General features: G+C 33.0%; 418 protein-coding genes, 9 tRNA genes, 1 other RNA gene, 4 pseudogenes, 2 riboswitches and 1 other annotated feature (2 of these 435 running past the window's edge). Of the genes and pseudogenes, 129 read left to right on the top strand and 303 right to left on the bottom strand.

Going from position 1 to position 461,373, the window contains the following annotated elements; all coding sequences use genetic code 11:
• Together EDD62_RS03370 and EDD62_RS03365 are read left to right on the top strand one after the other, a co-directional pair.
• Positions 1-915 carry the 3' portion of a HAMP domain-containing sensor histidine kinase gene (locus EDD62_RS03370; RefSeq protein WP_123807533.1) on the top strand. 912 nt of this gene lie to the left of the window's left edge, so the window shows 915 of its 1,827 coding nt (coding positions 913-1,827); its start codon lies beyond the left edge, outside the window; it ends in the stop codon at positions 913-915.
• A gap of 152 nt (positions 916-1,067) precedes the next feature.
• Positions 1,068-1,613, top strand: coding sequence for an ECF transporter S component (locus EDD62_RS03365; RefSeq protein ID WP_170152761.1), 546 nt, complete (start codon positions 1,068-1,070; stop codon positions 1,611-1,613).
• A gap of 261 nt (positions 1,614-1,874) precedes the next feature.
• Here the strand turns inward: EDD62_RS03365 and EDD62_RS03360 are convergent, their stop codons facing one another.
• A complete protein-coding gene (locus EDD62_RS03360) occupies positions 1,875-2,126 on the bottom strand; it encodes a ferredoxin (protein WP_077140219.1) in 252 nt (83 codons plus the stop codon).
• A gap of 483 nt (positions 2,127-2,609) precedes the next feature.
• Here EDD62_RS03360 and EDD62_RS03355 point away from each other — a divergent pair, with 483 nt between their 5' ends.
• Together EDD62_RS03355 and EDD62_RS03350 are read left to right on the top strand one after the other, a co-directional pair.
• Entirely contained in the window at positions 2,610-4,244 is a 1,635-nt protein-coding gene (locus tag EDD62_RS03355) for a LysM peptidoglycan-binding domain-containing protein (RefSeq protein ID WP_123807532.1), read from the top strand.
• 106 nt (positions 4,245-4,350) lie between these two features.
• Positions 4,351-5,403: a YpdA family putative bacillithiol disulfide reductase gene (locus EDD62_RS03350; RefSeq protein ID WP_123807786.1), complete on the top strand. Its 1,053-nt coding sequence runs from the start codon at positions 4,351-4,353 to the stop codon at positions 5,401-5,403.
• 57 nt (positions 5,404-5,460) lie between these two features.
• On the opposite strand, the gene EDD62_RS03345 is transcribed toward EDD62_RS03350, so the two are convergent.
• Positions 5,461-6,432, bottom strand: coding sequence for an asparaginase (locus tag EDD62_RS03345; RefSeq protein WP_249037324.1), 972 nt, complete (start codon positions 6,430-6,432; stop codon positions 5,461-5,463).
• A 172-nt stretch (positions 6,433-6,604) separates the two neighbouring features.
• Between EDD62_RS03345 and cmk the strand changes: the two genes are divergently transcribed.
• The 33 genes from cmk (at position 6,605) to EDD62_RS03180 (ending at position 37,549) form a co-directional block, all read left to right on the top strand.
• Positions 6,605-7,267: a (d)CMP kinase gene (gene cmk, locus EDD62_RS03340; RefSeq protein WP_123807531.1), complete on the top strand. Its 663-nt coding sequence runs from the start codon at positions 6,605-6,607 to the stop codon at positions 7,265-7,267.
• Positions 7,268-7,312: 45 nt separating this feature from the next.
• Positions 7,313-7,894, top strand: a complete 582-nt coding sequence (locus EDD62_RS03335; RefSeq protein ID WP_123807530.1) for a lysophospholipid acyltransferase family protein — start codon at positions 7,313-7,315, stop codon at positions 7,892-7,894.
• A 256-nt stretch (positions 7,895-8,150) separates the two neighbouring features.
• Positions 8,151-9,326: a 30S ribosomal protein S1 gene (gene rpsA, locus EDD62_RS03330; protein ID WP_077141132.1), complete on the top strand. Its 1,176-nt coding sequence runs from the start codon at positions 8,151-8,153 to the stop codon at positions 9,324-9,326.
• Between the two features lie 140 nt (positions 9,327-9,466).
• On the top strand, positions 9,467-10,774 hold the full coding sequence (der, locus tag EDD62_RS03325) for a ribosome biogenesis GTPase Der (RefSeq protein ID WP_077140224.1): 1,308 nt from the start codon (positions 9,467-9,469) through the stop codon (positions 10,772-10,774).
• A gap of 5 nt (positions 10,775-10,779) precedes the next feature.
• A complete protein-coding gene (locus EDD62_RS03320; protein WP_123807529.1) occupies positions 10,780-11,790 on the top strand; it encodes an NAD(P)H-dependent glycerol-3-phosphate dehydrogenase in 1,011 nt (336 codons plus the stop codon).
• 34 nt (positions 11,791-11,824) lie between these two features.
• Positions 11,825-12,031: a DUF2768 domain-containing protein gene (locus tag EDD62_RS03315; RefSeq protein ID WP_083705843.1), complete on the top strand. Its 207-nt coding sequence runs from the start codon at positions 11,825-11,827 to the stop codon at positions 12,029-12,031.
• Positions 12,024-12,749 carry a hypothetical protein gene (locus EDD62_RS03310; RefSeq protein ID WP_123807528.1) on the top strand — a complete coding sequence of 242 codons (726 nt, stop codon included), beginning with the start codon at positions 12,024-12,026 and terminating at the stop codon, positions 12,747-12,749. Before EDD62_RS03315 ends, EDD62_RS03310 begins: the two co-directional genes overlap by 8 nt.
• Positions 12,750-12,875: 126 nt before the next feature.
• On the top strand, positions 12,876-13,148 hold the full coding sequence (locus EDD62_RS03305) for an HU family DNA-binding protein (RefSeq protein ID WP_077140227.1): 273 nt from the start codon (positions 12,876-12,878) through the stop codon (positions 13,146-13,148).
• Positions 13,149-13,253: 105 nt separating this feature from the next.
• Positions 13,254-13,760, top strand: a complete 507-nt coding sequence (locus tag EDD62_RS03300) for a hypothetical protein (protein WP_123807527.1) — start codon at positions 13,254-13,256, stop codon at positions 13,758-13,760.
• Positions 13,761-13,771: 11 nt separating this feature from the next.
• Positions 13,772-14,476 carry a demethylmenaquinone methyltransferase gene (locus EDD62_RS03295; RefSeq protein ID WP_123807526.1) on the top strand — a complete coding sequence of 235 codons (705 nt, stop codon included), beginning with the start codon at positions 13,772-13,774 and terminating at the stop codon, positions 14,474-14,476.
• A gap of 31 nt (positions 14,477-14,507) precedes the next feature.
• Positions 14,508-15,467: a polyprenyl synthetase family protein gene (locus EDD62_RS03290; protein ID WP_123807525.1), complete on the top strand. Its 960-nt coding sequence runs from the start codon at positions 14,508-14,510 to the stop codon at positions 15,465-15,467.
• 192 nt (positions 15,468-15,659) lie between these two features.
• Entirely contained in the window at positions 15,660-16,055 is a 396-nt protein-coding gene (ndk, locus tag EDD62_RS03285; RefSeq protein WP_123807524.1) for a nucleoside-diphosphate kinase, read from the top strand.
• Positions 16,056-16,256: 201 nt separating this feature from the next.
• On the top strand, positions 16,257-17,417 hold the full coding sequence (gene aroC, locus EDD62_RS03280) for a chorismate synthase (RefSeq protein WP_123807523.1): 1,161 nt from the start codon (positions 16,257-16,259) through the stop codon (positions 17,415-17,417).
• 56 nt (positions 17,418-17,473) lie between these two features.
• Positions 17,474-18,661 (top strand): 3-dehydroquinate synthase, encoded by a 1,188-nt coding sequence (locus EDD62_RS03275; protein WP_123807522.1) that lies wholly within the window; start codon positions 17,474-17,476, stop codon positions 18,659-18,661.
• Positions 18,651-20,075, top strand: a complete 1,425-nt coding sequence (locus EDD62_RS03270) for a 3-phosphoshikimate 1-carboxyvinyltransferase (RefSeq protein WP_123807521.1) — start codon at positions 18,651-18,653, stop codon at positions 20,073-20,075. The genes EDD62_RS03275 and EDD62_RS03270 overlap by 11 nt, the downstream gene beginning before the upstream one ends.
• 36 nt (positions 20,076-20,111) lie before the next feature.
• The gene (locus EDD62_RS03265; RefSeq protein WP_123807520.1) at positions 20,112-21,401 is read left to right on the top strand and encodes a tetratricopeptide repeat protein; all 1,290 of its coding nucleotides are present in this window, start codon (positions 20,112-20,114) and stop codon (positions 21,399-21,401) included.
• Positions 21,402-21,582: 181 nt separating this feature from the next.
• Positions 21,583-22,188, top strand: a complete 606-nt coding sequence (locus EDD62_RS03260; RefSeq protein ID WP_148086835.1) for a hypothetical protein — start codon at positions 21,583-21,585, stop codon at positions 22,186-22,188.
• Positions 22,185-22,637: a DUF2487 family protein gene (locus tag EDD62_RS03255; RefSeq protein WP_123807518.1), complete on the top strand. Its 453-nt coding sequence runs from the start codon at positions 22,185-22,187 to the stop codon at positions 22,635-22,637. The genes EDD62_RS03260 and EDD62_RS03255 overlap by 4 nt, the downstream gene beginning before the upstream one ends.
• 168 nt (positions 22,638-22,805) lie before the next feature.
• The gene (locus tag EDD62_RS03250) at positions 22,806-23,306 is read left to right on the top strand and encodes a QcrA and Rieske domain-containing protein (protein ID WP_077140238.1); all 501 of its coding nucleotides are present in this window, start codon (positions 22,806-22,808) and stop codon (positions 23,304-23,306) included.
• 16 nt (positions 23,307-23,322) lie between these two features.
• Positions 23,323-23,997, top strand: a complete 675-nt coding sequence (gene qcrB, locus EDD62_RS03245; RefSeq protein WP_077140239.1) for a menaquinol-cytochrome c reductase cytochrome b subunit — start codon at positions 23,323-23,325, stop codon at positions 23,995-23,997.
• A 34-nt stretch (positions 23,998-24,031) separates the two neighbouring features.
• Positions 24,032-24,844 carry a menaquinol-cytochrome c reductase cytochrome b/c subunit gene (locus tag EDD62_RS03240; RefSeq protein ID WP_077140240.1) on the top strand — a complete coding sequence of 271 codons (813 nt, stop codon included), beginning with the start codon at positions 24,032-24,034 and terminating at the stop codon, positions 24,842-24,844.
• A 57-nt stretch (positions 24,845-24,901) separates the two neighbouring features.
• Positions 24,902-25,495, top strand: a complete 594-nt coding sequence (locus EDD62_RS03235) for a DUF1405 domain-containing protein (protein ID WP_123807517.1) — start codon at positions 24,902-24,904, stop codon at positions 25,493-25,495.
• Between the two features lie 58 nt (positions 25,496-25,553).
• On the top strand, positions 25,554-26,252 hold the full coding sequence (locus EDD62_RS03230) for a zinc metallopeptidase (RefSeq protein WP_077140242.1): 699 nt from the start codon (positions 25,554-25,556) through the stop codon (positions 26,250-26,252).
• 110 nt (positions 26,253-26,362) lie between these two features.
• On the top strand, positions 26,363-26,746 hold the full coding sequence (locus EDD62_RS03225) for a methylglyoxal synthase (RefSeq protein ID WP_123807516.1): 384 nt from the start codon (positions 26,363-26,365) through the stop codon (positions 26,744-26,746).
• 8 nt (positions 26,747-26,754) lie between these two features.
• Entirely contained in the window at positions 26,755-27,888 is a 1,134-nt protein-coding gene (gene bshA, locus EDD62_RS03220; RefSeq protein WP_123807515.1) for an N-acetyl-alpha-D-glucosaminyl L-malate synthase BshA, read from the top strand.
• Positions 27,888-29,378 (top strand): CCA tRNA nucleotidyltransferase, encoded by a 1,491-nt coding sequence (locus tag EDD62_RS03215; protein WP_123807514.1) that lies wholly within the window; start codon positions 27,888-27,890, stop codon positions 29,376-29,378. Before bshA ends, EDD62_RS03215 begins: the two co-directional genes overlap by 1 nt.
• Positions 29,379-29,395: 17 nt before the next feature.
• Positions 29,396-30,364 (top strand): biotin--[acetyl-CoA-carboxylase] ligase, encoded by a 969-nt coding sequence (locus EDD62_RS03210; protein WP_123807513.1) that lies wholly within the window; start codon positions 29,396-29,398, stop codon positions 30,362-30,364.
• 25 nt (positions 30,365-30,389) lie between these two features.
• Positions 30,390-32,987, top strand: coding sequence for an exonuclease domain-containing protein (locus EDD62_RS03205; RefSeq protein WP_123807512.1), 2,598 nt, complete (start codon positions 30,390-30,392; stop codon positions 32,985-32,987).
• 96 nt (positions 32,988-33,083) lie between these two features.
• On the top strand, positions 33,084-34,262 hold the full coding sequence (locus EDD62_RS03200; protein WP_123807511.1) for a pyridoxal phosphate-dependent aminotransferase: 1,179 nt from the start codon (positions 33,084-33,086) through the stop codon (positions 34,260-34,262).
• Positions 34,263-34,321: 59 nt separating this feature from the next.
• Positions 34,322-35,617 (top strand): asparagine--tRNA ligase, encoded by a 1,296-nt coding sequence (asnS, locus tag EDD62_RS03195; protein ID WP_123807510.1) that lies wholly within the window; start codon positions 34,322-34,324, stop codon positions 35,615-35,617.
• Positions 35,618-35,720: 103 nt separating this feature from the next.
• Positions 35,721-36,500 (top strand): DnaD domain-containing protein, encoded by a 780-nt coding sequence (locus EDD62_RS03190; protein ID WP_123807509.1) that lies wholly within the window; start codon positions 35,721-35,723, stop codon positions 36,498-36,500.
• A 1-nt stretch (position 36,501) separates the two neighbouring features.
• Entirely contained in the window at positions 36,502-37,164 is a 663-nt protein-coding gene (gene nth, locus EDD62_RS03185) for an endonuclease III (RefSeq protein ID WP_123807508.1), read from the top strand.
• Entirely contained in the window at positions 37,157-37,549 is a 393-nt protein-coding gene (locus EDD62_RS03180) for a YpoC family protein (RefSeq protein ID WP_123807507.1), read from the top strand. The genes nth and EDD62_RS03180 overlap by 8 nt, the downstream gene beginning before the upstream one ends.
• A 56-nt stretch (positions 37,550-37,605) precedes the next feature.
• On the opposite strand, the gene EDD62_RS03175 is transcribed toward EDD62_RS03180, so the two are convergent.
• Positions 37,606-40,317: a transglycosylase domain-containing protein gene (locus EDD62_RS03175; RefSeq protein ID WP_170152760.1), complete on the bottom strand. Its 2,712-nt coding sequence runs from the start codon at positions 40,315-40,317 to the stop codon at positions 37,606-37,608.
• A 145-nt stretch (positions 40,318-40,462) separates the two neighbouring features.
• Positions 40,463-41,047 carry a Holliday junction resolvase RecU gene (gene recU / locus EDD62_RS03170; protein WP_123807505.1) on the bottom strand — a complete coding sequence of 195 codons (585 nt, stop codon included), beginning with the start codon at positions 41,045-41,047 and terminating at the stop codon, positions 40,463-40,465.
• Positions 41,048-41,297: 250 nt separating this feature from the next.
• Between recU and EDD62_RS03165 the strand changes: the two genes are divergently transcribed.
• From EDD62_RS03165 to EDD62_RS03145, 5 genes are all read left to right on the top strand, one after another.
• Positions 41,298-41,675 (top strand): DUF1798 family protein, encoded by a 378-nt coding sequence (locus EDD62_RS03165; protein ID WP_123807504.1) that lies wholly within the window; start codon positions 41,298-41,300, stop codon positions 41,673-41,675.
• A 76-nt stretch (positions 41,676-41,751) separates the two neighbouring features.
• Entirely contained in the window at positions 41,752-42,372 is a 621-nt protein-coding gene (locus EDD62_RS03160; RefSeq protein WP_170152759.1) for an SLOG family protein, read from the top strand.
• Positions 42,373-42,382: 10 nt separating this feature from the next.
• Positions 42,383-42,709 carry a cell division regulator GpsB gene (gene gpsB, locus EDD62_RS03155; RefSeq protein WP_123807502.1) on the top strand — a complete coding sequence of 109 codons (327 nt, stop codon included), beginning with the start codon at positions 42,383-42,385 and terminating at the stop codon, positions 42,707-42,709.
• Positions 42,710-42,724: 15 nt separating this feature from the next.
• Positions 42,725-43,111: RNase P RNA component class B (gene rnpB, locus EDD62_RS03150), an RNA gene on the top strand.
• A 169-nt stretch (positions 43,112-43,280) separates the two neighbouring features.
• Positions 43,281-44,411 (top strand): THUMP domain-containing class I SAM-dependent RNA methyltransferase, encoded by a 1,131-nt coding sequence (locus EDD62_RS03145; protein ID WP_123807501.1) that lies wholly within the window; start codon positions 43,281-43,283, stop codon positions 44,409-44,411.
• 70 nt (positions 44,412-44,481) lie between these two features.
• Here EDD62_RS03145 and EDD62_RS03140 read toward each other — a convergent pair whose 3' ends face one another.
• From EDD62_RS03140 to EDD62_RS09310, 3 genes are read right to left on the bottom strand one after another with little or no spacing between them, the layout of a single operon-like run.
• Positions 44,482-46,158 (bottom strand): b(o/a)3-type cytochrome-c oxidase subunit 1, encoded by a 1,677-nt coding sequence (locus EDD62_RS03140; protein ID WP_123807500.1) that lies wholly within the window; start codon positions 46,156-46,158, stop codon positions 44,482-44,484.
• Positions 46,158-46,634 carry a cytochrome c oxidase subunit II gene (locus EDD62_RS03135; protein ID WP_123807499.1) on the bottom strand — a complete coding sequence of 159 codons (477 nt, stop codon included), beginning with the start codon at positions 46,632-46,634 and terminating at the stop codon, positions 46,158-46,160. Before EDD62_RS03135 ends, EDD62_RS03140 begins: the two co-directional genes overlap by 1 nt.
• Positions 46,635-46,646: 12 nt before the next feature.
• Positions 46,647-46,820, bottom strand: coding sequence for a cytochrome c oxidase subunit 2A (locus EDD62_RS09310; protein ID WP_225971384.1), 174 nt, complete (start codon positions 46,818-46,820; stop codon positions 46,647-46,649).
• A 138-nt stretch (positions 46,821-46,958) separates the two neighbouring features.
• On the opposite strand from EDD62_RS09310, the gene EDD62_RS03125 reads away from it, so the two are divergent.
• The 3 genes from EDD62_RS03125 (at position 46,959) to EDD62_RS03115 (ending at position 52,526) form a co-directional block, all read left to right on the top strand.
• Entirely contained in the window at positions 46,959-50,432 is a 3,474-nt protein-coding gene (locus tag EDD62_RS03125) for a dynamin family protein (RefSeq protein WP_123807498.1), read from the top strand.
• A 96-nt stretch (positions 50,433-50,528) separates the two neighbouring features.
• The gene (locus EDD62_RS03120) at positions 50,529-51,521 is read left to right on the top strand and encodes a sulfurtransferase (protein WP_123807497.1); all 993 of its coding nucleotides are present in this window, start codon (positions 50,529-50,531) and stop codon (positions 51,519-51,521) included.
• Positions 51,522-51,635: 114 nt separating this feature from the next.
• The gene (locus tag EDD62_RS03115; RefSeq protein ID WP_123807496.1) at positions 51,636-52,526 is read left to right on the top strand and encodes a 5'-3' exonuclease; all 891 of its coding nucleotides are present in this window, start codon (positions 51,636-51,638) and stop codon (positions 52,524-52,526) included.
• Between the two features lie 183 nt (positions 52,527-52,709).
• Here the strand turns inward: EDD62_RS03115 and EDD62_RS03110 are convergent, their stop codons facing one another.
• Both EDD62_RS03110 and EDD62_RS03105 read right to left on the bottom strand, forming a co-directional pair.
• The gene (locus EDD62_RS03110) at positions 52,710-53,159 is read right to left on the bottom strand and encodes a ribonuclease HI family protein (RefSeq protein ID WP_170152758.1); all 450 of its coding nucleotides are present in this window, start codon (positions 53,157-53,159) and stop codon (positions 52,710-52,712) included.
• Between the two features lie 44 nt (positions 53,160-53,203).
• The gene (locus EDD62_RS03105) at positions 53,204-53,893 is read right to left on the bottom strand and encodes a queuosine precursor transporter (RefSeq protein ID WP_077140268.1); all 690 of its coding nucleotides are present in this window, start codon (positions 53,891-53,893) and stop codon (positions 53,204-53,206) included.
• 322 nt (positions 53,894-54,215) lie between these two features.
• On the opposite strand from EDD62_RS03105, the gene EDD62_RS03100 reads away from it, so the two are divergent.
• The 23 genes from EDD62_RS03100 (at position 54,216) to brnQ (ending at position 77,169) form a co-directional block, all read left to right on the top strand.
• Positions 54,216-54,416, top strand: a complete 201-nt coding sequence (locus EDD62_RS03100) for a zinc-finger domain-containing protein (protein WP_225971386.1) — start codon at positions 54,216-54,218, stop codon at positions 54,414-54,416.
• Positions 54,403-55,581 (top strand): virulence factor, encoded by a 1,179-nt coding sequence (locus tag EDD62_RS03095; protein ID WP_123807494.1) that lies wholly within the window; start codon positions 54,403-54,405, stop codon positions 55,579-55,581. The genes EDD62_RS03100 and EDD62_RS03095 overlap by 14 nt, the downstream gene beginning before the upstream one ends.
• A 97-nt stretch (positions 55,582-55,678) precedes the next feature.
• The gene (locus tag EDD62_RS03090; protein WP_123807493.1) at positions 55,679-56,113 is read left to right on the top strand and encodes a BrxA/BrxB family bacilliredoxin; all 435 of its coding nucleotides are present in this window, start codon (positions 55,679-55,681) and stop codon (positions 56,111-56,113) included.
• Between the two features lie 499 nt (positions 56,114-56,612).
• Complete coding sequence (locus EDD62_RS03085) at positions 56,613-57,566, top strand: thymidylate synthase (protein ID WP_123807492.1); 954 nt, start codon at positions 56,613-56,615, stop codon at positions 57,564-57,566.
• Between the two features lie 116 nt (positions 57,567-57,682).
• Positions 57,683-58,177, top strand: coding sequence for a dihydrofolate reductase (locus EDD62_RS03080; RefSeq protein ID WP_123807491.1), 495 nt, complete (start codon positions 57,683-57,685; stop codon positions 58,175-58,177).
• A 108-nt stretch (positions 58,178-58,285) separates the two neighbouring features.
• The gene (locus tag EDD62_RS03075; RefSeq protein WP_123807490.1) at positions 58,286-59,011 is read left to right on the top strand and encodes a lysophospholipid acyltransferase family protein; all 726 of its coding nucleotides are present in this window, start codon (positions 58,286-58,288) and stop codon (positions 59,009-59,011) included.
• A gap of 199 nt (positions 59,012-59,210) precedes the next feature.
• Positions 59,211-59,732 carry a peptide-methionine (S)-S-oxide reductase MsrA gene (msrA, locus tag EDD62_RS03070; protein WP_123807489.1) on the top strand — a complete coding sequence of 174 codons (522 nt, stop codon included), beginning with the start codon at positions 59,211-59,213 and terminating at the stop codon, positions 59,730-59,732.
• 46 nt (positions 59,733-59,778) lie between these two features.
• A complete protein-coding gene (gene msrB / locus EDD62_RS03065) occupies positions 59,779-60,198 on the top strand; it encodes a peptide-methionine (R)-S-oxide reductase MsrB (protein ID WP_123807488.1) in 420 nt (139 codons plus the stop codon).
• 130 nt (positions 60,199-60,328) lie between these two features.
• Positions 60,329-60,829, top strand: coding sequence for a PTS sugar transporter subunit IIA (locus EDD62_RS03060; protein ID WP_077140276.1), 501 nt, complete (start codon positions 60,329-60,331; stop codon positions 60,827-60,829).
• A 7-nt stretch (positions 60,830-60,836) separates the two neighbouring features.
• Complete coding sequence (locus tag EDD62_RS09410) at positions 60,837-61,061, top strand: YozE family protein (protein ID WP_077140277.1); 225 nt, start codon at positions 60,837-60,839, stop codon at positions 61,059-61,061.
• Between the two features lie 141 nt (positions 61,062-61,202).
• Positions 61,203-61,916, top strand: a complete 714-nt coding sequence (deoD, locus tag EDD62_RS03050; protein WP_077140278.1) for a purine-nucleoside phosphorylase — start codon at positions 61,203-61,205, stop codon at positions 61,914-61,916.
• An 88-nt stretch (positions 61,917-62,004) separates the two neighbouring features.
• Positions 62,005-63,432, top strand: a complete 1,428-nt coding sequence (locus EDD62_RS03045; protein ID WP_170152757.1) for a S41 family peptidase — start codon at positions 62,005-62,007, stop codon at positions 63,430-63,432.
• Between the two features lie 209 nt (positions 63,433-63,641).
• Entirely contained in the window at positions 63,642-64,709 is a 1,068-nt protein-coding gene (locus tag EDD62_RS03040) for an undecaprenyldiphospho-muramoylpentapeptide beta-N-acetylglucosaminyltransferase (protein WP_123807486.1), read from the top strand.
• 20 nt (positions 64,710-64,729) lie between these two features.
• Complete coding sequence (locus tag EDD62_RS03035) at positions 64,730-65,359, top strand: phosphatase PAP2 family protein (RefSeq protein WP_123807485.1); 630 nt, start codon at positions 64,730-64,732, stop codon at positions 65,357-65,359.
• 172 nt (positions 65,360-65,531) lie between these two features.
• Positions 65,532-66,236 (top strand): response regulator transcription factor, encoded by a 705-nt coding sequence (locus tag EDD62_RS03030; protein ID WP_123807484.1) that lies wholly within the window; start codon positions 65,532-65,534, stop codon positions 66,234-66,236.
• Positions 66,233-67,603 (top strand): HAMP domain-containing sensor histidine kinase, encoded by a 1,371-nt coding sequence (locus EDD62_RS03025; RefSeq protein WP_123807483.1) that lies wholly within the window; start codon positions 66,233-66,235, stop codon positions 67,601-67,603. Before EDD62_RS03030 ends, EDD62_RS03025 begins: the two co-directional genes overlap by 4 nt.
• A 118-nt stretch (positions 67,604-67,721) precedes the next feature.
• A complete protein-coding gene (locus EDD62_RS03020) occupies positions 67,722-70,496 on the top strand; it encodes a 2-oxoglutarate dehydrogenase E1 component (RefSeq protein ID WP_123807482.1) in 2,775 nt (924 codons plus the stop codon).
• Between the two features lie 26 nt (positions 70,497-70,522).
• On the top strand, positions 70,523-71,800 hold the full coding sequence (odhB, locus tag EDD62_RS03015) for a 2-oxoglutarate dehydrogenase complex dihydrolipoyllysine-residue succinyltransferase (protein WP_123807481.1): 1,278 nt from the start codon (positions 70,523-70,525) through the stop codon (positions 71,798-71,800).
• A gap of 149 nt (positions 71,801-71,949) precedes the next feature.
• A complete protein-coding gene (locus EDD62_RS03010) occupies positions 71,950-72,798 on the top strand; it encodes a VOC family protein (protein ID WP_123807480.1) in 849 nt (282 codons plus the stop codon).
• A 49-nt stretch (positions 72,799-72,847) separates the two neighbouring features.
• Positions 72,848-73,051: a DUF6501 family protein gene (locus EDD62_RS03005; RefSeq protein WP_123807479.1), complete on the top strand. Its 204-nt coding sequence runs from the start codon at positions 72,848-72,850 to the stop codon at positions 73,049-73,051.
• 80 nt (positions 73,052-73,131) lie between these two features.
• Positions 73,132-73,914 carry an ATP-binding protein gene (locus tag EDD62_RS03000; RefSeq protein ID WP_407922656.1) on the top strand — a complete coding sequence of 261 codons (783 nt, stop codon included), beginning with the start codon at positions 73,132-73,134 and terminating at the stop codon, positions 73,912-73,914.
• Positions 73,915-73,916: 2 nt separating this feature from the next.
• Positions 73,917-75,761, top strand: a complete 1,845-nt coding sequence (locus tag EDD62_RS02995) for a vWA domain-containing protein (protein ID WP_123807477.1) — start codon at positions 73,917-73,919, stop codon at positions 75,759-75,761.
• A 70-nt stretch (positions 75,762-75,831) separates the two neighbouring features.
• Positions 75,832-77,169, top strand: coding sequence for a branched-chain amino acid transport system II carrier protein (gene brnQ, locus EDD62_RS02990; protein ID WP_123807476.1), 1,338 nt, complete (start codon positions 75,832-75,834; stop codon positions 77,167-77,169).
• A 40-nt stretch (positions 77,170-77,209) separates the two neighbouring features.
• Here brnQ and EDD62_RS02985 read toward each other — a convergent pair whose 3' ends face one another.
• From EDD62_RS02985 to EDD62_RS02975, 3 genes are read right to left on the bottom strand one after another with little or no spacing between them, the layout of a single operon-like run.
• A complete protein-coding gene (locus tag EDD62_RS02985; protein ID WP_083705848.1) occupies positions 77,210-78,397 on the bottom strand; it encodes a toxic anion resistance protein in 1,188 nt (395 codons plus the stop codon).
• The gene (locus EDD62_RS02980) at positions 78,387-79,022 is read right to left on the bottom strand and encodes a 5-bromo-4-chloroindolyl phosphate hydrolysis family protein (protein WP_123807475.1); all 636 of its coding nucleotides are present in this window, start codon (positions 79,020-79,022) and stop codon (positions 78,387-78,389) included. Before EDD62_RS02980 ends, EDD62_RS02985 begins: the two co-directional genes overlap by 11 nt.
• A gap of 54 nt (positions 79,023-79,076) precedes the next feature.
• The gene (locus tag EDD62_RS02975; protein ID WP_249037323.1) at positions 79,077-79,355 is read right to left on the bottom strand and encodes an acylphosphatase; all 279 of its coding nucleotides are present in this window, start codon (positions 79,353-79,355) and stop codon (positions 79,077-79,079) included.
• A gap of 83 nt (positions 79,356-79,438) precedes the next feature.
• Between EDD62_RS02975 and EDD62_RS02970 the strand changes: the two genes are divergently transcribed.
• Together EDD62_RS02970 and EDD62_RS02965 are read left to right on the top strand one after the other, a co-directional pair.
• Positions 79,439-79,762, top strand: a complete 324-nt coding sequence (locus EDD62_RS02970) for a DUF1033 family protein (RefSeq protein ID WP_123807474.1) — start codon at positions 79,439-79,441, stop codon at positions 79,760-79,762.
• A gap of 162 nt (positions 79,763-79,924) precedes the next feature.
• Positions 79,925-80,125: a cold-shock protein gene (locus EDD62_RS02965; RefSeq protein WP_077140292.1), complete on the top strand. Its 201-nt coding sequence runs from the start codon at positions 79,925-79,927 to the stop codon at positions 80,123-80,125.
• A gap of 106 nt (positions 80,126-80,231) precedes the next feature.
• Here EDD62_RS02965 and EDD62_RS02960 read toward each other — a convergent pair whose 3' ends face one another.
• The gene (locus EDD62_RS02960; protein ID WP_123807473.1) at positions 80,232-81,827 is read right to left on the bottom strand and encodes an ABC-F family ATP-binding cassette domain-containing protein; all 1,596 of its coding nucleotides are present in this window, start codon (positions 81,825-81,827) and stop codon (positions 80,232-80,234) included.
• Positions 81,828-82,004: 177 nt separating this feature from the next.
• On the opposite strand from EDD62_RS02960, the gene EDD62_RS02955 reads away from it, so the two are divergent.
• Positions 82,005-82,871, top strand: a complete 867-nt coding sequence (locus EDD62_RS02955; RefSeq protein WP_123807472.1) for a CvfB family protein — start codon at positions 82,005-82,007, stop codon at positions 82,869-82,871.
• 47 nt (positions 82,872-82,918) lie between these two features.
• On the opposite strand, the gene pepF is transcribed toward EDD62_RS02955, so the two are convergent.
• Complete coding sequence (pepF, locus tag EDD62_RS02950) at positions 82,919-84,724, bottom strand: oligoendopeptidase F (protein ID WP_123807471.1); 1,806 nt, start codon at positions 84,722-84,724, stop codon at positions 82,919-82,921.
• A 414-nt stretch (positions 84,725-85,138) separates the two neighbouring features.
• On the opposite strand from pepF, the gene EDD62_RS02945 reads away from it, so the two are divergent.
• Positions 85,139-86,806 (top strand): choice-of-anchor I family protein, encoded by a 1,668-nt coding sequence (locus tag EDD62_RS02945; RefSeq protein WP_123807470.1) that lies wholly within the window; start codon positions 85,139-85,141, stop codon positions 86,804-86,806.
• Between the two features lie 179 nt (positions 86,807-86,985).
• Here the strand turns inward: EDD62_RS02945 and EDD62_RS02940 are convergent, their stop codons facing one another.
• Entirely contained in the window at positions 86,986-88,269 is a 1,284-nt protein-coding gene (locus EDD62_RS02940) for a peptidoglycan bridge formation glycyltransferase FemA/FemB family protein (protein WP_123807469.1), read from the bottom strand.
• Positions 88,270-88,480: 211 nt separating this feature from the next.
• Between EDD62_RS02940 and EDD62_RS02935 the strand changes: the two genes are divergently transcribed.
• Positions 88,481-89,191, top strand: a complete 711-nt coding sequence (locus EDD62_RS02935) for a hypothetical protein (protein WP_123807468.1) — start codon at positions 88,481-88,483, stop codon at positions 89,189-89,191.
• Positions 89,182-89,565, top strand: a complete 384-nt coding sequence (locus EDD62_RS02930) for a hypothetical protein (protein WP_077140299.1) — start codon at positions 89,182-89,184, stop codon at positions 89,563-89,565. Before EDD62_RS02935 ends, EDD62_RS02930 begins: the two co-directional genes overlap by 10 nt.
• A 229-nt stretch (positions 89,566-89,794) precedes the next feature.
• On the opposite strand, the gene EDD62_RS02925 is transcribed toward EDD62_RS02930, so the two are convergent.
• The 3 genes from EDD62_RS02925 to EDD62_RS02915 all read right to left on the bottom strand — a co-directional run bounded on the left by EDD62_RS02925 (position 89,795) and on the right by EDD62_RS02915 (position 93,568).
• The gene (locus tag EDD62_RS02925; protein WP_123807467.1) at positions 89,795-91,054 is read right to left on the bottom strand and encodes a Y-family DNA polymerase; all 1,260 of its coding nucleotides are present in this window, start codon (positions 91,052-91,054) and stop codon (positions 89,795-89,797) included.
• A gap of 144 nt (positions 91,055-91,198) precedes the next feature.
• Positions 91,199-93,034 carry a heavy metal translocating P-type ATPase gene (locus EDD62_RS02920; protein ID WP_123807466.1) on the bottom strand — a complete coding sequence of 612 codons (1,836 nt, stop codon included), beginning with the start codon at positions 93,032-93,034 and terminating at the stop codon, positions 91,199-91,201.
• 123 nt (positions 93,035-93,157) lie between these two features.
• Complete coding sequence (locus EDD62_RS02915; protein WP_123807465.1) at positions 93,158-93,568, bottom strand: sporulation protein; 411 nt, start codon at positions 93,566-93,568, stop codon at positions 93,158-93,160.
• A gap of 227 nt (positions 93,569-93,795) precedes the next feature.
• On the opposite strand from EDD62_RS02915, the gene EDD62_RS02910 reads away from it, so the two are divergent.
• From EDD62_RS02910 to EDD62_RS02885, 5 genes are all read left to right on the top strand, one after another.
• Positions 93,796-94,821, top strand: coding sequence for a cation diffusion facilitator family transporter (locus EDD62_RS02910; protein ID WP_123807464.1), 1,026 nt, complete (start codon positions 93,796-93,798; stop codon positions 94,819-94,821).
• A gap of 418 nt (positions 94,822-95,239) precedes the next feature.
• Positions 95,240-96,502, top strand: a complete 1,263-nt coding sequence (locus tag EDD62_RS02900) for an IS1380-like element ISEnca1 family transposase (RefSeq protein ID WP_031587700.1) — start codon at positions 95,240-95,242, stop codon at positions 96,500-96,502.
• Between the two features lie 209 nt (positions 96,503-96,711).
• Complete coding sequence (locus EDD62_RS02895) at positions 96,712-97,170, top strand: DinB family protein (protein ID WP_123315914.1); 459 nt, start codon at positions 96,712-96,714, stop codon at positions 97,168-97,170.
• 68 nt (positions 97,171-97,238) lie between these two features.
• Positions 97,239-98,144, top strand: coding sequence for an aminoglycoside O-phosphotransferase APH(2'')-Ie (locus EDD62_RS02890; RefSeq protein WP_032491359.1), 906 nt, complete (start codon positions 97,239-97,241; stop codon positions 98,142-98,144).
• Between the two features lie 262 nt (positions 98,145-98,406).
• Positions 98,407-99,837, top strand: coding sequence for a MutS-related protein (locus tag EDD62_RS02885; protein WP_123807462.1), 1,431 nt, complete (start codon positions 98,407-98,409; stop codon positions 99,835-99,837).
• Between the two features lie 113 nt (positions 99,838-99,950).
• On the opposite strand, the gene EDD62_RS02880 is transcribed toward EDD62_RS02885, so the two are convergent.
• The 7 genes from EDD62_RS02880 to parE all read right to left on the bottom strand — a co-directional run bounded on the left by EDD62_RS02880 (position 99,951) and on the right by parE (position 110,606).
• On the bottom strand, positions 99,951-100,490 hold the full coding sequence (locus EDD62_RS02880; RefSeq protein WP_123807461.1) for a GNAT family N-acetyltransferase: 540 nt from the start codon (positions 100,488-100,490) through the stop codon (positions 99,951-99,953).
• A gap of 5 nt (positions 100,491-100,495) precedes the next feature.
• A complete protein-coding gene (locus EDD62_RS02875; RefSeq protein ID WP_249037322.1) occupies positions 100,496-101,488 on the bottom strand; it encodes an LCP family protein in 993 nt (330 codons plus the stop codon).
• A gap of 129 nt (positions 101,489-101,617) precedes the next feature.
• Entirely contained in the window at positions 101,618-103,684 is a 2,067-nt protein-coding gene (gene ptsG, locus EDD62_RS02870; RefSeq protein ID WP_170152756.1) for a glucose-specific PTS transporter subunit IIBC, read from the bottom strand.
• Between the two features lie 105 nt (positions 103,685-103,789).
• Positions 103,790-104,644 (bottom strand): glucose PTS transporter transcription antiterminator GlcT, encoded by an 855-nt coding sequence (glcT, locus tag EDD62_RS02865; protein ID WP_123807458.1) that lies wholly within the window; start codon positions 104,642-104,644, stop codon positions 103,790-103,792.
• A complete protein-coding gene (locus tag EDD62_RS02860) occupies positions 104,634-106,145 on the bottom strand; it encodes an alanine/glycine:cation symporter family protein (protein ID WP_123807457.1) in 1,512 nt (503 codons plus the stop codon). The genes glcT and EDD62_RS02860 overlap by 11 nt, the downstream gene beginning before the upstream one ends.
• Before the next feature lie 2 nt (positions 106,146-106,147).
• Positions 106,148-108,616: a DNA topoisomerase IV subunit A gene (gene parC, locus EDD62_RS02855; RefSeq protein WP_123807456.1), complete on the bottom strand. Its 2,469-nt coding sequence runs from the start codon at positions 108,614-108,616 to the stop codon at positions 106,148-106,150.
• A complete protein-coding gene (gene parE / locus EDD62_RS02850; RefSeq protein WP_123807455.1) occupies positions 108,609-110,606 on the bottom strand; it encodes a DNA topoisomerase IV subunit B in 1,998 nt (665 codons plus the stop codon). The genes parC and parE overlap by 8 nt, the downstream gene beginning before the upstream one ends.
• Before the next feature lie 241 nt (positions 110,607-110,847).
• Between parE and plsY the strand changes: the two genes are divergently transcribed.
• On the top strand, positions 110,848-111,426 hold the full coding sequence (plsY, locus tag EDD62_RS02845; protein WP_123807454.1) for a glycerol-3-phosphate 1-O-acyltransferase PlsY: 579 nt from the start codon (positions 110,848-110,850) through the stop codon (positions 111,424-111,426).
• Positions 111,427-111,462: 36 nt separating this feature from the next.
• Here plsY and EDD62_RS02840 read toward each other — a convergent pair whose 3' ends face one another.
• Both EDD62_RS02840 and acnA read right to left on the bottom strand, forming a co-directional pair.
• The gene (locus EDD62_RS02840; protein WP_077140312.1) at positions 111,463-111,885 is read right to left on the bottom strand and encodes an acyl-CoA thioesterase; all 423 of its coding nucleotides are present in this window, start codon (positions 111,883-111,885) and stop codon (positions 111,463-111,465) included.
• 68 nt (positions 111,886-111,953) lie between these two features.
• Positions 111,954-114,671, bottom strand: coding sequence for an aconitate hydratase AcnA (gene acnA, locus EDD62_RS02835; RefSeq protein ID WP_123807453.1), 2,718 nt, complete (start codon positions 114,669-114,671; stop codon positions 111,954-111,956).
• A gap of 451 nt (positions 114,672-115,122) precedes the next feature.
• Between acnA and mscL the strand changes: the two genes are divergently transcribed.
• Positions 115,123-115,479 carry a large conductance mechanosensitive channel protein MscL gene (gene mscL, locus EDD62_RS02830; RefSeq protein WP_123807452.1) on the top strand — a complete coding sequence of 119 codons (357 nt, stop codon included), beginning with the start codon at positions 115,123-115,125 and terminating at the stop codon, positions 115,477-115,479.
• A 78-nt stretch (positions 115,480-115,557) separates the two neighbouring features.
• Here mscL and EDD62_RS02825 read toward each other — a convergent pair whose 3' ends face one another.
• The 6 genes from EDD62_RS02825 to EDD62_RS02800 form a co-directional block, all read right to left on the bottom strand.
• The gene (locus EDD62_RS02825) at positions 115,558-116,166 is read right to left on the bottom strand and encodes an SCO family protein (protein WP_123807451.1); all 609 of its coding nucleotides are present in this window, start codon (positions 116,164-116,166) and stop codon (positions 115,558-115,560) included.
• A 107-nt stretch (positions 116,167-116,273) separates the two neighbouring features.
• Positions 116,274-119,474 carry an AAA family ATPase gene (locus EDD62_RS02820; RefSeq protein WP_123807450.1) on the bottom strand — a complete coding sequence of 1,067 codons (3,201 nt, stop codon included), beginning with the start codon at positions 119,472-119,474 and terminating at the stop codon, positions 116,274-116,276.
• Positions 119,449-120,597 carry an exonuclease SbcCD subunit D gene (locus EDD62_RS02815; RefSeq protein ID WP_123807449.1) on the bottom strand — a complete coding sequence of 383 codons (1,149 nt, stop codon included), beginning with the start codon at positions 120,595-120,597 and terminating at the stop codon, positions 119,449-119,451. The genes EDD62_RS02820 and EDD62_RS02815 overlap by 26 nt, the downstream gene beginning before the upstream one ends.
• 532 nt (positions 120,598-121,129) lie before the next feature.
• Positions 121,130-121,270, bottom strand: a complete 141-nt coding sequence (locus EDD62_RS02810; RefSeq protein WP_083705853.1) for a YvrJ family protein — start codon at positions 121,268-121,270, stop codon at positions 121,130-121,132.
• Positions 121,271-121,293: 23 nt separating this feature from the next.
• The gene (locus tag EDD62_RS02805; protein WP_123807447.1) at positions 121,294-121,506 is read right to left on the bottom strand and encodes a DUF2922 domain-containing protein; all 213 of its coding nucleotides are present in this window, start codon (positions 121,504-121,506) and stop codon (positions 121,294-121,296) included.
• Positions 121,507-121,548: 42 nt separating this feature from the next.
• Complete coding sequence (locus tag EDD62_RS02800) at positions 121,549-121,758, bottom strand: DUF1659 domain-containing protein (RefSeq protein WP_077140319.1); 210 nt, start codon at positions 121,756-121,758, stop codon at positions 121,549-121,551.
• 100 nt (positions 121,759-121,858) lie between these two features.
• Here EDD62_RS02800 and EDD62_RS02795 point away from each other — a divergent pair, with 100 nt between their 5' ends.
• Positions 121,859-122,296 carry a DUF2621 family protein gene (locus EDD62_RS02795; RefSeq protein WP_077140320.1) on the top strand — a complete coding sequence of 146 codons (438 nt, stop codon included), beginning with the start codon at positions 121,859-121,861 and terminating at the stop codon, positions 122,294-122,296.
• Between the two features lie 67 nt (positions 122,297-122,363).
• Here the strand turns inward: EDD62_RS02795 and EDD62_RS02790 are convergent, their stop codons facing one another.
• The 10 genes from EDD62_RS02790 to EDD62_RS02745 all read right to left on the bottom strand — a co-directional run bounded on the left by EDD62_RS02790 (position 122,364) and on the right by EDD62_RS02745 (position 129,501).
• Positions 122,364-122,834 (bottom strand): CcdC family protein, encoded by a 471-nt coding sequence (locus EDD62_RS02790; RefSeq protein ID WP_077140321.1) that lies wholly within the window; start codon positions 122,832-122,834, stop codon positions 122,364-122,366.
• A gap of 14 nt (positions 122,835-122,848) precedes the next feature.
• Positions 122,849-123,550 (bottom strand): cytochrome c biogenesis CcdA family protein, encoded by a 702-nt coding sequence (locus tag EDD62_RS02785; protein ID WP_077140322.1) that lies wholly within the window; start codon positions 123,548-123,550, stop codon positions 122,849-122,851.
• A gap of 388 nt (positions 123,551-123,938) precedes the next feature.
• Positions 123,939-124,172 carry a YneF family protein gene (locus EDD62_RS02780; RefSeq protein ID WP_077140327.1) on the bottom strand — a complete coding sequence of 78 codons (234 nt, stop codon included), beginning with the start codon at positions 124,170-124,172 and terminating at the stop codon, positions 123,939-123,941.
• Between the two features lie 86 nt (positions 124,173-124,258).
• Complete coding sequence (gene tkt / locus EDD62_RS02775; RefSeq protein WP_123807446.1) at positions 124,259-126,247, bottom strand: transketolase; 1,989 nt, start codon at positions 126,245-126,247, stop codon at positions 124,259-124,261.
• A 33-nt stretch (positions 126,248-126,280) separates the two neighbouring features.
• Positions 126,281-126,520 carry a DUF896 domain-containing protein gene (locus EDD62_RS02770; RefSeq protein ID WP_077140329.1) on the bottom strand — a complete coding sequence of 80 codons (240 nt, stop codon included), beginning with the start codon at positions 126,518-126,520 and terminating at the stop codon, positions 126,281-126,283.
• Between the two features lie 193 nt (positions 126,521-126,713).
• Positions 126,714-126,980: a hypothetical protein gene (locus tag EDD62_RS02765; RefSeq protein WP_123807445.1), complete on the bottom strand. Its 267-nt coding sequence runs from the start codon at positions 126,978-126,980 to the stop codon at positions 126,714-126,716.
• Positions 126,981-127,476: 496 nt separating this feature from the next.
• A complete protein-coding gene (locus tag EDD62_RS02760) occupies positions 127,477-127,662 on the bottom strand; it encodes a hypothetical protein (protein ID WP_123807444.1) in 186 nt (61 codons plus the stop codon).
• A 117-nt stretch (positions 127,663-127,779) separates the two neighbouring features.
• Entirely contained in the window at positions 127,780-128,091 is a 312-nt protein-coding gene (locus EDD62_RS02755) for a thioredoxin family protein (protein ID WP_123807443.1), read from the bottom strand.
• 125 nt (positions 128,092-128,216) lie between these two features.
• Positions 128,217-129,218: a permease gene (locus tag EDD62_RS02750; protein ID WP_249037320.1), complete on the bottom strand. Its 1,002-nt coding sequence runs from the start codon at positions 129,216-129,218 to the stop codon at positions 128,217-128,219.
• A 19-nt stretch (positions 129,219-129,237) separates the two neighbouring features.
• Positions 129,238-129,501: an ArsR/SmtB family transcription factor gene (locus EDD62_RS02745; RefSeq protein WP_123807442.1), complete on the bottom strand. Its 264-nt coding sequence runs from the start codon at positions 129,499-129,501 to the stop codon at positions 129,238-129,240.
• Positions 129,502-129,703: 202 nt separating this feature from the next.
• On the opposite strand from EDD62_RS02745, the gene arsB reads away from it, so the two are divergent.
• Positions 129,704-130,993 (top strand): arsenite efflux transporter membrane subunit ArsB, encoded by a 1,290-nt coding sequence (gene arsB, locus EDD62_RS02740; protein WP_123807441.1) that lies wholly within the window; start codon positions 129,704-129,706, stop codon positions 130,991-130,993.
• 145 nt (positions 130,994-131,138) lie between these two features.
• Here the strand turns inward: arsB and EDD62_RS02735 are convergent, their stop codons facing one another.
• Positions 131,139-131,450 carry a hypothetical protein gene (locus tag EDD62_RS02735; RefSeq protein ID WP_123807440.1) on the bottom strand — a complete coding sequence of 104 codons (312 nt, stop codon included), beginning with the start codon at positions 131,448-131,450 and terminating at the stop codon, positions 131,139-131,141.
• 290 nt (positions 131,451-131,740) lie between these two features.
• Between EDD62_RS02735 and lexA the strand changes: the two genes are divergently transcribed.
• Positions 131,741-132,358: a transcriptional repressor LexA gene (gene lexA / locus EDD62_RS02730; protein ID WP_123807439.1), complete on the top strand. Its 618-nt coding sequence runs from the start codon at positions 131,741-131,743 to the stop codon at positions 132,356-132,358.
• A gap of 237 nt (positions 132,359-132,595) precedes the next feature.
• Here the strand turns inward: lexA and EDD62_RS02725 are convergent, their stop codons facing one another.
• Genes EDD62_RS02725 through panB form a run of 4 tightly spaced genes read right to left on the bottom strand, consistent with a single transcriptional unit; the run spans position 132,596 to position 135,147 of the window.
• Positions 132,596-133,036, bottom strand: coding sequence for a hypothetical protein (locus EDD62_RS02725; protein WP_077140334.1), 441 nt, complete (start codon positions 133,034-133,036; stop codon positions 132,596-132,598).
• Positions 133,037-133,078: 42 nt separating this feature from the next.
• On the bottom strand, positions 133,079-133,465 hold the full coding sequence (panD, locus tag EDD62_RS02720) for an aspartate 1-decarboxylase (protein WP_077140335.1): 387 nt from the start codon (positions 133,463-133,465) through the stop codon (positions 133,079-133,081).
• Between the two features lie 15 nt (positions 133,466-133,480).
• Complete coding sequence (gene panC, locus EDD62_RS02715; RefSeq protein ID WP_123807438.1) at positions 133,481-134,335, bottom strand: pantoate--beta-alanine ligase; 855 nt, start codon at positions 134,333-134,335, stop codon at positions 133,481-133,483.
• On the bottom strand, positions 134,335-135,147 hold the full coding sequence (panB, locus tag EDD62_RS02710; protein WP_123807437.1) for a 3-methyl-2-oxobutanoate hydroxymethyltransferase: 813 nt from the start codon (positions 135,145-135,147) through the stop codon (positions 134,335-134,337). The genes panC and panB overlap by 1 nt, the downstream gene beginning before the upstream one ends.
• 86 nt (positions 135,148-135,233) lie before the next feature.
• Here panB and EDD62_RS02705 point away from each other — a divergent pair, with 86 nt between their 5' ends.
• Positions 135,234-136,163: a 2-dehydropantoate 2-reductase gene (locus tag EDD62_RS02705; protein ID WP_123807436.1), complete on the top strand. Its 930-nt coding sequence runs from the start codon at positions 135,234-135,236 to the stop codon at positions 136,161-136,163.
• Here EDD62_RS02705 and EDD62_RS02700 read toward each other — a convergent pair.
• The 23 genes from EDD62_RS02700 to EDD62_RS02590 form a co-directional block, all read right to left on the bottom strand.
• Complete coding sequence (locus EDD62_RS02700; protein WP_123807435.1) at positions 136,102-136,578, bottom strand: GNAT family N-acetyltransferase; 477 nt, start codon at positions 136,576-136,578, stop codon at positions 136,102-136,104. The genes EDD62_RS02705 and EDD62_RS02700 overlap by 62 nt on opposite strands.
• 227 nt (positions 136,579-136,805) lie before the next feature.
• Positions 136,806-138,149 (bottom strand): type I glutamate--ammonia ligase, encoded by a 1,344-nt coding sequence (gene glnA / locus EDD62_RS02695; RefSeq protein WP_123807434.1) that lies wholly within the window; start codon positions 138,147-138,149, stop codon positions 136,806-136,808.
• Between the two features lie 139 nt (positions 138,150-138,288).
• Entirely contained in the window at positions 138,289-138,675 is a 387-nt protein-coding gene (locus tag EDD62_RS02690; RefSeq protein ID WP_077140341.1) for a MerR family transcriptional regulator, read from the bottom strand.
• A gap of 379 nt (positions 138,676-139,054) precedes the next feature.
• A complete protein-coding gene (locus EDD62_RS02685) occupies positions 139,055-140,290 on the bottom strand; it encodes a methionine gamma-lyase family protein (protein ID WP_123807433.1) in 1,236 nt (411 codons plus the stop codon).
• 95 nt (positions 140,291-140,385) lie between these two features.
• Entirely contained in the window at positions 140,386-141,684 is a 1,299-nt protein-coding gene (hflX, locus tag EDD62_RS02680) for a GTPase HflX (RefSeq protein ID WP_123807432.1), read from the bottom strand.
• Between the two features lie 200 nt (positions 141,685-141,884).
• Complete coding sequence (hfq, locus tag EDD62_RS02675) at positions 141,885-142,079, bottom strand: RNA chaperone Hfq (protein ID WP_123807431.1); 195 nt, start codon at positions 142,077-142,079, stop codon at positions 141,885-141,887.
• A 1-nt stretch (position 142,080) separates the two neighbouring features.
• Positions 142,081-143,256, bottom strand: coding sequence for a tRNA (adenosine(37)-N6)-dimethylallyltransferase MiaA (gene miaA / locus EDD62_RS02670; RefSeq protein WP_123807430.1), 1,176 nt, complete (start codon positions 143,254-143,256; stop codon positions 142,081-142,083).
• 111 nt (positions 143,257-143,367) lie between these two features.
• Positions 143,368-144,291, bottom strand: a complete 924-nt coding sequence (locus tag EDD62_RS02665) for an alpha/beta hydrolase (RefSeq protein WP_123807429.1) — start codon at positions 144,289-144,291, stop codon at positions 143,368-143,370.
• A complete protein-coding gene (locus EDD62_RS02660) occupies positions 144,288-145,955 on the bottom strand; it encodes a glycerol-3-phosphate dehydrogenase/oxidase (RefSeq protein WP_123807428.1) in 1,668 nt (555 codons plus the stop codon). Before EDD62_RS02660 ends, EDD62_RS02665 begins: the two co-directional genes overlap by 4 nt.
• 44 nt (positions 145,956-145,999) lie before the next feature.
• On the bottom strand, positions 146,000-147,505 hold the full coding sequence (gene glpK, locus EDD62_RS02655; RefSeq protein WP_123807427.1) for a glycerol kinase GlpK: 1,506 nt from the start codon (positions 147,503-147,505) through the stop codon (positions 146,000-146,002).
• Positions 147,506-147,633: 128 nt separating this feature from the next.
• A complete protein-coding gene (locus EDD62_RS02650) occupies positions 147,634-148,452 on the bottom strand; it encodes an MIP/aquaporin family protein (protein ID WP_123807426.1) in 819 nt (272 codons plus the stop codon).
• A gap of 256 nt (positions 148,453-148,708) precedes the next feature.
• On the bottom strand, positions 148,709-149,272 hold the full coding sequence (locus tag EDD62_RS02645; protein WP_123807425.1) for a glycerol-3-phosphate responsive antiterminator: 564 nt from the start codon (positions 149,270-149,272) through the stop codon (positions 148,709-148,711).
• Between the two features lie 66 nt (positions 149,273-149,338).
• Entirely contained in the window at positions 149,339-151,366 is a 2,028-nt protein-coding gene (gene mutL / locus EDD62_RS02640; protein ID WP_170152755.1) for a DNA mismatch repair endonuclease MutL, read from the bottom strand.
• Positions 151,367-151,567: 201 nt separating this feature from the next.
• Positions 151,568-154,213: a DNA mismatch repair protein MutS gene (mutS, locus tag EDD62_RS02635; protein WP_123807781.1), complete on the bottom strand. Its 2,646-nt coding sequence runs from the start codon at positions 154,211-154,213 to the stop codon at positions 151,568-151,570.
• Between the two features lie 275 nt (positions 154,214-154,488).
• A complete protein-coding gene (locus EDD62_RS02630) occupies positions 154,489-154,908 on the bottom strand; it encodes a YlbF/YmcA family competence regulator (RefSeq protein WP_123807423.1) in 420 nt (139 codons plus the stop codon).
• Entirely contained in the window at positions 154,908-156,443 is a 1,536-nt protein-coding gene (gene miaB / locus EDD62_RS02625; RefSeq protein WP_077140352.1) for a tRNA (N6-isopentenyl adenosine(37)-C2)-methylthiotransferase MiaB, read from the bottom strand. Before miaB ends, EDD62_RS02630 begins: the two co-directional genes overlap by 1 nt.
• Before the next feature lie 76 nt (positions 156,444-156,519).
• Positions 156,520-157,311: an energy-coupling factor transporter transmembrane component T family protein gene (locus tag EDD62_RS02620; protein WP_123807422.1), complete on the bottom strand. Its 792-nt coding sequence runs from the start codon at positions 157,309-157,311 to the stop codon at positions 156,520-156,522.
• A complete protein-coding gene (locus EDD62_RS02615) occupies positions 157,304-158,713 on the bottom strand; it encodes an ABC transporter ATP-binding protein (RefSeq protein ID WP_123807421.1) in 1,410 nt (469 codons plus the stop codon). The genes EDD62_RS02620 and EDD62_RS02615 overlap by 8 nt, the downstream gene beginning before the upstream one ends.
• Before the next feature lie 13 nt (positions 158,714-158,726).
• Positions 158,727-159,311, bottom strand: coding sequence for an ECF transporter S component (locus tag EDD62_RS02610; protein WP_123807420.1), 585 nt, complete (start codon positions 159,309-159,311; stop codon positions 158,727-158,729).
• 98 nt (positions 159,312-159,409) lie between these two features.
• Positions 159,410-159,520: riboswitch (TPP riboswitch) on the bottom strand.
• A 69-nt stretch (positions 159,521-159,589) separates the two neighbouring features.
• Positions 159,590-159,889 (bottom strand): thiamine-binding protein, encoded by a 300-nt coding sequence (locus tag EDD62_RS02605; RefSeq protein ID WP_123807419.1) that lies wholly within the window; start codon positions 159,887-159,889, stop codon positions 159,590-159,592.
• An 88-nt stretch (positions 159,890-159,977) separates the two neighbouring features.
• Positions 159,978-160,844 (bottom strand): 2-oxoacid:ferredoxin oxidoreductase subunit beta, encoded by an 867-nt coding sequence (locus EDD62_RS02600; protein WP_123807418.1) that lies wholly within the window; start codon positions 160,842-160,844, stop codon positions 159,978-159,980.
• Positions 160,844-162,571: a 2-oxoacid:acceptor oxidoreductase subunit alpha gene (locus EDD62_RS02595; RefSeq protein ID WP_123807417.1), complete on the bottom strand. Its 1,728-nt coding sequence runs from the start codon at positions 162,569-162,571 to the stop codon at positions 160,844-160,846. The genes EDD62_RS02600 and EDD62_RS02595 overlap by 1 nt, the downstream gene beginning before the upstream one ends.
• Before the next feature lie 210 nt (positions 162,572-162,781).
• On the bottom strand, positions 162,782-163,564 hold the full coding sequence (locus EDD62_RS02590; RefSeq protein ID WP_123807416.1) for a TIGR00282 family metallophosphoesterase: 783 nt from the start codon (positions 163,562-163,564) through the stop codon (positions 162,782-162,784).
• A 123-nt stretch (positions 163,565-163,687) separates the two neighbouring features.
• Here EDD62_RS02590 and EDD62_RS02585 point away from each other — a divergent pair, with 123 nt between their 5' ends.
• On the top strand, positions 163,688-163,906 hold the full coding sequence (locus tag EDD62_RS02585) for a hypothetical protein (protein ID WP_077140360.1): 219 nt from the start codon (positions 163,688-163,690) through the stop codon (positions 163,904-163,906).
• A gap of 67 nt (positions 163,907-163,973) precedes the next feature.
• On the opposite strand, the gene rny is transcribed toward EDD62_RS02585, so the two are convergent.
• The 39 genes and pseudogenes from rny to ylqF all read right to left on the bottom strand — a co-directional run bounded on the left by rny (position 163,974) and on the right by ylqF (position 211,718).
• Entirely contained in the window at positions 163,974-165,533 is a 1,560-nt protein-coding gene (gene rny / locus EDD62_RS02580) for a ribonuclease Y (protein WP_077140361.1), read from the bottom strand.
• A gap of 167 nt (positions 165,534-165,700) precedes the next feature.
• Positions 165,701-166,756, bottom strand: coding sequence for a recombinase RecA (recA, locus tag EDD62_RS02575; RefSeq protein ID WP_077140362.1), 1,056 nt, complete (start codon positions 166,754-166,756; stop codon positions 165,701-165,703).
• 229 nt (positions 166,757-166,985) lie between these two features.
• A complete protein-coding gene (gene pgsA, locus EDD62_RS02570) occupies positions 166,986-167,567 on the bottom strand; it encodes a CDP-diacylglycerol--glycerol-3-phosphate 3-phosphatidyltransferase (RefSeq protein WP_123807415.1) in 582 nt (193 codons plus the stop codon).
• A 15-nt stretch (positions 167,568-167,582) separates the two neighbouring features.
• Positions 167,583-168,503 carry a helix-turn-helix domain-containing protein gene (locus EDD62_RS02565; protein ID WP_170152754.1) on the bottom strand — a complete coding sequence of 307 codons (921 nt, stop codon included), beginning with the start codon at positions 168,501-168,503 and terminating at the stop codon, positions 167,583-167,585.
• Positions 168,504-168,614: 111 nt separating this feature from the next.
• Positions 168,615-169,433, bottom strand: a complete 819-nt coding sequence (locus EDD62_RS02560) for a DUF3388 domain-containing protein (protein WP_077140365.1) — start codon at positions 169,431-169,433, stop codon at positions 168,615-168,617.
• A gap of 54 nt (positions 169,434-169,487) precedes the next feature.
• The gene (locus EDD62_RS02555; protein WP_123807413.1) at positions 169,488-170,198 is read right to left on the bottom strand and encodes an SDR family NAD(P)-dependent oxidoreductase; all 711 of its coding nucleotides are present in this window, start codon (positions 170,196-170,198) and stop codon (positions 169,488-169,490) included.
• On the bottom strand, positions 170,182-171,492 hold the full coding sequence (gene yfmH / locus EDD62_RS02550) for an EF-P 5-aminopentanol modification-associated protein YfmH (RefSeq protein ID WP_123807412.1): 1,311 nt from the start codon (positions 171,490-171,492) through the stop codon (positions 170,182-170,184). The genes EDD62_RS02555 and yfmH overlap by 17 nt, the downstream gene beginning before the upstream one ends.
• A gap of 24 nt (positions 171,493-171,516) precedes the next feature.
• On the bottom strand, positions 171,517-172,803 hold the full coding sequence (gene yfmF, locus EDD62_RS02545) for an EF-P 5-aminopentanol modification-associated protein YfmF (protein ID WP_123807411.1): 1,287 nt from the start codon (positions 172,801-172,803) through the stop codon (positions 171,517-171,519).
• A gap of 144 nt (positions 172,804-172,947) precedes the next feature.
• Positions 172,948-175,530 carry an FtsK/SpoIIIE family DNA translocase gene (locus EDD62_RS02540; protein WP_123807410.1) on the bottom strand — a complete coding sequence of 861 codons (2,583 nt, stop codon included), beginning with the start codon at positions 175,528-175,530 and terminating at the stop codon, positions 172,948-172,950.
• A gap of 129 nt (positions 175,531-175,659) precedes the next feature.
• The gene (locus EDD62_RS02535; protein ID WP_249037319.1) at positions 175,660-177,384 is read right to left on the bottom strand and encodes a ribonuclease J; all 1,725 of its coding nucleotides are present in this window, start codon (positions 177,382-177,384) and stop codon (positions 175,660-175,662) included.
• Positions 177,385-177,474: 90 nt separating this feature from the next.
• On the bottom strand, positions 177,475-179,604 hold the full coding sequence (pnp, locus tag EDD62_RS02530; RefSeq protein ID WP_123807409.1) for a polyribonucleotide nucleotidyltransferase: 2,130 nt from the start codon (positions 179,602-179,604) through the stop codon (positions 177,475-177,477).
• A gap of 146 nt (positions 179,605-179,750) precedes the next feature.
• Positions 179,751-180,020, bottom strand: a complete 270-nt coding sequence (gene rpsO / locus EDD62_RS02525) for a 30S ribosomal protein S15 (protein ID WP_077140371.1) — start codon at positions 180,018-180,020, stop codon at positions 179,751-179,753.
• 125 nt (positions 180,021-180,145) lie between these two features.
• A complete protein-coding gene (locus EDD62_RS02520) occupies positions 180,146-181,090 on the bottom strand; it encodes a bifunctional riboflavin kinase/FAD synthetase (RefSeq protein WP_123807408.1) in 945 nt (314 codons plus the stop codon).
• A 152-nt stretch (positions 181,091-181,242) separates the two neighbouring features.
• Positions 181,243-182,247 (bottom strand): tRNA pseudouridine(55) synthase TruB, encoded by a 1,005-nt coding sequence (gene truB, locus EDD62_RS02515; protein ID WP_123807407.1) that lies wholly within the window; start codon positions 182,245-182,247, stop codon positions 181,243-181,245.
• A gap of 76 nt (positions 182,248-182,323) precedes the next feature.
• Positions 182,324-182,671 (bottom strand): 30S ribosome-binding factor RbfA, encoded by a 348-nt coding sequence (gene rbfA / locus EDD62_RS02510; RefSeq protein WP_077140374.1) that lies wholly within the window; start codon positions 182,669-182,671, stop codon positions 182,324-182,326.
• A 42-nt stretch (positions 182,672-182,713) separates the two neighbouring features.
• Positions 182,714-184,969, bottom strand: coding sequence for a translation initiation factor IF-2 (gene infB, locus EDD62_RS02505; protein ID WP_123807406.1), 2,256 nt, complete (start codon positions 184,967-184,969; stop codon positions 182,714-182,716).
• A 14-nt stretch (positions 184,970-184,983) separates the two neighbouring features.
• A complete protein-coding gene (locus tag EDD62_RS02500) occupies positions 184,984-185,310 on the bottom strand; it encodes a YlxQ family RNA-binding protein (protein ID WP_077140376.1) in 327 nt (108 codons plus the stop codon).
• Positions 185,307-185,594 carry an RNase P modulator RnpM gene (gene rnpM, locus EDD62_RS02495; RefSeq protein WP_123807405.1) on the bottom strand — a complete coding sequence of 96 codons (288 nt, stop codon included), beginning with the start codon at positions 185,592-185,594 and terminating at the stop codon, positions 185,307-185,309. Before rnpM ends, EDD62_RS02500 begins: the two co-directional genes overlap by 4 nt.
• A gap of 21 nt (positions 185,595-185,615) precedes the next feature.
• Positions 185,616-186,705 (bottom strand): annotated as a pseudogene (nusA, locus tag EDD62_RS02490) (transcription termination factor NusA).
• A gap of 25 nt (positions 186,706-186,730) precedes the next feature.
• Entirely contained in the window at positions 186,731-187,201 is a 471-nt protein-coding gene (gene rimP, locus EDD62_RS02485; protein WP_077140379.1) for a ribosome maturation factor RimP, read from the bottom strand.
• Positions 187,202-187,310: 109 nt separating this feature from the next.
• Positions 187,311-191,720 (bottom strand): PolC-type DNA polymerase III, encoded by a 4,410-nt coding sequence (locus EDD62_RS02480; RefSeq protein WP_170152753.1) that lies wholly within the window; start codon positions 191,718-191,720, stop codon positions 187,311-187,313.
• Between the two features lie 112 nt (positions 191,721-191,832).
• Complete coding sequence (locus EDD62_RS02475; protein ID WP_123807403.1) at positions 191,833-193,557, bottom strand: proline--tRNA ligase; 1,725 nt, start codon at positions 193,555-193,557, stop codon at positions 191,833-191,835.
• 146 nt (positions 193,558-193,703) lie between these two features.
• Positions 193,704-194,987, bottom strand: a complete 1,284-nt coding sequence (gene rseP, locus EDD62_RS02470; protein ID WP_123807402.1) for an RIP metalloprotease RseP — start codon at positions 194,985-194,987, stop codon at positions 193,704-193,706.
• The gene (gene dxr, locus EDD62_RS02465; RefSeq protein WP_123807401.1) at positions 194,984-196,135 is read right to left on the bottom strand and encodes a 1-deoxy-D-xylulose-5-phosphate reductoisomerase; all 1,152 of its coding nucleotides are present in this window, start codon (positions 196,133-196,135) and stop codon (positions 194,984-194,986) included. The genes rseP and dxr overlap by 4 nt, the downstream gene beginning before the upstream one ends.
• Positions 196,136-196,177: 42 nt before the next feature.
• Positions 196,178-196,960 (bottom strand): phosphatidate cytidylyltransferase, encoded by a 783-nt coding sequence (locus tag EDD62_RS02460; protein ID WP_123807400.1) that lies wholly within the window; start codon positions 196,958-196,960, stop codon positions 196,178-196,180.
• A 27-nt stretch (positions 196,961-196,987) separates the two neighbouring features.
• The gene (locus tag EDD62_RS02455) at positions 196,988-197,728 is read right to left on the bottom strand and encodes an isoprenyl transferase (RefSeq protein WP_123807779.1); all 741 of its coding nucleotides are present in this window, start codon (positions 197,726-197,728) and stop codon (positions 196,988-196,990) included.
• A gap of 130 nt (positions 197,729-197,858) precedes the next feature.
• On the bottom strand, positions 197,859-198,416 hold the full coding sequence (gene frr, locus EDD62_RS02450; protein WP_077140386.1) for a ribosome recycling factor: 558 nt from the start codon (positions 198,414-198,416) through the stop codon (positions 197,859-197,861).
• A gap of 12 nt (positions 198,417-198,428) precedes the next feature.
• Positions 198,429-199,151 carry a UMP kinase gene (gene pyrH / locus EDD62_RS02445; RefSeq protein WP_077140387.1) on the bottom strand — a complete coding sequence of 241 codons (723 nt, stop codon included), beginning with the start codon at positions 199,149-199,151 and terminating at the stop codon, positions 198,429-198,431.
• Between the two features lie 69 nt (positions 199,152-199,220).
• On the bottom strand, positions 199,221-200,102 hold the full coding sequence (gene tsf, locus EDD62_RS02440; protein WP_249037333.1) for a translation elongation factor Ts: 882 nt from the start codon (positions 200,100-200,102) through the stop codon (positions 199,221-199,223).
• Between the two features lie 83 nt (positions 200,103-200,185).
• On the bottom strand, positions 200,186-200,965 hold the full coding sequence (rpsB, locus tag EDD62_RS02435; RefSeq protein ID WP_077140389.1) for a 30S ribosomal protein S2: 780 nt from the start codon (positions 200,963-200,965) through the stop codon (positions 200,186-200,188).
• A gap of 163 nt (positions 200,966-201,128) precedes the next feature.
• A complete protein-coding gene (gene codY / locus EDD62_RS02430) occupies positions 201,129-201,902 on the bottom strand; it encodes a GTP-sensing pleiotropic transcriptional regulator CodY (RefSeq protein ID WP_077140390.1) in 774 nt (257 codons plus the stop codon).
• A gap of 183 nt (positions 201,903-202,085) precedes the next feature.
• Complete coding sequence (locus EDD62_RS02425) at positions 202,086-202,955, bottom strand: tyrosine recombinase XerC (RefSeq protein WP_123807398.1); 870 nt, start codon at positions 202,953-202,955, stop codon at positions 202,086-202,088.
• Between the two features lie 29 nt (positions 202,956-202,984).
• Positions 202,985-204,292 carry an FADH(2)-oxidizing methylenetetrahydrofolate--tRNA-(uracil(54)-C(5))-methyltransferase TrmFO gene (gene trmFO / locus EDD62_RS02420; RefSeq protein WP_123807397.1) on the bottom strand — a complete coding sequence of 436 codons (1,308 nt, stop codon included), beginning with the start codon at positions 204,290-204,292 and terminating at the stop codon, positions 202,985-202,987.
• A 75-nt stretch (positions 204,293-204,367) separates the two neighbouring features.
• Positions 204,368-206,434 carry a type I DNA topoisomerase gene (gene topA / locus EDD62_RS02415; RefSeq protein WP_123807396.1) on the bottom strand — a complete coding sequence of 689 codons (2,067 nt, stop codon included), beginning with the start codon at positions 206,432-206,434 and terminating at the stop codon, positions 204,368-204,370.
• Positions 206,435-206,562: 128 nt separating this feature from the next.
• Positions 206,563-207,444 (bottom strand): DNA-processing protein DprA, encoded by an 882-nt coding sequence (gene dprA, locus EDD62_RS02410; protein WP_123807395.1) that lies wholly within the window; start codon positions 207,442-207,444, stop codon positions 206,563-206,565.
• Between the two features lie 410 nt (positions 207,445-207,854).
• Entirely contained in the window at positions 207,855-208,763 is a 909-nt protein-coding gene (gene sucD, locus EDD62_RS02405; RefSeq protein WP_123807394.1) for a succinate--CoA ligase subunit alpha, read from the bottom strand.
• A gap of 16 nt (positions 208,764-208,779) precedes the next feature.
• Positions 208,780-209,943: an ADP-forming succinate--CoA ligase subunit beta gene (sucC, locus tag EDD62_RS02400; RefSeq protein ID WP_123807393.1), complete on the bottom strand. Its 1,164-nt coding sequence runs from the start codon at positions 209,941-209,943 to the stop codon at positions 208,780-208,782.
• Between the two features lie 147 nt (positions 209,944-210,090).
• Positions 210,091-210,852: a ribonuclease HII gene (locus tag EDD62_RS02395; protein ID WP_123807392.1), complete on the bottom strand. Its 762-nt coding sequence runs from the start codon at positions 210,850-210,852 to the stop codon at positions 210,091-210,093.
• On the bottom strand, positions 210,852-211,718 hold the full coding sequence (gene ylqF, locus EDD62_RS02390) for a ribosome biogenesis GTPase YlqF (RefSeq protein WP_123807391.1): 867 nt from the start codon (positions 211,716-211,718) through the stop codon (positions 210,852-210,854). Before ylqF ends, EDD62_RS02395 begins: the two co-directional genes overlap by 1 nt.
• Positions 211,719-211,840: 122 nt before the next feature.
• On the opposite strand from ylqF, the gene EDD62_RS02385 reads away from it, so the two are divergent.
• The 4 genes from EDD62_RS02385 to EDD62_RS02370 are packed head-to-tail and all read left to right on the top strand — an operon-like array spanning position 211,841 to position 218,545.
• Entirely contained in the window at positions 211,841-212,761 is a 921-nt protein-coding gene (locus EDD62_RS02385) for a glycosyltransferase family 2 protein (protein ID WP_123807390.1), read from the top strand.
• Positions 212,754-213,125 carry a GtrA family protein gene (locus tag EDD62_RS02380; protein ID WP_249037317.1) on the top strand — a complete coding sequence of 124 codons (372 nt, stop codon included), beginning with the start codon at positions 212,754-212,756 and terminating at the stop codon, positions 213,123-213,125. The genes EDD62_RS02385 and EDD62_RS02380 overlap by 8 nt, the downstream gene beginning before the upstream one ends.
• A 16-nt stretch (positions 213,126-213,141) precedes the next feature.
• Entirely contained in the window at positions 213,142-215,871 is a 2,730-nt protein-coding gene (locus EDD62_RS02375; protein WP_249037316.1) for a YfhO family protein, read from the top strand.
• Positions 215,864-218,545, top strand: coding sequence for a YfhO family protein (locus EDD62_RS02370; protein WP_077140401.1), 2,682 nt, complete (start codon positions 215,864-215,866; stop codon positions 218,543-218,545). Before EDD62_RS02375 ends, EDD62_RS02370 begins: the two co-directional genes overlap by 8 nt.
• 140 nt (positions 218,546-218,685) lie before the next feature.
• Here EDD62_RS02370 and rplS read toward each other — a convergent pair whose 3' ends face one another.
• From rplS to EDD62_RS02280, 18 genes are all read right to left on the bottom strand, one after another.
• On the bottom strand, positions 218,686-219,036 hold the full coding sequence (rplS, locus tag EDD62_RS02365; RefSeq protein WP_077141147.1) for a 50S ribosomal protein L19: 351 nt from the start codon (positions 219,034-219,036) through the stop codon (positions 218,686-218,688).
• A 154-nt stretch (positions 219,037-219,190) separates the two neighbouring features.
• Entirely contained in the window at positions 219,191-219,856 is a 666-nt protein-coding gene (trmD, locus tag EDD62_RS02360; protein ID WP_123807389.1) for a tRNA (guanosine(37)-N1)-methyltransferase TrmD, read from the bottom strand.
• On the bottom strand, positions 219,853-220,353 hold the full coding sequence (rimM, locus tag EDD62_RS02355; RefSeq protein WP_123807388.1) for a ribosome maturation factor RimM: 501 nt from the start codon (positions 220,351-220,353) through the stop codon (positions 219,853-219,855). The genes trmD and rimM overlap by 4 nt, the downstream gene beginning before the upstream one ends.
• A 135-nt stretch (positions 220,354-220,488) precedes the next feature.
• The gene (rpsP, locus tag EDD62_RS02350; RefSeq protein WP_077140404.1) at positions 220,489-220,767 is read right to left on the bottom strand and encodes a 30S ribosomal protein S16; all 279 of its coding nucleotides are present in this window, start codon (positions 220,765-220,767) and stop codon (positions 220,489-220,491) included.
• Between the two features lie 104 nt (positions 220,768-220,871).
• Complete coding sequence (gene ffh / locus EDD62_RS02345; RefSeq protein WP_123807387.1) at positions 220,872-222,230, bottom strand: signal recognition particle protein; 1,359 nt, start codon at positions 222,228-222,230, stop codon at positions 220,872-220,874.
• Positions 222,231-222,305: 75 nt separating this feature from the next.
• A complete protein-coding gene (locus EDD62_RS02340; RefSeq protein WP_170152752.1) occupies positions 222,306-222,686 on the bottom strand; it encodes a sigma factor-like helix-turn-helix DNA-binding protein in 381 nt (126 codons plus the stop codon).
• 7 nt (positions 222,687-222,693) lie between these two features.
• Positions 222,694-223,929, bottom strand: coding sequence for a signal recognition particle-docking protein FtsY (gene ftsY, locus EDD62_RS02335; protein ID WP_225971358.1), 1,236 nt, complete (start codon positions 223,927-223,929; stop codon positions 222,694-222,696).
• Positions 223,930-227,469, bottom strand: coding sequence for a chromosome segregation protein SMC (gene smc, locus EDD62_RS02330; protein ID WP_170152751.1), 3,540 nt, complete (start codon positions 227,467-227,469; stop codon positions 223,930-223,932).
• On the bottom strand, positions 227,469-228,197 hold the full coding sequence (rnc, locus tag EDD62_RS02325; RefSeq protein ID WP_077140408.1) for a ribonuclease III: 729 nt from the start codon (positions 228,195-228,197) through the stop codon (positions 227,469-227,471). The genes smc and rnc overlap by 1 nt, the downstream gene beginning before the upstream one ends.
• Positions 228,198-228,314: 117 nt before the next feature.
• Positions 228,315-228,542: an acyl carrier protein gene (locus EDD62_RS02320; RefSeq protein ID WP_077140409.1), complete on the bottom strand. Its 228-nt coding sequence runs from the start codon at positions 228,540-228,542 to the stop codon at positions 228,315-228,317.
• 78 nt (positions 228,543-228,620) lie between these two features.
• Positions 228,621-229,358 (bottom strand): 3-oxoacyl-[acyl-carrier-protein] reductase, encoded by a 738-nt coding sequence (gene fabG, locus EDD62_RS02315; protein ID WP_123807384.1) that lies wholly within the window; start codon positions 229,356-229,358, stop codon positions 228,621-228,623.
• The gene (locus tag EDD62_RS02310; RefSeq protein ID WP_170152750.1) at positions 229,351-230,310 is read right to left on the bottom strand and encodes an ACP S-malonyltransferase; all 960 of its coding nucleotides are present in this window, start codon (positions 230,308-230,310) and stop codon (positions 229,351-229,353) included. Before EDD62_RS02310 ends, fabG begins: the two co-directional genes overlap by 8 nt.
• Positions 230,310-231,293, bottom strand: a complete 984-nt coding sequence (gene plsX, locus EDD62_RS02305) for a phosphate acyltransferase PlsX (protein WP_077140412.1) — start codon at positions 231,291-231,293, stop codon at positions 230,310-230,312. Before plsX ends, EDD62_RS02310 begins: the two co-directional genes overlap by 1 nt.
• A gap of 16 nt (positions 231,294-231,309) precedes the next feature.
• Positions 231,310-231,864 carry a transcription factor FapR gene (gene fapR / locus EDD62_RS02300; RefSeq protein WP_123807382.1) on the bottom strand — a complete coding sequence of 185 codons (555 nt, stop codon included), beginning with the start codon at positions 231,862-231,864 and terminating at the stop codon, positions 231,310-231,312.
• Positions 231,865-232,006: 142 nt separating this feature from the next.
• Positions 232,007-232,708 (bottom strand): class A sortase, encoded by a 702-nt coding sequence (locus tag EDD62_RS02295; RefSeq protein ID WP_123807381.1) that lies wholly within the window; start codon positions 232,706-232,708, stop codon positions 232,007-232,009.
• 67 nt (positions 232,709-232,775) lie between these two features.
• The gene (gene recG, locus EDD62_RS02290) at positions 232,776-234,818 is read right to left on the bottom strand and encodes an ATP-dependent DNA helicase RecG (RefSeq protein WP_170152749.1); all 2,043 of its coding nucleotides are present in this window, start codon (positions 234,816-234,818) and stop codon (positions 232,776-232,778) included.
• Positions 234,819-234,907: 89 nt separating this feature from the next.
• Positions 234,908-236,575: a DAK2 domain-containing protein gene (locus EDD62_RS02285; RefSeq protein ID WP_077140416.1), complete on the bottom strand. Its 1,668-nt coding sequence runs from the start codon at positions 236,573-236,575 to the stop codon at positions 234,908-234,910.
• Between the two features lie 11 nt (positions 236,576-236,586).
• Entirely contained in the window at positions 236,587-236,958 is a 372-nt protein-coding gene (locus tag EDD62_RS02280; protein WP_077140417.1) for an Asp23/Gls24 family envelope stress response protein, read from the bottom strand.
• Between the two features lie 218 nt (positions 236,959-237,176).
• Between EDD62_RS02280 and rpmB the strand changes: the two genes are divergently transcribed.
• A complete protein-coding gene (rpmB, locus tag EDD62_RS02275; protein WP_077140418.1) occupies positions 237,177-237,365 on the top strand; it encodes a 50S ribosomal protein L28 in 189 nt (62 codons plus the stop codon).
• Between the two features lie 47 nt (positions 237,366-237,412).
• On the opposite strand, the gene EDD62_RS02270 is transcribed toward rpmB, so the two are convergent.
• From EDD62_RS02270 to gmk, 15 genes are all read right to left on the bottom strand, one after another.
• Positions 237,413-238,114: a DUF554 domain-containing protein gene (locus EDD62_RS02270; RefSeq protein WP_077141149.1), complete on the bottom strand. Its 702-nt coding sequence runs from the start codon at positions 238,112-238,114 to the stop codon at positions 237,413-237,415.
• Positions 238,115-238,219: 105 nt separating this feature from the next.
• The gene (locus EDD62_RS02265) at positions 238,220-238,894 is read right to left on the bottom strand and encodes a thiamine diphosphokinase (protein ID WP_123807379.1); all 675 of its coding nucleotides are present in this window, start codon (positions 238,892-238,894) and stop codon (positions 238,220-238,222) included.
• Positions 238,887-239,531 (bottom strand): ribulose-phosphate 3-epimerase, encoded by a 645-nt coding sequence (gene rpe / locus EDD62_RS02260; protein WP_123807378.1) that lies wholly within the window; start codon positions 239,529-239,531, stop codon positions 238,887-238,889. Before rpe ends, EDD62_RS02265 begins: the two co-directional genes overlap by 8 nt.
• Before the next feature lie 80 nt (positions 239,532-239,611).
• The gene (gene rsgA / locus EDD62_RS02255) at positions 239,612-240,493 is read right to left on the bottom strand and encodes a ribosome small subunit-dependent GTPase A (protein ID WP_123807377.1); all 882 of its coding nucleotides are present in this window, start codon (positions 240,491-240,493) and stop codon (positions 239,612-239,614) included.
• 387 nt (positions 240,494-240,880) lie between these two features.
• Positions 240,881-242,158, bottom strand: coding sequence for a cytochrome P450 (locus EDD62_RS02250; protein ID WP_123807376.1), 1,278 nt, complete (start codon positions 242,156-242,158; stop codon positions 240,881-240,883).
• A gap of 128 nt (positions 242,159-242,286) precedes the next feature.
• A complete protein-coding gene (locus EDD62_RS02245) occupies positions 242,287-243,180 on the bottom strand; it encodes a hypothetical protein (protein WP_123807375.1) in 894 nt (297 codons plus the stop codon).
• Positions 243,181-243,220: 40 nt separating this feature from the next.
• The gene (pknB, locus tag EDD62_RS02240) at positions 243,221-245,593 is read right to left on the bottom strand and encodes a Stk1 family PASTA domain-containing Ser/Thr kinase (protein ID WP_123807374.1); all 2,373 of its coding nucleotides are present in this window, start codon (positions 245,591-245,593) and stop codon (positions 243,221-243,223) included.
• Positions 245,590-246,333 carry a Stp1/IreP family PP2C-type Ser/Thr phosphatase gene (locus tag EDD62_RS02235; protein WP_123807373.1) on the bottom strand — a complete coding sequence of 248 codons (744 nt, stop codon included), beginning with the start codon at positions 246,331-246,333 and terminating at the stop codon, positions 245,590-245,592. Before EDD62_RS02235 ends, pknB begins: the two co-directional genes overlap by 4 nt.
• A 4-nt stretch (positions 246,334-246,337) precedes the next feature.
• On the bottom strand, positions 246,338-247,426 hold the full coding sequence (gene rlmN / locus EDD62_RS02230) for a dual-specificity RNA methyltransferase RlmN (protein ID WP_077140425.1): 1,089 nt from the start codon (positions 247,424-247,426) through the stop codon (positions 246,338-246,340).
• A gap of 19 nt (positions 247,427-247,445) precedes the next feature.
• Complete coding sequence (rsmB, locus tag EDD62_RS02225) at positions 247,446-248,738, bottom strand: 16S rRNA (cytosine(967)-C(5))-methyltransferase RsmB (RefSeq protein ID WP_123807372.1); 1,293 nt, start codon at positions 248,736-248,738, stop codon at positions 247,446-247,448.
• Positions 248,735-249,703 (bottom strand): methionyl-tRNA formyltransferase, encoded by a 969-nt coding sequence (gene fmt, locus EDD62_RS02220; RefSeq protein ID WP_077140427.1) that lies wholly within the window; start codon positions 249,701-249,703, stop codon positions 248,735-248,737. Before fmt ends, rsmB begins: the two co-directional genes overlap by 4 nt.
• 34 nt (positions 249,704-249,737) lie before the next feature.
• Entirely contained in the window at positions 249,738-252,164 is a 2,427-nt protein-coding gene (gene priA / locus EDD62_RS02215; protein ID WP_170152748.1) for a primosomal protein N', read from the bottom strand.
• Positions 252,165-252,166: 2 nt separating this feature from the next.
• Complete coding sequence (gene coaBC, locus EDD62_RS02210; protein ID WP_123807370.1) at positions 252,167-253,351, bottom strand: bifunctional phosphopantothenoylcysteine decarboxylase/phosphopantothenate--cysteine ligase CoaBC; 1,185 nt, start codon at positions 253,349-253,351, stop codon at positions 252,167-252,169.
• 64 nt (positions 253,352-253,415) lie between these two features.
• Positions 253,416-253,610, bottom strand: coding sequence for a DNA-directed RNA polymerase subunit omega (gene rpoZ / locus EDD62_RS02205; RefSeq protein WP_123807369.1), 195 nt, complete (start codon positions 253,608-253,610; stop codon positions 253,416-253,418).
• Between the two features lie 2 nt (positions 253,611-253,612).
• Complete coding sequence (gene gmk, locus EDD62_RS02200) at positions 253,613-254,233, bottom strand: guanylate kinase (protein WP_123807368.1); 621 nt, start codon at positions 254,231-254,233, stop codon at positions 253,613-253,615.
• Positions 254,234-254,371: 138 nt separating this feature from the next.
• On the opposite strand from gmk, the gene EDD62_RS02195 reads away from it, so the two are divergent.
• Positions 254,372-256,072, top strand: coding sequence for an Rqc2 family fibronectin-binding protein (locus tag EDD62_RS02195; RefSeq protein WP_123807367.1), 1,701 nt, complete (start codon positions 254,372-254,374; stop codon positions 256,070-256,072).
• Between the two features lie 858 nt (positions 256,073-256,930).
• Here EDD62_RS02195 and pyrE read toward each other — a convergent pair.
• From pyrE to EDD62_RS02045, 30 genes and pseudogenes are all read right to left on the bottom strand, one after another.
• Positions 256,931-257,533, bottom strand: coding sequence for an orotate phosphoribosyltransferase (pyrE, locus tag EDD62_RS02190; protein WP_123807366.1), 603 nt, complete (start codon positions 257,531-257,533; stop codon positions 256,931-256,933).
• Positions 257,534-257,536: 3 nt separating this feature from the next.
• Positions 257,537-258,226, bottom strand: coding sequence for an orotidine-5'-phosphate decarboxylase (gene pyrF, locus EDD62_RS02185; protein ID WP_123807365.1), 690 nt, complete (start codon positions 258,224-258,226; stop codon positions 257,537-257,539).
• A gap of 94 nt (positions 258,227-258,320) precedes the next feature.
• Entirely contained in the window at positions 258,321-259,235 is a 915-nt protein-coding gene (locus EDD62_RS02180) for a dihydroorotate dehydrogenase (protein WP_123807364.1), read from the bottom strand.
• Positions 259,232-259,984 carry a dihydroorotate dehydrogenase electron transfer subunit gene (locus EDD62_RS02175; RefSeq protein WP_123807363.1) on the bottom strand — a complete coding sequence of 251 codons (753 nt, stop codon included), beginning with the start codon at positions 259,982-259,984 and terminating at the stop codon, positions 259,232-259,234. The genes EDD62_RS02180 and EDD62_RS02175 overlap by 4 nt, the downstream gene beginning before the upstream one ends.
• A gap of 13 nt (positions 259,985-259,997) precedes the next feature.
• Positions 259,998-263,180: a carbamoyl-phosphate synthase large subunit gene (gene carB, locus EDD62_RS02170; protein ID WP_123807362.1), complete on the bottom strand. Its 3,183-nt coding sequence runs from the start codon at positions 263,178-263,180 to the stop codon at positions 259,998-260,000.
• The gene (gene carA / locus EDD62_RS02165; RefSeq protein WP_123807361.1) at positions 263,173-264,282 is read right to left on the bottom strand and encodes a glutamine-hydrolyzing carbamoyl-phosphate synthase small subunit; all 1,110 of its coding nucleotides are present in this window, start codon (positions 264,280-264,282) and stop codon (positions 263,173-263,175) included. Before carA ends, carB begins: the two co-directional genes overlap by 8 nt.
• Positions 264,273-265,565 carry a dihydroorotase gene (locus EDD62_RS02160; RefSeq protein ID WP_123807360.1) on the bottom strand — a complete coding sequence of 431 codons (1,293 nt, stop codon included), beginning with the start codon at positions 265,563-265,565 and terminating at the stop codon, positions 264,273-264,275. The genes carA and EDD62_RS02160 overlap by 10 nt, the downstream gene beginning before the upstream one ends.
• Entirely contained in the window at positions 265,562-266,464 is a 903-nt protein-coding gene (locus tag EDD62_RS02155; RefSeq protein WP_123807359.1) for an aspartate carbamoyltransferase catalytic subunit, read from the bottom strand. Before EDD62_RS02155 ends, EDD62_RS02160 begins: the two co-directional genes overlap by 4 nt.
• Positions 266,457-267,755, bottom strand: a complete 1,299-nt coding sequence (locus tag EDD62_RS02150; protein WP_123807358.1) for a solute carrier family 23 protein — start codon at positions 267,753-267,755, stop codon at positions 266,457-266,459. The genes EDD62_RS02155 and EDD62_RS02150 overlap by 8 nt, the downstream gene beginning before the upstream one ends.
• A gap of 92 nt (positions 267,756-267,847) precedes the next feature.
• A complete protein-coding gene (gene pyrR, locus EDD62_RS02145; protein WP_077140443.1) occupies positions 267,848-268,375 on the bottom strand; it encodes a bifunctional pyr operon transcriptional regulator/uracil phosphoribosyltransferase PyrR in 528 nt (175 codons plus the stop codon).
• A 208-nt stretch (positions 268,376-268,583) separates the two neighbouring features.
• Complete coding sequence (locus EDD62_RS02140) at positions 268,584-269,492, bottom strand: RluA family pseudouridine synthase (protein WP_123807357.1); 909 nt, start codon at positions 269,490-269,492, stop codon at positions 268,584-268,586.
• Between the two features lie 8 nt (positions 269,493-269,500).
• Positions 269,501-269,992, bottom strand: a complete 492-nt coding sequence (lspA, locus tag EDD62_RS02135) for a signal peptidase II (RefSeq protein ID WP_282957915.1) — start codon at positions 269,990-269,992, stop codon at positions 269,501-269,503.
• A gap of 124 nt (positions 269,993-270,116) precedes the next feature.
• A complete protein-coding gene (gene ileS, locus EDD62_RS02130; RefSeq protein ID WP_123807356.1) occupies positions 270,117-272,870 on the bottom strand; it encodes an isoleucine--tRNA ligase in 2,754 nt (917 codons plus the stop codon).
• Positions 272,871-273,162: 292 nt separating this feature from the next.
• Complete coding sequence (locus EDD62_RS02125; protein ID WP_077140447.1) at positions 273,163-273,693, bottom strand: DivIVA domain-containing protein; 531 nt, start codon at positions 273,691-273,693, stop codon at positions 273,163-273,165.
• A 246-nt stretch (positions 273,694-273,939) separates the two neighbouring features.
• Positions 273,940-274,734 carry a YlmH family RNA-binding protein gene (locus EDD62_RS02120; protein ID WP_123807355.1) on the bottom strand — a complete coding sequence of 265 codons (795 nt, stop codon included), beginning with the start codon at positions 274,732-274,734 and terminating at the stop codon, positions 273,940-273,942.
• A gap of 1 nt (position 274,735) precedes the next feature.
• Positions 274,736-275,020 (bottom strand): YggT family protein, encoded by a 285-nt coding sequence (locus tag EDD62_RS02115; RefSeq protein ID WP_077140449.1) that lies wholly within the window; start codon positions 275,018-275,020, stop codon positions 274,736-274,738.
• 3 nt (positions 275,021-275,023) lie between these two features.
• Positions 275,024-275,707 (bottom strand): cell division protein SepF, encoded by a 684-nt coding sequence (locus EDD62_RS09305; protein WP_077140450.1) that lies wholly within the window; start codon positions 275,705-275,707, stop codon positions 275,024-275,026.
• An 11-nt stretch (positions 275,708-275,718) separates the two neighbouring features.
• Complete coding sequence (locus tag EDD62_RS02105) at positions 275,719-276,381, bottom strand: YggS family pyridoxal phosphate-dependent enzyme (protein ID WP_077140451.1); 663 nt, start codon at positions 276,379-276,381, stop codon at positions 275,719-275,721.
• A 261-nt stretch (positions 276,382-276,642) separates the two neighbouring features.
• A pseudogene (gene ftsZ / locus EDD62_RS02100) lies at positions 276,643-277,606 on the bottom strand (cell division protein FtsZ); the annotation flags it as partial.
• A gap of 101 nt (positions 277,607-277,707) precedes the next feature.
• Positions 277,708-279,183, bottom strand: a complete 1,476-nt coding sequence (ftsA, locus tag EDD62_RS02095; RefSeq protein WP_123807353.1) for a cell division protein FtsA — start codon at positions 279,181-279,183, stop codon at positions 277,708-277,710.
• A 103-nt stretch (positions 279,184-279,286) separates the two neighbouring features.
• Positions 279,287-280,486, bottom strand: coding sequence for a cell division protein FtsQ/DivIB (locus EDD62_RS02090; RefSeq protein WP_123807352.1), 1,200 nt, complete (start codon positions 280,484-280,486; stop codon positions 279,287-279,289).
• Positions 280,486-281,871 (bottom strand): UDP-N-acetylmuramoyl-L-alanine--D-glutamate ligase, encoded by a 1,386-nt coding sequence (gene murD, locus EDD62_RS02085; RefSeq protein ID WP_170152747.1) that lies wholly within the window; start codon positions 281,869-281,871, stop codon positions 280,486-280,488. Before murD ends, EDD62_RS02090 begins: the two co-directional genes overlap by 1 nt.
• Before the next feature lies 1 nt (position 281,872).
• Positions 281,873-282,844, bottom strand: a complete 972-nt coding sequence (mraY, locus tag EDD62_RS02080; RefSeq protein ID WP_123807350.1) for a phospho-N-acetylmuramoyl-pentapeptide-transferase — start codon at positions 282,842-282,844, stop codon at positions 281,873-281,875.
• A 13-nt stretch (positions 282,845-282,857) separates the two neighbouring features.
• Positions 282,858-285,023: a penicillin-binding transpeptidase domain-containing protein gene (locus EDD62_RS02075; protein ID WP_170152746.1), complete on the bottom strand. Its 2,166-nt coding sequence runs from the start codon at positions 285,021-285,023 to the stop codon at positions 282,858-282,860.
• Positions 285,010-285,387, bottom strand: coding sequence for a cell division protein FtsL (gene ftsL, locus EDD62_RS02070; protein WP_123807348.1), 378 nt, complete (start codon positions 285,385-285,387; stop codon positions 285,010-285,012). The genes EDD62_RS02075 and ftsL overlap by 14 nt, the downstream gene beginning before the upstream one ends.
• 14 nt (positions 285,388-285,401) lie before the next feature.
• Positions 285,402-286,340 (bottom strand): 16S rRNA (cytosine(1402)-N(4))-methyltransferase RsmH, encoded by a 939-nt coding sequence (gene rsmH, locus EDD62_RS02065; protein ID WP_123807347.1) that lies wholly within the window; start codon positions 286,338-286,340, stop codon positions 285,402-285,404.
• Positions 286,341-286,365: 25 nt separating this feature from the next.
• Positions 286,366-286,797 carry a division/cell wall cluster transcriptional repressor MraZ gene (gene mraZ / locus EDD62_RS02060; protein WP_077140459.1) on the bottom strand — a complete coding sequence of 144 codons (432 nt, stop codon included), beginning with the start codon at positions 286,795-286,797 and terminating at the stop codon, positions 286,366-286,368.
• Positions 286,798-286,936: 139 nt separating this feature from the next.
• Positions 286,937-288,553, bottom strand: coding sequence for a bacillithiol biosynthesis cysteine-adding enzyme BshC (bshC, locus tag EDD62_RS02055; RefSeq protein WP_123807346.1), 1,617 nt, complete (start codon positions 288,551-288,553; stop codon positions 286,937-286,939).
• Positions 288,554-288,748: 195 nt separating this feature from the next.
• Positions 288,749-288,922, bottom strand: coding sequence for a 50S ribosomal protein L32 (gene rpmF / locus EDD62_RS02050; RefSeq protein ID WP_077140461.1), 174 nt, complete (start codon positions 288,920-288,922; stop codon positions 288,749-288,751).
• Positions 288,923-288,936: 14 nt separating this feature from the next.
• On the bottom strand, positions 288,937-289,464 hold the full coding sequence (locus EDD62_RS02045) for a YceD family protein (RefSeq protein ID WP_123807345.1): 528 nt from the start codon (positions 289,462-289,464) through the stop codon (positions 288,937-288,939).
• A gap of 171 nt (positions 289,465-289,635) precedes the next feature.
• Between EDD62_RS02045 and EDD62_RS02040 the strand changes: the two genes are divergently transcribed.
• Positions 289,636-290,814, top strand: a complete 1,179-nt coding sequence (locus EDD62_RS02040) for a tRNA(Met) cytidine acetate ligase (RefSeq protein WP_170152745.1) — start codon at positions 289,636-289,638, stop codon at positions 290,812-290,814.
• Here EDD62_RS02040 and coaD read toward each other — a convergent pair.
• Both coaD and rsmD read right to left on the bottom strand, forming a co-directional pair.
• Complete coding sequence (coaD, locus tag EDD62_RS02035; RefSeq protein WP_123807343.1) at positions 290,804-291,310, bottom strand: pantetheine-phosphate adenylyltransferase; 507 nt, start codon at positions 291,308-291,310, stop codon at positions 290,804-290,806. The two genes, EDD62_RS02040 and coaD, sit on opposite strands and share 11 nt — an antisense overlap.
• A 62-nt stretch (positions 291,311-291,372) precedes the next feature.
• Complete coding sequence (rsmD, locus tag EDD62_RS02030) at positions 291,373-291,954, bottom strand: 16S rRNA (guanine(966)-N(2))-methyltransferase RsmD (RefSeq protein ID WP_123807342.1); 582 nt, start codon at positions 291,952-291,954, stop codon at positions 291,373-291,375.
• 77 nt (positions 291,955-292,031) lie between these two features.
• Here rsmD and EDD62_RS02025 point away from each other — a divergent pair, with 77 nt between their 5' ends.
• The gene (locus EDD62_RS02025) at positions 292,032-292,442 is read left to right on the top strand and encodes a DUF7147 family protein (protein WP_123807341.1); all 411 of its coding nucleotides are present in this window, start codon (positions 292,032-292,034) and stop codon (positions 292,440-292,442) included.
• A 53-nt stretch (positions 292,443-292,495) separates the two neighbouring features.
• Here the strand turns inward: EDD62_RS02025 and EDD62_RS02020 are convergent, their stop codons facing one another.
• A complete protein-coding gene (locus tag EDD62_RS02020) occupies positions 292,496-292,762 on the bottom strand; it encodes a DUF2129 domain-containing protein (RefSeq protein WP_123807340.1) in 267 nt (88 codons plus the stop codon).
• A gap of 151 nt (positions 292,763-292,913) precedes the next feature.
• On the opposite strand from EDD62_RS02020, the gene EDD62_RS02015 reads away from it, so the two are divergent.
• Positions 292,914-293,834 (top strand): glycerophosphodiester phosphodiesterase, encoded by a 921-nt coding sequence (locus EDD62_RS02015; RefSeq protein ID WP_123807339.1) that lies wholly within the window; start codon positions 292,914-292,916, stop codon positions 293,832-293,834.
• Positions 293,835-293,971: 137 nt separating this feature from the next.
• Here the strand turns inward: EDD62_RS02015 and hemL are convergent, their stop codons facing one another.
• From hemL to EDD62_RS01960, 11 genes are all read right to left on the bottom strand, one after another.
• Positions 293,972-295,255, bottom strand: coding sequence for a glutamate-1-semialdehyde 2,1-aminomutase (gene hemL / locus EDD62_RS02010; protein ID WP_123807338.1), 1,284 nt, complete (start codon positions 295,253-295,255; stop codon positions 293,972-293,974).
• Positions 295,255-296,238, bottom strand: a complete 984-nt coding sequence (gene hemB, locus EDD62_RS02005; protein WP_123807337.1) for a porphobilinogen synthase — start codon at positions 296,236-296,238, stop codon at positions 295,255-295,257. Before hemB ends, hemL begins: the two co-directional genes overlap by 1 nt.
• 40 nt (positions 296,239-296,278) lie before the next feature.
• Complete coding sequence (locus EDD62_RS02000) at positions 296,279-297,034, bottom strand: uroporphyrinogen-III synthase (RefSeq protein ID WP_123807336.1); 756 nt, start codon at positions 297,032-297,034, stop codon at positions 296,279-296,281.
• Between the two features lie 5 nt (positions 297,035-297,039).
• Positions 297,040-297,963, bottom strand: a complete 924-nt coding sequence (gene hemC, locus EDD62_RS01995) for a hydroxymethylbilane synthase (RefSeq protein ID WP_123807335.1) — start codon at positions 297,961-297,963, stop codon at positions 297,040-297,042.
• Positions 297,964-297,974: 11 nt separating this feature from the next.
• Complete coding sequence (gene ccsA, locus EDD62_RS01990; protein ID WP_123807334.1) at positions 297,975-298,796, bottom strand: cytochrome c biogenesis protein CcsA; 822 nt, start codon at positions 298,794-298,796, stop codon at positions 297,975-297,977.
• A gap of 12 nt (positions 298,797-298,808) precedes the next feature.
• The gene (gene hemA / locus EDD62_RS01985) at positions 298,809-300,164 is read right to left on the bottom strand and encodes a glutamyl-tRNA reductase (RefSeq protein ID WP_123807333.1); all 1,356 of its coding nucleotides are present in this window, start codon (positions 300,162-300,164) and stop codon (positions 298,809-298,811) included.
• Positions 300,165-300,228: 64 nt separating this feature from the next.
• Positions 300,229-300,822, bottom strand: a complete 594-nt coding sequence (gene yihA, locus EDD62_RS01980) for a ribosome biogenesis GTP-binding protein YihA/YsxC (protein ID WP_123807332.1) — start codon at positions 300,820-300,822, stop codon at positions 300,229-300,231.
• 60 nt (positions 300,823-300,882) lie between these two features.
• Entirely contained in the window at positions 300,883-302,139 is a 1,257-nt protein-coding gene (clpX, locus tag EDD62_RS01975) for an ATP-dependent Clp protease ATP-binding subunit ClpX (protein ID WP_123807331.1), read from the bottom strand.
• Positions 302,140-302,284: 145 nt separating this feature from the next.
• Positions 302,285-303,568 carry a trigger factor gene (gene tig, locus EDD62_RS01970; protein WP_123807330.1) on the bottom strand — a complete coding sequence of 428 codons (1,284 nt, stop codon included), beginning with the start codon at positions 303,566-303,568 and terminating at the stop codon, positions 302,285-302,287.
• Between the two features lie 84 nt (positions 303,569-303,652).
• Positions 303,653-304,636, bottom strand: coding sequence for a hypothetical protein (locus EDD62_RS01965; RefSeq protein WP_123807329.1), 984 nt, complete (start codon positions 304,634-304,636; stop codon positions 303,653-303,655).
• Positions 304,633-305,253 carry an NUDIX domain-containing protein gene (locus EDD62_RS01960; protein ID WP_123807328.1) on the bottom strand — a complete coding sequence of 207 codons (621 nt, stop codon included), beginning with the start codon at positions 305,251-305,253 and terminating at the stop codon, positions 304,633-304,635. Before EDD62_RS01960 ends, EDD62_RS01965 begins: the two co-directional genes overlap by 4 nt.
• Positions 305,254-305,830: 577 nt before the next feature.
• On the opposite strand from EDD62_RS01960, the pseudogene EDD62_RS09405 reads away from it, so the two are divergent.
• A pseudogene (locus tag EDD62_RS09405) lies at positions 305,831-305,968 on the top strand (DUF2188 domain-containing protein); the annotation flags it as partial.
• A gap of 604 nt (positions 305,969-306,572) precedes the next feature.
• Entirely contained in the window at positions 306,573-307,523 is a 951-nt protein-coding gene (locus EDD62_RS01950; protein ID WP_123807327.1) for a hypothetical protein, read from the top strand.
• A gap of 1,032 nt (positions 307,524-308,555) precedes the next feature.
• Here the strand turns inward: EDD62_RS01950 and EDD62_RS01945 are convergent.
• The 17 genes from EDD62_RS01945 to zapA form a co-directional block, all read right to left on the bottom strand.
• On the bottom strand, positions 308,556-309,005 hold the full coding sequence (locus EDD62_RS01945) for a hypothetical protein (RefSeq protein ID WP_123807326.1): 450 nt from the start codon (positions 309,003-309,005) through the stop codon (positions 308,556-308,558).
• 17 nt (positions 309,006-309,022) lie between these two features.
• Positions 309,023-310,009: a DUF6731 family protein gene (locus EDD62_RS01940; protein WP_123807325.1), complete on the bottom strand. Its 987-nt coding sequence runs from the start codon at positions 310,007-310,009 to the stop codon at positions 309,023-309,025.
• A 215-nt stretch (positions 310,010-310,224) separates the two neighbouring features.
• Positions 310,225-310,401, bottom strand: a complete 177-nt coding sequence (locus tag EDD62_RS09130; RefSeq protein ID WP_148086834.1) for a VraH family peptide resistance protein — start codon at positions 310,399-310,401, stop codon at positions 310,225-310,227.
• Between the two features lie 103 nt (positions 310,402-310,504).
• Positions 310,505-310,705 carry a hypothetical protein gene (locus EDD62_RS01935; protein ID WP_123807324.1) on the bottom strand — a complete coding sequence of 67 codons (201 nt, stop codon included), beginning with the start codon at positions 310,703-310,705 and terminating at the stop codon, positions 310,505-310,507.
• 503 nt (positions 310,706-311,208) lie between these two features.
• A tRNA-Arg gene (locus tag EDD62_RS01930) sits at positions 311,209-311,282 on the bottom strand.
• Positions 311,283-311,340: 58 nt separating this feature from the next.
• Positions 311,341-311,850: a metallophosphoesterase family protein gene (locus EDD62_RS01925; protein ID WP_170152744.1), complete on the bottom strand. Its 510-nt coding sequence runs from the start codon at positions 311,848-311,850 to the stop codon at positions 311,341-311,343.
• 6 nt (positions 311,851-311,856) lie between these two features.
• On the bottom strand, positions 311,857-312,459 hold the full coding sequence (locus tag EDD62_RS01920; protein WP_123807322.1) for an XTP/dITP diphosphatase: 603 nt from the start codon (positions 312,457-312,459) through the stop codon (positions 311,857-311,859).
• Complete coding sequence (gene racE, locus EDD62_RS01915; RefSeq protein WP_123807321.1) at positions 312,456-313,280, bottom strand: glutamate racemase; 825 nt, start codon at positions 313,278-313,280, stop codon at positions 312,456-312,458. The genes EDD62_RS01920 and racE overlap by 4 nt, the downstream gene beginning before the upstream one ends.
• Before the next feature lie 134 nt (positions 313,281-313,414).
• Positions 313,415-314,191 carry a succinate dehydrogenase iron-sulfur subunit gene (gene sdhB / locus EDD62_RS01910; RefSeq protein ID WP_414731052.1) on the bottom strand — a complete coding sequence of 259 codons (777 nt, stop codon included), beginning with the start codon at positions 314,189-314,191 and terminating at the stop codon, positions 313,415-313,417.
• A 41-nt stretch (positions 314,192-314,232) separates the two neighbouring features.
• Positions 314,233-315,996, bottom strand: a complete 1,764-nt coding sequence (sdhA, locus tag EDD62_RS01905; protein ID WP_077140527.1) for a succinate dehydrogenase flavoprotein subunit — start codon at positions 315,994-315,996, stop codon at positions 314,233-314,235.
• A 24-nt stretch (positions 315,997-316,020) separates the two neighbouring features.
• The gene (locus EDD62_RS01900; RefSeq protein ID WP_123807319.1) at positions 316,021-316,635 is read right to left on the bottom strand and encodes a succinate dehydrogenase cytochrome b558 subunit; all 615 of its coding nucleotides are present in this window, start codon (positions 316,633-316,635) and stop codon (positions 316,021-316,023) included.
• A 133-nt stretch (positions 316,636-316,768) separates the two neighbouring features.
• Positions 316,769-318,556, bottom strand: coding sequence for an excinuclease ABC subunit UvrC (gene uvrC / locus EDD62_RS01895; protein WP_123807318.1), 1,788 nt, complete (start codon positions 318,554-318,556; stop codon positions 316,769-316,771).
• A gap of 112 nt (positions 318,557-318,668) precedes the next feature.
• Positions 318,669-319,001 (bottom strand): thioredoxin, encoded by a 333-nt coding sequence (trxA, locus tag EDD62_RS01890; protein ID WP_282957914.1) that lies wholly within the window; start codon positions 318,999-319,001, stop codon positions 318,669-318,671.
• A gap of 244 nt (positions 319,002-319,245) precedes the next feature.
• Positions 319,246-321,606 carry an endonuclease MutS2 gene (locus EDD62_RS01885; protein WP_123807317.1) on the bottom strand — a complete coding sequence of 787 codons (2,361 nt, stop codon included), beginning with the start codon at positions 321,604-321,606 and terminating at the stop codon, positions 319,246-319,248.
• An 8-nt stretch (positions 321,607-321,614) separates the two neighbouring features.
• Positions 321,615-323,360 (bottom strand): DNA polymerase/3'-5' exonuclease PolX, encoded by a 1,746-nt coding sequence (gene polX / locus EDD62_RS01880; RefSeq protein ID WP_123807775.1) that lies wholly within the window; start codon positions 323,358-323,360, stop codon positions 321,615-321,617.
• 86 nt (positions 323,361-323,446) lie between these two features.
• Positions 323,447-324,004: a CvpA family protein gene (locus EDD62_RS01875; RefSeq protein ID WP_123807316.1), complete on the bottom strand. Its 558-nt coding sequence runs from the start codon at positions 324,002-324,004 to the stop codon at positions 323,447-323,449.
• Positions 324,005-324,016: 12 nt separating this feature from the next.
• On the bottom strand, positions 324,017-324,271 hold the full coding sequence (zapA, locus tag EDD62_RS01870; protein ID WP_077140533.1) for a cell division protein ZapA: 255 nt from the start codon (positions 324,269-324,271) through the stop codon (positions 324,017-324,019).
• A 112-nt stretch (positions 324,272-324,383) separates the two neighbouring features.
• Here zapA and rnhC point away from each other — a divergent pair, with 112 nt between their 5' ends.
• Both rnhC and EDD62_RS01860 read left to right on the top strand, forming a co-directional pair.
• Positions 324,384-325,337 (top strand): ribonuclease HIII, encoded by a 954-nt coding sequence (gene rnhC, locus EDD62_RS01865; protein WP_123807315.1) that lies wholly within the window; start codon positions 324,384-324,386, stop codon positions 325,335-325,337.
• Between the two features lie 73 nt (positions 325,338-325,410).
• Positions 325,411-325,908 (top strand): DUF805 domain-containing protein, encoded by a 498-nt coding sequence (locus EDD62_RS01860; RefSeq protein WP_123807314.1) that lies wholly within the window; start codon positions 325,411-325,413, stop codon positions 325,906-325,908.
• Between the two features lie 286 nt (positions 325,909-326,194).
• On the opposite strand, the gene pheT is transcribed toward EDD62_RS01860, so the two are convergent.
• The 21 genes and pseudogenes from pheT to EDD62_RS01760 all read right to left on the bottom strand — a co-directional run bounded on the left by pheT (position 326,195) and on the right by EDD62_RS01760 (position 350,535).
• Positions 326,195-328,597 (bottom strand): phenylalanine--tRNA ligase subunit beta, encoded by a 2,403-nt coding sequence (gene pheT / locus EDD62_RS01855; protein ID WP_123807313.1) that lies wholly within the window; start codon positions 328,595-328,597, stop codon positions 326,195-326,197.
• Positions 328,597-329,580, bottom strand: a pseudogene (gene pheS, locus EDD62_RS01850) (phenylalanine--tRNA ligase subunit alpha); the annotation flags it as partial. The gene pheT and the pseudogene pheS, both read right to left, overlap by 1 nt.
• Positions 329,581-330,079: 499 nt before the next feature.
• Positions 330,080-330,856 carry a TrmH family RNA methyltransferase gene (locus EDD62_RS01845; RefSeq protein ID WP_077140538.1) on the bottom strand — a complete coding sequence of 259 codons (777 nt, stop codon included), beginning with the start codon at positions 330,854-330,856 and terminating at the stop codon, positions 330,080-330,082.
• Between the two features lie 92 nt (positions 330,857-330,948).
• Positions 330,949-331,596 carry an aspartate/glutamate racemase family protein gene (locus EDD62_RS01840; protein WP_123807312.1) on the bottom strand — a complete coding sequence of 216 codons (648 nt, stop codon included), beginning with the start codon at positions 331,594-331,596 and terminating at the stop codon, positions 330,949-330,951.
• Positions 331,597-332,108: 512 nt separating this feature from the next.
• A complete protein-coding gene (locus EDD62_RS01835; protein WP_123807311.1) occupies positions 332,109-333,188 on the bottom strand; it encodes a M42 family metallopeptidase in 1,080 nt (359 codons plus the stop codon).
• A gap of 180 nt (positions 333,189-333,368) precedes the next feature.
• The gene (locus tag EDD62_RS09155; RefSeq protein ID WP_170152742.1) at positions 333,369-333,509 is read right to left on the bottom strand and encodes a bacterioferritin-associated ferredoxin; all 141 of its coding nucleotides are present in this window, start codon (positions 333,507-333,509) and stop codon (positions 333,369-333,371) included.
• A gap of 110 nt (positions 333,510-333,619) precedes the next feature.
• A complete protein-coding gene (gene rplT / locus EDD62_RS01830) occupies positions 333,620-333,979 on the bottom strand; it encodes a 50S ribosomal protein L20 (protein ID WP_077140540.1) in 360 nt (119 codons plus the stop codon).
• A gap of 27 nt (positions 333,980-334,006) precedes the next feature.
• Positions 334,007-334,207 (bottom strand): 50S ribosomal protein L35, encoded by a 201-nt coding sequence (rpmI, locus tag EDD62_RS01825; RefSeq protein WP_077140541.1) that lies wholly within the window; start codon positions 334,205-334,207, stop codon positions 334,007-334,009.
• A gap of 25 nt (positions 334,208-334,232) precedes the next feature.
• Complete coding sequence (infC, locus tag EDD62_RS01820; protein ID WP_077140542.1) at positions 334,233-334,760, bottom strand: translation initiation factor IF-3; 528 nt, start codon at positions 334,758-334,760, stop codon at positions 334,233-334,235.
• A gap of 36 nt (positions 334,761-334,796) precedes the next feature.
• Positions 334,797-334,913: a sequence feature (ribosomal protein L20 leader region), on the bottom strand.
• A gap of 46 nt (positions 334,914-334,959) precedes the next feature.
• Complete coding sequence (gene thrS / locus EDD62_RS01815; RefSeq protein ID WP_123807310.1) at positions 334,960-336,888, bottom strand: threonine--tRNA ligase; 1,929 nt, start codon at positions 336,886-336,888, stop codon at positions 334,960-334,962.
• Between the two features lie 331 nt (positions 336,889-337,219).
• Complete coding sequence (gene dnaI / locus EDD62_RS01810) at positions 337,220-338,146, bottom strand: primosomal protein DnaI (RefSeq protein WP_077140544.1); 927 nt, start codon at positions 338,144-338,146, stop codon at positions 337,220-337,222.
• Positions 338,143-339,573: a replication initiation and membrane attachment family protein gene (locus EDD62_RS01805; protein WP_123807309.1), complete on the bottom strand. Its 1,431-nt coding sequence runs from the start codon at positions 339,571-339,573 to the stop codon at positions 338,143-338,145. The genes dnaI and EDD62_RS01805 overlap by 4 nt, the downstream gene beginning before the upstream one ends.
• Positions 339,574-339,577: 4 nt before the next feature.
• Entirely contained in the window at positions 339,578-340,045 is a 468-nt protein-coding gene (nrdR, locus tag EDD62_RS01800; protein WP_123807308.1) for a transcriptional regulator NrdR, read from the bottom strand.
• Between the two features lie 179 nt (positions 340,046-340,224).
• Positions 340,225-341,229 (bottom strand): glyceraldehyde-3-phosphate dehydrogenase, encoded by a 1,005-nt coding sequence (locus EDD62_RS01795; protein ID WP_123807307.1) that lies wholly within the window; start codon positions 341,227-341,229, stop codon positions 340,225-340,227.
• Positions 341,230-341,320: 91 nt separating this feature from the next.
• Positions 341,321-341,911 (bottom strand): dephospho-CoA kinase, encoded by a 591-nt coding sequence (coaE, locus tag EDD62_RS01790; RefSeq protein ID WP_083705874.1) that lies wholly within the window; start codon positions 341,909-341,911, stop codon positions 341,321-341,323.
• Between the two features lie 5 nt (positions 341,912-341,916).
• The gene (gene mutM, locus EDD62_RS01785; RefSeq protein WP_123807306.1) at positions 341,917-342,786 is read right to left on the bottom strand and encodes a bifunctional DNA-formamidopyrimidine glycosylase/DNA-(apurinic or apyrimidinic site) lyase; all 870 of its coding nucleotides are present in this window, start codon (positions 342,784-342,786) and stop codon (positions 341,917-341,919) included.
• A 13-nt stretch (positions 342,787-342,799) separates the two neighbouring features.
• Positions 342,800-345,457 carry a DNA polymerase I gene (gene polA, locus EDD62_RS01780; protein ID WP_123807305.1) on the bottom strand — a complete coding sequence of 886 codons (2,658 nt, stop codon included), beginning with the start codon at positions 345,455-345,457 and terminating at the stop codon, positions 342,800-342,802.
• Positions 345,447-347,213: a two-component system histidine kinase PnpS gene (pnpS, locus tag EDD62_RS01775; RefSeq protein ID WP_123807304.1), complete on the bottom strand. Its 1,767-nt coding sequence runs from the start codon at positions 347,211-347,213 to the stop codon at positions 345,447-345,449. Before pnpS ends, polA begins: the two co-directional genes overlap by 11 nt.
• Positions 347,210-347,917, bottom strand: a complete 708-nt coding sequence (locus EDD62_RS01770; RefSeq protein ID WP_123807303.1) for a response regulator transcription factor — start codon at positions 347,915-347,917, stop codon at positions 347,210-347,212. Before EDD62_RS01770 ends, pnpS begins: the two co-directional genes overlap by 4 nt.
• Before the next feature lie 135 nt (positions 347,918-348,052).
• Positions 348,053-349,315, bottom strand: coding sequence for an NADP-dependent isocitrate dehydrogenase (icd, locus tag EDD62_RS01765; protein ID WP_211329109.1), 1,263 nt, complete (start codon positions 349,313-349,315; stop codon positions 348,053-348,055).
• A gap of 101 nt (positions 349,316-349,416) precedes the next feature.
• Positions 349,417-350,535: a citrate synthase gene (locus EDD62_RS01760; protein ID WP_077140554.1), complete on the bottom strand. Its 1,119-nt coding sequence runs from the start codon at positions 350,533-350,535 to the stop codon at positions 349,417-349,419.
• 265 nt (positions 350,536-350,800) lie between these two features.
• On the opposite strand from EDD62_RS01760, the gene EDD62_RS01755 reads away from it, so the two are divergent.
• A complete protein-coding gene (locus EDD62_RS01755; RefSeq protein WP_077140555.1) occupies positions 350,801-351,205 on the top strand; it encodes an FxsA family protein in 405 nt (134 codons plus the stop codon).
• A gap of 80 nt (positions 351,206-351,285) precedes the next feature.
• Here the strand turns inward: EDD62_RS01755 and pyk are convergent, their stop codons facing one another.
• From pyk to EDD62_RS01720, 7 genes are all read right to left on the bottom strand, one after another.
• On the bottom strand, positions 351,286-353,046 hold the full coding sequence (pyk, locus tag EDD62_RS01750; RefSeq protein WP_077140556.1) for a pyruvate kinase: 1,761 nt from the start codon (positions 353,044-353,046) through the stop codon (positions 351,286-351,288).
• Positions 353,047-353,095: 49 nt separating this feature from the next.
• Positions 353,096-354,055 (bottom strand): 6-phosphofructokinase, encoded by a 960-nt coding sequence (gene pfkA / locus EDD62_RS01745; protein ID WP_123807301.1) that lies wholly within the window; start codon positions 354,053-354,055, stop codon positions 353,096-353,098.
• A 124-nt stretch (positions 354,056-354,179) separates the two neighbouring features.
• The gene (locus EDD62_RS01740; protein WP_123807300.1) at positions 354,180-355,127 is read right to left on the bottom strand and encodes an acetyl-CoA carboxylase carboxyltransferase subunit alpha; all 948 of its coding nucleotides are present in this window, start codon (positions 355,125-355,127) and stop codon (positions 354,180-354,182) included.
• Positions 355,121-355,996, bottom strand: coding sequence for an acetyl-CoA carboxylase, carboxyltransferase subunit beta (gene accD, locus EDD62_RS01735; RefSeq protein ID WP_123807773.1), 876 nt, complete (start codon positions 355,994-355,996; stop codon positions 355,121-355,123). Before accD ends, EDD62_RS01740 begins: the two co-directional genes overlap by 7 nt.
• Positions 355,989-356,474, bottom strand: a complete 486-nt coding sequence (locus EDD62_RS01730) for a FadR/GntR family transcriptional regulator (RefSeq protein WP_225971360.1) — start codon at positions 356,472-356,474, stop codon at positions 355,989-355,991. The genes accD and EDD62_RS01730 overlap by 8 nt, the downstream gene beginning before the upstream one ends.
• A gap of 62 nt (positions 356,475-356,536) precedes the next feature.
• A complete protein-coding gene (locus tag EDD62_RS01725; RefSeq protein ID WP_123807299.1) occupies positions 356,537-359,503 on the bottom strand; it encodes a DNA polymerase III subunit alpha in 2,967 nt (988 codons plus the stop codon).
• Between the two features lie 72 nt (positions 359,504-359,575).
• Entirely contained in the window at positions 359,576-360,532 is a 957-nt protein-coding gene (locus EDD62_RS01720) for a DHH family phosphoesterase (protein ID WP_123807298.1), read from the bottom strand.
• A 302-nt stretch (positions 360,533-360,834) separates the two neighbouring features.
• On the opposite strand from EDD62_RS01720, the gene EDD62_RS01715 reads away from it, so the two are divergent.
• Positions 360,835-361,185 carry a YtpI family protein gene (locus EDD62_RS01715; protein WP_077140561.1) on the top strand — a complete coding sequence of 117 codons (351 nt, stop codon included), beginning with the start codon at positions 360,835-360,837 and terminating at the stop codon, positions 361,183-361,185.
• Between the two features lie 225 nt (positions 361,186-361,410).
• On the opposite strand, the gene EDD62_RS01710 is transcribed toward EDD62_RS01715, so the two are convergent.
• The gene (locus tag EDD62_RS01710) at positions 361,411-362,106 is read right to left on the bottom strand and encodes a metal-dependent hydrolase (protein ID WP_123807297.1); all 696 of its coding nucleotides are present in this window, start codon (positions 362,104-362,106) and stop codon (positions 361,411-361,413) included.
• Between the two features lie 114 nt (positions 362,107-362,220).
• Between EDD62_RS01710 and EDD62_RS01705 the strand changes: the two genes are divergently transcribed.
• From EDD62_RS01705 to EDD62_RS01690, 4 genes are all read left to right on the top strand, one after another.
• Positions 362,221-363,282: a M24 family metallopeptidase gene (locus EDD62_RS01705; RefSeq protein ID WP_123807296.1), complete on the top strand. Its 1,062-nt coding sequence runs from the start codon at positions 362,221-362,223 to the stop codon at positions 363,280-363,282.
• 212 nt (positions 363,283-363,494) lie between these two features.
• Positions 363,495-363,674 (top strand): hypothetical protein, encoded by a 180-nt coding sequence (locus EDD62_RS01700; RefSeq protein ID WP_123807295.1) that lies wholly within the window; start codon positions 363,495-363,497, stop codon positions 363,672-363,674.
• On the top strand, positions 363,664-363,867 hold the full coding sequence (locus tag EDD62_RS01695; RefSeq protein WP_092984140.1) for a helix-turn-helix transcriptional regulator: 204 nt from the start codon (positions 363,664-363,666) through the stop codon (positions 363,865-363,867). The genes EDD62_RS01700 and EDD62_RS01695 overlap by 11 nt, the downstream gene beginning before the upstream one ends.
• Position 363,868: 1 nt before the next feature.
• Positions 363,869-364,558 (top strand): DUF3169 family protein, encoded by a 690-nt coding sequence (locus EDD62_RS01690; RefSeq protein WP_123807294.1) that lies wholly within the window; start codon positions 363,869-363,871, stop codon positions 364,556-364,558.
• 468 nt (positions 364,559-365,026) lie between these two features.
• Here EDD62_RS01690 and EDD62_RS01685 read toward each other — a convergent pair whose 3' ends face one another.
• The 5 genes from EDD62_RS01685 to EDD62_RS01665 all read right to left on the bottom strand — a co-directional run bounded on the left by EDD62_RS01685 (position 365,027) and on the right by EDD62_RS01665 (position 369,140).
• Positions 365,027-366,025, bottom strand: a complete 999-nt coding sequence (locus EDD62_RS01685; RefSeq protein ID WP_123807293.1) for a zinc-binding dehydrogenase — start codon at positions 366,023-366,025, stop codon at positions 365,027-365,029.
• A 23-nt stretch (positions 366,026-366,048) separates the two neighbouring features.
• Positions 366,049-366,456, bottom strand: a complete 408-nt coding sequence (locus EDD62_RS01680; RefSeq protein ID WP_123807292.1) for a hypothetical protein — start codon at positions 366,454-366,456, stop codon at positions 366,049-366,051.
• Between the two features lie 41 nt (positions 366,457-366,497).
• The gene (locus EDD62_RS01675; RefSeq protein ID WP_123807291.1) at positions 366,498-367,079 is read right to left on the bottom strand and encodes a TetR/AcrR family transcriptional regulator; all 582 of its coding nucleotides are present in this window, start codon (positions 367,077-367,079) and stop codon (positions 366,498-366,500) included.
• 12 nt (positions 367,080-367,091) lie between these two features.
• Complete coding sequence (locus tag EDD62_RS01670; RefSeq protein ID WP_123807290.1) at positions 367,092-368,309, bottom strand: MFS transporter; 1,218 nt, start codon at positions 368,307-368,309, stop codon at positions 367,092-367,094.
• 111 nt (positions 368,310-368,420) lie between these two features.
• Complete coding sequence (locus EDD62_RS01665) at positions 368,421-369,140, bottom strand: MFS transporter (RefSeq protein WP_123807289.1); 720 nt, start codon at positions 369,138-369,140, stop codon at positions 368,421-368,423.
• A 166-nt stretch (positions 369,141-369,306) separates the two neighbouring features.
• On the opposite strand from EDD62_RS01665, the gene EDD62_RS01660 reads away from it, so the two are divergent.
• Entirely contained in the window at positions 369,307-370,665 is a 1,359-nt protein-coding gene (locus EDD62_RS01660) for an IS1182 family transposase (RefSeq protein ID WP_123807288.1), read from the top strand.
• A 170-nt stretch (positions 370,666-370,835) separates the two neighbouring features.
• Here EDD62_RS01660 and ald read toward each other — a convergent pair whose 3' ends face one another.
• A complete protein-coding gene (gene ald, locus EDD62_RS01655; RefSeq protein WP_123807287.1) occupies positions 370,836-371,951 on the bottom strand; it encodes an alanine dehydrogenase in 1,116 nt (371 codons plus the stop codon).
• Between the two features lie 227 nt (positions 371,952-372,178).
• Here ald and EDD62_RS01650 point away from each other — a divergent pair, with 227 nt between their 5' ends.
• A complete protein-coding gene (locus EDD62_RS01650) occupies positions 372,179-372,679 on the top strand; it encodes a universal stress protein (RefSeq protein WP_123807286.1) in 501 nt (166 codons plus the stop codon).
• A 127-nt stretch (positions 372,680-372,806) separates the two neighbouring features.
• On the opposite strand, the gene EDD62_RS01645 is transcribed toward EDD62_RS01650, so the two are convergent.
• Both EDD62_RS01645 and EDD62_RS01640 read right to left on the bottom strand, forming a co-directional pair.
• Positions 372,807-374,000: an acetate/propionate family kinase gene (locus tag EDD62_RS01645; protein WP_123807285.1), complete on the bottom strand. Its 1,194-nt coding sequence runs from the start codon at positions 373,998-374,000 to the stop codon at positions 372,807-372,809.
• Positions 374,001-374,389: 389 nt separating this feature from the next.
• Positions 374,390-375,334, bottom strand: a complete 945-nt coding sequence (locus EDD62_RS01640; protein ID WP_123807284.1) for a class I SAM-dependent methyltransferase — start codon at positions 375,332-375,334, stop codon at positions 374,390-374,392.
• A gap of 277 nt (positions 375,335-375,611) precedes the next feature.
• On the opposite strand from EDD62_RS01640, the gene EDD62_RS01635 reads away from it, so the two are divergent.
• Positions 375,612-376,415, top strand: coding sequence for an NAD kinase (locus EDD62_RS01635; protein ID WP_123807283.1), 804 nt, complete (start codon positions 375,612-375,614; stop codon positions 376,413-376,415).
• Positions 376,416-376,596: 181 nt separating this feature from the next.
• Here EDD62_RS01635 and EDD62_RS01630 read toward each other — a convergent pair whose 3' ends face one another.
• From EDD62_RS01630 to EDD62_RS01615, 4 genes are all read right to left on the bottom strand, one after another.
• A complete protein-coding gene (locus EDD62_RS01630) occupies positions 376,597-377,355 on the bottom strand; it encodes a sulfite exporter TauE/SafE family protein (RefSeq protein WP_123807282.1) in 759 nt (252 codons plus the stop codon).
• A gap of 3 nt (positions 377,356-377,358) precedes the next feature.
• A complete protein-coding gene (gene thiI, locus EDD62_RS01625) occupies positions 377,359-378,645 on the bottom strand; it encodes a tRNA uracil 4-sulfurtransferase ThiI (RefSeq protein WP_123807772.1) in 1,287 nt (428 codons plus the stop codon).
• 47 nt (positions 378,646-378,692) lie between these two features.
• Positions 378,693-379,838 (bottom strand): cysteine desulfurase family protein, encoded by a 1,146-nt coding sequence (locus tag EDD62_RS01620; protein ID WP_077140570.1) that lies wholly within the window; start codon positions 379,836-379,838, stop codon positions 378,693-378,695.
• A gap of 75 nt (positions 379,839-379,913) precedes the next feature.
• Complete coding sequence (locus tag EDD62_RS01615; RefSeq protein ID WP_123807281.1) at positions 379,914-381,611, bottom strand: septation ring formation regulator EzrA; 1,698 nt, start codon at positions 381,609-381,611, stop codon at positions 379,914-379,916.
• A 407-nt stretch (positions 381,612-382,018) separates the two neighbouring features.
• Here EDD62_RS01615 and rpsD point away from each other — a divergent pair, with 407 nt between their 5' ends.
• Positions 382,019-382,621, top strand: coding sequence for a 30S ribosomal protein S4 (gene rpsD / locus EDD62_RS01610; RefSeq protein WP_077140572.1), 603 nt, complete (start codon positions 382,019-382,021; stop codon positions 382,619-382,621).
• Positions 382,622-382,679: 58 nt separating this feature from the next.
• Here rpsD and EDD62_RS01605 read toward each other — a convergent pair whose 3' ends face one another.
• Positions 382,680-383,060, bottom strand: a complete 381-nt coding sequence (locus tag EDD62_RS01605) for a universal stress protein (RefSeq protein WP_170152741.1) — start codon at positions 383,058-383,060, stop codon at positions 382,680-382,682.
• Between the two features lie 159 nt (positions 383,061-383,219).
• On the opposite strand from EDD62_RS01605, the gene EDD62_RS01600 reads away from it, so the two are divergent.
• Complete coding sequence (locus EDD62_RS01600) at positions 383,220-384,566, top strand: YjiH family protein (protein ID WP_414731044.1); 1,347 nt, start codon at positions 383,220-383,222, stop codon at positions 384,564-384,566.
• A 101-nt stretch (positions 384,567-384,667) separates the two neighbouring features.
• On the opposite strand, the gene EDD62_RS01595 is transcribed toward EDD62_RS01600, so the two are convergent.
• Together EDD62_RS01595 and tyrS are read right to left on the bottom strand one after the other, a co-directional pair.
• On the bottom strand, positions 384,668-386,101 hold the full coding sequence (locus EDD62_RS01595) for a YfcC family protein (protein ID WP_123807279.1): 1,434 nt from the start codon (positions 386,099-386,101) through the stop codon (positions 384,668-384,670).
• 536 nt (positions 386,102-386,637) lie between these two features.
• The gene (tyrS, locus tag EDD62_RS01585; protein WP_077140576.1) at positions 386,638-387,924 is read right to left on the bottom strand and encodes a tyrosine--tRNA ligase; all 1,287 of its coding nucleotides are present in this window, start codon (positions 387,922-387,924) and stop codon (positions 386,638-386,640) included.
• Positions 387,925-388,286: 362 nt separating this feature from the next.
• Between tyrS and EDD62_RS01580 the strand changes: the two genes are divergently transcribed.
• Positions 388,287-390,704: a transglycosylase domain-containing protein gene (locus tag EDD62_RS01580; protein ID WP_123807277.1), complete on the top strand. Its 2,418-nt coding sequence runs from the start codon at positions 388,287-388,289 to the stop codon at positions 390,702-390,704.
• 87 nt (positions 390,705-390,791) lie between these two features.
• On the opposite strand, the gene EDD62_RS01575 is transcribed toward EDD62_RS01580, so the two are convergent.
• The 9 genes from EDD62_RS01575 to EDD62_RS01535 form a co-directional block, all read right to left on the bottom strand.
• Positions 390,792-391,778 carry a substrate-binding domain-containing protein gene (locus EDD62_RS01575; RefSeq protein WP_123807276.1) on the bottom strand — a complete coding sequence of 329 codons (987 nt, stop codon included), beginning with the start codon at positions 391,776-391,778 and terminating at the stop codon, positions 390,792-390,794.
• A 92-nt stretch (positions 391,779-391,870) separates the two neighbouring features.
• On the bottom strand, positions 391,871-392,932 hold the full coding sequence (locus EDD62_RS01570; RefSeq protein ID WP_211329113.1) for a bifunctional 3-deoxy-7-phosphoheptulonate synthase/chorismate mutase: 1,062 nt from the start codon (positions 392,930-392,932) through the stop codon (positions 391,871-391,873).
• Between the two features lie 131 nt (positions 392,933-393,063).
• Positions 393,064-393,507, bottom strand: a complete 444-nt coding sequence (locus EDD62_RS01565) for a YtxH domain-containing protein (RefSeq protein WP_077140580.1) — start codon at positions 393,505-393,507, stop codon at positions 393,064-393,066.
• A gap of 35 nt (positions 393,508-393,542) precedes the next feature.
• Positions 393,543-394,112 carry a DUF948 domain-containing protein gene (locus EDD62_RS01560; protein WP_170152740.1) on the bottom strand — a complete coding sequence of 190 codons (570 nt, stop codon included), beginning with the start codon at positions 394,110-394,112 and terminating at the stop codon, positions 393,543-393,545.
• A gap of 117 nt (positions 394,113-394,229) precedes the next feature.
• Positions 394,230-395,531, bottom strand: coding sequence for a UDP-N-acetylmuramate--L-alanine ligase (murC, locus tag EDD62_RS01555; protein ID WP_123807274.1), 1,302 nt, complete (start codon positions 395,529-395,531; stop codon positions 394,230-394,232).
• Positions 395,532-395,543: 12 nt separating this feature from the next.
• Positions 395,544-397,250 (bottom strand): FtsK/SpoIIIE domain-containing protein, encoded by a 1,707-nt coding sequence (locus EDD62_RS01550; RefSeq protein WP_123807273.1) that lies wholly within the window; start codon positions 397,248-397,250, stop codon positions 395,544-395,546.
• A gap of 91 nt (positions 397,251-397,341) precedes the next feature.
• Positions 397,342-397,962, bottom strand: a complete 621-nt coding sequence (gene ytpR / locus EDD62_RS01545; protein ID WP_123807272.1) for a YtpR family tRNA-binding protein — start codon at positions 397,960-397,962, stop codon at positions 397,342-397,344.
• 229 nt (positions 397,963-398,191) lie between these two features.
• Positions 398,192-399,001, bottom strand: a complete 810-nt coding sequence (locus EDD62_RS01540; protein ID WP_123807271.1) for a DUF1444 domain-containing protein — start codon at positions 398,999-399,001, stop codon at positions 398,192-398,194.
• Between the two features lie 239 nt (positions 399,002-399,240).
• The gene (locus tag EDD62_RS01535; protein WP_414731043.1) at positions 399,241-400,326 is read right to left on the bottom strand and encodes a M42 family metallopeptidase; all 1,086 of its coding nucleotides are present in this window, start codon (positions 400,324-400,326) and stop codon (positions 399,241-399,243) included.
• Between the two features lie 242 nt (positions 400,327-400,568).
• Here EDD62_RS01535 and EDD62_RS01530 point away from each other — a divergent pair, with 242 nt between their 5' ends.
• Positions 400,569-400,868, top strand: coding sequence for a hypothetical protein (locus EDD62_RS01530; RefSeq protein ID WP_123807269.1), 300 nt, complete (start codon positions 400,569-400,571; stop codon positions 400,866-400,868).
• 1 nt (position 400,869) lies between these two features.
• Here the strand turns inward: EDD62_RS01530 and EDD62_RS01525 are convergent, their stop codons facing one another.
• The 7 genes from EDD62_RS01525 to EDD62_RS01495 all read right to left on the bottom strand — a co-directional run bounded on the left by EDD62_RS01525 (position 400,870) and on the right by EDD62_RS01495 (position 408,585).
• Positions 400,870-402,009, bottom strand: a complete 1,140-nt coding sequence (locus EDD62_RS01525; protein WP_123807268.1) for a MalY/PatB family protein — start codon at positions 402,007-402,009, stop codon at positions 400,870-400,872.
• A gap of 132 nt (positions 402,010-402,141) precedes the next feature.
• Positions 402,142-402,786, bottom strand: a complete 645-nt coding sequence (gene trmB, locus EDD62_RS01520) for a tRNA (guanosine(46)-N7)-methyltransferase TrmB (protein WP_123807267.1) — start codon at positions 402,784-402,786, stop codon at positions 402,142-402,144.
• The gene (locus EDD62_RS01515; RefSeq protein WP_077140590.1) at positions 402,787-403,584 is read right to left on the bottom strand and encodes a phosphotransferase family protein; all 798 of its coding nucleotides are present in this window, start codon (positions 403,582-403,584) and stop codon (positions 402,787-402,789) included.
• A 486-nt stretch (positions 403,585-404,070) separates the two neighbouring features.
• Positions 404,071-405,486, bottom strand: a complete 1,416-nt coding sequence (gene pepV, locus EDD62_RS01510; protein WP_123807266.1) for a dipeptidase PepV — start codon at positions 405,484-405,486, stop codon at positions 404,071-404,073.
• 159 nt (positions 405,487-405,645) lie between these two features.
• Positions 405,646-406,158, bottom strand: a complete 513-nt coding sequence (locus EDD62_RS01505; RefSeq protein WP_123807265.1) for a hypothetical protein — start codon at positions 406,156-406,158, stop codon at positions 405,646-405,648.
• Between the two features lie 100 nt (positions 406,159-406,258).
• The gene (locus tag EDD62_RS01500; protein WP_123807264.1) at positions 406,259-406,948 is read right to left on the bottom strand and encodes a pseudouridine synthase; all 690 of its coding nucleotides are present in this window, start codon (positions 406,946-406,948) and stop codon (positions 406,259-406,261) included.
• Positions 406,945-408,585, bottom strand: coding sequence for a putative polysaccharide biosynthesis protein (locus tag EDD62_RS01495; RefSeq protein WP_170152739.1), 1,641 nt, complete (start codon positions 408,583-408,585; stop codon positions 406,945-406,947). Before EDD62_RS01495 ends, EDD62_RS01500 begins: the two co-directional genes overlap by 4 nt.
• A 147-nt stretch (positions 408,586-408,732) precedes the next feature.
• Here EDD62_RS01495 and EDD62_RS01490 point away from each other — a divergent pair, with 147 nt between their 5' ends.
• Positions 408,733-409,995 carry a BaiN/RdsA family NAD(P)/FAD-dependent oxidoreductase gene (locus tag EDD62_RS01490; RefSeq protein ID WP_123807262.1) on the top strand — a complete coding sequence of 421 codons (1,263 nt, stop codon included), beginning with the start codon at positions 408,733-408,735 and terminating at the stop codon, positions 409,993-409,995.
• Between the two features lie 98 nt (positions 409,996-410,093).
• Here EDD62_RS01490 and leuS read toward each other — a convergent pair whose 3' ends face one another.
• Together leuS and EDD62_RS01480 are read right to left on the bottom strand one after the other, a co-directional pair.
• Positions 410,094-412,511, bottom strand: a complete 2,418-nt coding sequence (gene leuS / locus EDD62_RS01485) for a leucine--tRNA ligase (protein ID WP_123807261.1) — start codon at positions 412,509-412,511, stop codon at positions 410,094-410,096.
• A gap of 300 nt (positions 412,512-412,811) precedes the next feature.
• Positions 412,812-413,990, bottom strand: a complete 1,179-nt coding sequence (locus EDD62_RS01480) for an MDR family MFS transporter (RefSeq protein WP_123807769.1) — start codon at positions 413,988-413,990, stop codon at positions 412,812-412,814.
• A gap of 283 nt (positions 413,991-414,273) precedes the next feature.
• Here EDD62_RS01480 and mnmL point away from each other — a divergent pair, with 283 nt between their 5' ends.
• Positions 414,274-415,227 carry a tRNA modification radical SAM protein MnmL/YtqA gene (gene mnmL, locus EDD62_RS01475; protein ID WP_077140596.1) on the top strand — a complete coding sequence of 318 codons (954 nt, stop codon included), beginning with the start codon at positions 414,274-414,276 and terminating at the stop codon, positions 415,225-415,227.
• Complete coding sequence (gene mnmM, locus EDD62_RS01470) at positions 415,202-415,771, top strand: tRNA 5-(aminomethyl)-2-thiouridylate-methyltransferase MnmM (protein WP_123807260.1); 570 nt, start codon at positions 415,202-415,204, stop codon at positions 415,769-415,771. The genes mnmL and mnmM overlap by 26 nt, the downstream gene beginning before the upstream one ends.
• Positions 415,772-415,838: 67 nt before the next feature.
• Here the strand turns inward: mnmM and EDD62_RS01465 are convergent, their stop codons facing one another.
• Together EDD62_RS01465 and EDD62_RS01460 are read right to left on the bottom strand one after the other, a co-directional pair.
• Complete coding sequence (locus tag EDD62_RS01465) at positions 415,839-416,156, bottom strand: hypothetical protein (RefSeq protein ID WP_123807259.1); 318 nt, start codon at positions 416,154-416,156, stop codon at positions 415,839-415,841.
• A gap of 122 nt (positions 416,157-416,278) precedes the next feature.
• Positions 416,279-417,082 carry an alpha/beta hydrolase gene (locus EDD62_RS01460; protein WP_170152738.1) on the bottom strand — a complete coding sequence of 268 codons (804 nt, stop codon included), beginning with the start codon at positions 417,080-417,082 and terminating at the stop codon, positions 416,279-416,281.
• Between the two features lie 115 nt (positions 417,083-417,197).
• Here EDD62_RS01460 and EDD62_RS01455 point away from each other — a divergent pair, with 115 nt between their 5' ends.
• Positions 417,198-417,710: a gamma carbonic anhydrase family protein gene (locus EDD62_RS01455; RefSeq protein WP_123807257.1), complete on the top strand. Its 513-nt coding sequence runs from the start codon at positions 417,198-417,200 to the stop codon at positions 417,708-417,710.
• Positions 417,711-417,826: 116 nt separating this feature from the next.
• Here the strand turns inward: EDD62_RS01455 and EDD62_RS01450 are convergent, their stop codons facing one another.
• The gene (locus EDD62_RS01450) at positions 417,827-418,246 is read right to left on the bottom strand and encodes a hypothetical protein (protein ID WP_123807256.1); all 420 of its coding nucleotides are present in this window, start codon (positions 418,244-418,246) and stop codon (positions 417,827-417,829) included.
• 248 nt (positions 418,247-418,494) lie between these two features.
• On the opposite strand from EDD62_RS01450, the gene EDD62_RS01445 reads away from it, so the two are divergent.
• The 4 genes from EDD62_RS01445 (at position 418,495) to EDD62_RS01430 (ending at position 420,675) form a co-directional block, all read left to right on the top strand.
• Positions 418,495-419,490, top strand: a complete 996-nt coding sequence (locus EDD62_RS01445) for a proline dehydrogenase family protein (protein WP_123807255.1) — start codon at positions 418,495-418,497, stop codon at positions 419,488-419,490.
• A gap of 155 nt (positions 419,491-419,645) precedes the next feature.
• The gene (locus tag EDD62_RS01440) at positions 419,646-419,963 is read left to right on the top strand and encodes a hypothetical protein (RefSeq protein WP_077140603.1); all 318 of its coding nucleotides are present in this window, start codon (positions 419,646-419,648) and stop codon (positions 419,961-419,963) included.
• Positions 419,963-420,328: a fluoride efflux transporter FluC gene (locus tag EDD62_RS01435; RefSeq protein WP_123807254.1), complete on the top strand. Its 366-nt coding sequence runs from the start codon at positions 419,963-419,965 to the stop codon at positions 420,326-420,328. The genes EDD62_RS01440 and EDD62_RS01435 overlap by 1 nt, the downstream gene beginning before the upstream one ends.
• Before the next feature lie 2 nt (positions 420,329-420,330).
• Entirely contained in the window at positions 420,331-420,675 is a 345-nt protein-coding gene (locus EDD62_RS01430) for a fluoride efflux transporter FluC (RefSeq protein WP_123807253.1), read from the top strand.
• A 110-nt stretch (positions 420,676-420,785) separates the two neighbouring features.
• On the opposite strand, the gene EDD62_RS01425 is transcribed toward EDD62_RS01430, so the two are convergent.
• The 7 genes from EDD62_RS01425 to EDD62_RS01395 form a co-directional block, all read right to left on the bottom strand.
• A complete protein-coding gene (locus EDD62_RS01425; protein WP_123807252.1) occupies positions 420,786-421,706 on the bottom strand; it encodes a nuclease-related domain-containing protein in 921 nt (306 codons plus the stop codon).
• Between the two features lie 96 nt (positions 421,707-421,802).
• Entirely contained in the window at positions 421,803-423,452 is a 1,650-nt protein-coding gene (locus tag EDD62_RS01420; RefSeq protein ID WP_123807251.1) for a glycoside hydrolase family 13 protein, read from the bottom strand.
• 14 nt (positions 423,453-423,466) lie between these two features.
• Positions 423,467-424,561: an ABC transporter ATP-binding protein gene (locus EDD62_RS01415; RefSeq protein ID WP_077140608.1), complete on the bottom strand. Its 1,095-nt coding sequence runs from the start codon at positions 424,559-424,561 to the stop codon at positions 423,467-423,469.
• Between the two features lie 13 nt (positions 424,562-424,574).
• Positions 424,575-425,585 carry a LacI family DNA-binding transcriptional regulator gene (locus EDD62_RS01410; protein WP_123807250.1) on the bottom strand — a complete coding sequence of 337 codons (1,011 nt, stop codon included), beginning with the start codon at positions 425,583-425,585 and terminating at the stop codon, positions 424,575-424,577.
• A 12-nt stretch (positions 425,586-425,597) separates the two neighbouring features.
• A complete protein-coding gene (locus tag EDD62_RS01405; protein ID WP_123807249.1) occupies positions 425,598-426,410 on the bottom strand; it encodes a carbohydrate ABC transporter permease in 813 nt (270 codons plus the stop codon).
• Positions 426,410-427,276, bottom strand: coding sequence for a carbohydrate ABC transporter permease (locus EDD62_RS01400; RefSeq protein WP_123807248.1), 867 nt, complete (start codon positions 427,274-427,276; stop codon positions 426,410-426,412). Before EDD62_RS01400 ends, EDD62_RS01405 begins: the two co-directional genes overlap by 1 nt.
• A 55-nt stretch (positions 427,277-427,331) precedes the next feature.
• The gene (locus EDD62_RS01395; RefSeq protein ID WP_123807247.1) at positions 427,332-428,627 is read right to left on the bottom strand and encodes an ABC transporter substrate-binding protein; all 1,296 of its coding nucleotides are present in this window, start codon (positions 428,625-428,627) and stop codon (positions 427,332-427,334) included.
• A 330-nt stretch (positions 428,628-428,957) separates the two neighbouring features.
• On the opposite strand from EDD62_RS01395, the gene EDD62_RS01390 reads away from it, so the two are divergent.
• On the top strand, positions 428,958-429,245 hold the full coding sequence (locus EDD62_RS01390) for a hypothetical protein (RefSeq protein WP_123807246.1): 288 nt from the start codon (positions 428,958-428,960) through the stop codon (positions 429,243-429,245).
• Positions 429,246-429,387: 142 nt separating this feature from the next.
• Here the strand turns inward: EDD62_RS01390 and metK are convergent, their stop codons facing one another.
• Positions 429,388-430,581 carry a methionine adenosyltransferase gene (gene metK, locus EDD62_RS01385; protein ID WP_414731042.1) on the bottom strand — a complete coding sequence of 398 codons (1,194 nt, stop codon included), beginning with the start codon at positions 430,579-430,581 and terminating at the stop codon, positions 429,388-429,390.
• A gap of 138 nt (positions 430,582-430,719) precedes the next feature.
• Positions 430,720-430,827, bottom strand: a riboswitch (SAM riboswitch).
• Between the two features lie 191 nt (positions 430,828-431,018).
• Between metK and pckA the strand changes: the two genes are divergently transcribed.
• A complete protein-coding gene (gene pckA, locus EDD62_RS01380; protein ID WP_123807244.1) occupies positions 431,019-432,614 on the top strand; it encodes a phosphoenolpyruvate carboxykinase (ATP) in 1,596 nt (531 codons plus the stop codon).
• A gap of 120 nt (positions 432,615-432,734) precedes the next feature.
• Here the strand turns inward: pckA and EDD62_RS01375 are convergent, their stop codons facing one another.
• Positions 432,735-433,484: an alpha/beta hydrolase family protein gene (locus tag EDD62_RS01375; RefSeq protein ID WP_123807243.1), complete on the bottom strand. Its 750-nt coding sequence runs from the start codon at positions 433,482-433,484 to the stop codon at positions 432,735-432,737.
• Positions 433,474-433,938 (bottom strand): NUDIX domain-containing protein, encoded by a 465-nt coding sequence (locus EDD62_RS01370; protein ID WP_170152737.1) that lies wholly within the window; start codon positions 433,936-433,938, stop codon positions 433,474-433,476. Before EDD62_RS01370 ends, EDD62_RS01375 begins: the two co-directional genes overlap by 11 nt.
• Before the next feature lie 169 nt (positions 433,939-434,107).
• Here EDD62_RS01370 and yidD point away from each other — a divergent pair, with 169 nt between their 5' ends.
• On the top strand, positions 434,108-434,350 hold the full coding sequence (gene yidD / locus EDD62_RS01365) for a membrane protein insertion efficiency factor YidD (protein ID WP_123807241.1): 243 nt from the start codon (positions 434,108-434,110) through the stop codon (positions 434,348-434,350).
• 65 nt (positions 434,351-434,415) lie between these two features.
• Here yidD and EDD62_RS01360 read toward each other — a convergent pair whose 3' ends face one another.
• From EDD62_RS01360 to EDD62_RS01335, 6 genes are read right to left on the bottom strand one after another with little or no spacing between them, the layout of a single operon-like run.
• Positions 434,416-435,543, bottom strand: coding sequence for a hypothetical protein (locus tag EDD62_RS01360; protein ID WP_123807240.1), 1,128 nt, complete (start codon positions 435,541-435,543; stop codon positions 434,416-434,418).
• A complete protein-coding gene (gene menE, locus EDD62_RS01355; RefSeq protein ID WP_123807239.1) occupies positions 435,540-437,105 on the bottom strand; it encodes an o-succinylbenzoate--CoA ligase in 1,566 nt (521 codons plus the stop codon). The genes EDD62_RS01360 and menE overlap by 4 nt, the downstream gene beginning before the upstream one ends.
• Before the next feature lie 11 nt (positions 437,106-437,116).
• Positions 437,117-437,938: a 1,4-dihydroxy-2-naphthoyl-CoA synthase gene (menB, locus tag EDD62_RS01350; RefSeq protein ID WP_123807238.1), complete on the bottom strand. Its 822-nt coding sequence runs from the start codon at positions 437,936-437,938 to the stop codon at positions 437,117-437,119.
• Between the two features lie 14 nt (positions 437,939-437,952).
• The gene (menH, locus tag EDD62_RS01345; protein ID WP_170152736.1) at positions 437,953-438,804 is read right to left on the bottom strand and encodes a 2-succinyl-6-hydroxy-2,4-cyclohexadiene-1-carboxylate synthase; all 852 of its coding nucleotides are present in this window, start codon (positions 438,802-438,804) and stop codon (positions 437,953-437,955) included.
• Entirely contained in the window at positions 438,791-440,701 is a 1,911-nt protein-coding gene (menD, locus tag EDD62_RS01340) for a 2-succinyl-5-enolpyruvyl-6-hydroxy-3-cyclohexene-1-carboxylic-acid synthase (RefSeq protein WP_123807236.1), read from the bottom strand. The genes menH and menD overlap by 14 nt, the downstream gene beginning before the upstream one ends.
• A complete protein-coding gene (locus EDD62_RS01335) occupies positions 440,691-442,007 on the bottom strand; it encodes an isochorismate synthase (RefSeq protein WP_170152735.1) in 1,317 nt (438 codons plus the stop codon). Before EDD62_RS01335 ends, menD begins: the two co-directional genes overlap by 11 nt.
• Positions 442,008-442,205: 198 nt before the next feature.
• Between EDD62_RS01335 and EDD62_RS01330 the strand changes: the two genes are divergently transcribed.
• The gene (locus EDD62_RS01330) at positions 442,206-443,129 is read left to right on the top strand and encodes a 1,4-dihydroxy-2-naphthoate polyprenyltransferase (RefSeq protein ID WP_123807234.1); all 924 of its coding nucleotides are present in this window, start codon (positions 442,206-442,208) and stop codon (positions 443,127-443,129) included.
• Positions 443,130-443,176: 47 nt separating this feature from the next.
• On the opposite strand, the gene EDD62_RS01325 is transcribed toward EDD62_RS01330, so the two are convergent.
• The 14 genes from EDD62_RS01325 to EDD62_RS01260 form a co-directional block, all read right to left on the bottom strand.
• Positions 443,177-443,707 (bottom strand): hypothetical protein, encoded by a 531-nt coding sequence (locus EDD62_RS01325; protein WP_123807233.1) that lies wholly within the window; start codon positions 443,705-443,707, stop codon positions 443,177-443,179.
• A gap of 166 nt (positions 443,708-443,873) precedes the next feature.
• Positions 443,874-444,593 (bottom strand): SGNH/GDSL hydrolase family protein, encoded by a 720-nt coding sequence (locus tag EDD62_RS01320; protein WP_170152734.1) that lies wholly within the window; start codon positions 444,591-444,593, stop codon positions 443,874-443,876.
• A 195-nt stretch (positions 444,594-444,788) separates the two neighbouring features.
• Positions 444,789-444,875: transfer RNA gene (locus EDD62_RS01315), tRNA-Ser, on the bottom strand.
• 41 nt (positions 444,876-444,916) lie between these two features.
• A tRNA-Glu gene (locus EDD62_RS01310) sits at positions 444,917-444,988 on the bottom strand.
• Between the two features lie 2 nt (positions 444,989-444,990).
• A tRNA-Asn gene (locus EDD62_RS01305) sits at positions 444,991-445,065 on the bottom strand.
• 9 nt (positions 445,066-445,074) lie between these two features.
• Positions 445,075-445,145 (bottom strand) — tRNA-Gly (locus EDD62_RS01300).
• A 10-nt stretch (positions 445,146-445,155) separates the two neighbouring features.
• Positions 445,156-445,228: transfer RNA gene (locus EDD62_RS01295), tRNA-His, on the bottom strand.
• 11 nt (positions 445,229-445,239) lie between these two features.
• Positions 445,240-445,312 (bottom strand) — tRNA-Phe (locus EDD62_RS01290).
• An 11-nt stretch (positions 445,313-445,323) separates the two neighbouring features.
• Positions 445,324-445,399, bottom strand: a tRNA-Asp gene (locus EDD62_RS01285).
• A gap of 13 nt (positions 445,400-445,412) precedes the next feature.
• Positions 445,413-445,486, bottom strand: a tRNA-Met gene (locus tag EDD62_RS01280).
• A gap of 574 nt (positions 445,487-446,060) precedes the next feature.
• Positions 446,061-446,984 (bottom strand): hypothetical protein, encoded by a 924-nt coding sequence (locus EDD62_RS01275; RefSeq protein WP_123807231.1) that lies wholly within the window; start codon positions 446,982-446,984, stop codon positions 446,061-446,063.
• A 335-nt stretch (positions 446,985-447,319) separates the two neighbouring features.
• The gene (locus EDD62_RS01270) at positions 447,320-448,879 is read right to left on the bottom strand and encodes a peptide chain release factor 3 (protein WP_077140629.1); all 1,560 of its coding nucleotides are present in this window, start codon (positions 448,877-448,879) and stop codon (positions 447,320-447,322) included.
• Between the two features lie 10 nt (positions 448,880-448,889).
• Positions 448,890-449,129 (bottom strand): YueH family protein, encoded by a 240-nt coding sequence (locus EDD62_RS01265; RefSeq protein ID WP_077140630.1) that lies wholly within the window; start codon positions 449,127-449,129, stop codon positions 448,890-448,892.
• Positions 449,119-450,603 (bottom strand): UDP-N-acetylmuramoyl-L-alanyl-D-glutamate--2,6-diaminopimelate ligase, encoded by a 1,485-nt coding sequence (locus EDD62_RS01260; protein ID WP_123807230.1) that lies wholly within the window; start codon positions 450,601-450,603, stop codon positions 449,119-449,121. Before EDD62_RS01260 ends, EDD62_RS01265 begins: the two co-directional genes overlap by 11 nt.
• A gap of 195 nt (positions 450,604-450,798) precedes the next feature.
• On the opposite strand from EDD62_RS01260, the gene EDD62_RS01255 reads away from it, so the two are divergent.
• The gene (locus tag EDD62_RS01255) at positions 450,799-451,956 is read left to right on the top strand and encodes an MGDG synthase family glycosyltransferase (RefSeq protein WP_123807229.1); all 1,158 of its coding nucleotides are present in this window, start codon (positions 450,799-450,801) and stop codon (positions 451,954-451,956) included.
• A complete protein-coding gene (ltaA, locus tag EDD62_RS01250; protein ID WP_123807228.1) occupies positions 451,937-453,115 on the top strand; it encodes a lipoteichoic acid biosynthesis MFS flippase LtaA in 1,179 nt (392 codons plus the stop codon). Before EDD62_RS01255 ends, ltaA begins: the two co-directional genes overlap by 20 nt.
• Positions 453,116-453,359: 244 nt before the next feature.
• Here ltaA and galU read toward each other — a convergent pair whose 3' ends face one another.
• The 3 genes from galU to EDD62_RS01235 all read right to left on the bottom strand — a co-directional run bounded on the left by galU (position 453,360) and on the right by EDD62_RS01235 (position 456,557).
• Complete coding sequence (galU, locus tag EDD62_RS01245) at positions 453,360-454,232, bottom strand: UTP--glucose-1-phosphate uridylyltransferase GalU (protein WP_123807227.1); 873 nt, start codon at positions 454,230-454,232, stop codon at positions 453,360-453,362.
• 291 nt (positions 454,233-454,523) lie between these two features.
• Positions 454,524-455,207 (bottom strand): N-acetylmuramoyl-L-alanine amidase, encoded by a 684-nt coding sequence (locus EDD62_RS01240; protein WP_123807226.1) that lies wholly within the window; start codon positions 455,205-455,207, stop codon positions 454,524-454,526.
• Between the two features lie 195 nt (positions 455,208-455,402).
• Positions 455,403-456,557: an AI-2E family transporter gene (locus tag EDD62_RS01235; RefSeq protein ID WP_123807225.1), complete on the bottom strand. Its 1,155-nt coding sequence runs from the start codon at positions 456,555-456,557 to the stop codon at positions 455,403-455,405.
• 266 nt (positions 456,558-456,823) lie between these two features.
• Between EDD62_RS01235 and EDD62_RS01230 the strand changes: the two genes are divergently transcribed.
• The 3 genes from EDD62_RS01230 (at position 456,824) to EDD62_RS01220 (ending at position 459,706) form a co-directional block, all read left to right on the top strand.
• Positions 456,824-458,353 carry an alanine/glycine:cation symporter family protein gene (locus tag EDD62_RS01230; protein ID WP_123807224.1) on the top strand — a complete coding sequence of 510 codons (1,530 nt, stop codon included), beginning with the start codon at positions 456,824-456,826 and terminating at the stop codon, positions 458,351-458,353.
• A gap of 46 nt (positions 458,354-458,399) precedes the next feature.
• Entirely contained in the window at positions 458,400-459,125 is a 726-nt protein-coding gene (locus EDD62_RS01225; protein ID WP_077140638.1) for an alpha/beta hydrolase, read from the top strand.
• A 68-nt stretch (positions 459,126-459,193) separates the two neighbouring features.
• A complete protein-coding gene (locus EDD62_RS01220) occupies positions 459,194-459,706 on the top strand; it encodes a 2'-5' RNA ligase family protein (protein WP_077140639.1) in 513 nt (170 codons plus the stop codon).
• A gap of 645 nt (positions 459,707-460,351) precedes the next feature.
• On the opposite strand, the gene EDD62_RS09455 is transcribed toward EDD62_RS01220, so the two are convergent.
• Positions 460,352-461,373, bottom strand: partial view of a Rib/alpha-like domain-containing protein gene (locus EDD62_RS09455; RefSeq protein WP_462476952.1) — the 3' portion only. 589 nt of this gene lie beyond the right edge of the window; 1,022 of the gene's 1,611 nt are visible here — the last part of the coding sequence; its start codon lies off the right edge, out of view; the stop codon is at positions 460,352-460,354.

Genomic DNA, 461,373 nt, shown 5'->3' with positions numbered 1-461,373 from the left:
TCACAATATCATAATGATTTAAATGAAAAATTATCAACATTTGACAATGTGAGTTTGATTAATTCTCGTGTCATTCAAATTGCAGATCGTTTTTTTATTTTTAATGTTGCAGAATTAATTAATCATCAAAATAATGATGGCGGTTATTTTATATTTAATGAAAGAAATATTGAGTCTAAACAGTCTATTTTCATATTACTTCTAAATGATGTTACGACTCAATATAACGAAGAAAAGATGAAAGCACAATTTATACGTGATCTATCTCACGAACTAAGAACGCCAATGTCTATGATCGTCGGTTATACAGAAGCGATTGCAGATGGTGTTGCTGAGACGGATGAAGAGCGTCAAATGATGCTGGATATAATACATGATGAATCAAAGCGGTTAAACAATTTAATCAATGATTTCTCTCAAATATCAAAATTAAACCAATTTGAAATTAAACTCAATCAAACGGATATATCGACAACAGACATAGAAAAGTGGTTAATACAAACTTTTTCTAACAGAATGGCAGAGCATCAAATAAAGTATATCGTTAATAATGAAATTGATGATAAAATTGTAATTGACTATGAAAAGTTTCAGCAAATCTTTATTAACTTGTTAGATAATGCTTTAAGGTATACAGATGAAGGTGATTGTATTAAAGTGATGATGAAACCTAGTCATATATCGAATTATAGATATGAAATAATTATCTGTGATACTGGGGTTGGAATACATTATAAAGACATCCCTTATATTTTTGATCGTCTATATAAAGTTGATCAGTCTAGGGTTCGAGGTAAGTCTGGAACTGGGTTGGGTCTGTTTATCGTTAAACAAATCGTTAACGCTCATCAAGGTGAGATTAAAGCAAAAAGTGAAATAAATCAAGGAACTGCTTTCACAATTTATTTACCATAGTATTATACAAATTAACATAATAGTATTTCTTACCAAGTGTAGTTATTAGGAATATTTATTTTTGTGTTGTCTCTACGATAATATTGACTTCACTACAACAGTAAAAAAATTGTTTTAAATTGATATTTAAACGAATTGAAAGTAGGAAAAAAATGAAACTGAAGCAATTAATTATTATATCTATGATGGGAGCAATTTCATTTGTTCTCATGTTTTTAAGTTTTCCATTACCATTTTTACCACCTTTTTTACGTATAGATATCAGTGATCTACCAGCATTAGTCATCACACTTTTATTTGGTCCTTTGGCTGGTATCACAGTAGAGTTACTAAAAGGTGTATTATATTTTATTTTTGCATCAACGGCTGAACCAATTGGACCATTAGCTAATTTTTTGGCAAGTGTAATATTTTTATATACTTTATTTATTTTATATAAAAAAATGAATAAGTCATTCTTTATATCAGGAATTATAGCAACACTAATGTTAACGATTACAATGACGTTATTAAATTATTTTGTACTACTGCCTATGTATGGAATGATTATGAATTTAGATGATATTGTAAGTAATATTAAAACGATCGTTACGGCTGGAATTATTCCATTTAACATGATTAAAGGGTTAATGTTAACCATATTATTATATATCTTGAATATAAAGTTAATTCCTATGTTACGTGACAGATTTCTGTGAATTGTATGTATAGAATTGAATTTAAATGAGATATGTATATTTTATAAAATGATAAATAATATAGTTAAAAGACAATATATAATAACGAATTGTAAACTAAAGAAGAGCAATGTACATTTATATACATTGCTCTTTTACATAATACTCAAGTGTGTGATGATACATAATATTTAAATATAAAAAAATGAAAAACAATCGTTAAATTGTACTGTTATTATATACAATTATATTAACTATAATGCAACAATCTATTAATCATTACTATTCAAATTTTAAAGCATCACCATCAAAAGGTTCTTCTTCAACTTTGATGGAATCCGTTGGACATCCCTCAAATGCATCTTCCATATCTTCATGTAATTCTTCCGGAACAGCCATAGTTCCTTGGTTATCATCAAGAATAACGAAAGCAATTCCATCATCATCATAGTCGTATATATCTGGAGCTGCAGCACCACAAGCGCCACAAGCAATACATGTATCCATGTCAACGATTGTATATTTTTTTGTCATGATTTTGGACCTCCCTATGCACAATTTGTATACAACGAAACTAGTATAACATAACTAGTTATTTGTTTATAATATATAGAAATCGTCATATAAAGTAAATACAACTTTTTTCGTATATTGTCTATATTTTCTTTAAAAAAAGTTAAATGTGTAATGAATAAATCGTTAATTTATAGTTGAATTATAATGGTATTGATTCAAATTAAGTTTTAAATAAATACGCATTTATTATTGCAACTTTAGTGAGTTGAAAGATAGATTTTAGTTCGTATTTGTAATATAATATAGATTGAATATTAATTGAAAAATTATATATTCTATTTGTAAATTTATATATATTATACATTTATTTGACGAACTATTAATGAATTTGAATTAAATGTTATATTAATTGATTTAATTGAATTAAAATTAATTCATTTTACAAATTTATATTACATATTGTCTTATTATATTATAAATACTAAAGTTGGAGTGATTACATTGACTAAAGATAATTATCAAAATGAATTCGAACAAAGTAAAAAGCAAGTCACAGATGATGAATTACCTAGCTACTTAAAACGTAGACGACAAAATAATGAAGCTGCAAATCAAACGAAACAATCTAATCACACTAATGTTGATAAAGAAAATACGAATACAACGAATGCATCAAGAAGGTCTGATAAATACAAAACAAGCACTTCTGAGCAAACAAATAAACCGTTAAACAAAAAATTAAATGAAGAAAAAAATACACAATCTCCTCGAAATAAAGCTGTAAATCAAAATGAGTCACACAACCCTAATCATAATTCAGAAAATGTGGACTTAAAGAGAAGTAAACAAAATAATTCAGAAACTAAACATAATGAAAATAAATCTGGAAACAAAAATGAATCTATTCACAAGAAAGCGGCAACAGGTGCTACGGCTGGCGTTGTTGGTAGTTCAGCAGTTAACAACGATGCTAAAGCAGAGAGTAATATAAATGCTTCTAAAAAATCTAATGAAACGGCTAAATCAGGTGATTCAAATCAATCTAATCGAAATACTCGTGATAAAGATGTAAATAGGGATCAAAAAGCTAAAGATAAGAAAAATAATACAAAGAGTTCAGGCAGTAAATCGAAACAGTCTAATACTGGTAAACGGGTCGGACAAGCAGCTGGAGCTGCGACAGTTGGTTCAGCTGTTGGAGCAACTGCTTCTCAAAAGAAAGCAAATGCTAACAGTAACCAAAACACACATAAAATAGATACTAATGATGGTGATCATGGCGGTCCAGGAAGTAATCGAAAATCACTATTACCTTATATTATTGGTATTGCTTTATTGTTGCCAATATTATTAATTGGTTTATTATTCTTAATGAACAATATAGAAAACAATAATGGAAATAATGATGTAGCAGTGACACAAGATGAATCAACTGAGGAATCATCTACGTCACTCAGTGATAATGAAGAACGAAAAGAAAAGAAATTACATTCAACTGAGGAACCTCCAACTGAAGAAAAAACTGAAGATTCAACAGAAGAATCAATAGAAGAGTCAACAGAAGAATCAATAGAAGAGTCAACAGAAGAATCAAATGAAACGTCAGTTCATGATCAAAACGAAGTAGCAAATAATAGTTCTAATGAAATAAATAATGAAGTATTAACAGAAGAAGCTATCGCAAGTTCAAGTAATAACTCTGCAGATGAAAGTACATCTGACAGAAATGTTCAAACAAATGAAGCTAACCAACAAACAACAAATGAAACGACAACTGAACAATCAAATAATACTTCAGATAATCAATCGACAACTGAACAATCAAATAATACTTCAGATAATCAATCGACAAATACTAATACTAGAGATAGAGATACATCTACAGCTACAAATGAAATAAATAATGAGCCAACGTCAGAACGAACTACTGAACAAAGAACAAATGAAACAAACAACCAAAATAATTCAGCGGGTGCAACAACCCATACGATTGGTGCTAATGAGAATTTGTATCGTATTGCAATAAGATACTATGGTTCAGGTACTCCAGAAAATGTTAATAAAATTAAAGCTGCAAATGGCATTAATGATATTACGAATTTAAAAGTTGGTCAGCAAATTAAAATTCCAAAATAATACTAAAAACTAAAGCCAGACATTTGTCTGGCTTCATCTTTTTAATACTAAGATTTATTTATTAATATTAATATGAAATAGTAATGGAGGATCATTAATAATGAATATGAATTATGATGTCTTAATTATTGGTGCTGGACCTTGTGGATTAAGTACTGCAATTGAATGTCAAAATAAAGGTTTAAGTTATATTGTAATTGAAAAAGGTAATGTTGTTGAAGCAATATATCATTATCCTACGCACCAAACATTTTTCTCATCTGCAGATAAATTAGGAATTGGTAATATTCCCTTCATCGTTGAAGAACATAAACCAAAAAGAAATCAAGCGTTAGTATATTATAGACAAGTTGTTAAAGAGTATAACTTGAATATTAAACCATATACTGAAGTGACAACTATTAATAAATTAAATAATGACTTAAAGCATGAGCAATATTATTTTGAAATTAAAACTAAATCGATGGAAAATAAGGATACAGAAATGACATTTACAGCTTCTAAGGTGGTTGTCGCTACTGGTTATTATTTGCATCATAATGAACTGGATGTACCAGGTAGCCAATTGCAAAAAGTTAAACATTATTTTAAAGAAGCGCACCCTTACTTTAATAGAGATGTTCTTGTCATTGGTGGTAAAAACTCATCTGTTGATGCAGCGATTGAACTTGAGAAGGCGGGTGCAAATGTAACTGTTGTATATCGTGGAAGTGACTATTCTAAAAGTATTAAGCCTTGGGTTTTACCTGGATTTGAGTCACTTGTAAGAAATAATAAAGTTAAAATGTATTTCAATACTGAAGTCCTTGGAATTTTAAAAGATAAGGTCGTATTAAATCAAAATGGACTCAATATAGAAGTACCAAACGATACTGTTTTCGCAATGATAGGTTACCATCCGAATTATAAGTTGATCACAGATGTTGGTGTTGAGATTAAATCCGACGGTAAATTCAAACAGCCAATATTTGATGAAAATACAATGGAGACAAATGTAAAAGGGCTATATTTAGCTGGTGTCATTGCAGCGGGAGATGATGCAAATAAAATCTTCATTGAAAACGGAAAGTTCCATGGTGGTCTAATTGCGGATGATATTGTTAAACATATATCTCATGTTAATGATGTGGATGATGAAAATCAATTTGATAACGAATAATATACTTGAATTTAATAAAAAAGCAAGATGCAATGAAATAATTTGCATCTTGTTTTTTTAAGAACTAAAATAAAATGCCATATCTTCGTGGTTAACCTCATTTTCAAGTAATAAACCTAATAAAATTCTAGACTTTACCGCATTGATATTATAGCTAAAGATAACATCGTATTTGATTAAATCATGACCGCCACCCTCGTAGTTGTAATATCCACCAACTATACCATTGATGCATCGACTTAATAAAACTACGGGGATATTTTGTTTTTTGAGCTCATACAAACCATTTAATGTATTAGGGGGTAAATTTCCTTGGCCTAATGCTTCAATGACAACACCGTCATAATTCGAATGAGCAATATATGTGAGAAGTTCTGAATCCATACCAACATATGCTTTTAATAAAGCGATGTTAGAATGAATTGATTTCTTAACATGGTGATGTGTATTAATAGATGGTTCATGGAAATATACAATCTTATCTTTAGTAATAATTGCAACAGGTCCATGATTTGGACTTTGAAATGTATTTGTATTTGTTGTATGTGACTTGGTCACATATTTAGCATCATGAACTTCATCATTAAATACAATATATACACCTTTATTTAAAGGGTTAGTATCACTAACCACTCTTATCGCAGATAAGAAGTTATACAGACCATCGGAACCAATTTCATTTGATGATCTCATCGCACCTGTAATCGCAACAGGTTTATCATGTGGTAATGTTTCAAGTAAGTAGTAGGCAGTTTCTTCTAATGTATCTGTCCCATGAGTAATGACAAAGCCGTCGTATTGATCATAATTTGAAAATACCGTATCCATAATTAAATGCATGTCGTTAAAATTAATATGAGGACTTGGTTTATTTAATAATTCTATATTGGTTAAATTGACACTTTGTTGTTCAATTTGTGCTAATGGATTTGATGCTTGCGTTGAAACTAACCCAAGTTCATTTTCTTGCATTGAAATCGTACCACCTGTATGTATTGCAAGAATATTAGGCTGTCGTGTATTAGTCAATTACATTCTCTCCTATCATTATCTAAGTATTATGTAATCTATTATTATGCAATCTATTATTAAGTTTTTCAAAAAATAAACATATTTTTATGGTATTAATACAACTATATTAATACTATAAATATGTTAAACTAACTATGATTATTATAACAAAGATTAAGGGTGATTAAATATGAATATTGCTATTGATGGTCCTGCAGCAGCGGGGAAAAGTACTATCGCAAAAAGGTTAGCTGAAATTTTAGAATTTAGATACATAGACACTGGCGCAATGTATAGAGCCGTAACATTGTATGCTTTAAATAATGGATTTATAAAATCAAGTGATTCAATTATTCAATCATTGGATCAAATACATATATCTTTAACAAAAGAACAGCCACAGCGAGTTTTGTTGAATGAGGTTGATGTAACAGATGAGATTAGAAGTCAACAAGTAACGGACAATGTAAGTTATGTTGCTAGTATTAAACAAGTTCGTAGATTTTTAGTCGAACAACAACAGCAATTTATAAAAAATGGTGAGGTCATTATGGATGGACGTGATATAGGTACAACAGTCATCCCGAATGCCGACGTAAAGTTTTATATGATTGCTCACCCTAGAACTAGAGCGCTTAGACGATTTGAAGAGAATAAATTAAGAGGTATTCATCAAGATATTAATTTACTTGAACAAGAAATTATAGACAGAGACCAAAAAGATATATCAAGAAAAGAATCTCCTTTACAGAAAGCAAATGATGCAATTGAGATTGACACTTCAAATATGACGATTGATGAAGTCGTTGAACAAATGTTGAATATTATACAGAAATTTAAAACGAGTCAATAGTTATACATTGAACTAAATGTTAATCACTATAGGAGGTTATATTACATGTTATATAAAATAGCGAAATATTTATTGATTTTAATTTTATTCCCTATTTTCAAAGTTAAAGTGATAGGGAAAAATAGAGTTCCCCGAAGTGGAGGCATTGTCATTTGCTCAAACCATGCAAGTGCACTTGATCCCCCCCTCTTAGGTATATGTGTTCCTAGAGATGTTTCTTTTATGGCTAAAAAGGAATTATTTACTCATTGGCTTCTTGGCCCATTAATTAGTAGATTAAATGCATTTCCAATTGATAGAGGAAAAGGGGATCGTAACACTATACGACAAATCAGTTCGGTTTTAGAAGAGGGTAATGCATTGGGGATTTTTCCTGAAGGACAACGTTCAAAAGATGGTCGAATACAAAAGGGACAAAATGGTGCAGCATTTGCTGCCTTAAGAAGTGGTGCGGTTATTGTGCCAGCGTGCATTAAAGGCTCGTATAAACCATTTACACGTCATAAAGTAGTATTTGGAGCTCCGATTAGCACTGTTCGGCTTAAAGACGAGGGAATTAAAACGAAAGAACTTACTGAATTGATTATGAGTGAAATTAAGAAATTACATGCAGATACAACAATTTAAACAGCTATGACATATAATTGTTAAAAATTATAGTGATTATTTGAAATATTTCAGTGTATTTAATATAATAGTAATTGTAAATAAGAGGAGGACGCTAACTATGACTGAAGAATTAAACAATCAAACAGAAGAGTTAAACGAGAAAGACCTAGTTGAGAACGTTGAACCAACTGAATCAGAGGAAGTAACTGAAACAGTTGAGCAATCAACTGACGAAAAATCTACTGAAGAAACAAATAGTGATGAAGTAGAACAGATGACAGAAGATATGATAGATGAAGTTAAAGTAGGAGACCGTGTTAAAGGTTCTGTAGTAAAAATTGAAGAGAAAGCAGTAATCGTTCATATTGAAGGTGGCAAATTCGATGGCATTATTCCAATTAGCCAACTATCTGGATTAAGAATTGAAAATGCTGAAGAAGTTGTTGCTGTTGGAGATGAAATTGAAGCTTTCGTTACTAAAGTTGAAAATGATGAAGAAGATGGAAAATATATTTTATCTAAACGTAAAGTTGATGAATTATCTTCTTTTGAAGATCTTCAAAAGAAAAAAGATAACGATGAAATCATTACAGCTGAAGTGAAAGAAGTTGTAAAAGGTGGATTAGTCGTTGATGTTGGATTACGCGGATTTATTCCAGCAAGTTTAATATCAAATGAATATGTTGAAGATTTCTCAGACTTCGAAGGTCAAACAATTGAAATGAAAGTTGAAGAATTAGATGCTGAGCAAAATCGCGTAATTTTATCTCGTAAAGCAATTATGGAATCTAAGGCGCTTGAAGAGAAACAAGCTGTATTAGATAAATTAGAAGAAGGTCAAGTTGTAACGGGTACAATTGCACGCTTAACAAACTTCGGAGCATTTATTGATTTAGGTGGCGTTGATGGACTAGTTCACGTATCTCAAATCGCACATCACCATGTTGAAAAGCCTGAAGATGAATTAACAATTGGTAATGAAGTAGATGTTAAAATCATTAGTGTTGATAAAGATGCTGAGAGAATTTCACTATCAATTAAAGATGCATTACCTGGACCGTTTGAAACAATTGAAGAGAACTTTTCAATTGGAGATGCTGTTAAAGGTGAAGTGAAAAGACTTGCACCATTTGGTGCGTTTGTTGAGATTGGACCTGGCTTACAAGGTTTAGTTCATATTTCTCAGATTAGCCATGACCACATAGGTACGCCTGAAGAAGTATTAGAACCAGGTCAAGAAGTTCAAGTTAAAATTTTGGATATTGATAAAGAAGCTGAAAGAATTTCATTATCTATCAAAGCTTTACAAGAACAAACTGGATCTACAAATGACTACGACAAATCTTATATAAAACAAAATAATTATAGTCAACAAGATGTTGATCAAGATGCACCAACATTAGGTGATATGTTTGGTGATAAATTAAAAGGTTTTAAAGCAGATCAATAAATTTATATTACGATCATTAAATAAAGCTAGAGATTACTTATATCTCTAGCTTTATTTATTTTAAAAATAAGATTATGGTATAATATAATATGCATTTAATATAATAAATATAATATATTTCAATAGAAATGAGTGATCACATGAAGCCTACAGTTGCAATTGTTGGTAAAGCGAATGTCGGTAAGTCAACAATTTTTAATAGAGTTGTTGGAGAACGATTATCAATCGTAGAAGATACACCAGGTGTTACAAGAGATAGAATATATGCTGAAGGTGAATGGTTAACAAATGAGTTTAACATTATTGATACCGGTGGTATTGAGTTAAACAATGAGGATTTTCAACAAGAAATTAAAATACAGGCGGAAATAGCAATTGAAGAAGCAGATGTTATCATATTTATAGTGGATGGTAAATTGAGTATAACAGCTGAAGATGAACATGTAGCGTCAATGCTTCAACGGAGTGGAAAACCTGTTGTACTCGCTGTAAATAAAATCGATAATCCAGAAATGAGATCAAATATTTATGAATATTATAATTTAGGTCTCGGTGACCCTTATCCAATCAGTGGCGCCCATGGATTAGGATTAGGCGATTTATTAGATAAAGTTGTATCGCATTTTAAAGATATTCCAATTGTTGAATACGATCAAGACACAATTAAGTTTTGTTTTATCGGTAGACCAAATGTAGGTAAAAGTAGTTTAATTAATGCGATTGTTGGTGAGGAAAGAGTTATCGTCTCGAATATCGCAGGCACAACGAGAGATGCGATAGATACTGAATATGAATATGAAGGGCAAAAATTCGTGATGATTGACACTGCAGGCATGAGAAAACGTGGTAAAATATACGAAAATATTGAGAAATATTCAGTCCTTCGTGCTCAAAAAGCAATAGAACGTAGTGACGTTGCCATTATTGTCATTGACGGTGACCAAGGCATTATTGAACAAGATAAAAAGGTTGCAGGCTACGCACATGAACAAGGTCGAGGTGTTGTCATTGTCGTCAATAAATGGGATGCTGTAGATAAAGATACACATACAATGAAAAAATTCGAAGATAAAATTCGTAACGAATTTCAGTTTTTAGATTATGCTCAGATTGTTTTTGTATCAGCTTTAAAAAAACAAAGATTAAAATTCTTGTTCCCTGAAATCATTGCTTCATATGAGAATCAACAAAGAAGAATACAGTCAAGCACATTAAACGAAGTTGTAGCTGATGCTGTCGCAATGAATCCAACACCAACTGATAAAGGTAGACGATTGAATATTTTTTATGCCACACAAGTTGCAATTAAACCACCAACTTTTGTGCTCTTCGTAAATGATGTTGAATTATTACACTTCTCATATAAAAGATATATTGAAAATCAATTACGCAAAGCATTTGACTATACTGGAACGCCAATTCATATTATTGCGCGAAAAAGAAATTAGGTGAAATGATGAATATTTCAATTATAGGTTCGGGAAGTTTTGGAACTGCATTGTCAATCGTCTTAAACGACAATGGCCATGATGTATTAATTTACGGTCGTAATGAAAGTGTTATTCATGAAATCAATACTACCCATACGAATGAACATTATTTAAAGTCTATCACGCTAAATTCAAATATTAAAGCAACGACTGACCTTGACAAGGCGTTGAATAATAGCGAAATACTACTACTTAGCGTACCATCTAAGGCTTTAAGATCTGTCTGTGAATTAATTGATCAATTCGCAACAAAAAATAATAAACAGTTTAAAATTATTCATGTCATTAAAGGTATTGAAAAGGAAACATTGATGACAATGAGTAAAGTGATTCAAGATACAATGCAACATCAAAATATTCAAGGGATTACGGTCCTAAGTGGACCTTCTCACGCTGAAGAAGTTGCATTAAGAAAACCGACGACAGTTACAGTCGCAAGCAAAAATAAAGATGAAGCTGAATTTTTCCAAGATCTATTTATCAACCAAAATTTTAGAGTTTATACAAATGACGATGTGATTGGCGTTGAGCTTGGAGGATCATTAAAAAATATTATTGCACTTGCTGCTGGTATTTTAGACGGCTATGATATGGGAGATAATGCAAAAGCCGCACTCATTACACGCGGATTAGCTGAAATATCAAGGCTTGGTAAATCGCTAGGTGCAAATCCATTAACATTTCTAGGGCTGAGTGGTGTCGGTGATTTAATCGTCACTTGTACATCAACTCATTCAAGAAATTGGCGTTTTGGTTATGGATTATCTAAAGGTAAAACTAAAGATGAAGTTTTAGGTGAACTAGGTATGGCAGTAGAAGGTTTGAACACAATTGAAGCAGCATATAAATTGAGCCAAACACACCAAATTGATATGCCAATTACATCTACTCTTTATAAATTTATCTTTGAACAATTAGATAAAGAAACATGCTTTGATTTATTAATGAATAGAAAACGAACAACTGAAGAATAGAATATTGTAAGCGTTGCTTAAAGTGAGGGATTAAATGTTTAATATATCTAGAATGGATTTGATGTGGGTATCTTTTTATTCGATTGGTCTTATGATTTTGTCAGTATTTTTGATATTATTAGCAAGACATAAAATAAACAATAAACCAATTCGAATGATTGTTAGTTTTATAGCATACGTATGTTTAATTCTTGCATTTTTATTGATGCTGCCTGTACTTGGAGGCTCTAACCATGGCTAAAAAGACTTTATTATCAATAATATTCTTAATAGTGATTTCGCAATATGGATGTATGTATCCACAAAGTGAAAAAATGAAAAATGCTCCACCTCATGAAGATCAAATTAAAACAGTGCAACAGGGCATCGATCAATATCAAAAGGATCAAGGTGGAATGTTACCAATTCACGAACGAGATAATGATACGCAAGACTATTTACAACACCCGATTGATTTTAATAAGATGCTGCCTAAATATTTAAATGAAATTCCACAAAACAGCTATGAAAAGGGTGGCTACTATCAATATATTATTATGGACGTTGATGAAGATCCAACGGTCTATGTTGCAGACTTAAGAATTAGTGAAGTATTAAAAGATTTGCGTATTAAGTTGACAGCAAGTGATCAGCCACTTTCTTTAGGAAAAAAAGTAGGAGCCAATTTATATGAAATTGATTATGAAGCATATGGAATAGATGAACCACCGATGGTTGATAGTCCATATTCGGATGAAAAATTACCAGTTTATATGAATGGTGGTAATGAATTTATCGTAGACTATCGAATTGATTTAAATAAAATGTTTACCCCTGATGAATTGAAACAATATAAAGGTGAGAAAATAAATCACTTATTATACAAAGAACTTCCCATTTTACCAATTCATTCGCCAGATTATACTGTCGATAAAACTGGAGAAATAGTGCTTAAAACATCATTAAACAGTAAAAAGTAGTTAATTTTTGATTATTTAGCTTTAAAAATGTATAAATCGTTGCAACCATTGATATGCTTGTGATAAAGTCAATTTATAGTGATAATTTAATTATCATTACATACAATTTCAGGAGGTGACTTTATAATGAACAAAACTGAATTAATCAGCGCTGTTGCTGAAAAAACAGAATTATCTAAAAAAGATGCAGGTGTTGCAGTTGATGCAGTATTTGAATCTATTCAAGATTCATTATCAAAAGGTGAGAAAGTTTCACTAATCGGTTTCGGTAACTTTGAAGTACGTGAGCGTGCTGCCCGTAAAGGACGTAACCCACAAACTGGTAAAGAAATCGAAATTGCTGCAAGCAAAGTACCAGCATTTAAAGCAGGTAAAGCTCTTAAAGAAGCAGTAAAATAATAGTATAAGAAAACCTATCCTAATGGATAGGTTTTCTTTATTTTATTTACAATATATATATCCTAGTGTAATCTAAAATAGAGAGAATATAAGGTAGGAATGATTATGATTACATATAAGGATAAGATGATTAATAACGATCATTTACATAAAAAGGATATCGCTGAAATCATTGAACGCTATCAATATAGTACTTTAAAAAAAGCTAATGATTTTAATGATGTTTCAATTTTTGATGTTATTGAAACATCTCAAGATAGTGAAGATCATATTATGGCAGTGTTATATATAGATTTTGCCATGAAGATTATGGATCATATTGAACAGCATTCAGTGAAAGAAAAAGCATATTTTATTTTAATTGCAGATTTATTTAATGCGCTTTATTATAAACATATTTCTAAAGTAAATAATGCACAACTATTTAATATACTAAATGATAAAATAATGGATTATAATCAGCATTTATACCATTTCAGATCATCTAATAATGATGATGAGAAACTTTATCAATATATAAAATACAATAAATTGCGAATGCAGTTTATAGATACACTGTCCATAGATCAAGAAATATTCAATCGATATTTATCAGAGTCATATAAAAATTAAGTGGTGATAAAATGAAAACAGATAAAGAAAAATACGTTCATAAAGTCTTTGAAAACATTTCTAATGAATATGATGAGTTAAACGATATTATAAGTTTCAAACAACATAAAGTTTGGAGAAAAGATGCCAATCAAAAGTTGAATGTACAATCTAATGAAAGAGTATTAGACGTTTGTTGTGGTACTGGAGATTGGACTATTCAACATGCATTGAAACTTACTGATGGTTTTGTAACTGGTCTTGATTTTAGTCGAAATATGCTTAATATCGGTAAAGATAAAATATCAAAACACAATGTTGAAAATATTGAATTTATCGAAGGTAATGCTATGGAACTTCCATTTGAGAATAATACATTTGATGTTGTTTCGATAGGTTTTGGATTGCGTAATGTCCCAGATTATGAGAAAGCATTACAAGAAATTTATAGAGTGTTAAAACCTGGTGGCAGATTAGCATGTCTTGAGACGAGTCAACCAACTAAACCTATTATAAAAGAAGGATTTCAAGTTTATTTCAAATATATAATGCCAGTTTTTGGTAAATTATTTGCTAAAAAGCAAGAAGAGTATAATTGGCTTCAAAAATCCACATTCGGCTTTTTATCTCCGAAAGAACTTGCCAAATTATTTGCTCAAGTTGGATTTGATCATATAGAGTATAAGACATATTCGTTTGGAGCGAGTGCGCTCCATTATGGTGTTAAACAAAAATAGTAATAATCAATTGATGTAAAGGGTGATTATAATGAAACGATACAATATACAATCATTAGTTAAAGATGTAGAGAAAAATTTACAAGCTACATTAACGTTTGATCACCCAATCAGTAATGAATCGTTATATTTGTTAAATAGCGGTGGAAAGAGAATTAGGCCATTATTTACAATACTTGCTGGCATATATAATGTTCACAATGAAGAAGATAAAGCTCAACTGATTCAAGTTGCAACGATTTTAGAAGTGATACATATGGCGAGCTTAGTTCATGATGATATTATTGATTTAAGTGTTGTAAGAAGAGGAAATCCTACGGTTAACGCTCGTATTGGAGATCAAAGAGCGATACATGTCGGGAATGTTCTACTCACTGTTGCACTCCAACTTGCTAATGAAGTTAATCATGACGGTATACATAACGCATTAAGTCAGACGATGATTGAATTGACTGTTGGAGAATTGAACCAAATGAATGAACAATTTGATGTGGATCAGTCTTATACAACTTATCTAAGAAGGATTAAAAGAAAAACGGCTAATTTAATTGCGCTAAGTGCACAAATGGGTGCGATGAGTGTAAACCTAGATCAACACAAAGTTAATCAATATTATCGAATAGGATATTACATTGGAATGAGCTTCCAGATTGTTGATGATTATTTAGATTATATCGCAGATGAAAGTACGTTAGGTAAGCCGAAACTTCAAGACCTTAAAAATGGACATATTACATTGCCTATTTTATATTCAATTAAGAGAGAGCCTGAACTCAAAGAATTGATTATTGATTTTAAACATAATCCATCAGAAGAACAATTGTCTAAAATTATATCTCATATGAATGCTTTAGGTGGAATTGAAAAATCTAGGGAAGTCAGCAAGAAGTATTTGAATAAAGCGAAAATGTTAATCGATGATACTGTTCCTAAAGAGCATGTGAAAACTTGGATGACTATTATTAAGAAAATTGAAAAGCGTATGAACTAATGCTTTGTTTATTGTTTTGGGAAAGTTATTACTGTTCATCAGAAAAAATGAAAAACACTTTGAAAACATGATCAAAGGATATATACAAAATTGTAAAGTACGTTTGAAAACGGTTAATTAATAAGTCTTGAATATATTTTTTTGTATTGATATTATATTTGTGGTATACCAAATTCAAAGGAGAGAATACATATGGAAAAAACATTCGTTATGATTAAGCCAGATGGCGTACAAAGAAGATTAATTGGTGAGATTACAAGCCGTTTTGAGAAAAAAGGTTTAAACATTGTTAAAGCTGAATTGCTTCAAGCAACTGAAGATATAGCTAAAGAACATTATGGAGAACATTCTGATAAACCATTTTTCGGAGAACTTGTTGAATTCATTACCTCAGGTCCAGTATTTGCAATGATTTTATCAGGTGAGAATGCAGTATCTGTAGCACGTACATTAATTGGTGAAACGAATCCTGCATCAAGTCAACCGGGAACGATTCGTGGTGATTATGGTTTAACAGTCGGCAAAAACATTATTCATGGATCTGATGCTGTAGAATCAGCAGAAAGAGAAATTTCAATATGGTTTTAAGATAGTGAAACAGTAGAATATACAGTTGATGACAACAAGTGGGTTTACTAATTTTTTATATTACATTGATAAACTAAACTATGAAAATAGTTTAGTTTATTTTTATTTATAATAAAATTAAATATCAATCATTCAACTCAATTGAATCTGCGTGTTACAATAATAACAACTGAAAAAATAGTAAAAAATGAGGTGTACTCAATGAGGTTTTTGACAGCAGGTGAATCACATGGTCCTAAATTAACAACAATAGTGGATGGTATTCCTTCGAACATGAAAATAAATATCGATCAAATCAATGAAGAATTGACAAGAAGACAAGGTGGTTATGGTCGTGGTCGTAGAATGAAAATTGAAAAAGATAAAGTAAATATTACGGCAGGTGTGAGATTCGGTTTAACATTAGGCTCTCCGATTTGCTTAGAACTTATCAACGATGATCATACACATTGGCTTAAAATAATGAGTCCATATGAAATAGATGATAATGAAGAAGTGAAGCGTCAAATTCATAAACCTCGACCTGGACATGCTGATTTAGTAGGCGGAATGAAATACAATCACCGTGATTTAAGGAATGTATTAGAGCGATCATCTGCTCGTGAAACGGCAGCAAGAGTCGTGGTGGGTGCAATATGTAAACAGTTATTAGCCAAACTTGATATTCATTTATATTCAAGAGTTGTACAAATTGGGAAAATAAAGGATGAAAATAAATATACAGTTGAGGAATATAGAGATAATCAAGATTTAAATGATATACGTTTTCTATCCGATCAATACGTAGAAGAAGTTCATCAACTTATTGATGAAACTAAAAAAAACGGGGATTCACTAGGTGGAATTGTCGAAGTAGTTGTTGATGGATTAATTCCAACGATTGGTAGCTATACTCAATTTGATAAAAAAATGGATGCTCATATTGCTGATAGAATAATGAGTATTAATGCATTTAAAGGTGTAGAGTTTGGTGATGGTTTTGAAATGGCGAATATGTTTGGATCAGAAGTACAAGATCCTATCAACTATAATAAGGAGAATGGTTTTAATCGTGATACTAATCATTTAGGTGGATTAGAAGGTGGAATGACGAATGGAATGCCTTTAGTTATCCGTGCTGTGATGAAGCCTATTCCAACATTGTATAAACCTTTGAATAGTGTTGATATTCATACGAAAGAACCATATAAAGCTCAATTAGAACGTAGTGATAGTTGTGCTGTACCTGCTGCAAGTATTGTTTGTGAACATATGGTGGCGATTGCATTAACAGAAATGATATTAGAAGAATTTCAAAGCAATGAAATTAATCAATTAATAGACAATTATAACCGCTTCAAAGAATGGATTAAAACATACTAAATAGTAATGCTGAAATGGCTTATTCCATCTAAATGTTGTAAATAGGGGTAAATATAATGAAAACAATAGAAACAACATATGATTCAAATAACTACTCAATTATCGTTGGAAACCAAGTACTACAAGAAATCAATAATGTAACTTCAAAACGCAATATATGGTATATCGATCAAAAGGTATATGAATTTCACAATACCTACATCGATCAATTTATAAAATCAAATGATGAATTAATTTTATTAGAAGTGAATGAAGAGTTGAAATCACTAAATCAATATAGCAAGCATATTGAAAGACTTCTAATGCTAGGAATCGACAGAGATACTACGTTAATTGCTGTAGGTGGTGGGGTCGTCAGTGACTTCGTAGGCTTTTTGGCTGGTACAGCTTTAAGAGGTATTCGTTATATTAATGTAGCAACAACTATATTAGCACACGATTCATCTGTTGGAGGTAAAGTTGCGCTTAACTCAATATCAGGCAAAAATCTTATAGGATTGTTTAAAAGGCCGTCGCTAGTAATATTTGATGCATATTTTATACAATCATTAAGTCATGAGGAAAGATTGAATGGATATGCAGAGATTATAAAAATGATGATGTTAACAGGGAGATTTAATGAAGTCATAACTAAGTTAGAAAGATTTAAGTCTAAAAGTCTTGAATCATTAATGGAGGATGTTAACTTCGCGATTCAATTAAAACGTGATATTGTATCAATTGACGAGAAAGAAAATAATTTACGTGCTGTTTTAAACTTAGGTCATACACTCGGTCATGCGATAGAATATCAATATAAAGTAAAGCATGGTTATGGGGTAGCCATTGGTGTTTTATTTGATTTATGGCTATCTGTTAACAACTTAAAAGAGAATTCTTCTAATCGAGTGGCGCAGCAATTAGAAGACATCCTATCACAATTAATGATGATATTTAATAAAGAAGATTATCCGTTGGAAGAGGTCATTCGTTCTATTGAAATGGATAAAGATCATTCGATTCAGTCGATTGTTGAATACATGAAACATGATAAGAAAAATAAAGACAATAAAATAGCTTGTATAACTATTTCTATGGATAAACTCACATCATTACAAAACCATATACTAAATTCACCGATTGAAATACAGCCAACGATTGAAGATATTATTATGGATGTACAAGTGTATACTACAGCTGAAATGAATCAAAATATAAATGAATTTATTCACTATATGAAAGAAGTGTTATTACATGATAAATAGTGGCGTTCAACTTAATAGCCCGTTACAAGGTGAAATTAAAATTCCAGGAGATAAGTCAATCACTCACCGAGCAATTATTTTTAGCGCCTTAGCTAATGGACAAAGTCATATTAGAAATCCTTTATTAAGTGAAGACTGTATGAAAACAATGCAATCATTTGTTGATTTAGGTGTAACTTATCAAATTGATGATGATAACAATTTAGTGATATCTTCACCTGGAATTGATGAATTCAAACATAAAGAAGTTACTATAGATTTAGGGAATTCAGGGACTTCTTTAAGGCTATTGACTGGTTTATTTGCAAGCATTGATGGTTTAGTCGTACATATCACTGGTGATGAATCATTGTCCAAAAGACCGATGAAACGAGTAATCAAGCCACTGAAACTGATGGGTGCGAAGATTGACGCACAATATCATTCCGGCGATGATGAGTACACACTACCAATGACTATATATGGTAAATCACTTCGATCAATAAATTATGAAATTAAAGAAGCGAGTGCACAAGTAAAATCATCTTTAATTTTTGCAGGGTTACTTAATGATCAAGGAGTTACTTTATATCAACAAGCAGCTACAAGGAATCATACAGAAATCATGGTCAATAATTTATATGCTGATCATGTAATAGTTGAAAAAGTAAATGGTCAATTTAAATATACTGTAAAACCAATAAATCGATTTTTGCCTTTAACCTATTCAGTGCCATCCGATGTATCGAGTGCAGCATTTATCATTATACATGCCTTATTAAATAAAGGCTCTAACATTGAATTAAATAGGGTTGGATTAAATCCTACTCGTAATGCAATCATCAATTATATAAATAAAGTAATTGATAACGATGATGTCATATCAATAAAAAATATATCAGTTGAGCACGGTGAAACTATTGGTAATATTATTGTACAATATTCTTCAAATCATCATGGGATTACAATACAGAAAAATGACATACCTAATATTATTGATGAAATACCAATTCTTTCAGTTCTATTAAGTCAATCAAAGGGTGAAAGTAAGATTGAACATGTCAATGAATTAATTGTTAAAGAATCGAACAGACTTGCAAAAACCATTGAATTACTTGAGTACTTGAACACGACATATGATGTGATAAAAAATGGTGATGGTGATATTACATTAATAATTAATCCAGATGTCAATGAATGGTCATCTGATTCAAGTTTAAATGAATATAAGTCCATTAAGCCATCACTCCAACGTTTCATTAAACAAGATAAACAGAACAATGAAGGAATTTATAGATTACAATCTGAACATGATCATAGAATCGCAATGTCTGGATATATTGCATCATCAGTTGTAAATAAGCCAATTCAAGTGATTGGTGATGAATGTATACAAACATCATTTCCTACATTTAAGGAAATATTCGACCTATAACTTAGAAAATATAATTTTAATATAAAGGAGCTTATGATGGAGAATAAGATAGATACGCTGATTGATAAGTTATTTTTAGGTGAAATTGACTACGTCAAGACACAAATTGAAACGATAGATACAATTAATGAAGAAGAACTTGATCAATTAGTCGTTCTTTGCGATCAACTGATCAATGCAGGGTTAATACTCGAAGCGCAAGTGATACTTAATAAAGCAATAGAATTATTTCCAAACGAATTAGATTTAACTGCAATGCTCGTCGACACCCATATTGTAGATGGGAAATTTGATGAAGCAATTCATATTTTAAATGATTATGAACCCTCGCCTGAATCATTACTTATTGAAGCGGACTTATATCAACAAATGAATATGCCTGAAGTGAGTTTTGATAAAGTCGAAAAAGCTATGGAACTTGCACCGAAAGAACCAGTAATACATTTTGCGAAAGCAGAGTTATTATATAGTGAAGGTTTATTTAATGAAGCGAATCGTTATTATGAGCAATTAATCAATATAGATATGGATTATATTAATGATGTAAATGTGAATGAGCGTATAGCAGATTGTGAATATATGGTTGGAGATTTTGAATCTAGTTTTAAATATTTCAACAAAATTGATAATGATGATTTAGATCAATCATTATTAATAAAAAAAGCAGTAGTCTTTAATAAATTGGAATTAAAAGAAGAAGCTATTCAAATATTGGAATCTATATTAAATGATTATCCAGAACAAACTCAAGCGAGTGAATTACTATTTGATATATACGAAAATGAGCATGACGATCAAGAAGCGATTAAAGTAGGATACGAACATATCAAATATAATGACTTTAATGTTGAGATGAAATATAAAGTATCAAGATTATTATTAAATCAAAAAAACTCTGATGGTATTAAATTATTAAAGGATGCACTCGCAATAGAACCAGATTATTTAAAGGCACAAGAGTTATTAGTAGAGTATCTTTATGATCATGAAGAATATGAAGAACTATTGTCATACTTTAATGTCTCAAACTTAATTCAAAATGGTCAATTCATTGATACAAATGATGATAATCAACTAATTTCTAATGAAGTGTACTGGATATTCGCAAAAGCTGCTCAACTATTAGAAAAAGATCAAATTGCTCAACCAATTTTTGAGTATTTAATTTCTGTATTGAATGATAATGAATCATTTTTGGAAGACTATATTGATTATATGCGTGAAATCGCTCAAACTGACAATGTTCAAAAGGCTAAGAATATGCTATCTAAATTAAATCCTAATCACTCATTCATTGTAAATGATGAAGACGGTTTTAATGTATAAAATAAGTATTATAATGTCTCATAAAATTCTCAAAAGTATTCTAAACCTATTCAATGATTGCATTATTAATTCAAAACATGTAATAACTACTGAAAATAACACAAATAATAATAGTAATGTATTAATTCAAAAAGATATTATTCATGTTTTAAATTATTTAAAAGATAATGAACAATTATTAATGAATATTCAACTGTTCGATTTTAAAGAAACAGTCGAACCTGAATTTCACCATCAAATTAACTTGGAGTTCGACTTTTTAAAGGATCAATTATTCAATGATTCCACTTATCATAATAACAACGATTTTTTAGGTCATAAAAATACACATATATCTAACGATTTATCTAATAATGGACTTAATCACTATTCAACAAATCAAGATGATTATCATATTCAATCAATATTTAATCATCAGTATGAAATTGGACAAGTTAAGTGTTATTACCATGGCGTTGACCTTAATATTGAAAAGAATAATGGTCAAGACATTATAAGTATGTTGAATGAGCTAGTGATTAATAAGCAAAATGTTGTTTTTTTTGATATTATCAATTTATATAATCAAATAAATTTAATGATAAAAAAAGAAGCTTTATTAGTTAATAAGAAAAACATAACGATTTTTAAAGAAAATATTATTGAACTATTAATAGACTATTTGAATTACATTATGCTCAAATATGATGTAGCATTACAAAAACGACATTTCAATGACTTGTTGCAATTAAATCAACTAAAAAATGTTATAGAACTCCAAATAAAATATTTCGAGGAGGATTTATGAATTTTGATATAGAATCAATTAAACAATTTCAAACGCAAAAAGAATATATCGACACATTGATTATTCCAATATTTAACATGCGATTAAATGAGCAAAGTACAAATGATTACGAAATTTTGCAAAATGTTATTATAAATGTTGAGCAACAATTGAAAGGTAGATTATTTGTATTGCCTTCTATTGGATACTTTGAAGGAGTGTTATCAATTTTTGATAAAATCAAAATTGACGATTTTAATCATATTATATTTATTTATGTTAAACATAGTGAAATTGATATGAATCATTTATTACAATTATCAAACCATCAAGAATTAATCAATAAAGCCAATGTTGCTTTGTTGGATAGTTTTCCTGTTGAACATATGGATAGAGAAATGTACGAGGGATTAATCAAAGAACAAGTAAAATCATCTGTTAAGCAATTCATATCAATTTGGAACAATTAAATATTAAATTTAAACAAGTTAAATTATAAAAAGTTGTATAGATATCATAATCTTTGTGACTTATTTATGACTTTATATTGACCGAATATATTTAATAGGCTAAAATTAGAATGTCCTAGAAATTAATATTATAGTATAATTGTACGTGAGTTAGAGGGGGGAATTCATATGAGTCAACGCGTCACAAGACGTCAATTTTTGAACTACTCATTAATGGGTGTAGGTTCATTTATGGCAGCGACAATGGTTTTACCTATGGGTCGTTTTGCTGTAGATCCTTTATTCCAAACTGGGTCAGATTCAAAAATGATCCAAACAAGTGCTAAAGTAAGTGAATTAGGTGAAACACCGACCAAAGTAGATTTTAAATACGAACAGAAAGATGGTTGGTATTCAAGTGAAGTAACGGATTTTGCTTGGGTATACAAGAAAGGTGACAAAATCATCGCACTTTCACCAATCTGTAAGCACTTAGGATGTACTGTTACTTGGGCTGGAGACGAGTCACAGCCAGACCAATTTTTCTGTCCTTGTCATAATGGACGTTATGAAAAGAATGGTAAAAATATCGCAGGAACACCACCGATTTCACCATTAGATCAATTTGAAGTTGGCGAAAAAGGCGGTATGTTAACTATCGGAGCCAAAGGTGAGAACCAATTAGTATAAAGGAGGGTAAAACAGTATGCTAAATAAAATTTACGATTTTGTTGATGATCGATTAGATATCACACCAATTTGGAGAGATATTGCTGATCACGAAGTGCCAGAGCATGTTAACCCTGCTTATCACTTTTCGGCGTTTGTTTATTGTTTTGGTGGGTTAACATTTTTTGTGACAGTAATTCAAGTTTTATCAGGTATGTTTTTAACGATGTATTACGTACCAGATATTGTTAATGCATGGAAATCTATTTATTACTTGCAACATGATGTTGCAGCCGGTGTTATTGTTCGTGGGATGCATCACTGGGGTGCAAGTGTTGTCGTCGTCATGCTATTTCTACATACGCTAAGGGTATTCTTTACAGGAAGTTATAAGCAACCACGTGAATTAAACTGGGTTGTTGGAGTATTAATCTTCTTTGTAATGTTAGGCTTAGCATTTACAGGTTATTTACTACCGTGGGATATGAAAGCATTATTTGCAACAAAAGTAGGTCTTCAAATTGCAGAGAGTGTTCCGATCATTGGGCCATGGGCTAAAACATTGTTAGCAGGAGATGAAGCAATCATTGGAGCTCAAACACTTACGCGCTTCTTTGCTATTCACGTATTCTTCTTGCCAGCAGCATTATTTGGATTGCTTGCAGCGCACTTTATTATGATTCGTAAGCAAGGTATTTCTGGACCATTATAGAATATTGTGAATATAAAAAAGGGAGGTTAATTGAATGCATCGCGGTAAAGGTATGAAATTTGTTGGTGATTCACGAATTCGTGATTACGAAAAACCAAAGTTAAATAGAGATTACTCAGAATTTCCGGGAAGAACAGAAGACTTTTGGCCTGATTTCTTATTAAAAGAATGGATAACAGGTGCAGTATTTTTGACAGCATTTATGTGTCTAACCGTTGCACATCCTGCTCCATTAGAACGTATGGCTGATCCAAGTGATACAGGTTATACACCATTACCAGACTGGTACTTCTTATTCTTGTACCAAATTTTGAAGTATACTTATGCTTCAGGACCATTTAATACATTTGGAGCTATTGTATTACCAGGTTTAGCATTTGGAGCTTTGTTATTTGCGCCTTGGCTTGATACTGGTAAAGCAAGAGTATGGTATAAACGACCAATCGCATCAGGATTAATGATATTGTCGGTTGCAATTATTTTCTATACAACATGGGAATCATTTACTTATCATGATTGGGAGAAACAAGATCAACAAGGTAAAATTGTATTTTCAAATTTAGATAAGGATTCAGAAGTATACACTGGGTTGATTAAATCCAATTGTACAAGTTGTCACGGTGGTGAATTAACGGGTGGTTCTGGACCTAACTTAATTAAATCTGAATTGCCTGCTGAAGCAGTTAAAGGATTTGTTGAGAATGGATCAGGGGATATGCCTGGATTTAAAGATTCATTATCAGCTGAAGAAATTGACCAAATTTCGAAATTCATTGCTGACTTAAATGAGACTGATGCCGATGGTAATAAATTAGATGCTGCATCAACTAAAGACTCGGGAAATTAATATATTTAGTAGATTTAAAGACCATCCAAAGGATGGTCTTTATTTATAGGAGACGTTATGACTAGATATCTGTTATTTTATAAGCCATTACTTACATTATTGTTAATCGGAAATTTATTAGGAACAATATATGGATATATTTGGTATATTCCGCAATTAAAAGAAACACCTTTAATATTTAAGGTTTTTGTTCCTGATTCACCGACTGCAAGTTTATTTTTTTGTATTGTATTGATATTGTATTTATTTAATAAAGCAAATGGATTAGTTGAATTGTTAGCATTTATCACTTTATTTAAGTATGGAATATGGGCTGTTATTATGAATTTGTTGATGTTTATAGAATTAGAACAAATCACTTTAATGGGATCTATGCTGATTATTTCACATCTTATAATGGCTATTGAAGGGCTATTATTTTTGCCACGATACTCTTTTAATTTTGGTCAATTATTTCTAGTTATGTTATGGGTTTTTCATAATGATTTTATTGATTACGTTATTGGTCATTATCCGAAGTATCCCGTCCTTGAAGAATATTTTAATATAATTGGTTACATTTCATTACTATTAGGATTTATTGCAATGGTTATTGCATTTTTCTATTGTCATAAAAAGTATGACACAACGAATAATGGTCAAAAATTTTGACTATTATTCGTTGTCACAATATAATATAATATATATCAAGTAAAATGGAGTGAATTTCATGTTAATGTATATAATTTATATCGGTATTATTATGCTTATCCCTATGTGGGCGAGTCATAATGTTAAATCTACATTCAATAAATATGCTCGTGTTCGTTCTACGAGTGGATTAACAGGTAAAGAAGTTGCGGAACAAATGTTACGCGATCATGGGATCACAGATGTGCGTGTTGAACAAGGACAAGGTTTTTTATCAGATCATTACGACCCAAGAGCAAAGGTTGTGAGATTAAGTCCACATAACTACAACAAGCCATCTGTTTCAGGCACTGCAGTTGCTGCTCATGAAATTGGTCATGCAATCCAACATGCAGAAGGCTATAGTTTTTTAAACTTTAGAACAGCATTATTTCCAGTCGCTTCATTAGGTAGTCAAGCTTCATATTTATTCATTATGGCTGGTATTTTCTTAACATACATGAACAATACGATGGGAAGTTTTGGTGCAACGTTGTTATGGATTGGAATTGGATTAATGAGTTTAGGTGTACTTTTCCAAATTATCACATTGCCAGTCGAATTTAATGCAAGTCATAGGGCGATGCAGTATATTAAAAGTCATAAGATTGTCAATGAAAAAGAATATTCTCACGCAAATAAAGTTTTGAAAGCTGCCGCAATGACGTATGTTGCAAGTGCTGCAGTTGCAGTTGCAGAACTATTACGTTTAATTTTAATTGCCAAAAGTCAAGATTAGTCATTTTTAACACAAAACTATTAATAGTTTTGTGTTTTTTATTGCACAATAATATATGTGTATATAAAATTTTGTTATAATTTAAACACATTACTTAAAGAGGTGATACGATGAATATTGCTTTAATCGCTCACGATAAGAAAAAAGATGATTTAATAAAGTTTATTAATCAATACATTGGCATATTTGAAACACATAGTTTATTTGCAACGGGTACAACAGGACAACGTATTATGGATGAAACGTCATTAAATGTTACTCGATTTAAAAGTGGTCCCCTCGGAGGAGATCAAGAAATTGGAGCAAAAGTTGCCAATAAAGATATTGATTGTATCATTTTTTTCCGTGACCCATTGACTGCACAACCACATGAACCAGATGTATCCGCATTACTAAGATTATCAGATGTGTATGATGTGCCATTAGCAACGAATGAAGGAACAGCCAGTGCAGTTATGTTGCATTTGGCTGAAATAAAGAGTAAGAACAATTAGGTGATCAAATGAAAATAGGAATTACATGTTATCCAAACATTGGCGGTAGTGGTGTTGTTGCAACTGAGCTTGGTAAAAAGCTTGCTCAGCGAGGTCATGAAGTTCACTTTATAACGAGCTCAATGCCTTTTAGGTTAAATCAGATGAATGATAATATATATGTCCATGAAGTTGAAGTGAATAATTATGCAGTATTTCAATACCCACCATATGATTTAACGCTAAGTACTAAAATTAGTGAAGTTATTTCAGAATATGAATTAGATATCATTCATATGCATTATGCAGTACCACATGCAATTTGTGGTCATTTAGCGATTTCAATGGCAAATCGTGATACAAAGATGGTTACTACATTGCATGGCACTGATATTACTGTATTGGGTTATGATTCATCATTGAAACCCGCGATAAAATTTGGTATTGAAAAATCAGATGCTGTCACTGCAGTGAGTCAATCTCTTATAGAAGATACGGATACAATCATTAAGCCAAATCAGGATATTGAACTCATATATAACTTCGTTGATGAAGAGAAGTTTTCAACACCTAAGATTGATTTAAATAAGGTTAAAAAATCATTATGTATATCTGATGAAATTGTCATTAGTCATGTGTCTAACTTTAGATCTGTAAAAAGGGTTGAAGATATCATACATACATTTTATAAAGTTCAATTTAAAAAGAAATCGGTTTTACTGTTAATCGGTGATGGACCGATGTTATTTAAAGCTAAAACACTTGTAAAAGCACTTGGAATTGAAAAAAAAGTGAGGTTTATTGGTAAGCAAGAAGAAATCACACATTATTATCACATCTCTGATTTCTTTTTATTGATGAGTGAGAAAGAAAGTTTTGGTCTAGTGTTGTTAGAAGCAATGTATGGTGGTGCAATTTGTATTGCGACGAATGCTGGTGGCATGAAAGAAGTGATTCACCATAACGAGAATGGTATTCTTGTAGATGTCGGAGATACGAATCAAGCGAGTGATTATATAATTGATTTAATAAGTGATCCTGAAAAAATGAAAAAAATCAAAGAAAATATGAAACAAATATTAATCAATAAATTTTCAACAGATCCAATTGTAAGAAAATATGAATCACTTTATTTGGGTTTGTTGAATAAAGGAAGTAAATAATGGTACCTGAAGAATTTAAAAATGCATATAATATTATAGATACGTTAGAACGTTCAGGTTATGAAGCTTTTTTTGTTGGCGGATCAGTAAGGGATTATTTGATGAATAATCAAATTGCAGATATTGATATCACAACTAATGCCACACCTGAAGAGATTATTGAATTATTTACTAAAACGATCCCAACCGGGATTGAACATGGTACCGTAACAGTGGTCACAGATAAAGGAAACTATGAAATTACAACATATAGAACAGAGTCCACATATATAAATTATAGAAAACCAGAAAATGTTCAATTTGTTAGAGAATTAAAAGAAGACTTAAAACGTAGAGACTTTACAATGAATGCGATTGCGATGACTAAGGATGGACAACTTAAAGATTTTTATAATGGATTTCAGCATATTAAAAATAAACAAATTTGTGCCGTTGGCATAGCTAATGAACGTTTCCAAGAAGATGCATTACGAATCATTAGGGGGCTTAGATTTCAATCAACATTAGGGTTTAATATTGTAGATGATACATACAAAGCAATCGTAAAACATCATCGCCTATTAAAAGAAGTTGCAATTGAAAGAGTAAATGTCGAACTTAATAAATTAGTAAAAGGTAAATATTTAATCCAAACATTAATAATGATTCGAAAAGATTTATTATTAGAAGCGCTCCCATTCTTTAAATATATTAATCAATCTGACTTCAATCTATTGATTAATATATTAAATGAACTTACTGTTGATGAACATAATATTCACAACACAATAAATGGTCGAAGGAAAAAAGTATTTCAATTAGATTATAATGATTTTATTGGTTTAATTTGTCTAATAAAACAATTTAACAATAGCGAACTAATCATTTCAAACGATAATGGTTTGATGGTTTATGATGAAGTTATTGATGAACTTTCAAAGTTGAAATTATCACGACATTCAGTTAAATATATTAAAGCATATGATAAATTATGCGCAAATTTGATTGAAATTATGAATTTATTTTATAATGGCTCATTAAGTAGAGGCGACATTGTTAAATATGACTTACCAATCGAATATATAAATATACATACGATTGACCATGAATTTATGAGAAAGTTTTATAAATATTATATTTCACAATATCAATTTAACCATGAAACGTTAATCTTTGTTTTGACTTGCTTGAAGCTAATATTTAAAGAATTAAATCAAAGTCATGAACTAGAAGAACAACAATCTATACAATTAGAAACATTTGATTTTAATACTTATTGCATAGATGAAATAGATAGAATTATAGATTGGCTTAATAAAGCTGAATCGAGATTATATAAAATAAATGACTTAGAAATCGATGGTCATGAGTTGAAATCAATGCAATTTATTAAAGAAGGTAAAATGATAAAATATTGGTTGAATGCATGTGTACTAAATTATTTTATAAATCCGACTGATATGAATTCAAAGATAAAGCAAGTTCAATTTTTAAAGCAATTTGAATTATAAACATTAGGAGAGATAATGTGAACAGTCTTCAACAGACATTGATACTTCTATATCAACATCAACATGAATATATTTCTGGCTCATATATTAGCGAACAATTAAATATTTCAAGACAAGCAGTGTGGAAAAATATTAATCAAATTAAACAAAACGGTTACATTATTGAATCTATTAAAGGAAAAGGTTATCAAATAAAACATTTTAAAAAAGGTTATGAAGAATCATTAATTCATGAGTTTCATAAACAACATCCTTTTTATGAATTTATTCATTTTGAAGATGTTGTTTCTTCAACTCAAAATATTGCAAATGAATTATCATACAAATATAGTAATCCTTTTATTGTAATAGCGAATGAACAACTTGAAGGAAGAGGCAGATTTAATAGGAGGTGGGACTCGTCCAAAAATCTTGGCTTATGGATGAGTATTGTTATCTACCCTAAAATCAGTCTTGAGAGAATAGGGCCTATTAATTTGTTTATTTCAATAGCCATTATTGAGGTTCTTAGAAATGAATATGATTTACAAGCGATGATAAAGTGGCCTAACGATATATATATTGATGATAAAAAAATATGTGGCTTTATCACTGAAGGGCAATTCAGTCAAAATGAATTGCATCATTTGACATGCGGTATTGGTATTAATTTATTTCAAGATAGTGATCAATTATCAAATCAATTTGAACGTCAAATTACCTCTTTAAATAATCATGTGGAAGATATTAATCAATATGAATTTCTAAATCATATGCTTAATTATTTAACGAAGTATTTTGAAATAATGGATAGTATTTCATTTGAGGATTATAAGGATAAGTATATATCTTATTCAAATATTTGGGGTAAGGAATACAATTTTTTAGTTGGTCAGCATTCTTTTATTGGTATACCATTGGATGTGACAAATCAAGGTGAATTAGTGATTAATCACGATGGACAACATGTCACGATTTCAAGTGGTGATATATTAAGTTCGAAATAGACATGATTATAAAGGAGGTGTTGGAATGAAGTTTGCATTTGTCGATTTAGAGACAACAGGACAAAGTCATCAAGATGATGACATTATTGAACTAGGTATTGTGATAACTGAAGATTTAGAAATCATTGATTCTTTTACGTCTTTGATATCGATTGAAAAAGAGATACCAGTTTATATTTCAAGTTTAACCAATATTAAGGATGAAGATTTAATTGATCAACCTTCATTCCAACACATATCTAATCATGTCTATGAAATGCTTAATGATTGTACATTTGTTGCGCATAATGCAAAATTTGACTTGGAATTTCTTAAATATGCATTCTTACAATGTGATATTGAATTTCAACCTGAATTAATTGTCGATACACATGACTGGTTTAAGATGATTTATCCAACACAATCTAGTTATAAGCTTGAAAATCTCTCAGCGATTATCGGCACTAAACATACAATGGCTCATAGAGCATTTTATGATGCTAAGGTTACTGCTGAATTATTTATTCATTCAATAAAAAAATACATGTCTTTTAATTTTGAATCAAAAAAGAGTCTCATTGACGTTGCTTGTGGATTAAATTTTGATATCAACAGAATTCTTACATACTTTCAGACATTGAATAAAACCTATCAAATCAGCGAGGTCAGTAGTGGTATAAAAGAGATTAATGGAATATTTTTTAAAGATATGATGGATGAAATTAGTCAATTAAATAAAGAGAATTTAAATGATATTAAACATAAAGTAAAAGATTTATCATTTGAAGATTTCTGTAAAAATGTTCTAAAGGATTACGAACATCGTGAAGAACAACATGCTTTACAAGATTATTTGTTAAGCCATATGAAAGATAAAACGATTTCAATTATAGAGGCACCAACTGCAATTGGTAAAACATTGACATATATTTATAATGCGCTTATAAAATATTCAGAAACTGGAGAGCGTACATTAATTTCGACAAACACTAAACTGTTACAACATGAATTACAGGACTTGATGATATCTATTGAAAATTCACTTAATGTTAAATCATTTCATTCAATGTTAATGGGACGAAGTAACTATATTCATTTACCAATCGTTAGAAAGATATTAAATGACGATACGTTAAATTATGAAGTCATTATTTTAAAAGGAAAATTAATCGTTTGGTTACTACAAACAAATACCGGTTTAGTGAGCGAGTTGAATTTAAAAGGTGGTGCAAATATATACTATCATTCAGTATTAAATGATCACCATAATTCAATTCATCCATCATTTTATGATTTCCACAAAAATAAATTGAAGAATTCAATGATTGGTATTACTAACCATAGTAATTTATTTGTTGATGAAACAGAAAGTCTTTGTGAATTATACCATCATTTAATTATTGATGAATCACATCATTTATTGAATGTTGCAACATCGAATGCACATAGACAAGTCTCATTACCATCATTGAAGAAAGTGATAAATCCCATTCAATCAGGTCATACTAGCAATATTGAAGAAAAGTTATATAAAACACTTGATAACGTGGTTCATAGTCTTTTTAAAAATTTGCATAAATCATTACAGAATGAGAAAAGTTCGATAGATGTAGACGAATTATACATCATTCATAAATTAAACCAAATGCAAAATATTTTAAATGATGAAACGTTAACGAATGTACCAGGTTTTATATTTTTAGATGAAATCATCTCGAATATTAATGCTTACTTAAATCAAATTGAAAAACAAATTTTTAATAGTGAATTTATATATTTAAATAGTGATAATAAAAAATATTATGAAACTGTTTCGATCAATTATTTAGTAGAATCACCAAAGTACATTATAAAGCGTAAATTATTTGAACAATATAAGTCTATACACTTTTTAAGTGGTACACTACAAGTCAATGAATCTTTTTCTTTCTTCATTCAAGAAATAGGACTAGAAAATCTGGATTATTCTCTTAATTCCATTGCATTCAAGGATGTTATAGATTATCAGAACAATGCGGAACTATGGGTATCTAATGACCAAATATCAACAAGCTTTCCATACTCTAATGAATATATTCAGCACATCGTAGAATGTTGTTATAGACTTGTTGTTATGCCACAAAATAAAGGATTAGCATTATTTACAAACCATCAAATGATACAAGAGGTCAAAGAGTACTTTGAGGACATAAATATGAATCAATTCCCAATCATTAGCCAGCACAAATCAATACACAATAAAAGGATTTTACAAAAATTCAATCCACTTGATTATGGTTTATTGTTAGCGAGTTTAAGTTTTTACGAAGGTGTAAATTTTAAAGCGCCTAACAATACTCAAAAAATATTATTGATGACAAAATTACCATTTCTTTCTCCAAATGATCCTTTAAGTTATTATCATTCGATGCAATATGATAATCCATTTATTGAATATACATTACCAAAAGCAAGTCAGCGATTCAGACAGGGGATAGGTCGATTGCTTAGGGATGGTTCGGATCAAGGTATTATAATTTGTCTGGATGACCGTTTAACTAAAGGATTATATAAAAAATATTTTTTGAATGGTCTACCGAACATGGATATTAAGTACTATAGTTTAGATGAAATGGATCAACAAATAAATAACATGTGTGACTAGATTGATGACCTTCTGTTATAGTACAATGAACTAAATAATATAATTAATATCGTATCATTTACTTTGTGATTGATTTTATATATTAGGAGGAATAGCATGCTTTCAAATAAAGTGTCTAACATACAACCATCTACAACATTAGCGATTACAGCAACCGCTCAAAAACTTAAAGATGAAGGTATTGATGTAATTGGTTTAGGTGCAGGTCAGCCAGACTTTAATACACCTGATTTCATTATTGAAGGTGCAATTAATGCGATACATAATGGTCAGACAAAATATACCCCAAGTGGTGGTATATTATCGTTGAAAGAAGCCATTGTTAATAAAACTAATCAAGATTTAAACTTAAATTATAATACATCTAATGTATTTGTTGGTACTGGAGCAAAACATGTTCTCTACAATATTTTCATGTCTATACTAAATGAAGGTGATGAAGTTATCGTACCTGTACCTTACTGGGTAAGTTATCCGGAACAAATTAAGCTTGCAGGTGGTACACCTGTTTTTGTTAAAACAGACGAGGAAACAAATTTTAAATTAACTACATCACAATTAGAACAACATATCAATGACAACACAAAGGCGATCATTATTAACACGCCAAGTAATCCAACTGGGATGATTTATTCAAAAGAAGAATTATTAGCATTGGATGATCTCATCAAACAACATGACTTAATCGTTATATCTGATGAAATATATGAAACGTTAATTTACAATGGAAAACATGTAAGTTATGCAACATTGAATGAAGATGCAAAAGATAGAACTTTTATTGTAAATGGTGTATCAAAATCACATGCAATGACTGGCTGGAGAATTGGGTATGGGATTGGACCTGTTGATTATATAAAAGGGATGACAAATTTAGCTAGTCATTCTACAAGTAATCCAACGACTCCATCACAATATGCAGCTTTAACTGCTTATACTGAACAGCCAGAATATATTCAAAAAATGAATGAAATCTTTAAAAAACGTTTAGACGAAGTATATCCTTTAGTTGATGAAATTACAGGCTTTAAATGTATCAAGCCAAACGGAGCTTTCTATTTATATCCTAATGTGAAAGAAGCAATGAACTTATGCGGTTATAATTCATCAAGTGACTTTGCACAAGCATTATTAGAAGAGGCACATGTCGCTGTGATACCTGGAAGTGCTTTTGGTAGTGATGATAACATTAGATTAAGTTATGCAACGGATGTTGAATCATTTAAAACAGCTATAGAAAGAATTAAACACTTTATAAACTCTAAGAAATCATAATTAATACTAGAACATAGTTAATTTATGATTAAATTAAAAGATGCATTATAGGAGGACTTATGAAAAAAATAACAATTAATCAATCAAAGCAATTCGTTGGTGAAACGGTTAAAATAGGAGTATGGTTAGCGAATAAAAGATCAAGTGGTAAAATAGGATTCATGCAACTTAGAGATGGTACTGGATTTATGCAAGGTGTAGTTGTGAAAGCAAATATAGGAGAAGATAAATTTGACCAATTTAAGGCGTTAACTCAAGAAACTTCTCTATATGTTACTGGTATCATCAAAGAGGATACCAGATCTAGTTTTGGCTATGAGTTGGAAGTTGAAAATTTTGAAGTAATTTCCGATAGTACGGATTATCCAATAACACCAAAAGAACATGGTACTGAATTTTTAATGGACAATCGTCATTTATGGTTAAGAAGTAAAAAGCAACATGCGATTATGAAGATTAGAAATGAAATTATCCGTTCAACGTTTGAATTTTATAATAACAATGGCTTTACAAAAGTAGATCCGCCGATTTTAACAGGAAGTGCTCCAGAAGGAACAAGTGAGTTATTTCACACTAAATATTTTGAAGAGGATGCATATTTATCACAATCGGGTCAACTTTATGCTGAAGCAAGTGCCATGGCGCTTGGTAAAGTATTTAGTTTTGGACCGACATTTAGAGCTGAAAAATCAAAAACACGACGTCATTTGATTGAATTTTGGATGATTGAGCCAGAAATGGCATTCTATGATCATGACGATAGTTTAGAAGTACAAGAACAATATGTAACACATATTGTTCAATCAGTATTAAAAAATTGTCGTTTAGAATTAGAAACTTTAGATCGTGATCTTGCAAAGTTAGAAAAAGTAACAACGCCATTCCCAAGAATCACTTACGATGATGCCGTTGAATTTTTGCATAAAGAAGGCTTTGATGACATAGAATGGGGAGACGACTTTGGTTCACCACATGAAACGGCAATTGCTAATCATTATGATAAGCCTGTATTCATTGTCAATTATCCGAAAGCAATTAAACCATTCTATATGCAAGTCAATAAAGAAAATCCAAAAACTGTACTTTGCGCTGATTTAATAGCCCCTGAAGGTTATGGAGAAATTATTGGTGGATCTGAACGTATGGATGACTATGACGAATTGAAACAATCAATTTTAGACCACGGATTGGATCTTGAAACATATGGTTGGTACTTAGACTTAAGAAAGTATGGCAGTGTGCCTCATTCTGGATTTGGACTAGGGTTAGAAAGAACTGTTGCTTGGATCAGTGGGGTTGATCATGTAAGAGAAACAAGTCCATTCCCAAGATTATTGAATAGGTTGTACCCATAAATTTAACTATTATGTAATCGTATTGATATAACATGACTAAAGCTTTAACTCAACATAAGCTATTGTTGAAGTTAAAGCTTTAGTTTATAAAGTAGGTGATTAAATGGAATCGTACGATCCCATCAAGACAAAAGTAGGACAATTAGAACATACAATAGAAAGAATCATTGAGGGGAATCATTTCGATATCAAATCATTTTTGATTACCCAAAACAAACTTACAAATTTAAATGCAGAAGAGATGATTGTCTTGTTATATATTATAGAAATGAATTCTGCTAATCATCTAGTCTCTCTTCCAGATATAACAGAAGCATTACCACTTAATATGAATATGGCTGCAACAGCTTTAAAAAAGTTAACAGAACAAAATTATATTCATTCATCGACTCAGAAGGGGAATGATGGAATATATAGAGAAGTGATTTCAACTCAGCCACTTCACGAAAAAATCATTAGTCTACTAAAAGGACCTTCTGAAATAACCCATCCGATAGAAGGCACTGAAAGTAATCATCTTAATCAAACTCAAAAAGATAATGAACCTGTTAAATCGGACTTACAATTAAAGTTCGAAAGACTATTAAAAAAATTTGAAGCTGAATTCGGTAGAACCTTTTCACCAATTGAGATACAATCGATCAGACAGTGGATTGATGAATATCATGAAAGTCTGATTGAGCAAGCATTAGTTGAAGCAGTATTGAATCATAAATTAAATATTAAATATATATCAAAAATACTTTCAAATTGGAAAGAACAAAATATCACAAATATTTCAGAAGCAAAGGAATATACGAATAAATATTATCGTTCAAATAATACACAGTTTAAAAAGACTGTTCAATCATATCCAGTCTTTAATTGGTTGGAGGATAAATAATATGGTAAGTAAAAAGAAAGCAATGGAGTTTATTGATACTATTGATCTGATGTTTCCTGATGCAGAATGTGAATTACATGCAAATAATCCATTTGAACTGACAATTGCTGTATTACTGTCAGCTCAATGTACTGATGCTTTAGTGAACAAAGTTACACCAAATTTATTTAATAAATACAAAACACCTGAAGATTATTTATCAGTTGAACTAGAGGAATTACAACAAGATATACGTTCAATTGGATTATATCGAAATAAAGCAAAGAATATTCAAAAGTTAAGTCAAATTTTAATCGATCAATATAATGGTCAAATCCCTTCATTAAGAGATGAATTAGTAAAGCTACCTGGTGTAGGTAGGAAAACAGCAAATGTAGTCACTTCAGTCGCATTTAATGAACCTCAAATAGCAGTGGATACCCATGTCGAAAGAGTATCTAAACGGTTAGGTATATGTCGATATAAGGATGATGTTCTTACTGTTGAGAAAACATTACAAAAAGTTATACCTGTAGAACGATGGAGTAAAACGCATCATCAATTAATATTTTTTGGGCGTTACCATTGCTTAGCCAGAAATCCAAAGTGTAGAGAGTGTCCATTACTCAATGACTGTAGAGAAGGGCAAAAACGTTTAAGGAAAGGACTTGTTAAGATTGATTAACTTAACAACTGAACACGATATAATCGACGAACTTAATCGTGTAAAAAATGAAATGGAGTATTACATAGAATCATCAGATAAAAGTTTTCAATCAAGTAAAAGTGTAAACAGTGAATTATATTCAATGTTAATCATCACATTTGAACGCTATATAAAATTAACAAATATGCATTTAAAATTTTTATCAGAAGGTTCTATAAATCAAGAGGATGAATTTTCTTTAAATAGATGTAAAACTACACCGATGAATTTCCATGAGAGAATTGAATATTTAAAATTACGTCCTTGTAAATATCAAAGTGTTGAACAAATAAAAAGTATGTTTATAGAACAAAAGAAAAAATATTCAAGTTTAGTTGTTAGACTAAATAACAATAATAATTAAATAAAACAAGAGATCACTTGATATTAGCTCAAGTGATCTCTTGTTTTATTATATACTTATGATGCTTCTTCTGTATTCTCAGTAGATCTTGCTCTTTCTTTTGCTTCTTGTTCTTTTTGTCTAGCTTTATCAGCTTCTTCTTGTGCTTTTCTCTTTGCTTCTTGTTCTTTTGCTTGCTGTTCAGCTTCTTGCTCAGCTTTTTTCTGCTCTTCTTCAGCTTTTTTCTTTGCTTCTTCTTCCGCTTTTTTTCGTTCTTCTTCAGCTTTTTTCTTTGCTTCTTCTTCAGCTTTTTTTCGTTCTTCTTCAGCTTTTTTCTTTGCTTCTTCTTCCGCTTTCTTCCGTTCTTCTTCAGCTTTTTGTTTTGCTTCTTCAGCTTTTTTCTTTTCTTCTTCAGCTTTTTTCTTTTCTTCTTCAGCTTTTTTCTTTTCTTCTTCAGCTTTCTTTTTAGCATCCGCTTTTTTCTTCTCTTCTTCAGCTTTCTGTTTAGCGTCAGCTTTTTTCTTCTCTTCTTCAGCTTTCTGTTTAGCGTCAGCTTTTTTCTTTTCTTCTTCCGCTTTTTGTTTTGCTTCTTCAGCCTTTTTCTTTTCTTCTTCAGCTTTCTGTTTATTAGCTTTCGCTTCTTCTAATGATTTTTCTTTTTTATCTTTCATGATAGAATCGAAAATCTCAGAATCTTTAACAGCATATTCGCCGTTACCGATTTCAACCACACTATCAGGCTTTTCAAAATCCTTATTATCATTTGGTGTAATATTCTGCATTATTTCTTTAAAGAAGTATTGAGGTGTTAATTGTTCATCATGACCAATAAATGCAGTTTCATTTATTCTTCCTTTCTCAGAAGTATCAAAGCCCATCCAAACACTCATTGTATAGTGAGGAGTATAACCAGAAATCCATACATCACTCGCTGCACCAACATCTAGGTTTGGATTAGTTTCAACTTGTTCGTCAGGTATACCTTGTGTTCCAGTTTTTGCTGCTACATTTAAGTTTGGCATATGAGCTCTATAAGCTGATCCTGTTGGAGTGATAACATCCTTTAGCATATCCGTAATCATAAAGGCTGTTGAATCTTTCATCGCTTTATGACTATCTTGTTCGAATTTGATTTCTTCATTTTGAGGATTAGATATATATCGAATTGCTGACATTTCGTTATACTGTCCACCGTTACCAAAGGTAGCAAAACTTTCTGCAATTTCTGCAGTAGAAAATTTAGATATATGACCACCTAATGCATCAGATATTGTTATATTTTTAGCATCTTTTGTATAGTTTTGATCGTAATTTACTCCTGATTTACTAGCAAAGTCTATAATACCATCTAAACCTTCTTTTTCCCTTACAGCTTCAAAGGCTTTAACGGCAGGTATATTATAACTCACTTTCAAGGCTTCTCTAATCGTCACTTCACCATGGCCTTCTCCATCATAGTTTGAAATTGTTTTGTCTGATCCTTCAATTTTATATTCTTTTTCATCTTCAACTTTATGGTTTGTTGGCCAATTTAAATATTCTATAGCCGGACCATAATTTAAAATTGGTTTAATTGTGGATCCAACAAAGTGCTTTTGCAATGCTTCATTCGTATCGACAACACGCTCATAGTTTCTTCCACCTGTGATTGCTACTAATCCACCAGTATTAGTATCGAGTATCGTTGCACCTAATCGAAAATCTTGTGAGTTATACTTAGGATTACTATAGAAACTTGTATTATTACTCAGTTCAATTAATCGTTGTTGTACAGAATTGTCCATATTAGTATATATAGATAAGCCTTGAGCTAAAGCTTCATTAACTTCCATTCCTTTGAACTCATCATGTTGACTGATCTCTTTACGAATCACATCAACATAAGCATTATAAACATCATCAGCAGGGTTTTCTAATGTTCTTTCTTCATCTTTTCGACTCACTAGATTTTGAGTCAAATCATCTTGTTGAGCCTGCTTCATTTCTTTTTCTGTAATTCTGTCATGTTTATGCATTAGATGTAGAACAATATCTTTTCTTTTTTCCGCTGATTCTGGATGGTCATATATATTATATCGATTTGGTATTTGAGGAAGACCTGCCAAATACGCTGATTCTGCTAATGATAAATCTTTTAGCTCTTTATTAAAGTAATATTTTGAAGCAGTACGAATACCGTATACGCCATCTGAATAATATATTTTATTAATATACATTTCAAAAATATCTTCTTTTGAATACTCTTGCTCTAGTCGATAAGCTAAATATGCTTCTTGAGCTTTTCTTTCAATAGATTTTTTATCTGTTAAAAAGGTTCTTTTAACAACTTGTTGTGTAATTGTCGATGCACCTTGTGATCCAAAACCATCTGTAACATTACTAAATACCGCACCAAATAATCTTCTAAAATCTATAGCACCATGTTCAAAATATCGATCATCCTCGGTTGCGAGTACAGCATCTTTAACGTGTGAAGGTACATTTTCATATGTTACTTTTTCTCTTTTATTGCCAGTGTATAACGTAGTGACAAGTTGGTCGTTTTTATCATATATCTTTGTGGGCATAGGATCCTTTAATTTATCTGCATTAAAAGCTGGTGCATTAGAAGCATAATATGCAAATAACCCTATACCTAATAATAAAAACAATAAAGTACCAAGTATAGCTAAAAGTATAATTCTCTTAATCCATTGATACTTATTGTTGCTTTTATTGTTCTGTTTATTGTTTGACTGTTTATTACGAGCTTTATGTCTACCTTTAGTAGACCTTGAGTATTCTGTCATAATTCTCCTCCACCTAAATAGGCTAAACATTAATTTAATAATGCATATTACTTATTAATTGTATATATTTTAACACATATATTATAAAATAATAATATGTCGTTTATATGTCAATATAAAAAGGAGTACAAGTGTAATGATCTAACTAGAGTGAGTAGATTTCATTTATTACTTGTATATAATTAATTCTAGGATTAATTGATTCTTTTATGAGAGGGCAGTGTAATTTAATTTCTTTATAAGGAATGGACTTACGACCACCATTCATATAGTTAGTCCAATAATTATTGAAAAAATCAAATGGAATAAAGAAAATTTCATCATGTAAAGTAAATTTAATAATTAAAAATACAATACCGTCATGTTCATAACATTGTTTCATATGATTTACTTGATGGGGATGAATGTTAATAAAAGGGAAGCTTGTTTTATTACGAGTTTCTTTTGCTTCGAAATCAATATATTTACCTTTATAGATTCCATTATAATCTGTAGTGGAAGGCACTTTAAAATATGCCTCTTTAATTGTTGCTTTATCACGACTTGGATAGTGTACATCGACAATTTGAATAGGTGTTGGTTTTTTGTGTATAATTGCAATATTTTCATTGATATAGTATCTGTTTGTCAAATCAATGGATTTTTCAAGTGTCTGACCTCGGTTACCATGAGATATTTTGTTATTAGCTTTATTGTAAGTATTGTTTCTTTTACCATTTGGATAATTCATATTTTCACCAACTGTTTGTTAAAATATATCAATCAACTTAGTAACGAATACTAAATAAAATAGTAGTTAATATCTTGTGTTAATTTTGAATTTAATCTTTAAATACCGATATTAACAAATTATAACTCATTATTCATGAATAAAATATTAGTATATTCATATTATATCTATTATATCTAATATATAATCAAGGATAAAATAGAATAGGATAACGTAAAATCTATATCTCATATAAGAAAGTAGGATATTAATGAAAGAACAACTTATTATAGCAAATATGAAAGAGCTATTACAGTTGATTAAATCACAGTATGAACTTTCTAGATCAATTGTTTGTAATACAACTGATAGTAATAAAAATATTGATAATTATACGTTTGAAAATGATATTAAGCCATTTGTAGAAAGATATGATCAAAAAGTAGAGGATTTTGTTCATTTTTTAAGAGAGAATCAGCAAAATATACCTACAATACATGATGGACAAATTCAGATGATGATTGATCATTATAATAGTATTAGTGTAGAATGTTTTGACGGTCATAAGAGTAAAATGCAATTTATGAATAAATACAATTTCATTAAATCCATTGTGAATAAAGTTGAATATGAATTATTACAAGAGTAGTAAATTACAATTATAGAACTGATATTTAAAATGTAAATTGAATGATAAAATGAGTATAAATAATAGGTGTGTATTGATGAAACATAACAATTTCAATTCTAAAAATGAAAATATTGGTCGTGACAGTTTATTAGAACAACGTAATAATCCAAAACCAGTTTTGAACATAATAGGATATAAATATTATGAATTAGGCTTGTTTGATTCTAATGATAAAAGAATCACGATACTCAAAGATTTCTTGCAGGAAAAGCTTATAACTTATATTGAAGAAGGATATGAATGGTTTATAACACATGGTTCGATAGGCATTGAATTATTTGCAGTAGAGGTTTTAATAGAATTAAAGAGGTTAGGTTATCACTTGAATATTGCAATTATTGAACCGTTCATTCAACAGCCTAAAGACGAATTGAATGATTGGCAGATTAGAAGGAATAAAGTGATAGAACAAGTAGAATATCATAACTACATATATAAAAAGAGATATGAAGGACCATGGATGCTTAAAGGGGCTAATTTATTTATGATGGAACATTCTTCTGCATCATTAATCTTTTACGATGAATCCTCAAACTCTAACTTGAAATATTATTACAATGCTTTAGTTGATTATTCGTCAAATCATGTGTATAATATTTTACGAGTATCATTCGATGAATTAAATGACTTTATCTCATTTAATTATGATAATTGAGGTGAACTGAATGAGTAATTTCTCTTTAAAGTTAACTGCTAAAGATATTTACGAAAAAGAATTTGAAAGAACGCTTAGAGGTTTTAAGCCTGAAGAGGTGGATAGCTTCTTGGATGATGTGATTGCTGATTACCAGAAAATGAGTGAATTAGATTCTAAGGTGAAAAAATTGGAAGAAGAAAATTTACGATTAAAAAAAGAACTAGATGATGTTAAACTACGTTCAAGATCGTCATCTCAATCTGATCAACGCAATACAGCATCTATTAATAATGTCGATATTTTAAAGCGTTTATCAAATCTTGAGAAGCAAGTATTTGGCCGAGTAAAAGAGTAGTAAATGATTACAAGGATTCTCGGATAATCGCTATAAATTTATGTTTATAGAGGAAAGTCCATGCTCACACGCATCTGAGATGAGCGTAGTGTTCGTGCTTGGTGAAACAATAAGCCAAGGCAATTCGTATTGAACGTTTGACGGCAGCAAAACAACCTAAGTCATATGATATGGTTTAATATGCTTGAAAGTGCCACAGTGACGGAGCTTATATAGAAATATATGAGGTGGAACGAGGTAAACCCCACGAGTGAGCAATCCAAATTAGGTAGGAGCACTTCTTGAACGGAAATGAACGTAGATAGAAGACATGTATAACATGTAGACAGATGATTATCACCAACGTACGAGTGTAACTAGTACACGTTTGCAGTACTATGGTACAGAACATGGCTTATAGAGAACCTTGACTAGCGAAAGCTCTCCCATTATGGAGAGCTTTTTTATTTTATACAATTGTAATCAGTGATAATATGTTGTGTTGAAGTAAATTACATATTGTAGGGTTGATTGATCTAATATGTTAAAATAAATAGAGTAATTATTGAGTAATAATGAGGAGAAATTCAATATGAATTATAAATTAATAGCCACAACTCCTATGGGGTTAGAAAGTATTGTTAAAGATGAAGTCATAGAATTAGGGTTTGAGCCAACGGTAGAAAATGGGAAAGTAATTTTTGAAGGTGGCGACGAGGCGATTGCCAAAGCTAATATTCATCTTAGATGTGCAGATCGTGTAAAATTGGTCGTGGGTGAATTTAAAGCAACCACTTTTGATGAGTTATTCACCAAAACAAAAGATTTACCTTGGGAACACTTTATATCAGAAAAAGGTAAGTTCCCTGTCAATGGTAAAAGTCATAAGTCAACTTTATATTCAGTTCCAGATTGTCAATCAATTGTAAAAAAAGCAATCGTAGAACGATTAAAACAAGCATATAATATTAATGGTTGGCTCAGTGAAACTGATGAAGAGTACAAAATTGAAGTTGCAATTTTAAAGGATACTGTGACTATCACTTTAGATACATCAGGGAGTGGCTTGCACAAAAGAGGATATCGTGTTGAACAAGGTGAAGCACCTTTAAAAGAAACTTTAGCAGCAGCTTTAGTAAAGTTAACTAAATGGACAGGAGACACTCCATTAATTGATCCATTCACTGGATCAGGCACAATCGCAATAGAAGCAGCATTGATTGCTCAAAATATTGCTCCAGGGTTTAATAGATCTTTTGCTTCTGAACAATGGAAGTTTATTGATCAATCTGTATTTGAATCAGTAAGAACGAAAGCTGAGACTAATGAATTATTAGACAGAGACATTGAAATATACGCCCATGATATTGATCACAATATGATTCAAATGGCAGAGCGTAATGCAATGGAAGCAGGATTAAGCGGTGTCATTCAATTTAAACAAATGAATGCAATGGACTTATCATTAACGAAACCAACAGGTATCATTGTGTGTAATCCACCATATGGTGAAAGAATTGGTGATGTGGAAAAAATTGAAGATGTTTATCGTCATATAGTTAATTTATATAAAGAAAATGAGTACTGGTCAGTTTACTTAATGACTAGTTTTGAAGGTTTTGAAGATTTAGTGGATAAAAAAGCAACTAAAAGAAGGAAACTATTTAATGGATATTTAGAAACAACTTTTTATCAATACTTTGGAAAAAAATTCAGGAAATAAAAATAAGAAGACGGAAGCTATTCATTTAGCTTCCGTCTTTTATATAGTCTTCTTTAAAAGGTATTTATAATTACCATACTTGTCCTTTACCAAATCCTTTAGCACCAGGTGCTGGATCTAGGAGCATTTGTGAAACTGGAACAGTATATGCAATTAAAATCAATGCAATCGTTACGACAATCAAGAACTTCCAATTTTCAACGAGAGGATAAACCTTTTCATCTCTATCAAATGCTTCAGATACAGGGAATATTTCCTGACCTTTCGGTGCAAAGAATGCAAGGTGTATACAAATGTAAAGTACAAGCAAGATTGATAAGAATAATAATGTACCACCTACAGCTTGAACAGCTTGATAAGCAATCCATTCTTTAGCTTGTTCGGCACCACCATACTCAGAATAATCCGAACGTCTAGGCGCGCCGAATAACCCGATAAAGTGCATCGCACCAGACATAATCGACATTCCTACTGCCCAAGTATAACCTTGAATTAATGCAAGTTTGTTCAAACGTTTAGTTAAAATTCTTCCAGAACAATAAGGGATCAACCAATACATTGCTCCAAAGTATGTTAAAACTACAGCGGTTGAAATTGTTAAATGGAAATGTCCAGTTACCCATATTGTATTATGAATGACTTGGTTCATTTGGTTTGATGCGTTGACTAAACCACCGGCACCACCAGGGATAAAAGCAAGCATTCCGATAAATGGTAAAATAAATCGTGAATCATTCCAAGGTAAATGTTTTAACCATCCAAATAAACCTTTAGCACCTTTTTCACGACCAAAAATTTCAAATGTCGCAAATAAACTAAATGCAGTCATCAATGATGGTATTACAACCATGAATGTTAATACAACTTGAATATACTTCCAAAACGCATCGATACCAGGATCTACAAGTTGGTGATGAATTCCTACAGGAATAGAGAAGAATAAGAATAGCATAAATGACATTCTTGCTAAATTATCACTAAATCCTTTTGTACCAATAATTTTTGGAACGACAACGTACCAAACCATATATGCTGGTAATAACCAAAAGTATACAAGCGCATGTCCAAAATACCAGAATAAAGTACGGCTTAGACTTACATCTACACGTTCAACCCAACCGATACTCCAAGGAATTAACATAAATAACACTTCAATCGCAACACCTAAACTACAAACCATCCACATCACATTGTTAATTGCCACCATATAAGATAACAATGGTGATTTATCACCTTTATTCTCACGTTTCCATTGAACATAGCGCATGATCTGACCTGCTGCACTAATCCAACTTCCAACAATAACTAGTGCTAAACCTACATAGTAAATGAAATGCGCTTTAAGTGGAGCGTAGAAAGTATATAATACTGTTGCTTCATTTAATAAAATCATAATTGCAGCAGCTACAGTTCCGATAATCATCGTATAGAAACCAATCCAACTAAGTAATCTTTGTGTGCTCGTTAGATCTCCACACACTCTTGATACTGCAGCGATTTGGAATCCCATAATGAAAAATGTTGTAAAAACTAGAGCAAGTGTTACACCATGTATTGTAAGTAATTGATAATAACCAATACCTGCAGGTAACTCAAGTGTGCCTGATCGAACGAGTACTTGCAATAAAGCAGCCACACCACCTAAAAGTAGATTAAACATTGCGAAATACATATGAGCTAAAACTAATTTGGAATCTTGTCTATTTAATTTCCTAGTTTGATCTGGACCTAAATTTCGTAAACTCATTATTTTTCCACCACCTTAATCATCGTGCTCATATCTGTATGACCTGTACCACAATATTCATTACAAACCGTTAAATATTCACCGGGTTGGTCAAAAGTTGTTGTATATGTAGAAATATGACCTGGTTCTAACATCATATTGATATTTGTTCCAGCAACACCAAATCCATGAACTACATCTTTCGTTGTTCCAGAAATTTTAACTTTAGCGCCTTTAGGTATTTCAACTTCTTGAGGTGAATATAAAAACGCTTGAGCTACAATATACAATTCATAGTCATAATCTTTACCTTCTACTTTTTTTAGACCAGGTTCTTTAAATCGAGCGTCTTTATCTACAAGTTCAGGATCAATATATTCCCGACCACTTGCAGCAGGTTGATGACCTGAGTGAAATGCTCCAATTCCAATAATAATTAAGAAAAACACTAAACTAAACATTCCTAAACCAAGCCAAATTTTCTCTAGCTTATGCATAATGAAAACCTCCTACATTCTTGATAAAAATAGTATAAAAATAATAACCCATAAAATGATGAATATGGCACCTAACATTAATACAGAAATAAATGTACCTTTCAAATCAGCATGATGTTGAATATTTTCTTCGAAATGAGGTTCAACATCACTATTACGGTAAGATAACTCTTTTTCAACCGTCATTTTATATTCCTCCCTTTCTAATCATTTATTCATTTATTATAATAAAGTAAATGGAATTTTATTTATGTGATAAAAGTCACACTTAATAACGCTTTTAATTAAATTTGTGAAAAAAATAATAATCTAGGGAGAAACTTTATGTCTAACCGATTAAGAGAGTTATATCAACTAAAGGTTGAAATCGAAAAATCAGAAAATGAGACACTCGTGTCACAATTAAATATCGCTTTAGAAAAAGAGTTCAATAAAAACTTAACTGTATCTTTCATGGGACAGTTTTCAAGTGGGAAATCATCTTTAATTAATTTCCTTTTAGAAGATGAATTGTTACCATCTTCACCTGTGCCAACAACGAGTCAGACTGTACAGATTCATATGCAAGACGATTTGAATCCACCAAGAGTTTTTTTAACTGACAATACGTATACTGAATTAAGTTCGATAGAAGAAGTTCAACTATTTAATCGTCAAAATTATAGTTTTCATCGTGTTGAATATTTTTCAAACAAAGGAAAGCTTAATCATAAAATTACAATACAAGATACTCCAGGAATAGATTCCATTAACGCGATTCACGATCATCATACAAAAAAATATTTATTGGCAAGTGATGTAGTGATAGTCGTTGCAGATTATAATCATGTGCTATCAAATGTTAATTTAAATATGATGAAAGAATTGAATAAACTAAATATCCCAATCTTATTAGTTATTAGCCAAATAGATAAACATAATAAAGATGAATCGATCGATTTATTTATGAATACAATTTATACTACACTTGAGCAGCATGAAATAAATGTTGAAAATATTGTTCCAGTATCAATATATGACTCAAAATATAATCAAATGAGTAAACTTGTAGATCAAATCAATTACTGGAGTAATCAAAATCAATTTGACGATCTATACGCAAGTCGATTGAAAGATAATGTATTCAAAGAACAATTAGATTATTTACAACATGAAATAAATAGTTATGTAAATAAAATAAAACCGATTTTCTCACAGGTCCATTCTAATATGTCATTAGATCAAATCGATGAGTTGAAGGAACAATTAAACAATAGATATACTAATAACCTAGAACTATTAGCACAATCAAATGAACAATCATTCATCGATTATTTGCAAGAAAAATTGATTGAATATGTAGATAATAGTTACATACTCTCTCAACAATTAAGAAGTATGTTAGAGGACTATTTAATGACTTTTGACTCATCATATCGAGTTAAAGGGATATTTAATAAAAAAGAAAAGCTTCTAAAAATTAGGGAGCAAATGGTCAAAGATATCACGGATTATATTAACAGAGAGATTAATAAGTTAATCATTATGCCTGTAAATCAATCTTTACAACAACTTAACTTATCAGACCTAGACTTATCTATCAGTACATCATTGTTGGAAGCAACTGAGGTCACAACACCTAACATTCAAAATGTTTATGTCAAAAATTTTAATGATCAATTTATAAAACAAGTTAAGACATCAATAAAAAAACGTTTATCAGTTCAATTAAAAGCGTTATATCGACAATTAGATTCAAATAAATTTAATAATAATGAAATGAGTAATAAAAATGACAATCAAAAATTATACGATATAAAAAATGAAGAAGATGAAAGAATAAACAGATATAAAACATTAATTAAGCAACTACAAGAAGCCAAGGACAATGCAAAACAATTAAAAATGATGAAAGAGTTGAAGCAATCGATTGAAAATAAATCATATGAGCATTTCTATATTCACATGGATGATCGTTTAAATGAATTAACAAATTATACTTTCTTAGATGCTAGTGAAGTAGATTTTGAAAAATATAATGACACTCAATCGGATTCCTTAAAACATGAAAATAATACAGAAGGTCAGGATGACTTAGTTAATCAAACTAAATTACATCAACTCAATGAATCACTTTTAGATATTATTTTAAATAAAGAACTTGAACCGATCCAATCATTTCAAAGTGCATTAAAAAGGAAGGTAATTTGCCTTAAAAATAATAAAATGAATTTATCGGTATTTGGAGCTTTTAGTGCGGGTAAAAGTACATTACTTAACGCTTTAGTCAATAAAAATTTGTTAGCATCAAGTGCACATCCGACAACTGCCTCTATAGTATATATATCTAATCATTATAAGAATTATGTAATATATAAAGATAAAGAACAATTATTAGAAGATGCGAAACATATATTAAATGATTATGATATTCCTACTCATGATATGGCAAAGTATTTGCAAAGTAATCACCCAAATAATCAATGGGTCGTAAATTTATTGACAAGATATAATCAATTTGCAGATAAACTTGGTACATCTGAACCTTTATCAGATGAAGATATAAAATATATCACAAGTGATGAAGCATACTCAGTTTTTATCAATGAGTGTCATTTATCTTACAATCATCCGCTGTTAGAACATTATCGCTTAATAGACTCTCCAGGATTTCAATCAGGAAATCAGAGACATAATATTGAGTCAATAAATCATATTCAACACGCCGACATTACAATGTATATTATGTATTATCAACACGCTTACACTAAAGATGATGAAGCATTTTTAGAACAGTTCAAAGAGATTCAATCGATGTATCCTTCAAAAACGTTAATTATTGTCTTGAATGCAATTGACTTAAGAAAGAACAATGAAGAGTTAGAAGGTGTAGTTCATTATATTAAATCTAGACTCAATCAAATGAACTTAAACTATGAACTGTTTACAACAAGTGGTTATAAAGCAATAAGTGAAAACAATAACCTTCACATTAAATCATTGTATGAATATCTTAATAATATATTGCCAGCACAACTTCATGATAGAATGGTGGAAGAAATTAATTTATCTTTAGAAAAAACATCTGATTATATAGATAAAATGATATTACACACAAATGATAAAAATAATCAGCGGATAAAGAGCTTAATGAATACTTTATCATCATATGATGAGTCAGTGATTATTGATCAAATGGACGAATCTTTACAAAGAAATATAGATCAATTTATTGTTCACAGTGCCAAACGACTATTTTTGAAAAGTTATGATGAATATAAGTTGAATAAATTGGAGATTAATGAACGTGACAATAAAAAAGAAGCATTTATTAATCATTATCGTGATGTGTTATTTAATGATTATACTAACCATTATTTTACGATTATTGAAGGGATTCGCAAGCAGTTATTCACTATCAGTGGATCGTTAATGGACGAGATACAAGCATATAACTTACCAATTATGATTGATATTGAACCATTTGTGAATAAAATTTACGCACATTCTTTATCATTAAGCACCGCTGATAAAGAAGTAATAAAAACAATTGCAAATGATTCAGTGAATGAAGTGAATATGGATCAAATGGATCATTCAATTCAATCCATTGTTGATGAATCTATTCAATTATATGAATCTTTTGTGGAACATCATATTACCGAAAGCACTAACTCATTAAAGCAAAAAATAGCTGAGCAACTTTGTAAATACTTAGAAGAGTTAATAAAACAATTAGAAAAAATCATAGAAGTAAATCAATTAACTGATTATGAACGAGATCATTTAAAAGAAATAGTGAATTACTCAAAGAAATAATGATGACGCCTAAAAAAAGTAATAATGTACGTAAACATAGCAATGTAAAAACCGTTGCAAAAAGTTTATATGATTAAAAGTTAAAGGGGAATTAAGATGCAATTATTATATTATGAAGATTACATGGCCAATGCATCTGATTTTATCGTATTGGATTGTCAAAATGATATGAAAGAGTATGATCTAGGAAAAGAAAAATTTAAAAAAACTCATTTACCTAGAGCATATCATGTACCAATAAAACCAATATTGACTGATGATGTTTTATACAATGCAGGAAGACATCCTCTCCCTAAGATTAATTTTTTATACAAATTATTTACAATATTAATTGAGCGACATGAAACACAAAAGTTTCTTGTTTATAGTGATGGGATAGATATTTATAGTGCAAGAATGATCTGGTTATTACAATTAATGGGGTTCACCAATGTATACTTACTTAATGAAACATTTAGTTCCTTACGTCAAAAATATAATATTGATTTAACTGTAAATTTAGAAGAAAACTACAGAAATGAACAACTCACTTATTTGCATGAAATTATGGAAGATGAAGTGGAACAACATAAAATAACGTCAAAAGGTAAATCGTCATTATATGAACTTTATCAAGAAGTCTTGGCAGAACAAGATAATGTAATCAATTACGATTTTGTTTATCAATTAAATAGAAATTTGATTTCAACACATATGGATGTTTTTGATGCAATAAAACAAGAATCATTAATTCTCGATGTACGACATAATGCAAGGTTTATTGGTGAGAATGAGCCTATAGACACCACAGCTGGTCATATTCCACAAACCTTTAACCTCGAATATGAACACTATATTGATGAGGGTCGAATTACGATTCAAAAATTAAATCAATTAAAACTTGAATACTCACACTTGTATAATGTAAACCGTTCACTTCAATCAGATATTAGAGAAGATCGAGATGTTATTTTAAGTTGTGGTTCAGGTTTAAGTGCTTGTATGATGTATGTATTACTACAATTAATTAATGTCCCTTCAACTGTATATGCCGGTAGTTACTCAGAATGGATAGCTTTAGACCTTCCAATATTAAATAATATTGAATAATAACAAATAAATTAAGTAATGAAGCAAATAAACAAATAAATGAATAATTTAAAAGAAAAATATAACATATGATTATGAATATAACGAAATCACACAGATTGGATAAGATATATTATGGTTGAACCTAAAGAAAAAGTACTTATTATTGACGGGATGGCATTATTGTTTAGACATTTTTTCGCAACTTCTATAAATAAACATTTTATGCCGAATCAAGATGGTATTCCTACTAACGGAATTCAAGGATTCCTAAGGCATACATTTTACTTAATTAAAGAAACAAATACGCCGAATGTTATTATTACATGGGATAAAGGTCAATATACGTTCAGAAATGATCTTCATGAAGATTATAAAGCGAATAGACAACCACCTCCAAGTGAACTCATACCACAATTTGATCTCGTTCAAAAGATCAGCGAGGAGATAGGGTTTTGTAATATTGGAGTGGAAGGATATGAAGCGGATGATGTCATCGGATCATTAGCTAAATATTTATCTTATGATTTTAAAGTGATTGCTGTATCAGGGGATAAAGATTTACTACAAATCTTAGACAAAGATATTGAATTATGGCTAATTAAAAAAGGGTTTACAGAGTACAACATATACAATAAAGAGCGATTTATTCAAAAATACAATATTCAACCGAATCAATTTGTAGATGTTAAAGCATTAATGGGAGATACGAGTGATGGATACAAAGGTGTTTCAGGAATCGGTGAAAAGACGGCACTAAAGTTAATTCAAACACATCATTCTATTTCAAATCTTTTGGAAAATCTTGAATCATTAACGAAAGGACAAAAACAAAAAATCGAGGATGATATGGATTCTCTTACTTTGTCGAACAAACTTGCAAAAATTTATACTGAAGTCCCATTAGTGATAAACGATATTATAAATGATATGAGATTAACTCAAACTGAGCAACAGTTAATAGAGGTTTTAGATGCACATACATTAACCATTACGAAAAAATACTATCAAAGTCTGTATCAATAAACCTCTTAAATTTATTAATGAATATTAGTAAATATTATTATACTTTATATGTAAACAATCAATTTATAATAGAAAATATAAACATTTAATATTAATAAGATAATAAAACAATAAAAACAAGGAGTGAAAATCACTCCTTGTTTTTATGAAATATTTTCTCAGTACTCAGTAAATGATTTAATATTAATCTTTTAATTTATCTTGGCTAGATGATGAATTTTGATTACGTTCTGACAATGAATGCATTGCTTCATACAAGCATTGTTTTGCATGTAAATCTGCTTCTTTGTTTTTTTTACGTGCTGACCAATTGACTAGGCAGAGTTCAAATCGATGGGCAATTAATTTAGCTTTAAGATGAAATCCTTCATACTTTGAATGTTTTAATTGATCTTTTTCCATTGAGTCTGCAACAACCTTTGAATCTGTATAGACTATGACTGATTCAATGGATAATAACTCTGCATATTCTAATGCATTAATTAAAGCTAGCCATTCTCCTTCATGGTTATCAAATTGATCACCAACATATTTTGATTGAATATATTTTTGATTGTTATTATTAATAACATAACTTATAGCGGTAGGACCTTTTTGATTATGCGTTGCTGCATCAATGTATATAATTGCCACGATAATACCTACTTTCTATCTGTTATTTATAATTGTAATAACTATCATTTATATTGACGTTCAGATAACGGTTTGATTGATTTAGCGATATAGCCGAATGGAACATTAAATACTGTTGTTAACAATTTTAATATATATGTTGTAATAAATATATTCAAAACAACTTCATTTGGGTAAGTTCCATAAAATGCAATCAATGCAAATAATGCTGTATCAATAATTGAGCTTAATGAAGTTGAACCAATCGCTCGAATATAAAATTTTCTATCTGCCCGTACTAAAGTTCTTATTTTATTAAATACCCATACATCAAAGAAATTACCAATGACATATGAAATAGCGCTCGCAATGGCAATACGTGGAACTAAACCAAGAATAACTTCTAAATGTTCATGTGCGAAATCACTTTTACTTGGCGTGAACACTAACGTAATTTGACTAATTAAAGTGAATGCGATCATTGAGAATAAGCCCATCCAAACAGCTTTTTTAGCAACATTACGGCCATATTTTTCATTCAATATATCAGTTGCCAAATAGAGTGAAGCGAACATTATATTTCCTAAAGTCGCCTCAAACCCTAATACGTCAACAGCTTTTAATACTTGCAAGTTTGCAATAATAATGCCAAAACCAACCCAAAATATAAGGCCCGTACGACCAAAAAACTTATAACTTAATACAAGTAATGTGAATATAATAAATAATTCTATAATACCTGTTAGTATAACCATAGCTTTAATCCTTTCTACTATAAAATATGATTAGTGTGGTAAATAATGGATTAATTTAATGAATATTATTAATTGTTATTAATTAATAATAAAATGTAACACACAATTTAAATTTATTACTACATACTCATAAAGGATAATTATAAAGTGATATCAATAGATGTCAATAGTTGGGATACTTTTTATAATGATCTGTTACTATAAACTTAATCTATATCTATAGCTTAATCTATTTGTATACCATTGTTATAAATCCGACAAATCACTTACTTTAAAATATAGAATAGGTTAGATATACTTATATTTAAGAGGTGATGATCAATTGAATTTAGAGATTATGCATCGTATTGATCATTTGCAAGACTATTATTGTAAAGATTGTTCAATAAAACATCATTTAATTAAATCAGAATCAAGGACAAGTGCACATCAATATTGTATTACGATGTGTTCGATCGGCCAAAAGATACAATCTTTAGGTCAAAACCTTTCCCATAAAGGAGCATACGATGAAAATTATTAATATAGAACCTACGCCAAGTCCGAATACGATGAAAGTTGTATTAGATGAAGAAAAAAATGAGATGAAATCAGAAACTTATACGTCGATTGAAGATACAAATCCAATATTTATTAACGCATTGCTTGAAATCGAAGAAGTAACATCAATTTTTTATGCGTTAAATTTTGTATCAATTGATAAACATCCAAAAGCTGAATGGAAATTAGTTATTCCTAAAATTGAAGAAACGATGGATCGCATAAATAACTCAATCAATGACAAGTCTGATCATAATAATACTGATACTCATTCAGCTCAAATGCATCAAGGTAATGAAGACAATACGACACAAACAATGGATCTTGAATTTAAAGTTGAATTGTTAACCTTCAAAGAAATTCCTTACCAAATTAAATTGTCAAATCGTTTTAATGAAGAGCGTATTCAATTGAGTGAACGTTTTTTAGATGCTGTTGAAACAGTAACATTGCCTCATGATAATGTAATATTTATGCGTCAATGGATTCATTTTGATGATCGTTATGGCAATATGAACGAAGAGATTGATGGTATACGAGAAGAAATAGAAGCATTATATTCTGACAAACAATTAGATGACTTAATCAAACAAGCGAAAGAAACAGAATACACGGTACCAAAAAAAGAAATGAAGAAAGTAACGTTAAGTGAATTTGAAGCAGCATCAGATTGGAAAGAGAGATTACGAATGCTTGATCATTTTCCTACACCTGATGAAAGTGATTATGAGTTGTTGGCTGTCGCGCTGCAAGATGAAAAAGCACAAGTACGTCGATTTGCTGTTGTACTTTTAGGAATGATTGAACAAGCTGAAACTTTGAAGTATCTTGATCAAGCATTAGATGATAAGAACGTAAGTGTTAGAAGAACTGCAGGAGATTGTATTAGTGATTTAGGGTATAAGGAAGCACTGCCAATCATGGAAAAAGCTTTATCAGATAAGAGTAAGCTCGTACGTTGGCGTGCTGCAATGTTTATCTATGATGAAGGAAATTCAGATCAGTTAAAAACATTGCATCAACATGTAGATGATGATGCCTATGAAGTAGCACTTCAAGTTAAGATGGCAATTCATAGAATTGAAGGCGGAGAAGATGCGAAAGGGTCTGTTTGGAAGCAAATCTCAAATCGAAATAACACGGAGTAAACTATATTTGTATTTTAATAAATTTATATAAATATACACTCATTATAAATCTATTTATTAATTATATTTTTTGAAAATAAAGAAAGAGGGATAGAATATGAACCCATATGAACAATATATGAATGAAATGGTAAAAGGCATGCGCACTGAGTTAACTGAACACGGATTTGAAGAGTTACAAACAAAAGAAGCTGTTGAAAACCACTTTAATAAAGTGAGTGAAAATGAAACGACATTCGTCATGATTAACTCTGTATGTGGGTGTGCAGGTGGGCTTGCTAGACCTTCTGCCAATACAGTCTATAGTCAAAATCCAACAAAACCTGATTATGCTGTCACTGTCTTTGCAGGTCAAGATAAAGATGCAACTGAAACGATGCGTGAAAAAATTCAACAAGCTCCATCAAGTCCATCTATGGCTTTATTTAAAGGAGAGCAATTAGTGCACTTTATCCCAAGGGAGCATATTGAAGGCCGTGATATTCAAGAGCTATGTATGGATATCAAATATGCATTTGATGAACATTGTTAATATATGTAATATAGGCTTTAATTAGCTCATAATACTTTTAGTATTAATCGTTAGACATATAAGAATAGATATATTAAATAAAATAACATAAATATAAAAAAATAGAAGCTTAGTAAAGCTAAGCTTCTATTTATTCTTATATACAATTTATTTTTATATACAATGACTTTTAAATACCTCTGTTAAAATCTTTATTAAGATTTCCATAGATTAACATTGTAAGCATTAATAATAGTTATGTATATGTTATTTCATGTTTTGATTAACAGCATATTAATCTGTAATACATAAACTAATCATATATAGTGCTAATAACGCCAATCCAGAAACAACTAATAATTCTTGACCCATTTCTATACACCTCCGTTAATTTGAAAAATTATTTATTCTTAACTCGAAGTAAACGTTAAAACAAATACTTTAAAGTTAGTCTTACTATTAATAGCTCAATCAAATATATTATAATAGATAATAACTTAATTTAAAAGGAGTAATTCACATGAACCATGCCGATGAAATGTATCTTGAATTGTGTAGAACGATTTTGAATGAAGCCAACAGTAAGGATGATAGAACAAATACAGGCACATATTCTATTTTTGGTTATCAAATGAGATTTAATTTATCAGAGGGATTTCCGTTATTGACAACAAAAAAGGTACCTTTCAAATTAATTGTATCTGAACTGCTCTGGTTCATTAAAGGTGACACAAATATAAAGTACTTATTAGAGCATAACAATCATATTTGGGATGAATGGGCCTTTGAACAATATGTAAAATCAGCAGACTATAATGGGCCAGATATGACTAACTTTGGACACCGTATTTTAACAGATCAACAATTTAAAGCTCAATATGATGAACAAATGAGTCTTTTTCAACACCGTATTTTAAATGATGATGATTTTGCTGATCAGTATGGTGACTTAGGGAATGTGTACGGTAAGCAATGGAGAGCATTCAATGGTCGTGATGGTAAAGTGGTTGATCAATTAAAAGATGTTATTGAATCAATCAAACATACTCCATCATCTAGAAGACATATCGTAAGCGCATGGAATCCAACAGAAATAGATTCTATGGCATTACCACCATGTCACACACTGTTCCAATTTTATGTTAGAGATAATAAACTGAGTTTGCAACTATATCAAAGAAGTGCAGATGTATTTTTAGGCGTCCCATTTAATATAGCGAGTTATGCTCTACTTTTACATATTGTGGCACTTGAGTGCAATTTAGAAGTAGGTGAATTTGTTCATACGATGGGTGATGCACATATATATAGTAACCATATAGAACAAGTGAATACTCAATTAGAAAGAAACTCATTTGAACTCCCAAATATTAAAATTTATAACTTCACTTCATTCGATGAAGTAGAAGTTGAAGACATCGAATTAATAGGCTATCAATCACATCCAACAATCAAAGCGCCAATTGCAGTTTAGCTTTTGAATGACTACCCGGTATAAAATCCATTAAAGCAAGAGAAAAATCATTATAAAAGCTAATATTGAAAACCAACAATAAAATCGATAATATAAATTTTAAAAGGATGGTATTTATGTTGAAATTAATTGTTGCTCATGATTTAAACAATGTTATTGGTTGGAAAGGAAATATGCCATGGCATATTTCTAATGATTTAAAAAGAGTTAAACAAATAACAACTGGTGAAACGATTGTTATGGGAAGAGGTACATTTGAATCGTTGGGAAAACCGTTACCGAATAGAACTAACGTTGTCCTAACTTCAAATAAAACATTTAATAATGATCATCAATTTGATATTGAAGTAATTCATAGCATAGAAGATTTGAATAATTACAATTCGCCGATTATATTCGGTGGAGGTAACTTATATCAGCAAGTAATAGATCAAATTGATGAAATGTATATCACACTCGTACACGAAAAATTTATTGGTGACACTTTTTTTCCAGAATATAACTTAGAAGATTTTGAAATCATTTCATCAGAAAAATTTAATAAAAATAAGAATGAGTCATTGACTTATGAGCATTTACATTTAAAGAAGAAATATAGGAAGAAAAAATAATAAAGAATAAATTAAGTAAGAAAATGATAAAGAAGAAAGAATAGAATAAAAATTTTGTTTAATTTTATACAATGTGTGAATTACATTACTTTAAAATGAGGTGAATAAATGCTACATACTGCAAAAGTATTATTTACAATTATTGGTGCTGCTGGCCTAAAAAGTTTCAAACTAAATGAAGTTAAGAGGAAACAGCAATACATTGAAGACTTCCATGAGCGCAATCGATTTACTCAACTTCAACCAAAGTTATGGGCACGTAATATTTTAAATACTGCAGGGGTCAAAGTGAAAGTACATGGAGATTTACCATATTATAAAGAACCTGTACTTTATGTTGCCAATCATGAAGGGAACTTCGATATTCCAGTGTTAATAAGTACAATTCTTCAACCTTTTGGATTTGTATCAAAACAAGAAGTAGAGAAAATACCCTTTTTAAAAGATTGGATGGATTTAATGCATTGTATATATATAGATCGCAAAGATAGAAGAAGTGGTGTGAAAATGCTTAAATCTGCAATTCAAAATCTTAATGATGGATATTCAATATTAATTTTCCCAGAAGGTACACGTTCAAAGGGAGAAGGAATTCAAGAATTTAAAGCAGGTGCGTTAAAAATGGCGCAAAAAGCAAAAGTTAATATCGTTCCAGTCGTAATTAAAGGAACGAGTGAGATAATGGAGAAAAATGATCACAATATGATTAAAGAAGGAATTGTACAAATCAAAATGCTTGAGCCAATTGAGCCTTCGATATTTAAAGAACAATCACTACAAGATGTTACGACGATGGTTGAGCACAAAATAAAAAATGAGTATGAAAAACTTTAAATTATTTTATTCTTTAATCCATTACCTTAATAAAACATGCATTGCTTTTAAATGAATATCTTCTAATAAAATATCAATTATTATAAATATAGAGAATACAATCAAATTATTTGTATATATATAATATTCAGATATAATTAAAAAATAATATTTATAATCTATAATATTTAAATTTTTTAATATCTAAGGAGTGGTATCAATGAGTCAAGAAATTGCAACTTTAGCTGGTGGATGCTTCTGGTGTATGGTTAAGCCATTTGATTCGTTTGATGGGGTTAATCATGTTATTAGTGGATATGCTGGTGGACATGTAGAGAATCCTACATATGAACAAGTAGGTAGTGGTACAACAGGACATACTGAAGCAGTTCAGATTCATTTTGACAATGAAAAGATGACTTATAAGGAACTGCTAAATATATATTTCAAAACATTTGATCCAACAGATAATGATGGGCAATTTGGTGATAGAGGTACTATGTATGAACCAGTTATTTTCTATCATAGTAATCAACAAAAAGAAATCGCTGAACAAGTTAAAGATTCTATTGATCAATCTGGAGTATTTAATAAACCTATTATTACACCAATAAAGCCTTATAAGAATTTTTATCCTGCTGAAGATTACCATCAAGAGTTCTATAAAAAAGAAAGTAGCCATTATAATCAATTTTATAAAGGATCTGGTCGAAAGCAATTCATAGAATCTCATTGGAATTAATTGAATGAATATTGATATATTAATAGTGATATAAGAGGTGAAAATAATGGTAAAAAAAAGAAATATAGATGAGTTATCAGATATAGAATATTATGTAACGCAAGAAGATGGCACGGAACCTCCTTTTGAAAATAAATATTGGAAACACTTTGAAGAAGGTGTTTATATAGATAAGTTATCGGGTGAAGTGTTGTTTACATCACATGATAAATTTGATTCATCATGTGGATGGCCTTCATTTTCTAAAGCAGCGAGTGAAAATATTGTCGAAGTCCATGATGATTCACATGGTATGAGTAGAACTGAAGTTCGAAGTGACACATCACATTTAGGTCATGTATTTAATGATGGCCCCAAGGAATCTGGTGGATTAAGATATTGTATTAATTCTGCTAGTATTGATTTCATACCTAAAAGCGAATTAAAAGAGTCGGGCTATGAAAAATGGCTGTCACAATTTGAATAATGATTTAATATTCATTAAAATTTACGCTTAAAGTTAAAATGTTTAAGTGTTAGTTTAATTGTGTATAATGGTATTGAACAATATTTTAGAATTAAGATTGAAATAGAGCTTAAAATATGGAGGATAAAAAATGTTTAAAAACTTATTTGGTTCTAAAGAAGAAGTAAGTAAAGATATTGAATTATATTCACCAATGACAGGTGAATATGTAAATATTGAAGATATACCTGATCCTGTATTTGCTGAGAAGATGATGGGTGAAGGATTTGGTGTAAAACCTACTGAAGGTGTTGTAGTTTCTCCAATTAAAGGTAAAGTTGTCCAAGTTTTCCCTACTAAGCATGCAATCGGACTTAAAGCCGATAATGATATTGAGGTTTTGATTCATATTGGGCTTGAAACTGTACAACTTGAAGGTGAAGGGTTCGAAACTCTTATTGCTGAAGGTGATACAGTCGATGTAGGAGATGAACTTGTTCAATTCGATATCGATTATATTTCACAAAAAGCAGAATCATTAATTTCACCTGTGATTATCACGAACACAGATCAACTCGATACTTATACATCGAATGATGTTAAACAAGTTGAAAAAGGACAAACGGTTATATTCAATTTAACTGCTAAATAATCTTTAGATGAAATCATATTCATTTTATCAATATTGTAAAACTAGAACGGGATTGAATAGTAGTAGAGAGAGTCAGATGTGTGAGGATATAATCAATGATATACAATTTCCTAAACAATCATCTGATTATGATGATATATCAAATTATCTTGAGTTAAATAATGTGACAAGCCTACCTTTGTCAGTGTTTGATTGTTTATGGAAAGATTATGAAGAATGGCTTTTGTTTTAATGATTATTTATAAAATCATTATGATAAACTTAATTGAATAGTAAATGACATAATTAAATAAAATTTATATGAATAATTTCATAGGTTTAATTTTACATTTTTGATTTTACTATGAATAAAAATAAATTACGAGGTGTTAAGATGAGCGTTCATATTAATGCAAAAAAAGGTGATATAGCAGACACGATATTATTACCAGGTGATCCATTGAGGGCGAAGTATATCGCAGAAAACTTCTTAGAAGATGTAACTCAATATAACGAAGTGAGAAATATGTTTGGATATACTGGTACTTATAAAGGGAAGCGTATTTCTGTTCAAGGAACAGGTATGGGTGTACCATCTATTTCAATCTATATTAATGAATTAATGAATGAATATGGCGTAAAAAACTTAATTAGAGTAGGAACATGCGGAGCAATCCAAAAAGATGTAGAAGTACGTGACGTTGTTTTAGGAATGAGTGCTTCTCACGATTCTAATACGAATAATAAATTATTCGGACCGATTACTTTTGCACCAACCGCTGATTTCGATTTGTTAGCAACTGCATATAACAAAGCAACGAGCAAGGGGTTGAATGTAAAAGTAGGGAATGTATTTACTGCAGATTGGTTCTATGATGAAAAAAATAATAATGACCAATTAGCAGAGTATGGTGTACTTGCGGTAGAGATGGAATCTAGTGCGCTATTTACATTGGCGAAAAAATATGATGCAAAAGCATTATCTATTTTAACAGTAAGTGATCATATTATCACTGGTGAAGCAACATCAAGTGAAGAAAGACAAACTTCATTTGTTGATATGATGGAAGTAGCACTCGATACAGCAGTTGAATTCGCATCTAAATAATGTAATCTATAGTCACTATTTATAAAAATTAAGGCATACATTGTGTATGTCTTAATTTTTATAGTAAGTAATAGAAATGTGGGATAAAATGAATATATTAAAACGAAAAATCACGATGAATCCGATCTTGTTTACTTTCTTTATACTCATTAGCATGATTGTAGCGAGTATAGTTACAATGGCTACATTTTATTTGTATCAATCTTTATTTAATCAAAACCATTCAGCAAACAATTTTGACAAAATTGAGACTGTATACGAACAAATCAATAATGAATATTATAAAGATATTGATGAAGATAAGCTTATAGATTCAGCAATTGATGGAATGGTCGAAGGACTTGAGGATCCATATTCTGAATATTTAACAGAGGAGGAACTTTCTCAATTTGACGAATCAATTAGTGGAAATTTTGAAGGCATCGGTGCTGAGATTGAACAACGAGATAATGAAATATTTATTTCAAGCCCAATTAAAGGCTCACCAGCTGAAAAAGGAGGATTACAACCTAAAGATCAAATCATCGGTATTGATGGAGACTCAATTGAAGGTCAAGATGTTAACGATGCCGTTAAGAAAATTCGAGGAGAAAAAGGGACTACAGTTACATTAACTATCGTCAGAGGAAATCAACAGCCGTTCGATGTTGAAATCACACGAGATAAGATTCATATGGATAGTGTAAGTCATCAATCTATTGAAAATGAATCGACAGATATTATTACGATATCAAGATTCCAACAGGGTACGCATAAAGAATTATCCAATGTATTAGATAAAGTTGTTAACAATGACCATAACCATTTGATTTTAGACTTCAGAAACAATCCAGGTGGTTTATTAGATGAAGCTGTAAATATGATTGGATTGTTTGTAGGAGACAATAAAGTTGCCGCAATTTTAGAAACAAGAGATGGTAAACAGCAAGAAGTTAAAACAACTATTGATCAAGTAGATGGATTAGAAGATAAGACGATAACAATCGTTCTCAATGAAGGATCTGCTAGTGCATCTGAAGTATTTGCAGGTGCATTACAAGATCATATAAATGCGACAGTTGTTGGTGAATCATCATATGGTAAAGGCGTTGTTCAAACGACTAAGCAATTTGGAAATGAGTTATTAAAATACACTAACTCTAAATGGTTGACACCGAATGAAAGATGGATTCATGACAAAGGCATTAAACCTGACAAAGTGATAAAACCAAGTATATATAAGCATTTGACAATGTTAGATTCAGATAAAGTTTACAAAGAAAATAGCAAAGGTGAAGATATCCAGTTTATAGAGTTTGGACTTCAATCATTAGGCTATTCAATAAAGTCTCCAAATAAAGAATTCGATAGTGAAACTGAGAAAGCACTCAAGGCATTTCAACAAGAGTACGAAATAAAGGCAACTGGTGAAATGCACGGAAAAACAACAGATACATTTATGAAAGTCATTTTTGATCATTTAAGAAATGATGATCCTCAGATGAAAAATGTTATTCAATTTGTGACTCAGACATGATCATATGTTTTTACCCGTTGAAAATGAATGTAGAGGCTGAACAAAATGTTCAGCCTTTTTAAATGTAATTTACAATATATAATTCAATATATATATTATAATTCACTATAATATATATAACTTAAACATTTACTTGTGACTCATGAAAATTCGATTAAATCATTATATAATAAGAATGATAATTATATTTTAAGAATGGAGCTTTCTATATGGCGAAAAAAATTATATTTACCGGTGGTGGCACAATGGGGCATGTCACTTTGAATTTAAAACTAATACCTGTTGCCCAAAAGAGTGGGATTACTCCAATTTATATTGGTAGTAAAAAAGGTTTAGAGAAAGATTTCATAAAGAAAGAAACTGGAATTAAATATTGTAGTATTTCAAGTGGTAAGCTTAGAAGATATTTATCTTTTGAAAATTTAAAAGATATTTTCAAAGTGATTAAAGGCATATTTGATGCTTATAAAATTCTAAAAAAAGAAAAGCCAGATGTTGTTTTTTCAAAGGGTGGATTTGTTACCGTTCCAGTAGTAATTGCGAGTAAACTTTTAAATATAAAAACAGTCATTCATGAATCAGATTATACACCCGGTTTAGCCAATAAAGTAGCAAGTAAATTTGCCAGCAAAATATATACGACATTCGAGGAAACTACTGACTATTTACCTGATTCAAAAACAGAATATATTGGCACAATAAAAGAAGACTCATTATCCAATGGAGATAGTGAAAAAGCTTATGAATTAACAGGTTTTGAAAAAAATGAAAAACCAACGATTTTAATTACTGGTGGATCTACTGGTTCTTTATTTATAAATCAGTTTATATGGGATAATATTGATGCACTTTTAAGTCAATTTAACATCATCCATTTGACTGGGAAAAATAAAGTTAATAAAAATTTAACCCATATAGATCAGTATAAACAATTTGATTATGTTACCACTGAATTTAGTCATTTACTTGCGTTAAGTGATATTGTCATTTCACGAGCAGGCTCTAATATGATTTTTGAGTTATTATCATTAAATAAATTAATGTTATTAATACCACTGTCTAAAGAAAAGTCAAGAGGCGATCAATTACTTAATGCTAAACATTTTCAAAAACACGGGTACGCTGAAATGATAGAAGAAGAAGCATTAGACCTTCAAAACCTATTAGATCGACTAGAATTGTTATCTTCACATTCATCACGTTATATCGATTCTATGAATAAAGACCATAAACAAATTGAACCTGAAGATTTACTTCAAAAAATTATGAGTACGTAATTGTACGAAAGGAGCATAATATGTCTCGAAGAAAACGTATTGAGTTGTTAATAATTTTTGTTATGATTTTTGGTGTTATTGCCATGTTTCACGAAAGTAGGTTAGGTCGATTTATAGATAAAGAAGTTTATGAATTTATATACTCTGCAGAATCATTTATAATGACATCATTTATGTTAGGATTTACGTTCATTGCAGAAGTGTTAACAATGATTATATTAAGTCTCATGGTCATTGCTGTTTTGATGATTTTAAAAATGAGATATGAAGCATTATTTTTTGCACTTTCTATGATTATTAGCAGTATATTAAATCCCGTACTAAAAAATATCTTCGACCGTGAAAGACCAACATTACTTAGACTAATTGATATATCTGGATTTAGTTTTCCAAGCGGACATGCGATGGGATCATCGACATTCTTTACATCAATAGCTTCTATTATGAATACCAAATTTACTAGACAACAAAATTGGATTATAACAACTATTTGTGGCTTTTTCATTTTAATGGTGTCATCTTCAAGAGTTTATTTAGGTGTTCATTATCCGACTGATGTCTTAGCTGGTATATTCGGTGGATTTATCAGTGTAATATTATCATCGATTATTTTAGAAAAATTATTTGACAATAAAAAGCGTATCATATAATATTTAATTGAAAATGATTATCATTATCATCATTGATTAAATTCATTTTCGTCCACCCTTTATATATTCTTAGAAAGTTGAGATCAATGATCTCAACTTTTTATATATTTATTTTAGAGAATATCATTTAAAAAAGTGTTACAATTTATTAAAAAGAATGAAGGGTGAGTTTATGGCAAAGATATTAATCGTTGAAGATGATGAAAGAATATCACGATTCTTACAGTTAGAACTATCTTATGAAGAACACGAAGTAGAAGCAATATATGATGGTCAAGAAGCTTATGATAAAGCGATTGAAGAGGACTATGACATTATTTTATTGGATATTATGATCCCAACATTAAACGGCTTACAATTTTGTAGAAAATTTAGAAAAGTAAAAAATACTCCAATTATAATGGTTACAGCAAAAGGTGATATATCTGACAAAGTGATTGGACTAGATTATGGGGCAGATGATTACATCGTTAAACCAATAGAAATTGAAGAGTTATTAGCAAGAATACGAGTAATTCTAAGAAGAAATGAAGTAATACAAGAACAAAGTACTAAGTCGACAATACTTTCAAATGATTCTCAAACGCTTCACTTTAAGGATTTAATCATCGATACACAAGGGATTAGAGTGTACATAAATGACGAAGATTTAGAATTAACTAAAACCGAATATGAATTACTTAAATTGCTCATTGAAAATATCGATATCGTGATGCAAAGAGAGCAAATTTTAAGTCATATTTGGGGTTATGATAATGAAGTAGAAACCAATGTTGTAGACGTATATATTAGATATTTAAGGAATAAATTAAAAAAACATGATTACGATAAAATGATAGAGACTGTTCGTGGTGTGGGCTATGTGATAAGGTCATGAAACTTCCAAAAGTCCCATTAAGTATTGCATGGGTTATTTCATCTGGTATTTTAATATTTACATCATTTATTGTGTTTGCATTAGTGTTAATACATTTAATGGGTGGTTATTTATATGACAATGAAGATGCTACGTTAAGAAAAAGTCATAAAGAGGTTGTAGAGCTATTTTTGTCACGCAACGTTCAAAACATAAATGATAATGATATAATTACACGACTCAGTGATAATCAAATATTAAATTTATATGATAATCAAGGGCAACTTATTACCCAATATAATTTGTCGAATAAAGAATATGACTACGAAGTAAATAAAAATCAACTCGATGAAATAATTGCTGTTGACCAGAAAGATTATTCTTATATTTCAATCACATCTGAAATTAATCAATCTTCGCACTTTGGATATAAATATGCACAAATTGTACATCCAATAGATGATTATAATAATATTATGAAATATATGAAGATTATATCTATCTTTATTGCTTTTATATTAATTTTTCTTACATTGTTAGTGTCCTATTTTATAACTCGTACGTTAACAAAGTCATTACGCAACATTTCAAATCAAATGGAATATATTGAAAAACAGGGCTTTAAAGAAAAACTGACAAATATGAGTTTTTACACAGAAATAGATCAAATGACAACGACATTTAATAGTATGATGAGAGTACTTGAAGAAAACTATAAAAGCCAAAAGCAATTCGTGCAAGATGCATCTCATGAATTAAGAACTCCATTGACTATCATACAGGGGCATATAAAGTTGTTAAATAGGTGGGGTAAAAAAGATCCAAAACAACTTGAGGAATCACTTGAAATTTCACTATCTGAATCCAAGAGAATGGAAAAACTTATTAGTTCTTTATTAAGCTTATCAAAAGGACAAATAGGTGATGAACTCATAAGACACAATATCAATTTAAATGATGAGATTAAAAGATTAGTGCAAAGTTTTAAAAATGTATATCCCGATTATAAATTTAACATATACAGTAAGATGAACAATTGCAATATACTTTTTAATAAATATCAATTTGAACAAGTCTTGTTAATTTTTATGGACAATGCAATCAAATATGACCATATTAATAAAAATATTTCATTAATGATTACCGAAAAAAATGAATACATTGAACTCCAAATCACTGATCGTGGAATTGGAATTCCTAAAGAAGACTTACCTTATATATTTGATCGGTTTTATAGAGTAGATAAATCCAGAAGCAAGAAAATTGAGGGTAACGGTCTCGGTCTTGCAATTGCTAAGAAAATTGTTGAACAAAACAAAGGACAAGTACTGATTACAAGTGAATATAATAAATTTACAACTGTAAAGGTTATTTTTGAACGCGTATAAATAAACTATCTTTTTTAAGAAATAAATATAATAGTTTAACTTTTATTAATGCGCTTTCAATGGTAAACTTATAGTGTAAAAGTTCATAAAATATTAACAAATTAGAAGGTGAATCTAAATGTCAAAAAGTAAGACAGAACAAAGTCCTGTTCGATTCAATCAAAATTTAGCATATTTACTTGAACAACACGACATGTTCTTAAATGACCCAAATTCTGTTTCTGATGAAATGAAAACATTATTTGGTGAATTATCTTCAACTCAAAGTGATGCGAATAATGGCAATCAGGGAGGATTAAATGGGCTACATGTTAAAAATTTAATCCGTTTAGTTGATCATATTAGGACATATGGCCATTTGTATGCAGATATTTATCCAGTTCATGAACCAAATCGTGAAGATTTACCATCGATTTCATATGAGAGTCATGATTTAGATGAAACGATTCTTAAATCATTACCTTCTTCACTTGTATCTGATCATTTCAAAGATAAAGAGAATGCATATGAAGCAATTGAGCATTTAAAAGATTTATATCAAGGACCTATAGCATATGAATATACGCACATTAATAATGATATGGAACGACAGTGGTTAAAGGAAACGATTGAGCAACATGACAAAGTTGAGATGAATAATGATGAAAGAATATCATTGTTTAATCATTTAGCGAAGGTTCAAGGATTTGAGAAGTATATCCATAAAAATTTTGTTGGTGCAAAACGGTTTTCCATTGAAGGGGTAGACTCACTTGTTCCATTACTAAAAAAATTACAACAACTTATGGCAGTAGATCAAATCTCTAATTTACAAATTGGAATGGCGCATAGAGGGCGTCTAAATGTGTTAACACATGTTTTAAACAAATCATACGAAATGATGTTGGCAGAATTTATGCATGAAAATCCTATTGATTATAACGAAAATCCAGAAAAATTGTCAGTAACACAAGGATGGACTGGCGATGTGAAATATCATTTAGGTGCCACTACAAAAACGAATGAATTCGATATTGATCAAACAATTGAACTTGCCAATAATCCATCACACTTAGAAATTACAGCTCCAGTTGTACTTGGTAAAACACGTGCGACCCAAACTTCTGATGAGACTAATGGTCAAGTCGATTACAACAAATCCATTGCTGCTATAATTCATGGAGATGCTGCATTTAGCGGACAAGGTATTGTGGCTGAAACTTTAAATTTAAGTCAATTACCTGGCTATTGTGTCGGTGGTACAATTCATATTATTACAAATAATTTAATTGGATTCACAACTGAGCCAGACGATGGAAGAAGTGGCTTATATTCATCTGATATTGCAAAAGGTTATGATGTGCCAATTATTCATGTTAATGCTGATAAAGTAGAACATGTGCTTAGAGCAGTTGAGGTCGCATATTTATATCGCCAAAAATTCAACAAAGATGTAGTCATTGATTTAATTGGATATCGTCGTTACGGTCATAATGAAATGGATGAGCCTATGGCGACTAATCCATTATTATATAAAGACGTTAAGTCACATGACCCAATTGATGAATTATATGGTTCAATTTTAGTAGAAGATGGTGTGATTTCTGAAGAAGATAAGAGTACAACAATTGAAAGTGCATTCAACGCTATGAAATCAGCTCATCAAAAGATTAATAAGTCTGATCAAAATAAAGATGCGTCATTACGAACGCCTGAACATATCAATTCAGGGTATAAGCAAATCGATACTGGTGTAGATTTAGAAACGTTAAAACAAATTCAGAACGATTTAATGAATTATCCAGATGATTTTAAAGTATTTTCAAAACTGAAGAAGATTTTACAACGTCGTAATGATCCATTTGAGAAAGAAACTGGAAAAGTTGATTGGGCTCATGCTGAGGCGTTAGCTTTTGCTTCAATTTTACAAGATGGTTATCCAGTGAGACTGACAGGTCAAGATAGTGAACGAGGCACATTTGCTCATCGCCACGCTGTATTACATGATGAAGAAAGTGGTAGAGAATTTACACCGCTACAACACATTACAAATGCTAAGGCACCATTTATTATTCATAATTCACCGTTATCTGAAGCTGCAGTTGTTGCCTTTGAATATGGTTATAACGTTCAGAAAAAGAATGCATTAACGATTTGGGAAGCGCAATTTGGTGACTTTGGTAATATGGCACAAATGATTTATGACAATTTTATTTCTGCATCAAATGCAAAATGGGGAGAACAATCTGGTTTTGCAATGTTCTTACCACATGGATATGAAGGGCAAGGACCTGAACATTCATCATCTCGTATCGAACGTTTCTTACAAAGTGCCGCTGAAAATAACTGGACTGTTGCTAACTTAACAAGTACAGCGAACTACTTCCATTTATTACGTCGACAAGCACATCATCTTGATACAGATGTTATGAGACCACTAGTACTTGCTAGTCCAAAGAGTTTATTAAGAAATCAAACAGTTGCAGATACAATAGATCAATTTACAACAGGCCACTTTAAAACAGTGATCATACCTTCATATAAGAAAACAAAGGTTAAAAAGTTGGTCATTGGATCTGGTAAAGTCATTATTGACATTAAAGAAGCTCAAAAAGAAGAAAATGATGAATTACTTATCGTAAGTCTTGAGCAAATTTATCCTTTCCCGACTGAAAAACTTGAAAGCTTAATTAAGGATTTACCAAAACTAGAAGAAGTTGCATTCGTACAAGAAGAACCACGCAATATGGGCTTCTATAGCTTTGTCCGTCCTTTATTAAGTGAAATGTTGCCTTCAAAAATAAAAGAGTTAACATACATTGGGCGTCCAAGAAGAGCTTCAACTTCAGAGGGAGATCCTGAAATGCATAAGCATAATCAACAAGATATTATCAATTTAGCATTAAAATTATAATTATAAATTAATGGAGGATTATTAATATGGTTGAAATTAAAGTTCCAGAATTAGCTGAATCAATAACTGAAGGTTCGATTGCAAGTTGGTTAAAAAGTGTTGGTGACTTTGTAGAAGCAGGTGAAAATTTACTTGAACTTGAAACAGATAAAGTAAACGTAGAAGTGATCAGTGAACATGCAGGTGTTATTACAGAGCTTAAAGCAGAAGAAGGCGATACGGTTGAAGTAGGAGATGTTATCGCAATTGTAGATGAATCAAAAGATGCTGATGATGCTGGAGATACTTCAAATAATTCTTCTGAAAATGAATCTAAAAAAACTCCAGATAATGATACTTCTTCTAAAGATTCTAAAGAACAAAAATCCGAGGAAGTTTTGAAAGAAAAAGAATCATCAGAAAGTAACTCTTCAAATGGTGAAGAACGTATTGTCGCTACACCATCTGCAAGAAAATTAGCACGTGAAAAAGGGATAGATCTTTCCGAAATTAATGCAAGTGATCCTCGTGGATTAGTTCGCTCTCAAGATGTTGACAATCATAATAGTAAACCTAAGAAAGAACAACCGAAAGAATCTACTAAGCCAGCCAATCCAGAAAACCCTGTTGTTCGTGAAAAAATGTCACGTCGACGTAAAACAATTGCAAATAAGCTTTTAGAAGTTTCTCAATCTACTGCAATGTTAACAACATTTAATGAAATTGATATGACAAATGTTATGGAATTACGTAAACGTAAGAAAGAAGCTTTCCAAGAAAAACATGATGGTACTCGTTTAGGCTTTATGTCATTCTTTACAAAAGCATGTGTAGCAGCGTTAAAACAATATCCTGCTGTAAATGCTGAAATTGATGGAGATGACATGATCATGAAGCAATTCTTCGATATTGGGATTGCAGTATCTACAGAAGAAGGACTTGTTGTTCCAATCGTTAGAAATGCAGAACGCAAAAACTTTGCTGAAATCGAACAAGATATTAATGACTTAGCATTAAAAGCTAGAGATAAGAAACTTGGTTTAGATGACATGGTTGGTGGTTCGTTTACAATCACAAATGGTGGCGTATTCGGCTCATTAATGTCGACTCCAATTATTAATGGAACACAAGCAGCAATTCTTGGAATGCATACAATTCAAAAACGTCCTATTGCTGTTGATGGAGATAAAGTTGAAGTTCGTCCGATGATGTATATAGCTTTAAGTTATGATCATAGAATTATTGATGGAAAAGAAGCTGTTGGATTCTTAAAAACAGTAAAAGAACTTATTGAAAATCCAGAAGATTTATTACTTGAAGGTTAATAAGATTTAACTCATATAATTATTGAATTCAAATTATATATTGAAATTTAACAAAGGATAACGTAAGTGATACGTTATCCTTTGTTTTTTCAAAAATAAATCTAGCATGTTATAATAATATTAATCTACATACTTAAAGGGTGAATCTCATGTATTTAAACCATCATGTTGAAATTATAGTTAAAGATAATAAAAAAAGTATTAATTTTTATCAAAAAATATTAGGATTAAATCTAGTATTTCATGAAACAATGAAAAATGAATCACGAAATATAGATATTGCAAAACTTTCACTTGGTGATGAGTCATCATACAGTCACATTAAATTAATTGAACAACCAAATGCACCACAACATAAAACAGGATATAACGATATTAATGCGATCAGTTTTAGAGTCCCTTCAAATGAAAGTTTATATTATTATGCAGAACGATTAAATCAATTTGATGTTGTTCAGTATAAGCTAGAAAAAAGAAATGGGCACTATGTTCTCCCTTTTAGAGGACCAGACCACGAAGAACTATATTTAATCTCAAATGAACAAAACATCGGATTACAAACGAGTATTCCGGCTGATCACTCAGATATTAATCCAATCCATCAAGTGAGTGGTTTAGGACCCATATATTTAACATTAAGTGAGCCAATTTTAACAGGATCTGTATTAAAAGAATTACTTCAAATGAAAAACAGCGCTGATTATTTAATACAAGGTGTTGAAGGTAAAGTACACGTCTTTGAGATGGATGGTAAAGGACATGGTGCAGAAATTCATATCATTACAGATACCAAAACTAAAACAGCACATGGTGTCGGTATGATTGATCACTTTGCGATTCAAGTTGAAGCGCATGATGATTTTATTGCACTTGAAAATCGGATAAATGAAATTAAATTGCCTTATGAAAAAGTCAATGCAGAACAATATGAATCAATTTTTATACGTGATATGAATAAATTATTAATTGAAATAGTAGATAATGAACCAAGAGAGTAAATTGACTGATTAATAGTAATCAATAATTATAAATATTAAGGAGTAATTTATGGCAGAATATAAATGGCAATCAAAAGAAGCAATTAAACAAGTTAAAGTTAAACATAAGGACTCTAAAAAATTTAATGTAGATACATCTCTAACTATGGATAAAGTATATGATGTTGTGAATGAAACAGAAGAATATTTATTTATAATAGATGACCATCAAAAAATCGGTGGATTTTATAAAACATATTTTGATGAAGTTTAAAGTCTAGAAAATATAGCATAAATTTGATTAAAAGCGATAACATTAAGTTATTGCTTAATTTTTTTAAAGGTATGGTGAATATGATGATTAAATATCAAAATAGAGATCAACAACTAATTGATGATGCAATAAATATTGTTAAATTAGGCAAAAATTTATTGTTAAAAGGACCGACAGGTACTGGTAAAACAAGGCTTTCCGAAAATATATCTGACTCTTTATCGGCAAAACAATATAGTGTGAACTGCAGTGTCGACTTAGATGCTGAAAGTTTACTCGGGTTTAAAACGATAGAGACAATTGACGGTGTTCAGCAAATTGTATTTATTGATGGCCCTGTCATCAAAGCGATGAAAGAAGGGGCTATACTTTATATAGATGAAATCAATATGGCTAAACCTGAAGTGTTACCAATTTTGAATAGCGTATTAGATTATCGTCGAAAATTGACGAACCCTTTCAATAATGAAGTTGTAATTGCGCAGAAAGGATTCAATGTGATTGCTGCAATTAATGAGGGATATGTTGGAACGATGCCAATGAATGAAGCGTTAGTCAATCGTTTTGTTGCGATTGAACTGAAATATATAGATGGTGAAACATTAAAACAAGTGCTTATTGATCAATCTATATTAACAGATGAACAAGACATAGAAAAAATGATAAAACTTAACGAATTACTTATAAAAATGGTTTCACAACACCAAATATCAGAAGAAGTTGCTAGTGTTAGGGCATTAATAGATGCATGCGATTTAATGACGATTATGCCATTTGAACGTGCAATTGAAAGAGCTTTAGTTTCTAAATTAGAAACGGATAGAGAAAAAGAAGCAATTCGTCAGTTGTTCGAGTTGATATAACAATGAGTCATTCATTTATAAAGTTTAACGATGAGCGAATAGACCCTTTCAAAAAAGAACTACTAAATGATTTAGTGAAGCTCTTATTAAACGATTCTGAATATGAGATTGTATTTGGTAAACATGGTTATATAGACCCTGTAAACAAAGTATTGTTTACACCTTTTAAATGGCGTCATCGAAAAGATGAATTTCGTCTATTAAAAGGCGAGGTTGTCATTCAAGCAATGCAATATAATACTGAACAACCTGGGATTTTTGAAGATGTAATTAAATTAATACAAAACGAAGAATTACAATTCCCTAAATTATTCTTTCAAATCTACTTAGCGATGGAAACCTATCGTTCAGTATCACTTTGTCAAAAACACTATTCAAATGGACAAGATTTATTAAATATATATATCAATCATGTCAAAAATGATGCAAAGAAACGTATTATAGCACTTCAAAATAGTGGTCGTATCGTTGATCAACATATCGCATTTGTTATATGGTATCTATTTAAAGATACCGATGAAATGACATCGTCACATATTAATATCGAATCAAGTGTTGAATTTGATATCGATAGAATTGTTTTAAGTTTAAAAAACGTTAAACACAAAAATAGTGAAGATAGTTTCAATTACACGTATGCGCTTTATCACGTTATTTCTAAAGAAGTAAATAAAGATGGTTGGGAAGAATTTTTTCATCGCCCTAAAACTTTTGAATATATAAATCAACTTCAAAAGAACCAATGTAAAGAGATTAGCGATTCTGATGACTCAAATGATGTTTCTGACAAAACAAAAATTAAACAAGAAGCACGTAAACAAGACGAAGCCTATTTAGAAATGGAAGTGGATAGTGAAAACTCGATCAATGCGAATGATGCAAATCGTTCTGGTGATTCCACTGATGATATGACTGAAGTGACATTAGGTAAAGGTCAACAAACTAAAGATAAATCTACGAGCATTGAATTAGATACTAATGAAGATGATAAAAATTCAATCAATAAAAATGCGATACTTATAGAAAAGAAAATTGATTCTGATATTAAAGCAGAGCTTGAATACGATCAAGCATTAAATAATGTTAAAAGCAGCATTAATGAATTGGCAACTGTTATGAATAAACTTTTAGATAAAAAGTATAGTGATAAACGTACACATTTATCAAAAGGAAAGTTAGGTAAAGATTTGATTCCATTAGTTACTAAAGAGTCAATCCATGTTTTTGATAAAAGAGATCAACCTTCAAGAGATATTGATGCAACATTTACATTGTTAATTGATGCAAGTTACAGTATGGAAAATAAATTGGAATACGTTAAAGATTGTGTAATATTATTCGTTGAAGTTCTTAAAAGGTTAAATATTAAACATGAAGTGTATTCATTTTATGAAGATACATTTGATTCTGACGATAAACAACAACCGAATTATATGCATCAATTTATTGATTACAATGAAAGCTTATATTCGAAGCCAAATGCATCAATTATGAATATTAAAGCACATGATGATAATAGAGATGGATATATCATTCGGAAAACTGTTGAAAAGATGAAATATCGTACAGAAAAGAACAAATTCATTTTACTATTTTCAGATGGTGAGCCGTCTGCCTTTGACTACGCGGATGATGGAATTGTTGATACTTATTATGCCGTCAATGAGGCGAATGATGAACGTATACAAATTATTAATTTATTCATTGATGATGGACCGATAGAGGAGAGTGTCCAACAAACTATCAAAAATATATATAAACACAATGCTATATTCATTGATAATTTAGATAATTTAAGTGATTATGTCTATTCTACATTAAAAAAATTATTGATTTATTCAATATAACATTGACATGAATTATATATATGGTATTATCTAATAAATAGAATTTTCAGAAATTAAAGGTGGTCTCACAATGAATAAAAGAGTAATACTTGTTGGATTTACATTATTTGCAATATTCTTTGGAGCGGGTAACTTAATATTCCCACCAGAAGTTGGAAGTAAAAGTGGTACTGCCTTTATCTTTGCCATTATTGGATTTATTTTTACAGGTGTTGGATTACCTTTACTCGGTATTATGGCTGGAGCAGTTAATAAGTCAGGTTATCGTGGTGCATTTAAAGAAATTCATCCACTATTTAGTCTCATTTTTCTAATGGCAATTTATTTAACAATTGGTCCATTTTTTGCAATTCCAAGAACAGCAACCACATCTTATGAAATGGCGTTATTACCTTACTTAAATACTCCATCAAACATAAGTTTATTAATCTTTACGATACTCTATTTTGTTGTTACATTATTACTTGCTTTATTTCCAAATAATTTAGTCGATAAAGTGGGTAAATATTTAACACCAACGATGTTAATAATTATTGTTGTGTTATTAATTTTAAGTATTGCTAATTTGTTTGGGGTTAAAACACAAAGTATCGATTCATCGTATGAACAAGTAAATCCTTTTTTCAAAGGATTTACAGAAGGATATTTAACAATGGATGCAATTGCTGCAATTGCATTTTCAACCATCGTATTAGGTAATATTAAAAGTGATTTTCCTAATATAACTGAAAAAAAATTATTTAAGTTAACTTTTAAAGCATCTATGGTTGCGGCTTCTTTACTAGGAATTATCTATTTTGCATTTTCATTCGTTGGGAATAAATATTCTTTCTCCAGCCAAGAACTTTCATTAATTCAAGATGAGAATCAAAATATGGGAGCTATAATATTAACAGGTATTACTGATCAACTATTTGGCTCATTTGGACCTATTGTGCTCGGTGGATTAGTCACATTAGCTTGTTTAACAACATCTGTAGGTCTCATTGTAGCGGTTAGTAATTTCTTCCATGATATTTTTAGTAAAATACCATATAAAACATATGTAATTATGTTTACATTAATCAGCTTCATTCTATCGAATCAAGGATTAGAAGCTGTCATTAAAACAAGCATACCAGTATTATTATTGCTTTATCCTATTGGTATGAGCCTAATCTTAATTATTTTGTTAACTAAATTTATAAATATTCCAACTAATGCTGTGAGAATTACAACAGCGTTAGTCGTACTAATTAGTTTACTTACCGTATTAAATACTCAATTTGGTATTGTGGAATGGATTAATATATTACCTCTTGCTAAAGAATCAATGGGATGGTTTATTCCAATGATTGTGACATTAATCATAAGTACATTGATTTTTAAACAAATCAATAATACTCACTATTTTTTAAAAGATGAATAACTATAAAATCCCGCGTGTCTATACGCGGGATTTTATATATTTATTTACTATGTTGAAGTTTTAATAATTCGGACTTAAGTTCTTCTTCTAATCTTTGCAATTCTTTCTCACCTTGTTCACGTTGTAGTCTTCCGTTATGTTGAATTGTAATTGTTTCTTTAATTGTATCAATAATATTCGACTGAGTATTTTGTAGTGTCTCTATATCGACGATTGATCGTTCGTTTAATTCAGCTGTTTTAATCGCATTATCTTTTAACATTTCTGAATTTTTATTGAGTAGTAAATTAGTAGTGTCTGTAACTTGTTGTTGTGTTTTTGCTGCATTTTGCTGATTCATTAATGACATTGCAATAGACATTTGATTTTTCCAAAGTGGAATGCTAGTTAATATTGAACTTTGTATTTTTTCGGCAAGAGAGTGGTTCACATCTTGTATCATCCTAATTTGAGGAGCAGATTGTAATGTAATATTTTTAGATATTTTTAAGTCATATATCTTTTTATCTAAACGATTAATATAACGTTCTAAATCAGTAATTTGTTGCGCACCAATTGCATCATCTTTTGTTAAATTTAATCGTGCTTCTTTTAAATCATTTTGTACTAAATCTTGCTTCTTAATTTCCGCAGCATGGATCAATAGGTCTAATTGATCATAATATGACTTATTTTCATTATATAACTGATTTAATAATTCATTATCTCTAATTAATTCAGATTTTGATTGGTTCAGTTCAATTGTTACTTTATCAATTTCATGTGATATATTTTTGAACCGAGATAATAGTTCTTTTGTTGAGGACTTTGCTTTTGATAGCAGTTTTTTTAGTCCTTTTTTTTCATTCTGTTTGAGCTCAGAAGGGTCAATTTCATTTAATTTTTTCATCAAAAACTGTAATTGTTGTTCAATTCCATTTTGTTTTGATTGTTCAACTTTTTTTAACATTAATTCAGAGAATTTTGTCAGGTGTCTTTGTTCTTCAATGCCATACTCCATAATCGTTTCTTCTTTTGATGGGTCTAAAGATATGATCATTTTTTCAACTTTTTGCTCATCTTCTTTAGTAAGTTCCTTAGACATGAATGCTTCAATCGATTGTTGATTGAAGTCATTATGACTAGTATTAATATTACTCACAACCTCATTTGAGCCTTTATAGTCAGTAGGAACTGTATTGTTATTATTTCTATTCATTCGACTTAACTGTTTGTATTCATTGTTCATTGTGATCCCCCTGTGTTAATCTATGCTGAGCCATAAGCGCCTCTTCAATTTGATATGCATTATAATCAGGTTTATTGACTTGTTTCAAATCTGCATATAATGTTCTTTGCATCTCATCAATCGACCATTGTATCTTCTTAATTTGTTGGTGGTCTTCAGCAGTCTTATTCGGTGTTAGAATGAGCTGTTGATATGAATGTATCATCTTGATCACACTAGGTAAGTGAGCGTAATAATAGTTTTCAATCAAGAAAAATCTTTTAGGGTCTTGTTTTACTATCGTATTGATTCGATTGACTGTTTGATATAACGTAAATAAAGATTTAACATCTTTAAGTCTACGAACATTTTTGAACATTTGTCTTAATTGTCTAATTTCATCTCTACTATTGGATAGTTGCTTTTGAACATATCGATATTCCTTTTTTGTTAATCCTATTTTTTTATAAAAAGATTGATCTAATGTTAATTTAGTTGGCAAATAAGTCGTCAATGAAAATAATACCCCAATCATCATGTCACCTAAAAACATCACATCAATTATTGTATTAGAAACCATCGTTACAATGATCATTACAGGAACACTTATAAAGCTTGCAACCCAATTAGATACTGGCTTTTTCATAATTTCAATCCTTCTTTATTACGATTAGAATTCGATGATTTGATTTAAATTTATTCAAATAATATCGAATGATGTGAAATAGTCATTGGTTTCACCATGCTCTATTTTTATATCATTTACTTTACTAAAAGGTGATGGTCCTTTTTTTACACTCGTTAAAAATTCATCTATTCGATTACAATTCCGATCAATATATATTTCGACATAGTCAGAAACATTTTCAACGGTACCCGTAATACCTAAACGATCCGCTTGCTTCTTGGTATATTGTCTAAATCCTACACCTTGAACGCGTCCATGCACAGTGATGTGTATATATTCGATGGTAATCACTCCTTGACTTCATTATAATCTTTAATTCTTGAAATCACCAATATATCGTTTTATAATTGTATGCATTGAAAGAAGGGGCAATTATGGGGTATCAAATTTGTATTATTAAGTCTGACTTTGAAGGTTGGTTTTTATTTGACGATTGGAAAGATTATATCATTCATTCAACAGAAGTAATTTCAGATATGGATAGATTTATCGATATATATCAATCTCTTTACACACAATATTCAAAATGTAGAAATCAAATTAAAATAGGGGAGTACGACATTCTCTCAATGAGTAATCCTAAAGAAGTTACTTATTGTGAAAGTTGTGAAGAAGATTTACAAATATATTATAGCTTCATTATATTAAAAGATAATGATGTTTGTAACAGTCCTGTAAATTTGAGTGGGATAATTTAACTCTTATTTTACAATTCACATATTGAAAACTGTAACTCGAATGAGTATAATAGAACATAAGCAATAACAGTTATTCCATAGTGTAAAGAGTATGTTTTACGCATAGTTTTTCATATGCGAATATTTGTCTATTGAAACATTTTTATTTGGAGGAATTTTTTTATGAAACAAGGTACAGTTAAATGGTTTAACGCAGAAAAAGGTTTTGGATTTATTGAAATCGAAGGGGAAAACGATGTATTCGTTCATTTCTCAGCAATTAACCAAGAAGGTTACAAGTCATTAGAAGAAGGCCAAAGTGTAGAATTTGAAGTTGTTGACGGCGATCGCGGACCGCAAGCTGCAAACGTTGTTAAACTTTAATCATATAACAATACCCCTGAATGACACATGTCATTCGGGGGTTATTTTTGTACTGAATTATAATAAGAACTCATGAACGAGTTCTTAATAAATATTAACAGTTGTTTTATAAAATCCCTTGCTCTTTTAAATATTCTTCATACGTAATTTCTTTACTCAAACCACCTTCATCTAAATCAACGACACGGTTTGATATCGTATTTATAAATTCAAAATCGTGTGATGTAAAGAAAATAGACCCTTTAAAATTCTTCAATCCATCATTTATTGCTGTAATACTTTCAAGATCAAGATGGTTTGTTGGTTCATCAAGCAGTATAACATTTGCACCAGATAACATCATTTTACTGAGCATACAACGTACTTTTTCGCCACCACTTAGAACGCTAGGTTTCTTTTTCACTTCTTCACCACTGAATAACATTCTCCCTAAAAATCCTCGTAAGAAAGTTTCTGTCTGTTCCTCAGGTGGAGCATATTGACGCAACCAATCTACTAAGTTATCTTCATTTGTATCAAAATATTTCGCATTGTCTTTAGGTAAATATGACCTTGTTGTAGTAACACCCCATTCAATAGAGCCTTCATCTGGTTCTATTTCTTCAGCCAATATTCGAAGTAGAGTTGTCTTTGCAATTTCACTTTCACCCATGATGATCACTTTATCGTTTGGAGTTGCTGTAAATGAAATATTGTCTAATACTTTGATACCATCTATGGTTTTAGAAATATTCTTTACTTGTAGTAACTCTTTACCAATTTCTCTATCCGGTTTAAAGTTTACAAAAGGATATTTTCTAGAAGACGGTTGTATATCCTCAAGTTCAATTTTATCCAACATTTTCTTTCTTGATGTTGCTTGTTTAGATTTTGAGGCATTCGCACTGAATCGTGCAACGAAATCTTGTAATTCTTTGATTCGTTCTTCTTTTTTCTTGTTTTGCTCTTGTGTTAATTTTAATGCAAGTTGACTTGATTGGTACCAAAAATCATAGTTACCAACAAATAATTTAATTTTACCAAAGTCTAAATCTGCAATATGCGTACACACATTATTTAGGAAATGTCTATCATGTGATACAACGATTACTGTATTTTCAAAGTTTATTAAAAACTCCTCAAGCCATTGAATTGCTTTAATGTCTAGACCATTAGTGGGCTCATCTAGTAAAAGAACATCTGGATTACCAAAAAGAGCTTGTGCAAGTAGAACTTTAATCTTTTGATTATTTTCTAACTCAGACATTGTTTTATCCATTAATTCATGTTTAATACCTAATCCTTTGAGTAATGTCTCAGCATCGGCTTCAGCAGTCCAACCACCCATTTCACCGAATTCTCCTTCTAACTCAGCTGCACGGATACCATCTTCATCGCTGAAATCAGGTTTCATATAAATATCATTTTTTTCTTTCATCACACGCCACAATTCCTGATGCCCTTGTAATACGACATTGCGTACAATCTCATCTTCATAAGCAAAATGATCTTGCTTTAAAACAGCTAATCGTTCATCTTTACCTAATGAAACATGACCTGTCTGTGATTCAATTTCACCAGATAAAATCTTAAGAAATGTCGATTTACCGGCACCATTTGCACCAATTAGACCATAACAATTGCCTGGTGTGAATTTAATATTCACATCTTCGAATAACTTTCGATCACCAAATCTTAAACTAACATCTGTAACTTGTAACATATGTAGACCTCCTAAACGTTGTCTATACTTTCTTTAATTGAAGTATTAAAACCTCTAACCCTTATGCATTATAACACATCTATTAGTATATGAATAAGAGTATACATGATATAATACAAGTAAATATTATATCAAATATATAAATATTAATTATAAATAGATTAAGGTGGAAATTATATGACTGAACTCATTGGACAGTTCCATGAAGCAACTGTTGAGGCAATTGAAACATCCAGTATTACGTTAACCGTAGAAAACACACAAATTAAAATGAATCAATCTGAAATAGATGAAAAGCAACACATTAACGTTGGAGATACCATAGAAGTGTTCGTATATTCTTCACGAAAAGGGGAGCCATTCGCAACGACGCTTAAACCATACGTGACCACTGAATATTATAGTTATGCCCCTGTTATTACGACTTCAATGGATGGAGCTCACGTTGATATTGGATTACCACGAGAAATTATAGTACCATGGCAAGACTTGCCAAGACTGAAAGATGTATGGCCACAGCAAGGTGATGAAATATTGATCACATTACGCGTTGAATCTGATGGAATGATGTACGGTCGATTAGCGAGTGAAACAATTGTTTCTGAAATATTCGAACCTATTGATAAATCAAAGGAATCTGAATTTCAATCCAAGCGTATTAAAGCAAGACCATATCGTTTACTAAAAGTTGGTACGTTCTTATTTAATGATGACAAACAAAAGTGTTTTATCCATGAAACAGAACGAGAGGAAGAGCCTAGACTAGGGGAAGAAGTTGAATTTCGAGTGATTGGCATTAATGAACACGGTGAGATTAACGGATCATTTCTACCACTCGCTCATGAAAAAATGGATGATGATGCAGAAGTGATTTTAGATTATTTGAAATCACATGATGGTTATATGCCATTCAATGATAAATCAGATCCGACTAAAATAAAGGATACATTTAATATGAGTAAGTCAAGCTTTAAGAGAGCATTAGGTCGTTTATATAAAGCGAGAAAAATAGAATTTAAACATGATCAAACGTTTTTGAAATAAGGTAAGCCATAAAATGGCTTACCTTATTTTCATATATACATGTTTTTTTACTTATTGTCTATCTCATCAGTCAGTCTTTCAAGTTCATCAACGAGTGAACCTATATAATCGATTGTTTCAATCAACGGTTGATCTGTTGTAATATCAATCCCTGCTTTTTTTGCAAGTTCTACAGGTGTCAAAGTATCTCCAGATTTAAGAACTTTTAACCAATCGTTGACAGCAGTTTGTCCTTCCTTTTCAATTCTGTTTGCCATGACCGTTCCAATCGTAAGTCCAGCAGAATAAGTATATGGATATAGCCCCATATAGTAGTGTGGTTGTCTCATCCATGTTAATTCATGGTGCTCTGGAATTTCGATATCCTCTCCGAAGAAAGATTCTAATACTTCACGCTTCATTGTGTTGAGCTTCTCAGCAGTAACACTTTCTCCAGATTCAATTTTTCGATACACTTCTCTCTGATAAGCAGCTTCTAATAGATGCGTCACAAAGTTATGATAATACGTTCTAGAAATGATGGATGCAATGACCCAACGTTTGAATCTCGGATCATCTGATTGTTTTAATAATGATTTCGCCATTAACATTTCGTTCATCGTAGAAGGCGCTTCAACAAAGTATAGAGAAACATCTGTATCAAGTATATTATTGTGCTTATTCGTTAAATCAAAATGACCTGCATGACCAAGTTCATGAGCCATGACAAATACTTCTGTCATCAAGTTTGTCCATGTGATGAGTACATATGGATGTGATCCATACGGTGTTGCACAAAAAGCTCCTGTAGATTTCCCTTTATTATCTACGAAATCAATCCATCGATGATTATAAGCATCTTCAACCATTTTAATATAATCTTCTCCTAGCGGTTTCAATGCATTAATAACATATTCTTTAGACTCTTCAATTGAGATTTCAGGCTCAAAATCAGGGTCAAGTGGTACTTTCATATCCTGATACGTTATTTTTTCCAAATTATAAACTTTTTTAATCAGTTGACCATACTTTTGGATAATTGGTGAAAGTTTTTCCATAATCGTATCAATTTGTCGATGATATAAACTTTCATCAACTTTTTGAGGTTTCAATAAGTACTCTGTAACATTTTTATAACCTCTTAAATCACTCATGTTTTTTTCCATCTGTAAGTGAATATCATAAGTTTTTGCTTGAGTATGTTCGTATTGTTTTAACGTGTCATAAAAAGCAGTGTATGCTTTACGTCTAAGCTCTGTATCAGGGTGCGATTCTAACGTCCCTTCAAAACTATTATACGTTAACTCAATTTGCTCACCATTATATTCGAGTGTAGGGAACTTTATATCTAATAGCTTCGTCGTGTCATAAAGTTCATAAGGCATAGAGCGTTCGCTTGATAGCTGTGCTAATGTCTGTTCAACGTTTTTATCTAAGCGATACGGTTTTTCTTGTTTTAACCAATAGATGAAATTGGCATAAGTAGATTTGTCATTAATGATTTCATCTAATAGTTGGTCATCTTGTTCTAATATTTCGGATTCAACAAATGATAAATTAGACATCATCATCCCATAGCGTTTATTAAACAAACTATATTCTGTTTGATATAAATCATCTGATTGATCTGTAGCGATATTTAAACTAACGTAATTACCAAGGCGGGTGATTTTCTCTAACAAGATACTATATTCATCCAAACAATTATTGATAGTCGCTTTAGTCGTTAATGTTTGATTGAACTGCTCATGAAATGATTTTGTCTCATCGACAACGTTTGATAGTTGTTCGTCAAACGATCGGTCATTGAGTAATACATCTGATGTATCCCACGTGTATTTCTTTTCAACATCTTTTCTTAATGGAGTCGTCATATTAACATCCTTTCTTTTATCGATATGTTTAATTATACATAATTTTTAGAATTTAATAAATCAATCTGTGATTAATTTTCATTATAGACTAACAGTTAAATAAATCTTTAAATCACTAACACTAAAGCCTTACTGTACAAAATAAGGCCTCAATTTATGTATGAAGATAACAATCTGTAGACTTATTTTACAATTAGGGCTACATTTTACATAAACCTACGAGAAACTGTGTTCTTATTCAAACCTGTATAATTATAGTTTTGATAATTTTAAGTTACTTTACACAATATTTACAATGGTTAAATAAAATATTTACATTTTATAGTTATGATGAAGGTATGATTATTTATAGATTGTATTTTAACTGTCCTTTTAAATAATCATCTATATCATTTAAAGGAGGAAATTATACATATGAAAAACACTATTTTGAAAACGACATTAGCTTTATCTATGCTTGCTTCATCGTCCATTGTACTCCCTGAAGTGACGTTTGCAAGTGCAGGGGGAGTCGTCCAAGAGACTGCTTCTGAGAAGAAATTACAATTATCACTACAATCTCGTTTTAAGAGCGGTGCAGCGTTTGATGAAGGCGGAACTGAAATTGTTCAGTATGATCCGAAATCCCAAAACATGTATTCAATAAATGGTGATGAAGGGTCTTTAGATGTCATTCACTTAGGCGGGGTTGGCCAATCTAAAGAAGTTGAATTGACGAAACGTATTAAATTAAGTGATTACGGTATTGAATCAAGTGACGTTACAAGTGTTGCAATCCATCCGAATGGGGATTATATTGCAGTGGCAGCGCCTCACGAAACAAAAACAAATGATGGCTATTTAGTGTTATTGACAACTGATGGGGAATACATTAAACATTTCTCTGTCGGCCCATTACCTGACATGGTGATTTTCTCACCAGATGGCAAACATATTTTAGTCGCGAATGAAGGGGAACCAAATGATGATTACACAATCAATCCAGAAGGTTCAATTAGCATTGTCAAAGCGAATAAATCAGCAAATAAAATTACTCAAAAAGATATTACAACGACTCAATTTACAAAAGATTTAATGACGGATGATATTCGTGGAGTAGGACCAGATGCAGATGAGCATTATTTAAACTTGGAGCCTGAGTATATTACAGTGGATTCTAAAGGGAAATATGCATACGTCACTTTACAAGAATCAAATGCCATCGCTAAAGTTAAAATTGCATCAAATACAATTGAAGAAATTACTTCATTAGGGTTTAAAGATTATTCTAAAGCAGGAAATGAAATTGATGCGAGTGACAAAGATGATGAAACAACTCTTAAAAAGCAACCTGTACTCAGTATGTATATGCCTGATGCAATTGCATCATTCGATATGAATGGTGAAACTTACTTATTTACAGCAAATGAAGGGGATGCTCAAGACTATGATGGGTATTCTGAAGAAGAGCGTGTGAAAGATATTAAAGATGATATTAAATTAGACGCATCACACTACGAAGGTTATACTCAAGATGAGTTGGATCAACTTATAGAAGATGGATTATTTAAGAAATCAAACTTAGGTCGCCTTAAAACAACTACAAGTCATCCATTCATTAATGAACATGGTGAACATGAAGCAATCGTCGGTTATGGCGGAAGATCTTTTTCAGTATGGAATGGTAATACGATGGAGCAAGTGTTTGATAGTGGTAATGATTTCGAACGCATTACGTTAGAACAAATTCCTGAATACTTCAATAGCAACGCTGAAAGTGCGACAGAATTTGAATTAGACGCGCGCAGTGATGATAAAGGTCCTGAACCTGAATCGATTGAATTCGGTGTTGTTGATGGTGTGTCATACGTATTTATTGGATTAGAACGTACAGGTGGTATTATGGTTTATAATTTAACAAACCCTGAACAACCTGAATTTGAGACATACTTTAGAGATGATTCGAACACAGATGTTTCACCTGAAGGTTTAACGTTTGTAAGCGCTGAAGAATCTCCAACAGGATCAGCAATGTTATTAGCCGCACATGAACTTTCTGGAACGGTGGCTGTATATAACTTAGAACGTACTGATGTAGAGTAATTCAATTATTATGTAGAGTTTATAAGAGAGGCATTTCGAAAAAGAAGTGTCTTTCTTATACATACATTACTTCCTATAATATATATTATGTTAACCAAAATGTAAAATAATCTATCTGCATTACTGTAAATAATAATACAGATAGATTATAAACCTTTATTTATTTACTTATACCTTCATTATACTTTGTAAGTTTTCACTTTCTTCAATTGCAAGAATGCTTTATAAGCTAATTTATTTACAGGCTTAACGAAGTCACCAACATATTCTTTAACGTAAGCATTGAATCCTTCTTTGAACTTGATGACACCCGCATCCTCAGCATCCTCACTGAAATCACCCGTAATACCGTAGAAATTATACTGGTCTAATCCTTGGTCAATGGTATATTTAATCATTTCCCATTGGATGGCATAACTGCCTGCGTAATGTCTAAACTCATTGGAAGTACCTCCAGCAAAGTAAACGACCTCATAATCAGTTTCATAGAAAAATCCAGCTGATACAGGTAATTCATTGCCATATTTCTCTTGAGCTGCTGTTAATTCTTCAATTTTTTCCAGATGTGATTTTAACTGTGTTCTTAAGTTTTCTATTTTATTTTCAAGCTTTTCTTTCTGCTTATCTGTTAGATTTTCTTTAGTTTGTAAATCTTTTTCTGCTTTTGCGATATTTTTGTCGAGTTTATTTTCTTCTTTACGTTCTTTTGCAACATATTCATCAATATCAATATACGCCATTGGAACCTTCACTCGATCACCATAGTAGTCATATGAATCATAGTAGTAATCATCTCCACGATCTTCAAATGATTTCATTTCTACAGTGTCTTTCATAAATTCACGGAAGATTGGAAGTTCTTCTCGTGATAAATATTTTATTTTAATTCCATTTTTCTCAGTCTTTTTAATGTTACGTTGACGTAACTTATCCATATTATTGAATACTTCTTCTTTTGTCTTGCCTTTTACATCTAATACTGAGTCGAATCGATGTTGTCTTTTGCCGTCATAGCCAATATGGAACCCTTGATGTTCATACCCTAATTTATCTAAATGTTCAATAATTGATTGTGTTCTATCCGCATATGACTCTAGTATATTTCCTTTATGATCTCTTATATTATGAATAATGTATGGATCCATTCTTATATGAAGTGCATTATGTTGTTTCAAAAATTTATCTAATTCATAGAAGAAAATGTCTACAACTTTAAAATTAGTGAAGTCTAGTATTGGTCCACGTGTTGCATAAAAATAATTAAACTTCTTTAAGATTGGTGTCGATGTTAAAATCGTCGCAGCAACAACTTCTTGATTGTCATCAATTAATCCTATACGATACATCGTTGAATTGGTTTTATCATTTCTTAAATCATATCGTGCATTTGTTTGTGAAAAATGGTACATATTTTTTGTTGTAAATTCCTCAAATTGCTTATCTGTTAATTCTACAAATTTCATATTATTTCTCCTATTATGTAATGTCATATTGTATTTAAGTTGTTATTTCGTTTATATATACGAAAATCATGATTTTTCGTTTGATTAGACGAAAAACTGTGATGATGTTAATATATACTCATACTATATATAACCAATTATAAATCATTTAATCATAAGCTGTCATCCAAATAACTATTTTTAAATCAAACTTTTATTTAAGGGGTGTCATATGTATTCTATTTTAATCATCGATGTTTCTGGAAGTACAGATTCTCGTTTTACTCAAAAAATTTCAGAAGTTTTATTAAACTATAATTTAATACTTAAAGATGTTTTGAAAGATAATAACAATAATGATACTCAACACTATATAGATTTTCGTATGGGTGATGAACTGTTTTTTATTGGTAAACAGACAGATGCAATCATTATTCAATATATGTTGCAATTACTATGGCCTTTTGAAGATGCACAAATAAAAGCTGCAATGTTTACACAGTTAAAGTCATTTCCATCTGGCAATATTGAACAATGGAATTCAAAAGATGCCAAAATTGTTCGCAATACATTAGATCACATTAAATCATCAGAACATATTCATTTTGTTCATGCAAAACACGAACAAAATGATGAAATATTTACTGCATTATCAATGTATCAAACATCTATACTCAATAGATTATCTATAATACAGAAATTCTTATTTTTTAATAGTTATCAGTTTGATACACAAACTGCATTAAGTGAATATGCCAAAAAAAGCAACTCGACGATTTCTGCTCATCTTTCTAAAGGTGAAAAAATGCAATTAGACTATATATTAACCACGATGATTAATTATGTCAACATTAAGGATCAATATGACGACGTGAAAGATATATCATTAATCAAAAATATATCTTCACATCCAATCGCCAAGGAGGCTTTATTTTGGGGTTAATTATACTTTTATCAACAATTGCAGTCATTCTTTATATTTTTAGTGGCCTGTTGATCAAAATGTTCTTAAATTATGTTATCGATAGAAAACCGTTATCCCTAAACGACAAACAAACAGATCATATAGGACTTTTTATCGGATATTGTGAGCGGTTTTTGATTATTTTATTTATTGCGAATGATCAATATACTGCTATGGGATTAATCATAGCAGCAAAATCAATTTTGCGATTTAATTCAGGACAAACAGATCAGGACGATGAAGATATTGTTATTCAGAAAAAATCAGAATATATACTCCTCGGTACACTCGTTTCTTTAGTGTTCGGTGTGATTATTGGATTGATTATTAAATATATATTGACTTTACTTTAACGATAATAAAGTTATACACGGTTCGCATATTCTCCTTAATGATCACCACTTACATTGATATTGATATTGAAAGTTTCTTTAAACGTACATCAAGCAATGACAGGACTAAGATTCTTGTCATTGCTAATGTATTTAATGAATAAACTAGTGTATGTTTTGTTCAGTCCTTATTGCTTTGTATTTTTAATTTTTAATAATATTATTGATTTACATAATAAAATTATTTGTTTTATTTTTTATGTCCTGCAATTAAGTTCTTTCTCTCTAATGCAGTCCCCGATTGACCATATGCTGTGCCTCTCATAACCGCTGTTTGACCATATTTCTCTTTAATTCTATCCATCGTTTGGTCAATAATGCCCTGTTTTAAGTCTGTTGAGTCATCAAATAAAGTCATCTGTTGTTCACTTTTGGGAATAAGCCCTGTCAACGAAATACTCACCGTTCTAATCATTCGATGATGATCTACATGCTGATATATATACTTCCAAACAACCGATACAATCTTTTCGGTTAAATCCGTTCCATCATTAATTGTTTGTTGCTTAGCGATCTTCTCACCATCACTATATCCAATAGAACATTTAATCGTTCTTGCGAGCAGTGATTTACGACGCAACCGATAACCTAATACTTCGGCATGTTCAATAATAATCGCTTTTAATTCCTCTACTTTATAATCTCTCATTAAAATTTGGCTTTTACTAATGGACGGCTTGAAAATTTCTCCCTTCTCACGAATAATACTTTCATCTATACCATTCGCATGCAAATGTAAATCAACACCGATGATACCAAAATCTCTTTTTAAATATTCATACGGATATTGCGCAAGATCTCCAATCGTAAAAATCCCTCGTTTGTTCAATTTTCGTTCCGTTCTCTTATTAATTCCCCAGAAATCACTCAATGGCTTGAGTGGCCATAAACGACTTGGCACATCATGATATTGGATTCTAGCAACACCAGTTGGATGATGCTTTGCTTCAAAATCAAGTGCAAGTTTACTTAATAGCACATTATCCCCTATCCCAATCGCACAATGAATTCCAGTATCTTCATATATCGTTGTTTTCAATAATTGAGCGAATTCTTCAATCGTCTTAGAAAATAAATGTAATGAATCCGTCATATCAATAAAAAATTCATCGACACTATATTGGTGAAAGTCTTCCGGTGCAACATATCTCAATGCAATCTCTGTAATTCGCTGTGCATATGTTAAATATGTTTTCATCGATGGGTTAATAATGTAGATATCAGAACGAGATGGTATTTCAAATAATCTTGAGCCTGTTTTTATACCAAGCTGTTTCAGTGGTGGTGTTGCAGCAAGCACGACACTTCCTTTACGTTTTGTATCTGCAACGACTGCAAGTTTAGTCGTTAATGGATCTAACCCTTTTAGTATGCACGATACACTTGCAAAAAAACTTTTTTGATCGATGCATAACACTAAGCGTTTAGTACATAAGTGGTAATTATACATCTTTCTATCCTTCTTTCATTCTTTGTACAGAACGTATGTTCTGTTTGTATTTCATATTACTATATATTCTTTTTATTTTCCATAAAAAAATAAACTTACTCAACGTAAGTTTATTTTTAAAATCTAATCATCCATCTTGTCATATTAATTTCTATCGTGTAATAACAACCGTAATCCGTTAAGTATCACTAAAATAGTTGAGCCTTCATGGAATAATACAGCAGTAGGGAGTGATAATAATCCAAAGATATTCAACATAATTAAAATGATAATGACAATAATTGAGAACATGACATTGAATTTAATTGTTCGATTTAACTTTCGACTTAAAATGAAACTGTTAAACAACTTCAATAAATCATTTTTAACAATAACGACATCAGACGACTCCATCGCAACAGTAGATCCTTCACCCATCGCAATACCAATATTAGCATTGGCTAATGCTGGTGCATCGTTTATACCGTCACCAATCATCCCAACAATATCTCCTTGTTGAATGGAGTCGTTGACATATTTTATTTTGTCTTCAGGTAGACACGATGCGACATATCGATCAATATTTACAGTAGAAGCTACTGCTTTTGCAACCACTTCATGATCACCTGTGAGCAATCTAACATCGACCCCTTCAGATTGAAATAACGCTACTGCTTCTTTCGCTTCTTTACGTACAGTATCCGCTAAATTAAAATATCCAACGACCTCTTGATGAGCGCCAACAATAATCGTTGTATACTCTTTAGTCGATTCATTTAAATAACCATTTGGATCATTGAATCCTTCAAAAAAAGAAGGTTTAGCAACCGTAATATGTCCTTTCCTTACACCGGAACCGACAATTTCCTCTATATCTTCAGTTTGATCAACCGATGACAAATCTTCAGTTCCAAAATGTCTTACGAGTGCTTTAGCAATTGGATGTGTCGATTGTTGTTCCATATAGATCACTTCAGCTAAGATTGAATCATCGATCTGATAGTCCACAACATCAAACTGACCATACGTTAATGTCCCTGTCTTATCACTAAACAATACATTCATTGAAGTCAGTGACTCCATCGCTTTTCCGCCTTTAACTAAGATACCATCACGTGCACCTCGACTAATTGCACTGAGCGTTGCAGGTGTTGCACTCGCAACAAGAGCACATGGACTTGCAACGGTTAAAAAGACCATTCCACGATAGAAAGCTTCCTCAAAAGAAAACCCGATAAAATAGTACATCACTGCGATAAATAAAGGAACCGCAATCAATACTGAGATCACATATTTCTTTTCAATACGATCGATAAAACTCGATAATTTTGACGGTCTATTTTGAGCAGTCTCGACCATTCGTATAATATTAGAGAATACAGTTTCATCACTCGTTTTACTTACAGTCATTTGAACGACTTCACCAACGTTTAAAGTCCCTGCGAATACATCGTCACCTTGTTGTTTTTCGACAGGAAGTGATTCACCGGTTAGAGAAGATTCGTCAATCGAAGCGCGTCGATCAATCACCCCATCAATTGGAATTAACGCACCTTTTTGAACGATAATTTGATCATCTTTACGCAATGTAGTCACATCTACCCTTTGCACGTCACCATTCGGTAATAACAATGAAGCTTCTTCTGGCACTTGAGCCATTAAACTAGAAATTGCCTTCGTTGACTTATTCATCGCATAAGATTCTAATACACTACTCAAAGCAAAAATAAATAATAATAATGCACCTTCAGATGCATAATCGATTATGCATGCACCAATTGCCGCAAGAATCATTAATAAATCAACATTCGGTGCTTTGGATTTAACCGTTTCAACCACTGCATCAATGAATGCAAAAAATCCTAAAAATATAATCGATAAATAAAATACATATCGATAAGACTCAATGTCGTTGTACTGCAAAAACATTCCAAACAGCAACAGTAAAGTACCAACTAATAAAAATTGACCAGGTCTTGATTTTAATATATATGAAACCATAGTATCACTTCCTTATTTATAATAATTATAATCTAACGAGTGATAAATAGTCAATATGTAAAAATATAAACCTATAAATGATAATAATTATCATTTATAGGTTTATAAAGTCCTTCTTATTCACTATGATATAATTTTAACTTCATCTTCATCAAATGCATCGACGCTTTGGCCAATCTCAACCTCAGTTAAAATAAATAACTTTGTTGTATCATCAGTAGATGGAAATTCTATCCCATCAATGTTTAGGTCAAAAGGAAATTTATGTGTTGTATTTGCCTTAATATCCTCTTCTTCTAATACGACTTCTTCAAGCAAAACTTTATCATGTGTATCAAAATCACTATCTTCACGATATTCGTGAAGTCGTGAAATAAACTTCACGGTAATTCGCGCAATAAATTGATTACTTGTTCCCCCTCTGACTTCAACAACACCGTTGATAATATCAGTTTGTTTGTACTCTGCTTGTGATAGTTTTGTATCAACTGTTGCAGCACCAATTCCAATCGATGTAAAGATCTTATCAAACATAAACCTTCTCCTTTAATTGTTTTATAATTCTTATTATCTTTAATATAAATGAAACTCATCAATATTATCTCATAAATTATTTAATTCATCATATCTTAACAAATGAATATGTAAATAATACTTTAATAAGTATATAATTTTATCAAATGGCATCAAACATGCTAAAATACTAACAGTATTAATTAATTTAATTAAAAATTACATATAGATTAAGGAGCGCAACATATATGGGAGGTTTCTTCAAATTATTAAAAGGTGGTAGCCAATCATCACTCACAGCAGCCATCGTCAACTTTATCATTTCTGGACTAAAAGGAGGCGCATTTGTACTAACAGGTAACGTTGCAATGTTTGCTGAGATGATGCACTCTCTTGGTGATGCAGCGAACCAATTTTTCGTATTTATCGGTTCAGCATTAAGTAAAAAATCACCAACAGATCGATTCCCTTTCGGATTTGGTCGACTAGTCAATTTAGTTTGTTTAGGTGCAGTGATTATCGTTGCCATCCTAAGTTATGAAACGGTTAAAGAAGGAATACATCACATCATGCAACCAGGCCATGGTGCAATGTCAACACGTAACCTATTGATCAATCTTGGAGTTTTAGGGCTCGGTGTCATCTTAGAAGTTGGAGTGTTATACAAAGCTGGGAAAGAAGTATTACAAGAAACAAATAATAACTATAAAGGTTTAGCACCTTTAACTAGTGCGTTCGTTCATTCTAAAAATGCAAAACCGGCTACAAAGCTTGTATTTATGGAAGATACAGTGGCAACTGTAGGTGGAATTCTAGCAATAATCGCCATCTTAATTGCACAGTTTACACCATTTAATATTGCTGAAGGAATTGCATCAGTGATCATCGGTTTAATGATGTTTTACGTTGTTTATAAAATATTTATGGAAAATGCCGCAGGTGTACTTGGTGAACATGCACCAGAGATGGAAATTAGAGTATCTCAAATATTATTCAGTAATGAACATATCAAGGATATACAAAGATTGTTCGTCTTAAAAGAAGGAGAAGATTTACACGTTGAAGCAACGGTTGAATTAAATCATCATTTAACATTAAAAGAAGTTGATGACATTCGAGAGCAACTTACCGACATTATACTACAACAACATCATGTTACCGATGTAAACATTGAATTCAAAGATAATGATGGCGTTCAAGCATGGCCAGAACGTGCTGATGATATGGATCATAGAATGCCAGGTCAAAATGGTATATTCAAACATCATAATTAATAGTAAAATAACCTTAGAAGAATCGAATCAACGATTATTCTAAGGTTATTATTTTTAATGTAATTAGAAAAGGTGATTAAATGAATCCATTATATTTTGTAATGATCGTTCTAGTAATTATTGTATTATCCATCGGTTATAGTATATATGAACAAGCAAAAGTCAAAAAATCTATTAAAAACCTTTGGCCTGAAAACAAATCTCTATTTAGAGGAGATAACCCATATGTAACTGAGATTCTACGTCAGTACTTTATAAACCACCCTCAAAGCATTGATAAATATACGTTCCTTCAAAATTCAGCTTTCACCCATTGGGTGAAAGAAAAATGCTCAAAATGTGTTGAATTATCAGCTTTTATGAGTCGATATATGGTACAATAATAGTAACAAAAGCAGCAGAAAAAGGGGTTTAAATTATGATTAATAAAATTGATTTCACAGCTAAGAATCTAACATCAAATGCAGGTCTTTTTCTTCTCCTTGAGAACGCAAAAAGTAATGAGATTTTTGATCTAGTTGAAGATGACCTCGTATTTGATAATGACTCCACAAATAAAATCAAGATGAATCATATAAAGACGATGATCTGTGGTCACTTTATTGGTATAGACAAGCTAGAACGTCTAAAGCTCCTTCAAAATGATCCACTCGTTAATGAATTTGATATTTCCGTAAAAGAACCTGAAACAGTGTCACGATTTTTAGGAAACTTCACCTTTAAGACAACACAAATGTTTAGAGACATTAATTTTAAAGTCTTTAAAAAACTGCTCACTAAAAGTAAATTGACATCCATTACGATTGATATTGATAGTAGTGTAATCAACGTAGAAGGTCATCAAGAAGGTGCATCAAAAGGATATAATCCCAAGAAACTAGGAAACCGATGCTACAATATCCAGTTTGCATTTTGCGACGAATTAAAAGCCTACGTCACCGGATTTGTAAGAAGTGGCAATACTTACACAGCTAACGGTGCATCTGAAATGATCAAAGAAATAGTAGCCAACATCAAAACAGATGATTTAGAGATTTTATTTCGAATGGATAGTGGCTACTTTGATGAAAAAATTATTGAAACGATAGAATCTCTTGGTTGCAAATATTTAATTAAAGCCAAAAGTTATTCTACGCTTGCATCCCAAGCAACGAATTCATCGGTTGTATTCGTTAAAGGTGAAGAAGGCAGAGAAACTACAGAACTGTTTACAAAATTAGATAACTGGGAGAAAGACAGAAGGTTTGTTGTGTCTCGCGTACTGAAACCAGAAAAAGAAAGAGCACAAATATCACTTTTAGAAGGCTCTGAGTACGAATACTTTTTCTTTGTGACAAACACTACATTGCTTTCTGAAAAAGTAGTTATATCCTATGAAAAACGTGGCAATGCTGAGAACTATATTAAAGAAGCCAAATACGACATGGCGGTGGGTCATCTTTTACTTAAATCATTTTGGGCAAATGAAGCGGTGTTTCAAATGATGATGCTTTCATATAACCTGTTTTTGTTGTTCAAGATTGATTCCTTAGAGCCTTCAGAATACAGACAGCAAATAAAGACCTTTCGTTTGAAGTATGTATTTCTTGCAGCCAAAATCATTAAAACCGCAAGAACTGTAATTATGAATTTGTCAGAAAACTATCCGTACAAGGAAGTGTATGAAAAATGTCTGGTATAATAAAGATATCATCTTGAAAATCGAGTGTTGCTCTGTGGATAACTTGCAGGGTTTAATAAGTATCTTTACTCCAAAGTTGCAATCAATAATTTATTGAAAAAGATTGAAAGGTGGTGGTAAATAATGTTACAATGTGGGAGTATCAGTTTAAATTCTTCGTGAAATAGTGTTCTTTTAAGCTAATAAAAAATGCACGTGGAATTTAGGATATAGAAAATCTTGAGGATACAGAAGCATACTGGGTATATAGCTCAGAAAGTCTTCAGGTACGAAAGAAAAATGAGGTATGGATCATAGACTGGCCGGAAAGCGAGAGCTATGAGATGGGACCGATGAGTATAGCCTGGATAATGTGGCATATCATATATTGGTGGTCAACTGCATTAGATTACAACTTTGGAAGCGGCTCAATGAAAAAAGATGATGTTCTCTGGCCGGGTAGTATAGAAAATGCTAAAGAAGTCATAGAATCCCTGCACGAGAAATGGGTATCTAAATTAAGTGAGTTATCTGACGCGGACTTTCAAATGAATCAGCATGCAAAATGGCCATTAGAAGATAGGAACTTAGCAGATACTGCACTTTGGCTAAATGCAGAATTTATGAAAAATGCAGCAGAGATAGGTTATGCAAGATTTTTATATGGAAATAGCATGAAACAAAAATGAATTAACTATAATTGCTAAATTCTTATTTACAGTCAATCAGATTTTTGATTAAAGGGAGTAGAGAAGACATGACAACTTATACTTTCGACCAGGTAGAAGAGGCAATAGAGCAGTTATATCCTGATTTTACTATCAATACAATAGAGATTTCAGGAGAAGGCAATGACTGTATTGCATATGAAATAAACGGGAATTTTATTTTTAAATTTCCAAAGCATTCAAGAGCTTCGATTAATCTCTTGAATGAAGTAACCGTACTCAAAACAATCCACAATGAATTATCACTACCCATTCCCGAGGTGGTTTTTACAGGAATGCCATCAGAAATGTGCCAAATGTCTTTCGCAGGTTTTACAAAAATTAAAGGAGTACCTTTGACACCTCTTCTACTCAAAAATCTGCCGAAGCAATCTCAAGATCAGGCAGCTAAGGACCTGGCCCGATTTTTAAGTGAACTTCACAGCATAAATATCTCTGGATTCAAAAGTAATCTGGTATTAGATTTTCGAGAGAAGATAAATGAAGATAATAAAAAAATCAAAAAGTTACTATCCAGGGAATTAAAGGGTCACCAGATGAAGAAAGTGGATGATTTTTACAGGGATATTCTAGACAACGAAATCTACTTCAAATACTATCCTTGTCTTATTCATAACGATTTCAGCAGCGATCATATTTTATTTGATACCGAAAAAAATACCATTTGTGGAATAATCGATTTTGGAGATGCAGCTATTTCTGATCCCGACAATGATTTTATAAGTTTGATGGAAGATGATGAAGAGTACGGCATGGAATTCGTATCAAAAATATTGAACCATTACAAACATAAGGATATACCGACAGTTTTGGAAAAATATATGATGAAAGAAAAATACTGGTCGTTCGAAAAGATTATCTATGGAAAGGAATATGGTTATATGGATTGGTATGAAGAGGGATTAAATGAAATCAGAAGCATTAAAATTAAATAGATATTTAATATAAAGGACTGCTAATGTACTCATCAATAGCAATCCTTTTTTAGAATCCGGAATCTTTTTTATTTTATTTCTAATGCCGAGGCAAATAAATCTACACAGGAATCGATTATGAGAAAACAGAGAATTATACCGAGCTTCATCTAAGAAGTTATAAAAATGATATTTATTTGTCTTCGCTGTAAAATACAATCAATACTTTCTTTATAAAAAAGAGCATGTCGAATTCTATGTCGATCAAATTACATGGAAAGATTTGAGCTTAGACACAATATTTAGAAGAATAAACTATACATTTAGTTCTGTCGGGGATCAATATTTATACGCAGCACTACGAAACGTACAACATGAACATACGATACAAGAACAATTAATTGGAAAGATTGAACAAGATCAATCTTTTCGAAATCGTTTATCGTCAATCCTTGCTACACTTGGTCGAAGCGATAATAATGACTCAAGTAAATATATATTTCAAAAAGATAAAATGGTTCAATATGCACCATACAACAAATTATACATATTACTATCGTTAATTCCTTTGATTAGCATTGGAGCCTTCTTTATTAATCCATACATTGGGATATTCGGAATTCTCGCATCATTAACGTTAAATATATCAAAGTCTACACTCTTTCTATCATCACATAAACAACACTTTAATGATTTATTTTATGCAATCAAAGTGATCGATTCATCCACTGAAATCGATCGATTAACAAAGAATCATCACAAGCAACTAAACAATATTAAAGGAATAAAATTGCTAAGTTATTTTATGGTCGATGATAATTACAATGAAGGAAACATCGGTATTGTGATGATGAATGCAATTAAACAAGCATTCATCATAGACTATCATTTATACCATTACTTAACATCACAGCTTTCACAATCAAAAGATGAATATGAATACCATTGGTTGAATGTCGCGACACATGATTTAAATTACTCCGTAGCTTTATGGAGAAAACAATTGAATACCTACTCTATCCCAACACATGACAGTGAGCATTTAATCATCAAAAATGGAATACATCCTTTACTTCAAAATCCAGTGCCAAACAACTTTACTTTTGATAATAGTGTATTACTAACAGGTTCTAACGCTTCTGGTAAGTCAACGTTTATGAAAATGATCGCAACGAATATTATACTATCAGAAGGATTACACACTTCATTAAGTGAATCTATGAGCTATCCAAAGGGTGCGGTATTCACATCAATGAACTTAGCCGATAGTATCGAGGACGGTGATAGTTATTTCATTAGTGAAGTGAAATCTATTAGAGAAATAATTGATGATATTTCATCTGTAAAGAAAGCATATATATTTATCGATGAAATATTAAGAGGTACTAATACAATAGAAAGAATCTCTTCAGCACAAGCGATACTTTCATATTTCCATGAGCAACCACACGTCACATTGTGTGCTGCAACGCATGACATTGAACTGACTGAACTATTGAATGACAAGTTTCAGTTCTATTATTTTAAAGAACACTTAATAGAAAAAAACGAAGTAAAATTTGATTATAAAATTAGACAGGGTGTTACAAATACATCTAATGCAATAGAATTAATGAGAATACATGATTTCCCACAATCTATTTATGAACAAGCAACAAATAATTTATTAAATATTAAATCATTAAATACCTCGAAAACGAAACAATCATTGTAAAATTTATGATTTGATATCAATTATAAAGAAGAGTAAAAAAACTGGCAACTTAGAATGTGTCTAAGTTGCCAGTTTGTTGAACAAAAGAGGAATCTGACAACTACAGATCATATTCAATTAACAATCACCGGTACTAAGTATCTCTCTACATTTAGCCCCTCTTCATCATAATAATATGTAGATAAATACTTCCCACCATTATTTAAGATAGCTTTCTTACTTCCGATATTATCTTCATCACAAGTAATCAATACATGATCAATGGATAACGCTTTATACATTGGAAAACATAAAGGAATTAAACGTGTCGCATAGCCTTTTTGTCGTTCATCAGGGTGAATTGAATAACCAATATGACCTCCGACATATTCTAAATGCTCATTTAACCTCACTCGGCAGTTCGCCATTCCTACTAGTTTATTATCATCTTCTCTTATTAAAAGAAACTGGTACGCTGGTACATACCCATCTTGGACACTATCCTCATGTCCATTTTGCTGTATATCATGTAACCATCCATTTAAATCATCATATTTATTTAATGAAGCAGATCCGTGTATATGATCCTTAGATAGATTAAATGCATCAATATAAGAATTAATTTGATCGAAATATTCATTATCTTTAAGTTGAATCAATGTTAATTTATCCATAATAATCACCTTTTTTTATTATTTCTTGTTATTTCACCGTTATCCTCACGATTTAAAAATTCATCTACAGCTCGTTTGTTCATCTCTACATCAATATCTAACACTGCACCGAGTTCTGGATGATCGATCATTTGATATGAATTCTCAACCGGAATTTGCATAGTATCAATATCTTTATCTGATCTTACGATGAAACTTAGTAATGCTTTTGACATTTCATAATTCGACATATCTGTGTCTATATAACCCCGTGCAATACCTAATGTTTTAGGGAGCTTAAAAATTGTATTGAAAGATAACGCTTCATCTTTCAATGCAGATAGTACTTGTTGTTGACGTCTAACACGACCAAAGTCTCCTTCACTATCTTGTCTAAACCTTGCATACCTTAATAATTCAGTCCCATTCAAACGCTGATCTCCTTGTTCAAGGGTCATATCAATACCTTTAGACATTGTCTTTTCGACATTGATATGAACTCCATTTGGCGCTACTGTATCCACAACATGTTCAAATGCATTATAATTCACAATAGCATAATGATCGATATGAATATTTAAATTATGTTCAATCGTTTCCGATAACAGTTCTGGTCCACCGAGGCTATATGCTGAATTAATTTTATAATCTCTATATCCTGGGATATCAAACACACTATCACGCATAATTGGCATGATTTTTGCTTTTTTATTAATAAAATCATATTGACCAATCATAATCGTATCTGCACGTGCTACATTGTCAACCACACGGTCATGACCAATCAATAGTACTGTCATTTTACCATCACTATTTTGATCCATCTGAATATTATGTTTTACAGCACTTTGCTTATCATCAGTTTCATCTAATCCTGCACGATAAGAAGAGACATTATAAATAATAAATGCAATCAATAAGAACAACAGACCTATTATGATAAAGGGTGTTTTTTTTACCCGAGTTTTTTTGATTGTCTTCGTTTTATATTGTTTATTTGATCGTCTATATTCTGTCACAAAGATCATCCTTTAAAATGTATTGCATTTATATTATCACAAACATTATGATTAATCATTTAAACATAATAAAACACCTAATAAGTCAATATTATATGACTTATTAGGTGTAAATTTTTTATTTAAAAACTAGTCTTCAATATGAATTTCAGCAATATCATCAGAAGTTTTCACTGATTCATTTAAATAATTTAATGATAACTTATTGTGTCCTAAATTTGTAAATATGACAGGTGTGATAATATCTTTTGCTTGAGTATTAATTTGATCAATATCAAATGTCATTAATACATCGCCCGCTTTGAATGAGTCACCAGTCTTAACATTCACTTCAAAACCTTCACCATTCATCTTCACCGTATCAATCCCAACATGAATCAACATTTCGATGTTATGCTCATCACTTTGAATACCTAATGCATGACGCGTTGGAAAATCTGTAGCAACAGTACCATCAAATGGTGCAATAACCTTTTCAGATTCAGGGATAATCGCAAAACCATCACCCATCATTTTCTCACTAAAGACTTGATCAGGCACTTCTGCTAAAGGTTTCATTAACCCTTCTACAGGTGACTTAATAATCAATGATTTTGTATCATGAGAAGTTTTGTGAGAATTTAAAGTATCATGATTTTCATCTTTGTATTCATCCACATCAACTTCTTCTGGAGTTGTTAATTCACCAGAAATAATTCGCTCAATATCATTTTTTAGTTGGTCACTTTTTGTTCCGAAAATTGCTTGCATGTTTTGACCGACTTCTAATACGCCACTAGCACCAAGTTGCTTTAATTGAGTAGTATCTACTGATGATTTATCTTTTACTTCAATACGTAACCTTGTAATACATGCATCTAAATGTTTAATGTTCTCTTTACCACCGAATGCACTTAACACTTCAAATGGTAGTTTTTCTGCAGTGGTAGATGAAGCATGTTGATCTTCTCTTTCTCGACCTGGTGTTGGTAAGTTCATTTTCGTAATCAAGAATCTAAAGATAGCGTAATAAATAATTGCATATATTATACCGACAACGATCACCCACCACCAAGCAGTTCTATTTTGAATAATACCGAATAGGAAGAAATCAATGAATCCACCTGAGAATGTGTATCCTAAATGTAAATCTAATAAATATAAAATTAAAAATGCTAATCCATCAAGAACTGCATGAATGAAGAATAAAATTGGTGCTGCAAATAAGAAAGCAAATTCCATTGGTTCAGTAATACCTGTTAAAAATGAAGTCAATGCTGCTGATCCCATCAGTCCAGCAACTCTTGCTTTATTTTCAGGTTTAGCTGTTTGATAGATTGCTAATGCTGCCGCTGGTAAACCGAACATCATAACAGGGAATTCACCTTGCATAAAGTATCCTGCAGTTAGATCTGCGTTATCTTTTAATTGTGCAAAGAAAATATTTAAATCACCACGAACAATTGAACCTGCTGCATTTGTATACGTTCCAAACTCAAACCAAAATGGCGCATGGAAAATATGATGTAGGCCAAATGGTATGAGTAATCGCTTAATCATACCGAACATAAATACAGCAATCATCGTATTCTCTTCCATTAACCAAATTGATACAGCATTCATCGCACTTTGAATTGGTGGCCAAATAAACGCTAGCAAAATACCTAATATAAATGCGACTGCACTCATCACAATCGGTACAAATCGTTTACCTGCAAAGAAACCTAAAAACTGAGGTAAATTAATATTATAAAATTTGCTATAACTCCATGCTGCTAATATACCAATAATAATACCACCGAACACACCCGTTTGAAGTGTCGGTACACCAAGTACTGTTGCATATTGTGGATGATCTGCATTGACAAGGTCAGGTGTAATACCTAATACCTTTCCCATCGTCACATTCATAATCATATAGCCCACAAATGCTGCGATTCCTGCTACACCATCACCTTTACTTAATCCAATCGCAACCCCTAACGCAAAAAGCAATGCTAAGTTATCAAAAATAATTCCTCCGGCACTTGCCAACATATCCGCAATTAAGACAATCCATGGATGTGTTAAAAATGGTAGGATATCAGTAAGTGCCTCTGTTTGTATTGCAGTTCCTACACCAAGTAGTATTCCTGCTGCAGGTAAAATTGCAACAGGTAACATTAAAGATTTACCAATACGTTGCAAAAGACCAAACGTACTTTGCCAAGCTGACATTATAATTCCTCCTAAATTAAATAATTTTGAATAATGAAAATAAAAAGGCATAAGAATAAAAGGTGATTAAAAATCACTCACTATTCTTATGCCTAATCGAATTAGTTACACGGAAGTTGAGTCCATATGAAATTGTTGGATATGCATTGTTAAATAGACTAACTCTGATGCATAAACTTCTTTATTTAATAACGTTTGTATCGCTTTCATTATCTTAACAGCTATATTATAGCATAAAGGATATTGCTGTTTCAATACATTTTCTAAATGATTACTTCTTTCATAACCTTCGTTATTTTGCACTCTTTGAACGACAAAACTAATATGTCTTACAAACCGTGCATAACTTAAAGAATCTTTATCAATTTCAATCTGCAAATCATGTTCAATAATTTGAATTGATTTCTGTATGACTTCGTTAATTTGATGCATCTGTCCAATCGTCGAATGATTAATAGCAGAGTGAATATGAAGTGTTATAAATCCAACTTCTTCATCAGGAAAGTTCACTTTCAATTGTTGATTCAACTTTTCAATGACAGTCTTTGCAATTTTGAATTCCATTGGATAAAGCAATTCAATTTCTTTACTAAATGGATTCCTAATCGTTAAACCATCTTCTAACCGCTTTAAAGCAAATATAATATGATCCGTTAAACTTAATATAATGCGATCATCAACTTGTTGATTATGGTGAGTTTGAATATAATTTATCGCATCAATAATCACGCGGTTCAACGATTCATTTGATAATTGCATTAAATTTTCATACCGTTGACGATCTCTAACAGTACTTAACCGATACATTTTATCAATTTCAGGCGGTGAAATGATATCATTCACTTTAACGTTGAAGCCGATCCCTTTTTGAATTAGAATGACTTCATCTCCTTGATCATCAACGATCACCGCGTTATTATTTAGCACTTTTATCACGCTAAATTGTTCATTAGTGTCCATTATCTTCATTCATTTCTGCTTTATGACTTTTTATTTCTTGATAACGATGTTCACCCCAAGATGATACATTTGTTAAATCCGCTTTCACTTTATCTGTTTTGAAAATCGGATCAATCCCTTGTTTACGCTGAATAATGTAGTCTTTTGCCACTTGATTAACCACATGTGCTAATCCAATGATTGCAACGATATTCAATATCGCCATGAGTCCCATAAATAAGTCAGCTGTTGACCACACAGTTGCTACTTCTAACACTGATCCAATAATAATCATACATACGACAAGTACTCTAAACAATAACATAACAATTTTATTCTCAGTAATAAACTCAATATTTGATTGACCGTAATAATAATTTCCTAAAATTGAAGAGAATGCAAATAAAGTAATTGCAACAGCAATAAAGTATGGTCCAAATCCACCGAGTTGTGCATCCATCGCTTGTTGAGTTACTTGAATACCTTGTATTGCCCCTTCACCATACTCTAAATCCGTATAAAGTAAAATCATAATTGCGGTAGAAGTACAGACCAGCATCGTATCAAAATAAACACCAAGTGATTGTATTAGACCTTGTTTAACTGGATGACTTACAGCCGCTGTTGCAGCGGCATTCGGTGCTGATCCCATCCCAGCTTCATTAGAGAATAGTCCACGTTTAATTCCATTCAATAGTGCCATACCGACAGCACCACCAAAGACTTCTTTAATTCCGAAAGCATTGTTAAAAATTTTCATAATCATTGGAATCACTTGATCGTAATTAATCACTAAAATAATGAATACAACAATAATATATATGATTGCCATAATCGGTACGATCATTTGCGTCACCTTGGCAATTGAACGTACACCACCAAAGATTACAATTCCTGAGATGATTGCGATAATGACACCTGATAATAAGCGATTCACACCAAATGATTCTTCAAATGCTACCGCAATCGTATTCGATTGAACTGTATTAAAGACAAACGCAAAAGTAACACTAATTAAAATTGCAAATAAAACACCCATCCAGCGTTGATTTAAACCGAGTTGCATATAGTATGCAGGTCCACCCCTAAATCCACCATCAGCATCTTTCACTTTATAGACTTGAGCTAATGTCGCTTCATAGAATGCTGTTGCAGCACCGAAGAAAGCAATAACCCACATCCAGAATACAGCACCAGGTCCACCTAATACGATAGCCGTTGCAACACCAGCAATATTCCCAGTACCAACTCTTGCTGCAGCACTGATCGCAAAGGCTTGGAAACTAGAAATTCCTTTCTTGCCATTCGGCAACAGTTCAGCCTTGTCACCTAACACATCAAACATTTGTTTTAGCCATTTAATTTGAACAAAATTAGATGAAAATGTGAAATACAGACCAGCCAAAATCAATAGCCCTATTAAAAATTCAGACCATATTAAATCATTCCCTACAGCAACAAATTGTTTAAACCAGTCTGGAATCATCCCTTCTACGGTTTGAGATAATTGCTCAAATTTCATTGTTATACACGCTCCTCTTGGATTAAAATGTTAACGATTGAACCAAAATCACTTTCATCAACAATAAATGTTCCATTAGTATATTTATCATAATATCGTATTTCATTCAATGAAATTTCAAAAAATTCTCCATCTTCATTAATTAATTGAGCAATAAATTCATCATTTAATGCATCATTTTCTTTTTTATGATTCAAATCGTCATTGATTCGTTTTACCTTGACGATATAATGCGGTGTAAGTTTTAAAGGTTTAAGTATTCGTTGTCCCTTTAACGCACGTTTTTGAACTTCTAAAAGCTCTACCTTCATCTTCTTAACGGCGCCTCTATGAGTCGCAACAAGTATTTCATCATTTAATTGTACAACTTCAACAGATCGTATTTCATCTTCATGGAGATTCATATTTTTAACGCCGGCCGCTTTAAGTCCAATGACAGATAATTCATCAATACGATAAAGTAAAGAAAAGCCATGTTTACTCACAGATAAGATGTATTGCTGATCGTTGTCACTGTGCGTTGAGATTTTTTGTACAAATTGAAGTGTATCATCTGTTTTTAAGTTCATACATTGAATCGTTCTTGATTTACGAGTTGTATTAAACGATTCAAGTGTTGAACGTTTAATCATTCCATGCTGAGTCGCTAATACAATTTCTAAATGGGAATCTTTGAAATTATCTACAATTAATAATTCAATTATGAATTCGTTTTGTTTTAGCTGAACGATTTGTGATATATGCGTTCCGATATCTTTCCATTTAATGTCTGGTAATTCATGAACTGGAATATATATATAGTGACCTTTATTCGTAAACAATAATATATTTTGTTGTGTGTTTGCCTCAATCGTATGTGTAATATAGTCACCAGGTTTTAAATCCACTGCATCATCATCGGTCGAGCTATAGCTTCGTTTTGTCGTCCTTTTAATGAATCCATCACGAGTCATTGAGACGATTGTGTCTTCTTTAGGTATCGTAATTTCTTTAGATATTTTAATCTCTTCAATTTCTTCTTCAATGATTGATTGGCGATCGATTTTAATTGATTTATTTACTGCTTTAAGCTCATCTTTTAATACTGATTTTAATATTTCCTCATGATTGATAATCGAATTTAGTCGATCAATTTCCATGTTTAATGATTTATGTTCATCTTGTAATAATGTAATGTCAGTATTCGTTAATCGATATAATTGTAACGTTACAATTGCTTCTGCTTGAGCTTCTGAAAATTCATATTTTTTTTGTAGCTTTTGTTTCGCCTCTTTTTTATCTTTAGATGAACGAATGAGTTCGATGACTTCATCTAATATCGATAAAGCTTTCATTAAACCTTCAACGATATGCATTCTTTTTTCTTTTTGTGATAATTCATAAACAGAGCGTTTGAATATAATTTCTTTTTGATGCCTGATATACGCATTAAGGATATCTTTCATACTCATTAACTCTGGTCGCCTATTATGAATTGCGACCATATTATAGTGATAATTCACTTGTAAATCTGTATGCTTATACAAGTAATTAAGAATACCATTAATATCGCTATCTTTTTTAATTTCGATGACGACTCTTAATCCTTGTCGATCACTTTCATCTCGAACCTCTACGATACCATCCACTTTTTTATCGACTCTAATTTCATCAATTTTCTTCACTAAATTAGACTTATTTACTTCATAAGGTATTTCATGAATAACAATTTGGCTCTTGTTGCCTCTCAGTGATTCAACCTCTGTTTTACTCCGAAGAACGACTTTACCTTTCCCTGTTTCATACGCAGATCGAATTCCATCAAGACCTTGTACGATACCTCCCGTTGGAAAGTCAGGTCCCTTAATATATTGAATCAATTTATCTGTTGTAATATTCGGTTTATCAATCATATGAATGACGGCTTGAATAACTTCATTTAAGTTGTGCGGTGGAATATTCGTCGCATAACCCGCAGAGATTCCCGTTGCACCATTGACTACAATATTAGGGAATCTTGATGGAAGTACTGTTGGCTCCATAATGGTATCATCGAAGTTATTTACAAATTCAACCGTCTCTTTCTCTATATCGCGTAATAACTCACTCGATACTTTGGACAATCTAGCTTCTGTATAACGCATAGCAGCCGGAGGATCACCATCAACACTTCCTTTATTCCCATGCATTTCAACAAGTGGTATACGTACTTTCCAATCTTGACCAAGACGTACCATTGCATCGTATACACTAATATCTCCGTGTGGGTGATAATTACCAATGACATTACCAACTGCTTTAGCACTTTTCCTAAACGGCTTATCTGCTGTATTTCCTTCTTGATGCATTGCATAAAGGATTCGACGTTGTACTGGTTTTAAACCATCTCTTACGTCAGGGAGTGCTCTATCTTGAATAATGTATTTACTATAACGTCCAAATCGATCACCTAACACATCTTCTAACGATATATGTTCTACATTGTTACTCATCAAGATCACCTTCTAACTTTTCGTTTTGTTCTTGGTAAACATCTACATTGTCATTCGATAGGATTGTATCTTCTTCTTGTAATCCGAATTGAACATTTTGTTCAATCCACTCTCTTCTAGGATTCACTTGATCACCCATCAATGTGGTTACACGTTTACTTGAAATTACTTCGTCATCCATACTTACTTTGATTAACGTTCTAGATTCAGGATTCATAGTCGTCTCCCATAGTTCATCCGCATTCATTTCACCTAAACCTTTATAACGTTGTATAAATGAAGCTTTCCCAAGCTTTTTTGTTAATACATCTAATTCATCATCAGTCCATACGTATTCAATATGCGCTTTCTTTCCTGTACCTTTCGTATATTTATACAATGGTGGAAGTGCAACATAGATCTTTCCAGCTTTGAATAAAGGACGCATATAATTAAAAAAGAATGTTAATAATAAAACTTGAATATGAGCACCATCTGTATCAGCATCAGTCATAATAATGATTTTGTCATAATTAACATCTTCTAAATTAAAATCTTGCCCTACACCGGCACCAATTGTATGGATAATTGTATTAATTTCTTCGTTTTTGAAAATATCTTCAAGTTTCGCTTTCTCAGTATTAATGACTTTCCCACGCAATGGCAATATCGCTTGGAATTTACGATCTCTACCTTGTTTTGCAGAGCCACCGGCTGAATCACCCTCAACTAAATACAGTTCGTTTTTTTTAGCATTTTTACTCTGAGCAGGCGTTAATTTACCAGATAATAATGTATCTCGTTTCTTCTTTTTTCCGTTGCGACTTTCTTCACGGGCTTTACGTGCTGCAATTCTAGCTTGAGATGCTTTAATCGCTTTCTTTACTAACGCTTTTGAAACTTCTCCATTTTCTTCTAAATAATATGTTAAATGTTCATTAACAAGTTGTTCTACTGCACTTCTCGCAATCGGTGTCCCTAATTTAGATTTCGTTTGCCCTTCGAACTGAAGCAGATGTTCAGGAACTTTAATTGATACAATAGCAGTCAACCCTTCACGAATATCAGCACCTTCTAAATTTTTATCTTTATCTTTCAAGTCACCAATCTTTCTTGCGAACTCATTAAATGCTTTTGTCATCCCTGTTTTCAAACCAACTTCGTGTGTTCCACCATCTTTAGTACGCACATTATTAACGAAACTTAAAATTGTTTCACTATATTGATCATTATATTGAAACGACACTTCTATATCGATATCTTGTTTATTTCCTTCAATCAATTCAATGTCACTTAATACATCTTTACCTTCATGAATAAATTGAATAAATTCTTTAATGCCATCTTCATAGTAAAATTCATCCACTCTTTTTTCATCTAGTCGTTCATCAATCAATCGAATTTTAAGACCCTTTAATAAAAAAGCACTTTCTCTCAATCGTTCCGCAATCGTATCGTAGTTAAATTTTTGAGTTTGGCTAAAAATTTCACAATCTGGTTTAAAGTGTACAATTGTTCCAGTCTTTTTAGTTGTTCCAATTACTTCAAGATCGGATAACACTTTACCACCTTGCTCAAATGTTTGTCTATATATTTTACCATCTTTATATATCGTCAGTTCCAAAAACTCACTCAGAGCATTAACAACAGATGAACCAACACCATGTAAACCACCGGTTGTTTTGTATCCACCTTGCCCAAACTTACCACCTGCGTGAAGGACAGTAAATATAACTTCAGGCGTTGGACGACCAGTCGAATGCATCCCAGTCGGTAATCCACGACCTTCATCTTTTACAGTAATACTTTGGTCCTTATGTATAATCACTTCAATAAAATTTCCGTAACCATTAAGTGCTTCATCAATTGAATTATCTACAATTTCATATACTAAGTGATGTAATCCTCTATGATCCGTCGAACCAATGTACATCCCCGGCCTTTTACGAACTGCTTCAAGTCCTTCTAAAACTTGAATTGAAGATTCATTGTATTCACTATGTTTTACCATTGAACATACCTCCAAACATACGTTCTAATATTTCTATTTTATCTAGTATACTGATCATAATCAATGCTAATTACACATTCACTTCATTATACTTTAAAATATAAATAATACAAAACCATTAGGTTTACATAATAATATTATGGAATTTATAAATAACATTACGTTCTTATAAAATAATATGTTATATTAGTAGTAGGTACTAATTTATATATTTAATTCAACTGAATTGAGGCGAAATAGAATGTATATCGCGATATTATTGATCATCTCCTATTTATTAGGTGCAGTTCCCAATAGTTTAATTATAGGCAAATTATTTTATAAAAAAGATTTAAGAAATTACGGTAGTGGAAATATTGGTACAACAAATACATTTAGAGTTTTAGGGAAGAAGCCAGGTGTTATTGTATTATTATTGGATATGTTGAAAGGTTTTATTCCTGTCTTATTTCCACTCATATTTAACATCGAATTAAGTGGTCTTATATTTGGAATCGTAGCAGCGATCGGTCATGTCTACCCTATATACTTGAAATTTAAAGGTGGAAAAGCGGTTGCAACCAGTGCGGGTGCAATATTAGCATTTCACCCAGCTATTTTCATTGGACTTGCTTTATTTTTTTTATTCACATTAAAAATTTCAAAATATGTTTCGCTGTCTAGTATACTTTCAGCAATTGTATTATTCATCTGTTCAATTTTCACTCAAGATTTAATCTTTATCACCTTATCCTTTATCATCATGGTGATTATTATTATTCGACACCGAAGTAATATCAAACGTTTGATCAACGGTACTGAATCGAAAGCTAAAATTTAAAGTTAAAGATACCACAGACAATCTGTGGTATCTTTTTTAGTTTGATTCATAAAGTTCCATATATTTTTCATGCCATTCTTTAAAATGTCGATCCAATCGAATGGGTCTCATCGATTCACGATTTAATATGACATGTGTTGTTTCACCTGTTGCAGCCAATTGTCCATTTTCTTTTATGACTTCATATTCATAGACCGTTCTAATTGGTGAATATTGTTTAATCCATGTTTTAACAATTATTTTTTCAGGATAAGTAATACTTCTTTTATATGATAATTTTACGTCGACTACAGGACTGATCACACCCGCTTTTTCCATATCAGCATATGAAAACCCAACTTGTTCTATAAATTCAGTTCGTGCAACTTCAAACCAAATTAAATAGTTCGAATGATACACTACATCCATCTTATCCGTTTCAGCATACCTTACATTTATTTCTGTCTCAGTATAATGCATTTAAATACCTCCATACTAAATATAAAAGAGTGAGCATAAATGCTCACTCTTTTTCATCAATTTAATGATTATGAGTTTGCTAATTTTTGGCGTAAAACCATTTGAAGAATTCCACCGTGTCTGTAGTAGTCTACTTCGACATCTGAATCAAAGCGCGCTAATACTTCGAATTCTTTCACAGAACCATCAGTATGAGTCGCCTTCACTTGAACGTAATCTCCAGGCTTAACACCTTCTTGTACATCAACGTCGAATGTTTCTTCTCCTGTTAATCCTAATGATTCGATTGTATCCCCTTCTTTAAATTGTAAAGGTAATACACCCATCATCACTAAGTTTGAACGATGAATACGTTCATAACTCTCTGCAATTACAGTTTTCACACCTAATAAATTCGTTCCTTTTGCAGCCCAGTCACGACTTGATCCCATACCGTAATCTTGACCTGCAATAACAACTAATCCAGTATTGTCTTCTTTATATTTCATCGCTGCATCATAGATCGGCATTACTTCTCCATTTGGCCAATATGTTGTGAATCCGCCTTCAGTACCTGGTGCAATTTCATTGCGGATTCTAATATTCGCAAATGTACCACGCATCATTACCTCGTGGTTACCACGACGTGATCCATATGAGTTAAAGTCCCGAGGAGAAACTCCTTTTTCGATTAGATATTTTCCTGCTGGTGTATCCTTACCAATCGCACCCGCTGGAGAAATATGGTCAGTTGTTACAGAGTCTCCAAACTTACCTAATACGCGAAGTCCACTCAATGGTTGAATGTCTTCTGGTGTTGTTTCAAGGTTTTGGAAGAATGACGGATTCTGAATATACGTTGAATTCTCATCGAAATCATATAATGGTTGATCTGTCGTCTCAATTTCATTCCATACTTCATTTGAATCAAACACACGTTCATATTCTTCACGGAATAATTCTGGTGTAACTGTTTCTTTGACAGCTTTATTAACTTCTTCAGTTGATGGCCAAATATCTTTAAGATATACATCTTGTCCACTTGCATCTTGGCCAATTGGATCATTTTGTAAATCAATATCTACTGTTCCTGCCAAGGCATAAGCGACAACAAGCGGAGGAGACGCAAGATAGTTTGCCTTCACTAATGGATGAATACGTCCTTCAAAGTTACGATTACCACTTAATACAGAAGAAACAAGTAAATCAGCTTCTCCAATCGCCATTTCGATTTCTTCTTTTAATGGTCCAGAGTTACCGATACATGTCGTACAACCGTATCCAACCAAGTTAAATCCTAATTCGTCTAAATATTGTTGTAATCCTGAATCATTTAAATATCCAGTCACGACTTTTGAACCTGGTGCTAAAGATGTTTTAACATATTCAGGCACTGTTAGTCCTTTTTCAATTGCTTTTTTAGCAACTAAACCGGCACCTAACATCACATATGGGTTTGATGTGTTTGTACAAGATGTAATGGCAGCAATTGCAATGTCACCCGTTGTCATTTCAACATCATCTTGATCTTTGAATTTAATAATCGCTTTTTTATCAAATTCATCTTTAGATAAACCATGTCCAGCATTTCCACTCTTCGCTGTGACTGATTTTTGGAATTCTTTTTGCATATCACTTAAGTTGATTAAATCTTGTGGACGTTTAGGACCAGATAATGATGGTTCTACTGTCGATAAATCTAACTCTACAACTTTAGTATATTTAGGTTCTTCCAATTCAGGATCGAAGAACATATTATTCTCAGTTAAGTAAGTTTTAACAATTTCGACTTGCTCAACGTCACGACCTGTAAGTTCCATATATGATAATGATTCTTCATCGACAGGGAAGAATCCACATGTTGCTCCGTATTCGGGCGCCATATTAGCAATTGTCGCACGATCAGCAAGTGGTAAATTCGTTACACCTTCTCCAAAGTATTCTACAAATTTACCAACAACGCCTTCTTTACGTAACAATTCAGTCACACGTAATGCTAAATCTGTAGCAGTTGCACCTTCAGGTAATGCGTTCGTTAATTTAACACCGATAACTTCAGGCATTGGGATATAAGAAGGTTGACCTAACATACCTGCTTCGGCTTCAATTCCACCAACACCCCAACCAAGTACACCAATACCGTTAATCATTGTTGTATGAGAATCAGTACCGACTAATGTGTCAGGGAATGTAACGTTTACTTCATCATTCATATCACGAACATGAACAACATTTGCTAAATATTCTAAGTTTACTTGATGGACGATCCCAGTAGCTGGTGGTACAGCACGATAATTATCAAACGCTTTTGTTGCCCAGTTTAAGAATTTATAACGCTCTTCATTACGCATAAATTCTAATTTCATATTACGCTCTAATGAGTCAGGATTTCCGTAGTCATCAACTTGCACTGAATGGTCAATGACCAAGTCTACCGGTACTTCTGGATTAATCTTCGAGATATCACCATCAACATCATCCATCGCTTTACGAAGTGACGCTAAATCAACAACGGCTGGAACACCAGTGAAATCTTGTAAAATAACACGTGATGGTTTGAAAGGCACCTCTCCTCCTTCTTTACCTTGAGTGTTCGCCCATTCACATAATGTTTTAATGTGTTCTTCAGTGATCACTTTACCATCAAACTGACGTAAAACAGACTCTAATAACACACGAATCGAATACGGTAACTTGTTAATTTCAGTAAGTCCAGCGTCTTCTAGTGACTTCAGACTATAGTATGTATACGTCTGTGAGTTTAATTCAAACTTCTTTACAGCATTTTCTTGCAAATTGGTTGTCATTAGATATTCCCCCTAATATAATCTTCTCTTTATATTTTATAGAACTTACCTAAATAAGTAAACTAGTTGACCTTAACTTTTTGATAACGCTTTAATTTCTTCTATAACACCAATGAATCAATTATCCAGTTTATACATCTTCATCAACATAATTAAAGTATTGTTGTTTCGTTCTAGAAATTAAGAACACTAACGTAAGTATCTCTACTTTACCAATATACATCATTCTAATCATGTTTAATGACATAGATTAAAATTAATAATTGTTATATAAATTAAAGCAAATAAAATTTCAATACTTATATAATTTATATAAATGTTTAAGGGCTTGTATGTATGATTAATCATCTATTATATAAAAATATACATAATTCTGTAAATTTACGTGTATATTTACTTTCATTTCAAAATAATATATATTAAAGAAGATTATAATATAGGTGGTGAGAATATGATTAAAGAATTTAAAGAGTTTTTACTTCGTGGGAATGTATTAGACCTTGCAGTTGCTGTTGTTATGGGTGCTGCATTCGGTAAGATTGTGTCGTCACTTGTTGAAAATATCATTATGCCATTAATTGGTTTAATCTTTGGTTCAACAGATTTTACATCAGATTGGACATATAAAGGGATACAATACGGCATGTTCATCCAATCAATTATTGACTTTGTAATTATCGGTTTTGCTATATTCATGTTTGTCAAAATTGTTAATACAGTGACACGTAATAAGTTTGTTGCAGAAGATGAAGAAGACGAGCAAACTGTTTTATTGTCTGAAATCCGTGATTTATTAAAGCATAAGTAATATTGAACATATGAAAATAGTTTAATTGAAAAAGACATGCATTATACTTTGATCAAAGTATAATGCATGTCTTTTATATTACATCGGTCCTTCATTAATTACAGTCTTCACATCTAAAACGATTTCCTCTTGTGGAAACTTCTTATCACCAGAATCAATACCACTATATGTTTTAATGACTTTCCCTTCTTGATCTAATAAATAGAATGAAGTCCCATGTGTCACTTGATCACTGCTCTCAGGTGGTGGAGCGACAATTGTTTTGAAGTTATGTTCTGCAAAACTTCTTATAAAATCATAATCATAGCCTGTCACAAGTGACCATTTATCATCTGGAACATTATATTTTTTAATGTATTCTTTTAAATTTTTAGGTTTATCATTTTCAGGATCTACTGAGAAACTAACAATTTGATAATCTGTAATGCCTTCTTCTTCCAATTGATCTGATACACTCGCCATATTATGCGTCATCGGAGGACACACCGTCTCACAATTAGTGAAAATAAAATCGACAAGTGTTACTGTACCTTTTAAATCTTCTTCACTAAATTTCTTATTATTTTGATTAGTCACTTCGAAATCTTCTACAACATTGCCATACCCCGGTGCAATCTCAATTCTTGATTGATTACAAGCTGTTAACAGAAGGATAGCAGTGATCGTTATGAATATTATTTTTTTCATCAAGATGGCCCCCCACTAATATAAAATATAACTTTCAATATATATCATACTAAATTAATCATACGTTATTGTGAATACTATGTGACAGTTTATTAAAATCATGCTTCTTAATGAATTAATTCAATCGTTGAATACCCGATATGTTTATGTACTTTAATTTGAGCAGGAAACTGCTCTTTCATTTCTCTAACATGCGAGATTAATCCGATATGTTTTCCGTCGTTTCTTAATTCTTCTAATACATCATTTACTTTCTCTAACGTTTCTTCGTCTAATGTCCCGAAGCCTTCATCAATAAACAACGTATCCATCTTAATGCCGCCTTGATGACTTATAATGACATCGCTCAAACCGAGTGCCAAACAAAGACTTGCAAGGAACGTTTCTCCACCACTTAACGTTGTCGCTTTCCTAATTTCATTATTGTAATGATCAAGCACTTGTATCTCTAAACCTGCCCCACCTTGGTTAGAGACCTTTTCATTTATAAATTCATATCGATTCGAAGTTAGTTGTAGCAATCTTTTATTCGCACTAATTAATACACGTTGGAAGTAATATTTTAATACATAAGATTCAAGTTTTAAATTCATTTTATTGTGACCGTTCAATGTTAAGTATGTTTTACGAATCATTCTATTCGTTCGTTCAATTTCAATGAAATCATTGTATTGAGTCAATAATTTTTCATGTTGTCGATTCAATTGATCCAAGTCTTTTTGAAGACTAATGTGCTCATTTTGAAAATTCTTCAATTGATGCTCCGATTGATTTAAACGCTCTATCACTAACTCTTTATTATAGTTTGGAACACCTTTTAACATTTGCTTTTTCGTTAAAATCTTACTTTTCAAAGCTTCTTTTTCTTTTATATATCGTTGATACACTCGGTCCATTGACTCTATATTACTTTGTTTAATATTGTTTAACATATCAGTTGGATCGTTATATTGAAATTGTTTAAGTATGTGATTTATATCTTCTTTTCGTTCAGATATGTCACGATTTAGCTGATTCAATAATTCTTCTTTTGCTTTTTTATTACTGTTTAATTGCTGAATAATTTGGGATTTTTCTTCAATTTTTTCATTTGCCGCTTCATACTCACGACTAAACAATTTCGATTCGTCATTATAACGTGTCATTTCCTGAATAAACAAATCTATATCGTCATATTTCGTATAGGTTTGAAAATCATCAATCGTTGATTTATATTGTTTAAGTTGTTGTTGTAGTTCAACTTTATCTTGTGTCATTAATGATTCAAGTTGTCTATTTATTTCATCTACCTGTTGATTTAAAGAATCTATTTCTTTAATATCTTTCTCTCTTTGTTCAATGTTATTAGTCACACGCTCCATTTCAGTTTTGAAATGTTCTATTCGCTCTGTAACATGTTCAATAAAATCGTTTACTGTTGATACATCATGATGGCTGGATTCTATTGTCAACGATACATTAAATCGTGCATTATCCTTCTTCAAAGAATCCAATATATCTTCATATTGCTTTTTAAGTATGCTCATTTCATTGGATAATTGATTCATTTTCTTTTTTGTATCGTGATAATTAGTAAACAATTTATTAACTAATCCATCTTTTTCTTTTAAAAAATTTAAATCATGATGTTCTTTATGTTGATGTTCAATGTGTTGATGACATAGTATACATTGATCGTGTTGACTGTTGTCTTGAAAAGCTTTAAGCGTAATATATGCATCCACTTGATCTGCATTGATTGTTTCAAACACTTCACCGAAATATGATTTAAGGTCTTTTTGCAACTTAATCAGTTGATGATCGATCTCCTCTTGTTGTGATTCTTTTTGACCATATTCTTTTGAATAGCGTTGTAATTGTTTCAATTGAGTCAGTTGACTTTCATACGATAATAATTTTTTTGAAAATTTATCTTTTTGCTCATACAAAGTCATCATGGATTGTGACTGTTGTTTTAAAGACTCAATAGTTTTAATCAATTCCTTCTTACGTGTTGTTTTTTCCTCAATATGCTCATTCATTTCATCTAATTTTTTGCTCATCGGATCAACATTACGAATCGCGTTTTTTATTTTATCTTTATTTTCATAGAACAATGTATTTTGTGTAAATATGGTTTTCTTCTGTTCAATGTCCGGCTTTTTCCTCTGTAAATTATTAAGAGTTTCTTTTTCGTCTTGTATTGATTCTTCAGTTTTTATAATTTGTTCTGATAATGAATTTAAATCATTTGCATAGCGATCTCTTTGCTCTATCATTTCAACATATTGTGTTAAGTCATGTTCATATGTCTTTTCTTTTTTAAAAAGTTCAATCTGTTGATGTAATTGAAGCATCGACGTATGGTCACTCTGAATTAAAGAGTGCCATTGCACTTCTAATGATCGAATCTCATTAATTAAAGCTTCCCTTTGTTCGGCTTGACTTAATTGATTTCGATACGTATTGACTTCTTTTTCTTTCGTTGGTAATGCTCGAGTGAGTGCATTCATACGTTCGTTACTTTGTTTCATGAATTGTTCTGACACATCGATTGTAGTCTTTAAATGAGTACTATTAATATTGTCATACTGCCCAGCCTGTGATTCATTTATCTTTTCAATTGCTTCAACATCTGTTGAATCGTTCGTTAAATTTTTTATCGTCTGTACGATTTCACCCATCGTTGATTGAGCAATGTTTTGTTCGGATATTATCGTTTGTTCAATCTTTTTTTTGTCTTTATTGATTACATTCATCAATGATTCAAATCGCTCTGTATCAAAAATCGTTCGGAGTAATTTCATCCGTTCTTCTGTACGCGCATGTAATAATGCTTTAAATTCACCTTGAGGCAATATAAATACTTTCCTAAACTGATCAATCGTAAGATGCAATATGTTATGGACCGTTTCATTAATCGAAGAAACACTATCTGCTAAGAGGTGTTGATTAATGATTTCATATTGATCATTGACTTGAACTTCAAACATTGCACATTGCTCTTTTGTTTCATTTTTATTTTCTGGCTTTGTATATGAAAGTTGGCGATCAATATAATAATATTTCGTACCATATTCAAATAATAACTGAATCTTTGATACTTCATTTGTCCCTTCAACAAACTTGCTACGCATCGCTTTGAAATCTCTCGTCGAAGTGGATGTATCTCTGTACAATGCATAAGTAATTGCATCAAAGATAAATGTTTTACCCGCACCTGTTGGACCATTTACAATATATATGCCTTGCTCATTCACTTCAGTGAAATCTATTGATTCATTACGGTAAGGTCCAATATTTTTAATGGTTAAGTGAATTGGTTTCATCGTCCTCTATCCCCCTAATCTTTTCAAATACATATTGTTGTTGCAACTCAGTGAATGACTCACCTTCAACAAATTCATAAAACTGTTTCACAATATCCTCATCAGAACGTTCGATATTCACTTCACCTTGTTCTGTAATTAAATCACTCTGTTCTAATACTGGCTTGATTTCTAGTAAATTTGGATACATATTACGAAGCTTATAATATGCATTATTCACTTCTTTTACTTCAGTTAATTCAAATTTCAAATATGTATCTGGATCAAACTCAACCTCTTTATTCAAAATATCAAATATACTTCCACGATAGACTTTCATTGCAAATGGATCCTGAAGTCCTTTAAATTTCGATGACGTATTTCCATCATTATCTATCGAAATTACACGATAACCTTTCGGTTGCTTCTCTTCATCAAATGAATATTTAAGTAACGACCCACTATAGTGAATATGTTGAAATCTCTGATCTTCCAATGAGAACGGACTATGTAGGTGACCGAGTAGAACTTGATCAAAATCTTTGAATAATGAAGCATGTACAAGCTCAAGATTTCCTTGTTGAATATCTTTCTCAGATTCTGATTCCATCCCACCTTGTACAAATAAATGACCAACGCAGAAGTTAACATGATCATCGTTAATTAATTCCTCTTGATTTAATGCATCTACCAACACTCGATAAACATCATAATGACTTTCTACATCATGTTCTTTTGAACGCATATAATGCGGTGAAAAATATGGCATACAAAAAAACTTCATCCCTTTAATTTCAACTGGCGAGAAAACATCTTCGTATGTCGTCTTAATATGGATATTTTGTTTCTCCATCCAATACTTCGCAAAACTTAATTTCTCTTTACTATCGTGATTACCTGAAATGATCACAATCGGAACATCACCATCTTGATTCAGCCGCTCAATCGTTTGTTCGAACAAATTTAACGCAACATTTGATGGATTTACTTTGTCATAAATATCACCCGCAATGACAATGACATCTGGACGCTCTTCTTCCATCGCATGAATAAATTGCTCTAACATCGTTTGTTGATGTTCAATGAGATCAACTTTATTTAACATCTTACCTAAATGCCAATCCGCTGTATGTATAATTTTCACTATGATCACCTTTACTAAAGTATTTGTAAAATTGATTGTATTTAATTTCGTTAATATGTTTATAAACTATATAAATATCATATCAAAAAAATAAGGTTAATTAATTGAAGAACTTTATAAATATAAATATATTACAATTTTCAATTGACAATGCTTCTGTTTAAATGAATCAGAAAATAACCTCGTATTCAGAGTAAATCACAAATAATCTGATTATAAAGCGAATATCTGTCAAAAATGACTCCGTATTCAGAGTAAATCGCAAATACTCTGATTACCAAGCAGATATCCATCAAAAATGACCCCGTATTCAGAGTAAATCGCAAATACTCTGATTACCGAGCAAATATTCATCAAAATGACCCCGTATTCAGAGTAAATCGCAAATACTCTGATTACCGAGCAGATATCCATCAAAAATGCCCCCGTATTCAGAGTAAATCACAAATACTCTGATTACCGAAAGGTAGCTCAAATAAATAGCGATAAAATTTGATCATCATCAAATTTTATCGCTATTTTTATTGTCAGCTTATGACCTTGATTCTTCATGACCTAATGTTTGATGAATGAGTGAAATCAATTTATTTAACTTCACTTCAATTTTCAATAATAAGTAACATGAAATGGCAATTGGAAAACCTACGTTATTCACAACTTCAATCCACTCCATCAAAACACCTCTTATTATTTTAATTAAAAGATTTCAACAACATTACGTTCAACATATTTCGCAGATTTCAATTCAACAGGTTGACCTGCTGATGGCATCATCACTTGTGATGCGATTAAACGATTCGCATGTTCTAAAACAACTTCTTTCGTTAAACCTTCAATTGGTTCAGCGATTGAAAGTGAGTATGTTTTATCCGCATCTGTCGTAAATGTTAACACTAAGTTTTTCTCCACACTGACCTCTCCTTTCTTATATTTTTATAAACATTAATCAATTTAACTAATTGTCGACTTCGTTGTCTTCGTTACTTCGACAAAATCACGTGTTGTTAACGCATCATATGCGGCAGTAAAATCTAATAATTGTTGATCTGTTGATTCAATATTCGCCATGCTGTAACTTTGTGATTTATATACATCTAATCCTTTGTCATCCACGCCTGCTTGATACACCATTTGAACGATTACATCTGTTAAGATTGCCATTGTTTGTTGTTCACCTCCTTTCACTTTATATATCGAAAGAAGAGAAACAAATAGACAATCTAATGTTGAAAATTTATAATCACATTAAGAGGTGTATAGTATGAACGATTTATTTATGTGGTTTATTTTTATATGGTGTATTGCTTTAATTAGTTTATTATTTATCGGTGGTTTCTTTATGTTTCGCAAATTTTTGAAGAGACTCCCAAAAGTTGACGGTTGGAGTGAACTCGATTGGCAAGATTACTATATCCGTGAATCATTACCGCTATGGACTGAAGAAAAGAAATCCTTACTAAATGAATTTGTCAGTCCAGTGCCAGATTTATTCAAAGATGTTGCTAAAGAAAAGATTGCTGGTCATATTGCAAAGATTGCTTTAGAAGAAAAGACAGAAGAAATTACAACTGAACAAATGATTAGAGGTTATATCATTGCAACGCCTAAACGAGATCATAAGTTTCTAGTTAAAAAATTAAAACAACTCAACATTCCTATTGAACCGTATAAAAAATATTTCAAAATGAGTAGAGATTAATTTAATCAAAAGTAAAGAAAACGTGAAAGAACACATCATTGAGCTCTTTCACGTTTTTCTTTTGAGTTTAGTAAAATTTATCTTTTAAATTTTGATATTTAAAGTACATCGATATTCTCCACGGAACAATCATACTAAATCCGACTAAAAAGAACATTCCAGCGAGTGTCATTGGATCAAATGTTTCACTCAACAGCCATTTAATTACTGTTCGTATCACAAGTAAAGAGACTAATATAATTGGAAATAATTTATTTTGAATCAAATAGATATCGTCATCTCTAACTTCAAATTTGGTCGTCACTATTAATATCACAGAAAATACAAGACCTAATACTATACTCTCCAAAATTTCAAGAGGCGACAGTCTAAACGGTTCATAAATATACATTAAAGCACCAGTTGACATCATGATTGGGGGTAATACAATTTTACGAATTGACATTGGCTTTTTGGTCGATTTCATTCTGATGAAATAAACAATACTTCCCATGATTAAACCTGAAATAATGCTAAAATAAACAAATAATTCACTCATCGTTGTAACCCTTCCTAAAACCCTTGGAAATCTCCAAAGAATGGTTGGAGCCAACTAATAATTGATGTTAATCCATCAAAGTATAATATAATCCCCATAATAATCATTAATATACCACCAACGCGTGTAATCGTCATGTGATGCTTTCTAATCCATGATAATTTCGTAATAAAGAACGATAAAATAATAAACGGTACAGAAAATCCAATACAATAACTGACCATCATCATCATTGCGATATTCGGTGATTCAGTAGATAACGCAAGTATTGCTCCAATGATAGGCCCCTGACACGGTGTCCATCCCGCAGCAAATGCCATACCAATCAAAACAGTCCCTAAAAATCCACTCGGACGTTCTTTGAATGACACTTTACGTTCTTTTACGACCCATTCTGCTTTGAACACTCCAACAACAATTAATCCGAATACAATAATTAAAATTGCACCGATTTGTCTAATTAAATCTTTATATTCAATGAGCAAACCACCGATAAACTGGGAACCAAAGCCAAGTGCGATATAGACAAGGCTGAACCCAATTAGAAATAAGAGTGTATGTAACATTGCTTTAAAATTAAAGTGCTTCTTTTGTGCAATATCTTCATAACTCATCCCTGTGATGTATGAGATAAATGCTGGATAGATCGGAAGCACACACGGTGAAATAAAACTTAAAAAACCACCACCAAATGCAATCCATAGATTAAGATCCATATTAAAACCTTCTTTTTAATTATATTGACTTTAAATATGTCGTGATGAATTGACATCATCATTCAATATATTATGCTTGATTTACTATATTTTATTGTATCTTTATTCTTACAAGTAAACAATGGCATCTTTTCGACAATTTTAATTCAAAGTATACATCTTTGAATTGATGCATCGATTACACTCATATTCACAACCCCTTACATATACTTTCCACTAATTTGTTTTTGTACGAGCAATCTCCATATTTTTGGTCTATTTTAATATAAAAATCTTGAAAAAAGTGTGATAAGTTAAAAGATAAGTAAAGTCATGATTCACAAACAGTAACTTAATAAATAAAAATAAGGTCACACAAATTACATTTTGTGCGACCCTCTTTAAAGTATTACTTCTTCATCCCTTGATCCATATTTTTATTCATCATTGTCATCATTTGATTAATTTTCTTTTGAGAAGGTTTCTGACCCATTTGCATCATCATCATTCTCAACATCTCTTCATTAATCGGTGGATTCTTCTTCAAATAATCCATCATATATTTACGTGCTATGAAAAAGCCTAGCGCTACGCCTGCAATCAATGCAACGACTACGATTAATACCCAAATCCATGTATCCATTCATTCCACCACCTTCTACTCATTAACATTGATATTTTACTAAATAATTCAAGCCGTTTCAACAGTATTATAGATTTTAACTAATATTATAAGCGATCTTTAATCTGTTTTACGATCTGCTCTGTTGTAAAGCCATAATGTTCTAATACATCTTTCGCATTAGCACTCATTCCAAATTGGTCAATCGTAAAGAGTAATCCGTCTATGCCGACAAAACGATGCCATCCGATTGAAGCACCCATTTCTATTACAATTCTATGTTTTACATCTTTTTGTAAAATTTCATTTTTATACGCTTCATCTTGTTGTTCAAATTTCGCCATATCAGGCACTGATACTACTTGTACATGATGACCGTCTTGTTCTAATTGATCAGCTGTATCTATTGCTAGATTCACTTCACTTCCTGATGCAAAGATGATATGTGTGGCTTTGTCTTTCGCTTCCTTAACAACATAAGCACCTTTACGAACGCCTTCTTCAACTGTTTGTTGATCGACATCTAACGTTGTAACGTTTTGTCTTGTTAGAATCAAAGCCGTTGGTTTATCTGTTGATTCCATCGCCACTTTCCACGCTGCAATCGTTTCTTTACCTTCTGTTGGTCTAATGACATTCGCATTCGGGATTGCTCTTAATGCACTTAACTGTTCAATTGGCTCGTGCGTCGGTCCGTCTTCACCGACTGCGATTGAATCATGTGTAAAAATATATGTGACAGGTAACTTCATAATTGAAGACAGTCTAAATGCCGCTTTCAAATAATCACTAAATACAAAGAACGTTGCACCATAAGGTCTTAAGCCACCATGTGATGCCATTCCATTTAATGCCGCTGCCATACCGAATTCACGTACACCGAACCATATGTTACGTCCAGCATAGTTGTCTTTAGAGAAATCTGTTTCATCATTCACTAAACTTTTATTAGACGACGCTAAATCCGCCGCGCCTCCGAATAGTTGTGGCACTTGAGCACTAATTTGTTGTAGTACTTCACCACTATATGCACGCGTTGCTTTAGAATGACCCGCTTCATAACTTTCAATATTCAAGTCTTTAGATAGATCTTCATCGTTAAATCCATTCATAAATTCTTTATATAATTCTGGATAATCTTTAGCATATTGTTCAATCTGTTCATTCCATTTCGATTCAGCATCATCAGCGCGTTTAATCATCGTCTCTTTGAAATGTTCATATACTGAATCATCTACGTTAAATTTCTCTGTTGAGTCCATCCCATATTGCTCAAAGGTTAATTGTCTTTCTTCTTCACCAAGTGGTGCTCCGTGTATTTTATTTGTACCACTTAAGTTCGGTGATCCGAATCCGATAATTGTTTTTACTTCAATTAATGACGGTTTATCACTTTCTTTCGCTTGTTCAATCGCACGATTAATTTCGTCAATGTTATTCCCATCACTGACATGAATATAATCCCAACCGTACGCAGTGAATCGACCTTCAATATCTTCACTGAATGACTTATTTAATTTGCCATCCAAGCTAATGTCATTCGAATCATATAACACGATTAATTTCTCAAGTCCTAAATGTCCAGCCAGTGAAGCTGACTCATGAGAGACACCTTCCATTAAATCACCATCACTACATAATACATACGTATAATGATCCATCACTGAATAATCAGCTTGATTGTATTTCGCCGCAAGATGAGCCTCAGCCATCGCTTGACCAACTCCCATTGCAAACCCTTGACCAAGAGGTCCAGTCGTCACTTCAACACCTTCTGTATGATGTAATTCAGGATGACCTGGTGTTTTAGAGTCTTTTTGACGGAAGTTCTTTAATTCGTCCATCGATAAACTCCCTGACAAATGAAGTAAGCTATACAATAACGCAGACCCATGACCAGCGGATAAAATAAACCGATCACGATTGATAAACTTGTCATGATTCGGATTGAAGTTTAAGTGATTCACCCATAAAGTATACGCCATCGGCGCCGCACCCATCGGTAAACCAGGATGACCTGAATTCGCTTCTTCAATCATATCGATGCTCAAAGCACGAATTGTATTAATTGTTTGTTGTTGAATTGATTCCATCATATCTCCTCTTTTCTTTAAATAACATACTCTAATCTATTTTAATTTATTTTGTTTATCTCTTTTAATCTGTTTAACTTTTTCAGGCGTCACATCATTCCCCTCAGGATCAATGATTTTACTATTCTCTATTGTATTTTTCATAGATTTTCTAAAGTTTTTCAAATATTGTTCTCTTAATGATTCTAATTCAGAAAGCTCTTCATCAGTAATTACATTCGCTTTTTTTCTCTTCGCCAACGTATTCAAACGATCTAATTTTTCTTTCTCTAACATGTATATCACTCCTTTATATAATTTACCATAAATCACGGTAAATCACTATTTGAATGGTTTATCGCTTGATGATTAAAATATTATTGTATAAATAAGTATTCATTATAGATAATAATCAAAACTAAATAAAAACAATTTTTTATAAAAATGCCTTGAACCATTTACACAGTTCAAGGCATTTTTACTTTGATATTCACTGTACATGACTATGTTTAATGTTATCAACAAATGTCTTTGCTTCAACCAAACCTAATTCAGGATTTTCTTCTCTTACATACTTGATTATTTTTACTTCATCATAATTAGCATTAAGCATACTTTCCACTGTAGAAATTACAAGTGAATCAGTCATCTCACCTTTTTGCGCAAGTCTCTTTTTAAGTTTCTTGTTTTCAGTATAGAAACCAAATATAACCCCTGTTAAACCTAATATCATACCAAATGATAATAATGCAGGCATACATATCCCCTCCTTAATACTAAAATTATATAACTACATTTAAAAAGTAAAATATTTCTATATCAAATGAAATTCATACTAAGTTATATCAAATATTACATGTAAATACAAAAAGTAAAAACTAAATTTTAAAATGGTAATACCTATTCAAAAAAGTCATATTTAAGAATATAGTTAAATAAAATATTAATTAATACAACGCCTCCGTTTATTACAATTGGATACATTCCTAATGGAATTGAATTTGGTGAAAAACCATATCTCATGATTAAATATGCAACAATAGAATATAATACCCCAACTATAATTGAAGTTTTATTATTATTCATTCCAGTATATATTCATTCCTTTTTTTGAAAAGTATAATCCATCTTTTACTAATATTCCCTTAAAAATAAAAACAAAACTATACAGTCTACCCTTTTCATTTAAGAAATTGTTAACCATTACTAAAATACTTATCAATAAAGTTTAATACTTTAAACAAGACTACTTGCTATTCACTCTGAACCGCCATTAATATAATGCCTAGTAAAAAACCAACACTGGTTCCAAATACTAATGGGTATATAATTTCAACGGAAGGAAAAAATATTAAACCTAAAATCATTCCTATCGAACAAAAAAGCATCATCGATAAAGGTAAAATAAAATCATTTATTTTTAAATTTTTATTACTCATAAATATGCTTCCTCCGCATAAAATCTCTTATAATTTATATGCTAGCACTTTTATGATATAAAATTAAAAAGGATTATAAGCTTTATAACTTATAATCCTTTTTAGTCATTCGAAACACTAAAGTTCTTCTTCAAGAATATCCTTCAACTCATCTACCGTTAACACTTTACCATATGAAACGACTTTTTCATGAATTACTAATGCAGGTGTACTCATTACTCCGTACATTGCAATCTGACTGACTTCTGTTACATGGTCAATTTGCTCATCAATATTTAATTGCTTTAACGCTTCTTCAGTATTCCGTTCTAATTCAACACACTTCTTACACCCTGTGCCTAACACTTTAATTTTTGCATCCGTCGTTTCATTCGCTTTCTCTACATTCACTTCGCAACATGACTTTTTCTTTTTACTAAATAAACCCATTTAAAACACTCCTTTTATTTTTATAAATTATTTGTATTATCATTATTTTCTTAATTTATATTCCTTTGATAATTCACAATGAAATTAGAAATTCACATATAATGTAATAAATATATGTTCTTTCATTAGATCAACACATGTTGAAATGCATTAAATATATACCCTACTATTATAATACCAACAATACAGATGATTACAAAAACAAATAGTAATTTCATCTTTACGACTTTCTTCAATAAAATAAGCGATGGTAAGCTTAATGTCGTTACTGACATCATAAAGGCTAATACTGTTCCTAGTAATGCTCCTTTAGCAAGTAGTGCTTCAGCAATTGGGATCACTCCAAATATATCTGCATACATCGGTACACCTAATAACGTCGCAATGATGACGCCAAATGGATTATCACTGCCTAATATCGATGTGACCCATGCTTCTGGTATCCAGTTGTGTATCAATGCGCCGATACCAACTCCGATGAGAATGTAGATAAACACTTTCTTAAACGTCTCTTGCGTTTGTTCGAATGCATATTGCACTCTTTCTCTTTGATTTAATGATTCAGATTCTATAGAAGTTGCTTTTGCTTGTTTAATGAAATCAGCCACTTGATCATCCATATTCAATCGTTCAATGATAGAACCTCCTATGATGGCAATCAACAGACCTACAATGACATACATTAACGCAACTTTAGGACCAAAGATACTCATCAGCAATACTAAACTCCCTAAATCAACCATCGGCGAAGAAATTAAGAATGAGAATGTCACACCAAGTGGTAATCCTGCACTAGTAAATCCTATAAACAATGGAATGGATGAACAAGAACAAAACGGCGTCACAGTACCGAGTAATGCGGCAATTGTATTTGCTCCGATCCCTTTATAACGTCCTAATATCTTTTTACTACGTTCTGGTGGAAAATAGCTTTGAATGTATGAAATGATGAAAATTAATACACATAATAAAATAATAATTTTGATCGTGTCGTAAATGAAGAAATGCAATGAACCGCCTAATTTACTCTCCATATTTATGTTGAATTGTGATAGCAAATAATATACAAGATCACTTAACCATTTCATACCGAGTACTTGCTTTTCGATAAACTCCCAAATCCCCACTGTTTAACCTCCTTTATTTTTATTGATGAACAGAATTCAAAAATGTTTTCACTTGTTCAAAACCCGTGTTTGATAATTGATAATGCATCCATTTTCCTTCACTTCTTGCACTGACAAGGTTTGCTTCGATTAATATTTTCATATGATATGATAAGCCAGATTGCGATAAATCTAGTGTCTCTTCTAAATCACACGCACATTTCTCACAACAATAAAGCATTTCGATAATCTTCAACCGTCTATGATCAGCTAACGCTTTAAATACTTTCGCTAAGTTCTCCATTTACACACTCCTCATATCAAAAATTCTTGATATGTTTATCATATAATATTTTTTATAACAATGAAACGATAAATCAAAAAAATTTGATATGTTATTGACTTTAATTCATATTGATAATATTCTAAATAGCGTATGAATGAACTCGTTCTAAAAGTAAATGAAATAACAATTAAATAAAAATAAAGGATAAAAGGAGACTATTATGACAATATTAGCGATTATTATATTTCTAGCCACATTAACTTTCGTCATCTGGCAACCGAAAGGTCTTGATATTGGGATTACTGCTGTTGTCGGTGCCTTAATTGCATTAGTCACGGGCGTTGTTGACTTTAGTGATGTCATTGAAGTGACAGATATTGTTTGGAATGCGACATTAACATTTATCGCTGTCATTATCATTTCACTCATTCTAGATGAAATCGGATTTTTTGAATGGGCAGCGCGGCATATGGTTCACGCTTCAAATGGAAATGGTGTTAAAATGTTCGTCTATATTTCTATCCTCGGTTCACTCGTCGCTGCTTTTTTTGCAAATGACGGTGCTGCACTGATTTTGACACCGATTGTATTAGCAATGGTTCGTAATTTAAAATTCGAAGAACGTCTAGTGTTCCCATTCGTCATTGCTAGTGGTTTTATCGCGGATACGACTTCATTACCGCTCGTAGTGAGTAACTTAGTTAATATCGTATCTGCAGATTATTTTGATATTGGATTTGTCGAATACTTTTTGAGAATGATTATTCCTAATATCTTCTCACTCATTGCAAGTATTATTGTATTGTATTTATATTTTAAAAAATCAATACCAAAATCCTTCGATGACTCAATGCTCGAATCACCTCAAAGTGCCATAAAAGATGAGAAAATGTTCAAAATTTCTTGGATCGTTATTGCTGTTTTACTCATTGGTTATTTAACAAGTGAATTTATACAAATACCGGTATCATTTATTGCGATGATCATTGCAATCATTTTCTTATTACTTGCAAGACAATCGCACGCGGTCAATACAACATCTGTCATGAAAGGCGCACCTTGGAATATTGTCTTCTTCTCAATCGGAATGTACTTAGTAGTCTATGGCTTAAAAAATGTTGGAATTACCGATTTATTGGCACAAACAATCAATGCAATCACTCAATATGGACTATTCCCAAGTATTGTCGGGATGGGATTCATTGCAGCAATATTATCTTCAATCATGAATAACATGCCAACGGTGTTAATTGACGCCATTGCCATTGGACAATCAAACGCTATCGGACCCATTAAAGAAGGTTTAATCTATGCAAATGTCATCGGATCAGACTTAGGACCGAAAATTACACCGATTGGATCTCTTGCGACATTGTTATGGTTACACGTATTAAGTCAAAAAGGTATGAAAATCTCATGGGGCACATATTTTAAAACTGGTATTGTCATCACAATTCCTGTTTTATTTGCGACATTAGTTGGTCTATATTTAACGTTTATAATCCTTTAAAACTTAAATGATGCTTAGAGATATTACTTATCAATAATTATTAATATGATTAAAATGAAAAAGCGCACAACGATTATTTCTTTAATCGTTGTGCGCTTTTAATGATTAGCATTAATAATACCATTTATAAAATGATGATTAATTGTTAATTTGTACTCACAAAATCAATAGATGCTTTGTCAGAATCTGTTGAATCATGATGTTCTACTTCATCCTCATGATTTTCGACACGATGTTCGTATGAATCTTGTTTAGTTTCATCTTCTAAATCACGATCATAACTTTCATTATTATTTTGCTGAGCTAATTGTATATCTTGTTCGCTAATCTGTTCTATCGCTTGATCGTGACCAAATACTGTATGACGTGCTTCTTCTGATGTTGAAATTGTATAAGATAAACCTATTGTTATAAGGAATGAAAAGAAAATAAGTAACCCTTTAATGTCTTGTTTCATATTAAATTACCTCCAGAACATTTGTTTGTAATTCAATATTAACAGAACACCCGTTTGTAGTCAACAATAAAACGAACAAACTTTCGTGTTTTTAATTGATGATAGCGAACGCTTATGCTATTATAAATATATAGATAGAGGTAGTTTTGATTAATATCTCGTTTATTTAAAAATTTACTTTAACTATTCATTATTTTCATTATTATTTTTTTCAAAATACAAAATTTAAACACAATTAAAATTAAACACAATTAAAATTAAACACAATTAAAAAGATGAGGAGATTAATTATGCAAGAATTAACAAAAAGACAACAAGAGATATACGACTTCGTCAAACAATACACACTAGATAAAGGATATCCACCAAGCGTTAGAGAAATTGGTGAAGCTGTTGGTCTGGCATCGAGTTCAACAGTACATGGTCACTTAGCAAGACTTGAAGATAAAGGCTACATTCGACGTGATCCTACAAAGCCTCGTGCGATAGAAATTATGCAACAAGATGAACCGATGCCATTCGATAATATCGTTCAAGTCCCTGTGATCGGAACGGTTACTGCAGGTGTTCCAATTACTGCAATCGAGAACATTGAAGAATATTTCCCATTACCAGAACATTTTATGAGCAATCATAATGGTGAAATTTTTATTCTTAATGTTATTGGGGATAGTATGATTAATATTGGAATTCATGACGGAGACCAAGTCATCGTCAGAAAACAAAACATCGCTGAAAATGGTGATATCATTGTTGCTTTAACGGATGACAGCGAAGCGACTGTTAAGACATTCTATAAAGAAAAGAATCAAATTAGATTACAACCAGAGAACGACACAATGGAAGCAATGTATTTCGATCATATTGAAGTATTAGGTAAGGTTGTTGGTTTATTTAGAACGTATTAAAGTTTAGGTAAAATGTTTTGGAGATAAAAAAGTAGCGATAAAATTTGATAATCATCAAATTTTATCGCTATTTCTTTATGTTATTAATTTAAATTAAGTTCACGAACGTGTTTTCTTATATTTTGAAATTAACTTAAAAGCAGTAATACCATCCACTTTGGATATGGCTTATTTACTTCTCGTAATCAGAGTATTTTAGATTTACTCTGATTACAGTTAATAATTCAAAGTTATTATTTATTTCACTTCTAAAATAGGGACTGTCGATGCAATGACTTGATTACGTACGACAACACTCATGACATCTTCATCCTGTATATATTGTTGTACTTCATCAATTGGAATCCATTGATATCCACCACTTGGTGCTTCAAATTCTTGACGAATTCTTGTATTGAATAAATATTCAATATGTCTTGTTTGCTTTCTAAAGAAAAATCCTTTCTTTTGTACTTCTTTCTCAAAAATACATACAAGACCATTCAGCTTAGCTTCGCCATTAATCGACCTCAAAAATTGATTCGCCGCTTGTTCGATAGGATAATGTTCATCATATGTCACATAGGGTAAATGATATTCATACTTCCTCCAAATTGCAGCTCGGTCCATTTGTTGATGCTTGATCAATAGATGATCATTATATTGAATGTATAGAGCAACTGTGTGATTTACTGCCATATAAAAACTCCTTGTACAAATTCATTGTTTACATTATACACTTTATTTATACTCAGTTCTACTTTGTTCGCCACGCTTTACTTCGATAATTCGGTTTTCTTCATCCATAAATGCAATCATCGGTGCATGTTCGCTAAGTTCATTTGAATCAATCATTGCATAACTAATAATTATGATGATATCTCCTTTTTGGACACAGCGTGCAGCGGCTCCATTCAAACAGATGTCACGTTGTCCGCGTTCACCTGGTATGACATATGTCTCAATTCTCGCTCCGTTATTATTATTGACTATTTGTACTTTTTCATTTGGAACGAGTCCAACTTCATCAAGTATATCTTGATCAATTGTAATACTCCCGATATAATCTAAATTCGATTCAGTCACCCGTGCTCTATGGATTTTACTATTCATTACCGTTCTGAACATAATACACCTCTTGGTTTACATAATAATATTATCTATTAATCTAGCTTTATCATACTTTACTGCGATTGCAATGACAATGGATTCATCCGTCGATTCAATCGTATCTATATGTTTTAATGTTGGATATGTCAATATATCTAGTGCATCTAATTGACCTAAACTTTCACACTGAATACGTTTTTCTATATATTCTTTCACTCGATTTACATCTGTAGTGCCTTCTTTGATGAGCTGCTTTGCACCGGTTAATGTGTTATATAAAATTGGTGCATTTTTTAATTCGTCTTCAGATAAATACACATTACGTGAGCTTTCTGCTAACCCTTGTGCATTGCGAACAATATCAACACCAATGATTTCTATGTTCATATGAAAGTCATTGGCCATCGTTTGTATAATCGCCAATTGTTGTGCATCTTTTTTACCAAAGCATGCTACATCTGGTTGAACGATATTGAATAATTTATTAACGACTGTCACAACACCATTAAAGTGGCCTGGTCTAACAGGACCGTCCATCACTGTATTTTGATGACCTACATTCAGTTGAATCGATGTTGATTCTTCAAGTGGATACATGACGTCATCCGTTGGTGCGAAGATATAATCAGCAATCCCATCGATTAATGCCGCATCTTGATCAAGTTGCCTTGGATAATCTTCGAAGTCTTCGTTCGGTCCAAATTGCGTTGGATTAACATAAATTGAGACGACAACGATATCTGACTGTTCACGTGCCGTTTTGATCAATTGTTTATGTCCTTCGTGTAATGCACCCATCGTTGGTACAAACCCGATGCGCTGTTGATTTAATCGGTGTGTATTTAATGATTCTCTTAAGACCTCAATCGAATGAATCACTTTCGCCATCATTTTTCCTCCCAAACTTTAACTTTATACGTCGTATCCTCATTTGGAAATGTACGATCCTTCACTTCTGATCTAAACTGAGATAATGCTGTTTGAATTGATTCATTTAAGTTTAAGTATGGTTTCACAAACTTCGGATAACGATGAATGCCATATTGTAATATATCATGATACACAAGCACTTGACCATCGGTATGTGATCCTGCGCCGATACCGATTGTTGGTACATTTAACTCACCAGTTACACGCTTCGCTAAATCGCTTGGAATGGCTTCTAAAACGAGCATTACAATACCACTCTCTTGTAACGCTTTAGCCTCTTGAATTAAATTCAACGCAGCTTCTTCAGTCTTTGCTTGTACCGCATATCCTGTAATACCGAATGATTGAGGTGTGAGTCCAATATGACCAACAATCGGAACACCAAAATCAGTCAATCGTTCAATAGCCTCTAAAGTGATTGGATGGGCTCCTTCAATTTTCAATGCTTGTGCATTGGATTGTTTATATAATTCCATCCCGTTTCTTACTGTATCATCGACAGAGACACCGACCGTTGAAAAAGGCATATCAACGACTGTAAACGTATCTTTTGCGCCTCTTTTCACTGCTTTTGTATGATGAATCATATCATCCATTGAGACTTGAATCGTTGAATCAAGCCCAAGCACAGTTGTTGCCACAGAATCACCGACTAAAATCATGTCAATTCCACTTTCTTCAACCGTCTTAGCACTTGGATAATCATATGCTGTAACCATTGTTATTGGAATATGATTTTCATACTGTTCTAATAGTTGTTTTAAGTTCATAGTGAACCCCTCTCTTTTTTGTCTATATAAGTTATTGTATAATATTATCATTCAATATAAAACATCAATATAAAGGATGATGATTCTTGGCAAATATTGCATTAATAGGACTTGGGGCAATAGGAAGTATCATTGCTCGATCCATCGAACGAAGTCAACATACGGGTTACTATTTCGCGACGACACCTCGACAAAGCTTATCGATTAAATATGAGAACAGTTTAAATGAAACGTATTCAATTGATAGCTATACATTACAAGATAAACAGATTGAGACAATTTTTAATCAAGTAGATCTTGTCATTATTGCTACGAAAGCAACTTCAAATCATACAATTTTAAAAAAGATTACACCATACTTAAATCAAGATACACCGATACTATTCGCACAAAATGGGATGGGTCAAACTGAGCAATATAATCAAAGTGTTCCATCAGTAGTTTACATATCTGGAGAACAATTAGACGATAAATCAGTCATTCATTTCCAAGATCAAATGTTAATATTACCGAATACTGAGCACAGCCAAATAATATATGACCTATTGAATTCTGATGATTTAACGATTGTATTAAGTGAAAGATTTACACGTCACCATTGGAAAAAAATTCTTGTTAACCTTGGGATCAATTCTATCACGGCAATCACGATGAGCACGTGTCATATCGTCCATTCACAATATGCAGTAGAATGGTTAACAGAGATCATTCGTGAAGGACAATCAGTCTGTCCAATTGACGAATTAAAAACAGATAATTTTCGTCATGAGCTCATTCAGTTGTATCAATCATATTCTAAAGAAATGGGCACTTCAATGTATTATGATTTGTTGAACGAAAAACAAACAGAAGTCGAATTCATCCAAGGTTATTTATTACGTTACGCAAAGTCAAAAAAGATTGATACACCATATATTCAGTCTGCATACTCACTCATCAAAGCGAAAGATTCAATCAATCAACAACTCGTTTCTTCAAAAAATGTAGCAGTTGGCGATAGCCGTAATATCCAATAGGCTCGTACTTTTCAAACCCTTTATGCAAAAATGTTTGATAAGCCGTTTTATTTAATTTATTCGTCGTCATAACAATATATTTTTTACCTTTATTACGGGCTACTTGTTCTATCGCATTTAAAACATGCTTGAAATATCCTTGCCCTTGATGCTTTGAATCAATCGACAATCCCCTAATATATATCGCCTCATCCGCATTGGATAATGACTCGGTATAATCACTCGCCTCTACAAACATAAAAAAGCCAATCACCTGTTGTTGATCATATAATACAACAGGTGTTGCATCATGAAACAACGGATTATTGACCATATAATAAGGATGACCACTAAATACCATTTGTTTAAATGATAGCGAATATTCCTTGAATAATTCACGACTGTCTTTATCATGATCTAACCATTGAACTTTCATTACATCACCTCTCGTTGATTTTTGAATCAAATACAAAAATTTAATTATTTTATATTTAACTTTATAGACATTTAGTTCCTTTTATATAGGTTTTAAAATAACATAATATAAACTGTTAATACGTAACCATCATAAAACACCTCATATTGAAAGTACAATATGAGGTGTTATTTAAACTATTTAATTCGTATGAAGTGATCAAAAAGATTCAAATTTTTTAATCAAAATTAATATTGACTTAAATACTGTTCTCTTTCCCATTCAGAAACGCTAGTTCTATACATATCCCACTCGATATTTTTAGACCCTAAAAATTGCTTATAAATATGAGGTCCTAAAGCATCTTGGATCACCTTATCTTCACGTAACGCTTTTAGCGCTGTATATAAAGTAGATGGTAAATCCTCTACACCTTCCGCTTCACGTTGTTCACGGTTCATGTCATAAATATTTTCATCAACAGGTTTTGTTGCTTCTTTCTTATTGCGAATACCATCAAGCCCTGCTTCTAAAATTGTTGCTAGCGCCATATAAGGATTTGCTGCTGGGTCTACTGAACGCACTTCGACACGCGTCGATAATCCTCTTGAAGAGGGAATGCGAATTAATGGTGACCTATTTTGTGCACTCCATGCAATATAACAAGGTGCTTCATATCCTGGTACTAAACGTTTATATGAATTTACTAATGGATTACAGATAGACGTGAATCCTCTCGCATGCTCTTGAATTCCTGCGATAAAATGATAAGCATCATCGCTTAATTCTAACTCACCATCTGGATTAAAGAATGCGTTCTCGCCGTCTTTAAATAATGACACGTTAAAGTGCATTCCATTCCCACTAATACCTTCTAACGGCTTTGGCATAAACGTTGCGTGTAAATTGTGCTTACGCGCGATTGTTTTAACAACTAATTTAAATGTTTGAATGTTATCACACGCAGTGATTGCATCCGCATATTTGAAGTCAATTTCATGTTGACCACTTGCCACTTCGTGGTGACTTGCTTCAACTTCAAATCCCATGTCTTCAAGTTCTAATACAATATCACGACGACAGTTTTCACCTAAATCTGTCGGTGCTAAATCGAAGTAACCACCATCATCATTTAACTCTAATGTTGGTTTACCTTTTTCATCTAATTTGAATAAGAAGAATTCAGGCTCAGGCCCAAGGTTGAAATCAGTATACCCCATATCTTTCATACGATTTAATACACGTTTTAAGTTAGAACGAGGATCACCTTCAAATGGCGTACCATCTGGTTTATAAATATCACAAATTAAACGCGCAACTTTACCTTTACCCGTTGTCCATGGAAAGATTACCCATGTATTTAAATCCGGATATAGTTTCATATCTGATTCTTCAATACGTACGAACCCTTCAATTGATGATCCATCAAACATCATTTCATTATCTAATGCTTTATCCAATTGGCTAATTGGAATTTCAACATTTTTGATCGTCCCTAAAATATCAGTAAATTGTAATCTTAAATAACGAACGTTTTCTTCTTCAGCGAAGCGTTTAATATCTTCTTTAGTATAATTTCTTTTGTTAGACATACTGTCTCTCCTCCAGTTAATAATCAAATTAATCGTTTAACAATCACTAGCATCACGAAAACAAAGTAACAGGTTGAGTGTAAAATATAAGATGAAAGTAAAGCATTAAACGATATAAAGAGTTATGTAGCTTTTGAAATTATTTCTTTTGCTTATAGAAACGAGATAAATCCCCTCTCGTTAAAGGTATTTCCCTACTTTCACCAGATAAAACCTTTTTAATATAATTCGTACTAAAATCTTCTTCAATATATTGTGGAGACGTTTCATCAGCACTCTTTTGTGCCGATCGATTAAGACGATCAAGTTCTTCTTTAATCTTCTTCATATTGAACCCTTTTTCAATGAGTAGCTTCACTTGACCAATGAGCTCAACATCATGAATTGAATACAATCGCTGTCCACCTTCTGATCTAGACGGACTAATCAATTCATTTGCTTCGTAGTATCTAATCTGTCTGGCTGATAAATGCGTTAATTGATTTACAATTTTCATCGTCAAAACGGGCATATCTTTATCTATCATCAAAGAAGTCCTCTCACAACAATATTAAATAAAATAACATTGAATCGTTAACGTTAAATAAATAAATTGTTAAAATATATTTATAAATCGTTAAATCAATTCATTATTATTTTTTTGATTAAAATTATTTAAATGATTCAAACAACTTAATCTACATTCATTTTAAAACGAAATATATATAAAAACAAATCCATGTCAGGAAAGTTGACATAGATTTGTTTTAATTATGTTTAGAGGTTACATAATGCTTTCTTAGATTTATTTTTTAAACTGTTAATCTTATAAGTATCGATCTTTATTGAAGCATAATTGTTAATTTTAAACTGATTTAGTCAGGTTATACCAAATATATTAGATTGATATAATGAATTTTTACTCATTATCTTATTTTGTTATACCGTTCAATTAATCTCATGACAAATAATTCAACATGCTCAAACGTCAATCCACCTTGAATATAAGCGATATAAGGTGATTTAATCGGTGCATCTGCACTCAGTTCAATACTAGATCCTTGGGTGAATGTTCCGGCAGCCATAATCACTTCACTTGAGTATCCCGGTAGTTCAGATGGTACCGGTGTGACATGGGAATTGACAGGTGAATATCTTTGGACATATTGGCAAAATTCAATTAAACGTTCTTTATCATTGAATTCAATTGCTTGAACGATATCAGTTCTCTCTGCATTAGGTTTAGGATAACTCACATATCCATATTGCTCCATAATATATGCAATTAATATCGCTCCTTTTAGACTATTTTTAACAACTGAAGGCGCTAGAAATAAGCCTAAATACATATCTTTCAATTGATTTAAACTTGCACCAACTTCTTTTCCAATACCTGGTGAAATAAATGTTTCTGAAATTCTTTGAATCAAAGATTCTCGACCAACAATATATCCACCCATCTCCGCAATACCTGCACCTAGATTCTTGATCAATGAACCTGCCACAATGTCTGCACCTACATCTGTAGGTTCCTGTTCTTCAACGAACTCTCCATAACAATTATCAACAAAAATGATTACATCAGGATATTGTGATTTAATTCTTTGAATACACGCTTCAATCTCTTTTATTGTAATTGAAGGTCTACTGCTATATCCTCTAGACCGTTGAATCGCAATCACCTTCGTCGATGAATTGATTGAATGAATCACCTTCTCAACATCTATTTTATCGTTCAATAAATCGATAGATTGATAGTTCATACCACGCTGAATAAATGAAACTTCAGAATGTCCACTAATTCCAATCACTTCATGCAATGTATCATACGGATCTCCTGTAATATACATCAGCTCATCACCATAATTTAATAGGCCATTTAACGCGGTATATATCGCGTGAGTACCTGATACAAGACTGTATCGTACAAATGCATCTTCAGCATTAAATATTTCTGCATAAATTGACTCCAATTTGTCACGACCGATATCATCGTAGCCATAACCTGAGGTCCCATTAAGATCTGATTCACTCAATTGATGTGCATTAAATGCATCAAGTACTTTTTCTTTATTCTTTAATGCAACTCTGTCGATTGCTTCATATTGATTATTAAGCATATCATTTGCTTGTTTAAGTTGTTTGTATACTCGCTCATTCATTGTAATCACCATTTCTATATCTTTCTATTTCTTTTGATCTCTGTCTATTTAACACGATAATCTCTATATAGGTTTATATCATTCTATCGTACAGTTCAAGTCCATTGATTTAATAATGATTTATTACTTATATAACCATTAATGACGTATCGTTCTTTCACTTCATCTATATCAATTGATTCAATAATTGTTTGCTGTTTTAATGTATACAATGTATTACTATCATGTATTGGAATGATCACCGTATATGATTCATACAGCCCTCTTAAAACGTCTAAAATTTTATCTTTAACAACTTTACCATCATCTAATTGACTGCTGACAGAAATTGTAGGGGCTTGGAATGAAGAGATATCACGTTCAATCACATCACTCTTATTCATGATGACGATACGTTCAATCTCATCATCTGGCATAATCTTCCCAATGATTTCTGTAACAGTATCATAATGTTCCATATATGCATCATCACTACTATCAATCACAATTAATAAGATATCAGAGTCCATCGCTTCTTCTAAAGTTGATTTAAATGCCTCTACTAACTCAGTCGGTAATTCACGTATAAATCCAACCGTATCAATTAATTTCATTGAAAAACCATGTTCATTGAGTTGAACATCACGTTTCAGTGTATCTAATGTCGCAAAAAGCAAATCATCTTCGTAAGTCATTGCTTGCGTTAACACGTTGAACCATGATGACTTCCCGGCATTCGTATAGCCGACTAAAGCAACTTTAGGCGCACTTTGTCGGTTATCTTTTTCACGCCTTCTCATACGCATTGTTTCTAATCGACTTAACTTGCGTTTTAATTCATTCATTCTTGAACGAATGTGACGTTGATCTTGCTCTAACTTAGTTTCACCAGGTCCTCTTGCACCAATCCCCCCTGCTTGCCTAGACAGACTTTTTCCATGACCTGAAAGTCTAGGGAGGAGATAACTTAATTGTGCTAGTTCTACTTGTATCTTACCTTCATTTGACTCCGCTCGACTCGCAAAGATATCTAAAATTAATTGTGTACGGTCAATAATTTTAATATCAATCAATTGATCAATGTAATTTAACTCACTAGCACTGATAGAATCATTCACTAATACGATATCAATTGCAGTATCATTTGAATCATCAAGATTATATTGATCAATGAACGCTTTCACTTCTTCTAGTTTACCAACACCCATATATTTAGGACCACGAAGGCGCTCTTGAGTGAATGTTTTCACAACTTCTATGTTGGCACTATTTAACAGACTCGTTGCTTCTTCAATTAATGCTTCATCGCTGACAGATGTCTTTTTAGAATTTTTCTTTTTATTTTCAGGATCTATTCTTTGAAGAATAATCGCATGTTGCTTTGTATCTCTGCTTTTGTTTGGATTATGTTCCAATGTATCAAATCCTTTTTTTAGTTATGATATAGTCTATTATATTATTTATTAAACAAATAAAGAAAACAATGCCTCAACAAGAAGCATTGTCACATCAATAAGGTTATTTAATTAATAAATTTAAAGTTCATAATAAATAGTTCTAAACATTAAAATTGATAATATTACTCAACACAAATAAAATTTTTCACTTAACAATTTTACTTCACAAATGTTGAAATTGCATGCTTATAAATCAAATGTTCCTGATTGTCTGCTTTTAGCAAGATCACATACTTATCAAAATCGATAATTTCACCCTTCATTTGATAGCCATTTAATAAAAATACAGTAACTAAAGTTTTTGATGTTTTGAAGTCATTTAAAAATTTATCTTGCAAATCAACATTAGCCATTTTAGTATTCTCCTTTTTTGAACTTTTCTATACTTTCTTGTATAAGTTTATTATACAAGATTTCATCAAATGGGTCCAACCACATGACAGAGAATTGGTTATGAAAATACGTTAATTGCCTTTTAGCAAATTTCCGTGTGTTTTGTTTAATTTGATTAATTATGGATTGCTTTAATTCAATCAGAACATTATTAAGCATGAAATTATCTGTTACGATTTTATTTATATAGTGATTTGATTGACTTGATAAATTGGATTTATACAATTTACTCGATAAACCTGAAATTGATTGTTCTATTATGCCATCTTCTTCAATACACTTAATGAAAGGTGTCCATTCTTTATATCCAATCGCTTGAAAGCTCGTTGAATTTTTATATTGATCATATAAACTATATACCTCACTGAATAATCCATCATTAATCATTATATCGATTCGTCGATTAATTCTATCATACAATACATCTCGGTCGGTATTTAGACCAATAAGAAGCGGTTTATAACGATCATTTAAAACTGTTTGTTTCGTTGCATTCGTAATGGATTCACCGTGAATTGTCATGTATTCTATCGCACGTATCACACGCTTCCTGTTATTTGGGTGTATCGTTTGAGCTGCTTCAAAATCGATTGACTTTAATTGTTCAAATAATTCAGCATTAGAAAGAGCAGCGAGTTGTTGTCTAATTTGTTCTTTAAGCACTTCATCTTCATCTTGCTTTAAAGGGAAAGTGTATAACAAACTCTTCATGTACAAACCTGTCCCACCAACGATGATAGGAACCTTCCCCTTTGAATGAATTAAATCAATATAATGTTCAGCTTTCTGTTGAAAAATCGCGACATTATAAGTTTCATCCGGCATATATTCATCAATTAAATAATGAGCAATACCCTCGCGTTCTGCTACGGTCGGTTTTGCCGTCCCGATGTCCATATATTTATAAATTTGATATGCATCAGCATTGATAATTTCACCGTTCAACGTTTTTGCAAGACGAATACTTAGCTCCGTTTTACCGACAGCTGTTGGACCTATGATACAAATGATTGGTATTGAATCAGATTGTTCATGTGTCTCCTTATGTTGATCATGGTGCACATCATTTTCACTTTTTAACTGATCTTTTGTATTATTTGTATTATTATAAACACGATTAAAGTTTAAATTGCTCATTTAACCACTCTTTCAAATATATTGAACATATTTATTACTTTAAAATAAATTTTTATACTTTTAGAATATATACTTTAATTAGTTATTCTTTATACTTAACTTGTTTCTTTTTCATTTAATCAACTTATCATTAATCCACTGCCTAATATTATCATAAACTTGTACTTTATTCTGCTCAAATAATACTTCATGTCGACTCTTAGAATACAATTGAACAAATACTTCTTCTAATCCAGCTTGTTTCATTCGTTCAGCTAATAATCTAATGGATTGTCCACGATGTGCAAATGTATCACCTTTTCCTGCAATGAACAATACAGGTTTTCGTTTATCCATTTGATTAATATTTTCTAATTGACTTGCTTCATACATGGCACTTTCAATAACATCTAAAGATTTAGTTGACATGTTATATCCAAAATGAGGGTCATCGTTTAATGGCTTCGTCATATTACGACTAGAGTTCAACCAACTATGACGATCAAATTCATGAAAGTACGGTATATTATAAGTTAAGAAGTTTAATCGATTGATCATTGGGTGAAATTGTTTATTTGAAAAATACTGTACACCTTTTAGGATCGATTGATTTAAACTGTGTGATAACCCATCGACGTGCGACGTTCCGACAAAAATATAGCCGTTATATAAGTTAGGATGTTGTATCGCGACGTTCCTCGCAATAATACTTCCCATAGAATGACCCATCAATACAGTTGGCAAGTCATTCGGAATAATTTCATCATACATCGTAATACAATCATCGATTAATTCATCGATATGATTAAAATGCCCTTGTGTTCTATGCTCAAAATTGTATCCAGACCCTCGGTGATGGTGAAGATAAACATTTATTCGATGGGCATTGAACCATTCACACATTTCATGATAACGCCCGATATGTTCACTCATTCCATGTAAGAAATGGATAGCGCATACTGCACTATCCACTTCGTATTTTTGATATTCAAGTCTTTGTCCGTCTGATGTAAACGTTGTTTCAACCAAGTGTTCCGTTTTATTAAATTGATTCATTTAACATCCCTCGTTGCATGTTTTGCTTCTTGGATAGCTTTATTTAACTCCTCAGTATAGATTTCAGTTTTTACGTTATCCCAATTGAGTAAATGTTTCATCGCATCAATCACTTTACGTTTATAACGTTCAACATATTCAATATCAAAGAATAATGTACCCGTTCTTCTAATAAAGAAGTCTACTGGTTTATTAATCATTTCATGCTGAATGCTATATACAACTTGAGCATAGACCGAACTTGGTAATCCAAATGAATCTTCATTGCTGACGGAATGAGCAATTCTGAACAATTCATCCACGTTAGAACCGTATAGCCTAGTTAAATATTCGCCCTCTTCTTCCGTTAATTTAAAGTCTTTAGCTTGAGCTTTCTTCTCTTCGATAAATTGTTCTAAACGATCACTTCCGCCGATATCACCACCAGAAATTGGTGTTTTCTTAGTGTTACACTTTTTAAATTTAAGTTGTTGTTCTTCTCTTAGCCTTTTTGCTAATAAGTCAACGATCTCTTCAGCCATATGACGATATCCTGTCAATTTACCACCAGCAATCGTGAGTAGACCACTATCACCTTCCCAAATCTCATCTTTACGAGAGATTTCAGATGGATCTTTACCTTCTTCAAGGATTAATGGTCTAATCCCTGCCCAACTTGACTCAATATCTGCATCAGTAATTTCAACTGAAGGGAACATATATTTAATTGCATTCATTAAATAATCTCTATCTTCTTGAGTCACCTTCGGCGAAGCTTTGTCGTATTCAAAGAATGTATCTGTCGTTCCTACATACGCTTTACCATTTCTAGGGATTGCAAAAATCATTCGTCCATCTTTTTCAGTATCAAAATAGACTGCTTGTTTTAATGGGAAGACTGATTCATCAAAGACAATATGAACACCTTTCGTCAATCTTAAATTTTTATTATTTTTTGAGTAATCAGCGTCACGTACTTCATCAACCCAAGGTCCAGTCGCATTGATTACTTTGTGTGCTGTCATATGAAATGTTTGATTATTTAACATATCTTGAACTTTAATGCCTGTAATTTTTTTATTTTGGTCATAAATAAATTCAGTGGATTTTGCATAGTTCAAAATATCTGCACCAAATTCACTCGCCTTTTTCATCACTTCAATCGTAAGTCTAGCATCATCTGTCTTATATTCAACATAATGGCCACCACCTTTTAGACCTTGCTGCTTCACTAGTGGCTCCATCTCTACAGTTTCTTCTTTATTTAACATGACACGACGTTCACTTTTCTTTACACCTGCCAAAAAGTCATAAACAGTTAACCCAAGCATCGTCGAGAACTTCCCGAAAGTACCGCCTTTATGCATTGGAAGAAGCATTCTTTCTGGCGTAGTCACATGTGGACCATTTTCATATACAATTGCTCTTTCTTTACCTGTTTCACTAACTACTTTAATTTGAAATTGCTTTAAGTATCTTAAACCACCATGGACAAGTTTCGTTGATCTTGATGAAGTACCTGCTGCAAAGTCTTGCATTTCAATCAAAGCAACTTTCATCCCTCTTTGAGCAGCATCCAAAGCAATCCCCGCACCTGTAATACCACCACCAACAATGATTACATCATAATGTGTACTGGCCATCTTTTCTTTACGGGTTGTTCTATCAATTGCCGTTAAACTCATTTAAACTTCCTCCTTATAGTGTTCATCGTTATACATAAAACTAATTATTTATTATTCGGTTTAAATTTCTGTGTCGCTTCAACCGCTGAAACCCATCCACTATATAATTTTTCTCTTTGTTCGTTATCCATATTAGACTCAAATGTTTTTTCTATTTCTGTTTTTTGCTTAATTTGTTCAACATCTTCATAATATCCAACAGCAAGTCCCGCTAAATATGCGGCACCTAACGCCGTTGCTTCATTCACTTTCGTACGTTCAACAGGCACATCCAAAATGTCAGATTGGAATTGCATCAAGAAATTGTTTTTTACTGCGCCACCATCTGCGCGTAAAGTTTTTAATTCAATCTTAGCATCTTCTTCCATCGCATTGATCACATCTTTAGTTTGGTAAGCTAAACTTTCCAACGTTGCCCTTACGAAATGTTCTTTAGTTGCACCTCTTGTTAATCCAAATACAGCACCACGTGCTTCTGAATCCCAATACGGTGTCCCTAATCCGACAAATGCAGGAACGACATATACTCCGTTATTATCTTCCACTTTCATTGCGTAATCTTCACTAATACTAGCATCATTAAACATTCTCATCGAATCACGCAACCATTGAATCGCTGATCCAGCAACGAAGATTGATCCTTCAAGTGCGTACTTTACTTCACCATTAATGCCATATGCAATCGTCGTCAATAAACCATGGTCACTTATAACGGCTTCAGTACCAGTATTCATTAACATGAAACACCCAGTACCATATGTGTTCTTCGCTTCACCCTTATTGAAACAAGCTTGACCGAATAAAGCAGCTTGTTGGTCACCCGCAATCCCGGCGATTGGCACTTGCTGACCGAAAAAATGAACAGGATCAGTCTCTACATATACTTCACTTGAACTTTTCACTTCTGGAAGCATAGATTTAGGAACGGTTAAATGCTCTAACAATTCGTCATCCCATTTCAATTCAAAGATATTATACATTAACGTACGACTCGCATTCGTATAATCTGTAATGTGTGCTTTACCACCTGATAATTTCCATACAATCCATGTATCAATCGTTCCAAACAATAAATCTTCATTTTCAGCTTTTTCACGCGCACCTTCAACGTGATCTAAAATCCATTTTACTTTCGTTCCAGAGAAATATGGATCTAACAATAATCCTGTTTTATCTCTAAATGTCGCTTCTAAATCTTTTGACTTTAAGTCATCACAAATATCTTGTGTTTGACGAGATTGCCATACAATCGCATTATAAATCGGACGACCTGTATTTTTGTCCCAAACAACAGCCGTTTCACGTTGATTCGTAATCCCGATAGAAGCAATCTGTGACGGTTTAATATCATTATCATTTAATACTGACGCTAGACATGACAATATTGAACTCCAAATTTCATTCGCATTATGTTCAACCCAACCAGCTTTTGGGAAAATTTGTTCAAACTCTTTTTGGCTAACACCTACCACTTCACCATTTTGATCAAAAATCATCGCACGTGAGCTTGTAGTTCCTTGGTCTATTGATAATACATATTTATCTGACATACTAAACTCTCCTTATAAGTTGATTATAATTTAAACCTACTATTTTTTAATATATATATTCGTATCATTACTTCATTACCCTCAATATTCAATTGTATTCATCATGCTTATTTGTAAAGTCAAATAATTTATAGCATTCTATCAAACTGATTATTGTATACTTTCTTGTTTAAAAACGCACCTAGCGCTAATGTTAAAACAACAACCACTATTGTAATCCATAAGTAATGATTAATAATCCCTTCAAAAGCAGCCATATAAACTACTGAACCTAACATTGCACCTACAATTGGGCCAAGGAATGGTACGATAGCATATTCAAAATGACTTGAACCTTTCCCTTTAATTGGTAAAAACATATGTGCAATTCTCGGTCCAAAATCACGTGCTGGATTAATTGCATAACCAGTTGTGCCTCCAAGTGATAAACCAATTGCTACGATAAGGAAACCTACGATTAATGGATTTAATCCATCTGTAAATTGATTTGCACCAATAAATAATAACCCTAATAATAATACTGCAGTTCCAATAATTTCACTTAAAAAGTTATTCACGTAGTTCGGTATCGCTGGACTAGTACTATAAGTTCCTAATTGAGCACCTTGATCTTCTGTCGCATTAAAGTGTGTAGCATATTGAACCCATACAATAACGGCACCAATAAATCCACCGATTATTTGAGCAATAATATATCCAGGTACCTTTGCCCACTCAAAATCTCCAGCTGTTGCCAATCCGATAGATACCGCAGGATTTAGATGAGCTCCTGAAAATTGTCCTACTGCATATACTCCAAAAGCAACACCAAATCCCCAACCAAATGCAATAACAATCCAATCACTTCCATGGGCTAGTGTTTTTTTCAAATTGACATTCGCACAAACACCTGCACCAAAAATAATTAAAATCATCGTACCAATTAACTCTGCTAAATATTCATTCATAAATATCCCCCTAAACATTTTTAAAATTGCAAATAATGCGACGAATTAAAGGTTTAAAAAAGAGCACAGCAATGCCTACCATTTTAAAATAGCACATTTGCTGGCTCTTTGTCTCGAAGCACTATTAACTTAATATAAATTGTAAACGTTTTCTCATTCAATGTCAATTTGTTTTAATTGATTTTAATACAAAAGCTAATATTAGATTAAAAGTGTATAATTATTAATTGTATTAATAATTTTTGTATTAATAATTTTAATGTTGATCATAATGTTTGAAGATTGGAATGTGGCTCGTCGTAATATATTGAGCACCGTGAGATAGAACAAGCTCACATTCTTCAACCGATTGAATCAGTCCACCAGCAATAATTGGTTTTTCTGTCTCTTTTGATATATGTTCAATCGTTTTGTAAATTGTTCCAGGTAATATTTCAATAAAATCAGCTTGTGTCGAATTTATTTGTGATATCCCTTTCTTCAACGCTTGAGAATCAATGATAAATAATCTTAAAATAGTCTTTACACCTAATTTTTTCGCACGTTGAATCAATTTTGGCTTTGTCGTAATAATCCCATCTGGTTTATACTTTTGGATAATATATTCAACAGCATATTCATCATGACTAATACCTTTAATTAAATCTATGTGTAACCATATAAAGACAGTCTTCTTGCTTCGAATATAGTGAATGATATGTTCTAAATGACCGATATGACACTCCAGTAACACAATCGTGTCATAATTCAGTTGCATGACTTTTTCCATATCTTTCATATCACGAATTGCTGGTATTAATGACTGATGTGTCTTTTGCATTGAATATCCCCCTTTCACATCATATCGTCATAGAGTGATGATAGATTATATATAAACTTTATAAATTTATTGCTGTATTCTATTAAACAGCTTTTCCAGTTCAGACACTGACCATTTAATAATAATCGGTCTTCCATGTGGACACGTGTATGGCATCGACGTTTCTCTTAAAGCATTTAATAGTGCATTCATTTGAGCAAAATTCAACTGCTCATTCGCTTTAATCGCCATCTTACAACTCATCATAATTGCCGCTTCTTCCATAATATCTTGAATCGTCAATACTTCTTTTTCAATCATCAAATCAATCATAGCATGAGCCGCTTCTGTAGGTTCTACCTTATGGTACATTGTTGGCCATTCATTCAATATAAGTGATGTGTCACTAAACATTTCAAATTTCAATCCTATATTTTCAAATAACTCAATATGTTCCATAACAAACGACACATCTTCACGTGTTCTCTCAATTTTGATTGGAATCATCAATAATTGTGACTCTATTAATTTCTGACCAAATTGTTCATAATATTTTTCATAATTAATTCTCTCTTGTGCTGCATGTTGGTCCATTAAATAAAGTCCTTCATCATTTTGCATCATAATATAAGTTCCATGTGCTTGACCTATAATTTCTAAGTAAGGTAATCGATTTGATTCTACTGTTTGCTCATATTCATAATTTGCTTCCTTTGAATTGCTTGATTTGTTTGATTCATTTGAATCACTTGATTGGTATGATTCGTTTGAGGGTTTTAATTGCTCTAATTCATTAAATTGTTCTGACTGGTTATTTTCATGATTAATATTTTTATTGTATTCATGTAAATCATCTTTAATATGAGTATTTTCATCTTCATTAGAATTTTTGTTTAATTCATATCTTTTATTAAAATTATTTTCTAAATTAAGTTGGTCATCTTTCTTTTGTTTATTTTTAATAGACAATGGTGATTGCACCGAACTTGATGTCATACTTTGATCAGAGCGTAACCAATCAATTTGTTCATGTTTCTGCTTTAGTTGCGAATTGTTTTGAAGATTTTCCCCATTTTTAACTAATCCATCATCCTCTATATTTCGTTTTTTTGAAGAGACTTTCGATGGAATTAGTTGTATCGATTGCATCTTTTGTTGAATCGTATCACGTATTAATTCAAACAATTCATTCTCTTTTGATAATCTAACTTCTTCTTTTGTTGGATGCACATTAACATCTATAATTTGAGGATCCATTGTTAAATGTAATACGACAATAGGGAATTTACCTATAGGTAACAATGTTTTATATCCTTCTAGTATCGCTTTGTTTAATTTATAATTTTTAATATACCTTCCATTAATAAAGATGGATATATAATGATTTGAACTTCTAAAGTGATGTGGTCTAACAATAAGACCTGTTAGATCATAATCTTGAGTATGTCCATCGATGACCAAGCTATCTTTCGCAATTTGTGTTGAATAAACAGATTTAATTACTTCTGTCATTGACCCTCGTCCTGTTGACTGTATGGACACTTTACCATCTACTTTTAATTTAAAAGCTATTTCTGGATGGGCTAACATCATGCGTTGGATGATATTAGTAATCTTCGCTTGTTCCGTTTGTAATGACTTAATATATTTCAATCTAGCAGGTGTGTTGTAAAACAAATGACTTACAGAGATATCAGTTCCTTGTCGTGCAATACTAGGGGTTATCTCATCCGATTGATTCGGTTCATATTGATATCCTTCAATGCCGTCTACTGAAGAACTAATAGACACCTCAGCAACAGATGCAATACTCGCTAATGCCTCACCACGAAATCCTAATGTCCTAATATGGAATAAATCACGATCTTCTTTTAATTTACTCGTTGCATGACGATTAAATGCTAATTTCATATCATCTTTATATATTCCATGGCCATTATCCACGATTCTAATTCGCTTTAGTCCTGCTTCTTCTATCTCAATTGTAATCATAGAAGCATTCGCATCGATTGAGTTTTCAACGAGTTCTTTCACTACACTACTTGGTCTTTCAACCACTTCTCCTGCTGCTATTTTATCAGCGAGTGAGTGTTTTAATACATGTATTCTATTCATCGAATAAATACCTCCTTTCATTTTTAATCATTTTTAATCCTATTTACTAGTCGTGTTTATTATTGTAGTTTAATTTTTATATTTCTACTGATATACTCTGATGAATATATTTTAATTAAAATTTGTTTGATTCATACTGATTAATTTTAAAATTATATTCTGTATATTGTATGAATTCATAATTATAATAAACCAATAAAATCACTCTTCTTTTAAAGATGACTTTAAGGATTGAATGAAGTTCATTGCTTCTAATGGTGTTTTTTCAATGAGATTAAATTGTTCAATCATATCAATAATCTTATTTGCTTTCGTCATGTCTACTTGTTCTGTATCAAATAATGTACTAAAAGATAATTGTTCCTCATCTACTTTCTCCGAGACATGCTTTTCAACTTTAGATTGACCTCCTGTTCGTAATTCAATCGACGTGCCATCTTGACGTTGCGATGCTTCCTGAATGTTTGTACTCTGTTGTGATTCCAATTCACTCAAAATCGTAGTCGCACGTTGTATGACTTCATTAGGAAGCTCAGCTAATTTGGCCACTTCAATGCCATAACTTTTCTTTACAGCTCCTGGCATCACTTTATGAAGAAAGAATAAATGACCATTTTGTTGTTTTGCAGTCACGTGGATATTAAATAATGGTTTTAACGATTCCTCCAGTTCTGTTAGTTCATGATAATGTGTTGAGAAAAATGTCTTTGCATGGATATGTTTTGCAATGTATTCAAGCATACTTTTGGCAAGTGCCATGCCATCATACGTTGATGTCCCTCGACCTATCTCATCAAATATAATTAAACTATTTTCAGTTGCTTCTGTTAACGCAACACTTGCTTCCATCATTTCAACCATAAATGTACTTTTACCACCAGCGAGATCATCACTCGCACCGATTCGAGTGAATATTTTATCAAATATAGGAAGTACCGCTTCGTCAGCGGGTACATATGACCCCATTTGAGCCATAATACTAATAATCCCAACTTGGCGCATATAAGTGCTTTTACCACTCATATTTGGTCCGGTTAAGAGTGCGATATAGTCTTGATCATTCATATTGCAATCATTCGGTACATAATCTTCAACATTCATGACCGCTTCAACAATCGGATGTCGTGCATTCCTTAAAGTCAATGTTTTATCTTTGCTAAATGTTGGTCTCACATAATGGTGTTGAGATGCGAGTTCAGCCATGCTTTGTAATACATCAATTTCACTCATTAATAGAGCGATTTGTTGTAATGATTGGATATGTTCATTGAGTGTTGATCTAAGCTCTATAAACAACTCATATTCTAATTGATGACTTTTCTCTTTAGCAGATTCAATCTGTTGTTCTTTTTCTTTCAATTCATCCGTTATAAATCGCTCAGCATTTGTCAACGTTTGTCTTCTCTGATAACCGAAATGAGATTCATCGAATGAATGAAGTTGAGCTTTCGATATTTCAATATAATAACCAAATACTTTATTATAATTCACTTTAAGTGATTTAATTCCCGTATCATTTCGTTGCTGTTGTTGATAATTCAATAACCAATCTTCAGCATTCATTGATATATCCCTTAATTCATCTAACGACTCATCATATCCAACATTAAATAGCTTTCCTTCTGTATACTGATTCGGTGGATTATCAACGATTGCACCGTCAATAAGGTTGAATACATCGGTTAATCTTTGTAGAGTCGATTCAATATCAACATTAAATGATATATTGAAATGTTCTAACATCCATGTCAAACAATTCTGAACATTTAATAATGATTGCTCTAATTGTTTAATATCTTTTGGATTCGCGTTATTAAACGCGATACGCGATGCTAGACGATCAATATCATAAATTCCAGTTAGCATTTCTCTCAGTTCATCTCGTTCGATAAATTGTTCGATGAACTGATGTACTTTCATTTGTCGCTTCTCAATATCGTTTTGACTAATTAATGGCTTATCTATCCATTTTTTCAATAATCTTCTGCCCATTGGTGTCATCGTATAATCCATTAAATGAAATAAACTACCTTTTTTCTTCTTAGTAGAAATACTTTCATGCAGCTCTAGATTCATGACAACACTACTATCCATTTGCATGTATTTAGATAACGAATATTCTTCAATCTCTTTAATATGCGTTAAACTATGACGTTGATGTGAATAAATATAATTGAATAGTTTTTGAACGACTGATTGCTGTTTTAATAAATCTGATATTTCAAATTGTACAATGTCGTCTAACGGGTTTAATTGATGATGTATTTGTATGATGTATTGTCCTTTAAGCATTTCGGGTATTAATTGTAACGTGGAATCACTCACAACAATTTCTTTCGGATTAATCATCATCACTTCAGAAATTAGTGTTTGATTATTTTGATCAAACTGAGTGAAGTAACAATCACCAGTTGTAACGTCTACGTATGCTAAAGTATAGTATTCTTTAACCATATCGATGCATAGGACATAATGATGTTCATCATTATCAATCGCATAGTCATCCATTGCAGTCCCTGGTGTAAGTACTTTCACAACTTCTCTTCGAACCATCCCTTTGACCGCTTTGGCATCTTCCATTTGTTCACATATCGCAATTTTATACCCACGATCTAACAACGTTTTAATATAGCCATTTGCACTATGATGAGGCACTCCGCACATTGGAATAGGATTTTCCTTTTTCGCATCACGTGCGGTCAGGGTAATTTCTAACTCTTTGCTAGCAATCTTTGCATCGTCAAAGAACATTTCATAAAAATCACCTAATCTAAAAAACAATAGACAATCTTCATACTCAGACTTTATAGATAAATATTGTTTCATCATCGGTGTTTGTTCAGTCATTGTATTCAATCCCTTTAACTCTTCTTTATTATAGTATTTTATCATAATTTCTTATATTATTTCTCTTTCAAAATCTATCCTTTATGTACAACAAAATATATCACTTCAATTAATAAATAAATCAATGTAACATAACAAAAAGTTATGAACCATTAGATAGACAAGAAATATAATTAGAATTATATCAAGAATAAATAAAAGGATGAGTATATACTCATCCTTTATCGATATTAAAATTTATTTACTTCAATGATGATAATTCATAAATCATAACATTATTTATGATTTGATGAATGTTCTACTGCAGCGCCAGTAATACCGTATTGAACATCTCCACCTGTTGATTTAATAATTTCATCTGTTACTGTTTGACTGATTGCATGAGACACCATTTGCATTATTTCACTCACTTCTGTTTGTGATGCTTTAAACTCATCAACAATTGGAATTTCATCAAGTTCTTTTTCAATATTTGCTAATTTTTCTTCAGTCAACTTCAACGCTTTTTCTTTACCATATGCCTGAAAGTTTACAGCTTGCTTTTGTAAACTTTTTAGTCCTGCCATTTTTTCACGTACATTTTGATTTTCATGAATTTTCGCTTCACATTTCTTAAATTGCTCGACCTCTTCAGTTTCTGAAATCATTTGTCCTAATTTAATTGCTTGTTCTCTTATATCATCTCTTGTATACATTAAACTTCTACTCCTTCACGCTGTTCTACTATCGATACAAACTTACCATTTAAAGAATAATTCATCGCTTCTGTAATTTCTACCATCACACGTTGACCTATTAATTCTTCACTACCGATGAAATTAACCAATTTATTCTTTCTAGTGTAACCACTAAGTACATCATCACGTTTCTTACTTGTTCCTTCGCATAAAACTTCAACCGTCTCACCGACGTATTGACTTAATGCTCTCTCACTATATTCTGTGACGAGTTTGTTTAATCGTTGCAATCGATCCGACTTAACTTCTTTCGATACATTATCATCCATCTTTGCAGCTGGTGTTCCTGGGCGTGGCGAATAAATGTAAGTATACGCATGTTCAAATCCAACTTCTTCGTACAATGATAAGGTTTCTTGGAACTGTTCTTCTGTTTCATTTGGGTAGCCGACAATAATATCAGTGGTTAATGCAACATCAGGAATTTGTTGTTTAATTTTTCGAACGAGTTCTAAATAACTTTCTCTAGTATATTTACGTCCCATGATTTTTAACACTTCATTGTTACCTGATTGCACAGGCAAGTGGATATGCTCGACTAAATTTCCTCCAGTTGCGAGGACTTCAATTAAATTATCCGTAAAGTCCCAAGGATGACTTGTCGTAAATCTAACTCTAGGAATATCAATCTTTGAAACATCTCTCATTAAGTCACCTAAATCATAATCCAACCCTAAATCTTTACCGTATGAATTGACGTTTTGACCTAATAAACAAATTTCTTGATACCCTTGCCTTGCAAGATCTCTAACTTCATCAATGATATCTTTAGGCATTCTTGATCGTTCTTTCCCTCGAGTAAACGGCACGATACAATACGTACAGAATTTATCGCAACCATACATAATATTTACCCACGCTTTAATTTTACCATCGCGGACTTTTGGAAGGTTCTCTATCACATCACCTTCTTTAGACCAAACTTCAACAACCATCGCTTTCGACATATAAGCTTCTTCTAATATCTCAGGCAAACGATGTATATTATGAGTCCCAAAAATCATATCTACATTGTGATATGACTTTAATATTTTATTCACTACCGCTTCTTCTTGAGACATACAACCACATACGCCGATCAAACAGTCAGGGCGTGCTTGTTTGATATGTTTCAAATTTCCTATTTCACCAAAGACTTTATTCTCAGCATTTTCACGAATTGCACACGTATTTAATAAAATGACGTCTGCATCATCAACTGAAGTCGTTGCTTCATATCCTAAACTTTGGAAAATCCCTGCCATCACTTCTGTGTCATGCGCGTTCATTTGACAACCGTACGTTCTAATGTAAAATTTACGTCCTTTACCCATTCCTTGGAATCGTTCATCAATTTTAAAATCTTTATGATATTGAACATCTTCTTTACCACGTTTTCTAGCATCTTTTAAATTAGGTGGCTCGAATACGTGTTCGAAATATTTACTATAATCTTTTTCTAAGTTTGGCTTAGTTTTAGTTTGTTGCTGCTGCTTTCTTTGTTCTTCATTCACTTTAAAAAATCCTCTCTAAACCTATATATTAACTTATTATAAAGGTTTTTGAGAGGATTATCAAAGTTATTTTATTTTATCTCACGTCATTAATATTAAATATCGGAAAATGATCTCCAAGGACCATTGCAATAATAAATATTACAATGGTTAAAATGATGTACAATACATCAAATTTAGAAAATTTAGGATGATAATAATATGTTCTTTTACCATTTGTGAAACCCTTTGTTTCCATTGCTACAGCTAATCGGTGTGCTTTTCGAATCGATTGACTTAGCAATGGGATTAAGTAATGATTCACTCTATTAAGTCCGTTATAAAATTTTTTATCAATCACTTGATATCTCATTTTGAGTGCTTTACGTAATCTGATTGCTTCATCAATAAATATTGGAACCATTCGTATTGCAGCCATAAAGCCATAGGCATATTTCGGTTTCAACTTTAAGTTAATCATTAGACTGTAAAATATCATCACAATTCGTGTCGTAAATGCAATCGCCATACCATATAGTGTGACAACAAATGATCTCATGAAAAGATGACTACTCCTAGTTAAGCTTTCCCATGTGATGTGAATGAAATAAAATTTGAATAAAGTACGTTCACCTTCTCCATAAAATAGCATAAATAAGCTTGATGTCATCGATAACACTGTAACGATAGTTAAGACAATGAAGAGTGGCTTTAATTTAATGCCACTAAAGATGATTAAATAAACGAACATTAACAACGTCAAATATACCATCATATCAAAATTATGAATAAACAATAGGACAAAAAATATAATGATTGCACTAATAATTTTCGTCACAGGATTTACATCTTGCAAAAAACTATAGCGATTAATCCACGACTCAATCATTGTGATCACCTCTTTGAGCTAATTGACCATCTTTAATGATCCATCGAACATCACTATACATTTCTAAAATTTGTTCATCATGTGTAATGGTAATAATTAATTTTCCTTCATTTTTTAATTGTTGAATTAATTTAATCAGTTCAAATGTATTATGTGAGTCTAATCCAAAGGTTGGTTCATCAAGCAATAATACGTCAGCACGACTTAGTATTGCTGTTGCTACACTGAGTCGTCTTTTCTGTCCGACAGATAATTCATAAGGATGTAATGTCTTCACATGATCTAACTTTAATAACTTTAGCATATCTTCTGTCTGCTTTGTTGCTTGTTCTTTTTGACCATTGTATGTATTAATGTATAACTCTTCAAATACAGTATTCATTACAAATTGAAGTTCTGGATTTTGATAAACATAATAAATTGACTGAGCTGCCATTTTAATCGATTGCAATTGTTCGTCATCGTAATAAATATCTCCATCGTATGGAATTAATTGCATTAACATCTCAAAAAAAGTTGACTTTCCAGTACCATTATCTCCTTCTAATGTAATCCACTGACCTGAGTGAAATTCGAATCGATCACACTGCCATAACGTTTTATCTCCTCGTTTAGCGATAAGATCGTGACCATATAGTATTCCTTTCGTGTCAGTAGGGTTATGAGCTTTTTGTATTTTTTCAGGACGATTATTCCACGCACCTGGATACCATACACCAAATGATTCAAGCTGCTCCTCAAATTGAAGTAGAATTTGATTCGGTGTATTCGATGCAATCACTTCTCCATCATAATTCATTAATATGACACGATCGACATAATTCCAGACTTGTTCGACTTTATGTTCGACGATAATAACCGTCTTATCTTGCCATATATCTTGAATTACATCCCACAAATGATTCGTTGCATTTGGATCTAACATCGACGTTGGCTCATCTAAAAACCAAGTATTAGCTTGCTGTAATAAAGATGAAGCAATCGCAAGACGTTGCTTCATCCCTCCTGATAAATTTTCGACTGACTTATCTAACGACACATCAAGACGAACCGTTTGAAGTACATCTTCTATTTTTGATACCATTTGTTCTGTAGGTATACAGCGATTTTCTAATATAAATGCGAGTTCCTCTCCAACCGTTGGCATACAAAATTGACTATCTGGATTTTGAAATACAACCGATGCATAATCATCAATAACTAATTCATCTGCTTTATGCGCGATATCAATACTTCTAGGAATAATACCACTCATCACTTGTAATAATGTCGTCTTACCGGATCCACTCGGTCCAAGCATTAACACTTTTTCTCCTTGATGTACATCAATATTTAATCCATCAAATAATTTTTTCTCTACACCTGAAAACTTTAGTCTTAAATTTTTTATAGATATGACCATATTTACCACCTAATTATAATGCGTCGTAATCCTCTTTTTGACTCGGTCTTAATAATTTCGTCACGCCCGTTTTCTCTAAAGCTTTTACAATCACATATGCTAGACCACCTGCTAAAATCGCACCACTAATGATTCTGAATACTAACATTAAAATTACATTCCATAATTGAACTTCACTTAAATATCCGTAGTACCAATCAATTGGAAATGATGCAATGGCAGCCGCTACCCCGGCTAACATACTGACGAACAAAGTATGTCTATTATAGCGATATAACATAAATACAAGCTCACACGCTAATCCTTGTAAGAATGCATAAATCAAAGTAGGAATATGAAATTGACCCATCACGATTGTTTCACCTGCACCTGCTGCAAATTCAGCGAGTAAGGCAACACCAGGTTTTTTGATAAGTAAATAAGCAATAATTGCCGCAATAAACCACATACCATATGTTAATTGCTCAATTCTCAATCCCGTTGCTTCAGCAATGCCATAAAACCCCCACCATACTTTGTAAATAATTGCGAAGATGACCGCAATAAATACTGTAATTAAAATATCTGATAACTTTAAACCTTTCGACTCTGTACTCATTTGTACATCCTCCTTAAAAATAAAATAATATTTTAAACAAATAAAAAACACTCCCTATAGACATAGGAAGTGGACATATTGATGATCATATCGATACGTTAACATAATTGTCACTTCCCTACGCAAGCGTCTATTCTTGATCAGGTTCAAAGGGTCCGAATTCAACCGTCTCAGTATTATATAAATATAATACACCCCTAGTGCTTATTTAATTGTTATATTAATAATACTAAACTCAATAAATAAATCAATAGTAAATCATTAATTAACTCGACATTTTATCCATTTTTTTCATCATATTGATGGGTTAAATCAGTAATCCTTTGATGCGCCTCGGATTGATATATTTTAATTTGACTCATCGTACTTTTTGATCCCATATCTTGCATTTTAGAATGCATCTTATCGATTAATGATAAGCATTGTGACATTGTTCCTTCAATTGTCGTCTCTAATGGCCCAACACGATAATTTAATCCACTCTCATCAATGATGCGGATTGCCTCATCTACATATTCAATGACATCTTCATGATCATTAGGTTTCGGAATGATTTGTATACTCATCATTACATTCATAGTATTTACCTTTCCTCCTTTAAAACACATTAGTAATTAATGATATGATAATCGTTATTAATTATTGTGGTATAAATATTCAACATCATTAAATATACTCTTTCATCAAATCATCAAATGTAGCAGAATCTAACTGTAAATCTCTCTTTGCTAACGACTCATCCAAATAACCATCAATTTGTTCTGCATAACTTTTTGCTTCACTGTTGTGATAGATTAATCCTTTAACCAGTCCATCATGTTCTATGATTGCATTCATTGCTTTAGATTTATCTTTATAATCAAATGATTCGATATCATTAACATGTGTTAAATGTTCTTTAAACCAGTCATACGTATTCACTTTATTATATGTTACACATGGTGAAAATACATTAATAAATGAAAATCCTTTATGATTCATCCCTTGTTCGATAATACTTGTTAATTCTTTAATATCTGAAGATACAGATTGTGCAACAAATGTTGCACCTGATGATATCGCAAGTTGTAATGGAGAGATACTTGGCTCAATTGAACCTTTAGGCGTAGACTTTGTCACAAAACCGTGTGCACTACTTGGTGACGTTTGCCCTTTAGTTAAACCGTAAATTTGATTGTCCATTACGATATACGTAATATCAATATTTCTTTTCAATGCGTGGATTGTATGACCCATACCAATTGCGAATCCATCACCATCTCCTCCGCTTGCGACAACGGTCAAATCATTATTTGCCATTTTAACACCTTGAGCAAGTGGAAGAGCTCGTCCATGAATCGAATGGAATCCATATGAATTAATATAGCCACTTAGTCTTCCAGAACACCCTATTCCTGTAATGACTGCGAGTTCATGTGGTTCTAACCCAATATTGGCGCACGCTTTTTGGATTGCGGCTTGTACACTAAAATCTCCACATCCAGGGCACCAATTCGGCTTTACGTCATTTCTGAAATCTTTAAATGTTGCCATTACTTAACACGTCCTAACATTTCATTAATCTTCTCTTCGATTTCTTTTGGTTTAAATGGTTTTCCATCATACTTCGTTAATGTCTCCAGTTTGTCATGAATATTTGTTTCGGATTTTACCAATTGAGTCAATTGTCCTCTATAGTTATGTTCAACAATAAGGACTTTTTGAGCCTTTGCGACATAACGCATCAATTGATCTACAGGTAATGGGTATAGCTGTCGTATTTGAATATGATTCACTTTTGCATCAACTCTACTGATTGCTTCATCAATTGCACCGTACGTCGAAATAAAACCAATCACTAAAATCTCAGCTTCATTATGATCAATATTAACATGGAACGGTTCACTCAATTCAAATGAATCTAATTTACGCATCCTTTTATTCATCTGTTCATTACGATTATCACTTGCTTCACTTGGCTTTCCGTATTCATTATGCTCTACACCCGTTACATGATGAATACCACCTTTCACACCAGGGATAACGCGATTCGATATCCCATGATCCGTAACATTATAACGTTTAAAGTGTGTCGTCTCTTCATCAACTTCTGTCGTCAGTTGCCCTCTGTTAATTTTAATTTTTGATTGATCTAATTTATGAACTGTTTGTTTACCAAGCGATAATTGTAGATCACTTAATACAATAACCGGACATTGATATTGTTCAGCTAAATTAAATGCTTCTCCAGCTAGATAAAATGCATCTTCAGCGTGTATTGGTGAGATGACAATTTTCGGAATATCACCATGGGTACCATAAATCATCTGATTCAAATCTGATTGTTCTTGTTTCGTTGGCAATCCAGTCGACGGACCTCCACGCTGTGTGTTGAATATGACTAAAGGTGTTTCAGTCATTCCTGATAATCCAATAGACTCCATCATTAACGATAAACCAGGACCTGCAGATGCTGTAAATGCTCTAACACCCGCATAATTAGCACCAATAGCCATCGTTGCTGCAGCAATTTCATCTTCTGTTTGAATGACTGTTCCGTTTAATTGTGGCAACTTATCAATCATAAACTCCATTATTTCAGATGCTGGTGTAATCGGATAAGCAGACATAAATCTTGCACCTGATGATAGTGCACCTAAACTCATTGCGTCATTACCAATCATAAATAAACGTTCATCTTTATTTGGTTTCTCTAAAGACATTAAATCATTACGATCGATGACTTCATCAAGTGCTTCATATCCTAATATAAGTGCTTGTTTGTTCAAATCAACGACTTTTTCTCCTTTGGATTTGAATGTTTCAACGACTAAATTTTCGAAACCAGGCATTGGTAATTGCATTAAACAAGCTGTTGCTCCAACAGCAACCATATTTTTCATTAAGCTCGTACCTAATTCTTTCGCAATGTGTGTAAATGGAAGAACATACATTGTCCCTTTAAAATTTGATGGTTTCTCAGGATTGAACTTTGCATCCGCTAAAATTACACCATTTTCATGTAGCTCATCATAATTTACATCAATTGTTTCTTGGTCAAATGCTACCAATATATCTAGATCATCACTAATAGAATAAATCGGGTCAATACTCATACGGATTTTATTGTTCGTATGTCCCCCTTTGATTCGACTTGAGAAATGTCTATATGTGTATATATAATATCCTTCACGATTTAACGCGGTAGAAAAAATTTCACCTGTTGATTCAATTCCTTCACCTTGTTGTCCACCGACTTTCCAAGATATTTGTTTATGCATTTAATCTCCTCCTAATAATTCATCTCTATTTTAACAAATTTGATACCTTTTATTTAACGATCTTCACGATTTCATTCAAAAGTCTTATCCGTTAGATTTGTGATTATTCAATAACAAAAATTATTATTTAAAATGTACATTACGACTATGACTTTAAATGAAATAGTGACGTATCATTTAATTCATTTCTTCACATTTGATTAAAATAGATTAAAACTTCTCTTCTTCATGAATTGTTTCTATCTTTATTGCGCTTCCTTTTGAATCAAGTTCAACAAATACACCATTGATTTCTGCGTAACCTTCAGTTGGATATATATGCTTTGTAGGCATATTTGTTGTGAAACGATAAATAATTCCTTCATCTTCAACACCAATTACACCATCACGAAAACCCGTCATACCTACATCTGTCATATAAGCTGTGTGATTAGATAAAATTTTTGCATCATTTGTTTGAACATGTGTATGTGTTCCAACAACAGCGGACACACGTGATGATAAATAACGAGACATCGCAATTTTCTCACTTGTCGTTTCTGCATGAAAATCTACAAAGATATGAGATGAATTTTTCAATTCATTTTCAAGCAAGTGATCCATCGTCATAAATGGACAATTTATATTATTATTCATTAGCGCACGACCTTCTAAGTTGACGATTGCTAATTGTTGACCATTAAAATTAATAATTTTATACCCTTGTCCAGGGTTGTTATCAGGATAATTGACTGGTCTAACAATATTTGAACCATCAATAAATTCATAAAGTTCACGTTGTCCATACGCATGATTCCCGAGTGTCACACAATGTACACCCATAGACATCATTTCTTTATAAATTTTTTCAGTGATACCTCTACCGTGTGCAGCATTTTCTCCATTCACTATAATCAAGTTTGGTTGATATTGTTGCTTTAATTGGCTAATTTTAGATGTTAATATTTTACGTCCAAGTTGTCCGACAATATCTCCGATAAATAAAATTCTCATATTGTAATCTCCTATTTGCATTTTCCTATTCATCATAACATGAATTTAAAAATGTTTGACCGTAATATATTGGGGTATTTAACAATCAAGTTAAAATTTTAATTATTATATAGGAGTGACATGATGTCAATTTCAATTGATCCAAAACATTTTGCAGAGTTAGCCGTACAAGCTAATCCTAGTGATAAAGAATCATTAGAAGATAAAGCAAAAGATGCTTTAGAACTATATTTGACTGCGTATAAAGTTGCAGAAAAGTACGCACGTCATGCAAGAGATGAAGAAGAAACGTCAAACGCATTACGCGCAACACGAGATGATGAAATGAACTTACATTCATAATTTAAAAATTGTATATAACAAACGAAAAAAGAACTCAAACATAATTGTTTGAGTTCTTTTCTTTGTATTATTTCGCATGCTCAATTGCTCTTAACTCACGAACAACAGTCACTTTAATTTGTCCAGGATATTGTAATTCATTTTCGATTTGATTTTTTATATCACGTGCTAAACGATGGGCAGCTCGATCATCAATGTCGTGTGGTGAAACCATGACACGAATTTCTCGGCCCGCTTGTATTGCATAAGTTTTCTCTACTCCATCATAACTATTTGAAATATTCTCCAATGATTCTAATCTCTTCACGTAATTTTCCAATGTTTCTCTTCTTGCACCTGGTCTAGCCGCACTTAATGCATCTGCTGCTGCAACTAAAATACTGATTGTAGACGTTGGTTCAACGTCACCATGATGAGAATGAATTGCATTAATGACGATATCATGTTCATTATAACGTTTAGCCACTTGAACTCCAATCTCAACGTGACTTCCTTCAACTTCATGATCTATTGCTTTTCCGATATCGTGTAACAAACCTGCACGTTTCGCAATCGCTGCATCTAAGTTCAATTCAGTGGCTAACATTCCTGCTATATGACCAACTTCGATTGAATGTTTTAACACATTTTGACCATAACTCGTTCTATATTTCATTCGCCCAAGTATTTTCGTCAATTCAGGATGCATATTATGAATGCCGAGTTCGAAGGTTGCTTGTTCACCTGCTTCACGAACCATTTTATCAACATCACTTCTTGCTTTATCAACCATCTCTTCAATACGGCCAGGATGTATCCGACCATCCTCAACCAAATTGTTCAAAGCCGTTCTTGCAATTTCTCTTCTCATTGGATCAAAACCAGAAAGAATAACAGCTTCAGGTGTATCATCAATAATCAAATCTACTCCTGTTAATGTTTCAAACGTTCTAATATTACGGCCTTCACGTCCTATAATACGACCTTTCATATCATCAGAAGGTAAATTAACGACCGATACTGTTGATTCAGAAGTATATTCTGCTGCATAGCGTTGTGCTGCAGTTGCAATGAGTTCTTGTGCCATCACATCTGATTTATATTGAAATTCTTGTTTCTTTTCATTCAACATAACCTGGAAATCTTCAGTGAGTTCTTGTTCAACTTTAGCAATAACTTCTTCCCTTGCCTCTTGTTGAGTTAAACCTGAGATGCGAGCAAATTCATTTTGTTGTTCATCAATCAATGCCTGAATTTTGCTTTCATTTGCATCTACGAGTTGTTGTTTTTCTTCAATTTTAGCTTCTTTAGATTCAAGTAGTTCATCTTTTTTATCAAGTGTTTCACTACGGCGATCTAGATTATCTTCTTTTTGAAGCAAGCGAGTTTCTTGTTTTTGAAATTCTTGACGACGAGATTTAACCTCTTCATCAAAGTCATCCTTTAACTGTTGGTTTTTTTCTTTCGCTTCAAGTAATTTCTCTTTATACAATCGATCCGCTTCTTTTTCTGCATCATCAATGATATGTTCAGCAGATTGACGAGATTGTTGCAATTGTTTATGAATCATTTGTTTTGCAATTATATATCCCGCAACAACACCTAGAATTACTCCGAGCAAAATTAGGATAATGCTTAATGGATCCATCAAAACACCTCCCTTATTGCTTTATCTAGCCATTGTTCTATGATTATAAAATCATATGATTTAATTGTAATCTTCTTTATTTATAAAATCAAGACTGACAATTTATAAAGTGACAAATAAAGCCATCAATGTTAAACATTGATGGCTTTTTTTATACAGATAAAATCTTAAGATTCATTATCTTCAAATAAGTTAATATCTTCCTCTAACGCTTCTTCTTTGTCTAATTTATTTTCATTAATACCTAAACTTTCTCTAATCTTATGATCAATCTCATTCGCAAGTTCTGGATGATCTTTGAAATGGGATTTAACATTTTCTTTACCTTGGCCTAATCGCTCTCCATTATACGAGTACCATGCACCACTTTTTTGAATGACTTCTGCCTCGACACCTAAATCTATAATTTCACCTTCTCTAGAAATACCTTCACCATACATAATGTCCACTTCTGCCACTCTAAATGGCGGTGCTACTTTGTTTTTTACAACTTTAATTTTGGTTCTATTCCCAACAATGTCATTACCTTGTTTTAATTGCTCTGCACGACGTACTTCTAGACGTACTGAACTATAGAACTTCAGTGCACGCCCACCTGGTGTTGTTTCTGGATTACCAAACATGATTCCAACTTTTTCACGAATTTGATTAATAAAGATTGCTGTCGTATTACTCTTTGAGATTGCACCTGATAACTTACGTAATGCTTGAGACATTAGTCTAGCTTGTAAACCAACATGTGTATCTCCCATTTCACCTTCAATTTCAGCTTTAGGCGTTAATGCTGCGACAGAATCGACAACAACGATATCAACAGCACCACTTCGTACAAACGCTTCTGCAATTTCTAACCCTTGCTCACCATGGTCGGGTTGTGATAAATATAAATTATCAATATCTACACCTAATTTTTCAGCGTAATCAGGATCTAATGCATGTTCAGCATCGATAAATGCTGCAAGTCCACCATTTTTTTGAACTTCTGCAATTGCATGAAGTGCTACAGTTGTTTTACCAGAACTTTCTGGTCCATAAATTTCAATAATTCGACCTTTAGGATAACCACCAACACCTAACACATTATCTAGTGTAATCGAGCCACTTGAAGTAGATGAAACTTTTCGATTAGCATTATCGCCAAGTTTCATCACCGCTCCTTTACCGAATGATTTTTCCATGTTTTTAATGACTGTATCTATCGCTTTTTGTCTATCCTTATCCATAATTGCGCCTCCAATTTTGTCTCAAATTGCTAATTCAAAGCCTATTGTTTAAATCGTTACATAAAAACTGTAGTTTTTTTCATATTGCATGTGTTTCTCTATAATCCTACTATAAATCATTTGTTCGTGTTTATCAAGTGTAAACACGAACTTATGTTTGCTATATTTGAAATTTTGATCTAAAAGTAATCTAAATCAAAAATTTATTAAGCAAAATATACAATTTAAACTATTTACTGTTCGAAAATATATGTTTTGCATTGTAGAAATATTCAGCACCAGACAAAATTGTAAAGAATAATGCAACATACATTAAAATAGATCCAATAGGAATATGAATCAATTGAAACAACGGTTCTCCAAATAAAATGAGGATCATACTCACCATCTGGAATGTTGTTTTCCATTTACCAAGGTTACCTGCTGAACTGACTTCTCCCTGTTCTATTAACAATAATCTTAGACCTGTTACAGCAAATTCTCTTGCAATAATAACGATCGCAATCCAAGAAGGAATAAGTTCTAAGTCAACCAATACAATAAGTCCTGATGCGACTAACAATTTATCTGCGAGTGGATCTAGAAATTTCCCCATATTTGTTACAAGGTTCCACTTCCTTGCTAAGTAACCATCGATAAAATCAGTAATAGAAGCAAAGATAAAGATCAATGTTGCGATAAATTGTTCGATACGGATAGATTGTCCAAATAACACTTCTATTTGTCCGAACCCAAAGTTTGCTAATGCAAATACGATAAATAACGGTATTAATATTACTCTTAAAACGGTCAGCTGATTAGGTATATTCATCTTTTTTCTCCTCTATCATTTTTTAACATTAAATATATAACGTCTAGTAATGAGACTACTCGCTTCGGATGGCTCTTTGACTTCCTGTCCATTCAGTTTTAATACCATATTCGACGAATTACCAGAGATAAACGTTACAGTCTTGACTGACTTAGGTAATTCAATTTTTTTCGAAGTAATTTCACCTTGAAAGTGCGTCTTATTATTTTCATCAATGACTTGAACCCAGTTTGATATTTCTGACTGGATATCTAACGTCAGTGCCTCTTCAGCTTCAACGTCATAATGAATCTGATTCCCATCGAATGTTTGAAATGCAATAGCTACATCTTTTTCTTGTTTTTCATCATCTTCTTTGTTTTCTTTATTTTTCTTATCATTCTCCGCTTTAGAATTTGATTCATTTTCATTAATTTTAGATTGATCATTAGTTTCTTTCGATTTAGTTTTAGATAGTTCCTCGGATTTTTTATCTTTTATATCAATCGCCACATCTTTATATTGATCATTAACCGTCTGGTTATTGAATACTTCATCTTTAGTCGGTGAAAAAATAGAGAAACTAATGACATATAGTAAAAAAATAGTTAATAATAATGCTACTAGCCCTATTATAAATTTTAAAAATTTCGAGTATTGCTTACTTTGCTCACGATTTGATGTCTGCTCAAATACTTCTGTTTCATTGACAATATTTTTAGCTTTGGGTAGCTCATGTTTATGATCTTGAAGTAGTTTTTCACCATCTAAATGAACATGTTTTGCATAACGTTTAATCATTGTATTCAAATAATGATTGTTTTTAATTTTGTTAAATTCATTTTGTTCAATATAAGTAATTGTCTCACGACTAATATTCGTTTTATTCTGCAAATCAAGTAAAGTAATACCAAGTGATTCTCTTTTTGCTTTGAGTTTTTGCCCAATTTTTTTCATAGATATCATTCCTAGTCGTTTATTTCTATCGGTTTGTCATTTACAATAAGACACACAAAAAATTCAATCAATGATTGAATCTTATATGTTAGTGTAACATTATCTTATCTATCAAAAATTAAAACCAAACATATCATCATCATTACTAAGCCAATGATGTTGTTCAATATTTAATTTTTCATATGTAATTTGATCATCTTTATGTGCTCTAATTTCAACAATATAATCAAAGTCTTCCATTTTATACTGAGTTTTTTGAACAAATAAGTCAGGGTGTTCTATCACTTTTACTGCATTTCTTTCCATTACCTGATGGACTAAGTCGATATGCTTTTGATCTTTTGTTTTAGCAGTGACTGCACCGTCAATAATATAAATATTTTCATCGTTATATTCAGCTTTTAATAAAGAGTTTCTAACCGTTTGTTTAATTAACGTACTTGATAAAAATAACCATTTCTTATTGGCACATACACTGCCTGCTACAATAGATTCTGTCTTTCCAACTCTAGGCATTCCTCTTACACCGATTAATTTATGTCCTGGTTCTTTAAATAACTCTGCAAAGAAATCAACTAAAATACCAAGTTCAGTTCGTTCAAACTTAAATAGATTATGTTTGCCAAAGTCACGATGAATATATTTTCCATGTCTAACAGCAAGTCGATCTCTTAACTCAGGTCTTCTCATCTTAGTAATTTCAATATCATCAATATGTTTGGCAATTCGTTCAAATCGCTTAATCTTGTTAATTGAATCTGTTCTAATGAGAAGTCCACGATTAGAGTCATCTATCCCATTAATAGTATTAATGGTAATTCCAAGTGTTCCCAGTAGCGATGAAATATCTCCTAATAAACCAACACGGTTAATTATGAGCTCATATTCTAAGTACCATTCATCATTCCGTTCGCTATATATGTTTATCATTTACTACACCTCAACATCTTTAGAAATATAGTGTTCAACCTCTATTATATAATACTACTGGATATGCCAACCACCATTTAATGAAATCACTTGACCCGTATGACTTAAATCTAATTGATTTAATAAAAATTCAACCCATTCAGCAATTGTTTCCGCCGTCACAAATTGTCCGGTAGGAATATCACTTTTAAGTACATCAATCGTTTCACGATCTAAACGGTCCGTCATACCACCCGTTACAACACCCGGTGCAATAATTGAGCATTGAACATTAGACGGTGCTAGCTCTTTCGCTAATGACTTAATCAATTGATGTTGATATGCCTTTACACTACTATATATTGCTTCATAACTTGCAGGCACTTCACCAAAGATAGAACCAATTAATATGATTTTGCCTGACTTTTGTTGAATCATTCTTCGTGTAAATTCTGTAAGCATAATTGTAAATTGTGTAATGTAAGCATTGATATACTGTTCAATTGCTTTACCATTGCACTCATGAAATAATTCAAACCATTCTTCACCATAGCATATAATCACTTCATTTATTTGCTCCATTTGATCGAACGTATTCATTCGAAACGGTTCATTGAAATCGATATAAATGCCTGTTAAATCATGATGCTCATAGAATTCATTAAATTTGTCTTGGTTACGATATGAAACAAAGGTATTGGCCTTCTGATCAGACTTTAATTGATTCACAATAGAAAAACCGATATGACTAGTACCACCAATAATGACTCTACTTTTTTGACTCATTCGGTAACAACACACTTTCTATAAATTGCCCTTCATCTATGACCTCTTTAAATGTATCTACAATGTATTTCAATGAAAGCTCATTAATCACATCAAGTAATTCATAAAATTCCAATTGCTCAAAGGAATGTTTCGTTAGTTGGTCTGCAATATACTCAAGACTATTTAGCCCTATAATAAAATCACCAATGAGTTCTTTTTTTAATTTGGTAAATATTTTTTCTTCGAACAACTCATCGTTGTGATAAAATTTTTCAATCGTCTCGTAAACGTTTGATTTAAATAAATCGAGATTCTTAGTACGTGCTGATATCATCATATAAGTGAATGTTTTTTCTTCAATAAATCCATATTTAAATGATTCATCAATCACATGTTGTTCAAGGTTTTCAATATAAAAATCACTCCGTTCACTGAATATCATCTCAAGAGCAAGCATCATCGCCATTTCACGTTTATACTTGTCGACCGTTGATAAACGATATGGGTCTAACTTCAAAGCGAGCATAATCTTTGGTTGAGTGATCGGCGCATATTGTTCTACGTATTGAGATTGAATTGCTATTTCATGTGGTATGATTGTTTTTTCAATAAGGTCTTCAATTATAGGTAACTGCTTTATATGTTTATTTAATACATCGATTGTTTTGTGGATGTCTACGTCACCTACAATCGTTAACACCATTTGTGATGGATGATAAAAATATTTGTGAATATCATACAATATTTTTTGATTAATTTTTTGAATTGATTCAATCGTCCCTGCGATATCATCTTTAATTGGATGGCTTGGATAAAGCGCATTTAAAGTTTGAAAGAAATGTTTATGATTAGGACTATCTTGATACATTTTAATTTCTTCAGCAATGATACCAATTTCTTTTTGTATCGAATCTTGTGTGAAATATGGTTCTTGAACAAGATCTATAAGTAACTTCAAATTCTCTTCAAAATGGTCTACACAACTAAAGAGATAGCTCGTTCGATCAAATGAAGTAAATGCATTTGCATTCGCACCAAGTTCTGAAAACTTTTTAAAGATATCTCCTTCTTTTTTCTCAAACATTTTGTGCTCTAGAAAATGAGCAACACCTAGCGGTAATGTAATCAACTCATTCAGATTAAGATCATAATATTGATGATCGGTTGATCCAAACGGTGTTGTGATCGTTGCATATTTTTTTTGGAAGCCTTTCTTTTTTGAAAAGATTACTTTTAAACCATTTGGCAATATTGATTCAATAAGCTCTTCATCATATTTATCATATGTTTTCTTAGTCAGTTGATTCTCCATATATGCTCCTTTTTAACAATGTTTTTATTGATCTGTATGACGTGTCATAATATATGTTTTTTGATGTGTTAGAGATTTTGCAACGTTGACGATGTTTTCTCGCGTTACATTATTTATCTTTTGCATCCAATCAAATATATTTGTTGAATGATTAATAAATTTAAGCTGATAGTCTTGCATAACGATAGATTTTATACGGTCTAACGATTCTACTCGACTATTATACAATCCAACTTTAGCCATTCGAAGCATTTCATCATCAAATTGATTGTTTTTAAGCTTTTCTATTTGTTCAAATATCACTTCATTTGCTTTATCAACTTTATGATGTGGTACACCGCTTACAATGTAAAGACCACCTTTTTTATTGTCGATTTGTGAATGAATTTGATACGCTAAACTTTCTTTTTCACGAACCTCACTAAATAATAAAGAGCTCGCATGACCACCTAACATATAATTTAACACCATTAAATCATAATATGTTGATGGATTATAGGGTAGGTCCGTTTTGAATCCTATATTTAATTTTGCTTGTTCAACCTCTTTATATTCAGTTAACACTTTATCTTGATCCTCTATGAACTGTGCCGTTCTATGATGTTCATGAATTGAAACTCTATCATTTTCTTCATATTTTATGAGTGGTGTTAATCGCTTACTAATTTCGTGACATTCATCACCGACGATATAAATCGTCATGTGGTCATTTTGAATCATTTTGCTATACTCATCTATTACTGATTCAAATGAAGCATCGTTTAGTAGATTCTCATTCCCTTGTGAGAAATAACGATAGTCATCTGCATACATTTCTTCTATTAACTTAAGAAAGCTCATCTGAGCACTATTATCTTTCATATTAATAAATTTGTCTTTAAACAAAAGTTTTTCTTGTTCTATTTGATGTTTTGCTTTTTCAATTAAAGTTAACTTATCTGATTTATAGATAGGTGAATATAGATGGTGCATGATAAATTGAACGGCTTCATCAATCAATTGATTAGATTGAATGAATTTCTCATTAATAAATTCCAATGCTAATGTAAAGACATGATAATCGCCTTGTTTTGATACCGAAGAAGATAAATGAGCACCGTATAATTCACTTAAATGATCAAGTAATTGTTGTTCATTGATAAATTCACTATTAGATTTCATCATAAGTCTAGAAATAATTGAACGGTTCATAATGCGTTTAGCATCTAATGGCGATGTTAATTTTATCACAATGGCATTTGACTTGAATTTCGATGTATGAATTAACCTTTGTTCTATTGATTTTGTATGTATTGAACTGACTGAGTACATTGTCTTCACCTCTTAAAAATGACCACATAATAAACGAATCTATAAACTTTGAATATAGATTTATTCATTATGTGGTATATCATTATAATCTTACTGTATCAAATTTTAATATAAATTACTTAAAAAGAAGATTTTTACTCATGATTAATAATCATTCATATCATCTTCTTCTTGACTATAGACTACTCTCGGCTTACTACCTTGTGATGGACCAATAATTCCATCATTCTCTAAATCGTCAATTAATCGAGCTGCTCGATTATAACCAACTCTAAATTGCCTTTGTATCAATGATGCACTCGCTTTATTCTGTTCTATGACAAATGTTTTAACATCCGGATATAAATCATCCTCACTCGATGAATTGTCCGACTCATTTACTTCAGCAGGTTTCATCTCTTCAATATAATTCGCTGTCATTTGGTTTGTAATATAAGAAACGACATCGTCAACTTCTTTATCAGAAAGAAATGCACCTTGTATTCTAGTCGGTTTCGATTGACCATAAGGTAAGAACAACATATCTCCTTTACCTAACAACTTGTCTGCACCATTACTATCGATAATTGTTCTTGAATCTGTTGATGACGAAACACTGAATGCTATTCTTGATGGGATGTTCGCTTTAATAATCCCTGTAATGACATCGACAGAAGGTCTTTGAGTTGCAATAATCAAGTGAATTCCCGCTGCACGTGCCATCTGCGCAATGCGTGTAATACTTGATTCAACTTCTTTAGATGCAACCATCATTAAATCAGCAAGTTCATCAACAATGACAACGATATACGGTAATTTTGGTGTTTTTTCATCTAATTCGTCATTCATTCGTTCAATATAATCATTATAACCTTCTATGTTACGTGTATTAGAATGACTGAATAAATCATAGCGTCGTTCCATTTCACTCACAATTTTTTGTAATGCTTGTGCCGCTTTTTGGGGATTCGTCACAACTGGTGTTAATAAATGAGGAATTCCATTATAAATATTCAATTCTACCATTTTAGGGTCAATCATCATCAGTCGTACTTCATCTGGACGTGCGTTTAACAAAATAGAGATAATAATACCGTTAATACATACTGATTTACCACTACCCGTCGCTCCTGCAACGAGCAAGTGAGGCATCTTGTTCAATTTAGCAGTAATCGGCATTCCAGAAATATCTTTACCGAGCGCTACTTCCAATGGATGATTAGCTCCCCCTTTAGTCAACACTTCACGAAGCGTAACCATTGATACTTCTCCATTAGGAACTTCGATTCCAATCGCACTTTTACCAGGAATTGGAGCTTCTATTCGAATGTCTTTTGCTGCTAATGCTAATGCGATATCATTATGAAGATTAACAATTTTACTTACTTTTACCCCAACAGCAGGTTGAACCTCATATTGGGTTACAGCCGGTCCAATTTTAATTTGGGTCACTTTTGCATTGACACCAAAGTTTTTTAAAGTATTTTCTAATAATTGACCTTTTTCTTTAATTGCTGCTTTATCATGATTGAACGTACTACTGTTCGTGCTTAATAAAGACATTGGTGGTAATTTATATTTTTTAAGTGCACGTTCACTTTCATTAGTTAATGCCTCATCCATGCTCTCCATTTGCGATTCATCATAGCCTTCATCCTCTTGTTGATGATTAGAATCTTCATGATAACTTTCACCAATATCCTTTTTATTAGAGTAATACTCCCCCTCATTGTCATGATTCATTTGATTTATATCATCAGATTGATTTGAAATATCATTTTCTGTATGGCTAAAGATATTGATTTCATTTGATGGCTGGGTTTGATCTACTGTGTCATTCTCTTCATTTTGTAATGGTTGTTGTGAATTATTTTGTGAGTCATGTTTAAGTTGTTCGTCTTCTTTACCGTTGTTTTGAGCGAATAACTTACTTCTTTTTCTTTTATTTCTTTGTTCTTTTTTTGGTTGCTCTTTTAAATATGGCCTTTCAGTTGTACCCGTCACTTCAATGTCGATATTTTGATTTGAATGGTTTGTCATATTATGATGATCCTTACCATCAATATGTTCAACCGACTCTTGTTCATTTGCTATCAATATTTCATTTTGATGTCGCTTTTGTTCACGTCTTTGATCTATAAATTGCTTCGACTGATTCAATCCTTTAGATGAATTGTCTTTGAATGACGAGAATAGTTTATGTAGTACATGTCTTAAATGTTTATTCATCATATAAACTACAGCAATAAATAATACAATTAAACCAATCATGATAGTCCCTACAGGTGAAATTAATGTTGTCAAAAATCGTGTCAATATATCACCGATTAAACCTCCACCATTAAAATATAAATATGATTGGCTATAAGCACTTTTAAGATGATCCAATGAATGAAGTTGACGATTTGACTGAGCTAAAAAAATGGAATGCGCCATAATCATGACACTGAGTATCAGCAGTAAAAAACCTGTCATTCTTCGAGTTAACTTCGGTAAAGCTTGAACACTACCAATATAAATGCATATTAATAATATTAATATATAAATGAAAAAACGTGCAAATCCAAATAAATAATTGAACACTGCATCAATATACATTCCGATCATTCCTAAATGAAATACAGCTAAAATTAAAAGAATAATGATAATAAAACTAAAAACACTATATAACGGCCCATTTGATTGGTGTCTTGATGTTGTTTTGATGTTTGATCTCGTATTTTTTTTTGATTTTCTTTTCGTTGCCATCACTTTGACACCTCTTCATATTCATTTTCATGATACAACACATAAACGTTCAATATTTGATCACATTGCTTAAACAGATATAAAAGATAAAATGACTGGTCATTTTATCTTTTAATATACAATATACTGTTATGATTTCACTTCTTGAATAATAGGGATAATCATTGGTCTTCTCTTCGTTTCATCATACATCATTTTTCCTAAGCGATCTCTAATATCTGATTTCATCTCTGACCAATCAAGACGATTTTCAGATAGTTTATCCTTAACAATTTCAATTACTGCTTCATCTGCTTCTTGTAATAATTCTTCTGATTTTCTGACATATACGAATCCACGAGATTGGATTTTAGGTCCTGCAACAATTTCTTTTTTATTTTTATCAATCGTCACAACAATAATAAAAATTCCGTCTTCACTTAATATTCTTCGATCGCGTAAAACAATATTTCCGACATCGCCTACGCCACGACCATCAATTAATACATTGCTTGCTTCAACTTTTTTAAGCACGGTCATTTGCTCTGAATCATAACTTAGGACGTCGCCTTTTTCTAATAAATATATATTTTCTGGAACAACACCAGTCTCACTTGCAATTTTTGCGTGAGCAATTTGCATTTTAAATTCACCTTGAACTGGAATAAAGTACTTCGGTTTCATTAAATTAATCACAAACCTTAATTCCTCACTCGTTCCATGACTCGATGCATGTACTTTTGCAGCATTACTTATAATATTTGCACCGGCTTTGACGATATCATTCATTGTTTGATATAACACAACTTCCATATTAGATGATGGTGTTGTTGTGATAAAGACATTATCCTTTGGTTTTAAATTCAAAATATTATGCTGACCTTTCGCCATACGTTGAAGGTTCTCAATCGGTTCACCTTCAGATCCAGTAGCGATCACTACAACTTCATTATCTGGATAATCTTCCACTTTATGAATTGGTATTAAAAGATCATCCGCAATATTAAAGTATCCAAGTTTTCTAGCAATACTAAATGAGCTCTCAAGACTCTTTCCTAAAAATGAAACTTTACGATTTGTACTTGCCGCAGCATCAAGCACTTGTTGAATCCGAATAAAGTTTGAAGCATAACATGACACGATAATACGCGCTTTACTTTTGCTGAATTCATCGAGTATATGAGATCCAATTTCAGATTCTGGTGTATTGAACCCTTGCTTCTCAGCACTTGTTGAATCACTGATTAATGCAAAGACTCCATTCGATGCAACTTCGCTCATTTTAATGATATTCATCGAGTATTTTCCTTGCATCGTTTGATCCATTTTGAATTCACCAGTATACACAATCGCACCGTATTGTGTGTGTAAAGCTACACCATAAGCATCCGGTATACTATGTGTTGTATTAAAGAATGTCATATGAACATGATCAAACTTCATCACACTGTCTTCATTAATTGTAAAAAATTTAACTTTTCGTTCTACTTTATGTTCAATCAAAGCATCCTTAACTAGCGCTAATGTTAATTTAGATGCATAGATTGGAGCGTTTACTTTATCCATAATATATGGAATAGCCCCAATTGAATCATCATGTCCATGTGATAAGAATATGCCTTTAAGTTTATGTTTATTTTGAATGACATAGCTAATATCAGGAATTACTGCGTCGATACCTAACATTTCATCTTCAGGAAACATTAACCCAGCATCAAACATGAACATTTCATCATCAACCTCAACGATGTACATATTCTTTGCAATTTCACCGACACCGCCGAGGGGAATAATTTTTATGTTTTGGTTGTGTTTCTGTCTATTTTTTGATTGTTTTGCATGATTTTGTGATTCTTGTTCTTTATTATTAGTCAATGCTTTTCCTCCTAAAAACCCGTTAACTTCATTCACTGTTATATGATTAACAATTGAATTAAATATTGATTATTAATTCTAAACCGATTATTATGACTGATCCGGTTTAGGTAATACTGCTTTCCTAGACGCACTCACTCGTCCTTTATCATCGATTTCTGTCACTTTAACTAAAATTTCATCGTCCATATTCACAACATCTTCCGTTTTGTTGACGCGTTCATGTGCCAATTGAGAGATGTGAACGAGTGCATCTGTCCCTTTAAACAATTCAACGAAAGCACCAAACTTTTCTACTCGTCTTACTTTAGCCATATAAGTTTGACCGACCTTAGCTTCTCGTGTAATTTCTTCAATCATTTCTTTCGCCTTATTAATCATTTCTTGGTTGCTTGATCCAATGATCACAGTACCATCTTGTTCAATATCAATTTTTACATCAGTGGCATCAATGATTTCATTAATTTTCTTACCACCCGGTCCAATAACATCACGAATCTTATCAGGGTTGATTTTCATTTGTTCAACTTTAGGCGCATATTCACTTAATGTTTCACTCACAGTCGGTATCGTTTCTAACATATGATTCAAGATATGCAAACGTCCAATACGAGCTTGTTCTAACGCTTCTTCTAAAATTTGTCTTGATAATCCATCGATTTTAATATCCATTTGAATCGCAGTGATACCTTGTTTTGTTCCTGCAACCTTAAAGTCCATATCACCAAGGGCATCTTCCATACCTTGAATATCTGAAAGGATTGTATAGTTTTCATCTTTTTTCACTAGGCCCATTGCGATACCCGCAACTGGTGCTTTAATCGGAACCCCTGCATTCATTAATGCAAGCGTTGAACCGCAAATAGATGCTTGAGATGTTGATCCATTGGATTCTAACACTTCACTGACAACTCGAATCGTGTAAGGAAATTGTTCCTTGTTCGGGATGACTTGAAGTAATGCACGTTCACCAAGTGCACCGTGTCCAATTTCACGTCGTCCTGGTCCTCTCATTGGACCTGTTTCACCAACAGAAAAACTCGGGAAGTTATAATGATGCATATATCGTTTCTCTTCCTCAACCCCTAGACCGTCTATCACTTGATGTTCACCAAGTGCACCAAGTGTTACAACGCTTAATGCTTGTGTTTGCCCTCTAGTAAATAATCCAGAGCCATGAACTCTAGGTAATAGACCTACTTCTGAACTTAATGGTCTAATTTCATCTGGTTTACGTCCATCTGGTCTGATTTTTTCATCTGTTATCAAACGACGAACTTCACTTTTAATTAACGCATCGAAGATTTTATTCACTTCATTGATTTTATCTTTCATTTCATCTTCATCGAGTTCACTATAGACAGATTCAAATTCAACCTCTATCTGTTGTTGGATTGTTGTGATTTCATCTTCTCTTTGTTGTTTATCTTTTTTCAAGATTGCTTCTTCAAGACCGAACTGTAATGATTTAGCATTAACTGCTTCTTCTAAAGACTCATCCATTTCTACAGGTTCAAAAGACTGCTTTTCAACATTAAGTGATTCAACAATCTCTTGTTGAAATTCTATCAGTTTCTTTATTTCATCATGACCGAACATAATTGCATTTAGCATTGTTTCTTCTGAAACTTCTTTCGCTCCAGCTTCAACCATGTTAACCGCTTCATAGTTTCCGGCCACTTGTAATTCAAGTGAAGAATGTTCTAACTGTTCAGTTGTCGGGTTAATAATAAATTCGTCATCAATTAATCCAACCGTCACACCAGCAATCGGTGCTTCAAAAGGAATATCACTCACGCATAATGCTAAACTTGAACCAAGCATTGCAGCCATTTGTGGACTTGCATCAGGATCTACACTCAAGACCATACTGATGACTTGAACATCATGGCGATATCCTTTAGGGAACATTGGTCTAATTGGACGATCAATGAGTCTTGAAGTCAATGTTGCTTCTTCACTTGGTCGTCCTTCTCGTTTATTGAATCCACCAGGGATTTTACCCGCTGCATACATTTTCTCTTCATATGCAATCATTAACGGGAAGAAATCTACATCTTTAGGTTCCTTAGATGCTGTCGCAGTCGTTAAGACCACTGTATCACCATAACGGATGATGACTGCACCGTTAGCTTGTTTTGCGATATGATTCGTTTCAACAACTAATGGTCTATTCGCCCAAGTTGTTTCAAATATTTTCTTTAAATGTTCATTCGACATATTTCATTCCTCATTTCTACATTCATGTGATGAATGTGCTCAAAAATCGTTAATACTCACTTATATCTATTCTATCATGTTTTAACCCTTCATATAAAACAAAAAAAGCAACTCTAAAAGAGTTGCTTTTAATACGTTTATTTAAATTAGCGACGTAAACCTAATTTATTAATTAATTCACGGTAACGTTGAACATCTTTTTCACGTAAATAAGTTAATAAATGTTTACGACGACCAACCATTTTTAATAATCCACGACGAGAGTGATGATCTTTCTTATGCATTTTTAAGTGTTCATTCAATGCATTGATTTCTGCAGTCAGTACAGCAATCTGTACTTCTGGAGATCCAGTGTCTGTGTCATGTACACGATATTCTTTAATAATATCGTTTTTTTGTTGTTGTGTAATCGCCATAATAAATAGCCTCCTATATGTTAAATTCACCGATAACCTAGAATACGTTGGAGTGTCGTAAGACCAAGTTAAAGGTACTTAATGAATTATACATGAAACGGTCATAAAAAGCAAATAGTTTTTGATTAGACATTAGATAATATTTGTTTCGATTGAATGACGTCTTGTTGTATTTGTTCAATTAACGCATCAATTCCGTCGAACTTTTTCTCATCTCTAATAAATTCATACCATTCAACTTCAACGCTCTCCCCATATATCGATTCATCAAATTCAAAGATATTTACCTCTATCGTCAACTGGTTGACTGATGGATCATTAAATGTTGGCTTATATCCAACATTACATACACCATTATATGTTTTATTTTGACTTAATAATTTAAATCGCACTGCATGAACACCAACTTTTGGAATGACATAATCTTCTTTCGGCATGACATTTGCTGTTCTGAATCCAATCGTACGACCACGTTTTTCTCCTTGAACGACGAACCCTTTGATTGAATATGGACGACCTAACATTGCATTTGCACGCTTTGTCTCACCACTTTTTAACGCTTTTAATATATTTGTTGTAGATATTTTATCATCATCGATCATTTCTTTTTGAACCATTGTCACCTCGAAACCATCTTTATCATCTTCTAATTTCAACATGTTACCCTTGCCATATTTACCATACGTAAAGTCAAAACCAGCGATGACATGCTTCACGTGATTCAACGTGAAATAATCACGAATAAAGTTTTGTTCTGACATATTGGCAAATGATGATGTAAATGGAATGATAAATAAATAATCAATACCCATGCAAGCGAAAATTTCTTTCTTCTCTTCAATCGGCGTAACATAAGTTGTTCTCTTCATCTCATGATTTAAAACAACAGATGGATGTGGGTCAAATGTCATAACCGCTTTTTTTAATTGTTTCTCTTCTGCAATATCTATCATTTTGTGAATAACTTGTTGATGTCCAAGATGAATACCATCAAAAAAACCAATCGCAACAGCGATATCATCATGATCATATTTTTCTTTCAAAGGATTTTGCATTACAATTGTTTTCATTGATTATTGCACTCCTAAATGTTTAAAGTAATTGTTTGTTTATATTTATGTTATGAATATAATCGATAATAATTATGATTATTTAGTATATTAATCTTACTAAAAACAATAAAATTAATATTACTTTTTTATACTATTATTTTATTTAATATTTAGTTAAAAACTTTTTTCGCTCTCACAATTGAATCATCTTCTTGATCTGGCATATATATCGCCACTGCTTTATTATCATACATTAAAACCGTTTCATCCTCCATCAAATTGGCATATGTTTGAATCACATTTTGTGATGAGTCTAATACCCTTAATGTTAAATCTTCAAATAAAGACCGTTTTAACTTTTGACCATACTGTACTTTTTTAATAAGATGTTCATTCAATTGTATTGTTGGCATATGTCTTAAACCATATTCCATCGGCAACAACGTATTATTCTGTTCTTCAAAAGTCATTTCAGATAAATCTTTAAGTGTTATACTATCTACTAATTTAAATTGTGCAGATTTTGTTCGTGTCAACTTTGACATATGACCTATCGTATTTAATGCTTCAGCGATTTGTGTCGCTAAAGTTCTTATATATGTTCCTTTGCCACATTCAATTTCAACATCGAATGTATATACACTATAACATTCCCCATCAAGATGATATTTCGTGTTCAAGACTTTTGATTGTCTTTTGATAGCATAAATCATGACTTGTCTTCTCGGTCTCTCTACCGTTTCATTATTTCTGGCATATTCATATAATTTACGGCCATTTACTTTCACAGCAGAATACATTGGAGGTATTTGTTCAATCTCACCGATGAATGTTTTCAACTTTGAATCTATATAATCTTCTATCTCATTATCATTGAAATTCTTAAACTTTTCGGGAAGTCTATGATCAATGTTAATCACTTCACCTGTCTGATCTTCTGTCGTTGTTTGAATACCGAGCGTAATTTGTGCAGCGTATGTCTTTCCTGTATTCATCATATAATCACTGATTTTAGTTGCTCGTCCAACACATATTGGTAAAACGCCATCTACTTCAGGGTCTAATGTACCCGTATGCCCAATCTTTTTTGTCTTTAATATTTTACGCAATTGAAATACAACATCATGACTTGTCATACCTCGTGGTTTATATATCGGAATAATTCCATCCATCAAAAAAACACCTCTCCTATACACTAATAGTAGTGTACAAGAGAGGTCGTCAATTGTCTATTATCATTGATTAGGTGCATTACTTTTCTTTTTTATTGAATTCTGCAATCATACGTTCTATCTTATTACCGTAATCAATTGATTCATCATAAATAAATGTTAAATCTGGTACAACTCTAAGTTTTACTGCTTTACCAATTTCATTTCGGATAAATCCATTTGCTTTATCAAGCGCTTTAAAAGTTTCTTCCTTTTCTTTTTCGGTTCCAAATACTGTCAAATATACTTTTGCATGTTCAAGATCCCCAGTCACTTCGACATCTGTCACCGTAGTAAATCCAATACGTGGGTCTTTAACCTTATTATTAATTGTCTCAGAGATAACCTTTTTGATTTCTTCTCCAACACGTTCGCTTCTTATACTCATTAGATCACCTCATATTGTGATTTAGACTTTAATTGAATATATTTATCGTTCAATTTCAACCATTTGATAAGCTTCTATAATGTCGCCTTCTTTTAGGTCATTATATCCTTCAATCGTAATACCACATTCATAGCCTTGAGCAACTTCTTTCGCATCATCTTTAAATCGCTTCAACGTATCCAATTCACCTTCAAATACAACTACGCCTTCACGAATAATTCGAACACCAGCATTTCTTGTGATCTTACCTTCTGTCACATAAGAACCAGCAATCGTTCCAACTTTAGACACTTTGAACGTTTGACGGACTTCAGCTTGACCAATCACTTGTTCTTCATATTCAGGATCAAGCATACCTTTCATCGCAGATTCAACTTCTTCGATGATTTGATAAATAATGCGATGGAGTCTCATATCAACTTGTTCTTGTTCAGCCGCACGCTTTGCATTCGCATCTGGTCTAACGTTAAATCCAAAAATGATACCATTAGATGCTGATGCAAGTGTAACATCTGATTCATTAATGGCACCAACACCTGTATGGATGATTTTAATATTTACCCCTTCAACGTCAATCTTCATCAGTGACGCGGCAACTGCTTCAACAGAACCTTGAACATCCGCTTTAATAATAATATTCAAGTCTTTCATTTCGCCTTCTTTCATCACATCAAATAAGTTATCTAAACTTACTTTTTGTGAATCTTGACGGGCAGTTAAAATTTGTTCTTCTTGTCTTGATTCTCCGATGGCTTTTGCTTGTTTATCATCTTTGAATACTACAAAGCGATCACCGGCATTTGGTACATCTTGTAAACCTGTTATTTCAACTGGCGTAGAAGGTCCTGCTTTTTTAATATTTTGGCCAAGGTCATTGGTCATCGTTCTAACACGTCCATACGTATGACCGACAACAATTGAATCACCTTGTTCTAGTGTTCCATCTTGAACAAGTATTGATGCAAGTGCACCTCTTGATTTATCAAGTTCCGCTTCAATAACCGTTCCGATTGCAGTACGCTCTGGGTTTGCTTTCAATTCCTCTACTTCAGAAACAAGTGTGATCATTTCGAGTAAATCTTCAATGCCATCACCATTCAATGCAGAGAGTGGTACGAAAATCGTATCTCCACCCCAGTCTTCTGGGAATAATCCATGTTCTCCAAGCTCAGTCATCACACGGTCAGGATTAGCAGTTGGTTTATCAATTTTATTAACCGCAACAATAATTGGTACCTCAGCCGCTTTAGCATGGTTGATTGCTTCAACTGTTTGTGGCATTACACCATCATCTGCTGCAACAACTAAAATCGTAATATCTGTTACTTGAGCACCACGTGCACGCATCGTCGTAAAAGCAGCGTGACCTGGTGTATCTAAAAACGTAATTTTTTTATCGTTTGCTTCGATTTGATATGCACCAATATGTTGTGTAATACCGCCTGCTTCACCATCAGTAACTCGTGTGTTACGAATTGAATCTAATAGCGTTGTCTTACCGTGGTCAACGTGTCCCATAATTGTAACAACAGCAGGTCTTTCAACCGCTTGATCCTCATTTGTTTCAACTTGGAAGTAAGCATCGAGGTCTTTAGAGTCAACGATGACTTCTTCTTCAGCTTCTACACCATATTCACTACATATTAATTCGATTGAATCTTGATCTAGTGATTGATTAATATTTGTTACAATACCAACCATAAATAAATTTTTCACGATTTCAGATGCATCTTTATTTAATTTCTCAGCAAGTTCACCCACTGAAACTCCTTCTTGATAATATATTTTGTTCGGTGAATCTTCTTTTCTTTCTTGCTGAGCAGTATCTGGTGTCACTTGCTCACGCGATTTAGCTTGTTTTTTATTTTTCTTTTCTTTATTTTTGTTGCTTTTCTTTTTACGTTTAGAATCTTTAACTTCTTTCGGTGCCTTAGTTATACGCTCACTAGATTGATCGTAATCATCTAACTCTTGTAAATATTCATCATCTTTATTCACTTCTTGTTCAGCTTCTTGTAAAGCCTTTTGGATTTCTTCATCATCCGTTGTGTCATCTGTTTTTACAACGACATCTTCCGTTGAAGTTTCTACATTTTCTGTAGATGATTTTTGCTGATCTGTATTAGATGACTCTGCATTTGTAAGTCCAAGCTGTTCATTTAACATTGTAATATATTCGTCTTCCAATGTTTGCATATGACTTGAAACATCTAGACCTTGTTCGCGCAAAATTTCCATAATTTCTTTGGATTTCTTATTTTGTTGTTTAGCATATTCATAAATTCTTAATTTCGACATAATCCCACTCCTCTTTATTCCATAAGTTGAGCACGCTCCATCATAGATTTCGCAAATCCATCATCTGTTATTGCGATAACGACACGTTCGTCTTTACCTATTGCATGTCCCAAAGTTGTTCTATTGAATTTTTTTATAATTGGTACATTATAATACTGACATTTATCAGTGATTTTCTTTTCTGTGTTCTTACTTGCATCCATAGCAAGCAATACCACTTTCGCTTTACTTGCTTGAATCGATTGAACGACAAGTGATTCACCACTGATTAAATTGCGGCTTTTCATTGCAAATCCAACGAGTGATAAAAGTTTATCCGCTTGATGGTTTAGAATACTCATTTCATCGGAATATCCTCTCTATATATTAATCGAATCACTTCATCATAAATAGGATTCAGTGCTTCTACCGACGAGTTAAAAAACTGTTCAAGCTTTTGCTTTTGTCGCGCTTCATTGACAACCTCTAAGTCTTTAACGACGTAAGCACCACGACCATTTTTCTTACCTGTTGAATCAACAAATAATTCGCCTTCTTTTGTTTTAACGATACGAATCAGACTTCTTTTATCATGTTGTGATTTTGTTAAAATGCATTTGCGCATTGGTACTTTCTTTGTCATCATCATCACTTCCTGCTCATCTCATTAATCATCAAGAAATGTTTCTAAGTCTTTTAAATTTGTTGGATAAATACCTTCTTCACGCGCTTCACTTTCAGGCTTAATGTCAATCTTTAATCCTGTAAGTTTTGCCGCTAATCGTGCGTTTTGTCCACGTTTACCAATGGCTAATGATAATTGATAATCGGGTACTACAACTGTCGTTGATTGTCCATTTTCATCAACAATAACCTCCAACACTTCTGAAGGGCTTAGTGCGTTTTTAACAAATGCTTTCGGATCTTCGCTCCATTCGACAATATCAATTTTCTCACCATTTAATTCTTCGACAATTGCTTCCACACGTGTACCCTTGCTTCCAACACATGCACCGACAGCATCAACATCTTTATTCTCCGCATGAACACTGATTTTCGAACGATCACCAGCTTCACGTGCAACAGATTTTACTTCGACAACACCGTCTGTAATTTCTGGTACTTCTTGTTCAAATAATTTATTGAGAAGACCTGGATGTGTTCTTGAGACAAATATTTGTGGTCCTTTAGTCGTCTGTTCAACTTTATTTACGAACACTTTAATACGATCATTCATTTTGTATTGTTCATTAGGCATTCTTTCAGATTCGCTTAACACTGCCTCAGTTGATCCGATGTTTACATAGACATATCGATTGTCTATCTTCTCAACCGTGCCGATCAAGATTTCATTCTCTTTATCGATGTATGCTTCATAAAGTATTCCACGTTCTGCATCTCTTAAACGTTGCATTACAGCTTGTTTAGCTGCCTGTGCTCCAACTCTACCAAAATCATTTGGCGTAATTTCTTCTTCATAAATATCACCGACTTCATATGCTGGATTCGATTGCAGTGCATACTCTAAAGTCACCTGATCTTCTGGGTATTCAACTTCATCGACGACATTTTTTCTAGAATAAACTTTGTAAGTTCCGTTATCCATATTCAAATCAACTCTAATATTTTTAACGTTCGCATAGTTTTTTTTTGTAAGCAGTATATAAAGCTGCTTCGATTGTTTCTATAAGGACTTCTCTTGGAATATTCTTTTCTTTCTCTAAAAAATCAACAGCATTTAATAATTCAGTTGACATTTAAATCATCTCCTTTAACATTCAGCTATAAAATAACAGCTTTTCTTGCTTTAGCAATTTTATTTCGAGGTATTTCTATAGATTTCGTTCTTGTTTTATCCTTATATTGGATTGTCAAGAAGTCAGCAGATAATTCAGTTAAAATACCTGTATATTCTTTCTCTCCACCGATTGGCTCATATAGTTTGACGTAAATAATGTCATCTACACTATCTTCAAAGTCTTTTTCTTTTTTTAGAGGACGCTCTGCACCCGGTGATGACACATCTAGATAATAAGCTTCTTGAATGGGATCTTCTTGATCTAATAATTCACTCAATGATTCAGCAATCATTGTACAATCATTTAAATCAATACCTTTCTCGGGCTTATCTACAAATACTCTAAGAAACCAATCTTTTCCTTCTTTAACATACTCCAAATCAACAAGTTCAAACCCTAACGACTTAATGTGTGGTTCAATCATTGTTTCTACTTGTTCGACTATTTTACTCATTATACCCTCCTAAATAAAACGAAAAGAGTGGGATTCACCCACTCTTTTGGCTAGAGTTCTTTATTAACAAGTTAATTTTATCATAAATAGCCCCTAATAGCAATATTGACTACAAGTCAAAGATGCTGAGTTGATCTGTATCTGGTAGCTCATTTAACGATCCAAGTTCGGTCATATATTCTATCGCTTTATTAGATACACCACAGCGTTTATGAATGTCTTCTTTAGATGAGAAAGGACCATTTGCACGTTCCTCTACGATACGCTTTGCTACGTTGTCTCCAAGACCTGGTATTGCAACAAATGGTGGTATTAACTTATCGCCATCTATAATAAAGTCTTTTGCATCTGATTTATCGATATCAATGATATCCATCGTGATATTGCGATGTGCCATTTCATTGACAAGTTCTAATACAGTTAATAGATCTTTATCTTTTTTCGTTAAATCATTAAACATTTCATATTGCGATTGAATAAATTGCTTAATTTGTCCTTTCGGCTTTGTCATCATCATTAAGTCGAAATCACTCGCACGTACTGAGAAGTAACTCGCATAATAATAATGAGGGTAATGTACTTTGAAATAAGCGATACGAACAGCCATTAATACGTATGCAGCAGCGTGTGCTTTAGGGAACATATATTGAATTTTTTTACATGATTCGATGTACCATTTCGGTACGTCATGTGATTTCATTTCTTCTTCAAACTCTTCACTGACCCCTTTACCTTTACGCACTTTCTCCATAATATTAAATGCTACCGATGGTTCTAACCCTGCATACATCAAATAAACCATAATATCATCACGACAACCGATCACTTCGCTAATGTCACACGTACCACTTCGAATGAGTTCTTGAGCGTTACCAAGCCATACATCAGTCCCATGAGATAGTCCTGAAATTTGGACAAGCTCACTAAACTTTGTCGGTTTCGTTTCTTCTAGCATTTGTCTAACAAATCCTGTTCCAAACTCAGGTACACCAAGAGTACCCGTTTTGCATAAAATATCGTCTTCTGACACCCCTAATATATCTGGACCACTAAATATGCTCATCGTATCTTCATCATCTGTTGGTATTGTCTTAGGATCAATACCAGATAAATCTTGTAGCATTCTAATCATCGTCGGATCATCGTGACCCAGTATATCGAGTTTCAATAAATTATTATCGATTGAATGGAAGTCAAAGTGTGTCGTCATCCATTTAGATTTCGTATCATTTGCTGGATATTGTATCGGTGTGAAATCGAAGATATCCATATCTTCTGGTACAACTATAATTCCACCTGGATGTTGACCTGTAGTTCTTCTTACTCCGGTACATCCAGCAACGAGTCTATCGATTTCAACGTTACGTTTTTGAACGCCTTGATCATTGAAATATCCTTTTACAAAACCAAATGCAGTCTTCTCAGCCACTGTACCAATTGTACCCGCACGATACACTTTATCTTCTCCAAATAATTCACGGGTGTATAAGTGAGCTGTTGGTTGATAATCACCACTAAAGTTTAAATCAATATCAGGTACCTTATCTCCTTTGAAGCCTAAAAATGTTTCAAAAGGAATATCTTGCCCGTTCTTAGTATAATCTGTACCACATTTGGGACACTTTTTATTCGGTAAATCAAAACCACTTGAAACACGACCATCGGTAAAAAATTCATGATGGCAACATTCGCTACATACATAATGTGGTGGCAATGGGTTGACTTCTGTAATTTCTGTCATTGTCGCAACGAAGCTTGACCCAACAGAACCACGTGACCCAACCAAATATCCATCATTCAATGATTTAACAACTAAGTCACGGCTGATTAAATATATGTCGCTAAATCCATTATCGATGATACTTTTCAATTCTTTATCTAGACGACTTGTAATGACTTCAGGTAAGTCATCTCCGTATATTGATTTTGCCATATCATAACTCAATTTAGTAATTCGCTCATCAGAGTTTTCAAAATTTGGAGTATATAGCTTATCTTTAATTGGTTTCACGACATCAATCATGTCATTAAGCTGATGCGTATTATTAATGACTACATTAAGTCGAGTCTGTTCATCTAAATAATAAAATTCGTCGAGCATCTCATCAGTTGTTCTAAAGTGAGCTGATGGCAAAGTTTGACGTCCAATAGGATTGCCCGGATTACTCTTTATTAATATTTCACGTGCCTTAGAATCTGTTGGATCTAAATAATGAACATTCCCCGTTGCAATCACAATTTTGTTCATATCTTTGCCTAATGCAACGATATTTTTTAAAATTTCAATAATCCGGTCTTTAGAGTCCACCAATTCACGATCTATTAGTGGCTGATACATCGTGAGCGGCTGAATTTCGAAATAATCATAATAAGCAGCAATTTCCTTTGCTTCGTCATATGATTTTTGCATCATTGCTGTGAATACTTCTCCTTCTTTACATCCAGATCCAATGAGCAATCCTTCACGATGTTCGTTTAATAACCGCTTTGGAATTCTAGGCGTCTTGAAAAAGTATTCTGTAGAAGCTCTAGATATTAACTTAAACACATTTTTTAAGCCCGTTTGATTTTGAACGATTATTTGGACATGTGATGGAAATGCGCGCTTATATGCCTCTTTATTTTGCAATGTTTGATCAATTTTATCATGATAAAAAATATTTAATGCATAAAGCTCATCTAACATTTTAATCAATATATATCCCGTCGCTTCTGCATCATATATCGCACGGTGATGCTGTGTTAATTCAACATTATAATGTTTTGCTAAGACATTTAATCCATGCTTAGACATTGATGTATTCATTCGTCTTGATAGCTCTAACGTATCAATCACAGGATGTGTTGTTTTATCCATTCCACTTTTGACATACCAACTATCTATAAAGCCCATATCGAATTCAGCATTATGTGCAACAAATATACATCCTTCACTGAATTCTTTAAAATCTTGAAGTACTTCTTCAATTTCGGGCGCACCTTGAACCATATCATCAGTAATCCCAGTCAAATTAATCGTCGTATCACTTAAAGGCTCATGTGGATCACTAAATCGCTCAAATTTATCAATTATTTCACCATTATGAACTTTGACCGCTGCAAGCTCAATAATTTTATCATATTTTGCTGATAATCCAGTCGTTTCAACATCAAAAACAACATATGTTGCATCTTTTAATTCGATATGTCTTGGCTTATAACAAATCGTTTTACCATCATCAATTAACATCGCTTCTAAGCCAAAGTTAATCTTAATATCATGATCCAATGAAGCACTATATGCTTCTGGATAAGATTGTAAATTATCATGATCTGTCAATGTAAGTGCTTGATGACCCCACTCTTTTGCTCTCTTTACATAATCGCTGATCGAGGTCGTTGCATCCATTTGAGACATATTAGAATGTAAGTGAAACTCAATTCTTTTATCAGGGTGAGTATCTTGTTTTGGTTTTTTATTCACTGAATGTATTGATTGAGCTGTCATCGCTAAGTTACGAATAAATTCATCATACATTACTTTCCCAGAAACCCGAATCCAATCCCCTTTTGATAAAGCTTGAAGATGTTTAAGTTGATCTTTATTATTTTCAAACATTTTAATAAGTATCGAATCAGAAAAATCAGTCACTTTCAATTGAATTAAACTACGATTAGATTTCAATTGTCTAATTTCAACGTCGAAAATCATTCCTTCAACGGCAATTTTTCTCTCTTCTTCAATAATGTTTGCCATTGATACGATTTCTTCATGATGAATCTCTTTTCCAATATGACATTCATCATAAGAATCTTGTTCATGGCGTTCTGCTTTTTGTTTGTTTTCTCTTTGCTTTTCAATTGAAGATTGCACTATATTTTCATCTTCTTGTCTAATCTCTTCCATAATTGATTCATACATATGGGCGTCACTTGCGAATGAACCCGCTGGCATGAATTCATCTTCGTACTGATGAATATTATCAATGTCCGAATTTTCATTAGCCTGTTTAATTTTAGGCTGCTCATCGATAGTGCTTGGCTGACGCTCGTATTTCTCAATGACAAATTGAACATTATATTGACTAAAACCAAGCTTTTTAAGTTCTTTTTTCAATAGAGGGATGAGTTTATCATTACCAATATTAACCATCATTTCATCTTTTAAGTTAATCCTTACTTTATCGTCTTTATATTCAATAAGCTCTGTCGCAACTTGAGATTTAATATGATGGTGGTTCTCTACTCTATTTAATGCTTCAATCACATAAGAAACTAGCTGTTCATTATCCATATGCGTATATGTAATGTTCAATGCAACATCGAATGGGGAGAATGTTTCATTTAATTTTGTTTCAAACTGTAGTAACGTGTTAATAGCCCACGGTGAATTGAATACAAAAGAAAATTCATAAAGTTGTTTAACTTTATGAATTTTCAATGCTTCAATTGAGTGGCCACCTTGTTTAACGATGGAGTCTTCAGGGTTGAAGTTGATATGGTCTAACAACTTATCAAAAGATACACTGTTTTGTGTCATCATTTATACCTCTTTCACTCAAATTATTATACACAGCATAGATACTTAGGTGATTTATCTCTACATGTACAAGCTACCAGTCATGAAAAATTTTTTATAATTATGAGCAACTTTATTCGTATGATTGTTTCACCGTATCTACAATATGTTCTATTTTGATTTCTTGTTTATTCATTTCTGGTGATTCATGCAATTTTAATCGATTCGTAAATTCAACAACTCCTGATTTATATCCGCGGCCAATTGTTATACGTAATGGTATACCAATTAAGTCAGCATCATTAAATTTCACCCCAGCTCGTTCATTACGATCATCGATTAGAACGTTATAACCATTCTGTTTCAATGATTTATATAGCTCAAATGCGTATTGAGTCGTTTCACTATCTTTCATATTAGGTAATATAATATGAACATCATATGGCGTGATTGATTTCGGCCACACGAGTGAATCTTCTGTCATATGTTGTTCAATGACTGCTGCTAATGTTCTTGACACACCAATGCCATAACATCCCATAATCATTGGGACACTGCGGCCTTGATCATTTAACACTTCAGCTTTCATTGAAGAAGAATATTTTGTACCCAGTTTAAATACTTGACCAACTTCTATCCCTTCAACAAATTCAACTGGTGATTTACTACCTTCTGCATATTCACCTTGTTGGATAAATCTATAATGACCATATATCGGATCTTTAATATCTCGATCAATTGACACATTGATATAGTGATAGCCATCCACATTCGCACCCGTTGCAATATGTTGGTGACCTCTAATGGCATCATCAACATATATCGGCATATGATCAACTTCAACAGGCCCTAGCGAGCCAAATGTCGCACCGAATAAAGACTTCACTTCATCTTCTGAAGCCATTTTTATCGACTTAACATTTAATGCTCTCATTGCAAAAATTTCATTTAACTCATGGTCACCACGAAGTATGAACATCGCATATTTCAGTTCGTTATCAACCTCGTATTTTACAACAAGTGTTTTTGACATATCTTCTATTGATACATCAAGAAATTGTGCAACTTCAATACTTTTCTTAACGTTTGGCGTTTCAACTCTTTCTAATGGTTTCTCTTCTCCTTGATGAGATAGTGGTTCATTCATTGGAATCGCTGTTTCAATATTGGCAGCGTAGTCACTCTCTGGATCAAAACATATCGTATCTTCACCGATATCAGCAAGTGCCATAAATTCATGGGTATAATCTCCGCCTATCGCACCACTATCAGCTTTTACAGCTCTTACATTTAAACCTACACGTTTGAAAATTTTATAATACGCGTGATACATATTATCGTATGTTTCTGATAAAGATGCTTCATCAATATGGAAACTATAAGCATCTTTCATAATAAATTCGCGTCCGCGCAACAATCCGTAACGTGGTCTAATTTCGTCCCTAAACTTCGATTGGATTTGAAATAATGTAATCGGCAATTTTTTGTATGATTTTAATTCATCACGAACAAGTGAAGTAATAACTTCTTCATGCGTTGGTCCTAATGCGAAATCTCGACCGTGACGATCATTAAGACGCATTAACTCAGCACCATAATCATCCCAACGCTTAGATTCTTGCCATAACTCTTTCGGCTGTAAAATAGGCATTTGAACTTCAATACTATCGATATTTTCCATTTCTTCACGTATGATTGCCTCGATATTATTCAACACTTTCTTAGCCATCGGTAAATAGCTATATACACCAGCAGCTGTTTGTTTAATCATGCCACTTCTTAACATCATTCCATGTGAACGACTATCTGTTTCAATCTGTTCTCTAAGCGTTGGGATAAATATTTTAGATTGTCTCATAAAAAAACACCTCTTTATGTTAGATTTTTAACATTTTTATATTCCATGATTGATTTAATAAAAACATATGGGTATACATCAAATACTATAGATCAAAAAACTGACTATAATAATGATCTCTAATAACCCATAATAGACGATTTTACTTATAAAAAGAAAGTTTTAATATCATTCCAAGTGACAAGAATCATTAAAATCAATACAAATAATGCTCCAGCAAGTTGAATCATTACTTCTGCTTTCTTATGGATTGGTTTCCTAAAGATCGCTTCATATAAAACAAATAATATTCTGCCACCATCTAATGCTGGGATAGGAAGCAAATTCATTAAGCCTAAGTTAACACTTAACAAACCAGTAAATGCCATTAAGTTAATTAAACCTTGGCTCGCAACTTGTTCAGTCACTTTATAAATTCCCACTGGACCATTTAACATATCCAAGCTAAATTCTCCTGTAAAAATAGACGTAAATAAAAAGACAATCCCTTTCGCGATTCTTGTCCCAGCTTCATAAGTAATATAAAACCCGTGTGGAATCGTATCTACAGGACTAAATGATAATTTGTTATTAACCCCTAATATATATCGTTTATCGATACTTCCATCAACTTGCTTAATTTCTTGAACAGTAGGTGTCAATTGTACATTCGATATTTCACCATTTCTTTCAATCATGACTTTCGTTTCTTTACCGTTCGTTTGTTGCATTACTTCTCTCATATCATCCCATGAATTAATTTTATTTCCATTAATTTGATTAATGACGTCACCAGTTTTTAAACCTGCCTTTTCCGCAGGAGAATCTTCACCAATACCTCCGATGACATTTTCACCACTTGGAGCACCTTGAATCATAGCTACAGTACATAAAATGACTAAAGCTAATACAAAGTTCATAAATGGTCCAGCAAATAATGTTAAAAACTTTTGCAACGGTGTTTTACTATCAAATTGTTCTTCTTTTGGTGCGATCTTTTCCTTCACACCATTTTCTACACGATAACTTTCTTCTGATAAATAGTATACCTTTTGTTCTCCAGTATATTGGTCAACGCCTGTAATGGTTAAATTTTCATAAATATTTGATTCTACCACTTCAATTTGATCGATTTGTTTAAAGTTATGCTGATCATCAAACAATAAATGAGTCACTTTATTGTCATCATTTAATTTAACTGATAATCTCATCCCTTTATTTATTGGGAACATATCCAATTCACTACCTGCCATTCGAACATAACCACCAAATGGAAGTAACCTTAACGTATATTTAGTATCATTTTTTTTGAAACTAAATAATTTTGGTCCCATCCCAATTGCAAATTCGGGACAATGAATACCTGCTCTTTTTGCCATAAACAAATGACCCCATTCATGTGAGATCACGAGTATTCCAAATACTAGAATAAATGCGATTAGCCCTATCATTGAATCTGTTCACCTCTTTTATATACTTCATCTACATATAATATGTCTTCGAGCGTTGGATTTTTAATCATTTTATGATGCTGTACAGCATCAAATACTAGATCTTCAATTTCTAGAAACTTAATCTTCCTTTGCAAAAACTGATGAACTCCATACTCATTTGCTGCATTCATGACTGCTGGCATTGTATGACCACTATCCATCACATCATAGACGAGCTTCATAAATGGATAGCGACGATCGTCCATCGGTTCGAATGATAAATTCAAACGTGATTTAAAGTCGAGTGTTGGAATATCGAGTGCTAGTCTTTCGGGATATGTCAACGCATATTGAATCACTGTTCTCATATCTGGTGTTCCAAGTTGTGCCATAATACTTGTATCAACATATTCGACCATCGAATGAACTGTACTTTCTCTATGTAATACACTTTCAATTTTGTTCATATCCAGATCGAACAACCATTTTGCCTCGATTAATTCGAGCGCTTTATTCATCATTGTCGCTGAATCTATTGTAATTTTTTTGCCCATTGACCAATTCGGATGGTTCAATGCTTCATCAACATTAACATTTTTTAATTGATCACGTGTTAAATCTCTAAAAGAGCCACCGCTTGCTGTAATGATGAGCCGTTTAATATTATCTTTCTTTTCACCATTAAGCGCTTGTAAAATCGCGGAATGTTCCGAGTCGATTGGAACAATTGATACATTATTTTGTTTCGCTAATGGCATAATGATTGCGCCAGCACTCACAAGAGTCTCTTTATTTGCTAGCGCGATATTTTTACGAGCTTTAATCGCTTCAACCGTTGATCTTATACCAATCGAGCCACTAATGGCATTCACAAACGTATCAACCTCCTCATGAGTCGCAATATTAATTAATGCATCATTCCCATAAGTTAATTCGATATGAGATAAAGCTTTTTCGTTAATGAATTGCTTAATTTCTAAATAACATTGTTCATCTTGAACTGCAATAAATTTTGGATTGAAATTAGTTATGATAGATTTCATAAATTCAGTATTTCTTCCAACAGAGACAGCAATTAATTCGAACACGTCAGAATGCCTTTTAATAACATCTAATGTCTGTTGTCCGATGGAACCACTCGCTCCAATGAGGCCTATTTTTTTCATCTTTCTCACTCCCAGTCAATACATATAGCTTATTATCTACAACTATGATATTAATGGCAAAATGTTCATCAATGGTAATACAAATATAAAACTATCAAAGCGGTCTAACAATCCCCCGTGCCCAGGTAATATTGAGCTTGAATCTTTCACATCAAAATGACGCTTTAATGCAGATTCAACCAAATCTCCTAGTTGACCAAACATACTTAAAACAGTAGAAATAGCAAGGAATATTAATAAATTATCATGTAAATTAAATTGGAAAAAGAAAATTAAACTAACCAATAAACAAATTATAATCCCACCAACAAATCCTTCAATCGTTTTGTTTGGTGATATTTGTGGCCACAATTTATGTTTACCTAACATTTTACCAATTAAATATGCGCCTGTATCGGTAGACCACACGATAAAAAATGCAAATAGAATAAACATAATGCCAGCTTCTCGTGTTTGATAGAAATACATATATCCTATCCCGATATAAGCAACTGATAGCATACAAAACGAAGCATCAATAAAATTAAATTGGTTTTTAGAAACAACGGTAAAGCTTAAAATAATAAAACTCATAAATATTAATGCTTTCACTTGTGTTTCTACGGTAATCCATTCATGTATATCTGGATAAATTAATATTCCTAACGCAATCATCGCAAAAATACCAGGTAATGATAAAATGTGAATATTTTTCATTCTTAATAATTCATGTAATGAAATAAAACTCATGATATAAATTAACCCTACAAGAGGTAAACCACCAATCCAAACAATTGGCAAAATAACTAATAATAATAATATCGATGTGAGTGTACGAATTCTCATAATATTCTCCTAACTGTGAGATTATAGTTATAATCCACCAAATCTTCTATTTCTTTCATTAAATTGTTTCAATGTTTGAATTAATTTTTGACCGTCAAAATCTGGCCAAAGGTCATCGACGAATATAAATTCTGAATAAGATAATTGCCATAATAAAAAGTTAGAAATTCGTTGTTCACCACTCGTACGAATCAAAAGCTCTGGATCTGGTATGTCATGTGTAAATAAATGAGTAGCAAACAATTGTTCATCGATATCTTGAATATCAATTTTTGAATCGAATGCATCATTGACTATTTTTTTCGTTGCAGTTACTATCTCATGTCGACTACCATAGTTTAATGCAAAAATAAGCTGCATCCCACTATTCTGTTCTGTATTATCAATTGCATTTTGAACAGCACATTTTGTGTGTGGGGGCAATCCATTTAAATCACCAATCACACGAACTTTTATATTATTCTTCATCAAGTCCGGTAAGAAGTTATCCATGAAATCTCCTGGTAACTTCATTAAGTAATTCACTTCTTGCTCAGGTCTCTTCCAATTCTCAGTTGAAAAAGCGTATAACGTCAAATACTCTACGCCTATATCATGACATGTTTGTGTGATTTTCTTTACATTTTGCATACCTTCATAATGTCCTTTAATACGTGGCATCTTTTTTTTCGTTGCCCATCTACCATTACCATCCATAATAATGGCTAAATGCTTTACATTCGTATGAAATGATTCAATGTCACTTGTTTTTTTGCTAAATAAACCCATAGAGTCACCTCTTTTACTTATCTTTTTTATTTTATCATACGTCGCATGAATTTCGTATGATTGAATTTTAATCATAAAAAAAGAACAAACCTTCTTCGTAACGAAAGTTTGTTCTTTCTTCGTAACTTAACTATACACTCATAATGTCTTTTTCTTTATCATCTGTTAATGTATCAATTTTTTTCACAAATTCATCTGTTAATTTTTGAACATCTTCAGAAAATGATCTTAAATCATCTTCAGTGATTTCAGCATCTTTTTGTAATGATTTTAATTCATCATTAGCATCACGGCGTATATTTCGAATGGCTATTTTAGCAGTTTCTGCTTCTTTCCTAGCATCCTTAACAAGCTCTTTACGACGCTCTTCTGTTAATTGAGGAACTGTAATTCGTATGACTGTTCCATCACTCGTAGGGTTAACACCTAGGTTTGCTTGATTGATAGCTTTTAGAATGTCATCCACAGAACCTTTATCATATGGTGTAACAACTAATAATCTTGCTTCTGGTACTGAAATACTTCCTAATTGTTGAACTGGCGTCGGCGCACCATAATAATCAACCGTTACGTTTTGAAGTAAGTTAGAGTTAGCTCTACCCGTTCTAATTTGAGCCAATTGAGTTTCGAAATGTTCTATAGATTGATTCATTGATGTTTTCGTTGAATTGATAACTTGTTGTGTCATATTGTTACACTCCTATTTGTTAATCGTTGTCCCGATTTCTTCACCGAGAACCGCTTTTTTAATGTTACCATCTTCCATAATTGAGAATACCACGAGCGGAATATCATTGTCCATACAAAATGATGATGCTGTAGAATCCATCACTTGTAAGTTATCTTTTAACATTTCCATATATGTTAAGTGATCATATTTCACCGCATCTTCATTAGTTTTCGGATCAGCAGAATAAACACCATCGACGTTATTTTTACCCATTAAAATCACATCAGCCTCGACTTCAGCTGCTCTTAACGCTGCTGTTGTATCCGTTGAAAAATAAGGATTACCAATACCAGCTGCAAAAATAACGACGCGACCTTTTTCTAAATGACGGATTGCACGTCTTCTAATATATGGTTCAGCAACTTGCTTCATTTCAATCGATGTCAATACTCGAGTATCACATCCTAATTGTTCTAATGAGTCTTGTAAAGCAAGAGAATTCATAACAGTTGCAAGCATGCCCATATAATCAGCCGTTCCACGGTCCATGCCTAGGTCACTACCTGTCTTACCTCGCCAAATATTTCCGCCACCGACAATGACAGCGATTTCGACGTCCAATTGTTTTGCTTCCGCAACTTGACTCGCAATATTTTTTATTATAACAGGATTGATGCCAAAACCTTCTTCACCTGCTAATGCTTCACCACTGAGCTTAAGTACGATTCTTTTATATTTAGAAGATTGTAACATTTAATTTTCCACCTTTACGATTAATTGCTATAAAAAAAGGCACTAACCTGAGCACCTTTTTGTTCGTTCTTATTTGTTCACTTGATTCATTACCTCATCAGCGAAATCATCATTACGTTTCTCTAAACCTTCTCCAACTTCAAAACGGACAAATGATGTTAATTTTCCACCTTTAGAAGATAAGAACTCAGAAATTGTTTGATCAGGATTTTTTACAAACGCTTGATCTACAGCACAAATTTCTTCTAAATATTTACGTAATCTTCCTTCAACCATCTTCTCAACAATGTTTTCCGGTTTACCTTCATTTAATGCTTGGTTTTTAAGCACTTCTCTTTCGCGAGTTAACTCTTCTTCTGAAACTTGTTCACGAGATACGAATTTAGGGTTTAATGCTGCAATATGCATTGCAACGTCTTTTGCAGCTTCGCTATCACTAGATCCTTCAACCAATGCTAATACACCAATCGAACCACCCATGTGTAGGTACTCACCGAATGCATCATTATCTGTTTTTTCAACGATTGCAAAACGACGTAAAGTTAATTTCTCACCGATTTTTGCAATTGATTCATTCATTAAATCTTCTACTGATTGACCATTAATGTCAGAAGCCATTAATGTTTCTAAATCTTGAGGTTTTGTTGCTAAAATATGATCTGCTAACTGTTCAACTAAATTTTTGAATTGATCATTACGTGCTACAAAATCAGTTTCAGAGTTAACCTCTAAAATTGTCGCTACGTTACCATTTGATTTAACGAAAGATGAACCTTCAGCAGCAATTCGATCAGACTTCTTAGCTGCTTTAGCCATACCTTTTTCACGAAGGTAATCTACCGCTTTGTCGATATCACCATCTGTTTCAGTTAAAGCTTTTTTACAATCCATCATTCCTGCACCAGTTTTTTCTCTTAATTCTTTTACTAATTTAGCTGAAATTGCCATAATGTTAGCCTCCTAGAAATTTAAATGTTTATTTTAAAAAAGGTGATAAGAAATCTTATCACCGGTATTCATATTAATAATAACTATTACGCTTCTGTTTTTTCTTCAGATGATTGCTCAGCACCCTCTTCAGACGCTTCATCTAAATCGATATTTTGCTCTGCTGCAATCTCTTGATCAGAAACACCTTTTTGTGCTTCTAATACTGCATCTGCCATTGCGCCAGTTAATAATTTAACGGCACGAATTGCATCATCATTTGCAGGAATAACGTAATCGATTTCATCTGGATCACAGTTTGTATCTACAATTCCTACAATAGGAATGTTTAATTTTTTCGCTTCTGCAATTGCGTTACGCTCTTTACGAGGGTCTACAACAAATAATGCAGCTGGCATTTCTTTCATATCACGAATACCGCCTAAGAATTTCATTAAACGATCGTATTCTTTGTTGATTTCTACAACTTCTTTTTTAGGAAGTACTTCAAATGTTCCATCAGCTTCCATTTTTTCAATTTCATCGATACGCTTAATACGCTTAGAAATTGTTTTATAGTTTGTTAGAATTCCACCTAACCATCTTTCATTAACGAAAAGTTGGCCAGAACGTTCTGCTTCAGCTTTAATTGCTTCTTGAGCTTGCTTCTTCGTTCCAACAAATAAAATTTTACCGCCTTCTTCAGCTGTTTGTTTAACGAAGTTATATGCTTCATCAACCTTTTTAACTGTTTTTTGTAGGTCAATAATATAAATTCCGTTACGCTCAGTGAAGATATACTTCTTCATTTTAGGGTTCCAACGACGTGTTTGATGTCCAAAATGAACACCTGCTTCTAACAATTGTTTCATTGATATAACTGCCATAATTATTTCCTCCTTGGTTTTTACCTCCATAATTATATATAAACAAGACCTTTCGGCACCTTTGTTTAATGGTCTATAATCATGTGTGTATTTTTTGGCTATTGGCACATAACCTTAATTAATATATCACAATATTTCTTTTAATTCAATAGCGTTTATTAAATTATTGTTCTTCATTTAACGCAGTTAAGAAGCCCTCTTTCTTAACTTTAATGAACGTTCCTTTCATTCCTAATGAACGTGATTCAATGACACCCGCACTTTCTAATTTTCTTAATGCATTGACAATAACCGATCTTGTAATACCAACACGATCTGCTACTTTTGATGCAACTAATAATCCCTCAGTACTACCTAACTCCTCAAAAATATGTTCAATCGCTTCTTTTTCAGAATAACTTAACGAATTAATCGCCATTTGAATTGCCGCTTTATCACGAGCAGATTTCTCAACAAGCTTAGATTTTTCACGTAAAATTTCCATACCGACAACTGTTGCAGCGTATTCTGCTAATACTAAGTCATCATCGTTAAAATCTTGTGTGACGCGACCGATGACTAATGTACCAAGTCTAGTTCCGCCACCTTTAATTGGTATAATACACGTTGAAGATTCATTGAATAGTTCAACACTCTCAGTTGGAAATGCTGTGAGTTCATTATCAAATGGAATATTTTCAATAGTTTTATTCGCATTAAGTAAACCATTATTATACTCTTCAGGAAATTGTCTATTTTCAAGCATTTCAGTTATACGGCCATTATCAATATTTTGATTTACACCATAACCTAATATTTTTCCTCGACGACTTACAATAAAGACATTAGAAATCATAACACGACTTAAATCATCACTCATTTTCTTAAAATCTACAGTCGTTTCATCACTGTTTTGTATTCGAGCACTAATTTCTCTAATTTTACCTAATAAGTTCATTTAAAATTCCCCCAATGATTAACATTTAAATGTTCGTATAAAAATTTTTTTGAATCAAATCTTGTCCAACAACATTGTAATACAATTCTGATAAATTTTCATAGAATTATACTTAATTTATAACTTAATTTATGAATTGTAATTCTTTTGTCACAAAGTTGAATTTATTTCAATATAAAATGATTACTGTCTAGGGTGATACTTCATATACGTTTCTTTTAATTTTTCTTTCGTGACATGTGTATATATGCCTGTTGTAGATAAATTGACATGCCCTAGTAATGTTTGTACTGTTCGCATGTCTGCACCTTGATTAAGCAAATGGGTCGCAAATGTATGCCTAATTTTATGTGGGTGAATTTCATAGACCCCAACAGCTCTCTCAACAATTCTATTGAGAATATATCGAAGTCCTCTTGGTGTAAGTGGTTCGCCCCTATAATTCAAAAATAAAATTGATTCTGTTATATGGCTTCGAACATCAATATATGTCTTGATTGCTTCAATCGCATATTCTCCGATTGGAATTATTCGTTCTTTATTCCCTTTACCTGTCACCTTAATATAACCGATATCTAAATGAACATCTTCAATTTTTAATGAAGTAAGCTCACTCACTCGAAGACCAGTCGCATACATCACTTCTAAAATCGCTAGATCTCTTTCATAGAATCGATGAGACGGTTCAAGCGAATTAAATATTGAAGCCATTTCTTCATCATAGAAAAAAGTCGGTAACTTCTTAGTCTTTTTTGGGTGTACGAGTTGATTAAAGGGATTATCATCTAATATCGATCGGTTTATTAAAAAATTATAAAAACTTCTATAGCATGATATCATCCGCGATACCGTTAAACGACTATAATTTGAATCGTACAATTCATTCATTAACGCTCGAGTATTTACATATTTCATACTATCTAATGTTAAATGTTCAGATGTCATGAACTGTTCTAAAGCTATTAAATCTTTTGTATATGCATTTACAGTCTCTATTGAATACCCTCGTTCATATTGAATATAATCCAAAAATTCCTCAATGTGTTGGTCCATTGTTTTCACCCAATTTTATGTTTAATATATTAAAGTTCAGTATTAATGAATGATTGAAGTGAATCAAGTGCTCTATTTGCTAATATACCATAACGTTCTTGTTTATTTTTTATTCTTTCTTCTAAGCTTGGCACTAACCCAAAGTTTGCATTCATCGGTTGAAAGTTCTTTTGATCTGCATGTGTGACATAATATGCCATCGCACCAATCATAGTTTCTCTAGGGAATTGAATCATCTTTTCTTCATTCACTTTCTTCGCCATATTGATTCCAGCAATGAGGCCGCTCGCTGCGCTTTCAACATAACCTTCTACGCCCGTCATTTGACCTGCAGCAAATAAGTGTTCGTGAGATTTAAATTGATAAAATTGATTGAGTGCATTTGGTGAATTGATAAACGTGTTTCTATGCATAACACCATATCTAACGATATCTACATTTTCAAGACCAGGTATCATTTGTAAAATACGCTTTTGCTCACCCCATTTTAAGTGCGTTTGGAATCCAACAATATTATAAAGTGTCCCCGCAGCATCATCTTGGCGTAATTGAACAACTGCATAGGGTCTTTTATCAGTATCAGGATGTTCCAAGCCAACAGGCTTCATTGGTCCAAATGTCAATGTTTTAGGACCTCTTCGTGCAAGTTCTTCGAATGGCATGCACCCTTCGAAGTATATCTCTTTCTCGAACTCTTTAAGGGGTACGACCTCAGCTTCAATCAATGCATTATAAAATTGATCAAATTCCTCTTTCGTCATCGGGCAATTTAGGTAGGCTGCCTCACCTTTATCATAACGACTCTTTAAATAAGCGATATCCATATTAATGCTATCACGTTCAACGATTGGTGCTGCAGCGTCATAGAAATATAAATGTTCTTCGCCTGTCAGCTTTTTAATTTCATCACTTAGTGCATCACTTGTCAGTGGTCCAGTCGCGATAATCGTCGGTTCATCACCAATTTGTCTATATTCATCATTTACGACTTCTATTCGTTCATGATTTCGAATCGTTTCCGTTACTATTCTGCTAAAGTCATGACGATCGACAGCTAAAGCTCCACCAGCTGGCACTTGCGCTTCATCAGCCGCTTTAATAATTAATGAATCTAACTGTCTCATTTCTTCTTTTAGAACACCGACTGCATTTTGCAAACTATTTCCTCTTAAAGAATTCGAACAAACGAGTTCAGCAAACTTATCCGTATGATGCGCTTTCGTTTGTTTTTTTGGACGCATTTCATATAGTCTAACGTTGACACCTCGTTGTGCTAATTGATATGCTGCTTCACTTCCAGCGAGCCCCGCACCTATAACATTTACATGTTGTACCATTATATTCTCTCCTATCTATTCGCTTTAATTAAATCGTATTAATCCATAAATAAAAAGATGAGTAAACACTCATCTTTAATCTTGTTCTTCTTTGTAATCACAATTAACGCATTGTACTTGTGACTTTTTACCTTTCTTTTTCAAAACTAAGTATTCACTACATTTAGGGCAGTCTCTTCCTATTGGCTTATCCCATGTAATAAAGTCACAATCTGGATACTGATCACATCCATAGAATAATCTATTTTTCTTTGATTTCCTTTCAACGACTTCACCTTTTTGACATTTTGGACATTTGACGCCGATAGTTTTTACGATTGGTTTAGTATTTCTACAATCAGGAAAATTCGAACATGCCATAAACTTACCATAGCGCCCCATTTTTATGACCATTTCAGAACCACATTTTTCACAATCTTCACCTGCGGGTTCGTCTTTAATCTCGATTTTTTCCATTTCCAACTCAGCTTTGTCTACATGTTGCTTAAATTCTTCATAGAAATCTTTTAATACAACTTGCCACTTCACATTCCCTTCAGCAATTTGGTCTAATTGTTTCTCCATCTCAGCAGTAAATCCAATATCTATGATTTCAGGGAAATATTGCGCAACCGATTCATGAACGATTTCACCAAGTTCTGTAGGGTGGAATTTCTTTTGATCAAGCTTTGTATAATATCGCTTTTGAATCGTATCGAGTGTCGGAGCATAGGTAGACGGTCTACCAATCCCTTGCTCTTCCATTTCCTTAACGAGCCTAGCTTCTGTATATCTAGGTGGCGGTTGAGTGAAATGTTGTGCTTCTTCAAGAGATTGTTTCTTAACCATCTCTCCTTCTTCAATAATAGGTAATTTACGATGTTCTTCCTCTTTATCATCAGTAGATTCTTCATAAATCTTCAAGAATCCATCGAACTTTAATGTTTGACCATTTGCACGGAATTTCACGTCATCTTGTACGACATCCATCCGTACAGTATCAAAAATTGCATTAGACATTAATGACGCAACGGTTCTTAACCATATCAAACGATACAATTTATATTGATCTTTAGATAAATATGATTTCACTTGTTCAGGTGTTCGTAAAATACTCGTCGGACGAATCGCTTCATGTGCATCTTGAGCGTTACTACTTTTACTTTCCCTTACATTACCTACGTATTGTTTACCATATTCATCATTGATGTAATTACGAGCTTCATTAACAGCTACATCACTTAATCGTGTTGAATCAGTTCTCATATAACTAATTAAACCGACAATACCACCGTGTTTTTTTAGATCAATTCCTTCATATAATTGTTGAGCAACCATCATCGTTTTACGTGCTTTATAGTTTAAACTACGTGCGGCATCTTGTTGCAGAGATGACGTTGTAAATGGCAGTGCAGGTTTGCGTTGTTTTTCTTTCTTGACAATATTTTGTACGACATAATCATCTGTAGACAATGCTTGTCTAATAAAGTCAACATCGTCTTTCGTCTTTAATTTATACGGTTTATCTTTATAATGAAGAAACTTTGCTTTAAACGTTGACTTCTTATATCTAAACGTCCCATCTAACGTCCAATACTCTTCAGGAGTAAAGTTACGAATCTCATTCTCTCGATCAATGATTAATCGAAGTGCAACAGACTGTACACGCCCTGCAGATAAACCTTTCTTTACTTTCTTCCAAAGCACAGGTGATATATTGTATCCTACGACACGATCTAAAATACGACGTGCTTGTTGAGCATCTACTAAATCTTGGTTGATTTCACGAGATTCTTTAAAGCTTTCCTTCACTTTATCCTTTGTAATTTCATTAAAGACCACGCGCTTTAACGGCTTATCCATATCTTTAAACACATAAGCCAAATGCCACGCAATCGCCTCACCCTCACGATCCGGGTCACTCGCAAGGAAAATCTTCTTACTCTTCTTCGCTTCTTTTTTCAAATCTTGAATTAAAGGACCTTTACCACGAATCGTAATATACTTCGGTTCAAAATCATTCTCAAAATCAACACCCATCTGACTCCGAGGCAAATCTCTCACATGTCCCATCGACGCCACAACTTTGTAACGCTTCCCAAGATACTTCTCTATCGTCTTCGCCTTCGCCGGCGATTCTACAATAACCAAATTATCAGCCAAAGTGCATGCTCCTTTCCATACAAACCATTGATACACTGCACGTACTTATGTTCAAGTGTAAATATTATTGCATGGTATGGCGTTTGTCAACTGGTTGGATGGAAAATAAAGATTAATAAATATGAGGACTAGACTAAATGATAATAAGAAAGTATATCTGAAGCACTAAGTATAGGATATGCACCCTCTTGTATTTTCAAATTATTTCCACTGAATGTTTCATCTAAAATAGAACCTGGAACACAAAATGCATCTCTATTTTGATCTAATGCACAATCTAAAGTAATTAGGCTACCACTTTTTTCTTTAGCTTGTATTATTACGACACCTCTGGACAGACCACTAATAATCCTATTCCTCATCGGGTACATCCACTTTTTAGGTGCTACCATTGGAGGATATTCACTAACAACTAAATGATTACTTTCTAATTGTTTTCGTATCGACATTGTACATTTAGGATAATGATATTGATGCCCTCCAGCGATGACAGCAATTGTTTTGCCATTTAACTCGTCAACATGACCATGTGTAATTGAATCGATACCTTTTGCAAGACCAGACACTATAATAAAATTCTCCATTAATGATTCATCTACAATTCTTTTTACAATTTGTTCACTCATGTCTGTTACACTTCGCGTTCCGACAATTGCTAACTTAGCTATAGATTCATGCAAATATTCAACTTTTCCTTTTGTATAAAGCATAAATGGTGGATCATAAATATTTTTTAAATCTATTGGATAAGTTTTATGATAATAACATATAGGAGTAATATCGATTGATTTATAATGAGCTACTAAGTCTATATCCATTAGCTCTTTAAATTGTTCCTTAATTTTATATATTGGCCTTTGACTATTAGAATTAAGTAATAATTTTTTACAGATTACATCATCGTTTAGTATATGGATGAAATCATTTTGATCTTTTAATTCTATCGAATAACAATATCGTTTAAACTTTAACGGTAACTGTAACAAATCAAAAGATAATTCAAACTGCATTGATTCACCTCTATTAATATAAATGTATCTATATTATAGATGGTTAATACTACAAATCGATTACATATCAGTAAATGTTTATGTTATATAAAATACAAAATGCAACAAATTACTAGATTTTACTTTAATTAATTAATTTTAGTCATATATAATTAATAGTATGTAATTTATTATATTAATAAATTATTTTTGCAATTTATATAGTTATATATTTTTACTCAGATATGGAGCACTACTTGTAAACAGAGTAAATTGCAAATACTTTGATTACCACGCTCATTCCGACAAAAATCTACTCCGTATTCAGAGTAAATCTCAAATACTCTGGTGACCATACTCATTCCAAATATTAACACAACAAAAAAACCTAACCTGCATTACGTAGGTTAGGCTTCCTCAACACTATATTCTTATTTAACCGTCAAACACTTCTCATATAAACCATCTTCTTGCTTAATACGATTAATCAACGTCTCACCAATCTCAGATGGTGTTGGTGCTGTTTCAATACCACAATCATTCATCGTCTTGATCTTCTCTTCAGCAGTCCCTTTACCACCAGAAATAATCGCACCAGCATGACCCATACGCTTACCAGGAGGTGCTGTTTGACCACCGATAAATCCAACAACAGGCTTCGTCATGTTCGCTTTAACCCATTCAGCCGCTTCTTCTTCAGCTGTTCCTCCGATTTCACCAATCATGACTACTGCTTCTGTTTCAGGATCTTCATTGAATGCTTTTAATACGTCGATGAAGTTTGTTCCGTTTACTGGGTCTCCACCAATTCCGACAGCAGTTGTTTGACCAATACCTGCTTGTGTTAATTGATGAACTGCTTCATATGTTAACGTACCAGAACGGCTCACAACGCCAACGTGACCTTTCTTATGAATGTATCCTGGCATAATTCCAATTTTACACTCGTCCGCTGTAATCACACCTGGGCAGTTTGGTCCTACTAAACGTGTCTTCTTACCTTCCATATATCGTTTCACTTTCACCATATCTAACACTGGAATATGTTCAGTGATACAGATGACTAAATCTAATTCAGCATCTACTGCCTCAACAATTGAATCTGCTGCAAATGGTGCTGGTACATATACGACAGATACCGTTGCTCCTGTTGCTTCTTTCGCTTCTTCAACTGTGTTGAATACTGGAATGCCTTCTACTTCTTGTCCTTTTTTACCAGGTGTTACACCGGCAACAATCTTTGTACCGTATTCTAGCATTTGCTTCGTATGGAACGTTGCTGTTCCGCCTGTAATACCTTGAACCATTACTTTAGTATTTTTATCGATAAATACACTCACGTTTCATGCCCCTCTCTTATTGTTTTACTAATTCTACAATTTTGTTAGCGCCTTCAGCCATTGTATCTGCTGAAGTAATTTCTAACCCAGAAGTTTGTAAAATTTCTTTACCTTCTTTAACGTTCGTTCCTTCTAAACGCACAACTAATGGAATATCTAATTCTACTTGCTTCGCTGCTTCAACAACACCATTTGCTATAACGTCACACTTCATAATACCACCGAAGATATTGACGAAGATTCCTTTAACCGCATCATCACCTAATATGATCTTAAATGCTTCTGTTACTTTCTCAGTTGTTGCGCCGCCTCCTACGTCTAAGAAGTTCGCTGGTTCTCCACCGAAGTGCTTGATTGTATCCATTGTTGCCATGGCAAGTCCTGCACCGTTAACCATACAACCAATATTTCCGTCTAAAGCAATATACGATAAGTCATACTTAGATGCTTCGATTTCTTTTGGATCTTCTTCATCTAAATCACGATATTCAACGACATCTTTATGTTTAAACAATGCATTATCATCGAAATTAATTTTTGAGTCAAGTGCTAATACATTACCGTCACCTGTTGTAACTAATGGGTTAATTTCAACGATTGAACAATCTTTCTCAATGAAGACTTCGTATAATGACATCATTAATTTTGCCGCTTTATTAATTGATTCTTTAGGAATATTAATGTTAAATGCCAAACGACGTGCTTGGAAAGGCATTAATCCTGTTGTTGGATCGATGACTTCTTTAAAGATTTTTTCAGGAGTTTTCTCAGCAACTTCTTCAATCTCAGTTCCACCTTCTTCAGAACCCATCAATACGACACGGTCTGTTGCACGGTCAACAACAAAACTTAAGTAGTATTCATTTTGAATGTCGCATCCTTCTTCAATGTAAAGTCGCTTAACTTCTTTACCTTCAGGACCTGTTTGGTGTGTTACCAAAACTTTTCCTAGTAATTCTTCAGCATATGCTTTCACTTCATCAAGTGACTTAGCAATTTTAACGCCGCCAGCTTTACCGCGACCACCTGCATGGATTTGTGCTTTAACTACGTATACTTCTGAGTCTAATGATTTCGCTGCTTCAACAGCTTCATCAGCAGTGAATGCTACTTTACCGTTCGGTACCGCAACACCCATGGAACGAAAAATCTCTTTACCTTGATACTCATGGATATTCATGAATCATCCTCCTAAATCGAATTAATTTCTGTTGCATTATAATTATAAAAAAGATGTGCATAGATGTAAACTAAATAGGCGTTGTTTTCACTATCATTTAGGGATTTAAAGCGCTTTTATAGGCTATATTTGTAATCGCTTTCCAAATTATCCTTCAATCAACCCTTTAATCGGTTGAAATGATTTACGATGAATCGGTGAGATCCCGAGAGCATTCACTTGTTCAATATGATACTTCGTCGGGTAGCCTACATGTTGACTAAAACCATAACCAGGATATTTTTCATCATATTCTTTCATCAATTCATCACGATGTACTTTTGCAAGAATTGATGCACAACCAATGACAAAACTCTTGTCGTCTCCTTTAGTAATTGAATATTGTTCAATAGGATGTTCTAATGTCATAGCGTCTATTAATGCAATATCAACTGTCGTATCTATTTGCTCTAAAGCAATCTTCATAGCATACCTTGACGCTTCATAAATATTCATCTCATCAATTAAATCATTAGAAACGACGCCATACGCATAACTTGTAGAATGTTCTTTAATCAATTGATTTAATTCTAAAAGCTTATTTGTACTGAGTTGTTTAGAGTCCCTCACCTCTATTAAAGATTCATGTGGCGAAATGACAACTGCACATGTAACAACAGGTCCTGCAATTGGTCCACGTCCAACCTCATCAATACCAACAATACTTCGATTGTTATGTTTAATATAGTGGTTGTCGAATTGTACTTTTTCTTCAAATGCTTCACGCAATCGTTCGAATTGCTCTATTTGCTTCAGCCGTTTTTTGATCAGTTTTTGAGCACCAACTCGACGATCTTCTATAAATTCACTGTTGACTATTTCATCCTTAGACATTGTACTTAACTGTTCCTTTAAATCAGCTAACCTCATTAATTGTCACTCAATTCATCATTTGGCAATTCTAAAGTTATTGGTCCGAATTTTTTGTTCCTTACATCACGAATAATCGTTTCAATGACAAGTTCATAATTAATCTCGTTACCTTTCATCTTCATCCCGCGCTTAATACCAATCTGATCAAAATAATCAATCACTTCGCCGTCACGATCAAAATCTATTTTATAATGTTCACATAACGTTTCATATTTATGTTCAATTAAATAATTCAAAGCAAATATTGCGACTTCATCTAAGTGAATGATATCATCTTTTATCGCACCCGTTAAACTTAGCTTCAAACCAATGTCTTCACGTTCAAATTTTGGCCATAATATCCCCGGTGTATCTAATAATTGAAGTGATTTCCCAACATTAATCCATTGTTGAGCTTTTGTCACACCTGGTTTATTTCCTGTTTTCGCTGCACCTTTTTTTGCTAATGTGTTAATGACAGTCGATTTGCCCACATTCGGGATTCCTAAAATCAATGCTCTAATCGTTTCTTTATGTATTCCTTTTTTTTCATTTCGTTCGAAAATATTTGTAGTTGCACGTTTAGCAGCTTGCTCAATGGCTGATGTAATTTGTGAATGGATGGAATCGATTTCTATTGCGATAATACCTTGTGATTCATAATGACGAATCCATTGTTTCGTTTTGTCTCGCTCCGCTAAATCACTTTTATTTAAAATTAATACTTTTGGTTTATGTTTTATAATATCTTCCATCATCGGGTTTCTTGAAGATTCTGGAATTCTAGCATCAACAATCTCAAAGACAACATCAACTTTTTTTAACTGTTCACTCACTTCACGACGCGCTTTCGCCATATGTCCAGGGAACCATTGAATGACCATTTAAACTCACCTCAATTTAATAATGATATTATTGTATCATCTATTTGTTATCATATGTATTGTAAAGTATAATTCCAATGTATAACTAAATTCATGCATTATTCAACATATAAGGAGTCACTATGCTTATTTCAATTGTCATACCAGTGTTTAATGAAAGCAAAAACTTAAAACCATTATATAACCAATTAAAAGATAACTTATCGAATTATGAATTAGATATTATCTTTATTAACGATGGTTCAAAAGATCAATCTTTAGATACACTTAAAGCATTGTGTCAAGACAATCCAATATGTCGTTACTATTCATTCTCAAAAAATTTTGGTAAAGAAGCAGCGATGTTAGCTGGCTTAAAAGCAGTTCAAGGTGATGTCTGTATCATAATGGATGCTGATTTACAACACCCTGTCGAAATGATTCATGAGATGATAGAATTTTATCACAAAGGCTATGATCAAGTCGTTGCCAAAAGAGATCGTCAAGGAGAAAGTATTATCCGATCTATCCCAACTAAATTATTTTATTATTTAATGAACGTTACTGGTGATATCAACTTGACCGATGGTGAAGGTGATTTCAGGCTCATAAGTAAACCAGTCGTCAAATCAATTATTTCTTTAAGTGAGTATAATCGTTTTTCAAAAGGGATATTTGAATGGGTGGGTTATCGAAAAAAATCCATACCAATGCGTAATGTTGAACGAAACGAAGGTCAAAGTAGCTTTTCATTATTTAAATTAATTGATTATGCTATCGATGGTATTGCTTCATATAATAATAAACCACTTAGAATTTGTTTCTATCTCGGTAGTTTTATTATGTGTTTATCCATTATTTATATAATCATCGCTTTAATACAAACTTTAATTCATGGCATTGATACACCAGGTTATTTTACTTTATTAGCTAGTATTTTGTTATTAGGTGGTATTCAGTTATTTTGCCTTGGTGTGATCGGAGAATATATTGGTCGAATTTATTATGAAACAAAAAAAAGACCGCATTATATCATTCAAGAATCGAGTGATGATAATGATTAATACGCCATTCACTCGTTTTTTAGTCATTGGCTTATTAAATACGTTAGTTTACTATAGTGTGTATTTACTTTTAAATTTGTTTTTACCTTATCTTGCAAGTCATATTTTAGGCTTCTTAGTTGCTTTTATATTTTCATTTTTTATGAATTGTTATGTAGTATACAAAGTTAAACCAACCTGGGGAAAATTATTTAAGTTTCCACTGACCCAAGTGTTTAATATGGGGATGCAAACGCTGTTGCTCTATTTCCTTGTTGAATATTTCACTGTTGATTCCAAGATAGCGCCCCTACCCGCATTGATTATTACCGTACCTTTTACATACATTATTACGAAATGGATACTTACGGATAAATATAAATAATAGCGAGGTTACAATTATGAATCAGTATAAAACACATTTATTAGAAATGATGAACAACTGTATTATTCACATTAAAACACATTACCTTCAATATATTATATATAGTATTGTCGCATTAGTCCTTGCGACGATTTCTCATAGTTATGTTTTATATCGTGTACTGACTGGAGAAACACTTCAAGAAAAAATTATTTTCACAGGTCCAAATGATGGATTAGAACAGATGTTACCAATTCAACTTTTTTTATATGAAAAGTTTTCGAATGGTCATTTTTTCTATGCAACAGATTTTGGTCTCGGAGGCGATTTTTACACCGATTTAGGATATTATTATTCAACAAGTATTGTTTTTTTATTTAATGTTATCGTTGTAAAGATTCTCCATCTATTATCGATTGTCGATCCTACTGAACTTAATTTTTGGGTTTATAATGCTTACTTTATTTCAATCGTTAAATCAGCTGCCGCAATACTCGTCACGTATAAGCTTGCACGATATATACATATTAATAGATTTGCAAGTTTTTTAGGTGGATTTTTATTTGTTTGTTCACCGATATACTTTCGATTCACTGTGTTCTGGAGCTTTTTTAGTGATGTATTCATTTGGCTTCCATTACTTATTTTAGGGATTGAAAAGTTATGCCGAGAAAAAAAGCCTACAATTTTAATAATCGCTGTTGCAATATCATTTATTAACAACTTCTATTTTGCGTATTATCAAACATTAATTGGTGCAATATATTTCTTATTTAGATTTATTTATATTTACAAAGAAGATTCATTGAACAGAATTCAAAAGTTTATATATAGTTTTATCTCAATAATCATCGGAGTTGCGATATCATGCGTTGCATTTTTCCATAGTGCTCGAGGATTTCTTGGTAATGAACGAGAAGAATATAAAGAGGAAATGCCTCTATTCTCCCCGTTTGATGAAAACGCTAATATCTTTTATGATAATTATTTAGTCGTTGTATTATTTATAGCAATCCAAGCAATATTTACGTTTAAATTATATAAAAATTATTATTTTAGACTCTTTGCATCATTTACCATCGTATTAATGTTACTGAGTATAATTCCGTGGACTGATAAAGTATTCAATGGATTTTCTGCACCACAAAAACGTTGGCATTATATTCTTACATTTACATCGAGTATGCTGATTGGTTACTATGTAACTTTGTTCAAATCAATCAACTTAAAAACATATTTAATGACACTTGTACCACCTATTATATTATTGTCACTAAGTAAAGTTTTTTACTCCATGTCGCATCCAGATCGAAATATCGTATGGTTATACGTTGTGCCTGTGATTATGGTGATTGGTGCTCTTATTATCATCATTAGAAATAAAGATCAATATGGTATATCACCGTGGCCAAATTATTTAACGAAAATTTACATTGTATTCATCGCTATTCTTACGTTAATGACAAGTGCTGTCCATACGAATTATCAAATATTCCATCCAGGTATCACAGATCGTGGACACTTATATTATTTAGATACTAACCAATATAATTCTGAACTCCAACAACATTATGTAGATCAAGTTTCTAACTTAATGCGTGATGAAGATCGATTAGATTGGCGTGTCGATGAGCAAGATAATACGCCAATGTACCAAAACTTTAAAGGATTTAGTCTATACTCATCTATCTTTGATGGTCATATCATTGATTTCTACTATAATGACTTAAAAATTAACTTAAAACATGAAAGCATTAGTCGCTACTCTAGATTGCAATCTAGAGCAAATCTCCATGCTCTATTTGGTGTAAATTATGTCATGAGACGTGCAAATGAAGGTGAAGTGCCATATGGTTTTAAAGAAATTCTTGGAGATGACAAATATAAAGTGTATGAGAACACAAATAAAATGCCTTTCGTTCGTGTCACGGATAAAATTTATAATGAAGATCAATTGAAGACCCCGATTGATCGAGAACATGCCATGATCCAAGGTATAGTGTCAAATGAACTCAAATCTAATTCACAAATTGACCCAGCAAAAAATCTTTTAACCAAATTGAATCCACAAATAAGTAATGGACAACAAAATGCTGACGGAACGATTCAAATTCATGCAGGCAGTGGCGGCTATACCATCCCTGTACCAAAAGATATACAGTCAAAATATAAAGACTTGTATGTTGAACTGAAAGTTGAGTTAATTGAACCCATTTCAAGATATCAAATTAACGTCAACGGTTATTCAAATGATCGATTGTTCCAAACGAGTAAATATAGAACGCATCAAGATAACTTAATGTATAGAATTCCTATGCAAGAAAATATATTAATAGGTTTATCTCCTGGTAAATACAACGTTGAATTACAAGGTGTTTACGGTGAAGATTATAAAGCTTTAACTGAATTTAAAGATGATATCCAATATACGTATAAAGATTCTATAGATCATCAAGAAATTACAATCGACAATCACAATGGAGGTTATGCAGTATTCCCGCTTGCTTATCGTGATGGTATGAACGTTAAAGTAGATGGTAAATCAGTTGAGCCACATCGAGTCAATTATCTAATGACAGCTGTTAAGGTCGATGAAAATAGCAAAAAAATTGAAATTTCATTTAAACCACCATACTTTTATTTAACATTATTGATTTCATTCATCGGAATCGTTGCATCAATTTTATTTATCCTTTGGATGAGGATCAATAAAAACAAAATAGCAAAAAGGACTTTGAATAAGGAGGATGAACTCAACAATGGGTAACATTATAAATAAAATCCAATTCATATGGTTGTCATTTATTAACCATTTACTAAAATATAAAACTCCTTATATAGTACTCTTTTTGTTCTCTGTAATTTGCCATAGCTATTATGGTTATGAATTGTTCGTACACGGAACACTCTTTACAGGTAAAGGTGATGGAATCAGTCAAATGATTCCATTCCAACTCTTTTTATATGAAAAATTCTCAAACTTTTCGATGTTTTACGCTCAAGACTTTGGAATTGGTGGAGATTATTTTTCAGATCTAGCCTACTACTATTCAACGAATTTAATATTTTATTTAAATTGTATCATTGTGTTTATTTTAGATATCTTTTTGCCTCTACCCGTAGATCGTCCAGAATTTTGGTTATATAATGCATGGTTTATTTCAGTCATTAAATTAACAATTATTTTCTTTATCACCTATCATTATGCCAAACTATGGACGAATAAAAATCATATCGCTTACGTATTCAGTATTTTGTATGGGTTTTCAAGTGTTTATTTCTTATTTACATTTACATGGTCATTTTTTAGTGACGTCATGATTTATTTACCATTGACACTACTCGGATTAGAAAGAATTCTACGATATAAGAAACCTGGGCTTTTTATCATTGCAATTGCAGCAACATTGTTTAATAATTTTTATTTTGCCTATTATGAATTTGTCATCGTATTGCTTTATTTCTTATTTAGATTAATATTTAAATATAAAGACGATATTGCATCGAGAGGTCAATATTTCATTCAAAGTGTAATCGGAGCTATCATCGGCCTATTTATATCATCGATGGGATTCCTTGCTGGTGTGACTTCATTTCTTGATAATGGTCGTGGTGATGTCGATGTTGAATTGAAATTATTAGTGCCTTTAATGGTCCATTATAATATTTTTTACGATGGTCATTATTTAATTCTATTTTTCTTAGTGATACCTGCTTTATTTAGTTTCAAATTATATCGCCATTTCGCTTACAAAATGTTTGCGATCTTTACTATTTTATTTTTAGTCTTATCACTTAGTGAATATACCGATAGTTTCTTTAATGGGTTTTCTGCTGTACAGAGACGTTGGGTATATATCCTTGCATTCTTTGCAGCAGGTTTGATAGCACAATGGATATATCGAATGAGAGAATTAAATTTAAGCCAATTCATCCATTCAATGATTCCTGTATTCATCATATACCCTATTGCATTTATCGAACATGACAAGATATTAATTTGGACCATTTCAATTCCAATGCTCTTTATTCTTGGTCTATTTATCATTAAAAATGAACATATCCATTTAAAATGGTATTCATACATTACGATTATCTCTAGTATTGTCATGATATACGGTTATTATCAGATTCAAATTAAATCTTTACATCCAGTCGAAGAACGCAATATCGCACATATCCAAAGCGAAAAATATAATAGTGACTATCAAAATAAAATAATAGAAAATATTAAAGATAATATTAAGCCACATGAACGTATTAATTGGCTGACTTATTTAACGCATAACACACCAATGTATCAGCATTTTAATGGAATAAGCTTATATTCTAGTATCTTCCATAAAGATATTTTGAGATTTTATGATGAATTGATGGTTTCTATGGGAACAAACAGCCACAGTATATACTATGGGCTAGCAAATCGTACAAACCTTTATTCATTAATGAATGTAGCTTATTCTGTTGAAAAAGGAGATAAATTCCCAACACATTTTGAACTTGATAAATCTGTCATTCCTAACAATATAAATACGAATGAACCCCTTAACCCCGTTAAGAATACAAAGTTATTACCTTATGTTAGAACAACAGATAATATTTATTCAAAAGATAGTTTACAATTTGCACTTGATAAGGAGCATGCAATGCTTAATGGAATTGTAGCAAGTGAACAAGGAGAGCCTTTCAATTCACTTAATCAGAACTTATTAAGTTCAGCCACATTACAATATAACAATTCTAAGATGACTGAAGAAGGTTTACTCCATGTAACAAAAGATGATGGTGGTATCATATTAAATTTACCGAAAGGTACGATGGAAAAATATGATGATATGTATGTTACATTCTATGGTAAACTGACTGATAATGAAACAAATTATCATCATTATTGGGTCAATGAAAACTATGAAACTAGAAAACCTTTAAATGATGATTATCGAAGAGAGTTAGGAGATCGTGTCATCTCTGCAAAAGCAAATGATCAAATATCAATTCGAATGAAAGCAGGGAAATATCATTTCAAAGTAAAAGGGATTCATGGTGAAGATTATAGACAATTAGATCAAGCGATATCAAAATCTGAAGATCATAAAGTAAACTTAAACAGTCGAAACATAACAATCAATCTAAACAACCCTAAAGGCAAATATGCAGTCATGCCATTACCTTATCGCGATGGAATGAAAGCAAAAGTCGATGGAGAAACAAAAAAAATTATTGATGCAAACTACCACTCAGCGATTGCTATCCCGATTGACAATGATTCAAAAGAGATTATAATCACTTACAAACCACCGTATTGGATCATTGGAATCATCGGAACCATTTTAGGGATAATTGGATTTATTGGATACTTATTATTAATTAATAAAAATAAAATAAAACATAGAAATGAACAAAATCTATTTAGAAAGTTCAAAAACAAGAAACGTCAATAAAGATCTAAACATCATAACGTCTCAGGTGATCAAAACGATAAATTTGTTATTTAAGCCCATTCAAAAAGAATGGGCTTAAATAAATGTATATAAAATAAAAAAAGGAAAAGCCTTGTATTGTAAGGCTTTTCCTTTTACTATTATGTGCGACGACGTTCTTGGATACGCGCAGCTTTACCACGTAACTCACGTAAGTAGTAAAGTTTAGCACGACGTACCTTACCTTGACGCATTACTTCAATCTTGTCGATTTTCGGTGTATGCACTGGGAATGTACGTTCAACACCTACACCGTAAGAAATCTTACGAACTGTAAATGTTTCAGAAATACCGCCACCACGACGCTTAATGACTACACCTTCAAATACCTGAATACGTTCACGATCACCTTCGACGATACGTACGTGAACACGTAAAGTATCACCAGCGCGGAATTCAGGAATATCATCGCGTAGTTGCTCTTTCGTAATGTCTTGGATTAATTGATTAATCATACTATCTCTCCTATTTCTTCAATAATCTTGATCATCATTGTGTCAGTGGATTATTGGTAATCTGTGCTTTCACACTTGATATATATTACCATAAACAATGTTTAAGGTCAACTTTTTATGTTGATGAAATATATTTTAATAAACTCAAATATTATAACAAATCGGGTCTTCTTGCTTCAGTTCTAGCATAACTATCTTGTTGTCTATAGGCTTCAATTTTCGCATGATCTCCACTCAATAATACATCTGGAACAGACCATCCATTAAACTCTCTAGGTCTAGTATATTGCGCATGTTCTAATCGACCATCACTAAAAGAGTCCTGTTGATGACTTAATTCATTACCTAATACGTCTGGTACCAATCTAACGATCGCATCCGTCATGACCATTGCTGGAAGTTCTCCCCCTGTCAGTACATAATCCCCGATTGAATATTCATCAGTAACTAAATGCTCTCTAATTCGCTCATCATACCCTTCATAATGACCACATATGAAGACAATATCTTCACATTCACTAAATGATTTTGCATCTCTTTGAGTGAACGGCTTTCCTTGAGGACATAGTAATATAACCCGACGATTCTCATTCGGTGGTAACGATTGTAAAGCATTATAAATCGGTTCAACTTTTAACACCATACCTTGGCCACCACCGTATGGATAATCATCTACTTGTTGATGTTTATTTCCACTATAATCTCTAAAGTTAACACAATTAAATGTGACATTATGAGACTGGGAACGTTTCATAATCGATGAATTGATCACACCATCAAACATCTCAGGGAACAATGTTAAATATGTAATAATCATTCAATCATCCCTTCCAATGATTCAATAATAATCTTTTGCTCATCGACATTAACAGACTTAACAACATCATCAATATATGGAATGTAATATTCTTTTTCTTTATGTTTAACTACCCAGACATCATTCGCACCTGTTTCAATAATCTGGCTCACCTCACCAATAGACTCACCATAATCAAATACTTCACACCCGATGATTTGAGAATATAAAAACTCACCCTCTTCAAGTGATTCGACAACTTCTAGTGCGTCAGCATACACATCACATTGCTTGTATTGTTCAACATCATTTATATTATTTTTTCCTTCAAATGTTAACATATACATTTCTTTATGCACTCTTACCGTTGCAATCGTCAATTCGACCAACTGTCCATCATATTTAACTTGAATGACTTTGCCAACTTGCAGACGTTCTTCTAGAAAGTCAGAGTTTGACTGAATCTTCACTTCCCCTTTGATACCATGGGTATTTGCAATTCTGCCGATTTTTATCATAGAACACCTCTTCTTTTATACTATATTATACTCTCGCATGATTAAGGTTTAATTTATATAAATTATACATTGTGTGGTCAAAAAATTAAACCACATCCAACTGAATGAATGTGGTTTATTCACTATACAAAATAATTACTTACTTTGTTTAGATTCATGGAATTTCTTCATAATACCTTGTTTAGATAAGATATCACGAACTGTATCTGTCGGTTGAGCACCATCGCCTAACCATTTAAGTGCTAATGCTTCGTCGATACGAACTTCTTCAGCTGTACCTTTAGCCACTGGGTTGTAGTCACCGATTTGTTCGATGATACGACCATCACGAGGTGCACGAGCATCAGCTGCTACGATACGGTAATAAGGGTTACGCTTAGAACCCATACGAGTTAATCTTAGTTTAACTGCCATATTTATTCACTCCTTCTTTTTCAATACTTATATACTATAACAAGATTAATTTAAGGCGTCAATATAAAATGTTGACATCAATTTAAATAACGTATTTTAATCTTTTAAAATGGCAAGTTCATCCCTGCGAATGGGTTGCCTTTACGGCCTTTCTTACCTTTTCCTTTATTTCCTGTGAATTGCTTCATCATCTTCTTCATTTCATTGAATTGTTTCAATAACTTATTCACTTCAGATAACGGTCTACCCGAACCTTTAGCGATACGCTTCTTTCGAGATGGGTTAATAATTGCCGGTTGGTCTCGCTCTTCATCTGTCATTGATAAGATAATCGCTTTGAAATAGTCAATTTGTCGCTCATCGAAGTTCGCATTATTCAACATTTTTTTATTCACACCTGGGAACATTCCAAGAATTGTTTCGAGGCCGCCCATATTTTGCATTTGATCCATACTCGTTAAAAAATCATTGAAAGAGAATTCGTTTTTGCGCATACGCTGTTCCATCTCTTTCGCCTTGTCTTCATCGATCTGACCTTGAGCTTTCTCAATTAGACTCATCACATCTCCCATACCGAGAATACGACTTGCCATTCGTTCAGGATGGAACGGCTCTAAACCATCCATCTTCTCACTCATCCCGATAAATTTAATCGGCTTCTCAGTCACTGCTCTAATACTTAATGCAGCACCACCACGCGTATCACCGTCTAACTTCGTTAATGTTACACCAGTAATATCTAGTTGATCATTAAAACTTTCAGCGACATTCACGGCATCTTGACCTGTCATCGCATCGACAACAAGCATGATTTCATCTGGATTCACTAATTCTTTAATGTTAGATAGCTCTTCCATCAAATCTCCATCAATATGAAGTCTACCTGCTGTATCGATAATAACGAAATCCAAATGTTCCTCTTTCGCATGTTGTAGTCCTTGTTTGGCAATTTCCACTGGGGAAACTTGATCTCCTAATGAAAATACTGGTATATCTATTTGCTTACCAACTGTTTTGAGTTGATTGATTGCAGCGGGTCTATATATGTCTCCTGCAATTAGTAATGGTTTTTTGTTATGTTTTTTACGCATATTAAGTGCTAATTTACCTGCAGTTGTCGTCTTACCCGCACCTTGCAAACCAACCATCATGACAACCGTTGGTGGCTTTTGACTCATATTAATCTTTGTTTGTTCATCACCCATAATATGAGTTAATTCTTCTTGAACAATCTTAATGACTTGTTGACCTGGTGTTAATGATTCCATTACATCCGCACCAAGTGCTCTTTCTTTAACCGTTTGAGTAAATTGTTTTACTACTTTAAAGTTAACATCCGCTTCTAATAATGCAAGGCGTACTTCACGCATCATTGCTTTAATATCAGCTTCCGTCACTTTACCTTTACCTTTAATTTGTTGAATCGTTGATTGCAGGCGTTCACTTAATCCTTCAAATGCCATACACTCACTCCCTATCATCATATACATTTGTTATTACAACGTGTATATATTATTTCGTTTTAGTTCATTCATATATTATAACGTATTTACAATATTTAATAAATCATCTATAGATTCTTTCAACTCGTCTTTTTCTTTCAGAGTGTGATGACTTTCTGTTGAATCCGAATATATTTTTTCAATCTGACGCTGTATGCTGTGTAATTGTTTTTGTATATCCAACTTTTTTTGTAACCACTGCGTAGTCTGTTCATACTCCTCTAATTGTTGAATTGTTCTTGATAAGTTATTAGACACTGCTTGTTTACTAATATGATATAGTTCACTAATTTCAGTCAGTGAATAATCTTTCGCATAATATAGGTCTAAATATTTTTGTTGTTTTTCACTTAAGAATGGATTGTACATATCGATGAGTTCATTAATATAAATTATATCTTCAATAGATTGACTCATGTAATTATCATCCTTTATCCATATCGTCATTAGAAGCTTCAATCATGTCAGCAAATAAGCCATAGACATATCGTTCAGCGTTAAACGGTTGTAAATCATCAAGCTTCTCACCTAATCCAACATACTTAACTGGAATACTTAATTCATTACGTATTGCAAGAACGATACCACCTTTTGCTGTTCCATCAAGCTTCGTCAATACTATGCCTGTCACATCAGTGACTTCTTTAAATGATTTAGCTTGTGATAATGCATTTTGGCCTGTCGTTGCATCTAATGCAAGCAACACTTCATGAGGTGCTTCAGGAATAACTTTTTGAAGTACACGTTTGATTTTACCAAGTTCATTCATTAAGTTCTTCTTGTTTTGAAGACGTCCTGCGGTGTCACAGATTAATACATCAACACCTTGTTTCTTTGCCGCATGAACAGCATCATACATTACTGCTGCTGGGTCACTGCCTTCAGCTTGTCTAACGACTTCAACTCCTACTCGATCGCCCCATACTTGTAATTGATCGATTGCTCCAGCTCTAAACGTATCTCCTGCTGCAAGCATGACAGTTTTTCCTTGTGCTTTGTATCGATGAGCTAGCTTACCAATAGTCGTTGTCTTCCCGACACCATTGACACCTACCATTAAAATAACATTCAATTCACCAGCTGTAATATTCATCTCTTCATCAAGTGTCTCATCTTGGTTATATATTTCTACAATCTTCTCAACAATAATTTCTTTTAGATAAATTGTTTCTGTAATATTCTCTTTTCTTGCATAGTCACGCAATTCATCTGTTAGATCCATAACGGTTTGAAAGCCTACGTCCGCTTGTATCAACATTTCTTCTAACGCCTCAAAGAAATCTTCATCCACAGTACGATATTGACTCATTAAGTTATTTAATGCACCTTGAAATTGTTCACGGCTTTTCTCTAAACCTTGCTTAAATTTAGCACCAATTTGTTCAGATTCCCACTGTTCAAATTCTTCTAGGCTCATCAATCCACTATCATTATCGAATTCATCTTGCGCAAAGACAACCTCTTCTGGTGGTTCAATGACACCTTCAGTTTCTTGTTCTATGTCTTGTTCTACATGATGTTCTTCATCAGTGACATGGGCTTGGACACTTTGTTGTTGACGTTTTCGTTCTTCAAGCTTTTCTAATTCTATTTCTTCTGGAAATTTAACTGGCTCATCTTTTGGAACAAATGCTTTTTTTAATTTATTAAATAAACTCATTTAGTTAACTCCTTCCATTTGATCAATTTCTTTAAGATTTACGCTTACAAGTTTTGAGATTCCAGATTGTTCCATGGTCACTCCAAATAGTCTATCTACATTTTCCATCGTCCCTTTACGATGCGTAATGATAATAAATTGAGTGTCTGATTTTAACTGATTTAAATAATTTGCATAACGAATTACATTGGCATCATCTAATGCAGCTTCAACTTCATCTAAAATTACAAATGGTGCACTTCTGACCTTTAATATCGCAAATAATAGTGCAAGTGCTGTGAGTGCTCTCTCTCCACCACTCATCAATGATAAACTCTTTACTTTTTTACCTGGTGGTTGAATAAATAATTCAATACCTGCTGTCAAATAGTCCTCTTCAGTCAATTGTAATTCAGCTTGACCTCCACCAAAAAGCTGTGCAAATGTTTCTTTAAAATGATTATTTATTTCATCAAATGTATGCTGAAATCTAGTTCTCACTTCATTATCTAACTCTTGAATTATATGTGTCAACGTATTGTATGCTGATTGTAAGTCATTTCGTTCATCGTTTAAAAAATCATACCGAGTCTTAACCGTTTCGTATTCTTCAATCGCATTCATGTTAATTGATCCAAGTTCATCAATTGATTTTTTGAGTAATTTAACTTTTTGTTTCGCGTTTGCTATCTCTTCAGTTAATCCATAAGTTGATTTTGCTTCATCATAACTTAACCTATAATCTTCGCTTAATGCTTCAATATGTTGCTCGATTTGAATATCAATACGCGCTAATTTCTGTTTGGCTTGATTAAGTTCTGTTGATTTCATTTGTATCATTTCTGAGAATTGCTTTAGGGATGTATCATTTTGATTAATTGTTGAATCTATTAAACTTAATTTTTGTTGCCATGATTCTATTTGATTAATTGTCTGTTGAAGTGATGCATTAATATTTAATAGTTTCTCTTCAAGTTCTATAATTTGCTGTTCATTTTGTTCATCATCAGAAGATGTTCTAGTCTTTTTGTCATGAATGTATTTGATTTGAGCGTCAATATCTTTCAGACGATGCTGATATTCAACAATTTTCGATTGACTATGTTTAATGTCGGTTTGAACTATATTTAATTCAACATTCAGTTGTTGCTCTTCTTCAATCAATCGTTCTTTCTCTTTTGCTCGTTCTTCATCTGTTTGAGACGTTCTCTCTAACAATTGTTCTAAGTCATTTAATTTTTTTGAAATACTTTCCTTCTCTTCACGAAGTATACTTAATTGTTGAACCCCTTCATTAGAACTAGAATCCACTTTTATAAATTCGATTTGTTCGGTGATGAAGTCTTTAGACTCTAATGCTTTCATAAGTTCTAAATCGATTGAATTAACTTTTTCACTTATTCGACTACCTTCCTCAGAGCACATCGATAAGTCACTTTGTAATTCCTTCAATTTAAAGTATTGTTCACTAACCGTTTGTTCCAAGTTATTTAATTTTTGTTCATATAACGGTGTACTCTTTATCATAGATTCATAGTCAGCTTTATCGTTTAATACCGACGTCGTAGTATTTTTATACCCTCCAGTCATCGAACCACCAGGGCTTACAATCTCACCATCAAGTGTCACAATCCTTACCTTATAATTCATTTCACGACTGATTTCATTCGCATTTGCCAGTGTATCGACTAACACGGTTTTAGATAACGCTTGTTCCATAATATATTTATATTTAGGTTGATACTCTATGACTTCATGACACAATCCAATGTATCCATTCATATGTCTTATCTGCTGAACATTGAGTATATTTTGTTGTGACACTGACTCTATCGGTATAAATGTCGCTCTACCTTTTTTATGATCTTTTAAAAATTGAATTGCACGTCTAGCATCAACTGATCGATCGACTACAATTGATTGCAATCGATTTCCAAGGGCCGTTTCGATCGCAGTAACATACTTAGAATCAATTTTAATTAAATCGGCAACTGTTCCATGAATACCTTTTAAATGTGTTGAATTTAATATTGCTTTTACCCCTTGAAAATAGCCCGATAAGTTGTCTATATTTCGCTTTAACATACCAATTTTATATTGATGCTCTTGGAAAAGACGCTTTGCTTCAGTCAATTTCGATCCATTTTGTTCGTATTGTTGCTGTAACGTTTCAATTGTTTGATTCAACTGCTTGTATTCAATTCTTTTCTCTTCTAATTGTGTATTTAATTGGCTTAACTGTTGCCTTAAATCTTCTTCTTTATCCTCTAATACAGTTCGCTCTTTTAGTAGTTGTTGATGTCTTTTTTCGAACCGTTGTCTTTCATGAGATTTCCGATCTAAGTCATTCTCAATCATGTGAATTTCATTCTTTAATTCGACTTCTTTTGTTTTAATCGCATAATATTCATCTCTAATATCATCGATTGACCGTGTATTGTCGGAATCAATATTTGTTCGTTGTGATTTAAGATCATTAAGTTGATTAGTTAATGCTAATCCTTTACTTTGATTCGATGTGATATCTTTATTTAATTGTTCAAGCGAAGCGTTGATTGAATTTTCTTCTTTTGTCAACTGCTCAAGTTGATCTATTAAATCATCTTGTGATTGACTTCCCATATTAATTCGTTCTTTAATCAATTCGATTTGTCCATCATATCGAGTCTTTTGTTCAATTTCTTTGACTCTCTGCTGATGTAGCTCTGAAATTTGGTCTTCTAACGTTTTACGCTCTTCTTTATTATTCTCTTGTTCATTGGATAGTTTTTTATAGCGAGATTTATTTAATTCAATAATATCTTCTAGTTCTAACACATGCTTTTTTATTCGATCATAAGCTTCATTTTGATGATGAATCTCATAGACATGTGTTTGAACATCGACCGTTTTCAATTCATCAGAAAGCGCTAAGTATTCTTTCGCAATTTCACTATCTCTTTTTAACGGCTCTACTCTTGATTCAAGTTCGCTTAATATGTCATTCACTCGATTTAAATTATCGATTGTTTTATTTAATTTATCACTAGATTGTTCTTTTTTCTTTTTGTATTTCAACACGCCTGCAACTTCTTCGACATATACTCGACGATCAATAGCTTTAGCATTTAAAACTTCATCTACTTTTCCTTGTGATATAATACTAAACGCATCTTTTCCAAGTCCAGAATCCATAAATAAATCGATAACATCTTTTAATCTTGCCGGTTCTTTATTAAGTAAATACTCACTATCACCATTACGGTATAATCGTCTTGAGACAATCAATTCATTATCATCTATATTCAGCGCTCCACTTGAATTATCTAGAAATAGAGTCACCTCTGCGTAGTTTAAAGGTTTTTTCGTTTTTGTGCCTGAGAAGATCACATCTTGCATTTTTTGACCACGTAGTTTTTTTGCAGACTGCTCACCAAGAACCCATTTAATCGCATCCGTTATATTACTTTTACCAGATCCATTAGGCCCAACAATTCCGGTAATTCCTGCATCAAATTCTACAGTTACTTTATGGGCAAATGATTTAAATCCGTACGCATCTATTTTTTTTAGATAAACCACTACATTTTGCCTCTTTCGTATTTTTGCAACGCTACTTTAGCAGCATCTTGTTCACTCATTTTTTTCGTACGTCCAGACCCTTTACCAATGATTTCACCATCAATCATACATACAGATGTAAATAGTTTGTTATGTGCCGGTCCATCCTCTTCAATTAATTCATAAGTAACTGTTTGATGCGTTTTTTGGTGAATATATTCTTGGAGCTGTGTTTTATAATCAATCACTTCAGTAATCGATTGGCTTTCAACAACTGGATAAATATATTCAGTTAAAAATGACTTTACGACTTCATAACCTTGATCTAAATATAGTGCACCAATGAAAGCTTCGAACACATCAGCAATTAATGCAGGACGCATTCTTCCACCTGTTTTTTCCTCTCCTTTACCGAGTAAAATTAAACGATTCAAATTTAACTGATTTGCATAAATTACAAGTGATGGCTCACACACTATCGCAGCTCTCATTTTAGTTAATTTACCTTCAGGTAAATGGGGATAGTTATGATAGACATAATTCGATACCATCAATTCTAATACTGCATCTCCTAAAAACTCTAACCGTTCGTTATGACTTAATTTCGGCAATTTAAAATCATTGACAAAAGATGAATGTGAAAATGCTTGTTGAAATAATTCTAAGTGATTATATTCCAAGTGCAGTTGATTCATAAATTCATCAAATGATTGATTAAAATGGTGAAGTAATTTCTCTTTCTTAGACATAATGACCTCCTCAATATATTGTGCCTTTAACAGTTCATTTTTTCATTATACCATGACAAAATTCGATAATACATAATAGATAAAGACACCTAAATCAATAGGTGTCTTTTAGTAAAATTATAATGAATCAATGTAGTTGATTGCATCTCCAACCGTTTGGATTTTTTCAGCCTCTTCATCTGGAATCTCAGTATCGAACTCATCTTCAAGTTCCATAACAAGTTCAGCAATATCTAATGAATCCGCTTCTAAATCTTCTTTAAATGATGCTGTTTCAACAACTTTTTCACGTTCTACGTCTAATTTATCTGCGATAATTTCTTTAATTTGTTCAGCGTTTGCCATTTTATTTCACCTCCTTAAAAAGGGTCTTTCATATTATACAATTTATACTATAATAAATAAATTAATTCATTTAATTAATTAATTCATAAACATACCGCCATTGACATGTAATGTCTGACCATTTATATATCTCGCTTTATCACTTGCTAAGAATTCTACCGCATTCGCTATATCCTCAACATCTCCAAATGATTTCATTGGAATTTGTGCAAGAATCTTCTCTTTAATTTCATCACTGAGTTCGTCTGTCATATCAGATACAATAAATCCAGGTGCAACTGCATTACATGTAATACCTTTCGGTCCGAATTCTTGCGCTACTGTTTTTGTCAAACCGATAACCCCCGCTTTACTTGCAACATAGTTTGCTTGCCCAGGATTACCAGTGACACCTACAACACTAGAAACATTAATAATTTTGGCCGTTGGATTTTTAAGCACTAATCTAGAAGCTGATTTTATAACGTTGAATACACCTTTTAAATTCGTGTCAATCACATCATTAAAATCAGTTTCTTTCATTCTCATGAGCAATGTGTCTCGTGTAATTCCTGCGTTATTTACGATGACATCAATCTTTGTATGTTCTGACTTAATATGTTTGAACATTTCTTGTACTGACTCCATATCACTTACGTTACATTGGTACACTTCTGAAGTAGCTCCTAGTGATTCGATTTCTTCTTTTACAGACAATGCTTTTTCTTTATTTCCTGCATAATTTACAATCACATGATGGTCTGGTTTTGCAAACTTCAATGCAATCGCTCGTCCTATCCCTCTTGAAGCACCAGTTACTAAAACAATTTTACTCATCTAAATACTCCTTTGCTTCTTTAATCGTTTGTATACTTGTCACCTTAAATGCATCTTTATTATAGCCTTTTTCTTTAATAATTATCTTCACTAAATTTGCTAATACTGATTGATTACCAACTTCTATAAATTCTGTTGCACCTAATTCAATCGCTCTTTCAATCGATTCAACAAATCGAACAGGTGAGTATAACTGCTTCACTAAATGATCAATTAATCGTTCCTGTACTTTCTCTTCTTTGGCACTATAATTCCCAATGATTGGCTTCATACTACTAGTCGTGTTCAATTGTTGAACATACGATTTAAATGGTTCTTCTATCGTTTTCATCAGTGGTGAATGGAATGGCCCACTCACATTCAATTGAATCGCCTTTTTGGCGCCATATTCTTTGCATCGGCTGACAAATTCTTCAACGGCATTATAGTGTCCTGTAATGACAGTCTGTGATGGCGTATTAAAGTTCGCTATCGATAGTCGATGGTTTTCTTTATCAATCATCCCTATCAACTCTAACAACTTGTGATCATCCATCTTTAAAATTGCTGCCATACTTCCAACACCTTTAGGGTATGCATTATCCATCAATTCACCACGTTGACGAGTTATTTTAACACCATCATCTAAAGAATATACTTTACTTGCCGCAAGTGCAGTAAGTTCACCAAGACTATGCCCAATGTATAAATCTGCTTCAAAACCTAATGATTCCATGTATTGATACAAGACGATACTGTGAATATATAAAGCGGGTTGAGTATTCATCGTAATATTTAGTTGAGCTTCATCCGTATTCACTAATGATTCAAAGCTTTGATTTACTACATTTGATAGTGCCGTGATTTGTCTATTCACATGTTGTTTAGTTTGTTCATCAATCCCTTCTACCATCTTTTCAAACATACCAACTGTTTGAGAGCCTTGTCCTGGAAATAATACAACTTTTTTCATCATTCGTCACTTCCTTCAAGGATTGAATACTTTATTTTTTGCGTCACTTCATTTTGTGTTAATTGATAACACTGTCTTAAACCTGAATAAATAGCCTTCTCATTACTTGAGCCATGTGCTTTCACTAACGTCCCGTCTAACCCTAGTAAAATCGCACCACCATACTCAGTATAATCAAGTGTCTTCTTAACATCTTTGAACGCATGTTTTAGTGATAAAGCACTGAATTTTCGAATGATATTTTGCATCATACTCTCCTTGATGACATCCATCATAAATGATGCTGTACCTTCAATAGACTTCAACACCATATTTCCAGTAAAGCCATCAGTTACTACTACATCTGCACTGTCTTTAAGTATTGATCTAGACTCTACATAGCCTATGTAATTCAAGTCTGTTTCTTTTAATCGTTGATGTGTCTCCTTCGTTAAATCTGTCCCTTTCTTTTCTTCAGTCCCAATATTTAACAGTCCAACCGTTGGAGCGCTGATGCCGTTCATTTTTTCCATATAAATCGAACCCATTTTTGCGTATTGTACCAAATGTTCCGGTTTATTCTGACTGTTTGCACCAATATCTAAAAAGAAAAATCCTTTAGTCGATTTAGTAGGTAACATATTCGCAAGTGCTGGTCGCTCAATCGTTGGGATTCTGCCCAAAATAAAAAGTCCACCACTCATTAAAGCCCCCGTACTACCTGCCGATAATCCGGCAACTTCTCGATGTTCTTTCATGTATTGAATCATTTGCATCATACTTGAATCTTTCTTACGCTTGACACTTCTTACAGGGTCATCTTCCATTGTTACAACGTCTTCACAATGGATAAACTCAATCCGCTCATGATCAAAGTCATTATGGTCTTGATGACCAAACACTAAAATTTCCACATCATTATAATCCTTAACAAATTTGTTTACAGCTACTTTAGTTACATCAGGTGCATTATCTCCACCCATTAAGTCTATTGCAATTTTCATTGTTATCCCTCATTATTTAAGATTTATAATACATCTTGAAAGTACCTTTAAAAACCAGTTCACCTTTAACTTCAGATTGGACTTCTACATTATAAAATTTATTATCTATCCTTGATGCTTTGGCTTTAGTAATAACTTGGTCATTTAAATATACTGGCTTTACAAAATCTACAGATGCACTTCGAGTAAGTACAGTATCATGTTGAATTAAAGCGACACTTAAAGAGTTCGCTTGTGCAAACAATATATGTCCCCTTGCAATATGATTGCGGTCAAAAACTTGATTCGCCTTAATTGTAAGCATTGATATTGCACTTTTATTTAATGTAATATCGATTATTTCACCGATAATTTCATCTTCTTTCAAACTTGAAATCTCAATTGGTTGCTCTGCTCGAGCTTTAATTCTCTTTCGAACTTCAGGTATATTTAATGTCATTCTATCTAATCTTATGGTTTGAATGCTTACATTGAATTTGTTCGATAAATCTTCATCCGTTAAAAAAGGATTATCATCAATCAATGATTTAAGTTTTGAATGTCTTTCTTCTTTCGATAATTTATTTTTCATAAATTCAATCCCTATCTTCATATCCAAAATTAGTACTAGGTATTAATACTTCTTAATAATATCAATAACGATATACCTTTTCAAGATTTTAAAATGAAAAGAGTACAACACTTCCGTTGCACTCTTTTCTAAATAAGATAAATTAAGCTTCTTTTGCAGTAATAATCGTTCGTGTAAGAAATAATCCTGTATTTGGATCATAATCATCACAAGTCACTAACGTTAATTTTGTTGGTTCTCCTTGCTGTTCTTCTAACACTGATACATCATTAGGTTTTACGTGCTTTTTGTTTGTTATTTCAAATTCTCTTTCTCCATCACGTGTCACTATAATGACTTTTGCACCAATATTTGCATCCGCTAAATTCGAAAACCTCATATTTGTGCCAAGTAATTTATGACCGGCAATAGCAATGTTCTGGTCATCTAAACTATCATCCTCTTCGACAAATACTACCCCATTGTATAGATTCTGTACCGTCGCAGGGCCTTTCAAGATAGGTTCGTTGATTCCGACGGATGGTACTTTGATAAAAGCGACCATACTATCTCCAATTTCTGTGTAATCAGTTTGATGCTTAGATGGGTCTTCATGATCAATGCCATCTAAATCTTCTTTCTCATCTACAGAAACAACTTCCTGATCTGGTGCATCTTGTTGTCCATTCGTTGCAATCCATTCTTCAATAGGATTTACATACACTGTAGACTCACCGTTTTGAAATGCTTCAATCATTCTCTCATTTATTTGTGTCATAACGTACGATCTAATGTGTGACCAACTAAATAATATAATTGCTGCAACTATTAATAATACACCGATAATTCGTAATAAAGTTCTCATTTCTCACCTCTTAAAGTTTATATTTTATATTATATGTGATTCACTAATATCTTACAATTATTGATTATTAAGCTTCTAATTCAGGTTTAAAATTATCTAACCACATTTTTAAATCGTCCGTTAAATGATTAATATAATATTCGGCTTCAAGATGTGCATACATGACCATTTTATAATCTTCTACTAAATGGGCAAACTGAAAGTCAGGTAATCCACTTTGTTTTACTCCTAAAAAATCACCTGGTCCTCTCATTTCTAAATCTTTTTCAGCGATATAAAACCCATCTTCTGATTGTTCCATAATTTTCATACGTTGAATTCCTGTTTCTGTTTTCGGCGAAGCAACTAAATAGCAATAAGATTGTTTATGTCCTCGTCCGACACGACCACGCAATTGATGAAGTGTTGATAAACCAAATCGATCTGAATTATATATAATCATCAAAGAAGCATTAGGGACATTGACCCCTACTTCAATAACTGTTGTTGAAATTAAAATATCAATATCATGTCTTATAAATTGTTGCATTAGTTCATCTTTTTCATCAGATTTGAGTTTTCCATGCATTAGTCCAATTGAATGGTGATTAAATAGTTGTTGATATAAATAATATAGAGATTCTGCACTATGCGCTTCAACCATATCACTATCTTCAATTAACGGTGCAACAACGAAAACTTGCTGTCTCTCATTCAGTGCATCTTTCAGAAGGGTCACCATTTCATCGTGATCTCGTTCATCAAACCATCTCGTGATAATCGGCTTTCTTCCAGCTGGTTTCGATCGAATCAATGACACATTTAAATCACCCATCGCTGTAAATGAAAGCGTCCTAGGAATTGGTGTAGCGGTCATCATAAGAACATGCACGCCTTGTCCTTTATCCTTTAAAATGCTTCTCTGTCTAACCCCGAAACGATGCTGTTCATCTGTAATCACAAGTTTTAATTGATCGAACTCCACTTCTTCTGTTAACAACGCATGTGTACCGATAATCATATCGATTTCACCTGATGAAAGTTCCGATAATATTCGCTTTCTTTCTTTCGTCGGTGTAGAAGACGTTAACAACTCTATTTGAACAGAAAGTCGACATTGATCCACAAATGATTTCAACCCTTCTAAATGTTGTGTTGCAAGAATTTCTGTCGGCGCCATAAATGCGCTCTGATACCCTTTCAAATGAATCGCATACATTGCAATTAATGCAACAATTGTCTTCCCACTACCTACATCACCTTGCACAAGACGATTCATAAGATGTGTACCATTAAAATCTTTAATAATGGTTTCAACAACAGTCTTCTGATCTATAGTAAGTTCAAATGGAAGATGATTAATTAACGGACTTAATTCATCAATCTCTACATTTAAAGGCTCTGTCGAGTCTTTTAATTGTTGATTATGCTTTTTGTATTGCATATAGAGTTGGAACATAAATAACTCATAAAATTTAATTGATCGCTTAGCAAGTTCTATTTGTCTAGAATCTTGTGAACGATGTATCGTTTCATAACAGACATCTAATGGAGTTAATTTATATTTCTTAACAAGGTCTATTGGTAATTCTACATAACCAGAAGTCATGTCCAATGCTTGATGAATTGCATGTTGTAAAGTTTTAGTAGAAATTTCTTTAATTTTTCTATAGTGAGGTTCAAGAGTTTGTTTTTCATCGTTATGCTCATGATCATTTACTTTAATACGATTGACGGTAATTTCTTGTTTTGCTAAATTAATCTTTCCACTAATAATATATTCTTGTTCGACGGTCAATTGCTTAATCAAATAAACTTGATTGAAAAAGATTAACTTGAATGGAATATCTTTAATATACACTCTAACAATCGTTCTTGAACGCCTTTTAGCATAATAGCTCGGTTTACCAATTTGATAAACTAAGCCGACAACGTTAACTTGTTGTCCATCTTCTATTTGCGTTAAATCAGTCAATTGATAGTCTTTATAACGTGTTGGGACGTACTGAATTAAATCTTCATTCGTCACTATATGATTTTCTTTGAACTTTTCATACGTTTTAGGCCCTATTTTATCCAGTTGATCGATATTAAAAATACGATTTGTATGTATAATTGGAAGTATCGCCATCATGTCACCTACATTAATTTGTTAAATTTATTTTACTAAAAATAAAAAGATTATGCACATCACTTTATGTGCATAATCCTTTGAAAGATTTACTCAACAGAGACTAAGTAAGGATATACTGGTTGACGTCCTTTATGAATCTCAACTTCGACATCTTCATATTGTTCTTCTATATAAAGTCTAGTTCTTTCAGTCACTCCACTGTCAGCTTCTTCTCCACTAATAATTGTGACAATTTCTGAATCTTCATCGATCATTTCATCCAATAAATGTTTTAATGTATCTTCTATTTGATCAAGTGCCTTTATGATTTTACCTTCTTGAATAGCCATAAATTGACCCTCTTTAATATCAACACCATCAATCGTCGTATTTCGTACAGCATTTGTGATAGATCCTGATTGAATATCCTCCATCATTTGTGTCATTGACTCTTTATTTACCGACACAGATTCATCAGGATTATAACCAAGTAAAGCTGCTAATCCTTGCGGGATTGTTTTTGTTTCAACAACTTCAACTTCTGCATCAACAACAGAGTCTACTTGATTTGCTGCCATAATAATGTTTTTGTTGTTTGGTAAAATAAGGGCCTTTTTCGCACCACTTTTCTTAATCACTTGTGCAATATCATCTGTTGATGGATTCATCGTTTGCCCACCTGAGATAATGTGCGTTACGCCTAAACCTTTAAATATTTCTGAAATACCATCACCCATTGAAATTGCGATTACTGCAAAATCAACCTTTTTATTCAATTCTTTATCTTGCTGTTTTTTGAGTACTTCACGGTGTTGTTCTCTCATATTTTCGATTTTAATTTTAATAATTTCCCCATACTGTTCTGCATACGTTAAACATTGACCTGGATGTTCAGAGTGCACATGTGTTTTAACAACTTCATCATCACTCAGTACAAGCAATGAATCACCAAATTCACCCATATCATTTCTAAATTCTTCTTCGTCAAATGGTTTCTTACCATCTTGAAAACGAACCATGAATTCTGTACAGAATCCATAAATAATATCTTCTGTAGACATAAAATCTGCTAAGAAATCATGCTCATCATTTACAAATGAATCCGTATCTACTTTGCCATCTTCACTGAAGTTAGCAATTGACTGATCAATATCTAGTTCTTGATTATTTAACGCTCTTAAAAAACCTTCATAAACATAGACTAGCCCTTGACCCCCACTATCCACAACGCCAACTTCTTTTAAAACAGGAAGTAAATCAGGTGTACGTTTCAATGAAGCCATTGCTTCTTTATACACCTCATCCATAATAACTTCAACATCGTCAGTGTCTTCAGCTAATTCAGTTGCTTTATTCGCCGCATCCTTCGCAACTGTTAAAATCGTACCTTCTACTGGTTTAATGACTAACTTATAAGCTGTTTTAACACCTGCTTGAAATGCACTCGCAAACATCTTTGCATCAATTTGTTCTTCACCTTCGATATGTTTAGAAAATCCTCTAAACAATTGGGATAAAATGACTCCTGAATTTCCTCGGGCTCCCATCAGTAATCCTTTAGCAAATACTTTCCCTACTTCACCAATGTGATCATTCGAGTTATTTACGACTTCTTCTTTACCAGATTGAATTGATAATTTCATATTCGTTCCCGTGTCACCATCTGGAACAGGGAATACATTTAAAGAATCTACATAATCAGCATATGAAGATAAATTATCGGCTCCCAATATAATCATTTTTTGAAATTTACGTCCGTCTATTGTTTTAACCATACTTCTACTCCTTACTTTTCATTATCAGTGACAACACGCACACCCTGCACATTGACATTCACTGCATTGACTTTTAAATTTAATGTTTTCTCTAAATTATATTGAACTGCTGATTGAACATTTCTAGCCACCTCTGATATCTTTATACCGTAGCTAACGATAATATAAATATCAACATTCAACATATCTTCATTAAGTGAAACGACTACACCTTTTGCGTAGTTCTCTTTGCCGAGAAGTTCAGTAAATCCATCTCGCACTTGATGTTTACTTGCCATACCAATGATACCAAAACATTCTACAGCCGCACCACCAGCAATTGTAGCAATGACTTCATTAGAAACATCAATCGTGCCATGTTCATTGTTTAATTGTAGAGACATTCTTATACACTCCTTATACAATACTTTATTATAATACACAGTTTTCTATAAAATTTAAACATTTTATAGAAAACAATTTTTCGATGATTACATTTTTAATTTTTAATTTACTATGTCATTATATCATATCAAATAATATATTGAATTTATATGATGCATATGCTAAAATATTTAAGTATGTTATTTCATAAGAGCAAAAGATAAAGGAGGCACATAAAATGGCTAAAGAATGTTATGTAACAGGTCGTAAAGTCAAAGCGGGTAACAATCGTTCACACGCTTTAAATGCAAATAAAAGAGTCTTCAAAGCTAACTTACAAAAAGTAAGAATTTTAGTAGATGGTAAACCTAAAAAAGTTTGGGTTTCAGCTCGTGCATTAAAATCTGGTAAAGTTGAACGTGTTTAATTCACATAAAAAGAGAAAGGCAAACGCCTTTCTCTTTTTTTTAATTCTTAAAAAATACTATAAATATATACAAATAAAATAGCCATAAAAATACCTGGGATCATATTTGCAACACGCATTTTAGTGATGTTCAACATATTCAATCCAATTGCGATAATAATTACACCACCACTTGCGGTAATTTGAGCAATCATTTCATTCAATATGGACTCTGGTACGACTTTATCTACTTGTGTAGCAAGGAGTGATAAACCACCTTCATACAATAACGTTGGAATGGCAGCAATGATCACACCAGATCCATAAGCAGTTGTCATCACTAATGCAATAAAGCCATCCATTATACCTTTCGTAATTAATACTTCATGATTTCCTCTAATACCACTATCTAAAGCACCAATAATCCCCATCGCTCCAACGACAAAAATTAATGTTCCGGTAATGAATCCTTGGCTTAAGTTACCAGCATGCTTATCTCCCAATTTAAATTCCATCCAATGCCCAAATTGATTTAGCCTCAATTCAAGCTGAATAAATTCTCCTACTGTAGAGCCTAATATTAAGGCAAGTAATAACAAGATAATATCATCTGCTTGCACTGCCATTTGAATGCCTAGCACAATAATAATTAAGCCTTGTATTTTCATAATTGTATCTTTAAGATTCTCTGGAATTTTAGTTAGAAATAAACCAATGACACCACCGATGACGATAGCAAGTGCATTGATTACTGCTCCAAGTAAAGCGATATGAAACCACCCCACATTCTAATCTGAATAACGATATTTCTTTATAATATTTGCTATATAACAATATCACGGCATTATCAATTTGTATATACTATAATGATATTCTTATTTGTCTTTAGATTGAATGACAAGAACAAGCCCTTCATATACATGCAGTACACCTGTCTCTTTCAAAAATTCATTGCTTACGGTTAAAGATTCTCCTTGTTTTAACGTTGTTTTTTCAAGGTTATATTTAAATCCTTCTATAGCTATAGTACATATATCGCTTTGCTGTATAAAAGAAACATATTTCATATCGAAGTGATTGGCTATATGATGTTTCCCTTGATCAAACATTTGTAGTACATTTTGATCATCGATCATTCGAATCGAATGTTTCTCTTCAAGTCGTTTAGGGTGCTTCAACAATTCAATAGCACTCATAAAATGGTCGAGCCTCCCTCCCGTTGCACCATATACATTGACTGAAGTAAATTTATTTTTATCACACCATCTTAACGCTTGATCTAAGTCTGTCAAATCTTTGTCTTCTGGCAATATCGTTGCACCTTGCTCAATAAGTTCAGACTTTACACCACAATCCACAGAATCAAAGTCACCGACCATATACGTTGGCGTTATATCATATGACAATAAGACTTCTGCTCCTCGATCAACACCAATCCATCGTTCATTCTGTCGTTGATGAATCAGTGAAGCATCAATATTAATATCAGTGCACAATATATTAATATGGTTATCATGTTTATCTGTCTTCGTAATATGCTCCTTAATCATTGCTTAACCTCTTCACTGTGTCAGTCATATCATCACTTGCTAACAAATAAGACCCACTTACAACTTCATCAACACCATATTGATGACATAAACGACTTGTTTCATCGTTTATACCACCATCTACTTCAATGACGAATGATAAATCATGATGCGCTCTGAATTGATTTAACTCATCAATTTTCTCCAACATAGAGTGAATAAATGATTGTCCACCAAACCCTGGATTTACAGTCATAATCAACACACAATCAATGTCTTTAATAACCGGTAATATTGAATTAATGGGTGTTGCTGGATTTAGTGCAATACCCACTTCCATGTGATGTGACTTAATCTGTTGAATCACACGATGTAAATGTGTACATGCTTCAGCGTGTACTGTCAACCTATCAGCACCAGCATTTGCATAATCTGAAATATAACGATCGGGATGTTCAATCATTAAGTGGACGTCTAAAAAAAGATCAAATGCCGCATCTATTTGTTTCAAAATAAAAGGTCCCATAGATAAATTAGGAACGAACTGACCGTCCATCACATCATAATGAAGACCATCAACCGCTGATTGATTTAATCGTTCAATATCACGTTGTAAGTTCAAAAAATTTGCAGCAAGTAATGATGGATATACTTTCATTCATATCACCTCATAAATTATATTTCGTGTATTTGCCTTTATTAATAAAATCAAAACATGTCTTTGCAATAAATACTAAATTAATATTTAGGCTTTTCATTCATTTTTGCTTCAAGCAAATGAATATAATGATCATACCGATGTTTCATAATAGAACCTTCTTCAACCGCTTTTTTCACTTGGCATTTCGGTTCACGGTGATGTAAACATTCCCGAAACTTACACGATTTTGAAAATCGGTTAAATTCTTCAAAATAATATTTCAATGATTGCATTTCTATCATTGATACATCTAACTGACTAAATCCTGGTGAATCACCAATATATCCTCCTTTGAATGGAAATAATTCAATATGTCGAGTTGTATGCTTACCACGACCAAGCTTTGTAGAAATTTCTTGTGTCTCTAAATCCTTCGACTGATCTAACTTATTAATCAACGTTGATTTTCCAACCCCTGTTTGTCCTGTCAACACAACAACATGATCTTTGATTAGTGATTTCAACTGATTCAAATGATGATTGTTGATAGAAAACAATAATGAAATATCTAAATCATCATAATACAATTTATATTGCTCTAGTGCCTTGTAATCATCTTCAGCTAATAAATCACATTTGGTCAAAATGAGGATTGGCTTCGTTTCATTATGTAAGCTGCTACATATAAATTTATCAATTAACAACCAATCAATCGTTGGTGATTTGACACTCATCACAATGGCTAAATAATCAATATTAGACACCGCTGGTCGTATAAACTCATTTTTTCTAGGATGAATATGTACAATTACACTCTGATCGTGTTCTTCATCAGTCGTACTAATGTCGACAAAATCGCCTACTTTAGGTGCATTATTTTTATGACGAAATATCCCTCTAGGGCGAGTAGTAAATACACCTATATTTGTATCCACAACATATTCTCCACTCATTGCCTTTATAATACGGCCGTTTATCATCGAATTAATCCACCTCAATTATATTTGAATTCTTTAATACCTTTAAAAGTTATAACTTTAAAACTTCATCATTTCTCAATTATCGATAAAAATCATATTAGATACTCTTTTTTCATTTTCGATAGTATACTTCTATACTTTACATATGGCTATTTAATTATTATTGTACTGTATTCAAATCACTATTTAAATATATTCACTATATATTCGTCTATATTTTTAGATTTCTTTTAATTCAAACTTAAATTCAATTAGTAATTCATACATTAATTATACTTATTTACTATATTAATTTATAAATAAATCTATTCATAAAAAAAAGTACCCAATAATAATGGGTACTTTAGAAATTATAATTGTAAATGATTAAATTAAAGATGTCGGTGATTAAAAACGATTAATATCTCTTTCTACGTTTTTAATAATAAATCCTGATTTCACTCGACCCGGTAATTTATTTAAATCAACCGTCAAGTCTTGTGCTGGTACTTCATATTTAATCGCTTGTGCAAAGTATTTCATAGACTCTTCCATAACAATCACCGTCATCCACTCACCCGCACAACGGTGATTTGTATAATAGTCTCCACCACCTTGTGGAATTAAATCAAATGGTGAACCGTCCCAGTCTTCAAAACGCTCAGGTATAAACTGGTCAGCATTTTCCCATAAATCTTCACGGTGTAATGTACCGTATACATCTAATACCATAAAAGTATCTTTCTTAATTTCATATCCTCTAAATTCAATGTCTTTACCAGCTTTACCAGGTAAATATGGAACGAATGGATAGAAACGTCTTACTTCTTGAATGAATTTATAAACATAATCCTCTTCATTTTGAGCTACTTTTGTACGTTCTTTAGGGAATTCATACATCGCTAATGTACCAAACGCAACAAAACGGTTAATTGCTACTAATGGTCTAATGACATTCATTAAGTCAATTGCTGCAAGTCTTGCATCCATTGGATTTCCTTCGTAATCTTTCCAATGTGCAAATTCATATAAAGCAGTTCCTTCAGGAGGTGTAATCTCTCCATCACGAACACCTTGAATTTGAGCCTCTAACCAAGTCTCAACACGGTCACGTGCTTTACGCGCTTCTTTATAACCTTTGAACATTGTACCGATTGCTTTAAATGAATCGATCATCGTATCCATATCTTCAGCGTATTGGTTAATTTCATCTTCAGAAGCATGCAATCCTGCCCACTTAATCCCTACTTTTGTCAGGACATAAATAGCCTCTTTATAAACATTAACTTCATCCATATGACTCATTCTTGTCGTATTATAGTACCATTCTAGACGAGTTAATTCTCTTAAGTAGCTTAAGTTTTCTTCAGTCATTAACGACATAAATAATGCTTTACGATCTATATGAGTTTTACCAGTCGTTGTATGAATAGCCCCTTTACCGAATAAAGTTTTTACAACACGTGGTGGTAATGTCCCTTGACGTTCAATCTTGTCATTGTCATAAAACAGCTCAGCAGCATCCTTACCACTAATGATTACCGTTTTCTTCCCACCTAATGCACGTGTTGCAACAATGTCATTACTGTTCAAACGTTCTCTTAATTCAGGAATATAAGTATATCCCTTCTTTAAAGCTTTAACAGTATTGTCCATTCCTCTATCTCTAGGTATTGATTTGCCCATAAATTCTCCTCCTCAAAATATTCAAACAAACTCATTGAACTCTAAAAGTTTATTTGATGGCTTACAAATATAATGCCAATAATATACCTATTTTGCAAGTAATAAGATACAATTTAGGTTATTAAAATTTATTCAATCATATCAAGTGAAATCGGTTGATTCGGATACTTAAGTATGAAACCATTTCCAATTTCAACATAACGACATAAACTTTCATCATGAATTACACCAGTATTTTCTCCGTATACTTGTATTCCTTTTGATTCATAGAAGTTCGCAAGTAACAATGCATTGCCAGCGGTATATTCATCAATTTTTATACTTTTGATTTGCGAAGAGATGATTTCAAGCTTATTAATTAACCCCTTCAAATAAATCTCACCGCCACGATTCCCTGTCAAATTCAAAGTGAATGTTGTGTCATCATTGATTTTATGACGATATCGATCTAGCATCTGTTCGATAAAATCTATATCAAAATTTAAATGACTTACTCTTAATTCAAGATGATTAGATTCGTCAGTTAATTTAAAATATGGATCAACCGTTAAATTCAATGCATTAAATGTTAGGACATCCATCGTATACGTTTGATTTCCTCTAGCAATTGTCATGAATCGATTACGCCTAATAATATGTTGAAGTAATAACCCACTATCATTTGAAGTTAATAAATGTTTATATTTATTCCGTATATGTTCTATCGGTTCATCATCAAGATGGGTAATTTTGTCATGTATGACTACTCTAAGGTCTTCAGCAACGTGCTTCACATAGAATGTATCTTCTAACAATGTTGGCATAAATCCTATAAAAGGCTTAACCTCTGGATGAAGTACTTGAGTATTTAACGCCCCGCATTGCAATAATAAATCATTTAAAAAATAAAAAGAGGTAGAGGTATCCTGTATTGTTCCGTTCAAAAGTCTCTTATATTCAGTAATAATATTGTCATTGATTGCTTCTTGGTATACATAATCACTGAAAAGATACCCTTCTAATTTTTTGATTAATTCTTCCATAAGCTCATTCCTTTTTTCATTCGCTAACTTTTAAAATACGTTATAATAAGGAGTTCATGTTAGATAATTTAGAAGCTCGATCAGATTCCTTTATGCTCGCTGATTGATTTTGTTTAGATTCTTTGTCGTCGGTCGTTGAAGGTTCATTACTTTCATTAGACTTCGATGACTGATCAGGTGATAAAGCATTTTCTTTATCCTCTTCGGTCTCATCTTCAGTCTCTTTACTTTTATTCGATGAATCGTCAGAAGCTTGGTCATTTTCATCGATTTCATCATAATGTACTTTCTTGCTTTTCCATACTTCACCATTTATTTCAATTTTATATTCTGCTGTCATAGATTCTTCAACAACTAATTTCAGTTCATATTCTGTATCTTCTGTAATTGTAAATTCATCAACAGGTTCTTTAATATCATGATTTTTATCACTAATATATACTTTTACATCTGTTGATTCATTATTTACTAATTTAATTTTGGCTTTATTATTGTGAGCTGTTTCATCAGCTGTACTACTTTGTTGTTGACCAGACTCTGATTGTTTACGTTTTGATTTATTAGTAGTCGGCTCTTCTGTTGATTCTTCTGATGTCTTCTCATCATCTTTGTCACTGTCTTCATCTAACGGATCTTTACCGTCTTGATCATCATCAGGTGCTTCCGTTGATTCATCCTCAACACTTGGTTCGCTATGCTCTAACGTAATGGATTCACGATATTCTTTATCAGCTTGTGGTTTCGGCCCTTTACTCACAGTAATTTGAACTGTAGAACCTTTCGGAAGTTCTCCGTCATTTGGTTCTTGCTTCATCACATCTAAAGCTTCGACATCTTCTGAATACTCATCTTTCCGTTCCACATTAAATCCTTCTTTTTCAAGTTCTGATTTTGCTTTATCGAATGATAAGTTCGTATAATCTAATATCGAGATCATTTCTGGCCCTTTTGAAACGGTGAACTTAATATTTGATTTAGATGCAATAACACTTCTATCTGGTTCAATAGATTGCGAAATAATATGACCTTCTTCGAATTCATAATTATATTCTTCCGTTGAATCAATTGTTTTAAATTTTGCTTTTTCTAATTTCTGTTCAACATCATCAAATTTTTGGCCAGTAAAATCCTCAATTTTATATGGTTCTTCACCTTTACTCACTAGGACATCAATTGATGAATTTTTCTCGATTTCAGCACCGACATTTGGTGTCACCTTAATAATTTGATCTTTTTTTACATCATCATTATACTCTGAATATTTTTCGCCAATCATTAAATCTTCTTCTGTTAATAACTGTTCATACTGTTTTAATGTCAAACCTTTATAATCTGGAACTTCAACTTCCCTTGGCATTGAAAATACAAACCAGCTTGTTATCGCTAGCACTAGCAACGTTGCGAGTAAAATAAATAACCACTTGTATTGCTTTTTAGTCGGTTTCGATAGTGTATCTTCATGATCTTTTTGAACAGGTGGAACAGCAGTTAATTTTTCATTAGATTCTTTATGCTGTGTACTTTTTTGAATGCCTGAATTTAGCATGATTGTTTCTGTTTTATTTTCTTTAAATTTCAGCACATACGGTGATACCGGCTGATCATCTAACATATACTTAATTGAATTTTTCATTTCCTTTAAAGATGAAAAGCGATCCTCAGGATGTTTTTCAGTAGCTTTTAAAATAATATTGTTTACTCTATTTGATACTTCACGATATTGGTTAATTTCGGGAATTTCATCTTGAATATGTTGCAAAGCAATACTCACTTGGGTTTCACCAGAAAATGGTAATTGATTGCTTAATAGTTCGAAGAGAATAATTCCTAATGCATAAATATCAGTAGCTTCTGATGTTTTCTTACCTTTCACTTGCTCAGGTGCTGCATATTCTACTGATCCTAAATAATTACTTGTTTCAGTAATTGTGTGGCTGTCAGTTGCTTTACTAATTCCAAAATCAGTTACTTTAAGTTCGTTATGTTCATCAATTAAAATGTTTTGAGGTTTAATATCACGATGAATGATGTTTGCCTCATGAGCCACTTCAATCGCGCTCACAATTTGAAGCATTATTTTCTGTACTTGCTCTAATTCAATAGGATGGTTATTTTGTATAAATTCCTTCAAAGTTTGTCCTTCGACTAATTCCATTATAATAGAACAATACTCTTCATTTTCATCTACATCGTATATATTCACTAAATGATCATGGTATAAATTCGTTGCAGTTTGAACTTCTTTATAAAATTGCTTAATTGTCTTTTCTTTCGCATGAGGATCTACTTTGATCATCTTGATGGCAACATCTCGATTTAATATCGTGTCATACGCTTTGTAAACAGTCCCCATTCCACCTCGACCAATGTACTGTATAATTTTATATCGATCTTTAATCATCTCACCAATCATTCAAGATCACCTGCTTTTAAATCAAGTAAAATAATACTTAAATTATCTGAAGCACCTCGATTAAGCGCAAGTTCAATCAATTGCTCTGCAGCTTGATGTACATCGTTCGATTGGTTCGTAATACTTTTAATCTCATCATCTGTCAGTTCATCCGTTAGTCCATCGGTACAAAGTAAGATAAAGTCTTTATATTTTGTCGAATATTTCATAATATCTGGGTAAATTAATCGTGATGTTCCAACTGACTTCGTCAAAATATTTCGTTGTGGATGTTGCCTAGCTTCATCATCTGTCAATTCACCTGAACGCATCAAATGACCAACAAATGTATGATCATAAGTCATTTGGTGGATTTTATCTTGACTAATCATATATGCTCGCGTATCACCGATGTTTGCAACCCATACTTCATCATGATATACAATCGCTGCACAAAGTGTTGTACCCATACCTCTTTCATCATCATTTGATTGACTTCTTTTAAAAATTAATTCGTTTACATTATTGATTTGAACTCTTAACCATTCTTTGGCTTGATCTTTAGTGATCAAATTGGTTGCTTTAAAAGATTCAATGAGTGAATTACACGCGATAGTACTTGCAACTTCACCGGCATTGTGACCACCCATTCCATCGCAAGCAACCATAAGTAATTGATTCGTCTGATTGTAAACATATTGAACATAATCCTCATTATGATTTCTATGAAATCCTTGGTGAGTGATTGCAGTAATATTCATAAAATCACCTCACTTCATCTGTTCGTTCTTTCGCTCTTAATTGACCACATGCTGCATCAATATCAGCACCTTGCTCTCTTCTGATTGTCGCGTTAATTCCTCCGCGGACTAATGTTTGATGGAATTTAAAAATATCATCTTTAGCCGTTCGAACATAGTTTCTTTCAGGGACATGGTTTACTGGAATTAAGTTTACATGACAATTCAATGGCTTAATTAATTGAATTAATTCTTTCGCATGTTCGACTTGGTCATTTACTCCACCAAATAATCCATATTCAAACGTAATACGTCTGTTCGTTACATTCTGATAATGCTTTAAACTATCCATCAATTTCTTTACATTATACGCTCTATTAATCGGCATCAAACGACTTCTAATTTCATCATTCGCTGCATGCAAGCTGACTGCAAAGTTGATTTGTAAATCTTCTTCGGCAAAGTCATAAATGCGTGGTACAATACCCGACGTTGATACCGTAATGTGACGGGCACCTATGTTCAAACCATCATCATGGTTGACAACATATAAAAAGTCCATCATTTCATCATAGTTCTCAAAAGGTTCTCCAATTCCCATGATAACGATAGAGGATACTCGTTCATCGGTAACATCTAACGCTTTTTGAACATTGAGCACTTGTGCGACAATTTCACCAGCTTGTAGGTTACGCTTTAGACCACCTAAAGTTGATGCACAGAATGTACAGCCAATGCGACAGCCTACTTGGGTTGTGACACAAACTGAATTACCATAATCATGACGCATTAATACGGTTTCAATTGTATAACCGTCTTGCAACTCAAATAAGAACTTAATCGTTCCATCTTTACTTTCTTGCTGAACTACTGTTTTTAATGTTGTAAACACAAAAGTTTCTTCTAATAGTGTTCTAAGTGACTTACTTAAATTACTCATCTCTTCAAAAGAATTAACACGTTTCTCGTAAAGCCATTCAAAGATTTGTTTTGCACGGTAACCTTCATACCCATTTTCAACGAGCCATTCTTCAAGTTGTTCTAGTCTAAATGAATAGATTGAGTCTTTTTCGAAATCTGGTAAAAACTTGTTGCTTTTTGGTTTGATTGCCATAAATTACTCCTTAAAAAAATTATTTCTTAATAAATCTTGAAACGAAAAATCCATCACCATTAAAATGTTGTGGAAGGATTTGATGTGTATTATGTTCGATTAATGAATCTTTGTACTCTGTATGATCAAATTCGATATCTTCGTGTTGCTTCTTAAATGTGTAGCTGACATTTTCATTTTCTTGTTGAAAAATCGTACATGTAGAATAAACAAGTGTTCCGCCAGGCTTTAAATACTGTTTGACATGGTTTAATATACTTAATTGAATATCACTTAATTCAAGCATATCTTCCATTGTCTTGTTGTACTTTATCTCAGGTTTCCGCCTTACAACACCTAATCCTGAACACGGTGCATCCACTATTATTCTATCAAACTGTTGCTGAAAGTCATACTCTCTTGAATCTTCATTCATCACCGTAACACAGTTTATTCCAAGTCGTTGAATTTGTGATTTAATATCTGCTACTTTTTGTTTGTTTATATCATTGGCGACAATATGACCTTCGTCTAGTTGATTTGCAATGTACATTGTTTTCCCACCGGGTGCACTACATGCATCAAGTATTAGATCTTGGCCGCTAGCATATAATTCTTTAGTGACAAGCATAGAACTAATATCTTGCATCGATAAAATCCCATCATTGAACAATTTATGATGTTGTATTGAAGGACCTTGAATAGCAAATCCGTACTCAATGACGTCTTTATTTAATACTTCATAACCATCAAGTTCTAACAATTCAATGACTTGTTCTTTATTCATTTTTTTGCTGTTAACTCTAATCCATTGTAATGGTGGCATATTTAATGTTTTCAATGTATCTTCAATGACATCATCTTCATAAAACTTTCGCCAATACTTAATAATCCAGTGTGGCATGCTATATTTGATACTCATTCGATGAACAGGATCTTTTATTAATGATACATCTTTTACCCCTTCTCGACTTACTGCCCGCAATATTCCATTCGTAATTTGAGACTGATGGAACCCTATTTTATTTTTTGCCACTTCAACCGCTTCATTAATAATCGCAAATGTCGGCACTCGATCCAAGTATTCCATTTGATAAACACTCATCCATAATAAGATTTTTAAATCTTTTTTGATTTTTGTTTGGATAAATGGTTTCACATAATAATCCAATGTCATTTGATGCTGTATTGTCCCATAAACAATGTTTGTAAATAACTTTTTATCCAACTCATTTAATTCATGGTTCGTTAAATAAGAATCTATCACTTGGTCACTGAAATCACCATTCATATATACATCACATAATGCTTCATACGCTAATGCTCTCATCATAATGATTCACCTAACACTTTTCCTGATAGATCCTTAGCCACTTTAAGTTGTAAGAATTGTTTAATTGACATTCTCTTCTTCCCTGCGAGTTGAACTTCTATTAATTCAATCACAGTTGACTGACCACACTGAACGAAAAATTGATCATCCTTTATTTCTACCATGCCTGGAACATTCTGTTGGCTAAACTCAATCGTTTGTTCAGAGACTTTAGAACGGTAAATCTTTAACCGTGTTCCATCAATTAACGTATGTGCAACAGGCCATGAATTCATACCTCTAATGTGATTATGAACTTCTCGGGCAGTCATCTCAAAGTTTATACGTTCATCGTCTTTAGTAATATTCGGTGCGTATGTTGCTTGTTTATGATTTTGCGCTACTCGCTCATTCATTTCATTAAAAATTAATGGCAAAGTGTCGACTAACAAATTAGCCCCAACGACTTTCAACGTATCGAACATTTCAGCAACGGTTGTATCATCTGAGATTAAAACTTCTTCCTTACGGATAATATCACCAGAATCTAACGCTTTATCCATATACATTAACGTAATCCCTGTTTTTGGTTCTCCATTCATAATTGCATGATGGATAGGAGCGCCTCCCCTATATTTAGGAAGTAATGAAGCATGAACATTAACACATCCAAATTTAGGATGGTTCAATATTGATTCCGGAACAAGTTGACCATATGCTGCAGTAATGATCAAATCAACATCGTTTGAAATAATCCACTCTTCCGTCTCTGACCCCGTCAATTTTTCAGGTTGGTATACATCGATTCCATGTTCAGCTGCAATCACTTTAACTGGCGTTGGCTTTAATTCTCTCTTTCGCCCGACTGGACGATCAGGTTGAGTGACAACACCTAATATATTCAAATCTACAACATTGATGAGTTGTTCTAAAATATGTTCACTGAAATCAGGAGTTCCCATAAAAATAACATTATATTTTGACATAACTTCCTCCATTACTTTTTAGGCTATTTAAATACTACATAAAATGATCCGGATTGATATATATATGTACCGCAATTCGGTCAGTTTGATAAAGTGATCTATACTGCTGATCAATTTGATATAATATGTGATTCATTTGATTTTGCTGCTTATATTTGATCAAAAGTTGATAACGGTACTTATCTTTTACTTTAGATACCGGACTAGGAGTTGGTCCGAGTAAATAACACCCTTTATTCATCTGTTGATCAATATATTGATATATATAATGTGCATGTTGTAATGTTACATCCATATCATCATGTTCAATGACAATCAATGTCATATAAAAATAAGGTGGATATTTCGCCATCTTACGATAAGCCATTTCTTCTTGATAAAATGCTAAATAATCTTTAGATACAACATGTTTAATTGCATAATGCGTTGGGTTAAACGTTTGAATATAGACTTGACCTGCCTTATCTGCTCTGCCCGCTCTACCGCTTACTTGTGTGAGCAATTGAAATGTATGTTCACTCGCTCGAAAGTCAGGTAAATTCAATTGAGTATCTGCATTTAACACACCGACAAACGTGACATTTGGAAAATCTAATCCTTTAGCTACCATTTGAGTGCCAATTAACACGTTGTATTCACCTTGCCCAAACTGATTAAAAATCCTTTCATGAGCACCTTTTTTTCGAGTCGTATCGTTATCCATTCTGACAATCTTTGCCTCAGGAATTAATTCACCCAATGTTTCAGCTGCTCTCTCTGTCCCGACACCTATAAGCTCCATACTATTTTGTGCATGACAACTTAGGCACTGATGAGATTTCTTCTCTTCATAATTACAATAGTGGCACTTCAATGATTGTGAATGATGATGATATGTTAATGAAATATCGCAATGTTTACAGTGAGGGACATGACCACATTCATTACACGTAATATGGGTGCTATAACCACGACGATTTAAAAACAATACACATTGTTCACCTTTTTGTAATGTTTCCTTAATCGAGTTAAGTAAAGGATTTGTAAATAACATTTGCGGATCAACGGTGAATTCTTTTGTCAAATCAATTAAGTGAATGTCTGGCAATGTCGCTTGTTGATTCGCTCTAGTAGTCAATGTATTCAATGTATATACGTCATGTTCAGCTCGAACGTACGTTTCAAGTCTTGGTGTTGCAGAACCGAGTACAATAGGGATGTCATGATATTTACTTCTTTCAATCGCAATATCTAACGCTGCATATCTCGGATGATCTTGTTGTTTATATGTCGATTCATGCTCTTCATCCATAATGATAATGCCCAATTCTTTAAATGGTGCAAATATACTACTCCTTGCACCGACAGAAACTTTTGCTATGCCTTTATTAATTTTAGACCATTCATCATATTTTTCACCCGCACTCAGTGCCGAATGGAGGACTGCAACGTCATCTTGAAATCGTGCTTTCACTCGTTCTACCATTTGCGGTGTTAATGATATCTCAGGCACAAGCATAATCGCTTCTTTGCCTAATGATAATGCTTGTTCAATTAAATTCAAATAAACTTCAGTTTTACCACTTCCAGTGACCCCATGGAGTAAATGAACTTGTTGTTTAGATTCAACGATATCATTAGAAATTCGATCAAATACAATTTGTTGTTCACCATTTAATTGCTTCTTTTCAGTTGGCAAGACATCCATATGCGCAAATGGGTCACGTGCTACTTCAACGTAACCTTCTTCAAGAAATTGTTTATCCACAAGTCCTTTCACGACTGATCGGCTAAATCCATGTGATTTCAAATCAGAATATGTCCACCAATCAAATGGTCGTGATTTAATCAATTCATAGCATTCGATTTGCTTTTGTCCTTTGAGTCGTTCAATATTTTGTTCAATATATTGTACGGATAAAGATTTTTTCTTATTTAATGATTGTGCGATATCACTTTCTTGAATTAATACTCCTTCATCTAATAACTGTTGTATTTCCTTAAATAACTGACTATCTAATGGTATAGATGATAGCTTAAATCCTGAATGACCTGATGCATTAAATTTATCTTTTAATGCGTCAGAAAATAAGTTCATCTGTACTTCATGCTCTGGATTCATAAAGATTAATCTTTCATATTTTACTTTCAGTGCACTTGGTAGCATCGATTCTATCGCACCGATTCGAGTCGTAATATAAGTATCTGCCATCCATCGGCTTAATTCAATAAGCTCATTCGTTAATACTTGTTCATAATCCATTAACGCCTGAATTGATTTAATTTTCGATGGATCATTAAACTGAGCATCGTCCAGTCGCTCTACACACCGGATGACATAGCCTACTTTCGTTTGTCTACCGAAAGGAATAATGACACGTTGTCCAACAGTGACTTGTTGTTCCAAAAATTTGGGAACACGATAAGTAAAGAGCTGGTCTACTTGTTTATGATTAATATCTACAATCACTTCTACGAACACGATTATTCACCTACAATAAAATTCATAATATCTATCGCAACTTGATCTTTATGATTGCTTTGAATCGGATATGGTGGATGATTATGGCTATACACAATCACTTCATTCGTATCTGATTTAAACCCTGAATCATCTTGATTAATATAGTTCCCTATAATAAAGTCTGCATGTTTTGTATTCAGCTTTTTCATCGCATAAGTTTCTAACGATTGAGATTCAGCAGCAAATCCAATGACTGTCTGACCAGTTTTTTTCTGTTCACCAACCGTTTTTAATATATCTTCCGTTCGTTTCAACTTCAACACAAGTTCTCCATCGGACTTTTTAATTTTATGTTCACTTTGATCAACTGTATAATCACTCACTGCACTTGCACCGATAAATATATCCATAGAGTCAATATGCGTCATCACAGCTTTATACATATCATGTGTTGATTCAACGTGAATCGCATTAAATGATGATGGAATCTCTAGTTGATTCGGTCCAACAACGAATGTAACCTTTGCTCCAAGTCGTTCACATGCTTTTGCCATACTTAAGCCCATCTTTCCAGATGAATGATTAGAGAGAAATCTAACAGGATCTATTCGTTCTAACGTTGGACCCGCCGTGATGATAACCTGTTTGTTCAGCAATGGTTGATTTATTGGTATATCAGATTGAATGACCGTATTATAAATAACCTCTACATCTTCCAACCTACCTGTATCTACAACACCGCATGCCAAAAATCCACTTCCCGGTCTAATTAATTGATACCCATCTTCAATTAATACTTTAATATTCTGTTCTGTTCTTGGATGGTTATACATATTCACATTCATCGCTGGTGCAATGTACTTTTTAACCGTCGGATCCAGTGCGAAAGCAACATTAGTGACCATATTATCTGCTAGTCCGGTTGCAAGTTTGGCAATCGTATTCATTGTTGCAGGTGCAATGATGAAAGTATCACACCATTTACCTAGTTCAATATGGTTAATATACGCAGTCGATTCCTCTTCGAACGTATCGATATATACCGGTTGTTCAGTCAATACTTCAAATGTTCTACGATTAACAAATTCACTCGCACTATGGGTCATAATCACTTTTACTTCATGACCATTCTTTTTAAACAGACGGACGAGTTCATAAGCTTTATAGCTGGCAATACCTCCAGTCACTGCAAGTAATACTTTCATTGGATTGTTCTCCTTCCGTTAAAAAAGCCGTCCATCCAATATTTGAATGTCGGCTTCAACTGTATTATTTACTAATGTTTAACTTCCTTTGAGAGAGTTCTTCTAATGCTTTCCCTACAGGCTTATATGAATGATATGATTCATTAAATGCTGAATCAGGGTGCTCTTGTAATTCACGTGCACGACGAGCCGCTTGTGTCACTATCATATAACTAGAATCTACGTGTTTTTTTAAATCATGAATTGCTGGATATAACATACTTAATCGACCTCCAATAAATGCTTTCTCAGTTGTTGTTCAATGCGCTTACGGTTATGATGTTCAGCAGTTACAATTGATTGGATTGTTTGTCGTGCAGCATCAACCTCGTCATTAATCACTACATAATCATACAAACTCATCATTTCGAGTTCTTTTTTCGCGGTTTCTATTCGGTTCTTAATTATATCATCACTTTCAGTCCCTCGTCCAATTAATCTATCTTCTAAATGGCCAAGTGTTGGTGGGGCCAAGAAAATAAACAAGGCATTAGGAAACTTCTCGCGAACTTGTTTAGCACCTTCAACTTCTATCTCTAAAAATATATCACGTCCGTCATTAATTGTTTCAATACAATAATCGACAGGTGTTCCATAATAATTATCTACATATTGTGCATATTCAATGAACTTATCGTCTGCAATCAATTGTTCGAATTCTTTTTTTGATTTAAAGAAATAATCAACACCGTCAACTTCTCCTTCTCGCATATTACGAGTTGTCATCGATATTGAGTATTCAAATTCAGTGTCAGGGTGATCAAAAATTGCTTTACGTACTGTACCTTTACCAACACCTGATGGACCACTTAATACTATCATTAATCCCTGTGGATTGATCATATATAAACCCTACCTTTTAATTAATACTATTAATTTACCACAACCCCTATGAAAATCATAGACATTATCGTAACTTTTACAAAAGTTATACACGTGATAAAATAATACATACTACACTTTAGAACTGAGGGCATCTATATGGCATTTGATGGACTATTTACACAGTTTTTAATCCATGAACTTCACAGTCAATTACCACAGCGTATTCAAAAAATTCAACAAGCTGACCATGAGCATTTAATTTTCACAGTTAAAGGTCAACAAAAAAAGCAAAAATTACTTATTTCAACCCATCCAATGTATGCAAGGTTGCATATGACCACATCATCATTTGATATACCATTTGATCCACCAATGTTTACGAAAGTGCTTAGAAAACATATAGAAGGTGGAATGATTCATGAAATCAATCAAATTGGAAATGACCGCCTCATCCAATTCGTCATTGAAAGTCGTAACGATTTAGGTGATTTAACAACTTATCATGTATATGTCGAAGTGATGGGAAAACATAGTAACATTATTTTAACAACTAAAGAAGACAAAATAATCGACAGCATCAAACATTTAACACCAAATACGAATAAAGCCCGTACAATCATGCCTGGTTTTACTTATGACACACCAGCAACACAAAATAAGATCAATCCATTTGATGTTGATACACCTGTAAAATATATTGATTTCAACCAAGGACGACTTGATAAACAAGTGATGCAATCATTCGAAGGTCTATCTCCGATGAGTGCAAAACTGATGCTAAGTCAATCACGCTTTGTAACAGGAGATAATTTTAATCAATTATTCAAACAATTTATGTCAATTTGTCAAGATCCCCAACCAACACTATGGACTTCAAACAATAAAGAGTTCTTTTACATCACACACCCTAATATTCAAAGTGAAGCATCAACTTACTTCACACCGTTTGAAGACGTTAAAACTTACGATACAATCAGTGAATTGTGTGATGCATTTTATAAAGATAGATCGAACAAAGCGAAAATTGATCAACAAGCCAAAGATTTACTTAAAACGATCGAACAAACAAAGTCACGCTTGAAATCTAAACTTGAAAAATTAAACAATGAATACAATGAAGCCATCAATATGGATGAATACCAATTAAAAGGTGAGCTACTCACAACGTATATGCATCAACTGAACAACCATTCTGATCAAGTTGAAGTCATTAATTACTATACCAATGAACCAATCACCATCGAAATCGATACAACGAAGTCAATCAATGATAATGCTCAAAAATATTACGCAAAATATCAAAAATTAAAGCGACGACAAAAAGAAGTAACCGCTCAAATAAAACAAACAAAAGAAGATTTACAATACATCGACTCACTTCACCAATCGATGCAAACAATTGACCTTCAAGATATCGATGACGTAAGAGAAGAAATGATTAATGCAGGCTTTCTAAAAAAGAAGAAGTCAAAACAGCAACATAAACAAAAAAACAAAAAATCTCACGAAAACTATATAACGACAACCGCTTCAACAGGTGAAACCATTTTAATTGGTAAAAACAATAAACAAAACGACTATATTACAACAAAAAAAGCTCAAAATAATCATCTTTGGTTCCATATTAAAGATATGCCAGGTTCTCATGTTGTCATATTAGACAGTGAACCAACAGATGATGCAATTGAACAAGCAGCGCAATACGCCGCAGGATATTCATCCGCACATATGAGTGACAACGTAGAAGTCGACTACACGTATATAAAACATGTTCATAAGCCAAGCGGTGCCAAACCAGGATTTGTTACGTATGATCATCAAACGACGTTGAATGTCACACCCAAAGTACTATCTTAGTCCTTCTTAAAACATTACATTTATAATTGAAAATCTTAAAAACCCGAGCACTCACATAAGATTGAATGCTCGGGTTTTAATATAAAGTTTAGGATATTTTTGTTTACTATTTTTTTATTCATACAACTACACATTATATAAAATTATTTTTTTCTTTCGAGTACTCTTACGTTATAAATAATCAATATTAAAAATAAAATTAGAATGATTAAGATTATAAATATCGGAAATCCATAATTAAGAGCTGACATATAATGATATACCAATACAGTAATAAATATCATCCACAAAAAGTTTACAATCAAGTAATTTAAATCTCTCAAAGAAGTTACCTCCCCTTTCATCTCGATTCAATATATATGTTACAATAAGTTTAAATATTTAGAAAATAAAAGGAGTATAAAACATGATCTTTCTACATACACTTTTTATTTTGATATCGATTTATATACCATCTTTATTTTTTCAACAACCCATTCCAAATGAATATGCAATCATTATTACTCTTGTAACCATATTGTTTTTACTTTCTACATATAATAAAATTCTGTTCAAGATTACATTAATAATTTATCCAGCAATCACATTCATCTTTGGTTTAATTTGTTTGTACTTTATGCAATTTATTAATAATGACTTATACATGAGCTTAACAGTATCCACTTGTACTATTTTATATTCATTATTGTTAGAACGTTTAAATACTTTTTTTCAAAAACAGATTTAAAATCAGTAATACCCATTTATACAATAAAATTAGTAATCAGATGTATCTTTATACTTCAAATCTGTAGTCTTAAATATCTAAATAAAAAACCTTGTACAATTCAACAGTTCGAATCGTACAAGGTTTCTCTATTATAATTCATCTCTCCATGCTTTTATCTCTTCTGCTTGATTTGAATCAATATAATCAATCGCTACCGCTTCTTCTAACAACTCATCCAAATTCGTCACGGTCTTATATTCCACATCGGCTGCTTCAAATTGTGCTTTCGCTTTCTCCAATCCATAAGTAAAAATCGCGACCACACCAACGACTTCTCCGCCTTGTGCTTTCACTCCGTTTACGGCTTCTAACGAAGATCCTCCTGTAGAGATCAAGTCTTCAATGACAATGACTTTCTTTCCTTCTACATTCGCTCCTTCAATTTGATTCCCTTTACCGTGTGATTTCTTAGAACCCCTTACATATGACATTGGCAAGTCCAACACTTCACTCACAAATGCTGCGTGTGGAATGCCTGCTGTCGATGTTCCGGCTACAATTTCAACTTCTCCAAATGTCTTAACAAGTTCACTTACTTCCTTTGCAAGTTGTCTTCTCACTTCTGGATATGCAATCGTTAATCGATTATCACAATAGATCGGAGATTGAATTCCACTTGCCCACGTAAATTTATTAACTGTATTTAATTCAACGGCTTTAATATTTAATAAATGTTGTGCAATTGATGCCATTTATTATCCCTCCCAAACTGATTTATAATAATTATATCGTTCAATTGGGTTATCATGCTGTGTAATTGAACGTCCTACTACGATATGAGTACTACCTAATTCTCTAGCAACAGTTGGTGTTGCGATGCGTACTTGATCATCTACGCTATCCTCTTTCAATCGGATGCCTGGTGTGACTTTCAAAAAGTCTCTTCCTAATTGTTCTGTTAATAATTCAGCTTCTTGCACCGAGCATACAACACCGTCTAAATGACAATCATGTGCTAATGTTGCTAAATTTAGAACGGATTCTCTCATTGTAAGTGGAATATTTTGTTCGTATTGAATCATTTGCTCATTCGTTGATGTCAATTGTGTCACAGCAATCAATTTCGTATCTTTATTGACTCGATCAATCGATTCTTTTGCTCGGAGCATCATATTACGACCACCCAGTGCGTGGACATTAACCATATCCACTTCAAGACTTGCAACGACTTCCAACGCTTTCCCTACTGTGTTCGGGATATCATGACATTTTAAATCAAGAAAAATTTGATGCCCTAAATTTTTAAGTTCATAAATAATTTCAGGACCAGAGCGATAGTAAAGTTCCATTCCAACTTTAACGAATAATGATTCATCAAATTGATTAACGAAATTTAAAGCTGTTTGTTGGTCATTGAAATCTAATGCAATAATTGGCTTCGTCATATGATTACTCCCCTTAAATTTTATTTATATTATTTATAATACTTACATTATTTTTATCTTATAAAATCTTTTGTTCACATCATATAGAGTTAAATTATCTATTCTTGAACGCCCGTCCTTTAATGTCCAATATATGATCTATTCCATGTTCATCTAAATAATTAGGTAATTCGTCGATGATGTCGCTACAGATCATTGGATTTTGGAAGTTGGCTGTACCGATTGCCACGGCACTTGCACCTGCTGAGATAAAGTCAATCACGTCTTGTGTCCGATGGATACCTCCCATTGCAATAATAGGAATATTTACCGCTTGTGCAACTTGATAGACCATTCTTAACGCAACAGGTTTTATTGCTGGACCACTTAGCCCTCCTGTAATGTTAGCAATGATCGGCTTACCTGTTTTACGGTCTAATTCCATTCCAACGAGTGTATTAATCATTGTTAAACCATCAGCATGGTCAGCAATTGCGGTTGCCATTTCAACAATATCTGTAACGTTTGGTGATAATTTTACATAGACTGGTACAGACGATACTGCTTTTACTGCCTTTGTTAACTCACTAGCAACAGTTGGGTCTGTTCCAAATTGAATGCCGCCTTCTTTCACATTAGGGCAACTAATATTTAATTCTAATGCGTGGACATTTGGTGCTTTTGAAATCTTTTGTGCGACTTCAACGTAATCTTCTACCATTGTTCCAGCGACGTTTGCAATAATCGGAACGTCATATTGTTCTAACCATGGCAACTCATGTTCTAATATATGATCGACACCTGGATTTTGTAATCCAATGGCATTCAGCATCCCACTTGGTGTTTCTGCTACACGTGGTGTTGGGTTCCCGAATCGTGATTGATCTGTTGCCGCTTTGATCATGATAGCACCAAGCTTTGATAAGTTATAATATTGACTATATTCTTGACCAAATGCAAAGCACCCACTCGCTGGAATAATCGGATTCTTTAATGATAATCCTGGTATATTGATATTTAGTCGACTCATAACTTCAACGCCCCACTTTCGAATACCGGTCCGTCTGAACAAATTTTGACGTACCCTTTGTCATTATCTGCAGGTACAACACATGCAAAGCATGCACCAATACCACAGCCCATTCGCTCTTCTAAAGAAATGTAACCTTTCTTATCAGATAACTGATGAGTTAAAGCTTTCAACATCGGCATTGGACCACATGAATAAAACGTATCGAAATCATCATCAAGCGTTTCAATGATATCTGTAACAAACCCTTTCGTACCGTATGAACCATTGGCCGTTGCAATATGAGTCTTTCCTAATGCGTTGAATTCATTTTCATAAAATACATCTTGCTGATCATTAAATCCTAATACAATTTCTACTTCTTTGCCGATGGATTTTAATTGATGAGCCAACTCATACATTGGTGGAACACCAATCCCACCTCCAACTAAAAGTGCTTTTTTATCTGTTTGATGAATATCAAACCCTTGACCGAGTGGTGTTAAAATATCCAATCGGTCACCGCTTCTTAAGTTTGATAAAAATTGTGTTCCTTTTCCTTCAGCACGATATAACATTGTCAGTTCATTGTTTTCCACTCGACAAATCGAAATGGGACGGCGCAACATATGCTCAGTCCCTTGACCAATTTGAATATGTACAAATTGGCCAGGTGTTTTCATCGCTTCTGTTTTATCACCTGTGACGATGAGTTCATAAATATTACGTGCAATTGAACGTTGAGATTTAACGATAAATTGTTCGCCCATATTTGACTCTCCTTTATTCATTCATTGCATTCATTTCAAATGTCATCGATTCGATAACATCGATGATCGCACTCGCAGTATCAAGTGATGTAAGACATGGTACACCATTATCGACTGATTCCCGACGGATTCTAAAGCCATCACGTTCTATCTCTTTACCTTTCGTCATTGTGTTAATGACGAGTTGAACTTTTCCTTGCTGTATCGCATCAAGTAAATCTGTTTTATCGTCACTAATTTTATCTACAGATTCTGCTGGTATACCTTGTTCGTTAAATGTTTTCGCCGTGCCTTCCGTGGCTAATATTCTATAGCCAATCTTATAAAATCTCTCAGCCAATTCCGTTGCTTCTTCTTTATCATCATCACTCACTGTGAACAACACAGTTCCATGGTCTTTCACAATTAAACCAGTAGCTGCTAAAGCTTTGTATAGCGCTTTTTGCATCGTTTGGTCTTGTCCCATAACTTCCCCTGTTGATTTCATTTCAGGGCCTAATGTAATATCTACATTTTTAAGTTTTGAGAAACTGAATACTGGTGCTTTAATATATACGCCTTCCTGTATTGGTTGAACACCTGTCTCATATCCTAATGACTGTAAAGATTGACCTAAAATTGAACTCATCGCAAGGTTTGCCATTGGAATATCTGTAATTTTACTTAAAAATGGCACTGTACGGCTCGCTCTTGGATTCACTTCGAGCACAAATACTTCATCATTCGAGATCACATATTGAATGTTAATTAACCCTTTAGTATTCAGCCCTTTAGCAAGCTTAATCGTATATTCTTCAAGCGTTTTAATGTGATCATTTGTTAAATTCTGTGGCGGATACACTGCGATAGAATCCCCTGAATGAACTCCTGCACGTTCTATATGCTCCATAATACCTGGAATGACAACTGTTTTTCCATCACTAATTGCATCGACTTCGATTTCTTTACCTGTTAAATAACGGTCAATCAATACTGGATGCTCTGGTGAAGCTTTCACCGCATTTTCCATATATTGTTTTAGTTCAGTTTCAGTATGAACGATTTCCATTGCTCGGCCACCAAGAACATATGAAGGTCTAACGAGTACAGGATACCCAATATAATTTGCGTTATCGATCGCTTCAGAGACATTCGTTGCCGTCTTACCAAGTGGTTGCGGAATCTCTAAAGATTGAAGGAGTGCTTCAAATGATTTACGGTCTTCCGCACGATCAATCTCTTCAAGACTCGTTCCAAGTATTTCAACCCCTCTCGCATTTAAACCTTCCGCTAAATTGATTGCAGTTTGTCCGCCAAATTGAACGACTACACCTTTCGGTTGCTCAAGATCAATGATATTCATGACATCTTCTACTGTTAATGGTTCGAAGTATAATTTGTCACTGATTGAGAAGTCAGTTGATACAGTTTCTGGATTATTATTAATAATAATCGCTTCATATCCTTGCTGCTGAATCGCCCATACCGCATGAACTGTCGCGTAATCAAATTCGACTCCTTGTCCGATTCGAATTGGACCAGAACCTAATACGATGATTTTCTCTTTATCGCTGACAATCGATTCATTGTCTTCTTCATATGTTCCATAGAAATATGGCGTTTCTGATTCGAATTCTGCAGCACACGTATCGACCATTTTAAATACTGGCATAATATTGTGTTGTTGACGTAATTCAAACACTTCTTCTTCTGTCATTTCGAATCGGTGTGCAATTACTTTATCACTAAATCCATATTTTTTCGCAAACTCTAAATGTGTCAGTGATCCTTTATTTTCTTTTAGCATATGTTCGATATCGATAATATGCTTGAACTTATTTAAGAAGAACATATCAATTTGAGTAATGTCATGAATTTCTTGAACCGTAATATCTCGGCGAAGTGCTTCTCCAATAAAGAATAATCTTTCATCACTCGCAATGCCAATTTGCTTCATAATGTGTTCTAGTTCAAACTCATCGCCATTCGGTAATCCTAAATGATGGACGCCATATTCTAAAGAACGAATTGCTTTCAGTAATGATTCTTCATACGTACGTCCAATGGCCATTACTTCGCCAGTTGCCTTCATTTGAGTACCTAGTTTACGTTCACCTTTATCAAACTTATCGAATGGAAATCTTGGTATCTTTGATACGACATAATCTAATGTCGGTTCAAATGCTGCATAACTCGTTTTCGTCACAGGGTTCATCATTTCATCCAACGTCATACCGACGGCAATTTTCGCTGCAATTTTAGCGATTGGATACCCTGTTGCCTTACTCGCTAATGCACTTGATCTAGATACACGTGGATTCACTTCAATAATGTAGTAATTGAATGAATGTGGGTCTAATGCAAGCTGAACGTTACATCCACCTTCAATCCCTAATGCACGAATGATACGCAAGCTTACATCACGTAACATATGATATTCATAATCAGTTAACGTTTGTGATGGTGCAACGACAATTGAATCACCTGTATGAACACCGACTGGATCAATATTCTCCATATTACAAACAACAATAGCATTATCGTTTTTATCTCTCATCACTTCGTATTCAATTTCTTTAAAGCCTGCAATAGATTTTTCAAGTAGACATTGACTGACAGGTGAATATTTCAAACCGTTTTGTACAATCTCTTTTAAGTCTTGTTCGTTATAACAAATTCCACCACCTGTTCCCCCCATAGTAAAAGCGGGACGGACAATAAATGGGTATCCTACTTTTTCAACGAATTGATACGCTTCATCAATCGTATTAATAATTTCACTTTCTGGGACAGGTTCTCCCATATCATTCATCAAACTTCTGAATAAATCACGATCTTCTGCTTGATTGATTGATGATAATTTAGTTCCAAGTAATTCAACATTATTTTCTTCAAGTACACCAGCTTGATCAAGTTCAATGGCCATATTTAAACCAATTTGACCACCAAGTGTTGGCAGCAGTGCATCTGGTTTTTCTTTTCGAATGATACGACTGATGAAGTCTAACGTTAACGGTTCGATATAAACTTTATCTGCAATCTCTTTATCTGTCATAATCGTTGCTGGATTTGAATTCACTAGGATGACTTCGTAGCCTTCTTCTTTCAACGCTAAGCATGCTTGTGTCCCTGCGTAATCAAATTCAGCTGCTTGTCCGATAATAATTGGTCCAGATCCAATCACCATAATTCTTTTAATATCCGTACGTTTAGGCATGATGACGTCCTCCTTTTTTGCGTTCAACATAACTCTTCATATTCTCAATAAATTGGTCAAATAAATAATTCGGATCATGTGGTCCAGGGGCTGCTTCAGGATGATATTGAACTGAAAACGCCAGATGTTCTTTATGCTTTAATCCTTCTACTGTATTATCGTTAATCGCTCGATGTGTCTCGATTAATTCAGTCTCTTCAAGACTATCACGGCTGACACTATATCCATGGTTTTGACTTGTTAATTCAACTTTATTCGTTTCAATATTTAAAACGGGATGGTTAGCACCACGATGACCGAATTTCATTTTGAACGTTGTTGCGCCATTCGCTAATGCAAAAAGCTGATGACCAAGGCAAATGCCGAATACTGGAAACTTTTCTTGAATCACTTTTAACATTTCAATCGCTTCCGGTACATCTGTTGGATCTCCAGGACCATTCGAGAGCATAATACCGTCAGGATTCATTTGGATAATCTCTTCTGCTGTGATGTTATGCGGTACAACCGTTACATCGCAATCTCTTCGATTTAACTCCCGCACGATATTTTGCTTTTTACCAAAATCAACGAGCACGACACGGTATCCTTTCCCTGTTGATACATATGGTGATTTCGTTGATACTTGTTCAACTTCATTTGTTGGATATTCAGTCATATTAATCCGTTCAATGATATGATCAATATCCTCAATTGAATCTACAAGTGCTCCTTTCATCACACCTGAATTTCGAATACGCTTTGTTAAGCTTCTCGTATCTACTCCATATATACCTGGTACTTTAAACCGTTTTAACGCTTGATCTAATGTTTCTTCATTACGAAAGTTACTTGGCAATTCACACACTTCACGAACGACAACACCTTTCAAAGAAGGATGGATTGTCTCATAATCATCACGATTCATACCATAATTACCAATTAACGGATAAGTAAATGTTACAATTTGTCCAGTATAAGACGGATCAGAAATCGTTTCTTGATAACCCGTCATCGCTGTATTAAATACAACTTCACCAAATACGTTTTGATCACTTCCAAATGCATATCCTGAATATACTTTGCCATCCTCTAAAACTAAATATCTTTTCTTTAAGTCCATTGTGTGACACCTCTTTCATAAATAATTTCACCATCAACAATCGTCATTGCAGTTTCTCCGTAAACTTTTGCGCCTAAAAACGGTGTATTATGTGACTTAGATGCGAAATCATTTGCATCTATTGTGTACTCATTGTCTAAATCAAATAATGCTAAATCAGCAATCGCTCCCTCACGAATCTCACCGACATCTAATCCAAATACCGCTTTCGGTTGAGTCGTTAAGTAACTTAACAACTGTTCAAGTGACCACTCTCCGTTTTTCACAAAATGTGTGTATAACAAACTGAATGCAATTTCACTGCCGACAATTCCGAATGGTGCCTTCTCCATTGTTGTATTCTTTTCATCTTCAGCATGAGGTGCATGATCTGTGGCAATCATATCAATCGTACCATCTAATAATCCTTCAATTAATGCATCGCGATCTTCTTTGCTACGAAGTGGAGGATTCATTTTATAATTTGTATCGTGTTCTTTAATATCATCTTCACATAAAAGTAAATGGTGTGGTGTCACTTCAGCAGTGACATGAATACCAGCTTTTTTTGCATCACGTATAACCCTAACAGACTCTTTTGTCGATACGTGACAAACATGATAATGACAGCCTGATGCTTCACTTAAAAGTACATCACGTGCAATTTGTGTTGCTTCACAGATTGAAGGAATACCAGGTATATTTAAACGTTCACTCACGTCCCCTGCATGAACCGCACCGTTATAAATTAATGTGTTCTCTTCACAATGCGCTACGATTGGTTTATTCACTTTCGCCGCACGTTGCATTGCTTCATACATCATATGTGCACTTTGAACACCGACACCATCATCAGTAAAAGCAAACGTTGAACATTTGCTTAATGCATCGAAATCGACATGTTCATTACCAAGTTGACGTTTTGTAATCGATGCATATGATAATACTTTCACAACTGCATCTGATTCGATTGTTTGTTCTAATTTCTCCATTGTTTCAACTTGATCTGGAACAGGACGTGTATTTGGCATTGGACAAATTGTCGTGAATCCTCCACGAGCAGCTGCTTTCGTACCAGTCTCAATTGTTTCTTTATGTTCTCCACCTGGCTCTCTTAAGTGAACATGTACATCGATTAAACCGGCTGATAATAATTTACCATTTGCGTCTATTACTTTCGTATCTTGGTCGTTATAATCAATAGACGAACCGATACGTTGAATCAGCCCTTCTGAAATTAAGACGTCATATTGTCCATTGTATTGTGCTGTGTTCAACATTGCATTTTTAATTAAAATATTCATTTTGATTCCCTCTCCTTTTGTTTTAATACTTCATCTATCATCGCCATACGCATATATACGCCATTTTCCATTTGTGTAAATATTCTAGATTGTTCCATTTCGACGACTTCACTTGCTATTTCAACCCCTCGATTAAATGGAGCTGGATGCATGATGATTGCATTCTTTTTCATCTTTTTATAACGTTCTGTCGTTAATCCAAATGATTCTAAGTATGATTGATCCCCTTGGATATCAACACTATTAGATTCGTCGTGTCGTTCTAGTTGAACGCGTAATAACATGATGACATCAACTTCTTCTATGACATCATCAATAGGTTCATATGGTACATCTAGTGAAGAATCTATCCATTTATCTTTTGCCGCACAGATGACCTCTGCACCTAATGCAGTTAACGCACTAACATTACTTCTTGCGACCCTAGAATGTAATATATCACCACAAATTAATACTTTGAGCCCTTCAAATCGCTTAAACTCATCGTAAATTGTCATTAAATCAAGCAATGATTGAGAAGGATGTTGGCCAGTACCATCTCCACCATTAAGCAATGGCACATTCATCGTATCAAGTGCATTATAGTACTCAACTTCTGGGTGACGAATGACAAACAAATCAACACCGATATAATTTAACGTTTGAATCGTATCATATAATGTCTCACCTTTATTCACACTTGAAGTACTCACTTCAAAGGGCAAGATATTCATCCCTAATTTCATTTCGGCCATATGAAAACTTGATTTCGTCCGTGTCGAATTTTCAAAAAATAAATTGCAAGCGGTCATCCCTTTATAATCAACATCAAGTTCACCTTGTTTAAACTGTAATGCACGTCTGATGAGTGTCATGATTTGATCATTGGATAAGTCTTTCATTGATACAATTCTACTCATTTGAATCCTCCCCTACCGTCTTTGGTAAAATCAAGTTCATCACAATGCCTACTGTTGCCGCTAAAGCCATTCCTTCAATGTTTAAATGAATCTCACCTAGTGAAAAATCTAAATATGCTTTGCCAATCCCTAAAACTAAAATCACCGATGTAATCATTAAGTTACGCTTATCATTTAAATCTATTCTTTCATCGACTAACATCTTTAGACCACTTGAAGCGATAATTCCAAATAACAAAATGCTGACACCACCCATCACAGGTGTTGGAATGGTCGAAATAAGCGCTGTAAACTTCCCAATAAATGCTAAGCTAATCGCAAGGATTGCAGCACCTCCGATGACGAAGATACTAAATATTCTCGTAATCGCTAATACACCGATATTCTCACCGTATGTAGTATTTGGTGGCGCGCCAATAATACTTGCAAACATTGTCGCCAGTCCATCACCGAGTAGTGAACGATGTAATCCTGGCTTGACGAAAAAGTCACGACCGACCACTTGATTAATCACCATTTGATGACCGATATGCTCAGAAATTGTTACAAATGTAATAGGGATGATCATCACAATGAGCCCTAAATCAATCGTTGGCGTATAAGATAAAAACGGTACATAAATATCCGGCCAATCGAACCATTTCGCTTGTATCACTGGGTCAAAATCAACAATTCCAAATATAATTGCACTCATATATCCGACAATGATTCCGATCAGTACTGGAATGAGTCTAACGATTCCTTTAAAATATACCGAACAAATTAAAGTCGTAAGCAGCGTAATCATTGCGACAATAATATATGTCATGTTGTACCCTGTCATCGCATTAGAGTCTTCATACATCGCCATATTGACTGCAACAGGTGCTAAACCTAATCCAATGACCATAATCACCGGTCCAACTACGACAGGTGGTAACACTTTAAAAATCCATTGAACACCAATAAATTTTATTATCATTGCGATTACAACATAAAACAACCCAGACGCAAATAATGCAATCAATACCGATCCTAATTCATATCCTTTCAGTGCCGCAATGATTGTAGCGATAAATGCGAATGATGAACCTAAGTATGCTGGAATTTGACCTTTCGTTACAAATATATAAAGTAAAGTACCTACCCCACTACCAATAAGTGCAGCGCTAACAGGTAATCCAGTTAAATATGGTACGAGAACCGTCGCCCCAAACATTGCGAATAAATGTTGAAAACTTAATAGTAATAGATTAGTAAAAGCAGGTCGCTCATGAACATCATAAATTGGCGTTAACTTATTATTAAACATCTCATTCACCTCATAAAAAAATCACTTTATTAATATTGAAACTAATAAAGTGAAAGTACACGATATTAATTTCGTTTGTATTGTAGTACTAATTATTTATCTATCCCTTTAGAAATCGAAACTTCGTTTAAATCATCGATTTCCTTCACGTAGACATGTATAGATTCCTCTTTGGATGTTGGAATATTCTTCCCAACGAAATCAGCACGGATTGGTAGTTCACGATGTCCTCGGTCAATCAATGTTGCGAGTGATATCTTCTTTGGGCGACCATGATCTAACAATGCGTCCATCGCAGCTCTAACTGTTCTACCTGTATACAATACATCATCAATTAATATGACGTGTTGATGGTCAATATTCAATTTTAAATAAACTTCACGTGTTTTTTCGTCTATATCATCACGATATCCTGAAATATCAATATGCTCAATTGGAACAGCTATCCCTTCAATCTGTTCAATTTTCTGTTGAATGAATGTAGCTAAATATTCACCACGTGTCTTAATTCCGACAAGTATTAAATCTTGAGTGCCCTTATTATTTTCTAAAATTTCATGAGACATACGTGTTAAAGCACGCATCATTTGCTTTTCATCAAGTACCTTACTAATCGTCATCTTTAGAACCTCCTTATAAGTGTAATACAAAAAAACCACCTCTACTATGCCTAGTAGAGGTGGTTAAAACCCATAAAAAATTACAGTGATATACATATACGTGTCTCGCACTTATGATATCTACTCATTCATCTTTTATGTCTCACAGGACATAGTTAAAGCATGTTCTATTTAATTATATACATCATATCATTGGCATAACATTTCATCAAGTCATTGGACGTAATTTTTTTAATACGGATTCGAATGCATCTGGTAGTGGTGATTCAAATTCCATATATTCATTCTTTGTCGGATGATTAAAACCAATTACTCCTGCATGTAACATTTGTCCACCCGTATCCATCGTCTTCTTCGGACCATACTTTGGATCTCCGACAAGTGGATATCCAATATACTTCATATGAACACGAATTTGATGTGTCCTACCCGTTTCTAATATACATTCAACGAGTGTATAATTTTCATAACGCTTCAAAACATTGAAATGTGTTGTCGCTTCTTTACCATCATCCACAATTGCCATTTCTTGTCGCTCTTTCGGATTACGACCAATAGGCGCTTCAATCGTTCCATTATTGTGTGGTATTACACCATGAACAAGTGCCGTATAGACCCGAGTCACTGATTTGTCTACAAGTTGTTCAACTAATGCTCTATGTGCAATATCATTTTTAGCAACCATCAATAGTCCAGAAGTATCCATATCAATTCGATGAACAATACCAGGTCTTATTTCACCATTAATCCCCGATAAATTTTTCAACTGATACAATAGACCATGAACTAACGTCTTCGTTGGATGGCCTGGTGCAGGATGAACAACCATACCTTTCGGTTTATACACTACAGCCACATCATCATCTTCATAAACAATATTTAAATTTAAATTTTCAGGGGTTAAATCAATTTTTTGCTGTTCTTTTTCAGTGACTACAATATAATCACCGTTACTGACTTGATAATTCGGTTTAATTGGTTTGTCATTCACAGTCACTAAGCCAAGCTTGATCCAATCTTGGATTTGAGACCTTGACCAGTCACTATTTTGCTCTGTCAAATATTTATCAATACGGCCAGATTCTTCTTCGATATGAAATTCAAATTGTTGTTGCATAATATCTCCTACTTTGTTTTCATTTTCTGTTCTTTTTTGTCTGATATAAAATCTTTCATCATATGAATAAACAATAATATTACTCCAATGGTCAACGCACTATCGGCAACATTAAATATGGGAAAATCATATGTTCCAATATAGACATCAATAAAGTCTATAACATGTTGATATAATACACGATCAATAAAGTTTCCAATTGCTCCACCAATAATGAGTGCAATTCCGTATTGCATTAGTCGGCTATGTGCTTCATACATAAACAAATACACGAGTAATCCTAATACAATCACCGTCATAATATAGAAGAAAATCATTTGGCCTTCTAACATACCCCATGCAGCACCTGAGTTTCTATGCGATGTAATGTAAAATAAATCTTCTATTACTTTAATTGAATCACCAAGTTCCATACTCCGTTGGATGAATAATTTCGATAATTGATCGATCAATATAACGCCTAAAATAATCACGATTGCATTAATATACTTTTTCATCAGGTCACCTTTTCAATTAGAAATTAAATATAAATCATTTACTCTGCATATCATTCATTGTACCATATCGAGTACATTAACATTAAAAGAGTTCACCCCAAAAGAGGTGAACTCTTTATTTAGTCTATTATGATTTCGTAACAACGTCGTGACAACGTACACATAAATTAGGATGTGCTTCGTCTTCAACAGTGTCATCTACATAGTTCCAACATCTTTCACATTTAATCCCATCGGCATGCTGAACTTTAACAGCCGCATATTGATATTGTTCAAAAGATTCATCAACTTCTGTAGCGATATCTACTTTTGAAACGATAAATAACTGCTTTAATTGCGTATTTATTTCTTTTAATTTCGTCACAGCATCAAATTGTTTTGTGTTCCCAATTGTGACTTGAGCTTCTAATGATTTACCGATGACTTTATCATTACGACTCTTCTCTAATGCACGCAATACATCATCACGAATCGACAAAATATCATTCCATCGTTTAATAATCGCTAAATCTACTTCTACCTGCTCTGGCATAGATTCCAAATGAATACTCTCTTCTGTTGTATGTGGTGTATGCTCATATACTTCTTCAGCCGTGTGTACTAAAATTGGAGCAAGTAACTTCGTCATACCTGTTAAAATCTCATAGAGTACAGTTTGCATACTACGACGTTTATGATCATTCATCGCTTCAATATACAATATATCTTTACCGTAATCTAAGTAGAAGTTACTTAATTCAACGTTTATAAAGTTTTGAATACGTTGATATACTGGTAGAAATTCATGACGGTTATAATCTTCGATTGATGCATTCATCATTCGATAATAAGATTGAAGCATGAACTGATCAATTTCTTCTAATTGATCGTAATCAATCTTATTCTCATTTGGGTCATAGTCCGCAACATTCCCAAGCATAAATCTAAATGTGTTTCTAATTTTACGGTAGACTTCTGAGTTTTGTTTCAAAATATCTTGAGATACACGGACATCAGATTCATAATCGACACTCATCGCCCAAAGTCGAATAATATCAGCACCCATTTGTTTCATCACTTTGGCTGGGTCGATGACATTACCGACTGATTTACTCATCTTCTTCCCTTCACCATCCATAACAAAGCCATGGCTCAATAACATTTTGTACGGTGATTGATTTGCTACCGCCACACTTGTCGTGATTGATGAGTTAAACCATCCTCTATATTGATCGCTTCCTTCAAAGTATAAATCAGCAGGGAACGATAATTCTTCTCGACGAGCAACAACTGCTTGATGACTAGAGCCAGAATCAAACCATACGTCCATAATATCCATTTCTTTTGTGAAATCCCCATTAGGACTTCCAGGATGTGTATAACCATCAGGCAATAAGTCTTTTGCTTCACGTTCGTACCAAACATTCGTACCATGCTGTTCTACGAGTGATGCAACATGATCGATCAGTTGTTTATCCATTATAATCGATCCATCTTCAGCGTAAAATACTGGAATCGGAACACCCCAAACACGTTGACGTGAAATTACCCAGTCTTGTCGATCACGAACCATGTTATAAATACGTTTATGTCCCCACTCTACTTTAAATTCAGTCTGATCAATTGCATTTAATATATCTTGTCTAATCTTTTGAATTGAAGCAAACCATTGAGGTGTTGCTCTAAAGATGACTGGTTTCTTCGTACGCCAATCATGTGGGTATGAATGCGTAATAAATTTAAGACTTAATAATGCATTTGCTTCGTCTAATCTTTCACCGACAACTTTATTGGCATCTTCATAGAATACACCTTCTAAATCTTCGACTTCATTTGTAAATACACCTTTACTATCAAGTGGACTAATGACTCCAATATCATAACGTTGACCGACAACAAAGTCATCTTCACCATGTCCAGGTGCTGTATGAACACACCCTGTACCAGCATCAGTTGTAACATGATCTCCAAGTATCACAAGTGATGTTCTATCATATAATGGATGTTTACACGTAATATATTCTAATTCTGATCCTTTGAACTCATGAATTCTATCAACCTTATCTTCATCCCATTCTAATGCTTCTAACGTATCATCAAGTAATGCTTCTGCAACGACATACATTGACTCTCCATATGAGAATTGAACATAATTCAGATCCGCATTAACGCTAATCCCTAGGTTCGATGGAATAGTCCATGGTGTAGTCGTCCAAATAATGAAGTTAACTCCTTGATCAACAACGCCTTTCCCATCTTCAACAGGGAATGCAACATAGATAGACGGAGAGCGTTTATCTTGATATTCAATTTCCGCCTCAGCTAACGAACTCTCGCTCGATGGTGACCAATAAATTGGTTTCTTACCTTTATAAATCAAGCCCCGCTCAACCATCTTAGCAAATACTCTCAGTTGTTCAGCTTCATATTCTTTTTTCAACGTAATGTATGGATTGTCAAAGTCACCTTGAATACCAAGACGTTTAAAAACTTCTCTTTGATTATCAATTTGATCCAATGCAAATTCTTCGCATAATTTTCTAAATTCGGCATCTGACATTTCCTTACGTTTGACACCTTTTTTCGTTAATTCTTGCTCAATCGGTAAACCATGTGTATCCCATCCAGGAACAAAGGGTGTGTAATACCCTTGCATTGACTTAATTCTAAGGATGATATCTTTAACCGTTTTATTCAACGCATGTCCCATATGCACTGAACCATTCGCAAAGGGTGGACCATCATGAAGAATGTATGGTGTATTGTCCTTGTTTTTTTCGAGTTGTTTTTGATAGATATTTTGTGATTCCCATTGCGTTTGATAATTCGGCTCCTTATTAATTAAGCCGCCTTTCATTTTAAACCCTGTCTTTGGCATCAATAACGTATCTTTATAATCCATAAATATACCTCCTATATGATTCATATGTTGACTATAGTTCTTTTCACTGAACTTATGATGTTGGCAATAGTAATTTTATAATGACTCAAAAAAACTTCTAATCTAAAGTTAATATTAGGACGATCAAATACCGCGGTACCACCTAACTTAACTTCATATTAGAAGTTCACTTCAAAGTTATATTATTTGCAATAAAGTGATATTTATATTTGTTCATGTGTATGCTCACACCGTATCATACTCGCTCTTTCATGAATTAAAATATAAACGTGTCTTTATCGTTTTAATTTAATTAATTATTTACATTATCATCATTATTGACAATATTGTCAACCTTTGATTGAGCTTCAACGTTAATATCTTTATCATATTCTAATAATTCTTCCCAATCATTCGTCGATAATAAATCTAATTGCGCTTCGATTAATTTTTTATATCTGGCTCTAAATACTTTAGACTGTTTTTTGATTTCCTCTGTTTGCATTGCAATATGTTGAGACTTCATCATTGCATCATTAATCATTGTTTCACTATGCAATCTTGCTTGATTAATAATACGTTCAGATTCTTTTTCAGCAGACCTCTTCGTTTCTTCACCAGCTTTTTGAGCGACCATAATTGCTTCACTAATGGATGTTTCAACACTTTTGAAGTTGTTTAAGTTTTCATTCTTTTCGTCAATGATTTTTTGAAGACTCTCTTTCTCTTTCTCAAGTTCTTCGATATGTTGTTTAATTTCTTTCAAATATTCACGGACTTCCATTTCGTCTATCCCTTTGTAGACGGTTTTAAATGATTTATTAGGGATATCATTTATATTCATTGTTTGACCTTCTTTCTTTGATTACTGATCATTACTATTGATTATTATTTATTACAACGTTATAAAGTAAAATTCAAATTTCAAAACCGGAATCGTAGTAAATAATTACATTTCAATGATGTCTGTTAATACTTTTTCGTAATACAAGTCATTGAATCCAAAGATTAATGATTTGGAAAAAATTAGTGCCATAAAGTATACAAATTCATAATAGTACAAAGTGGAACCTTTGTGTACTATTATGAATTATTTTGACTTTAATACTTTAAATGTTGTTGGAATCTTATCTTTCTTTGTTAATGTCCCGAATTGACTGACGACTGCTCTTCCAAAACCAGAAATACTGATTAAATCATTTTGATCAATTTCTATCGTTTGATCCTGAACGACTACATGATTAACCTTTACTTTACCTGCTTTAATGAAACGTTGTGCTTTATCTCTAGATATATGTTTCAGTTGTTTGACAACAACGTCTAAACGTAAACTTGATAACAATTCAACGACTTCATCATAAGATTCATCTGATTCAATGACTTCTGAAATCGAAATAAATTCAAGTTCAACTGGAGAATTCTTTATTTGAGTCAGCTCGACTTTAAAAAATGCTTTCATTTCAGATTGGATGAATACATCTATAAACTGCTCAGCCACTCTAATATCACCTATATTGAATCTTGAAATACCTAAACTCATTAATGTTCCGAGTACATCTCGATGCATAATCGTCGTAAATTTATATGGAAAATGAATTCTCATCAATTCAATATTTAACATCTGTTCATCCAAGTCATAAAACGTTGGCGCAATGACAACACGTTTCATTTCACAATAACCATACGAATCACTGGGCCCTGCTAATAAATGAAGTTCATCAAATGAATTAACAATGGATTCAATGATGAACATTTCTCTAGGATTAACGAATGCAAGTAAGATCGGCCTTGATTGATGAAAAGCATCCGATGCTTTCGAATAAAAATCATCGACTAACTCATGTTCATTTGTTTTAAAATGTTGTTTAATATTGTACTTGGACATGTTACATAATCACATTTCTCAATATTTCAATTAAAATAAATTGTATAATCATCAGTGTAAAGAATGCACCGAGTATACTAAAGTCTATCCCACCTACTGGCGGTATAATTTTTCTAAATGGTGCTAAAAATGGTTCATATATAAAAGCAAAAGCATCCCCAATTGAACTTTGTTGTAAGCCTGGAATCCAACTCATAAACGCATAGATTATAAGTCCCCATCGGTATATTTTTATTAAAAATAATAAAAACTCTATTGCTGTTACGATTACTCCTTGGTCAAACACACACTACACCTCATTTTCACTTTCTGTTATTTCCCCTTGTACTCCAACATTACTCGGTGTACATAAAAATATATCTTGTCCAACCTTTTGAATATCCCCATCTAATGAATAAACACAACCACTCAGAAAGTCAACAACACGTCTGCGTCCTTCATATTCCATCTTATGCATATTCACTAATATTGCTTGATCTCTCTTTAACTCATCAGCGATATCTTGTGCATCGGTAAATACACGTGGTTCAAATAAGCATACTTGAGATGTTGTATATTGTTTTGTTGTCATATTATTCACCTCTTCTTGGGTATTTTTTTGCTTATTTTGATCATCATTTTTGATACTATGATTTCTATTTTCAGATTCGTTTTGTTTAGATGTAAGACCTTTCTTTTTAGATCCTGTTAATTGATTAAAATTTAAGTTTTTAATTTTTGCTGATTTTTTTTCTTCAGTACGATGTTGAATAGATTGCGTTTGATTCGCAGATGTTTTATGATGTCTTGACGATTCATCATTTATAGCATTATGATTTGGGACAACTTTAGGTTTAGTAAATTGCTGTTTTTTCTCATTATTTTTTCCAGAATGATCATGTGCTTCTTTAAGTGGCTCACCAAACTCATCGACTTCAACCACTTCGTCATATTCAGCAAAGAATAATCCTTTCATCATGTCTTTAATAGCCATCTAGCCCACTCCTATTCTCCAACAAGTGTTGTACCAATGCGTAACATTGTTGCACCATGTTTCAATGCAATATGGTAATCTTGACTCATGCCCATACTTAATTCAGTCATTTGTATTGTATCATATTTGTTATTAATCTCATCTTTTAAGTTTTTTAACGTACTAAATATATGAGTTAATTGTTCATCGTTACTATTGATTGGTGCCATCGTCATTAACCCAACGACATGAATATTCTCCATATCTACTATTCGTTCAATCAGTGTGTCTAGATCATCCATTGGTATACCATGTTTACTCTCTTCTCCTGAAACATTCACTTGAATTAAACAGTCGATTGGCCGTGAAGCACGTTTATTAATTTCTTTAGCCAAGCTTAATCGATCGACAGAATGGATATAATCAACATAATCAATGATTTCTTTAACTTTCCTAGATTGTAATGTCCCGATAAAATGAAATACACAGTCTTTTTTATCAGCTAACAAATTAAATGTCTCATTGAAACCTTCGACTCTATTCTCACCAAAGTGCCTGAGACCAGCGTCATAAGCTTCAATTTTCCGTTCATTTGAAACATATTTAGTAACTGCTATCATATTAATATTTTGTTCAGGTGACTGTTGATCGATTATCGATTGGATATGATTTAAATTTTGTTTTACTGACTTCATTAAATACCCTCCTAAACTATCTATACATAATAAAGGCGTTGCACCGATGCAACGCCTTTATTATATAAATGAATAATCATTAAGATTATCGACGATTACGTCTAGAACTACGAGAGTTTTTTAAGAATGAAGGAACATCTTCATCTTGTTGTTCTACACGCTCATTACGTTCTACTGGAGCGCTTTGACGCTCACTTCTCTCAACACGATCAGTCGGTACTGATTGTGTCGGTTGAACAGAAGAATGTCTTGATGATGAACGTGTTGAAGGCTTATCGTTAAATCCTGTTGCAATAACTGTAACAACAAGTTCATCTTGTAATTCAGGATTAATTACTGTACCGAAGATCATATTTACATCTTCATCCGCAGCGTCTTGTACGATATCTGCAGCTTCTTGCGCTTCAAATAATGATAATGATTCTCCACCTGTAATATTCATTAACACACCTTGAGCACCAACGATTGATGTCTCAAGTAATGGAGATGAAATTGCCTTTTTAGCTGCTTCGATTGCACGGTTTTCACCGCTTGAAACACCAATTCCCATTAGAGCAGAACCTTGATTTGACATAATTGTTTTTACATCTGCGAAGTCTAAATTCACTTCACCAGATACAGCGATTAAATCAGAAATACCTTGTACACCTTGGCGTAATACATTATCTGCTTCTTTGAATGCTTCCATCATCGGTGTAGATTTATCAACAATATCTAATAATCTATCATTAGGAATTACAATTAACGTGTCAACTGCAGCTTTCATCGCTTCTACACCAGCAGCAGCTTGTGTTTGACGCTTACGACCTTCGAATCCAAATGGACGAGTTACGACACCAACTGTTAATGCACCCATTTCTTTAGCAATCTTAGCAACCACTGGTGCTGCACCAGTTCCTGTTCCGCCTCCCATACCAGCAGTAACGAAGACCATATCTGCACCTTGAATCGCATCTTCAATTTGTTCACGAGATTCTTCGGCTGCTTTTTTACCGATTTCAGGGTTTGCTCCCGCACCTAATCCACGTGTTAATTTTTCACCAATTTGGATTTTAGACTCCGCTTTAGATAAGTTTAACGCTTGTCCATCTGTATTAATTGAAATAAAATCAACATTTTGCATACCGTGATCGATCATTCGGTTAACAGCGTTGTTACCACCGCCACCTACACCGATAACTTTAAGTGATGCCATATGATTAAATCCTTGTTCAAATTCTAACATAAATAATTCCTCCTGATTTTCAATAATTTCGATTAGATTGTTGATATTTAAGAGTGAAGTATAGTTGTTTATATAAATATAATCGAATTCACTCGATTACTTTATTCAAAAAGTGACTTCATAAACTTTTGTAACTTAGATTCTTCTTTACGCTCTTCATCATTTTGTTCTACTGTTTCGTTGTTTGAGTGATCATTGTTTTGTCGTGTTTGTTCATTCGAATCAACATTATGTTGAATATCCTCATCACGATGAGTTGAAACAAACTCATCCGAAAATTGCTCATCTTTATCTTGTGGCTGTTCTTCAACAATATCATTTGATTCTTTTTTCTTTGATTTAAAACTATCAAAGAATCCAGATTTTTTGGTCGGTTGTTCCTCATTTGCTGGAACGATTTCTTTACCGTCCTCTAAATCGTTATGATACTCAATTTTAACATATTCTAATAACTCATCAAAGTAAATACTTGAAGAAATTAAAGATATTACACGACTAAATTGTGGCTTTCTAGCACCCATATGGTTAGGAACATGTATTCTTACTTTCTCACTGACAATATCTTGCATTAACTCCTTAATTCCTAGTACGTTAGTCGTACCACCAGTCAATACAAAGCCACCATTAACATGCATAATTTTATGCTTTTGAAGAAGATCCAGTACTTCTAAAAGTATTTCTTCAGTTCGAGCCTCAATGACATCACTTAAGTCTTGCTCAGTAAACTCAACTTCATCTCCATTTGTGTCAGTACTAAAGATAATATCAGTATCGTTTGCATTAGGATAAAATGCATTACCGTGCTGTGATTTGACTCTTTCTGCCTCATCATATGAAAGTTCGAAAGCATGCATTATATCATTCGTTATATTTTGTCCACCTTTATATACTACATCACTCGCTACTAGTACACCGCGCTGGTAATAATTGAGTTCTGTAATATCGCGGCCGATATCTATCACTAATGAACCAAGTTCTTTCTCGGCATCTGTTAAAATATTTTTCAGCGTGATAGCACTTGAATATACATCAAGAACTTCAACATCACATTGATCTACACATTTTAATAAATTAATAAGCAATGATTTTTTTACACCAATGGCTCTCGCCTTCAATTCAACAAACTGTGTTGCGATGATTTCTTTTGGATCATCAACTTCATGAATGTCATCAACATTGAATACAAGTGGTTCAATACCAATAACCTCAACATCATCCATTTCCATCACTTGTTCTGTCACACGATCAAACAACTCTTCAATATCTTCACCTTTTAGTTCTGTTTCCTGTCCATCAAATTGAAGCATTTCATCAACTTCATAACTTTCAGAAAGTGTGTATGGAACTGTAACAAATATTTCTGTAATATTCACTCCAGATGCAATACTTGCTTTTTTTAGTGTATCCTTTATCGCTGTTTTTGCTGATTCGAAATCAACGATAGCCCCTTTTTCGATACTGTCAGTATATGTTTCACCAGTTCCAATGATATTCACACCGTCTTTAAACTTCTCGCCAACAACAACTTTTATACTTGCTGAGCCTATATCTAAGCCAACATAATAATGTTCATTCATTATGTGGCACCTCCTAATGTCATTTAAAAATTTTGATTTACAATCTCTTATCTAGTTTACAATAACTACATACCAATGTGAAATAATAAAGTGATTAATAGTGTCATTCTGCTTCCAATGTTTTACGTAGTTCTTTTGCAAGTTGTTTATATTCATCGTTAATTTCTTGATTAATCTCGACAACGACTTCTGACTTATTTGATTCCTTTATTTCTTCAGATTGCTTCTCATTATGTTCTTCGTATTGACGGAACACACTGCCTACTTCAAAATCAATATAGCCTGTTGATGGATCGTCGATTGTATCAACAATTTCATCATAATAATTCATCTTATGACCAATCGTTTTCAACTCACCGATCACTTCAACTCCATCGTTCATATACAGTTGGATACGTTGGTTAGAATGATTTAATGGTTTATAAATCACTTCTGAAATTCTATCTAATACTGCAGGTTCAATTCTACTTAGTTGACCTGCTAATTGCGTCAGTCTTTGTTGCTTAAACTTTGAAATTAACGGTCCATTAAGTTCAGCATGATTATCCTCATCCATGAGTGGTTTACCATTGCTTAAAATCGGTATATATTTTTTATTAATCGCATTTTTTTCGGATGATTTTTTTGATTTATTGATATCTAATATTAATTCATCTTTTAATACATAGCCAACAATCGAATTTTCTTTAATTTTAATCGAGATTTTGTTCGGAAACTGTTTAGTCACTTGGACCGTTTTAATTTCATCCATCGACTTCAACTTTTGTTCAATATCATTTGAATTAACATCGAAATATTTAACTGTTTTGTTTAGGTTGGTCATATCTAATACTTCAGATTGAGTCACCGTATTATTCCCTTTAATTTCAATCTCTTTAATATCGCTCATTGATGTCAAGAAGAATATCAACAATGCAATCGCTATTAGTCCTATAGCAATTAAACTCGAAATCATTATAAATTTGCGTGATGGGGGAAATTTAATATGAGTATAAGTTGAACTTTGACTAGGGCCATCATCATAGCTAGAGTCATCATCATGATCTTCAACAATATCTTCATCTACACTCTTATTTCTAGAAATATCAATCACATTATTTTCATCACGTATTTCATCATCTATATGATAATCTTCTTTGTTATTATTCTCAACATAGTCTTGTTCAATGTTTTGATCCTGCTCGCCAATATTGACGTTTTCATCTCGTCTTTTTTTGCGTTGCGTTTTTGGAAACTTTATACTCCCAATGATTTTTTGGATGAATTGAATGATATCTTGAATCAATTGTAAAATAAAATTCATTATTCCACCCCATAGTTACTTATAGAATGGTCAATATGTTGAACAATCTTTTTATATTCTTCTCCACGTTGCTCATATGTTTTGTATTGATCCCAACTCGCACTCATTGGTGAGAATAGTATGACATCCGTTAGATTAAATAACTTATCCGTATATAAAAAGTCGATGACTTCTATTAAAGTTTCCGCTTTATAGACCATAACGTGCGGATGATTGTGTTTAATAAAATCAGCCAATCTATTTTTGTTTTCACCATATACGAGTGCGTACTTCACTGCTTCAAAATAATCATTAACTTCATCAAATTGTTGTGAACGTTCAAGACCACCTGCAATTAACGTAATCGTTGACTTTTCGAACGCTTTCAATGCAAACATCGTTGCTGTCGGATTCGTCGCTTTCGAATCATTAATAACTAATGCTTTTATTGATTTCGTATTGACAACTTCTAACCGATGTTCAACTCCACTAAATTTAACTATCGATTGAGAAAGCGACTGTCTATTTAACTTTAACTGCTCACTCACTGCACATACACATAAAGCATTCTCGTAATTATGAGACCCTTTAATCACCATTTGTTCTATCTTAGCGATTTCATGACCGTCTATTTTAATGGATGAATCATCTTTTAGAATAGATTCATTAGGAATCACATTAATATTTAAGTTCTTATTAATTTGCAGTTCATCCTTTAATTTGTCCATAGTATTGGCCACTTGATCACTACATATCATTACGCCTTGTCCATCCATGCGTCGGATTAAATTGAGCTTTGCCAAATGATAATCCTTTATAGAACCATGGTAATCTATATGTGCTTCATATAGATTACTTATGATCGCGATATCTGGTTTGAAATGAATCGTCCCTTGTAATTGGAAACTGGAAAGTTCCATAACCAATATTGAATTTTCACTTGCTTCATATGCAGCTTTTGTCGCTACATGACCAATATTTCCACATGCAATCGCTTTATAAGTTCCATCATGATTAATCATATTTGTAATCCACTGTGTAATCGTCGTCTTACCATTAGTCCCTGTGATGCCGATAATTTTGCATGGAGCGATTTCATACGCAATCTCGACCTCAGTAATGACAGGAATTTGTCGCTTATTTGCTTCTACAATCATTTCATGTGAGTATGGAATTCCTGGATTTTTCACTAAATAATCGATACCTTCAAGCAATTCTAATGGATGGTGCTGATCAATAACTTGAACGCCAAGATTAATGAGTTCTTTTTTATATGGATGATTCGTTAAATCTTGCTGTTCATTTAATACAACGTCATTATTATATTTTTTTAACACTTTAGCTGTTTCATAACCACTGACTCCAAGTCCTAAAATCAAGATTTTTTTATGTTCAAATCGATGCACGTTATAACACCTCGATCCATACACCAAGTATTGCTGTCAATATCCCAACAATCCAAAAGACAATCGCAATTTTCCATTCACTCCAACCCGAAAGTTCAAAGTGATGATGTATTGGTGTCATTTTAAAAATACGCTTCTCTGTCTTCTTAAAATATGCGACTTGCAACATCACAGAAGCCGTTTCAATAACAAACATTAATCCAATAATCAATAATACGACTTCTGCACCGAGTAAAATAGAAACTGATGCGATCATTCCACCTAATGCAAGCGAACCAGTATCTCCCATAAATAACTTTGCTTTATTCTTATTATATATTAAAAAGCCTCCGAGACTTCCAATCACAATTGCACAAAAAATAAACACTTCAAAATTGCTATAAATATGTGCTATCACCATAAAACCTGCGAAAGCAATCATCGATAATCCAGTCGCTAATCCATCAAGTCCATCTGTTAAATTGACTGCGTTACTAAATCCTACGAGCCAAAAGATTACGAATAATACGTAGGCATAACTCAGTGGAATATCGAAATTGAATACAGGAATTGTGATTGCGTTATTGAATTCATGTAACCCTGCAAATTGAGCTAATGCATAAAATATTATTGCAACAATGACTTGTGCTAAAAATTTTTGCTTACTACTTAGACCTTCATTCACTTTTTTTACTACGATTAAATAATCATCTATAAAACCAATTAGTCCAAATGATAATGTGACTAACATTAACAAAAAAATTGTGTTGTAATGAGGTAAAGTAAACAACAAGACGATCAGTAAAAGCATAATCGTTGCCAAAAAGCTTAATCCTCCCATTGTTGGAGTACCTGTTTTGACCATATGACTTTCAGGTCCTTCTGTTCGAATTGATTGTCCAAACTTCATTCTCTTTAACATTGGTATAAGTAATGGTGTAATGATTGCAGTCATTATAAATGCTGCAACACCATATATTAATGCACTTTCCATCGTGATCCTCCTTTTAATGTCGTGGTTTAAGTTTAACTTTTATTTTTGAGGAAGGTTTGATTGATTGGCCAACACTCACTGATTGATCATCTACATAACCTGAACCTTCTATTTCAATATTCAGTTGTGTCATCTCACTAAATTCTATCACATTACGCTTACTTAATCCGGATAAATTTGGCATTGTTAATTCATCACCATATTGAATAAATAATGTATCATTCGCTGCAATCGCTTGATCTTTTTTTATAGATTGTTTTGAAATGTTATCTCCATTTCCGATTTCTATAATGTTTAATTTGTATTCATCAACCTTTGAATGCATTGCTTGCTGTGTCATTCCTACCACATTTGGCATTTTTCCAGACGGTTGTTTCGTGTCATTTTCATCATTCCTAACCGTATTACTTTTCACTTCTCGATACTTTAACGTGTTCAACATTAACGGCTTATATGCTTCAGACACACCGATATTAAACACTTTCTCAGTATCTTTTTGAGCTTGTTTCATACCCATATAGATAATCACTTCAGGATTATCAGAGGGTGCATATCCAATAAAAGATGTTAAATATTGATAGTTCCCTTTAACATATCCACCATTCTCTTCGTCAAGCACTTGTGCTGTCCCCGTTTTACCTGCTAATTTATACTCTTCTAATTTATAAGGATTCTCACCTGCAGCATTACCATTAACAACATCAGTCAGTTCTCTTCTCGTTTTTTCACTTGTTTCTTTAGATATAGGTGACTTTTCAGTTTCAGGTTTTGCTTTAAATAAGACGCTATGTTCATCTTCAATTTTTTTTACGTAATAAGGCTTAAGCATTTCGCCATTGTTTACAATAGAAGTCATTCCTTTTAACATTTGTGCAGGTGTTACCGTTATCGTTTGTCCAAATGCAGTAGTCTTTTTCTGAATTTCTTTTTCCCACGGTACTTGTCCTTTAATTTCACCATTATATAATCCACCTGTCGGCTTACCAAATCCGAATTGATCATAATACATTTTCATTTTATCGGTTCCAACTTCATCTTGGAGCCTCATCATAAGCACATTCGATGAGTGCTGCAGTCCTTCATTATATGTGATTTGACCCCAACCTGTTTGGTTCCAATCATAAATCGTATGATTTCCAATCGTTCTATGACCAGACATATACGTTTTATCTCTTTCATACACACCTTCTTCAATAGCAGCAGCTAGTCCAAACACTTTGAATGTTGATCCTGGTTCAATCTGTTGTTGATACAGTGCGTTAACCCACGATGCACCAAACCCTTCTCTTGTTTTCGGATTAAATGCTGGTCGTTGTGCACCCGCTAAAATTTCACCCGTTTTCGCATCGACTACGTATGCGAATGAGCTTTTCGGTTCATACAGTTTATCTAAATGATCTAGTGCATTTTCTGTATAATATTGAATGTTTTTATCTAATGTCAGTGAAATATCTCCACCTTTTTGAGGTGAGGTAATTCGTGTTGAATCCGGTATCAATGTTCCCCAGATATCTTTATTAAATTCAGTTTTACCGAAATCACCTTGTAAATAACTATTAAATACTTTTTCAGCACCAAGTTGTCCTTCAATTTGCTTCGTTTTACTATTCATTTCTGCAAAACCAACTAAATGAGGTGCAAATAATCCATTAGGATAAAACCTCTTTTTCGTATTCATAAATGTAATACCAGTTAATTTTGATGATTCTAACGCTTTTTTTTGATTAAATGATAGATTTTGACCAGCTTTACCAAATTCAACTTGGAAGTTTCCATTTTCTTGACCTTTTTTTAGTCTATCGTATATATCTTCTTTCTCTACATCTAAAATATCACTTATTTTTTTACTCGCTTTATCTATATCTTGTATATATAAAGGATTACCATCTTTATCTTTATACTGTTTACTCACGATTGCAACAAGACGATAACTTTCCTTATCTTCTGCAATCACATCGCCATCACGATCAAATATTTTCCCACGTTCAGCACTATTTGTCGTTTCTCTAAAATGTTTTTTCTGAGCTTCTCTAACAAGGTCTACACCACTTGCTTTTTGAGTTAACATGAGTTTACTAATATGTATTGTAAGCAACAAAAAAAACAGTCCAAAAAAGCTCACTAATAGGACTGCTCCGACTTTATTCATTAAGTTTCGTTTCGGTTTATTTGGCTTCACCATGTTTCTCCACAACCTTAATATTACTATGATTCACATCAAGTCCCATCGCATTTGCATGTTCTCTAATACGATCATAACTTGATAAGTTATGAATTTCTGTAACTAATTCATCATTCGTCTCATGCTGAATCGAGGATTCATATTGTACACTTTGAATATCTTGTTGAAGTGCGTAACTATCTTGTTTTAACGATAGCATAGCAATTGCGACCATGACAAGTACGAAGACCATCGCGCTATAAATTATTTTTTCAATACGAGTTAATCCAATGGCAACTTGTTTTTTGACTGTTTTTCTTGACGTTTTCGGACGTACTTTACCGGATGGATTTTGATAAACTTCTTCGTAATTTAAAGCCACGATATCCCTTCTTTCTATTTAATAATTTCAATAATTCTTAATTTAGCACTTCGCGCTCTACGGTTTTGATCTAATTCTTCTTGTGATGCGGTCATCGGCTTTTTGTTTATCTTTCTTGCTTTCGGTTCGAATTCCTCTGGTATAACAGGTAACCCTCTCGGTAAATCTTGAGTCACTTCTGTATACTCTTTATTTATTTGTTTACAGATCCTATCTTCTAAAGAATGGAATGTAATGACACTTAACCTTCCACCTGGTTTAACGAGTTGAATCGCATCAATGTATGATGATTCAAATACCGAAAGTTCATCATTCACTGCTATTCTAATCGCTTGAAATACTCTTTTAGCAGGATGTCCACCAGTTCTTCTAAACTTCTCAGGAATACACGATTTGATGATGTCAACGAGTTCCCCTGTCGTTTCTATAGGTTGTTCATTTCTAACTTCTTCGATTTTACGGGCAATCTTTTTTGAAAACTTCTCTTCCCCGTACCGGAAGAATATCGAAACAAGTTCTTCATATGTATAGTGATTGACCACATCATATGCTGAGAAATTCTGTGATTGATCCATTCTCATATCTAACTTTGCATCTTGATGGAAACTAAATCCACGTTCCTTCTCATCTAGTTGCGGACTTGACACACCTAAGTCATAAATGACTCCATCTACTTGTTCAATACCTAAGCGGTTCAATTCATCTTTTATATTTTTGAAATTCGATTTTATAAAAGTCACTTTATGCAATTGATCTTTCAACTTTTCTTTAGCATGATCTAACGCAATCTGATCTTGATCAAATGCATATAAATGACCATCATCACTCAATTGTGATAAGAGATATTCACTATGTCCGGCACCACCCAATGTACAGTCAACGTATATACCATCAGCTTTAACATTTAGTCCATCGACAGTTTCTTTTAACAGTACCGTTGTATGGTCGAACATATTGAACAACTCCCTTCATTATTTTTTATAAGTCAAAATCAATTAAATCTTCAGCTAAGCTTTCAAAGTTATCCTCTGTATCATCATAGAAAGAATTCCATACTGAACGGTCCCAAACTTCAATACGGTTGGAAACACCAATGACAGTACATTCTTTTGTTAAACTTGCATATTCTCTTAAATTTTGAGGGATATTGATTCTCCCTTGTTTGTCTATTTCTACTTCAGTAGCACCTGAGAAGAATAATCTCATGAATGCTCTAGCGTCTTTTTTTGTCATTGGTAGGTTTTTAAGTTTCATCTCTATGTCATGCCACTCTTCCATCGAATAACCAAATAAACACTTGTCCAGACCGCGTGTGATGACGAATTTAGACTTCAAGTCATCTCTAAATTTAGCGGGAACAATCATGCGTCCTTTAGTATCCAATTGGTGTTGGAATTCACCCATGAACATAGTTTTCACCTACCCTATTTATAATTTACCACATCTCCCCACTTTTAACCACCAATAACCAAAAATAACTTAAAAAAGCTTAGCTTAATATAAAAAAAGCCCTTGAACAAAAATTGTTCAAGGGCTTTAAAGTCTTATATTATAAGGTTTTTACAATGATTTTATGGTTGGTGTAAGAAAGTGGTGGATAAGTGGTAGATGAAAACCAATCTAACCCATATTCGTTTAAAAAGTGGAGTGGATGAAATACTCTTTCTTGTAAACCATCTTTTGGATGCATATTTAATTGAATCCATTTCAAGTCATTAAGTGTATTTCTATAGGTTCTTTTATTTAAATAATTTAATTTTCGTTCTATATATTTAATTTCTTTTTGTAATCGATGTTCTGACTGCATTAAATACTCCTTCGAAAGACTATCAGTAACTGATTGTTGAATGACATCCAGTTGATCCATTAAGCACTGATTTAAACGTTCAAAATGATCTTTATACAACGCTTTTGATTCATCATTAATCTTATTTTCAAAATGAGATAACATATTTGAATCGATATCTTTAAACGTTATATTATGACGTTCCATCAATTCAGACACTTCAGCAGTTAAATATGTGATTCTTAGTCGTGGTACGATGATTGGCATTTCCATATCGAAGAATTTAAATATGGTGGTTAATTCTGCCCAATACTTTATTTCACTTGGACCACCTATAAAAGCTAACGTGTTAAATAGCCATTCTTGCATTAACGGACGACTAACAACATTATTTGAGAATAAATGTGGTGCTCGATCAATTTTTTCATGTAACTCATTTTCGGTGAAATACACATCAGTTTCTCCAATTTGAAAACGTTCGCCATCGAAATTTAATGACGCTCTAACACCCTTATATTCATAAAATAAATGCGTATTATGACTTACAGAAATCGTTAGCTGATCAAACACTTTTAAAGCATTTGTTTGACCTTCTTTATAAGCTAGATGTAATGCCTTCTGTTCGGTAATCCAACGATGTAGAAACGGCTTCTCTAACTCGCGTAATCTGCTATCATGGCTATCAATAAATAATAGACCTTCTGATTTAAACAATGTTTGAATCATATGACTAAATAAGTCAACGAAATGTTCAGATCGATCGATAATATTTAATAAGTATTTATGCAGTTCTTTCGTATGCTTTGTTTCACGTTCATGTAAAAAAAATGACTGGACCCATTCTTTCATTTTATTTTTATCAACTTTATAATGATGTACTGAAGTCGTCACATCATTAATATCTAACGTTGTTTTTTTTAACCTATTATGTTTTCGATCTAATGCATAGCCATGATTCACTTCATTCAAATCATGATCCTCACCAGCAATCCAAAATACAGGGACCACTTTTTCTTTCAACAGTTCGGTTTGTTCCTTAGCATAGATAATAATCGATAACACTTTATGGAGTGTATACATAGGCCCCATAAATATTCCGGCTTGTTGACCACCAATGACCACTTGATGACCTTCTCTTAAATAACGTAAGTGATCAATTTGTTGAGTTGATAGTCCATATGGGGTCATATAATTATGAATCACTTTTGCTAATGCTTCACTTCTATCATTTCGCGCATATGTATGACGTGCTTTTACAGTTTCTTTATTGAATGGTTCATGATGATATAAATTTTGAAATTGTTCAAACTGATTTGAATATTGATATAAAAATGACTCATCTGAATCGGATATATATTCTACTGCATCTATTTTCGACAATTAAATCACTCCGGTAAATTTTCTCAAGTATCTTTATTATAAGTGCTTATGATATCTAACTCAATCAACTGAACTTATAATATAGATAAGTTACCAGTTTCCAACGCTCTACCTCAATCTACGAACTTAAAACTGTACTCGATTCATAAAAAAACCTCAAACTCTTTTAAGAGTTTGAGGTTATCATTCTAGTGATTACTCACTAATTACTTCTTTACCATTGTATGATCCACATGCTTTACATACACGGTGTGAAAGTTTCATTTCACCACAGTTTGAACATTCTATCATACCTGGTACTGATAATTTAAAATGCGTACGACGTTTTCTTTTACGTGTTTTACTCGTTCTTCTAGCTGGTACTGCCATAGTTAATCTCCTCCTTACTCACTTTTATCTCGATCAAACAACTCTTCTAGCTTCGAGAGTCTTGGATCTATAGAATCTTCAGTCTCTTCTTGCTTACTTTGTACAAGAGCTTCTTCACTCATCACATCATAACCGCGACCATCTTGTAACGGCTCAGCATCCTCTTTTGCAATTGCCATTGGCTTTTCAACTAAGAGTAATTCTTCCGTGATAGGTTCAAGATTTAATACATTGCCTTCTATCAAATGGTAATGTTCTTCATCAAGTATCATATCTTCACTCAGTACGAAGTATTCAGTTGTCTTAATATCAACTGGATATAATACATCCTCTAACGAACGTTTACACGGTAATACAAACATTCCATTAATTTGGAGTTGTGCAATATACTGCTCTTGTTTCACTTCAATATGACCTGATACAGTTAATGATTCAAATCGTCTTATATCAGTTCGCTCAATGAGCGACGACATATCAGGTTCAACATCGAAGTCAAATTTAGAACCTCTATATTTAGCAAGTTGTGTTAATGACCATTTCATAGAAGTCACCTCTTTAAGACACAAGAATTATTTTAACGATTTTCATACTAATTGTCAAGCATATGTTCAACAGAAACGGTTATAATTTATGTCTCGAAATATACAATATCGAAAGTTTTACAAATCCTTGATATAATATAGTTTAACATATTAAGCACGGGGGATTAAATGATGAATGCTTTAGGAATTATTTCAGAATATAATCCGTTTCATAATGGACACTTATATCAAATACAATGCGCTCGTCAAGATCATCCGGATAGTGTAATCATTGCGTTAATGTCTGGAGATTTCACTCAACGTGGTGAACTCGCATGTTTAAGTAAATTTGATCGTACTCGAACGGTACTTCCCCACGTAGATTTAGTCATCGAACTTCCTCATCAATTTGCGATTCAAAGTGCTCAATATTTTGCACAAGGCGCTATAGAAGCACTAAGACACTTAAATGTATCGACACTTTCATTCGGATCAGAATCTGGTTCAATTAATCAACTAACAAAGATTTCAAAGAAATTACATATCATAAACGAAGAATACAAAAATGATAATCGTGAAGTCATTTCATATATGAGAAGAGGCAATACATATGCTCAAAGCATGAATCAACTATTGGACAATCAATTTAATAATACTCCGAATGATATTTTAGCAACACAATACATTTACCATAATATGATGCTTGATCAACCAATGACTCTTCATACCGTTCAACGAAAAACATCGCATCATCATGATAAAAAGTTAACAAAAGACCCTTTCACTAGTGGAACGTCGATTAGAAATAATTGGAGCACTCAAATTGATCAAAATCCTAATAACACTGTCAACTTGTCCCAATACGTTCCACCTTCAACATATCAATTCATTCAAAAACAAAAACCGAATTCAAATGACTTATTTCTACCCTATATATTATTCACTTTAGAACGAATAAACTATGAAGATTTAATGCGAATTCATTTGATGAAAGAAGATTTCGCACACCGATTAATCAAATACAAACATCAAATGCGGCACATTGAGTCTTTTGATGCTTTATGCCTCTTACTGAAGTCGAAAAATTACTCGTATACATTTATTCAAAGAATGTTAATTCACATCATGCTTAACATTCAAAAAATCGATGAAATTAAAGGGTTAAGGGTGTTAGGTATGAATCAAAAAGGAAGAAAATATTTAAAACAATTAAATAGTGACATTGAAATAATTACGAATGTCAACAAACAAAATAAGCATTTAATTCGTCAAAATATTGAATCAACGAATATGTATAATTTCATAACAAAACATAAAGAGAATGACTTCAATAGGCCTGTCATTCTCGATAAAAGTGAAGTTATTGATTAAATTTTTGAGATAGAGCATTTGCTACAATGTCTGGTACAAAGTCAGATGCTTGTCCTCCGTGTTTTACAACATCTTTTACAACACTTGATGAAACAAAAGAATATTCATTACGCGCTTGAATATAGAACGTATCAATATCAGGCGCTAATGCCTTATTCATTGACGTTAATTGCATTTCATATTCAAAATCAGATACTGCACGTAACCCTCTCACAATGACATGTGCGTCCACTTGCTTGCAATAATCGACTAATAATCCTTGAAAACTTTCGACAAAGATTCCATCCATATCACCGTCAAGAGATTGTTCAATTAATGATAACCTTTCATCAATAGTAAATAATCCCTTCTTGTTTGAATTATTTAAAACAGCGATATACACTTCATCAAATACATGACGCGCTCTTCGAATAATATCTAAATGCCCATATGTAATCGGGTCGAAACTCCCAGGGCATACTGCAATTTTCTTTTTACTGATCCCTTTCTCTGACATAAAGATAACCTCCTTTTTAACTATATGTACGTAACTCACATTGTATCATGATAATGCTTAAATTATGAGCCATGATAAATCAAATAATGTAATTGAATATCACCATAAGGATGTCTACTCTTATATTCATATTGGTATGTTACTAATAATTCTTCATCATCATTTAAAGCTAAAGAACTCTCCGCTTCGATCATTATATGCGCACCTGTATTTAATACATGATACTCATGCAACAACTTAAGTGCATCTTTAATTAAGTCTTTCCGATAAGGAGGGTCTAAAAAGACGACATCAAGCTTTATGTCACGTTTACTCAATGCTTTAATCGCTCGTTTATAGTCTGTTCTATACACTTCACTTCTTTCGGACGCGAGCCCTTTTAACTTATTAATATTTTTTTGTATTATTTTGATTGCTGGATAACTACCATCTATAAAAAATACACGAGCTGCTCCACGTGATATCGCTTCTATACCAAGTCCACCACTACCTGCAAACAAGTCAAGACATATGCGATTACTTAATGCATCTTGTGTTATAATATTGAACATGCTTTCTTTTATTTTATCACTAGTCGGTCGTGTATTATTATTTTTTAGGGCATCTAACTGTATCCCTTTGTATTCACCACTAATAATTCTCATATGACTCACCTTTCAACATGACCTATTTGTCTCAATCATAAATATCTTTGAATTAAATTATTAAAGGAGCGTGTACTATGACACAACACATCATTAAACTTGGTGAAGGCTATGGTGATTTATATGAAATCCATACATTGATTAAACATATGCCGGACAGGATCCAACATGGCATCATTCTCCATAGCGAACATCCAAAAAAAAATACAATGCATACATCATTATTAATCGTCTTATCGCCAACTGAAATTGGTCAATTCACACCTATATATGGCTCATTCGAAGGCATTAAATATGATCCAACACACAATTCCAAGCGTGTACGAGAATTTATAGATATTGTAAAAAGTAATACATCTGTTAACCATATCCACGAGTTCACGGTAAAACATAGTGATAATTTCGCATCATTCAGTCAATATGAACATTACTTAATTGGATTGTTTAGAAACTATCATCTTTTAAAACCACTAGATTTTAATTATTAATATATGATGCTTATTATTTTATTGAAGATTATATTTAGATTATACACAATGGCTTAAAACTTAAAATCACCTTTTTCATAATCTTCTTTTTCATAGGTTGTTGGGATTTCTTTGTATTGTGATAATAAAACTTGCTTAACACATTTGAGTTGATTTAATTTCTTTAAAGTTTTATTTAATCTTCTTGATTCAGTATATAACAACACATATTGATCCATCGGATGAGTATAAATGATATGACCAAATTTTCTAACTTGTTTCACATGTTTTAAATCGGATAAATAAATATAAAGTCCTTGTCTTTGGACAATCTTATCCATATCAACACCTACTCTTTAAATGTTTTTTATTTAATATATTTAAATCCATTTGAATGATATTTAAATGTGACTTTCTTTAAGTTTAACATGGTATTTGATAAAATAAAGAAGTACCGTACGATTTTTAAATAATCTTGTTGGAGGAATTAATATGAACAACTTAACAAAAGGATTACTTGGAGTAACTGCATTAATCGGTGCAGCGATTGGGACAACTTGGGTTGTCACAAAATCAACTTCTAAACAAAAAGCGAAACCAATTAAACCTTTCTTTAATGGCGTAGCTCCATACGTATTTGCTCATCGTGGTGGTATGAAATTAGCGCCAGAGCATACGATGGCTGCTTTCAAATTAGCAAATGAACACAATGTGGATGGTTTCGAAGTTGATGTTCGATTAACTAAAGATGAGCAAATCGTTGTATTCCATGATGCGTTTGTTGATCGTACAAGTAACGGTGCGGGTCGTATTAGTAATCATACGCTTGAAGAGTTACGTGAATTAGATTTCGGTTATCACTTCAAGGATGTTAATGGAGAGCATCCATACAGAGGTCAAGACGATGCTAAAATTGTAACGTTAGAGGAATTGCTAAATGCGTTCCCAGAAATGCGCATTAACATTGATATGAAAGACGATCCTGAAACATATGAAGGAAGTTTAATTCCAAGTGTGTTATACCGTTTAATCAACAAATTAGATGCTAAAGATAGAGTTTGTGTTACAAGCTTTAACGATGCTCAAATTGAACGTTTCTCTTTATACGTTGAAGATGATATCGCACTTGGCGCTGGTCAGAGTGAAGTCACTAAAGCATTTATGCTTTATAATTCAGGTTTTGGTCATCTATATATTCCAAAAGCGAATACATTCCAAATGCCAGTGAAAGCAAATGGATTATCATTAGCAACAAAAGGCTTTATTAAATTCTTACACGGTTTAAATGTAGCAACAGGCTATTATGTTGTGAATAACTTAGATGAGATGGATGATTTAATTCAAAAAGGTGCACATACAATTGTGACAGATAGACCTGATATCGCTCAACACTTGTTAACTCAACGCTATTAATTTATTTAAACTTTAATTTAAACTCAATCGTAAAGCCCTCCAAATAATATATCATTTGGAGGGCTTTTTTTGTTTACTTAAGTAAGGAAATATTTAATCTAATAGGATATATTAATCAAATTCATTGTATCTAAAGTTTAAGAAATTTTTTGAAATGCTCGATCAAATGCATTCAATGTTTCTTTAATATGATCTTCAGTATGCTTAGTAGATAAGAACATTCCTTCAAACTGTGATGGTGGTAAGAAAATACCTTCCTCTATCAACGCTCGGTATAACTTTGCAAATAGATCTAAATCACTCGTTTGAGCTGTTTCAAAGTTCTTCACCTCTTCATTCGTTAAGAAGAATCCGATCATACTTCCAGCTCTATTCACCGTTAACGGAATGTTATACTTCTCTTTCAAACGTATTAATCCTTCTTCTAATAAATCACCTAATTGATTGAAGTGTTCGTAACTTTTTTCAGTTAATTGACTTAATGTCTCATAACCTGCTGTCATCGCTAATGGATTTCCTGATAATGTTCCAGCTTGATAGATTGGCCCATCTGGTGCAATATGCTCCATAATTTCTTTCTTCCCACCGTATGCTCCGACAGGTAATCCGCCACCAATCACTTTACCAAGACAAGTCAAATCAGGTGTTACATTGAAATATCCTTGAGCACAATGGTACCCCACTCTAAAACCGGTCATCACTTCATCAAAAATTAATAATGCACCATGTTCAGTTGTAATCTCTCTTAATGATTGTAAGAAACCTTCAACAGGTGGGACTACGCCCATATTTCCAGCAACCGGTTCAACGATTACCCCTGCAATATCATCACCAAATTTACTAAAAGCAAGTTTTAAACTTTCAACATCATTGTAAGGGACTGTAATTGTATTTTTCGCAATACCTTCTGGGACCCCTGGAGAATCAGGTAATCCTAAGGTCGCAACACCACTCCCCGCTTTAATGAGTAATGAATCTGAATGTCCATGATAACAACCTTCGAATTTCAAAATTAAGTTGCGTTTCGTATATCCTCTCGCTAATCTTAATGCAGACAACGTTGCTTCTGTTCCTGAAGAGACCATTCTCACTTTTTCGATTGAAGGAACACGGTCAATAACAAGTTGCGCAAGTTTATTTTCGAGTACCGATGGCATCCCAAAGCTTGTACCTTTAGCCGTGACTGTCTGTAATGCATTTACAACTTGTTCATCTGCATGTCCTAAAATAAGTGGCCCCCAACTCAATACGTAATCAATGTATGAGTTACCATCGATATCTGTCATCGTTGCGCCTTGTCCTTCTTCAATATAAATTGGATCCATTTGAACTGATTTAAAAGCTCTTACTGGTGAGTTAACACCACCCGGCATTAATTCTACAGCATCTTTGTAATGTCTAATCGATTGTTCTAAACTCATTACACTCTCTCCTCATCTAAATATTTGCAAATGTCTTTTGCAAAATACGTGATAATTAAATCTGCTCCAGCTCGTTTCATCGATGTCATCTGCTCCATCACATTCGTTCGTTCATCAATCCAACCATTCGCACTTGCTGCTTTAACCATGCTATATTCACCGCTCACATTGTATGCAACAACTGGAATGTTACACGAATTACGTACATCACGGATAATATCTAAGTAACTTAAAGCGGGCTTGACGATCATCATGTCAGCACCTTCCATTAAGTCACTCTCAAGTTCTCTCATCGCTTCTAGTCGATTTGAAGAGTCCATTTGATATGTTTTACGATCACCAAATGACGGAGTACTTTCAGCTGCATCTCTAAACGGCCCGTAAAAACTTGATGAATATTTAATGCCATAACTCATAATTGGAATATGCTCAAATCCTGCATCGTCCAAACCTTGTCTAATGGACGTTACAAATCCATCCATCATATTGCTTGGCGCGATAATATCAGCACCTGCTTTAGCTTGTGATACAGCCGTCTTTACAAGTAATTCTAAAGTTTCATCGTTTTTCACATCGTGAGTATGTTCATCAATTAACCCACAATGACCATGATCGGTATATTCACAAAGACATGTATCCGCTAAGACGACCATATCTGGATATAATGATTTCACTTTACGAATGCCTTCTTGAATGATGCCGTGATCATGATACCCCTCTGTACCACACGCATCTTTATGCAGTGGAATACCAAATAAAATAATCGAACGAATACCAAGTTGATATACGTCGTCTAATTCTTCTTCAAGTCGATTCAATGAAATCTGATAAATTCCTGGCATACTTGGAATTTCTTTCTTTTGATCCGGTGCTTCAATGATAAAGATTGGATAAATTAAATCTTCTTTATGTAAATGTGTTTCTTTCACCATTTTACGAATTGTTGGCGTTCTTCTTAATTTACGGTGACGGTCAAACATTATATCTCCCCTTTTTTTTATTTCTAAATATTGTGTTTAAATATTATTCTGAAACAATACGATCAACCATTGATTCAAATGTTGGTTGGGCTGAAATCACTACTTGCTTCACCTGAATATCATATTTTGCTAACTCAGACATAATTGCTTCATAAGTAATCGCTCCAATAACAACTATCGTCAACTGCTCAATGTAATCCTGATATTTTTTATCGAGTTGATAAATAAGTGTAACAAAATGATTTGCAGCACTTGGAGAACTTAACATCAAATATTTTGTAAATGATTGATTTGTTGATAAAAATTGTTCCAATTTAATATATGCTTGTTTATTATCTACTGTATCATAGACTTCAATTTTTTGGACAGTAATCTGTTGAGTGTTCAAACATTGTTCGATCACATCTCGTGACCGATTAGAAGTAGGTAATAACACACTTTTAATCACCATCTTATCTTGATTGATAAGACGAACGAGGTCAACGATGCCTTCTTGCGTTGAATCTTCCGATATATAATCCACATGAATATGCTTCGATTTACAATATTCACTCGTTTTATGACCAATCGCAATCACATATTCATACGATATTTCGTTGAGCAAATGACGACTATATTTCACGCCATTTATACTTGTGAAAATGAGCGCATCAACATGTTTACGTAATTCAGATGTATCGATTTGATTTTGAATAAATTTAATGAATGGAATGTGACACACTTCAAGATCAACATGAGATTTTATTTTAGATTCCAATGATGAACCCATTCTACTTTGCGTCATTAAGACATGTTTCATGTCAATTACATTTCCTCATTCAATCGGTCGATGATCTCTTTCGCTCCTTGTTCATACAAAGCTTTTGCCACAAGTAATCCTGCTTCTTTCGCATCATGATGAGTGGCTGTATGCATATATTTCTCTTGACCATCTTCCGACATAATTAAACCTGTAAATTGTACTTCATCTTGTTCATTAATCGTTGCATAGCCACCGATAGGGACTTTACAACTTCCATCCATTTGTGCCAAAAAGATTCGCTCTGCAGTGGTAGTACGTGCTGTCTCATCATCATGAACAGACTTTAAATAATGTTCAATATCACTGCCTACACGTGTTTCAATACCGAGTGCACCTTGTCCAATCGCTGGAATCATTAATTCTGGTTCTAAGTACTCAGTAATGACATCTTCAGACCATCCCATGCGGTGTAACCCTGCTGCTGCTAATATAATAGCATCGTATTGTCCATTTTTTAACTTTTTCAATCGAGTATCGATATTTCCTCGAATCCATTGAATTTCAACATCGGGTCTAATTGACTTAATTTGGGCACCACGTCTAAGAGATGAAGTACCGACGACTGAGTTTGGCGCAAGATCTTTTAATTTCAAATGATCATTGGCGATATATGCATCTCTTCGGTCTTCTCGAGATGGAATACATGAAATTTGAAGTCCATCTGGCAACTCACTTGGTACATCTTTCAAACTGTGTATTGCCATATCAATTTCTTTATTAAATAATGCTTGTTCGATTTCTTTGACGAACAATCCTTTACCACCAACTTTAGATAATTGAACATTTACAATTTCGTCACCTTTAGTGACAATTTCTTTAATCTCAATATCTAATTCTGGATGAGCTTGTTTCAATGTATTAATAAACTGTTTCGATTGCGTTAATGCCAGTTGACTTCTTCTAGATCCAACGATAAATTTCGGCATGCTTTAACCTCCTAATAATGAAACCCTGAAAACATTGTAATAAATATAAAATTAAATAATAAAATGATAAAAATTCCAACATTATATTTCGCAAAATGAGAAAATGTTTTGTACCACTTTAATGATAATAAAATCAATAACATATAACAAATAAACACGATAATAGACATGATAACTTTAATATCTAAAAATATACTATATCCGATATAATATATCCCCCACTGTAAACCTAAAATCAGACTAACTAATAGCATCAAAGTACCAATGAGTATAAAAACACGACTATAAAAATGCATTTTGGCCAAATTACCCATACGTTTAAATGCTTTATCAAATTGGTTCGTTTTAAGTTTTTTATCTTGAATCATAATCATCACACCAAGTGATGCCGCAATAAGAAATAGCACATAACTCAACAACGCCAATGTCACATGTATATTTAATAATTCATTACGCATAAATAATCTTTCGATTGTATTATCTTTCACCGGTGCAAAGATATTAATGGATATAAATATGAATCCAAAGATATTCAAGAATAAAATGAGATAATCTGATGGACTCCATTTTAAAAAAATAAATGAAATCGTCATAATGAGCCATGCAACTAACCCGAATGATTCAGTTAAGCTATGCATTGGCAAACGGTGGTGTTGCATCATAAACATAAACAAAAAGATTGTTTGACTAAACCAAACAATCCCTAATGTATAAATGCCAAGCTTTTGGACTTTATCGTGTGATAAAACAAAATCATAATACAAACATAATAAACTAAACGCGTAGATAAATATAATAAGTTCTTGTAACCTTAATAAATCCATAGGGTTCATATAGTATCCCCCTTATCTAATGGTCTTCACTTGATTTAACAGCTGTTTCATACGGTAATATTTAGCGCGTTTTGCTTCATCTTTTTCCGCTTCAATGAGCGCGACAACGTCCTCTTCAATATCAAAGATATCCATAAAGAATTCAAGTTTTTCATGACCATGTGACTCCCCAGCAAGTTCTTTAGCACTTTGAATAGGGTCTTTCAACATTTGATTGATAATACTTTTCGTATGTTTTGAAATAACTTTGCGTTCACGCTCAGACATATTAGGCATTTTATTTTCTATTGAAACCATCGTCTCGGCCTGAATCGTTAGCGCCTTCTCACGCAACGCAGTGATAACTGGGACAACACCTAACATATCTAGCCACTTCGTAAACTGTTGTTGCTCATCATTAATCATCTGTTCAATTTGTGCTGCGGCTTGTTGTCTTTCTTTTAAATTGTAATCAATCAGTCCATTCAATGCATCAACGTCATATAAATATAAGGACTCTTCTCGCTTAATATTCGGGTCTATATTTCTAGGCAAGGAGATATCTAGAAATACACGTTGTTTATTTTTATTTGAAACATGCTGAAGTGTATCAACGCCTATAATATACTCTGTAGCGCCCGTCGCTGTTAAAATAATGTCAGCATCATTAATAACATCTGTTATACGATCAATCGCTGCATGTTTAATATTATAGTCTGAGGCTATTTCAATTGCCCTAGTCTCTGTACGGTTCATTACAGTGATATGATTTGCACCGCGGCCTTTAAAGTTTTCAATAGCAAGCTTTGCCATTTCACCAGCACCTACAACTGCAATATGCTTATTTGTGAATGAATCAAATACTTTACGTGATAATTCCACTGCAGCATAACTTATAGATACTGCACTCTCTGCAATTTTCGTATCACGATGAGCTCGCTTTGCGAGTGTCATCGATTGTTTGAATAACTTATTAAACATTGTCCCCGTTGCTTCGAGTTTATGTGAGCGTTCGAATGCTTCTTTAATTTGACCTAAAATTTGAGTTTCCCCAAGCACCATTGAATCAAGTCCACAATTCACTTTAAATAAGTGTTCATAAGCATCAGCGTCAACGTTGATTGTCATCATTGACTTAATGTCTTCGATATCTATGTCAAACCACTCTGATAAAAATCTAGCGATATAATATTTACCAGTATGCAATTGGTCCACGACAGCATATATTTCTGTACGATTGCATGTGGATAATATGACATTCTCCAATATACTCTTTGTATCTTTTAACTCAAGTACTGCTTTTTCAATATTAGAGTCGTTAAAAGCGACTTGTTCTCTAAGATCAACTCGCGCTGTCTTGTAATTAATGCTGACAGCTAATGTATGCATAATGACCCCTCCGTTAACACAATTAATACTTTATATTATACTATTTATTAATAATCATTACAAACTACCTTCCAATGAACTGAGCGATTAAATTCCATACGTCATCGACTTTATCTTTCTTAACGGATGAAAATGTCATAAATTCGTCACCTTCCTCGAGTTGAAGAGAATGAAGAATGTTCTTTTGTTGTTTATTAATATTATTTTTCGTCAGTTTATCTTCTTTCGTTGCGATGACAATCGTCGGTATTTGATAATGCTTTAAGAAATCATACATTAACACATCATCCTCCGTCGGATTATGTCTTAAATCGACAAGCTGGATGACGACTTTCAGGCATTCTCTATTCACGAAATATTCTTCAATCATTTTGCCCCATTCCGCTCGTTTTGCTTTTGATTCTTTCGCATATCCATAGCCAGGGACATCGACCATAACGAGTTGATCATCTAGGTTAAAAAAGTTTAACGTCTGAGTCTTACCGGGTTTACTTGAAACACGCGCAACGCTTTTACGACCAGTAATAGCGTTGATAAATGTTGATTTTCCTACATTAGAACGACCTGCTAATGCAATTTCTGGCAATCCATGTGTTGGATAATGTGCTTTTGAGACACCACTAGTCATAATGTCAACTTTATTTGGATTGATTTTCATTTAATTACTCCTTTCATAACAAATACCTGTACATCTTCAGTCATGTACAGGTATCAAATATTATGCACTTGTTTGTTCAGATGACTCAATACGCTCTCCGTCTTGATTATATAATTCTGGTGATTGCTCATTGACAATCGTATCTTTTGTAATCACAACTTTATGAATATCATCATTCGATGGTACATCGAACATAATATCAACTAAAGTCTCTTCGATAATAGAACGAAGTCCACGTGCACCCGTTTTACGTTCAATGGCTAACTCACTGACCGCACTTAAAGCATCATGATCGAATTCAAGCTCTATATCATCTAATTCTAACATCTTCTTATACTGTTTCACTAATGCATTCTTTGGCTCTGTTAAAATTTGATTCAATGCATCTACGTCAAGTGTATCTAAATTTGCAACAATTGGAACACGTCCAATAAATTCTGGAATTAAACCATAAGTTTGTAAATCTTCAGGACGAACTTGTTCAAGCAATGATTTCGTTTCATCGATTTTCTTCTCTGAACCACCAAATCCAATCACTTTCTCACCGATTCTTCGACGAATAACATCATCAATACCGTCAAAGGCACCACCTAGAATAAATAGGATATTCGTTGTATCAATTTGAATCATCTCTTGATTTGGATGCTTACGACCACCTTGTGGTGGAACGCTTGCAACTGTACCTTCTAGTATTTTAAGTAATGCTTGTTGAACACCCTCACCACTTACATCACGTGTAATCGATGTATTCTCTGATTTACGCGCAATTTTGTCGATTTCATCAACGTATATAATTCCTTTTTCAGCTTTTTCAACATCAAAGTCAGCATTTTGTATTAAACGAAGTAATATATTTTCAACGTCATCTCCAACATATCCAGCTTCAGTTAAACTTGTTGCGTCAGCAATAGCAAAAGGGACATTCAAACTTCTTGCTAACGTTTGAGCGAGTAACGTTTTACCGCTTCCTGTTGGTCCAATTAATGCAATATTGGATTTTTGAATCTCAACGTCATCATTCACTGCCATTTGATTAATACGTTTATAGTGATTATACACTGCGACACTTAATGCTTTCTTCGCTTTCTCTTGGCCGATCACATACTCATCTAAATGGTGCATGATTTCTTTTGGTTTTGGTAATTCAATTAATTCTGATACTTTCTCCTGTGCTAATTCTTCTTCGACAATCTCAGCACATAGTTCTATACATTCGTTACAAATATATACTCCACTTCCTGCGACAAGTTTCTTAACTTGATCTTTATCTTTTCCGCAAAAAGAACATTTATAAGTTGTTTGTTCATCTTTTGACATATATTTTCACCTCATCATTTTCAAACTATACTAAAGTTATTCCATTGTTGCAAATCATACACTCACCATTATTAGATAGACAAAAGACAGCTCAAACATACGGTTGAACTGTCCTTCATATATGCAATCATTGAATTCGTGTAAATTATTCAGCTTTTGCGTTATCTACGATTACGTCGATTGCTTTTTGTACTTTCAAATCATTTTCTAAGATAGATAAATCACCTAATGTTGATTTGATATCTTCTACTGAAATACCAAATTGTTCACTCATCTTAGTTAATTCTTCATTCATCGCTTCTTCAGTCACTTCGATATTTTCAGCATCACTAATCGCACGTAATACTAAGTTTGTTTTGACACGCTCTTTGGCATCACCTTTCATTTGCTCTTTCAATTGATCTGTATCTTGACCTGATAATTGAGAGTACAATTCTAAGTTCATGCCTTGTTGAGCTAATCGTTGTTCGAATTCTTGTAACATACGGTTTAATTCAGTTTCAACCATTGCTTCAGGAATATCGATTTCTGTATTATCTGTTGCTTTAACAACTAACTCTTCTTTCATTTGAGCTTCATTGGCTTCTGCTTTTTGAGTTTTCATCTCTTCCGCTAACTTCTCTTTATAATCTTGAACGCTGTCAGCATCTTGATTTAATTCTTTCGCTAACTCATCTGTTAATTCTGGAACATTCTTTTCTTTAATATCGTGAACTTTCACTTTGAATGTCGCCTCTTTACCCGCTAAATTCTCTGCATGGTATTCTTCAGGGAACGTCACGACAACATCTTTCTCATCACCTGATTTAACACCAACTAATTGCTCTTCGAATCCAGGGATAAATGATCCAGAACCGATTTCAAGTTCATATCCTTCAGCTTGTCCACCTTCGAATTGTTCTCCATCCACATAACCATCAAAATCGATCACAGCAACGTTACCTTCTTCAATTGCACCGTCTTCTTTCAACTCAAGTTCCGCTTTACGTTCTAATTGAGCGTTAATCGCATCTTGAATTTCTTGATCTGTGACTTCATCATCTTTTTTCTCGTAAGTTAACCCTTTATATTCACCAAGTTCTACTTCAGGTTCAACGGTAACATTCGCAACATAAATTAAGTCTTTACCTTGCTCCATTTGCTCAATATCTACTTCTGGTTGAGCAACTGGGTTAATCCCTACTTCATCAATGGCTTGTGGGTATGTTGCTGGTAAAATAATGTCTAACGCATCTTGGTATAAGCTCTCTACTCCAAAACGTTGTTCGAACATTTTACGCGGCATTTTACCTTTTCTGAATCCTGGTACCTCAACTTGTTTAACAACTTTTTTAAATGCTTGATCAAGCGCTTCATCTAATTTTTCGCTCGGAACTGTAACTGTTAACGTTCCTACATTTCCTTCTTTTTTCTCCCATTGTGCAGTCATAAAAAAACCTCCGTCATATTTAGATATCTATACTTCATAGATATTTCCATTTATTTTTTCAACTTAATTATTATATCAATTCATCTAAAGACTATCAAGTTCTAACGATTGAATGCTCATTAAAAACATCTTTAACTTCCTAGCAGCAACAGTCGTCTCAAACTCGACATCTACTGGAATCCCCATGTCAATAAACATTTGATAAAATGCAGAGCGTACATCCTCTTCTTCGAGGTCATACATCCATTCAAAATACATTGGATAGATTTTCGTTAGAATAAACATCATCGCTTCTTTCGCCAAATAAAAACTGGATGGATTTGAACTTTCTAAATCTCGCAGTATATTATACGTTTCATAAAATTCTAAAATATAATCATCAAAAGTTTTGGTCTCTGATGGTACACATTCAATCAAATGCCCGTATTTAGTTAATGTTACAACAACGCCATAGTTCATCCACACTAGATATTCAAGGATCATCGTTTGTTCTATTTCACTAATGCGGTCATCTTTTATCAATTCAATCGCAATAGGGATTTTCTCAACATCACGATTGTTCAACCACATTCTAACGCGTTCAATTCTTTCGGAAGACGCTGAGTGAAAATAGTCTTCAACTTGATGTTTCAACTCTTGATATTGTAATTCAAAGTCATCTGTCTCAGATTGTTCTTTTTCATGAAGTGATTTCTTGAGCTGTAATCGAATCGTCTCATCTTGCATAAACGGGTCAACTTGATCAATGCGTTCCTCTGCAGAGCGTATATCTCCTTCTAGGATTAACGACTCTATATAAATCATCATCAATCGATCATAATAAACAGAAGAATCATTTGATAATAAATATTCATCAATCTCTTCTCTTAAGGTCGGACCTTCTCCCATATTCATATAACAAATCATTTTATAGAAAAACACTTCATCATCCATAGTGGATAATCGCTCATAATCAGTAATTAACAAATACGCATCTTTATACTGATTGACATCAATCAGTTCCATCACTTCGTCTAACAACTTAGATTTCATTTTAGGAAAGACGATTATTTTATCATCTTGACTCATTGATGGAACAACTGACTTTCTTTCACAATCAGTTCACTCCACGATTCCATTGGTTGGACTTCACTCACTGATTTGTGATCGACCCAATCAAATTTAATCGTATCACTTTCTCTAGGAAACACTTCTGAACTGTCCACTCGAATTTTGAACACGACACCAAGATGAACACGACCCACTTCATTATCATCATCATTGATTAAGCCTATGACTGATAGTTCCCCTTCTGTATTGCGCTCTAGACCGATTTCTTCATTCAACTCACGCACGCAATTTTCATGCATCATTTCATTAATGTTGTCCATCGACTCGATATCATTCATATGACCCCCAACACCAATTGAAAACAAGCCATGTAAACGACCCTCACCACCACCAGAAAGACGTTCATAAACCAATATACCACGCTCACTCTCAACAATCGCATAACTAATCAATTGCTTATACGAAGGATCTTCTTCCATATCCCCACGTCGCATTACTTCATAGTCATTAAACGTTGATTGAATTTCAGCAAACGACTGTTCATTCATATCAAGAAAACCATTGAATTGGTTTTTTTCATCATTAAATAATGTCTTACGATCTACTACAATAATCTGTTCATCAAATTTACTCATTCAGTTGACCCCTTTCAATTTGTTCATTCATTTTAAAATATATCAATAATTGAGTTAAATGTGAAATAGAAATCTTATAGTTTGATGGCGTGATAATTTATTCCAACTACTATTTTTGTTTTTTTGTTGATGGATTTTTCTTACACAGTTTATTCCATCTACAACTTTGCCGTTTTTGTTGATGGCTTTCTCTGCACTCTTCCATTCCATCTACAACTTCAGCGATTTTGTTGATGGATTTTTCTGCACTCTTCCATTCCATCTACAACTTTAGCGATTTTGTTGATGGATTTCTCTGCACCCTTCCATTCCATCTACAACTTCAGCGATTTTGTTGATGGATTTCTCTGCACTCTTCCATTCCATCTACAACTTCAGCGATTTTGTTGATGGATTTCTCTGCACTCTTCCATTCCATCTACAACTTTAGCGATTTCGTTGATAGAATTGTTCTTATTCATTTAAGCTGGATATTAATAAAATATAAAAGGAGGTGAAGCAAGTGGCAGATACTAAAACAAATGTATATGTATATCAAATAGAAAATAAAAACTAGGCTGTTCATTACGAAGGTCATGATAACGAAACAAACTCTTTTGATACACAAGATAAAGCGATTGAAGAAAGTCGTAAATTAGCTAAACAAAACAACGTTGATGTTATCATTCATGATACTGAAGGTAACATTCGTGATAAAGACTCATTTTCTATTTAATTATCTTGCAAATTTTAAATAGTTAAAGTCCCATTAAATCAACAAATTCAAGTTATTTTCTCTTTTATAGAATATTTCATTATTGATTTAATAATGTTCATAGTAAGTTTATTTATTTTCTAATAAATTTTTTCTTAGGATCTGACAAATATTTATTTATTTTTATCACTGCATCCGATAAAACTTCAATTTCTTTATTCATAGTTTCAATATTAGAATTTAAGTTTTCATTTACTTTTTTGTTAACAAATACATTGTAAATAAGTTTTCTTTAGTTCCTCTATATAGTGTCAGAAGTATCGAATTTTTCTGTTATTCCAGAATTCTCAGGAAATCCTCCCTCATCTAATGACTTATTCATATAATCCAATAAGGCAAAATATAATAAAGTTAACCTATCTAAAATATCAAAATACATCTTAGAAACAACAAATGAATGTAGGATATATATTATATAGTAACAATCAACTAAATCATGAGCTTTATATACTTATAGAAAGGGATCAAATTTGTTATATTATTACATTTTGTGACATAATAAATTTGATATTGATAATTTAGCAGAATCATTGATTAATAAAATTATGGTTGGAGATGAATATAATTGAGCCAAATAAAAAGTAATGAAAAGATAGAATATTATTTGAACCTATTAAAAATGACTTATGATCAGTTAACTAGATATTTAATTGACAAATATGGTCCTGCTACAGATGACTATTATAGAGAGTCTTCTTATTATAGGTTTCTTAATGGTGAAATAAAAAACATAACAACTGGTAATTATTCACGAACTAATGAAGGCTTATATTGTCATCATATTGATGAAAATAAAATGATGAATATTTCCAATAAAGAATTTATAAAAAATTATAATTATTCATTTGATTACCAAAAGAAAGAAAGACTAGTTTATTGTAATCTTATTGAACATTTAATATTACATACTTTGATCACTATTGAAACAAAGGGTAACTATGGCTATCTTGGATATATTACATATTTATCACCAACTATACATGAATGGTATATTGATCGCATTCCTCTTAAAAGAGATTGGATGATAAAATGTAGAGATGCCGCATTTCTAACACCCTCTGAGGCCAAACTTATTTTAGACAGAAGTGATAAAATTATATCTAACATGGAATATAAAAAAAGGTTAAAAGAAAAAGGTTATAAAAAATTACATCATAGATTAAATCAAAATCTAACAATACCTCAATTTAAAAATCATGAAAAACAAATTAGTATTATGAAAAAAGATATAAAATTAAAAGTTAAGTATCTAGAAGAAGAATCTTACCGATTGAAAATGAAAGAAAGAGAAATTTCACAAAAAATGAATGAAGTAAAAGATTTCAAAAGTAAATATCCTAATTTAGTAAAATTAAATATTACTAAGTTTACACCAAGAAAAAAATTATTAGATCATCTATTCATATATAAGTACAAAAATATATTATCAAATAAGAAAGAACTTAACTCACTCAAAATAAATGATACGAGAGATAAAATCCTTGAAGAACTTGAAACTATTTTAAAGAATAAGTAACAATGATACAAAGTATCTACCATCATTAACTAAATAATATATCTATGATAAAAAAAGGAAATTATCATTTTATAAACTATAAAAACAATCGTGATTATTTGTGAATAAACATGATATTGTCTGACTTTTATAAATCAGAAGTCCCCTTCACAACAAGGCTATGATCAAATGTAATTTTATATAATTCTTAAATTAAACTTCCTATAAGGCGATAATTGTACAAAAAAAGGTAAATGAATGAAAGCAAATACATTGGGGTTATAGTATTTCAATTAAAATAAGTTCAAACAAATGTAAAACATAAGAATACAAAGAAGACATAAATTCTATTGCAATACTTTTGTATCTATAAAATAAATGTAGGGGTATTCTTTTGAATAGAAAATTTATAAGAACTTTGAAAAAAATCTCCAAAAAATTGATGAATACTATACATATTTATAGTAAATTAAAAATATAGAATGAAGAGAGAAAAAATTAAAGAACGAAAAGAAAAAAATTTAATAAAAAACTACAATTAGCCTTAATGATTTTAATAATAATTCAAATTATTATCGCCTTACTAAAATAAGAGGAAAGGGTTCACACACCTACTGTTCCTTTTCACTATAAATGGAGGTGAAAGAAATGACAAAACTTACTAACTATCAAATTTTTTTAATAATTATTATCCTTTTATTATTTATAAGCATATGTATTACCTTACTTAAATAAGTAAAGGATAATAATATTGGTTAAATCAATTGAGAAACTATAAAGCCATTAAAAATTTAAAACCATTAAATATATACAAAAAAATAAGAGTTCTAAAATATTCCTTAAAATAAAAAAAGGAACATTTTTTGGTGCATGAACTCTTAAAATCATGTTATATCAAAACTAAGTAGCGTCCTGGGAGGACTATCGAAACACCTTTAAAATCAATATATATAGAAGGCTTTGTCGCCATTTCGTCGCCATAATCTATGAGTTTATATGAATATTGATGCATAGCTGAATAAAACTCTATATTTAATATATAAAGCTTCATTTTTATTCATGATCACTATATTTAAATAGAACTGCATTTATAATTTTAAAGAAGTCGTATATATATAACAATGAAAGCATGATACAAAAAGGAATTATAAACTGAAATAATAACACTAAAATTCTATATTTAATAATAATTTCAAAGAAAAACAAAAATATTATTAAAGATGATAATGAAATTATAATTGTTAAAAATGCAGAATTATTAATATTTTGAATTTCATTTCTTGATACAGAATTTGGTCTTAATAATTTTTTTATTAATGTTGTATCGTGAAGAGCTGCGATAATACTTAGTGAAACACTATAGATACCTAAAATAATAGATTGAAGCACAATTAACGAATTAACACCTTGTAATGTACTTTCAATTGAAATTCTTATATTAAAAAATGAATAAAAACTTATAATTATAATACTCGAGGCCAATGCTATTACTATTTTCAACATATAACCTTCTCCCTCTTTTATAAGTCATTTGTTAAATCTCTAAAGGTCAGACCAGAAACTTTTTTATTTTTGTATGAATGAGTCATTTCACTAATTATAGATTGAGCATTTAATGTCCCATTATCTTTATCTGAGGTAAATGTGTATGTGAAAGTTAATCTTTCTTCTATTAATTCAAACTTTTCAATAACATCTTTTTCTGAATTTCGCCCTTTTACATTCATTTTAGTTATAGTTTTATTATTATTACTAAGTTTAGAAATAAAACTTTTTACTTGATCACGAATTAATGTTTTCTTTTTATCATCATTAGTATTCAAATAATAATGCAATTTGATTCTTTGTGCTCCTAATGTCTTATCATTATCTATTACAGATTGACTATTTTTGAATCTATCATGATCTTCAACAACAATTTCTAATTCAGTATATTTCTCTAATGATTGAGCCTCATCGATTCTGGGTCTGTTTAAAATTGGTGCCAAATTTATAATTGTATACTTTTCACTTTCTCTCTCTTTATCAATCTTCTCGTTATAAATAGTTGAAAAAAGATCTACAACACCTCTAAGCGATGTACAATTTCTATTTGATTGAACTACTAAAGCGTTATTATCAATGTCATAAAGTAAAACCATTACTTCTCCTAAAAATGAATCATCATCAAGTTTTACCTCTTCTTCTTCATATGATGAATCGTAATTAATTACATTATCTTCAATAGTTTGTTTCATTTCCTCATTTTTTTTTATTTGGTAAGGTAAATCAAATTCTCTTTGTTTTAAAATTTGAATATGAATGAAACCTGGTTCATGTGTTATTACTTTTTGTAAAATCAACTTTTCCCCCTGGTAAATAGTGAACAATTCCTCATTTGCTAAGTTTTGAACACTTTCAATAAATTCATAAAAATTATATCGTTCATTTTTCATAAAGTCTGGACCATTATATTCTTCTGTATATGTCCTAAATATATTGAAAGTAACCTTTTTACTCTTCCCCATTATAAAACCTCTTCCATTTGTGTAGTTATTTCAAAGTTTACAGAAAAATGTAAACGGATGCAATACACTAAAAAAGCTACTAGAGGAGAACCACTAGTAGCAACTACACAACTATATAATATAATATCTTTTACAGAAGTACAAACATTTGTTCTTATTTTGATATATACCTGAACATCGATTGTCCATATATTATATTTGTTTTAAATATAAAGTTATTTAGGTTTTATATCGTCATTATCATCAATATTACAGAAAAAGAAGAAGTAAGCCACTATTCCAAGTGGAATACCTAGTAATGGAGTTGTAAATGTGCTTGCAATAAAAATCATTAAAATCAACCATACAAAATCTTCAGATTCCCATTTTTTCTCCATTAGATAATTAACCATTTGTTTAATCGTCCTATAAAAATCTCCCTTGATAGCTATTTTACAAATAATTTTCCCTATTTATTAATGAATACGATTTTGAACATGAGTTACAGAAAATTGTTTATTCTTTTATTTCAACTAATTCAGCTTTGATCATTTGATTTCTCATTAACTCTACAGTTTGACCTTTTTCATTCTCAACAGTAATAAATAGATCTGTAATTCCCGCGTATAAAACTTTAATTGATTTTTTCATCTGTACATTCTTAAAAACTTCACCGTTAGACATTGTAATATCATAAACGTATATTTTTTTAGCCATAATATATCCCCTTTGTATTTAAAATTATGTATACATCATTTAATCTATAGAAATTCAATTTCTTGTAGATGATAAGGAACGAATGTAAAGTCAATTTAAACTTATTTCCGCCTAATTTAAATAAATAATAACATTTTCGCTAATCGATAAGAAAATATGCAATTTTAATTTATATAAGTGATATACTCAATATAAAAAAGGGGCTTTTCGCCCCTAGTGATTATTTGTCAGTCTTATCGTTTTTATTTAATGCTATCAACAGGGCGATTGTTGATATTAAAGCGATTTGACTGTTTTTTCATCCCTATTTTTCCCTTGTTATATATTTATTTGAAATAATTCATACTATTACAGCAAATCTTATGTATAGAGCTTTTTACGAAATTTATTAAGAAAAACAAAAAAGCAAGATAATAAAGTACGTGAAATTTTTCAATCCATAAATTAAGGATACAAAAATGACACAAATTACTTTAAAACCTTGCTAAATTAATGAGTTGTAGCGTCCTGGGAGGGATTCGAACCCCCGACCGACGGCTTAGAAGGCCGTTGCTCTATCCAGCTGAGCTACCAGGACTTTATTTTAACGACATATATCATTATATAATTAGGTCATGATATATGTCAATAATCATTTAACATCTAATTGAAATTTCTTCTTTAGACATGACATTGCCGTCTCTTGTCATCCATTTCAATTGAAGTTGCTCTCCATCGCACTCAATCACTAAATAACTCTCTGGATCTTCACCACGGGATTGTGTAATACTACCAGGATTTATCACGAATACCCCATCAATCTCTTCGAATTTTCTCACATGAGAATGTCCATACAGAGCGATTTGAGCGTTATGAGCTCGTGCGTCGATTGCAAGTTCATACCTAGATTGCCCGATGTGATGTAAATGACCGTGTGAAAAATATATCGTCAGATTTTCTATAGTTAAGACTTCATCTTTAGCAAAGCTAGCGTCATGGTCGACATTTCCTGTGACAGTTAAATACCCTTCTAATTCTTTGTCATCATGTGCAAACTCAGAATCTCCTAAATGAATGAACTTTGAACCATCTCTGTGTCGATTTCGAATTTGTTGTAAAATACCTTGTTCACCGTGATTATCTGAAACAACTATTATTTTATCCACCATACATCACTCCTTATGACCATTTGTTTTTAAGTCTTCAATGAGTAACTCCATCGCTTTTTTTCGATGACTAATTTTCGCTTTCTCTTCAGCACCGAGTTCTGCTAATGTTTTCGAATATCCTTCTGGTATAAATAAAGGATCATAACCGAATCCTTCATTACCAAATGCATTCGTCGATATCGTCCCTTGTAATTCACCTCTAAATGTTTTCGTCTCACCTGCTGGATATGTCACACTCATCACACATACAAAACAAGCTTTGCGGTTGTTCGATGGATCTTCTAGTTCACTTAGAGCATTCATGAGCTTTTTATTATTTTGTTCATCTGTTGCGTCTACCCCTGCATAACGTGCCGAATAGACACCTGGCTCACCATTTAACGCTTCAACTTCTAAACCACTATCATCGGCGATTACGATTTGATTTAACGCTTCAGCACCTGCTTTAGACTTTAACTTCGCATTGTCCTCAAAAGTCTCGCCTGTTTCTTCAACTGTAAAGTTTTCTAATAAATCTCCAATCGGTATAACTTCGTCATCTGATAAAATTTGATTAAAATCTCGTATCTTTCCTTCATTACTTGTCGCAATAACATATTGTGTCATAGCATATCCTCCTTGAGTAAAATTGTTGTCGATAATTCAATAATGTGTGCATCTTCAATATTCAGCCATTCTTCAATAGTATATTGAAAGCGGTCAGAAGAACCGTGGACAAAAAACTTATGCTCCACAGCAGCTACCTTGCTTGCATGTAATTGCATGAATCCTAATATAGAACTTACTTCTCTAGCTGTTTCATATCCGGATGAAATCACTTTTTTGTTGCCGTGAAAGTATGCTTCAATACTAGATTGAATGAGTGGATAATGTGTACATCCTAATATAATCGTATCTGCTTCAGTGTCTTGGATTTGCTTTAATTGTTGATGAATCACAACGCCTCTAATGACTTCGTCTTTGTACCGTAACTGTTCCACAAGCGGTACAAATTTCGGGCAAGCGAGTTCATCGACTTGTACAGATTTATTCACTTTATGTATCGCATCTTTATAAGCATGTGATGCAACTGTTCCTTCGGTTGCTAATACTTGTACATAATGATTGGTCGATGCTTGAAGCGCTGTCTTAGCACCTGGATCTATCACTCCAATCACTGGAATATTCAAGGTTTTTCTAAGTGATTTTAGTGCAACCGCTGTTGCTGTATTACATGCAATGACGAGTAATTTAATATTTTGATGTACAAGAAATTGTGCAATCTCTGTCGTGTACTGTAGTACTTCCTCTTTCGGTCTCGGACCATAAGGACAACGGCTCACATCGCCTAAATAATAAATCGTTTCATTCGGCAGTTGGCGCATTATTTCTTTCACCACTGTTAATCCACCGACACCTGAATCTATCACACCTATAGGTGTATTCATGACATCCACTTCTCTCTTAACGTGATTCTATTTGTTGACCATATAATATAATTTTATCATTTCATGGCTTCAAACGACAATCTATAAGGAAAAAGAAACGATGCAGCATAGCTGCATCGTTTTTACATCATTGATTAATCGACTTGATGGTCACTTCCAAAGAATGACTTAAACATTTGGAATGTTGTCTCACGGTTCATTGCAGCGATAGAAGTCGTTAAAGGAATTCCTTTAGGACAAGCTTTGACACAGTTTTGTGAGTTACCACATGCAGATAAACCACCATCCATCATTAACGCATGAAGTCTCTCGTCTTTATTCATGCTTCCTGTTGGGTGTAAGTTAAATAAACGAACTTGTGAAATCGGCTGTGCTCCGATGAAATTAGATTTATCGTTTACGTTAGGGCACACTTCTAAACAAACACCACACGTCATACATTTTGACAATTCATAAGCTGTTTGACGTTTCTTTTCTGGCATACGTGGTCCTGGACCCAAATCATAAGATCCATCAATTGGCACCCAAGCTTTTACTTTCTTCAAGTTATCAAACATGAACGAACGATCAACTTGTAAGTCCTTCACAACTGGGAATGTACTCATTGGTTCTAACTTGATTGGTTGAGCCAATTGATCTATTAATGCTGTACATGATTGTCGTGCTTCACCATTAATCACCATTGAACATGCACCACAGACTTCTTCTAAACAACTCATATCCCATGCAACTGGTGTCGTTTTGTCACCATTTGCATTAACTGGATTACGGCGAATCTCCATCAATGCACTAATGACATTTAAATTCTCACGATAAGGGATGACGAATTCTTCATCATAACTTGCACTATCAGGATTTTCTTGTCTTTTAACAATAATTCTAATATCTTGCTTTTTCTTTTGTTCATTCATTGCTTCATGATTTTCGGATTGTTGTGTTTTTTCTTGAGTCATTATTTCTTCCCTCCATCACTAGCTTTAGAATAGTCACGTAGGCGAGGTTCGATTAAGCTCACATCGACTTCTTCGTATTCAAATCTAGGTGCTTGACCTTTTTGGTAGAACGCCTTCGTCGTTTTCAACCATTCATCATCATTACGTTCAGGGAATTCTGGTTTGTAGTGTGCACCGCGTGATTCATTACGGTTATATGCACCTAATGTAATGACACGTGCAAGTTCTAACATATTCCATAATTGACGCGTAAAGAATGCACCTTGGTTACTCCAAGCTTTCGTATCATCCATATTAATGTTATGGAAACGTTCCATTAACTCTTGGATTTTCTTGTCTGTTTCTTGTAATTTGTCGTTATGACGAACAACTGTTACGTTCGCAGTCATCCATTCACCAAGTTCTTTATGCAACATGTAAGCATTTTCTTCGCCGTTCATGTTTAATATTGTATTCCATTTCTCTTGTTCTTCTTCAATTGCACGCGTATAAATTGACTCATCTAGATCTTCATATGATGCATCTAGTCCTTCAACATATTTAATTGCATTCGGACCTGCAACCATACCACCATAAATCGCAGACAATAATGAATTCGCACCTAGACGATTTCCACCGTGCTGTGAATAATCACATTCACCCGCAGCAAATAATCCAGGAATTGTTGTCATTTGATCATAATCAACATAAATACCACCCATTGAATAATGCACAGCTGGGAATATCTTCATTGGCACTTTACGTGGGTCGTCTCCTGTGAATTTCTCATAAATTTCAATAATTCCACCGAGCTTCACATCTAACTCATGTGGATCTTTATGAGACAAGTCTAGATAAACCATGTTTTCGCCATTAATTCCAAGCTTTTGATTCACACATACGTCAAAAATCTCACGTGTTGCGATATCACGAGGTACTAAGTTTCCATATGCTGGGTATTTCTCTTCTAAGAAGTACCATGGTTTGCCATCTTTATAAGTCCATACACGGCCACCTTCACCACGTGCTGATTCACTCATCAAACGTAATTTATCGTCGCCAGGAATCGCTGTTGGATGGATTTGAATGAACTCACCATTCGCATAGGCTGCACCTTGTTGGAATACGATCGATGCTGCAGAACCAGTATTGATCATTGAGTTTGTTGACTTACCAAAGATAATACCAGGTCCACCTGTCGCCATAATGACTGCGTCTGCTTTGTATGATTTAATCTCTGCTGTTTTCATATCTTGTGCGATGATACCACGCGCTCTACCTTCGTCATCTAGAACAACACGTAAAAATTCGTGTCCTTCATACTTATTTACTAGACCATTTACTTCATGTTTACGCACTTGTTCATCCAACGCGTAAAGCAACTGTTGTCCAGTTGTAGCACCTGCAAATGCTGTTCTATGGTGTAACGTCCCACCGAAACGTCTGAAGTCTAAAAATCCTTCTGGTGTTCTATTAAACATAACTCCCATACGATCAAGTAAGTGGATAATCGAAGGAGCTGCTTCAGTCATCGCTTTAACTGGTGGTTGGTTCGCTAAGAAATCTCCACCATAAACTGTATCATCAAAATGAATCCATGGTGAGTCTCCTTCACCTTTAGTGTTCACCGCTCCATTAATACCACCTTGAGCACATACAGAGTGTGAACGTTTAACGGGTACTAATGAGAATAAATCTACGATATTGCCATCTTCGGCAGCTTTAATTGTTGCCATTAAGCCGGCTAATCCGCCACCGACAATAATAATTTTATTTTGTGCCATAATTATAAGTCCCCCTAACTCGTTCTATAGAAATGCAAATAATGCAGTTAATGCAATAAATGATAATACGATAAATACAACCCATGTAATATAAGTCATTACTCGTTGAGATGTTTCTGATTGAGTGATGCCCCATGACACTAAAAATGCCCATAATCCATTAGAAAAATGGAAAATAGTACTTAAAATACCAATGATATAAAATACTAACCAAAATGGATTCGAAATGATATCATTAACCATTTCGTAGTTCACTTCTTTACCGAAGAAAACTTGAACACGTGTTTGATAGACGTGAATAAAGATAAAGAAAAATGCTACAACGCCTGTAATACGTTGAACTAAGAACATCCAGTTGCGATATGTACTATAACGACCGACATTACTTTTACCTGTAAATGCAATGTAAATACCAAACACACCATGAAATAAAATCGGTAAGTAAATAATAAATGTTTCAAGTGCAAGCTTAAACGGCAATGAATCCATGAAGTGTGCCGCAGCATTAAAGCTTTCTGCACCATTCGTTGCAGTATAGTTAATCATTAAATGTTGAATTAAAAAGACACCTAACGGAATTATACCAAGCAAAGAATGTAATCGACGTGCTAAAAAATCTTTCTGAACATTTTCTGACAATTGAGTTCCCCCCTAACAAAATACATGACGTCCCGTATCATGCTTTCACATTACCAATTTTACTCTTATTACTATATTAAATCAAGAAAGCGTTTAACTTTTTTAAGCGTTTTCAAAAAAAAACGGATTATTCTTATCCTTCATCTTCATGGAGTTTTGAATAAACACTTTCTGCCACCTTGATTGGTAAACCTACCGACTTCAACTCATCCACTGACTTTGTCTTCATATTTTTGATACTTTTGAATTCATTTAACAATTGCTTTTTTCGTTTAGGGCCAATACCGTCGATGTTATCCAGCAGTGAATAGACTGATGTTTTGGATCTTGTCTTACGGTGAAAGTCTATCGCAAATCGATGAACTTCATCTTGAATTCTCTGTAATAAATAGAACGCTTGACTCTTCTTATTGAGTGGAACAACTTCAAATGCATCACCATAAAGTAGTTCACTTGTTTTGTGTTTTTCATTTTTGACAAGTCCTGCAACAGGAATATCTAGCGACAACTCATTCGTCAAAACGTCTTGCGCTGCACGCATATGCCCGACCCCACCATCGACAATAATTAAATCTGGTATCGGTAACTCATCCCTTAGTACTCTTGAATATCTCCTTCTAATGACTTCTTTCATAGAAGCATAATCATCTGGACCTTCAACAGATTTTATTTTATATTTTCGATAATCTTTCTTACTCGGTTTACCATCTATGAATGATACCATCGCACTAACTGGATCAACCCCTTGAATATTTGAATTATCGAATGCCTCAATTCTAAACGGTGTGCGAATATTCATCACTTCTCCAAGCATTTCGATCGCTTTGATTGTTCGTTCCTCGTTTTTTGCGATTAATTCAAATTTATTAGACAAGCTAATCTTTGCATTTTTGATAGCAAGGTCGACCATTTCTTTTTTCTTACCACGTTTCGGCTGGATTACTTTACTTTCGACGATAGAGTTGAGCATTTCAGCGTCTAGTCCATTCGGAATATGTACTTCTCTAGGCAGGACTTCATTTTGATGTAAATAAAATTGTCCAATGAACTTATAAAATTCATCTTCAGGCGACTGGTAGATCGGAATGAGTGATGCTTTACGTTCTATCAATTTCCCTTGTCGAATATAAAATACTTGAATACTCATCCATCCTTTGTCTACTGCAAATCCAAAGATATCTCTCGTCGTCATATCTGTACTCATCATATTTTGATCATATAATATGCTATTAATATGTTGAATTAAATCACGATATTCTTTTGCACGCTCAAATTCCATCTCTTCGCTTGATTTATACATTTTTGCTTCGAGTTGCTTCACAATATCATCGTTCTCACCATTCAAAAAGTCACTAATTTCCTTCTTCATTCGATCATACTCACTCTGTTCAACTGGATAAACACATGGTCCTAAACATTGACCAATATGATAATAAAGACATAGTTTATCCGGCATTTTGTTACATTTACGCATTGGGTAGATTTGATCCAATAATTTCTTTGTCTCATGCGCTGAATACGCATTCGGATAAGGCCCAAAATAATAGCCAGTCCCTTTTTTGACTTGCCTTGTCACGATAAGTCTCGGATGTGTTTCTTTCGTAATTTTTATGAAAGGATAACTTTTGTCATCTTTTAAGTTAATATTAAAGTGAGGTTTATATTTTTTAATTAAGTTCAATTCAAGAAGCAATGATTCAACTTCACTCGCAGTCACGATATATTCAAAGTCATGTATAAATGATACAAGACGTGTCGTCTTATCGTCATGTGCACCTGTAAAATACGAACGGACTCTATTTCTTAAAATTTTAGCTTTACCAACATATATCACAACACCTTGGTCGTCTTTCATTAAGTAACAACCCGGCTCAGTCGGTACGACCGATAATTTTTGTTTAATATAATCTAATCTATCCATATGACACCCTCATTGTTCATTATATCTTATTACGATGTATATCTATTTTAGTCAACGATGTTAAAAAGAGCAAACCTACATGGCAGTAGGTTTGCTCCTTATCAGTCATTTATTATAAATGTTTTTCGATAACTTGTACTAAATTTTCTTTCGGTTGGAATCCAACAACTTTATCGACTGGTTCGCCGTCTTTAAAAACGATCAATGTTGGAATACTCATCACTTCATAACGTGCTGCAAGTGATTGGTTCTCATCAACATCAACTTTAACGACGTTAGCTTTTCCATCCATTTCTGTTGCAACTTCTTCTAATACAGGTGCAATCATTTTACACGGTCCACACCAAGTTGCCCAGAAGTCTACTAATTGAACTCCACTATTTATATTTTCATCGAAATTTTGTTCCGTTGCATTAATTAATGCCATACGTAACGCCTCCTTTATTAATTCTTTACTGATTATATCATGTTCTTTTTTATTTGTAATTTTGTTTGCTTATAATATAGAAAGTATAAAAATAACGATACTCACAATAAACATCATGACAATGAGTACGATCGGTATATATCTCCCCATTTCATCACCTACATGAATAATAAATATACAATGCCCCCAACAAACATTATAATTGAAACAACGATTAGCACTTTCGCTAAATCATACATATCAAAGTTTTTCATTTCTTCACCTACTTTAATTCTACAACGGTAACCCCGAAGCCACCTTCATTCGGTCTGCCACCTCTAAACGACTTCACAGAACGATGCGTTTTCAAAAATTCACTAATGCCTTTTTGTAGAGCACCCGTTCCCTTTCCGTGTATTATATATACTTCATTATATGCACTTAATAAAGCTTGATCCAAGTATTGGTCTACTTGTTGAATCGCTTCTTCATAACGAGCACCTCTTAAGTCCAACTCATTTTTAACACGGTCATGATTTTTTGTTGTGTGAACTTTTACTTGTGGTTGTTTAGATGCTTTGATTTTTTCAACATCTTCTTTCTTTACTTTCATCTTAATGATTCCCATTTGTACAGCAACTTCTTCATCATTCGGTATATCGATAACTTCACCTTTTTGACCGTAAGTTAACACATTCACTGTATCTCCTATTTTTAACGGTCTAGGTTTAGATGTTTCTTTCGCTTTATGTTTTTTCTGTTTGATGATGTCAATATCTTGTTGCTTTAATTGATCTAGTTCATTCTGCATTTCAATTAATTCATGATCTTTAATGTCTGATGCCCCGATTTCACGTAACGTTCGCAAATCACTAATAATCTGTTTGGACTCTTTTTTCGCCGATTTTATAATTTCATTGGCTTCACGCTTTGCTTCATCTAACATCTTTTCTTTCGATCGTTTGAATTGATCAAACTCTGATTGAAGTGTTTGATGCATCTCTTTTGCTTCTTTATAAAGCAATGTCGATTCACTATACTGCCTTTCAGCTATTGATGCGTGGTGTTCCAAACTATCAATCATATTATTTACTTGTTGATCGTTTTGTCCAATTTGTGATTTCGCATGGTCAATGATTTCATCTTTTAATCCTAATCGCTTAGAAATTAAGAATGCATTCGATTTACCTGGAACACCAAGCAATAATTTATACGTTGGTTTCAAACTTTCAACATCGAATTCAACACTCGCATTAACAACACGCGGTTCGTTATATCCATAAACCTTTAACTCTGGATAATGGGTCGTTGCAATAATTGTCGATCCAAGTCCAAGTGCGTAATCGATAATACTCATCGCTAGCGCTGCACCTTCAGTCGGATCCGTTCCAGCACTTAATTCATCAAAGAGCAAAAGGGTCTCATGATCTGCATTATTTAACATGTTGACGATATTCACCATATGACTTGAAAATGTTGATAATGATTGCTCAATCGATTGCTCATCACCAATATCAGAAAAGAGTTGACGATATATTGGAAGTTCTGCACCATCAAGTGTCGGAATAAACAACCCTGATTGATGCATAATAATCAATAGTCCAATCGTTTTTAACGTAACGGTTTTACCCCCGGTATTCGGACCAGTAATGACAATCGCCTGATGTTCATCTTCTTTCGTAATCGTATTACGAACAACTTTAGATGGATCGATTAATGGATGTTTTGCACTAGGAAGAAATATTCGATTCGTTTCACTAATCGTTGGCTTCGTTGCTTGAATCGATGTACAATACCTCGCCTTACTAATTAAGAAATCAAGGTGTCCCATAATATCTTCAAGGAAATCAAGTGCATATTTATGCTCTGCGACTTTACTGCTTAATTCATATAAAATTCGGTCTTCTTCTTGTTTAATATGATGTTCTATTTGGCGGATGTTATTGTTCATGTTCACAATGGCTTTCGGTTCAACGTAAACAGTTTGTCCTGAAGCACTTTCATCATGAACAATCCCTCCGAAATCATGGCGATGTTCACTTTTAACCGGTATACAATAACGTTCATTTCGAACCGTTACGATAGACTCAGATAATTTTTTTTGTGTTGTTTGATTCCGAATCATACTTTGTAAAGTGTCTTTAACCCTCGCTTGTTCTTTCTTTAACGAATTACGTAATCTACCCAATTCACTACTTGCACTATCTAAAATGATATCTTGGTCAATACTTGATTTTAGTGCCGATAATAAATCATGAATTTCTGGGTAATATTTAAATTTAGATGCAATGATTGGAATATCCACGTCATCTTTAATCATTTGTTGCAATTGTTTATGCATACGTTTTGCAACAAGAGCATGACTTTTAATCTCATTCAGTTCATTAGGACTTAACATACTTCCGATATAAGCTCTTTGAACATATGGTTTAATCTTATATATCCCTTGTATATGAAAGCTATAATTCAATCTCATCAATTCAACAAACTCGTTTAACTCACTAATCTTCTCTTCAATTTCTGTCGGGTCAGTTGATGGTTTCATTTGTTGAAGTAATGATTGACCGAGTTCACTCGATGTATATTGATCAATTGATTGAACGATTTTATGAAATTCTAATGTTTTCAACGTTTCCTTATTCAATACTCTATTCACCCTTTCAATCGCTTATGTCTATCACTTTTCGGCGTTTTAATAAATGTTTTAAACGCTTCTTTCGACATATGATTAATCACTTTCTCTTTTCGAACGAAAGCCTTCATCGCATGATGCACGCCATATTTCATAAAGTTCAAATGATCAATATGGTGAGCGTCTGTGTTGATTGCAATGAAAACGTCGTGATCTTTCGTCAGTGCTAAGTGGTCAACACTTAAATCGAGTCGCATCGGATTCGCATTAATTTCAAGTGCCGTATTCGTATCCGACGCTAATTGAATTAACTGTTCCATATTCACATCATAGCCTTTACGCTTATGCAGAATTCTTCCAGTCGGATGTGCGATTAAATCAACGTATTGATTATTCATCGCTGACTCTATTCTTTTCATAATTTCCTCTTCTGATTGATTGAAATTAGAGTGAATGCTTGCTATGACAAAATCTAATTGTGACAGCACATCATCATCAAAATCCAGTGTACCATCAGGTAAAATATCCATTTCAATACCACTATAAATATCGATATCATCATATTGTTCATTTAATGATTTGATTTCTTCATTCTGTGCTAACAATCGCTCTGCATTCAATCCATTTGCAACCGTTAAATACTTCGAGTGATCAGTAATACAAATATATTCATATTCTAAGGCTCTAGCCGCTTCAATCATTTGGACTAATGTATGGGCACCATCACTACTTGTCGTATGCATGTGCAAGTCACTACGAATATCTTCCATTCGAATCATCGCATCAATGTCTACAGATTGATTCACCTCATGACCTGATTCACGCATTGCTGGATGAATATAAGGTAAACTAAAGTGTTCAAAGAATTCACGCTCACTATCAAATGTCTTGACCTTTCCATCCGCCAATGTGACACCATATTCACTAATCGATTCATTTCGACTTTTGGCAATTCTTCGCATCTCGACATTATGATGTTTCGACCCTGTGAAATGATGTAACGTTGTAATAAATGCCTCATCATCTACAAATCTGAAGTCAACAGACACAACATATCGTTCATACTTTATTTTCATCGTTAGTTTCGTCTGCCCACTCACGACTTCAACATAATCTTTGAAACCAGACTTTAATGCACGTTGAACGGATTCAATATCTTCCTTATTCACACTCACGACATAGTCTAAATCTTTACTTGATTCAGCACCACGTCGAAAACTGCCCGCAACACTGTATCGTTGAATTCCTTGAATGTCTTTTAGCACTGATTCAATATAATCATTTAGCTTAATCATATAATGTATCGGAAAGCGACTTGGCATATTATTTAGTGCTTTAATACTCTCAAGAATTTTTTGTTCTTTTTTCGGACCAAACCCTTTTAATGCACTCACTTCTCCAGATTCACAAGCTTTCTTTAATCCCTCTATCGTATCAATGTTTAATTGTTCATGGAATTTCGCAATCGATTTTGCCCCAAGTCCTTCAATATCCATCATCTCCACTAATCCATCCGGTGTTGAATCTTTCAATTCCGCCAACACCTGGCTCTCACCATTTTCCATGTAGTCTATGATGACATCATTTACTCCCATGCCAATCCCTTTAATCGCAGTGAAGTCTTCTACTTCATCAATCGGCGTCTCTAAACGTTCTAAAGCGTTACTTGCATTATTAAATGCTCTAATTTTAAATGGATTCACTTGATTCAATTCCATATAAGTCGCAATTTCATTTAATAATTTAATCAAGTCTTTAATTGTGATTTGCATATATTAAAACTCCTTTATTTTAAAACAATATGGATACTAAAATAAATAAAAACATTCTCACATCAATGAGAATGTTCATTTTAGAAAATTATTGATATGAACTCAAACACATTATGTTCTAACCAATGATATAACATCTGTGTAATTATCGGTGACTTCGTAATCATCATCTGAGCAACAAATGAACCTGCTATTTTATCTTGTACCATCGGGATCGGCATTAATATTAATAAATAAAGCCAGCATACAACAATAATATGAAACTCAATGACCGCTAATACGCACCCAATAATTCGTCCAATTCTCCCTGTGACATCAATTTGTGCAAAAAAATCAAAAAATGAAGCAATCACTTGTAAAATCAATTTACTCACTATAAAAATAAATAAAAAAGCAACGATATTATAAAATGCCGCCTCATTCGCCAGACCTTCAATCATATCATCTGGAACACCTTCAAAATTACTTGGATAAGGGACAAACATTGTCAATTTCTCACTCAACTTTGTATATAAGTTCGCCGCGATAAAGAGTGACGCGATTGCTGTAATTAAATGTAATGTTTGAAGCATTAACCCCCGTCTATATCCTACTAAAATCGCTATAATTAAAATAAATAATAATATAATATCTACCATCTGTCTCGTCCTTTATGCATTGCCATCGCCTTGTGATTCAACCAATGCGTCATATTGTTCTTGCAACTTTACGTAATCATTTGCGATATTTATCGCTGTTAATATGGCCTTCTTATTTGTGTCTAATCCAGTCGTTTTGTTAGAAATGTCACGGAATCGATCATCGACGATTTGAGCCACATGTCTCACATGTTGTGGTTCATCATCTGATACAATTATATATTGTTGATCATTTATAGTGACTTTTATTTTTCGCTTATCAACCATGACACATCCCCCTTCTTCTACATCACTGAATATGATGGACATCATATGTTTATGTTATCATTTCTATTATAAAGCATACAACTACAATTACAACTGTTTGAAAGGAACATCTATGACACACGTATTCAAATTAACAACATCAGAAGTAAACGAAATCAAAGCACTGATTAATCAACTTGGTGTGACAACAACGACACCACCACATACACACTTCCAAACGAAAATTAACGGCTGTACTTTGACACTCTATACTTCAAATAAATTTATGATTCAAGGTCAAAATGCACAACACGTTATCAATAAATTATTCCCGAAATCCATCTTCCCTACGATATATGCACAAACCAAAGCAGATCAAAAAGACTCACCCACTATTAAACAGCATATACAGTATGATCAATACAATACAATTGGTAGTGATGAAGCAGGTAGCGGAGATTATTTCGGCCCAATGACGGTATGTGCTGCCTACGTACCGAAAGACAAAGTTCAACTACTTAAAACCATTGGTGTGAAAGACTCTAAAGCATTAAAGGATTATGAAATAAAAAACATTGCACAACAAATCATACAGATTGTACCGTATACACTCTATACAATCGATAATCCAAAGTACAATACGTTAAAAGAAAAAAATTGGTCACAAGTTAAGATGAAAGCGAAATATCATCAAGCGGCGATTGAATCACTAACAAACAAAATCGACCCTACAACAGTAGACTGTATCGTCATCGATCAATTTGCAAAAAAGGAAACGTATACGAGGTATAATCAATCATTAATTTATCCAGAAATTACTCACTTTGAAACGAAAGGCGAATCGAAAGCTATCGCAATCGCAGCAGCAAGTATTATAGCACGGAGTCGATTCGTCCAAGCGATGGATGATTTGAAAGCTCAATATCATATGGAAGTCCCTAAAGGCGCAGCACCAAAAGTAGATATCATCGCAGCACGATGGATTGAAAAATATGGTGTAGATGTGTTAGACAAAGTGACTAAGAAAGACTTTAAAAATCGTCAGAAAGCGTTGAATTTGATTGGGAAGAAAAAGAGGAATAAATAATCTTTTGTTATTTGTAATTAATATCTATTGTTGTATAATAATGTTGTAAATTGTTATTTCAAGAAGGATATTAATGCAACAGCCACCACTAACAGCTATTGATTGTTACAAAGCTTTTTGGACAAATGCCCTTAATATTCATGGAAGAGCATCACGTAGAGAATTTTGGCATCCTTATTGGATCAATTTTGTACTCACTACGCTATTAGGTATTATTTCAGCAGGAACAATTAGTTCTATCTTTGCATTGGCAATTATTATCCCATCATTTACATTGATGACAAGAAGACTACATGATACAAACCATACTATGCTATTAGCCGTCTTGAACTATTTTAGTGGTTTAGTTGCTACAACAGTTGCTGTCATTATGGTAATTATGATTGTATTACTTGCAGCATCAACGGGTTCAATGTTATTTGGTCTTATTTTTATTATTGGACTTGTATCTGTCGCTGTAGCTTTCTTGTTATTACTTTATACGATATTTATTTTAGCTAAACGTGGAGATGAAAAACCTAACAATTATGGTGATGGTGGTACGTATCAATTGGTTCAATATACAGAATAAATCAAATTAAATCTAGCAAAATCAATGAATATTTTGCTAGATTTTTTATAATTAAAATCTCTTTAAATAAAATATTGAAAACAATCATACTTCTTGTTCTTATTATAAATCTCTGTTTACTGAAAATCATCATTTCAATACAACCATACTCTATTTAACAATTAATACTTCACTAATAAAACTGTAGCCTTACTCCTTCTTCAAACTACAGTTTTAACACTCACAACTCATTCTGAAGTCTTAATAAAAAAACAGAAAACCAAATATTGGTTTTCTGTTTTTATTTCTAACCTCTTAACTTATAACCCGCTTCATTCAACTGATCGATAATCGATTGATAATCATGTTGAATCGCTTCTTCTGTTAAAGTTTCTTCCTTATTAATAAATGTCAATGCAATGGATACTGATTGCAGCGTTTCATCAATATGTTCTCCTTGATACACATCAAAAATTAACACATCTTTTAAATACTTCGTCTTCGCTTGTTCAATCTTATCCAATACATTTTGAATTTCTTCATCTCGATTCATTTCAATCGCCAAATCTCTTCGTACTGAAGGAAATTTAGCTAGTGGTTCATATTTCACTGAACCAATGACAATTTCCAATAATTTCGTTAAGTTCAATTCCGCTACATATGTTTCTTTCAAATCATATTTTTTCTCAACTGTTGGGTGTAATCTTCCGACGAAACCTAGATATTGTTCACCATAATACACATCTGCACTTTGACCTGGATGCATTCCGTCAACTGTTGATCTGATATACTTAAATTCCACGTTAAACAACTTCGCAATGGTCTCTGTTGCGCCTTTAGCGTCATAGAAGTTTACCGCTTGGCGCGTTCTACTGAAATGTTCACTGTGATTGACTCCAGTCAGTATCATTGATAAATATTCTACTTCTACTGGTAATGTATCTGAATTGCCTTGTGAAAAGAATACAGTGCCGCATTCATATAATTTCACATCTTGCATTTGACGTGCATTATTATGTTGAACATTTTGAATTAAATGTGGGATTAGACTTTGTCTTAACACACTTCGTTCTTGACTCATTGGCATGAGAAGTTTCACTTGGCGTTGTGATTCTCCATTGAATTGTTGTAAGTGTGCTTCGTCCGTTAATGCATAGTTAATCGTCTCGACGTATCCGATACCTTGTAATGATGATTTAATCTGTCTAATTTTCTTCTGACGACTTGATAAACCTCCGCCTGAAGAAGAAACAGTATCTGGTAATGTCGCTGGGAGTGCATCATATCCATAAATTCTTGCCACTTCTTCTAAAATATCTGCTTTCATCGTAATATCATTACGTCTTGTTGGAACAAATACTGTGATTTTGTCACCATTCGCATGAATATCAAAGCCTAATTTACTTAATGTATGGATGATTTCATCCGTAGACAATTCAAGACCAAGTCTGTCATTAATATATTGAGAAGAAACAACCACCTCTGTTGGATTCATATTTAATTCGCCAGCATCTCGAATACCTTTTGATACTTCCCCATTTGCAAGTTGTGTCGCCAAATGTGCTGCACGGTTTAATGCTTTCACGATATATTGCTCTGCACTATCTTTTTCGAATCGAAGACTAGAATCAGATCTTAAATTAAAATGATTACTCGTCTTACGTACTTGTGTCGGGTCAAATTTAGCCGATTCGATGATTATGTTTTTAGTTGTTTCTGAGACTTCTGTATCAAGTCCACCCATTACACCTGCTAAAGCAATCGGCTTTTGACCATCTGTAATGACAATGTCTTCTAATCTTAGCGTACGGAGTTGTCCATCTAATGTTGTAATTTCTTCATTTTCTTTCGCCTGTCGAACTAAAATTCGATTCGAAGCTACTTTATCTAAGTCGAACATATGCAATGGTTGACCGTATTCAAGCATTACATAATTAGAAATATCAACGATATTATTGATCGGTCTAATGCCCGCTTTCATTAATCGTGATTGCATCCATAATGGACTATCTTTCACTTCAATATTACGAACGATTCGTGCTGAATAGTATGGAGAAAGCTTAGTATCTTCAATTTCGATTGTTAACTCATTGTTATCTGAAGACTCATCAAATGAATCGTCAGGTAACTGCACATGTTGATCATATAATGTAGCGACTTCATATGCCGTACCGATTACGCTGAGTGCATCACTTCTATTCGGAGTTAAATCAAATTCCATCACATGATCATTTAAGTGTAATGCAGTTAATGCATCTGTCCCTGGTGTAACTTCTTCTTTAAAGATATAAATCCCTTCTTCGTATTGTTTAGGCACAACGTTTGATGGAATCCCAATCTCTTGTAAAGAACAGATCATACCTTCAGACACTTGACCACGTAATTTTGCTCTCTTAATTTTCATACCACCAGGCAAACGTCCTCCAACACGACTCACAATGACATATTGTCCTTTGTCTATATTCGGTGCACCGCATACAATTTGTACAGTCTCTTCACCAACGTTCACTTGGCAAATATTTAATTTATCTGCTTCTGGATGTTTCTCTATAGATTCAACATAACCAACGACAAGTTTAGTAATTTCTTGATTATATGAAATCATGTCATCCACTTCAATACCTGCACGTGTGATAGATTCGCTAAGTTCGTCAATATCAATCTGTTCTACGTCAATATATTCATTTAACCATTCTTGACTGATTTTCATTATGATTCACTCCCATCATCTTCTAATGTGCTAAATTGCGTATTAAACCTTAAATCATTCGTGTATAAATGTCTAATGTCTTCAATGCCATATTTCAACATCGCAATACGGTCTGGACCCATACCGAATGCAAATCCACTATACACTTCTGGGTCGAAACCACCCATTTCTAATACGTTAGGATGCACTAATCCTGCACCTAGAATTTCAATCCAACCTATGCCTTTACATACGTTACAACCTATGCCACCACATTTAAAACAAGAGATGTCTACCTCTACACTCGGTTCAGTAAATGGGAAATAACTTGGGCGTAATCTAATCTCACGCTCTTCACCGAAAATACGCTTTGCAAAATATTGAAGCGTTCCTTTCAAGTCTGCCATTGTAATATTTTTATCAATCACTAATCCTTCAATTTGGTTAAATTGATGTGAATGTGTCGCATCATCAGCATCTCGTCGATATACTTTTCCCGGACAAATAATTTTTACCGGACCTTGTCCACCATATCGCTCCATCGTTCTAGCTTGGACTGGAGATGTATGGGTTCTAAGTAAAATTTCCTCACTGATATAAAAACTATCTTGCATATCACGTGCAGGATGTGTTTTTGGTAAGTTCAACGCCTCAAAGTTATAATAATCGCTCTCAACTTCACGACCTTCAACAATGCTATAACCTAACCCAATAAATACATCTTCAATTTCATTCACAATTTTTGTGAGCGGATGAACATTACCTTGAGTCGGTATATTTGCGGGCATTGTAATATCTATTGTTTCAGCTGCTAATTGAGCATTTAATTCCTTCTCTTCTATCTCAACTTGACGATCATCAATTTGTGACTGAATATTTTGACGCGCAATATTCACTTCCTTACCGAACTGTGGCTTCTCTTCATTTGGTAAATCTTTCATCTGCTTCATTAATTGCGAAATAGGCCCTTTCTTTCCAAGGAATTTCACTTTTACATCTTGTAAATCTTTAGACGTTTCACTTTGTGCGATTAATTCAGTCGCTTCTTGCTGTAAATCTTTTAATTCATCCAACAATGACATATGATCACTCCTATTATTATCATTAAATTTAATTTCATTTTCATGCTTTCAAATTACTCAATAAAACAAAAAACTCCCTTCATCCCAACTGGGACGAAAGAAGTTTCCGTGGTACCACCCAAATTTATATTAATGATCAAATACTTAATACTTAATTAATATACACTTAAATTGCAAATCACGATCGCAACTCGTCTAGATACATAATAAGGTGAACAAATATATTTATTAAGGCTAAAACTTTCAGTCAAGGTTTCAGCTTCCTATTGCTTAATCTTTCAATATATTCTCTTCTTAAATCTAGATATTTAATTGTCGTCGTAACAAATCATACTCACAATACAAATACGATGACTAGTCACATTATTAACTTCATTATATCACGAAATATGAATTATTCAATCTACATCACAGAATTATATTATCCATCAAATCGGCTTAAATGATACATCAAAATGCCACTCGCTATACTTACATTTAAACTCTCAACTTCACCACGTATAGGAATATAAACATTATCATCAGTTGAACATAGAATATCAGGATGAACACCACGTCCTTCATTACCGACAATGAGCATGAACGATTGCCGAGGTTCGACTTGTCGATAGTCTAATGCATCATCATCCAACGCTGTACCATATATATGTCCTTCAAAATGTTCACAAACAGACTCAAATGATTCAATCAAGATTGGAATATGAAATAAACTTCCTTGTGTAGAGCGTATAACCTTATCGTTATATACATCAACTGTCCCCTCACTCAATACAACTGCATCTAACCCACACGCATCTGCAGTTCTTATAATCGTTCCAAGGTTCCCAGGATCTTGAATTCTGTCTAAATAAATAATTTTATTTAACCCTTTTAAATCAATTGCATCGTTAGACTCTTGCATCTCACAAACGGCAAAGATTCCTTGAGTCGTTTCTGTTGTACTTAAGGCAGATGCCACTTCTTTAGAAATAGAGTAACAGTGATTGCAATACTTATTTAACTCGTCTAAATAAGACGCTTCAACGTGAATGTTTTCGTCAATAAATATCGAATCAATATGAATATTTGCAGCAATCGCTTCACTGATTAAATGATCCCCTTCGATGAGAAACTTACGCTCTTTGTAGCGATGTTTACGCTGATGAAGTTTAACTACATCTTTAATTTTTTGATTTTGACTTGATTGAATTAAATCCATTGTGTACACTCCATACTTTTGATTAGAAGAGTAAACTTCCTTATACTTTATATCATTGTACTATATTTATAATGGGCATTCATGCGACTAAACTATTTTATATGTATCAATTTATTTTTAATATAATCATCCGGACTTAACACGATTAATTCAGTCTGTTGCTCAATATACGATTTAAAATATGGGAAGTGAGTACATCCTAATACAATACTTTGAGCTCCAATTGTTTCTAATAATTGAATACTTTCTTTCAATCCAAATTCATTGTATATCTTTTCAGCTGTTACACCTTCTTCTATCGCATTAACCCAATTCAAATTAGCAACTGAAAAAATTTTTGCATCGCGATTGTTTACTAACAAATACTTCTCCACACCCGCACTACCTTGGGCATTTGCACTGAATACGCCAAATCTTTGATATTGTGATGAGATTTCAGTGTAGAAATCTAGTGGTGTTATGATTGGGATATTAAATACTTTCGATAATGATTCAAAGTCAATAACACTAGAGAGTGAATTACAATATACGACTAAACAATCCATCGGCATCGTATTGTGAATCATTTCTTTAATTTTTTCCTCCCTTAACACTGAATCCATCGTTTGGAACCGTGTTTGTTCCTCTGGATTTTGAGAAACAGGAAGAGAGACAATATGTCTTGCATACGGTTTTACGATTTCAACACCAAATTTCGTATCGATTGGTGTCCCAGCCATCACACCGATATTGATATTCATTAATTAATCATCCTTTAAAATAATATGTTCAAATTATATAGTTCAATTTATATATCATTTATAGAAATAGAAAAACTGAGCTCATTAAAATGATTGGAACTATATTTACAATTAAAATTAAAATACTTATAATCTTATCACTTTTTTTGTCTGATTCAATTGATAATGTGTAGGCTCCTAGCATTAAAAATAGTAAATTAAAAAATAAAGGAATAAAGGTTGATAATAAAAAGTAATTATGTATATGGCTATAATTCAAACAAATATATAAATAAATTAAGTTTAATATAGATAATAGCAATAATGTTTTTCTCATAGAGGCAACATCCTTCAAATTGTAATCCTTTAATATAAGTGATTAGTTATATTATTTATTTGAAAATAATATATAAATTATTGATTGATTATAATGATTTAAATTAGAAAATATCCACCGAATGAAATTATTCTGGTGGATATTTGTACTATGAATTAAACATTATCGTTTAATGATTTAAATTTTATTGATTCAATTACTTCCCATAAATAATTGAATCAACCGCTTCGTCATCTAATGACTTCACAATTTCAACAATTAATTTCACCGTATTTTGGAAATCTTCACGATGCATAATTGATGCATTAGAGTGCATATATCTTAACGGTACGCCTATAGATAACGACGGTACACCTTCATTCGCAACATGGAATGATCCTGAATCCGTTCCGCCTTTAGTTACCATTGCAAGTTGTACTGGTAAACCTTTATCTTTAATCACTTTCTGAACGTGCTTTCTAAACCCAACGTGTCCGATATTTGTCGCATCTAATAATAACAACAACGGTCCATCTCCTAAATTACCTTCACCTTCGTTTTTCGGCATATCAGGCGTATCCAACGCAAGTCCTACGTCTACTGCAATTGCTAAATCTGGCTTTACTTTTGCAGCGGCTGTTTTAGCGCCTCGTAGACCAACTTCTTCTTGAACAGTCGCACCACTTGCTACGTTTACATTGACATCTTCACCGTTTAATTCTGCTAATACTTGAGATGCTACAGCACATCCAAAACGGTTGTCCCACGCTTTAGCAAGTAAATAATTTTTATTCGCCATTTCAGTGAATTCCATATATGGTGTAATTTGATCACCAATTTGAACTCCAAATGATTCAGCTTCTTCTTTATCTTTTACACCGATATCGATAAACATATCTTTGATTTCAACCGTTTTTTTACGGTCTTCAGGTGTCAATACATGAGGTGGTTTACTTCCGATGATACCTGTTAATACACCTTGTTCTGTAATAACATTCATACGTTGACTCAACATCACTTGACTCCACCAACCACCTATTGGTGTAAACTTTAAGAAACCTTCTTTTGTAATATCTGTCACCATGAATCCTACTTCATCTAAGTGACCACCAATCAGAATTGTTTTAGAACCATTTGTAGCATTTTTCTTACCGAATATACCACCTAATTTATCATGAATCAGTTCATCACTATTAGGTTCTAAATAGCTCTGAAGTACTTTCTTTACATCATGCTCATAACCACTGACACCATGAGCATCTGTTAAGTCTTTTAATAATTGTAATTCTTTATCCATATGTATTCCTCCTAATAATCAGATTATTTTAATTATACCATACAATACAATTAAACAATAATGTGAACGTTTACGTCATTCTTATCAAATATAAGCTTTTCTTCTGAATATTTACTCTAGAGAGTGACTCAAGCTCTTCTAATGTTCTTGCTCAGTGACTTCTTTAACCCTCTTCAATCCTTAATTGTTAATGCCATTTACAATCGTGCCTTTCGTTATACCATTGCAACCACAATATTGTGTCATCATCAGCCAAATTTTTTTGTAGACTTTATTGATACCGTTATATACTTCAATACCTTTGATTTTAATGTGATTCATAAAACTTGACCGGCACCAAATAAATCACAACCTGAAATGTATGTATTTTCTGTTAAATAAAAAAAACTTCTATGTTTATAATAAACATAGAAGTTAAAAATTAAATACGACTATTTAGCTAATGCGTCTTTTGCTTGTTGCGCAATTTCAGCAAATGCTTTTTGGTCAGAAATCGCAATTTCTGATAACATTTTACGGTTAATATCAATACCCGCAAGTTTTAAACCATTCATTAATTTAGAATAGCTTAACCCTTCTTGACGAGCTGCCGCATTAATACGTGTAATCCATAATTTACGGAATTCACGTTTCTTTTGACGACGGTCACGGTATGCATATTGACCTGATTTAATAACCTGTTGTTTAGCTACTTTGTATAATTTACTCTTTGAACCGAAATAACCTTTAGCAAGTTTCAACGTACGTTTACGACGACGTCTTGTAACTGTTCCACCTTTTACTCGTGGCATAATAATTCCTCCTTAAATATCTACTATTTATTTTACGTAAGTTAACATTTGTTTGATACGTTTCATATCGCTTTTAGACACTAATGAAGCTTTTCTAAGCTTACGTTTTTGTTTCGTTGATTTGTTGGCGAATAAGTGAGATGTGAATGCTCTAGAACGTTTTAATTTACCTGATGATGTACGTTTAAAACGTTTTGCTGATCCACGGTGAGTTTTCATCTTTGGCATAATAATTTCCTCCTAAATAATTGAATTACTTCTCTTGAATTGGTGCTAACATTAAGAACATTGAACGTCCTTCCATTTTCGGTTTTTGTTCAACCGTTGCAACATCTTGACATTCTTTAGCGAAATCTTCTAATACCTTTTGTCCGATTTCTTTATGCGTAATCGCACGTCCTCTAAAACGAATAGACACTTTTACTTTGTCTTCTTTCGATAAGAACTTACGTGCATGATTTAACTTCGTATTGAAGTCATGCTCTTCGATCGTTGGGCTTAAGCGAATTTCTTTAACATTAATCACTTTTTGCTTTTTACGAGCTTCTTTCTCTTTCTTTTGTTGTTCGTATTTGTATTTACCATAATCCATAATACGCGCAACAGGCGGTTTTGCTTTAGGTGCAACTAATACTAAGTCTAAATTGACACGCTCAGCCATCTCTAATGCTTCTTTTGTACTTTTAACACCAAGTTGATCCCCATCTTGTGCGATTAATCGTACTTCATTTGATCTGATCTTGTCGTTAATTATTGTTGTGTCTTTAGCTATGGGTAACACCTCCTAAATTTAAGTTTAATAAAAGAAAGATTTAGGCAAAACAAAAGTGAACGGGCATACATATACACCCGTTCACTCATAATACTTCACGTATAAACCTTATAACTGCTTAATGCGTCGTAAGGTGAGAAGCGGGCGCCTCTTCTTGTTCTTTTATTCAACGTTATTAACTATACCACGTATATATTAGTGAGTCAAATTATTTTTTGAGTCTGATCTCATCGACTAAGTTCCAAATAAAGTCATCTCTCTCTACAGTGTTTTGTGCTTCTTCACCATATTTACGCACGTTAACTTGCATTTCTTCAACTTCTTTATCCCCGATAACAAGCTGATATGGTACTTTACTCATTTGAGCTTCTCTTATTTTGTAACCCATCTTTTCATTACGATCGTCGATTGTCACTCGAATCCCTTGTGACTTCAATTCATCCATCAACTGTTTACTATAATCGAAGTGATGCTCAATTGAAACTGGAATAATTCTGACTTGTTCTGGTGCTAACCATGTCGGGAAAGCGCCTTTATATTCTTCTGTTAAGAATGCCACGAATCGTTCCATTGTTGATACAACGCCACGATGAATAACGACAGGTCTAACTTCTTCATTATTAGAGTCTATATACGTTAAATCGAATCGTTCTGGAAGTAAGAAGTCTAATTGAACAGTCGATAATGTTTCTTCTTTACCGAGTGCTGTTTTCACTTGGACATCAAGCTTTGGACCATAGAATGCTGCTTCCCCTTCTGCTTCAACGTAATCTAATTCCATTTCATCGACTGCATCTTTTAACATTTGTTGTGCTTTTTCCCACATTTCATCATCATCAAAATATTTCTCTTTATCAGATGGATCTCTATAACTTAATCTGAAGTTATAATCTGTTATATTGAAATCCTTATAAACATCAATGACCAATTGAACAGTATTCATAAATTCTTCTTTAATTTGATCAGGTCTTACAAAGATATGAGCATCATTTAACGTCATTCCACGAACACGTTGCAATCCACTAACCGCACCGCTTGCTTCATATCGATGCATTGTACCAAGTTCTGCGATACGAATCGGTAATTCTCTATATGAATGTCTCTTATTCTTATAAATCATCATGTGGTGTGGACAGTTCATCGGTCTTAGCACAAATGTTTCATTATCTAATTCCATTGGTGGGAAGATATCATCCGAATAGTGTGCCCAATGTCCACTTGTTTCATATAGTCCACGACTACCGAGTACTGGTGTATACACATGATCGTACCCCATGCTTATTTCTTTATCAACGATATAACGCTCTATTTCACGACGGATTGTCGCGCCATTTGGAAGCCATAATGGCAACCCTGAACCGATTAATTGTGAATTTGTAAATAAATCCATATCTTTACCGATTCTACGGTGATCACGTTCTTTACGCTCTTCTAACAATTGAAGGTGTGCTTTAAGATCATCGTCATTGAAAAATGCAGTACCATAAATACGTTGTAACATCTTATTGTTACTATCACCACGCCAATAAGCTCCAGCCACCGAAAGCAACTTAAATGACTTTAACTTAGACGTTGAAGGCACATGGATCCCACGACATAAGTCAACGAATTCACCTTGGCGATAGACAGTCACTTCTTCTTCATCACCAATTGCATCAATTAATTCCAATTTATATGGATCATGTTCAAACAATGATTTAGCTTCATCAACAGAAAGAACTTGTCTTTCAATCTTATGATTTTCAGAAATAATTTTCTTCATTTCTTTCTCTATCTTAGCTAAGTCTTCATCATTGATTGTCGATTCAGTATCTACATCGTAATAGAATCCTTCTTCTATGGCTGGACCAACACCGAATAATACGTCAGGATATAAACGTTTAAGCGCCTGTGCCATTAAATGCGCTGTAGAATGGCGTAAAATTTCAAGCGCTTCGTCACTCTTCTTCGTAATAATTTCAATCGCGCCATCTTGATTTAGCGGACGTGTTAAATCAACCAATTGCCCGTTAAACTTACCTGCTAATGCTTGCTTTTTGAGACTTGATGAAATAGATGCAGCAATCTCTTCAGTTGTAACACCTTGTTCAAATACCTTCTCGTTACCATCTGGGAACTTAATTTTTATTTCACTCATCGTTATCCCTCCATTAATATAATTATATAATAAATAAAAAAGAACACTCTCCCCAAAAAGGGGCGAATGTTCTTCGCGGTACCACCCTAGTTAATATACTTTCTGCATATTATCTCATTCATCATATATATAATAGATATACGGTAGTCAATCACACGATTATATATAGCATTCCCAGCAAATAGCTACTCTCTTAGATTATCAATAATCTATACAATCCATTGTCAAAGTTGTCCGTATATTCGATTAAATTAAGTATACCATGAAAATTTGATGATGCAATAGATTTGGATGCCATTTAAAATAATTAACACACTAACCATTGTAACCATCATAAACTTTTATTGCGCAAATTATCACCATCGATTTCGACTGGTTCCATTAATGTCAATATTCTCTCTATAATCCGATCCGCTTTTAATGTGTCGACTTTCGATTTCACCGTTGATAAGTATTGTCTTAACTCATCAATTGTTAAATTGGATGATATAAATGTAGGCATTTCGTTAATCATTCTATAATGTAAAATTGCACCGAGTATCTCATCACGAGTCCACTCACTTAAGTCTTCAGCGCCTAAATCATCAATCATCAAGACTCTTGCGTTTTTCATCGCTTGGACTTTATCTTCGGTCGTCCCTTTTTTAATACTTGCTTTAAGTTCTCTAATGAATTCTGGCCAATACACGAGAACAGATGGAATATGCTTGGACTTTAATTCATTGGCAGTTGCACCAAGAATGTATGACTTCCCTCTTCCAAATGGGCCATGAATATATAACCCTTTCGGTGTTTCACCATGCTCTAAGCCCATCGCAATTTGAACCGCTTTAGCTGCGATTGCTGCCTTCTTTTTTGAATTAAATTGAAGACTGTCAAAGTTTGCACTTAAAATATCTTTTGAAATATGATGACTTTGAATTAAACTTGATAGTTTTTGTTGTTCTCTTGCTGCTAATTGGCTATCACAAGGTTTATATGAAATTGTAATATCGTGTTCTTCTAAATGAAGGACTGGCGCCATCCCTTTAGTATAATTTATGCATTCATCAAGACAATTACAACGTTCACATTGCTTGGACTGATGGATATATTCTTGAAGTACCGGTATATTTTGTTCCCATAATTCATTTGGAATTGAAGGATTGTCCTTAATCAATTGAATGACTTCAGGATGGTTGAATGTTTCTTCTTTCACTTTTTGAACTTGAGCTTGTAAGTTAGGTATTTTACCGGTGATATCATTAATCGACCTCATTTTTTACCTCCTTCTTTATATTGTTTTAAAATCTTCTGGAACGCTTCGATACTTTGTTTCGTTTCTTCATCTTGTTCATGTTCTGACGAACCACTTGATTGGTCATTTTTATGTCCATTGTCAGTCGATGAAAAATTACCTTTTGTCTGTTGATTATGTTGACGCTCACGTTCTAACCATTCTGGCGTGACACCTTTTGTTTTAAATCGATTTTGCTGATCAAATTGTTTTTGCTTTTGTCTTTGCTGATATGACTTCGCATAATCCATTGCTTGTTGGGCATTTTTCAAACCTTCTCTAGCCCACTGCGCTGCAATTTGAATCGTAAATTTTTGTGGTAACGTCTTATCTTTTAATTGATACACATATTCGATTAATATATTGGCAACACCGTATGGCAATTCGGTTTCTTGAGTAATCCGTTCGATTAACTTTTTATCTTCTTCTGTCACTTTCCCCCCACTAACCATATAGAAACGTTCAATGGGTGGTGTTTTATCTTGCAACTCAAACCATTGAGCTTTAGATGATTGAGATTCATTTTGAGCTCGTTCATCGATTTGGTGTGCTTGATTAGATAAATCTTGTTGCTGATCTTTCAACTTAATGTTTGGTAGCTGACCATTATGTTCAATTTGATAAAAATTTCTTGCGCGTTGCGCTAACAATTTGTGATTAATTGATTTATCACCATTTAAAGAATCCAACAATATGCCTTTCATATGATTCGGACTAATGGAATACAAGTTGGATAGTTGCTCAATTAATTGCTTTGTTTCTGTCGTAAATGAATCTAAGTCTATATAATTATTTCTTAATAAGGTTTGGAATAATTCAAAATCAAATGACGGTTCACTCGGTATCCCTCCAGATTCATTATCTTTAACGAACTGAACAGTCGAGGGATCATTCACCGATTCATCCATTTGATGATTTAGTTTATGGTCAAACACTTCTTCATAGCGCTTAGTCACTTCTTTAAAATCAGAATGAATCGTATGTGATTTTACAAATTGTTGCCTTAATTCTAAGTAACGATCTTTCTCAACCGTTTTATACAAAAATACATTCATCATCGGATCATTAAAATATTCATTTGGTGACATCGGTTTAACTAATTCGTATTCAAAAATGTTCAATTCATCAATCGTATTAACAAATGTCTTTATTAGACCGATTGCTTCTAGTTTATGCCGTGTTTGTTCGAATACTCTCAGCGGCATATTCAATTCTTTCATAAAGATATAATGGTTTTGAAATTGACTTGGTCTAGATTGAAATCTCATCATATATTCATACAGTGCAACAGAATCATACCCAACGATGGGTACATACAATGCATGTAAAATATCATGTGTCATGATTGATGGATAATATGAAATTGATACATTGAATTCATCGTGTGGATTCATTTCAGTAAAATGCATCAGTTCATCGTCCTTCTTTTGGATTTGGAATGAGTTGAGAAATCGAATCAATCAATTGATTGATATCTTTAAATTCTTTATATACACTTGCAAATCTTACATAAGCTACATCATCAATATCCATCAATCTTTTCATCACCATCTCTCCGACTTCTTCGGAAGGAATCTCATGTTCATTTCGTTCGCGAATTTGTTGTTCTACTTCCTTCGTTAGATTGAGTAATGTATTATACTCAATCGGACGCTTTTCACACGCTCTAATCAATCCATTTAATAACTTATCTTGGCTAAACATCTCTCGATTTCCATTCTTCTTAACTACCATTAACGGCGCCATTTCAATTCGCTCAAAAGATGTGAAACGATATTTACATTTATCGCATTCACGTCGTCTTCTAATCGCAGTACCATCATCTGACTGTCTTGTTTCGATGACTCTTATATTTTGATGACTACAGGCTGGACATTTCATTTTGATCACCACACAACTTTTATATTATCCCCATTATAGCAAAAGTATAATCAATTCGTATATTAAAGAAAATATGAACGTGTGAAAAGAGAAAGAAGTGTAGATTAGAAAACTCCAATCTACACTTCTTGAATTTATATTTTAAATCACATCATTTAATTGAATCTCTTAAAAATTAATTAAATCTCTTTCCCAATCTTTAATGCTAAATCAACGACACGGTTAGAATAACCCCACTCATTATCATACCATGCAAGCACTTTTACTTTATTATCATCCATCACCATTGTCGTTAACGTATCAATAACTGCTGAATTTGGATTTGTATTAAAATCTTTAGATACTAATGGCTCATCTGATGTTGCTAATATTCCTTTTAATTCATTTTTACTTGCTTCAATAAATGCATTATTCACTTCTTCAACCGTTACATCTTTCTTCAAGTCAACAACTAAATCTACTAGCGATACATTCGTCGTTGGTACACGCAATGCCATTCCGTGTAACTTACCTTCTAATTCAGGGATAACAAGTGATAATGCTTTCGCCGCTCCTGTAGATGTTGGAATAATACTTTCTGAACATGAACGTGCTCTACGTAAATCTTTATGCGGATTGTCGATATTTTTTTGATCATTCGTAAATGCATGTACCGTTGTCATTAAACCATTCTCTATACCAAATTTATCATTTAATACTTTTGCTACAGGCGCTAAACAGTTTGTCGTACAACTTGCATTACTAATTACATCATGTGTTTTAACGTCTAATTGATCATCATTGACACCCATAACAATCGTATGAACGCCACCTTTACCAGGCGCTGTAAGTAATACTTTCTTCGCACCCGCATCGATATGACCTTGTGCTTTCTCAGGATAATTAAATTTACCAGTTGCTTCAATAACTAAATCAATACCCATAGACTTCCAAGGTAAGTTTGCTGGTACACGATCGTTTGTGATTTTGATTGATTGGCCATTCACATTAATTGTATCCTCTGATTCAACAGACACTTCTCCATCAAACTTTCCATGCGTTGTGTCATATTTAATTAAGTGTACTAACGTCTCTACTGGATAACTCGCATTAATCGCTACAATATCTAATTCATTTCTCAATGCAGCAGCTCTTAACACCATTCTACCAATACGTCCTAAACCATTAATCGCAATCTTCGTCATAAAAATATCCCCCAATATCAATAATTTCTAATATATTATAACATAAATATTTTTATCTGAAAGCGTTTTCTAGTATTTTTTTAGATTCGTTTTAGAAATGATTTTGGATTGTTTCTTTTACTTGTTCTTCAAGCGCATCAATCGTTCCATGATTTTTTAATACAATACCTGCTAATGCTTTCTTATCTTCTATAGGTGCTTGAGACTTTACTTTAGATAAGGCCGCCTCATAAGAGATATCATCTCTTTGCTGTAATCGTTTAATCTGTTCTTGTTGATCAATATAAACAACAATGACTAGGTCAAAATGTTGTTCTAGTTTGTTTTCAAACAATAATGGAATATCTTGAATGACGTGTTGATTCGTCTTCAATAGATGCGTTGTCTGCCTATTCATCTCTTCTCGAATTAATGGATGAAGTATATGATTTAATTGTTGTCTCAATGAGGAGTCATTAAAAATCAATTCACCTAGTTTTTTTCTATTTAATGTCCCATCTTCATTTAAAATTGTTTTACCAAAATGATTAACAATTTTTCGTAAACCCTCTGAGCCTTTCTCTACCATTTGTCTACTCACAACATCAGCATCTACAACGGGTATTCCATGCTGTTCAAACAGTTTAGCGGCTGTTGATTTACCTGTAGCAATACCACCAGTCAATCCTATTAACATACTCATTCTCCTTACTTCTGACAATTTGTACAATAAAATGAATTTCGCTGATTAATACGACGTGACGTCACTTTTTTCTGACATATAGGACATAACTTTTTTTGATAAATTAAAAATTCATCTTGCATTGAACCGATTTCACCATCCATGTGGACATAACTATGAATCGATGAGCCTCCTCGTTCGATACTTTTAATAAATAGTTTTACGATTTCTTTATAAAGTTCACGCATTTTACGTTCAGTCAACACATGTACTTTTCGAAGTGGATGTATACGGCAAATGAACAATGCTTCATTTGCATAAATATTTCCACAACCGACAACATTTTCTGCATCCATTATAAACTGCTTGATTGAAATCGTTGATCGATTGAGTTTAAATTGCTTAAATCGATCAATAAAATACGCTTCCCCTTCAATGCCAAACGGCTCTGGTGCCATCTGTTGAAATGGTTTGAACTCATTGATATGATCTAGCACTCTTAACTCACCGAATCGTCTCGGGTCAATATAATGTAAGTACACTGTTTTCGTCTCATAATTTAATTCAAATGTTGTATGCGTATGAGGAATTGATGATACTCGATTTGTATTTATTTCAAAACGACCACTCATCCCTAAATGCGCAATAACTACTTTATCATTAATAGGGTTCGTCAGTTGCATCACAATATATTTTCCACGTCGCTCAATCGTATTAATTTTTTGTCCGATTAATGATTGTTCAAACTGTTGAAGATTTTCATGTTTAACGACTGCCATCTTCCCTTGACGATGACTCAATTTAATTCGATCTGATAATGAGATTGATTCAATCGTATACCCTTCGATCGTTTTCAAATCATCGACGACGAGTTGCACTTCTGGTAATTCTGGCATTTATTTAACTCCTTTATTTCGTGTCATACCATGATTCCCCGTATGAACCATCTACAAGCAGAGGGACATCTAAAGGATAGGCATTCTCCATGAGCTGCTTTACATCTTGATAAAACGCTTCAACATCGTCACGATGCACTTCGAATATAAGTTCATCATGTATTTGTAACAATAAGTACGCACTATATCTGTCTTCAAAATCTTGTGCATCATATTTAACCATTGCCATTTTAATAATGTCTGCAGCAGTTCCTTGTATCGGTGTGTTCATCGCAGTTCGCTCTGCAAAGCTACGCTGATGGAAATTTCGACTGTTAATTTCAGGAATATAACGGCGTCTATTTAATAATGTTTCCACATATCCATTGCGCTTCGCATCTAGAATCACTTGATCCATATACTTTTGTATATTTGGATATACTTTCAAATAATTATCGATGAATGTTTTTGCTTGCTTTCTAGGAATGTTTAAGTTTTCACTCAAACCATAATCACTAATACCGTATACGATTCCAAAGTTAACAGCCTTTGCTTGCCTTCTTAAATTACTATCCACTTCTGTATCATCCGCTAAATTAAATACTTTTCGTGCTGTTTCAGTGTGAATATCTCCTCCATTATTAAATGTTTCAATCAAATGTTCATCTTGTGTAATATGTGCCAGCACCCTTAATTCAATTTGTGAATAATCCAAGGCAACAAGAACATAATCGTCATTAAAAGGCTTAAATGCTTTTCGAATTAAGCGTCCTTCTTCTAATCGGATTGGTATGTTTTGTAGGTTAGGATCTAAACTAGATAACCGTCCAGTTTGTGCTAACGTTTGATTAAATCGAGTATGAATCTTACCATCTTCATATATTTCGTTTTGAAGACCTTCAACATATGTCGATTGAAGTTTAGATAATATTCGATAATTCAATATATGTTTAACAATGTCGTGCTTATCTTCTAATTTTGTCAATACATCAGCTGCTGTTGAATAGCCAGTCTTTGTTTTTTTGATCACTGGGAGTTCTAATTTCTCAAATAAGATTACGCCTAATTCTTTCACTGAATTAATATTAAATTCCTCGCCAGCTAAACTATATATTTCATCCTTAATATCATCAATTCTATGCTGTATTTCAGATTGCATTGAATGTAGCGTATTGACATCAACATGTATTCCACGGACTTCCATACTAGCTAGAACTTTCGATAAAGGAAGTTCTAACTCTTTTAATAACTCTAATTGTTGCTGTTCATTGAGTTTATCGACGACTGTCGGGATACATTCCATTAATGCATTTATTTTTTGCGAAATGTATTGATTTAATACGTCCTGATCAGGCACTGTACGAGATTTTCCTTTACCGTAAAACTCATCCTCACTCGGTATTGTGACTAACTGTAATTGATGTAGTAGCTGAGACATCCCTTCAACTTTAACAGAAGGGTCAAGTAAAAAACCACCGAGCATTGCATCCATCGTAATATTTTTCACCGTAACATCATGTTGTTCGAACATCACATAAACTTTTTTCGCATCATAAACATACTTTTCAATGGATTCATCTTTTAATAGTGAACATAATTCATCATGCTGACGAATATGCTCAAATTTTGTAATTACGACTTGTTCACCATCGCTTAATGCAATTGCAAGAGGTGACTTGTGAATATATCGATCTTCAATATGTTCTATATAAATATATAATGGAGAATCTTCTTTTAATTTATCAAAATTTAACGAATTGACATTTGTATTATACGAATCTTCATAACCTTTGTCTTCAGCTGCTGCAGTTAATGGACTCGTTGAAAACGTTTCATCCTTTAACAATGATTTAAATTCTAACGTTTTATACATTTCAACCAATGCTGAACGGTCGAAATCTTTATCCCATACCGCATCTTTAATCGATACATCAATCGGTGCATTTGTTTCAATTGTCGCAAGAGCTTTACTCATTAATGCATCTTCTTTGTACTCTATTAAATTATCTTTCATCTTACTCTGTTTTAATTCATCGATGTGTTCATACAAATTTTCAACAGATTCATATTCTTTAAGAAGCTTAATCGCTGTCTTTTCACCTATTTTTGGGACACCTGGGATGTTATCACTTTTATCTCCCATGAGTCCTTTCATATCAATAATTTGTTTAGGTGTTAGTTCATATTTCTCTTGCATGAAAGGAATCGTATATTCCTCAAAGTCTTGTCCTTTTTTATTCGTTGTATAAAATACAGTGACATGTTCAGACACGAGTTGAGTTAAATCACGATCGCCTGTCAAAATGATCGTCTCAATCCCTTGACGGTCTGCTTCAGACGATAAAGTCCCAATGATATCATCCGCTTCATAGTTCGGTAGTTCATACCATTTAATCTTATACGCATCTAACAAATTCCTCATTGGCACAAATTGTTCTTTTAATTCAGAAGGAGTCTTTGAACGACCGCCTTTATACGCTTCGTATGTACTATGTCTAAATGTCGTCTTACCCGCATCAAATGCAACCAGTATATGTGTCGGTTGCTGCTTTTCAATCAGTTTGTTTAAAACACGCGTAAATCCAAAAATAGCATTCGTATACATTCCTTTAGAATTTGTTAATAACGCTATCCCATGAAATGATCTAAATAAAAGACTGTTACCATCTACTAATAATAACTTATTCGACATGTTGTTGACCTCCTAATAATTTAACTGTAAACGTAGATCCTTCATTCGGCTTAGATACAAAAGTAATTTCTCCACCAAACACTTCCACAATGTGCTTAACAATCGCAAGGCCCAAACCAGTGCCTCCTGATTGTCTACTTCGTGCTTTATCAACTCGATAGAACCGTTCAAAAATACGACTTTGATCACTTTCTGGAATACCGATACCATGATCCTTTATATGAATATAAACATCACCCTCAGATGGTTCAACAGTAATATATATATCTTTATTTTTGTCCTGTGGATCAACCTCAGTATAATTGATTGCATTTGAAATAATATTGATAAATACTTGTTTCAATTTAGATGCTTCTGCAATCACAGTCATTGAAGATGGTGATGTGAGTTCGATATTAATATTTTTTTCTAATGCAGTCAGTGATAACATTTCAATGACTTGCTCTAACGTATCTACGACATCAACATGACTTAGATCAACATTGGATGATTGTTCAATTTTGGATAATTCTAATAGTTCTTCGACTAAACTTTGTATACGATGACTTTCCTTTTCTATAATTGTTAGAAAGTCTTGTAATAGCAATGGATCATCTTTGGCACCATCGAGTAATGTTTCTGTAAAACCTTTGATAGAAGTAATTGGTGTTTTAAGTTCATGACTGACATTCGCAACAAAATCTCGCCTCATTTGTTCAAGATGGATAAGTTGCGTAATGTCATGTTCAACGAGAACAACACCTTGGATTTTTTTCTTGTTTGGACTTAATACTGGTACCGCTGTGATTTCAAAATGTTTTGTATAAACGCCCATTTGAATCGGGACATTCCGGTAGACGGTCACTTCATTGTTCATTGCTTGCGTTACCATATTCATCACGAGTGTATTGTCAATAACATCTTGATATCTTTTCTTTATGATCGTTTGATCTTTATTAAATAAGTTCAAGTACGTATCGTTCGCAATGACAACTTCATCATATTTGTTAATCATCAAAATAGCTAATGGAATATTACTCAAAGTCGTCTCTAATCGATTACGTTGTATTTTTTGTTCATTATTTAATGTTTGAAGTGTTCTCGCAAGTTCATTAATTGTAGAGTATAGTTCATTTGTCTCAACAACATTGCTTTCAGCAACCCTCACTTTATAATTCCCTTCACTCAGCATCTTACTTGCAGAAGATACTTCTTTAATTGGTTTCACATACCTTCTATTTATATATCGAACGAAAATATATATAATCGGTAGCACAATGATTAAGATTAGACATAAATAAAGCCACATTTGTTTCATAAATTCAAAAGGAGTAGTGAACGGTTTATACAATGTAATAATCTGATCTTGTTCACCTTTATAAGCCATAAGTTGCATATTATCTTTTACACTAATGTAATAATGATAGTCATACGGTTTATCTTCAGCTCGTTTTTCATACTCCTTAATTGTATTTTGATGTTTTTTCATATTATCTTTAGATAACGATTCATATATGACTGTACTGCCACTCATGACTTGAACAGTCATGTTTAGATCACTATGTAATGTTTGAAGTTTTTCTTTTAGTTTTTCTTTATCATTTTTATTATGGATAATGATTTCGTTCGTTGCCATCATCTCAGACTTAAGCGTTTTTTTTGAACTTTTGATTAAAGCATCACTCATCGTATTACCAAGTACCAGTCCAAGTAAAATAAAACTTACAACAAGAATTGTTGTAAGTAGTATCAATAAGTTATTACGAAATGTGATCATCTCGGAATCTCCATTTTATATCCTAAACCACGAACTGTTTTGATGATTTGTGGTTTTTTAGGATTTTCTTCAATTTTCTCTCTCAAGTGTGAAATATGGACGTCGACAATTCTAGAATCTCCAGCAAATTCATAGTTCCATACTGAATTCAACATATTCTCTCTTGTAATGACACGACCTTGACGTTCAATTAAATAAAGTAATAACTCAAATTCTTTAGGTGTTAAATCTAATAAATGTCCTTCTCTATATACTTCAAAGAAATCCGGGTATATTTTCAAATTCGCTACTGTAATTTCTTTGGCATCATTGACTTCTTGATCTGAAGTCGAATTAAATGTAACACGTCTTAATATTGCTTTAACACGCGCTACAACTTCTCTAGGAGAGAATGGTTTCGTCATATAATCGTCGGCACCAAGTTCTAATCCTAATACTTTATCAAACTCATCATCTTTCGCCGTTAACATTAAAATTGGTACTTGATTACGTTGTTCACGAATTGTTCTACATACTTCTACTCCATCAATTTTCGGGAGCATAATATCTAACACAATGAGTGATGGATTCTCCTGTTTCACAACATTTAAAGCTTCTTCACCATCAAATGCTGTTACCACTTCGTAACCTGCTTGTATTAAATTATATTTAAGTAATGTTGAAATACTCTCTTCGTCATCGACAACTAAAATCTTATGATTCATCTATTGAACACCATCCTATAATTTCACTAGTAAGTCTATCATACCAAAATTTCTACTATTGAAAAACTATAATCATAAAGAATAAAAATAAAGCTCTAACAAAAACGTTAGAGCTTTCAAATTCGCATTTTAATATTACATATTTTTGATCAATTCATCTGCAAATTCAGAACATTTCACTTCAGTCGCACCGTCCATTAAACGGGCAAAGTCATATGTTACGACTTTAGACGCAATTGTTTTCTCAACAGCTTTCGTTACTAAATCTGCTGCTTCTTGCCATTTTAGATGTTCTAACATTAATACACCACTTAATAATACTGATGATGGGTTAACTTTGTCCATGCCTGCATATTTCGGCGCCGTGCCATGTGTCGCTTCAAAAATAGCATGACCCGTTTCATAGTTAATATTAGCGCCTGGTGCAATCCCAATACCACCCACTTGAGCAGCTAATGCATCAGAAATATAATCACCATTTAAATTCATCGTTGCAACAACATCAAACTCAGCAGGACGAGTTAGTATTTGTTGTAAGAAAATATCAGCGATTGAATCTTTAACGATTAGTTTGCCGGCTGCAACAGCATCATCTTGTGCTTTATTCGCTGCATCTTTTCCATCTTCTTCGACAATTCTATCGTACTCTTTCCAAGTAAATACTTTATCTCCAAACTCACGCTCAGCAAGCTCATAACCCCAAGCCTTAAATGAACCTTCAGTAAATTTCATAATGTTACCTTTGTGTACTAACGTTACATTTTTACGGTTGTTGTCAATTGCATATTGAATCGCTGCACGAACTAATCTTTCAGTTCCTTCTTTAGAAACTGGCTTAATTCCAATACCTGAAGTCTCAGGGAATCTAATATTCGTTTGACCCATTTCGTTTTGTAAGAAATCAATCACTTTCTTCACTTCAGGCGTTCCTTCTTTAAATTCAATGCCTGCATAAATATCTTCAGTATTTTCACGGAAAATAACCATATCTGTATCTTCTGGACGTTTAACAGGAGACGGTACACCTTCAAAATAACGAACGGGACGTAAACATGTAAATAAGTCTAATTCTTGACGTAATGCAACGTTTAATGAGCGAATACCTCCGCCAATTGGTGTTGTTAATGGACCTTTAATCGCAATTAAATATTCACGAATTGTATTTAATGTCTCTTCAGGTAACCATTCACCAGTTTTATCGAAAGCTTTTTGACCCGCATAAACTTCTTTCCATTCGATTTTCTTTTCTCCATTGTACGCTTTTTCAACTGCTGCATCTAAAACTTTACTTGCAGCTTTCCAGATATCTGGACCAATTCCATCACCTTCAATGAAAGGAATGATTGGATTATTTGAAACTTGTAATTCACCATTTTGTGTTGTAATTTTATCTGCCATAATATAGTCCTCCTAGAATTTTTTATAATTACTAATTTATAACGAGTAATCAATTTAATATACATAAATAAATTTGAAGATATTCATCTAAAAAATTTAATTTATCTTTCTTCTATCGGTGTATATTTACGATCTGTTTCACCAATATACTCAGCACGAGGTCTAATCAGTCTATTATCTGAATACTGTTCTAAAATATGTGCAATCCATCCTGACGTACGACTAATCGCAAATATCGGCGTGAACAAATCATGCTCAATACCCATCGTATCATATACTGTCGCACTAAAGAAATCGACATTCGGAAGTAATCCTTTTTCTTTTTCAACGATTTCAGCAATACGTAATGAAATTTCAAAGAATTCTTTTTTACCGTTTTCTTCAGTTAATTTACGACTCATTTCTTTTAAAAATTTAGCACGTGGGTCACCACTTTTGTATACACGATGTCCCATACCCATAATTTTTTCTTTGTTCTCTAATTTGTTATAAATGTATTCATCAACTTTATCTAATGAACCAATTTCAGTAATCATTTTGATTACTTGTTCATTTGCGCCACCGTGTAAAGGACCTTTTAATGCACCCGCAGCTGCAGTAACACCTGAGTACATATCACTTAAAGTTGCTACACAAACTCGTGCTGTAAATGTTGAAGCGTTTAATTCATGATCCGCATGCAATACTAATGCTTTATTAAATCCTTCAACTTGAACATCAGTTGGTTCCTCACCAAATAACATATATAAGAAGTTTTTAGCATATGAATATTCAGCTTTAGGCTTCAATACTTCTTTACCTTGACGCACGCGACTGAACGCCGCAACTAAAGAGGCAATTTTCGCTTGAATTCTGATTGCTTTCTTCATATTAACTTCATCAGACATATCTTCAGATTTCTCATCGAAATGAGCTAAGTAAGATAATGAAGTACGAAGTCCAGCCATAGGATGTATTTTATCCGTTGCATAATCTTCAAAATGACTATACATTCTTGGATTTAATGACATATGCTCTGTTAATTGTTGTTGTAAATCAGTCAACTCATCTTGATTTGGCAACCTGAAATTCCATAATAAGAAAATCACTTCTTCAAATAAAGCGTTTTCAGCCAAGTCATCAATTTTATATCCTGCGTATGTTAATTGATCACCTACTATAGAGCTAATTCTAGTTTCAGAAGCAATAACACCTTCTAAACCCTTTTTTTGTTCAGACATAATCAAAACTCCTTCGCAATTTAATCATCATGTCAAAATAATTGAAATATTTTAAATTTAACATGATGTATCAATTACTATTATATATAAAAATTAACCTTTTGTGAATGTATTTGTTTTACATACTTACCCTTAAAGATATAAATTTCAGTTTTTTCAGACATATTAATCTTTTAAACTGATTTCATGAATATTAAATCTTGTGCTTTTAATGTCTATTTTTGGTATAATATGTCCACATGATTTTAAAGAGCGGAGTGAGAATATGAGGAAGTTATTATTATTCTTTATCATGATATTCATCATAGAGATATTTACATTAATATATATTAGTGATGCCATAGGTTTTGTATATACATTTTTAGGGGTGATGTTAACGAGCTTAATTGGTGGCTATATCGTCAAACGGTATTCAAAATTAAATTGGCAACAAGTTAAGTCATCCTTGGAACGTGGTGTCACGCCTGAGTATTCTATATTTAAATCAATATTATTAATTATTGTCGGCGCACTTGTAGTGTTGCCAGGATTTATCGGAGATATTATTGGTATTATTCTATTAATACCTAAAGTTCAACATTACGTTATATCAACGATTAAAGGATATGTAATGCATAAAATGAGGCAAAAAGGGACAGTCATTATCAGGTCAAACCGATTTAGACCATAACGTTATGATTAAAACAATACACTTTTAATAACAGAAAAGCTCGAACGATTTATTTCGTTCGAGCTTTTCTATATTAATTATTACAATACATTCGCGTGTCCTTCAAAGACTGTTCCTTGCTCTGCGTCAATCGTAATCAATTGACCATCTTCAATAAGATTCATGATATCATTTGCACCGACAATTGTTGGTTTCGATAAGTTTAATCCGACAATCGCGGCATGACTTGTCAATCCACCTTCTTCAACGACTATTCCTTTACATTGTTCAAGGTAAGGCACCATGTCTTTATGCGTGCTTTGTGCAACAATAATTTTATCAGATAAATTTTGATTTTCTAACGATGCTACATCTTTTACTTTGATTGCATGTCCTACCGTTGAAGCTCGTCCAATCCCTTGAGCTTTAATCAGTGTCTCACCAACAAGATGTACTTTCATCAAGTTCGTCGTTCCTGCTTGTCCTGTCGGTACACCTGCAGTGATAATGATTAAATCACCTGTCTTCACGAGTCCTGTTTCTTGTGCTGCGATTACAGATTTTCTCAATAATTCATCGGTATCGTTTTTACCTTTTTTAACAACTGGTACAACACCCCATACTAATGCAAGCTGTCTAGCGATATGATCATACGGTGTGACTGCAACAATATGTGCATGCGGACGATACTTAGATATAATTCTAGGTGTATGGCCTCTCTCTGTTGCTGCAACAATCGTTGTACAATTTAAGTTTAACGCAGTATGTGCAACAGATACACCTATTGCTGTCACTAAGTTTGTTTGTAAATCTTTTGTTCTTTCACTTAATAGTTTTTTGTAATCTTGTGCTTCTTCTGCTTGATAAGCAATATTATGCATCGTTTGAACTGATTCTACTGGATAATCCCCGGCGGCTGTTTCACCACTCAGCATGACTGCATCTGTGCCATCATAAATCGCGTTAGCAACATCGCTTGCTTCTGCTCTCGTACATCTAGGGTTACGTTGCATTGAATCAAGCATTTGAGTCGCCGTGATGACAGGTTTCCCTAAAATATTACACTTTCTAACTAAGTCTTTTTGGACCATCGGTACTTTTTCAGGTGGAATTTCCACACCCATGTCACCACGAGCGATCATTAATCCATCAGATACTTCTAAAATTGAATCAATATTCAAGATTCCTTCTTCATTTTCGATTTTAGGGATTATTTGAATGTGTGTAGCGTCTGTTTCTTCAAGCAATTCTCTAATCTCAAGTACATCACTGGGTCTTCTAATAAAACTTGCTGCAATAAAGTCAACACCTTGTTCGATACCAAAGCGGATGTCACTTGCATCTTTTTCAGTAATCCCCGGTAAATTAACTGATACTCCTGGAACATTTACACCTTTTTTATTTTTCAACGTTCCATTATTATTGACGACTGTATGAATCAATTGGTGATCTTGATCAACAGATTCTACAGTCAAACCAATTAACCCATCATCCAATAGTATTTTAGAACCTTCCGATACGTCATGAATTAAATCTGCATAAGTCACTGAAATTTTATCAGTATCCCCTAAAACTTCTTTCATTGATACTGCAAGTTTAGAACCTTTCGTTAATTCAATCGCATCATCTTTCATATTATGTGTTCTTATTTCAGGTCCTTTTGTATCAAGTAAAATACCAACTGTTTTATTTAATGATTTTGATACTTCTCTAATATTTTCAATTCTTGCTTGATGCTCTTCATAATCACCATGTGAAAAATTAAGTCGAGCAATATTCATACCAGCTTCCATTAAAGCGTGTAATTTTTCCTTTGATTCTGATGCTGGCCCAATCGTACACACTATTTTCGTTTTACGCATATTTTTCCCTCCAAAATTTTATTAAAATAAATATATTAATACACTTTGATTAAATCGATAATTCTTCAGATAATTGATATAACTTGTGATCAATTTGGTGAGCTTCTTTAAATACCTCGTCGAACGTTGTTTTAGATAAGTGATTTGATTTAATTCCGACTGCGTACCCTGATTCATTATTCATCAACAACTCAACAGCATATGCTCCAAGTCTTGACGCAAGAACTCGATCAACACCTGTTGGTGCACCACCACGTTGCATATGCCCAAGAACTGATTCTCGCGTATCGACATTGATATATTTCTTTAATTCTTGGCTACACTCATTGGCACTCATGACACCTTCTGCAACGATAATAACCGAATGCTTTTTCCCACGTTCGATTCCTTTTTGGATACGCTCAGCAATGTGTTCTATTTGAACTTTCTCTTCAGGGATTAGAATCGTTTCTGCACCACCTGCAAGTCCAGCCCAAAGTGCTAAATCTCCAGCATCTCTTCCCATTACTTCAATAATAAATGTTCTCTCATGGCTCGATGCAGTATCTCTAATCTTATCGACCGTATCAATAATCGTGTTCAATGCCGTATCAAAGCCAATCGTAAAGTCGGTACCATTAATATCATTATCGATTGTTCCCGGTACAGCAATCGTTTTAATTCCTTCTTCATTTAATCGTTGTGCGCCACGATAACTACCATCTCCACCGATTACGACCAATGCTTCAATTCCTCTTTTGTATAGGTTTTCGATCGCTTGCTTTCGGACTTCTTTATCTTTAAATTCAGGACACCTAGCAGATCTTAAAAATGTTCCTCCACGCTGGATTGTATCACCAACACTACCAAGCTCTAGTTTCTCTATTTTATCTTGCAATAATCCCTGGTATCCGTTATATACACCATAGACTTCAATCCCATGATAAATTGCTTTTCTAGTGACTGCACGAACCGCGGCATTCATACCTGGGGAATCTCCTCCACTTGTTAATACTGCAATCTTTTTCATCATATCACTCTTTCATATTTTCAATAACATTAAATTTTCATTACACTTTAAAATTATCACAAAAATAAGTACCATTCCACTAATAGAGAATGGTACTTTGCAATGTATGCGCTTAAATTTAAAATTATTCTGTAAATTCACCAATTTGTCTAAATTTATAATACCGATCTGATTTAATCTCTTCAGCAGATCGCCCCTCATAACGTTTCATAAATTGAACAATTACTTCTTTAATTGATTGAGCTGTTGCTTCAATATCACAATGTGCACCACCTTGTGGTTCTTCTATGATGCCATCGATGACATTCAAAGATTTAACATCTTGCGCTGTAATCGCCATTTTTTCAGCTGCTAAGTTTGCTTTTTTGGCATCCTTCCATAGCAGTGCCGCAGCACCTTCAGGTGAAATCACTGAATATGTAGAATTCTCTAACATATAGACTTCATTGCTTACAGCGATACCTAAAGCGCCTCCACTACCGCCTTCACCGATTACAATCGTTATGATTGGGACATTAAGACCAGCCATCTCTACTAAATTTGTTGCAATTGCTTCGCTTTGACCCCGTTCTTCAGCAGCTTTACCTGGGAATGCTCCTTTAGTATCAACGAATGTAATGATTGGTCTATTGAATTTATTCGCTTGCTTCATTAAGCGTAACGCTTTACGATATCCTTCTGGATGTGCCATGCCAAAATTATGATGTAAGTTATCTTTCGTGTTTTTTCCACGAAGCTGTCCAATCACCGTGACAGCTTGATTGTTTATTTTTGCAATACCGCCGTACATTGCATAATCTGCACCGAATCGTCTGTCTCCCTCTAGGGCAATAAAGTGTTCAAAAATTTGCGGAATATAGTCTTTAATCGTTGGCCGCTCTAGAACTCTAGCAAGCTGTACACGATGCCATGGTTGTAAGTTCGAGTAAATCTCTTTCGCTTTCATTTCATACATATATTGAAGTTTTGCAATTTCTTTTGAATGATCAATTAGTTCGCTTTGTCTGTCTTCCTCTTGTAATCTTTTAATCTCATCCGTCATTTTTTTCAACGGTTGTTCAAACTCTAACATCTCATCTCACCACCTTGATCATTCGTTGTATGCAATTCTAAAATTTGACCCAACGTTTTCTTCATATCTTTACGATGCACCACCATATCGAGCATCCCGTGTTCTAATAGAAACTCAGCCGTTTGGAAATCATCAGGTAGATCTTCACCTATCGTTTGTTCAATAATTCTTCGGCCTGCAAATCCAATTAACGCACCTGGTTCAGAAATATTTATATCTCCTACTGAGGCGAAAGAAGCAGATACACCCCCTGTTGTTGGATGTGTTAAATATGCGATATATAACAAGCCTGCTTCATCATGTTTTTTTAAAGCAACACTCGTCTTAGCCATTTGCATTAACGATAAAATTCCTTCTTGCATACGTGCGCCACCACTAGCTGTAAACAATATAAAAGGAAGTTGGTTAGCTGTTGCATGCTCAATAATTCGAGTAATTTTTTCACCGACAGCACTGCCCATACTTCCCATTATGAAGTGCGCATCCATCACACCAATGGCCGTTTTTGATCCATTTATTTCCCCAACACCTGTAATGCATGCCTCTTTTAAATTCGTCTTTTTTTGATCTTTATTTATTTTTTCTTCATATTTTGGGAAGTTCAAAGGATTGACCGAAGTAATATGTTCAAATAATTCTTCGAATGTCCCTTTATCAATAACACTTTCAATTCTATCATGTGCGGTCATCATCATATGATAGTCGCAATTATAACAAACGTGATTATTCTTAATAACCTCTTTTGAATACATAATTTTTTTACATGAATCACATTTAATCATAATCCCTTCTGGCACATCTATCTCTTTTTTTTGTTCTATTGAGACATATTTTCTCTTTTTATTTCTTTTAAATAATTGTTTAATCATCACCATGCTCATTTTCCCCTTTATCAAACGTCTCTATATACTGATCGAGCAATGAATATATTCGAATCATAAGATCGTTATCATAGTTGAACAATGTTTCTTTCGCTACGTCCAAATCTCCTTCTTTAATGTTCATCTCTTGAGCGATATAACGTCTAAACACTTCTTGAATTTCTAATATATTGGTCCGTTGTTCATCACTATGAATAAGAAATTGTGCAATAATTTCAAACAACTGATGATCTTCTATGTGACATAAATATGTCCCTTCACCGCGTCGAACTTCAATAACTCCTATAAGTTCTAACGCTCTCAACGCTTCTCGAATACTACTTCGACCGACATTTAATGTCGTTGCTAAATATCTTTCAGATGGTAGTTTGTCTCCTGCATTGAGAGATTCATCATGTATTAATTGTTGCAATGATTTAATGATGTACATAAAACCGCGTTGTTCTTCTGTTTGCACACTATTCACTACCTCTCCACTGGTCTGACCACTATGAATAATATATCATACCTTTAATCTTCGATAAAGTTTTACTGTGATGTAGGTAATGACTTAATATCTTGAACGACTATTTGTTCACGTCCATTGCGCTCTTGCTTTTTACCATAAATAATCATAATTTGTTCATCCAAATATTGTTTTATGTTGAAATATTGATCTGGAAAAACCACACCATCAATCGTCGTTACACCGTCATATAACTCAAGAAAGGCCATTTCACGGTTGTGCTTTGTTGTGATGACTTTGCACTGCTCGACATAAACAATGAATTCACTTACTGTGTTTATTTCTACCTCGGTAATCAACGGAATGCCTCTTTCTCTCCTGAAATCGTCATAGAGTTCTACAGGATGACTCGATACATAAATGCCTAATACTTCAATTTCCTTATTCAATTTTGTTGCATCATCCATATTCGAGCCTTTAATATAATCTTTTTTGGGTGTAAATACTTGATTAAAATAGGAGTTTTCATTGACTTCAGAGCCAATACTCATCGCATGATCTAATGACCTTAATAAAGTTGCTCGATCGACACCAAATTCATCCATTGCACCTGCATAAATTAATGATTCATATACACTTCTTGATATTTTAGATGCTTTCAATCGACTTGTAAAATCAAATAAATCACGATATGTACCACCTTGTTGACATTCTTTAATGATATCCTTCGCTACATTAGGTCCGACATGCTTAATGACTTTAAGTGGCATACGAATACCATCTTTTACAGTTGAATAATAATATGTGGAATAACTCACAGATGGTCCATAAATTTTTAATCCTAATGATTTTGCTTCTTGTAGCAAAATCATCGTTTTATTTGTGTCGTTTGTGGCTAAATTTAACGCTTCTGTATAAAAAGCATGTGGATGATGAACTTTCAAATAAGCAAGTTGATAAATTATTTTACTATATGCGACAGAATGACTTTTGTTAAAGCCATAGTTTGCGAACTTTTCAATCAAATGATATATTTCGATTGCCAATGATTCATCATAACCATTGGCTACAGCCTGTCGAACGAACGTCTTTTGATAACTTTGAAGTAAGGTTTTATTCTTCTTACTCATTGCTCGTCTTAATAAGTCCGCTTCAGCATAATTGAATGCTGCGATTTTATTAGCAATTTGCATAATTTGTTCTTGATAAACAATAATGCCTTGAGTCTCCTCCAGGATTAGCTTTAGATCATTATGCAGATATTCAACTTTTGAAGCATGATGTAATCGCTCCGAGAACGTAGTAATTTGTTCCATCGGTCCTGGCCTAAACAATGCAATGACAGCTACGACATCACTAAATTGCTTTGGCTTAACCTGTTTTAATGCCGCTCTCATCCCGTCTGATTCAAGTTGGAATACCCCCATCGTTTTTGCATCCGCAATGAGTTCATACACTTTTGAATCTTCCATATTCATTTGATTTAATTTAAATGAATGATCATATTGATTCACTTTATCAACTATACGATGGAGCATCGTCAAATTTTTTAGCCCCAGTATATCAATTTTTAGCAGTCCTGCTTGCTCTACTTCATTCATATCCCATCCGGTTGTTAACGCATCATTTTGTATTAGTAGTGGTGTGAATTTAATAATTTTTTCACCTGTGACAACGACACCGGCCGCATGAGTCCCAGTATTTTTGGGAATCCCTTCTAGTGATTGTGCGATCGTAAACCATTGATGTATCAATTCATGCTCATTCATCCACTGAACAAATGATTCCTTCTGTAACAAATCACTGACTTTATTCACTTCGTCCTTATTGATCCATTTTACAATCATATCGACATCTTGTTTAGATAGCTTTAGAATTCTAGCGATTTCTCTCGATATCCCTTTTAACGTTAAATGGGTATACGTGACAATGTTCGCAACGTGTTGTTCTCCATATCGCTCAACGATATAATTTACCACTTTTTGTCGATAACGATCTTCAAAGTCGATATCAATATCAGGCATTGTGACACGTTCTTTGTTTAAAAAACGCTCGAATAACAACTGATGTTCCAGTGGATCAACTTGAGTAATTCCAAGGGTGTAACATACTAATGAACCTGCACTGGAACCACGACCAGGTCCAACATAAATATGATTCTTCCTACAATGTGCGATAATATCATGAACAATTAAGAAATAATCACTAAAGCCCATCTCACGAATGACTTCTAGCTCATATTGTAACCGTTGTTCATAGTCTTCATTCCAAAATGGCATTTTATTAATATAATGTTTTAGTAAAACATTTAATGCTTCATCACTTGTCTCATAAGGGTGGAATTTGAAGCTAGGCAAGTGTTTCTCATCGAACGATAAATCTACTTTACATAACTGTTCAATTTTCTCTGTCATATTAATCAATTGTCCATGATCCACATCGTGAGCTTGAATTATTTTATGCATATGATGCAAAGAAGTATGTGGATACTTTACGACTACATCGTGATAGCTCATATGTTCATCCATTGCTGCTAATGCTTTTAGTGCATTTTGATCAGCATCATCTAAATACCTACAAGTTTCCACATAGATTTTCTCAAATGCATCTGTTTTTGAAAGTTGATCTATATAAATATAATCACTATCGATTTGTTGTAACATTTCACTACAAGATTCTGTCGCAAGACGAGCGACAATAACAATTTCATCTGCAATTTTTTGAAGCCATTCAATTGGGACAACTTGTAATTGTTCAGTATTCACACGACTTGTTAAGTACATCAAATAACGAAAACCTTTATTAGACTTAGCATAGAGTTGACATTCAAAATCATCGATGCCATCTGAAATCCAAATCGTGATGCCGTAAATTGGTTTTATATCATGATCTATACAACGATTTCTCAGTTTCAACGCGTAATGAAATGAGTATTCATCCGCAATGGCAACACTTGTATATCCGTTCTCTTTCGCATATTCTACAATTTCATCAATCGATAATGTTGATTTCAATAATTCAAAGTGGCTTCTAACATCTAATATGAACATGTCATGACTCCTTTCAGCAATCTATTAAAAATGAGACATGGTAATAAACACCTAACTTTAAAACATTTACTCTTAAGAATGCTCCTCTAAAGCATCATTGAGTTGATTTAATACGTGATTTACCTCTTCAAAATTATATATAGTCGCACCACTTGCTTGAGGATGACCTCCGCCATTAAACGCTTCAGCTACAGTGTTAATGACTACATCTTTCGAACGAATATTCACACGAATGATGCCTTCATCACGCAATTCAGTAAAGAGCACCCAAATTTTAACACCTTCAATACCACTCATAATATTCACGTATTGACTTGATTCTTTAGGATCAAACTGATGTGACTTCATCTGTTCCTCTGTTAATTGAACATAGGCAATATGATTGCGATACAATTTAATGTTTTCAATAAAGAAACTTTGTAACTTCAATTGTCCAAATGGTTTTTCATACATCTCATTTAATAATTGTTGATGATCCAGTCCTGATTCTAACAACTTTCCTGCAAAATTTAATGTCTGTGATGTCGTATTATTATACATAAATCGCCCCGTATCACCGACCATACCAATATATAAATACTTCGCTAATGTTTTTGAGTAATCGAAATGATTAAAATCCCAATAATCGAATAAAGTCATTAAAACTTCACATGTACTAGAACATTTTGTATCTACATAATTTAATTCACCATATTGTTCGACAATTGGATGATGGTCAATCTTAATCGACTCCCCAATTAGCTCTTTATTGGGGTGGTCAATTCGGTCATAATTTGAAGTATCTAAAATAATATGAAGACTTTCTTTCAAAGTAGCTTCATCGACCGAATCCATCTTTCCGATAAATGATAATGAATCTACATCCTCTCCGACTGTAAAAACTTTTTTGCTAGGAAATTGGTTCAATATCATTGTCTTTAATCCAAGTTGAGAACCAACTGCATCTGGATCAGGCCTGACATGTCTAGCAATCACAATCGAATCATTTTTAACAATTTTATTAAGTATTTCATTCTTCAATCCATTCATAAATTATACCGTCCTCATTCTATTATTAATTTTATGTTATATTATGTTATAATATTTTTTATTATTTGTATTAATTCTATATATAAAAAATAGTGATTAGAAATATATACTATATTATTATCATTAAATTGTTAATAAATAAATCCAATATCAATTAACTTGAATTAGTGCAATATATTTAAGTTTATTCATATTAATTATATTAGATATGATTTATAGGTTACATCTATTATCTACTATTTAATCATAATGTATTTTATGATCTATATAAATTTTTAAATGTTTTTTGGAGGCTTATAACTATGGAAGTAACACCAGTATTTGCAGCATTTATAATCACACTGATGTTTATTGCGTTATTTTTTACTATTTTGTACAAAGTTAAACAAGTCAGAACAAGACGTGATGTATTAAAAGCCTATTATCGTAGTATTTATCATATGTGTTTAGGGGCTTTAATGATTACCTTTGCGATCGTTCAGCTCTCTTTATTTAAAGGCATTGCCGTATACATTATTTGCGCTATATTGATTATATATGGAGCATTTATCGTATATCAATTTAATATACGTAGAAAGTATTTCAAAAATAATCTTCCAATTGAGGAAGAAGCATATCGTAAAATGGAAACAAAAAAGTATAAAAAGAAATAAGTAATTAAAAAGAGAATTAAAAAATTTAAAATTAAAATTAAAAAGACAAAAATAAAAATAAAAACAAAACAAGTAAATATCCCTATAATATTGGATAATTCTATCGAATATTATAGGGATATTTTAAATTTAAAATATACTCATGACGATATACTTTATTCTTTATAATTACGATTTAAATATCACATATACGAATTTATTGATATTAATAATCGTTAGCCACTCTTACTTAAAACTAACTTGTTCACCCGGTTTCAATATTTGAACTTCAACCTCTTCACTAGTGACAAGTTTACTAAATTCACCAATATCAACTTTAATTGGTGGAAACGTATCGAAATGAATTGGTATAACACGCTTTGGCTTAATCCATTCATTGACCGCATATGCTGCATCTTCAATTCCCATCGTAAAGTGATCACCGACGGGAACAAATGCTGTTGTCACTTGATGATATTCACTAATAAATTTTATATCACTAAATAGCGAAGTATCTCCCAAATGATAAATTACTTCATCTTCAACTATTAATATTAACCCAGTCGGCATTCCAGTGTAATGAATTACACCTTCGTCGTCAGTATAACTTGAACTATGGAATGCTTGTACAAATTTAACACGTCCAAAGTCAAATGCTTTCTCTCCTCCAATATTCATTCCGATAGTATTTTCTACTCCGACTGACTCTAAGTATTGCGCTAGCTCAACTGGCGCGACAACCGTTGCTTTATTATTTTTAGCAATTAAAGCCGTATCACCAACGTGATCGTTATGACCATGCGTCAATATAATAATATCTACTTCCAATTCATCTGCCTTTAAATCTGTCAATTCATTACCATTAATAAATGGATCAATAATGACTTTTTGATCATTATGTTCTATATAGACAATAGAATGACCATGATATGAAACTTTCATTTTTTATTCCTCCTCAAGTTATGGTATTGTGATATTAATGATTTTTATTGATACATATTTAATTATATATTTTATATACCCAAACTTAAAATAATTAAAAGCGAGGCGTTACAAATGACTATGAAAGATATATTTAAAAAATATTTAACCGACGAAACTCCATTAATGTGGATTCAAGATCCTATTAACATATATTATATGACAGGATATCTTGCTAATCCTCATGAACGTCTATTTGCATATGTGTTATCAAATGACGGTCAGGAATACTTAGTTGCACCAAACATGGAGCATATAGATATATCAAATTCACCATTTAATGGCGAACATATCGGCTACAATGATACAGATAATCCATATAAGTTATTACCTTTCGAACTTCCACAATCGATTTATGTCGATAAAGGATATACTACTATGGCACGTATGGAAGAATTAGAAGCTCATGGTGTAACTTCGTTCAAAGCATTAGATCAACTACTAATCGAAAATCGTCAAATTAAAAGAGACGATGAGCTTATGATTATGCGTGAGTCTGCTCAAATTGCTGACGAAGCTATTCAAATTGGTGTCGATTCACTTAAGGTCGGGATATCTGAAGTAGAGGTCATCTCAATCATTGAAAAAGCAATGAAGCAAAAAGGAATTAAACGTATGAGCTTTGATACGATGGTATTATTTGGAGATCATGCAGCAAGCCCACACGGCGAACCGAATGATAGAACATTGCAAGAGAATGAACTTGTATTATTTGACCTTGGTGTTATACATAAAGGTTACGCATCAGATATTACGCGTACAGTTCAATTCGGTAACGTGACTAATCATGCTAAAAAGATTTACAACATTGTGTTGGAAGCACAACAAAAAGCAATTGAAAAAATTAAACCAGGTGTTAAGCTTAGTGAACTAGATCAAACCGCTAGACAACACATCACAGACGCAGGATACGGGAAATACTTTCCACATCGACTTGGTCATGGCATTGGACTAGATGTTCATGAAGCCCCATTTGTCACTGAACATAACAACGACACACTACAAGAAGGTATGGTCATTACGATTGAACCTGGGATTTATATCCCTAATGATGTTGGCGTAAGAATCGAAGATGATATACAGGTCACACAAGACGGCTATGAGTATCTAACAAAATATCCAAAAGAAAAGTTCTAATCTTAATCTTTAAAATAATAATTTAACGAAAGCAGTAATGCAGGGACTAAATCCTGTATTACTGCTTTTATTTAATATTACATGAATCAATTTCATAATTCTCAGCCCTTGTGCCGCAAGGGGTACAAAATATAAAAAAGGGAGCACCTCCCCAAATCCTGTATAATGGTCATTGTCTAAAGAACCATAAAAAGACTGAAGGAGTGCTCCTTATGACCATTATACGACAAGAAAGCTTTTTTAGCATTCAAGAATTATATGACATGGCAGCCGCCCTGATCATCATTCCCCTCGTTGCAGATGCGCCACTGCTGTGGATTGGTTCCATTGTGGCGTTCATTCTTGGACTGAAAAAAATTGAACCTGCAAAGGATGATTATCATGAAAACTAGGTTAAGGGAACTCCGTGCAAGAGAGCGGCTCAACCAGACAGAGCTCGCAAAACTTGCGAAAGTTTCCAGACAGACGATCAGCCTGATCGAACGTGAGGATTATATCCCATCTTTACTGATAGCAAAACGCTTAGCGAAAATTTTCGACGAACCGATTGAAGAGATTTTTATTTTCGAAGAGGAGGAGCTATAAAATGAAACGGATATTAAGATTACTGATGTATTTATTCCTCGGGGCGATTGCGGGGTTGATGCTCAGCATCATAGCTACAGGAACAAGCGATATCAATATGGACAGCATCTACTACTGGATCGGTATGATTTTGTTAACTGTTTCAATCGTACTGGCAGTTGTCAGCATATATTTATACAGACAGCTCAAAACAGTTTCGGGTGACTATACGAAATACATGGACATGGATGCCTACGACATTTACCGCTACAACAAGTACAATGATTTACAAGTCGTCAATACGATGGCGATGATGATGTCGGTAATGTCCCTTGCCATATTTATGATCATTGAATATCATTTTATGTTAATTCTTATTTCAGGTGTCACATATCTGGTTGTGCTGTACTTGACAATTACACAGGCAAGCCTTATAGAACAATTATATCCGGATAGAGATTTACCTAAAGTGGGAGATAAGAAATATGCTGAAAAATTGCTTGCATCAAGTGACGAAGGCGAACGCCACATCATGCTGAACGGATTATATAAAACCCATAATTTCGTTCAGGTGGGATTATTTATGGGGATAGTGATTTTAATCTTCTACTCGATAATTACCGGCGAATCACAAATATTCTCCATAATTTTAATCGGCGTCATACTGATATTATCCCAGTTGAAATATTCATTGGAAATTCGTGAGAAATAATATAATGCTGCTCATTCGGCTTTAAATTCCAAGCTGAGTGAGCAGTTTTTGTTGTGGACTGCTTACTTAAGATGATTTTCTGTGCCAGGTGAGCAGATTTTGTTCCTGCCTGCTCACTTGGGATGATATTGTGAGTCAGGTGAGCAGATTGCGTTTAGATAGGATGATTTTTCATGTTAATTAAACGGAGAATGACTGTAGGCGTTTAGATGGCAGAGATTATGATGCTGACTAAACGTTTGAAGTCTCCTGGCGTTTAGATGGCAGAGATTATGATGCTAACTGAACGTTTGAAGTCTCCTGGTGTTTAGATGGGTTGGATTTTTATTCTATCTAAACGTTTCGACCATGTTTCCGTTTAGATGCAGCAGTTTTTCATCTTATCTAAACGGCAAACATCCAAATAACAAAAAACAGGAGCCCTCATCCCCCATCAAAGGGAACCCGGCTCCTGCTCCAAAATAAATTCTATATTGTAAAGACGATTTTACCCATCATGTCCGCTTTGTCGAGTCTGTCGAATGCCGCTTCGAATTTATCGAGTGGATAGCTTTCATCCATGACCGGCTTGATATTATGCTTCTCGATAAATTTGAGCATTTCCTCAAGCTCTTCTGTACTCGCCATCGTTGATCCTAACAGGTTGTACTGGCCGTAGAAGAATTTTCGCAGATTGAAGTCAACCGTGTCTCCAGCAGATGCGCCGAATGCAACGAGTGTGCCGCCGCGTTTCAGCTGGTCGACGGACTTGTTAAATGTTGCTGCACCGACACTCTCGATAACAACATCGACCTTCTCACCGTCCAGTCCTTCTTCCACTCCGTCCCAGTCAGATTCGCTGTGCATTACTTTATCTGCACCGAGCTCATGTAAAGTATCCATTTTTGAATCATCTCGCGAAGTTACAAACACTTCAGCGCCCGCAGCTTTCGCAAACTGCAGCAGGAATGTACCTGCGCCGCCGGTCGCGCCGGGGATCAATACGGTCATGCCTTCCTTCACTTTCGCTCTTGTAAATAAAGCGCGGTAGGCTGTCATCGCTGACAATGCCAGCACACCCGCTTCTTGCCAGTTCAAATGTCCCGGTTTCGGCAGAACATTTTCTCCCGGCAGTACAATATATTCAGAAAAAGTACCATTGAACGGGAATCCGACAATTTCAAAGCCTTCCGGCGGTGCCACGTCATTTTCTTTCCAGCCGAGCGCCGGGTTGATGATGACTTCGTCGCCCACTTTGACATTGTCCACACCGCTGCCGACTTCTTCAACAACGCCCGCACCGTCTGAGCCGAGCACGAGTGATGAGTCATTTTCATTGTGACGGCCCGGGATGAATAAATCCCTGTGATTCAGACCTGCCGTCTTCAACTTCACTTTTACATCTGTATCTTTTAATTCGTCAATTTCAACCTCGCCATATTTCACGCCTTTTAAACTCTGTTCACCCTGATGATATACTGCTTTCATGAAATAAACCTCCCAGAAATTAATTACTTTACAGGTTGTACTTTATAACCGTCATCTTCCTCAATCATTTGCCAGTTTGATGACAATGCATTACCCAGATCTAACGCATGACTGTCATCCAGCTTCAGACCGGATAATGTAAATTCATCCACCTGATAGTCTTCTTCGGCAATTTTACCGAATTTCAGTTTGATCAAGTTTTTCAGTCCGTTGAAAGTTAAAAACTTAACTTTGTATCCGTCTTCAAGCAACGTCTGAAGCCCGACGGACTCATCCATATCGATCAGCAGACTGAAATCCAGGTTTTCTTTCACTTTTTTAAATTCTTCAATGTCTTTCTCTTTCACTTTCGATAGAATTTCATCGTTACTGTAACCGTAACTTCTTAAATTCTCTATCGCATATGCATCCATTAACGTAATCGAATTCATCTTGCGCCTCCTAATGACATGTTGACCCCATTATAACTGATTTAAGGTTTTATTCCCCGGTAGAAAACTTGCCAGACATTTTCACTGCTTTTCCGGATATATTCAAGGTCGTATAACCCCCTCATCGAGTCGATGCCGTCTATGATCAGGAAGTATGTTTCATAGATCTGCAGGCTGGATAGCGAAGAGTCTATCTCCCCTTCCGCCTTCCCGTCATTTACCACATCGTTAAAAATTTCAAACTGCTTCTTTTCCGATTCCCTGTACTTGCCTAAAGTGTATTCTTCCAGTCCGGCCGGCTGATGTTTTACGAAACGGTAATAAAAGTCATTGTCCGCGTCATCTTCCCCCGCCCCTGGCAGATGTGCGACGTAAAGTGCAGAGAGCTTCTCGACGGCGGACTGGTTTTTATTGTTTAAAATCTCTTTGACAAATGACAGGTACTCATCAAACTCTGCGTCCAGCACGTCTTTGAAGATGGCTGCCTTGCTGGAGTAGTGGGAGTACAGGGACGGCTTCTTGATGCCGACTTCTTCTGCAATCATGGACATCGTCGTCGCTTCATATCCGTACGCTGCAAACTGTAATTTACTCACATTTAATATTTTCTCTTTCGTACTCAATACGTTCTCTCCTTACGTCTCCAGTTTTCTGAATTCTTTTGCTTTGATCAGGACGGTCAAAGTGATGATCAGTCCGATAATTCCGAAGCCGAGCAGTACAAGCTGAATGGAAATGCCGATGGATGTCAGTATGCCGACAATGGCATAGGCGATCGGATCGAAGCCGTTCATAGCTAAAAATATCAGGCTCATGACCCGGCCCATCATTCTGTTTTCTGTTATCTCCTGTGTTGCGGTGAAGAACGGGATGAAGACGAACGACATCGCGAGTCCGATGAAGAACAGCAGTACCGGGAGCACTGACAGACTTTCTACAAAGCTGAAGACGATATAGATGATCAGCGTAACAAGCAGTCCGTATATCGCCACTGCCCCTTTTCTTTTAATGTAATAGCTGCCGAGCACGACTGTTCCAATCAGCATGCCGAGACTCAGACTCATTTCCATGATACTTAAATTGATCGGCGTCCCACCGTACAGGTCCGTTAAAAACGGTACCGCAATGTGCAGTGTGCCGAAGACGAAAAAGTTCAGTGTCACGAGCACGATGATGCCGATGATCAGAAAGTTGGATTTCCTGACGTAGTTGAAGCCTTCTGTGAAATTCTGCAGCGGCGTCTGTTTGACCGTATTTTCAACCGGCCCTTCCTTGATGAGCGGCGGGAAAACGAAGACCGCAGACAGGATGACCAGTATGAAGCCGACCATAAAACTCATCGTCACGGAACCGAATTCCATGATCACGCCTGCAAGCATGGGTCCGAGTAGAAATGAAATCTGATCCACGCCCTGGAAATAGGCATTCGCCTTCTGCAGCTGTCTTCGTTCGACAATTTTCGGAATCATCGATGTACTCGCCGGTCCGAAAAATGCATCGAGCATACCGAACAGCCCTGCGAGTACCAGGAACCAGCCGAGCGTCATGATATCGGTGAATATGAATATCGTAATGAGCGCAAGCAGCACTGCCTGGGTAATGTTCGTACCGAACATGATCGTCGATTTTTTATAATTATCTGCAAGCACGCCGCCGTAGATCATCATCACAAGCCTGGGTACAGTGACCACAATCAGTACCAGCCCGAGCATCTCCGGCATGCCGAGTGTTCTGATGACGTACCAGGACGTCGTGGTCAGGAACATGCTGAATCCCGTCACCGCGAATATCCCGGCAAGGAGCAGCAGCATGTATGTTTTATTTTTAAATATTGAAGTGTGTTGTTCAGTCATAATTTTTTTCCTCTTTCAATTTAGTTACCTATCGGTAGGTAGTATAACATGTTCTTTTATTTCCGACAATAAAAAATCCTTCCGGTTAAAGAAGGATTTTGATATATACGTTTACTCCATCGCGCGGTCCGGTATGACGAACTTCGCACATAGGAAGGCGACGATGATGGCAAGGACGTTCAGACCGAACGCAACCATCGCGGCTCCCGCAATCGACATCGGACCGTCTAGTGCCGTGTACAATGAAATGATGATTGCAAGACCGAACGCCGCACCCAATGTGGATGCCATCTTGAATATCGCAGATGCCACGCCGACTTTTTCAGGCGGTGTTGTAGACACTGCGGTATCCAGCGCCGGTGTCGCAAAAAAACCGATTCCGATGCCGAATAATGCGAATCCGATCAGAGAGCTGATGATGTATGCTGTGTCCCCGAGGAAAGTCAATGATAACAGCAAGACACCCACTGCAAGTATTACAGGTGAAATGACAATCGCACGTTTGGGGCCGTATTTCTCAATGCTCTTCTCGCCGACACGGATTGTAAACAGTATCAACACGACATATGGCAGTGTGATCAGACCGGCCTCGAACGGTGTCAAATCAAGTTCAGACTGCGTGTAGATGTTGAACAGCGCAATGGAACCGACTGTCGTATTCATCAGAAAGTTTGCGATGACAGTTCCGATATATGCTTTATTGGAAAATATGGAAAAGTCGATAAACGGCTGTTTAATCCGATTTTCCACAAAGTAGAATGCGTTGGCTGCCCAGCTTATTTTCCCGTGCTTTACGATTGCGTCAAAGTAGCGTAATTGTTTGATGTCCATAATTCTCACCTCATTTGTATAAATAAAACTTATACTTGAATCAATTTCATAATTCTCAGCCCTTGTGCCGCAAGGGGTACAAAATATAAAAAAGGGAGCACCTCCCCAAATCCTGTATAATGGTCATTGTCTAAAGAACCATAAAAAGACTGAAGGAGTGCTCCTTATGACCATTATACGACAAGAAAGCTTTTTTAGCATTCAAGAATTATATGACATGGCACCCACCCAAAAGTATGCCGCCATCATTGCCGGCATTGATTTGGATATGATTTATCATGCCGTGATGAAGCAATCCCGGTTTGGTGCACCGGAATCCGTGAACCATCCGGCCACGATTACGGCGTATTTGATCCGTTTTGTCGAACGCATCCCGACCATCAAAGACCTGGTGCGCCGGTTGAAAAATGATATTGCGTTTAGAATGGATTGTGGATTCCGTGTCGATGACCCGGTCCCGTCCGAAGCCACATTTTCTCGTTTGACGACGAAATTGAGTGACACCGATATTTTGGAACAGGCCCAGGCATCTGTCATTCGTCAAGCGACCGATGAAGGATTTATCTCAGATGGTACGGTCGCCATCGATGCGACACACGTGGAAGCGCGAGATCAGGCACCCACTGAGAAGGCAACCAAACCGAAGCCAGCCCCTAAGAAACGCGGGCGTAAATCGAAAGATGAACGGGACCAATGGCTGAAAGCGGAAGCTGAAAAAGCTGCCAACCTGCCGCTGTATGAAAAACCCATCGCTGCCCAACTCGATGCCCCTTTGGGAGACTTACGTGATGATGTGCCCCAAGATCCAAAATGGGGCATCAAGAAAAATTCAGAAGGCAAAAATGTGTTCTGGTATGGCTACAAAGCGCATTTGGCGGTCGGTGCAGCCAGTCAGTATATTTTACAGTCCCTTTTTTCCGGAGGGCAGTTAAACGACGGGAAAGCCGCCATCCCGTTACTCAAAGGCTTAGAGGAACGATTGTCATTACCAAATCTGCGCTACCAGACCATGGATGCCGGTTATGACTATACACCGATTTACACCCAAGTCCATCAGATGGGTCAGCAGTCTGTGATTGCCTACAATCGACGGAATGAGCCTGAACCCGATGGTTTCAATCAGCATTTTGCACCGACCTGTGTGCGTGAACATGCCTATCGTTATGACAGCTTTGACACACAGTATGAGACCTTAAAATATACACAGCCGAAAGAATGTAAAGACTGTCCACTAGTGAATGAAGGTGTCTGTCAAAAGGTATGGAAGATCAAAATCACCAAAGATCTCAGGCGGTACACCACCCCGGCCAGAGGCTCCAAAGCATGGAAAACGATTTTTAAACGCCGCACCTCTGTTGAACGGGTCAATGCGTATCTCAAAGAATATTTCCAGCTTAATAACGTCAGATATCGCACAGGTCAACGGGCGAAAGTCCATTTTGATACAGTCGCTCTGATTTATAATGCATCCAAACTCGCCGCCGACCGTATCAATGCACAACTGAATGCTCAAAATATCGCATGATTTCTGCTTTTAAAAATTCAATATCCGAATTCTGTTCGTCTTTGAATTTTTAAAAGGAGCAATTATGAAATTGATTCACATATAGATTAATTATATTTAAAAACGATTTACTACTAAATTCATTTCATTTAAAAATAAAATCTAAAAATTTTACAATTTAATTTTTACATTTATTTTAATAATGATAGAGCGTCGTGATATTCTAAACCTTGATCTTTAGCAACCGCTTCAAACGTTACTTTTCCGTCAAGTACGTTGATTCCTTTAAGCAATGATTCATTTTCTAAACATGCCTTTTTATACCCTTTATTTGCAATTTGTAATGCAAATGGAATTGTCGCATTATTTAAAGCAATCGTAGATGTTCTGGGCACTGCACCTGGCATATTTGCAACTGCATAGTGAACGATATCATGTTTTACATATGTTGGATCATCATGCGTTGTAATCTTATCAGTTGTTTCAAAGATACCACCTTGATCGATTGCGATATCAATCACAACACCACCTGCGTCCATCTCCTTAATCATCTCTTCGGTAACAAGTTTAGGCGCTTTAGCTCCCGGAATTAATACAGCTCCGATGACTAAGTCACTATTCTTAACAGCTTCGGCAATATTCAATGGTGTAGACATAAGTGTTTGAATACGTGCGCCAAATATATCTTGTAATTGACGTAATCTTGCTGGATTTAAATCAATGACTGTCACATCTGCTTCAAATCCAAGTGCAATTCGAGTTGCTTCTGTACCCGCAACACCTCCACCAATTACTGTAACTTTACCTTTCGTCACACCAGGTGCTCCACCTAATAAAATTCCTTTACCACCGTGAGTACGTTGTAGAAATTGAGCACCGATTTGTGCTGACATACGACCTGCGACTTCACTCATAGGGGTTAATAATGGTAATGAGCGATCTGGAAGTTGAACTGTTTCATATGCAATCGCTGTTACTTTATTCTGAACAAGTGCTTCAGTCAACACCTTCTCAGCAGCTAAATGTAAATATGTAAATAAAATTAATCCTTCTTTAAAGAAACCATACTCTTCTTTCAACGGTTCTTTAACTTTCATAACCATATCCGAATCCCAAGCTTCTTCTTGAGATGATGCGATTGTAGCACCTACAGCAGTATAATCTTCATCATTAAAATATGAACCGATCCCCGCATTTGTCTCTACTTTTACTGAATGACCCGCTTCAATTAAAGCATGAACACCACCAGGTGTTAACGCCACGCGGTTTTCATTATTTTTGATTTCTTTAGGTACCCCTATAATCATAATAATCCTCCTTAAAATAAAAAATTTTTATTCTCACAAAATCATTCTAACATTTCATGAAAGGGATTTCATCAAAACAAATCTAGAATTAATATTGACGATTAACACTAAAAAATTAGCGCAATATGAAAATATATCATCCAACATCAAACGTAATGTAAACGCTTACTATTTTACCTTAAATATGTTATAATATATATGAACAAAGATATAAGGAGGGCTCATAAATGTTAAGTTATAAGAACATCTTAATCGCAGTGGACGGGTCAAAAGAAGCAGAATGGGCATTTACAAAAGCAGTAGAAGTAGCCAAAAGAAATGATGCAACATTGCACATCACAAACGTGATCGATACTCGCTCATTTGCAAGTATTGAAGCATATGATCGTTCAATCAGTAAACGTGCAACGGCATTTGCAGAGAAATTATTAGAAGGATATGACAAATTAGCTACTGAAAGAGGCGTGAATAGTATTGAAACGCACGTTGAATTCGGTTCACCTAAAGCGTTAATTTCTAAAGAAATTGCGAATAAAGTGGGAGCAGATTTAATTATGTGTGGTGCTACAGGATTAAATGCGATGGAAAGATTTATTATCGGTTCTGTTTCTGAAGCGATTGTAAGAAATGCTAAAGTAGATGTACTCGTAATACGTACTGAGACCTTACCGGATGACTTCGAAGTTGAAGTAGCGACTGATGAATTTATTAAAGAACATGCGATTTAATCTCTTACACTTATACCAATTAAATTTTTAGGTAAAATTTCATCATGTTAAATAAAAAGCAACTTCACTAAGTGAAGTTGCTTTTGTGTATTTATAACTTATAACGTAAATTAATCATTCTTTTCTCTTATGCCTCAATACCATATTTCATAACATCTCTTGCAATCATAACCTCTTCATTCGTTGGAATAACGATAACTTTAACCGGTGAATGTGGATGATTTAAAAATTGTTCCTCACCACGAACATTGTTCAATTTTTCATCAAAATACACACCCATAAATTCAAGTCCTTGCAATACTTTAGCGCGAACTACATCAGAGTTCTCACCGATACCTGCTGTAAAAATAATCGCATCTAAACCATTCATTCTTGTCGCGTAACTTCCAATGTACTTATGAATACGGTTCGCAAAAACTTCTAACGCTAGTTCTGCTCTTGGATTTGATTTCTCAGCTTCTTCTTCGATATCACGTAAGTCACTTGAGAACCCAGATACTCCAAGTAATCCTGACTCATTATTGAAGACATCAATAACCTCTTCAGCTGTCTTACCTGTCTTCTCCATTAAATATGGAATCAATGCTGGGTCTAGGTTTCCTGTTCTTGTACCCATTGTTACCCCTGCAAGTGGTGTGAATCCCATAGATGTATCAATCGATTTGCCACCTTTAACCGCTGCGATACTTGCACCATTTCCTAAGTGACATGTAATCAACCTTAACTGTTCTACTGGTCGTTCTAATAATGTTGCTGCTCTATGTGTCACGTACTTATGACTTGTTCCGTGGAATCCATATTTACGAATACCATAGTCTTTATAATAATCATACGGCAAACTATACAAATAAGAACTCTCTGGCATAGATTGGTGGAATGAAGTATCAAATACAGCAACATGTGGTTTATTCGGCATTAACTGTTGGAATGCAATAATCCCTGTTAAGTTTGCTGGATTGTGTAACGGTGCTAACTCTTTCAAGCTATCAATATCATCAATCACTTTTTGGTCAACGAGCGCTGATTCTGGGAAAAGTTCTCCACCATGAACGACACGGTGTCCTGATCCATCAATTTCATCAATTGAATCAATAATATTATATTCCTTAAATTTCTCTAACATCATTTCAATCGCTTCTTTATGAGAAGGGATTTCTAAAATTTCTTTATGTTTTTGACCATTTACGACAATTGTGAAGATTCCATTGTCCATTCCAATTCTTTCTACTAAACCTTTCGTAATCACTTTTTCAGATGGCATTTCGAAAAGTTGAAATTTAAAGCTTGATGATCCTGAGTTGATTGCAATAATTTTTTTCATAATAATCTCCTTTAAAATAGTGTGTATATCGTTAAAAAACATATTCTTCAACTACATAACATGTTAACAAGTTAACTCATATACTTTATGTTGTTTATACATCTTTTCATTTGCCATTTTAACGCGTTTTGTCAAATTGAACAAGTTTAATAAGGTAATGTCTCCAATTTTTTGAGACAAATAATAATCAATTCATAAAAAGTTCAAATTCAATAACTTTCAAATCAATTTCAATTGATTTTTAAGCAGCATTAACAATTCAAATCAGTTACTTAATATTATTTATAACAAATCATTTATTTATTATAATTTATATATTTAATTAAAATAAACCGATTTCATCAACAATACATTCATCTATATTTTTTATGTTTTATATATTTTATGATTTATATATTTTTATGACGCTTAATCCATTCATTAATATCATTTAAGAATCGTTGCACTTGTTGTGGATTATTTACATCCGGTACTTCACCCAACAACACTTCCCCAGGCTTCTTAACGTGTTCACTTTTCTTTTGTAAAATAAGAATACTCTTTCTAGATGCATCATCTTTAAACCATGTTTTAGGTAATTGAAGAATACTTTGTACATACGTGAACTGGTGAATATAATTTAACAGTGGTTTTTGTTCAACGATTAAATTTGAAGGTAATGTAAATAATAAATAACCACCATCTTCAACTGTTCGAATGGCTTGCTCTATAAATAAAATATGACTGTAGCTCATCCCTTCTTCAAACGCTAAGTCATACGTGTCGCTGACCGCATCATTCGGATAATATCCAATAGGCATATCACTTATGATTGCATTCGGCGTCGTATGAATTCGAAGATCTTCTAAAGCGTCTTGCATAAAGACGTCAAATGGTACTTGTAAATAGTTTGAAAGATGGACACTTAACGTTGATAATGCAGGGTCTACTTCTACAAGTTGATAAGCAACTTCAGTATTTGTAGCGGTTAATTGTTGCTCTATTGTTGCCGTTAAGTGACCTGTTCCACTGCCTAATTCAAGCAATTTCAACGATTGATTTTTCATTAATTGCTCGATTAAATATCCCATAATAAGCCCTATTGAGTCTGGTGTTAATTGATGATTCGCTTGTATTTGTTCATCTTTAATGAGTTTCAAGTATGCAAATTGAAACGCTTTACGTTTTGTCGACAGATCTATTGATTTAAGACGCTCAAGTTGATGTCGATACAATTGTTCCAATGTTAAACTTAAATTCTCAATAATAGAAAGTCCATTCTCTTCCTTCGTCTTCTCTGTCATTTCAACGATTTCTGTAAATAACTTTTCAATTTCAGATGATTCATTCACCATATTATGACGCCCTTCCTTAATTAAAATTTATAAAAATAGTTGTCTTTTAAATTTAAACATCACATTAATAAATTAAGTTTATTATTATGTTTGTATTTATGTTTGTATTATTGTATATAATTTTATAACTTACATAATTATAGTATACTAAAAATATAATATCATCGAATGTTTATACATTCGTATTAACTTATTTGTCGAGGATTTAGATTTCATTTGTTACTGCTTTATATATTCGATTTATAATCAATCACATTGTTTTGAGGAGGATTTATTTATGACTGAAACAGAGCACACTGTATTTATCTTTTCGTCCAATGATGAACTTATGGATAGCCACAGACAACAAGTCAAATCAATCGTTGAAGAAGTAGGTTATACCGTCACTTCGAAATCACAAAATGCTGATTTAATCATTAGTATTGGTGGAGATGGTGCATTTCTTCAAGCTGCTCGAAAAACATCTTTTAATTCCAATGCGATATACATAGGGATTAGTACTTCAAATGATAAATATTTGTATGTCGACTTCAACATTAATGACTTATTAACATTTAAGTCTGCAATTATGGCACCTTCTTTTGATGTACGCAAGTATCCAGTACTTGAAGTTAAAATTAATGATGAGATGGTCTATTATTGCTTAAATGAATTGTCAATACGCTCTAGTATCATTAAAACAATTAAGATGAATATTGTAATCGATGATTTATACTTTGAAAGATTCAATGGAGATGGATTAATTATATCTACACCTACTGGTTCAACAGGTTACTCTAAATCTTTACAAGGTGCTGTCATTGACCCTAAACTTAGAGCATTTCAATTAACAGAACTCGCAAGTGTTAATAATAACAACTTTAGAACCATAGGTTCTCCGATGTTATTCAATGAAGACCGTGTACTAACGCTTAAAATGAATAAAGGTGAGAAATTCTATCCAATTATCGGTCTTGATAATGAAGCGTTAAGTGTTCGCAATATTGATCAAATTAAAGCAAAGCTTTCTTCTAAATCTATACAAACCTTGCGGTTAAATGATAATTCATTTTTCCAAAAATTGCAGCGTAACTTCTTATAATATAATTTATTTTATGATTTAAGGTTTAACAATTAATTAAAACATTAAATCATTAACTAAAATAATAAACCATTTGAATTTAACAATGAAACCGCACTGGATTTTTATCCGTGCGGTATTTTAGATGATATAAAATTCTTTTGAATAATATACGATTAAATTTCTACGATGATAAGACAATTTAAACAACAAAATAATCGTAAGCGCCTTTAATAATTAAACTAAAAGTCACAATAATAAACAATATGCGGACATATGAGCTTCCTTTTAATATTGCAAGACGACTTCCAACATATGACCCTACGACCATTGATGCGGCCATAATCAAACCATAGATAAAATTCACTTCACCAAGAATGATAAAGAAGACTAACGCACTAATATTACTCGCAAAGTTTAAAACTTTTGCATTCCCTGCTGCTCTTAAAAAGCTTTGACCTAACATGAGCAATGTGAAAATCAAAAATGTACCTGTTCCACCACCAAATAGTCCATCATAAAACGCAATGAAAACTAATATGACAGTTAATATATAGACCATCATTCTATTAGGCTTCACTTTAGTTTGTTCGAAATCTTTCTTAAATAGTGTGTATATAGCCACAACACTCAATACAATTAACATGAGTGGTTTGAGTATGTCAGCGGGTAATTGATACGCCACTAACACTCCGATTGGACTTGCAATGCAAGCAAAGGGAAATAACTTCATCACATACTTAAAATCTACCTGCTTTGCACGTAAGAAGTTAATCGCACTCATTAGAGCACCGAAGCTACTCGCTAGTTTATTCGTACCGAGTACTGTTGTTGGTGGTAAACCTGTTGCAATGAGTGCAGGAATCGAAATCAATCCACCACCGCCAACAACTGAATCAATAAACGCTGCTAAAAAGCCAAAAACAATTAATATACTTACGTCAATCCAGTCAATCGTCATTAATTAGAACAGCTCCTCAAATGAATTTTTCTTGTTTTTTAAACCCCCCACATTTTCATCAATTGATGATTCATCTTTTTGTTCATTTAATTGAGACACATTGACCGTACCTGCTTTGATTGAAACAACTTCAGTTTTATTAAAGGATTCCACAATCAATTGTTCAATATTTAATTTTTCTTCAAACTTTTGAACAGCTTCCAATTTCGGTTTTGTCTTTGGTGATTTCGGTGCAAATACAGTACAACAATCTTCAAATGGTCTTGTTGAGATATCAAATGTATTATGTTTTTTAGCTCGTTCTATAATCTCATCTTTATCCATCGTCAGTAAAGGTCGTAAAATTGGCATCGATGTAACATCATTAATCACATACATTGAATCCAACGTTTGAGAAGCAACTTGTCCTAAGTTCTCACCGTTTACAATAGCTTTCGCACCAATTTGATCACTTAATTGTTCTGCCAATCTAAGCATCATTCTTCGCGTAATAGTCATCGATATATTATCTGGAATCTCCTTTAAAATTGCCTTTTGAATATTTGTAAAATAGACAATATACATTGTGTATTCACCTGTAATCTTCGATAATTCATGACATAGGTCGATCACCTTTTGTTTAGAATCTTCACTCGTAAATGGTGGTGAAAAGAAATGAATTGCTTCCGTTGTAACACCTCTTCTCATGACTTCAATACCAGCCACTGGGGAATCAATACCACCCGATAACATGAGTAATGTTTTACCCGCAGAACCAACAGGAAGCCCTCCAGCGCCTTGAATAATTCTTTGGTATACAAAAAATCCGTCTTTACGAACTTCTATATATATCGTTTCATCGGGTGATTTTACATTAACCGTTAAATGTTCTGTCGCATTTAACGCAACACCACCATAATGTGATTGCATCTCAAATGTATCCATCGTGTATGATTTTAATGCTCTTTTGACACTCACTTTAAACGTTGTATTCGGTTGATCTATTGATTTTGCAATTGCTTGAATATGAGAAGTTAATGTATTTTCTTCTTCCAACTCAATTTTTAAACAAGGTGACACGCTTTGTATTCCGGGGATACCACTTAAGCGATTAATCATATTTTCGATATCTTCACTTGAAAGCACTTCAAACTTAATATACATTCGATCTCTTGTTGCTTGTATATATATATCATTAAATGATGATAAGGCGTATTGAACGTTTTTCTTCAATTGCCTTACAAACTCTTTACGATTGCCTTGCTTTAAAGTTAACTCACCGTATCTGACAAGTATGCGATTCGATTTAATTTCCTGTTGTGATGTCTTTGGTTCTTTTTCATGATCACTAGTATTCATTAATTCATCACTTCCTCTACTGATTTATATATTTCTCTCAATGCTTTGAGCAATTCGTCTAATGTTTCATTTGACAAGATATCATCAAAACTTATCCTAATGGACCCTTTGATTTCTTCGACGCTCATATTCATATGACTTAACGTTTCATTCAATGACTGATGTTTAGAGTGACATGCTGAAGTCGTTGAAACATAAATATCATATTCATTTAATGCATTGACAATGACTTCACCCGTAACACCTTTAAATGATAAATTGATTACATGTGGGACAGTATGCTCTATATCACTATTCAATTTAATTTTCGGCATATTTTTTTGAATATATCGATGAATACCGTCTTTTTGTTGTATAAATTCATTATAACGGTTAATCTTCAATTTTGAAGATTCATTTAACGCTTTGGCCATAGATACGATTGCAGGCACATTGATTGTTCCACTTTTAATTGTTGTCTGTTGTTGCCCACCATATTGTATTGGTTGAAGTTGATTGTCGTTCATGATTGCTAATCCACCAATGCCTTTAATCCCATGAAATTTATGAGCACTAAAGCTAAATGAATCGACCTTTGACAACTCAAACATATTCAAATCCATTTTTCCAACCGCTTGTGTCATATCGACATGAAAGTGTGCTTTAGGATAATGTTGTAACATTTCACCTAACGCTTTAATCGGTTGTATACTGCCGACAATATTATTAATTGCCATACATGTCACTAATATAACATCAGTACTCATTAAATTGGAAAATGAATCAATGTCTACACAACCATATTGATCAACATTCATCCACAATATGTTGAATCCTTCTTTCTCTAATTGCTTTAACGGGTTCAGTATTGATGGGTGCTCAATCGGTGATGCAACAATTGTTTGACCAAATTGTTTTTTTCTTCGAGCAACACCTAACAACGCTATGTTATTGCTTTCCGTTGCACCTGATGTGTAAATATAAGCGTGTTCTGTTTGAAAGTGTGACGTAAACTGTTCCTCTGAAGCCTCTATTAAAGTCTGTACGGTCGATGCAAATTTGTGTGGGCTGTTCGGATTGGCGTAGTATTGTTCGTTAACTGTCATAAAACTTCTTAATACTTCTTCATACGGTTTTGTCGTAGCACAAGCATCTAAATATATCAAAATTTAACACACTCCCATGTTTAACAAACAAAACCCTCTCATACACTGTATGAGAGGTCTTTTCTCTGTTCAGTTTTACCTATACTCTGATTGCATTTGTTGACGGATTGATTGAGTAGCACCTGGTTCATAACGTTCAATGGCTTCTTCTGCAACTTCACTCGCACGTTTGAACCGGCTATGGTCGAATAGACGTTCCGCTTCATTTAATAAATCATCTAATGATTCATGATCACGACGATATCTATTACCAAATTGCACTAATCGTTCTGTATATTTTGCATTATAAATGACATCTTCTATTTCTTGTTCGAATTTCTGAGTTTCGTGAAGAAGCTTTTCCATTTTTGTACTTAACAACTTCATGTTTAATGGTCGACTACTATACAACTCATAAATATCTTTAAGGTCATAATCAATCTCACTCTTCATAATAATATAACGTTCCGGTAGTTCAGGTAAATTAGCTAATGTTAATTTACGATATGCTTCATCCTTCATCACCTGAATATCAGTGATTGCATTTTGGTATGCATCATCATCTTCTTTTAATGATATAAAATATTCTGAGATCGTTTGTTGCTTTTCATCAATTGTTGTCACATGTTCTTGTATAAAGTTTAAGTCGTCTTCAATCTTTGTATATCTCACACGTGACTTATTCATGTGATTAACCATTTCATCATATACGTTGTTCAAATGTGTAATTTCATTGCTAAATTTATTCAAATCTTGTGCATGATTTTCATCCACTAAATATTGAGACTTGATATATTGTTGCTCTGTTTGTAACGTATAATTCATATCTTTCACTGCAAACAATTCATCGATGACTGACTTATTCGTTTGATCTACTTTCGATTTAGCTTTAATCTCATATTCAATCATTTCTAATATGTCATCTATCTCATCTTTTATTCTTTCGATTTCTTCGTCTGCTTCAGTCAACTTCATTTGAGAAATCATCGGTTCGATTAAGTTGACATCAGCCTTCAATTGCTCAGTACGATAATCGACATTGATATGTTCCAAATCATATCCTTCAATTCTTAAATCTTTACAACCGTATTTAATCTCTTGAAGTTGAGCTGGAATTTCTTTTTGAACTTCTTTGATCATGACCGGAATATCTTCCATTTTACTTTGTAATAATGTTAATCCCGAATGATGTTGATTAATATTTTGGAATGCACTTTTATAATCTCCATTATTGAATAATGTTGATACCTGTTCAATTTTAGGCTTATATTCTTCTATGCTTTGCTCAAGTTTATCAGCAGCTTGTCCATATTTATGGCGGTTTGCTAATACATCTCTTTTGGAAGATTTATAAATTTGCTCACTATCATTAATTAATGTTTGAGATTCTGTCAATGTCCCAAGAGATTGATGAATGCTTGCACTTAATTCTGAATAGGTTTCTTCAACATGGTCTAACAATTGATCTGCTTCATCCAGCATTGAGTCTGCTTCATTGAACTTAAAGTTTTGAGTGTGTTGAGTTGCCTCTTCAACTAGATTTGAAGCAGATACGAGCGTTTCCTCGAGAATGGTCTTCCACGTTTTACGATATTCTTCGTAATCCTTCTTTAATTCTCCAATTAAATTGAATTTCTTCATCTTAATTAATTCATCTTGTAATGGTCTTCCTTTTAACTCATCAATACGACTTTCTATCGCCTGTATTCTTGAACGTTTATTATTACGAATCATGACGATAGCGCCAACGATAATTAACAATAGAATGAGTATAGCAATTATGACATATATCATGCTTTCAACTCCTTATTTTCTAATACATATAATATACTATTATACATGAAATTAATGGACTATTTCGATAAGTACATTAAATAAATATAAAAAATACTACAAATTAGAATGATCACTATATTAAAAACTATGTATCAATCCATTTAATAATACACGATGTAATGAACATTTTAAAGTCTTACTCATTTATTGACTTCTTCAAATTAATATTATATAATATTTTCTATGTGATTATAAGCAAAGATAGCTGTTCATTATTACAAACCACTATATTATTCCCATACGATGGTGCATTGCGTAACCGATTGCTATAAGGCGAAGATGCAAAAACATAATATAGACTTGTAAGCAATGAACCCTATTGTTTATCAATTACAAATTTTTATAAACAAAAGGAGGAGTCTATTATGGCTCGATTCAGAGGATCTTCATGGAAAAAATCTCGTCGTTTAGGTATTTCATTAAGCGGCACAGGTAAAGAATTAGAAAAACGCCCTTACGCACCAGGACAACACGGTCCTACTCAACGTATTAAATTAAGTGAGTACGGTCAACAATTACAAGAGAAGCAAAAACTTCGTTATATGTATGGAATTAACGAACGTCAATTCCGTTCAATTTTTGACAAAGCAAGTAAAATGAAAGGGGTACACGGTTCTAACTTCATGGCATTATTATCATCAAGATTAGACGCTGTTGTATACCAATTAGGTTTAGCACGTACTCGTCGTCAAGCACGTCAGTTAGTTAACCATGGTCATGTAATGGTTGATGGTGCACGTGTTGATATTCCATCATACACTTTACAACCTGGTCAAAAAATTTCAATCCGTGAAAAATCTCAAGATCTTTCAATCATTAAAGAATCAGTTGAAGCAAACAACTTCATCCCTGAATATTTAACATTTAATGAAGATGCTTTAGAAGGTACGTTCGATCGTTTACCAACACGTGAGGAATTACCGGCAGAAATTAACGAACAGTTAATTGTAGAATACTATTCTCGTTAATAACTTAGTTATTACGAAAAGAGTAAGATTATTTAATTATAATCTTACTCTTTTTATTTTATTTAACAATTAGTACTGGAATATGTGCCCTTTTTGCAACTTTATGTGATACGGATCCTAAAACCATCTCTTGCACACCACTTAATCCTCTAGAGCCAATGACAATGATATCATAATCCCCTTTTTCTGATTCTTCTAATATACTCGGGCCTGGCTCACCAATTAATTCTAAAACATTGTATTTCATATTAACTTGATTAAATACATCTGCAACAGGTTGGATAATGCTTTGTTTATCTTCTTCAGTAAGTTGCTGATCTTCTTCGTATACGACAACGATCGTAATCTTCGTCTGACTTCTTACAAATTTAAGTGTTTCAAGTGCAGCACGGTTACTATTTTCTGAACCATCTACTGCTAATAGAATATGCTTATACATACGATTCATCGCCTTTCATATTTTATACGAGCTATTAATTTAAGTTTATCACACATACATTTTGTATAAAAAATTAAACTCTTCTTTAACGAATCCTATTTATTATGTATAATGAGAATATGTTTCATAAATATTCAGATAGTTAAAGGGGGTTACATTGTGTCAAATTATAAAAACCCAATGACTGTTTTTAAATTCGTTAGTGCAAGTTTAATTGGTATTATATTATTTTTATTCCCAGTGTGGTGGGATGGCGATGGTTTAACTATTCCAATCGCATGGATTGCCGGGTTATTAGGAAGTTGGTTGGAAAATGTTTTACCCATCATGACTTTATCGATTATTGTGATTAGTGCGATATTATCTATCATCTATACGATTAAATATCGTGAAAACGATGAATCTACAATCATGAAAAAAGTATTTAATATATCCGTCTATTGGCTTCTTGTCAGAGTCATCGGTGCAATATTCGCTATTATGACCTTTTTCAAAATTGGTCCTGAAATGATCTATTCAGAGAACACTGGTGGATTATTATTTTCTTCATTAATTCCAGTATTAGTTACGGTATTCTTTCTAGCAGCATTTTTCTTACCACTATTACTCGAATATGGATTTTTAGAATTCGTTGGTGCATTATTCACAAAAATAATGCGTCCTTTATTCACATTACCAGGACGTAGTACAGTCGATATCTTAACAAGTTGGGTTGGAGATGGAACTGTTGGAGTTATGTTGACAAGTCAACAGTATGAGCAAGGATTCTATAGTCGTCGTGAATCGGTTGTGATTGCAACAACATTCTCAATTGTATCCATTACATTCGCGATTGTAATTATGGAAGAATTAGAGCTCAACCATGTATTCGGTTTCTTCTACTTAGCCATAATATTGGCTGGGATCATATGTGGTTTAATTTTACCTCGAATCCCACCTTTATCATTAATTAAAGATACGTATACTGAAGCGCATGATGAATCAGTTGATTTAGAGAATATACCTGACGGATATACTCCAATTACATTCGGTTATGAGAATGCTTTAAAGCAAGCATATGACGCGCCTGGTGTATTAGGTTTCATAAAGAAAGGTGGGAAGAATGCGATCGATATGTTGTTCGGAGTACTACCAGTTGTTATGGCCATTGGTACAATTGCAACAATCATCGCAGAATACACTTCATTCTTTACAATCATTGGAATGCCATTTGTTCCAATTTTAGAATTTCTACAGATTCCCGAGGCACAACTTGCTTCAGAAACCGTACTCGTTGGATTTACTGATATGTATTTACCAGCAATTTTAATTACTGACGCACCTGAAATGACAAAGTTTGTCATCGGAGCATTGAGTATTTCTCAATTGATTTATTTATCAGAAGTGGGTGGTGTTATTTTAGCATCAAAAATAAGAGTGAATATCGGTACTTTATTCATTATCTTCTTATTAAGAACGTTAATCTCGTTACCGATTATTGCGCTTATCGCACATCTCATTTATTAAATCATAAAGTAATTTAAATGAATGAAAAATTTAAAAAAAGTTGAAACCTTTGAGGTTTCAACTTTTTTCATTTTTAAATATACATTATATATTGAATTATATTATTGTATATTTAATATTACAGCAATGACCAATGCAGATGCAGCTATGACAGACCAAATTAATACAAGCTTCCAAATAAACTTAACCCACTTAATATATGGAATACCTGCTACAGCTAACACCCCCATCAATGGTGCAGATGTAGGAATAATTGAGTTACTGATTGCATCACCATATTGGTAAGCCATAACAGCTATTTGTCGGTTTACACCAAGTAAATCAGATAGAGGAGCCATAATAGGCATTGTTGTTGCTGCTTGCCCTGATCCTGACGGGATGAAAAAATTAATGAATGATTGCAATATAAACATGCCTACTACACTGACTTCACTTGGTAAGTGCTTTACTGAATTAGCAAGCGTATAAATCACCGTATCAATGATCTTACCTTCCTGTAAGACAACAAGCACTGCGTGTGCAAAACCAACAATTATTGCTCCAAAAACAATTAACTTCATTCCTTCAATAAACGCTTCAAACGTTCCATTAATACCAAGACCACCAATAAGACCACAAATTAAAGCTATTAAGAAAAAGTTTGCTGCAAGTTCTTCTAAATACCAATCTAGTTCAAATATTCCATAAATATTGAACAAAATTCCTAATGCAAAAATTGCCAATATCGTTAAATGTCTTTTTTGGAACTTATCAAAACTAGAAATATCTTCAGTAAAGTTTAAATCTCCACTTTGATTTTCCTCATATACTATACTTTTCTTTGGATCTTTCTTAACTTTTTTTGCATAATTCATTACATACATGATTGATACAAATAAAATAATAATATATACAATTGTACGGTATCCCCAACCAGAGAATATTTGTATCTCAGCAATTTGTTGAGCAATCATCACGGTAAATGGATTTAACATACCTCCAATAAATCCACTTGCAGCTCCAATAGTGACCATAGCGGTTCCCACCATGGCATCGTATCCCATTGCTTTTGCGAGTACTATACCAACAGGGACGAATATAATGACCTCTTCCGCCATTCCTGTTGCTACACCTAACAAACTAAAGATAAACATAATCCCTACAATCATGAATTTTTCATTACCTTTAAGCAAGAACATTCCTTTGTTGATCACTGATTCAATCGCATCAGTTTTACGAATGATACCAAATGCTCCGCCAACTAAAAAGATATAAAATATGATTAAACCACCTTCAACCATCCCTTTAGGAATTGCTGTAAATATATCAAAGAACCAAAATGGATTTTGGTCAACACGATGATAACTACCATCAACAACTAAAGTTTGGCCGTCTTTTTCAACTCTATCATAGACACCCGCTGGTATAATGTGTGTTAGTATTGCTGCTAATGTAATGACACCCATTAGAATGGCATATGTATGTGGTATTTTGATTTTTTTCTTTTCTTGATTGACTTCAGTTTCATTTACATGACGTTCATTACTACTTGACATCAGTCCAACTCCTCAATGGTATTAGTATATATATAACCATTAATAGAATTTTCAAACAAATATATTAAATATAAAATCAATTTTCAATGTTAAATTAAGATTTTATACAGTTAAAAATTTTTATTTTATAATTTATGTTAAAATAACATAAAGCATCACAAACTTAAGGAGAATCAACTTATGTTCATCGGTTTACTTTACATGTGCTATTTAATTTTATTACCCATCTTGATTTATATCTTATTTCTAAAAACAATGAAAAATCGACAAAACAGTCAGCAATTTAAATATATATTATTATGTATACCTGTTGTATTACTACTCTTAGATATTTCAATCACGATCATAAAAGGTGAATCTTTAAATGTATTACTTATTTCACTAATTTATACAGTGGTTCCAATCATCATAATTCTAGTGTCCCATAAATTAATGACATCACATCATAAAACAAAACAAGGATAATAAATTATCCTTGTTTTGTTTGCTGTAAATGATATTTAAATTCACACTATTTCATATTGATATACGCTCATTTAATCCATTAAGTTCACCATGAAATATTTTTTCTTTCCACGTCGAATAATCATGAATGAATCATCATACGTATCTTCCTGTGTGAATGCATATTTCAAATCTTGAATGCGTTCCCCATTAACATAAATTGCTCCATTGTCAACATCTTCTCTTGCTTGTCGTTTAGAGCTCGAAATCTTAGTTTCAACAAGTGCTTCAACAATATTTGTTGTCGAACGATTTAACTCAACGTGAGGCACATCATTAAAACCAGACTTAATCTCATCTGTTGATAATGACTTTAAATTCCCACTGAACAGTGCTTTTGAAATACGTTTTGCTGTATCAACAGCCTCTTTACCATGAACAATTTCAGTTACACTTTGTGCAAGTGCTGTTTGCGCCTTACGTAAATGTGGTTCTTCTTGAACGGATGTCTCTAGGTTTTCTATTTCTTCACGAGATAAGAATGTAAAGTACTTCAAGAATTTAATAACATCAGCATCTTGTGTATTATAGAAAAATTGGTAAAACTCATACGGACTCGTTAGAGTAGGATCCAACCAGATTGCATTGCCTGCTGATTTACCAAACTTAGACCCATCAGCTTTTGTAATAAGTGGGATTGTAAATCCATATGCATCTTGTATGCCATACATTCTTCTCATTAAATCAATACCGGCAGTTATATTACCCCACTGATCACTCCCACCAATTTGCATCTTACAATTGTATTGTTGATTCAAATGACCAAAGTCAATCGCTTGTAGAATCATATAAGTGAATTCAGTATATGATATACCAGTCTCTAATCGAGACTGAACAGAATCTTTTCCTAACATGTAGTTTACACCAACATGCTTACCGTAATCTCTTAAAAATTGAATTAAACTGATATCTTTCAACCAATCATAATTGTTCACAAATTTAACGTTACGAATCGTTGATTCAGAAGTATCTGTAGCTTCATCTTTGAACAGTGCTTTTAATTGTTTCGTCAAAGATTCAACGTTTTGTTGGACTTGTTCTAATGATTGTAACGTACGCTCTGTAGAACGACCAGATGGATCACCGATAATTCCTGTACCTCCACCTACTAAAACAATTGGTTCATGTCCTGCATTTAAGAATCGTTTCAACGTCATAAATGGCAATAAATGACCGACATGTAGTGAAGTGCCTGTCGGATCAGCACCACAATAAATCTTTACTGACTCTTTATTTAGTAATTTTTCAATCTCAGCCTCATCTGTTTGCTGATATACAAGTCCTCTCCACTTCAAATCTTCTAATAAATGAGATGTCATACGAAAATCCTCCTTATACTTAGTAATTGTATTAATAATTTTGCACAGTTTCTTAATTAATCCAATAAAAATGCACCCATTCATTATGAATGGGTGCTTTAATGCACGGTACCACCAAACTTATATGTTCTCACATATCACTTTTCTATGAGACAGTCATAGTACTGTTATGATTCGCTACTAGATAGTGTAATTCACATCTTGTTAGTTTCCACCAACCACTAACTCTCTAGATTATGTTACTTCGCTATCCATCACAATTTATTATTGAATTAACAATATAATAAATCATATAATGAAATAAATCAAGATAATCATTGTTTGTGATATAATGAAGATTGTTCATTAGGAGGTATCAGACTATGCCAAAGCATCAAAGAAAAGCTAATTATATAGAAAAATCAAAAAATATAGCTAAAGATAAAACAGAACATACAAAAAAATTTATAAACAATACAACCAATGATTTCAAGAAGACGAAGTGGACACCGAAGTTACTATTTATTACTTTATACGAAACATTATGGAATATTATTTTATTCTTATTGATTATTTCGTCATTGTTAGTCATTTTTGTAACCGGTATTGGCATCGGTTATTTTGCGAGCTTAGTACAAGATGAGAATGTAATGGAAAAGGAGCAATTAAAGACTAATCTCACTGAAATGACAAGTTCAACTTCTGTAAGTTTTATGACAGGTGAAAATTTAGGAACATTAAAATCCGATGTGATTCGGAATCCTGTAAAATACAATGAGATATCTCCAAATATTGTAAAAGCATTAATTACAACTGAAGATGAAAACTTTTATGATCATAACGGTATCGTTCCAAAAGCTTTCTTACGAGCATTGGGACAACAAGCCGTAGGATCCGAGGCCACAACGGGTGGATCTACAATTACTCAACAGCTCATTAAAAATCAAATCTTAACAAATGAAACTACTTTTTCACGTAAAGCAAAAGAGCTACTCATTGCACAACGTGTCGAAAAAATAATGTCTAAAGAAGAAATCTTGGAAGCCTATTTAAACGCCGTTTCTTTCGGACGAAATTCAAACGGACAAAACGTTGCTGGTGTAGAAGCAACAGCGAAAGGATTGTTCAATAAATCAGCTAAAGAGGTCAATATTGCTGAAGCTGCCTTTATTGCAGGACTTCCAAAAAACCCTTATGCATACACTCCATTTACCAACACCGGAGAAGTAAAAGACCCTAAATATTTAAAATATGGTAAACAACGACAAGAGTTTGTTTTGAGTAGAATGTTAAGTGAAGGTGTCATTACTAAAGAAGAACATGACAAAGCTGTTCAATATAAAATATTTGATCACTTAACAAATGAAGTTACGATTCCAAACAGTAAATATCCTTATTTGACACAAGAAATTGAGCGTCGTGCAATTCAAATCTTGAAAGAAAAATTTGCAAGAGAAGATAACATCCCGATTGAAGATTTACGCTCAGTTGCTGGAATCAATGATAAGTATACAATAAAAGCAAACGATGCATTAAGAAATAATGGATATCAAATCAAAACGACAATTCATAAAGAAATATATGATGAAATGCAACAATTCACTAAAAATGATAATTATTACTTGGAAAATAAAGATGGTGATATGCATCAAATTAGTATGATTATGAAAGAAAATAATTCAGGTAAAATACTATCATTTATCGGTGGCCGAAATTTTGAACATTCTCAAAATAACTTTGCAACACAAACATCTAGACCGGTCGGCTCAACGATGAAACCGCATGTTGTTTATGCACCTGCTATCGAATCAGGACTTATAGTTCCAGAGACTTATTTATTCGATAGGAAGTTCAAATATGAAAGTATTGATTGGTCACCAGCAAACTACGATGCTGATAAAGAATTTGGCTTTTTAACAACCAAAACTGCATTAGAAAATTCATATAACTTAAGTGCATTACGTTTGTATCAATCAATTAAATCCAATAACCCTTGGCAATATTTAGAGAAAACTGGAGTCCCGGTTGATAAAGCCGCTAAAACCGCTCATTCATTACCTCTAGGCCCTAATAATATGACACTAGAAGATAATGTGAACGCCTTCAGTGTGTATGGTAATAAAGGTCAACATAACGATGGCTACATGATTGAATCAATCACAAGTCCTAATGGTGATATAGTCTATCAACATAAATCTGACCCTAAAAAAGTATACTCTGAATCAACATCTTACTTAATGACTGATATGATGAAAGAAGTTTTAATTAACGGATCTGCTTATAAACTGAATGGTAAAATATCTAAAAGCATTCAGTGGGCTGGTAAAACAGGAACTTCACAGAATACAAAAGACATTTGGTTTGTGGCATACAATCCTAAAATTACACTAGGCGTTTGGAGTGGTTATCCTAACCAGGAGGAGATGCCGTTTGGTGCTGATAACCAACTTAATATGTGGAGAGACGTTGTGAATAAACTCACTGAAACCCATCCAAAAGTGATAGGAATTAATGAGAAGTTCAATAAGCCGAGTACAATTAAGTCTAAAGAAATATGTCCATTCTCAATGGCAGAGAAAAAGGATTGTTTACCAAATGAAAAATCAGTCAAAGCAAATATCTCTGAACATACAAAATTGAGTAAAAAGTCTAATGATGACGATGCAAGTATATTAAGTAGATTTGGTATAAAAGTTTATGAAGGTGATGAAGATAGAATTAAACAATTTAAAAAGGAAGTCAATCCTAAAAATGTAGATAAACAAGTTGGTCAGTTCGAAACAAAAGAATCATCTAATTAGAAAAAGAACGAAATGAATAAAAAACCGAACAACCAAAAGATAAAAAGACGATTAAAATAAAGACCGATGAGTATAACTCATCGGTCTTTATTTAGTTGTTTTGCGATATTGTATAGTATAAGGTAATTTAACATGTTTCTCATCTATTGTTTCATTTAGCATGAACTTTGTTAGCAACCTCATACCGACTGCACCAATATCATATAGCGGCTGCTCTACTGCTGAAATATCTGGTCTAACCATGTGGAGTAACTTAGAATCAATAAAGCTTAAAATTTGAATATCATCTGGGACATTAATATTATGGTCTGTGAAATATTGCAATGCAGCAACTGCTTGTTCATCTGTCTGTGTTAATACGATATCAGTTTCTTCTATATTAACTTGATGGACTTTCGAATAAGCAACATCATAACCAAATGATTGATCGATAATTAAGTTTATATCATTAACCGCATTATCTTTTAAAGCTTTTTGTATGCCTTCTATCATCAATTGATTGCTTTTAACTTCTCTATCTCCCATAATTAACGAAAATGATCGATGACCACGACGAATTAATTCTTCTACGACGTGGTATGAAGCATCGAGATAGTCAATATTAACCGTTGGAATATCATCATTATCTGGCAATGTCCCAGCGACGACGACTGGAATATTTGAAGATTTAATCAACGCTTTCGTCTCATTAAAAATCATACCACCTAAGAAAATAATACCATCGACTTGTTTACTTATGAAACTTTCCATAATGGCAATCTCTTTATCTTTATTAAAGTCTGATGTTGCAAATAATGTCTGATAATTATACATGTTTGCGATATCTTCCATACCACTTGTTAATTGACCATAATAAATATTAGATATATCCGGAATAACAACACCAATTGTTGTTGACTTTTTACTTGCTAAACCTCTTGCAACAGCATTTGGTCTGTAGTTCAATTCCTCTATTGCTCTATTCACTTTATCACGAGTTGCAGGTTTTACATTTGGGTTACCATTTACAACTCTAGAAACAGTAGCCATACTTACATTTGCATGTTTAGCTACATCATAAATTGTTACACTCATCTTCTGGTCCTCCTATTGATAACGGTTACATTCAGTGTACCAGTTTTTATTTAAGAGTTAAATTCAAATCACACTGTAAATGTGTTAATTTTTTAACAAATTACATCATATAATGATTTAAATTCATCTATATTAAGTTGTTGATTCTTGTCACTTAATGCAATGGGTGGATTCGGATGGACTTCGCACATTAATCCATGACTACCAACTGCAATACTCGCCTTTGCAATCTCTTGCATAATGTCTTTACGACCTGTTGAATGAGTTATGTCAACAATAATTGGTAAATGAGATAATCTCTTAATAATCGGTACAGAGGAAATATCTAACGTATTTCTTGTCGCACGTTCATATGTTCTAATGCCTCGTTCACATAAAACAACATTAGGATTACCTTCATTTAAAATATATTCTGCTGCATGAAGAAATTCATCAACCGTCGCACTTAACCCTCTCTTAAGTAAAACAGGTTTGTTTGTTCTTCCAATTGCTTTCAGCAACTGGAAGTTTTGCATATTTCTTGCCCCTACTTGGAACATATCTAAGTAGTTTGCCGCAACTTCAACTTGACTTGCATCAACCACTTCACTAATTGTTGCTAAATTATATTTTTCTCCTACAGATTTAAGAATCTCCAAACCTCGAACACCTAATCCTTGAAAATCGTATGGTGAAGTACGTGGTTTATATGCACCACCTCTAATAATTTTTAATCCTTTTTGACTCATCACATTGGCCACGGTATCCATTTGTTGTTCATCTTCAACTGCGCACGGACCAAAAATATAGACTGGTTCCTCACCAAATACAACATCACCAACTCTTACTTTAGTATTATGTTGTGAATGTGTTCGGTATACTTTTAAACTATTCGTATCGGAAGAAGCCCCATTTATACTGTTCTGTAAATCAATAGATTGATTTAATATTAATCTATATAAAGAAACGATTTGTTCTTTACTGTATGGTTCAATGTGCTGATTTACTAATTTAGTAAGCTTTTGTTGCTCGCGTTCAATATCTTGTATCGGAAGCTTTTCTTTCTGTTTTATTTGAGCGATTTGCTGAACAATATTTCCACGCTTTTTAAGTAACTGTAATAGTTCGTCATCTATATAATCTACTTGTTGTCGTAATTGTTGAATATTTTGAATCTGTGTCAAGACAAACCCACCTCATCATTCATTTTAATCAAAATTTTGTATACTTAAATATAACATAATAAAGGCCCAATTCATATCATTGGGCCTTTAAATAATGATTAAATTCACTAAATCATTCAATATTATTTATTGTATTTAGACATATCAACTTGATTCGTTGAAGGTTGCTCAGCTTGATCAATGAACTTATTCGACTGATCAATTTCTTTTGTTGCTTGCTGATGTTGAGAAATTGTTTTATCATCCATTTCTTTAAGTTTATTAACTTGATCTTTCACTCGAGCTTTTTGCTCTTGTTGAGCACTCACATCATTAATAAATTGATTCGATTTATCTTTAATTTCAGTACTTTTATTAGTGACTTCATCTGAAATATTTGTCACTGAAGACTTAATATCTTGTTGTAATTCTTGTCCAGATTTCGGTGCAAAGAGTATACCTGCTATTGAACCGATCACTCCACCAATTACAATACCAATCGTTAAGTCACGTGCTGCTGTAGATTTGATTTGAGCCTCATACGATTCTATATCTCGAATATGCTCATCTCTATTATATTGTTCCATTTAAAACACCTACCCGAAAAGTTTTATTTTCGATATTATTTTTCTTTATCGTTAATTTCTTTATGAATACGATCAATATCTGGTGAATTTACGTCATTCACATCATCAACAGTTGTATATTCAGGATTCACTGCTGTATCATTTTTCGTTTGATTATTATTTGATTTGAATTGATTCATATGATTGTTACGGTTACGACGGTTTTGCCATTTATCGGCAATTTCCATTGCAACGTTTGACCATTGTACAACTTGTGAGATCTGATCTTCATTTTTAGATACGTTATGTGTAACTGAGTTAGTTACTCGATCTACTGAATGGTTTAAGTTTTGTACTGAATATCCTAATCCATTGACAGCATCAAATACTGAATTAACTTTTTGTGATTTACCTTGAACATCTTCTACTAAACGGTTTGTTTTATGAAGTAAATCTGTAGATTCACGAGTAATGCCTTGTATTTGACCTTGAACACCATCAAGCGTATTCGCAACATGATCTAAGTTTTTCTTCACTGATAATAATACAACTGCCCCAACGATACAAATAATTAATAAAGCAATGGCTGCAATTAATGCTGCCGCATATAACATAATTTCCCACATAATTTGTTTCCTCCTATAACTATTGGTTTCTTAATTAATCTACCCATAGTCTATGTAATATAAACATTTATAAACTATTGATATCATTTAATCCATCATAAAATTATAAATAACTAATTAATTGATTATAATTTGTTCAAATTCACTTTGAAACTTATTCACATCACCAGCACCCATAAATAAAAATACTGCTTCGTGATGTTGATTTAATATTTCGACCTCTTCTAACTTCAACACTTGACTATTGACAATAATGTTCTGTAAATCAACAATCGTCAAATCACCAGATGCTTCTCTTGCTGATGCAAATATATCGCATAAGTAGACATGATCAGCTTCACTTAAACTTTCTGCAAATTCATTAAGTAATGCTTTCGTTCTAGAATACGTATGAGGTTGGAATATTGCAATAATCTCTTTATTAGGGTATCTTTTTCGAGCTGTTTCAATTGTTGCTCTAATCTCGGTCGGGTGATGTGCATAGTCATCCACTAAAACTTGATGATTCACCTTTTTCTCTGTAAACCTTCTTTTCACACCACCATAAGTGAGTAATGCTTTTTGAACTTTTTCCATATCCATTTCTTCTAAATAACATATCGTTAATACACTCAACGCATTTAATATTTGATGTGAACCATGTAATGGTATATCAAATCTACCGATTAATTCATCATTGACTTTCATGTCAAATGAAGTTAATGATTCGTTATGAGTAATATTTGTAGCGATAATATCATTATTTTCATTCAATCCATAATAGTAAATTGGCTTTGTTACGTTTAAATCACGTAAATGTTCATCATCTCCACAACAAATTAATGCCTTATTGACTTGCTCTGCCATTTGTTGAAATGCCAAAAATACATCATGTATATCATCAAAATAATCTGGATGATCAAAATCTACATTTGTAATGATTGCATAATCAGGATAATAACTTAAAAAATGTCTTCTATATTCACACGCTTCAAACGTAAAATATTCACTATTCAATTGGCCAAACCCTGTTCCATCACCAATTAAAAAGCTCGTTGCTTTATCACCGTTCATTGCATGAGCTAATAACCCTGTTGTACTCGTCTTCCCATGAGAACCGGTCACAGCGACTGTTGTATATTGTTTCATGAAATCTCCTAAGAAATCATGGTATCTAATAATTTCAAGCCCTAACGCTTTAGCTTCAACCACTTCTTCATGATGATCAGGAAATGCATTGCCCAATATAATTGTATATCCTTCTTTAATATTATCTTTATTAAATGGATAAATCTTAATACCTTTATCTATTAAGGCTTGTTCTGTAAAAAAATATTTATCGATATCACTACCGATTACTTCATGACCTAAATCATGCAAGATTTGTGCCAACGCACTCATACCTGATCCTTTTATTCCTATAAAATAATACTTCGTCATATTTTTGCTCCTTTAGTTCATTTTCAACTTTTTGAAGGCTTCTTCTTTAATGGACTGTGGTAGTTCAAATTGATGTAAAATGTTAGGGTGATTCGCATCATGACTTACATATAAAAAACTATGATCGTCCTCCAAAATCTCAGCACCCTGACGACCAATTGTATACATAGAATGTTCTACATCACGAACATTGAACGCAATTCTCGTTTTAACATATTGACGTATATTATGTGTCAATATTTCTTTAGAAGGTTTATTTGTCATTAGAACAAAATGAATACCATAAGCTTTACCTTGAAGTGTTAATGTATTCATCAATTTCTCAAATTGATTAAATTGTGACGCATTCAAATTAATTTGATCAAACCCGTTGATCATTACTATAATTGAAGGTAACTGCTGATCATGGGATACTTTCTGATTATACATATATAAATTGCTGACAAACATTTGTCCGAAAATTCGTTTACGCTCACTAATTTCCTTCGATAAATCATGTAATAATTCAAACAGTCGATCTGTTTTTGTGTTGATTGGATGCGCTAAATATGGCAATTCTTCATATGACTCAAAATGACTTGCACTTAGTATATCTTGTTCATTCAAATTATGAATTGATAATTTTAATTGGTTAACAGTGTTACGATAAAACATAGATAACATCATAATATCCAATTGCTTTAAATACGACTCACAATTTCTACCTACCATTAATATATGTGGCATTTTATTCATTTCGCTTATGACGTGTGTTCCACTCTTATTATAACCGATTGCAACACCGAGCTTTGATTTTACAAGCTTATACACATTTGATTGTAGAACTTTATCCATGTACTGTTTAGTGCTTGCCGTCTCATCATCCCCGAAGCTCCACTTTTGTTGATGGAGTTTATGCGTTTTAGCACTACTAGTTCTTTTATTCCAATTAAAACGTTCTTCTTTAGATGACATTTCTTTCACTGAATCATGATCACTCTCTGTCACTTGTTTATCATTTAGTTCTTTCGATAGAGTTAGTGAATCATTATTTCCTTCATGATCTTCATGTTTTAAATCTAATTTTGAATTATCAACTTCACTTCGTGAAGTTGATTCATCATTCTTAACTTCTTTTAAATGATTTAACGCTATTTTTGCTTCTTCTTGTTTTGCTAATTGTTGCTGTTCTTTTTCTTTTTGACGTTCTTCTTGATGAACATAATATCCAAAGTTAGACTTAGGTTTTCTATTATTTTTAATTTCTTCAACAATTATAGAGTGGCCTTTCAGACTTGCAGCATCAATATTTGGTTTATATGAATCGCTTTGTTTAATTTCATCATCACGATTAATAACTGCTTGTAATTTTTCTTCATCATCAGTTTTCGTTTTAGGTCCAGGTGAATTTAATGCATTATGATGAAATAGCTTTGATGACTTATTCACTTCACGATGTCCGAAAATTGCACTAGGCACATCATGTGCTTTAAGTGTAACTGAATATTTAGGCACATTGATTGATTCATATTGCTCATTGTGTTCTTTATATTTTGGTCGCTGATGATGAGCGGTTTCATATTGATTAGAACGATTAGCGCGATGATTTTTTTCATATTGATCATCATAAGGATTAACATATTGACGAGTCGATTCATTGTACTGATCATAAATTTTCCGATCAACGTCATGACTTTCAATACTCTCAAACCTTCTTGGTCGGCGTCTTCTTGGTGACATATTTTCAACTCCTTAAATTAAAGTGAGCATTAATATATTTAAATTTAATGTCTCATTACTTTATATTCCTCATTGATTCAATACTCATTTATCACTCTTTAATCAATTCAAATGAAAATGGATGGCCAATATGACCTTCATCCATTAAATATATGCCCTTTTCCCTCGGTGCATTCACATAGCCTAGCTCTTTTAATGAACAAAGCATTCCATTAGATTCAACACCTCTTAGTTTTGAAGGTTTAATTGCCATACCACTAGGCATCATTGATCCTACAGTTGCAACAACAACATACTTCCCTGCTTGAACATTAGGTGCACCGCATACAATTTGTAATGGGTCCTCTTCGCCAACATCAATTGATGTTACTGATAGTTTATCTGCATCTGGATGAGATTCTATCGATTGCACATACCCCACCACAAAAGATGGTTTGTAATGATTAAGGTTAACGTTTATTCCTTCTGATTCTAACAGCTCATTAATCTTACTTAATTGCTTTTCATTTAATTGAATCATACCATTTGATTGGCCTATATCGAGTTGGTCTTTTACATCAAATAGATTGAGTCCAACAATATTTTCATGTTCTTCTTTCGACTTGATAACTGTCACTTTGTTTTTGTCTTCAATTTCAATCGGACCGTTAGGTTGTGCTAATTGAATAATTAATTTATCTCCTAAGCCAACTTCATTATAGTATACTTGCATCATTAATTCCCCTATTCTTTGGTGTATTTAGAATGTGTTTAAAGATTGTTATTAACTGTTATTGAAAATCAAACATACCTTCTCAAATATATATTTAATTTACTATACCTTCGTTTCAAGCTTTGAAATCATTATAAAATATTAAATAAAATGCTTACTATGTTGTATTGATTAAATTTAGGTTTTCATCTGAATTACATTGATGTTTATATGTGCTATTCATCACCTTTTACTCTTTTTTATGTCGACTTTTACCTTGTTTACCTAAAATAAATACAGGCTCTAATGAACCGTCGTCTTTATAGCTAAATGATAGCGACGTAATCGGAACAATACCATTCGTGAAGAAATGCATTGTCATTTGTGCTAACACATCATAACCGGTTGAATTCCTAATATCTGCAATAATTAACGTATCTTGATGAGGTGTCGCAATCATCATTTCACCTTCAATTTTCGATTTCATTTCTTCTAGGAATGGTTTGTTCAATATTCTTGATGCATCATAACCATCTTTTGAATTTACAAAATAATAAATGTTTCCGTTCACTTCATCTTGATTCATTGGCGTTGGTTTTCTTTTAATATTAAATAGAGCACGCTCTTTTACTTCTTCTTCTGTCATATTCAATTTCGTAATTAAACTTTCATCAATTAATCGATACGTATTTTCTAAATCAATCGCATAGTAGATCATTGTTTCTGCAGTATGGGGTGTAGTAATAAATCTACTTCCACTTGTCGTCTCTTGATGAAAGCTCGTCGCACGAATGACTGGATAAATATCATCACCATTGAATTGACTCTCATCTAATCCGTGAGCTTCTATTGTAGAGTTAATATAATAAACAATTTCTTCAACTGCTTGTTCACCATTTTCTTTATATTTATTGATGACTTGACCTATTTTAATCGATAAACCTTTTTCATTATCTTTTCTTTCAATTCTAAGTGTATCATCTTCTAGATTAAAAGATGTATTCACTTTAGATAAGTCAAGTTGCTCTTTAATTAAATCTCTCATTTCAAATACATTCATACTTACACTTCACTTTCTAACGCTCTGTCAAATTTATTAATATCACCATAAAACGTGTAATTGATAACATTTTAACACATTGTTTGTAATACATTTTAATATTTCAAATATGCTTCTATTTTACATAAAATAAGCCTTACATTCTAATCGTAACTATGAGAATGTAAGGTTATTATTTTTTATAAATTTATTCAAATTTAACGTACATCTTTAACGTACATCATTTGACAATAAATCATTTAAGAATGGTATAAAGATTCTATTTTTTTATCATCTAATGATTTTATTAGTATAGTCAATAGTGATCTAGCTGCTTCGTAATCTCTTGAGTCTATAATTGAATAACTGGTATGAATATATCTTGAACAAATGCCTACAACAGCACTTAATACCCCTTCATTTGATAAATGAATACTGCCTGCATCTGTTCCACCTGGCGATCTATAATATTGATATTTAATGTCATGATCATCAGCTGTTGTTTTGAGTAAAGTTTTCATTTGTGGACTTAAAATCATTGTACCATCCATTATTCTAAGTAAAGTTCCGTTGTTTAATTTACCCATATCGTCGTCTTTACCTAACATATCATTTGCTGGAGAACAATCAACAACAAATGCAATATCAGGCTTAATCATATTTGAACTTGCTTTAGCACCTCTTAGTCCAACCTCTTCTTGAACGTTAGCACCAACATATAAATCAAAATCAAGCTGGACATCTTTCAATGCTTCTAACACCTCGATTGCAACAAGGCATCCATAACGATTATCCCAAGCCTTAGCTAAATATCTAGCACTGTCTTTTGGACCAATCTGTTCAAATTCAACTTTAGGTACAATTGAGTCTCCTAGTTCAATACCCATTCCTTCGACTTCTTCTTTACTCGAAGCACCAACATCTAATAACATATCTTCAACTTTTGGCTTTCCACCTTTTGATTCTTGCTTTCTAAAATGTACTGGTACACTACCGACAACGCCAGTATAGTAATCTCCACTTGAAGCTTTGACTTCAAGCTTTTGAGCTAAAATAACATCTGTCGACCATCCACCTAAAGGTACGAACTTTAATAAGCCATTATCTTGAATATGACTTACCATAAAGCCAACTTCATCCATGTGCGCAGCAATGATAACTTTTTTTGCATTTTTGTTAGATGATTTCTTCACAGCAAAAATACCACCTAACCCATCATATACAATCTCATCACTAAATTGACTGAGTTCATCTTTCATAATTTCTCTAACATCATCTTCAAAACCAGGTGCACCATGGGCTTCTGTTAATTTTTTCATTCTTTTAATTGTTTGTTCATTTAACATATGTATTATTCCTCCTAATCGTCATTATATACTCTCTATAATCTAATAATATCCTTATTATGAGTATAGCATAACAGATCATTGATTTATTTATTGTAACCCGTTAAAGTTAACTTAAGGCAATTAGCAAGTGTAAATTATAAAATGTTGTTCAAAAGAATCCAACTTTTATATTAACTTCTAAATTAATCATTATACTCCTTTAAGTAATAAAATAACTTCGCAAAGGGTGAGCTTTTAAAATGAATAAAAAATGGATTATCATCGGTTCTACCGTTCTAGCTTCATTACTTCTTACACGTTCTGTTGCAACATTTATAGATCAAGAACAAAATGAATTACACGCATTCAAAGCTTTAAAGAAAGTCAAAGCAGAGTTCAGTGAATATACTGATGCATATATTATTTATAAAACAGAAAAAGAAAGCCATCTTGGAGTCACTCAAAAAATATACACTGGTGAAATTTCAACAGATTCTAAACGTTATTTATTTAAGGTGAATGCAACAACACTTGAAATAATATCCATCACAGAACAATAGTCTATGATGGATTTTTTTTGTTTTTTAAATATTTAAACGCCTTATGAATTCTAGTCATCGCTTCTTCAATCCGTTCATGTGGTGATGCAGCGTTCAATCTAAAGTGAACCGATTCACTTAATTCATAATGATGACCAGGACTTAATGCTATTCGTCCAACATTTTGTAAGGCATCTTGTACTTCCTTCTCATTATATCCACTCTTCTCAAAACTAATCCATGCTAAATAAGTTGCTTCAGGTATTTCCATAGACAATTCATGACTTAAATGATCTTCTATATATTGTTTTATATACTTCATATTACTTTCTAAATGATCATTCAAAGCATTGACCCATTCGATACCTTCTTTAGTGTAAGCTGCTTCTATCGCCGATAATGCAAGTGAATTAGCAGGCGATAGACCATAAACTTTATGAATATTTGATTCTAATTTTTTTAATAACCATTTATCTTTTGAAATCAAAACACCGTGCGTAATACTCGCTAAATTAAATGTTTTTCCAAGCCCTGTTACAACAGCAATTCGATCTTCATGTATTAAATCTTTGGCCATTGTCTCATGTCCATTTTCTGTCCTAACAAAATCCATATGCACTTCATCACTAATAATATATACATTATGTTTATGACATATTGCTTTTAACTGCTCTAACGTCTCACGACTAAACGCTTTTCCTGTTGGGTTTTGTGGGTTACATAAAATAAACACTTTGACATCGTTTTGTATGATTCTCTGCTCAAAGACATCTATATCAAACTCATAAGTTCCTTGTTCATTGAGTACGAGTGGAGATTCAATAATTTTTCGATTGTTCCCTTTTAACAACGTTAAGAATGCATTATAACTCGGTGTGTGTAATATAACACTATCACCTTCTTTAGACATCATCCTAACGATTTCCGTAATTGCAAATAATACAGTAGGAACATACAAAAGATTCTCTTTAAATAATGTCGTATTGAATCGCTCTTTAAACCAATAGCGAATTGGTTGATAAAAATCATCATGCTTCCAAAGCGTGTAACCAAACATTGAATGGTCTAATCTGTCGTGCATTGTTTTTACAACGAAGTCAGGCGTTTTAACAAACATATCTGCAACCCAGTACGGCTCTAAATCATCACGCGTGAACATCATTTTAATGCCATCTGTTTGAGCAGCGTGAACACCCGTTCTGTCTATTGGTTCATTAAAGTTAACGATAATAATCCCTCCAGTTTAATTTATATTAATTATATCAATCATTATAAATAATTGAAAAAGCAAAGCTTATTCATTAAGCTTTGCTTTTAGCATATATATTCTAGAACCTTTAGAAGAAAATTTCTCTTCATATTCAGTTCTAATATTATCATCAGGCTCTCTATCATGTACATGTAAATTGATATCAACAAACTGATAACCATATTGACTCATTGATATGAGAGAATACTCAAACAACTTTCGATTATCTGTTTTGAATTGAATTAATGCGTCATCTTTTAGAAACTTTTCGTAAATTGATAAGTAATTATGATGTGTTAAACGCCTTTTTTCATGGCGATTTTTCGGCCATGGATCAGAAAAGTTAAGGTATAATTGATCAAGTGGATTAATTGCTAAATAATCATGTATTTCTTCTATCGGCAAACAAATAAGGCGAATATTATCTAAATTTTGCTCTAGAACTTTATCTAATACTCTCACCATAACATTCTTATCCAGTTCAACAGATATATATTGAATATAGGGATTTTGTTTAGCAAGCGTTGTGATAAATCGTCCCATCCCACTACCGACTTCAATATGTTTAATGTCATTGGAACGAATAAATTGTTGCCATACATCTTGTTGTAAATCATCCACTTCTGTGACAACAATCTCTGAATGTTGATTTAAATAATCTATCGCCCATGGCTTATTTCTCATTCTCATTTACAAAACCTCGTTTATATTATGCGTTAATACATCGTCAACAAATTGAATCCATTGATTCATTTGTTGGTAACGCTTTTCTTTTGCGTTCCAAATAATTAACGTTACACCTTGTAAAATGGCATACCATTTCATACGTAACAGGAATGACACTTCAGGTTTAAAATCATATTGCTCAAACCATGATTTCCATTCGTCATACGGCACATAATTATACAGCACCATCCCAACATCAATTGAAGGATCTGCAATCATTGCACCTTCCCAATCGATTAAAAATAACTCGTCCTGTTCAGAGAGCAACCAATTATTATGATTTACATCACCATGACACAACGTATATCCTTTTACATCATTTGATGGAACAAATTCATTCAAATAGTCTACAGCATCAATAATCGTTTCATTTGATAAAAGTTGTGCTGACATTGATTGATTAATCTCATTCAACAACATGGATGGTGTAATCGGATCTACATTCATTTTTTTAAGTAGTACGAGCAAATGATTAGAGTGATGAATTTTATTCAATATTTCTGCAACACGACTAGATTTCATTTCTTCTTCAGTCAAGGAACGACCATTTTTCCAATCTTGAGCTGCGACCACTTCACCAGTTTCAATCCGCTTCGTCCATAAAAGTTTCGGCACAATACCTTCAGCACTCAATGCTGCCAAGAATGGAGATGCATTACGCTTAAGAAATAGACGCTCACCGTTTTGCTCTGCTTTATATGCTTCACCAGACTGCCCACCTGCAGAGTCCAATGTCCACCCTAGTTGATAAAAATGTTCCACGCCTATTTCACCTCGAATTCTTTGACATCTATTTGTTAATACTAAATTTAAAAGTTAAATAAGATTAATATACCTATTTATCAAAAGCCACAACATAAATACTTTATGGAATAAAGAGGAACTCTATGAATCATATATAGAGTTCCACATCTTTATTCTTTTCATTCAGTTTCATCACATATTGTTTGATATTTAAAAGTTGAAATAATAATTATATATCATGTGAAAATATATGATGTGTTATATCCGTTCTTGTTATCTCTATTTAAAATTCTATACGCTATAACACAATATTTCAAGTACCAATATAGTGGATAAAAATTTACATTACGTTCGATATTTAACACTTATTTAACAAAATTAACAGATGTATAACGATTATATAATCTTTTATAATACAAAAATCAAGAACATAAGTTCTATTTTTTCCATATCAGTTAACTAAAATTTTATTTATAATTTAATTTTAAATTTTTATGCTTGACATTACTTTTCATTTAGTAAATAAAGAGCTTCTAAATAAATCGCCGTTGCATCAAGCAGTTGTTTTTTTGATATATATTCATTCGCCTGATGCATTAAATCTTCAGAATCATTAAACATTGCACCGAATGCGACACCTTTATCTAATGTCCTTGCATATGTCCCTCCACCGATTGTAAACGGTGGTGTCATATCTCCTGACTGGTTCTGATATGCCGTCAATAAAGTTTCAACAAATGGGTCATTTGGATCAACATAATGAGGCTGTTGCACTTCATTTAATTTAATGTTGAACGTTTGTCCTAGGCGATTTCTTAATTGCTCAATTTGATGATCAAATGAATAACCTGTAGGGAATCTAAGATTGACACCTACATGTGCTTGTTTACCTCTAACATATCTAACAATGCCTGCATTAATCGATACATCTCCCATCACCTCATGTGAGTAATTCATATCATTTAATTCACCATTTAAATTATTCAACCATTCATGTTTATACATTTCCATAAATGGTCTAAACGTTTCATCAACAGAAAGCGTATCTAAAAATTCAATCATATCAAACATCGCATTATGACCTAATTCAGGTGTTGAACCATGTGCTGACTTACCATTTACTGTAAGGATTAAATCACCTTGATCGACAAACGCTTTCCCTTCTATGCCTTCTTCTCGAATGTAGTTTTCAAATTGCTGAATGACACGTGTCATTTGTTCCTTAATTCGTAATGTAACAGATGTTTGATCGGGCACCATGTTGTAACGGTCACCACTGGTAACTTCTAACACAGTAACATCATCAATCACCGAATGTTCATCTGTTATATCATTCATAGAATACATCACATCAAATGTTGAAATCCCTTTCTCTCCATGAATCAATGGGAAATCAGCATCGGGTGCAAATCCGAGGTCTGGCATAGGTTGATGATTAAAATATGCTGCTGTACATTGCCAATCACTTTCTTCATCTGTACCAATAATCATTCTAAATGTTTTATTCACTTCAATATTAAGATCCGTTAAAATTTTTGCTGCATAATATGCTGCAATCGTTGGTCCTTTGTCATCTAATGTACCGCGCCCTATAATTTTATCTTCTTTAATGACCGCTTCAAATGGATCTGTATCCCAACCAGATCCCGCTGGCACGACATCTACATGACATAGCATCGCAATTGTTTCATCACCACTTGAGAAATCAATATGACCTGCAATATGCTCAACATCTACCACATCATAACCATCACGTTTAGCAAGTTTATACATGTAGTCTAATGCTTCCTTAGGACCAGGTCCAACTGGTGTTGTTTCACTTTTCAATTCGTCTTCACGAATTGATTTAATATTGATTAGCCCTACTAAATCGTCATATATTTGCTGTTCATATTGACTCACAATTTTTTTGAAATCCATAGTGCTTCCTCCTAGTCATTATTGTATTGCTTATTATCTTATTATATCGATTCATAAACGATAATGCATTCTATTCAATAAATTAGAATAAACAGCACAAAAAAATTACTTACTTCAAAATATGAAGTAAGTATGATTGAGAAAAATTAAAATTTGCTATTATTTGTTGTCTTTATTTACCTCTACAACAACTGTATCATCTTCAGCTTTTACGTTATCAATATTTTCATTTGTTACAACGTGGATATTAGACGCTCCACCCTCAGCATCCATCTCATTCGCTTCTAACTCTGCATCTGATGGTGCTGAATTATCTTTTTTCTTTTTAATTTCTTCTACTTTAGAATTCGCTTGTTCTTTCACTTGGTTCGATTTCTCTTGAGCTTTTTGTCTATATTGAGCAGACTTTTCTTGCGCGACTTTAGTAACATTCTCACGATATGCTTTAGGATCTTCTTTTGCTTTGTTAATTTCTTCTTGTGCTAATTTTTGTACTTCTTGTGATTTCGTATTAACTGTCTCTTTTAAGTTTTCAGCATAAGCTTTTGGATCTTGCTTTGCTTTTTCAAATTCTGATGTTAATAAATCACGTGATTGTTTATTTGAATAAACTGCAGCAGCAACTGCTCCACCTAACACTAATAATGAACCTAAGAAACTTCTTTTTTTCATAATATATACACCTCTATTTAAATTATTATTCGTTACATATTCAATATATACCCAACAATATGCTCATTAAACATTAGTTATGAATTCTGTATAAATTCTATCATCGTATATCATCTTTACTAATTTCTATGATTGAACCTTCTGTTAATTCTTCATCTAATACATATGAGCCGAGTTGAATGCGTTTTAATTGTAAAACTCTATTGCCTACGGCCGCAAACATTCTCTTCACTTGATGATACTTTCCTTCAGTTAACTCAATATGAACGACCTTTGTATCTTCATCCATTATTTTAATGGCTGCCGGTTGACACTGGGTATCATCTTTCAATACTATGCCTGACTCTATTTGTTCTATATCCATATCACTTACTGATTCAACAAGTGTAACTTCATAAACTTTTTTGACATGATGTTTCGGTGACATCAAATGATGATTGAATTGGCCATCATCAGTTAATAATAACAGACCGGTTGTATCTTTATCTAACCGTCCTACCGGAACGATTGAACGATGACGATACTGTTCTGGCACAAATTTTATTACAGTGTCGTGCACCGCATCTTCCACAGCTGTGACAACACCTGCCGGTTTGTTTAACATCAGATAAACATGATCAATATAGTCAATTCGTTCTCCATCCATCGTAATGACATCTTCTTCAGATACATAAATATTAGACTTTTTTATTTGATTATCATTGATTTCAATATAGCCTTTCTTAATGATTTTCTGAACTTCTTTTCTAGATCCTATTCCACAATGTACTAAATATTTATCTAACCTCATGATGATGTCCCTAATTTAAACTTGTGTCGTATTTTGGCTGATAATTTAGGGATAAATAAGTCAGCAAAGTGTGATCTAAGTGTCGTAAATCCATAAACGAACATACCGACCAAGACACTAATGATCAATGTTAATACGGCGTGTATTCTATTGGAAATATCAAACACTGTAAATGCCAGCGCCATATAAACTAGCATCACAGACACTGCCATACATAGCGTATAAAACACATTCAAAATAATCGTTCTCGTCAACATTCTCACTCTAAACTCTGTATATTTCTTAATAAACAGTAAGAAAATTATAATACCGATTACGAACACAAGTAACGTCGTATAAACTGCTCCTTTAGTTTCGAACAATGTCACCATTGGAATATTGAGTAACGCTTTTAAGCCAAGCATGACAAAAACGATCCACATTGATAAATATTGGCGATCAATACTTTGCAAAATCGCCGCAATGAGTGAAAAGAGTGACACTAATATACTGACGGGTGCATAGTTGTATAATAAAGTAATACCATCGATATCGTAATGATAAAAACTTGTATATAATGGAGCCGCTAAAATAAAAATACCGACACTTGCTGGTAATGTGAAGAACAAAACAGTTCCAATCATACCTTTAATTTGCTCACTCACTTCATGATGTTCACCTCTAGCAAAAGTTTTTGCAACGTAAGGTAAAAGTGCCACCGCAAATCCAGCGGCTAAACTCGATGGAATCATGACTATTTTATGCGTTGTCATATTTAGCATCGCAAAATATTTGTCGTGTAACATTTCTGGAACATCTGCTAAACTTAGCCCTTTGCTCAACGTAAATTGATCGATAATCATCAATAATGGATAAGTGATCGAAACGACTACGAATGGAATGCTTGTTTTAATAATATCGAAATACATTCTCTTATAATTCACATCGATATGCGTATCATCTGAATCAATCTGTTTCTTAATATGAGGATAACGTTTTCGCCAAAACATCCATAAAACAACTAAACCTGATAAACAACCTATCGTTGCTCCAAATGTTGCCACTTCGTTTGCTAATTTAATAGAACCACCAAGCATTTCCATTACGATATATGCACCTGTTAGTAAGAATAATACTCGTCCTAATTGTTCTACAACAACCGATAACGCTGTTGGACCAAACGACTCGAATCCTTGAAATACCCCTCGCCATGTCGCAAAAAACGGAATTAATATTATCGCAAAACTCACGACTCTAATAACTTCAGTAACGTCTTCTTTAGACCAACCGACATTATCTTTACCTGCAATTGTTAATTCAGCTATGAAAGGTGCGCCCGCAAACATGATAACAAAAAAGACAAAACCACTAGTTAACATAATTAAAAGACTGGATTTGTACAATTTTTCACTGACTTTATATGCACCAAGTGCATTATATTTGGCGACATATTTACTCACCGCCCCTGGCATTCCCGCATTTGCTATCGTAATCATAATTGTATAAGGGACATAAGCATATCCATATAATGAGAGGTTTTCCTCTCCACCAATAATCATAAAAAATGGGATTAAATAAAATACACCGATTAATTTCGATATAAACGTTGAACCCGTTAGAAAAGTAGTACTTCTCATAATATTACTTTGATCTTTCATCCATTCCATCCCTAACGTTTAATATTTTAACTCCAATTTATTATAAATTATAATATTTCTTAAAGTCATTATGATTAATATATTACAATAAATATTATACACTAGAAAGTCATACAACAAATAATTTGAACCGATTGGAGTGATCATATGACAACTCATTTTGATACGATCATCATTGGAGGAGGCCCTAGCGGATTAATGGCTTCCATCGCAAGTGCATCTAATGGTAATTCAACTTGCCTAATAGAAAAGAATAAACAACTCGGAAAAAAATTACTTATTTCAGGTGGTGGGCGTTGCAATGTAACGAATAATGTTCCATACGAAGAAATTATCAAACATATACCTGGTAACGGCAAATTCCTATATAGTCCATTCTCTATATTTGATAATCAATCCATTATTGAATTTATTGAATCAAACGGTGTACCTCTAAAAGAAGAAGATCATGGTCGTATGTTTCCTGTCACTGATAAATCAAAAGACATATTAAATGTATTTCTAAATAAGTTATCTGAATTGAACGTGTCTGTTCAGACAGAGACAACAGTTAACTCGATTGAATATGATTCAGAAACAAAGTTGTATAATATTATAACAAAACAACAATCATACCAATGCACACACTTGGTTATTTCAACAGGTGGTAAAAGTGTGCCAAAAACAGGTTCTACAGGAGATGGGTATAAATTCGCTGCTCAATTTGGCCATACGATAACAGAGTTATTTCCAACTGAAGTCCCTATTTTAAGCGATGAACCATTCATCCAGTCTAACGAACTGAAAGGACTCAGTCTTAAAGGCATAGCACTCAGTGTTTTAGATAAAAAAGGAAAACCTGTCATTACTCATGAAATGGATATGTTATTTACACACTTTGGTATTTCAGGACCCGCAGCACTTCGTTGCTCACAATTTGTATATAAGCAACAGAAAAAACAAAAAACAAAACAAATTAAAATGGCAATTGACTTATTCCCAAATAAAAATGAAACAGAACTTATGAAAGAAGTTACAAATCTTATTGCAGAAAACAAAAATAAACTGATCATTAATTCGTTAAAGTCCATTTTACAAGAGCGATTTATCCAACTCTTGATTGATCGATTAAATATCGATATAGAAACAACTGGACACCATCTGAAAAATGAAGATAAGATCCATCTCGTTAAGACTTTAAAACATTTTTCATTCTCTGTTAACGGTACAAAATCAATAGAAGATGCTTTTGTAACCGGCGGCGGTATAAAATTAAAAGAAATAAACCCTAAAACGTTAGAATCAAAACTTCAAAACAATCTATATTTCTCTGGTGAATTGCTTGATATTCATGGATACACAGGTGGATATAATATTACAAGTGCACTTGTGACTGGATATGTTGCTGGATACAGTACAACTTTAAAATAGCTAAAAATAGAGGATGCATCTTGAACGATGCATCCTCTATTTTTAAGTCGCCAGCTTTCATCCTCTACTCCAAATCTGACAACTAAAACTATATATCTTTATCCTTTAGTAACAATGTTTACAAGTTTCTTCGGTACTGCGATGACTTTAATAATTTCTTTATCTCCAATGGCTTCTTTTACTTTTTCGTCAGCTAATGCGAGTTGTTCCATTTCGTCTTTTGACGCATCTTGAGGAATATTTAATTTTGCTTTCACTTTCCCTTTAATTTGTACAACAATTTCAACATGATCTTCTACAAGCTTAGATTCATCGTATGTTGGCCATGATGCGTATGCGATACTCTCTTCATGTCCTATAACATTATAAATTTCTTCACCGATATGTGGTGCGAATGGTGATAACAGTTTGATGAATCCTGTTGCATATTCTACTGGAATCACATCTTGTTTGTAACATTCATTGACGAACACCATCAATTGCGAAATCGCTGTATTGAAGCCTAGTTTATCAATATCTTCAGTCACCTTTTGTACGGTTTGATGATACACTTTTTCTAAAGATTCATTCGTCTTATTTTGAACTTTTTGAGATAAAGTACCATCTTCATTCACGAATAGTCGATACACTCGATCTAAAAATCTTCTTGAGCCATCTAATCCATTTTCACTCCATGCAATCGATGCATCTAATGGCCCCATAAACATTTCATACACTCGTAAAGTGTCTGCACCGTGTGTTTCGACAATATCATCAGGATTAACGACGTTACCTTTTGACTTACTCATCTTTTCATTACCTTCACCAAGAATCATGCCTTGATTAAATAATTTTTGGAATGGTTCTTTCGTTGGTACTACACCAATATCGTACAATACTTTATGCCAAAATCTAGCATACAATAAGTGCAATACAGCATGTTCTGCTCCACCAATGTATAGATCCACTGGTAGCCATTCTTCTAACAATTTAGGATCAGCTAGCTGTTCAGTATTTTTCGGGTCGATATATCTTAAATAATACCAACAACTTCCAGCCCATTGTGGCATCGTGTTTGTTTCACGACGACCATTCATACCGGTTTTTGGATCCGTAACTTCCAACCAGTCGGTAATATTAGCAAGTGGTGATTCACCAGTTCCAGATGGTTTGATATCATCAGTTTCTGGTAATAATACTGGCAGTTCACTTTCATCAACCGTTGACATCGTTCCATCTTCCCAGTGAATAATTGGAATCGGCTCTCCCCAATAACGCTGACGACTGAATAACCAATCACGTAATTTGTAATTCGTTTTCGCTTCACCAATATCATTTGTTTGTAAATAATCTATAATTTTCACTCGCGCATCTTCAGAAGATAATCCGGTAAACTCACCAGATTCAATCAATACGCCATCGGTCGTTACAATACCTTGTTCATCTCTTTCTCCCTCAATCACTTCACGGATTGGCAAGTCATATTGTTGGCTGAATTCATAATCACGTGAATCATGCGCTGGGACTGCCATTACGGCTCCAGTTCCATAACTGTTCAAAACATAATCAGCGATCCAAATTGGAATGCGTTCATTTGTTAACGGATGGATCACATAGCTACCTGTCGGAACACCTGACTTCTCTTTTGCTAAGTCTGTTCGCTCTAGATCTGACTTTTTAGAAGAATCAACGATATATTGTTCAACTGCATCACGATGATCATCAGTCGTTAATTGTTTTACTAATTCATGCTCAGGTGCTAACACAACATAACTCACACCGTACAAAGTATCTGGTCGTGTCGTAAATACTTCAATCTGTTCATCGACAGCATCAACATTGAATCGAATTGAAGCACCGATCGATTTACCAATCCAGTTTCGTTGCATATCTTTCAAGCTTTCAGGCCAGTCTAGATCATCTAAATCTTCCAACAGTCGATCGGCATAAGCAGTAATCTTTAGCATCCATTGTTTCATCGGTTTACGATAAACGGGATGCCCACCACGTTCTGATACACCATCAACGACCTCTTCATTTGATAATACAGTACCTAATGCAGGACACCAATTGACCGCAACTTCATCAACGTAGGCAAGCCCTTTATTATACAATTGGATAAATATCCATTGTGTCCATTTGTAATATTCTGGATCAGTCGTGTCCACTTCTCTGTCCCAGTCATAGCTAAATCCTAATGACTTAATTTGACGTCTAAACGTATTAATATTGTGCACAGTAAACTCTTTAGGGTCGTTCCCAGTATCTAATGCATACTGTTCAGCCGGTAATCCAAATGCATCAAATCCCATTGGATGAAGCACATCATACCCTTGCATTCTCTTCACTCTTGAAATAATATCTGTTGCTGTATATCCTTCAGGATGACCAACATGAAGACCAGCACCTGATGGATATGGAAACATATCTAATGCATAAAACTTTTTATCATTCTTTCTTTCATTTGTTTTAAATGTCTTATTGATTTCCCAATATTTTTGCCACTTTGATTCAACTGATTGATGATTATAAGCCATCTAAACCACTCCTTTGTAATATTGATTCACAACTAAATATAAATTAAATAATGAAAAATCGCCCCACAACGCAAATGCGCTATGGGGCGATCATTTATAGACCACGGTACCACCCAAATTACATACAATCATGTATCTCATCATTATTAATAACTACTATTTAATCGTTAATCAGGTAAGTTCACTTGTCCATGTCATAGTTTTCACCGACCACTATGTCTCTATTGATTACATATTCAAGTTACTACTCCTATTAATAGAAATTATATGATAAATCGTTTAAAAAGGCAACAACAGGGTTCACGTGTTTCTTTGATATCGTTTCATCAAGATTGAATACAGACCAATGAAAACATAGCTAAACAAAATTAATCCAACGATAGATTTAAAGAGTATGTCCATATTATAAACATCAACGATAAATCCACCGACTAACGGACCGAACGCGCGACTGACAGTGGCGGTAGAATTAACTAACCCTTGATATGCTCCAGTTCTACCTTTTGGAGCGATATCTTGTGCAATTGTTGGTAACAATGGCCAAATAAACATTTCTCCAAAAGTCATAATAACCATACCAATCAAGAATCCACTAAATGCCGTTTGCATACTTGTGAAGTAAAAGGCAATCATGAATAGCAACACACCGACTATTAACTGTCCGACATATTTACCTTTTAACATTTTGATGACAGGTTTAATAACTGGTTGCATAAACACAATCATCAATCCATTAACCGTCCAAATTAAACTATATTGTTTCAATGATATGCTTAAATGTTGAGTTAAATCAGCAATCGTCGTTTGCCATTGGACGTAACCGAACCAACAAATGAAATAAACAATCAATACACTCATAAACGCAAAGAAAATTGTCTTATTTTTCACTTCCATTACATTATGGCTAGATGTATCTACATTTGCATCTACTTCAACACCCCTAAATTGAGTAAATATAATCGTTGCAAATAATACGAACATCAATAAATTCGCTATAAATATATAATCAAAACTAAAATCAGCAACAACACCTGCAAGTGCTGTCCCAACAGCTACACCAACATTTTGCGCAACATATATCGCATTAAATGTTCTGCGCCCACCTTCTGGCCATATTGCACCCGCAAATGCATAAACTGCTGGAAAGATCATCCCAGAACCAAACCCTAATAAAACAAGCCATATCGCATAAAATGGCCAAGTATGAAGAATATTCAACCCGACAAGGGAACTAAATGCAATTAACCCACCTGTCATGATGGTTTTATAGCCCCCGATTTGGTCGAATAACTTACCTCCAAATAAATTACCACACATCGCACTCAATGAATTTAATAGTAAAACAAACCCAGCAATGGATAATGATTTACCTAGTTCTTGTGACATATATATCGTATTCAGTGGCCATAAGAAACTTGCACCGATAACATTTAATGCCATCGCAACAATCAAGTATTTCAATTTCGTCGGCATAATAATCCCCTTTACACTATGAATAATCAAATCATACAAGAAATATTAATTAAATAAAACTTATTAATATAATATGATTTATCAAAAATTGTATGTATATACTCAATTTTTATAATAATATAAATATGCATAAATTTAAGGTACCATACTACATTTTATCTATCGCAATTTGTGTCTCACATATTTAAGTCAATTGTAAAGTATGTTAAAATATTATATTACTATTTATGCTTTAAAAGTTAAATATCATAAATAAACTATCTAAAAATAATAGAAACGAGTGATTCAATTGGCTCAATTTAAATACGCATTTGACAATAAAAGATACCATACGTTTAACTATCACCTAAAACAACATTTCGGCGAAAAAGTATTCAAAGTCTCTTTAGATGGTGGATTCGACTGTCCAAACCGAGATGGCACTGTGGCTTACGGTGGCTGCACATTCTGTTCTGTTGCAGGGAGTGGTGATTTCGCAGGTCGTAGAACCGATCCGATTGAAGTACAATTCGAACAGATCAAAAATCGAATGCATGAAAAATGGCAAAACGGCCAATATATCGCATACTTCCAAGCATTCACAAATACTCATGCTCCAGTTGAAGTACTTCGCGAAAAGTATGAAGCTGCGTTAAGTCAACCAGGTGTTGTCGGACTTTCTATTGGTACACGTCCCGATTGTTTACCTGACGATGTCGTTGAATACCTAGCAGAATTAAATGAACGAACATATTTGTGGGTTGAATTAGGCCTTCAAACAATTCATGATACGACTAGTGAATTGATCAACCGTGCTCATGATATGGAAACATACTATGAAGGAGTAAATAAACTAAGAAAACACGGAATTAAAGTATGTTCACATATTATTAACGGATTACCCGGAGAAGATTATGACATGATGATGGATACAGCTAAAGCTGTGGCTAATATGGATGTACAAGGGATTAAAATTCATTTAATGCACTTATTAAAAGGGACGCCAATGATGAAGCAATATGAGAAAGGACAATTAGAGTTTCTAAGTCAAGAAGATTATACTCAACTCGTGTGCGATCAACTAGAAATATTACCTGAAGAAATGATTGTCCATCGTATTACAGGAGACGGACCGATTGATTTAATGATTGGACCGATGTGGAGTGTCAATAAATGGGAAGTGTTGAACGCCATTGATGATGAATTAATTCGACGTGATACATGCCAAGGGAGTAAATATGACCGAAAAAAACTTGAACTTTAATATACTACCATTTAACCAACACATTATTAAAAGTACTGTCTCACAAGGAGATACTGTAATTGATGCAACGGTTGGGAATGGTCACGATACGTTACACCTAGCAAAAACCGTTGGAAAAGAAGGATTAGTAATCGGATTCGATATTCAACTACAAGCAATCGAATCGACCAAAAACTTATTAAATGATCATCATATTGAACATTATCAACTGCATCATAGAAGTCATGATGAAATAGACCAACTTTCGCTCTCTAATGTCAAACTAATTCAATATAATCTTGGTTACTTGCCGAAAGCAAATAAAAACATTACTACATTATATCAATCTACGTATAATAGTATCGAGCAAGGCTTAAACATATTAGTCCAGAAAGGTGTTATTTTAATTACCGTATACCCAGGACACGAAACCGGTTATGACGAGCATCTATACTTGAATACACAATTTAAACAATGGCCACAAAGCAAAACTCAAGTATATACTTACAAAGGTTTAAATAGAAGTGATAACGCACCGTATACCATTGTGATTCAAAAAGTATAATTAATGGTTATATCTGATACGTATTTAATATATTGTTTAAATTCTCTTTTTTAAAAAGAAATCATCATCATTCATTATGAATGATGATGATTTCTTTAAATTTTTGAGCTTTAAACGTATTAAATTCAAAAAACATTCCAATATATTTCTTTTTATTTTGATTGTAATATTCACATAAACTTGATGCCGATTTCCCATGGCTCAATGCACTCACAATGGTGATTTCATCAATGTTGTTTAGTTCAGGATATGTCAAACTATCGAATTGATTTAAATAATATTCGTTCACAACATCTTGATCACGTTTCAAGATTGCTTCCGTCACTTTTGTCACCATTTTATTTTTGGGCGCATTATTACAATTGACTTGATGTACAATTTTCATAGAGATAAAACACCTTTCTTTTTCGATAAAAATTAATATTTCTAGTTTTTGTATTTGTCTATGATGATATATATTATTGTGGTCACTTTAGTAAATTAAAGATGTTCAATGATATCGTCAGATTAATAATTAAATCCTATCTCATTTAATACTCTATGCATAAAATAATCGATATCTTGAATCACATAATCCTTATACTCATCAATTAATAAATGATGTGCTTTTTTTTCATACCCGATATAATTAAGAAATGTTGAATTTAATCCTGATTTTAATACACTAACCTCTTTAGAATTAATGACTTGATTGTGTTTACTATAATAAACCGCAACAGGTAGGTCTTGTATTTGATCTAACTTCTCAATTGTTTCTCTCATCGTATCATGTACTTCTCTATACCAATGATATGTCACTTCACGATACATTTCTTTATTCGAATTCAATGATTGTTGCATCGTTTTATCCGATGTTAACATGTCACTATTAATGCCAAGATCAAATCGCCCCTCTTTTGAAAGACTTCCTAAGCTTGTTGATAACAATTTCTTTTGACTTGATAATTCATGGTTAAATTCGAGTAATGGATTAATCAGCATAATCCCTTCCACTTTCATTTCGGTTTTTTCAAGTGCATTTAACACAATTAGACCACCAAGTCCTTGACCAATAATAAAACATGGCACTTCATACCTACTTGCGATAAGCAACCATTCAAATAACTTCTCATTATATTGTTCGAAATGTTCGATATGTCCTTTATTTGCTCTACTCGTTTCACCGTGCCCTGGTAAATCCCCCATAAAAATATGGAAACCTCTTTTTCTAAGTTCCATAATTGTATATGCATAGTTACCATGATATTCCATCATATCATGTACAATGACTACTATTCCTTTAGGCTCAACATTTGTCTCCCATTTCCACATATTCATTCACCTTTCATCACGATCGCTTTACAAATATTATAACAAATATTATATGATATGATATTTATATAATTATTAAATTCAATTATATTTTATTCAATACGAGGAGGACTTTATGCTTATACGTTATGAAAATCAATATCCAAAAGTTCACAACAGTGCATACATTGCACCCAACGCGACTATTATTGGAAATGTCACGATTGATGCATCCGCAATTATTTTGTTCAATGCAATCCTTCGTGGAGATTTAGAATACATTCATATTGGAAAAAATTCGAATATACAGGATTTATGCATAATACATCAAAGTCCTAATGCGCCAACAATTGTTGGCGACAATGTAACTGTAGGTCATCGTGTCACGCTACATGGTTGTCATATAGAAAATCATGCACTGATTGGTATGGATTCAACTGTTTTAGATGGCGCTGTCATCGGTGAAGGTAGTTTTGTAGGGGCCGGAAGCCTAGTCACACAGAACAAAATAATTCCACCAAACAGTTTAGTATTTGGTCGTCCAGCTAAAGTCATTAGAACCTTAACTGATAAAGATAGAAAAGAAATGAAAAGAATTTTAGCCACATATCAAAGTCATAAAAAGGTTTACGAGTCAGAAAATAGTTAACCCTTTTAAATTAATAATAGAATCTTTAATAAATAGAAAATGGAAAGGAAGCTTATCAATTGATAAGCTTCCTTTCCATTTGCCATAACTATAATTTTAAAAGAATTTAAAATCGATTAAGCAATTTGTGTTTTCTTAGCAATAGGTGTTACAAAGATTAACCCTAAAAATAAAAACTCATAAAACATAGGGAAAATATTGTGAACAAAAGCACCTAAATGAGCTAAAATTGGTTTCAAAATACCAAATTCATTTAAAGGAATCCATGTTGTAATAATCTTAGTCGAAATTAAGTTAGTAATGTTAAAACCAAGACCTTCAATTAACTTAAACCCATCTTGAGTTAAATGAATTTGGAAAATGTTATCCAAAATGTTCAATAATAAAATAGTTGCAAATCCAAGCCATGCTTTCTTACTTAATAATGCCACGATAAATGCAATAATCACAAAAATAACAGGTTCGATTAAAAACAATCTAAAAAATGCATCCGGTGTGTTAATTCCAAACAACATATCTAATAATTTATTAATCATCGTAACACTCCATTCATATTAGTTCATTCTAATATTATCACATTACGATATTAAATATGATAAATAGAATGTTAAGGTTTTGTAAACATTGTTAAGACGTTACATCAATACATCCACGCTGAATGTTGGATATTCATATATACTTTATGACAATTAAAGCGCTACCATGATATAATTGACTCACACATTGTTTAATTAAGATTACATTAAGGTAATCTTTAATATAAACTATTTAGGAGGTAATATCTATGGAATTCAAAGAACTTTTTATAGGCTTATCGGAAAACAAGAGCTTAAACGCTCTCGCTAAGAAATACGGATTATTATTCGGTGCAAAAAGTGTTGTTGGTGGCGAAAATATTCCTGATACCGTTGAGACAATCAAAAAATTAAATGCTCAAGGTATCGAAGCAACGATCGATAACTTAGGTGAGTTTGTTGATACAAAAGAAATAGCTGAACGTGAATTAATTATTATTTTGAATATGATTGATGCAATCCAAGAACATAATTTAAAAGCGCATATGTCAATCAAATTAACTCAGTTAGGTTTAGAGTTCGATAAAAAATATGCAATGGAAAACTTGCGTAAGATCTTACTTAAAGCAAGTAAAACGAATATGCATATCAATATTGACACAGAAAGCTATAGAACATTAGCTGACATTCAATCTATGATTGATGAAGTAAAACATGAATTCTCAAATGTTGGAACTGTAATTCAATGTTACTTATACGATGCTGAAGAAATGATTGAGAAGTATCCTGATCTTCGTCTAAGACTCGTTAAAGGTGCGTATAGCGAAGATGATACGATTAGTTTCCAATCAAAAGAAGACATTGACGAAAATTACATCAAAATGATTAAAAAACGTTTATTAAACGCTAATAATATCACTTCAATTGCAACTCATGATCATAATATTATTAATGAAATTAAACAATTCGTTAAAGATCATGATATAGATAAGGATCAATTTGAGTTCCAAATGCTATATGGATTTAGAACAGAAATGCATAAAGCATTAGTTGATGAAGGTTACAACTTCTGCGTTTATATTCCATTTGGTAAAGACTGGTTCGCATACTTCATGAGAAGATTAGCTGAAAGACCTCAAAACTTAGATTTAGTCATTAAATCATTCGTCAAAAAAGATACAGTAATCAAAGTTGGAAGTGCCGTTGGTTTAGTTGCTTTATCTGGTTATGCAATGAAGAAAGTATTAGATAAAAAAGATCAGTAATATTTAGTGATTCAATAATATATGAATTAAACGAAATGAGTTATCCTCATTTCGTTTTTTTAGTATCTTATTTAATATTATTAATGTATTAATTTACAAAATCATATTATAAGATATAATTAATCATATTAGAATGCAAGTATGGAGGTTTTATGATGACAGCCAAGAAACTACTCATCATTTCACTAATGTCATTATGTTTAAGCTTTATATTTAACACGTTAAACCCACTTTTAGATAATGTGTTAGGCCCAATCAAAACGATATTATTCGGTACAGGAGTGTTAAGTGGTATTTTTATGTTTTTGGCCATGTTCACATTACACCGTGTTATTAAAGCTAGACTTTCACTACCACAATCAATAAATAAATTACTACCTTATCTCATCATCTTTTATAGCTTAGTCATTATTATATACTTTCTAACGATGCTTGATACACTAGGAATATTTGAAGTTGTGGATTTTTCATAATGAAATATTTATTTATATTCATCGGAGGGCTAATTGGAGCAACGTTCAGACTAACTTTTATTCAACTCAATCTATTTAATACAGATGAATTTTATAATATTATTTTGGTCAATCTCACTGGATGTGTTTTACTAGGGTTCGTTTATTCACTAGACAGTTCATTGTTCAATCAGTATTTCATACAAGCAGGATTGATATCTAGCTTTACAACCTACAGTGCATTTAACTTTCATTCAATTCAGATGATTGATCAATATGGTGCAATAGGTGTCATGATATTCATTTTGAGTATTTTAGTTTCAATTATTATTTTTTTCTTAACCGTAAAGGCTTCAAAATCTTTATTTAAAGTGAGTAGTCATTAATTATGATTATATTATCCATAATATGTGCAGCACTTGGAGCAGTATGTCGTGTGTACATCACAGATTTGTTAAATGCCAAAATAAGTCACTCAACCATAACACCAACTACATTTGTTAATATTATAGGATCCATTATGATTGTCATGTTCATTCCATTAATGAATATCAATGAATTCATACATTTGCTTATTCCAGGTTTTTTTGGTGGGTTTACGACATTTGCGACAATGACTAAAGAATATTATGAGCTCATTACATCTAAACAGTATAAATCCTTTATTTTATTATTCATCACATACATAATACTTTTATTACTAACACTAAGTTTATATTTATTTATCCAATAGATTTATTGAACTCAATCAAAATATAATATATAAAACGAATGCACAAAAAGCCCTTATAAAGTATCCAGTGATACTTTATAAGGGCTTTTATCTATTAAAATTTATATTCATTAAGGATTCATCTCTAGCAATTGTTGTTTAATTTGTTCTAGCTCCTCCACAGTGTATTCAAATCTACCATGGAATACATGCTTCTCAAAATACTCTTCAAGTTCAGGTTTCCCCATTAATACAATCACATCTTTATCTGTTGAATAATTAATCGAAACATTTCGCTTCGTCTCTTGTTCATTATAGAACATAATTGTTTTGACAGGATATTGCAACTTTAAAATATTACGTATTTTCTCAGCAGTGACTTTCAAATCTTGTATTTGATGGTCTAAAGGATGCATTACAACTTCACCGTTGTCTTTCGGCTCAACAATAAATGAATACTCATCTTTATGATCATATCCAAGTGCATCATAAACACCTTCTAAGAATGGGAATTGATCGAATTGTTGCTCGTTCATCCCATGATATACGTGACCACTGAAATAGTTTGAATCAACTATATAGATACCTGTACGCGTAAGAATCACATGATCCACTTGCTTTGTTTGTTTATAATTTTTTGACGGAATCAATACATTCGCAAGAACATGCATATCTTCTGGACGAATTCTTTCTTGATCAATTAATTTATCTCTAAATGACAGTAACGTAATATCAGTTAAATATTGACTTTTACCATATGTAAATTGCTTTAGAGAACTAATTTGACTAGATTGATCATCAACAATCGCATCGTATTTAGATTGCTGCTCACTAAATTTCTTTTTACCGTCTACACGTTCAGTTTCTATACGTTTTTCATAATCAGACGTTAACTTTTTCTCGCGATCATCACGCGCTTGTTGTAATTCTTTGTACTGCTTGTTCGCTTTAATCATCTTTACGATAAAGAAGACTAACAAAATAAGTAATAAAAGTGCTAAGCCGAACATGATCCAATGAATCATATCGAAATCATTCATATTGATATTCATTTATTCTCCTCCTTTAGTTACATTTAGATTTTAACAAAAATAAGGAAGTAAATAAATAATTATTCTTGCTCATCTATAGTCTATATCAAATTATATTTATACTATTTTATACAGACGACATTCATACTCATTTAATTCATTTATACTATTAGTTTTATGATTAGAATAATTTCCTAGTATAAGTTTATATTCTTGCTTAATTAATGATATTTCTTTCTTACTATCTGTCAAGTTAGCAATCACCAAATATTTTTCTTCATTTAAGCTTCTTGTATAAGCGAATACCGCTTCATCCTCTTTTAACAACAGTTCAAAATCCCCATAAATTAAAGTATCTTTAGATTTTTTCAATTCAATCATTTTTTTATAAAAATTCAGGATAGAATTTTCATCATTCAATTGATTTTCAACATTAATTTTCTCATAATTTGGATTTACATTAAGCCATGGTCTATTGTCAGAAAAACCTGCATTTTCTTTATTATTCCATTGCATAGGTGTTCGAGAGTTATCGCGCGATTGTTGTTTTAGTTTATTAATTATTGTATTTTCATTTATACCTGAAGCTAAATCTTTATCATATATATTACGTGCATGGACATCATTAAATTCTTCTATTTTAGTAAACGGATAATTGGTCATACCTATTTCTTGTCCCTGATATATAAAAGGTGTTCCTTTTTGGAAGAAGTAAATCATCCCATGACTAGTAGAGCTCTCATACCAAAAATCTTCACTTCCCCATGTCGATGGGATTCTAGGTTTATCATGATTTTCAATGAAGAGAGCATTCCAACCAATTCCATTTAATCCAGTTTGCCATTTATTTAATACTTTTTTATAACCTAATACATCGAAATCTTCATTGGAGTGATAATCCCATAAGTTTAAATGCTCAAACTGAAATACCATATTAAATTTACCATCTTTTTCTCCAACCCAATCAGAGGCATCGTCTATCGTCACACCATTAGCCTCTCCTACAGTCATAATATCGTAATTCGATAAAGTTTTTTCTTTTAATTCGTTTAAATGTTTATGAATACCTTCTTGATTCATATGGGCTGAAAATGAAGATACATATTTCTCATCTAACTTTGGCTTTAGATCTCCTTTATCAAATGATTTTTTTATATGGCTAATAGCATCTACCCTAAATCCGTCAATACCTTTATCAAGCCACCAATTGATCATTTCATAAATGGCTTCTCTCATATCTTTATTTTCCCAATTTAAGTCAGGTTGCTTTTTACTAAATAAATGCATATAGTATTTATCAATGCTTTCTTCATATTCCCATGCTGAACCTTCAAATATACTAGCCCAATTATTAGGTTCGGACCCATCTGATTTAGGTTTTTCCCATATATACCAATCATGATATGGATTGTCAGAGCCTTTCTTTGATTCAATAAACCATTCATGTTCATCACTTGTATGATTCACTACCAAATCCATTATAATTTTCATATTACGACTATGAGCTTGTTCTAGTAATTCATCAAAATCACTCATAGTTCCAAAATCATCAAGTATTTTTTTATAATCACTTATATCATAACCATTATCATCATTAGGTGATTCATATATTGGACTCAACCAAATAACATCAATACCTAAATCATTCAAGTAGTCTAGCTTTTGAATTACACCCCTTATATCTCCGATTCCATCCCCATTGCTATCTTTAAAACTTCTTGGATAGACTTGATAACAAATAGCCTCTTTCCACCATGTCTTTTTCATATCATTCACTCCATTTAAATTCTTGTTCCTGTTTCAAAATCAAAAAAGTGTGCTTTATTCATATCAAATGCAAGTTCAACAACATCTCCAGGATTCAAATCATTTCTAGAATCTAACTTAGATATAATTTCATTATCACCAATCATTGAGTAGACCATAATTTCTGAGCCTAGCAGCTCACTAACTTTAATTTCACTTTTAAATATTGTATTTTGTGATGATTGTAAAAAAATAGGTTCATTATGAATATCTTCCGGTCTGATCCCAAACTTAATCTTAGTATTTGTTGATTTTTTTTCACTTATTCTTTTTAGGACACCACTTGGTATTTCAAATTCGTTATCACCTAATAAAAGTTTATTCTCTTTTATCTCTGTTTCAAAAATATTCATTGCCGGAGACCCTATAAACTGTGCTACAAAATCATTCTCTGGGTGATCATAAACTTCTTTTGGGGTACCTACTTGCATAATATCTCCGTCTTTTAAAACTACAATTCGGCTAGCCATAGTTAAAGCTTCAGTCTGATCATGAGTTACATATACAGTTGTAGTACCTAACCGTTCATGTAACTTCGTGATTTCAGCTCTCATTTGTACCCTAAGTTTAGCATCTAAATTAGATAATGGTTCATCCATTAAAAACACTTTTGAATCCCTGACAATTGCTCTTCCAAGAGCAACTCTTTGTCGTTGACCGCCTGATAAAGCTTTAGGCTTTCTATCTAAATAGTCTGTTAATCCTAGTATCTTAGCCGCTTCTTCTACCTTTGTTTTAATTTCCTTTTTATTAACTTTTCTTAATTTCAAACCAAAAGCCATATTATCAAAAACAGTCATATGTGGATACAATGCATAATTCTGAAAAACCATAGATATATCTCTATTTTTCGGTGGAACATTATTTATGACTTTCCCATCCAAATAAAGTTGACCACTTGTAATGTCCTCAAGTCCAGCTAACATTCTTAAGGTGGTAGACTTTCCACATCCTGAAGGACCTACAAAAACAATAAATTCTTTGTCCTTGATGTCTAAATTAAAGTCTTTAACAACGGTATTATTCTTATCATATGTCTTTTTTACATTTTCAAATTTTATTTCTGCCACTAATCTCACTCCATTATGATTTTAATTGTTTTGTAGAATCACGTTCTATAATTGATGTAGGTATTATAGAGCTATGCATAACCGCGTCTTCTTTCTGTAGAATTTCTAATAAAGATTTAGCTGCTATTTTACCTAAATTTTCTGGATATATATTAACCACTGTCTGTGGTGGACAAGCCGATTCACTTAAATATGAATCTGTAAATGTACATGTTTGAATATCATCAGGTATATTCACATTTAATTTATATAATGCACTTAAGAGATTTAAATTAAGCATACTATCCGTGGTAACTATACCAGTGTAGTTTTTCCTTATATCCTCATTTATTAAAAGGTTTGTGATTTCATCCCTAGAAACTACTTCATTGACATATTTATGTTGAATATTGTCTTCTTTACACACCTTAAGAAAGCCAGTTAATCGGTCTTTATTTACTTCATAAGTATTGTTTTCACTTAAAAACAATAAGGATCGATGTCCTAAACCGCTCATATATTTTGTTAGATTATATGATGCTTCGATATTATCATTATCTACAAACATAACATTTGGATCATTATTTATTTTTTTTCCGATGACAACAAATGGGACCTCGTTATCCACTAAATATTTATATATTGGATCATTCTCCATTGAATATAATAGAATAAATCCATCTACTGCTTTACTAAGTACAAGTGCTTTTACCTCATTCAATAAGTCCTCTGAAGTATAGCTAGTTGTCATAATTGTTGAAAATCTTTTTTCTTCACATACCGATGAAATACTCGTTAAAACTTCTGTAAAAAATGGGTTTTGTCTCATTTCGATTGAGATTGTCTTTAATACCAAACCGATTGTATTTGATTGATTAGTTACTAATTTTCGTGCTGTAATATTAGGAACATAGCCTAATTCATCCATAATTTTAGTTACTTTTTTTCTTGTATTCTCACTAATATCTTTGCTATTACTCATTACTCTAGATACAGTTGATGGAGATACATTTGCTTTCTTTGCAACGTCTTTTAATGTAACCAAACTAATTCCCCCTTATTTAACTGCCCCGTCTGATACACCTTTAATAATATGTTTTTGAGCAATAAAGTAACCTATAATCACAGGAATTATTGATATCGTTAATCCTGCTAAAGCTAAATGCCATTGCTTTGTAAATTGTCCAAAGAAGAAAAATAATTTTAATGGAATAGTTTCCTGACCAGGACCTAACACTAAGCTTGGTAGTAAATAGTCATTCCATATCCAAATTATATTTAATATACCTACTGTCACTGTAATTGGTTTTAGTAAAGGAAATATAACATACCAAAATGTTTGGAACTTAGATGCTCCGTCCATCATTGCAGCTTCATCTAACGACTTAGGGATACTTTGAAGAGCCCCATGGTAGAGAAAGATTGACAAACTAGTTCCAAAACCTAAGTACATAAATATCAAACCACTCATGTTTAAACTCTGTAAATCACCAAAAACTTTAACTAAAGGTATCATTACGGATTGAAATGGAATTAACATTGCTGCAATAAAAATAAAAAATATTAAGTTTGATGTTTTACCCTTATTACGATTCAACGCATATGCAGCCATACTTGAAAATATAATAATCAATAATACTGACATCGTTGAAATGAATATAGAATTAAACAATGTTTTCAAAAAGGATAGTTCTTCAAAAGCTTCTACAAAGTTATTCAATTGATATACTTTAGGGAGTGCTAAAGTACTTTCGAAGATTTCTAATTTTGACTTAAATGCATTAACTAACATTAGATAAAAAGGTGATAACCAAACTAGTGCAAGTAGTAAGGCTAAGATTTCTAAAGTGTATCTTTTTAATATCTTCATTACATCTCCACTTCTTTCTTTTTATTGTAATAAACTTGGGTCAAACTAATGATCATGACAATAATAAAGAATATAACTGCTTTAGCTTGTGCCTCACCCATTAGATTCATTTTAAAGGCTGAATTTACAATGTCCATTGCCACCATCGTTGTTGAGTGTCCAGGTCCACCGTTAGTTAAAGATAAGTTTTGATCATAAACTTTGAAGGCCCCCGACAAAGTTAAAAACATACTAACTGTAAAAGCTGGAGCTACTAAAGGGAAAGTTATATTTTTAAATTTCTGCCATGCATTAGCACCATCAATTTCAGCTGCTTCTAATAAATCATTAGGAACATTCTCAAGGTAAGCTATATAAATGATCATTATATAGCCAGCCATTTGCCAAGTTGTTAATATAACTAATCCCCAAAATCCTGTATGTGAATCACTTAGCCATGATTGCAATGATTCATTTCCTATAAACTCACCTATTGATGCAAATACTTTTGTGAAAATAAATTGCCAAATAAATCCCAATATTAACCCACCAATTAAGTTAGGCATAAAGAATATAGTTCTTAAAAAGTTTCTTGTTTTAATATTACTTGTTACTAATAAAGCTAAACTTAATCCAATGATATTAATGAATATTACTGATGCTATTGAATACTTGAACGTAAAAAATAATGAATGTACAAAGGTCTCATCATTAATAAGACCTAAGTAATTATCAAATCCGACAAAATTAGGCGATGAAGTCACATCCCCATTCCAATCAGTAAATGAAAAATAAATTCCATAAACAAATGGAATAATTATTACTATTGAAAGAGCAACTATAACTGGTAATACAAATAACCAATAAATCATACTTTTAGTTTTCACAATATGTCCTCCTTTGAAAAAGAGAGACCTTAAATATAAGATCTCTCTTTAATTATTATTTTCGTGCACTCTCCCAAGCTTTTTTCGCTTTAGAAATCGCATCATCAAAAGTCGATTCACCTATTACATAATTTTGTAAATAAGAACCAAGAGAATCATTTGTATAACCTGTTGGATAACCTTTGAAAATCCATTGCGAAGTTTCTCCTTCTTCAGCATATTTATAAATTTCTTTTGACAGTGGGTCTGCAATCTTTTCAGTATCATAATCTTTATGAACAGGAATAAACTTAAATTCATTTAATATAACTTTCTTACCTTCATCTTCAGTATACAACCAATCGATAAATTTCTTGGAAGCTTCTTGAACTTTTTCATCTGATTTACTGTTAACTGCCCAGTATGCAGAAACACCAACTGGCATTTTCATTTCATTATCTACTGGTATTGGGAAGATACCTATATTCTCTGCTAATTCAGGGTTCACACTTTCAATCGTTGGATATGCCCAGTTACCTTGTTGAATCATCGCAACTTTACCAGTTGAAAATAACTCTTCAACTTGTTGAGAATAATCAATAGATCCTACTGGTTGTTTAGAAAAATCTTTTTGAATATCTAAATATTTTTTTAGTTGATCTGATTTACTAAATGGTAAACTCTTTGATTGAACAGCCTTTTCAATAGTATTATCAAAATCATCTGTCAGAAAAACACTAGCCGCATGATCACTTAAAACCCACTTTTCTTTACCAGGTAATGCAAAAGCAGCTTCAATATTTAAATCTTCTTTCTGACTATCAATTTTCTTAGCAACTTTTTTCAAATCATCTAAGCTTTTAATTGATTCAACATCAATATTTGCTTTCTCGAAAATCTCTTTATTATATATTATTCCATATCCTTCTTGATTCATCGGTACACCGTATGTTTTATCATCTAAAGATACTGGAGATAATAAATTTTCGTCTAAAACTTTCTTTACTGAATCCATTGTTGTTAATTCTAAAAGTCTATCCTTATGATAATCTAAATCTTCTTTACCATTAATATTAAAAATATCAGGTTCACTTTTGGAAGCGATTTTTGATTTCAAGACTTGACTATAGTCATTACCTCCACCAATAGTTTCTACTTCAATGTTTATATCAGGATTTTCTTTCATAAATTTTTCAGCAGCACTTTCAAATTGCTCTTTAAATTCAACCTTTGATTGAAGAATATTTACTGTAACTTTACCATCCTTATTACTTTGTGAACCACCTGATCCCGTATTTCCGCAAGCTGATAAAACAAAAACCATCGCTAATACAACTAAAAACACATTTCTACTCTCTTGAAAAAATTTCATAATAGCACTCCTTTAAAAATAATTAGAAAACGTTTTCATTTAATTTACACTCATAATATATACTTTTAAATATTTTATGTCAATAGTTTTACGAAAACGTTTGCATTAATTCTTAGAATTGTCATTAAATATACATTAAAATAGAATTAAATAATTTTAATTATTCAGTATATGCCAACAGCCACATGTCAATTAAAATTTTAACTAGATTTAATATATTTATTTTTGGAAATATGTGTTTATCATTCCTACAGTTGGATATATACTATATAACTTTAGAAAATTTAAATTCTAAAGTATATTCTTAAATATTTCAGGAGGAATTACATTATGAAACTTAAAAACGTATTATTAGTCGGCGGATTTGCATCAGCGTTATTATTAGGAGCTTGTAGTGAAGCTGAAGATTCTGCAGACGATGCTGGTGAAGCTGTAGATGATGCAACAAGCGGAGATGAGTCTACTGAAGAAGATGATGCAGGAGAAGAGTCAACAGAAGAATCTACTGATGATGATGCAGGAGAAGATTCTGCTGATGATGCTGATGATCAAGGAGAAGATTCTGCTGATGATGCTGATGATGCTGATGATCAAGGAGAAGATTCTACTGAAGAATAATATATAATTAAAGTTCTAAAAAAGCCAATTGCTAATGTTAGCAATTGGCTTTTTTATTGTATTTGTTTTATTAAGCTTTCTAATATTAAGAAATAATAAAAGGAATATTAAATAGTTACTTGATGATAGTTTCACACTATTATTACTTCAGTACAGACTTTAACTCTTCAACTTTGTTCGTTTGTTCCCATGGTAAGTTCAAATCATTACGACCAAAATGACCATATGCCGCTGTATCTTTGTAAATTGGTCTTCTCAAATCCAACATTTCAATAATTCCTGCTGTCCTTAAATCAAATGTATTTCTTACCGCTTCAACAAGCTCTTCTTCAGAATAATCACTTGTTCCAAAAGTATTAATCGATATACTCACGGGTGCGGCAACACCAATTGCATAAGCTAATTGTACTTCGCATTGCTCAGCAAGATGAGCAGCCACAATATTCTTTGCAACGTACCTTGCAGCATATGCTGCAGAACGGTCTACTTTCGTAGCATCTTTACCACTAAATGCACCACCACCGTGGCGTGCATATCCTCCATATGTGTCGACAATAATCTTACGTCCTGTCAGTCCAGCATCACCTTGTGGTCCTCCAATGACAAATCTTCCGGTAGGATTAATATAAATCTTTGTCTCATCATCTAGTAAATTTTGATCAACTACTTTATCAATGACTTCTTTTCTAATATCTTGTTGAATCTGTTCAAGCGTAATATCTTCCTTGTGTTGAGTCGAAATGACGATCGTATCAATACGTTGTACTTGATCATTTTCATCATATTCGACAGTCACTTGAGTCTTACCATCTGGTCTTAAATAATTTAATGTTTCATCTTTACGTACTTTAGAGAGTTGCTTCGATAATTTATGTGCTAAAGTAATCGGTAATGGCATCAGCTCTTCTGTTTCATTCGTTGCATAACCAAACATAAGCCCTTGATCCCCTGCACCGATTGACTCAATCGTTCCATCATAATCTTCATCTAAACGATCTTCATAACTCTTATTTACACCTTGAGCAATATCTGAAGATTGTTCATCGATTGCAGTCAGTACTGCCATTGTTTGATAATCATAACCATATTTAGCACGAGTATAACCGATATCTTTAACTGTATCCCTTACAATTTTTTGGATGTCGGCATATGCCTTAGTAGAAATCTCTCCTGTAATCAGAGCCATTCCTGTTGTCACTGTTGTCTCACAAGCTACGCGTGCATATGGATCTTTTGATAAAATATCATCTAATATTGCATCTGATATCTGATCTGCAATTTTATCCGGATGTCCTTCTGTTACTGATTCTGATGTAAATAACCTTCTCGTTGTCATAATTTTTCCTCCTATATTTAAGTGAATGAAGCCACCTAATAAGTTAATTCATACTAAATTACAAATAACATACTGTAAAAACACATCATGGAAATAAAAAAAGCCATACTCTAAAGAGCATGGCTAACCGTTCAATAACACTTATCGATCAAGGATTACATCCTTGCAAACGGTTGGCACCTTAATTCGATTGAATTGGTTGCCGGGCTTCATAGGGCCATGTCCCTCCACCTCTCTTGATAAGTTATATACTCATAGTATACAAAACCTTATTAATACAGTCAATATTTTATTTGATCTTATTAAATTTACAACTATACACATTTTGTCACAAATAAATATTTTGAACTAAATTTAAGTAAGCGTATACATTTTACTTAACATGACCATAAGTTATGTTATACTAATGCATGAAAATATATTTAGGAGGAGTCATAATGGTTCAAAACGAATCCACATCTATTCAAAATCTTTTAGACAAATCTTCAACAAAACAGCAACTCACTTCTGCACAACTTGTCGTTGAAAGTGTGAAACTTGGTGAAGGTGTTGTCACACCTCAAGGTGCTTTAAGTGTAACAACTGGTAAATATACTGGTCGTTCTCCTAAAGACAAATATATTGTTGAAGAGGAGTCTATTAAAGATAAAATTGATTGGGGTCCTGTCAATCAACCAATTTCGAAAGAAGTATTCCAAAAATTATATGGTAAAGTTTTAAATCACTTAAATGGACAAGAACAATTATACGTATTCAATGGATATGCTGGTGCTGACGAATCTACGCGTCTGCCTCTTCGTGTCATCAATGAATTTGCATGGCATAATATGTTTGCTAGAACAATGTTTATTCGCCCTGAAACAAAAGAAGAAGGTTTGAATATCAATCCAGAATTTACTATTGTGTCTGCTCCAAGCTTTAAAGCTGACCCTGAAGTAGACGGAACGGGTTCTGAAACGTTCATTATCGTTTCATTTGAAGAAAAAATTATTTTAATCGGTGGTACTGAGTACGCTGGTGAGATGAAAAAATCAATCTTCTCTATTATGAATTTCTTATTACCTGAAAAAGGCATTTTAAGCATGCATTGCTCAAGTAACGTTGGAGATGCTAATCGTACAGCATTATTCTTTGGATTATCAGGGACTGGTAAAACAACATTATCTGCAGATCCTAACCGTAAATTAATCGGAGATGATGAACATGGGTGGAGCGATGAAGGTGTTTTCAACATAGAAGGTGGTTGTTATGCTAAAACAATCGACTTGTCTCGTGAAAAAGAACCTCAAATTTATGATGCAATTCGTTTCGGTGCAGTATTAGAAAACGTTCCATTAGACGAAGAGAATTATCCTAAATATGATGACAAATCTTTAACTGAAAACACACGTGCTGCATATCCTTTATATAACATTGATAATACGAAGGATCCTTCAATCTCAGGTCATCCAACAACAATTATCTTCTTAACAGCAGACGCGTTTGGTGTGTTACCACCGATTTCGAAATTAACAAAAGATCAAGCAATGTATCACTTTTTAAGTGGTTTCACTTCTAAGCTTGCAGGAACTGAACGTGGTATTACAAGTCCACAACCCGTATTCTCAACATGCTTCGGTTCACCGTTCTTACCTTTACATGCAACGGTATACGCAGAAATGTTAGGTGAAAAAATAGATCAACATGACGTTGAAGTCTTCTTAGTAAACACAGGGTGGACTGGTGGTCGTTACGGTGAAGGTCAACGTATGAATTTAGGACATACGAGAACGATGGTTCGTGAAGCAATCGCAGGTCATTTATCTGATGTTGAATATAAGCAAGATGATATCTTTGGATTGAACATTCCTACAGAAGTAACAAATATTCCGTCTGACATCTTAATGCCAAGAAATGCATGGGATAATAAAGAAGATTATGATCAGCAAGCAAAAGAATTAGCTAAAATGTTCAAGGAAAACTTCGAACAATTCGGTGAATCTTCGAAAGAAATTGCTGAAAATGGTGGATTCAAATATAATATCGAAAATTAATAAGCATCAACTTTATCTTTTCACTTAAATATCATTCACAATAATGATGTTTGACATTTATTAAATGATAAAACATAGCCCTCTAAATTTAAAAGAATTTAGAGGGCTTTTTGTTTATATTTAATCATCAAAATATTCTATCCATCTATATATGTCACCTTTAACCTCTTCATATTGATATGGATACGGACTATGCCACATCGAGTATTCAATAAATTGATGTTCAATATTCGCTTCATACAACATATTTTTTAGAACAAGTGCTTGGTCGACAGTGACCATACGGTCCAACGTACCATGTAATATTAGTGTCGGTTTCATTTCACTCATGCGAAGCAAAGGATTCCTTTTGTCATATTCATATCGATTAGATGGCTTACCAATGACGCGTTTCATCGTTTTCCTCAAATCAGGACGTTCATCATACATATGGTCATAAGAAATGGTTGCATTATACATAATCACCGAGCGTACATATTGAATCTCTAGAGCTGTATGAAGTGCCTGAACACCTCCCCTTGAAAATCCAATCACATGACAATTATATACCTTAAATTGCTCCGTAAGACGTTCGATAAAACGTATCGTTAACCTTAAGTCAATCCCACTGAATTCATCATGACCACTACTTCCATTACTCCCAGGATAATACGGTGCTATGACTAATGTATTTGGCGATGTAAATTGTAATAATCGTTGTAATCTAACACGCCCCATACGCCCTTTACCTCCACGTAGATAGACAATGATTCTTTTAATTGATTGATTTGGTACAACGATTAACCCACGATGCTCATGACCAAAATCTTTATGACTCACTTCATATGCGTTATATTGATGATGTATTAGTGGAATTTGTTTATACTTCATCTAATCGCCTCACAATATATCTTATACAATGATCTTCAAGTAAATGGCTTCTATCCGTGATCAAAACATCGTCGATATGATCAACGAGCAAATAGCCAATTGAATCATCAGCTAAATCTGATGATTCAATATCATCAACTTCAACAACATATACATCTTTAATAATTTCTGGTTTCCTGATCACTTTATATTGAGCAATATGTTTAAATGAATGAACAGATGCAACAGCACCAGTCTCTTCATATAATTCTCTAGCAGCTGCATTAACCGACAATTCATCTCGTTCAATCTTACCACCTGGAAATTCAACACCTCTTACTTTATGATGCATCAATACCCATTTTGATCGATAGCGTGGTAAAATAAGGACGTGGCCACTATGTTCGTATTTAGTTTTATCAAATGTTAATACCACTTTTTGGTTCATTGAATCGATAAATTCGAGCATGAGCATCACCTTTACTCTAAATAATATAATATTATACTGATACATGATTAAATTAAATAACTAAATTAAACACCTAATTAATTGCAATGCATTTAATCATAAAAAAATTAATAATAAAGAAATAAATCAATTGTTAATATAAATCACACAAATTAAGACTTAAAGGAAGAATTTCATGAAAGTACTGTTAATAAAACTCATTCATATATATAGAAAATATATCTCGCCATTAAGCCCCCCAACATGCCGTTTTTACCCAACATGCTCAACTTACACACTTGAAGCGATTGAAGAACATGGTGCACTTGTTGGTGGATATCTATCGATCAAAAGAATTTTAAAATGTCACCCACTACACCCAGGTGGTTTTGACCCTGTTCCTATAAAAAACAAAAGAAATAATAATGATAATAAATAGGATATAAAGAAAGTTAATCATTATATATACTACCTATCCTTCAATATAAAATGATTTTTGTGAAATTATCTTTCTAGCTTTTGAAATGGATATTGATTCATTTGTAATGTAATATCACTAAATTTAAAATGACCATCTAATTTTCCGTTATAAACGTTTTGTAACATTACCTCATAATTAAACAGTTCATTGTTAAAGTAATAATTGTGCGGCGTTACATCACCTGTTTCAAAAGCTATTCTATTACATAATGTCGTAAACAACTTACTTAAAGCGTATTCATACATTCCTCCGAATAGCACATTACATTCCATTCGATGAATACATTGGACCGCTCTACTAAAACCTCTTAACCGTCCAATTTTCAATACGATAAAGTCTGTTGATTTGATTTTTTTAGAGCTTTCAATCACTTCTTCAATTGTCATATTAAATAAAGCTTCATCATATCCTATCGGATAGTCTAATAACGTCTCCCGCTCATCCTTAAAGCCTTTAAATGGTTGTTCAATATACCTAATATTGTATTGATTTTTCAAAGTATTAAGGCTGTTGACATCATCTAAATTCAAAGAACCGTTACAATCAACAACGAGTTCAATTGGGTTAATTGAATCGATATATATTGAGAATGATTTTTGAATTTCATTTAATATTTCTTCTAATTGATCACTATATTTTATTTTGATTCGTGATACTTGCTTATATTGTTGATTATGCTTGATTTTTTCCAAAACAGACCTTAACTGTGAAATCGAATGTATTGTTATACCATAATTAAGATTTGATGGTTGCTTTAAATTATAATCCAGTGATTGATTCGATTCATAACCTAATGTGTAAAGTCCTTGGTCAAATAACGCCTGCACATAGACCATATCAAACATAGACACAGCATAGTGGCAATCAATACCTTGTAATACATCATGGAGTTCATCGATATGATGAATATCCACGTAATTATCTATTAAAACATCTTCAATCACCTGACACGAATTGAACACGTCATTAATCGTAACTTCTTCATACCACGATGTGTTAAACGCTACACATTCTCCGTAATAAGATAAACCTGTATCAAATGTACACTTAATGAATAAACTATCTCTTTCAGTCAATGTTGTTAACACCGTTATAATCGGATCGATAAATGATTCATTTGCTTTGAAATATTCTATTCCTAAAAGCTTCATGACGTACCATCCTCTTGTAACATATATTTAGTTACTTTACCTGTTTGATTTCTCGGAAGTTCATCAATCATTATATATTGATCTGGATGTTTATATTTAGATAGTTTAGCCACCACAAGGCGCTTTAACTCATGCTCGATGTCTGAAAAGTCAATAGTCTGATCTTTTAATACGATATAAGCAACTGGTCTCGCACCCCACTCTTGATTAGCTTTTCCAATGACTGCACTCTCTAACACGTTTGGATGTCTATCTAGCACTGCTTCTATTTCTTTAGGGTATATATTCTCTCCGCCAGATATAATCAAATCTTTACGTCGATCAGCAATGATTAAATATTGATCATCTATCACTTTCGCTAAATCTCCGGTATTAAACCAACCTTCATTAAAAATTTCATCATTCATCTTTTCAGAAATATTTAAATATCGATCAATGACGTTATCTCCTTTAATCCACAATGCACCAATACCTTCTTCATCTCTTTCCTGGATCAACACACGATGTTTTAAATCATGGTCTAAATCGCCAACAGTATTTGGATTAATTTGTAATGCATCGATATTTGCAGTAATAAATTGAGAGCACGTTTCAGTCATTCCATAACTATGGTAAATGGGAATATTTTGATGTATGCATTGTTCAATCAACTGACGATTCAAACTTGCACCACCTACTAAAATACCGTCAAAAGTCTTTAATAATTTAAAATCAGCTGAGAAGATTTCTTGTATCATTTTCGGTACACAACTGATAAATAATCGATGGTGATTTTGATTTAATTTATTTTCATTCATTTTATTATTTCCATTGTTTTCATTGTCTAGATTCAACATCACTTGATGTAGAGCACATATAGAAAATTTATCGATAATGATACACTGTATCCCTGAAATTAAACTTCTAATGAGGATACTTAAGCCTGATACATGATACAACGGCATCATATTAATCCAATAATCTCCAACAGTATAATCAAAGACTTCCTGACATTGAATCGCACTGAAATAATGGTTTTTCACACGTTGAGGTACTGCTTTTGCTCGACCAGTCGTTCCACTCGTAAACATGATGGTTGAAATTGCATCACATTCTTTAATATTTTGCTCAGAAATCGTTGTTATTCTTTTATTTATGCGACTATCTTTAGGATCAACATAATCACCTTGATCATCATAATGGTCAACTCTATATTTAGGATATGTTTCAATGATATTTAAACGATTAATTTCAATCTCATCTGTCATCTTCAAGCTTTGTTGATCAGTATATAATTGATTACACTGTATAGATTTTAATTGTTGTTCAATCTCATGTGGAGTTAATCGATTATTAATCAACACAATTTCAATATTTTTGTACCAACAAGCAGTGATCATTCGAATCAATTGATGCTTATCGAAATAAAGCAAGGCAACACGACGTTGCCTTGCTTTAATTTTGATGTGGTCATTTTGTGCTGCATCAAATAAACTTTGTCCTGTATATTCGTATGAATCACCTTTGACAATAACTCTATGTTCATATTGCAATTTTGCATTGTATAACACATCATAGTTCATAAGAAATCACCTTATGGGAACTTAGGGAATTGATCAAAGTCCGGTTTACGTTTCTCTTTAAACGCATCACGACCTTCTTTTGCTTCTTCGGTTGTGTAATATAATAACGTCGCATCTCCAGCCATTTGTTGAAGACCAGCTAATCCATCTGTGTCAGCATTCATCGCTGCTTTCAAGAAGCGAAGCGCTGTTGGAGAGTGTTCTAACATTTCTTTACACCACTGTACTGTTTCATCTTCTAATTGCTCATACGGAACTACAGTATTTACAAGACCCATATCTAACGCTTGTTGTGCATCGTATTGACGGCATAAGTACCAGATTTCACGGGCTTTCTTATGACCTATAATACGTGCTAAATAACCTGATCCATAACCAGCATCAAAAGATCCGACTTTAGGTCCTGTTTGACCAAAACGTGCATTATCTGCTGCAATTGTTAAATCACAAACAACATGTAATACATGTCCTCCACCGATAGCGTATCCTGCAACCATTGCTACAACTGGTTTTGGAATAACACGTATTAATCGTTGTAAATCCAACACATTAAGACGAGGAATTTGGTCATCTCCAACATATCCACCATGGCCACGTACTTTTTGGTCTCCACCTGAACAGAAAGCATCTTTCCCTTCACCTGTTAGTACAATAACACCCACACGCTCATCATCACGTGCACGACTAAATGCATCGATCATTTCAGTAACTGTTTTCGGTGTGAAGGCATTTCTAACATGAGGTCTATTAATCGTAACCTTTGCAATTCCTTCAAAAAATTCGTATTTAATTTCATCATATTCTTTCAAAGTTTCCCATTGTCTAGTTGACATCATTCATCTCTCCTCTAAGTGATTTTCCATTGATTTATAGCTTTTATACTATCTAATAATATTGTATCAAATTTTTCTCTACATTCCATGTGAATTGAATGCCCAACATTTTTAACGGTATGAACAGAACAATATTTTAAGTGATGGGCCATTCGTTCATGTATTTGAACAAATTTTTTATCAAGTGAACCATTTATCAACACGACTGGATAATCTAACATGTTTAGTCTATCCATATATGACGGCATTACACCACTTCCATAGTGCACTAAAGCATAGTTTAACCCTGTCACACCTTGTGCCAATCTATTGTGACGCTGTTGCTCTAATTGATCAACAGAACAATTTTCATATTGCGATTGAAACAATGGTAATGACTCCCAATCTGCTACAAATGATTCAATCCCTTTTTCTATAGCGTTACGTCCTCTTTCTTCATCGATTTTCTGTCTTTCCAATCTATTGTAATTGTCTTGAATACCTGCATGGCTACTTTCCAAAATTAATCCTTTAATCGATCTGTTGTCGTCATTCATCGCATAACTCAAAGCAACTCGACCACCCATAGAATAACCGAACACAATCCACTGTTCTATTGAAAGATGGTTACGAATATCATCCAGTGCGTGTGCGATCTCATCGATTGATTGATATTGTAAATGATTTTCTTCAACTGACTGTCCAAACCCTGGTAAATCCACTTGTACAACAGTATATTGTTTACTTAACAATGAAGCGATTTGATCAAGTGAAGACATATCCGATAAGAAGCCATGTAATAATAAAATAGGGATACCTTTATCACTTTCATGTGATAGCGAACATTTGTCTAATTCAGTTGGTCTACTCACTTTAAAATTCAACATGTTGAATACCTTTATTAATATTTTCATTTAATAACTTAAACATTTCCGTATTATACTGTCGGTTTGTTTTAATTTCAAAAATCGTCCGTTCATATTGACCTTTTAAAGTGTTTTGTTTATTCTGTTTGTTTTGATCCATTATTTTATTATCTAAATCAACGGATAACTTAGACGTTGACTGACTGGTCGTAAAGTATTTTTTTATATCATCCGCTGTTTCAAATGATACATAATTAAAATGATACAGTTTCGCATAATGTTCAAAATCCAAATCCATTGGTGTTCCAAATAGCCTTTCAAAATATCGTTCATCTTTTGATTGAGGTAAGTGATGGAATATACCTCCACCATTATTATTTAGTAGCACTATGTCTGTCTGACTACCGTATAATTTATGCATTAATAAGCCATTTGAGTCATGATAAAACGTCAAATCTCCTACGATTAACAATGACGGTTCTTCCATCCCAATCGCAAGACCAGTACTGATAATACCATCAATACCATTCGCACCTCTATTACTATAGATCTTGTAAGTATGCTCGTTCGTTAATAAATCTAAATAACGAATTGGCATACTATTTCCTATGGTCAGAGTCATAAGGTTTCGTTCGGATAAATATGTTGATAAAAATTTATTTAACAGATTCAATTCATCGTTTGAATAATTTGCTAAAAACTCATCTTTTAACTTGGTTATAGTATGATCTAGGTTGATTAATTGTTGAGCAAATTGGTGTTGTATGTCTGTATTTTCATTTTTTTTATCTGCTATCTCCTTATTGACTTCTTTATCTTCTATACCTTTATTGGCGTTTAACACAATCGAATATAAACCATCTAGATCTGATGTATTCAACGACAACTGTCCATATAAAATTTGATCGAAATGGTTAGGAAAAACGTCAGCTAATTGATGACTCGGTTGAATCAATAGTTGTTTACAAGATTGTGCCTTCAACCATAAATTAGTCGATTTAGATAACTGAGGCCGACCAAACTTTACAATTAAATCTGGTTTAACTTGTTCTTTAATACTTGATTTAAATATTGAATCATATTCAAACACTTGAAAATTCGATGGGTTGGAAATACTTCTGTAATGGCTCAACATATCTGCCATCAACGGAATGTGAAAGTCATTCGATAACTTGATAATATTATCAAGACTGTCTTCCATCATACTCCCGACAATAAATAATACTTTGTCATGCTTCATGATCGAATCAATTAAATAGAGCATACTATCCGCTGTCATCTGCATTGAATTCATCACTTTGCTTTTATTTGTACTATTTTCATTAGTATTATTTTCATGTGCAGTATTCAGTTTAAATCTTTCTTCTAAATATTCAATATCAACCATTAAAGGCTCTCTAAACTGAATATTATAGTGGACTGGCCCATTAGAAACATCAATCATATAGCTTAATGTTTGATAAATCTTCTGCTGAACACCTTGCAATGTTTCAACAGACCCATCAGCGACTGGGAAATTAACAGACTGTGACACATAGTTTTGATACATATATGTTTGATCAATCGCTTGTGGCGCCCCAATTTGTGTCAATTCAAACGGTCTGTCAGTTGTCATGATCAGTAATTTTCTATGCATTAACCCTGCTTCAGTGATGGCTGGTAAGTAATTACTCGCTGCAGTACCAGATGTACAGATTAATCCAATTGCATTAGATGTGCCTTGACTACGTCCAAGTGCAAAGAATGCTGCACTTCGCTCATCTGGATGTATCCACGTTCTGATTAATGGATGTATTTCACATGCGAGTGCTAATGGCGTTGATCTAGATCCCGGTGAGATGACGACTTCTTTAATACCTTGATCAACAATAGATTGTACAAAAACTTCTACATATTTTGTTAGATGTTTATTTAACATGCTTTTCAGCTCCTAAAAGTGTGAGCATAGGCTTAAATTTATATAATGTTTCTTTCTGTTCTTCTTGAACCGACGAACCTTCTACAATACCACTTCCGGCATATAAAATAGCTCGTTTTTTATCCATCATCATAGATCGAATACCGACCGCAATATCACACTCTTTTTGATTCGATACTATTCCAATTGGTGCACCATATAAGTGACGTTCAAACGGCTCAAGTGTACTCATTAAACTTGTTGCTTTATCCGTAGGTACTCCACCTAGAGCAGGCGTCGGATGCATCTTTTGAATAATATCGATAGGTTCATTTTGGTTTAATTTCGCTTCAATCGAAGTATATATGTGATGTACGTGAGTATTTGATAATAATTTAGGTGCTCCGACTTGAATTGAATCCTCTTTAATATAAGGTTCAATACCAGAAATAATATCTTTCACAACAAAATTATGTTCATTAATATTTTTTTCATCTTTTAATAATGACTGTTGATTTTTATCTTGACCATATAATGTCCCAGCGACACCATTCGTATACAATGTATCACCTTCGATTCTCACTAACCGTTCAGGTGTTTCACTAATAAAGCAAAGACCTTTATTTTCAATCCAAATATGATAGTTATCGTCTTTTGATATGAGCAAATTTTTTAACACAGCATTCTTTCGAACACCTAAATTGTTGAATTTAAATTCTACTTGTCTCGCAATAACCGTCTTTTCTATATGGTTTTGTTTTATTTCTTTAAGGATTTGTTTTACACTTTGTTGATATTGAGCTACATCAAGCTCTTTCATCGTGCCAAGTGCTGCATAATGCGATAACTCGTCATTCGATTTCAATGACTTTCTGATATAATTTAGAATCGCATAAATATGTTCTCCATTCATATTTTCAGAGAATTCGGGATAAATTTTCACTTTAGAATCAGCAATAGTGCAAGTTAACTGAACATGTGGCAACCATATATGATCAGTAAACTCATTAAAAGGTCCCGTGGTGTTTCCATCAAAATCGGCCATATATAACCCTTTTTGAGCTATTGAAGTTGAACACCATTCGTTGTATTGTGATGCATCAACTAACTGATTTACTCCAATTCCAATATGTATTGTTTGTTTTAAATCTTTATACATGTAAAATTTATTTTCATTTTTCATATTGAATTCATTTATATAATCATCATGAATTGCTAGTTGCTTGTTTAAAAATTTATGTTGTCTTTCATATATCTTCACTATAAAATCTGCCAAATATTTTATATCAATTTCAAATGGATTTGGTTTTGTATTGTTCTGTTGCATATACAGCATCCTCCAATAAAATACATTACACTTATTTTAACACGTTTATGATAATAACTCATGATTTGAAATTAACTTCTTATTGACTTTATGAACAACTTTTCAATACACTAAAAATACAATAGAAATCATCAATGATTGTTATTAATATAATTATTATTGATTAAGACTATATTAAACATCAAGAGAGGTCTACATATGTCAGAACATTACTATAAACAACAAACAGGATTCAGTAAATATTACCATTTAATGCGTCCACATACTTTAACCGCTTCATTCGTACCTGTTGTTGTCGGAACTGCCTGTGCAATGTTATTTACAGAAATTGATTGGTTGTTATTTTTCGCAATGTTAATCGCTTCAATACTCATACAAGCGGCTACAAATATGTTTAATGAGTACTTCGACTATAAGAAAGGGCTAGATGACCATGAATCGATTGGTATCGGGGGAGCCATTGTTCGCAACGGAATGAGTCCGAAAGCAGTCGTTAATTTAGCCGTAATGTTCTATATCATTGCAGCAATTATTGGGATATATATAACAATTCAATCTTCATGGTGGATTTTACTGATTGGAACAATTTGTATGGCAGTTGGTTACTTATACACGGGTGGTCCATTTCCGATATCATGGACACCTTTTGGAGAAATTTTTGCTGGTTTCTTTATGGGATATGTCATTATTATGATTACATTCTTTATCCAAACAGGTCATATTCATTACGTGCCCATGTTATTCAGCATCCCAATTTCATTCAATATTGGATTATTAAATATGGCGAATAATATTCGCGATCGTGAGAAAGATAAAAAAAGCGGTCGAAAGACATTCACGATTCTTTTTGGTAAGTCATTCTCAATTATAGTGATGACTTTACTGTATATTTTTGATTTTGTATTAATTTTATGGATTATTTTCTTCAAACCATTTGGCTCACTATGGATGCTCATAGTATTCATTAGTATTCCACTTGTAATTAAAGCTGTAAAACAATTTAATAGAGGATCAACCCCACCTGAGTTAATGCCAGCAATGGCTACGGTCGGAAAGTTTAATACAATTTTCGGATTTTTACTCGGTATTGCAATTATTCTTACAGCTATTACAGGTATTTAATAATTTCGTTATGTTTAATCATTTTTAATATAAAAATAGACAAGCCATTAGTCTTCTTTGACTAATGGCTTGTTTACGTCATATTCTTCTAATAAGTCTATAATAACTTGAAATGTTTTAGGATTAATATTTCGAATAATACCACGCTGTTCATTCTCACTTGGCAATAAAATATTATAGTGTGCTATTCCATTCTCGAAGCGATCTTCCTCTTCGTGTTGATCACTAATATCAAATTTATACTCAATGATTTGATCAAAGTTTAACACACACATTGTCCATTGCATATCATTTGTTTGATCTCGTTCAACATAACCATATATAAATGAATCCTCAAGGACTAAATATATTAATGTTTTAGTCAATTCGATCAAAGCTGTGCCTTGATGATAAACTTCACTATGAAAATTATCTTCGATATAGTAACATTTTTTTAGTTCATCGATAAATGATTCATAAAATGCTACTTCTTTATAATTTGTTTCATCACTTTCAATTCGTTCTTTTATAATATTCTCAATAGTTGTTGGATATGTGAAAGCGTCACATATTGCATTAATACGTCTATAATTAATCAATCCAACCACCTCATTTTATTTAATTTTTGTCAATAAATTGTCATTAACAAAAATTATTATACCACGTAAATAAACCTTTGAATAGATATCATACTAACATAATAACAATTAGCAATGTAATTAATCTATCTGAATTGGACATTAATTTATGTTTATTAATTTTTATTTATTTTGAAATGAGGTGATTAATATGTTTTTTAAATACATTAGCCATTTTTTGTTGTCCTTGTACATTTGGATGCAGTCCATCATACAAGTCACGCCCTTCCTCATCCCATACTTCGAATTCTCTAATGATTTGAGACTCAGTCGTCATATCAATCACTTGGAAACCATATCTCTTGGACATCACAGATATAGCCTCATGAAGACAAGGCAATACTTCACGATCTGCACGTTGGATCGGCAGTGCTACGAATTTTTCTGCATTTGCATACATTGGTTCACTTTGAATCGTCCAAAACGACCATCTTAACGCTTCATACAAATTTGACCGGTCCAATGATTCGAGCGTAGGTTTATTCATCGCTGTCTCAAAATTACCTGTCGCAAAACCATCATTAGTCCCCATCGCGATAATTATCATATCAGCTGGGTATTTCATTTTGATAGCACTATTTACCTGGACGCTCATATTTTTTCTAAGTGGCACATTCTCACGGTCTTTATACGTTGCACCAGCTTTCGCCATATTTCTAACACTTTTAAATGAAATATCTTGAAGTAACCATTTAGGCCAATTACTCCTTACACCCTCTTTATAGTTTGAACCATCGTCATCCATCGATGCAGTTTCAGTAATACTATCACCAAATATCAATAAATTCATTTGCTCCGTTGTTGATATTTGATGAGGTTTATTCCTTTTTGTAAATAGATTAAACATCATTTAACTCCTTATTCACTTCATTCGTTTTATATAATGAATCTTATTTACATCTCATATATATGATATATCATTTCTTTTAATTGTGATATAAGTATGAATCGTATATTGATTATTATTATAATTAATCAACATAGTCATTTCATATATTTATATATAAATAAAGAAGCATCCTCATCTGAGAATGCTTAAAAACGGAGAGTGAGGGATTTGAACCCTCGAAACGAATAAACGTTTATACGCGTTCCAGGCGTACGCCTTAAGCCACTCGGCCAACTCCCCTCGATAAAAAAATCAGGAGCGATATTTCGCTCCTGATTGTATGACCCCTACGGGATTCGAACCCGTGTTACCGCCGTGAAAGGGCGGTGTCTTAACCGCTTGACCAAGGGGCCTATGGCTCCACAGGTAGGACTTGAACCTACGACCGATCGGTTAACAGCCGATAGCTCTACCACTGAGCTACTGTGGATAAATAAAAAGCGGGTGATCGGAATCGAACCGACATCATCAGCTTGGAAGGCTGAGGTTTTACCACTAAACTACACCCGCGTAATACAAGGGCGACTGATGGGAATCGAACCCACGAGTGTCGGAACCACAATCCGATGCGTTAACCACTTCGCCACAATCGCCAAGAAAAAGATGGCTCAAGACAGAATCGAACTGCCGACACAAGGATTTTCAATCCTTTGCTCTACCGACTGAGCTATTGAGCCGATATTAAAAATGGCGGTCCTGACGGGAATCGAACCCGCGATCTCCTGCGTGACAGGCAGGCATGTTAACCGCTACACCACAGGACCACTCGTACTTAAATTGCGGGAGACGGATTTGAACCATCGACCTTCGGGTTATGAGCCCGACGAGCTACCAGACTGCTCCATCCCGCGCTAATAGAATTTTTTCGACTTTTATAATATATCATTAGTTAGTATATATAGTCAATAGGTATCATAAATTTTTTTACTAAATATAAAATATATTATTAATAACTCTTCTATACACTATAACAATACAAATTTATTATTTCAATCTCTTTTAAATGACTTAACTCCGATAATTTTTAATATTATATGAACATTAAAAACAAAAATACACCAATCATATCAATTGATGTATTGCATAGAGAATAATGATAGGGGGTAACTTATTCTTACTATATTCTTATTATATTATATGTGAATAAAATAACAAGTTATAAGTGAATATTTTCACAAAAAATTCACAAATAATATATCTTTTAAATACAAATAAGAGTTCAAAACTATTATAAGCATAAATAAAAGCATAAAATAATAGACTTTCATAGTAAGGTATTGAAATAAAACAATTATATATAATTAAATAAGGGAATAACTATATTAAAATATGGAGAGATAAAAAATAAATAGAACTTACATTAATGTTATTAATAATAAAAATAGAATAAGAAAAAGAAATTATGAAATGAATTAAGATAAGAAATTAATCATGATGTATTTGATTAATTAACTTAACTCTATTATTAAATAATTCAATGACATAATTTGGTTTAATAATTTGAACTCTCGGTGCTGCCCAACAACAAATAAAAAAGATATCTTCAAAAGCAATATTAACATCGACAACTGCATATTGATCAGTAATACTAACCTCTTTGATGATTGGAAATGTTCTTTTAAATCCTTCATAGAAACCATTCTCGATTCTTAAACGAGTAACGATTAAATCTTTACTATCGTCAGTACAAACATCATCATAGTTATTTTCATCTTGTTCAAATTGCTTCCCTTGCCAATCAATAATATCTACAACTTTCATTTGATTAATTGAGTCATTTTCAATGTATACAAGATTATGGTGATAGAACTGATAAATTAAATACAGAGGTTTGATCTCATTCTTTATAGAAATCTCCCCATCGTCATCGTAGTACTCTATACTGATTCTCTTACCTTCATAAATAAATTGCTGCAAATCAAGTAATCCTTCAGGTGTTGCCTCTCCATCGATTTGGAACTGGTCTAAATAGTCCAATAACATTGGTTGATCTTCTTTATCAATTTTAGATATCGCTGAACTTAAATATTGAATTACATTAGAAGATATAAATGGCGTGATACTTTTCAATTGAATCATTAAAGCAATTAACTCACGACTATCTTGCTTATTATTAATAGACTTCAAGATAAATCCTTTTTCTTCATCAGAATATGTAATTTTACTTAAATGTTCTTCACCTATACCAAGTACTCTCTCAGTATCATGAATTACTTTTTCAACTTCTTTCATATATCTTTGGTATGTTCTTTGACTTTTATCAAAATGTTCATTTAAATAACTAACGGGTATAAACTTTTCTAATACTATTTTTTTATGTATATGCAGAATATTAGATTTCTTAGACATTAACACGAAAACCCCAATTCTAATATATTTGTATAATTAGAAATATGTGATATTTCTACATTATATACCCATTAATTTACAAGTCAAACTATTATTTTCATATTTTTCTAACTTAATTTTAATATTTAGAATTTAAATTTTAAGTTAATTTAATTTTCAAATTAACTATTATATATTATTTGATTTTAAACATTTATCTATTTTATATTTATCATTTACATCTTATTAAAAATGTTTTAATTATATTTATAAAAAAAGAATTCTTACACTAAGTAAGAATTCCTCATTTAAACTGTTATGCTCAATATTACTTAAATACTCCAATACTTAATTCATTATAATAAACTATATAATTCAATATTTGGAAATTTATCTTCAAACCATCTCATCGCAAAGTCGTTCTCGAACAAGAATACTTTCCGATCATATCGATCTAACACAAGCATACTTCTTGGTGAATTCATCGCATCTGTCACATCTTCTTCGTTATGAATCCATCTTGCCTCTTTCTTACCAATTGGATCCATCACAACTTCGACGTTGTATTCACTTTGCATTCGATGTGTAAATACTTCGAATTGCAATTGACCAACAGCTCCTAATATGACTTGATTAGTATGCATCGACTTATAATATTGAATAGCGCCTTCTTGAACTAGTTGTTCAACACCTTTATGAAAATGCTTTTGCTTCATGACATTCTTCGCACTAACTTTCATGAAAATCTCTGGTGTAAATTGTGGTAGCGCTTCATATTGTATTTTACCTTTATCACACAACGTATCACCAATTTGATACGTTCCTGTATCATACAAACCGATAATATCTCCACTATATGCATCATTAACCGTTTCAGTACTGTCTGCCATAAACATTGTAGATCGACTGATTTTGCTCTTCTTTCCTGTTCTTGTGAGTGTCGCATCCATTCCACGTTCAAACTGACCACTGACGACTCTCATGAATGCAATCCTATCACGATGTTTCGGGTCCATATTGGCTTGAATTTTAAAGATAAATCCACTGAATTCATCGTGATCTGGTGCGATAAACTCATCATCGACAGTTTTACGACCTTTCGGTGATGGTGCATGATCGATATAAGCATTCAAAAAGTTCATCACACCAAAATTCGCTAATGCCGAACCAAAAAATACCGGTGTCATGTCTCCTTTTGCTATCTTTTCTTGATCAAATGCATCCCCTGCCTCGTCTACCAGCATCAATTCTTCAATTGCTTGAGTAAATACACTGTCGTTTTCAATTGGATGAGATGTTTCTAGTTCATAATCCTCATTCAGATTTAATCGATGTTCTTCATCTCGAAATGGTTCAATATATTTTTCATTTCGATCAATAATACCAAAGAAACTTTGACCCATTCCAATTGGCCATGTCATAGGGTATGTCTCGATGTCTAACGTTGATTCTATTTCTTCAAGTAACTCGAAAGGTTCTTTCCCAACGCGATCAAGCTTATTAATAAACGTAAAAATTGGGATTCCTCTCATTTTACATACTTTGAAAAGTTTAAGCGTCTGTGGTTCAATCCCTTTCGCACAGTCAATAACCATCACCGCACTATCTACTGCCATTAACGTACGATACGTATCTTCAGAGAAGTCTTCATGTCCTGGTGTATCTAATATATTGACCTTAATTCCATCGTATTCAAATTGCATCACTGAACTTGTAACGGATATCCCTCTTTGTTGTTCAATATCCATCCAGTCACTCGTTGCAAATTTTCCAGTTTTCTTCCCTTTAACTGTTCCTGCTTCTCTTATTGCACCACCAAATAACAATAACTTCTCAGTTAAAGTTGTCTTACCCGCATCTGGATGGGATATAATCGCAAATGTTTTTCTATTATTTACTTGTTTTGTTAAATCCATAATATGTTCCTCACATTTCTATTATCCATTGGTTAATTCTTAATGCTAATTCTCTTGCCAAAGATTCATCAACAAGATTGAATAGTGAATGTACTAAATGTTCCTCTAATGATTCCCCATATAAATCATCTTCAAATTGTATTGACCAATTTAAATCAGGAATACTGATAACTGTATACTCTTCTTTCTTATTTTGATATATAAATACTTTACATTCGTACCCCTCACTAATACTTTTTCTAATTTTCACGATCCATCACTCCGTATTTTTTATATGCCGCATTTAATGCAATCTCATCTTCACGATAAGGATGCTTCACACCACCAGGTCCAATCTGGTATGGTTCGCGCCCTTTACCTGTAAGCAATATTGTATCTCCCGGTTCCGATATCTCTATTGCAAATTCGACACCTCGACTGCGATCACTAAATTCATATATATTATCGTGTGTTGCTCCTGCTTTTAATAGTCCTGTTAAATAGTCTGGATCATCATCAACTGGATTATCTGGCGTGTAGATTGCAACATCTCCTAAACATGCGATTCTACCCATATCAAAAGCTTTCGTCGTATCTCTTTCCCCTTGCATTCCAGTTAAAACAATCAGTTTGTTTTGAACAAGTGGTTTAACAGATTCAATCACTTTTTGTAACCCATCTGGCGTATGTGCAAAGTCTATCACTAATTGAATAGGCAATGAATCATCTAATACTTCTAATCGCCCTGATACACGTTCCAACTGATCAATCGTTTGAATAATTTGTTCAAACGAATATCCCTTTACCCAACAAGCGGTCATAGCCGCAATTAAATTTGATACATTAAACAGTCCAATATAAGGACTTGTAACATTATATTGACCTGTCGGTGTCATCAGACGAAATGTTGTGCCTTCAATTGATTCTTTAATATGATCTGCATAAATATCGTGATGAGATTGGAGACCATAAGTAATCACTTCATAAGGTGAGCTCGTTCTATACAGTTCACTGACAGGATCATCACCATTTAAAATCACATATTTCTCTTTAGACAAATCTTGACCAAGCCCTGTAAACAGGCGTTCTTTAGCATATTTATAATCAGTCATTGACCCATGAAAGTCTAAATGATCTTGGGTTAAATTCGTAAATATCGCGATATCAAATTCAACACCATTTAAGCGACCTATCATTAATCCATGACTTGATACTTCAAAGTTCATAACATCAGCACCGAAATCGACAGCTTCGTGTATATGTTCTGTTAAAGTGACTGTTTCAGGCGTTGTATTCTTCGTTTCATAGTGATTAGCATTTAGCATAAACCCATTCGTTCCAATATAACTAGAATTAAGACCTAAGTGTTGCCATAAGTGATGAAGCATCGTCGCAATTGTTGTTTTACCATTGGTTCCAGTAATACCAACGGTCGTTAAATGATTTGTTGGATATTCATATAACATATGAGCAAACAGTGAAGCCACTCGAAGACTATCATTAACTAGTATTACAGTAATATCATCCGATACTTCAACAAATCGTTCAACGACAATCACTTCAACACCTTTATTAATAACATCCTCTATAAAGTTATGACTATCAACACGATTGCCTTTGCTCGCAACAAAGATTGAACCTTTTTTGACTTGTCTTGAATCTGTTGTAATATGGGTCACTTCTCTATTGGTATGTCCATACACTTGTTTTATTTTCAATCGATCGATCAACAGCTTTATCTCCATTACATCTCACCTCATATTCATCATTAAATTATAGCACCTTTATTTAATATTATTAAGTGTTTGTAAATCTTCGGGAAATTCTGTTCAATATTTATTAAATAAGATAAACTAATAATGAGATATCATATGTACTTATAAGGGGATGGTGTTTACACCAAAAAATAAGTGCATCACATAACTTAACGGGGTGTAAAAATGACAAAGAAAAAATTACTGATCATAACTGGTTCATTTGGCAATGGACATATTCAAGCGACTGAAAGTATCATGAGTCAAATAGACTTAAACGAAATCGATGTGTATAAACACGACTTATTCTTAGAAGCACATCCATTGTTGACTACAGTTGCAAAAACTTACTATATTAATAGTTTTACGCATTTCAGAACATCGTATAAAATGTTCTATTACTCTAGGCCGAATGCTGTTGATAAATCTTTCTACAAATACTACGGATTAAATAAGTTATTAAAACTTGTTGCAGAATATAACCCAGACTTAATCTTGGTTACATTCCCGACACCTGTCATGAGTGTCCTAAAGAATAGATTGAATATCGATATTCCGATTGTAACGGTGATAACAGACTTTAGATTACATAAGAACTGGGTCACACCATACTCTGAAGGGTATTATGTAGCTTGCAATGAAACTAAAAATGACTTAATGAAAGTCGGCGTAGATGAAAACCTTATACACGTGACCGGAATTCCAATTAATGAAGCATTTTCTGAATCAATCGATTGTGAACAATGGCTTAAATCTTTTAATTTGGATCCTAACAAAAAAACAATCCTTATGGTTGCTGGTGCATTTGGTGTATTGCGTGGTTTTGATGAAATGATACAACAATTGATAAAAAAAGATGAAAACCGTCAAATCGTTGTTGTATGTGGACGAAACCATGAACTCGCACAACAATTAAAAAATAAATTTAAAAACTACTCACAAGTACTCATCATGGGTTATACAAAAGAGATGAATCAATGGATGGCGTCGTGTGACATGATGATTACAAAACCAGGAGGTATTACGATTAGTGAAGCATTGGCACGTAAAATCCCTCTCATCTTATACAACCCAGCACCAGGACAAGAATTAGAAAATGCAAAATACTTCAATCGAACGCGGTTAGCAAAAATCGCCAATAATCCGAATGAAACAATTCGTATCGCTGATCATTTATTGGATCATCCATTGGAATTAAAACATATGCAACAGTCTATGGAAACACATCGAAAACCAACAGCGAGTCGACACATTGCATCGCTAATTAATGAACAGTTAACGAAATCATATCACAAACCATTAGAAGATAAGAAAGTGATTAAATATGCGAAACTCTTCTCATAAACATTCATTCTGGTTGTTATTAATCACGTTATTTTTAGTCGAATTTGCACGTGGGATGTATGTCTTAAGCTACTTACCAAGTATTCCAGCGATTTCTAATAATATTACCGTAGCAATTGCAAGTATCGCTGTGACGATTCACTTTATAAGTGATGCTGGTACTAACATGGTGATTGGTTTTGTCATGAAACGTATCGGTGCTAAACCCGTATTATATGTTAGTTTCATATTAGGTTTAATCGGACTCGTATTAATGGTCCTAATGCCAAATCCAGTGACATACATTATTGCTTCAATTCTTGTTGGAATTGCCGTATGCCCTATTTGGATTATGGTATTAAGTAACATTGACGAACGTCAAAGAGGAAAAGAGATGGGTCTAGTCTATTTTGCATGGCTCATGGGGATGCTTTCAGGTATGATCGGAATGAATTTATTCATTAGTATTCACCCAACTCGATTTGTAATCCTCATTCCAATTTGTTTTGTCATTGCATTAATTTTATTAATCTTTAGTCATGTACATGTGACTTATCGTAAATCAACGAATATAATAGAACAGCTAAAAGAAATGTTATTTATTGTAAACCATCACAAAATTTTATTCCCAGGAATACTGTTACAAGGGCTTGCCATTGGGATGCTAATTCCTATTCTTCCAACCTACGCTGTCAAAGATATTGGATTAAATTATGTTCAATATACCATCATATTGATTATTGGAGGCTTTGGATGTGCCTTGGCAATGCTACTCATGAGTCGATTATTAGATAAACTCGGTCATTGGTTAACGTATTCTGTTGTTTTAATTGGTTTTCTTGTTTATGCTTTAGGAATTTACTCATTAAGTCATTTCACGAGTTACATCATTATTTGTATCGTCGCATTAATTGTCGGATTATTTTATGGTTTATTACTCCCAGCGTGGAACAAATTCATGGCCTCTTCAATTCGTGATGACTTAAAAGAAGAATCTTGGGGTGTATTTAACTTTTTACAAGGACTCGGCACGATGATCGGACCATTAATTGGTGGATTAATCACGGAATATACTCAAGATGTAAATTATGCTTTCTATGTTTCGAGTTTAATTTTTATAGGCTTAATGATTCTTTATTGCATTCACTTTGTTATGACAAATAAATTTAAGCGGTCTTAAAAACCGTCCTTAAAATATTTAATGGCTAAGTAAATATTTAAATTTTTAATTATAGATACTAAAAGTATTACATGTAAATACTTTTAGATGTATATAATGCGATGAGTTGTTTATGTAAAGATATAATTGATAATTAAAAATATAAAAAATGGATTATAATTGTAATAGCAAATTATAATCCATTCTTTTTTATCTTTTTTACTTATATTCACATTAATCCAATCAAAATAATATGTCATTAAAGTTATTTTAGTTCTTTTAACTTCTGTTCCATAAACTGTTGTATCTCATCTCTCATTGAGCTTTTCAAAGCATATTCAATGGTTGTTTTGACAAAGCCTACTTTATCTCCAACATCATGTCGATTTCCACTAAAATTATATGCAAATACTTTTTGATGTTGATTTAACATCTCGATCGCATCCGTCAATTGTATTTCTCCACCTGCACCAATCTCACCTTTATCTAACTCGTCAAAAATTTCTGGAGTTAATACATAACGACCCATAATCGCCAAGTTAGAGTCTGTTTCATGTGGTTTCGGTTTCTCTATTAGTTTTGACACTTCATACAAATCTCCATCACGCTTGTCGTACTCAACAATCCCATACCTAGACTTATCTTCTTTTAAAACATCTTTTACACCAATGACAGTCGATTGAGTTTGTTCATATTGATCAATTAGTTGATTAATACAAGGCACTTCAGAATCGACAATATCATCTCCTAATAACACAGCAAATGGCTCATTTCCTATAAATTGTCTTGCTGTCCAAATGGCATGTCCTAATCCTTTAGGTGATTTTTGACGGACATAAAACATATTTGCTAAATCAGTAGCAAAGTGAACTTTTTCAAGTAAATCTTTTTTACCAGCTTTCTCTAATGTAATTTCAAGTTCAACTTGTGCATCAAAATGATCTTCAATTGCTCTTTTATGTTTCCCTGTGACGATAATAATATCTTCAATCCCTGCACTAACCGCTTCTTCAACGATATATTGAATTGTCGGTGTGTCTAAAATTGGTAGCATTTCTTTTGGCATCGCCTTAGTTGCTGGTAAAAACCTAGATCCAATCCCTGCTGCTGGAATGACTGCTTTTTTTATTCTTTTCATAAAGACCTCTTTTCCGTTGTTCATACGTTTTTATAAGATTTTAATTAATATTATTAGAGTTAAACTTATTTTAAATCTATTTTATCAATCGTCATAGAATACTACAAATTATATATAAAATAGGTCTGACATGTGAACTGACACCAATTAATGAGACAAAACAAAACACCCCATAAGTTAGATTTTTGGTCTAACTTTTGGGGGACAGTTCATTTATTTTATACTGGTTTTATTTTATATTTTTATTTAATTCTTATTTTATATATTTATTAAAATAGTTTATAACCTTCATTAAATCAATTCAATATATTCTTTTGCACCGGTAATAAATAAACCGCTTTTCAATTCATACATAGTATATCCGTCTACCGACAATTTATTTTTAATTGTAAAGACTTCTCCTTTGTGGACTATTTTATAACGTGCATTCCATTGTGGTTTATCATAAACCCATAAATCTTGTGTTGTTACTTTAATATACTTCGGCTTGTTCATTTGTATTTCAATAATCATCGCACGAAATTGGTCGAATGACATATATTCTAGTAGAAACTTAGGACAACTTGTTTGTTTCCAATGTGAGTGAGGCACAACTCTATGAATCGGTATATCATACTGCTTCATCAATAGTCTCACAAGTTCAATCGTATTTTGTATCACTTGTTCAAAGTCTACCCCATCATGTTGGCACATCTCAATTCCGATACTCGATATATTACCAAGCCCCATGGCACCATCTCCAGCATGCCAAGCTACTTCATTCGATGGAACATGTTGAATAATATATTGATCATCAATAGTATAATGCCATGACACATATCGATGTTGTTGATTCTTAATGTATTTAGCATGCATTAAAGCATTAGCACCTTTCGAACTATTGCCTGTATTATGAATTGTTATATATTTTGGTCTCATGACTTGCTTCGTTCGATTGCGATGAGATATCGGTAACAACATTTTGGTTATCTTCAAAAAAATCACCTCCTTCTAACTTATATATCGTTAGAAAAAGGTGATTTCGCCGAAATTATTTTTTTAGGATTAATTAAATATAAAACGATGGAATATGGAATAATGTTTATATATTAACATATATTATATAATATTATATAAATTCATATCTTTATAACTAAAATATATCCCTACTAATAATTTAAAAATATTAAACTACTTATTTAATGACTTTCTTTTTTTTATTGTTTCATAATGCTCATCTCTATCCGGTTCAGATTTTCGATAGAATGTATTTTCTTTCATCATGATATGTTTAATATCATAGCGGTATTCATAAATTTTAGTCACAATTGCTTTGATCACTGCATACGTTGGTATAGCCACCATAACGGCAACAAATCCACCTAAATTACCAGCAGCTAACACAACTGTTATGACTGTTAAAGGATGAATATTTAATGTATTCCCCATTACGTTCGGTGTAATAATGTTTCCTTCAATTTGTTGTGCTACAACCATTAATAGAACAACCCATAGAACTAATATTGGCTCTTGTAACAATGCAAGAAGTATCGCTGGTGCTACAGCTAAATATGGACCGAGAAATGGTATGAAATTAGTCATTACCGCAAACAATGCAAGAAGTAATGCATAATCCAATCCCATAATTAAATATCCTACGTAAAGCATTATACCAAGAATGACCGATACTAACATTTGACCTTGGATAAATGAACGAAGCGTCTTATCAATTGCGCCTAATGTTTCAACGATGAAACGTTTGAATGATCCGTTAAAAGGTGAAGATACGTATGGAACAAATTTCTTATGATCTTTTAACATATAAATTAAGAAGAATGGGACTAAAATCAATAAGAACAACGTTTGAACCGTTCCTGTTACGAGGCTAATCATAACATCACCTAGACTTGTTAATGTTTTATCTAAGTTACCAACGATATCATTAATTTTATTTTCGAAACTCTCAGGCAATCTTTCACGCTGACTGAGTGCATAATCTACATATTCTTCAGCTTGTTTTTGAATTGCTGGTGCTTTTTGGACTAAATTTTGTACTTGATCGGTAATCATTGGAATCAATACCGAGATAAAAATACCAATAACAAGTGTAATAATTAGAAGGACTGTCGAAACACTTGCCCATTTCGGTACTTTACGTTTTTCAAGAAATTCTTGAATCGGTACACCTATGTAATACAAAAGTCCAGCAACGATTAATGGAATAAAAATCGTCTTCACAATAATATAAATCGGATGGAATATCACTTTCATTTCTTTCAATAATAAGATTATAATTAATGTCATTATGAGTGCTATTCCAATTTGAAACCAATTCTTTTGGACCATAATGTCCCTCCTATATACTATTTTCATCATACATCATATCATAATAATACCCATTTTATGTTTTAGTTACACACAAAAATAACTAAATATAATGGTTAGATTATTAGTCTAAATAATTGTGATGAAGCATGCATCGATTAACCATTTGACTAATTAATCATTTGCTTAACTGTCATCATACTGTATAATAAAAATATAAATAATCTGATAATTCAAAAATCATACTACTTTACTATAATATAACGATAAAGGAGAAAAATCAAATTATGATTGATATGATAAAAGAAATTATTTGGAGTCCTTTGCTCGTCTATGGACTACTCATTTGTGGTATATATTTCACTCTTAGAATGAGACTTTTTCAGCTGAGACATTTCAAAGAGATGATTCGCCTAATGTTCCAAGGTGAGGAATCACCTATTGGCGTATCAAGTTTTCAAGCATTAGCCGTTTCACTCGCTGGGCGTGTTGGTACAGGTAATATTGTCGGGGTTGCAACGGCTATCTATGTCGGTGGTCCCGGTGCGATATTTTGGATGTGGGTGACGGCATTTTTAGGTGCTGGCAGTGCATTCATAGAGTCTACACTTGCTCAAATTTATAAGAAGGAAGATAATGGTGAATACCGCGGAGGACCAGCATATTACATAGAACAAGGAATCAAGGGACATGTTGGTAAGATTTATGCACTAATCTTTGCATTGATTACAATCATTGCGACGGGGTTCTTGTTACCAAGTATTCAATCCAATGCAATTAGCGAGTCCGTTTCAAATGCATTCCAAATCAGTCCATGGATTATCGCATTAATTACTGCCATTGTTGTAGGTTTAGTTATTTTCGGTGGAATTCAAGCAATCGCCAATTTTGCATCTGCTGTCGTTCCAATAATGGCGATTATATATATAATCGTTGCTGTCATTGTTGTTTTAATGAATGCTTCGTTAGTTCCTGACATGTTGTTATTAATTATTAAAAGTGCTTTTGGTCAAGAAGCAACATTCGGTGGAATACTCGGTGCGATGATCCAAATTGGTGTAATGCGTGGCATTTATTCGAATGAGGCAGGCCAAGGAACTGGACCCCACGCAGCAGGTGCTGCAGAAGTTTCACATCCAGCTAAGCAAGGGCTTGTTCAATCATTCTCAGTGTATGTAGATACATTGTTTGTATGTACTGCAACAGCATTAATGATTTTAATTACCGGTCAATATAATGTTAAAGATGAAGATGGATCGCTCCTAATTGATAACGGAGTATATAGTTTAGGTGCAAATGGTGAGAAAGTCTATGAAGGTAGTGTAACGTATACTCAAGCAGCACTCGACCTTACGTTATCAAATCAGTCACAGTTTGATATAAACTTTGTCGGTTTCGGATCATATTTTATTGCAATCATTTTAACATTCTTTGCTTTTACAACGATTCTTGCATATTACTATATTGCAGAAACAAATTTAGTTTATATTCTTAAAGGTAAACATTTATGGCTAAAGTATGCACTTAAGTTCCTCCTAATTTCATCGGTTATTTTCGGCGCCGTAAAAAGTGCTCAACTAGCTTGGTCGATTGGTGATATTGGTGTCGGATTAATGGCTTGGGCTAATATGATTGCAATCGTCATATTACACAAGAAAGCAATCGAAGCATTACGTGACTATGAAAGACAAAAAGCTGCGAAAGGTTCTGGAAAATATGCAATATATCAACCAGATAAAAAAGATTTACCTAATGCAACATTCTGGACGGAACATTATCCAAATAGACTAAAAGAAGCTAAGATTAAACAAGATTAAAGTTTTTTGATAAAATTAAAGAAGCAAATAATAAAGGAGAACTGTTATGAGCTTCGAAATACAAAAAATTAATGATACTTCATTTCACAGTGAAATTTTACAAGATGATTACGATTTAAAAATTTATTTACCTAAGTCTTATCACAATATGGAACCACACCGACTGATAATTGCCTTTGATGGTCAAGATGTTTTTAAATATGCTCAATTAAACCGAGAATATGAAAAGTTAGTTCAATCAAATGATATTGAACCTGCAATTATTGTAGGTGTTTGTTACAATTCTGTTGCTTGGAGAGCTGAACACTTCAGCCCTGATGGTATACACCATCAAAACATGTTGAAAAGTATTATAGAAGAATTGATTCCATATATCGAACAACAATTTAATGTATCAACATCGCCGATGGATAGAATTGCATTAGGAGACTCACAAGCTGCCAGCATGGCATTAAGCTTAATATTAAATTACCCCCTCGAATGTTATAAAGGAATCATCTTAAGTCCGATGGTTACAGATTCACTATTTGAATGGATTAATTTAAATGATGAGTCTTTAGAAATTTTCCATATTATTGGTAAAGAAGAAAAACATTTCAAACTTCCAACTACAGGTGAAATGGCAGATTTCTTAACACCAAACAGAGCATTAAATGAAGCAATTCAAAATAAACCATGGACATATCATTATGAAGAAGTTGAAGGGTCACACGTTTGGAAAACTTGGAAACCACATTTAAATGAAGGAATATTATATTTATCTGAATATTAATATCTTTTATTACTTTCTTTTTGAACAAGTTTGATATAATAGAAATAACACATAGGAGGATGATCATTATGAAATTAGGTATTGTATTATTTCCATCGAAAGAATTACAAGAAGAAGTGAACCATTACCGTAAACGTTACGACGATCATTACGCAAATATCCCACCGCATATTACAGTGAAAGAAGTATTTGAAGTAAGTAATGAAGATGAAGCAAAACAAGTCGTTAACATAATGGAAGAAAAAGCAAAATCAATTGACCCCGTAGATATTAATGTTGAGAAAGTAAGTAACTTTGCACCGACAAAAAATGTCGTGTATTTAAAAATTACACCAACTGAATCATTGCAGGCTTTATACGATGCTTTTAATAATGAAGATTTTTATGGTGAAGCAACACATCCGTTTGTCCCACATATTACGTTAGCACAAGGATTAAATGATCAAGAATTTGAAGATGTTATAGGACACTTATCATTATATTCACTAAAACATCAAGAAACAATTCATAAAATTGCTTTATGTTATCAATTAGATAACGGTCAATGGACAACATTTGATATGATTAAATTAGGTCAATAATAACACAAGTCAACAATTTGGAAATCAACACGTCAATTTGACACATAAAATATAGTTAATCGGCTGCGCTAATACAAGTGCAGCCTTTTTTAATGAAATTTGATTGCCATTGAAAAAATTTAATATTCTTTTTCAACCCTTCTTAGTTTTGATTATAGCCATGAAACATATATTTAGAGTTCTAAACATTAATAAAATGCACTCAATAAATAAAGTAAAGTGCATGAACATCATCACCTGCTTTACTTTGTTTTGATTGTCTCTTAATAACTATCTCAAAAGTTATCTCTACCTAGGTAATCACAGCGTTTTTATAATTTTCACAAACAATAATATTATCTTTGAGATGACCAAATTTAAAAAATAATCTTTTACTTTTTAAGAAAAATGTCTTTTAAACCCCAGTTTACTCCTTTTTCATAATAATTATTCAGCTTTTTATCATCATACTCAAAATAATTTAAATCATTACAGATAACAAAAAAAGAGATTAAGCAACTTTAAGCTGCTTAATCTCTATATTTTAGTTCACCAATTCTATTTAATCTTAAATTGAAATGAACCAAATTGTCTTAAATATTCATTTATTGATTAATTTTTTTTAAAATATTTAATAACTATAAATGAAATTTTACAAATAACAGATTAGTTATCCTCGTTTTCTTTACGGCGTTTAAGACCAAAGAATAATAATCCACCTAAAATACCCGCAATACCACCAGCAAGAGTATTATTATTTGTTTCACCAGTTTGTGGTAATATATCTGCTTTAGATTGAATGATATCGACAGGAACTTTTATTACTTCTTTTGTTCCATTAGGATACGTAACTTCAACCAATCCAGTATATTCACCACGTTTACTGATATCAATCATACCTACTGGCGTAATGTCTTTAACCTTACTACCTTTTGGTAAATTTAATACATTATCAGTTAAATCAATTTTTCCATTAACATCAACAGTTTCAGTAACAACACGTAAATCGTCATCATTGTCTGAATCTTTGCTACCTTGATTATCATGGCCACCTGTGTTTGATACTTCTACCGTCACTGGAACATCGACGATTTCTGATGTGCCATCTGGGTATGTCACTTCGACTTGACCTGTGTATTCTCCTGGTGTATTTGGATCAATCGCGCCGTCTGGTGTCACATCTGTCACCGTTGTACCGTCAGGTAAATCAGATAAGTTTGTCACGTTATCTGTTAAATCAACTGTGCCACCTTCTTCAATCACTTCTGGTTCTGTCATTGGTTCATATTCAGACGCATCTGTTGGATCAACATCTGTGTCTAATGGCTCCTCGACCGTTACAGGTACTTTAATGTGGTCTGTTGTACCGTCTGGGTATGTTACTGTCACATCTACTTCTGTTGTATCTGGTGTGTTGCCATCTGGTAATTGTGATTCATCATCCACTGTGATTGTTGGCTGTTCTTTATCCGCTGGATAATCTGGGATTGTTACCGCACCTGTTACATCATCTGATGTCGTTGGTGTCCCATAATCTTTCGTTACACCATCTGTTGTTGGTACATAAGCCTCGTTATCTGCTTGTTCTCCTACCGTTACAGGTACTTTAATGTGGTCTGTTGTACCGTCTGGGTATGTTACTGTCACATCTACTTCTGTTGTATCTGGTGTGTTGCCATCTGGTAATT

Source organism: Abyssicoccus albus, from assembly GCF_003815035.1.
Lineage (GTDB): Bacteria > Bacillota > Bacilli > Staphylococcales > Abyssicoccaceae > Abyssicoccus > Abyssicoccus albus.
Note: the sequence above shows the minus strand (reverse complement) of the source record. Positions and strands in the feature narration are given on the sequence as shown.

Coding starts and splice junctions, on each gene's coding strand:
- EDD62_RS03365 (WP_170152761.1), top strand. CDS start 1,068: ATGAAACTGAAGCAATTAATTATTATATCTATGATGGGAGCAATTTCA.
- EDD62_RS03360 (WP_077140219.1), bottom strand. CDS start 2,126: ATGACAAAAAAATATACAATCGTTGACATGGATACATGTATTGCTTGT.
- EDD62_RS03350 (WP_123807786.1), top strand. CDS start 4,351: ATGAATTATGATGTCTTAATTATTGGTGCTGGACCTTGTGGATTAAGT.
- cmk (WP_123807531.1), top strand. CDS start 6,605: ATGAATATTGCTATTGATGGTCCTGCAGCAGCGGGGAAAAGTACTATC.
- EDD62_RS03335 (WP_123807530.1), top strand. CDS start 7,313: ATGTTATATAAAATAGCGAAATATTTATTGATTTTAATTTTATTCCCT.
- rpsA (WP_077141132.1), top strand. CDS start 8,151: ATGACAGAAGATATGATAGATGAAGTTAAAGTAGGAGACCGTGTTAAA.
- der (WP_077140224.1), top strand. CDS start 9,467: ATGAAGCCTACAGTTGCAATTGTTGGTAAAGCGAATGTCGGTAAGTCA.
- EDD62_RS03320 (WP_123807529.1), top strand. CDS start 10,780: ATGATGAATATTTCAATTATAGGTTCGGGAAGTTTTGGAACTGCATTG.
- EDD62_RS03315 (WP_083705843.1), top strand. CDS start 11,825: ATGTTTAATATATCTAGAATGGATTTGATGTGGGTATCTTTTTATTCG.
- EDD62_RS03310 (WP_123807528.1), top strand. CDS start 12,024: ATGGCTAAAAAGACTTTATTATCAATAATATTCTTAATAGTGATTTCG.
- EDD62_RS03305 (WP_077140227.1), top strand. CDS start 12,876: ATGAACAAAACTGAATTAATCAGCGCTGTTGCTGAAAAAACAGAATTA.
- EDD62_RS03300 (WP_123807527.1), top strand. CDS start 13,254: ATGATTACATATAAGGATAAGATGATTAATAACGATCATTTACATAAA.
- EDD62_RS03295 (WP_123807526.1), top strand. CDS start 13,772: ATGAAAACAGATAAAGAAAAATACGTTCATAAAGTCTTTGAAAACATT.
- EDD62_RS03290 (WP_123807525.1), top strand. CDS start 14,508: ATGAAACGATACAATATACAATCATTAGTTAAAGATGTAGAGAAAAAT.
- ndk (WP_123807524.1), top strand. CDS start 15,660: ATGGAAAAAACATTCGTTATGATTAAGCCAGATGGCGTACAAAGAAGA.
- aroC (WP_123807523.1), top strand. CDS start 16,257: ATGAGGTTTTTGACAGCAGGTGAATCACATGGTCCTAAATTAACAACA.
- EDD62_RS03275 (WP_123807522.1), top strand. CDS start 17,474: ATGAAAACAATAGAAACAACATATGATTCAAATAACTACTCAATTATC.
- EDD62_RS03270 (WP_123807521.1), top strand. CDS start 18,651: ATGATAAATAGTGGCGTTCAACTTAATAGCCCGTTACAAGGTGAAATT.
- EDD62_RS03265 (WP_123807520.1), top strand. CDS start 20,112: ATGGAGAATAAGATAGATACGCTGATTGATAAGTTATTTTTAGGTGAA.
- EDD62_RS03260 (WP_148086835.1), top strand. CDS start 21,583: ATGAATATTCAACTGTTCGATTTTAAAGAAACAGTCGAACCTGAATTT.
- EDD62_RS03255 (WP_123807518.1), top strand. CDS start 22,185: ATGAATTTTGATATAGAATCAATTAAACAATTTCAAACGCAAAAAGAA.
- EDD62_RS03250 (WP_077140238.1), top strand. CDS start 22,806: ATGAGTCAACGCGTCACAAGACGTCAATTTTTGAACTACTCATTAATG.
- qcrB (WP_077140239.1), top strand. CDS start 23,323: ATGCTAAATAAAATTTACGATTTTGTTGATGATCGATTAGATATCACA.
- EDD62_RS03240 (WP_077140240.1), top strand. CDS start 24,032: ATGCATCGCGGTAAAGGTATGAAATTTGTTGGTGATTCACGAATTCGT.
- EDD62_RS03235 (WP_123807517.1), top strand. CDS start 24,902: ATGACTAGATATCTGTTATTTTATAAGCCATTACTTACATTATTGTTA.
- EDD62_RS03230 (WP_077140242.1), top strand. CDS start 25,554: ATGTTAATGTATATAATTTATATCGGTATTATTATGCTTATCCCTATG.
- EDD62_RS03225 (WP_123807516.1), top strand. CDS start 26,363: ATGAATATTGCTTTAATCGCTCACGATAAGAAAAAAGATGATTTAATA.
- bshA (WP_123807515.1), top strand. CDS start 26,755: ATGAAAATAGGAATTACATGTTATCCAAACATTGGCGGTAGTGGTGTT.
- EDD62_RS03215 (WP_123807514.1), top strand. CDS start 27,888: ATGGTACCTGAAGAATTTAAAAATGCATATAATATTATAGATACGTTA.
- EDD62_RS03205 (WP_123807512.1), top strand. CDS start 30,390: ATGAAGTTTGCATTTGTCGATTTAGAGACAACAGGACAAAGTCATCAA.
- EDD62_RS03200 (WP_123807511.1), top strand. CDS start 33,084: ATGCTTTCAAATAAAGTGTCTAACATACAACCATCTACAACATTAGCG.
- asnS (WP_123807510.1), top strand. CDS start 34,322: ATGAAAAAAATAACAATTAATCAATCAAAGCAATTCGTTGGTGAAACG.
- EDD62_RS03190 (WP_123807509.1), top strand. CDS start 35,721: ATGGAATCGTACGATCCCATCAAGACAAAAGTAGGACAATTAGAACAT.
- nth (WP_123807508.1), top strand. CDS start 36,502: ATGGTAAGTAAAAAGAAAGCAATGGAGTTTATTGATACTATTGATCTG.
- EDD62_RS03175 (WP_170152760.1), bottom strand. CDS start 40,317: ATGACAGAATACTCAAGGTCTACTAAAGGTAGACATAAAGCTCGTAAT.
- recU (WP_123807505.1), bottom strand. CDS start 41,047: ATGAATTATCCAAATGGTAAAAGAAACAATACTTACAATAAAGCTAAT.
- EDD62_RS03165 (WP_123807504.1), top strand. CDS start 41,298: ATGAAAGAACAACTTATTATAGCAAATATGAAAGAGCTATTACAGTTG.
- EDD62_RS03160 (WP_170152759.1), top strand. CDS start 41,752: ATGAAACATAACAATTTCAATTCTAAAAATGAAAATATTGGTCGTGAC.
- gpsB (WP_123807502.1), top strand. CDS start 42,383: ATGAGTAATTTCTCTTTAAAGTTAACTGCTAAAGATATTTACGAAAAA.
- EDD62_RS03145 (WP_123807501.1), top strand. CDS start 43,281: ATGAATTATAAATTAATAGCCACAACTCCTATGGGGTTAGAAAGTATT.
- EDD62_RS03140 (WP_123807500.1), bottom strand. CDS start 46,158: ATGAGTTTACGAAATTTAGGTCCAGATCAAACTAGGAAATTAAATAGA.
- EDD62_RS03135 (WP_123807499.1), bottom strand. CDS start 46,634: ATGCATAAGCTAGAGAAAATTTGGCTTGGTTTAGGAATGTTTAGTTTA.
- EDD62_RS09310 (WP_225971384.1), bottom strand. CDS start 46,820: ATGACGGTTGAAAAAGAGTTATCTTACCGTAATAGTGATGTTGAACCT.
- EDD62_RS03125 (WP_123807498.1), top strand. CDS start 46,959: ATGTCTAACCGATTAAGAGAGTTATATCAACTAAAGGTTGAAATCGAA.
- EDD62_RS03120 (WP_123807497.1), top strand. CDS start 50,529: ATGCAATTATTATATTATGAAGATTACATGGCCAATGCATCTGATTTT.
- EDD62_RS03115 (WP_123807496.1), top strand. CDS start 51,636: ATGGTTGAACCTAAAGAAAAAGTACTTATTATTGACGGGATGGCATTA.
- EDD62_RS03105 (WP_077140268.1), bottom strand. CDS start 53,893: ATGGTTATACTAACAGGTATTATAGAATTATTTATTATATTCACATTA.
- EDD62_RS03095 (WP_123807494.1), top strand. CDS start 54,403: ATGAAAATTATTAATATAGAACCTACGCCAAGTCCGAATACGATGAAA.
- EDD62_RS03090 (WP_123807493.1), top strand. CDS start 55,679: ATGAACCCATATGAACAATATATGAATGAAATGGTAAAAGGCATGCGC.
- EDD62_RS03085 (WP_123807492.1), top strand. CDS start 56,613: ATGAACCATGCCGATGAAATGTATCTTGAATTGTGTAGAACGATTTTG.
- EDD62_RS03080 (WP_123807491.1), top strand. CDS start 57,683: ATGTTGAAATTAATTGTTGCTCATGATTTAAACAATGTTATTGGTTGG.
- EDD62_RS03075 (WP_123807490.1), top strand. CDS start 58,286: ATGCTACATACTGCAAAAGTATTATTTACAATTATTGGTGCTGCTGGC.
- msrA (WP_123807489.1), top strand. CDS start 59,211: ATGAGTCAAGAAATTGCAACTTTAGCTGGTGGATGCTTCTGGTGTATG.
- msrB (WP_123807488.1), top strand. CDS start 59,779: ATGGTAAAAAAAAGAAATATAGATGAGTTATCAGATATAGAATATTAT.
- EDD62_RS03060 (WP_077140276.1), top strand. CDS start 60,329: ATGTTTAAAAACTTATTTGGTTCTAAAGAAGAAGTAAGTAAAGATATT.
- EDD62_RS09410 (WP_077140277.1), top strand. CDS start 60,837: ATGAAATCATATTCATTTTATCAATATTGTAAAACTAGAACGGGATTG.
- deoD (WP_077140278.1), top strand. CDS start 61,203: ATGAGCGTTCATATTAATGCAAAAAAAGGTGATATAGCAGACACGATA.
- EDD62_RS03045 (WP_170152757.1), top strand. CDS start 62,005: ATGAATATATTAAAACGAAAAATCACGATGAATCCGATCTTGTTTACT.
- EDD62_RS03040 (WP_123807486.1), top strand. CDS start 63,642: ATGGCGAAAAAAATTATATTTACCGGTGGTGGCACAATGGGGCATGTC.
- EDD62_RS03035 (WP_123807485.1), top strand. CDS start 64,730: ATGTCTCGAAGAAAACGTATTGAGTTGTTAATAATTTTTGTTATGATT.
- EDD62_RS03030 (WP_123807484.1), top strand. CDS start 65,532: ATGGCAAAGATATTAATCGTTGAAGATGATGAAAGAATATCACGATTC.
- EDD62_RS03025 (WP_123807483.1), top strand. CDS start 66,233: ATGAAACTTCCAAAAGTCCCATTAAGTATTGCATGGGTTATTTCATCT.
- EDD62_RS03020 (WP_123807482.1), top strand. CDS start 67,722: ATGTCAAAAAGTAAGACAGAACAAAGTCCTGTTCGATTCAATCAAAAT.
- odhB (WP_123807481.1), top strand. CDS start 70,523: ATGGTTGAAATTAAAGTTCCAGAATTAGCTGAATCAATAACTGAAGGT.
- EDD62_RS03010 (WP_123807480.1), top strand. CDS start 71,950: ATGTATTTAAACCATCATGTTGAAATTATAGTTAAAGATAATAAAAAA.
- EDD62_RS03005 (WP_123807479.1), top strand. CDS start 72,848: ATGGCAGAATATAAATGGCAATCAAAAGAAGCAATTAAACAAGTTAAA.
- EDD62_RS03000 (WP_407922656.1), top strand. CDS start 73,132: ATGATGATTAAATATCAAAATAGAGATCAACAACTAATTGATGATGCA.
- EDD62_RS02995 (WP_123807477.1), top strand. CDS start 73,917: ATGAGTCATTCATTTATAAAGTTTAACGATGAGCGAATAGACCCTTTC.
- brnQ (WP_123807476.1), top strand. CDS start 75,832: ATGAATAAAAGAGTAATACTTGTTGGATTTACATTATTTGCAATATTC.
- EDD62_RS02985 (WP_083705848.1), bottom strand. CDS start 78,397: ATGAACAATGAATACAAACAGTTAAGTCGAATGAATAGAAATAATAAC.
- EDD62_RS02980 (WP_123807475.1), bottom strand. CDS start 79,022: ATGAAAAAGCCAGTATCTAATTGGGTTGCAAGCTTTATAAGTGTTCCT.
- EDD62_RS02970 (WP_123807474.1), top strand. CDS start 79,439: ATGGGGTATCAAATTTGTATTATTAAGTCTGACTTTGAAGGTTGGTTT.
- EDD62_RS02965 (WP_077140292.1), top strand. CDS start 79,925: ATGAAACAAGGTACAGTTAAATGGTTTAACGCAGAAAAAGGTTTTGGA.
- EDD62_RS02960 (WP_123807473.1), bottom strand. CDS start 81,827: ATGTTACAAGTTACAGATGTTAGTTTAAGATTTGGTGATCGAAAGTTA.
- EDD62_RS02955 (WP_123807472.1), top strand. CDS start 82,005: ATGACTGAACTCATTGGACAGTTCCATGAAGCAACTGTTGAGGCAATT.
- pepF (WP_123807471.1), bottom strand. CDS start 84,724: ATGACGACTCCATTAAGAAAAGATGTTGAAAAGAAATACACGTGGGAT.
- EDD62_RS02945 (WP_123807470.1), top strand. CDS start 85,139: ATGAAAAACACTATTTTGAAAACGACATTAGCTTTATCTATGCTTGCT.
- EDD62_RS02940 (WP_123807469.1), bottom strand. CDS start 88,269: ATGAAATTTGTAGAATTAACAGATAAGCAATTTGAGGAATTTACAACA.
- EDD62_RS02935 (WP_123807468.1), top strand. CDS start 88,481: ATGTATTCTATTTTAATCATCGATGTTTCTGGAAGTACAGATTCTCGT.
- EDD62_RS02925 (WP_123807467.1), bottom strand. CDS start 91,054: ATGTATAATTACCACTTATGTACTAAACGCTTAGTGTTATGCATCGAT.
- EDD62_RS02920 (WP_123807466.1), bottom strand. CDS start 93,034: ATGGTTTCATATATATTAAAATCAAGACCTGGTCAATTTTTATTAGTT.
- EDD62_RS02915 (WP_123807465.1), bottom strand. CDS start 93,568: ATGTTTGATAAGATCTTTACATCGATTGGAATTGGTGCTGCAACAGTT.
- EDD62_RS02910 (WP_123807464.1), top strand. CDS start 93,796: ATGGGAGGTTTCTTCAAATTATTAAAAGGTGGTAGCCAATCATCACTC.
- EDD62_RS02900 (WP_031587700.1), top strand. CDS start 95,240: ATGATTAATAAAATTGATTTCACAGCTAAGAATCTAACATCAAATGCA.
- EDD62_RS02890 (WP_032491359.1), top strand. CDS start 97,239: ATGACAACTTATACTTTCGACCAGGTAGAAGAGGCAATAGAGCAGTTA.
- EDD62_RS02880 (WP_123807461.1), bottom strand. CDS start 100,490: ATGGATAAATTAACATTGATTCAACTTAAAGATAATGAATATTTCGAT.
- ptsG (WP_170152756.1), bottom strand. CDS start 103,684: ATGTCAGCTTGGCAAAGTACGTTTGGTCTTTTGCAACGTATTGGTAAA.
- glcT (WP_123807458.1), bottom strand. CDS start 104,644: ATGGACACTAATGAACAATTTAGCGTGATAAAAGTGCTAAATAATAAC.
- EDD62_RS02860 (WP_123807457.1), bottom strand. CDS start 106,145: ATGAAATTTGAGCAATTATCTCAAACCGTAGAAGGGATGATTCCAGAC.
- parC (WP_123807456.1), bottom strand. CDS start 108,616: ATGAGTAACAATGTAGAACATATATCGTTAGAAGATGTGTTAGGTGAT.
- parE (WP_123807455.1), bottom strand. CDS start 110,606: ATGGTAAAACATAGTGAATACAATGAATCTTCAATTCAAGTTTTAGAA.
- plsY (WP_123807454.1), top strand. CDS start 110,848: ATGTATATCGCGATATTATTGATCATCTCCTATTTATTAGGTGCAGTT.
- EDD62_RS02840 (WP_077140312.1), bottom strand. CDS start 111,885: ATGCATTATACTGAGACAGAAATAAATGTAAGGTATGCTGAAACGGAT.
- acnA (WP_123807453.1), bottom strand. CDS start 114,671: ATGACAACCAATTTGCAAGAAAATGCTGTAAAGAAGTTTGAATTAAAC.
- mscL (WP_123807452.1), top strand. CDS start 115,123: ATGATTAAAGAATTTAAAGAGTTTTTACTTCGTGGGAATGTATTAGAC.
- EDD62_RS02825 (WP_123807451.1), bottom strand. CDS start 116,166: ATGAAAAAAATAATATTCATAACGATCACTGCTATCCTTCTGTTAACA.
- EDD62_RS02820 (WP_123807450.1), bottom strand. CDS start 119,474: ATGAAACCAATTCACTTAACCATTAAAAATATTGGACCTTACCGTAAT.
- EDD62_RS02810 (WP_083705853.1), bottom strand. CDS start 121,270: ATGGAGTGGATTGAAGTTGTGAATAACGTAGGTTTTCCAATTGCCATT.
- EDD62_RS02800 (WP_077140319.1), bottom strand. CDS start 121,758: ATGGCAATCTTAACAGATGTAATCGTTCAAATGGTGTATCAAGCAGGC.
- EDD62_RS02795 (WP_077140320.1), top strand. CDS start 121,859: ATGAACGATTTATTTATGTGGTTTATTTTTATATGGTGTATTGCTTTA.
- EDD62_RS02790 (WP_077140321.1), bottom strand. CDS start 122,834: ATGAGTGAATTATTTGTTTATTTTAGCATTATTTCAGGTTTAATCATG.
- EDD62_RS02785 (WP_077140322.1), bottom strand. CDS start 123,550: ATGGATCTTAATCTATGGATTGCATTTGGTGGTGGTTTTTTAAGTTTT.
- EDD62_RS02780 (WP_077140327.1), bottom strand. CDS start 124,172: ATGGATACATGGATTTGGGTATTAATCGTAGTCGTTGCATTGATTGCA.
- tkt (WP_123807446.1), bottom strand. CDS start 126,247: ATGATGGAATCAATTCAACAACAAACAATTAATACAATTCGTGCTTTG.
- EDD62_RS02770 (WP_077140329.1), bottom strand. CDS start 126,520: ATGTTAGAGAAAGAAAAATTAGATCGTTTGAATACGTTGGCGAAGAGA.
- EDD62_RS02765 (WP_123807445.1), bottom strand. CDS start 126,980: ATGCCTGCATTATTATCATTTGGTATGATATTAGGTTTAACAGGGGTT.
- EDD62_RS02760 (WP_123807444.1), bottom strand. CDS start 127,662: ATGAGTAATAAAAATTTAAAAATAAATGATTTTATTTTACCTTTATCG.
- EDD62_RS02755 (WP_123807443.1), bottom strand. CDS start 128,091: ATGGGTTTATTTAGTAAAAAGAAAAAGTCATGTTGCGAAGTGAATGTA.
- EDD62_RS02745 (WP_123807442.1), bottom strand. CDS start 129,501: ATGGAGAACTTAGCGAAAGTATTTAAAGCGTTAGCTGATCATAGACGG.
- arsB (WP_123807441.1), top strand. CDS start 129,704: ATGACAATATTAGCGATTATTATATTTCTAGCCACATTAACTTTCGTC.
- EDD62_RS02735 (WP_123807440.1), bottom strand. CDS start 131,450: ATGAAACAAGACATTAAAGGGTTACTTATTTTCTTTTCATTCCTTATA.
- lexA (WP_123807439.1), top strand. CDS start 131,741: ATGCAAGAATTAACAAAAAGACAACAAGAGATATACGACTTCGTCAAA.
- EDD62_RS02725 (WP_077140334.1), bottom strand. CDS start 133,036: ATGGCAGTAAATCACACAGTTGCTCTATACATTCAATATAATGATCAT.
- panD (WP_077140335.1), bottom strand. CDS start 133,465: ATGTTCAGAACGGTAATGAATAGTAAAATCCATAGAGCACGGGTGACT.
- panC (WP_123807438.1), bottom strand. CDS start 134,335: ATGGCGAAAGTGATTCATTCGATTGAGGTCTTAAGAGAATCATTAAAT.
- panB (WP_123807437.1), bottom strand. CDS start 135,147: ATGAACTTAAAACAACTATTAGAACAGTATGAAAATCATATTCCAATA.
- EDD62_RS02700 (WP_123807435.1), bottom strand. CDS start 136,578: ATGAAAGTTCAATGGTTAGATCATGATAAAGACAGTCGTGAATTATTC.
- glnA (WP_123807434.1), bottom strand. CDS start 138,149: ATGTCTAACAAAAGAAATTATACTAAAGAAGATATTAAACGCTTCGCT.
- EDD62_RS02690 (WP_077140341.1), bottom strand. CDS start 138,675: ATGATAGATAAAGATATGCCCGTTTTGACGATGAAAATTGTAAATCAA.
- EDD62_RS02685 (WP_123807433.1), bottom strand. CDS start 140,290: ATGAATGAGCGAGTATACAAACAACTTAAACAAGCAAATGATATGCTT.
- hfq (WP_123807431.1), bottom strand. CDS start 142,079: ATGGCTAATGTTGATTTGCAAGATAAATTTTTAAATGACTTCAAAACA.
- miaA (WP_123807430.1), bottom strand. CDS start 143,256: ATGAGCAATTTAAACTTTAATCGTGTTTATAATAATACAAATAATACA.
- EDD62_RS02665 (WP_123807429.1), bottom strand. CDS start 144,291: ATGAATCAATTTAATAAAACGGAACACTTGGTTGAAACAACGTTTACA.
- EDD62_RS02660 (WP_123807428.1), bottom strand. CDS start 145,955: ATGAGTTTAACGGCAATTGATAGAACAACCCGTAAAGAAAAGATGGCC.
- glpK (WP_123807427.1), bottom strand. CDS start 147,505: ATGTCAGATAAATATGTATTATCAATAGACCAAGGAACTACAAGCTCA.
- EDD62_RS02650 (WP_123807426.1), bottom strand. CDS start 148,452: ATGAATGAATATTTAGCAGAGTTAATTGGTACGATGATTTTAATTATT.
- EDD62_RS02645 (WP_123807425.1), bottom strand. CDS start 149,272: ATGCAAAAGACACATCAGTCATTAATACCAGCAATTCGTGATATGAAA.
- mutL (WP_170152755.1), bottom strand. CDS start 151,366: ATGAATAGAATACATGTATTAAAACACTCACTCGCTGATAAAATAGCA.
- mutS (WP_123807781.1), bottom strand. CDS start 154,213: ATGACTGAACAAACACCGATGATGAAACAATATTTATCTATAAAGTCT.
- EDD62_RS02630 (WP_123807423.1), bottom strand. CDS start 154,908: ATGTATACAAGAGATGATATAAGAGAACAAGCAATTAAATTAGGACAA.
- EDD62_RS02620 (WP_123807422.1), bottom strand. CDS start 157,311: ATGATTGAGTCGTGGATTAATCGCTATAGTTTTTTGCAAGATGTAAAT.
- EDD62_RS02615 (WP_123807421.1), bottom strand. CDS start 158,713: ATGGTCATATCTATAAAAAATTTAAGACTAAAGTTTTCAGGTGTAGAG.
- EDD62_RS02610 (WP_123807420.1), bottom strand. CDS start 159,311: ATGAGTACAGAGTCGAAAGGTTTAAAGTTATCAGATATTTTAATTACA.
- EDD62_RS02605 (WP_123807419.1), bottom strand. CDS start 159,889: ATGAATGTAATGATGAGTATACAAATCATTCCGAAACCTAATGATCAT.
- EDD62_RS02600 (WP_123807418.1), bottom strand. CDS start 160,844: ATGGCAACATTTAAAGATTTCAGAAATGACGTAAAGCCGAATTGGTGC.
- EDD62_RS02595 (WP_123807417.1), bottom strand. CDS start 162,571: ATGCATAAACAAATATCTTGGAAAGTCGGTGGACAACAAGGTGAAGGA.
- EDD62_RS02590 (WP_123807416.1), bottom strand. CDS start 163,564: ATGAGAATTTTATTTATCGGAGATATTGTCGGACAACTTGGACGTAAA.
- EDD62_RS02585 (WP_077140360.1), top strand. CDS start 163,688: ATGTCAATTTCAATTGATCCAAAACATTTTGCAGAGTTAGCCGTACAA.
- rny (WP_077140361.1), bottom strand. CDS start 165,533: ATGGATCCATTAAGCATTATCCTAATTTTGCTCGGAGTAATTCTAGGT.
- recA (WP_077140362.1), bottom strand. CDS start 166,756: ATGGATAAGGATAGACAAAAAGCGATAGATACAGTCATTAAAAACATG.
- pgsA (WP_123807415.1), bottom strand. CDS start 167,567: ATGAATATACCTAATCAGCTGACCGTTTTAAGAGTAATATTAATACCG.
- EDD62_RS02565 (WP_170152754.1), bottom strand. CDS start 168,503: ATGAAAAAAATTGGGCAAAAACTCAAAGCAAAAAGAGAATCACTTGGT.
- EDD62_RS02560 (WP_077140365.1), bottom strand. CDS start 169,433: ATGATAAACATATATAGCGAACGGAATGATGAATGGTACTTAGAATAT.
- EDD62_RS02555 (WP_123807413.1), bottom strand. CDS start 170,198: ATGAGTCAAAAAAGTAGAGTCATTATTGGTGGTACTAGTCATATCGGT.
- yfmH (WP_123807412.1), bottom strand. CDS start 171,492: ATGGAGAATCAACTGACTAAGAAAACATATGATAAATATGATGAAGAG.
- yfmF (WP_123807411.1), bottom strand. CDS start 172,803: ATGTACTCAGTCAGTTCAATACATACAAAATCAATAGAACAAAGGTTA.
- EDD62_RS02540 (WP_123807410.1), bottom strand. CDS start 175,530: ATGGCAACGAAAAGAAAATCAAAAAAAAATACGAGATCAAACATCAAA.
- pnp (WP_123807409.1), bottom strand. CDS start 179,604: ATGTCGAATGAACATTTAAAGAAAATATTTGAAACAACTTGGGCGAAT.
- rpsO (WP_077140371.1), bottom strand. CDS start 180,020: ATGGCGATTACACAACAACAAAAAAACGATATTATTAAAGAATATCGT.
- EDD62_RS02520 (WP_123807408.1), bottom strand. CDS start 181,090: ATGAAAACAATTGTAATGCAAAATCCTTTGAAAGAAAAATATGATCAT.
- rbfA (WP_077140374.1), bottom strand. CDS start 182,671: ATGAGTATAAGAAGCGAACGTGTTGGAGAAGAAATCAAAAAGGTTATC.
- infB (WP_123807406.1), bottom strand. CDS start 184,969: ATGTCGAAATTAAGAATTTATGAATATGCTAAACAACAAAATAAGAAA.
- EDD62_RS02500 (WP_077140376.1), bottom strand. CDS start 185,310: ATGAGTATTCTAAACCATCAAGCGGATAAACTTTTATCACTCGTTGGA.
- rnpM (WP_123807405.1), bottom strand. CDS start 185,594: ATGATGACAAAGAAAGTACCAATGCGCAAATGCATTTTAACAAAATCA.
- rimP (WP_077140379.1), bottom strand. CDS start 187,201: ATGAGTAAAATAGTCGAACAAGTAGAAACAATGATTGAACCACACATT.
- EDD62_RS02480 (WP_170152753.1), bottom strand. CDS start 191,720: ATGACACAAAACAGTGTATCTTTTGATAAGTTGTTAGACCATATCAAC.
- EDD62_RS02475 (WP_123807403.1), bottom strand. CDS start 193,557: ATGAGACAATCTAAAATATTTATCCCAACGCTTAGAGAACAGATTGAA.
- rseP (WP_123807402.1), bottom strand. CDS start 194,987: ATGATAGGGCTAATCGCATTTATTCTAGTATTTGGAATACTCGTGATC.
- dxr (WP_123807401.1), bottom strand. CDS start 196,135: ATGAAAAAAATAGGCCTCATTGGAGCGAGTGGTTCCATCGGACAACAG.
- EDD62_RS02460 (WP_123807400.1), bottom strand. CDS start 196,960: ATGAGAATTCGTACACTCACATCGATATTATTATTATTAGTTATTTTG.
- EDD62_RS02455 (WP_123807779.1), bottom strand. CDS start 197,728: ATGGGTTTATTTAGCAAAAAAACAAGTGACATTGAATCATTTCATACG.
- frr (WP_077140386.1), bottom strand. CDS start 198,416: ATGACACAACAAGTTATCAATTCAACGAAAACATCAATGAATCAATCT.
- pyrH (WP_077140387.1), bottom strand. CDS start 199,151: ATGTTACAATCTTCTAAATATAAAAGAATCGTACTTAAGCTCAGTGGT.
- rpsB (WP_077140389.1), bottom strand. CDS start 200,965: ATGGCAGTTATATCAATGAAACAATTGTTAGAAGCAGGTGTTCATTTT.
- codY (WP_077140390.1), bottom strand. CDS start 201,902: ATGAACTTATTAGGTAAAATTAGAGAAATTAGTGCTCGAATACAAAAC.
- EDD62_RS02425 (WP_123807398.1), bottom strand. CDS start 202,955: ATGGACCAACACATTGAGGAATTTTTGGATTATATTCAATATGAACGA.
- trmFO (WP_123807397.1), bottom strand. CDS start 204,292: ATGGTACAACATGTAAATGTTATAGGTGCGGGGCTCGCTGGAAGTGAA.
- dprA (WP_123807395.1), bottom strand. CDS start 207,444: ATGCAGTTTGAATTATCTTTTGATTTGTTACAGTTACCGTTAAAGTTT.
- sucC (WP_123807393.1), bottom strand. CDS start 209,943: ATGAATATCCATGAGTATCAAGGTAAAGAGATTTTTCGTTCCATGGGT.
- EDD62_RS02395 (WP_123807392.1), bottom strand. CDS start 210,852: ATGAGGTTAGCTGATTTAAAGGAACAGTTAAGTACAATGTCTAAGGAT.
- ylqF (WP_123807391.1), bottom strand. CDS start 211,718: ATGGTCATTCAATGGTTCCCTGGACATATGGCGAAAGCGCGTCGTGAA.
- EDD62_RS02385 (WP_123807390.1), top strand. CDS start 211,841: ATGCTTATTTCAATTGTCATACCAGTGTTTAATGAAAGCAAAAACTTA.
- EDD62_RS02380 (WP_249037317.1), top strand. CDS start 212,754: ATGATTAATACGCCATTCACTCGTTTTTTAGTCATTGGCTTATTAAAT.
- EDD62_RS02375 (WP_249037316.1), top strand. CDS start 213,142: ATGAATCAGTATAAAACACATTTATTAGAAATGATGAACAACTGTATT.
- EDD62_RS02370 (WP_077140401.1), top strand. CDS start 215,864: ATGGGTAACATTATAAATAAAATCCAATTCATATGGTTGTCATTTATT.
- trmD (WP_123807389.1), bottom strand. CDS start 219,856: ATGATTATTACATATTTAACATTGTTCCCTGAGATGTTTGATGGTGTG.
- rimM (WP_123807388.1), bottom strand. CDS start 220,353: ATGATAAAAATCGGCAGAATTGCAAATACCCATGGTATCAAAGGGGAA.
- rpsP (WP_077140404.1), bottom strand. CDS start 220,767: ATGGCAGTTAAACTAAGATTAACTCGTATGGGTTCTAAGCGTAACCCT.
- ffh (WP_123807387.1), bottom strand. CDS start 222,230: ATGGCATTTGAAGGATTAAGTGAACGCCTGCAATCAACGATTCAACAA.
- EDD62_RS02340 (WP_170152752.1), bottom strand. CDS start 222,686: ATGAGTCAATCTATTGAAGATATAATTTATATTAATGAACTCATCGAT.
- ftsY (WP_225971358.1), bottom strand. CDS start 223,929: ATGAGTTTATTTAATAAATTAAAAAAAGCATTTGTTCCAAAAGATGAG.
- rnc (WP_077140408.1), bottom strand. CDS start 228,197: ATGTCTAAGAAAGAGAAATTACTTCACCATTTTAATCAATCATTTGAT.
- EDD62_RS02320 (WP_077140409.1), bottom strand. CDS start 228,542: ATGGCAAACGCTGAACAAATTAAAGAAATTATCGCAGATAAATTAGAC.
- fabG (WP_123807384.1), bottom strand. CDS start 229,358: ATGAGTAAAATTGTTTTAGTAACTGGTGCTTCAAGAGGGATAGGACGA.
- EDD62_RS02310 (WP_170152750.1), bottom strand. CDS start 230,310: ATGAAAAAAGTTGTATTATTTCCAGGACAAGGCTCTCAAACAGTTGGT.
- plsX (WP_077140412.1), bottom strand. CDS start 231,293: ATGAAAATTGCAATAGACTTAATGGGTGGAGATAATGCACCTGATGTA.
- fapR (WP_123807382.1), bottom strand. CDS start 231,864: ATGAAAAATAAATTATCGAAAGAAGAAAGACATTCAAAACTTAAATCA.
- EDD62_RS02295 (WP_123807381.1), bottom strand. CDS start 232,708: ATGAGAACTTTATTACGAATTATCGGTGTATTATTAATAGTTGCAGCA.
- recG (WP_170152749.1), bottom strand. CDS start 234,818: ATGGCGATACTTCCAATTATACATACAAATCGTATTTTTAATATCGAT.
- EDD62_RS02285 (WP_077140416.1), bottom strand. CDS start 236,575: ATGGTTAAAACAATAGACGGACGTAAATTTCAAAAAATGATTATATTG.
- EDD62_RS02280 (WP_077140417.1), bottom strand. CDS start 236,958: ATGTCTCTACAATTAAACAATGAACATGGCACGATTGATGTTTCTAAT.
- rpmB (WP_077140418.1), top strand. CDS start 237,177: ATGGCTAAAGAATGTTATGTAACAGGTCGTAAAGTCAAAGCGGGTAAC.
- EDD62_RS02265 (WP_123807379.1), bottom strand. CDS start 238,894: ATGATTAAGGAGCATATTACGAAGACAGATAAACATGATAACCATATT.
- rpe (WP_123807378.1), bottom strand. CDS start 239,531: ATGAAAGTATATCCATCATTACTTGCTGCAAATTTTTTGAACTTACAA.
- rsgA (WP_123807377.1), bottom strand. CDS start 240,493: ATGATAAACGGCCGTATTATAAAGGCAATGAGTGGAGAATATGTTGTG.
- EDD62_RS02250 (WP_123807376.1), bottom strand. CDS start 242,158: ATGGGCAAATCAATACCTAGAGATAGAGGAATGGACAATACTGTTAAA.
- EDD62_RS02245 (WP_123807375.1), bottom strand. CDS start 243,180: ATGGAAGAATTAATCAAAAAATTAGAAGGGTATCTTTTCAGTGATTAT.
- pknB (WP_123807374.1), bottom strand. CDS start 245,593: ATGATTGGTGAGATGATTAAAGATCGATATAAAATTATACAGTACATT.
- EDD62_RS02235 (WP_123807373.1), bottom strand. CDS start 246,333: ATGAATATTACTGCAATCACTCACCAAGGATTTCATAGAAATCATAAT.
- rlmN (WP_077140425.1), bottom strand. CDS start 247,426: ATGGCAATCAAACCAAAAAGCAACAAGTTTTTACCAGATTTCGAAAAA.
- rsmB (WP_123807372.1), bottom strand. CDS start 248,738: ATGATGAGAGCATTAGCGTATGAAGCATTATGTGATGTATATATGAAT.
- fmt (WP_077140427.1), bottom strand. CDS start 249,703: ATGTCAAAATATAATGTTATTTTTATGGGAACTCCTGATTTCAGTGAA.
- coaBC (WP_123807370.1), bottom strand. CDS start 253,351: ATGAAAGTATTACTTGCAGTGACTGGAGGTATTGCCAGCTATAAAGCT.
- rpoZ (WP_123807369.1), bottom strand. CDS start 253,610: ATGTTATATCCAGCAATTCATGATTTAAAAAAACACGTAGATTCTAGT.
- gmk (WP_123807368.1), bottom strand. CDS start 254,233: ATGATCAATCCACAGGGATTAATGATAGTATTAAGTGGTCCATCAGGT.
- EDD62_RS02195 (WP_123807367.1), top strand. CDS start 254,372: ATGGCATTTGATGGACTATTTACACAGTTTTTAATCCATGAACTTCAC.
- pyrE (WP_123807366.1), bottom strand. CDS start 257,533: ATGGCATCAATTGCACAACATTTATTAAATATTAAAGCCGTTGAATTA.
- pyrF (WP_123807365.1), bottom strand. CDS start 258,226: ATGACGAAGCCAATTATTGCATTAGATTTCAATGACCAACAAACAGCT.
- EDD62_RS02180 (WP_123807364.1), bottom strand. CDS start 259,235: ATGAGTCGACTAAATATCAATATACCAGGATTATCATTAAAGAATCCG.
- EDD62_RS02175 (WP_123807363.1), bottom strand. CDS start 259,984: ATGGGCGAACAATTTATCGTTAAATCTCAACGTTCAATTGCACGTAAT.
- carB (WP_123807362.1), bottom strand. CDS start 263,180: ATGCCTAAACGTACGGATATTAAAAGAATTATGGTGATTGGATCTGGA.
- carA (WP_123807361.1), bottom strand. CDS start 264,282: ATGGACTTAAAGAAAAGATATTTAGTTTTAGAGGATGGCAAAGTATAT.
- EDD62_RS02160 (WP_123807360.1), bottom strand. CDS start 265,565: ATGAATATTTTAATTAAAAATGCAATGTTGAACACAGCACAATACAAT.
- EDD62_RS02155 (WP_123807359.1), bottom strand. CDS start 266,464: ATGAGTAGAATTGTATCAATGAAAGACTTATCCAATGATCAAATCATG.
- EDD62_RS02150 (WP_123807358.1), bottom strand. CDS start 267,755: ATGTTTAATAATAAGTTAACGCCAATTTATGATGTTCATGAGCGACCT.
- pyrR (WP_077140443.1), bottom strand. CDS start 268,375: ATGACGATTAGTAAGGTACTTGATGAAAAGCAAATGATGCGTGCTTTA.
- EDD62_RS02140 (WP_123807357.1), bottom strand. CDS start 269,492: ATGCAACAACAATTTGAATTTCATATCGAAGAAGAATCTGGCCGTATT.
- ileS (WP_123807356.1), bottom strand. CDS start 272,870: ATGGATTATAAAGATACGTTATTGATGCCAAAGACAGGGTTTAAAATG.
- EDD62_RS02125 (WP_077140447.1), bottom strand. CDS start 273,693: ATGAATATAAATGATATCCCTAATAAATCATTTAAAACCGTCTACAAA.
- EDD62_RS02120 (WP_123807355.1), bottom strand. CDS start 274,734: ATGTCCAAGTACAATATTAAACAACATTTTAAAACAAATGAACATGAG.
- EDD62_RS09305 (WP_077140450.1), bottom strand. CDS start 275,707: ATGGCTATTAAAGACATGATGAAAGGATTATTCTTTGCTGAATATGAC.
- EDD62_RS02105 (WP_077140451.1), bottom strand. CDS start 276,381: ATGAAGTCAGTAAAACAAAATTTAAATCATATCCAATCGATAATCGAT.
- ftsA (WP_123807353.1), bottom strand. CDS start 279,183: ATGAATGAACATTATTATGTTGGCTTAGATATAGGCTCAGCAAGTATA.
- EDD62_RS02090 (WP_123807352.1), bottom strand. CDS start 280,486: ATGAATTTTATTTTACAATTGATTCAAGATATCATTCAATTCATCCAA.
- mraY (WP_123807350.1), bottom strand. CDS start 282,844: ATGGAAAGTGCATTAATATATGGTGTTGCAGCATTTATAATGACTGCA.
- rsmH (WP_123807347.1), bottom strand. CDS start 286,340: ATGTTCGACCATACAACGGTACTGTTAAAAGAAACTGTCGATGGACTA.
- mraZ (WP_077140459.1), bottom strand. CDS start 286,797: ATGTTCATGGGTGAATTCCAACACCAATTGGATACTAAAGGACGCATG.
- rpmF (WP_077140461.1), bottom strand. CDS start 288,922: ATGGCAGTACCAGCTAGAAGAACGAGTAAAACACGTAAAAGAAAACGT.
- EDD62_RS02045 (WP_123807345.1), bottom strand. CDS start 289,464: ATGAAATGGTCATTAACACAACTTGCTAAATATAGAGGTTCTAAATTT.
- EDD62_RS02040 (WP_170152745.1), top strand. CDS start 289,636: ATGAATGCTTTAGGAATTATTTCAGAATATAATCCGTTTCATAATGGA.
- coaD (WP_123807343.1), bottom strand. CDS start 291,310: ATGTCAGAGAAAGGGATCAGTAAAAAGAAAATTGCAGTATGCCCTGGG.
- rsmD (WP_123807342.1), bottom strand. CDS start 291,954: ATGAGAATTATTAGTGGTGAATACAAAGGGATACAGTTAGATGCCCTA.
- EDD62_RS02025 (WP_123807341.1), top strand. CDS start 292,032: ATGACACAACACATCATTAAACTTGGTGAAGGCTATGGTGATTTATAT.
- EDD62_RS02020 (WP_123807340.1), bottom strand. CDS start 292,762: ATGGATAAGATTGTCCAAAGACAAGGACTTTATATTTATTTATCCGAT.
- EDD62_RS02015 (WP_123807339.1), top strand. CDS start 292,914: ATGAACAACTTAACAAAAGGATTACTTGGAGTAACTGCATTAATCGGT.
- hemL (WP_123807338.1), bottom strand. CDS start 295,255: ATGAGTTTAGAACAATCGATTAGACATTACAAAGATGCTGTAGAATTA.
- EDD62_RS02000 (WP_123807336.1), bottom strand. CDS start 297,034: ATGAAACATGTCTTAATGACGCAAAGTAGAATGGGTTCATCATTGGAA.
- hemC (WP_123807335.1), bottom strand. CDS start 297,963: ATGCCGAAATTTATCGTTGGATCTAGAAGAAGTCAACTGGCATTAACG.
- ccsA (WP_123807334.1), bottom strand. CDS start 298,796: ATGAACCCTATGGATTTATTAAGGTTACAAGAACTTATTATATTTATC.
- hemA (WP_123807333.1), bottom strand. CDS start 300,164: ATGCATACATTAGCTGTCAGCATTAATTACAAGACAGCGCGAGTTGAT.
- yihA (WP_123807332.1), bottom strand. CDS start 300,822: ATGAAAATCAATCCAAATAAAGTTGACATTATGACTAGTGGTGTCTCA.
- clpX (WP_123807331.1), bottom strand. CDS start 302,139: ATGTCAAAAGATGAACAAACAACTTATAAATGTTCTTTTTGCGGAAAA.
- tig (WP_123807330.1), bottom strand. CDS start 303,568: ATGACTGCACAATGGGAGAAAAAAGAAGGAAATGTAGGAACGTTAACA.
- EDD62_RS01965 (WP_123807329.1), bottom strand. CDS start 304,636: ATGAGTCAAGATGATAAAATAATCGTCTTTCCTAAAATGAAATCTAAG.
- EDD62_RS01960 (WP_123807328.1), bottom strand. CDS start 305,253: ATGAGTAAATTTGATGAACAGATTATTGTAGTAGATCGTAAGACATTA.
- EDD62_RS01945 (WP_123807326.1), bottom strand. CDS start 309,005: ATGTTGAAAATAGTAATAGCATTGGCCTCGAGTATTATAATTATAAGT.
- EDD62_RS01940 (WP_123807325.1), bottom strand. CDS start 310,009: ATGGGGAAGAGTAAAAAGGTTACTTTCAATATATTTAGGACATATACA.
- EDD62_RS09130 (WP_148086834.1), bottom strand. CDS start 310,401: ATGGTTAATTATCTAATGGAGAAAAAATGGGAATCTGAAGATTTTGTA.
- EDD62_RS01935 (WP_123807324.1), bottom strand. CDS start 310,705: ATGGCTAAAAAAATATACGTTTATGATATTACAATGTCTAACGGTGAA.
- EDD62_RS01920 (WP_123807322.1), bottom strand. CDS start 312,459: ATGACACAATATGTTATTGCGACAAGTAATGAAGGAAAGATACGAGAT.
- racE (WP_123807321.1), bottom strand. CDS start 313,280: ATGAATACACCTATAGGTGTGATAGATTCAGGTGTCGGTGGATTAACA.
- sdhB (WP_414731052.1), bottom strand. CDS start 314,191: ATGAATGAACAAAAGAAAAAGCAAGATATTAGAATTATTGTTAAAAGA.
- sdhA (WP_077140527.1), bottom strand. CDS start 315,996: ATGGCACAAAATAAAATTATTATTGTCGGTGGCGGATTAGCCGGCTTA.
- uvrC (WP_123807318.1), bottom strand. CDS start 318,556: ATGGATAGATTAGATTATATTAAACAAAAATTATCGGTCGTACCGACT.
- EDD62_RS01875 (WP_123807316.1), bottom strand. CDS start 324,004: ATGGTAGATATTATATTATTATTTATTTTAATTATAGCGATTTTAGTA.
- zapA (WP_077140533.1), bottom strand. CDS start 324,271: ATGGTTGATAAGCGAAAAATAAAAGTCACTATAAATGATCAACAATAT.
- rnhC (WP_123807315.1), top strand. CDS start 324,384: ATGACACACGTATTCAAATTAACAACATCAGAAGTAAACGAAATCAAA.
- EDD62_RS01860 (WP_123807314.1), top strand. CDS start 325,411: ATGCAACAGCCACCACTAACAGCTATTGATTGTTACAAAGCTTTTTGG.
- pheT (WP_123807313.1), bottom strand. CDS start 328,597: ATGAAAATCAGTCAAGAATGGTTAAATGAATATATTGACGTAGAACAG.
- EDD62_RS01845 (WP_077140538.1), bottom strand. CDS start 330,856: ATGGATTTAATTCAATCAAGTCAAAATCAAAAAATTAAAGATGTAGTT.
- EDD62_RS01840 (WP_123807312.1), bottom strand. CDS start 331,596: ATGAATATCAATATCGGTGTGATGGCTGGGACACCAATCGATACGAAA.
- EDD62_RS01835 (WP_123807311.1), bottom strand. CDS start 333,188: ATGGATAAAGAATTACAATTATTAAAAGACTTAACAGATGCTCATGGT.
- EDD62_RS09155 (WP_170152742.1), bottom strand. CDS start 333,509: ATGAATCACATTAAAATCAAAGGTATTGAAGTATATAACGGTATCAAT.
- rplT (WP_077140540.1), bottom strand. CDS start 333,979: ATGCCACGAGTAAAAGGTGGAACAGTTACAAGACGTCGTCGTAAACGT.
- rpmI (WP_077140541.1), bottom strand. CDS start 334,207: ATGCCAAAGATGAAAACTCACCGTGGATCAGCAAAACGTTTTAAACGT.
- thrS (WP_123807310.1), bottom strand. CDS start 336,888: ATGAGTGAAATAAAAATTAAGTTCCCAGATGGTAACGAGAAGGTATTT.
- dnaI (WP_077140544.1), bottom strand. CDS start 338,146: ATGAGGTCGATTAATGATATCACCGGTAAAATACCTAACTTACAAGCT.
- EDD62_RS01805 (WP_123807309.1), bottom strand. CDS start 339,573: ATGCATTTTACTGAAATGAATCCACACGATGAATTCAATGTATCAATT.
- nrdR (WP_123807308.1), bottom strand. CDS start 340,045: ATGAAATGTCCAGCCTGTAGTCATCAAAATATAAGAGTCATCGAAACA.
- EDD62_RS01795 (WP_123807307.1), bottom strand. CDS start 341,229: ATGACGAAGATTGCGATTAATGGTTTAGGACGTATTGGTAGAATGGTG.
- coaE (WP_083705874.1), bottom strand. CDS start 341,911: ATGAGTATGTTAATAGGATTGACTGGTGGTATTGCTACAGGTAAATCA.
- mutM (WP_123807306.1), bottom strand. CDS start 342,786: ATGCCAGAATTACCAGAAGTGCAACTCGTCGTCGATGATTTGAAAACG.
- polA (WP_123807305.1), bottom strand. CDS start 345,457: ATGTCGAATAAGTTATTATTAGTAGATGGTAACAGTCTTTTATTTAGA.
- pnpS (WP_123807304.1), bottom strand. CDS start 347,213: ATGATCACATTTCGTAATAACTTATTGATACTACTTACAACAATTCTT.
- EDD62_RS01770 (WP_123807303.1), bottom strand. CDS start 347,917: ATGAATCATAAGATTTTAGTTGTCGATGACGAAGAGAGTATTTCAACA.
- icd (WP_211329109.1), bottom strand. CDS start 349,315: ATGGCAGATAAAATTACAACACAAAATGGTGAATTACAAGTTTCAAAT.
- EDD62_RS01760 (WP_077140554.1), bottom strand. CDS start 350,535: ATGTCTGAACAAAAAAAGGGTTTAGAAGGTGTTATTGCTTCTGAAACT.
- EDD62_RS01755 (WP_077140555.1), top strand. CDS start 350,801: ATGAGGAAGTTATTATTATTCTTTATCATGATATTCATCATAGAGATA.
- pyk (WP_077140556.1), bottom strand. CDS start 353,046: ATGCGTAAAACGAAAATAGTGTGTACGATTGGGCCAGCATCAGAATCA.
- pfkA (WP_123807301.1), bottom strand. CDS start 354,055: ATGAAAAAGATTGCAGTATTAACAAGTGGAGGAGATTCCCCAGGTATG.
- EDD62_RS01740 (WP_123807300.1), bottom strand. CDS start 355,127: ATGTTAGAGTTTGAACAACCGTTGAAAAAAATGACGGATGAGATTAAA.
- accD (WP_123807773.1), bottom strand. CDS start 355,996: ATGATTAAACAATTATTTAAAAGAAATAAAAAGAGAAAATATGTCTCA.
- EDD62_RS01725 (WP_123807299.1), bottom strand. CDS start 359,503: ATGTTCATATTAGATGTTAGAAGCCACTTTGAATTATTGAAATCAACA.
- EDD62_RS01720 (WP_123807298.1), bottom strand. CDS start 360,532: ATGAATGGATTGAAGAATGAAATACTTAATAAAATTGTTAAAAATGAT.
- EDD62_RS01715 (WP_077140561.1), top strand. CDS start 360,835: ATGGAAGTAACACCAGTATTTGCAGCATTTATAATCACACTGATGTTT.
- EDD62_RS01710 (WP_123807297.1), bottom strand. CDS start 362,106: ATGAAAGTTTCATATCATGGTCATTCTATTGTCTATATAGAACATAAT.
- EDD62_RS01705 (WP_123807296.1), top strand. CDS start 362,221: ATGACTATGAAAGATATATTTAAAAAATATTTAACCGACGAAACTCCA.
- EDD62_RS01700 (WP_123807295.1), top strand. CDS start 363,495: ATGACCATTATACGACAAGAAAGCTTTTTTAGCATTCAAGAATTATAT.
- EDD62_RS01695 (WP_092984140.1), top strand. CDS start 363,664: ATGAAAACTAGGTTAAGGGAACTCCGTGCAAGAGAGCGGCTCAACCAG.
- EDD62_RS01690 (WP_123807294.1), top strand. CDS start 363,869: ATGAAACGGATATTAAGATTACTGATGTATTTATTCCTCGGGGCGATT.
- EDD62_RS01685 (WP_123807293.1), bottom strand. CDS start 366,025: ATGAAAGCAGTATATCATCAGGGTGAACAGAGTTTAAAAGGCGTGAAA.
- EDD62_RS01680 (WP_123807292.1), bottom strand. CDS start 366,456: ATGAATTCGATTACGTTAATGGATGCATATGCGATAGAGAATTTAAGA.
- EDD62_RS01670 (WP_123807290.1), bottom strand. CDS start 368,309: ATGACTGAACAACACACTTCAATATTTAAAAATAAAACATACATGCTG.
- EDD62_RS01665 (WP_123807289.1), bottom strand. CDS start 369,140: ATGGACATCAAACAATTACGCTACTTTGACGCAATCGTAAAGCACGGG.
- EDD62_RS01660 (WP_123807288.1), top strand. CDS start 369,307: ATGACCATTATACGACAAGAAAGCTTTTTTAGCATTCAAGAATTATAT.
- ald (WP_123807287.1), bottom strand. CDS start 371,951: ATGATTATAGGGGTACCTAAAGAAATCAAAAATAATGAAAACCGCGTG.
- EDD62_RS01650 (WP_123807286.1), top strand. CDS start 372,179: ATGTTAAGTTATAAGAACATCTTAATCGCAGTGGACGGGTCAAAAGAA.
- EDD62_RS01645 (WP_123807285.1), bottom strand. CDS start 374,000: ATGAAAAAAATTATTGCAATCAACTCAGGATCATCAAGCTTTAAATTT.
- EDD62_RS01640 (WP_123807284.1), bottom strand. CDS start 375,334: ATGGTGAATGAATCATCTGAAATTGAAAAGTTATTTACAGAAATCGTT.
- EDD62_RS01635 (WP_123807283.1), top strand. CDS start 375,612: ATGACTGAAACAGAGCACACTGTATTTATCTTTTCGTCCAATGATGAA.
- EDD62_RS01630 (WP_123807282.1), bottom strand. CDS start 377,355: ATGACGATTGACTGGATTGACGTAAGTATATTAATTGTTTTTGGCTTT.
- EDD62_RS01615 (WP_123807281.1), bottom strand. CDS start 381,611: ATGATATATGTCATAATTGCTATACTCATTCTATTGTTAATTATCGTT.
- rpsD (WP_077140572.1), top strand. CDS start 382,019: ATGGCTCGATTCAGAGGATCTTCATGGAAAAAATCTCGTCGTTTAGGT.
- EDD62_RS01605 (WP_170152741.1), bottom strand. CDS start 383,060: ATGTATAAGCATATTCTATTAGCAGTAGATGGTTCAGAAAATAGTAAC.
- EDD62_RS01595 (WP_123807279.1), bottom strand. CDS start 386,101: ATGTCAAGTAGTAATGAACGTCATGTAAATGAAACTGAAGTCAATCAA.
- tyrS (WP_077140576.1), bottom strand. CDS start 387,924: ATGACATCTCATTTATTAGAAGATTTGAAGTGGAGAGGACTTGTATAT.
- EDD62_RS01580 (WP_123807277.1), top strand. CDS start 388,287: ATGCCAAAGCATCAAAGAAAAGCTAATTATATAGAAAAATCAAAAAAT.
- EDD62_RS01575 (WP_123807276.1), bottom strand. CDS start 391,778: ATGAGTGTAACAATTTATGATGTAGCTAAACATGCAAATGTAAGTATG.
- EDD62_RS01565 (WP_077140580.1), bottom strand. CDS start 393,507: ATGGAACAATATAATAGAGATGAGCATATTCGAGATATAGAATCGTAT.
- EDD62_RS01560 (WP_170152740.1), bottom strand. CDS start 394,112: ATGTGGGAAATTATGTTATATGCGGCAGCATTAATTGCAGCCATTGCT.
- murC (WP_123807274.1), bottom strand. CDS start 395,531: ATGACGAAGTATTATTTTATAGGAATAAAAGGATCAGGTATGAGTGCG.
- EDD62_RS01550 (WP_123807273.1), bottom strand. CDS start 397,250: ATGTCACCAAGAAGACGCCGACCAAGAAGGTTTGAGAGTATTGAAAGT.
- ytpR (WP_123807272.1), bottom strand. CDS start 397,962: ATGCAAGTATACTATAATGAAGTTGGCTTAGGAGATAAATTAATTATT.
- EDD62_RS01540 (WP_123807271.1), bottom strand. CDS start 399,001: ATGAATGTATTTGAAATGAGAGATTTAATTAAAGAGCAACTTGACTTA.
- EDD62_RS01535 (WP_414731043.1), bottom strand. CDS start 400,326: ATGTTAAATGAACAAACAATTAAAAGAATGAAAAAATTAACAGAAGCC.
- EDD62_RS01530 (WP_123807269.1), top strand. CDS start 400,569: ATGAATAAAAAATGGATTATCATCGGTTCTACCGTTCTAGCTTCATTA.
- EDD62_RS01525 (WP_123807268.1), bottom strand. CDS start 402,009: ATGATGTTCACGCGTGATGATTTAGAGCCGTACTGGGTTGCAGATATG.
- trmB (WP_123807267.1), bottom strand. CDS start 402,786: ATGAGAATGAGAAATAAGCCATGGGCGATAGATTATTTAAATCAACAT.
- pepV (WP_123807266.1), bottom strand. CDS start 405,486: ATGGATTTCAAAAAAATTGTGAGTCAATATGAACAGCAAATATATGAC.
- EDD62_RS01505 (WP_123807265.1), bottom strand. CDS start 406,158: ATGAAAAAAAGAAGTTTCTTAGGTTCATTATTAGTGTTAGGTGGAGCA.
- EDD62_RS01500 (WP_123807264.1), bottom strand. CDS start 406,948: ATGAGGTTAGATAAATATTTAGTACATTGTGGAATAGGATCTAGAAAA.
- EDD62_RS01495 (WP_170152739.1), bottom strand. CDS start 408,585: ATGAAAGATCAAAGTAATATTATGAGAAGTACTACTTTTCTAACGGGT.
- EDD62_RS01490 (WP_123807262.1), top strand. CDS start 408,733: ATGACAACTCATTTTGATACGATCATCATTGGAGGAGGCCCTAGCGGA.
- leuS (WP_123807261.1), bottom strand. CDS start 412,511: ATGGCTTATAATCATCAATCAGTTGAATCAAAGTGGCAAAAATATTGG.
- mnmM (WP_123807260.1), top strand. CDS start 415,202: ATGACCGAAAAAAACTTGAACTTTAATATACTACCATTTAACCAACAC.
- EDD62_RS01465 (WP_123807259.1), bottom strand. CDS start 416,156: ATGAAAATTGTACATCAAGTCAATTGTAATAATGCGCCCAAAAATAAA.
- EDD62_RS01460 (WP_170152738.1), bottom strand. CDS start 417,082: ATGTGGAAATGGGAGACAAATGTTGAGCCTAAAGGAATAGTAGTCATT.
- EDD62_RS01455 (WP_123807257.1), top strand. CDS start 417,198: ATGCTTATACGTTATGAAAATCAATATCCAAAAGTTCACAACAGTGCA.
- EDD62_RS01450 (WP_123807256.1), bottom strand. CDS start 418,246: ATGATTAATAAATTATTAGATATGTTGTTTGGAATTAACACACCGGAT.
- EDD62_RS01445 (WP_123807255.1), top strand. CDS start 418,495: ATGGAATTCAAAGAACTTTTTATAGGCTTATCGGAAAACAAGAGCTTA.
- EDD62_RS01440 (WP_077140603.1), top strand. CDS start 419,646: ATGACAGCCAAGAAACTACTCATCATTTCACTAATGTCATTATGTTTA.
- EDD62_RS01435 (WP_123807254.1), top strand. CDS start 419,963: ATGAAATATTTATTTATATTCATCGGAGGGCTAATTGGAGCAACGTTC.
- EDD62_RS01430 (WP_123807253.1), top strand. CDS start 420,331: ATGATTATATTATCCATAATATGTGCAGCACTTGGAGCAGTATGTCGT.
- EDD62_RS01425 (WP_123807252.1), bottom strand. CDS start 421,706: ATGAATATCAATATGAATGATTTCGATATGATTCATTGGATCATGTTC.
- EDD62_RS01420 (WP_123807251.1), bottom strand. CDS start 423,452: ATGAAAAAGACATGGTGGAAAGAGGCTATTTGTTATCAAGTCTATCCA.
- EDD62_RS01405 (WP_123807249.1), bottom strand. CDS start 426,410: ATGAAGATATTAAAAAGATACACTTTAGAAATCTTAGCCTTACTACTT.
- EDD62_RS01395 (WP_123807247.1), bottom strand. CDS start 428,627: ATGAAATTTTTTCAAGAGAGTAGAAATGTGTTTTTAGTTGTATTAGCG.
- EDD62_RS01390 (WP_123807246.1), top strand. CDS start 428,958: ATGAAACTTAAAAACGTATTATTAGTCGGCGGATTTGCATCAGCGTTA.
- metK (WP_414731042.1), bottom strand. CDS start 430,581: ATGACAACGAGAAGGTTATTTACATCAGAATCAGTAACAGAAGGACAT.
- pckA (WP_123807244.1), top strand. CDS start 431,019: ATGGTTCAAAACGAATCCACATCTATTCAAAATCTTTTAGACAAATCT.
- EDD62_RS01375 (WP_123807243.1), bottom strand. CDS start 433,484: ATGAAGTATAAACAAATTCCACTAATACATCATCAATATAACGCATAT.
- EDD62_RS01370 (WP_170152737.1), bottom strand. CDS start 433,938: ATGCTCATGCTCGAATTTATCGATTCAATGAACCAAAAAGTGGTATTA.
- yidD (WP_123807241.1), top strand. CDS start 434,108: ATGAAAGTACTGTTAATAAAACTCATTCATATATATAGAAAATATATC.
- EDD62_RS01360 (WP_123807240.1), bottom strand. CDS start 435,543: ATGAAGCTTTTAGGAATAGAATATTTCAAAGCAAATGAATCATTTATC.
- menE (WP_123807239.1), bottom strand. CDS start 437,105: ATGAACTATGATGTGTTATACAATGCAAAATTGCAATATGAACATAGA.
- menB (WP_123807238.1), bottom strand. CDS start 437,938: ATGTCAACTAGACAATGGGAAACTTTGAAAGAATATGATGAAATTAAA.
- menH (WP_170152736.1), bottom strand. CDS start 438,804: ATGTTGAATTTTAAAGTGAGTAGACCAACTGAATTAGACAAATGTTCG.
- menD (WP_123807236.1), bottom strand. CDS start 440,701: ATGTTAAATAAACATCTAACAAAATATGTAGAAGTTTTTGTACAATCT.
- EDD62_RS01335 (WP_170152735.1), bottom strand. CDS start 442,007: ATGCAACAGAACAATACAAAACCAAATCCATTTGAAATTGATATAAAA.
- EDD62_RS01330 (WP_123807234.1), top strand. CDS start 442,206: ATGTCAGAACATTACTATAAACAACAAACAGGATTCAGTAAATATTAC.
- EDD62_RS01320 (WP_170152734.1), bottom strand. CDS start 444,593: ATGTTTAATCTATTTACAAAAAGGAATAAACCTCATCAAATATCAACA.
- EDD62_RS01275 (WP_123807231.1), bottom strand. CDS start 446,984: ATGTCTAAGAAATCTAATATTCTGCATATACATAAAAAAATAGTATTA.
- EDD62_RS01270 (WP_077140629.1), bottom strand. CDS start 448,879: ATGGATTTAACAAAACAAGTAAATAATAGAAAAACATTTGCGATTATA.
- EDD62_RS01260 (WP_123807230.1), bottom strand. CDS start 450,603: ATGGAGATAAAGCTGTTGATCGATCGATTGAAAATAAAACAAGTGTAT.
- EDD62_RS01255 (WP_123807229.1), top strand. CDS start 450,799: ATGACAAAGAAAAAATTACTGATCATAACTGGTTCATTTGGCAATGGA.
- ltaA (WP_123807228.1), top strand. CDS start 451,937: ATGCGAAACTCTTCTCATAAACATTCATTCTGGTTGTTATTAATCACG.
- galU (WP_123807227.1), bottom strand. CDS start 454,232: ATGAAAAGAATAAAAAAAGCAGTCATTCCAGCAGCAGGGATTGGATCT.
- EDD62_RS01235 (WP_123807225.1), bottom strand. CDS start 456,557: ATGGTCCAAAAGAATTGGTTTCAAATTGGAATAGCACTCATAATGACA.
- EDD62_RS01230 (WP_123807224.1), top strand. CDS start 456,824: ATGATTGATATGATAAAAGAAATTATTTGGAGTCCTTTGCTCGTCTAT.
- EDD62_RS01225 (WP_077140638.1), top strand. CDS start 458,400: ATGAGCTTCGAAATACAAAAAATTAATGATACTTCATTTCACAGTGAA.
- EDD62_RS01220 (WP_077140639.1), top strand. CDS start 459,194: ATGAAATTAGGTATTGTATTATTTCCATCGAAAGAATTACAAGAAGAA.